At 60.3% G+C, this 461,373-nt stretch carries 391 protein-coding genes, 4 tRNA genes, 10 pseudogenes and 1 riboswitch (2 of these 406 running past the window's edge); of the genes and pseudogenes, 201 read left to right on the plus strand and 204 right to left on the minus strand.

All coding sequences use genetic code 11. From position 1 onward, the window contains the following. On the plus strand, nucleotides 1–212 hold the 3' end of the coding sequence (locus tag J3P93_RS24520) for a PepSY-associated TM helix domain-containing protein (RefSeq protein WP_434592823.1). Its footprint begins 1,162 nt before the window's first position; only the last 212 of its 1,374 coding nucleotides appear in the window; its start codon lies off the left edge, out of view; it ends in the stop codon at nucleotides 210–212. A 40-nt stretch (nucleotides 213–252) separates the two neighbouring features. Here the strand turns inward: J3P93_RS24520 and J3P93_RS24525 are convergent, their stop codons facing one another. Further along, complete coding sequence (locus tag J3P93_RS24525) at nucleotides 253–5,046, minus strand: DUF4329 domain-containing protein (protein WP_434592825.1); 4,794 nt, start codon at nucleotides 5,044–5,046, stop codon at nucleotides 253–255. Between the two features lie 309 nt (nucleotides 5,047–5,355). On the opposite strand from J3P93_RS24525, the gene urtA reads away from it, so the two are divergent. The 11 genes from urtA (at nucleotide 5,356) to ureC (ending at nucleotide 15,599) form a co-directional block, all read left to right on the plus strand. Then, on the plus strand, nucleotides 5,356–6,621 hold the full coding sequence (gene urtA / locus J3P93_RS24530; RefSeq protein WP_090280971.1) for an urea ABC transporter substrate-binding protein: 1,266 nt from the start codon (nucleotides 5,356–5,358) through the stop codon (nucleotides 6,619–6,621). Nucleotides 6,622–6,764: 143 nt separating this feature from the next. Beyond that, nucleotides 6,765–8,267, plus strand: a complete 1,503-nt coding sequence (gene urtB / locus J3P93_RS24535; protein WP_434592828.1) for an urea ABC transporter permease subunit UrtB — start codon at nucleotides 6,765–6,767, stop codon at nucleotides 8,265–8,267. Further along, nucleotides 8,267–9,346, plus strand: coding sequence for an urea ABC transporter permease subunit UrtC (gene urtC / locus J3P93_RS24540; protein ID WP_434592830.1), 1,080 nt, complete (start codon nucleotides 8,267–8,269; stop codon nucleotides 9,344–9,346). The genes urtB and urtC overlap by 1 nt, the downstream gene beginning before the upstream one ends. Then, nucleotides 9,343–10,212: an urea ABC transporter ATP-binding protein UrtD gene (urtD, locus tag J3P93_RS24545; protein WP_434592833.1), complete on the plus strand. Its 870-nt coding sequence runs from the start codon at nucleotides 9,343–9,345 to the stop codon at nucleotides 10,210–10,212. The genes urtC and urtD overlap by 4 nt, the downstream gene beginning before the upstream one ends. 116 nt (nucleotides 10,213–10,328) lie before the next feature. Beyond that, a complete protein-coding gene (gene urtE, locus J3P93_RS24550; RefSeq protein ID WP_434592836.1) occupies nucleotides 10,329–11,027 on the plus strand; it encodes an urea ABC transporter ATP-binding subunit UrtE in 699 nt (232 codons plus the stop codon). A 43-nt stretch (nucleotides 11,028–11,070) separates the two neighbouring features. Then, complete coding sequence (locus J3P93_RS24555; protein ID WP_434592838.1) at nucleotides 11,071–11,910, plus strand: urease accessory protein UreD; 840 nt, start codon at nucleotides 11,071–11,073, stop codon at nucleotides 11,908–11,910. A gap of 159 nt (nucleotides 11,911–12,069) precedes the next feature. Next, on the plus strand, nucleotides 12,070–12,372 hold the full coding sequence (gene ureA / locus J3P93_RS24560; protein WP_042608931.1) for an urease subunit gamma: 303 nt from the start codon (nucleotides 12,070–12,072) through the stop codon (nucleotides 12,370–12,372). Nucleotides 12,373–12,380: 8 nt separating this feature from the next. Next, on the plus strand, nucleotides 12,381–12,914 hold the full coding sequence (locus tag J3P93_RS24565; protein WP_434592841.1) for a GNAT family N-acetyltransferase: 534 nt from the start codon (nucleotides 12,381–12,383) through the stop codon (nucleotides 12,912–12,914). A gap of 5 nt (nucleotides 12,915–12,919) precedes the next feature. Further along, nucleotides 12,920–13,453, plus strand: a complete 534-nt coding sequence (locus J3P93_RS24570; RefSeq protein ID WP_434592844.1) for a GNAT family N-acetyltransferase — start codon at nucleotides 12,920–12,922, stop codon at nucleotides 13,451–13,453. Continuing rightward, nucleotides 13,453–13,758 (plus strand): urease subunit beta, encoded by a 306-nt coding sequence (locus J3P93_RS24575; protein ID WP_090280934.1) that lies wholly within the window; start codon nucleotides 13,453–13,455, stop codon nucleotides 13,756–13,758. The genes J3P93_RS24570 and J3P93_RS24575 overlap by 1 nt, the downstream gene beginning before the upstream one ends. Before the next feature lie 140 nt (nucleotides 13,759–13,898). Further along, nucleotides 13,899–15,599: an urease subunit alpha gene (ureC, locus tag J3P93_RS24580; RefSeq protein WP_093105250.1), complete on the plus strand. Its 1,701-nt coding sequence runs from the start codon at nucleotides 13,899–13,901 to the stop codon at nucleotides 15,597–15,599. Between the two features lie 55 nt (nucleotides 15,600–15,654). Here the strand turns inward: ureC and J3P93_RS24585 are convergent, their stop codons facing one another. The 3 genes from J3P93_RS24585 to J3P93_RS24595 form a co-directional block, all read right to left on the minus strand. Then, complete coding sequence (locus J3P93_RS24585; protein WP_434592848.1) at nucleotides 15,655–17,064, minus strand: SET domain-containing protein; 1,410 nt, start codon at nucleotides 17,062–17,064, stop codon at nucleotides 15,655–15,657. Nucleotides 17,065–17,217: 153 nt separating this feature from the next. Then, nucleotides 17,218–17,523, minus strand: a complete 306-nt coding sequence (locus tag J3P93_RS24590) for a chaperone modulator CbpM (RefSeq protein ID WP_090280925.1) — start codon at nucleotides 17,521–17,523, stop codon at nucleotides 17,218–17,220. Nucleotides 17,524–17,546: 23 nt separating this feature from the next. Continuing rightward, complete coding sequence (locus tag J3P93_RS24595; RefSeq protein WP_434592852.1) at nucleotides 17,547–18,491, minus strand: DnaJ C-terminal domain-containing protein; 945 nt, start codon at nucleotides 18,489–18,491, stop codon at nucleotides 17,547–17,549. Nucleotides 18,492–18,783: 292 nt separating this feature from the next. On the opposite strand from J3P93_RS24595, the gene J3P93_RS24600 reads away from it, so the two are divergent. Continuing rightward, the gene (locus J3P93_RS24600) at nucleotides 18,784–20,052 is read left to right on the plus strand and encodes an Hsp70 family protein (RefSeq protein WP_434592855.1); all 1,269 of its coding nucleotides are present in this window, start codon (nucleotides 18,784–18,786) and stop codon (nucleotides 20,050–20,052) included. A gap of 126 nt (nucleotides 20,053–20,178) precedes the next feature. On the opposite strand, the gene J3P93_RS24605 is transcribed toward J3P93_RS24600, so the two are convergent. The 3 genes from J3P93_RS24605 to J3P93_RS24615 all read right to left on the minus strand — a co-directional run bounded on the left by J3P93_RS24605 (nucleotide 20,179) and on the right by J3P93_RS24615 (nucleotide 22,685). Further along, nucleotides 20,179–21,192, minus strand: a complete 1,014-nt coding sequence (locus tag J3P93_RS24605; RefSeq protein ID WP_203420543.1) for an AI-2E family transporter — start codon at nucleotides 21,190–21,192, stop codon at nucleotides 20,179–20,181. Nucleotides 21,193–21,521: 329 nt separating this feature from the next. Continuing rightward, nucleotides 21,522–21,827 carry a PsiF family protein gene (locus tag J3P93_RS24610; protein WP_090280913.1) on the minus strand — a complete coding sequence of 102 codons (306 nt, stop codon included), beginning with the start codon at nucleotides 21,825–21,827 and terminating at the stop codon, nucleotides 21,522–21,524. Nucleotides 21,828–21,890: 63 nt separating this feature from the next. Then, nucleotides 21,891–22,685 (minus strand): AraC family transcriptional regulator, encoded by a 795-nt coding sequence (locus J3P93_RS24615; protein WP_090280910.1) that lies wholly within the window; start codon nucleotides 22,683–22,685, stop codon nucleotides 21,891–21,893. A 97-nt stretch (nucleotides 22,686–22,782) separates the two neighbouring features. On the opposite strand from J3P93_RS24615, the gene J3P93_RS24620 reads away from it, so the two are divergent. After that, complete coding sequence (locus J3P93_RS24620; RefSeq protein ID WP_434592860.1) at nucleotides 22,783–23,670, plus strand: DMT family transporter; 888 nt, start codon at nucleotides 22,783–22,785, stop codon at nucleotides 23,668–23,670. A gap of 94 nt (nucleotides 23,671–23,764) precedes the next feature. Here the strand turns inward: J3P93_RS24620 and J3P93_RS24625 are convergent, their stop codons facing one another. The 3 genes from J3P93_RS24625 to J3P93_RS24635 all read right to left on the minus strand — a co-directional run bounded on the left by J3P93_RS24625 (nucleotide 23,765) and on the right by J3P93_RS24635 (nucleotide 25,678). Next, nucleotides 23,765–24,643: an alpha/beta fold hydrolase gene (locus J3P93_RS24625; RefSeq protein WP_434592863.1), complete on the minus strand. Its 879-nt coding sequence runs from the start codon at nucleotides 24,641–24,643 to the stop codon at nucleotides 23,765–23,767. 91 nt (nucleotides 24,644–24,734) lie between these two features. Then, nucleotides 24,735–25,040, minus strand: coding sequence for a DMT family transporter (locus J3P93_RS24630; RefSeq protein ID WP_206414766.1), 306 nt, complete (start codon nucleotides 25,038–25,040; stop codon nucleotides 24,735–24,737). Beyond that, the gene (locus J3P93_RS24635; RefSeq protein ID WP_434592867.1) at nucleotides 25,040–25,678 is read right to left on the minus strand and encodes an FMN-dependent NADH-azoreductase; all 639 of its coding nucleotides are present in this window, start codon (nucleotides 25,676–25,678) and stop codon (nucleotides 25,040–25,042) included. Before J3P93_RS24635 ends, J3P93_RS24630 begins: the two co-directional genes overlap by 1 nt. A gap of 108 nt (nucleotides 25,679–25,786) precedes the next feature. On the opposite strand from J3P93_RS24635, the gene J3P93_RS24640 reads away from it, so the two are divergent. Then, nucleotides 25,787–26,716 carry a LysR substrate-binding domain-containing protein gene (locus tag J3P93_RS24640; RefSeq protein WP_434592870.1) on the plus strand — a complete coding sequence of 310 codons (930 nt, stop codon included), beginning with the start codon at nucleotides 25,787–25,789 and terminating at the stop codon, nucleotides 26,714–26,716. Nucleotides 26,717–26,808: 92 nt separating this feature from the next. Continuing rightward, nucleotides 26,809–27,342 (plus strand): ferritin-like domain-containing protein, encoded by a 534-nt coding sequence (locus tag J3P93_RS24645; protein ID WP_090280893.1) that lies wholly within the window; start codon nucleotides 26,809–26,811, stop codon nucleotides 27,340–27,342. A 195-nt stretch (nucleotides 27,343–27,537) separates the two neighbouring features. Here J3P93_RS24645 and J3P93_RS24650 read toward each other — a convergent pair whose 3' ends face one another. Beyond that, entirely contained in the window at nucleotides 27,538–29,613 is a 2,076-nt protein-coding gene (locus J3P93_RS24650) for an AsmA family protein (protein WP_434592873.1), read from the minus strand. Between the two features lie 385 nt (nucleotides 29,614–29,998). On the opposite strand from J3P93_RS24650, the gene J3P93_RS24655 reads away from it, so the two are divergent. The 7 genes from J3P93_RS24655 to J3P93_RS24685 all read left to right on the plus strand — a co-directional run bounded on the left by J3P93_RS24655 (nucleotide 29,999) and on the right by J3P93_RS24685 (nucleotide 35,272). Then, the gene (locus J3P93_RS24655; protein WP_434592875.1) at nucleotides 29,999–30,466 is read left to right on the plus strand and encodes a hypothetical protein; all 468 of its coding nucleotides are present in this window, start codon (nucleotides 29,999–30,001) and stop codon (nucleotides 30,464–30,466) included. 154 nt (nucleotides 30,467–30,620) lie between these two features. Continuing rightward, complete coding sequence (locus J3P93_RS24660; protein ID WP_093105297.1) at nucleotides 30,621–31,253, plus strand: TetR family transcriptional regulator; 633 nt, start codon at nucleotides 30,621–30,623, stop codon at nucleotides 31,251–31,253. Between the two features lie 289 nt (nucleotides 31,254–31,542). Beyond that, on the plus strand, nucleotides 31,543–32,043 hold the full coding sequence (ureE, locus tag J3P93_RS24665) for an urease accessory protein UreE (protein ID WP_090280878.1): 501 nt from the start codon (nucleotides 31,543–31,545) through the stop codon (nucleotides 32,041–32,043). Then, on the plus strand, nucleotides 32,040–32,714 hold the full coding sequence (locus J3P93_RS24670; protein WP_434592879.1) for an urease accessory protein UreF: 675 nt from the start codon (nucleotides 32,040–32,042) through the stop codon (nucleotides 32,712–32,714). The genes ureE and J3P93_RS24670 overlap by 4 nt, the downstream gene beginning before the upstream one ends. 12 nt (nucleotides 32,715–32,726) lie before the next feature. Next, nucleotides 32,727–33,341 carry an urease accessory protein UreG gene (ureG, locus tag J3P93_RS24675; RefSeq protein WP_206414760.1) on the plus strand — a complete coding sequence of 205 codons (615 nt, stop codon included), beginning with the start codon at nucleotides 32,727–32,729 and terminating at the stop codon, nucleotides 33,339–33,341. A gap of 27 nt (nucleotides 33,342–33,368) precedes the next feature. Beyond that, nucleotides 33,369–33,941: a HupE/UreJ family protein gene (locus J3P93_RS24680; RefSeq protein ID WP_434592881.1), complete on the plus strand. Its 573-nt coding sequence runs from the start codon at nucleotides 33,369–33,371 to the stop codon at nucleotides 33,939–33,941. Nucleotides 33,942–34,138: 197 nt separating this feature from the next. Next, nucleotides 34,139–35,272, plus strand: coding sequence for an AGE family epimerase/isomerase (locus J3P93_RS24685; RefSeq protein ID WP_434592884.1), 1,134 nt, complete (start codon nucleotides 34,139–34,141; stop codon nucleotides 35,270–35,272). A 93-nt stretch (nucleotides 35,273–35,365) separates the two neighbouring features. On the opposite strand, the gene J3P93_RS24690 is transcribed toward J3P93_RS24685, so the two are convergent. The 8 genes from J3P93_RS24690 to amaB all read right to left on the minus strand — a co-directional run bounded on the left by J3P93_RS24690 (nucleotide 35,366) and on the right by amaB (nucleotide 45,382). Further along, the gene (locus J3P93_RS24690; protein WP_434592887.1) at nucleotides 35,366–36,130 is read right to left on the minus strand and encodes an SDR family oxidoreductase; all 765 of its coding nucleotides are present in this window, start codon (nucleotides 36,128–36,130) and stop codon (nucleotides 35,366–35,368) included. 839 nt (nucleotides 36,131–36,969) lie between these two features. Then, complete coding sequence (locus J3P93_RS24695; RefSeq protein WP_090280850.1) at nucleotides 36,970–37,686, minus strand: ABC transporter ATP-binding protein; 717 nt, start codon at nucleotides 37,684–37,686, stop codon at nucleotides 36,970–36,972. After that, the gene (locus J3P93_RS24700) at nucleotides 37,683–38,555 is read right to left on the minus strand and encodes an ABC transporter ATP-binding protein (protein WP_208938939.1); all 873 of its coding nucleotides are present in this window, start codon (nucleotides 38,553–38,555) and stop codon (nucleotides 37,683–37,685) included. Before J3P93_RS24700 ends, J3P93_RS24695 begins: the two co-directional genes overlap by 4 nt. Further along, nucleotides 38,552–39,856 (minus strand): high-affinity branched-chain amino acid ABC transporter permease LivM, encoded by a 1,305-nt coding sequence (gene livM / locus J3P93_RS24705; protein ID WP_434592891.1) that lies wholly within the window; start codon nucleotides 39,854–39,856, stop codon nucleotides 38,552–38,554. The genes J3P93_RS24700 and livM overlap by 4 nt, the downstream gene beginning before the upstream one ends. A 3-nt stretch (nucleotides 39,857–39,859) precedes the next feature. Further along, nucleotides 39,860–40,774, minus strand: coding sequence for an ABC transporter permease subunit (locus J3P93_RS24710; RefSeq protein WP_016771918.1), 915 nt, complete (start codon nucleotides 40,772–40,774; stop codon nucleotides 39,860–39,862). Nucleotides 40,775–41,015: 241 nt separating this feature from the next. Next, the gene (locus tag J3P93_RS24715) at nucleotides 41,016–42,149 is read right to left on the minus strand and encodes a branched-chain amino acid ABC transporter substrate-binding protein (protein ID WP_434592895.1); all 1,134 of its coding nucleotides are present in this window, start codon (nucleotides 42,147–42,149) and stop codon (nucleotides 41,016–41,018) included. Nucleotides 42,150–42,517: 368 nt separating this feature from the next. Next, nucleotides 42,518–43,801: an L-pipecolate oxidase gene (amaA, locus tag J3P93_RS24720; protein WP_434592897.1), complete on the minus strand. Its 1,284-nt coding sequence runs from the start codon at nucleotides 43,799–43,801 to the stop codon at nucleotides 42,518–42,520. Nucleotides 43,802–43,891: 90 nt separating this feature from the next. Next, on the minus strand, nucleotides 43,892–45,382 hold the full coding sequence (gene amaB, locus J3P93_RS24725) for an L-piperidine-6-carboxylate dehydrogenase (protein WP_434592899.1): 1,491 nt from the start codon (nucleotides 45,380–45,382) through the stop codon (nucleotides 43,892–43,894). A gap of 163 nt (nucleotides 45,383–45,545) precedes the next feature. Here amaB and J3P93_RS24730 point away from each other — a divergent pair, with 163 nt between their 5' ends. From J3P93_RS24730 to nadE, 3 genes are all read left to right on the plus strand, one after another. Then, nucleotides 45,546–46,445: a LysR family transcriptional regulator gene (locus J3P93_RS24730; RefSeq protein ID WP_208938944.1), complete on the plus strand. Its 900-nt coding sequence runs from the start codon at nucleotides 45,546–45,548 to the stop codon at nucleotides 46,443–46,445. Nucleotides 46,446–46,659: 214 nt separating this feature from the next. Then, nucleotides 46,660–47,883, plus strand: a complete 1,224-nt coding sequence (gene pncB / locus J3P93_RS24735; protein ID WP_434592902.1) for a nicotinate phosphoribosyltransferase — start codon at nucleotides 46,660–46,662, stop codon at nucleotides 47,881–47,883. 4 nt (nucleotides 47,884–47,887) lie between these two features. Then, entirely contained in the window at nucleotides 47,888–48,715 is an 828-nt protein-coding gene (gene nadE, locus J3P93_RS24740; RefSeq protein ID WP_434592905.1) for an ammonia-dependent NAD(+) synthetase, read from the plus strand. Nucleotides 48,716–48,830: 115 nt separating this feature from the next. Here the strand turns inward: nadE and azu are convergent, their stop codons facing one another. Continuing rightward, on the minus strand, nucleotides 48,831–49,274 hold the full coding sequence (azu, locus tag J3P93_RS24745; protein ID WP_093105336.1) for an azurin: 444 nt from the start codon (nucleotides 49,272–49,274) through the stop codon (nucleotides 48,831–48,833). A gap of 339 nt (nucleotides 49,275–49,613) precedes the next feature. Between azu and J3P93_RS24750 the strand changes: the two genes are divergently transcribed. Beyond that, complete coding sequence (locus J3P93_RS24750; RefSeq protein WP_434592909.1) at nucleotides 49,614–50,201, plus strand: TIGR00730 family Rossman fold protein; 588 nt, start codon at nucleotides 49,614–49,616, stop codon at nucleotides 50,199–50,201. 67 nt (nucleotides 50,202–50,268) lie between these two features. Further along, a complete protein-coding gene (locus J3P93_RS24755) occupies nucleotides 50,269–50,466 on the plus strand; it encodes a hypothetical protein (protein WP_332765198.1) in 198 nt (65 codons plus the stop codon). A gap of 201 nt (nucleotides 50,467–50,667) precedes the next feature. Here the strand turns inward: J3P93_RS24755 and J3P93_RS24760 are convergent, their stop codons facing one another. From J3P93_RS24760 to J3P93_RS24775, 4 genes are all read right to left on the minus strand, one after another. After that, entirely contained in the window at nucleotides 50,668–51,567 is a 900-nt protein-coding gene (locus tag J3P93_RS24760) for a transglutaminase family protein (RefSeq protein WP_434592912.1), read from the minus strand. Beyond that, entirely contained in the window at nucleotides 51,567–54,053 is a 2,487-nt protein-coding gene (locus J3P93_RS24765) for a circularly permuted type 2 ATP-grasp protein (protein ID WP_434592915.1), read from the minus strand. The genes J3P93_RS24760 and J3P93_RS24765 overlap by 1 nt, the downstream gene beginning before the upstream one ends. Before the next feature lie 70 nt (nucleotides 54,054–54,123). Beyond that, nucleotides 54,124–57,417: a DUF2126 domain-containing protein gene (locus J3P93_RS24770; protein ID WP_434592918.1), complete on the minus strand. Its 3,294-nt coding sequence runs from the start codon at nucleotides 57,415–57,417 to the stop codon at nucleotides 54,124–54,126. 471 nt (nucleotides 57,418–57,888) lie between these two features. Continuing rightward, nucleotides 57,889–60,201: a YgiQ family radical SAM protein gene (locus J3P93_RS24775; RefSeq protein ID WP_208938951.1), complete on the minus strand. Its 2,313-nt coding sequence runs from the start codon at nucleotides 60,199–60,201 to the stop codon at nucleotides 57,889–57,891. A 212-nt stretch (nucleotides 60,202–60,413) separates the two neighbouring features. Between J3P93_RS24775 and J3P93_RS24780 the strand changes: the two genes are divergently transcribed. Continuing rightward, nucleotides 60,414–63,020 carry a hypothetical protein gene (locus J3P93_RS24780; protein WP_434592922.1) on the plus strand — a complete coding sequence of 869 codons (2,607 nt, stop codon included), beginning with the start codon at nucleotides 60,414–60,416 and terminating at the stop codon, nucleotides 63,018–63,020. 373 nt (nucleotides 63,021–63,393) lie between these two features. Then, complete coding sequence (locus J3P93_RS24785; protein WP_434592924.1) at nucleotides 63,394–64,740, plus strand: NEL-type E3 ubiquitin ligase domain-containing protein; 1,347 nt, start codon at nucleotides 63,394–63,396, stop codon at nucleotides 64,738–64,740. Nucleotides 64,741–64,777: 37 nt separating this feature from the next. Here the strand turns inward: J3P93_RS24785 and dnaB are convergent, their stop codons facing one another. The 7 genes from dnaB to rnr form a co-directional block, all read right to left on the minus strand. Beyond that, on the minus strand, nucleotides 64,778–66,175 hold the full coding sequence (dnaB, locus tag J3P93_RS24790) for a replicative DNA helicase (RefSeq protein WP_090280796.1): 1,398 nt from the start codon (nucleotides 66,173–66,175) through the stop codon (nucleotides 64,778–64,780). A 121-nt stretch (nucleotides 66,176–66,296) separates the two neighbouring features. Next, nucleotides 66,297–66,743 (minus strand): 50S ribosomal protein L9, encoded by a 447-nt coding sequence (gene rplI, locus J3P93_RS24795; protein ID WP_003221136.1) that lies wholly within the window; start codon nucleotides 66,741–66,743, stop codon nucleotides 66,297–66,299. An 18-nt stretch (nucleotides 66,744–66,761) separates the two neighbouring features. Next, nucleotides 66,762–67,655 (minus strand): hypothetical protein, encoded by an 894-nt coding sequence (locus J3P93_RS24800; protein WP_093105347.1) that lies wholly within the window; start codon nucleotides 67,653–67,655, stop codon nucleotides 66,762–66,764. A 36-nt stretch (nucleotides 67,656–67,691) separates the two neighbouring features. After that, nucleotides 67,692–67,922, minus strand: a complete 231-nt coding sequence (rpsR, locus tag J3P93_RS24805) for a 30S ribosomal protein S18 (protein WP_002551829.1) — start codon at nucleotides 67,920–67,922, stop codon at nucleotides 67,692–67,694. Between the two features lie 29 nt (nucleotides 67,923–67,951). Further along, the gene (gene rpsF, locus J3P93_RS24810; RefSeq protein WP_016771938.1) at nucleotides 67,952–68,374 is read right to left on the minus strand and encodes a 30S ribosomal protein S6; all 423 of its coding nucleotides are present in this window, start codon (nucleotides 68,372–68,374) and stop codon (nucleotides 67,952–67,954) included. A 306-nt stretch (nucleotides 68,375–68,680) separates the two neighbouring features. Then, the gene (gene rlmB, locus J3P93_RS24815) at nucleotides 68,681–69,448 is read right to left on the minus strand and encodes a 23S rRNA (guanosine(2251)-2'-O)-methyltransferase RlmB (RefSeq protein ID WP_093105350.1); all 768 of its coding nucleotides are present in this window, start codon (nucleotides 69,446–69,448) and stop codon (nucleotides 68,681–68,683) included. Then, nucleotides 69,445–72,075, minus strand: a complete 2,631-nt coding sequence (gene rnr / locus J3P93_RS24820) for a ribonuclease R (RefSeq protein WP_434592929.1) — start codon at nucleotides 72,073–72,075, stop codon at nucleotides 69,445–69,447. Before rnr ends, rlmB begins: the two co-directional genes overlap by 4 nt. Nucleotides 72,076–72,301: 226 nt before the next feature. Here rnr and J3P93_RS24825 point away from each other — a divergent pair. The 4 genes from J3P93_RS24825 (at nucleotide 72,302) to J3P93_RS24840 (ending at nucleotide 75,424) form a co-directional block, all read left to right on the plus strand. Then, nucleotides 72,302–72,388: transfer RNA gene (locus J3P93_RS24825), tRNA-Leu, on the plus strand. 180 nt (nucleotides 72,389–72,568) lie between these two features. Further along, nucleotides 72,569–72,655 (plus strand) — tRNA-Leu (locus tag J3P93_RS24830). Nucleotides 72,656–72,848: 193 nt separating this feature from the next. Continuing rightward, on the plus strand, nucleotides 72,849–73,859 hold the full coding sequence (locus tag J3P93_RS24835) for an extracellular solute-binding protein (RefSeq protein WP_434592931.1): 1,011 nt from the start codon (nucleotides 72,849–72,851) through the stop codon (nucleotides 73,857–73,859). Beyond that, nucleotides 73,859–75,424: an ABC transporter permease gene (locus J3P93_RS24840; protein ID WP_434592934.1), complete on the plus strand. Its 1,566-nt coding sequence runs from the start codon at nucleotides 73,859–73,861 to the stop codon at nucleotides 75,422–75,424. Before J3P93_RS24835 ends, J3P93_RS24840 begins: the two co-directional genes overlap by 1 nt. A 90-nt stretch (nucleotides 75,425–75,514) precedes the next feature. On the opposite strand, the gene J3P93_RS24845 is transcribed toward J3P93_RS24840, so the two are convergent. The 12 genes from J3P93_RS24845 to J3P93_RS24900 all read right to left on the minus strand — a co-directional run bounded on the left by J3P93_RS24845 (nucleotide 75,515) and on the right by J3P93_RS24900 (nucleotide 90,507). After that, nucleotides 75,515–77,449, minus strand: a complete 1,935-nt coding sequence (locus J3P93_RS24845) for a methyl-accepting chemotaxis protein (protein ID WP_093105364.1) — start codon at nucleotides 77,447–77,449, stop codon at nucleotides 75,515–75,517. A 140-nt stretch (nucleotides 77,450–77,589) separates the two neighbouring features. Beyond that, nucleotides 77,590–78,879 carry an adenylosuccinate synthase gene (locus J3P93_RS24850; protein ID WP_434592936.1) on the minus strand — a complete coding sequence of 430 codons (1,290 nt, stop codon included), beginning with the start codon at nucleotides 78,877–78,879 and terminating at the stop codon, nucleotides 77,590–77,592. 54 nt (nucleotides 78,880–78,933) lie between these two features. Beyond that, on the minus strand, nucleotides 78,934–80,121 hold the full coding sequence (locus tag J3P93_RS24855) for an ATP phosphoribosyltransferase regulatory subunit (RefSeq protein WP_090280774.1): 1,188 nt from the start codon (nucleotides 80,119–80,121) through the stop codon (nucleotides 78,934–78,936). A 313-nt stretch (nucleotides 80,122–80,434) separates the two neighbouring features. After that, nucleotides 80,435–81,304 (minus strand): protease modulator HflC, encoded by an 870-nt coding sequence (gene hflC, locus J3P93_RS24860; protein ID WP_039756857.1) that lies wholly within the window; start codon nucleotides 81,302–81,304, stop codon nucleotides 80,435–80,437. Further along, a complete protein-coding gene (hflK, locus tag J3P93_RS24865) occupies nucleotides 81,304–82,470 on the minus strand; it encodes an FtsH protease activity modulator HflK (protein ID WP_039756854.1) in 1,167 nt (388 codons plus the stop codon). Before hflK ends, hflC begins: the two co-directional genes overlap by 1 nt. 96 nt (nucleotides 82,471–82,566) lie before the next feature. Continuing rightward, nucleotides 82,567–83,868 carry a ribosome rescue GTPase HflX gene (hflX, locus tag J3P93_RS24870; RefSeq protein WP_434592940.1) on the minus strand — a complete coding sequence of 434 codons (1,302 nt, stop codon included), beginning with the start codon at nucleotides 83,866–83,868 and terminating at the stop codon, nucleotides 82,567–82,569. Between the two features lie 12 nt (nucleotides 83,869–83,880). Beyond that, complete coding sequence (hfq, locus tag J3P93_RS24875) at nucleotides 83,881–84,147, minus strand: RNA chaperone Hfq (protein WP_095109354.1); 267 nt, start codon at nucleotides 84,145–84,147, stop codon at nucleotides 83,881–83,883. A gap of 96 nt (nucleotides 84,148–84,243) precedes the next feature. After that, entirely contained in the window at nucleotides 84,244–85,215 is a 972-nt protein-coding gene (gene miaA / locus J3P93_RS24880; protein ID WP_434592943.1) for a tRNA (adenosine(37)-N6)-dimethylallyltransferase MiaA, read from the minus strand. Then, on the minus strand, nucleotides 85,215–87,122 hold the full coding sequence (gene mutL, locus J3P93_RS24885) for a DNA mismatch repair endonuclease MutL (protein WP_252877330.1): 1,908 nt from the start codon (nucleotides 87,120–87,122) through the stop codon (nucleotides 85,215–85,217). Before mutL ends, miaA begins: the two co-directional genes overlap by 1 nt. Then, nucleotides 87,119–88,498, minus strand: coding sequence for an N-acetylmuramoyl-L-alanine amidase (locus J3P93_RS24890; RefSeq protein WP_394505899.1), 1,380 nt, complete (start codon nucleotides 88,496–88,498; stop codon nucleotides 87,119–87,121). Before J3P93_RS24890 ends, mutL begins: the two co-directional genes overlap by 4 nt. Nucleotides 88,499–88,549: 51 nt before the next feature. Continuing rightward, nucleotides 88,550–89,020 (minus strand): tRNA (adenosine(37)-N6)-threonylcarbamoyltransferase complex ATPase subunit type 1 TsaE, encoded by a 471-nt coding sequence (gene tsaE / locus J3P93_RS24895; protein ID WP_203420504.1) that lies wholly within the window; start codon nucleotides 89,018–89,020, stop codon nucleotides 88,550–88,552. After that, on the minus strand, nucleotides 89,008–90,507 hold the full coding sequence (locus J3P93_RS24900; RefSeq protein ID WP_434592947.1) for an NAD(P)H-hydrate dehydratase: 1,500 nt from the start codon (nucleotides 90,505–90,507) through the stop codon (nucleotides 89,008–89,010). Before J3P93_RS24900 ends, tsaE begins: the two co-directional genes overlap by 13 nt. 63 nt (nucleotides 90,508–90,570) lie before the next feature. Between J3P93_RS24900 and queG the strand changes: the two genes are divergently transcribed. Beyond that, entirely contained in the window at nucleotides 90,571–91,644 is a 1,074-nt protein-coding gene (gene queG / locus J3P93_RS24905) for a tRNA epoxyqueuosine(34) reductase QueG (RefSeq protein ID WP_434592949.1), read from the plus strand. Between the two features lie 25 nt (nucleotides 91,645–91,669). Here queG and J3P93_RS24910 read toward each other — a convergent pair whose 3' ends face one another. The 7 genes from J3P93_RS24910 to orn form a co-directional block, all read right to left on the minus strand. Continuing rightward, nucleotides 91,670–96,436, minus strand: coding sequence for an RHS repeat domain-containing protein (locus tag J3P93_RS24910; protein ID WP_434592951.1), 4,767 nt, complete (start codon nucleotides 96,434–96,436; stop codon nucleotides 91,670–91,672). A gap of 80 nt (nucleotides 96,437–96,516) precedes the next feature. Further along, on the minus strand, nucleotides 96,517–97,503 hold the full coding sequence (locus J3P93_RS24915) for a hypothetical protein (RefSeq protein ID WP_434592954.1): 987 nt from the start codon (nucleotides 97,501–97,503) through the stop codon (nucleotides 96,517–96,519). Between the two features lie 340 nt (nucleotides 97,504–97,843). After that, entirely contained in the window at nucleotides 97,844–100,039 is a 2,196-nt protein-coding gene (locus tag J3P93_RS24920) for a hypothetical protein (RefSeq protein WP_434592956.1), read from the minus strand. 394 nt (nucleotides 100,040–100,433) lie between these two features. Beyond that, nucleotides 100,434–101,471: a hypothetical protein gene (locus J3P93_RS24925; RefSeq protein ID WP_434592959.1), complete on the minus strand. Its 1,038-nt coding sequence runs from the start codon at nucleotides 101,469–101,471 to the stop codon at nucleotides 100,434–100,436. 156 nt (nucleotides 101,472–101,627) lie between these two features. Beyond that, a complete protein-coding gene (locus J3P93_RS24930; RefSeq protein ID WP_039756834.1) occupies nucleotides 101,628–102,239 on the minus strand; it encodes a trimeric intracellular cation channel family protein in 612 nt (203 codons plus the stop codon). Between the two features lie 65 nt (nucleotides 102,240–102,304). Then, a complete protein-coding gene (locus tag J3P93_RS24935) occupies nucleotides 102,305–103,324 on the minus strand; it encodes a hypothetical protein (RefSeq protein WP_434592962.1) in 1,020 nt (339 codons plus the stop codon). A 374-nt stretch (nucleotides 103,325–103,698) separates the two neighbouring features. Next, nucleotides 103,699–104,241, minus strand: a complete 543-nt coding sequence (gene orn / locus J3P93_RS24940) for an oligoribonuclease (RefSeq protein ID WP_053116764.1) — start codon at nucleotides 104,239–104,241, stop codon at nucleotides 103,699–103,701. Between the two features lie 107 nt (nucleotides 104,242–104,348). Between orn and rsgA the strand changes: the two genes are divergently transcribed. The 4 genes from rsgA (at nucleotide 104,349) to J3P93_RS24960 (ending at nucleotide 107,444) form a co-directional block, all read left to right on the plus strand. Beyond that, nucleotides 104,349–105,380 carry a small ribosomal subunit biogenesis GTPase RsgA gene (rsgA, locus tag J3P93_RS24945; RefSeq protein WP_434592965.1) on the plus strand — a complete coding sequence of 344 codons (1,032 nt, stop codon included), beginning with the start codon at nucleotides 104,349–104,351 and terminating at the stop codon, nucleotides 105,378–105,380. Between the two features lie 209 nt (nucleotides 105,381–105,589). Further along, nucleotides 105,590–105,997: a TIR domain-containing protein gene (locus tag J3P93_RS24950; RefSeq protein ID WP_090280733.1), complete on the plus strand. Its 408-nt coding sequence runs from the start codon at nucleotides 105,590–105,592 to the stop codon at nucleotides 105,995–105,997. A 2-nt stretch (nucleotides 105,998–105,999) separates the two neighbouring features. Then, nucleotides 106,000–106,959: a caspase family protein gene (locus J3P93_RS24955; protein WP_093105425.1), complete on the plus strand. Its 960-nt coding sequence runs from the start codon at nucleotides 106,000–106,002 to the stop codon at nucleotides 106,957–106,959. Further along, a complete protein-coding gene (locus J3P93_RS24960) occupies nucleotides 106,959–107,444 on the plus strand; it encodes a toll/interleukin-1 receptor domain-containing protein (RefSeq protein ID WP_206414748.1) in 486 nt (161 codons plus the stop codon). Before J3P93_RS24955 ends, J3P93_RS24960 begins: the two co-directional genes overlap by 1 nt. Nucleotides 107,445–107,695: 251 nt before the next feature. Here J3P93_RS24960 and motB read toward each other — a convergent pair whose 3' ends face one another. Both motB and motA read right to left on the minus strand, forming a co-directional pair. Further along, the gene (gene motB, locus J3P93_RS24965) at nucleotides 107,696–108,736 is read right to left on the minus strand and encodes a flagellar motor protein MotB (protein WP_434592970.1); all 1,041 of its coding nucleotides are present in this window, start codon (nucleotides 108,734–108,736) and stop codon (nucleotides 107,696–107,698) included. A gap of 3 nt (nucleotides 108,737–108,739) precedes the next feature. Next, nucleotides 108,740–109,591 (minus strand): flagellar motor stator protein MotA, encoded by an 852-nt coding sequence (motA, locus tag J3P93_RS24970; RefSeq protein ID WP_024011357.1) that lies wholly within the window; start codon nucleotides 109,589–109,591, stop codon nucleotides 108,740–108,742. A gap of 166 nt (nucleotides 109,592–109,757) precedes the next feature. Here motA and J3P93_RS24975 point away from each other — a divergent pair, with 166 nt between their 5' ends. From J3P93_RS24975 to J3P93_RS24990, 4 genes are all read left to right on the plus strand, one after another. After that, nucleotides 109,758–111,296, plus strand: coding sequence for an HDOD domain-containing protein (locus tag J3P93_RS24975; RefSeq protein ID WP_434592974.1), 1,539 nt, complete (start codon nucleotides 109,758–109,760; stop codon nucleotides 111,294–111,296). Nucleotides 111,297–111,338: 42 nt separating this feature from the next. Then, complete coding sequence (locus J3P93_RS24980) at nucleotides 111,339–112,175, plus strand: rhodanese-like domain-containing protein (protein WP_434592977.1); 837 nt, start codon at nucleotides 111,339–111,341, stop codon at nucleotides 112,173–112,175. After that, a complete protein-coding gene (gene asd, locus J3P93_RS24985) occupies nucleotides 112,172–113,032 on the plus strand; it encodes an archaetidylserine decarboxylase (protein WP_434592980.1) in 861 nt (286 codons plus the stop codon). The genes J3P93_RS24980 and asd overlap by 4 nt, the downstream gene beginning before the upstream one ends. 67 nt (nucleotides 113,033–113,099) lie before the next feature. Next, nucleotides 113,100–114,845 carry a molecular chaperone gene (locus J3P93_RS24990; RefSeq protein WP_434592983.1) on the plus strand — a complete coding sequence of 582 codons (1,746 nt, stop codon included), beginning with the start codon at nucleotides 113,100–113,102 and terminating at the stop codon, nucleotides 114,843–114,845. A gap of 167 nt (nucleotides 114,846–115,012) precedes the next feature. On the opposite strand, the gene serB is transcribed toward J3P93_RS24990, so the two are convergent. Further along, a complete protein-coding gene (serB, locus tag J3P93_RS24995) occupies nucleotides 115,013–116,227 on the minus strand; it encodes a phosphoserine phosphatase SerB (protein ID WP_434592986.1) in 1,215 nt (404 codons plus the stop codon). Nucleotides 116,228–116,360: 133 nt separating this feature from the next. Here serB and J3P93_RS25000 point away from each other — a divergent pair, with 133 nt between their 5' ends. Further along, complete coding sequence (locus tag J3P93_RS25000) at nucleotides 116,361–117,866, plus strand: AhpA/YtjB family protein (protein ID WP_434592988.1); 1,506 nt, start codon at nucleotides 116,361–116,363, stop codon at nucleotides 117,864–117,866. Nucleotides 117,867–118,022: 156 nt separating this feature from the next. Here the strand turns inward: J3P93_RS25000 and J3P93_RS25005 are convergent, their stop codons facing one another. The 9 genes from J3P93_RS25005 to J3P93_RS25045 all read right to left on the minus strand — a co-directional run bounded on the left by J3P93_RS25005 (nucleotide 118,023) and on the right by J3P93_RS25045 (nucleotide 127,559). Then, on the minus strand, nucleotides 118,023–118,736 hold the full coding sequence (locus J3P93_RS25005; RefSeq protein WP_090280706.1) for a PqiC family protein: 714 nt from the start codon (nucleotides 118,734–118,736) through the stop codon (nucleotides 118,023–118,025). 185 nt (nucleotides 118,737–118,921) lie between these two features. Further along, entirely contained in the window at nucleotides 118,922–121,186 is a 2,265-nt protein-coding gene (gene parC, locus J3P93_RS25010; RefSeq protein ID WP_434592992.1) for a DNA topoisomerase IV subunit A, read from the minus strand. A gap of 7 nt (nucleotides 121,187–121,193) precedes the next feature. Beyond that, nucleotides 121,194–121,718, minus strand: a complete 525-nt coding sequence (locus J3P93_RS25015; RefSeq protein ID WP_434592995.1) for a retropepsin-like aspartic protease family protein — start codon at nucleotides 121,716–121,718, stop codon at nucleotides 121,194–121,196. Continuing rightward, nucleotides 121,715–122,704 (minus strand): esterase-like activity of phytase family protein, encoded by a 990-nt coding sequence (locus J3P93_RS25020; RefSeq protein WP_434592998.1) that lies wholly within the window; start codon nucleotides 122,702–122,704, stop codon nucleotides 121,715–121,717. The genes J3P93_RS25015 and J3P93_RS25020 overlap by 4 nt, the downstream gene beginning before the upstream one ends. Then, a complete protein-coding gene (gene parE / locus J3P93_RS25025) occupies nucleotides 122,704–124,611 on the minus strand; it encodes a DNA topoisomerase IV subunit B (RefSeq protein WP_434593000.1) in 1,908 nt (635 codons plus the stop codon). The genes J3P93_RS25020 and parE overlap by 1 nt, the downstream gene beginning before the upstream one ends. A 41-nt stretch (nucleotides 124,612–124,652) precedes the next feature. Beyond that, the gene (locus tag J3P93_RS25030) at nucleotides 124,653–125,261 is read right to left on the minus strand and encodes a YqiA/YcfP family alpha/beta fold hydrolase (protein ID WP_434593002.1); all 609 of its coding nucleotides are present in this window, start codon (nucleotides 125,259–125,261) and stop codon (nucleotides 124,653–124,655) included. A gap of 321 nt (nucleotides 125,262–125,582) precedes the next feature. Beyond that, on the minus strand, nucleotides 125,583–126,398 hold the full coding sequence (gene cpdA / locus J3P93_RS25035) for a 3',5'-cyclic-AMP phosphodiesterase (protein ID WP_434593005.1): 816 nt from the start codon (nucleotides 126,396–126,398) through the stop codon (nucleotides 125,583–125,585). Nucleotides 126,399–126,498: 100 nt separating this feature from the next. After that, the gene (locus J3P93_RS25040) at nucleotides 126,499–126,951 is read right to left on the minus strand and encodes a DUF1249 domain-containing protein (protein WP_090280686.1); all 453 of its coding nucleotides are present in this window, start codon (nucleotides 126,949–126,951) and stop codon (nucleotides 126,499–126,501) included. Further along, entirely contained in the window at nucleotides 126,942–127,559 is a 618-nt protein-coding gene (locus tag J3P93_RS25045; protein ID WP_093105471.1) for an NUDIX domain-containing protein, read from the minus strand. Before J3P93_RS25045 ends, J3P93_RS25040 begins: the two co-directional genes overlap by 10 nt. 228 nt (nucleotides 127,560–127,787) lie before the next feature. On the opposite strand from J3P93_RS25045, the gene J3P93_RS25050 reads away from it, so the two are divergent. Further along, nucleotides 127,788–128,534 carry an RsiV family protein gene (locus tag J3P93_RS25050; RefSeq protein WP_203420480.1) on the plus strand — a complete coding sequence of 249 codons (747 nt, stop codon included), beginning with the start codon at nucleotides 127,788–127,790 and terminating at the stop codon, nucleotides 128,532–128,534. Here the strand turns inward: J3P93_RS25050 and cytX are convergent. Both cytX and thiC read right to left on the minus strand, forming a co-directional pair. Further along, a complete protein-coding gene (gene cytX, locus J3P93_RS25055; protein ID WP_434593009.1) occupies nucleotides 128,503–129,795 on the minus strand; it encodes a putative hydroxymethylpyrimidine transporter CytX in 1,293 nt (430 codons plus the stop codon). The genes J3P93_RS25050 and cytX overlap by 32 nt on opposite strands. A 104-nt stretch (nucleotides 129,796–129,899) precedes the next feature. Further along, nucleotides 129,900–131,789, minus strand: a complete 1,890-nt coding sequence (gene thiC, locus J3P93_RS25060; RefSeq protein WP_434593010.1) for a phosphomethylpyrimidine synthase ThiC — start codon at nucleotides 131,787–131,789, stop codon at nucleotides 129,900–129,902. 146 nt (nucleotides 131,790–131,935) lie between these two features. Continuing rightward, nucleotides 131,936–132,041: riboswitch (TPP riboswitch) on the minus strand. 206 nt (nucleotides 132,042–132,247) lie between these two features. Here thiC and J3P93_RS25065 point away from each other — a divergent pair. Beyond that, the gene (locus tag J3P93_RS25065) at nucleotides 132,248–133,681 is read left to right on the plus strand and encodes a TolC family outer membrane protein (RefSeq protein ID WP_434593012.1); all 1,434 of its coding nucleotides are present in this window, start codon (nucleotides 132,248–132,250) and stop codon (nucleotides 133,679–133,681) included. A gap of 54 nt (nucleotides 133,682–133,735) precedes the next feature. On the opposite strand, the gene waaA is transcribed toward J3P93_RS25065, so the two are convergent. After that, entirely contained in the window at nucleotides 133,736–135,010 is a 1,275-nt protein-coding gene (gene waaA, locus J3P93_RS25070; RefSeq protein ID WP_434593014.1) for a lipid IV(A) 3-deoxy-D-manno-octulosonic acid transferase, read from the minus strand. A gap of 11 nt (nucleotides 135,011–135,021) precedes the next feature. After that, a complete protein-coding gene (locus J3P93_RS25075; protein WP_434593016.1) occupies nucleotides 135,022–135,918 on the minus strand; it encodes a LysR family transcriptional regulator in 897 nt (298 codons plus the stop codon). Nucleotides 135,919–136,027: 109 nt separating this feature from the next. Here J3P93_RS25075 and J3P93_RS25080 point away from each other — a divergent pair, with 109 nt between their 5' ends. The 4 genes from J3P93_RS25080 to J3P93_RS25095 all read left to right on the plus strand — a co-directional run bounded on the left by J3P93_RS25080 (nucleotide 136,028) and on the right by J3P93_RS25095 (nucleotide 139,543). Continuing rightward, nucleotides 136,028–136,360: a DMT family transporter gene (locus J3P93_RS25080; protein WP_093105494.1), complete on the plus strand. Its 333-nt coding sequence runs from the start codon at nucleotides 136,028–136,030 to the stop codon at nucleotides 136,358–136,360. Between the two features lie 198 nt (nucleotides 136,361–136,558). Continuing rightward, nucleotides 136,559–137,734: an NAD(P)/FAD-dependent oxidoreductase gene (locus tag J3P93_RS25085; RefSeq protein ID WP_434593018.1), complete on the plus strand. Its 1,176-nt coding sequence runs from the start codon at nucleotides 136,559–136,561 to the stop codon at nucleotides 137,732–137,734. Continuing rightward, on the plus strand, nucleotides 137,731–138,543 hold the full coding sequence (locus tag J3P93_RS25090; RefSeq protein WP_434593021.1) for an aldo/keto reductase: 813 nt from the start codon (nucleotides 137,731–137,733) through the stop codon (nucleotides 138,541–138,543). Before J3P93_RS25085 ends, J3P93_RS25090 begins: the two co-directional genes overlap by 4 nt. Nucleotides 138,544–138,574: 31 nt before the next feature. After that, nucleotides 138,575–139,543 carry a metal ABC transporter ATPase gene (locus J3P93_RS25095; RefSeq protein ID WP_090280655.1) on the plus strand — a complete coding sequence of 323 codons (969 nt, stop codon included), beginning with the start codon at nucleotides 138,575–138,577 and terminating at the stop codon, nucleotides 139,541–139,543. Between the two features lies 1 nt (nucleotide 139,544). Here the strand turns inward: J3P93_RS25095 and J3P93_RS25100 are convergent, their stop codons facing one another. The 7 genes from J3P93_RS25100 to msbA form a co-directional block, all read right to left on the minus strand. Next, nucleotides 139,545–140,345, minus strand: a complete 801-nt coding sequence (locus J3P93_RS25100) for a hypothetical protein (RefSeq protein ID WP_434593024.1) — start codon at nucleotides 140,343–140,345, stop codon at nucleotides 139,545–139,547. 58 nt (nucleotides 140,346–140,403) lie between these two features. Then, complete coding sequence (locus tag J3P93_RS25105) at nucleotides 140,404–141,090, minus strand: hypothetical protein (RefSeq protein ID WP_434593027.1); 687 nt, start codon at nucleotides 141,088–141,090, stop codon at nucleotides 140,404–140,406. A 1-nt stretch (nucleotide 141,091) separates the two neighbouring features. After that, complete coding sequence (locus tag J3P93_RS25110; protein ID WP_434593029.1) at nucleotides 141,092–142,066, minus strand: glycosyltransferase family protein; 975 nt, start codon at nucleotides 142,064–142,066, stop codon at nucleotides 141,092–141,094. Between the two features lie 128 nt (nucleotides 142,067–142,194). Continuing rightward, nucleotides 142,195–143,616 (minus strand): bifunctional D-glycero-beta-D-manno-heptose-7-phosphate kinase/D-glycero-beta-D-manno-heptose 1-phosphate adenylyltransferase HldE, encoded by a 1,422-nt coding sequence (hldE, locus tag J3P93_RS25115; RefSeq protein WP_434593031.1) that lies wholly within the window; start codon nucleotides 143,614–143,616, stop codon nucleotides 142,195–142,197. A 64-nt stretch (nucleotides 143,617–143,680) separates the two neighbouring features. Further along, nucleotides 143,681–145,081 carry a PIG-L deacetylase family protein gene (locus J3P93_RS25120; RefSeq protein ID WP_434593033.1) on the minus strand — a complete coding sequence of 467 codons (1,401 nt, stop codon included), beginning with the start codon at nucleotides 145,079–145,081 and terminating at the stop codon, nucleotides 143,681–143,683. Between the two features lie 4 nt (nucleotides 145,082–145,085). After that, complete coding sequence (locus J3P93_RS25125) at nucleotides 145,086–145,982, minus strand: GNAT family N-acetyltransferase (protein WP_434593036.1); 897 nt, start codon at nucleotides 145,980–145,982, stop codon at nucleotides 145,086–145,088. Further along, the gene (gene msbA, locus J3P93_RS25130; RefSeq protein WP_434593039.1) at nucleotides 145,976–147,796 is read right to left on the minus strand and encodes a lipid A export permease/ATP-binding protein MsbA; all 1,821 of its coding nucleotides are present in this window, start codon (nucleotides 147,794–147,796) and stop codon (nucleotides 145,976–145,978) included. The genes J3P93_RS25125 and msbA overlap by 7 nt, the downstream gene beginning before the upstream one ends. A gap of 125 nt (nucleotides 147,797–147,921) precedes the next feature. Here msbA and J3P93_RS25135 point away from each other — a divergent pair, with 125 nt between their 5' ends. After that, nucleotides 147,922–148,575, plus strand: a complete 654-nt coding sequence (locus J3P93_RS25135) for a toluene tolerance protein (protein WP_434593042.1) — start codon at nucleotides 147,922–147,924, stop codon at nucleotides 148,573–148,575. A 3-nt stretch (nucleotides 148,576–148,578) separates the two neighbouring features. Here J3P93_RS25135 and J3P93_RS25140 read toward each other — a convergent pair whose 3' ends face one another. The 11 genes from J3P93_RS25140 to glnE form a co-directional block, all read right to left on the minus strand. Continuing rightward, nucleotides 148,579–150,024 (minus strand): hypothetical protein, encoded by a 1,446-nt coding sequence (locus J3P93_RS25140; RefSeq protein WP_434593045.1) that lies wholly within the window; start codon nucleotides 150,022–150,024, stop codon nucleotides 148,579–148,581. Nucleotides 150,025–150,083: 59 nt separating this feature from the next. Further along, nucleotides 150,084–150,992 (minus strand): glycosyltransferase family 2 protein, encoded by a 909-nt coding sequence (locus tag J3P93_RS25145; RefSeq protein ID WP_434593047.1) that lies wholly within the window; start codon nucleotides 150,990–150,992, stop codon nucleotides 150,084–150,086. Beyond that, nucleotides 150,985–152,739: a carbamoyltransferase family protein gene (locus tag J3P93_RS25150; RefSeq protein ID WP_090280623.1), complete on the minus strand. Its 1,755-nt coding sequence runs from the start codon at nucleotides 152,737–152,739 to the stop codon at nucleotides 150,985–150,987. The genes J3P93_RS25145 and J3P93_RS25150 overlap by 8 nt, the downstream gene beginning before the upstream one ends. Nucleotides 152,740–152,855: 116 nt before the next feature. Continuing rightward, the gene (locus tag J3P93_RS25155) at nucleotides 152,856–154,325 is read right to left on the minus strand and encodes a lipopolysaccharide kinase InaA family protein (protein WP_434593051.1); all 1,470 of its coding nucleotides are present in this window, start codon (nucleotides 154,323–154,325) and stop codon (nucleotides 152,856–152,858) included. Further along, on the minus strand, nucleotides 154,325–155,077 hold the full coding sequence (locus J3P93_RS25160; RefSeq protein WP_434593053.1) for a lipopolysaccharide kinase InaA family protein: 753 nt from the start codon (nucleotides 155,075–155,077) through the stop codon (nucleotides 154,325–154,327). The genes J3P93_RS25155 and J3P93_RS25160 overlap by 1 nt, the downstream gene beginning before the upstream one ends. Further along, nucleotides 155,074–155,808: a lipopolysaccharide kinase InaA family protein gene (locus J3P93_RS25165; protein WP_206414733.1), complete on the minus strand. Its 735-nt coding sequence runs from the start codon at nucleotides 155,806–155,808 to the stop codon at nucleotides 155,074–155,076. Before J3P93_RS25165 ends, J3P93_RS25160 begins: the two co-directional genes overlap by 4 nt. Next, nucleotides 155,808–156,614, minus strand: a complete 807-nt coding sequence (gene rfaP, locus J3P93_RS25170; protein ID WP_434593055.1) for a lipopolysaccharide core heptose(I) kinase RfaP — start codon at nucleotides 156,612–156,614, stop codon at nucleotides 155,808–155,810. Before rfaP ends, J3P93_RS25165 begins: the two co-directional genes overlap by 1 nt. Next, nucleotides 156,614–157,735, minus strand: coding sequence for a glycosyltransferase family 4 protein (locus tag J3P93_RS25175; protein WP_434593058.1), 1,122 nt, complete (start codon nucleotides 157,733–157,735; stop codon nucleotides 156,614–156,616). Before J3P93_RS25175 ends, rfaP begins: the two co-directional genes overlap by 1 nt. Further along, a complete protein-coding gene (gene waaC / locus J3P93_RS25180; RefSeq protein ID WP_434593060.1) occupies nucleotides 157,735–158,796 on the minus strand; it encodes a lipopolysaccharide heptosyltransferase I in 1,062 nt (353 codons plus the stop codon). The genes J3P93_RS25175 and waaC overlap by 1 nt, the downstream gene beginning before the upstream one ends. 1 nt (nucleotide 158,797) lies before the next feature. Continuing rightward, nucleotides 158,798–159,832, minus strand: a complete 1,035-nt coding sequence (waaF, locus tag J3P93_RS25185; RefSeq protein WP_434593063.1) for a lipopolysaccharide heptosyltransferase II — start codon at nucleotides 159,830–159,832, stop codon at nucleotides 158,798–158,800. Between the two features lie 326 nt (nucleotides 159,833–160,158). Further along, a complete protein-coding gene (gene glnE, locus J3P93_RS25190) occupies nucleotides 160,159–163,098 on the minus strand; it encodes a bifunctional [glutamate--ammonia ligase]-adenylyl-L-tyrosine phosphorylase/[glutamate--ammonia-ligase] adenylyltransferase (RefSeq protein ID WP_434593066.1) in 2,940 nt (979 codons plus the stop codon). 384 nt (nucleotides 163,099–163,482) lie between these two features. Here glnE and aceE point away from each other — a divergent pair, with 384 nt between their 5' ends. From aceE to msrA, 5 genes are all read left to right on the plus strand, one after another. Continuing rightward, entirely contained in the window at nucleotides 163,483–166,128 is a 2,646-nt protein-coding gene (gene aceE / locus J3P93_RS25195) for a pyruvate dehydrogenase (acetyl-transferring), homodimeric type (RefSeq protein WP_434593069.1), read from the plus strand. Between the two features lie 11 nt (nucleotides 166,129–166,139). After that, nucleotides 166,140–168,098 carry a dihydrolipoyllysine-residue acetyltransferase gene (aceF, locus tag J3P93_RS25200; RefSeq protein ID WP_434593071.1) on the plus strand — a complete coding sequence of 653 codons (1,959 nt, stop codon included), beginning with the start codon at nucleotides 166,140–166,142 and terminating at the stop codon, nucleotides 168,096–168,098. Between the two features lie 275 nt (nucleotides 168,099–168,373). Then, on the plus strand, nucleotides 168,374–169,771 hold the full coding sequence (locus J3P93_RS25205) for an alkaline phosphatase D family protein (protein ID WP_434593074.1): 1,398 nt from the start codon (nucleotides 168,374–168,376) through the stop codon (nucleotides 169,769–169,771). A gap of 243 nt (nucleotides 169,772–170,014) precedes the next feature. After that, the gene (locus J3P93_RS25210; protein WP_434593077.1) at nucleotides 170,015–172,711 is read left to right on the plus strand and encodes a putative bifunctional diguanylate cyclase/phosphodiesterase; all 2,697 of its coding nucleotides are present in this window, start codon (nucleotides 170,015–170,017) and stop codon (nucleotides 172,709–172,711) included. Nucleotides 172,712–172,909: 198 nt separating this feature from the next. Further along, entirely contained in the window at nucleotides 172,910–173,575 is a 666-nt protein-coding gene (gene msrA, locus J3P93_RS25215) for a peptide-methionine (S)-S-oxide reductase MsrA (protein ID WP_434593080.1), read from the plus strand. Between the two features lie 129 nt (nucleotides 173,576–173,704). Here the strand turns inward: msrA and J3P93_RS25220 are convergent, their stop codons facing one another. The 5 genes and pseudogenes from J3P93_RS25220 to putP all read right to left on the minus strand — a co-directional run bounded on the left by J3P93_RS25220 (nucleotide 173,705) and on the right by putP (nucleotide 180,118). Beyond that, nucleotides 173,705–174,544, minus strand: coding sequence for a 23S rRNA (adenine(2030)-N(6))-methyltransferase RlmJ (locus J3P93_RS25220; protein ID WP_434593082.1), 840 nt, complete (start codon nucleotides 174,542–174,544; stop codon nucleotides 173,705–173,707). A 372-nt stretch (nucleotides 174,545–174,916) separates the two neighbouring features. Continuing rightward, nucleotides 174,917–175,234: a hypothetical protein gene (locus J3P93_RS25225; protein WP_434593084.1), complete on the minus strand. Its 318-nt coding sequence runs from the start codon at nucleotides 175,232–175,234 to the stop codon at nucleotides 174,917–174,919. 332 nt (nucleotides 175,235–175,566) lie between these two features. Further along, nucleotides 175,567–176,279: pseudogene (locus tag J3P93_RS25230) on the minus strand (DUF4123 domain-containing protein). Beyond that, nucleotides 176,269–178,284: a type VI secretion system tip protein VgrG gene (locus J3P93_RS25235; RefSeq protein WP_434593087.1), complete on the minus strand. Its 2,016-nt coding sequence runs from the start codon at nucleotides 178,282–178,284 to the stop codon at nucleotides 176,269–176,271. The pseudogene J3P93_RS25230 and the gene J3P93_RS25235 overlap by 11 nt, the downstream one beginning before the upstream one ends. A gap of 349 nt (nucleotides 178,285–178,633) precedes the next feature. Continuing rightward, nucleotides 178,634–180,118 (minus strand): sodium/proline symporter PutP, encoded by a 1,485-nt coding sequence (gene putP / locus J3P93_RS25240; protein ID WP_434593090.1) that lies wholly within the window; start codon nucleotides 180,116–180,118, stop codon nucleotides 178,634–178,636. Between the two features lie 457 nt (nucleotides 180,119–180,575). Between putP and putA the strand changes: the two genes are divergently transcribed. Further along, complete coding sequence (gene putA, locus J3P93_RS25245; RefSeq protein WP_434593093.1) at nucleotides 180,576–184,529, plus strand: trifunctional transcriptional regulator/proline dehydrogenase/L-glutamate gamma-semialdehyde dehydrogenase; 3,954 nt, start codon at nucleotides 180,576–180,578, stop codon at nucleotides 184,527–184,529. A gap of 244 nt (nucleotides 184,530–184,773) precedes the next feature. Beyond that, complete coding sequence (locus tag J3P93_RS25250; RefSeq protein ID WP_434593096.1) at nucleotides 184,774–186,576, plus strand: acyl-CoA dehydrogenase; 1,803 nt, start codon at nucleotides 184,774–184,776, stop codon at nucleotides 186,574–186,576. A 939-nt stretch (nucleotides 186,577–187,515) separates the two neighbouring features. Here the strand turns inward: J3P93_RS25250 and J3P93_RS25255 are convergent. Both J3P93_RS25255 and J3P93_RS25260 read right to left on the minus strand, forming a co-directional pair. Further along, nucleotides 187,516–188,361, minus strand: a complete 846-nt coding sequence (locus J3P93_RS25255) for a methyl-accepting chemotaxis protein (protein WP_434598484.1) — start codon at nucleotides 188,359–188,361, stop codon at nucleotides 187,516–187,518. A gap of 69 nt (nucleotides 188,362–188,430) precedes the next feature. Further along, nucleotides 188,431–189,453: pseudogene (locus J3P93_RS25260) on the minus strand (cache domain-containing protein); the annotation flags it as partial. Between the two features lie 204 nt (nucleotides 189,454–189,657). Between J3P93_RS25260 and J3P93_RS25265 the strand changes: the two are divergent. Beyond that, on the plus strand, nucleotides 189,658–190,029 hold the full coding sequence (locus J3P93_RS25265) for a hypothetical protein (protein WP_434593099.1): 372 nt from the start codon (nucleotides 189,658–189,660) through the stop codon (nucleotides 190,027–190,029). A 70-nt stretch (nucleotides 190,030–190,099) separates the two neighbouring features. Here J3P93_RS25265 and J3P93_RS25270 read toward each other — a convergent pair whose 3' ends face one another. Beyond that, nucleotides 190,100–190,402, minus strand: coding sequence for a cell division protein ZapA (locus J3P93_RS25270; RefSeq protein WP_186619599.1), 303 nt, complete (start codon nucleotides 190,400–190,402; stop codon nucleotides 190,100–190,102). Continuing rightward, nucleotides 190,399–190,629, minus strand: a complete 231-nt coding sequence (locus J3P93_RS25275; protein ID WP_007909525.1) for a hypothetical protein — start codon at nucleotides 190,627–190,629, stop codon at nucleotides 190,399–190,401. The genes J3P93_RS25270 and J3P93_RS25275 overlap by 4 nt, the downstream gene beginning before the upstream one ends. A 342-nt stretch (nucleotides 190,630–190,971) precedes the next feature. On the opposite strand from J3P93_RS25275, the pseudogene J3P93_RS25280 reads away from it, so the two are divergent. From J3P93_RS25280 to selO, 5 genes and pseudogenes are all read left to right on the plus strand, one after another. Next, nucleotides 190,972–191,628: pseudogene (locus tag J3P93_RS25280) on the plus strand (MCP four helix bundle domain-containing protein); the annotation flags it as partial. A 303-nt stretch (nucleotides 191,629–191,931) separates the two neighbouring features. Continuing rightward, nucleotides 191,932–192,531, plus strand: a pseudogene (locus tag J3P93_RS25285) (methyl-accepting chemotaxis protein); the annotation flags it as partial. A gap of 308 nt (nucleotides 192,532–192,839) precedes the next feature. Continuing rightward, on the plus strand, nucleotides 192,840–194,582 hold the full coding sequence (locus J3P93_RS25290; protein ID WP_434593104.1) for a potassium/proton antiporter: 1,743 nt from the start codon (nucleotides 192,840–192,842) through the stop codon (nucleotides 194,580–194,582). Between the two features lie 34 nt (nucleotides 194,583–194,616). Then, nucleotides 194,617–197,970, plus strand: coding sequence for a mechanosensitive channel MscK (mscK, locus tag J3P93_RS25295; RefSeq protein WP_434593107.1), 3,354 nt, complete (start codon nucleotides 194,617–194,619; stop codon nucleotides 197,968–197,970). A gap of 48 nt (nucleotides 197,971–198,018) precedes the next feature. After that, on the plus strand, nucleotides 198,019–199,482 hold the full coding sequence (gene selO, locus J3P93_RS25300; RefSeq protein ID WP_434593110.1) for a protein adenylyltransferase SelO: 1,464 nt from the start codon (nucleotides 198,019–198,021) through the stop codon (nucleotides 199,480–199,482). Between the two features lie 7 nt (nucleotides 199,483–199,489). Here selO and J3P93_RS25305 read toward each other — a convergent pair whose 3' ends face one another. Together J3P93_RS25305 and J3P93_RS25310 are read right to left on the minus strand one after the other, a co-directional pair. Continuing rightward, on the minus strand, nucleotides 199,490–199,891 hold the full coding sequence (locus tag J3P93_RS25305) for a helix-turn-helix domain-containing protein (protein ID WP_434593112.1): 402 nt from the start codon (nucleotides 199,889–199,891) through the stop codon (nucleotides 199,490–199,492). After that, the gene (locus J3P93_RS25310) at nucleotides 199,888–200,184 is read right to left on the minus strand and encodes a type II toxin-antitoxin system HigB family toxin (protein WP_434593115.1); all 297 of its coding nucleotides are present in this window, start codon (nucleotides 200,182–200,184) and stop codon (nucleotides 199,888–199,890) included. Before J3P93_RS25310 ends, J3P93_RS25305 begins: the two co-directional genes overlap by 4 nt. 195 nt (nucleotides 200,185–200,379) lie before the next feature. Between J3P93_RS25310 and trxC the strand changes: the two genes are divergently transcribed. Then, the gene (gene trxC, locus J3P93_RS25315) at nucleotides 200,380–200,814 is read left to right on the plus strand and encodes a thioredoxin TrxC (RefSeq protein ID WP_434593118.1); all 435 of its coding nucleotides are present in this window, start codon (nucleotides 200,380–200,382) and stop codon (nucleotides 200,812–200,814) included. A 132-nt stretch (nucleotides 200,815–200,946) separates the two neighbouring features. On the opposite strand, the gene J3P93_RS25320 is transcribed toward trxC, so the two are convergent. Then, nucleotides 200,947–201,717 carry a ParA family protein gene (locus tag J3P93_RS25320; RefSeq protein WP_090280512.1) on the minus strand — a complete coding sequence of 257 codons (771 nt, stop codon included), beginning with the start codon at nucleotides 201,715–201,717 and terminating at the stop codon, nucleotides 200,947–200,949. 357 nt (nucleotides 201,718–202,074) lie between these two features. Between J3P93_RS25320 and J3P93_RS25325 the strand changes: the two genes are divergently transcribed. The 21 genes from J3P93_RS25325 (at nucleotide 202,075) to J3P93_RS25425 (ending at nucleotide 221,102) form a co-directional block, all read left to right on the plus strand. After that, on the plus strand, nucleotides 202,075–202,800 hold the full coding sequence (locus J3P93_RS25325) for a beta-ketoacyl synthase chain length factor (protein WP_336355889.1): 726 nt from the start codon (nucleotides 202,075–202,077) through the stop codon (nucleotides 202,798–202,800). Continuing rightward, nucleotides 202,776–203,588 carry a lysophospholipid acyltransferase family protein gene (locus J3P93_RS25330; RefSeq protein WP_434593123.1) on the plus strand — a complete coding sequence of 271 codons (813 nt, stop codon included), beginning with the start codon at nucleotides 202,776–202,778 and terminating at the stop codon, nucleotides 203,586–203,588. The genes J3P93_RS25325 and J3P93_RS25330 overlap by 25 nt, the downstream gene beginning before the upstream one ends. After that, entirely contained in the window at nucleotides 203,566–203,838 is a 273-nt protein-coding gene (locus J3P93_RS25335; protein WP_203420436.1) for a phosphopantetheine-binding protein, read from the plus strand. The genes J3P93_RS25330 and J3P93_RS25335 overlap by 23 nt, the downstream gene beginning before the upstream one ends. Nucleotides 203,839–203,847: 9 nt before the next feature. Further along, nucleotides 203,848–204,102: an acyl carrier protein gene (locus tag J3P93_RS25340; RefSeq protein ID WP_065615459.1), complete on the plus strand. Its 255-nt coding sequence runs from the start codon at nucleotides 203,848–203,850 to the stop codon at nucleotides 204,100–204,102. Further along, nucleotides 204,099–204,644 (plus strand): hypothetical protein, encoded by a 546-nt coding sequence (locus J3P93_RS25345; protein WP_434593127.1) that lies wholly within the window; start codon nucleotides 204,099–204,101, stop codon nucleotides 204,642–204,644. Before J3P93_RS25340 ends, J3P93_RS25345 begins: the two co-directional genes overlap by 4 nt. Continuing rightward, on the plus strand, nucleotides 204,641–206,320 hold the full coding sequence (locus tag J3P93_RS25350) for an ApeI family dehydratase (RefSeq protein WP_434593130.1): 1,680 nt from the start codon (nucleotides 204,641–204,643) through the stop codon (nucleotides 206,318–206,320). The genes J3P93_RS25345 and J3P93_RS25350 overlap by 4 nt, the downstream gene beginning before the upstream one ends. 77 nt (nucleotides 206,321–206,397) lie before the next feature. Next, a complete protein-coding gene (locus J3P93_RS25355; protein WP_434593133.1) occupies nucleotides 206,398–207,132 on the plus strand; it encodes a glycosyltransferase family 2 protein in 735 nt (244 codons plus the stop codon). Next, entirely contained in the window at nucleotides 207,129–208,076 is a 948-nt protein-coding gene (locus J3P93_RS25360; RefSeq protein WP_434593136.1) for a glycosyl transferase, read from the plus strand. The genes J3P93_RS25355 and J3P93_RS25360 overlap by 4 nt, the downstream gene beginning before the upstream one ends. Then, the gene (locus J3P93_RS25365; RefSeq protein ID WP_434593139.1) at nucleotides 208,057–209,601 is read left to right on the plus strand and encodes an HAL/PAL/TAL family ammonia-lyase; all 1,545 of its coding nucleotides are present in this window, start codon (nucleotides 208,057–208,059) and stop codon (nucleotides 209,599–209,601) included. Before J3P93_RS25360 ends, J3P93_RS25365 begins: the two co-directional genes overlap by 20 nt. Continuing rightward, nucleotides 209,594–210,019: an acyl-CoA thioesterase gene (locus tag J3P93_RS25370; RefSeq protein ID WP_394505473.1), complete on the plus strand. Its 426-nt coding sequence runs from the start codon at nucleotides 209,594–209,596 to the stop codon at nucleotides 210,017–210,019. Before J3P93_RS25365 ends, J3P93_RS25370 begins: the two co-directional genes overlap by 8 nt. Then, nucleotides 210,016–210,618 carry an outer membrane lipoprotein carrier protein LolA gene (locus J3P93_RS25375; protein ID WP_434593142.1) on the plus strand — a complete coding sequence of 201 codons (603 nt, stop codon included), beginning with the start codon at nucleotides 210,016–210,018 and terminating at the stop codon, nucleotides 210,616–210,618. The genes J3P93_RS25370 and J3P93_RS25375 overlap by 4 nt, the downstream gene beginning before the upstream one ends. Then, nucleotides 210,602–212,941 carry an MMPL family transporter gene (locus tag J3P93_RS25380; RefSeq protein ID WP_434593145.1) on the plus strand — a complete coding sequence of 780 codons (2,340 nt, stop codon included), beginning with the start codon at nucleotides 210,602–210,604 and terminating at the stop codon, nucleotides 212,939–212,941. Before J3P93_RS25375 ends, J3P93_RS25380 begins: the two co-directional genes overlap by 17 nt. Continuing rightward, nucleotides 212,938–214,101, plus strand: coding sequence for a sodium:proton antiporter (locus tag J3P93_RS25385; RefSeq protein WP_434593148.1), 1,164 nt, complete (start codon nucleotides 212,938–212,940; stop codon nucleotides 214,099–214,101). The genes J3P93_RS25380 and J3P93_RS25385 overlap by 4 nt, the downstream gene beginning before the upstream one ends. Continuing rightward, the gene (locus J3P93_RS25390; RefSeq protein ID WP_434593150.1) at nucleotides 214,088–215,335 is read left to right on the plus strand and encodes an NAD(P)/FAD-dependent oxidoreductase; all 1,248 of its coding nucleotides are present in this window, start codon (nucleotides 214,088–214,090) and stop codon (nucleotides 215,333–215,335) included. Before J3P93_RS25385 ends, J3P93_RS25390 begins: the two co-directional genes overlap by 14 nt. Next, nucleotides 215,332–216,057, plus strand: a complete 726-nt coding sequence (locus J3P93_RS25395; RefSeq protein ID WP_434593153.1) for a class I SAM-dependent methyltransferase — start codon at nucleotides 215,332–215,334, stop codon at nucleotides 216,055–216,057. Before J3P93_RS25390 ends, J3P93_RS25395 begins: the two co-directional genes overlap by 4 nt. A gap of 159 nt (nucleotides 216,058–216,216) precedes the next feature. Further along, entirely contained in the window at nucleotides 216,217–216,672 is a 456-nt protein-coding gene (locus J3P93_RS25400) for a hypothetical protein (protein WP_434598486.1), read from the plus strand. Beyond that, nucleotides 216,669–217,865 (plus strand): beta-ketoacyl-[acyl-carrier-protein] synthase family protein, encoded by a 1,197-nt coding sequence (locus J3P93_RS25405; RefSeq protein ID WP_434593156.1) that lies wholly within the window; start codon nucleotides 216,669–216,671, stop codon nucleotides 217,863–217,865. The genes J3P93_RS25400 and J3P93_RS25405 overlap by 4 nt, the downstream gene beginning before the upstream one ends. Then, a complete protein-coding gene (locus J3P93_RS25410) occupies nucleotides 217,862–218,326 on the plus strand; it encodes a hotdog family protein (protein WP_434593159.1) in 465 nt (154 codons plus the stop codon). Before J3P93_RS25405 ends, J3P93_RS25410 begins: the two co-directional genes overlap by 4 nt. Continuing rightward, nucleotides 218,319–219,047, plus strand: a complete 729-nt coding sequence (gene fabG, locus J3P93_RS25415; RefSeq protein WP_434593162.1) for a 3-oxoacyl-ACP reductase FabG — start codon at nucleotides 218,319–218,321, stop codon at nucleotides 219,045–219,047. Before J3P93_RS25410 ends, fabG begins: the two co-directional genes overlap by 8 nt. After that, nucleotides 219,047–220,273 (plus strand): beta-ketoacyl-ACP synthase, encoded by a 1,227-nt coding sequence (locus J3P93_RS25420; RefSeq protein ID WP_434593165.1) that lies wholly within the window; start codon nucleotides 219,047–219,049, stop codon nucleotides 220,271–220,273. The genes fabG and J3P93_RS25420 overlap by 1 nt, the downstream gene beginning before the upstream one ends. Nucleotides 220,274–220,298: 25 nt before the next feature. Next, nucleotides 220,299–221,102: a hypothetical protein gene (locus J3P93_RS25425; RefSeq protein WP_203420418.1), complete on the plus strand. Its 804-nt coding sequence runs from the start codon at nucleotides 220,299–220,301 to the stop codon at nucleotides 221,100–221,102. 109 nt (nucleotides 221,103–221,211) lie between these two features. Here the strand turns inward: J3P93_RS25425 and J3P93_RS25430 are convergent, their stop codons facing one another. Continuing rightward, nucleotides 221,212–221,415 (minus strand): DNA-binding protein, encoded by a 204-nt coding sequence (locus tag J3P93_RS25430; protein WP_434593168.1) that lies wholly within the window; start codon nucleotides 221,413–221,415, stop codon nucleotides 221,212–221,214. Between the two features lie 295 nt (nucleotides 221,416–221,710). Between J3P93_RS25430 and J3P93_RS25435 the strand changes: the two genes are divergently transcribed. Then, nucleotides 221,711–222,148 (plus strand): excinuclease, encoded by a 438-nt coding sequence (locus tag J3P93_RS25435; protein WP_434593171.1) that lies wholly within the window; start codon nucleotides 221,711–221,713, stop codon nucleotides 222,146–222,148. Between the two features lie 103 nt (nucleotides 222,149–222,251). Here J3P93_RS25435 and J3P93_RS25440 read toward each other — a convergent pair whose 3' ends face one another. After that, nucleotides 222,252–223,148: a LysR substrate-binding domain-containing protein gene (locus tag J3P93_RS25440; RefSeq protein ID WP_434593174.1), complete on the minus strand. Its 897-nt coding sequence runs from the start codon at nucleotides 223,146–223,148 to the stop codon at nucleotides 222,252–222,254. A gap of 179 nt (nucleotides 223,149–223,327) precedes the next feature. On the opposite strand from J3P93_RS25440, the gene J3P93_RS25445 reads away from it, so the two are divergent. Continuing rightward, the gene (locus J3P93_RS25445; RefSeq protein WP_434598488.1) at nucleotides 223,328–224,542 is read left to right on the plus strand and encodes an MFS transporter; all 1,215 of its coding nucleotides are present in this window, start codon (nucleotides 223,328–223,330) and stop codon (nucleotides 224,540–224,542) included. A 176-nt stretch (nucleotides 224,543–224,718) separates the two neighbouring features. On the opposite strand, the gene hemE is transcribed toward J3P93_RS25445, so the two are convergent. From hemE to J3P93_RS25500, 11 genes are all read right to left on the minus strand, one after another. After that, entirely contained in the window at nucleotides 224,719–225,786 is a 1,068-nt protein-coding gene (hemE, locus tag J3P93_RS25450; protein ID WP_434593177.1) for a uroporphyrinogen decarboxylase, read from the minus strand. Nucleotides 225,787–226,033: 247 nt separating this feature from the next. Further along, nucleotides 226,034–227,452 (minus strand): FAD-dependent oxidoreductase, encoded by a 1,419-nt coding sequence (locus tag J3P93_RS25455; RefSeq protein ID WP_434593179.1) that lies wholly within the window; start codon nucleotides 227,450–227,452, stop codon nucleotides 226,034–226,036. 126 nt (nucleotides 227,453–227,578) lie between these two features. Further along, complete coding sequence (gltB, locus tag J3P93_RS25460) at nucleotides 227,579–232,024, minus strand: glutamate synthase large subunit (protein WP_434593182.1); 4,446 nt, start codon at nucleotides 232,022–232,024, stop codon at nucleotides 227,579–227,581. Nucleotides 232,025–232,375: 351 nt separating this feature from the next. Next, nucleotides 232,376–233,968 (minus strand): AAA family ATPase, encoded by a 1,593-nt coding sequence (locus J3P93_RS25465; RefSeq protein WP_434593184.1) that lies wholly within the window; start codon nucleotides 233,966–233,968, stop codon nucleotides 232,376–232,378. Between the two features lie 10 nt (nucleotides 233,969–233,978). Then, entirely contained in the window at nucleotides 233,979–235,079 is a 1,101-nt protein-coding gene (gene aroB, locus J3P93_RS25470; protein ID WP_394599348.1) for a 3-dehydroquinate synthase, read from the minus strand. 151 nt (nucleotides 235,080–235,230) lie between these two features. Next, nucleotides 235,231–235,749: a shikimate kinase AroK gene (gene aroK, locus J3P93_RS25475; protein ID WP_090280433.1), complete on the minus strand. Its 519-nt coding sequence runs from the start codon at nucleotides 235,747–235,749 to the stop codon at nucleotides 235,231–235,233. Between the two features lie 4 nt (nucleotides 235,750–235,753). Further along, entirely contained in the window at nucleotides 235,754–237,832 is a 2,079-nt protein-coding gene (gene pilQ, locus J3P93_RS25480) for a type IV pilus secretin PilQ (protein WP_434593188.1), read from the minus strand. A 13-nt stretch (nucleotides 237,833–237,845) separates the two neighbouring features. Then, the gene (locus J3P93_RS25485; RefSeq protein WP_434593190.1) at nucleotides 237,846–238,373 is read right to left on the minus strand and encodes a pilus assembly protein PilP; all 528 of its coding nucleotides are present in this window, start codon (nucleotides 238,371–238,373) and stop codon (nucleotides 237,846–237,848) included. Then, the gene (pilO, locus tag J3P93_RS25490) at nucleotides 238,370–238,993 is read right to left on the minus strand and encodes a type 4a pilus biogenesis protein PilO (RefSeq protein ID WP_434593193.1); all 624 of its coding nucleotides are present in this window, start codon (nucleotides 238,991–238,993) and stop codon (nucleotides 238,370–238,372) included. The genes J3P93_RS25485 and pilO overlap by 4 nt, the downstream gene beginning before the upstream one ends. Continuing rightward, complete coding sequence (locus J3P93_RS25495) at nucleotides 238,990–239,556, minus strand: PilN domain-containing protein (protein WP_434593196.1); 567 nt, start codon at nucleotides 239,554–239,556, stop codon at nucleotides 238,990–238,992. Before J3P93_RS25495 ends, pilO begins: the two co-directional genes overlap by 4 nt. Next, nucleotides 239,556–240,620, minus strand: a complete 1,065-nt coding sequence (locus tag J3P93_RS25500; protein ID WP_434593199.1) for a pilus assembly protein PilM — start codon at nucleotides 240,618–240,620, stop codon at nucleotides 239,556–239,558. The genes J3P93_RS25495 and J3P93_RS25500 overlap by 1 nt, the downstream gene beginning before the upstream one ends. A gap of 220 nt (nucleotides 240,621–240,840) precedes the next feature. Here J3P93_RS25500 and J3P93_RS25505 point away from each other — a divergent pair, with 220 nt between their 5' ends. Continuing rightward, nucleotides 240,841–243,285, plus strand: coding sequence for a penicillin-binding protein 1A (locus J3P93_RS25505; RefSeq protein WP_434598490.1), 2,445 nt, complete (start codon nucleotides 240,841–240,843; stop codon nucleotides 243,283–243,285). 163 nt (nucleotides 243,286–243,448) lie between these two features. On the opposite strand, the gene J3P93_RS25510 is transcribed toward J3P93_RS25505, so the two are convergent. From J3P93_RS25510 to rpmE, 3 genes are all read right to left on the minus strand, one after another. Further along, nucleotides 243,449–244,717, minus strand: a complete 1,269-nt coding sequence (locus J3P93_RS25510) for a malic enzyme-like NAD(P)-binding protein (RefSeq protein ID WP_090280412.1) — start codon at nucleotides 244,715–244,717, stop codon at nucleotides 243,449–243,451. Nucleotides 244,718–244,899: 182 nt separating this feature from the next. Continuing rightward, a complete protein-coding gene (locus tag J3P93_RS25515) occupies nucleotides 244,900–245,682 on the minus strand; it encodes a thermonuclease family protein (protein ID WP_434598492.1) in 783 nt (260 codons plus the stop codon). Nucleotides 245,683–245,723: 41 nt separating this feature from the next. Next, complete coding sequence (gene rpmE, locus J3P93_RS25520; RefSeq protein ID WP_016772055.1) at nucleotides 245,724–245,945, minus strand: 50S ribosomal protein L31; 222 nt, start codon at nucleotides 245,943–245,945, stop codon at nucleotides 245,724–245,726. A 286-nt stretch (nucleotides 245,946–246,231) separates the two neighbouring features. Here rpmE and J3P93_RS25525 point away from each other — a divergent pair, with 286 nt between their 5' ends. From J3P93_RS25525 to J3P93_RS25570, 10 genes are all read left to right on the plus strand, one after another. Beyond that, nucleotides 246,232–248,451 carry a primosomal protein N' gene (locus J3P93_RS25525; protein ID WP_434593203.1) on the plus strand — a complete coding sequence of 740 codons (2,220 nt, stop codon included), beginning with the start codon at nucleotides 246,232–246,234 and terminating at the stop codon, nucleotides 248,449–248,451. A gap of 190 nt (nucleotides 248,452–248,641) precedes the next feature. Further along, nucleotides 248,642–250,378, plus strand: a complete 1,737-nt coding sequence (gene argS / locus J3P93_RS25530) for an arginine--tRNA ligase (protein WP_434593205.1) — start codon at nucleotides 248,642–248,644, stop codon at nucleotides 250,376–250,378. Nucleotide 250,379: 1 nt separating this feature from the next. Next, nucleotides 250,380–251,093: an SPOR domain-containing protein gene (locus tag J3P93_RS25535; protein WP_434593207.1), complete on the plus strand. Its 714-nt coding sequence runs from the start codon at nucleotides 250,380–250,382 to the stop codon at nucleotides 251,091–251,093. 233 nt (nucleotides 251,094–251,326) lie between these two features. Then, entirely contained in the window at nucleotides 251,327–251,857 is a 531-nt protein-coding gene (gene hslV / locus J3P93_RS25540) for an ATP-dependent protease subunit HslV (RefSeq protein ID WP_090280391.1), read from the plus strand. 55 nt (nucleotides 251,858–251,912) lie between these two features. Continuing rightward, complete coding sequence (hslU, locus tag J3P93_RS25545) at nucleotides 251,913–253,250, plus strand: ATP-dependent protease ATPase subunit HslU (RefSeq protein WP_434593210.1); 1,338 nt, start codon at nucleotides 251,913–251,915, stop codon at nucleotides 253,248–253,250. 76 nt (nucleotides 253,251–253,326) lie between these two features. Continuing rightward, nucleotides 253,327–253,698 carry a gamma-butyrobetaine hydroxylase-like domain-containing protein gene (locus J3P93_RS25550; protein WP_093105797.1) on the plus strand — a complete coding sequence of 124 codons (372 nt, stop codon included), beginning with the start codon at nucleotides 253,327–253,329 and terminating at the stop codon, nucleotides 253,696–253,698. A gap of 258 nt (nucleotides 253,699–253,956) precedes the next feature. Further along, complete coding sequence (gene phaC / locus J3P93_RS25555) at nucleotides 253,957–255,636, plus strand: class II poly(R)-hydroxyalkanoic acid synthase (protein ID WP_434593213.1); 1,680 nt, start codon at nucleotides 253,957–253,959, stop codon at nucleotides 255,634–255,636. A gap of 94 nt (nucleotides 255,637–255,730) precedes the next feature. Beyond that, nucleotides 255,731–256,585, plus strand: coding sequence for a poly(3-hydroxyalkanoate) depolymerase (phaZ, locus tag J3P93_RS25560; RefSeq protein WP_090280374.1), 855 nt, complete (start codon nucleotides 255,731–255,733; stop codon nucleotides 256,583–256,585). Nucleotides 256,586–256,724: 139 nt separating this feature from the next. After that, the gene (gene phaC / locus J3P93_RS25565; RefSeq protein ID WP_434593216.1) at nucleotides 256,725–258,407 is read left to right on the plus strand and encodes a class II poly(R)-hydroxyalkanoic acid synthase; all 1,683 of its coding nucleotides are present in this window, start codon (nucleotides 256,725–256,727) and stop codon (nucleotides 258,405–258,407) included. 30 nt (nucleotides 258,408–258,437) lie between these two features. Continuing rightward, the gene (locus J3P93_RS25570) at nucleotides 258,438–259,058 is read left to right on the plus strand and encodes a TetR/AcrR family transcriptional regulator (RefSeq protein WP_434593218.1); all 621 of its coding nucleotides are present in this window, start codon (nucleotides 258,438–258,440) and stop codon (nucleotides 259,056–259,058) included. A 206-nt stretch (nucleotides 259,059–259,264) separates the two neighbouring features. On the opposite strand, the gene J3P93_RS25575 is transcribed toward J3P93_RS25570, so the two are convergent. The 3 genes from J3P93_RS25575 to J3P93_RS25585 form a co-directional block, all read right to left on the minus strand. After that, entirely contained in the window at nucleotides 259,265–260,155 is an 891-nt protein-coding gene (locus J3P93_RS25575) for a phasin family protein (protein WP_434593221.1), read from the minus strand. Nucleotides 260,156–260,165: 10 nt separating this feature from the next. Then, nucleotides 260,166–260,588, minus strand: coding sequence for a phasin family protein (locus J3P93_RS25580; protein WP_434593224.1), 423 nt, complete (start codon nucleotides 260,586–260,588; stop codon nucleotides 260,166–260,168). 231 nt (nucleotides 260,589–260,819) lie between these two features. Beyond that, nucleotides 260,820–261,095: a polyhydroxyalkanoic acid system family protein gene (locus J3P93_RS25585; protein ID WP_434593226.1), complete on the minus strand. Its 276-nt coding sequence runs from the start codon at nucleotides 261,093–261,095 to the stop codon at nucleotides 260,820–260,822. 154 nt (nucleotides 261,096–261,249) lie between these two features. Here J3P93_RS25585 and ubiE point away from each other — a divergent pair, with 154 nt between their 5' ends. The 11 genes and pseudogenes from ubiE (at nucleotide 261,250) to J3P93_RS25640 (ending at nucleotide 269,633) form a co-directional block, all read left to right on the plus strand. Continuing rightward, the gene (gene ubiE / locus J3P93_RS25590) at nucleotides 261,250–262,020 is read left to right on the plus strand and encodes a bifunctional demethylmenaquinone methyltransferase/2-methoxy-6-polyprenyl-1,4-benzoquinol methylase UbiE (protein ID WP_186531921.1); all 771 of its coding nucleotides are present in this window, start codon (nucleotides 261,250–261,252) and stop codon (nucleotides 262,018–262,020) included. After that, nucleotides 262,020–262,643, plus strand: a complete 624-nt coding sequence (locus J3P93_RS25595; RefSeq protein ID WP_093105828.1) for a ubiquinone biosynthesis accessory factor UbiJ — start codon at nucleotides 262,020–262,022, stop codon at nucleotides 262,641–262,643. The genes ubiE and J3P93_RS25595 overlap by 1 nt, the downstream gene beginning before the upstream one ends. After that, nucleotides 262,640–264,244, plus strand: coding sequence for a ubiquinone biosynthesis regulatory protein kinase UbiB (gene ubiB, locus J3P93_RS25600; protein WP_434593230.1), 1,605 nt, complete (start codon nucleotides 262,640–262,642; stop codon nucleotides 264,242–264,244). Before J3P93_RS25595 ends, ubiB begins: the two co-directional genes overlap by 4 nt. Nucleotides 264,245–264,364: 120 nt before the next feature. Further along, on the plus strand, nucleotides 264,365–264,766 hold the full coding sequence (gene hisI / locus J3P93_RS25605) for a phosphoribosyl-AMP cyclohydrolase (protein WP_046816940.1): 402 nt from the start codon (nucleotides 264,365–264,367) through the stop codon (nucleotides 264,764–264,766). Beyond that, a complete protein-coding gene (locus J3P93_RS25610; RefSeq protein ID WP_434593234.1) occupies nucleotides 264,759–265,091 on the plus strand; it encodes a phosphoribosyl-ATP diphosphatase in 333 nt (110 codons plus the stop codon). The genes hisI and J3P93_RS25610 overlap by 8 nt, the downstream gene beginning before the upstream one ends. Nucleotides 265,092–265,116: 25 nt before the next feature. Beyond that, nucleotides 265,117–265,398 (plus strand): twin-arginine translocase TatA/TatE family subunit, encoded by a 282-nt coding sequence (locus tag J3P93_RS25615; RefSeq protein WP_434593237.1) that lies wholly within the window; start codon nucleotides 265,117–265,119, stop codon nucleotides 265,396–265,398. Between the two features lie 10 nt (nucleotides 265,399–265,408). Beyond that, nucleotides 265,409–265,864, plus strand: a complete 456-nt coding sequence (gene tatB, locus J3P93_RS25620; RefSeq protein ID WP_434593239.1) for a Sec-independent protein translocase protein TatB — start codon at nucleotides 265,409–265,411, stop codon at nucleotides 265,862–265,864. 256 nt (nucleotides 265,865–266,120) lie between these two features. Then, nucleotides 266,121–266,918, plus strand: coding sequence for a twin-arginine translocase subunit TatC (gene tatC, locus J3P93_RS25625; RefSeq protein ID WP_434593241.1), 798 nt, complete (start codon nucleotides 266,121–266,123; stop codon nucleotides 266,916–266,918). After that, nucleotides 266,915–267,622 carry a 16S rRNA (uracil(1498)-N(3))-methyltransferase gene (locus J3P93_RS25630; RefSeq protein WP_434593243.1) on the plus strand — a complete coding sequence of 236 codons (708 nt, stop codon included), beginning with the start codon at nucleotides 266,915–266,917 and terminating at the stop codon, nucleotides 267,620–267,622. Before tatC ends, J3P93_RS25630 begins: the two co-directional genes overlap by 4 nt. A 211-nt stretch (nucleotides 267,623–267,833) precedes the next feature. Then, nucleotides 267,834–268,730: pseudogene (locus J3P93_RS25635) on the plus strand (methyl-accepting chemotaxis protein); the annotation flags it as partial. 198 nt (nucleotides 268,731–268,928) lie between these two features. Next, the gene (locus J3P93_RS25640; protein ID WP_434598494.1) at nucleotides 268,929–269,633 is read left to right on the plus strand and encodes a methyl-accepting chemotaxis protein; all 705 of its coding nucleotides are present in this window, start codon (nucleotides 268,929–268,931) and stop codon (nucleotides 269,631–269,633) included. Between the two features lie 349 nt (nucleotides 269,634–269,982). Here the strand turns inward: J3P93_RS25640 and mdoH are convergent, their stop codons facing one another. From mdoH to hutC, 15 genes are all read right to left on the minus strand, one after another. After that, nucleotides 269,983–272,553: a glucans biosynthesis glucosyltransferase MdoH gene (gene mdoH, locus J3P93_RS25645; protein WP_434593246.1), complete on the minus strand. Its 2,571-nt coding sequence runs from the start codon at nucleotides 272,551–272,553 to the stop codon at nucleotides 269,983–269,985. Then, nucleotides 272,546–274,327, minus strand: coding sequence for a glucan biosynthesis protein G (locus tag J3P93_RS25650; protein ID WP_434593248.1), 1,782 nt, complete (start codon nucleotides 274,325–274,327; stop codon nucleotides 272,546–272,548). Before J3P93_RS25650 ends, mdoH begins: the two co-directional genes overlap by 8 nt. A gap of 351 nt (nucleotides 274,328–274,678) precedes the next feature. After that, a complete protein-coding gene (dtd, locus tag J3P93_RS25655) occupies nucleotides 274,679–275,116 on the minus strand; it encodes a D-aminoacyl-tRNA deacylase (RefSeq protein ID WP_434593251.1) in 438 nt (145 codons plus the stop codon). Further along, the gene (pip, locus tag J3P93_RS25660; protein ID WP_093105859.1) at nucleotides 275,113–276,084 is read right to left on the minus strand and encodes a prolyl aminopeptidase; all 972 of its coding nucleotides are present in this window, start codon (nucleotides 276,082–276,084) and stop codon (nucleotides 275,113–275,115) included. Before pip ends, dtd begins: the two co-directional genes overlap by 4 nt. Nucleotides 276,085–276,318: 234 nt before the next feature. Further along, nucleotides 276,319–277,122, minus strand: coding sequence for an N-formylglutamate deformylase (gene hutG, locus J3P93_RS25665; protein ID WP_434593255.1), 804 nt, complete (start codon nucleotides 277,120–277,122; stop codon nucleotides 276,319–276,321). Between the two features lie 10 nt (nucleotides 277,123–277,132). Further along, entirely contained in the window at nucleotides 277,133–278,338 is a 1,206-nt protein-coding gene (hutI, locus tag J3P93_RS25670; protein ID WP_434593258.1) for an imidazolonepropionase, read from the minus strand. Between the two features lie 133 nt (nucleotides 278,339–278,471). Beyond that, the gene (hutH, locus tag J3P93_RS25675) at nucleotides 278,472–280,004 is read right to left on the minus strand and encodes a histidine ammonia-lyase (protein ID WP_434593261.1); all 1,533 of its coding nucleotides are present in this window, start codon (nucleotides 280,002–280,004) and stop codon (nucleotides 278,472–278,474) included. Nucleotides 280,005–280,119: 115 nt separating this feature from the next. After that, nucleotides 280,120–281,643, minus strand: a complete 1,524-nt coding sequence (locus J3P93_RS25680) for an HAL/PAL/TAL family ammonia-lyase (protein ID WP_434593263.1) — start codon at nucleotides 281,641–281,643, stop codon at nucleotides 280,120–280,122. A gap of 134 nt (nucleotides 281,644–281,777) precedes the next feature. Then, entirely contained in the window at nucleotides 281,778–282,608 is an 831-nt protein-coding gene (locus J3P93_RS25685) for a quaternary amine ABC transporter ATP-binding protein (RefSeq protein ID WP_434593266.1), read from the minus strand. Beyond that, nucleotides 282,605–283,456, minus strand: a complete 852-nt coding sequence (locus J3P93_RS25690) for an ABC transporter permease (RefSeq protein ID WP_434593268.1) — start codon at nucleotides 283,454–283,456, stop codon at nucleotides 282,605–282,607. Before J3P93_RS25690 ends, J3P93_RS25685 begins: the two co-directional genes overlap by 4 nt. An 83-nt stretch (nucleotides 283,457–283,539) precedes the next feature. Continuing rightward, nucleotides 283,540–284,508 carry an ABC transporter substrate-binding protein gene (locus J3P93_RS25695; protein WP_434593271.1) on the minus strand — a complete coding sequence of 323 codons (969 nt, stop codon included), beginning with the start codon at nucleotides 284,506–284,508 and terminating at the stop codon, nucleotides 283,540–283,542. A 71-nt stretch (nucleotides 284,509–284,579) separates the two neighbouring features. After that, complete coding sequence (locus tag J3P93_RS25700) at nucleotides 284,580–286,052, minus strand: purine-cytosine permease family protein (RefSeq protein WP_434593274.1); 1,473 nt, start codon at nucleotides 286,050–286,052, stop codon at nucleotides 284,580–284,582. Nucleotides 286,053–286,204: 152 nt separating this feature from the next. Next, complete coding sequence (gene hutU / locus J3P93_RS25705; RefSeq protein ID WP_332765513.1) at nucleotides 286,205–287,890, minus strand: urocanate hydratase; 1,686 nt, start codon at nucleotides 287,888–287,890, stop codon at nucleotides 286,205–286,207. 428 nt (nucleotides 287,891–288,318) lie between these two features. After that, nucleotides 288,319–288,891 carry a HutD/Ves family protein gene (locus J3P93_RS25710; protein ID WP_434593278.1) on the minus strand — a complete coding sequence of 191 codons (573 nt, stop codon included), beginning with the start codon at nucleotides 288,889–288,891 and terminating at the stop codon, nucleotides 288,319–288,321. Beyond that, nucleotides 288,888–289,598, minus strand: coding sequence for a histidine utilization repressor (gene hutC, locus J3P93_RS25715; RefSeq protein WP_162803449.1), 711 nt, complete (start codon nucleotides 289,596–289,598; stop codon nucleotides 288,888–288,890). The genes J3P93_RS25710 and hutC overlap by 4 nt, the downstream gene beginning before the upstream one ends. A gap of 145 nt (nucleotides 289,599–289,743) precedes the next feature. On the opposite strand from hutC, the gene J3P93_RS25720 reads away from it, so the two are divergent. Continuing rightward, nucleotides 289,744–291,108, plus strand: a complete 1,365-nt coding sequence (locus J3P93_RS25720; protein ID WP_434593281.1) for a formimidoylglutamate deiminase — start codon at nucleotides 289,744–289,746, stop codon at nucleotides 291,106–291,108. Nucleotides 291,109–291,200: 92 nt separating this feature from the next. On the opposite strand, the gene J3P93_RS25725 is transcribed toward J3P93_RS25720, so the two are convergent. From J3P93_RS25725 to J3P93_RS25735, 3 genes are all read right to left on the minus strand, one after another. Next, a complete protein-coding gene (locus J3P93_RS25725) occupies nucleotides 291,201–292,151 on the minus strand; it encodes an IS481 family transposase (RefSeq protein ID WP_093096621.1) in 951 nt (316 codons plus the stop codon). Nucleotides 292,152–292,265: 114 nt separating this feature from the next. Further along, entirely contained in the window at nucleotides 292,266–292,835 is a 570-nt protein-coding gene (locus J3P93_RS25730) for a lipocalin family protein (protein ID WP_090280288.1), read from the minus strand. A 29-nt stretch (nucleotides 292,836–292,864) separates the two neighbouring features. Beyond that, entirely contained in the window at nucleotides 292,865–293,119 is a 255-nt protein-coding gene (locus J3P93_RS25735) for a lipoprotein (RefSeq protein WP_034152995.1), read from the minus strand. A gap of 418 nt (nucleotides 293,120–293,537) precedes the next feature. Here J3P93_RS25735 and J3P93_RS25740 point away from each other — a divergent pair. From J3P93_RS25740 to J3P93_RS25750, 3 genes and pseudogenes are all read left to right on the plus strand, one after another. Next, nucleotides 293,538–294,389: pseudogene (locus tag J3P93_RS25740) on the plus strand (cache domain-containing protein); the annotation flags it as partial. Nucleotides 294,390–294,530: 141 nt separating this feature from the next. Then, nucleotides 294,531–295,295 carry a methyl-accepting chemotaxis protein gene (locus J3P93_RS25745; protein WP_434598496.1) on the plus strand — a complete coding sequence of 255 codons (765 nt, stop codon included), beginning with the start codon at nucleotides 294,531–294,533 and terminating at the stop codon, nucleotides 295,293–295,295. Between the two features lie 170 nt (nucleotides 295,296–295,465). Further along, entirely contained in the window at nucleotides 295,466–295,639 is a 174-nt protein-coding gene (locus J3P93_RS25750; protein ID WP_434593286.1) for a hypothetical protein, read from the plus strand. Here J3P93_RS25750 and J3P93_RS25755 read toward each other — a convergent pair. The 5 genes from J3P93_RS25755 to J3P93_RS25775 form a co-directional block, all read right to left on the minus strand. Continuing rightward, on the minus strand, nucleotides 295,628–296,230 hold the full coding sequence (locus J3P93_RS25755) for a DUF924 family protein (RefSeq protein ID WP_434593289.1): 603 nt from the start codon (nucleotides 296,228–296,230) through the stop codon (nucleotides 295,628–295,630). The genes J3P93_RS25750 and J3P93_RS25755 overlap by 12 nt on opposite strands. Nucleotides 296,231–296,232: 2 nt before the next feature. Then, the gene (locus J3P93_RS25760; protein ID WP_039756611.1) at nucleotides 296,233–297,243 is read right to left on the minus strand and encodes a class 1 fructose-bisphosphatase; all 1,011 of its coding nucleotides are present in this window, start codon (nucleotides 297,241–297,243) and stop codon (nucleotides 296,233–296,235) included. Nucleotides 297,244–297,573: 330 nt separating this feature from the next. Beyond that, nucleotides 297,574–298,938, minus strand: coding sequence for a DUF3999 domain-containing protein (locus J3P93_RS25765; protein WP_434593291.1), 1,365 nt, complete (start codon nucleotides 298,936–298,938; stop codon nucleotides 297,574–297,576). Next, nucleotides 298,935–302,519, minus strand: coding sequence for a DUF2339 domain-containing protein (locus J3P93_RS25770; protein ID WP_434593293.1), 3,585 nt, complete (start codon nucleotides 302,517–302,519; stop codon nucleotides 298,935–298,937). The genes J3P93_RS25765 and J3P93_RS25770 overlap by 4 nt, the downstream gene beginning before the upstream one ends. Nucleotides 302,520–302,773: 254 nt before the next feature. Next, a complete protein-coding gene (locus J3P93_RS25775) occupies nucleotides 302,774–305,224 on the minus strand; it encodes a glycogen/starch/alpha-glucan phosphorylase (protein WP_090280262.1) in 2,451 nt (816 codons plus the stop codon). 259 nt (nucleotides 305,225–305,483) lie between these two features. Between J3P93_RS25775 and J3P93_RS25780 the strand changes: the two genes are divergently transcribed. Continuing rightward, entirely contained in the window at nucleotides 305,484–305,921 is a 438-nt protein-coding gene (locus tag J3P93_RS25780; protein WP_025110918.1) for a YkgJ family cysteine cluster protein, read from the plus strand. Nucleotides 305,922–306,169: 248 nt separating this feature from the next. Here the strand turns inward: J3P93_RS25780 and typA are convergent, their stop codons facing one another. Both typA and thiI read right to left on the minus strand, forming a co-directional pair. Beyond that, nucleotides 306,170–307,990, minus strand: a complete 1,821-nt coding sequence (gene typA, locus J3P93_RS25785; RefSeq protein WP_101156749.1) for a translational GTPase TypA — start codon at nucleotides 307,988–307,990, stop codon at nucleotides 306,170–306,172. A 139-nt stretch (nucleotides 307,991–308,129) separates the two neighbouring features. Then, complete coding sequence (gene thiI, locus J3P93_RS25790; RefSeq protein ID WP_434593298.1) at nucleotides 308,130–309,584, minus strand: tRNA uracil 4-sulfurtransferase ThiI; 1,455 nt, start codon at nucleotides 309,582–309,584, stop codon at nucleotides 308,130–308,132. Between the two features lie 328 nt (nucleotides 309,585–309,912). Here thiI and glnA point away from each other — a divergent pair, with 328 nt between their 5' ends. From glnA to ntrC, 5 genes are all read left to right on the plus strand, one after another. Beyond that, nucleotides 309,913–311,319, plus strand: coding sequence for a type I glutamate--ammonia ligase (gene glnA / locus J3P93_RS25795; RefSeq protein WP_186552128.1), 1,407 nt, complete (start codon nucleotides 309,913–309,915; stop codon nucleotides 311,317–311,319). Nucleotides 311,320–311,621: 302 nt separating this feature from the next. Then, nucleotides 311,622–312,134: a DUF4124 domain-containing protein gene (locus tag J3P93_RS25800; RefSeq protein ID WP_434593301.1), complete on the plus strand. Its 513-nt coding sequence runs from the start codon at nucleotides 311,622–311,624 to the stop codon at nucleotides 312,132–312,134. Then, nucleotides 312,131–312,748: a DUF4124 domain-containing protein gene (locus J3P93_RS25805; protein ID WP_434593303.1), complete on the plus strand. Its 618-nt coding sequence runs from the start codon at nucleotides 312,131–312,133 to the stop codon at nucleotides 312,746–312,748. Before J3P93_RS25800 ends, J3P93_RS25805 begins: the two co-directional genes overlap by 4 nt. 230 nt (nucleotides 312,749–312,978) lie before the next feature. After that, nucleotides 312,979–314,064 (plus strand): nitrogen regulation protein NR(II), encoded by a 1,086-nt coding sequence (gene glnL, locus J3P93_RS25810; protein ID WP_090280248.1) that lies wholly within the window; start codon nucleotides 312,979–312,981, stop codon nucleotides 314,062–314,064. Further along, on the plus strand, nucleotides 314,061–315,497 hold the full coding sequence (ntrC, locus tag J3P93_RS25815; protein ID WP_093105931.1) for a nitrogen regulation protein NR(I): 1,437 nt from the start codon (nucleotides 314,061–314,063) through the stop codon (nucleotides 315,495–315,497). Before glnL ends, ntrC begins: the two co-directional genes overlap by 4 nt. A gap of 627 nt (nucleotides 315,498–316,124) precedes the next feature. On the opposite strand, the gene J3P93_RS25820 is transcribed toward ntrC, so the two are convergent. Then, nucleotides 316,125–318,107, minus strand: coding sequence for a leucine-rich repeat domain-containing protein (locus J3P93_RS25820; RefSeq protein WP_434593307.1), 1,983 nt, complete (start codon nucleotides 318,105–318,107; stop codon nucleotides 316,125–316,127). A gap of 181 nt (nucleotides 318,108–318,288) precedes the next feature. Continuing rightward, nucleotides 318,289–318,729 carry a hypothetical protein gene (locus J3P93_RS25825; protein ID WP_434593310.1) on the minus strand — a complete coding sequence of 147 codons (441 nt, stop codon included), beginning with the start codon at nucleotides 318,727–318,729 and terminating at the stop codon, nucleotides 318,289–318,291. Here J3P93_RS25825 and trmL point away from each other — a divergent pair. Further along, nucleotides 318,728–319,183 carry a tRNA (uridine(34)/cytosine(34)/5-carboxymethylaminomethyluridine(34)-2'-O)-methyltransferase TrmL gene (trmL, locus tag J3P93_RS25830; protein ID WP_093105940.1) on the plus strand — a complete coding sequence of 152 codons (456 nt, stop codon included), beginning with the start codon at nucleotides 318,728–318,730 and terminating at the stop codon, nucleotides 319,181–319,183. The genes J3P93_RS25825 and trmL overlap by 2 nt on opposite strands. A 120-nt stretch (nucleotides 319,184–319,303) precedes the next feature. On the opposite strand, the gene secB is transcribed toward trmL, so the two are convergent. From secB to J3P93_RS25845, 3 genes are read right to left on the minus strand one after another with little or no spacing between them, the layout of a single operon-like run. Then, complete coding sequence (gene secB / locus J3P93_RS25835) at nucleotides 319,304–319,789, minus strand: protein-export chaperone SecB (RefSeq protein WP_064117041.1); 486 nt, start codon at nucleotides 319,787–319,789, stop codon at nucleotides 319,304–319,306. A gap of 57 nt (nucleotides 319,790–319,846) precedes the next feature. Continuing rightward, on the minus strand, nucleotides 319,847–320,101 hold the full coding sequence (grxC, locus tag J3P93_RS25840) for a glutaredoxin 3 (protein WP_090280239.1): 255 nt from the start codon (nucleotides 320,099–320,101) through the stop codon (nucleotides 319,847–319,849). Nucleotide 320,102: 1 nt separating this feature from the next. After that, nucleotides 320,103–320,516 carry a rhodanese-like domain-containing protein gene (locus J3P93_RS25845; protein ID WP_332765559.1) on the minus strand — a complete coding sequence of 138 codons (414 nt, stop codon included), beginning with the start codon at nucleotides 320,514–320,516 and terminating at the stop codon, nucleotides 320,103–320,105. A 153-nt stretch (nucleotides 320,517–320,669) separates the two neighbouring features. Here J3P93_RS25845 and gpmI point away from each other — a divergent pair, with 153 nt between their 5' ends. From gpmI to J3P93_RS25870, 5 genes are all read left to right on the plus strand, one after another. After that, nucleotides 320,670–322,199 carry a 2,3-bisphosphoglycerate-independent phosphoglycerate mutase gene (gene gpmI, locus J3P93_RS25850; protein ID WP_434593315.1) on the plus strand — a complete coding sequence of 510 codons (1,530 nt, stop codon included), beginning with the start codon at nucleotides 320,670–320,672 and terminating at the stop codon, nucleotides 322,197–322,199. Nucleotides 322,200–322,452: 253 nt separating this feature from the next. Continuing rightward, nucleotides 322,453–323,739 (plus strand): murein hydrolase activator EnvC family protein, encoded by a 1,287-nt coding sequence (locus tag J3P93_RS25855; RefSeq protein ID WP_090280229.1) that lies wholly within the window; start codon nucleotides 322,453–322,455, stop codon nucleotides 323,737–323,739. A gap of 31 nt (nucleotides 323,740–323,770) precedes the next feature. Next, nucleotides 323,771–325,090, plus strand: coding sequence for a S41 family peptidase (locus tag J3P93_RS25860; protein ID WP_093105959.1), 1,320 nt, complete (start codon nucleotides 323,771–323,773; stop codon nucleotides 325,088–325,090). Between the two features lie 2 nt (nucleotides 325,091–325,092). After that, a complete protein-coding gene (locus tag J3P93_RS25865; RefSeq protein ID WP_434593319.1) occupies nucleotides 325,093–325,869 on the plus strand; it encodes a divergent polysaccharide deacetylase family protein in 777 nt (258 codons plus the stop codon). 139 nt (nucleotides 325,870–326,008) lie between these two features. After that, nucleotides 326,009–327,337 (plus strand): Vps62-related protein, encoded by a 1,329-nt coding sequence (locus tag J3P93_RS25870; RefSeq protein ID WP_434593322.1) that lies wholly within the window; start codon nucleotides 326,009–326,011, stop codon nucleotides 327,335–327,337. A 6-nt stretch (nucleotides 327,338–327,343) separates the two neighbouring features. On the opposite strand, the gene J3P93_RS25875 is transcribed toward J3P93_RS25870, so the two are convergent. The 7 genes from J3P93_RS25875 to J3P93_RS25905 form a co-directional block, all read right to left on the minus strand. Further along, complete coding sequence (locus tag J3P93_RS25875) at nucleotides 327,344–328,099, minus strand: substrate-binding periplasmic protein (protein ID WP_434593325.1); 756 nt, start codon at nucleotides 328,097–328,099, stop codon at nucleotides 327,344–327,346. 85 nt (nucleotides 328,100–328,184) lie between these two features. Beyond that, complete coding sequence (hisF, locus tag J3P93_RS25880) at nucleotides 328,185–328,955, minus strand: imidazole glycerol phosphate synthase subunit HisF (protein ID WP_007909211.1); 771 nt, start codon at nucleotides 328,953–328,955, stop codon at nucleotides 328,185–328,187. A 93-nt stretch (nucleotides 328,956–329,048) separates the two neighbouring features. Beyond that, entirely contained in the window at nucleotides 329,049–329,798 is a 750-nt protein-coding gene (hisA, locus tag J3P93_RS25885; protein WP_090280206.1) for a 1-(5-phosphoribosyl)-5-[(5-phosphoribosylamino)methylideneamino]imidazole-4-carboxamide isomerase, read from the minus strand. Between the two features lie 102 nt (nucleotides 329,799–329,900). Further along, nucleotides 329,901–330,161: a DUF2164 domain-containing protein gene (locus tag J3P93_RS25890; protein WP_339448188.1), complete on the minus strand. Its 261-nt coding sequence runs from the start codon at nucleotides 330,159–330,161 to the stop codon at nucleotides 329,901–329,903. Beyond that, complete coding sequence (gene hisH, locus J3P93_RS25895) at nucleotides 330,162–330,800, minus strand: imidazole glycerol phosphate synthase subunit HisH (RefSeq protein WP_025110934.1); 639 nt, start codon at nucleotides 330,798–330,800, stop codon at nucleotides 330,162–330,164. After that, complete coding sequence (gene hisB / locus J3P93_RS25900) at nucleotides 330,800–331,393, minus strand: imidazoleglycerol-phosphate dehydratase HisB (protein ID WP_007909204.1); 594 nt, start codon at nucleotides 331,391–331,393, stop codon at nucleotides 330,800–330,802. Before hisB ends, hisH begins: the two co-directional genes overlap by 1 nt. A gap of 262 nt (nucleotides 331,394–331,655) precedes the next feature. Continuing rightward, nucleotides 331,656–333,320 (minus strand): OFA family MFS transporter, encoded by a 1,665-nt coding sequence (locus J3P93_RS25905; protein ID WP_336356262.1) that lies wholly within the window; start codon nucleotides 333,318–333,320, stop codon nucleotides 331,656–331,658. A 224-nt stretch (nucleotides 333,321–333,544) separates the two neighbouring features. On the opposite strand from J3P93_RS25905, the gene J3P93_RS25910 reads away from it, so the two are divergent. From J3P93_RS25910 to J3P93_RS25955, 10 genes are all read left to right on the plus strand, one after another. Beyond that, nucleotides 333,545–333,994, plus strand: a complete 450-nt coding sequence (locus J3P93_RS25910) for an acetyl-CoA sensor PanZ family protein (RefSeq protein ID WP_434593334.1) — start codon at nucleotides 333,545–333,547, stop codon at nucleotides 333,992–333,994. Nucleotides 333,995–334,028: 34 nt separating this feature from the next. After that, the gene (locus J3P93_RS25915) at nucleotides 334,029–336,245 is read left to right on the plus strand and encodes an AsmA family protein (protein ID WP_434593337.1); all 2,217 of its coding nucleotides are present in this window, start codon (nucleotides 334,029–334,031) and stop codon (nucleotides 336,243–336,245) included. Continuing rightward, nucleotides 336,242–337,309 carry an A/G-specific adenine glycosylase gene (gene mutY / locus J3P93_RS25920; protein WP_434593340.1) on the plus strand — a complete coding sequence of 356 codons (1,068 nt, stop codon included), beginning with the start codon at nucleotides 336,242–336,244 and terminating at the stop codon, nucleotides 337,307–337,309. Before J3P93_RS25915 ends, mutY begins: the two co-directional genes overlap by 4 nt. Beyond that, nucleotides 337,306–337,578 carry an oxidative damage protection protein gene (locus J3P93_RS25925; protein ID WP_093106010.1) on the plus strand — a complete coding sequence of 91 codons (273 nt, stop codon included), beginning with the start codon at nucleotides 337,306–337,308 and terminating at the stop codon, nucleotides 337,576–337,578. Before mutY ends, J3P93_RS25925 begins: the two co-directional genes overlap by 4 nt. Before the next feature lie 91 nt (nucleotides 337,579–337,669). After that, nucleotides 337,670–337,745 (plus strand) — tRNA-Phe (locus J3P93_RS25930). A gap of 125 nt (nucleotides 337,746–337,870) precedes the next feature. Next, on the plus strand, nucleotides 337,871–338,218 hold the full coding sequence (locus J3P93_RS25935) for a hypothetical protein (RefSeq protein ID WP_434593343.1): 348 nt from the start codon (nucleotides 337,871–337,873) through the stop codon (nucleotides 338,216–338,218). A 179-nt stretch (nucleotides 338,219–338,397) separates the two neighbouring features. Then, complete coding sequence (locus J3P93_RS25940) at nucleotides 338,398–339,456, plus strand: PDDEXK nuclease domain-containing protein (protein ID WP_434598498.1); 1,059 nt, start codon at nucleotides 338,398–338,400, stop codon at nucleotides 339,454–339,456. A gap of 67 nt (nucleotides 339,457–339,523) precedes the next feature. Next, nucleotides 339,524–340,498 (plus strand): alpha/beta hydrolase family protein, encoded by a 975-nt coding sequence (locus J3P93_RS25945; protein ID WP_434593346.1) that lies wholly within the window; start codon nucleotides 339,524–339,526, stop codon nucleotides 340,496–340,498. 29 nt (nucleotides 340,499–340,527) lie between these two features. Next, nucleotides 340,528–340,941, plus strand: coding sequence for a hypothetical protein (locus J3P93_RS25950; protein ID WP_434593348.1), 414 nt, complete (start codon nucleotides 340,528–340,530; stop codon nucleotides 340,939–340,941). Between the two features lie 6 nt (nucleotides 340,942–340,947). Beyond that, nucleotides 340,948–341,400, plus strand: coding sequence for a hypothetical protein (locus J3P93_RS25955; RefSeq protein ID WP_208939123.1), 453 nt, complete (start codon nucleotides 340,948–340,950; stop codon nucleotides 341,398–341,400). A 71-nt stretch (nucleotides 341,401–341,471) separates the two neighbouring features. On the opposite strand, the gene gabP is transcribed toward J3P93_RS25955, so the two are convergent. Continuing rightward, on the minus strand, nucleotides 341,472–342,863 hold the full coding sequence (gene gabP, locus J3P93_RS25960; RefSeq protein WP_203420352.1) for a GABA permease: 1,392 nt from the start codon (nucleotides 342,861–342,863) through the stop codon (nucleotides 341,472–341,474). A 554-nt stretch (nucleotides 342,864–343,417) separates the two neighbouring features. Here gabP and J3P93_RS25965 point away from each other — a divergent pair. The 14 genes from J3P93_RS25965 (at nucleotide 343,418) to J3P93_RS26030 (ending at nucleotide 352,671) form a co-directional block, all read left to right on the plus strand. Next, a complete protein-coding gene (locus tag J3P93_RS25965) occupies nucleotides 343,418–344,191 on the plus strand; it encodes an ABC transporter ATP-binding protein (protein ID WP_039756564.1) in 774 nt (257 codons plus the stop codon). Nucleotides 344,192–344,204: 13 nt separating this feature from the next. Then, nucleotides 344,205–344,954 carry an ABC transporter substrate-binding protein gene (locus J3P93_RS25970; RefSeq protein ID WP_434593353.1) on the plus strand — a complete coding sequence of 250 codons (750 nt, stop codon included), beginning with the start codon at nucleotides 344,205–344,207 and terminating at the stop codon, nucleotides 344,952–344,954. A gap of 77 nt (nucleotides 344,955–345,031) precedes the next feature. Then, nucleotides 345,032–345,727 (plus strand): ABC transporter permease, encoded by a 696-nt coding sequence (locus J3P93_RS25975; RefSeq protein WP_090288376.1) that lies wholly within the window; start codon nucleotides 345,032–345,034, stop codon nucleotides 345,725–345,727. Then, on the plus strand, nucleotides 345,724–346,413 hold the full coding sequence (locus J3P93_RS25980; protein WP_434593356.1) for an ABC transporter permease: 690 nt from the start codon (nucleotides 345,724–345,726) through the stop codon (nucleotides 346,411–346,413). The genes J3P93_RS25975 and J3P93_RS25980 overlap by 4 nt, the downstream gene beginning before the upstream one ends. Further along, the gene (locus J3P93_RS25985; RefSeq protein WP_434593358.1) at nucleotides 346,394–347,629 is read left to right on the plus strand and encodes a methyltransferase; all 1,236 of its coding nucleotides are present in this window, start codon (nucleotides 346,394–346,396) and stop codon (nucleotides 347,627–347,629) included. Before J3P93_RS25980 ends, J3P93_RS25985 begins: the two co-directional genes overlap by 20 nt. A gap of 342 nt (nucleotides 347,630–347,971) precedes the next feature. Continuing rightward, entirely contained in the window at nucleotides 347,972–348,808 is an 837-nt protein-coding gene (locus J3P93_RS25990) for an FkbM family methyltransferase (RefSeq protein WP_434593361.1), read from the plus strand. A 75-nt stretch (nucleotides 348,809–348,883) separates the two neighbouring features. Continuing rightward, nucleotides 348,884–348,959, plus strand: a tRNA-Thr gene (locus tag J3P93_RS25995). Between the two features lie 113 nt (nucleotides 348,960–349,072). Next, complete coding sequence (locus tag J3P93_RS26000; RefSeq protein WP_434593363.1) at nucleotides 349,073–349,645, plus strand: hypothetical protein; 573 nt, start codon at nucleotides 349,073–349,075, stop codon at nucleotides 349,643–349,645. Nucleotides 349,646–350,076: 431 nt separating this feature from the next. Further along, nucleotides 350,077–350,640, plus strand: coding sequence for a BRO-N domain-containing protein (locus tag J3P93_RS26005; RefSeq protein ID WP_434593366.1), 564 nt, complete (start codon nucleotides 350,077–350,079; stop codon nucleotides 350,638–350,640). Nucleotides 350,641–350,715: 75 nt separating this feature from the next. Then, nucleotides 350,716–350,895 carry a hypothetical protein gene (locus tag J3P93_RS26010; protein WP_434593368.1) on the plus strand — a complete coding sequence of 60 codons (180 nt, stop codon included), beginning with the start codon at nucleotides 350,716–350,718 and terminating at the stop codon, nucleotides 350,893–350,895. A gap of 136 nt (nucleotides 350,896–351,031) precedes the next feature. Further along, the gene (locus J3P93_RS26015; protein ID WP_434593370.1) at nucleotides 351,032–351,235 is read left to right on the plus strand and encodes a hypothetical protein; all 204 of its coding nucleotides are present in this window, start codon (nucleotides 351,032–351,034) and stop codon (nucleotides 351,233–351,235) included. A 184-nt stretch (nucleotides 351,236–351,419) separates the two neighbouring features. Next, a complete protein-coding gene (locus tag J3P93_RS26020; RefSeq protein ID WP_434593372.1) occupies nucleotides 351,420–351,704 on the plus strand; it encodes a hypothetical protein in 285 nt (94 codons plus the stop codon). Nucleotides 351,705–352,083: 379 nt separating this feature from the next. Then, a complete protein-coding gene (locus J3P93_RS26025) occupies nucleotides 352,084–352,347 on the plus strand; it encodes a hypothetical protein (protein ID WP_434593375.1) in 264 nt (87 codons plus the stop codon). 84 nt (nucleotides 352,348–352,431) lie between these two features. Beyond that, nucleotides 352,432–352,671, plus strand: a complete 240-nt coding sequence (locus J3P93_RS26030) for a DUF7706 family protein (protein ID WP_434593378.1) — start codon at nucleotides 352,432–352,434, stop codon at nucleotides 352,669–352,671. Nucleotides 352,672–352,723: 52 nt separating this feature from the next. Here J3P93_RS26030 and J3P93_RS26035 read toward each other — a convergent pair whose 3' ends face one another. After that, nucleotides 352,724–352,996 carry a hypothetical protein gene (locus J3P93_RS26035; RefSeq protein ID WP_434593381.1) on the minus strand — a complete coding sequence of 91 codons (273 nt, stop codon included), beginning with the start codon at nucleotides 352,994–352,996 and terminating at the stop codon, nucleotides 352,724–352,726. A gap of 329 nt (nucleotides 352,997–353,325) precedes the next feature. Next, nucleotides 353,326–353,577 carry a hypothetical protein gene (locus J3P93_RS26040; RefSeq protein ID WP_434593383.1) on the minus strand — a complete coding sequence of 84 codons (252 nt, stop codon included), beginning with the start codon at nucleotides 353,575–353,577 and terminating at the stop codon, nucleotides 353,326–353,328. A 35-nt stretch (nucleotides 353,578–353,612) separates the two neighbouring features. Between J3P93_RS26040 and J3P93_RS26045 the strand changes: the two genes are divergently transcribed. Together J3P93_RS26045 and J3P93_RS26050 are read left to right on the plus strand one after the other, a co-directional pair. Beyond that, nucleotides 353,613–354,245: a GNAT family N-acetyltransferase gene (locus tag J3P93_RS26045; RefSeq protein WP_434593386.1), complete on the plus strand. Its 633-nt coding sequence runs from the start codon at nucleotides 353,613–353,615 to the stop codon at nucleotides 354,243–354,245. Between the two features lie 35 nt (nucleotides 354,246–354,280). After that, complete coding sequence (locus J3P93_RS26050) at nucleotides 354,281–355,381, plus strand: hypothetical protein (protein ID WP_434593388.1); 1,101 nt, start codon at nucleotides 354,281–354,283, stop codon at nucleotides 355,379–355,381. Between the two features lie 82 nt (nucleotides 355,382–355,463). On the opposite strand, the pseudogene J3P93_RS26055 reads toward J3P93_RS26050, so the two are convergent. Then, nucleotides 355,464–356,050 (minus strand): annotated as a pseudogene (locus J3P93_RS26055) (DNA adenine methylase); the annotation flags it as partial. On the opposite strand from J3P93_RS26055, the pseudogene J3P93_RS26060 reads away from it, so the two are divergent. Beyond that, nucleotides 356,032–356,283 (plus strand): annotated as a pseudogene (locus tag J3P93_RS26060) (integrase); the annotation flags it as partial. The pseudogenes J3P93_RS26055 and J3P93_RS26060 sit on opposite strands and share 19 nt — an antisense overlap. A 484-nt stretch (nucleotides 356,284–356,767) precedes the next feature. Here J3P93_RS26060 and J3P93_RS26065 read toward each other — a convergent pair. Next, nucleotides 356,768–356,872, minus strand: a pseudogene (locus tag J3P93_RS26065) (helix-turn-helix domain-containing protein); the annotation flags it as partial. Nucleotides 356,873–357,355: 483 nt separating this feature from the next. On the opposite strand from J3P93_RS26065, the gene J3P93_RS26070 reads away from it, so the two are divergent. Next, nucleotides 357,356–357,631 (plus strand): DUF3077 domain-containing protein, encoded by a 276-nt coding sequence (locus J3P93_RS26070; RefSeq protein WP_039756474.1) that lies wholly within the window; start codon nucleotides 357,356–357,358, stop codon nucleotides 357,629–357,631. Nucleotides 357,632–357,680: 49 nt separating this feature from the next. On the opposite strand, the gene J3P93_RS26075 is transcribed toward J3P93_RS26070, so the two are convergent. Together J3P93_RS26075 and J3P93_RS26080 are read right to left on the minus strand one after the other, a co-directional pair. Beyond that, nucleotides 357,681–358,346 carry an RES family NAD+ phosphorylase gene (locus tag J3P93_RS26075; protein ID WP_423815335.1) on the minus strand — a complete coding sequence of 222 codons (666 nt, stop codon included), beginning with the start codon at nucleotides 358,344–358,346 and terminating at the stop codon, nucleotides 357,681–357,683. A gap of 11 nt (nucleotides 358,347–358,357) precedes the next feature. Continuing rightward, nucleotides 358,358–358,768 (minus strand): MbcA/ParS/Xre antitoxin family protein, encoded by a 411-nt coding sequence (locus J3P93_RS26080; protein WP_258450862.1) that lies wholly within the window; start codon nucleotides 358,766–358,768, stop codon nucleotides 358,358–358,360. A 320-nt stretch (nucleotides 358,769–359,088) separates the two neighbouring features. Between J3P93_RS26080 and J3P93_RS26085 the strand changes: the two genes are divergently transcribed. Beyond that, a complete protein-coding gene (locus J3P93_RS26085) occupies nucleotides 359,089–360,015 on the plus strand; it encodes a LysR family transcriptional regulator (RefSeq protein ID WP_434593393.1) in 927 nt (308 codons plus the stop codon). On the opposite strand, the gene J3P93_RS26090 is transcribed toward J3P93_RS26085, so the two are convergent. The 9 genes from J3P93_RS26090 to J3P93_RS26130 form a co-directional block, all read right to left on the minus strand. Continuing rightward, on the minus strand, nucleotides 359,932–360,249 hold the full coding sequence (locus J3P93_RS26090) for an AzlD domain-containing protein (protein WP_039756468.1): 318 nt from the start codon (nucleotides 360,247–360,249) through the stop codon (nucleotides 359,932–359,934). The genes J3P93_RS26085 and J3P93_RS26090 overlap by 84 nt on opposite strands. Then, complete coding sequence (locus tag J3P93_RS26095; protein WP_336356245.1) at nucleotides 360,228–360,944, minus strand: AzlC family ABC transporter permease; 717 nt, start codon at nucleotides 360,942–360,944, stop codon at nucleotides 360,228–360,230. Before J3P93_RS26095 ends, J3P93_RS26090 begins: the two co-directional genes overlap by 22 nt. After that, complete coding sequence (locus tag J3P93_RS26100) at nucleotides 360,941–361,318, minus strand: GNAT family N-acetyltransferase (RefSeq protein WP_008080517.1); 378 nt, start codon at nucleotides 361,316–361,318, stop codon at nucleotides 360,941–360,943. The genes J3P93_RS26095 and J3P93_RS26100 overlap by 4 nt, the downstream gene beginning before the upstream one ends. Before the next feature lie 79 nt (nucleotides 361,319–361,397). After that, the gene (locus J3P93_RS26105) at nucleotides 361,398–362,144 is read right to left on the minus strand and encodes a 2OG-Fe dioxygenase family protein (protein WP_090288355.1); all 747 of its coding nucleotides are present in this window, start codon (nucleotides 362,142–362,144) and stop codon (nucleotides 361,398–361,400) included. A 228-nt stretch (nucleotides 362,145–362,372) separates the two neighbouring features. Next, nucleotides 362,373–363,659 (minus strand): OprD family porin, encoded by a 1,287-nt coding sequence (locus J3P93_RS26110; protein WP_434593396.1) that lies wholly within the window; start codon nucleotides 363,657–363,659, stop codon nucleotides 362,373–362,375. Nucleotides 363,660–364,112: 453 nt separating this feature from the next. After that, on the minus strand, nucleotides 364,113–364,325 hold the full coding sequence (locus J3P93_RS26115) for a hypothetical protein (protein ID WP_090288350.1): 213 nt from the start codon (nucleotides 364,323–364,325) through the stop codon (nucleotides 364,113–364,115). Between the two features lie 245 nt (nucleotides 364,326–364,570). Next, the gene (gene aguA / locus J3P93_RS26120) at nucleotides 364,571–365,677 is read right to left on the minus strand and encodes an agmatine deiminase (protein WP_434593398.1); all 1,107 of its coding nucleotides are present in this window, start codon (nucleotides 365,675–365,677) and stop codon (nucleotides 364,571–364,573) included. Between the two features lie 5 nt (nucleotides 365,678–365,682). Then, nucleotides 365,683–366,561 (minus strand): N-carbamoylputrescine amidase, encoded by an 879-nt coding sequence (aguB, locus tag J3P93_RS26125; protein WP_090288346.1) that lies wholly within the window; start codon nucleotides 366,559–366,561, stop codon nucleotides 365,683–365,685. A 301-nt stretch (nucleotides 366,562–366,862) separates the two neighbouring features. Next, nucleotides 366,863–369,775, minus strand: a complete 2,913-nt coding sequence (locus J3P93_RS26130; RefSeq protein ID WP_434593402.1) for an aminotransferase — start codon at nucleotides 369,773–369,775, stop codon at nucleotides 366,863–366,865. A gap of 167 nt (nucleotides 369,776–369,942) precedes the next feature. Here J3P93_RS26130 and rfbC point away from each other — a divergent pair, with 167 nt between their 5' ends. The 4 genes from rfbC to J3P93_RS26150 are packed head-to-tail and all read left to right on the plus strand — an operon-like array spanning nucleotide 369,943 to nucleotide 374,170. Continuing rightward, nucleotides 369,943–370,488 carry a dTDP-4-dehydrorhamnose 3,5-epimerase gene (gene rfbC / locus J3P93_RS26135; protein ID WP_034151902.1) on the plus strand — a complete coding sequence of 182 codons (546 nt, stop codon included), beginning with the start codon at nucleotides 369,943–369,945 and terminating at the stop codon, nucleotides 370,486–370,488. Between the two features lie 42 nt (nucleotides 370,489–370,530). Next, nucleotides 370,531–372,339, plus strand: a complete 1,809-nt coding sequence (locus tag J3P93_RS26140) for a sensor histidine kinase (protein WP_434593405.1) — start codon at nucleotides 370,531–370,533, stop codon at nucleotides 372,337–372,339. Next, complete coding sequence (locus J3P93_RS26145) at nucleotides 372,336–373,718, plus strand: sigma-54-dependent transcriptional regulator (protein WP_203420335.1); 1,383 nt, start codon at nucleotides 372,336–372,338, stop codon at nucleotides 373,716–373,718. The genes J3P93_RS26140 and J3P93_RS26145 overlap by 4 nt, the downstream gene beginning before the upstream one ends. Then, nucleotides 373,715–374,170, plus strand: coding sequence for a YiiD C-terminal domain-containing protein (locus J3P93_RS26150; RefSeq protein WP_434593408.1), 456 nt, complete (start codon nucleotides 373,715–373,717; stop codon nucleotides 374,168–374,170). The genes J3P93_RS26145 and J3P93_RS26150 overlap by 4 nt, the downstream gene beginning before the upstream one ends. A gap of 203 nt (nucleotides 374,171–374,373) precedes the next feature. Here the strand turns inward: J3P93_RS26150 and cysQ are convergent, their stop codons facing one another. Continuing rightward, nucleotides 374,374–375,201, minus strand: a complete 828-nt coding sequence (cysQ, locus tag J3P93_RS26155) for a 3'(2'),5'-bisphosphate nucleotidase CysQ (RefSeq protein WP_434593411.1) — start codon at nucleotides 375,199–375,201, stop codon at nucleotides 374,374–374,376. A gap of 7 nt (nucleotides 375,202–375,208) precedes the next feature. Beyond that, nucleotides 375,209–375,778, minus strand: coding sequence for an ADP compounds hydrolase NudE (gene nudE / locus J3P93_RS26160; protein WP_434593414.1), 570 nt, complete (start codon nucleotides 375,776–375,778; stop codon nucleotides 375,209–375,211). An 88-nt stretch (nucleotides 375,779–375,866) separates the two neighbouring features. Between nudE and yrfG the strand changes: the two genes are divergently transcribed. After that, the gene (gene yrfG, locus J3P93_RS26165) at nucleotides 375,867–376,529 is read left to right on the plus strand and encodes a GMP/IMP nucleotidase (protein ID WP_434593416.1); all 663 of its coding nucleotides are present in this window, start codon (nucleotides 375,867–375,869) and stop codon (nucleotides 376,527–376,529) included. Between the two features lie 91 nt (nucleotides 376,530–376,620). Here the strand turns inward: yrfG and lysM are convergent, their stop codons facing one another. Next, complete coding sequence (gene lysM, locus J3P93_RS26170) at nucleotides 376,621–377,061, minus strand: peptidoglycan-binding protein LysM (protein ID WP_434593419.1); 441 nt, start codon at nucleotides 377,059–377,061, stop codon at nucleotides 376,621–376,623. A 138-nt stretch (nucleotides 377,062–377,199) separates the two neighbouring features. Between lysM and J3P93_RS26175 the strand changes: the two genes are divergently transcribed. The 4 genes from J3P93_RS26175 (at nucleotide 377,200) to J3P93_RS26190 (ending at nucleotide 382,184) form a co-directional block, all read left to right on the plus strand. Next, nucleotides 377,200–378,087, plus strand: a complete 888-nt coding sequence (locus J3P93_RS26175; protein WP_434593421.1) for a LysR family transcriptional regulator — start codon at nucleotides 377,200–377,202, stop codon at nucleotides 378,085–378,087. A 92-nt stretch (nucleotides 378,088–378,179) separates the two neighbouring features. Continuing rightward, nucleotides 378,180–379,019 carry a formate dehydrogenase accessory sulfurtransferase FdhD gene (fdhD, locus tag J3P93_RS26180; RefSeq protein WP_434593424.1) on the plus strand — a complete coding sequence of 280 codons (840 nt, stop codon included), beginning with the start codon at nucleotides 378,180–378,182 and terminating at the stop codon, nucleotides 379,017–379,019. After that, a complete protein-coding gene (locus J3P93_RS26185) occupies nucleotides 379,016–381,364 on the plus strand; it encodes an FdhF/YdeP family oxidoreductase (protein ID WP_434593427.1) in 2,349 nt (782 codons plus the stop codon). Before fdhD ends, J3P93_RS26185 begins: the two co-directional genes overlap by 4 nt. A 337-nt stretch (nucleotides 381,365–381,701) precedes the next feature. Then, the gene (locus tag J3P93_RS26190; protein WP_434593430.1) at nucleotides 381,702–382,184 is read left to right on the plus strand and encodes a glycine zipper domain-containing protein; all 483 of its coding nucleotides are present in this window, start codon (nucleotides 381,702–381,704) and stop codon (nucleotides 382,182–382,184) included. A 55-nt stretch (nucleotides 382,185–382,239) separates the two neighbouring features. Here J3P93_RS26190 and J3P93_RS26195 read toward each other — a convergent pair whose 3' ends face one another. The 3 genes and pseudogenes from J3P93_RS26195 to J3P93_RS26205 form a co-directional block, all read right to left on the minus strand. Continuing rightward, a complete protein-coding gene (locus J3P93_RS26195) occupies nucleotides 382,240–382,671 on the minus strand; it encodes an acyl-CoA thioesterase (protein ID WP_434593433.1) in 432 nt (143 codons plus the stop codon). Between the two features lie 139 nt (nucleotides 382,672–382,810). Further along, nucleotides 382,811–384,033 (minus strand): annotated as a pseudogene (locus J3P93_RS26200) (3-hydroxyacyl-CoA dehydrogenase NAD-binding domain-containing protein). 211 nt (nucleotides 384,034–384,244) lie between these two features. Continuing rightward, entirely contained in the window at nucleotides 384,245–386,179 is a 1,935-nt protein-coding gene (locus J3P93_RS26205) for a RecQ family ATP-dependent DNA helicase (RefSeq protein WP_434593436.1), read from the minus strand. A gap of 449 nt (nucleotides 386,180–386,628) precedes the next feature. Between J3P93_RS26205 and J3P93_RS26210 the strand changes: the two genes are divergently transcribed. From J3P93_RS26210 to J3P93_RS26235, 6 genes are all read left to right on the plus strand, one after another. Continuing rightward, nucleotides 386,629–386,904 (plus strand): hypothetical protein, encoded by a 276-nt coding sequence (locus J3P93_RS26210; RefSeq protein WP_434593439.1) that lies wholly within the window; start codon nucleotides 386,629–386,631, stop codon nucleotides 386,902–386,904. 94 nt (nucleotides 386,905–386,998) lie between these two features. Beyond that, complete coding sequence (locus J3P93_RS26215) at nucleotides 386,999–388,141, plus strand: hypothetical protein (protein WP_434593442.1); 1,143 nt, start codon at nucleotides 386,999–387,001, stop codon at nucleotides 388,139–388,141. 346 nt (nucleotides 388,142–388,487) lie between these two features. Continuing rightward, on the plus strand, nucleotides 388,488–388,793 hold the full coding sequence (locus J3P93_RS26220) for a hypothetical protein (RefSeq protein WP_434593445.1): 306 nt from the start codon (nucleotides 388,488–388,490) through the stop codon (nucleotides 388,791–388,793). Nucleotides 388,794–388,975: 182 nt separating this feature from the next. Beyond that, nucleotides 388,976–389,137 (plus strand): YhfG family protein, encoded by a 162-nt coding sequence (locus J3P93_RS26225; protein ID WP_434598501.1) that lies wholly within the window; start codon nucleotides 388,976–388,978, stop codon nucleotides 389,135–389,137. A 171-nt stretch (nucleotides 389,138–389,308) separates the two neighbouring features. After that, entirely contained in the window at nucleotides 389,309–389,803 is a 495-nt protein-coding gene (locus tag J3P93_RS26230) for a helix-turn-helix domain-containing protein (RefSeq protein WP_434593448.1), read from the plus strand. After that, nucleotides 389,800–391,062 (plus strand): type II toxin-antitoxin system HipA family toxin, encoded by a 1,263-nt coding sequence (locus J3P93_RS26235; protein ID WP_434593451.1) that lies wholly within the window; start codon nucleotides 389,800–389,802, stop codon nucleotides 391,060–391,062. Before J3P93_RS26230 ends, J3P93_RS26235 begins: the two co-directional genes overlap by 4 nt. Nucleotides 391,063–391,147: 85 nt before the next feature. Here J3P93_RS26235 and J3P93_RS26240 read toward each other — a convergent pair whose 3' ends face one another. Together J3P93_RS26240 and hslO are read right to left on the minus strand one after the other, a co-directional pair. Continuing rightward, complete coding sequence (locus tag J3P93_RS26240; protein ID WP_434593454.1) at nucleotides 391,148–392,689, minus strand: phosphoenolpyruvate carboxykinase; 1,542 nt, start codon at nucleotides 392,687–392,689, stop codon at nucleotides 391,148–391,150. A gap of 181 nt (nucleotides 392,690–392,870) precedes the next feature. Then, nucleotides 392,871–393,773, minus strand: a complete 903-nt coding sequence (gene hslO / locus J3P93_RS26245; protein ID WP_434593457.1) for an Hsp33 family molecular chaperone HslO — start codon at nucleotides 393,771–393,773, stop codon at nucleotides 392,871–392,873. Between the two features lie 105 nt (nucleotides 393,774–393,878). On the opposite strand from hslO, the gene J3P93_RS26250 reads away from it, so the two are divergent. Next, a complete protein-coding gene (locus J3P93_RS26250; protein WP_434593460.1) occupies nucleotides 393,879–394,679 on the plus strand; it encodes a phosphatase PAP2 family protein in 801 nt (266 codons plus the stop codon). A gap of 145 nt (nucleotides 394,680–394,824) precedes the next feature. Here J3P93_RS26250 and J3P93_RS26255 read toward each other — a convergent pair whose 3' ends face one another. Beyond that, nucleotides 394,825–395,232 (minus strand): RNA-binding S4 domain-containing protein, encoded by a 408-nt coding sequence (locus J3P93_RS26255; protein WP_090288299.1) that lies wholly within the window; start codon nucleotides 395,230–395,232, stop codon nucleotides 394,825–394,827. Between the two features lie 116 nt (nucleotides 395,233–395,348). Between J3P93_RS26255 and J3P93_RS26260 the strand changes: the two genes are divergently transcribed. The 3 genes from J3P93_RS26260 (at nucleotide 395,349) to rimK (ending at nucleotide 397,529) form a co-directional block, all read left to right on the plus strand. Then, on the plus strand, nucleotides 395,349–396,131 hold the full coding sequence (locus J3P93_RS26260) for an EAL domain-containing protein (RefSeq protein ID WP_434593463.1): 783 nt from the start codon (nucleotides 395,349–395,351) through the stop codon (nucleotides 396,129–396,131). A gap of 76 nt (nucleotides 396,132–396,207) precedes the next feature. After that, nucleotides 396,208–396,627: an ATP-dependent zinc protease family protein gene (locus tag J3P93_RS26265; RefSeq protein WP_231988050.1), complete on the plus strand. Its 420-nt coding sequence runs from the start codon at nucleotides 396,208–396,210 to the stop codon at nucleotides 396,625–396,627. Further along, nucleotides 396,624–397,529: a 30S ribosomal protein S6--L-glutamate ligase gene (gene rimK / locus J3P93_RS26270; protein WP_007949201.1), complete on the plus strand. Its 906-nt coding sequence runs from the start codon at nucleotides 396,624–396,626 to the stop codon at nucleotides 397,527–397,529. Before J3P93_RS26265 ends, rimK begins: the two co-directional genes overlap by 4 nt. Nucleotides 397,530–397,611: 82 nt before the next feature. Here rimK and J3P93_RS26275 read toward each other — a convergent pair whose 3' ends face one another. Continuing rightward, complete coding sequence (locus J3P93_RS26275; RefSeq protein WP_090288293.1) at nucleotides 397,612–398,925, minus strand: ATP-binding protein; 1,314 nt, start codon at nucleotides 398,923–398,925, stop codon at nucleotides 397,612–397,614. A 113-nt stretch (nucleotides 398,926–399,038) separates the two neighbouring features. Continuing rightward, nucleotides 399,039–399,779: an osmolarity response regulator transcription factor OmpR gene (gene ompR / locus J3P93_RS26280; protein WP_090288291.1), complete on the minus strand. Its 741-nt coding sequence runs from the start codon at nucleotides 399,777–399,779 to the stop codon at nucleotides 399,039–399,041. Between the two features lie 358 nt (nucleotides 399,780–400,137). Between ompR and J3P93_RS26285 the strand changes: the two genes are divergently transcribed. The 7 genes from J3P93_RS26285 (at nucleotide 400,138) to tauD (ending at nucleotide 408,773) form a co-directional block, all read left to right on the plus strand. Continuing rightward, nucleotides 400,138–402,462 carry a Tex family protein gene (locus tag J3P93_RS26285; protein WP_434593471.1) on the plus strand — a complete coding sequence of 775 codons (2,325 nt, stop codon included), beginning with the start codon at nucleotides 400,138–400,140 and terminating at the stop codon, nucleotides 402,460–402,462. Beyond that, the gene (locus J3P93_RS26290) at nucleotides 402,462–402,845 is read left to right on the plus strand and encodes a PaaI family thioesterase (RefSeq protein ID WP_434593474.1); all 384 of its coding nucleotides are present in this window, start codon (nucleotides 402,462–402,464) and stop codon (nucleotides 402,843–402,845) included. Before J3P93_RS26285 ends, J3P93_RS26290 begins: the two co-directional genes overlap by 1 nt. Nucleotides 402,846–403,114: 269 nt before the next feature. Further along, nucleotides 403,115–404,698, plus strand: a complete 1,584-nt coding sequence (gene gshA / locus J3P93_RS26295) for a glutamate--cysteine ligase (RefSeq protein WP_434593477.1) — start codon at nucleotides 403,115–403,117, stop codon at nucleotides 404,696–404,698. Nucleotides 404,699–405,166: 468 nt separating this feature from the next. Next, the gene (tauA, locus tag J3P93_RS26300) at nucleotides 405,167–406,144 is read left to right on the plus strand and encodes a taurine ABC transporter substrate-binding protein (RefSeq protein ID WP_434593480.1); all 978 of its coding nucleotides are present in this window, start codon (nucleotides 405,167–405,169) and stop codon (nucleotides 406,142–406,144) included. Nucleotides 406,145–406,160: 16 nt separating this feature from the next. Further along, on the plus strand, nucleotides 406,161–406,955 hold the full coding sequence (gene tauB, locus J3P93_RS26305; protein ID WP_434593483.1) for a taurine ABC transporter ATP-binding subunit: 795 nt from the start codon (nucleotides 406,161–406,163) through the stop codon (nucleotides 406,953–406,955). Then, entirely contained in the window at nucleotides 406,952–407,785 is an 834-nt protein-coding gene (tauC, locus tag J3P93_RS26310; RefSeq protein ID WP_434593486.1) for a taurine ABC transporter permease TauC, read from the plus strand. The genes tauB and tauC overlap by 4 nt, the downstream gene beginning before the upstream one ends. 145 nt (nucleotides 407,786–407,930) lie before the next feature. Next, nucleotides 407,931–408,773 (plus strand): taurine dioxygenase, encoded by an 843-nt coding sequence (gene tauD, locus J3P93_RS26315; RefSeq protein ID WP_434593489.1) that lies wholly within the window; start codon nucleotides 407,931–407,933, stop codon nucleotides 408,771–408,773. 129 nt (nucleotides 408,774–408,902) lie between these two features. Here tauD and mgrA read toward each other — a convergent pair whose 3' ends face one another. The 3 genes from mgrA to J3P93_RS26330 all read right to left on the minus strand — a co-directional run bounded on the left by mgrA (nucleotide 408,903) and on the right by J3P93_RS26330 (nucleotide 413,662). Continuing rightward, nucleotides 408,903–409,940: an L-glyceraldehyde 3-phosphate reductase gene (gene mgrA, locus J3P93_RS26320; RefSeq protein ID WP_434593492.1), complete on the minus strand. Its 1,038-nt coding sequence runs from the start codon at nucleotides 409,938–409,940 to the stop codon at nucleotides 408,903–408,905. A 175-nt stretch (nucleotides 409,941–410,115) separates the two neighbouring features. Continuing rightward, entirely contained in the window at nucleotides 410,116–411,435 is a 1,320-nt protein-coding gene (locus J3P93_RS26325) for an LLM class flavin-dependent oxidoreductase (protein ID WP_434593495.1), read from the minus strand. A gap of 1 nt (nucleotide 411,436) precedes the next feature. Continuing rightward, complete coding sequence (locus J3P93_RS26330; RefSeq protein ID WP_434598504.1) at nucleotides 411,437–413,662, minus strand: TonB-dependent receptor; 2,226 nt, start codon at nucleotides 413,660–413,662, stop codon at nucleotides 411,437–411,439. A 206-nt stretch (nucleotides 413,663–413,868) separates the two neighbouring features. Here J3P93_RS26330 and J3P93_RS26335 point away from each other — a divergent pair, with 206 nt between their 5' ends. Further along, nucleotides 413,869–414,906, plus strand: a complete 1,038-nt coding sequence (locus tag J3P93_RS26335; protein WP_434593498.1) for a LacI family DNA-binding transcriptional regulator — start codon at nucleotides 413,869–413,871, stop codon at nucleotides 414,904–414,906. Nucleotides 414,907–414,921: 15 nt separating this feature from the next. On the opposite strand, the gene J3P93_RS26340 is transcribed toward J3P93_RS26335, so the two are convergent. Together J3P93_RS26340 and J3P93_RS26345 are read right to left on the minus strand one after the other, a co-directional pair. Beyond that, complete coding sequence (locus J3P93_RS26340; RefSeq protein ID WP_423815330.1) at nucleotides 414,922–415,386, minus strand: type II toxin-antitoxin system HicB family antitoxin; 465 nt, start codon at nucleotides 415,384–415,386, stop codon at nucleotides 414,922–414,924. Then, a complete protein-coding gene (locus J3P93_RS26345) occupies nucleotides 415,383–415,565 on the minus strand; it encodes a type II toxin-antitoxin system HicA family toxin (protein ID WP_434593501.1) in 183 nt (60 codons plus the stop codon). Before J3P93_RS26345 ends, J3P93_RS26340 begins: the two co-directional genes overlap by 4 nt. 382 nt (nucleotides 415,566–415,947) lie before the next feature. Here J3P93_RS26345 and J3P93_RS26350 point away from each other — a divergent pair, with 382 nt between their 5' ends. After that, the gene (locus J3P93_RS26350; protein WP_434593504.1) at nucleotides 415,948–416,208 is read left to right on the plus strand and encodes a hypothetical protein; all 261 of its coding nucleotides are present in this window, start codon (nucleotides 415,948–415,950) and stop codon (nucleotides 416,206–416,208) included. Nucleotides 416,209–416,232: 24 nt separating this feature from the next. On the opposite strand, the gene betT is transcribed toward J3P93_RS26350, so the two are convergent. Both betT and epsC read right to left on the minus strand, forming a co-directional pair. Next, complete coding sequence (gene betT, locus J3P93_RS26355) at nucleotides 416,233–418,194, minus strand: choline transporter BetT (protein ID WP_394505920.1); 1,962 nt, start codon at nucleotides 418,192–418,194, stop codon at nucleotides 416,233–416,235. A gap of 491 nt (nucleotides 418,195–418,685) precedes the next feature. Beyond that, complete coding sequence (epsC, locus tag J3P93_RS26360; protein ID WP_434593507.1) at nucleotides 418,686–419,612, minus strand: serine O-acetyltransferase EpsC; 927 nt, start codon at nucleotides 419,610–419,612, stop codon at nucleotides 418,686–418,688. Between the two features lie 190 nt (nucleotides 419,613–419,802). Between epsC and J3P93_RS26365 the strand changes: the two genes are divergently transcribed. From J3P93_RS26365 to J3P93_RS26415, 11 genes are all read left to right on the plus strand, one after another. Then, a complete protein-coding gene (locus J3P93_RS26365; RefSeq protein WP_434593510.1) occupies nucleotides 419,803–420,795 on the plus strand; it encodes a D-cysteine desulfhydrase in 993 nt (330 codons plus the stop codon). 302 nt (nucleotides 420,796–421,097) lie between these two features. After that, nucleotides 421,098–421,898, plus strand: coding sequence for a cystine ABC transporter substrate-binding protein (gene tcyJ, locus J3P93_RS26370; protein WP_332765743.1), 801 nt, complete (start codon nucleotides 421,098–421,100; stop codon nucleotides 421,896–421,898). After that, nucleotides 421,898–422,563: a cystine ABC transporter permease gene (gene tcyL, locus J3P93_RS26375; RefSeq protein ID WP_434593513.1), complete on the plus strand. Its 666-nt coding sequence runs from the start codon at nucleotides 421,898–421,900 to the stop codon at nucleotides 422,561–422,563. The genes tcyJ and tcyL overlap by 1 nt, the downstream gene beginning before the upstream one ends. A 4-nt stretch (nucleotides 422,564–422,567) precedes the next feature. Then, nucleotides 422,568–423,317 carry an L-cystine ABC transporter ATP-binding protein TcyN gene (tcyN, locus tag J3P93_RS26380; protein ID WP_434593515.1) on the plus strand — a complete coding sequence of 250 codons (750 nt, stop codon included), beginning with the start codon at nucleotides 422,568–422,570 and terminating at the stop codon, nucleotides 423,315–423,317. 463 nt (nucleotides 423,318–423,780) lie between these two features. Next, complete coding sequence (locus J3P93_RS26385) at nucleotides 423,781–424,545, plus strand: hypothetical protein (RefSeq protein WP_434593518.1); 765 nt, start codon at nucleotides 423,781–423,783, stop codon at nucleotides 424,543–424,545. A gap of 232 nt (nucleotides 424,546–424,777) precedes the next feature. Further along, nucleotides 424,778–426,019: an SfnB family sulfur acquisition oxidoreductase gene (locus tag J3P93_RS26390; RefSeq protein ID WP_434593521.1), complete on the plus strand. Its 1,242-nt coding sequence runs from the start codon at nucleotides 424,778–424,780 to the stop codon at nucleotides 426,017–426,019. Between the two features lie 38 nt (nucleotides 426,020–426,057). After that, nucleotides 426,058–427,251, plus strand: coding sequence for an SfnB family sulfur acquisition oxidoreductase (locus J3P93_RS26395; protein WP_434593524.1), 1,194 nt, complete (start codon nucleotides 426,058–426,060; stop codon nucleotides 427,249–427,251). Continuing rightward, entirely contained in the window at nucleotides 427,251–428,609 is a 1,359-nt protein-coding gene (locus J3P93_RS26400; RefSeq protein ID WP_434593527.1) for an LLM class flavin-dependent oxidoreductase, read from the plus strand. Before J3P93_RS26395 ends, J3P93_RS26400 begins: the two co-directional genes overlap by 1 nt. A 125-nt stretch (nucleotides 428,610–428,734) precedes the next feature. Then, on the plus strand, nucleotides 428,735–429,544 hold the full coding sequence (locus J3P93_RS26405) for a MetQ/NlpA family ABC transporter substrate-binding protein (RefSeq protein WP_434593530.1): 810 nt from the start codon (nucleotides 428,735–428,737) through the stop codon (nucleotides 429,542–429,544). Nucleotides 429,545–429,546: 2 nt separating this feature from the next. Then, nucleotides 429,547–430,668, plus strand: coding sequence for a methionine ABC transporter ATP-binding protein (locus tag J3P93_RS26410; protein ID WP_434593533.1), 1,122 nt, complete (start codon nucleotides 429,547–429,549; stop codon nucleotides 430,666–430,668). Further along, a complete protein-coding gene (locus tag J3P93_RS26415; protein WP_434593536.1) occupies nucleotides 430,658–431,302 on the plus strand; it encodes a methionine ABC transporter permease in 645 nt (214 codons plus the stop codon). Before J3P93_RS26410 ends, J3P93_RS26415 begins: the two co-directional genes overlap by 11 nt. 77 nt (nucleotides 431,303–431,379) lie before the next feature. Here J3P93_RS26415 and J3P93_RS26420 read toward each other — a convergent pair whose 3' ends face one another. Next, the gene (locus J3P93_RS26420) at nucleotides 431,380–431,892 is read right to left on the minus strand and encodes a hypothetical protein (protein ID WP_434593539.1); all 513 of its coding nucleotides are present in this window, start codon (nucleotides 431,890–431,892) and stop codon (nucleotides 431,380–431,382) included. A gap of 132 nt (nucleotides 431,893–432,024) precedes the next feature. Continuing rightward, a complete protein-coding gene (locus tag J3P93_RS26425; protein ID WP_434593542.1) occupies nucleotides 432,025–434,187 on the minus strand; it encodes an RHS repeat domain-containing protein in 2,163 nt (720 codons plus the stop codon). A 571-nt stretch (nucleotides 434,188–434,758) separates the two neighbouring features. Between J3P93_RS26425 and J3P93_RS26430 the strand changes: the two genes are divergently transcribed. Continuing rightward, nucleotides 434,759–435,115: a DUF6124 family protein gene (locus tag J3P93_RS26430; RefSeq protein WP_434593545.1), complete on the plus strand. Its 357-nt coding sequence runs from the start codon at nucleotides 434,759–434,761 to the stop codon at nucleotides 435,113–435,115. A gap of 108 nt (nucleotides 435,116–435,223) precedes the next feature. Next, nucleotides 435,224–435,853 carry a class I SAM-dependent methyltransferase gene (locus J3P93_RS26435; protein ID WP_434593548.1) on the plus strand — a complete coding sequence of 210 codons (630 nt, stop codon included), beginning with the start codon at nucleotides 435,224–435,226 and terminating at the stop codon, nucleotides 435,851–435,853. A gap of 98 nt (nucleotides 435,854–435,951) precedes the next feature. Here the strand turns inward: J3P93_RS26435 and J3P93_RS26440 are convergent, their stop codons facing one another. Genes J3P93_RS26440 through J3P93_RS26450 form a run of 3 tightly spaced genes read right to left on the minus strand, consistent with a single transcriptional unit; the run spans nucleotide 435,952 to nucleotide 441,166 of the window. Then, nucleotides 435,952–439,005 carry an efflux RND transporter permease subunit gene (locus J3P93_RS26440; protein ID WP_434593551.1) on the minus strand — a complete coding sequence of 1,018 codons (3,054 nt, stop codon included), beginning with the start codon at nucleotides 439,003–439,005 and terminating at the stop codon, nucleotides 435,952–435,954. After that, a complete protein-coding gene (locus J3P93_RS26445) occupies nucleotides 439,002–440,066 on the minus strand; it encodes an efflux RND transporter periplasmic adaptor subunit (RefSeq protein ID WP_434593554.1) in 1,065 nt (354 codons plus the stop codon). The genes J3P93_RS26440 and J3P93_RS26445 overlap by 4 nt, the downstream gene beginning before the upstream one ends. After that, nucleotides 440,063–441,166: an efflux RND transporter periplasmic adaptor subunit gene (locus J3P93_RS26450; RefSeq protein ID WP_434593557.1), complete on the minus strand. Its 1,104-nt coding sequence runs from the start codon at nucleotides 441,164–441,166 to the stop codon at nucleotides 440,063–440,065. Before J3P93_RS26450 ends, J3P93_RS26445 begins: the two co-directional genes overlap by 4 nt. A gap of 146 nt (nucleotides 441,167–441,312) precedes the next feature. Here J3P93_RS26450 and J3P93_RS26455 point away from each other — a divergent pair, with 146 nt between their 5' ends. After that, a complete protein-coding gene (locus J3P93_RS26455) occupies nucleotides 441,313–442,509 on the plus strand; it encodes an AAA family ATPase (RefSeq protein ID WP_434593560.1) in 1,197 nt (398 codons plus the stop codon). 208 nt (nucleotides 442,510–442,717) lie between these two features. Here J3P93_RS26455 and J3P93_RS26460 read toward each other — a convergent pair whose 3' ends face one another. From J3P93_RS26460 to J3P93_RS26510, 11 genes are all read right to left on the minus strand, one after another. Then, nucleotides 442,718–443,590 (minus strand): transporter substrate-binding domain-containing protein, encoded by an 873-nt coding sequence (locus J3P93_RS26460; RefSeq protein WP_434593563.1) that lies wholly within the window; start codon nucleotides 443,588–443,590, stop codon nucleotides 442,718–442,720. Then, nucleotides 443,587–444,369, minus strand: coding sequence for an amino acid ABC transporter ATP-binding protein (locus J3P93_RS26465; protein ID WP_434593566.1), 783 nt, complete (start codon nucleotides 444,367–444,369; stop codon nucleotides 443,587–443,589). The genes J3P93_RS26460 and J3P93_RS26465 overlap by 4 nt, the downstream gene beginning before the upstream one ends. After that, entirely contained in the window at nucleotides 444,366–445,025 is a 660-nt protein-coding gene (locus tag J3P93_RS26470; RefSeq protein ID WP_434593568.1) for an amino acid ABC transporter permease, read from the minus strand. The genes J3P93_RS26465 and J3P93_RS26470 overlap by 4 nt, the downstream gene beginning before the upstream one ends. Next, nucleotides 445,006–445,671, minus strand: coding sequence for an amino acid ABC transporter permease (locus tag J3P93_RS26475; RefSeq protein ID WP_434593571.1), 666 nt, complete (start codon nucleotides 445,669–445,671; stop codon nucleotides 445,006–445,008). The genes J3P93_RS26470 and J3P93_RS26475 overlap by 20 nt, the downstream gene beginning before the upstream one ends. 651 nt (nucleotides 445,672–446,322) lie before the next feature. Beyond that, a complete protein-coding gene (locus J3P93_RS26480; protein WP_434593574.1) occupies nucleotides 446,323–447,120 on the minus strand; it encodes a MetQ/NlpA family ABC transporter substrate-binding protein in 798 nt (265 codons plus the stop codon). A gap of 167 nt (nucleotides 447,121–447,287) precedes the next feature. After that, nucleotides 447,288–448,220: a sigma 54-interacting transcriptional regulator gene (locus tag J3P93_RS26485; RefSeq protein ID WP_434593577.1), complete on the minus strand. Its 933-nt coding sequence runs from the start codon at nucleotides 448,218–448,220 to the stop codon at nucleotides 447,288–447,290. A gap of 52 nt (nucleotides 448,221–448,272) precedes the next feature. Then, the gene (locus J3P93_RS26490) at nucleotides 448,273–448,854 is read right to left on the minus strand and encodes an alpha/beta hydrolase (protein ID WP_434593580.1); all 582 of its coding nucleotides are present in this window, start codon (nucleotides 448,852–448,854) and stop codon (nucleotides 448,273–448,275) included. A 364-nt stretch (nucleotides 448,855–449,218) separates the two neighbouring features. Continuing rightward, complete coding sequence (locus J3P93_RS26495) at nucleotides 449,219–449,620, minus strand: ExbD/TolR family protein (protein ID WP_203420279.1); 402 nt, start codon at nucleotides 449,618–449,620, stop codon at nucleotides 449,219–449,221. Nucleotide 449,621: 1 nt separating this feature from the next. Further along, nucleotides 449,622–450,347: a MotA/TolQ/ExbB proton channel family protein gene (locus J3P93_RS26500; protein WP_434593584.1), complete on the minus strand. Its 726-nt coding sequence runs from the start codon at nucleotides 450,345–450,347 to the stop codon at nucleotides 449,622–449,624. 45 nt (nucleotides 450,348–450,392) lie between these two features. Continuing rightward, nucleotides 450,393–451,202 carry an energy transducer TonB gene (locus tag J3P93_RS26505; RefSeq protein WP_434593587.1) on the minus strand — a complete coding sequence of 270 codons (810 nt, stop codon included), beginning with the start codon at nucleotides 451,200–451,202 and terminating at the stop codon, nucleotides 450,393–450,395. Nucleotides 451,203–451,670: 468 nt separating this feature from the next. Next, the gene (locus J3P93_RS26510) at nucleotides 451,671–454,031 is read right to left on the minus strand and encodes a TonB-dependent receptor (protein ID WP_434593590.1); all 2,361 of its coding nucleotides are present in this window, start codon (nucleotides 454,029–454,031) and stop codon (nucleotides 451,671–451,673) included. A gap of 165 nt (nucleotides 454,032–454,196) precedes the next feature. Between J3P93_RS26510 and J3P93_RS26515 the strand changes: the two genes are divergently transcribed. Beyond that, on the plus strand, nucleotides 454,197–455,141 hold the full coding sequence (locus J3P93_RS26515) for a LysR family transcriptional regulator (RefSeq protein WP_434593592.1): 945 nt from the start codon (nucleotides 454,197–454,199) through the stop codon (nucleotides 455,139–455,141). Nucleotides 455,142–455,331: 190 nt separating this feature from the next. Next, entirely contained in the window at nucleotides 455,332–456,948 is a 1,617-nt protein-coding gene (locus J3P93_RS26520) for an alkaline phosphatase family protein (RefSeq protein ID WP_434593595.1), read from the plus strand. A 105-nt stretch (nucleotides 456,949–457,053) separates the two neighbouring features. Here the strand turns inward: J3P93_RS26520 and J3P93_RS26525 are convergent, their stop codons facing one another. Next, complete coding sequence (locus tag J3P93_RS26525; RefSeq protein WP_434593598.1) at nucleotides 457,054–457,974, minus strand: TauD/TfdA dioxygenase family protein; 921 nt, start codon at nucleotides 457,972–457,974, stop codon at nucleotides 457,054–457,056. A 180-nt stretch (nucleotides 457,975–458,154) separates the two neighbouring features. Here J3P93_RS26525 and J3P93_RS26530 point away from each other — a divergent pair, with 180 nt between their 5' ends. Further along, nucleotides 458,155–459,075 carry a LysR family transcriptional regulator gene (locus J3P93_RS26530; RefSeq protein WP_434593601.1) on the plus strand — a complete coding sequence of 307 codons (921 nt, stop codon included), beginning with the start codon at nucleotides 458,155–458,157 and terminating at the stop codon, nucleotides 459,073–459,075. A 135-nt stretch (nucleotides 459,076–459,210) separates the two neighbouring features. Here J3P93_RS26530 and J3P93_RS26535 read toward each other — a convergent pair whose 3' ends face one another. Next, nucleotides 459,211–460,224 (minus strand): ABC transporter substrate-binding protein, encoded by a 1,014-nt coding sequence (locus J3P93_RS26535; RefSeq protein WP_434593604.1) that lies wholly within the window; start codon nucleotides 460,222–460,224, stop codon nucleotides 459,211–459,213. 293 nt (nucleotides 460,225–460,517) lie between these two features. Between J3P93_RS26535 and J3P93_RS26540 the strand changes: the two genes are divergently transcribed. After that, nucleotides 460,518–461,373: the 5' portion of an ABC transporter permease gene (locus J3P93_RS26540; RefSeq protein WP_434593607.1), read on the plus strand. It continues 743 nt past the right edge of the window; the window shows 856 of its 1,599 coding nt (coding positions 1–856); the start codon lies at nucleotides 460,518–460,520; the stop codon falls past the right edge of the window.

Consider the following 461,373-nt stretch of genomic DNA (forward strand, 5'->3'; position numbering starts at 1 on the left):
GCGTGGTGATCTGGTGGAAACGTCGGCCCGAAGGCAAGTTCGGTGTCCCGCCGCTGCGCCATGATCTGCCGAAATGGAAAACCGGCGTGGCAATCATGCTGACGCTGGCGGTGATATTCCCGCTGGTGGGGGCATCGCTGGTGGTGGTGTGGTTGCTCGACAGGCTGTTACTGGCACGGCTGGGCCAGCGCACGGCAGATATGGCGCCGTGAACGCTTGCGCGCGGGCAGCCACACTGCCCGCGCCCGCGCTTTACAACTCGTCTTTGAGGCGCAATGTCCCGGCAAGTGGTGATTGCTGCCGGCGGGTTTTCCAACTGCCGCGCAGGCGTCCTGTCTGGCGCCAATAGTCGTCGGTGACCAGCACGCGCAACTCCCCCAGTTGCCTGAGTTCAGCGACGAACTCAGCAGGACTCAGCCGGCTGAGCCAGCGCCCGCCCCTGAATACCAGCGAATGCGCCGACAACAACAGCGCGCTTTCATCGGCTGAATAATCAGGAACGTATTCAAGCAGCGCATGCCCGGGTGTGGAGTAGTAATAACGCTCAATGTCCAGCCCGCGGTTTTTCAGGTCATGAGTGTGCGCGTGCAGGCGATCAGGTGTCGGAAAATGAGCCCCGATCTGCTCGATGTCCATGGTCGGCGTGGTGTTCTGCGACCGATTGAACTGGTGGCTGGCGACACAGGCGTAACCATCGAAAAGGCGCAGCGGTGGAAGGCGCGATTGGCTGTCGGAGGTCGTGCGGAACAGCTGCGCACGAAGGCTATCGCCATGGGCGAACCCGGCAATCGGTTCGAGCGGCACATAGCGTTGGCTCGTCGACCGCGCCAGGACCGCCCCCTCGTAGCCGATCTGGCCGAGCGTTTCGCTGTCGACGCGCTGGTGAGCGTAACGTGCAGCATCGTCGGGGTGATGGAAGATCGGTCCCAGGGTTGGCACTGGATGTTCCAGCCAGCGTTGTTCGTGGGGCATGTCGGTGAGACGCGGCTGCCAGTCTTCATCCACCTGCCCATGACGCGACCAGCAGTCACTGGTTGCGATGACCTCCAGCCGTCCGGCCCGCGCCATGCGCCGAACATACTCGGTAAAACCGAACCGGCCTCGGGCCATGGCTCGCTCGTCAATCGCCGCCTGCTCGCGCGACAGAAACGAGTTGGCGCGCAATTCGACCTGACCGAACCGGTCAAAAAACTCGCCGGGCTCGAAAGCATGCAGTTGCAGCCTCAACAACGCGCCGTCGGCGCAGGAAAAATAGATCGGTTTGTACCCCTGGGGCGTGGTGGCGCGCCTGCAGGCCTGCTGGACGTCGTCGGGAGTAAAAAAGGAGTGGCGTACATCATTGGCGCGCACGCCGACCGGAGGCAGCGGCGCACGCAGATACAGCGCTTGCCACGCATAGCCGCGCAGCCATTGGCCTCGTACAAAAATCCGATCCAGTGCCAGCTCGGAACGTTGCGCAGTCAGCGGCAACGTGGCGAGGTACACGCCCTCTCGGGCGTACAGGACGGCCCCGAATGTCAGCGTGTCGCGACTGACCATTGCCTCGTGCACATACCGGGCGGCGGCATCGGCCTGTATGAAGACCGGGCTGCAGGGTGGTTCACTCGTGGCCTTGACGTAATCGGCCGAGGGTTGCAGGTCTTGGGCATAAGGTACCCACTGCTGGACCGCGCGGGGCGAGCCCCAGACTTCGCTGCCGATCACAACGTACAAATAGCCGATTCTGGCAAGGGAATCGATCCAGGCAATCGGTTTCAGCTCACCGCTGTGTATGCGTTGTTTGATCAGATCGGCGTCGAGAGTGGCAGGCACCCTCTGGTTGTCCGACAAAGCCGCCAGCAGATCAGCTCGCAATCGCTCCCACACACCGGCCTGATAACGGATCAACGCTCCATCCGGTGCGAACAGGTATTCATCCCAGTTTTTCAAGCGGCGGGTGAACGCCGAATAAACGGTGTCGACCGACAGCATGTTCAGGTAGATCTCTTTCTGCACCGCTGAAAATGCCACCGACAACTCACGCACGACGCGCGATCGATAACGCGCCGAAATCCTGCAGCCGGAAGGAAACACGCCAGCGCCGCGGCCCTCTTCTGGCAGGATCTCGGTGCTGTCAAAATCTTCGCGTGACACTTCGACCGGTAGCGTGGCCACGTACAGTCCGTCCGCTCGGTGCAGGATCAAGCCGCCCCAGGTCTTGTCGGCAGCGCCCGGCAACTGGCCCCGGGCATACACCGCTGCGTCGTCAGCGCTTTGAAACGCCGGGCTCAGCCAGCGGCGCTCAAGATTGGCGTAGGGTTGCCAGGTCGCTTTGACAAGGCCTGGTCGATCCCAGCACAGGCTCGTGCGCAGCACCGACAGTTCGCCGCTGCTGGCCACCTCATGAACGAAATCCGTCGGCAACATCGCGGTAGAAGCGAGGTCGCGCTTGATATTGTCGAGTGTGGTTTGCGAGGTTTGATCGTGAAACAGTTTGCTGGTTTGGCTGCGCCGGTATTTCAGCAGCGCGCCTTCGCGGCTGGCGATATACAAGGCGGCGGGCAAATCCGCGCCGCCCCCCGGACTCCCCGGCGAACAAGACATCGCAACGGTCAAAACTTCGGGCGTGATGAAGTAATGCGCCAGCCAGTCTACGGGACGCTCGGACGGATCTTTTACCCGTTGATGAGAATAGAAGCTGCCAAACAGATCGAAGCCTTCGGGATATCGATACCAGGGCTCGCGGGGCAGCGAGGCGAAAACGCTACTCAGATCGAACAGATTGTCGCGCCGCTCGCTGACCGGGATCAGTTCGGTGGCGATAAATTCCTCGCGCGTGCTGTGCTTGAGAATGAAGCCGAACCATGCGCGTTTGTCGTCCTGCAAGCGTGTGTCGCGAGCGTACTGACCGTGTGCAGCTTCGTCCGCAGAAGCAAAGAGTGCGCCGTAGGCGACGAATGCCGGACGTTGCCACGGCAATGGCAGCGGCAATGGCAAGAACGGCCGGGCTAATGTCGGCGCGGGGACGATCGGTGAAGGCAAGGTCGGTACGGGCGCAACCGGTGCTGGTGCAGGTCGTTCGCTGGACGTTGAGGCGGGTAATACCGGCAGGCTCCAGTCCGCTGCGATGCGCCCACGATAGCCCCACGTTACATCATCGATCAGGTTGATCAACGCGCCAGCCACCGCTTGCTCGCGGACAAACGCCTGCGGTCGCACGCTACCGGCGTCCAGTTCGCGCGCCAGTGCTCCGGGTTGTTGAGCAGTGCCGAGGCGGATGGCCAGATCCTTGGCTGCTGCGCTCGCAGAAGGCGTAAAGCGGATCAGACTGTCGCGCGCGCCCGAGCAATACAGAGCGATCCCGTCCTGTAATACCTGACGCAGTTCTTCGGCGCTCAGCATCTGCAGGCTGAGCAACGCCTCCTGCGGCGTCCACCGGTGATACTCGACATGCACCGGGTCCAGCCGCGACAGCGCCACATGAGAAACATAGCGGGCGTGCAACTGATGCTCGTCGGGGAAAATCGTCCGGCCGAGGTTGTCCACCGGATAGTGCCGCCCCCGGCTGAGCGTATCGATGTCGCCTTCCAGCGGCTCGGTTACGACGAAGCGTTTGTCGTTGCGCTGGAACACATACCCGGCGTACTGCCGGTCACGACGGATGCCGATTTGCTCATGGGCGTACCGGGCCGCGTCATCGGCGCTGAGAAAGTCCCGGCTCAACACCGGCCAGTGAAAATTCGCGAACGGCTGCCAATTCAGGCTCACAGGCCCCAGTTGCGCCCACAAGGCACTGCCGCGCACCACGTTCAGCGTGCCGGCCAATACCAGCATCGAGACAAACTCGCGCGGGCGCAGGGTGCCGGCCATCAACCTGGCCTGCACGCCATTGTCGGCGACAGTGCCGTCGGCATGCTCGACGCTCAGCGCCGTTTCAATTGCACTGGCGCTGAAAGCGTATTGCAACATCGCCTGGTCGCGGGTCTGCATGTACAGCGACAATTGCCGTTTGCCGGACCAGCGTTGGCTGCGACCATTGGCGGCGATGGCCACAGCGATATCCTGCGGCGTGAAAAAGTTCTCATAGAGCCACGGCTGCGCCGGCGGGAATCGCGCAGGGTCCGGGCGCGAGACGCCGTAGAAGCCTTCCAGTGCGTAGCCCCGCGGCAATTGCAGCTGGCCGTCGGCACGCAGCGGAAAAATCTTTTGCGCATCCCACCCTGACATACCGGCTGAGCGGGCATGGGTGGCGACGTATTGCTTACCGGTCAGTTTCTTCAGCAGCAGCCCGGCAGTCTGTGCACCTCGGGATTTCAGTGCGGCAAGCACGGCACGTTCGGCAGTGGGGCACACACGGGTCATCAGCGGCAGTTCGGTCACCTTGCCTGATGAAAAACCCTGCCCGCGCTGCCAGTCCGCCGGTACGACGCCCACCGAGTGGCCCCAGTCAGCATTCGACACGATGACCCTCAGCTCGCCGAGCGCCGCCAGTTTCTGGATGATGCTCAACGCGTCATGCGTCCAGGGTTCGTGCCCCGGTCGTGCGCCTGCTTCGTGCCAGTGGTAGTACTCGCGCTCCGCCGGTGAACCGCTGGGGGTGTACTTGAGCAATGTCCCGTCGGGCCCGGACAGATAGGCGCTGCGAAACCACTTGCGCCTCTTTGCAACGGCCATGAAATCGCTGGCCGAGAAAAAATTGACCAATAGCCGCAGGCTCGGCTCGTCCAGCGCTGGATACGCCGAGCCAACCTCTTTGTGGCGTGCAACATGGCTGTGGATGTTCGCCGCGAAGCGATAGCCCGAGGGTGGCTGGGGATTACCCATGACATCGGCATCAATGAGGTTGCTCAGGTCGAACCCGGTGAGGCCGCCGGGCACCGGTGAACTGGCAACGAACTTCCCGTCCGGGCGCAGCAGGATCACGCTGCCGTACTCCGTTTTTGCCTTGAGCGGAATACGCGCATGTACCCAATAGGCCGCATCGTCTTCTGACAAAAAGGTTGGGCTCAGCGGCGGCAGTCCGGATTTTCCAGAGGGCACAGCGGCGTGCCCTGACATGTCACTCATATAAAAATCCTGCGAAGAAAAAATCGGGATATCGATCGCAGGAGTGTGTGCCTGAGTACCGCGCGCGCTGCGGTGCATGTTTATCGCTTATGTATCCGCATCTGATCGGCAGCTCACGCCCCAATCTGGCGCACCCGCGCGCACCATCGCCCGAATGCCTTCCCCTTCTGGTGCATGGTTTCTTCGGCAAAACCACGTCGATACGACATTTTCTTACCGAAACCCGACCGGGCACAGCCCTTGCAAAACACACCTTCAGTCGTCCGCATCTGCCAACCATAAAAACTCAATGTTCATGGAGATCGCACAATGAAGCGTCGCAGTTTGATCAAGGCTTTCACACTCACGGCATCCATTGCCGCGATGGGCATGACCTGGACTGTCCAGGCCGCCGAGACCATCAAGGTCGGGATTCTGCATTCGTTGTCCGGGACCATGGCGATCTCCGAAACATCGCTCAAAGACATGGCCCTGATGACCATCGACGAGATCAACGCCAAGGGCGGTGTGAACGGCAAGATGCTCGAGCCGGTGGTGGTCGACCCGGCGTCGAACTGGCCGCTGTTCGCCGAAAAGGGCCGGCAATTGCTGACCCAGGACAAGGTCGCCGTGGTGTTCGGCTGCTGGACTTCGGTGTCGCGCAAATCGGTGCTGCCGGTGTTCGAAGAACTCAACGGCCTGCTGTTCTACCCGGTGCAATACGAAGGCGAAGAGATGTCGCCGAACGTCTTCTACACTGGCGCAGCGCCAAACCAGCAGGCGATCCCGGCGGTGGAATACCTGATGAGCGAAGAAGGCGGCAGTGCCAAGCGCTACTTCCTGCTCGGCACCGACTACGTCTACCCGCGCACCACCAACAAGATCCTGCGCGCGTTCCTGCATTCCAAAGGCGTGGCTGACAAGGACATCGAAGAGGTCTACACGCCGTTCGGTCACAGCGATTACCAGACCATTGTTGCCAACATCAAAAAGTTCTCGGCCGGCGGCAAGACAGCGGTCATTTCGACAGTCAATGGCGACTCCAACGTGCCGTTCTATAAAGAGCTGGCCAACCAGGGTCTGAAGGCCACCGACGTGCCGGTTGTAGCGTTCTCGGTCGGTGAAGAAGAGCTGCGCGGCATCGACACCAAGCCGCTGGTGGGCAACCTCGCGGCGTGGAATTACTTCGAATCCGTCGAGAACCCGGTGAACCAGAAGTTCGTCGCAGACTGGAAAGCCTATGCGAAGAAACACAACCTGCCGGGCGCCGACAAAGCGGTGACCAACGATCCGATGGAAGCTACTTATGTCGGCATCCATATGTGGGCGCAGGCCGTCGAAAAAGCCAAATCCACCGACGTCGACAAGGTCCGCGAAGCCCTCGCCGGCCAGACCTTCGCCGCGCCGTCCGGTTACACCCTGACCATGGACAAGACCAACCACCACCTGCACAAACCGGTGATGATCGGCGAGATCCAGAGCGACGGCCAGTTCAACGTCGTATGGCAGACCGAAGGCCCGGTGCGCGCCCAACCGTGGAGCCCGTTCATTCAGGGCAACGACAAGAAGCCCGATTATGCGGTGAAGAGCAACTGAGTCATCCCGCTCAACCTGATCGTTCCCACGTTCTGCGTGGGAATGCCTCGACGGACGCTCTGCGTCCGCTCATGGGACGCGGAGCGTCCCGGGCTGCATTCCCACGCGGAGCGTGGGAACGATCACTATGCAAGGCCAAGCATATGCCCACTGCCCTTTACCGATTTATCTATGCCATCGTACTCTTGCTGCCAATACTGGCCCACGCCGGCGACGCCGAAGACTTCGTCGCGGCCAACCCGACGCAACAGGCCAGACTGCTGGAAGCCTGGGCCGCGCAGCCCGATCCGGCGCGTATCGAATTGCTTGGTGCCCTGCAACAAGGCGAACTGAGCATCGACGGCCAAACCAAAACCCTGCGCCTGAACAATCGCCTGCGGGGTCTGATCAACACCGCCATGGCCAGCCATCAATTGCTCGCCGCCGACGCCAAAATCCGTCTGAGCGCCGCGCAGCAATTGCAGAAAAGCGCGAAACCCGCGCAGCTGAAATTCCTCGACCAGCAACTGGCTGGTGAAAAGGACGAAAGTGTCCACGCCGCCCTGAGTCTGGCGCTGGCCAATCTGCAACTGGTCGACACCGACCCGGCCGTGCGTCTGGCCGCCGTGCGCCTGCTCGGCGAAACCGGCGATCCGCTGGCGCGCACACGTCTGGAAGGCCTGCTCGAACCTGGCGTGGAAAGCGATGCCGGCGTGCGTACCGCCGCTGAAACCAGCCTCGCTCAGGTCAAACGCAAACTGCTGATCGGCGAAGTCCTCGGTCAGGCATTCAGCGGCATGTCCCTCGGCTCGATTCTGCTGCTCGCGGCGCTTGGTCTGGCGATCACCTTCGGCCTGCTCGGGGTTATCAACATGGCCCACGGCGAGATGCTGATGCTCGGTGCCTACTCGACCTACGTGGTGCAATTGATGTTCCAGCGCTACGCACCGCAGGCCATCGAGTTCTATCCTTTGATCGCGTTGCCGGTGGCTTTTTTCGTCACAGCGGCGATCGGCATGGCGCTGGAGCGCACGGTGATTCGCCACCTCTATGGCCGCCCGCTGGAAACTCTTCTGGCGACTTGGGGCATCAGCCTGATGCTCATCCAACTGGTGCGTCTGCTGTTCGGTGCGCAGAACGTTGAAGTGGCCAACCCGGCCTGGCTGTCGGGCGGCATTCAAGTGCTGCCGAACCTGGTGCTGCCGTACAACCGCATCGTGATCATCGCGTTCGCACTGTTCGTCGTGGTGCTGACCTGGCTGCTACTGAACAAGACCCGCCTGGGCCTGAACGTGCGCGCCGTCACCCAGAACCGCAACATGGCCGCTTGCTGCGGCGTGCCGACCGGACGCGTCGACATGCTCGCGTTCGGCCTCGGTTCGGGCATCGCCGGCCTTGGTGGAGTAGCGCTGAGCCAGATCGGCAACGTCGGTCCCGACCTCGGCCAGAGCTACATCATCGACTCGTTCCTCGTTGTGGTGCTCGGCGGCGTCGGGCAACTCGCCGGTAGCGTGCTCGCGGCATTTGGCCTAGGCATCGCCAACAAGATTCTCGAACCGCAGATCGGTGCCGTGCTCGGCAAGATTTTGATCCTCGCGCTGATCATTCTGTTCATTCAGAAACGTCCGCAAGGCCTCTTCGCACTGAAAGGACGGGTGATCGATTGATGAACCAGCCTCTGTTAGTCACGGCCACACAAAAGGCCGGGCCGAAAGTCACCATCGCGGTTGGCGCGGCGGTTCTCGCCTTGCTGATCGCCTTGCCACTGCTGTCGTTGTTGCCAGCGGAAAATGCACTGTCGATCTCGGCGTACACCCTGACGCTGGTCGGCAAAATCCTCTGTTACGCCATCGTCGCCCTGGCCCTGGATCTGGTTTGGGGCTATGCCGGGCTGTTGTCGCTCGGCCACGGTCTGTTCTTCGCCCTCGGCGGCTATGCAATGGGCATGTACCTGATGCGCCAGGCCGCTGGCGATGGCTTGCCGGCATTCATGACATTTCTGTCGTGGAGCGAATTGCCGTGGTACTGGACCGGCACCAGCAGTTTCGCCTGGGCGTTGTGTCTGGTGGTGTTGGCGCCGGGTCTGCTGGCGCTGGTGTTCGGTTTCTTCGCCTTCCGCTCGCGGATCAAAGGCGTGTATTTCTCGATCATGACCCAGGCCCTGACCTTCGCCGGCATGCTCCTGTTCTTCCGCAACGAGACTGGATTCGGCGGTAACAACGGTTTCACCAATTTCCGCACGATCCTCGGTTTCGGCATCACCGAACCGGGCACCCGTGCGGTGCTGTTTCTGGCCACCGTGTTGCTGCTGGTGGCGAGTCTGTTCATCGGCTGGCGTCTGGCGCAGAGCAAGTTCGGCCGTGTGCTGACAGCGCTGCGCGATGCGGAAAACCGTTTGATGTTCTGTGGCTACGACCCGCGTGGTTTCAAGCTGTTCGTGTGGGTGTTGAGCGCGGTGTTGTGCGGTCTGGCCGGGGCCTTGTATGTGCCGCAGGTGGGCATCATCAACCCGAGCGAAATGTCGCCGACCAACTCGATCGAAGCGGCGGTGTGGGTCGCTCTCGGCGGGCGCGGCACGCTGATCGGGCCGCTGCTCGGTGCCGGCGTGGTCAACGGCATGAAGAGCTGGTTCACCGTGGCTTTCCCGGAATACTGGCTGTTCTTCCTCGGCGCGCTGTTCATCGTCGTGACGCTGTACCTGCCCAAAGGCGTAATCGGCCTGCTGAAGAAACGAGGTGAACAATGAGAGTAACCGCGAGCGCTGAATTCATGCTCGAGCCGGCCTTCTTTCCGGTCGAACCGAACAAGGACGAGGGCACCAGCCGCGACTCGATCGGCCTCGGCCAGCGCGTCGGCCCGGGGCTCGATACGCGTCACGGCACGATCCTCACCCTGGAAGACATCAGCGTCAGCTTCGACGGCTTCCGTGCGCTGAACAATCTCAACCTGTACATCGGCGTCGGCGAGCTGCGCTGCATCATCGGCCCCAACGGCGCGGGCAAGACCACGCTGATGGACGTGATCACCGGCAAGACCCGGCCGAGCCACGGCAAGGCGTGGTTCGGTGAAACGCTGGATTTGACGCAGATGAGCGAAGTGCAAATTGCCCAGGCCGGGATCGGCCGCAAGTTTCAGAAACCGACGGTGTTTGAAGCCTTGAGCGTGTCCGAGAATCTGGAGCTGGCGCAGAAAACCGACAAGTCGGTGTGGGCCAGTTTGCGTGCGCACCTCAGTGGCGAGCAAAAGGATCGCATCAGTGAAGTGCTGGAAACCATTCGCCTGACCACCTCGGTCAATCGTCCGGCGGGCCTGTTGTCCCACGGCCAGAAGCAGTTCCTGGAGATCGGCATGCTGCTGATGCAGGACCCGCAATTGCTCCTGCTCGATGAGCCGGTGGCGGGCATGACCGATGCCGAAACCGAGTTCACGGCCGAGCTGTTCAAGTCGCTGGCGGGCAAGCATTCGCTGATGGTGGTCGAGCATGACATGGGCTTTGTCGGCTCGATTGCCGACCATGTCACCGTGTTGCATCAGGGCAGCGTTTTGGCCGAAGGCTCGCTTGAGCAGGTGCAGGCCGATGAGCGAGTAATCGAGGTTTATTTGGGGCGATGAATCGGCCAGCGGCAAGCTGCAAGCTTCAAGCGGCAAGTAAAAGCCAAGTCATACACCGCCCTGCTCTTGCTTGCGGCTTGAAGCTCAAAGCTTGCAGCTCAACTAACGGAGTTCCGATGTTACAGATCCAGCAACTTCATCAGTACTACGGCGGTAGCCACATCCTGCGCGGCCTCTCGTTTGACGTGAAGGTCGGCGAAGTCACCTGCCTGCTCGGCCGTAACGGCGTGGGCAAGACCACCCTGCTCAAATGCCTGATGGGCCTGCTGCCGGCCAAGGAAGGCGCGGTGAACTGGGAAGGCAAACCGATCACCACGCTCAAGCCGCACCAGCGCGTGCACGCCGGGATTGCCTATGTGCCGCAAGGCCGCGAGATTTTCGGGCGCCTGACCGTTGAAGAAAATCTGCTGATGGGCCTGTCGCGTTTTCCTGGCAGTGAAGCCAGGGAAGTTCCAGGTTTCATCTACGAGTTGTTCCCGGTGCTGCTACAAATGAAGCAGCGCCGCGGCGGTGATCTGTCCGGTGGTCAGCAACAGCAACTGGCGATTGGTCGCGCACTGGCCAGTCGTCCACGGCTGCTGATCCTCGACGAGCCCACCGAAGGCATTCAACCTTCGGTGATCAAAGAGATCGGCGCGGTGATCAAGAAACTCGCGGAACGCGGCGACATGGCAATTTTGCTGGTCGAGCAGTTCTACGATTTCGCTGCGGAACTGGCCGATCAGTATCTGGTGATGTCGCGAGGCGAGATCGTCCAGCAGGGTCGCGGAGAAAATATGGAGGCCGAGGGTGTACGCGGGCTGGTCACGATCTAACGCGCCGGTCTAATCTGTAGCTTCCTAACGATAATCACACACCATGAATTCACTTGCCTCACCTGCCCTGTTTACCCCGAGCTGGCACGCCGAGCTGGAGCTGGCCTACGCGCGCTTCGGCGATTGCACACGGCCGACCCTGCGCCGGCACCTCGGCCCATTGCGCGTGCAAAAGCACCTGTACGCCGAAGGCCCGGAAGTCTGCCAGCACATCGTCGTCCACCCGCCGGGCGGGATTGCCGGCGGTGATCGCCTCGACATCAGCGCCCGCGTCGAAGCCAACGCCTGGGCGCAGATCACCAGCCCCGGCGCAGCCAAGTGGTACCGCGCCGGAGGGCCGGCTTATCAACAACTCGATCTGCACGTGGCAGCCGGGGCGACGCTGGAATGGCTGCCGCAGGAAACCATCGTCTACAGCGCCGCGCAGGCTGAATTGAGTACGACCATAGACCTTGAGGGCGATGCGCGACTGTTCTACTGGGACGTCGTGGCGCTGGGCAGGCCGGCCAGTGGCGAGCGCTTCGACCTCGGGCACTTTCAGGCGCATCTGGATATCCGCCGCGACGGCCGCTTGCTCTGGCATGAACGCCAGCGCATCGTCGGCGCCGATGGCTTGCTCGATTCGCCGATCGGGCTGGATGGCCAGCCGGTGTTTGCGACGTTGCTGGTGAGCGGTGAAATTGATGCAGAACTCATGGAGCGCTGTCGCTCGCTGGGCCACGCAGTGCATGGGGATCTGACGCAGTTGCCGGGGTTGCTGGTGGCGCGGTGTCTGGCCTCTGAAGCATTACTCGCCCGTGCCTGGCTGATTGATTTATGGCGACTGCTCAGACCTGCGTTGCTCGGTCGCGAGGCTGTCGCGCCAAGAATATGGAGCACCTGAAATCCAGACCCCTGTAGGAGTGAGCCTGCTCGCGATAGCGGTGTGTCAGTCAAAAAATCTTCAAATGACACACCGCTATCGCGAGCAGGCTCACTCCTACAAGGGGACGCGTTTGCAACCCTGAACATTTTTTCAATCTGCCCTGATGGAACCCGAACCATGGACCTGACTCCACGCGAAAAAGACAAGCTGCTGATCTTCACCGCCGGCCTCGTTGCCGAGCGGCGTCTGGCCCGTGGCGTGAAACTCAATTACCCGGAAGCCATGGCCTATATTTCCGCGGCGCTGCTCGAAGGTGCGCGTGACGGGCAGACCGTCGCCGAGTTGATGCACTACGGCACCACCCTGCTCAGCCGCGAGCAAGTGATGGAGGGCATCGCGGAAATGATCCCGGAAATCCAGGTCGAAGCGACGTTCCCCGACGGCACCAAACTGGTCACCGTTCACCAACCGATCGTCTGAGGCGCGCCATGACTTATTCCATTCGCGATGCCGTCCATGCCGACCTGCCGGCGATCCGCGAGATCTACAACGACGCGGTGCTCAACACCACGGCGATCTGGAACGAGCAAGCCGTCGACCTCGGCAACCGCCAGGCGTGGTTCAGCGCGCGGCAGGCTCAGGCTTATCCGATTCTGGTGATCGTCGACAACGACGACGCCGTGCTCGGCTACGCATCGTTCGGTGACTGGCGCCCATTCGACGGCTTCCGCCACACGGTCGAACACTCGGTTTACGTGCGCAGCGATCAGCGCGGCAACGGCCTCGGCCCGCAACTGATGACAGCGCTGATCGAGCGCGCGAAAACCTGCGGCAAGCATGTGATGGTCGCCGCTATTGAAAGCGCTAACGCCGCCTCGATTCGTCTGCATGAGCGCGCCGGTTTCAGCATCACCGGGCAGATGCCGCAGGTCGGCACCAAGTTCGGCCGCTGGCTCGATCTGACCTTCATGCAACTGACCCTCAACCCGGGCGCGCAACCGCCTGACGCCGACAAGGAGTGACATCGATGAACGCCGCCCAGTTGCGCCGCGTCAACGCGGAAAGCTTTGCGCATTACCGCCAGGGCTTGATCAATCTGTTGCTCGACGCCGTCGGTTATGGCGCCAGCGTCGGCTTCATGGCTGACCTCGATGCAGCGCAGGCGCGCGTCTATTTCGATGAAGTGCAGGACAGTGTCAACAAGGGCAGCGTGCTGCTCTGGGTGGTGGTCAAGGACGAGCAAGTGCTGGCCAGTGTGCAATTGGGCCTGTGCCAGAAAACCAACGGCCGCAATCGCGCCGAAGTGCAGAAACTGCTGGTGCGCGAACACGCGCGGCGGCGCGGCCTCGGTCAGCAACTGATGCAGGCGCTGGAACTTGAAGCGCGCAAACACCAGCGCGGCCTGCTCTATCTCGATACCGAAGCCGGCTCGCCAGCGGAAGATTTCTATAAAGCGCTGGGCTACAGCCGCGCCGGGGAAATCCCCGACTACGCCTGCGACCCCCACGGCACGTATCGCCCGACCGCTCTCTATTACAAGATTCTGCAAGGAGCCCAGTGATGATTCCTGGCCAATACCAGATCCAGCCCGGCGACATCGAACTCAACGTCGGTCGCCGCACCGTCAGCCTGAAAGTCGCCAACAGCGGTGACCGGCCGATCCAGGTCGGCTCGCACTATCACTTTTTCGAAACCAACGACGCGCTGCTGTTCGACCGCGCCGCCAGCCGCGGCATGCGCCTGAACATTCCGGCCGGCACGGCGGTGCGCTTCGAGCCGGGGCAGAGCCGTGAAGTCGAGCTGGTGGATTACGCCGGACATCGCCGGGTGTTCGGGTTTGCCGGACGCATCATGGGTGACCTCTAAGACATTTGGTGACTTCAAGAAAGCTATCGCGAGCAGGCTCACTCCTACATGAGACCGCGATCCAAATGTAGGAGCGAGCCTGCTCGCGAAAGCGAGTAATGCGAGCGATCTCAAAAGCAATTGAATCCCAAGGCAAGCATATGAAAATTTCCAGAAGCGCCTACGCCGACATGTTCGGCCCCACCGTCGGCGACAAGGTGCGCCTGGCCGACACCGAGCTGTGGATCGAAGTCGAGAAAGACTTCACCACCTACGGCGAAGAAGTGAAGTTCGGTGGCGGCAAGGTCATCCGCGACGGCCAGGGTCAGAGCCAGCTGCTCGCCGCTGAAGTGGTCGACACGCTGATCACCAACGCGCTGATCATCGACCACTGGGGCATCGTCAAGGCCGACGTCGGCCTCAAGGACGGGCGCATTGCGGCGATCGGCAAGGCCGGCAACCCCGACGTGCAGCCCGACGTGACCATCGCCATTGGCGCCGGTACCGAAGTGATTGCCGGCGAGGGCATGATCCTCACTGCCGGCGGCATCGACACCCACATCCACTTCATCTGCCCGCAGCAGATCGAAGAAGCGCTGATGAGCGGCGTCACCACCATGATCGGCGGCGGCACCGGCCCGGCGACCGGTACCAACGCCACCACCTGCACATCCGGCCCTTGGCACTTGGCGCGCATGCTTCAGGCGGCTGACGCGTTCCCGATGAACATCGGTCTCACCGGCAAGGGCAACGCCAGCCTGCCGGAACCGTTGATCGAACAGGTCAAGGCCGGCGCCATCGGCCTCAAGCTGCACGAAGACTGGGGCACCACCCCGGCGAGTATCGACAACTGCCTGAGCGTTGCCGATCAGTTCGACGTGCAGGTGGCGATCCACACCGACACCCTCAACGAATCCGGCTTCGTCGAAACCACCCTCGGCGCGTTCAAGGGCCGCACCATCCACACCTATCACACCGAAGGGGCTGGCGGCGGGCACGCACCCGATATCATCAAGGCCTGCGGCTTTCCCAATGTTCTGCCGAGCTCGACCAACCCGACCCGGCCGTTCACGCGCAACACCATCGACGAACACCTCGACATGTTGATGGTCTGCCACCACCTCGACCCGAGCATTGCCGAGGACGTCGCGTTTGCCGAAAGCCGCATCCGCCGCGAAACGATTGCCGCCGAAGACATTCTTCACGACCTCGGCGCATTCTCGATGATCAGCTCCGACAGCCAGGCCATGGGCCGTGTCGGCGAAGTCATCACGCGCACCTGGCAGACCGCCGACAAGATGAAAAAACAGCGCGGCCCGCTGCCACAGGACGGCGAAGGCAACGACAACTTCCGCGCCAAACGCTACATCGCCAAGTACACCATCAACCCGGCGATCACCCATGGCATCAGCCATGAAGTCGGCTCGGTGGAAGTCGGCAAATGGGCCGATCTGGTGCTGTGGCGTCCGGCGTTTTTCGGCGTAAAGCCAACGCTGATCCTCAAGGGCGGGGCGATTGCCGCGAGCCTGATGGGCGACGCCAACGCCTCGATTCCGACCCCGCAGCCGGTGCACTACCGCCCGATGTTCGCCAGTTACGGTGGCTCGCTGCATGCCACCAGCCTGACCTTTATCAGTCAAGCGGCGCAAGACGCCGGATTGCCCGAAGCATTGGGTTTGAAGAAGAAAATCGCCGTGGTCAAAGGTTGCCGTGACGTGCAGAAAACCGACCTGATCCACAACGATTACCTGCCGGACATCGATGTCGACCCGCAGACCTATCAGGTCAAGGCCGACGGCGTGTTGCTGTGGTGTGAGCCGGCGGAAACCTTGCCAATGGCGCAGCGTTACTTCCTGTTCTGATGGCGGTTGCGCTGTCGGAAACGGACGCTCGTCCATTCCCGGCAGCGCGGCCTGATCAGTCAGGGAACGCCCACGACATCTGTTGTTCGCTGTAGTTGTAATCCAGACGCAGCTCGGTGCCTGCGGGGATGTCCTGCGAAGCGAACAGCGTGTTCAGAATAAAGTCGCGGGTCACCTGTTTATCGCCAACCCATTGTTGCGCCTCGATATCGAACGGCACGGTTTCCACGTTATAGCCATTCGGTGCCTGGCGAATCGGCTTGCCTGCTTCGTTGTATTCGAAATTGGAGTTGATCCGGGAAATGATGTTGTCGCCCAGGACCGCCAGCGGATCAGGCAGCATTCGCCCCGGGCCATATTGCAGACGCATCCCGGCGAGCATGCTGAACGTTTGTTCATAAGGCCGCACGAACCTTGCCGGCGTGATGACACCGCCGTAGACGCCGATGGCCTCGCCCTTGGCGATGCGCCGATTGGCCACCACCATGGACTGGCCGATCAAGGCCTTTTCACCGGGGACTTTCGCGTCGGCCTCGGTAAACACGCGCCATTGCAGCTTCTCCTCGTAGAGCATCGCCACGTCTTCATAACCTTCGTACCTGATGTAGGGCTTGATCTGTTCGGAAGTGAACTGATCGCCGTTTTCAAAGCGCACTTTGGTCTGCAGCTTTCGAATGCGGATCGGTCTGCCGGCAACGTCACGTAGCGGATATTTGCCATTGTTGGCGCGGTTGTAAGTGCCCAACTGGTTACCGAGAAACGAATAGCGCGTCTCGCTGCGCATCGTGCTCAGTTCCTGTGCCGTGTAGGGTTTGATCGGCATGGATTCGGAGGCGAGGAAAAACTCTTCCGATCCCCCGTCATCGGTGCGCGGCAGCTCCTCCAGGGCCATTTCGAACTCGTCGACACTGCGACGAGGCGAGCGACGACTCTTGCGCGGCATGACAGCCTGCGGCGTGGAAATGGTGAAATCCTGCAACGGATACCAGTGATTGCTGGCTGCGTCATGCGCCAGCACCGGCCCTGAGGCTTGCAGCTCGCTCGCCAGCCGCGCCCGGTGCAGACCGGTTTGCGCATCGACAGCGAGCAACACCGTGCCGCCTCCCTGAACATCGGCGTAGCGCCGCCCCTTGAACGTGCGGATGCCGTCCGCATCGGCATCGGGCAAGGTGATCGAGGCGGGAATCAGGTAGTCCCGCAGCGCGGAGACGTCAGTGCTGGCAGTTTCAGCAGTAGTAGACGTGGATGCATGCACCTGCACCTTTGAGGCCGATGCCGCTTGCGAAGACTCGGCGGTGCTGCCGGCAGCTTCAGGCGTATCGTCCGGCGTCCGGCGAGTCACGGGGTCAGGCGTGAAGCGGGCTGTATCCGCTCCGGATGGCGTCGAATCAACCGGCGTGCGTGGCCGCGGGGGCACGTCGACACGGGTCGTGCCGGGCGTTGGCGGTTTGGGTTTGACTGGCATGCGTACATTTCCTTGTAAGAACTGCGCAGCGCCACGCTGAGAGTAGCGCTACGTTAATCGGCGTCCATTGCCGGTCCTCAGCGAAAGCTAGCAGAGCGCTTAGCCCGTTCAAACCAGAGAAATGTGTGCAAACAATAACCTGATGTTGCCGCCCTACTCGACCAGCAAGCGCCCCAGGCGCTGGCGCAACATGCGGTTTTCGGCGCGCAGTTCGCGCACTTCCTCGAGCAGGTCCAGCGCCAGGGCGACGCCTTCCCATTCCAGCTCCAGGTCGCGCCGCAACTTGGCGGCGCGTTTGGCCAGGGTCAGTTCGTAATCGGTGAAGCGCCATTCGCGCGGCGGCCCGCCCTGAGGTTCGAGGATGCCGTGTTCGACGATCTCGATCACGTAGACGTCCGACAGATCGGCTGCCTCACAGAATTCTGCCATGTCCAGTTGAACGCTCAGGGGGGTGCTCATGATGGGCTACTCCGTCGTCGAATTCAGAAGTTCTCTCGCGGGTTGAACGCGGCTTTTCTCGCCAGTTCCTGCCACAGCGCCTTGACCTCATCGTCGGCCGCTTTCGGCATCACTGCCTTGAGTTGCACAAACAGATAACCGCGCTCGCCGTTCTTACTCTTCAGGCCGTGGCCCTTGGCACGCATGCGCTGGCCGTTCTGGCTGCCGGCCGGCACCTTGAGGTTGATCTTGCCGGTCAGCGTCGGTACCGCGACTTCGGTGCCCAGCGCCAGCTCCCATGGTGCCAGCGGCAAGGTGATGATCAGGTTGTCGCCTTCGACATCGAATTTGGGGTGCGGCGCAAAGCGAATGGTCAGGTAAAGATCGCCATTGGCCCCGCCGCCGACACCCGGCGCGCCCTGGCCCTTCAAGCGGATGCGCTCGCCATCGGCAACGCCTGCCGGAATCTTCACGTTGAGGCTCTTGCTGGTATTGCTGACGTGCTGGCCGTGCGCGTTGTATTGCGGCACCTGGAAGGTGACCTTCTTCGACTCGTTCGACAGGGTTTCCTCAAGAAACACCGGCAATTCCATTTCCACGTCCTGCCCTCGCCGCCCACGGGATTGCCGGCCTTCGCCGCCACCGAAACCGGGGCCGCGATTGCCGAAGATCGAACTGAAGAAGTCCGAGAAGTCGCCAGTATCGGCACCACCGCCGCCGAAGCCGCCACGGCTCTGCCAGCCCGGTGGCCCCTGGAAGGGCTGACCGTGCTGGCCATAACGGCGCAGTTCGTCGTATTCGGCGCGCTTGTCGGCGCTTTTCAGCGCTTCATAGGCTTCCGAGGCGTCTTTGAATTTGGCCTCGGCGTCCTTTTCCTTGCTGACATCGGGGTGGTATTTGCGCGCCAGCTTGCGATAGGCCGCCTTGATCGCCTTGTCGTCCGCTGTCGGCTCCACGCCGAGTATCTTGTAATAGTCTTTGAAGTCCATTGAAGGATCACCATCCGTTATCGATTTCGCGCCGTTGCCAGCCTGCGCCCGATTGGCACGTGCCGGGTTGACCGATCTCAAGGTTGTGACCGGGTGGCGCCGCAGAAGTTTATCGGCAGTGGACGGCGGTTCTGTTGACCGCCGGTGTATCTGCCGGCCCATGCCAGCAAGTTTGGGGCAAACCGCGAGGTTTCAAGGCAACCGGGATGCGAAATAGCAGATGACCGGCCTTCGAATCTGGCGCGCACTGACATACACTGCGCGGCCGTTTTTTTGACCGGAACCGAAAGACATGAAAGACGCCTCTCCAGCCCGTGCCTGCGGCATCGACTTCGGCACGTCCAACTCCACCGTCGGCTGGCTGCGCCCCGGCATGGACACCATGATCGCGCTGGAAGACGACAAGATCACCCTGCCCTCGGTGGTCTTCTTCAATATCGAGGAACGCCGTCCGGTCTACGGGCGCCTGGCGCTGCACGAGTATCTGGAAGGCTACGAAGGCCGGCTGATGCGCTCGCTGAAAAGCCTGCTCGGTTCCAAGCTGATCAAGCACGACACCAGCGTGCTCGGCACGGCGATGCCGTTCAAGGACCTGCTCGGGCTGTTCATCGGCCAGCTCAAAAGCCGCGCCGAAACCGCCGCCGGTCGCGAATTCGAGCAAGTGGTGCTGGGGCGCCCGGTGTTTTTCGTCGATGACGACCCGCTGGCGGACCAGGACGCCGAAGACACCCTGGTCGAGGTCGCTCGCAAGATCGGTTTCAAGGATGTGTCGTTCCAGTACGAACCGATCGCTGCGGCGTTCGATTACGAGTCGACCATCGAGAAAGAAGAACTGGTGCTGATCGTCGACATCGGCGGTGGTACCTCCGACTTCTCGCTGGTACGCCTGTCGCCCGAACGCCGCGCGATGGATAACCGTCACGACGACATCCTCGCCACTGGCGGCGTGCACATCGGCGGTACCGACTTCGACAAACAGCTGAGTCTGCAAGGCCTGATGCCGCTGTTTGGCTACGGCAGCCGGATGAAAAGCGGCGCCTACATGCCGACCAGCCACCATATGAACCTGGCGACCTGGCACACCATCAACTCGGTGTACTCGCAGAAATCGACGTTGGCGCTGGGCAGCATGCGCTACGACATCGAAGACACCGGCGGCATCGACCGGCTGTTCAAGCTGATCGAACAGCGCGCCGGGCACTGGCTGGCAATGGAAGTCGAAGAAACCAAGATCCAGCTGACCCACACCGACAGTCGCCATGTGCCGCTGGACCGTATCGAAGCCGGTTTGAGCGTGGAACTGACGCGGGCGCTGTTCGAATCGTCGATCGATGCGTTGCTGGAACGGGTGCGCGGCAGTGTCACGCAATTGTTGAGCGATGCCGGTGTGGCGGTCGATCAGGTCGATACGGTGTTCTTCACCGGCGGCTCCAGCGGCATCCCGGCACTGCGCAACAGCGTCTCGGCGATGCTGCCGAAAGCGCGGCATGTCGAAGGCAATATCTTCGGCAGCATTGGCAGCGGCCTGGCGATTGAAGCCCGTAAACGGTATGGCGTTTAGCGCCAGCTACAAGCTTTAAGCTGCAAGCGACAAGTAAGAGCAAAAGAAAAAACAAGAGCCGCTGCAGCTTTTGCTTTTGCTTTTGCTTTTACTTGCCGCTTGAAGCTTGCAACTCAAAGCTGCTTTTCAAACCATTCCTCCAAGCTTCAATTCGCTCTTCAGGTACGCGTAATAAATCGGCCCCGCCACCACTCCCGGCAAACCGAACGCGGCTTCGAACACCAGCATCGCCAGCAGCAACTCCCACGACTTCGCACTGATCTGCCCACCGACGATGCGCGCGTTGAGGAAGTATTCGAGCTTGTGGATAACGATCAGATAACCCAGCGCCGCAACGGCCACCCAGATCGACAGCGAGAGGCCGACGATGGTGATCAGCGTGTTGGAAATCAGGTTGCCGATCACCGGCAGCAGGCCGAGCAGGAAGGTCAGCACGATCAGAGTCTTGGTCAGCGGCAACTTGATCCCGAACATCGGCAGGACCACTGCAAGAAAGATCCCGGTGAAGAAGGTGTTGAGCAGGGAAATCTTGATCTGCGCGAAGACGATGTTGCGAAACGCCTGCACCAATAGATGCAGACGATCAAACAGGGCCGCAGCCAGTGGCTTGCGTTTGGTCACGTCGGGAATGCGTTGCAGGGCAATGATCGCGCCGAGCACCATGCCGATCAGCAGCGTGACGAACATGTGTGCGGCGTCCTTGCCGACCAGTTGCAGGTCGGACAGATGTTTGCCCAGCCATTCACCAATCGCTACGCGAAACTCCGCCGCGCTGGCTGGTAGATAAGCATCGATGAACGGCGGCAACTGCCCGCGCGCACGATCGACCACGCCCATGAATTTATCGAGGGAAGCGCCGGGGTTTTCCGCTTCGTGTAACAGAAAACTGATCGCGCCAGCGAAGATCAACGCCAGCACACTCACCACCAGCGTGCCCAGCAACGCCACCGCCAGCCATCGCGCTCGGCGGCCTTCGATCAAGCGTTGCAACTGCGGGGTGAGCATGTTGACCAGCTCGAACACCAGCAACCCGGCCAGCAGACTCGGCAACAAGCGCAGCGGCAGCACCAGCAGCAAACCGCCGAAAATGATGATGCAACTGACCCAGAACACGACATGACGCTGAGAAAACGTTGGCATACAGCCTCAAAACGAACGGCGTAAAAGGATGGGCAGTCTGCCAGCGATCCGGGGAGAGCACTAGGGATATGCGGGGTTTCGGATTTTCGCGCATGGCTTGCGAATTTTTCCCTCACCCTGGCCCTCTCCCAGAGGGAGAGGGGACCGACCGCGTTGTTCCAAAACCCTCATCGAGCTGCACTACCCAGTCGATTATGGATTCGATGGAGCATTCTCAGGTCGGCGCATTTCCTCATCATCCCCCGATCAGTCCCCTCTCCCTTTGGGAGAGGGCTAGGGTGAGGGTCAATCTGGAGACGATCACATTATTGGGCTACCCATCGCACCGCTTATTTCTTCTTCAGACAATCACTCATGAACGCCTTGCGCGCATCGCCGGTCAGCGCCTTGGTTTTCGCGTCGGCATTGCAGGTGCTCATCTTCTGCTGCTGCGGGGTCAGGACCTTGCCGTCGTTCGCTGCCGGGGTGGCCTTGAGGCAGGTGCTCATGAAAGTCTTGCGCTCGTCGCCTTTCAGGCTTTTGGCGGTCGCATCGGCATTGCAGGTAGTCATCTTGTTCTGTTGCGCCGTGGCGGCGAAACCCTGGGAACACAGGAGCAGACCGATCATCAACAAAGGCACACGCAACATCTTCATGGAGTTTTCTCCTGGTTGCCGCACCGATGGATGCGGCCTTGGCTGGAGTGTAGCCAAATCCTGTTACACCTTCCTGCCTTCCAGGTGGCTGCGGCGATATTGTTCCGGCGTGCACCCCGCCTGGCGGGCGAACATGGCGATGAACGCCGAGCCGCTGCTGTAACCGAGATCAAAAGCGATTTCCTGCACGCTGCGTGCGGTTTCCAGCGCCTCGATGGCGGCGAGGTAACGCAAGCGCTGGCGCCACTCACCGAAACTCATCCCCAGCTCGCGAACAAACTGCCGGGCCAGCGTGCGCTCGCTGACATGCACCTGCAGCGCCCAGTGGGCCAGCGGCTGATTATTGCCCGGCTCAGCTTGCAGCCTGTCGAGAATCGCCAGCAAGCCGGGGCTGCTGGCGTACGGCAGGTAGCATTCGTGCACAGGCGCCTGCTGCAGCTGATCGACCAATACCTGGGCCAGGCGCTGATCGGCATCCAGTTGCGGGATCTTCACATCTCGGGCGGCGAAGTCCTTGAGGATCGCCTTTAGAATATCGCTGATCGCCAGAGTACAAGCCCGCGCCGGCAACTCGGCGCAGACCTTGGGATCTAGGCACACCGCGCGATAGTTGACCGGTTGATGGCTATAGAAACTGTGTTCGACCTGCGGCGGCACCCACACGGCGTATTGCGGCGGTGACATGAAGCGGTTGCCGTCGACATCCATGTGCAGCACACCGTGCGCCGCGTATTCCAGCGTGCCCCACGGGTGTCGATGCGGCGCGGCAAATTCGTGAGCATTGAAATCGGCGTAGCGAAAGTACACCGCCGACGGCAGTTCGCTGAAATCCAGCAGATCGATGTGTTTGCTGTTCATGCTGTCCGGTTGCAGTGGCAATTTGTCCGGTTCGCAGTATAGGGCTGCATCCAGACAAGCGATAATCGCCGTTCATCAACGTACTGGTTTCAAACTCATGCAATACGCATTTCCACTGCTGGCGATTTTTATCTGGGCCGGAAATACCGTGATCAACAAACTGGCGGTCGGGGCGATTTTCCCGGCCGAGATCGGTTTCTACCGCTGGCTGCTGGCGGGCCTGCTGTTCACCCCGTTCATGTTCAAAGCGGTGATCGCGCACTGGCCGCAGATTCGCCTGAATCTTGGCAGGATTTTCGTTCTCGGGGTGCTGGGCATGGCGGTCTATCAGAGCCTCGCCTACTTTGCCGCGACCCTGACCACTGCGACCAACATGGGCATCATCCTCTCGCTGATGCCGCTGATGTCGCTGGCCATGGCGATCATCAGCCTCGGACAACGTTTGACTGCCGGGGCGCTGGTCGGCGCGGTGCTGTCGTTCGCCGGGGTATTGGTGGTGGTGTCGTCCGGCAGCCTCGGCGCCCTGCTGCAACACGGGGTGAATCTGGGCGACGCGATGATGCTGATCGCCACGCTGGCTTACGCGATCTACAGCACGCTGCTGAAAAAATGGCAGCTGCGTTTGCCACCGCTGGTGCTGTTGTATTTGCAGGTACTGGTGGCGATCGTCGTATTGTTTCCGCTGTACGCCGCTTCGCCGAAAACCGGGTTGACCGCGCAGAACATTCCGCTGGTGCTGTATGCCTGCCTGCTGGCATCAATGCTCGCGCCGCTGGCGTGGATGCAGGCGGTGCAGCGCCTCGGCCCGAGCCGCACGACGCTGTTCTTCAACTTGCTGCCGTTGATTACCGCGCTAATTGCGGCGGTGGTGTTGAAGGAGCAGTTGGCGATGTATCACCTGGTCGGCGGGTTGCTGACGTTGGGAGGAGTGGTTTTGTCGGAGCGCTGGACCACGGTGCTGGGGCGCAAAATCAACGTCGTCTGATCCGGCCCTATCGCGAGCGGCTCACTCCTGCAATTGGAATGCGTTTCCTGTAGGAGTGAGCCTGCTCGCGATGAACGATAACGCGGTATCCCTGCTAACACCCGGCCGCCTCCAGCCGCGCCGCATGCTCGACAAACAGCGTTACCGGATCCGCGCCCTTGCCGACCAGCCCCAACGACTGGTTGACGATGTCGAAGTGGTCCAACGGAAAGTCATCGCCAATCACCGTGCCCAGATGCGAGCTGTAGCGCCCGACCATGCCGTCGCACTGTCCCGGCTCGCGCACGAAGGTTTTCGCAAACAAGCGGCAGCTGCGATTCGTCCCGTCGAACAGATTGCCGCCCCGATCAGTCTTGCCCGGCTGCAACGTTCCCGACCACGAGTAATAGCGCACCCCATTGACCTCCTCCGGTCCGTGCCCGCCCCAGGTTGGCGGCAAGCCCTGTGGATAACGCTGATTGAACAGCGCCACGCCCGCCGTGGTCAGCGAATGGTGCGAGGCGTGAATATCCACGGGCAGTTTCGGCCCGTGGTAGCCACTATCGAGCAAAGCCATGAGCCAGCCGACCAGGCGCAGCAGGGCTTTGAGCAGGCGGCCCCGGGCGCTGTCGGCGGGATAATGTTTTTCCAGATAGTCAGCCAGTTCCGAACCGTGATTCGGCCCGGCCACGGACGTCACCGAGGCGACCAGATCCGGGCGTTTCGCCGCCACATAACGCGCGGTCAGCGCCCCTTGGCTGTGGCCGAACAGATTGACCTTGTCCGCGCCAGTCTCGCGCAGGATTTCATCGATTCGCGCCAGCAACTGCTCACCACGCATCTCTGTCGAATTGAGCGGCGACACTTGCACGGCAATCACCGTCGCCCCCGTGCGGCGCAACGCCTTGATGATGCCGTACCAATACGGGTAGAACACCAGCCGGACGAACCCGAGCATGCCCGGCACCAGCACCAGTGGATAACGTGTCGACATCGGCGGACATCCTTGTGGTCGGTAAGTGAATGCGCGGTGTGCAAAACGCTCGCCAAGCATCCACGCGGATCATGACAACTCGACCACCAGCCTACTTCAGGCCCACCACCCCCGCCACAATCAGCCCCACCGAGAGCAGTTTGACCAGGGTCAGGCTCTCGCCCAGCAGGGCGAAACCGAGAAACACCGTGCCCAGCGAGCCGATTGCAGTCCAGATCGGATACGCGATGCTCACCGGCAAGTCACGCATCGCCAAGGTCAGGAAGTAAATCCCGCCGACCGCCGCAACCACGGTGATCAACGAAGGCCATGGGCGAGTGAAGCCTTCGGCGTACTTCATGCCCATGGCGAACGTCACTTCAAACCCGGCAGCGACCAGCAAGAACAGCCAGGCCATCAGAACGTCCGGGCCAGGTCGAGCAGCCGTTGCTCGGCCTCTGCCACCGAGACCGCGAAGGAGCGCTCGGCAGATTCCTCGCCTTCGGCGGCGACAACCGTGACGTCATCGATGCCGACGAAACCCAGCACCGTGCGCAGCCATGGATCAGCGTGATTCAACGCCTCCAGCTCGCCGCCCGGCCCGAAGCCAAAGCCACCGCGACTGGTGACAATCAGAGCTTTCTTGCCCTGCAACAGAGGCGTGTACTGGGCGACGCCGTTGTCCAGCGTGTGGTCGAAGGTCAGCCCCAGACGCACAATCTGATCGACCCAGGCCTTGAGGCCGCTGGGCACATTGAAGTTGTACATCGGCGTGGAAATCAGCAGCAGATCATGGTCGAACAGTTCACCCACCAACGCGTCACTCAACGCCAGATCCGCCTGCATCACCAACGGTCGCGCCTCGGGCTCGGGAAAAAACGCCGCCGCCACAAACGCCTCGCTGACCGCCGGAATCAGCGCTCGCCCCACCTCACGGCGAGTCACCTGCGCCCCCGAGTGACGCGCCTGCCAGGCACTCAAAAACCCTTCCGCCAGCCGCCGCGAAGTCGACCGCTCACCCCGCGGACTGCCGTGCACCACAAGAATCCTGCTCATCTATAAATCTCCTGACTAGAATCTAACCACTTGACGCTTGCAGCTTGAAGCTGGCCGCTGCTTCATTTCAAATGAGCAAAAATCAGTCGGGATGAATTGATTTCATCCATGGAGTTGCCCATGTTCGCCTCGTTGCCGCTGACCGCCCTGCGTGCTTTTGAATCAGCCTCCCGGCTGCTGAGCTTCAAGGCTGCTGCCGAAGAGCTTTGCGTCACGCCTACTGCGATTTCTCATCAGGTCCGCGCCCTGGAGGATTGGCTTGGCGTCGCGCTGTTCGAGCGCCTGCCGCGCCAGGTGCGCCTGACCGAGGGCGGCGAGCGTCTGTTCCGCAGCCTGCACGGCGCGCTGCTGGAGGTGGCGCAATGCGTTGATACCCTGCGCCCGCAACGCAGCGGCAGCAGCCTGACGCTGTCGACCACGGCCGCGTTCGCCGCGCTGTGGCTGGTGCCGCGGCTCGGGCGTTTCTATGCGCAGCATCCGGATATCAATGTGCGCCTCGACACCCACTGCGAAGTCATCGATCTGCATCAGGACGCCAGCGTCGATCTGGTGCTGCGCTACAGCCTCGACGACTACCCGAACCTGTATGGCCTGTGCCTGTTCGATGAGTCGTTCGGCGTCTACGGCTCGCCCGAGCAGGTGGCGCTGGCCGCGCGGCGCACGCCGACGCTGATCAGCGTGCACTGGTACAACTCGAAGCTCTACGCGCATGGCTGGCAGGCGTGGTGCGCAAAGTCTGGCGAGAACTGGCTGAGCCCGACACCGGCCATCCGCGAATACGACGAAGAGCATTACGCCCTGCAAGCGGCGATCGCCGGACAAGGCCTGGTGCTGGCGAGCAATATTCTGGTTTCGCAAAGCATCGCCAGCGGTGTGCTGGTGCCGTACCGCGGCGAGGTGCAGGTCGATGGCGCCGGCTACAGCGCCTTGTGCGTGCCGGGCCGCGAGCGGCATCCGCCGGTGCGGGCCTTTTTCGCCTGGTTGCGTGAAGAAGCGCAGCGCTCCGGGTTGACGCCACGGTCGGCGAAAATCGCGTAAAACTTTTCGCCGCGTGCGTCACTCACAGCATGGGTAGCGACCGCGTCAGCAGAACGTGGCGCTTATCGGATTAGCCTCCTGGAGAGACTCACATGAGCGACGACCTGCACTTGTCAGATGTACAAACCCTGCGCGAACGGGCGCGCCAACACGTCGAAAACGGCGCCGTCACCGAGAGCTACAGCGCCAACCGCGAAGAAGTGCTGCGCTTGCTCAACGAATCGCTGGCCACCGAGCTGGTGTGCACCTTGCGCTATAAACGTCACTACTTCATGGCCACCGGCCTGAAAGCCAAAGCAGCCGCCGATGAATTCCTTGAGCATGCAGTGCAGGAAGCCGAGCACGCTGATCGCCTGGCCGAGCGCATCGTGCAACTGGGCGGTGAGCCGGAGTTCAATCCGGACGTACTGTCGCGGCTGTCTCACGCGCAATACGTCGCGGGCAATACGCTCAAGGAAATGGTTTACGAAGACCTGGTGGCCGAGCGGATCGCCATCGACAGCTACCGCGAGATCATCCAGTACCTCGGCGACAAGGACCCGACCACCCGGCGTATCTTCGAAGACATTCTGGCCCAGGAAGAAGAACACGCCGATGACATGGCGGACATTCTGAAAGACCTGTAACCCCCCAGGCTGATGCGGATCGTTCCCACGCTCTGCGTCCGCTGTTGGGACGCGGAGCGTCCCGGGCTGCATTCCCACGCGGAGCGTGGGAACGATCAACCGCCATCGCGAGCAGGCTCGCTCCCACAGGTTGAAATGCATTCCCCTGTAGGAGTTAGCCTGCTCGCGATGGCGTATTTGTAGGCGCTGAAAAAATTACCGGGTCGGTTTAACAGTGACCGGCGCCTTGCCCTGCTTCATCTGCTCCAGCAACGGCGCGCACTGGTTCGGCTCGCCGCCGCTCGGCGCGACCAGCGCCAACAGCCCGGCCGCCGGAGCAGCGATCACACCCAATGCAACCATGCCCGCGCCACGCAACATCAATGGCACAGCCTTAACCCCGGCATCCGGCTTGATGAACTTGCCGCGCACATACAGCGGCGAGCGCAGCGAGATCAAGCGCCAACCCTTGGATTCCGGCGTCACCGTCAGGTCCAGTTGCTCGGTGGCCATGTTCGCTGTGCCGTCGATGTAGATAATTGCGTTCTCGGTATCGAAGACGAACAACTGCGTCGTCGCCAGCCCGGTCTTGATATCAAAGTCGGCAGCAGCGCAATTGATCTTCACTTCCTTGTCGCCAAAGATCTTGCCGACTACGTAATTGCCGACGTTGAGCCCGGCCAGCTCCATCAACTCGCGGCTGATCGCGCCATCATTGATCAACATCTTCAACTTGCCGTTGGCACCACCCAGCAGCTTAGCCACCGAATTGCCGCGACCGCTGATATCGGCGTCGCCGTTGAGCTCACCGAAACTGGTCTTCATCGGTTCGAAGGTCGGGAACAGCTCCTTGAGCTTGAATTTGCGCGCGGTCAAGCGGGCCCGGCCCTCGAGCGGTTCGGTGCGACCGTTGAGGCGGATCTGCGCATCCAGATTGCCGCCGGCCACGCCAAAGCGCAGCGGCTCAAGGCTAAGTTCGCCGTCGTCGAGTTTCAGATGGGTATAGAGGTCGGTGAATGGCAGCTTTTCGCTGTGCACGATGCGCTTGCCGGTGAATTCGACGTCAGCGTCCATCGCGCGCCAGCGATCGGTCTTGAATTCCTCGACCGGCAGCACCTTGTCGGTCGGTTGCTTGCTCGCACCGCCACGGGCCTTTTGCTCGGTGTTGGAGTCAGCGCCAATCAACGGCGCGAGATCGGCGAACAGCAATTGATTGGAGAGCAGCGCGCCGCTGAGTTTCGGCCGTGGCTGGCTGGCGACATAGGTCAGGTCGCCATGAATGTCGCTGTCGCCGATCTTGCCGTTGAATTTCTCGTAGGTGAACTTCGCCCCTGCCTCGTCATGCAGCTTGGCGATCAGGTGGCCATCGGTGGAATACGGCGGCGTGTCCGGCAGGGTCACGCCGGTCAGCGGGTAGAGATTGCCGAGGCTGGCGCCGGCGAGTTTCAGGCGCAAGTCGAGAGCGCCGAGGTTGAGCGGGTCGGTCAGGGTACCCGCCAGTTCGATGCGGGTGTCGCCGATCTGCGCCTGCGCCTGCAACGGGAAGGGTTTGCGCGCGTCCTGCAACGCCAGCAGCCCGCCGATCTTGCCCTGGCCGGTCAGGTTCTGGCCGTGATACTGGCCTTTGACCTTCAGCGCAAAGGCATAATCCTGCGGCGCGCCGCCCTTGTCCTGCGCGGTTTTCGCCGCTTTGGCGCCGACGATGTCGCTGTACGGAATCGGCCTGCCGAGCGGATCGATCAGCACATCGAGGCGGGTCTTGAGGGTCTGATCATCAAGGGTGACGTGGCCCTTGTCGAAACCGATGGCGCCGATGTCGACCACCCAGTTCGACGGTTCGGCGTTGGGGTCTTTCGGGTCGAACTTGAACACCCAGTTGGCGCGACCGTCGGCCAGGCGTTGCAGCTCGGCGTTGGGTTCGGTCAGGTCGATGCGCGGGATCACCACGCGCTGCGCCAGCAAGGCCAGCGGCGAAATGCGCAGCTCGACCTTTTTCAGGGTGACCATCTGCGCCTGTTTCGACCAGTCCGGGTTGCCCAGGCTCAGATCCTCGGCAACCACGTGCGGCCACGGCACCCAGGCGCGCCAGCCGCCTTCTTCAGGCTCGCGCTGCCAGATCACCGCCAGGTTGCCATTGATGGCAAACGTCCGATGCAGCTCTTCGGAGACTTTGCTGTTGATCGTGGGTTTGATCCGGTTCCAGTCGAAAAACACGATGATCAGAATCAGCACTGCCAACAGCAGTACGAGAGTGGCGAAGGTCCAGCTGAAGATTTTTCCAGTGCGCGTCATGCACAAAGCTCCTGATCACGACCGCACGCCTGGATCCCGACGTACAGTTTGAAACGGCAGACCGAAGCGGCCCTCATGCAGTCTGTGACTGGCGAAAGGCCCGCAGGTTTAATTGAAAGGCAGTTTAAGCCATAAAAAGGCCGGCAAATCTGACCGATCGGTCGAGCAGTGTTACCGCGACCCGCACTTTTGCGAGGCGCGATTGAGTCGAAAATACCCACCTCGGTGCAAAACTGCCGGCCGCAAAGGCCCGTCCTAGAGCCCTCGCAGCGAACAATCAATTCTGTTGATTATTACCATTGCGTTTATGAACTTTTATATCGACTTATCGAGAGTAGCATTGCCCTCGTACCCACTTTATCGCCCTCCCAAGGAGCAACCCATCATGAAACGCCAATTACTGCTCAGCCTTACCCTGTCGATGCTAGCCAGCACTGCTTTCGCTCTGCCCGCTGCCGATCAAGCGACTCCGCAAGTCAAATCCAGCCACGCTGTGTTCAGCCAGACCGTAGCCGCCGATGGTTCCGACCGCACCCCACAAGGCCAGACCCTGGCTGAAGGCGGTCGTGATCGCCTGGAAGAGAAAGGTCTGGTGCAAGACGGTTCGGATCGCACCCCACAAGGTCAAGCTTTGGCCTCCGACGGTAGCGAGCGCACCCCACAAGGTCAGACCCTGGCGTCCGACGGTAGCGACCGCACTCCACAAGGTCAGACCCTGGCCTCCGACGGCAGCGACCGTACTCCACAAGGCCAAACCCTGGCTGACGATGGCTTCGATAAAACCCCACTGGGTCAGGCAATCGCCGAAGGCGGCGGTGACCGTGTGATCGAACGCAACAGTGCCTTGAGCTAAGCCCATGGCGGCCTCGAAAAAAAGCCCAATCCCCGGATTGGGCTTTTGACTTTTCTGCCCCGCTGCAACGCCTGCCCCACCTTCTCCCGTTCGACGCCGGCAAAGCCGATTTGCTAGAGTGCGACGCTTGTCCTGCCAAAGAACACGTCCTGCGATGCTGCCCCGCGCCGAACAGAAACAACAGACCCGCAACGCCCTGATGGACGCTGCCCGCCACTTGATGGAAAGCGGCCGCGGTTTCGGCAGCCTGAGCCTTCGTGAAGTCAGCAAAACCGCCGGCATCGTGCCCACCGGTTTCTATCGACACTTTGCCGATATGGACGAACTGGGTCTGGTGCTGGTCAGCGAAGTCGGCCAGACCTTCCGCGAAACCATCCGCCTGGTGCGCCACAACGAATTCGTCATGGGCGGTATTATCGATGCCTCGGTACGGATCTTTCTCGACGTGGTCAGCGCCAATCGCTCGCAATTCCTGTTTCTGGCCCGCGAACAATATGGCGGTTCGCTGCCGGTGCGTCAGGCGATTGGCCGCTTGCGCGAGAACATCAGCGCCGACCTCGCCGCAGATCTGGCGTTGATGCCCAAACTGCAGCACCTGGACATCGCCGGCCTGAGCGTGATGGCCGACCTGATCGTCAAATCAGTATTCGCCACCCTTCCAGACATCATCGACCCGCCGGCAGAAGCCTTGCCCGAGCATCTGACCCCGCAAGCGAAGATCACCCAGCAACTGCGCTTCATCTTCATCGGCCTCAAGCACTGGCAAGGGTTGGGCAGTACCGAATAACCGCCGCCGCCCCCATCTCTATGTAGGAGTGAGCCTGCTCGCGATAGCGGTATGCCAAGCGAAGCATCTCTACCTGACATACCGCTATCGCGAGCAGGCTCACGCCTACAAAGGTGCAGCAGCGCCGCATTGATTTGGTGCATGACAAAATCTTCATGCACCAAAACCTTCCAGAAACCTCCCGCCTGTTGAAAGATCAGCCTCGCGCCGACAGCCATTTCCTACAGATCGGCCGATTGGCGCGGCCCTTGCTCTAGCCTGATCATTGTCCATTGCTGGAAGATTTCCGATGCTGGTGATTCACCGCAGAATCGACCCTCAACCCGTCTGGGCCGCCGAGTTGCACCTGACCTTCGAAGCGCGCAGCAAGAGCCGTTTGCGCTGTTTCAGTGCTGAGGGCGAAGACGTCGGGTTGTTTTTGGAGCGCGGCCAGCCGCCGCTGTTTGACGGCGAATGCCTGCAAGCCGAAGACGGGCGCATCGTGCGCGTCTGCGCCCGCCCCGAGCAACTGCTGCACGTTACCTGCGCCAACGCGTTTGAACTGACCCGCGCCGCCTATCACTTGGGCAATCGTCATGTTGCCCTGCAAGTCGGCGATGGCTGGTTGCGCCTGCTCGATGATTACGTGCTCAAGGCCATGCTCGAACAACTGGGTGCGCAGGTCGTTGCCATCGAAGCACCGTTCCAACCGGAACACGGCGCCTACGGCGGCGGCCATCACCATTCACGCCATGGCGACGAAGACTTCAATTACGCGCCGAAACTCCATCAGTTCGGCGTTCGCCTGTGAATCCGGCCTGGGCGCTGCTGCGCCTGGCCAGTCCGCAGTTGCCGATTGGTGGTTACAGCTATTCGCAGGGCCTGGAAATGGCGGTGGACAACGGCCGGGTCAACAACCCCGACAGCGCGCGCCGCTGGATCAGCGATCAGTTGCTGCTCAACCTCGCGCGCTTCGAAGCGCCGCTGCTGCTTGCACATTGTCAGGCGGCCGCCGATGAACACTGGGCCGAGCTGCTGCAGATTTGCGAACGCCATCGCGCCAGTCGCGAAACCCGCGAGCTGCATCTGGAGAGCCGGCAGATGGGCTACTCGTTGCAGCAATTGCTCAACGGCCTGCCGGAGCTCGACGCACCCGCGCGTTGCTTCCTTGAGCAATGCGCCGAACCCCATCTGGCCCTTGGCTGGGCACTGGCCGCGCGTGCCTGGCAGATCAGCCCGCAGGATGCCCTCGCCGCGTGGCTGTGGAGCTGGCTGGAAAACCAGCTCGCGGTGCTGATGAAAACCCTGCCGCTGGGCCAGCAAGCCGCGCAGCGCCTGACCAGCGAACTGCTGCCGCTGCTGCAACAAGCGCAGCAGGACGCGACCCGCATCGATCCTGATCACCTCGGCGGCGCCGCATTCGGCCTGTCACTGGCGTGCATGGCCCATGAGCGCCAGTACAGCCGCCTCTTTCGCTCTTAGGAGAAACATCAAATGAATACACAACCTCTGCGCGTCGGCATCGGCGGCCCGGTCGGTTCCGGCAAAACCGCATTGACCCTGGCCCTGTGCCTGGCCCTGCGCGAGCGCTACAACCTCGCCGTGGTGACCAACGACATCTACACCCGCGAAGACGCCGATTTCCTCGTGCGCAACGAAGCCCTCGCCCCGGAGCGGATCATCGGCGTGGAAACCGGTGGCTGCCCGCACACGGCGATCCGCGAAGACGCCTCGATCAACCTCGAAGCAGTCGATCAACTGAACCGGCGCTTTCCGGGCCTCGATCTGATTCTGGTGGAATCCGGTGGCGACAATCTTTCCGCTACGTTCAGCCCGGAACTGTCCGACCTGACCATCTACGTGATCGACGTGTCCGCCGGCGACAAGCTGCCGCGCAAGGGTGGCCCGGGCATCTGCAAGTCCGACCTGCTGGTGATCAACAAGATCGACCTCGCGCCGCTGGTAGGCGCCTCGCTGGAAATGATGGACAGCGACACCACGCGCATGCGCAACGGCAAGCCGTTCGTCTTCAGCAACCAAAAAACCGGCCAAGGCCTTGAGCAGATCATCGCCTTCATCGAACGCCAGGGCCTGCTGGTCGCAGCCTGATCCACTTATCAACAAGGAAGCTTATCCATGACACTCAAACGCATTCTTGGCGCCGTTGCGCTGCTGCTGACCCCGGCGCTGGCCTTTGCCCATCCCGGCCACGGCGACAGCGGTCTGATCGCAGGCGTCAGCCACCCGATCGGCGGCCTCGATCATTTGCTGGCGATGCTCGCCGTCGGTTTGTGGGCGGCGCAACAGCAAGGCGCGGCACGTTGGGCGCTGCCGTGCACGTTTGTCGGCACCATGCTGCTCGGCGGCGTGCTGGGTTTTGAAGGGCTGCAATTGCCAGCGCTGGAGAGCGGCATTGCCGCGTCGGTGCTGGCGCTGGGTCTGGCGGTAGCGCTGGCGGTGCGTCCGCCGCTGGTCATGGCGGTGGCCGCGACTGCGCTGTTTGCGTTGTTCCATGGCGTGGCGCACGGGCTGGAACTGCCGGAGATGAGCAGCCCGTGGGCGTATGCGGCCGGTTTCGTTGCTGCTACCGCAGCGTTGCATGCCACGGGTTATGCCGTAGTGCGCTTCTTGCCTCAAGCTGCTGCACCGTTAGTGCGGCTGGCGGGTGCGGCGTCGGCGGCGACTGGCGTGTGGTTGCTGGCCGGCTAATCTCTATCGCCTGAGCCGGCCTCATCGCTGGCAAGCCAGCTCCCACAGGTTATTGGGTAAGTCCACAATTGTGCGAACACCCAATATCCTTGTGGGAGCTGGCTTGCCAGCGATGACGGCCGATCAGACACCAAACCTTTAAAGGCTGCCTCTCTGCTACCATGTCGCGCAATCGCCCCAGCCCGTGACGCCCGCCCATGCCCCACGCTTGCCGCTCCACCGCCCTGCCTGAATTGACCGCCCTGTTTGCCGAGGTGCAGCAGCATTTTCTGCATGTCATCGTGCCGCTGTGGCAAGAGCCGGGCTGGAATGCCGACATGGCGTTGCCGTACGAGGCGCTGGACGCCGCACAGCAACCGCTGCCCGTGCAACGCTATCGGGCCATGGCCTGCGCGCGGCAGCTGTACCTGTTTTCCAGCCTGATCGGGGTTGTGGATAACGCTGAAGTACGCGCAGCGGCGCTGTTCCGTTCGCTGCAACGGCACTTTCACGATGCCGAGCACGGCGGCTGGTTCTACAGCATTGATGCCCAAGGCAAGCCGCTCGATCAGCGCAAGGACCTCTACACCCACGCCTTCATCCTGTTCGCCTGCGCGCATTACTGGGCAAAGTCCGCTGATCCGCTGGTCGAGTCGACCTTGAATGCCGCGCTGGAAATCATCGGCCGTCGCTTCGCCACCGGCGATGGTTTGTATGAGGCGTGTCTCGATCGCGACTGGATCAGCCTGCAAACCGGCCCGCTGCAAAACCCGTTGATGCATCTGGCCGAAGCGTTCCTCGCGACGCTGGCCGTGCGCGAAGACGCGCAGACGCAGAAGGACCTGCTTGAGTTATGCACAGCCATGCACAAGCACTTCGTCGATCCGCAATATGGCGTGTTGATGGAGAAGCCGCTCGGCGCTGTGGATAACTGGTACGAACCGGGCCATCAATTCGAATGGTATTTCCTGCTGCAATCCTCGCCGCTGCTATGCGATTCGAAATTGCACCGGGCGCTGGATCGCGCTTTTGCCTTTACCGAGCAATACGGTGTGCTGGAAGCCTGCGGTGCGGTGCGCGCCATGCTTGATCTGGAAAGCAACGGCCGGCCACGGGATTCGACTCAGCGGATCTGGGCTCAGGCGGAATACTTGCGTGCGCTGACACTGCGCCCGGACAGTGAAGCGGCGGTGCTGCGCCAACTGCAGGCGTTGCAGCAGCGGTTTCTGCATGCCGGCGGTTGGTATGAGTGTCGGGATGCGCAGGGAGAAGTCAGTCGCAAGGACATGCCTTCCACCACGCCGTATCACTTGGCAACTTGCTATAGCGGTCTGGCTGAATATCTGCGCTGACCTATAGATCGCTTTCGCGAGCAGGCTCGCTCCCACATTGGAATGCGTTCCCCTGTGGGAGCGAGCCTGCTCGCGAATGGCTTCAGCGCGGTGTCAGACCTTGTTCCGCTCGATGGCAAACCCGGCCCAGGTCTGGCTCACCGGCATCAGCTCGAGACTGTTGATGTTGATGTGCGCCGGCGTATTCATCACCCAGAAGATTGTCTCGGCAATGTCCTGCGGCTGGATCGGCTCGGCACCGGCGTAGGTCGCGTTGTAGCGCTCCTGATCACCGGCGAAACGCACCAGCGAAAACTCGCTTTCACACAGCCCCGGCTCGATGTTGCTGACCCGCACGCCAGTGCCCTGCAAGTCGCAACGCAGGTTCAGCGAGAACTGCTTGACGAAGGCCTTGGTCGCGCCATACACGTGGCTGCCCGGATAGGGGTAGTTACCGGCGATGGAGCCAAGGTTGATGATGCCAGCGCCGCGGCCGTGAGCGATCAGGCGCGGCAGCAACAGGCGCGTGGCGTACATCAGGCCTTTGACGTTGGTGTCGACCATGGTGTCCCAATCATCCAGATCGCACTTCGGCGCCGGGTCGACACCCAGGGCCAGCCCGGCGTTGTTGATCAAGCCGCGCAGGGTGGCGAACGACGGTGGCAGGTTTGCGATTGCCTCCTCCATCGCTTGGCGATCACGCACATCAAGCACCAGACCGTGCACTTCGGTCTGCTTCGAAAGCTCGGCGCACAGCGCATTGAGGCGTTCTTCACGACGGCCGGTCAGCACCAGTTTCCAGCCAGCCTCGGCAAAACGACGGGCACAGGCTTCACCAAAACCGGAGGTCGCGCCGGTGATAAACAGGGTGTTGGACATCGTGTTCTCCTTGCTTCGGCCACCGCAGCAGCCCTTGGAATAGAAAATCAGCAGGCAGCATGCCCGCCCGCGCTTTTAGGGGCAACTGCCATAAGCTGTATAAAAAACAACCAAACCTGTCGACACCACGGCCAGCGTGGCCTGCAGCCATATACACGCATGTTATCCACAGTCCGTTCCACAGTTTCCGGGGGCAAGTGAAAATGCGCAAAGCCGCGGCACACAAGGCTTTGCGGGCGAAACAGAAAGTTTTTTGCTTGACCCGACAGTACCAGTTATGCCGGACAGGGCATTCTTCACGATAGAGCGCTCAGCGCAGTGATTGCGCAAGGCCAGTGCTGACGGCCCTTGGCGAAGTCTTTCCAGAGTTTAATCACAGACTTATCCACAGGCATGCGTGCAGCAGAGAGGCCGTGCTCGCGGCACAATAAAAGGGTTGACAATGGCGCTTGCCGCTCCCTCAAAATCACCCGATCAAAAAACGATCAATCGCCTACAAGCCCCGTCATACAAGGCCTTCAGCCGACTACACCCACGTTATTCACAGCCAGCTCCACAGCAAACGGGGACAAGTCAAAACCGTGGAAAAACAGGCGTTTGCAGCGTCTATATGTCGCGCTTTGGCAGCTTGGTGGATTTGTTTTCCACAATCCTGCTGAGGGGCATTGCTTTACCTGTGGGAGCTGGCTTGCCAGCGATGAGGCCGGCACGCCCGGCATCAGGTTGAATGATGAACCGCTATCGCTGGCAAGCCAGCTCCCACAGGGGTTGTGATGGATTCAAGAGATAAAAAAACCCCGACATTTGCGTGTCGGGGTTTGTAGACAACTTGTGATTAATCAGTGCCCGCCCAGATAGGCGTTACGCACCTCCTCATTCACCAGCAGCTCTTTACCGGTGCCGGACAGGCGAATTTCGCCGTTGACCATGACATAGGCGCGGTCAGACAGCTTCAGCGCATGGTTGGCATTCTGCTCGACGAGGAAGATCGTCATACCGGTTTTCGCCAGTTCGCGCAGCGTTGCGAAGATCTGCTTCACCACGATCGGCGCCAGCCCCAGGCTCGGCTCGTCGAGCAGCAACAACTTCGGTCGGCTCATCAACGCCCGGGCGATGGCGAGCATCTGCTGTTCGCCTCCGGACATGGTCATCGCCCGCTGGGTGCGCCGCTCTTCGAGCCGTGGAAACAGCTCGAACATGCGCTGCATGTCCTCTTTGGCGTATTTGTCGCCAATCGGGATAGTGCCCATCAGCAGGTTTTCCTCGACGGTCATGTCGGGGAAAACTCGCCGCCCTTCCGGCGATTGCGCAATGCCGTTGGAAGCGATGTAGTGCGATGACTTGTGGGTGATGTCGACGCCCTGGTACAGAATCTGCCCGCCCGCCGCGCGTGGCTGGCCAAAAATCGACATCAGCAAGGTCGATTTACCGGCGCCGTTGGAGCCGATCAGGCTGACGGTCTCGCCTTCGTTGATCTGCAGCGAAACGCCCTTGAGCGCCTGGATCGGGCCGTAGAACACATCGAGGTTTTTCAGTTCGAGGATGGGTCCGGTCATGCCACTTCCTCTTCATCGGCGCCCAGATAGGCCGCGATCACTTTCGGGTCGTTGCGGATCGCTTCCGGCCCGCCTTCGGCAATCACGATGCCGTGGTCCAGTACCACGATGTGGTCGGAAATGCTCATCACCATGCCCATGTCGTGTTCGATCAGCACCACGGTCAGATCATGCTCGTCGCGCAGCAGCCGGATCATCGCGCTCAGCGCTTCGGTTTCCTGAGGGTTGAGGCCGGCGGCCGGCTCGTCGAGACAGATGATCTGCGGCCGCGTGCACATGGCCCGGGCGATTTCCAGACGACGTTGCTGGCCGTAGGACAACTCCCCGGCGAGGCGGTTGGCGCAGTCGACCAGGTCGACCACTTCCAGCCAGTAGAACGCGCAGTCCAGCGCATCGCTCTCGGCCTTGCGGTAGCCCTTGGTATTGAGGATGCCCGCGAGCATGTTGCGGTTGACCCACATGTGCTGGGCCACCAGCAGGTTTTCCAGCACCGACATTTCCTTGAACAGGCGAATGTTCTGGAACGTTCGGGCCAGACCCGCACGGTTCACCAGATGGGTGCCGCCGAACATCTTGTAGTACAGGCGACTGAGGAAGGATTTCGGCGAGACGAAGTCGGTCGGTTTGAACGACTCGCCCAGCAACTGGATGACGTTGGTCTGCTGGCCGCGCACGTTCAGTTCGATCTTGCCGCCCGACGCCTTGTAGAAACCGGTCAGGCAGTTGAACACCGTGGTTTTGCCGGCACCGTTGGGGCCGATCAAAGCGAAGATCGAGTTGCGTTTGACCTTCAGGCTGACATCGCTCAAGGCCTTGATACCACCGAAGTGCATCATCAGTTTTTCAACGGAGAGTACGACTTCACTCATGGCGCAGCCCTCTCGTAGTGAATGGCACCTTTGCGTGGTTTGACCCCGGAGCGGCTGATGCGGATAAGCCCGCGTGGACGCCAGATCATCATCAGCACCATCAGGATGCCGAACAGCAGCACGCGATATTCAGCGAAGCCACGCAGCAGTTCCGGAGCGACGGTGAGCACGAACGCGGCGATCACCACACCGATGGTCGAGCCCATGCCGCCAAGCACGACGATGGCGAGGATCAGTGCCGACTCGAAGAAGGTGAACGAAGTCGGGTTGACGAAGCCTTGATAGGTGGCGAAGAACACCCCGGCCAGACCCGCCGTCGACGCACCGATGGTGAACGCCGAGAGCTTGACCAGCACGTGATTGAGGCCCATCGAACGGCAGGCAATTTCATCTTCGCGCAACGCTTCCCAGGCGCGACCGACCGGCATTTTCACCAGACGATGTTTGACGTACAGCACGGCCAATACCACGAGGAACAACACTGCGTAGATGAAGTAATACTTCACATCCGGGTTATAGGTAAGGCCGAAGAACTCGTGAAAAGGTACCCCGCCATCCTTCGCGCGCTTGCCGAACTCCAGACCGAAGAACGTTGGCAGTGGCGCCGGCATGCCGTTCGGGCCGCCGGTCAGCGACAGCCAGTTGTTCAGCACCAGACGAATGATCTCACCGAAGCCCAAGGTCACGATCGCCAGGTAGTCGCCGTGCAGGCGCAGCACCGGGAAACCGAGGATGCAACCGGCAAGGCCCGCGGTGATCGCCGCCAATGGCAGCACCGTCCAGAAACCCAGACCGAGGTACTGGTAACCCAGCGCCAGGCCATAGGCGCCGATGGCGTAGAACGCCACGTAACCCAGATCGAGCAGACCGGCCAGACCGACCACGATGTTCAGGCCCAACCCCAGCAGGACGTAGATCAGTCCGAGAATGACCACACCCAGCAAATAGGAGTTGGAAACAAACGGCACGATGATCGCCAGCACGATCAGCAGCGGGATGATCCAGCGCAGCCGCGACTTGTAATCCGGCGGCAGCACGTGCACGCCGGAGCCGCTGCTTTCGAAGCTGTCGAGGATCTTCAGGCCCTTGGGCGTTTGCAGGAACAGGCTGAGGGCGAAGCGGCCGGCCATGACGATGGCAATGATCCAGGCCACCCGGGTCGATTCCAGATTGAAGCTGTAGCCGTCGAGCACCACGCCGACAATCGGTCCGAACACGATCAGGGCAATCAGGCCGGCGAGAATCGCCTCGACCAGGCTTTTTTTGATATCGATGGATTTTTCAGTGGTTGTTGAAGACATCGCTTACACCTTCGACACAAGAGGACGGCCCAACAGACCTTGCGGTCGGAAGACCAGAACAAGTACGAGCAGCGAGAAGCTGAACACGTCTTTGTAGTCGGAGTTGACCAGGCCGGAGAACAACGACTCGGAGATGCCGAGGATGATCCCGCCGAGCATCGCGCCGGGCAGTGAACCGATCCCGCCGAGTACCGCTGCGGTGAATGCCTTGATGCCGATGATGAAGCCGGCATAGAAGTCGAAGGTGCCGTAGTTCATGGTGATCAGCACGCCGGCCAGTGCCGCCATGGCTGCACCGATGATGAACACATAGGAAATCACCCGGTCGGTATTGATCCCGAGGATCGAGGCCATCTTGCGGTCTTGCTGGGTTGCGCGGCACATACGGCCGAGCTTGGTGTATTTGATGACGTAGGTCAGCAGCCCCATGCCGACAAACGCGGCGATCAGGATGAAGACTTTGGTGTAGGTCAATTGCACGAAGCCGGTCCCGACTTCGACACGCCAGGCACCGGTCAGCAGGGTAGGCACGCCCTGTTGTTTGGCGCCCTGGGCGATCTGTGCATAGTTTTGCAGAATCAGCGAAATACCGATGGCGCTGATCAGCGGTGCCAGTCGAGTGGAGTTGCGCAGGGGTTTGTAAGCGACGCGCTCGATGACCCAGCCATACACCGCCGTAACCACGATGGTGAAGATCAGAGTGCCGAGCATCAGCAGCGGGAAGGATTCGATACCGAAGTAAGCCAGCAGAGCCAGACTGATTGCTGCCAGGTAAGCAGAAATCATGTAAACCTCGCCGTGGGCGAAGTTGATCATGCCGATGATGCCATAGACCATTGTGTAGCCGATGGCGATCAGGCCATAGACCGACCCGAGGGTCAGGCCGTTGACCAGTTGCTGCAGGAAAATACCATCCATAACGCAATCTCACGCAGTGAGAACCTGCGCACCCTGGGCGCGCGGTTCTTCTAGGAAAAATACAGATTTACGTCGGAGCAATGTCGGAGTGTGAACAGTTCGATCACCACTGAACCTTGTGGGAGCTGGCTTGCCAGCGATAGCGGTGGATCAGCCAACCTGTGTGTCGATTGACCTGACGCCATCGCGGGCAAGCCCGCTCCCACAGGGCTTCAAGTGAGCCGACTGGTCACCTCAGCCCTTACTTCTGTTTTTCCAGCTGGTGGTATTTGCCGTCCCTGTCCCACTGATAAACCACGTAGTCGGAGACTTTCAGGTCGCCCTTGGCATCCCAGGTCTTCTCGCCCATCACGGTTTTCACCGGGTTGGCTTTCAGCCACTTCGCCGCCGCTTCGCCGTCGTTTTTCTTCGCGCCGTTGAATGCCGCTGCCAGGGTCTGGACCGAGGCGTAGGCGTACAGGGTGTAGCCTTCAGGCTCGGTGCCGGCCTTGCGGAAAGCATCCACCACGGTTTTGCTTTCTGGCAGCAGGCGCGGGTCGGCGCCGAACGTCATCAGCACGCCATCGGTGAATTGCGGACCGCCAGCGGTGGTCACCAGTTCGTCGGTCACGATGCCGTCATCGGACATGAACTTGACGTCCTTCAGACCTTGTTCACGCAGTTGGCGAACCAGTGGACCGGCTTCCGGGTGCAGACCGCCGAAGTAGACGACGTCGGCACCGGCGCCACGGATCTTGGTAACGATGGTGCTGAAGTCTTTCTCGCCACGGGTCAGGCCTTCGTACAGCACTGGCTTGACGCCGCGTTTTTCCAGCTGAGCCTTGGTGGCGTCTGCCAGGCCCTGGCCGTAGGTGTCCTTGTCATGCAGCACGACGACTTTCTTGCCCTTGAGCATGTCGACGATGTAATCGCCGGCGACGATACCCTGCTGGTCGTCACGCCCGCACATGCGGAACATGGCGCTGAGGCCACGCTCGGTGACTTGCGGGTTGGTCGAACCCGGAGTGATCGCGATGATCCCGGCTTCGTCGTAGATTTCCGAGGCTGGAATGGTCGAAGAAGAGCAGAAGTGACCGACCACGCCGGCGACTTTCTGGTTGGTGAGGTCCTTGGCGACCGTCACGGCCTGCTTCGGCTCGCAGGCGTCATCGCCCTTGACCAGCACGATTTTCTCCCCGTTGACGCCGCCCGCCGCGTTGACGGCGTCAGCCGCTGCCTGTGCCCCTTTCATGTACTGCTCGCCAAACGCCGCGTTGGCGCCCGTCATTGGACCCGCTACACCGATCTTGATATCAGCTTGAGCAAACGCAGAAACACCCAGCGCAGCAGCTACTGCGAGGGCCAGAAAGCCTTTCTTGTAAAACGTCTGGGACATGAGGTGGTGCTCCAAGGTTTTTTTTAGTTGGCACTGCGACTTCACTTCACTCAAAGCTCAGAGCAAGGCCCGTGCCAGCGGTTTTTTATTCTTCAAAAAGTCGCTGCTTTCTTGTTATTTCGACTGTTTCGTTCCCATTTTCATTGGGCGTGCAACCGTCTAAACCGCGGAAGGTGAAACCATTGTTTTTTTCAGGCGCAACCTGCGTGCGCCATCATTGCAACCGCAGCGGCAAACGATGTGCAACCAGCCTGTAACAGCCCGCGTCACCGAACTGCACACTGCTGGTGCGGGACTGCTACAACCCGCACCATTACAGGCTAGTCGCTCGATTCAAAAGCGCCGCTTCCGGCAACAAATTTCAACACTCAAATGACGATGCGCAGGCACTGGCCCGCGTGATACAGCGAAAATCCGGCCTCATACAGGCAACTGCGCAAGCCGACGCCGGCCAAGGGCTGCATCGGTGCAAAGGGAATTGGCAGTGCCTGCGGGTCGCCGTTGCACAAATAGTCGGCGAAGGCTTTGCCGACCACAGTGCCGGTGGTGACGCCACGGCCGTTGTAGCCAGTGACGGCCACCAGTCCCGGTGCCGGTTCGAACAGGCGCATCAGGTGATCGGGGGTAAACGCGATGCGCCCGGTCCAGGTGCATTCCCACTCGACCGGCTTCAGATTGGGGAAGTAATGCTGCTGCACCCGGTCGGCCCAGGCCTTGAGAAACCAGGTCGGTTTCTGATTGCCATTGCCGAGGCTGCCGAGCAATAACCGCCCTTCCTTGTCGCGACGGATGCTGCTCAATACCTGGCGGGTGTCCCACGATCCCTGCCCGCCGGGCAGAATTTCCTGTGCAGCGTCTTCGCTCAGCGGGACGGAGGCGACCTGATAGTAATAACCGGGAAAAAAGTTGCGTTTGAGCTCGGTCCAGTCGCCTTCGGTGTAGGCATTGGAGGCGATCACCACTTGCTCGGCGAACACCGAACCCTGCGCAGTCTGCACCGACCATTGCTGGCCGACGCGTTCGAGGCGGGTGACCGGCGAATGATCGAACATCTGCCCGCCAAGCCCGAGCACCGCATTGGCCAGCCCGGTCACATACGCCATCGGGTTGAGCGTGCCGGCGCGACGATCGAGTAGCGCGGCGGCGATTTTCTGCGTACCGGTAGCTTGCTCGCAGGCCTTGCCGGTCAGCAGTTCGACCGGCGCGCCTCGGCGCTGCCATTGTTGTTCGCGACTGCGCAGGTCGGCCTCGCCCTTGGCGTTATGCGCCATGTGCAAAGTGCCTTCGCGACGCAACTGGCAATCGATGCGGTATTTATCCACAAGGCTGAACACCAGCGCCGGCGCCGCACCGAGCATGCGGTTGAGCTGGCTGCCGACCGCCTCGCCAAAACCGGCTTCGATCTCGTCCGGTGCAATCCACAGGCCGGCGTTGACCAGCCCCACATTGCGCCCAGACCCGCCATGCCCGGCGCGATGGGCCTCGACAATGCAGACGCTTTTGCCTTTTTCCAGCAAGTGCAGCGCCGCCGACAACCCGGTGAACCCGGCGCCGATCACGCAGACATCGACCTTGACCTCGCCCCTGAGCGCGGCGTGATCCGGGCGTTGTGGCGTGAGCATTTCCCACAGACATTCTTCGCGTAACGGCATTGCCAAGCTCCTGTCGGAGCAGCTGCAAGCTTCAAGCTACAAGCAGCAAGCCGATCTGCTTGTAGCTTGGGACTTGATGCTTGCCGCTGCTTAATCGAATGTAATGCCCTGCGCCAAAGGCAGCTCCAGCGAGTAGTTGACCGTGTTGGTCTGCCGGCGCATGTAGGCGCGCCAGGCGTCGGAGCCGGATTCGCGGCCGCCGCCGGTTTCCTTTTCACCACCGAACGCGCCGCCGATTTCCGCACCGCTCGGGCCGATGTTGACGTTGGCAATGCCGCAATCGCTGCCGACCGCCGACATGAATCGTTCGGCCTCGCGCACGTCAGTGGTGAAGATGCACGACGACAGGCCTTGCGGCACCGCGTTGTTCAGGCGCAGGGCTTCCTCGAAGTCGCTGTAGCCGACCACGTAGAGAATCGGCGCGAAGGTTTCGCTGCAGACCACGTCGCTCTGCTCGGGCATTTCGACGATGGCCGGCGACACGTAGTAGGCGTTGGGGAACTGCTCTTCAAGTTGACGCTGGCCGCCAAACACCCGACCGCCCTCGCTCAGCGCCTGCTCCAGCGCGTCCTGCATGTTTTCGAAGCTGTGCTTGTCGATCAGCGGGCCGACCAGATTGCCTTGCAATGGATGGCCGATACGCACTTTCGAATATGCGGCTTTGAGGCGAGTGACGATTTCGTCTTTCACCGACTCATGGGCGATCAGCCGGCGCAACGTGGTGCAACGCTGCCCGGCGGTGCCGACAGCGCTGAACAGAATGGCACGCACGGCCATGTCCAGATCGGCGCTCGGGCCGAGGATCATCGCGTTGTTGCCACCCAGTTCGAGAATGCTGCGGGCAAAGCGCGCGGCGACCTTGGGCGCCACTTCGCGGCCCATGCGGGTGCTGCCGGTGGCGCTGATCAGGGCGACACGCGGGTCATCGACCAGCGCTTCACCGGCATCGCGGCCACCGATGATGACCTGGCAAAGGCTCGCCGGCGCATCGCTGAAATTCTTCACCACGCGATCGAACAAGGCCTGACAGGCCAGCGCGGTCAGCGGGGTTTTCTCCGAGGGTTTCCATACCACCGGATTGCCGCAGACCAGCGCCAGGGTGGTATTCCACGCCCACACCGCGACCGGGAAGTTGAACGCACTGATCACCCCGACCACGCCGAGCGGATGCCAGGTTTCGCGCATGTGATGGCCCGGGCGCTCGGAAGCGATGGTCAAACCGTACAACTGACGCGACAGGCCGACGGCGAAATCGCAGATATCGATCATCTCCTGCACTTCGCCCAGGCCTTCCTGAGTGATCTTGCCTGCTTCCCACGACACCAGCTCACCGAGGTCGGCCTTGTATTCGCGCAACACTTCACCAAATTGGCGCACCAGCTCGCCGCGACGCGGGGCCGGCACGTTGCGCCATTGTTCGAATGCATGATCGGCGCGACTGATGTGCTGCTCGACTTCCGCCGCACCTTCCCAGTTCACCGCCGCGATGCGGCTGCCGTCGATCGGTGAATGCACCGGCACTTTGCCGTTCTGATACAGGGCCGGGTTCACACCGAGACGATCAAGCAATGCGGCAACCATGGGTCACTCCTCAAGCGAAAAACTGAATGTGTGCGGTCGCCTTTTCGCGACCGGGCAGGCCCTTAGTTGTAGCGTTCAATCACGGCGGCAACAAACGACCTTTACGCCAGATATCATTCCGTTTATTCATGCTGAGCATAGAAAGACAAGAAAAGGACTGGCCATGCTGAACAAACGCCACTTGCCCTCGATCACCGCGTTGCAGTGCTTCGAGGCCGTGACCCGACACCTGAGTTTCACCCGCGCCGCGGAAGAACTGAACCTGACCCAGAGCGCGGTGAGCAAACAGGTCGCGCAGCTTGAAGAGTTGTTACAGCATTTGTTGTTCCGCCGCGTGCGTCGGCGCTTGCAGATGACCCCGGCCGGGGATTTGTACCTGGTGGAAGTGAGGAAAATCCTCACCCAGGTCGAGATGTCGACGCATTACCTGCGTTCATACGGCGGCGAAACCGAAGTCCTGCGCGTCTCCACGCCGTCGACCTTCGGCGCCCGCTGGCTGGTGCCGCGCCTGAAAGGCTGGCGCCTGCGCCATCCGTCGATCCATCTGGACCTGTGCAACGAGCAGGAGGCGGACGATCTGCTGCAAGGGCGCAGCGATCTGGCGTTCTATTTCGGCCAGGGCGCGCGACCGGGGACCGAGTGCCTGAAACTGTTCGGCGAGGAGCTGGTGCCGGTCTGCGCACCTGGCAGCCTGCCGGACACGCCGTTTACTGATCCGACGCAACTGACCGATCTGGTCCTGCTGCAAAATGCCTCGCGACCGCAAGCGTGGCACGACTGGTTCGACAGCCAGGGTTACCAGACCGAACACAGCTATCACGGGCCGCGTTTCGAAACCTTTTATATGTGCATCCGCGCAGCGCAAGTCGGCTGCGGCGTGGCGCTGTTGCCACGCTTTCTGGTGGAAGAGGAATTGGCCGACGGCAAACTGGTCATTCCATGGGCGCATGCAATGCCCAGCACGGATGCCTATTACCTGGCGTATCCGGAACACGCAGCGGAAGTGCCCAAAGTGCGGGATTTCGTGAAGTGGATGCTGGAGCAGATTGATAGCCCAACCTGAAGTTGCCTTCGATTCCTGTGGGAGCGAGCTTGCTCGCGAAGGCGTCCGGTCAGTCAGCCGGTATCTGGCTGATGCACCGCTTTCGCGAGCAAGCTCGCTCCCACAAGGTTTTGCGGTGAGATGAAAAATCGCTGGCAATGCTTGCACCTGATATGCGCCACTAGCGCCATCGATATAGACCGCGCCACGGCGCGGCGCACCTGGAGACCCCGTTATGAGCGAGAGTGTGTTTGCCGATCGCATCGTGCAGAACCTGCTCGACACCGACTTCTACAAACTGACGATGATGCAGGCGGTGCTGCACAACTACCCCAACGTCGAGGTCGAATGGGAGTTCCGCTGCCGTAACAGCGAGGACCTGCGCCCGTATCTGGCCGAGATCCGCTTTCAGATCGAGCGCCTGGCCGAAACCAGCCTGAGCGGCGATCAACTGAATTTCCTTGAACGCATCAGCTTTCTCAAGCCGGACTTTCTGCGTTTTCTCGGGCTGTTTCGCTTCAATCTGCGCTACGTGCAAACCGGCATCGAGAACGGCGAACTGTTCATCCGCCTGCGCGGGCCGTGGTTGCATGTGATCCTCTATGAAGTGCCGCTGTTGGCGATTGTCAGCGAGGTGCGCAACCGCCATCGCTATCACGACATGTCGCTGGAACGTGCGCGCGAGCAGCTGTACCGCAAGTTCGACTGGCTGAGCGCCAACGCCTCGCCCGACGAATTGTCGCAGCTGCAAGTCGCCGATTTCGGCACCCGCCGGCGCTTCTCCTATAGTGTGCAGGCCGAAGTGGTCAATGTCCTCAAGCACGACTTCCCCGGTCGCTTCGTCGGCACCAGCAACGTGCACCTGTCGCGCGAGCTGGACATGAAACCACTGGGCACCATGGCCCATGAGTGGATCATGGCGCACCAGCAACTTGGTCCGCGTCTGATCGACAGCCAGATCGCCGCGCTCGATTGCTGGGTCCGCGAGTACCGCGGCCTGCTTGGCATCGCCCTCACCGACTGCATCACCACCGATGCTTTCCTCGGCGATTTCGATCTGTTCTTCGCCAAGCTGTTCGACGGTTTGCGCCACGACTCCGGCGATCCGGTGGCCTGGGGCGAAAAATGCATCGCCCACTACCACAAGCTCGGCATCGACCCGATGAGCAAGACCCTGGTGTTTTCCGACAGTCTGACGCTGCCAAAATCGCTGGAGATTTTCCGCGCATTGCACGGTCGCATTAATGTGAGCTTCGGCATCGGTACCAACTTCACCTGTGACATTCCGGGTGTCGAACCGATGAGCATCGTGCTTAAAATGACCGCCTGCAACGGCCAGCCGGTGGCGAAGATCTCCGACGAGCCAGGCAAGACCCACTGCAAAGACCCGAATTTCGTCGCCTATTTGCGACACGTGTTCCAGGTTCCTGCCGATTCCAGTCTATCTAGCAAGGAGTGAATTCATGCAAGCCGTACAGCGCGAGATTGCTGAGCAGCTCAAGGTGCAACCGCCATTCGCCGATGATCAGGCCCTGCAGGCCGAAATCGCCAGGCGCCTGACGTTCATTCAGGATTGCCTGGTCAATTCCGGGCTCAAGACACTGGTGCTCGGCATCAGCGGCGGTGTCGATTCGCTGACTGCCGGCCTGTTGGCCCAGCGCGCCATGCGTGAGCTGCGCGAGAAGACCGGTGACACTGGCTACAAATTCATTGCCGTACGCCTGCCGTACGAAACCCAGTTCGACGAGCACGACGCCCAGGCGTCGCTCGACTGCATCGCCCCGGACGAAATCCAAACCGTGAACATCGGCCCGGCGGTCAAGGCGCTGGCCGCGCAGGTGGGTGCGTTTGAAGGCAAGCCGGCGGCGTCGGTGGATTTTGTGCTGGGCAACACCAAGGCGCGCATGCGCATGGTTGCGCAGTACACGATTGCCGGTGTGGCGGGCGGTCTGGTGATTGGTACCGACCATGCGGCGGAAGCGGTGATGGGTTTCTTCACCAAGTTTGGCGATGGCGCTTGTGACCTCGCCCCGCTCAGCGGTCTGGTGAAAAATCAGGTTCGCGCAATTGCCCGTAGCTTTGGTGCACCGGAGTCGCTGGTCGAGAAAGTGCCGACGGCGGACCTGGAAGATCTCTCGCCGGGCAAACCGGACGAGGCGGCGCATGGCGTGACCTATGCCGAGATCGATGCGTTTCTGCACGGCAAAACCGTGCGCGACGAGGCGGCGAAGATCATTGTCGATACGTACAACAAGACGCATCACAAGCGGGTCATGCCGTTTGCGCCTTGATCTTGTGAGTGCATGAAAAAGCCCGCTGGGGAGTGATCCTCAGCGGGCTTTCTTTGGTCATCAATATTTCTGTGAGGCTGATGGCTTCTTCGCGAGCAGGCTCGCTCCCACGGGATTACTTGACGACGATGGTGCCTTTCATCATCGAGATGTGGCCCGGGAACGAGCAGAAGAAACCGTAGCCGCCATCCGCCACTTTCGACACGTCGAAAGTCAGCGAGTCGGTTTCCTTGGCGCCGATGATCTTGGTATGCGCGATGATGCGTGCATCGCCTTCCTTCAGGTAGTTCTTGTCGATACCCGCTGCCAGGCCGTCGGTAGCGATCGGCTGCATGTCAGCTTCTTTGCTGATCACCAGGTTATGGCCCATGACGTTCTTCGGCAAATTGCCAGAGTGAGTCAGCTCGACGGTAAATGTCTTGCAGCTCTTGTCGATCACGATTTCCTTGGTGTTGAAGGACATCTGATCGGTGGAGTCAACGGTGGTTTTGCACTCGGCGGCCATCAATTGGCTGCTGGCCAGCGCCAGCAGGGATACCGCAACAACTTTGGAAAACATGGTGAATCTCCAAGGCAGGGTTAACAAAAGCACTAGTGGTGGAAAGACTGCCTGAAATCTTCGCAAGTTCCTATGACTTGTGTCAAAAATTGTATACAACTTTCAGGCTATGACACTCATGGACACAATCTAACGGCCAATTCAGGCGGCCCCACTTATGATCGGCCCATCAACCGAGACGGAGTACGATCATGTTCATCAACGGTCTGTTACGCAGTTTGCTTGCCGCCTACGCCTGTGGCGCCAGCGGCACGTTCGAATCGCCTGAGCGCGAAGTTTAGCCCTTGGTTCGAGGCGTGCCAGCCATTACCCTGTGACGGATCGACTCAGGAGTAAGGCATGTCTCTGAAATCCGTTTGTGTATTTTGCGGTGCCAATGCGGGCGCTGATCCGGCTTACAGCGAAGCCGCCGTGGCCCTCGGCCAAGCATTGGCCGGACGGCAGCTGACGCTGGTTTACGGCGGCGGTGCCGTGGGTTTGATGGGCATTGTCGCCGATGCGGCCCTGGCCGCTGGCGGTGAAGTCATCGGGATCATTCCGCAAAGCCTGATGGACAAGGAAATCGGCCACAAAGGCCTGACGCGTCTGGAAGTGGTCGACGGCATGCACGCACGCAAGGCGCGGATGGCCGACCTCAGCGATGCATTCATCGCCCTGCCCGGTGGCCTCGGCACGCTCGAAGAGCTGTTCGAAGTCTGGACCTGGGGCCAGCTCGGCTACCATCCCAAGCCGCTCGGCCTGCTGGAAGTGAACGCTTTCTACAGCAAACTCACGGCTTTTCTCGACCATATCGTCGGCGAAGGCTTCGTTCGCGCGCCACACCGTGACATGCTGCAAGTGAGCGAATCGCCGGATTCCCTGCTCGACGCCCTCGATCAGTGGCAACCGACCGTCACGCCCAAGTGGGTTGACCAAAAACCCGGTTAACCCTCGGGCACCGATACAGGGCAGAATACGCGCCGCTCAACCTCACCTTCGACCTAGAGGATCGCCCATGGCCAAACCCAATTACTCCTTCGCCAAACGTCAACGAGACCTGGCAAAGGAACAGAAGAAAGAGGAAAAGCTTCAGCGCAAGAAACAAACCGCTGAAGAAGCGGCACTGAACCCTGACGGTGAAGTGGCGACGCAAGATGATGTTGATGCACCCGATGCACCCGATGCACCGAAAGACCAGGCGCCCGACGCCTGAGCCCCACCGGGTTTGATCAGCGCATCAAACCCTGCGGATTTGTGACAGGGCTGGCGGTTCTGCTGCCGGCCCTCACAGCCCTGACCTTTCAGAATTCAATTGAAACCTTGTGGGAGCGGGCTTGCCCGCGATGGCGGCGGCACATCCGAAAACATCGTCACAGACACTCCGTCATCGCGGGCAAGCCCGCTCCCACAGGGTTCACCAGCATTCATCCAGCGGCATCACCGTGACACTCACTTCCGGGTCATGATTGCCGCCCCCCAGAATTACCCCGCGCAGCGGTGAGACATCCGAGAAATCCCGCCCCCACGCCAACGTGATGTGCTCCAGCGCCGGTTGCACGTTGTTGGTCGGATCGAAATCCACCCAGCCCAGCACCGGGCAGAACACCGACACCCAGGCATGCGAAGCATCAGCGCCGATCAGCCGTGGCTGTCCCGGTGGCGGTTGAGTCAGCAAATAACCGCTGACGTAGCGCGCCGCCAGCCCTCGCGAGCGCACACACGCGAGCATCAAGTGCGCAAAGTCCTGACAGACCCCGCGCCGGCGCTCCAGCACTTCCACCAGCGGCGTCGCCACCTGGGTCGCCTCGGCATCGAAAGTGAATTCGCTGAAGATTTTCTCCATCAAGTCCTGCACGCCCAACAGCAACGGGCGGCCGGGCGGAAAGCAGCTGTGGGAAAACTCAACGAAGCTGCGTTTCAGATGTACGTAAGGCGACTGGAACCGATAACGGCACGCTTCGAGCACATCGGCGGGCAACGGCTGGCTGCTGTAGGTCAGCTCGTCGCGGGTCCGTTCCCAGGCAGGCGACTGGTTGAAATCCAGCGCCGGCCGCGCCAGTACCTCGACGGTCAGCCGTGCGCCGACCTGCAGTTGGTCATGCGGGCGCTCGAACGCCAGACGGGTCAGCGGATTGCCGAACACATCCCGCTCATCACGACGTGTCGTGGGCTCCGGGCTGATCAGCAGTTGCTGCTCAGTGCAGCGCTGCCAGGCGCATTCACGCGGCCACAGATGCGCCAGTTGTTGCGCCAGCGAAACCGGGCTGTCGTAGTGATAACAGGTGTCATGGAAGATCTGGTAGCGAGCATTCATCAGACGGACACCGTGCGCTGGCTGACATCATCGACATGAGCGAAATGCCGCAGTGCCAGGCGATCGGAAACCTGGCCGCTGGCTTCGGCGATGTCCTGCAGCAGATCGGCCAGCCCCTCGAGCGCGGCGCGCACGCTGGACTCACCGAACAACGGATTTTCCAGGCAGCCCAGATCGAACCGCGCCAGACGCTCGACCAGTTTCGCCAGGCCGGCCTCCCGTGGCGCGCCGAAATCATCGTTCAGGCGTTTCAGCGTGCGCGTCACCAGCTTCAGCTGGAACAGCACCGCGTGCGGGTTTTGCTCATCGAGCAGCAGCAAGTCGAGCACCGGAATCAACTGCGCCACGGCCAGATAGCGTGAGCGATAGGTGATGCTGCTGTTGCCCAGTTCCAGCAGCCATTCCAGCCCGGCCTGATCATAGGCCCCGGCGCCGCGCAAAAATGCGGCGAGGCTGCTGCTGAGAAACTGCAGACGCTCGATGCGCCGGCCAATCATCAAGAAACGCCAGCCCTCATCGCGGGTCATGTCATCCAGGGCGAAACCGGACAGCGCCGCCAGCGACATCACCAGACGGTTGAGGAAATCCAGCAATTCGGCAAAGTCCGGCTCATCGGTCTCCAGTTCCATCGCTTCGCGCTGCAATTCGACCAGCGCCTGCCAGTTCTCCCGCGAGAGCTTGCCGCGCACCTGGGACGCCGCCCACTGCAAGCGTTGCAGATTGGAACGCAGGCTGAATGACCAGTCGTCGCCGAGCAAGGCTGCAAGCAGGCGTTCCGGCAATTCGCCTTCGTCGGGCAGCAGCGACAGCCGCTCGCCGAGATCGACCGCGGCCTGCAATGCTTGCGGGTCATCGCCATCGACATGGCGGGCGAGCATGATCCGCAACAGCCGCGCGCTGTCATCGCAGCGCTCGCAATAACGGCCGAACCAGAACAGATTCTCCACCACCCGTGACGGCAGGTACGGATCCCGCCGCACCAGATCATGGACCCCGACATTGCGCTGGCTCTTCCACTGTTCGCCACTCGGCGGTCGGTCACCGAGCACCCAGGTGTCCTTGCTCGCCCCGCCACGCTGCATCGACACCACCTCGGCATCGGCTTCGGCGGCGACCCGGGTCAGGCCGCCGGGCAGCACCCGATAGCCATCAGCGCTGGCCACCGCGTACATGCGCATGCCGATCGCCCGCGGCTGCAACTGACCTTCGTCGGCTTGCCAGACGGGCGCCTGGGACAGCTGCGCCAGTTCCTGTGCCACATAGGCATACGGCCGGGCCTGCATGCGCGCGGCCAGTTCCTGACGTTGCGCTTCAGTCAAATCGCGACCGAACACCGGGGCAAAACTTTGTGAGGGAAACGCCGGCTTGATCAGCAGCTCCGGGAGTTTTTCCAGTGCCTGCGCGAGCACCGGCGCTTCGCCGCACCACCATGTGGCAATCGACGGCAATATGAGCTCTTCACCAAACAGGTATTGATTGATTTTCGGCAGGAAGCCGAGCAACCCCGGCGACTCCAGCACCCCGCTGCCCAACGCATTGCCCACCAGCACCCGGCCCTGCCGCACCGCTTCGAGCAGGCCGGGCACACCAAGCGCCGAGTCCGTGCGCAGCTCCAGCGGATCGCAGAAATCATCATCAAGCCGGCGCATGATCGCGTGCACCCGGCGCAGGCCGCTCAGGGTTTTCAGATAGACCGTGGCATCGCGCACCGTCAGATCACCGCCCTCGACCAGGGGATAGCCGAGCTGGCGAGCCAGGTATAAATGTTCGAAATAGCTTTCGTTGAAGCGCCCCGGCGTGAGCAGCACTACCAACGGCGCGTCATCGTCACATGGCGCCTGCCGCGCAAGGGTTTCCTGCAAGGTGCGGAAAAAACCGGCCAGATGCTGCACCTTGAGATCGCGGTACAACTCGGGGAACGCGCGCGAGACGATGGTGCGGTTTTCCAGCGCATACCCCGCGCCGGACGGCGCCTGGGTGCGATCAGCCGTCACCCACCAGCGCCCGTCCGGGGTCCGCGCCAGGTCCACCGCATACAAGTGTAAAAAGGTCTGTTCCGGGGTTGCGACGTGCTGGCACGGCCAGAGGAAGTTGTTGTGGCCGAATACCAGCTCCGCTGGCAGCAGCCCTGCGCTGATCAGCCGTTGCGGGCCGTAGAGGTCGGCCAGTACCGCGTTGAGTAGCCGGGCGCGCTGGGCGATGCCGGCGGACAATTGCTGCCATTCATCCGCCGCAATCACATGCGGCAGCAGGTCCAGTTCCCACGGCCGGTCCGCGCCTTTGGGGTCGGCATAGACGTTATAGGTCACGCCGTTTTCCTGAATCTGCCGCGCCAGCAGTGCCTGGCGCTGAATCAACTGCGCCGGGGTGCTGCGCTGCAACTGATCGAACAGCCGCTGCCAATGCGCGCGCACCGCTCCACTGGCGTCGAGCAGTTCGTGATAAGTGCCCGCATTCAGCGGGTAGCGGTCTAGCAGGTCAGGCATGGAAAGCTCGGCAGACAGCAAAGAACGGTCAGACTAACGCAGGCACATGACGCCCGGATAGACGAAAAATCTACTCGTCGCGCACGGCATGAAAACGTCGCAAATCGAGGGTCATCGGCAACTCGTCAGTGATTTCGACAGGGGGTGTCGGAAGTTTCCCCGGCGTGTGTCCGACACGGAAAAACCGCGCCATGCGCCGACTCTCCGCTTCGTTGGCGTTGACCGGCAAAGTCTCGTAATTGCGCCCGCCGGGATGGGCAACGTGATACTGGCAGCCGCCCAGCGAACGGCCCATCCAGGTGTCGAGCAGATCGAACACCAGCGGTGCATGCACCGGGATCGTCGGTTGCAGGCAGTTGGCCGGTTGCCAGGCGCGATAACGCACGCCGGCGACGAACTCACCGACGCGCCCGGTCGGGTGCAGCGGCACCGCAACGCCGTTGCAGGTCAGCAGATAGCGCTGCGGTGGCAGGCCTTTGAGCTTGACCTGCAAACGCTCCAGCGATGAATCGACATAGCGCACCGCGCCGCCCGCCGCGCCCTCCTCGCCCAGTACATGCCAAGGCTCCAATGCCTGGCGCAGCTCGAGTTCGATGCCGTTGACCGCATAATCGCCGACCTTGGGAAAACGAAATTCCAGGTGCGCGGCGAACCATTCGGCACGCACCGGATACCCGGCGTTGTTGAGTTCGACAATGACGTCAGCAAAGTCCTGCTCGATAAAGTGCGGTAGCAGGAAGCGGTCGTGCAGTTCGGTGCCCCAGCGTGCCAGTTTCGGCGGTGCATAAGGCTCGCGCCAGAACCGTGCCACCAACGCTCGCAGCAACAATTGCTGGGCCAGGCTCATGCGCGCATGCGGCGGCATTTCAAAGGCGCGCAGTTCCAGCAGGCCGAGGCGCCCGGTGGCGCCGTCCGGCGAATACAGTTTGTCGATGCAGAATTCGGCGCGATGGGTATTGCCGGTGACGTCGATGAGCAAATTGCGCAGCAGACGATCAACCAGCCACGGCGCGCAGGCTTCGCCGGGGGCAGGCATCTGCACGAAGGCAATTTCCAGCTCGTACAGCGCATCGTTGCGCGCCTCGTCGACCCGCGGCGCCTGTGAGGTCGGGCCGATGAACAGGCCGGAAAACAGATACGACAACGATGGATGGTTGTGCCAGTAACTGATCAGGCTACGCAGCAGGTCTGGGCGACGCAGGAACGGCGAGTCCGCCGGCGTCGCGCCACCGAGCACGAAATGGTTACCGCCACCGGTGCCGGTGTGGCGACCATCGATCATGAATTTCTCGGTGGTCAGCCGGGTTTGCCGCGCCTGCTCGTAAAGGAATTCGGTGCGTTCGACCAACTCGTTCCACGTTGCCGAGGGCTGTACGTTGACTTCGATCACGCCGGGGTCAGGGGTGATACGGAAGTTGCTCAGGCGCGGATCGCTCGGCGGCTCATAGCCCTCCAGCAGCACCGGGCAATGCAGTTCTTCGGCAGTGGCCTCGATGGCCGCGACCAGTTCAAGATAATCCTCGACCCGCTCCAGCGGCGGCATGAACAGGTACAAACGCCCTTCACGCGCCTCGGCGCAGAATGCGGTGCGGGTCAGCCAGTCGGCGGACTCGTCGATACTCGGCGCACGTTCATCAGTGGCCGCAGGCTCGCCGTGCCGGTTGAGCTGCGCGGCATCTGGCAATTCGGGGAAGTCCTGATTCGGATCCTGCAGATGAATGAACGGGTATTCGGCAGCCTTGACCCAAGGCTGCGAAGCCAGCGGCAGACGGTAGCCGAGCGGCGAATCACCTGGTACCAGACGGCAATGTTCCTCGCGCAGATACCAGCGCCCGCTCTGCCATTGATCGCCCTTGGCAGTACGCGCCAGCGGCAGCACCTGGCCAATCACCTTGTTCAAGCCCTGACTGAAGACCTTGCGTAATCGTGCGCGCTCCAGCGGCTCCTCCAGACGCGAATCTTCGGCGCTGACGTTGCTCGGCAAAGTCCCCTCGCGCCACAGGTAATAAAAATTGTCCTCATAGGCCGGAAAGACAAAACGCGGCGGCAGTTTCAGCCGCTCGGCGACGCTCGCCAGAAAGCGCCCGGCCAGTTCGCCGTCCGCGCCGTAGTCTTGCTGCTCGTCGGCAATCAGCGCGTTGTTGTGCCAGATCGGCACGCCGTCGCGGCGCCAATAACAATTGAGCGACCAGCGCGGCAATTGCTCGCCGGGGTACCACTTGCCCTGACCGAAATGCACCAGCCCCTGCGGCGCGTAGTGCGTGCGCATGCGCTCGAACAGTTCGGCGGAAAGCCGGCGTTTGGCCGGCCCCAGCGCGGCGGTATTCCACTCGGCGCCGTCCGGGTCGTCGATGGAGACGAAGGTCGGTTCGCCGCCCATGGTCAGGCGCACGTCACCTTCAAGCAGATCGGCATCGATCTGCCGGCCCAGCGCCTCGATCGCCCGCCATTGCTCGTCGGTATAAGGCTTAGTGACCCGCGGCGCTTCCCAGATGCGCTCAACCGACATTTCATGGCTGAACTCACACTCACACGGTTCCACCAAGCCACTGATCGGCGCCGCCGAGGACGGATCGGGACTGCAGGCCAACGGAATATGCCCTTCACCGGCGAACAGCCCTGACGTCGCATCCAGACCGATCCAGCCTGCACCGGGTAAGTACACTTCGCACCAGGCATGCAGGTCGGTGAAATCCACCTCGGTGCCGGACGGGCCGTCGAGGCTTTTCACGTCGGCAGTGAGCTGGATCAGGTAACCGGACACGAACCGCGCCGCCAGCCCGAGGTTGCGCAGCAACTGCACCAGCAGCCACGCCGAATCGCGGCACGAACCGGAGGCGTGTTCGAGGGTGTGCTCGGGAGTTTGCACACCCGGCTCCATGCGGATCAGGTAGCCGATGTCCTCGCTCAGGCGCTGGTTGAGCGCGACAAGGAAATCCACCGCCGGTAATGGCGTGCGGTCGATGGCGTCCAGATAGGCTTTGAATCTGGGCGTCAGCGGCAGGGTTTCGAGGTACGGCGCCAGTTCCTTGCGCTCGTCGGCGGCATAGGCGAACGGGATCTTCTCGGCGTAAGGCTCAAGGAAGAAGTCGAACGGATTGAACACCGCCATCTCGGCGAGCAGGTCGACCTCGATGCGCAGCTCACGAGTTTTCTCGGGAAATACCAGACGCGCGAGGTAATTGCCCTGGGGGTCCTGCTGCCAGTTGATGAAATGCTGCTCGGGCGAGACTTTCAGCGCATACGACAAAATCCGCGTGCGGCTGTGGGCAGCCGGGCGCAGACGCACGATCTGCGGGCCGAGTTCGACAGCGCGGTCGTAGCGGTAATGCGTGACGTGATGCAATGCGACATGAATCGACACGGCGTGCCTCCTGCGAGCCTGGGCGTATTGGAAAGCGCGCAAGACTTATGCCATGCACAGGCTTGCGCACTTTCGCGGAATGCTCAGGGCAGTACAGCACCAAACTCGGGCGAGGGGAGGAAATGGTTTGGCGAGTGTGCTTCTATTTGTGGCAGGCAGTCATTGATGGAAGTGTCTGGGCGGGCCCCATCGCTGGCAAGCCAGCTCCCACAGAGATCTTTAGTGGCCACCGTTCTTTGACCGCAGAGAAACCTGTGGGAGCTGGCTTGCCAGCGATGGGCCCAGTGGGCTCACCGCATTTTGATCGTTCCCACGCTCTGCGTGGGAATGCAGCCCGTGACGCTCCGCGTCACAACCCTGTTCGACAATACTGCGAGTAGCGGCTGGAACGCAGAGCGTCCCTTGAGGCATTCCCACGCAGGAGCGTGGGAACGATCAGCAAAACGCCAACCCGAAGGTTGGCGTTTTCTTTTAGCGTGGTACGACCGGTTTGCGCGTCGGCTTCGGCCCTTTGCCTTTGGCGGCGTCCTTGCGTTCCTTGGCGGCCTGCTGGTTGCGGGCGAATGCCGCGGCCTTGGCCTGTTCACGCTTGTCCCAAGGGTTGCCGCCATCACTGGCACGCGGCGGCAGGCCGTTGTGCTGGGTGAGGATCTTGGTGGTCTTCTCTTTACCTTCCTTCGCCACTTTATGGCTGCCGGCCGGCGTCGAGTTCTTGCGACGCGCGCTCTGATAGCTATCGGTGGCCGGCTGATGCGCCGGGATCAGTTGATCCTTGCCCGGGCCGATCAGATCGCCACGGCCCATGCGGATCAACGCTTCACGCAGCATCGGCCAGCCTTTCGGGTCGTGATAACGCAGGAACGCCTTATGCAGACGACGCTGGTCCTCGCTCTTGACGATGGTCACGCCGTCGCTCTTGTACGTCACCTTGCGCAGCGGGTTCTTGCCCGAGTGGTACATCGCGGTGGCAGTGGCCATCGGCGACGGGTAGAACGCCTGCACCTGGTCGGCGCGGAAGCCGTTGCCCTTGAGCCACAGCGCGAGGTTCATCATGTCTTCGTCGGTGGTGCCCGGGTGCGCCGCGATGAAGTACGGGATCAGGTACTGCTCTTTACCCGCTTCCTTGGTGTACTTCTCGAACATGCGCTTGAACTTGTCGTAACTGCCGATGCCCGGTTTCATCATCTGGTTGAGCGGGCCTTCCTCGGTATGCTCCGGGGCGATCTTCAGGTAGCCGCCGACGTGGTGAGTCACCAGCTCCTTGACGTATTCCGGCGACTCCACCGCGAGGTCGTAACGCAGGCCGGACGCAATCAGGATCTTCTTCACACCCGGCAACGCACGGGCGCTGCGGTACAGCTGAATCAGCGACGAGTGGTCGGTGTTCAGGTTCGGACAAATGCCCGGGAACACGCACGACGGCTTACGGCACGCGGATTCGATCTCCGGGCTCTTGCAGGCGATGCGGTACATGTTCGCGGTCGGCCCGCCGAGGTCGGAAATGACCCCGGTGAAGCCCGGAACCTTGTCGCGGATCTCTTCGATTTCACGAATGATCGATTCTTCGGAACGGTTCTGGATGATCCGGCCTTCGTGCTCGGTGATCGAGCAGAAAGTGCAGCCGCCGAAGCAGCCACGCATGATGTTCACCGAGAAACGGATCATGTCGTAGGCCGGGATTTTCTCCTTGCCGTACGCCGGGTGCGGAACACGGGCGTATGGCATGCCGAACACGTAGTCCATTTCTTCAGTGGTCATCGGAATCGGCGGCGGGTTGAACCAGACGTCGATCTCGCCATGCTTCTGCACCAGCGCACGGGCGTTGCCCGGGTTGGTTTCCAGGTGCAGCACGCGGTTGGCGTGGGCATACAGAACCGGGTCATTACGGACTTTTTCCATCGACGGCAGACGGATCACAGTCTTGTCGCGGGTCATGCGCGGGCTGGCCAGGATCTGCACGACCTTGGCTTCCTGCGGGTCTTCAACCGGACCTTTCTCTTGCTCGATGGCGCAAGCCTGGGTGTCCTGGGTGTTGACGTACGGGTTGATGATCTTGTCGACCTTGCCCGGACGGTCGATGCGCGTGGAATCGACTTCGTACCAGCCTTGCGGCGTGTCACGACGGATGAACGCAGTGCCGCGCACATCGGTGATGTCTTCGATCTTGTGGCCGTAGGACAGACGCTGGGCGACTTCGACGATGGCCCGCTCGGCGTTGCCGTACAGGAGAATGTCGGCGCTGGCGTCGATCAGGATCGAGTTGCGCACGCGGTCCTGCCAGTAGTCGTAGTGGGCGATGCGGCGCAGCGAGGCTTCGATGCCGCCGAGCACGATCGGCACGTGCTTGTAGGCTTCCTTGCAGCGCTGGCTGTAAACCAGGCTCGCGCGGTCCGGACGCTTGCCGGCCATGCCGCCGGGCGTGTAGGCGTCGTCGGAACGGATTTTCTTGTCCGCGGTGTAGCGGTTGATCATCGAGTCCATGTTGCCCGCCGCAACCCCGAAGAACAGGTTCGGCTCGCCAAGCTTCATGAAGTCGTCTTTGGACTGCCAGTTCGGCTGGGCAATGATCCCGACGCGGAAGCCTTGCGACTCCAGCAGCCGGCCAATGATCGCCATGCCGAACGACGGGTGATCGACGTAGGCATCACCGGTAACAATGATGATGTCGCACGAATCCCAGCCAAGCTGATCCATCTCCTCCCTGCTCATTGGCAGGAATGGCGCTGGTCCGAAACATTCGGCCCAATATTTTGGATAGTCAAATAACGGCTTGGCTGCTTGCATGTCGACGACCGGTGTTGAAGTGAAAAATCGCGGGCGCGGAATATAGCACAAATTTTGACCAATTCCGACGGCAGTGGTCGGTTTCTCCAAGAGGCCGCGCATCCGGACATTACGCGTTCCATATGAACGCACGACGCACCATACGGCAAGGAAGCCGACCACTCAGCGCATCTTCGGGATAGCGAGGCGTGAACGTTAAAGGATGACAAGCAATGCCAATCAAACCGCCAGTCAGAGGCTCAACAACCGCATCGGTCCATGGGACGCGCGTCGGCGACTCGGTGCCCGGGCCCGTCAACAGGAATTCATTCGGCGGCACATTGGTGCCCCCTTCTCCTGCCCGACTCCCTTCGTCACCGACCGATCCCGCTCATTCGGTCATTACTCCTGCGCCACCGCGAGTTGCGATCAGCTCAACTGCGAACTCAGCACCCGCCCCCGTTCTGCCCGAACGTCCACTGAAGGACTACTGGATCACCTCGCTGGCGGTGCTGCCGGCACCTGACGCCCAAGGTATTTCGAGCTACCGAGGACGGCAGTATGTTGAAGTGCCAGACGGCGGTACTGTGCAGATCGGAGTGGATCCGGCCAGTGGCTTTTATCGCGCGAAATTACCGAGTGAACTGATACCTTCAGGACCGGTTTTAAAGCCCGGCGTCGAAAGTTCTCTCTGGTATCCGGTTGAACGCCTGGTGCCGTTGACCTATCCGCTATCAACTGCACGACTGGAGGCGTTTCGCACCGACCTGGATTTCAGCACTACCGATCCGGGCAGTGATGGACTGTATCGCTTCAATGGCAAGCTCTACGCGCGAATAGAACAACATGCCTATCAAGTCCTGCATGATCTCGATGCTTCGTCCCCGCAGAGGTCGGTGATGCGCATCGTTCGCCCCGGGGACGCGGTCGCTACCGATGCTGGCAATCTTTACGTGGCTTCGCGCCCCGGCAGTTCGGAGCCTGTCGCTTTCGATACCCGGCACGGCTGGCAAGGCACGATTGTTTACGGTGCCGCGGGTATGCCGCGAACCGTGGCAGAGTTTTCAAGTCTTTTCTGGAAGCGTCTGGAAGTGGCCGATGAACTTGACCGGATAAATCTGCAAGTCCAAAAAGCTTACGAGAAACGTCAGGAGCTGATTGCTGCATGGCTAACGGCGAAGGATCTGGAGGGTGAGCCCGCCACGCAGGTTACTGGCGAATTAACGGCACTTGTCAAACGCGAACTGCATAGCCACCAGGAGCTGAAAAGTCTAGGGAAGGCCCTGAAGTACTACAAAGAGCAAAAAACCGTCGTAAAAACCTTTATTTCCGAGGACGGTTATAGAAATAAAATGATCGCGTTGCAAACAGGACAAATGCTCGCCTATCAACAGCTCATAGAATGCGGCCTGAGTCGTCGCGCACTGGAGGGTCCGCTACTCGACCTCGCACCGGACAGGCTTCCACGCACCGTCAGCTTCCTCTACCGATTGATGGGCCACCTGAAAGAGCGCCAGCTCATTGCCGATAATCTGTTGAAAAAATGGAAGGTCTCGCCGGACGATCTGAGCGACATACTTTCATCGGCGGACACTCATAACGTCGTCGCCTCGTGGGTGCTCACCAAAAGTGTACTGCTGGACAATCCTCTGTCGGCCGGCAACGCTGTTCAGGCTTCTGACCTGGCGGTCCAGTTCGGTATGGCGACCGTCGTTTACTCAGCGCTTGGCAAGATCCCGGAAGACCTGCACGTATCGGTACTCAGTGGCCTGTCTCAGCAGTGCGCAGCACTGCGCGACTGGTACGATCGACTGGATCTGCCAGCCGGCCCCGATCACGTCACCTCACGCAATGACATCAACGCCGAAATCCAGGCGTTCGAACTCACCCTGGAAACTCGCCTGACGCGCCTCTATCTGGACCAGCCGGGCGGCTCCGCACGACCCGCCCCGGAGCAGCCGATTGACTTCGACTATATTCCGCCACAAGACCGAAGCGGCCCGCAGGCAAAGCCCTGGCGCCTGTTTCGGGCGAAAAAGAACGGTGTCAGCAAGATCAACATCGGCGAGTCACGACGCACCGCTCTCGGGGAAGAAGTCATTGACGTCAGCAGCCCCTTTAATCCGAAGCAACCGATACAAACCTACGAGCACAGAGAGGGAGAATGGCGCCCGGTGCAGACGATTCGGAAAAAAGCCCTGCCCGCGCTGCTGGCAGACGCCGGTCAACTGCTGAGCGAGTCCGACTCACACATAAATACCGCCCTCAGGGAAGAGCGGAAAAAATACAACCCGGACAATATTGTTGAATCACTTGAAGATAAAGTCGGAGCGCTGGATGACACAGCCCTGCAGCTTCAGCGGTTCGAACACAGCGATGCCAGTGCCAAGGCGTTGATCCAAAGGCTGAAACAGGACAGTCAGCGCCTGCGGTCCGCAGGTGAGGACATTCGCATCCGGATTTACAAGGACAAGAATTTTCTCTGTGTCGACCGGGTGATTTATCTGATCGACAGGGAGCACGTCCGGGCGCGGAAAAACGCCACCCGACTGAAACGGGGCAAGGGCCAGGACAGAGAATACCTCGACATCTACGTGCTGACGGATGCCCATACCGGCGCGCCACTCTGGCACGCGCACTTTCATTACCCTGCCGTAGACACGCCCGCTCTGAACTTCAACGTGCGTGGCGGTCACCTGAAAACGCTTGAGCAAAGCGCAAAGGGCAGTATGTCGCAGCGCAGAGAAGAACAGGCGGGACGACGACACGTCGCCATTTGGCGCCCTGACTTCGACAAACGCACCGCGCAGAGAATTTTCGATCTGGCGACGATCACCTGAAAGCCTCACGTAATTGCTGTTTCCTCGCCCGGGCATAGTGTCACCCGACAGAAAAGTAACCAGGTGCGCCGTTCGCCGGGAAAGAATCCGGTACAGCCACTTCGTATTCCCTCTCTGGCCATGAGGCCGATAACGCCAGCAGCATCGGAAGGCTGCTGGCCAATTCCACAAGGAACGTAAACCATGCCAATCAAAACACCTTCAAAAGGTATTACTACCGCCCAAGTGCACCCACTGCCGGATACCGCAGTGGATTCACCTGCGCTTCGCCCCGACACCACAGTGCGGCCAGGCTTCGAAACTGCAACGTCGATTCATCCGCCATTCCGACGGGGCGGATCAACAGACAGCATCGACCGCGGGTCGCACCACCTTGCGTGCATTGGAGCTGCAGGAAAACCCGCAACTGGGTATCGTCCCCGACCTGAGCGGGATCGTCGACCTGCGCTCGATCAGTCTCGCCTACACAGGGATCGATTCCTTTCCTACCGGCATCCTGAACCAGCCGCTGCTGGATACCATCAATCTGAACGACAACCGAATCACGGAAATCCCCGACGCCGTCATCGCACCGCAGAATGATCAATTGGCGAACAGCGTGCGCATCAACAACATCACCGATATTTCGAACAACCCATTGTCGAATGCGACGGCCAACCGCCTGATCCACTACCGCAGTCGCCTGCGAGCAGCCGGCACACCACTGACAGGTGCGAGAAACCTTCTCGAAACAGCGCGCATCAGGCGCCCGGAGCTTTTTCGCCTGGCCACGGCTGACCCGATGGTGCGCTGGACCGCAGGCCTGACCGAGAATCAGGTGGCCAAACGCACGCGGCAATGGCAGACCCTGCGCGACCAGCCGCGCTCGGACGGTTTGTTCAACACCCTGGAACGTCTGAAGCATACCGGTACCGGCCACCCGCAACTTCAGGCACGAGTCTGGATGCTGATCGACAGCATCACCGAGAACACGCCGCAGTCCGAACGCTTGCGCGACGAAGTGTTCGATCGCGCGGGCGAGGCGGCCTGCTGTGACCGGGCGGCATTCACCTTCGCCAACCTGGAAACCGCCACCATGATGCACAACGCGATAGCTCTGGCCGGCGACAAGTCGCAGGGACCAGAACTGTTCAAGCTGTCCCGGGCTTTGTTCCGCTTGCATGAAGTCGACAAAATCGCCTCGGCGGATATCGCCCAGCGCGAGGCGAAAATCGCGGCCGGCAGAACGCCGCAAGAGGCTGCTCACCTGCCAGCACCGCATATACCGGAAGAAATGGAAATCAGGTTGTTCTATCGCCACGGCCTCAAAGACCGCCTGCAGTTACCGGGGCAACCGGAAGAAATGGGGTTCGCCCACTTGGCCGGCGTCTCCAAAGTGCAAATGGAAAACGCTTATCAAACCGTCATTGCGCGGGAAAACTCAGCCGAGGAATTTCAGGCATTGGTATCGAGGGAGTTCTGGCAAAAGTACCTGACGCATAAATACCAGGAAAACTTCGAAACCCAACGCCAGCCATTCCAGGACCGTCAGGCAGCCCTCGATGAGTCATTTGCAGCAAATGAATTGTCGTTCGCCGACTACGACGCGCAATCGAAAGCCATGCAGGCAGAGTGGATGATCGAGGAAGCGGCCCTGATCGAGACGCTGAGCCGCCAGGAACTGGCGCAATACAAGGCCAGCGGCACTGACGTGGAAGCCGCCGGCACAAGTGCAAGCTGAATGAGGCGAGTGCTGGCCGACGGTGTTCGGCCAGCCCTTACTCGTCGTCGTCGAAGTTGTAGCTGCCCGGCGCGAGGTTTTCGAAACGGGTGTATTTGCCGATGAACGCCAGGCGGATAAAGCCGATCGGGCCGTTACGCTGCTTGCCGATGATGATTTCGGCGATGCCTTTGTGCTCGGTTTCCGGGTGGTATACCTCGTCCCGGTACACGAACATGATCACGTCGGCGTCCTGCTCGATTGCACCGGATTCACGCAAGTCGGAGTTCACCGGGCGTTTGTTCGGGCGCTGTTCGAGGGAACGGTTGAGCTGCGACAGGGCCACTACCGGGCAGTTGAATTCCTTGGCCAGCGCTTTCAGGGATCGCGAGATCTCGGAAATTTCGTTGGTGCGGTTATCGCCGCTGGAGCCCGGGATCTGCATCAGTTGCAGGTAGTCGATCATGATCAGGCCAACGTCACCGTGCTCACGCACCAGACGCCGCGTCCGCGCGCGCATTTCCGACGGGCTGATGCCGGCGGTGTCATCGATGAACAGCTTGCGATCGTTGAGCAGATTGACCGCCGAGGTCAGGCGCGGCCAGTCATCGTCTTCCAGTTGGCCGGAACGCACTTTGGTCTGGTCAATACGACCGAGCGAAGAAAGCATACGCATGATCAGCGATTCGCCTGGCATCTCGAGGGAGTAAACCAGCACGGCTTTTTCGCTGCGCAACACCGCGTTTTCCACCAGGTTCATTGCGAAGGTGGTTTTACCCATCGACGGACGACCGGCGACGATGATCAGGTCGGACGGTTGCAGGCCGCTGGTCTTCTCGTCGAGGTCGGTGTAACCGGTGGACAGGCCGGTGATCGCGTTGTCGGTGTTGAACAGGGTGTCGATGCGATCGATGGCTTTGGTCAACAGTTCGTTGACGCCGACCGGGCCGCCGGTCTTTGGCCGCGCTTCGGCGATCTGAAAGATCTGCCGTTCGGCTTCGTCGAGGATTTCTTCGGCGGTGCGGCCTTCAGGATTGAAGGCGCTGTCGGCGATTTCGGTGCTGATGCCGATCAGTTGGCGCAACGTCGCACGCTGGCGGACGATTTGCGCATAGGCCTTGATGTTGGCGACCGACGGCGTGTTTTTCGCCAGCTCACCGAGGTAACCGAGACCGCCAACCTGGGACGTCTGGCCTTCCTTGTCCAGTTGTTCGGACAGGGTCACCACGTCGATCGGCATGTTCTGATCGGCCAGTTTGGCGATCGCACGGAAGATCAGGCGGTGGTCATGTCGATAGAAATCGCCGTCGGAGACTTGATCGAGCACGCGTTCCCAGGCGTTGTTGTCCAGCATCAAACCACCGAGTACGGCCTGTTCGGCCTCGATGGAATGTGGCGGCACCTTCAGGGCAGCGGTTTGCAGATCGTATTGCTCGGGAGCGGAGATATCGTTCATGGCCACTTGAGAATTAGGTGAAAAGCAGGGGATTCAGAAAGACAAAGGGCACGACCTGTAAACAGGATCGTGCCCGATGTTAACCGCCTGACGGACAAGCCGCCAGCCGATCCGGTGTTGCTTAAGCTGCTACCACGACAACGCGTACGGTGGCTTCAACTTCGGCGTGCAGGTGCACGGCTACGTCGAATTCACCCACGTTGCGGATGGTGCCGTTCGGCAGACGAACTTCGCTCTTCTGCACTTCAACGCCGGAAGCGGTCAGTGCGTCAGCGATGTCGTGAGTACCGATCGAACCGAACAGCTTGCCTTCGTCGCCAGCGGTGGCAGTGATGGTCACTTCCAGCTCGGCCAGTTGGGCAGCACGGCTTTCAGCCGATGCCTTACGGTCTGCAGCGGCTTTTTCCAGCTCGGCGCGACGCTCTTCGAACGCAGCCAGATTGGCAGCGGTCGCAGCGGTAGCCTTGCCGAAAGGCAGCAGGTAGTTACGGCCGTAACCGGCCTTAACGTTTACTTTGTCGCCCAGGTTGCCCAGGTTGGCGATTTTTTCCAGAAGGATCAGTTGCATGTGAAAATCCTCTAACTTTTAACCTTCACCGTTCGCGCTGTCGGTGTCTTTCGACACGTGACGACCGCGAAAATCAATCAGGCTGTCGACAATGGCCAGAACCACGAGCAACGGATAGATCAGCTGCATGAACAACAGCAGCGTGACGTACAACCCCACCAGCCAGAAACCGGCCAGTCGCTTCTGCCCGACCAGCCCGTGAATCAGGGCCAGCCCGGCGAACACCAGCGGTACACTGCACAACGGCGTCAACATGGCCATCTGTGCACCGAGATTCGGGCCCAGAAGCATCAACGCCAGCAGTAACATCGCCGGCCCCAGCGGAATGCGGATGGCGCGAAACTCGCGACCAAAACCACCCGGGTTGTACAACAACGCCTGCCAATGCCGCCCGACAATCAGGCTCAGCACGCTGACGATTTGCAACAATGCCGCAATCAGTCCGGTCAGGACCGGTGCAATCAGGGACGCGAAACGCGCTTGCTCATCCACCGACAATTGCTTGTAGGTTTCACCGAGAAGCGCTGGCATGACCTTTATCAAGGCTTGCGCGAGCATCTCGATCTGGGCCGCAAACGCGGCCCCGAGCACCACTGAAAACACCACGCCCATTGCTACGCTGACCAGCAGCGTACGGACCCAGGACTCGCTTGCGCGCAAAACCAGCGCAAGCCCCGAAGACCCCAGCAGCACCAGAAGCGCCCGTGGGTCATCGGCATACAGCCACCAGATCAACGCCGGCAGCAGCCCCAGAGACAGAACACCCAGGGCGTCCGTCAGTCCGCGCCGCAGCAGCACAAGGCTCCCGGCGGCAGCACCCAACCAATACAACAACGGCAATGTTGCACATCCGGCCACCACAAGAGTGGCCTGCATACGGCCGCGCATGATGAACTCAGCTAAGGCGCGCATGCATTCAATCCTTTGCTACTTGTCGACTGCCCGGTCTCAGCGGCCGTGGCTGTCGGTGTAGGCCAGCAGGGCCAGGAAGCGGGCGCGCTTGATAGCGGTGGCCAGCTGACGCTGATAACGAGCTTTGGTACCGGTGATGCGGCTTGGAACGATTTTGCCGGTCTCGGATACGTAGGCTTTCAGAGTGTTGAGATCTTTGTAATCGATCTCTTTCACGTCTTCAGCGGTGAAGCGGCAGAATTTACGACGACGGAAGAAACGTGCCATTTGATAGGCTCCTTAATAAGGTCCGTGGATTACTCGTCAGCGTTATCGCTGTTGTCGCTGTCATCACTGTCGGTGCCTTCGGCGCCTTCGTGCTCAGGACGGTCGCGACGCTCACGGCGCTCACTGCGGTTTTCTTCAGCCTTGAGCATCTCGGACTGGCCGGTAACGGCTTCGTCGCGACGGATGACCAGGTTACGGATCACTGCATCGTTGTAGCGGAAGTTGTCTTCCAGCTCGGCCAGGGCCTTGCCAGTGCACTCAACGTTCAGCATCACGTAGTGAGCCTTGTGAACATTGTTGATTGCGTAGGCCAGTTGACGACGGCCCCAATCTTCCAGACGGTGGATTTTGCCGCCGTCTTCTTCGATCAGCTTGGTGTAACGCTCAACCATGCCGCCGACTTGCTCGCTCTGATCCGGGTGGACCAGAAAGATGATTTCGTAATGACGCATGAATGCTCCTTACGGGTTGTAGCCTGCCGCTCAAAAACGGTCAGACAAGGAGTGAATGACACTTATGGACTTGCTGGCCCGGGGCACATGCGTGCCTGCCGCCACAGCAAGGGGCGCAATTGTAGAGAAGGGACTGCGGGGGTGCAAGGTAATTGGTGATTATTTGAACAACCACTAATCTTCGCCGAGACACAAAACAATGTAGGAGTGAGCCTGCTCGCGATAGCGGTGCGACATTCAACTTTGATGATGAATGTTGCACCGCTATCGCGAGCAGGCTTACTCCTACAGGGGATTTGCAGTGGATCAGGACTTCTTCGTGGCAGCCTTGGCCTTGGCGCCGCGCTGGCGCTGGGCTTCGAACAGGCAGACGCCGGTGGCCACGGAGACGTTGAGACTGCTGACGCTACCGGCCATCGGCAGGTTCACCAGATAGTCGCAGTGCTCGCGAGTCAGGCGACGCATGCCTTTGCCTTCGGCGCCCATGATCAGAATGGTCGGGCCGGTCAGGTCCTGGTCATAAATGCTGACCTCGGCCTCCCCCGCCGTACCGACTACCCACAAACCACGCTGCTGCAGTTTCTCCAGCGTGCGGGCAAGGTTGGTCACCGCGACCAGCGGAATCACTTCCGCTGCACCGCAGGCGACTTTGCGCACCACGGGCGTCAAAGTCGCCGACTTGTCTTTCGGCACGATGACTGCCAGCGCGCCGGCCGCATCGGCCGAACGCAGGCAGGCGCCGAGGTTGTGCGGGTCGGTCACGCCGTCGAGCACCAGCAGCAGCGGCGCGCCTTCGGTGCGATCGAGCAACTCGTCGAGCATCGCCTCGCCCCAGACCTGGCTCGGGCTCACTTCCGCAACCACGCCCTGATGGACGCCTTCGACCCAGGCGTCCATTTCGCGGCGCTCGGCCTGGCCGACCTGGACACGATTTTCATTGGCCAGCTCAACCAGCGTCTGCACCCGTGGATCGTTGCGGCTTTCCGCCAGCCAGATCTGCTTAACGCGTTTTGGGTGGTGACGCAGCAACGCTTCTACCGCGTGAACGCCGTAGATTTTTTCCAACTGACTCATGACTTCGCCTTCGGTTTACGGGCTCCGCCACTTTTGGCTGGAGCGGAACCCGCTTTTGGCGGGCCCTTGCGGTGCTTGCTCGGTTTGGCTGGCTTGCCGCCGGTCGCCTTGTCAGGCGCCGACCGTCCGGTCTTTCCCGCAGACGCCGCTTTACCACCGCTTTTCGCATCGGCGAGCAAGGCCTTTTTCATTTCTCGGCTTTTGCGCAGCTCGGCGTTTTTTGCCACGGCGTCGCTGGGCCGATAAGCCTCGGAAGCCTTTTCCTTGGCCGGACGACGGCTGGCGCCTTTCGCCGGGGCCTTGTCTTCCGATGCCTTGGCAGCCGGAGCAGCTGTTTCAGCGCCACGCTTTTTGCGGCCGATCGGCGCGCTGATGGTTTTTTCGGCCATCTCGAAGTCGATCTTGCGCTCGTCCAGATCGACGCGCATGACTCGCACTTCAACGGTATCGCCGAGGCGGAAGCTGCGACCGGTGCGCTCGCCCGCCAAGCGGTGATGCACAGGGTCGAAGTGGTAGTAATCGCCCGGCAGCGCAGTGACGTGCACCAGGCCTTCGACGTAGATATCGGTCAGTTCGACGAACAGACCGAAACCGGTCACCGCAGTGATCACGCCCGGGAACGACTCACCGACGCGATCTTTCATGAACTCGCACTTGAGCCAGTTCACTACGTCGCGGGTCGCTTCGTCGGCGCGGCGTTCGCTCATCGAGCATTGCTCGCCGAGCTGCTCCAGCGCTGCCTCGTCGTATGGATAGATGCGCGCCTTCGGAATGGTCATCGCACCGGCACGCCGAACGTGCGGGGTGTCCTGTTTCGAATGGATCACGCTGCGGATCGCGCGATGCGTCAGCAGGTCCGGATAACGACGGATCGGCGAAGTGAAGTGGGTATAGGCTTCGTAATTCAGGCCGAAGTGGCCGTCGTTTTCAGCGCTGTACACCGCCTGGCTCAACGAGCGCAGCATGACGGTCTGGATCAGATGGAAATCCGGACGATCCTTGATGCCTGCCAGCAAGGCCTGATAGTCCTTCGGCGATGGACCGTCCTTGCCTTTGTGCAGGGACAGGCCAAGCTCGCCCAGGAACGCGCGCAGTTTTTCCAGACGCTCCGGCGGCGGACCGGCGTGAACGCGATACAACGCAGGAATTTCATGCTTCTTGAGGAATTCGGCGGTGGCCACGTTGGCCGCCAGCATGCATTCCTCGATCAGCTTGTGCGCATCGTTGCGGATGGTCGGACGGATTTCGGCGATCTTGCGCTCGGAACCGAAGATGATCCGGGTTTCCTGCGTTTCGAAATCGATCGCACCACGTACGTGACGGGCAGCCAGCAGCACTTTGTACAGCGCATAAAGTTGCTTCAAGTGCGGTACGACGTCGGTGTACTCGCCGCGCAGTTTGCGCGCTTCGGCCACTTTTGGCGTTTCCAGCATCGCGCTGACCTTGTTATAGGTCAGGCGGGCGTGGGAGTGAATCACCGCCTCGTAGAAGCAGTAATCGGTCATTTCGCCGGACTTGGAGATGGTCATCTCGCAGACCATGGCCAGACGATCGACGTGCGGGTTCAGCGAGCACAGGCCGTTGGACAGTTGCTCCGGCAGCATCGGGATCACGCGCTCGGGGAAGTACACCGAGTTGCCGCGCACCTGCGCTTCGTTGTCCAGCGCCGAGCCGATTTTCACGTAGCTGGAGACGTCGGCAATCGCCACGTACAACTTCCAGCCGCCGGAGAACAATCGCAGCTTGCCCGGTTTGGCTTCGCAGTAAACCGCGTCGTCGAAGTCGCGGGCATCTTCGCCGTCGATGGTGACGAACGGCAGATGACGCAGGTCGATACGCTTCTCTTTGTCTTTTTCTTCGACTTCCGGCTTGAGCTTGCCAGCTTCCTTCAGTACGGCTTCAGGCCAGACGTGCGGAATGTCGTAGGTGCGCAGGGCAACATCGATTTCCATGCCCGGCGCCATGTAGTTGCCAACCACTTCGACCACATCGCCCTGCGGCTGGAAGCGTGGCGTCGGCCAGTGGGTGATTTTCACCTCGACGAACTGACCGATCTGCGCGTTGGCGTTGCGGCCCGGCGTGACCAGCACTTCCTGCTGGATCTTCGGGTTGTCGGCAACGACAAAGCCGATGCCGCCTTCTTCGAAGTAACGACCGACGATGGTTTCGTGGGCGCGAGACACCACTTCAACGATCACACCTTCGCGACGACCGCGACGGTCGAGGCCGGAAACACGGGCCAGCGCACGGTCGCCATCGAACACCAGACGCATTTGCGCCGGGCTCATGAACAGGTCGTCGCTGCCGTCGTCCGGCACCAGGAAGCCGAAACCGTCACGGTGACCGCTGATGCGACCGAGGATCAGATCGAGCTTGTCGACCGGCGCATAGGTGCCACGACGGGTGTAGATCAGTTGAGCGTCGCGCTCCATGGCGCGCAGACGGCGGCGCAGGGCTTCGATCTGGTCTTCGGTGGTCAGACCGAATTCTTCGACCAGTTGCTCGCGGGCAGCCGGCGAACCACGATCGGCGAGATGCGCCAGGATCAGTTCGCGGCTAGGAATAGGGTTTTCGTATTTTTCCGCTTCACGAGCGGCCTCGGGATCGAGGGACTGCCAATCGGCCATTAGAGAGTTTTCACCTTGTCTATATGCGGGTTAGTTTGGCATAGGCGCCATGAAACGGGAAATTTCCGGCTATATAAGGCGCAACGGATGCCGTGATCTGCCGTCCGAAAGCCATTTTGACCACCGCCGGTAAAAAAAATCATATTTTTTGCTGGCAGGGGTTTACAGCTGAAAAGACCCTCCGTATAGTGCGCGCCATTGACGACGCAGACGCGTTGACGATACTGCCCAGATGGTGAAATTGGTAGACACGCCAGCTTCAGGTGCTGGTGACCTTACGGTCGTGGAAGTTCGAGTCTTCTTCTGGGCACCAATTTCGAGCTTGAGACTAGATCAGTTTCAGGGCTCACACAAAACCCGCGAAAGCGGGTTTTTTGCATTCTAAGCCCGGGTTTTCTTAAAACCGATTTATTAATATTAAATCAGGGGTTTACAGATCAAAATGCGCTCCGTATAGTGCGCCACATCAACAGCGGCAACGCTCGCGATGATTGCCCAGATGGTGAAATTGGTAGACACGCCAGCTTCAGGTGCTGGTGACCTTACGGTCGTGGAAGTTCGAGTCTTCTTCTGGGCACCAATTCAAATTCAAGGTTCAGGCCTTGAATTCCACAGAAACCCGCGAAAGCGGGTTTTTGCGTTTCTGGCCTTCGGAAACGTCAATCGCCTCAGCAGCTATCAAAACGCCAACGCCCGCGCAAGGCGCATCTGAGAACCAATATCGTTTATCATTGTTGCAAGTTTTTGCAATGCGACAGTGAGGAACCCTGCGAATGACGTTTCGAAATACCCTGCGCCGAGGCCTGACCTTCACCCTCCTTGGCCTGGCGCTCGCCACTCCCCTCACCCAGGCAGCCGATGCGGTTTCCCTGACTCTGTACAACGGCCAGCACAAAGAAGTCGGCGATGCGATTGCCAAGGCTTTCGAAGCCAAGACCGGCATTCACGTCAATGTGCGCAAAGGCAGCAGCAATCAGCTCGCCAGCCAGATCATCGAGGAAGGCGACCGCTCCCCCGCCGACGTGATCTACACCGAAGAGTCGCCACCGCTGAACAACCTCGGCGAACAAGGCCTGCTGGCCAAGGCAGACACCGCAACCCTGGCGGTCTTGCCGGAAAAATACGTAGCCGCCAACGGCACCTGGATCGGCGTTACCGCCCGCGTACGCGTGGTTGCATTCAATCCGAAACTGATCGACGAGAAAGACCTGCCGAAATCGGTGATGGAATTTTCCGAGCCGCAATGGCAAGGCAAGGTCGGTTTCGTGCCAACCAGCGGCGCATTCCAGGAACAGGCCGTGGCGATCATCAAGCTGCACGGGCGTGACGCCGCCGAAGAATGGCTGACCGGCCTGCGCGCATTCGGCAAGACTTACAGCAACAACATGGTCGCGCTCAAAGCCGTGGAGAACGGTGAGGTCGCTACCGTGCTGGTGAACAACTACTACTGGTTCGCGCTGCAACGCGAAAAAGGCCAGCTCGATTCGAAGCTGCACTATTTCACCGGCGGTGACGCCGGCGGCCTGATCACCGTATCCAGCGCTGCCGTGCTGAAATCCAGCAAACATCCAAAAGAAGCCCAGCAATTCCTCGCCTACATGGCCAGCGAAGAAGGTCAGCGCGTGATCACTCAGACCACCGCCGAATATCCGCTGCACAAAGGTATGGAATCGGATCGCGGGCTCAAGCCGTTCAGCGAACTGGAAGCACCGAACGTGACGCCTGCCGATCTGGGCAATGCCGAGGAAGCGCTGGAGCTGGAACGCGAAGTTGGCTTGAACTGATGAGCGCATCGTTATCCGCCCCCGCCGCGCGCGGGGGTTACGTGCCAAAACGCAAACGGCCATCGATCTGGCTGCTGCTACCGGTATTGCTATTGGTGGTATTGAGCCTGTTGCCGCTGGCCTATGTCGGGCTCAAGGCGTGGCAGGCAGGCTGGGCCGAGGCGCTGCATCTGCTGTGGCGCCCGTATGTGTTTGGCTTGCTGCGCAATACCCTGGCGCTGATGGTCGGCGTGACGATCACTTGCGGCGTGATCGGCCTGTCGCTGGCCTGGCTGCTGGAACGCAGCAATCTGCCGGGGCGACGCTTGTGGGGCGTGATTCAGTGCCTGCCGTTCGCGGTACCGGCGTTTGTCAGCAGCTTTACCTGGGTTTCGCTGAGCGCGCAGTTCGAAGGCCTTGGTGGAGCGATTCTGGTGATGAGCCTGTCGAAGTATCCGCTGATCTTTTTGCCGGTCGCCGCAACCCTGCGCAACCTTGATCCCTCCCTCGAAGAATCGGCTCGTACACTGGGGCAGAACCGTTGGGGGGTATTTTTCCGAGTGACCCTGCCGCTGCTCTGGCCATCGCTATTGGCCGGCTCGCTGTTGATTGCCCTGCACATGCTGGTTGAATTCGGCGCACTGTCGATCATCGGCCTGCAGACTTTCACCACAGCGATTTATCAGCAATTCGAGCTGGAATTCAGCAACGCCAACGCAGCGATGCTCTCGGCGGTGTTGCTCGCACTGTGCCTGCTGTTGCTGTGGCTGGAACTGCGTGTACGCGGCAAGGGCCGGCATGTGCGCACCGGTCAGGGCGCAGCGCGTCAGGCCGAACAGGTCCGCCTGGGCCCATGGGCTGCGCTCGGCCAGCTGTACTGCCTGGCGTTGGCGATTGTCGGCAGCGGGGTTCCTTTGGCAATGCTCGCCTACTGGCTGGCGGTCGGCTCTTCTGCGGCGTTTCCGGTAGCGGCGATTACCGAAGCGCTGCTGTCATCGCTGGCATTGTCGCTGGGTGGCGCGGCGCTTTGCCTGCTGCTGGCGGTTCCGGTGGGGCTGCTGGTGGTGCGCTACAAAGGTCAACTGGCAATCTGGGCCGAACGCTTGCCGTATCTGCTGCACGCGCTGCCGGGGTTGGTGATTGCTTTGACGCTGGTGTATTTCGCTCTGCACTACGTGCCAGCGCTGTATCAAACCTCGGGGCTGCTGCTGATTGCTTATGCACTGCTGTTCCTGCCGCTGGCGCAGGCGCCGATTCGCACCGCGCTGAACAAGGCTGCGCCACAGCTGGAAGAGGCGGCGCGCACGCTCGGAGCTTCGTCGTTCACGGCATTTTGCCGGGTGACGCTGCCGATCATTTTCCCGGCTCTGGGCGCGGCGTTTGCGCTGGTGTTTCTCGATGCGATGAAGGAATTGACGGCGACGCTGCTACTCAGTCCGACCGGGCTCAATACGCTGGCAACCGAGGTCTGGGCGCATACCGCGAATGTCGAGTTCGCGGCGGCGGCGCCTTATGCGGCGTTGTTGATTGTGGTGTCGGGGTTGCCGGTCTATCTGCTCACGACGCGGATGTATCTGAGCCGTTGATACCGCTTTCGCGAGCAGGCTCGCTCCCACAATGGATTGAGTTTCCCTGTGGGAGCGAGCCTGCTCGCGAAGAGGCCAGCCCAGCCACCATCAAGCCCTGAACTGCCCCAGACTCGCCTTCAACTGCGCCGCCAGACCATCCAGCACCTTGCCACTGGCCGTGGTTTCTACCACTGCCTGCGCGGCTTTTTCAGCCTGGGCATGAATGGTTTCGACCCGCCCGCGCACCGCCTGCGCACCCTGCGCCTGATGCGCTGCCGCTTGTGTTGCGAGGCCAATCGCTGCGTGCACCTGTTCAACCGAGGCCTGCACCGATTGCTGCAGTCGCGCGCTGTCACGCAACACCAGCAAGCCTTCACTGGCCTGACGCCCGGCCTGGCCGATCGCCTCGACCGCTTCGCGCGCGCCCTGCTGCAACGCGACGATGTGCGCCTGAATGTCGCCGGTGGAGCTTTGCGTCTTGCTCGCCAATGCGCGCACTTCGTCCGCCACCACGGCGAAGCCGCGGCCGGTCTCGCCCGCACGCGCCGCTTCAATCGCCGCGTTCAAGGCCAGCAGGTTGGTCTGCTCAGCGATGCCATGAATCACCGTCAGCACCACTTCAATCTGTTCACTCTGCTGCGCCAGCCGCTCGATGACTTTCGCGCCGGTGTCGACCTGCCCGGCCAGCGCCTCGATCAGGCCGCCAACCTTGGCCGAGGTGCGAGTGTTTTCATCGGTCGCCTGACGGATTTCCACCACTTGCTTGAGTGCGGCCTGCATCGCATGGCTTTCCGATTGCGCCTCGTCGGCCATTTGCGACAAGGCACGCAGGCTCTCGGCAACTTCATCACGCTGCATGCCTGCCGCCGCATCGGCGCCGGCGTTGCGCAGGGTCATCGCACCAATCTCGACGCCGGTGCGCTGCGCCACATCACCTGCTTCGCGCACGATCGGCTGCAATTTATCCACAAAGCGGTTGACCGCCGAAGCCATGTCGCCGATTTCGTCCTTGCTGTTGATCTGCACACGCTTGGTCAGATCGCCCTCGCCCGCCGCCAGATCATCCATCGCGGCGTTGAGCATTTTCAGGCGATTGACCACGCGATGGCCCAACACCACTGCCAATAACAGGAGAACCGCGCAACCGACCAGCGCCAGGCCCAGGCCGATGCGCCAGCGCAAAGTCGCCGCTGCCTCTTGAACGGTTTGCGCGGTATTGGCTTTCATCTCGCCAGCCGTGGACTGCGCCGACTGCAGGCGCGCCTGCATGGCTTTTGCGCTGTCCGCCGCGGCGCCTTTGAGGCTGTCCCCGACCAGTTGATCGCTGCTGGCGATCAGCGCCGAGAAACGTTTGTCGAGTTCGACCAGGTCGGTTTCCACCGAGGCTGTGGAAACGCCCATCAGCACCTTGCCGATCTCCACACCATTGGGATTGATCGACGCTTCGAGGTAATACACCGATGGATCGTTTTTCGCCGCGTCCAGCACTTTATCCAGCGCCCGCTCGCCCTGACCTTTTTCCAGCAAGGCCTTGTTGATCGGGTTTTCCCGGTTGAGGTAGCGGGTCAGGTGCTGACCGGTGGCATCGTCATAGACCACGAACAACACGTTGGGATTGCGCTGGGCGCGGCGGGCAAATTCCGACAGGGTCGGCACGTCGCTGTCCCACATCGCCCGAGGGGCGACAGAAGCCAGCAACTGCGCCATGTCATTGGCGGAGTCCTTGAGGTCTTTTTCCAGCGTGGCACGCAGTTGCGCCTGCTCTTCCTTCAGGCGAGAAGACAGGCCCGCGGTGAGTCGCTGCCGGGTACTGGCAGACAAAGCGTCGAGGCTGGAAGTGACTTCCCGCCCGGCCTGCTCCAGTTCGCCGGACAGCTTTTGGCTGTCGGTCCCCAGGCGCGTCGCCAGATCCGCTTCCAGCGCCGTGACGGTGCTCCGCGTCAGGGCAACGGCCACCAAGACTTGCACCAAAAGGGCGATACCCAAGGTAACGAACACGGGCCGCAGCAAACGGCTTTGTAACAGTGAGAGAACGGCCGACACTTTGAAATCCCTCTACGTCTGACGCCATTAATTTGATGGCACTCTTGTAGATAGATTCACAGCAAAGGTCATGCCGTCCAACAGGCATAAACGACAAAGGCCCCGATTAAGGGGCCTTTGTTTTTTACATCAACGACTTATCAAGCAAACGGATGACGCAGAACGATGGTTTCGTTGCGGTCCGGGCCCGTCGAAATAATGTCGATCGGTGCGCCGATCAACTCTTCGACCCGTTTGATGTAGGCGCGAGCATTGGCCGGCAGCTCTTCCAGGGTCTTGGCACCCACGGTCGATTCGCTCCAGCCCGGCACTTCTTCGTAGACCGGCTGCAGGCCGACGTAGCTGTCAGCGTCGGTCGGAGCAACGGCGTTGCCCTGCGCGTCTTTGTAGCCGACGCAGATGTTGATGGTTTGCAGACCGTCGAGTACGTCCAGCTTGGTCAGGCAGATACCCGAGATGCTGTTCACATCGATAGCACGACGCAGGATGACGGCGTCGAACCAGCCGCAACGACGAGCACGGCCGGTAGTGGCGCCGAACTCGTGGCCTTGCTTGGCCAGGTGAGCACCGACGTCATCGAACAGCTCAGTCGGGAACGGACCCGAACCTACGCGCGTGGTGTAGGCCTTGGTGATGCCGAGGATGTAATCGAGGAACATCGGGCCAACACCGGAGCCAGTTGCCACGCCACCCGCGGTGGTGTTAGAGCTGGTCACGTACGGATAGGTACCGTGGTCGATGTCGAGCAACGAACCCTGGGCGCCTTCGAACATGATGTCTTTGCCGGCACGGCGCAGCTCGTGCAGCTCGGCGGTGACGTCGAGCATCAGCGGCTTGAGCAGTTCGGCGTATTCCTTGCACTCGGCCAGGGTCTTTTCGAACTCGATGGCCGGCTCTTTGTAGTAACCGACCAGCATGAAGTTGTGGTAATCCACCAGTTCACGCAGCTTGTCTTCGAAGCGCGGCATGTTCAGCAGGTCGCCGACACGCAGGCCACGACGAGCAACCTTGTCTTCGTAGGCCGGGCCGATGCCGCGACCGGTAGTGCCGATCTTCAGCTCGCCACGGGCCTTTTCACGGGCCTGGTCCAGCGCAACGTGGAAGGACAGGATCAGCGGGCAGGACGGGCTGATACGCAGACGCTCACGCACCGGTACGCCTTTCTCTTCCAGCTTGGTGATCTCGCGCAGCAGGGCGTCAGGTGCGACGACCACGCCATTGCCGATCAGGCACTGCACGCCTTCGCGCAGCACGCCCGATGGAATCAGGTGCAAGACGGTTTTCTCGCCGTCGATCACCAGCGTGTGGCCCGCGTTGTGGCCACCCTGGTAGCGCACTACGGCGGCAGCATGTTCGGTCAGCAGATCAACGATCTTGCCTTTGCCCTCATCACCCCACTGGGTGCCCAGGACTACGACATTCTTACCCATAACACTTGTCCTCATTCGCGCAAACTTGGTGCCGGCGATGGCCGGCAGGAAAACTCAAGAAGCCAGTGGCGATACTTGCCAAAGCCCGTTCTGCTGAATCAATTGCCGGTCGCAGTCCGCATCACGGGCGGCGGCCAAAGGTTGTCCAGGCAAGGCCTGAACGACACGCTGACCCTCACTGCGCAACTGGCAAACCTGCTGCCAGAGTGCCGCATCCGTACTGTCAGGCATCCAGATACCGCCAGACGGTAGCTCGATCTCAGCACGCCCCAGGGTCACCAGGGTTTTCAAATCGGTGGAAAAACCGGTCGCAGGACGGGCACGACCAAAATCGGCGCCGATGTCATCGTAGCGACCGCCCTGAGCGATGGATTGACCGACGCCCGGCACGAACACGGCGAACACCACGCCGGTGTGGTAGTGGTAGCCACGCAGTTCGCCCAGGTCGAAGTACAACGGCAGATCAGGGAAACGCACGGAAAGACGCTCGGCAATCGCCAGCAAGTCTTCCAGGGCCGCCAGCACTGGCGCCGGCGCGTTGGCCAGACGCTCACGCGCAGCGCTCAATACTTCACGGCCACCACACAGGTCAACCAATGCGCGCAGCATGTCGGACAGATCCGCTGGCAAGCCTTCGGTCAGGGTAATGACCTCGTCGATGGCCTTGCGTTGCAGCGCATCGAACAACTGCTGTTCGACTTCACCCGACAAACCGGCGGCGCGTGCCAGCCCCCGATAGATGCCAACATGGCCAAGGTCCATGTGAACATCCGGCACGTCGGCCAGTTGCAGCATGGCCAGCATCAGGCTGATCACTTCAACGTCGCTGCTCGGGCTGGCGTCGCCGTACAACTCGGCACCCAACTGGATCGGGCTGCGCGAGGACGACAAGGCCCGCGGCTGGGCGTGCAGCACGCTGCCGGCGTAGCACAGGCGGCTCGGGCCTTCGCGGCGCAGGGTGTGTGCATCGATGCGCGCGACCTGCGGCGTGATGTCGGCGCGAAATCCCATCTGCCGACCCGACTGCGGATCGATGACCTTGAAGGTGCGCAGATCCAGGTCCTGGCCTGCACCGGTCAGCAGGGATTCCAGGTACTCGATATGGGGAGTCACGACAAACTCGTAACCCCAGCTCTGGAACAGATCCAACACCTGACGACGCGCGACTTCGATGCGCGCCGCTTCCGGTGGCAGTACTTCTTCGATGCCATCTGGCAGCAGCCAGCGGTCTACCGTTGCCATTACGCCATTCCCCTTTGATCCGGGCGGCCAGCCTGCGGGCGAGCCTTGAGTGAAGCAGAAAATGGTCGATCCGTTCAAAACGCACGCGCATGAACGACGCGGCAAAAGGCCTGTTACCGGCTTCGCCCACCACTTTCCTCGAAAAACGTTCGGGCCATTCAACCCGATGCCTGCAACAAAAAACAGCAATCAAACGTGCAGACGCAAAAAAGCCGGGAATTTCCCGGCTGCCGCATCATACACACGTTTTCCCAAAGGATCACCCCGCCCGAGGATTTAGCCGCCGGGCGGAGCGATTCAGGTCAACGTCGCATCAAGGCTTGGCTTTTTCCAGGTAACGGAAGAAGTCGCTGCTTGGGTCGAGGACCATGACGTCGGATTTGTTCGCGAAGCTTTCACGGTAGGCACGCAGGCTGCGGTAGAAACCGTAGAACTCCTGATCCTGGCCGTAGGCCTTGGAATAGATCGCAGCGGCCTGGGCGTCACCATCACCGCGAACCTCTTCGGATTCACGATAGGCTTCAGCCAGCAGCACGCGGCGTTGACGATCGGCGTCGGCACGGATGCCTTCAGCCAGCTCGTTACCCTTGGCGCGGTGCTCGCGAGCTTCACGCTCACGCTCGGTGCTCATACGTTCGAACACGCTGCGGTTGACTTCCTTCGGCAGATCGATGGCCTTGACCCGGACATCGACGACTTCGATACCCAGCTCCTTTTCCGCCATCTTGTTCAGCGATGCAGTGATGTCAGCCATCAGAGCATCACGCTCACCCGACACCACTTCGTGCAGGGTGCGCTTGCCGAACTGGTCACGCAGGCCCGATTCCAGACGACGCGACAGACGCTCGTCGGCAATCTGCTTGAGACCGGAAGTCGCAGTGTAGAAGCGCTCGGCATCCTTGACGCGCCACTTGGCGTAGGCATCAACCATCACGGCTTTCTTTTCCAGGGTCAGGAAGCGCTGCGTCGGTGCGTCCAGCGTCAACAGGCGTGCGTCGAATTTGCGCACCTGGTTAACGTAAGGCACCTTCACATGCAGACCCGGCTGGACATCCGCCTGAACCACGCGACCGAATTGCAGCAGCACCGCGCGCTCGGTCTGAGCGACGATGTAGAAGCAATTCCAGCCCACCAGTACCACGACGACGCCAACGATCAGGGCGATCAGCGATTTATTGCTCATCAGCGGGTCTCCCTTGTACGCGTCTGCGGCACGTCAGTGACATGCGGCGTGACGTCCGTGTTGTTGCTGGCGGCCGAACCGGTGACCGGTGCGTTGCCCGAGCTGTTCTGGATCATCTTGTCCAACGGCAGGTAGAGCAGATTGCTCTGGCCGTTCTTGTTACCGGTCACGAGTACCTTGCTGGTGTTGCTGAAGACTTCCTGCATGGTGTCCAGGTACAGACGCTCACGGGTGACTTCAGGTGCCTTGCGATATTCGGCGACCAGTTTGGTAAAGCGATCGGCCTCACCCTTGGCGCGCGAGATCGTTTCGTCGCGGTAACCGTTGGCATCTTCGATGATGCGCTGGGCCTGACCACGGGCTTCCGGCACCACGCCGTTGGCGTAGGTTTCGGCCTGGTTGCGCGAACGCTGCTCGTCTTCACGGGCGCGGATCACGTCGTCGAAGGCTTCCTGCACTTCGCGCGGTGCCGCTGCGCTCTGTACGTTGACCTGGGTAACGGTGATACCGGTGCGATAGGTATCGAGGAAACGTTGCAGACGCTCCTTGATCTCGCTGGCCATCAATTCACGACCTTCGGTCAGCACCTGGTCCATGGCGGTCGAACCGACCACGTGGCGCAGGGCACTTTCCGTTGCGTGCTGCAGACTGATTTCCGGCTGATCGACGTTCAGCACGAAGTCCTGCAGGTTGCTGATCTTGTACTGCACGGTCAGCGGCACTTCGACGATGTTTTCGTCCTCAGTGAGCATCTGGCCCTGCTTGGAGTACGCACGCTCACGCGTCACGTTTTCCATGTACTTCTTGTCGATCGGCGGGAAATAGATGTTCAGGCCCGGGCCGACAGTCTCGTAGTACTTGCCGAAGCGCAGCACCACGGCCTGCTCCTGCTCGTCCACCACGTAGACGGCACTGTACAGCCAGACGGCCGCCAGCACGACCAGGCCGATGCCGAGCAGGCCGCCGAAGCCGCCGCTGCTCTTGCCCGAACCACCGCCGTCATCACCCCGTTTCTTGCCGCCACCGAACAACCCGTTCAGGCTTTCCTGCAGCTTTCGGAAGGCCTCGTCGAGATCCGGTGGCCCCTTGCGGTCGCCGTTATTGCGGCGCTTGCCACCCCAGGGATCCTGATTGTTCGAGTTGCCACCCGGCTCATTCCAAGCCATAGCGCTCTCCATCTGATAAAGCAAAGACGCACCCACGGCGCGCCGACCAATGCTACAGAATGCCTGCCGTTGCGGCACAACCGCTTTTTCAGGCTTTTATTGCAAAGTGTGTTGCTCGATGAATTCCATCGGCTGCAATCCTTCGCGGCTTACCAGTCGATTCAACTCGATCCGGGGCAAACGAACGGTCAGCAGACTGACGCCTTCTTCGTCGTGCTCTTCTTTCTGCACCGCGCCGAGTTCGAAAAACTGCGCACGCAGTCGAGCGAATCGTTGCGGCAAACGCAAGGTACCGACAAACAGATCACTGCCGAGCAATTCGGTAATCGCCTGTTCGAGCAATTCCAGACCGCTGCCATCGCGCGCCGACAACCACACCCGCTGGGGCTTGCCGTCTTCGTCGCGCTGGATTTGCGGCTCGACGCCTTCGAGCAAATCGAGTTTGTTATAGACCTCGAGGATCGGCAAGTCCTGGGCACCAATCTCGCCCAGCACCACCATCACCTGCTCGATCTGCAACATGCGATCCGGCTCCGCTGCGTCGATGACGTGCAACAGCAGATCCGAGTTGCTCGACTCTTCGAGGGTAGACCGAAATGCTTCAACCAGCTTGTGCGGCAAGTGCCGAATGAAACCTACCGTGTCGGCCAGGACAATCGGCCCCAGGTCATCCAGATCCAGACGACGCAGGGTCGGGTCGAGCGTGGCGAACAATTGGTCAGCCGCGTAGACCTCGGATTTGGTCAAGTTGTTGAACAGCGTGGACTTGCCGGCGTTGGTATAGCCGACCAGCGATACGGTCGGAATCTCCGCCCGCGAGCGGCCGCGACGCGATTGCTCGCGCTGGCTGCGTACCTTCTCCAGCCGTCCCTTGATCTGACGCAGGCGCACCCGCAACAGACGCCGGTCGGTTTCGAGCTGGGTTTCACCCGGACCGCGCATGCCGATGCCGCCACCCTGACGCTCAAGGTGAGTCCAGCCGCGGACCAGCCGGGTGCTCATGTGGTCAAGCTGGGCCAGTTCGACCTGGAGCTTGCCTTCATGGGTACGGGCGCGTTGGGCGAAAATATCGAGAATCAGACCGGTGCGGTCGATCACGCGACACTCGAAAACACGTTCGAGGTTGCGTTCCTGGCTGGGCGTGAGGACGTGATTGAAAATCACCAGATCGGCTTCTTCAGCCTTGACCAGGTCGCGTAGCTCTTCGACCTTGCCGCTGCCGATCAGGTATTTGGCGGTTGGCCGATGACGCGGCACGTTAAAAAACGCAACGGTCTCGGCGCCGGCCGAATTAGCCAACTCCTGAAACTCCTGCGGATCTTCGCGCGCCTCAGGGTCCTGTCCATCCAAGTGAACGAGGATTACTCGTTCACCACCACCGTGGCGCTCAAAGAACAAAGGAGACTCCTATCAGGCGTTACCCGGAGCTGGATCTGCGTCGCCCTGTTCGTTTTCGGTTGCGCTAGGCAGACGAATCGGACGAACCGGCACTACGGTCGAGATAGCGTGTTTATAAACCATCTGGCTTACGGTGTTCTTCAGCAGGATCACGAACTGGTCGAACGACTCGATCGTGCCTTGCAGTTTGATACCGTTGACCAGGTAGATGGAAACCCCGACTTTCTCTTTACGTAAAGTATTCAGGTAAGGGTCTTGTAGCGAATGCCCTTTTGACATGTGCCGCACTCCTTTAAGGATTCAATAATAAAAAAATAAGTAATTCAGATGGCTTTGGCCGTCACACCCCCAAGGATAGACGGCAATTGCAAGGACTCAGCTCAATATGGAGATGGTCCCAAGGTATTTCAAGGCGCGTGGCAGATTGTCGCAAGCAAGACTGTCCAGCCAATGTAAATCTTCCCAGCTGCGCAGCCAGGTGAACTGGCGTTTGGCCAACTGGCGCGTGGCGATGATGCCGCGCTCCTGCATTTCGGCCAACGTCAGCTTGCCATCCAGGTAGTCCCAGACTTGGCGATAGCCTACCGCACGTATAGACGGCAACCCGGCATGCAGGTCACTTCTATTACGCAGGGCTACGACCTCGTCGATGAATCCCTGTTCCAACATATTTGTGAATCTTTGTTTGATGCGTTCATGCAATACCTGGCGATCCGCCGGGGCGATGGCCAGGTTCGCGACAGTATAGGGCAATTGTTGCAGTCCCGAAGCGGCTGCTTCGGTACTTTGCGCAGATTGTTGCTGACGCAGCTCGGTCATGCTGCGACCGCTGACGCGATAAACTTCGAGGGCGCGACTCAGGCGTTGCGGATCATTGGGGTGAATCCGCGCCGCCGACACCGGGTCGATGATCGCCAATTGATCATGCAGGGCCTGCCAGCCAAGGCGCGCGGCCTCTTCTTCAATTTGCGCGCGGACCTCGGGATCGGCGGCGGGCATGTCCGCCAGACCGTCGACCAAAGCCTTGTAATAGAGCATCGTGCCGCCCACCAGCAGCGGAATTTTGCCGCGTGCGGTGATGTCAGCCATGGCTTGCAGGGCATCGCGGCGAAAATCCGCAGCCGAATAAGCTTCGGCCGGATCAAGAATGTCGATCAAGCGGTGCGGATGTTCGGCCAGCAGTGCTTTTGAAGGCTTGGCGGTGCCGATGTCCATGCCGCGATAGACCAGCGCCGAATCGACACTGATCAGCTCGCACGGCAGCACCTTGGTCAGCTCGATGGCCAGGTCGGTCTTGCCCGCAGCGGTCGGGCCCATCAGGAAAATCGCTGGAGGAAGCTGGCTCATCAACGACCGCGCAGGAACAGTTTGTCCAGATCGTCCAGGCCCAGTTGGGTCCAGGTCGGTCGGCCATGGTTGCATTGACCGCTGCGCTCGGTGTTTTCCATGTCCCGCAGCAGGCCGTTCATTTCCGGCAGGGCCAGACGCCGGTTGGCGCGAATCGCGCCGTGACAGGCCATGGTGCCGAGCAATTCGTTGAGGTGCGCCTGAATGCGGTCGCTGGTGCCGTATTCCATCAAGTCCGAGAGCACGTCACCGACCAAACGGTTGGCCTCGGCCTGCTTGAGCAACGCCGGAATCTGCCGGATCGCCAGGGTTTCCGGGCCCAGCCGCTGCAATTCGAAGCCCAGCCGCTGGAACCACGCGGCGTGCTCCTCGGCGCAATCGGCTTCACGCTGACTCACGGCCAGCGACTCCGGCACCAGCAACGGCTGCCCGCTCAGGCCTTCACTGGCCATGGCGATTTTCAGGCGTTCATACATGATCCGCTCATGGGCAGCGTGCATGTCCACCAGCACCAGGCCGTGGGCGTTCTCGGAAAGAATGTAGATGCCTTTGAGCTGCGCCAGCGCATAGCCGAGCGGCGGAATGTCTTCCTGGCCGGTCGGGAGTGCGCTGGCGTTGGCTTCGGGCAACGGCGCGAAAAACTCTTTGTAAGCGGCTTGAGCTTCGGCAGCGGGCACGGCCGACTGCGGGCGTGGCGTGTACTGATACTGATAAGCGCCGCCAGCACTGGCACCGGACGAAGTATTGAACGCCGGTTGCGCCTGCGGTTGCTCAAGCAATGCATTCGCGGCGAGACGCATCTCGCCTTGCGGGCCAAATTCGCCCGCCTCGATTCCGCTTGGTCGCACGATGGCCGTGGTCACAGAGCCGGCCAACTGGTCTTCCGGACGCACATCGCCCAACGCCCGGTGCAAGGTGCCATAGAGGAAGTCATGGACCATTCGCCCGTCGCGGAAGCGCACTTCGTGTTTGGTCGGGTGCACGTTGACATCGACCGCTGCCGGATCGACCTCGAAAAACAGCGCGAACGTCGGGTGGCGACCATTGAACAGCACGTCGCGATAAGCCTGGCGCACCGCGTGGGCGACCAGTTTGTCGCGCACCGCGCGGCCATTCACAAAGAAATACTGCAAATCGGCCTGACTGCGGTTGAACGTCGGCAAACCGACCCAGCCCCACAGGTGCAGACCATTGCGCTCGATCTCGATCGGCAGCGCCTGCTCAAGGAAACCCGAGCCACAGATTGCCGCCACACGCCGGGCGCGGGCCGCATCATCGTGGGCCTCGTGCAGGCTGAGGATGGTTTTGCCGTTATGACGCAGATGGAAAGCCACGTCGAAACGCGCCAGCGCCAACCGTTTGATCACTTCTTGCAGGTGATCGAATTCGGTTTTTTCGGTCTTGAGGAATTTGCGTCGCGCCGGAGTATTGAAAAACAGGTCACGGACTTCTACCGACGTGCCGACTGGGTGCGCGGCCGGTTGCACGCGAGGCGCCATGTCGCGACCCTCGGTTTCGACCTGCCAGGCCTGATCGGCATCGCGGGTCCGCGAGGTCAGTGTCAGGCGCGCTACGGAGCTGATCGACGCCAGCGCTTCGCCGCGAAAACCCAGGCTCATCACCTGTTCGAGGTCTTCGAGGTTGCGAATCTTGCTGGTGGCGTGACGGGCCAGCGCCAGCGGCAGGTCGTCGGCGGAGATGCCGCTGCCGTCGTCACGCACCCGCAGCAGCTTGACGCCACCCTGCTCGACGTCGACATCGATACGTTTGGCGCCGGAATCGAGGCTGTTTTCCAGCAATTCCTTGATCACCGAGGCCGGGCGTTCGACCACCTCACCGGCGGCAATCTGGTTCGCCAGTCGTGGGCTGAGCAGTTCGATGCGAGCAGTGTTCAGAACCTGGTTCATTCTTTCGACGCCAGTTCGGTGCCGGGAATGGTCAGGTGCTGGCCGACCTTCAGCTCATCGGTTTTCAAGTTGTTCGCCGCGCGCAACGTGGCCGGCGAGACTTGATAACGCACACCAATCATTGCCAGCGTTTCGCCCGGACCGACGCGGTGGTCGCGCGGGCCTTGGGCGATCTTGCCGGAATCACGCAGCCAGGCGATGTAAGTGCCCGGCGGCGGGTTCTGCTGGAAGAACTGCCGCACGCCGCTGCTGATCGAGCGGGCCAGCGCTTGCTGATGGCTCGATGCCGAAAGCTTGTTCGCTTCGTTGGCGTTCGAGATAAAACCGGTTTCGACCAGAATCGACGGGATATCCGGCGATTTCAACACCATGAACCCGGCCTGCTCCACGCGCTGTTTGTGCAGCGGCGTGACGCGACCAATGTTGGTCAGCACCTTCTGGCCGACGTTGAGACTGGAGGTCAGCGATGCCGTCATCGACAGGTCGAGCAGCACGCCGGCGAGCATGCGGTCCTTGTCGTCGAGGCTGACGTTGCCGGCACCACCGATCAGGTCGGAACGGTTTTCGCTGTCGGCCAGCCAACGGGCAGTCTCGGACGTGGCGCCGCGATCGGACAGGGCGAACACCGATGCACCAAACGCTGCTGCAGATGGCGCGGCGTCGGCGTGGATCGAGACGAAAAGGTCAGCGCCCTTCTTGCGGGCGATTTCGGTACGCCCACGCAACGGAATGAAGTAGTCGCCAGTACGGGTCAGTTCGGCGCGGAAGCCTTTCATGCCGTTGACCTGACGCTGCAATTCGCGGGCGATCTGCAGCACCACGTCTTTCTCACGCTGACCGCGCGAGCCGGAGGCACCGGGGTCTTCACCGCCGTGGCCGGCGTCGATCACCACAATAATGTCGCGCTTGCCGGCCGGGGCTGGCGGCAGTTTGATCGCCGGTTCAGTCGGGGTCACCGGCACTGCCGGCACGGTCGCCACCGATGGCGTCGGTGCAGGTGGCGGCGCGGCATCGGCCGGGTTGTCGAACAGATCGACCACCAGTCGGTTGCCGTACTGCGCATTGGGCGCCAGCGAGAAGCTTTTCGGGGTGACGGCTTTCTTCAGGTCGATGACCACGCGCAGATCGGTCGGCGTGCGCTGGGCCGAGCGCATTGCGGTGATCGGCGTGTTGGCGGTCTGCACATTCAAGGGCGCACCGAGGGTGGCACCGTTGATGTCGATGACCAGCCGGTCCGGCGCGGTCAGGGTAAATACGCTGTGCTGTACCGGGCCGCTCAGGTCGAAGACCAGTCGCGTGTTGTCCGGCGCCCGCCACAGGCGCACGCTGTTGACCTTTGAATCGGCCACAGCGTTGACGGTTACTGCCATCAACATCAGTCCAGCGGCAGCCACCAACGCGCGAAAGCGCATACCAAACCCCATCATTTAATTGGATTCCAATGCCAAAGCGGCACACCAGGCCTCGCCACGCGAGCCCTGGGACAAAATTTTCAGCGAACGCCCGCTGTCTTGCGGGCTAATGGTAATGGTCAGGTCAGGCTTTGGCAAAAAGCCTGCACCTTTATCGGGCCATTCGATCAGGCACAGGGCATCGTCTTCGAAGTAGTCACGGATGCCGAGAAACTCCAGTTCTTCCGGATCGACCAGGCGATACAGGTCAAAGTGGAAGGCACGAGTGTCACCGATCTCGTAGGGTTCGACCAAGGTGAAGGTCGGACTTTTTACCGCGCCGACATGCCCCAGCCCGCGAATGATGCCGCGCGACAGGGTGGTTTTGCCCATGCCCAGGTTGCCTTCGAGAAAAATCAGGCCATGGCCCTGCGTCACACGGGCGATCCGTGCGCCAAAGTCGCTCATTGCCTGTTCATCGGCCAGGTACAGGGTTACTTCAGACACGGTGCTTGCTCCTCCAACAACTGACGAATGGCTGGAATCAGATCACTGGCCGCCAGCCCACGGCCGAATTTGCCTTGTTGCAAGCCAGCATTGGCGTGCAGCCACACGGCGAGGCTTGCGGCAGCGAAAGCCTCCATGCCCTGCGCCAGCAGTGCGCCGATCAAACCGGCCAGCACATCGCCGAGGCCGCCGGTGGCCATCGCCGGATGGCCTTGATGACACAGCGAAAGGCGCCCGTCGGGATGCGCGATCAGGCTGCCTGCGCCTTTGAGCACGACCACAGCTGAATATTTTTTGCTCAACGCCAGCGCTGCCGCCGGGCGATCCGCCTGCACCTCGGCGGTGCCGATACCCAACAACCGCGCCGCTTCGCCCGGATGCGGGGTAATCACGCAATCCTTGGGTAATTGAACGAAGCCGCTGGCCAGCAGGTTCAACGCATCGGCGTCCCACACCTGCGGCAAGGATGCGTTGGCTGCGGCGGACAATAACGCGCGGCCCCAACTGGCCTGCCCCAGCCCCGGACCGACAACCAGCGTCGAGACTTTTTCCAGCAAACCCATCAACTGATTGGCCGACGAGGTGCCGAGGGCCATGGCTTCCGGCACCCGGGTCAGCGCAGCCGGGACATGTTCGGGACGCGTTGCCAGCGACACCATGCCCGCGCCGCTGCGCAGGGCCATTTGCGTACTGAGCAAAATGGCTCCGCCAAAGCCGTGATCGCCGCCGATCAGCAGCACATGACCAAAGCGGCCCTTGTGTGCCGTCGGTGCGCGCGGCGCTGGTCGCGAAAGATTAGCCGGGTTGAGGCGTCGGGCGCGGACAGCAATGTCAGCATAAATGTCGGCGCTGGCCTGCAGATCATTGAACACCAGCTCACCGATGTGATCGGCGGCGTCGCCAGTGAACAGGCCGACCTTCAGCCCAATAAACGTCACCGTGAGATCGGCACGCACCGCGACACCCAAGGTTCGCCCGGTGTCGGCGCAAAGCCCGGAAGGGATATCGACCGCCGCAACAGGCAGGCAGCTGGCATTGATCGCGTTGATCGCAGCCGCATAAGGCTCGCGTACCTCGCCGCTCAAGCCTGTGCCAAGCAATGCATCGACGAGCACACCACGCAGCTCGCTGTCATCAGTCCAGTGCTGCATTGCAACGCCTGCGGCCAGTGCCTCTGCATGGGCAAGCGCCGCATCCCCTTGCAAGCGCTGCGGATCACCCACTGCCAGCACACGCACAGCCCAACCAGCGCGCAACGCCAGTGCGGCGATCAGGTAACCGTCGCCAGCATTGTTGCCATGCCCGGCCAGCACGGTCAGTTCGTTCGCGTCCGGCCATTGCCGCACCAGCGCGCGCCAGGTCGCCCGGGCCGCACGCTGCATCAATTCAAAGCCCGGCGTGCCGGCGGCAATCAGCCGCGCGTCGAGTTCACGCACCTGGGCGGCGCCGTACAGTGCGTCGGGTAATTCATCTTTCGTCTGCGGCATGCGTCTTCGGGCTCCGATGTCTGGCAGAATTATACGCACCTCAGCTCCGGTTTCTCTCGCCTCATGTCCGCCATCACCACAGACCTGCCCGCTCTCGCCCAATCGATCAAGGAGTGGGGCCGCGAGCTGGGCTTTCAGCAAGTCGGCATCAGCGGCCTGAACCTCGCCGAGCATGAGCAGCACCTCGAGCGCTGGCTCGCGGCCGGCTACCACGGCGAAATGGACTACATGGGCGCCCATGGCAGCAAACGCTCGCATCCCGAGGAACTGGTGCCGGGCACGTTGCGCGTGGTCTCGCTGCGCATGGACTACCTGCCGGGTGACACGAAAATGGCGCAAATGCTGGCGCAACCGGAAAAAGCTTACGTGTCGCGTTATGCCTTGGGCCGCGATTACCACAAATTGATCCGTAAACGTGTGCAGCAATTGGCCGACAAAATTCAGGCCGAAATCGGCCCGTTCGGTTTTCGTGCTTTCGTCGACAGCGCGCCGGTGCTGGAAAAAGCCATCGCCGAACAGGCCGGGCTGGGCTGGATTGGCAAGAACACCCTGGTGTTGAATCGCAAGGCTGGCAGCTACTTCTTCCTGAGCGAATTGTTCGTCGATCTGCCGTTGCCGGTGGATGAACCGCACAGCACCGAGCACTGTGGCCGTTGCACTGCGTGCCTGGATATCTGCCCGACCAACGCCTTCGTCGGCCCGTACGTGCTGGACGCACGGCGCTGCATTTCCTATCTGACCATCGAACTGAAAACCGCAATTCCCGAAGAGTTGCGGCCGTTGATTGGCAATCGCGTGTTCGGCTGTGATGACTGCCAGATCGTCTGTCCGTGGAACCGATTCGCCAAGCCCTCAGGTGAAAGCGATTTCAAGCCACGGCACAACCTCGACAATGCCGAACTGGCGGAGTTGTTTTTGTGGGATGAAGAGAAGTTTTTGAGCAGCACTGAAGGTTCGCCGTTGCGGCGTGCCGGGTATGAGCGCTGGTTGCGCAATCTGGCGGTGGGGCTGGGCAACGCGCCTTCAACGATCCCCGTGCTGGAAGCGTTGAAGGCGCGACGGGATTATCCGTCAGAGTTGGTTAGAGAGCATGTAGAGTGGGCGCTGGAACAGCACTCCAGACCTCCTCACCCATAAAAGGGCAAGCAAAGTATCAGCGTGCTCATATACGCGTTGTAACCATATTTTTGGCCGATCTCATTATTGCGTTGGTCTCCCCGTCGGACCAATGGCCACCGGCCTGCAGGACTTTGCAAACTCTCTCTTTACTGTCCTCCAGAAGATAAATACGCTCTCCACGTCCTTTCGAGGCCGCAAAAAAAACATGCGTTACTTTTCTTCCATCGCCGGCTGCGCCGAATTCCTCGTAATACATCCTGGACTTCCTGGCTGCCAGGAGAGGGGACATATCACTTTCCACGAGCCCGAAGAATTCGTCGGCCATCGTCTTATGAGTGGCATAGAGGTAGTCTTCTGAATCGGGCCGGATCAATTGCCAAGGTCTATCAGCCGCCTCCTCCACGGGAGCATCGGCTTTCTTGGCCGCAGCCCTGGCGCCTTTTCCACCCTTCTTTAGATGTTGCCCCGCTTTGCCTGCCCCCTTGCCACTGAGCCCTTTGCTAAAGGCGGAAGCCATCTTCCTGCCAGCATTCACCGCAGCTTTTGCACCCGCCGCCAAACCTGCACCGAGCGAAGCCAGCCCAAGACCGAAACTGATCCAGCCCAGTATCTCGCCTGCTTGAGAACCCGGTGACAGCTCATTGACCACCTCGCTGGCAATACCCGCCAGGCCTGAAGCAACCGCCAGCCCCAACGCCGCCACTGCCAACGGCGTCGCCGCGCCCATCGTCACCACGCTCGCAACGATCCCTAGAATACTCGCCCCGATGCCCAATATTGATTGCCAGGAAATATGCCCGGTAGGGTCGACACGATTGACAGGGTCGCCCAGGCAATAACTGTAGGCATTCAATCCGCCCGCGCCGAACGGACTCATGCTGTCGGGGGCGAGAAAACGCATCAGTGTCGGACTATAGGCCCGGTAACCGTTACCCAGCAGATACAAACCGGTCACCGGATCCAACTGCTCGCCATTGAACCCCGCCAGACTGAACAACCCCCCCTCGGCAGGGCGATGGCCGTAAGGGCTGTAGGCGCAATCGGTGAGCTGTTCCTTGCCCAGCGTCGCCAGCACGCTTTGCTGCTGATCGGTGCCAAAAAGCTGCGCGCCGGCGTTCAAACCGAGTTGCTGTTGCCCTACAAGCGCGCCACCGTGACGCACAACACTGGATGAATTTTCACCACTTACCTCATTGGCGACCCGGCCTGCATAGTAGTAACGCTGCGTAGTTACCTCGTCAGGTTGCGACAGTTCAACCAGATCGTCGAAACCGTCGTAATGGTAGCCACGAATGACTGATTCCCCTGCGCCGGACAGTTGCTCAAGACGTCCGAACGCGTCATAGGCCAGAGTTCGCGCCTGATCGTCCTTGATCATCCTGCCGTTAACGTCGTACTCCAGCGTCACTGCCGGCGGATAGTCGACATGGGAATGTTCGACTGCGCTGAGCTGTACCGGATCTGGATTGTCATAACTGAAGGTCGTCAGGTTTAGGCCCAGCGGGAACTTGGTCTGCACCGTGAGAATGTTATCCAGCGCATCGAAGGTGAACTTCTGCTGAACAATTTCCTTGCCATACGGATCGCGGGGCTTTTGGGTACCGGCACAGTCATACTGGATCAAACGCCCGCGCACATCGTAGGTGAACTTTTCATCACGCAATAGTTGCGTGCCGCGCCTGGACACCTTCTGCGCCAGTTTGCCTGCAAGCGTGTAAGTCGATTCCAGCGTCTGGTCAGGCTGCCCTTGAATCTCGAATGTACGGCGGGTTTCACGACCGATATCGTCATAGGCAAACCGGGTGATCATCTGACGCTTGATCGATGTGTCTTCGGTTTTCGTCCAGCCCAGCATCCCGGTCTGGATGTCGTAGTGGAATTCGGTTTTCAACGAACCCTGCGTGGTGGTCAGCAGGCGGCCGTGCGCGTCGTACGCGGATGTGCTTTCGGCTCCGAGTACATCGACATGGGTGACTGGTCGCCCCTGCAGGGACCAGGTACTGGACGTTGCTTTTGTGATAGTGCCGAAGGTCGTCGTTTCGGATTTCAGGCGTCCGGAAGGGTAATAGCTAAAACTGCGTTGCCTGCCGCTTTCGGTACAGCTCAAGGGATTGCCACTGACGGGGTCATAAGTCAGGGTCGTGACCAGTTCTCCTGCCTTGCGCTCCGTCAGCAAACCGCCCAGATCACGCAGATAGGTGAATTCGGTTTTTTTGCCATCAGCAGTCTTGTACCACTGAGGCTGAGTGAAGCCCGCTTCGTAACCCGCCTCGGACTTTCGCCCGCCCACGGTACTCTGGATCAAACGACTCAAACCGTCATACGTTTGCTGCCCCAACGTTTTGTCATCGACCTTGATGCCGATCGCCAACTGTTCGTCACTGTGCTCGGCGTAGTCAGTGACCACCTCGCTGGCATCAGGCAGGACAGTGCGGATTATCCGGTCAAAAACGTCGTACTCATATCGAGTGGTATTGCCGACAGGATCTGTCTCGCTGGTTGTGCGTCCGAATCCGTCGTAGGTGAAAACGGTTTTGCCGAGACTCTTGTTCTTCCGATTGAAGCTCTCGACACTGAGCGGTTTACCGAAGTCATTAACGAGGGTGATGGTCTTGCCCATCCCCTGCAGCCAACTGGTTTGTTGGCGAAGTACCGGATCCGCTTCGCTGCGTTCAATTCGCCCATCGGCATGCAGCGTCTTGCTGACCTGACCCCAGGAGTCGAACTCGTAGCGGGTGCTGGCAGGGTAAGGCTTGCCGTCACGCCAATCGGTCAGCGTCACTTTTACTTTGCGTCCGACCGAATCATGCTGAGCCAGATACAGCATGCGACTCTGGATAAGCCCGTCCTTGTCTGGATGGTCGCAGTCCTTTTCCCGAATGGTGATCACTCGCTCCAGACCGTCATAGGTCACTCGCTGTTCGCCGCCGGCGGGATCGGTGATCACCACCGTGGCAGGCTGCTCCAGGCTGGCGGCCAGATAGGCGCATTGCGTAGTGGCCTCATAGGGCGTGCCGGGCGCAACCGTTTTGCGCACTACCCGGCCGATCGCATCGTACTCATGCTCGATGTGCTCGCCATCGACACCGACTTCCGACACTTGCACCCCGGTTAGCGTCGAGAGCACCTTTTCACTGATCTGCAGTGCATCGTCAAACCCGCGCGTGCTGGATTTGACCCGCAATCTGTCGCCCTCAAGCTCATAGGAGAATGCGGTGGAGGTTTTTTTATCATTGAGGGTAAAACTTTGTTCTTTCGTGGCCCCGTGCTTGAGGGGGTCCTTTGGCGAGTTCAGATAACTGCGTTCGGTTTTCGAACGCAAAAGCTCGACACCTTCCACAACTTCAAAAAAACGCTCCCCGACCGGTAACACGCAGGCCAGTTCCGCGCCTTCCAGCGCGGGATGCAGGGCATAGTCGTAGTACGTGACTGTCGCAGCATCACCCGACGCGGCAGCGGTGACCGTCCTCTTTTTAGGGAATCTGGAAAAACCCAGCGGATCTTCCGGGCAATCATCGCCACCACTTGCCGGATAAAATTCTGTCGTGGTCGTCATTCCACTTGGCTCGACGTGCTTGAGCAAATTGCCTTCTTGATCAAACTCGGTGACGGTGGTTTCCACACGCTGTTGTTGGGTGAGCCGATCAAGGTGAGTCACTGTATGGACTTTCGGCATGCGGAACTGAGCCACCTGCTCATTGAAAGGCTTGGTGACCGAGCAGTGATACTCGGTAGCGGTGGCGATCTGGGCGTCGCCACAGGTTGTGACTTCAGCCACCAACAGATGGAATTTGTTGTAGGTGCGTTTAATGCGCGTATGTACTTTTCCTTTTACCACCAACTGCTCGTCCGAGGAGTAGACGTAGTGACCGGGGGCCAGATAGAGCGGATCCAGGTCATTACCCTTGACCGGGAGAAGGCCCTGACCAAGGAAGTTATGGTCGGAGTACGTGTATGTCTTGCAAAGTCTGGGTTGGCCGCGCCCGGGGTAAGCATCGTGAGCAATGACAAACGGCAGGGTCTTTTCCCCATCACTTACGAAACGGTGACCTTGTCGCTTGTAGCGAATGATTTCCACGCCGCGCAATGGATTGACCACACGATGCAAATAGCTGGCTTCATCGATGACTTCATATTCCAGCTCCCAACCTTTACCGACCGGAAGCTCGATTGACGTTACCCGAGCGTTCCTCAAAATCAATTTGTAGGCGGAACTGGAAGAAGTATCGGGGTGCCGGGTCAATGTTACCTGACCTGCATTGCGGGTAATTTTCAGCAAGCATCGCTTGGCGTCACGGACTTCGCTCAACCTGGGAAACTGGTTGAACAACTCATGCTTAAACGCGATGCTCACACCGTTTGCCGCGATAATTTTTTCCGCTACGGCGACTTGAGTGCCAGCGAGGACTTTGAGCAGTTCGCGCCGACCATCCTTGTATCGAACTTCATAGCGTCCTGGTCCGGTCACCAGCACCTTTGCCGTTTGCAGTTTCATTTCCTTGAACTTCAAACCGCCAGGCGTCTCGACAGCTTGGTAACGCTCGCCGCTGGACAGTGTCATGACTTTGCTGCGCAAGTCGTAATTCGTCAGGGTTAAAGACCAGCCAATGCCGAAACCGATATCTGCCTGATTGAGCGGATTAAAGCCCAGTGAGAGTGCAAACTCAGGACCATTTAAATCCGACGAATGCAACTTTCCCAACGAAAAGGAACACGTATACATACCCGTACGCGGATCGACGCCTCCGGAAACAAACTCACCAAAATTGAAAGCGTTTGATTGAACAGCGGAAGATGAATTATTTTCCATAGAAAAATCTCCGTTATTTCAGATATAGATATTGGCAGGTCACGGTGCTCAGCGAATAATCGCTGACCACACGCCTGAAATCAGGGAAACTGCTTTGTTGACCGCTTCGATTCACCTAGAATGAAAGTCCGCTGTTCTATATCACCATCAATAGCAAGCCAGTGCTCCGAACCGAACTCATCAATAACTGCAAGTTCAAACGCACCGTCGCTGCCCGGCTTTTCCTCTGTCTGAAGCGTAGTGCGCTGCACAAGGGTCAACACCCCCGGAACATCGTTAATCGGAAAAGTGATATAACCGAGAGGAGTCTTGACCGAGGCCGAACGCCCATAGATCGGCGCCAGATAACCATAAAAACTTCTGCCGCCGCCACTGTTGTGATTTATCGTACCTGACGAGTACACCATTACCGCATCTTCAGCATCATACGGATTAAGCGCTATGGCATTACTGTACCAATCAAGCAAGTTGATCTGACGACCATCAGCGTGAAGTCCGAGATGAAAATATTGAATTCGCTCCTCGTACACCCTTTCGCTGTACGTGCCGTACTTATGAAGAGAAAAACTGCTCTGGGTATATTTTTTCGGCGGAATCGCCTCCAGCGTAACACTGCTGTCGTAACCGATTCCGTTGCTTCGCAATACCACGCCGTCCATGGAGATCTCGGCGGCCACCTCCATGATTCCAGGTCTGGAAGCCGAAACCCAGTACTGAAAAATCTGTACCGGATCAGAGGGGTCGCTTATCCGGTGGTCCGTGCTACGCGGAACTTCTGTCAGGCGCGTTTCCCCACCCGACATTTCGTGAGCATAACGATTCTCTTGCAGCGATACACTCCAGTCTCCCTCCAGCGGCCGCGCGCCGTTATAGGCAATCAATCGCAGTGATTGCAAGCCGGGATGACCGTACAGCGACGCGCCGTCGCCATTGTTATCGACGCCGTGCAGAAGCACCAATACACGCACCTGCATACGACCGTTTGCATAAAGCACTTTGTGCTGGCCTGAACGTGCGGAATCAAGTTTTACCTCGATACGGGAAATACCAATTTGTTCATCAAACATTTAACACCACCTTGCTGACTGATAGATTTCATCCTTTAGAGGACTCAGCAAAGTATTGAGGCTCGATTTAAATAAGAACAGCCGCGACATTCGACAAATTGTGAAGAGACAATAACTCAACACCACCACAAACAACTTTTACAAAAACTTATAGATCCAAAAACCGCAAACCTTACGATACAGACTTCAGGAATGCCATTCCTGCCCCTTTGACTCCGGCTCCCGATGAACACTCTCCCCTGCTGAATTCAAACGTGCCGAATCAGAAGGGGAGCCGCCAGGCAGTTTATTCCTGTCGGGGTATGTTATGAAAACAAGATCCGGTTACTTTCACAAATATTCAGTCGTCGTCCGAGCCAGTCGAAAATCCGCTTTCAGAAGACTCACTATCGGAGTCAGATTCCAAAACAACATCCTCCGACTGGATTTTCACCTTGCGATCCAGACTGGCATTTTCCAAATACTGATGAATTCGTTGCCTCGAAACGTCACTCAGCGGGTTACCCAACAAACCAACGAACAGATTCTGGGTATCCGGAATATCGAACAACTCATTTCCAATATCGGAAATATTATTATTATGCAGCGCCATGACGCCCAACTTCCTGAGCTTATCTATGCCTGCAGGAACGCTGGAAAGATTTGCGTTGCTTAGCATCAATCCGGTCAGACCTGCCATGTGGCCTACATACGGAGCAACCGTCAGAGGGTTATTTGCCAGGTTCAATCGGCCCAGCGTTTCGATTCTGGACAATCCTTCAGCTGTGCTCTCGGACAGTTTTAGTGAACACCCGTCCAGCGTAAGTTCGCGTAACTGGCGCATCTGAAATATGCCTGACGGAAACTCCTCTACTTTTATGCCAACGACCCCTAAATATTGGAGATTGGGAAAGCTGTCAAGAAACGCGCCCAACCGTGCGCCCGGTTCATTTGCGGTCAATAGCAGCTCTGTTACATATTCAAAACGGACGAACAGTTTTGGTAACTCACCCGGAAAGTCGACATAGTGAGAAAAACAATCGTCTCCGTCGTCCCACTTCGAAACCGACTTGCGCTGCCAGATATCCTGCAGCCTTGCGCTGAACTGCTCGCGAGCCTGGCGTTGTCCGGCGGCTGCCGGCGCGCCTTCTGGTCCCGACGTTTGCGCATGAGGTGATGCCCCATTGGCATTCCATATCGCCAATTCATGACGCAATGTCGCAAATTCTTTTTCCAGGCGGGTCAATACGCCCGCAGGATCACTTTTCAAACGTTCTGCGACAAACGAACTCACCTCCTCATCCGAAAGCTGCGGATAAAGATCGCGTACACGATCCTCGAAGGACCTCGGTGATTCAGGGTCGCCACCGCCTCGCAACTGTCCCGCTTGCTTGTGCTGCGCAGTGGCACGAGTGACATCGCTCGGCAACGGTCCGAGCCCCAGCCATTCGCTCACAGCCTGGCGTGATGGCAACGGCTGTGCACGGATCAATCGCCGCAGCGCCGGAGCGTCACTGATGCCCAGCAGTTGACGCTGCTGAGGGAGCAACAGCCCCCAGACTACTGAGTACAAATCCTTCACCTGAAAAGGTAACCGTTCTCCGCTGTGCTGGGTGACATAGCCTTCCTGTCGACGGATCAGTACATGACGAGTCGCTGATCGGGCATCGCCGATAGCACTCAAAACGTCGCCATCCACGCGTTGCCTGATCTCGACACGAACCGTCGAGGGCCAGGCAGCAAGACGCCCGATCATCTGCAACGCCAGCCGGTCACTGTCCAGGCTCGATACCGAGTCCAGATAAATGCCTTCGCACGCTCTCGCCAGCCGCACATCTCGCAACGCCATCAGTGCCTGTTCTGCTACTGATCGCGGCAGGCCCGGTTGGTTGTGCATATGCAAACGCTCGGCAGCACTGGTATCGCGCCAGATCGCCTGAGCGGCGGTTTTCGGCAGTTCCGGAAAAAAACGGCGCATGCGCAAGGTAACTTCATCACAATCGGCCTCAAAAGCATCTTCAATGGATTTGAAGCGCGTCAAGCGCTCATCGGCTGTTCGCGCTATTGCCTGAATTTGCTGGTCAAGCTCGAATCGTCTGACGGAGTCCTCCAGCAAAAATGGCGCAGGAAGCTTGCGAGTGAGCACATCACGTAACACGGGTACGTCAACTCCAGTGACTGCGAGCACGCGTGCAACGGTAATGTCTGAAAATTGCGTGACGGAACCTCCTGCACGGCGAAACAGCTCTGCGATTTGCGCGACTGAGGAATTCGGCAAGATGACGTCGCCACTTTCCAGCGCAAGCCAATATCGCCCCTCGCTGTCGCGCGTCATCAATGGACCGGAAGGCTTCAGCTCTCGCGCCTGTTTAGCCCGAAACAGACCGGTCTCGGCGTCCACCACCACTTGCACAATAATGTCATCGGTAACAGCAACATATTGGCGCTGTTTCAGTGACAGGATGCCCTGCGCATCGGCCTCGCCGAGGTATTCAGGTGCAGGTAGACCGTAATTTACCAGCGAAGACTTCGTGGTCAGCATCAAGCCCTCGCTCATGACCGGATCCATAGGGATCATGACAGGGTTTGCAGGCCGCACCGTGACCCTGTCTGGCCTCGGTGAGGGTGGCAATGGCACCGAATGATGCGGTATTGGAAGCGGTGAAGGCGCAGAAGCCGCCGGAGGTCTCTGCAGCCCGCCCACAATCGGGTCAGGCGTTTTGATGGGGAGGGAAACAGGTTTGATCTTTGGCGGTTTTCCAGCCATGAGTGCTCATCCTTGAGGTGGTGTTGCGTTGGCTCCGCAAGACACAGGTGCCAACGCCAGATATAAGTAAAGCACTGTTGATGCAATACCCGGTCTTTCAACATCACAGCTTACCGACAGCTGGAGCAAACAAGGATATATACATCTGTTGCATCCGCCGACACTGCATCAGTAAGGTCGGGGATCAGCCTCGTTCCAGATATAAATTACGCTCGTAGAAGTTAACTCGAATCGCGAGCTTATGCTCAGTACCGTATTCATCAATGGCAACAAAGTGAAGGGTGCCTCCAAATTTGCTTCGACCCACAGATGTGATCGAATATTCGGAAAGGGCCTGCATGACGGTCAGCTCACCATCATGATCATTGACCCTGACTTGATAATTCTCGTCATTCCAGGACGGGGCATCAGGAAGAAAGGCATACGCAAAAGGATCGCCTTTCGCCGGCAAGGATACGAATAAGGATTTCGTTTCGGGGCTAACCAGAAAGACCTTCATATAATTGGTTTTTGCTTCGTTGAGCTTATTCCCCCCTGCAAACAGATGATCGGCACCTTTTTCGACTCCACCTACTGTCCAATCGACCAGTTTGATCTGCTGCCCATGCGGATAGAGTCCCAGATAATAGTTGAAGATACGATTGCCATAGTGCTCATTGCCGCGACGGGTCTGGTACCAGCGGAATTGTTCAACGGCATAGGTCACAGGCGTTTTCGCTTCAAGGGTGACGCTGCTGTCATGAACGCTGGAAAGCGTGGTGCCGTTGCTAAGAACCTTTACCCCATTGAGGAGCAAACGGGCGCCGACCTGGGTGGTTCCGGCGACTGCCGAGGACACCCAGAACGTGCGGACCTGCGGATGTAAGCTGTCCTCTTCTGCCCCCTCGTCGTCAACATTTGCACTATTGAACGAGCCTTGCGTTTCAAGGGTGTAACGCCCTTGTTCGGTACTGGCCGTCCAACCGTCGCGCAAGGTCTTTCCGGTGCTGTAATGAATCAGTTCGATACTTTCCATTACATCGGTCGGGACGTGTACTGCGTTGCCGTTGGCGTCCACCCCGGAAACCAGCACCTGCACCTTGACCTGCATTCGGCCATTACCGAACAGCGTTTTGTTGTGACTGCTATCAGCGGCATCAAACTTGACCCTGAATCTGGAAATAGCCTCGAGCACAAGAGGGATATTATGCTGGTCGCTTGCAGTTTCGATACTTTCACTCATGACGAAAACCCTTTGAAGAAATATATTAATGGCTGACATCGCAGATGCGATGCAGAGAAATACATCACTTTAAAAAAGTCGGCAAAATGAAAAATGTAAGAAACATACCCTTGCAATGTTGTCGAGCGACAGAGTCATACCTGAAGATAAAAAATCTCAGTGTTCATCGTTATAAACGAACTTGGGCATTTCCCAATGAAAACGTATTGCCAGCAGACGTAACAAGAACCCGCCGAACAGCGTAATCAGGATGGCTTGTTCGCCAGGGACATTTAGATAAAGACACAGCATGTAGCACCATGCTGCAGCAAACGATACGCTCGCATAAAGTTCGCGCCGAAAAATCAACGGAATGTCGTTGCAGAAAATATCGCGAAGAATGCCACCGAATACCCCGGTGATCACCCCGCTGACCGATGCCACCAGCATGCCGTGGCCCATTTCCAGCGCGGTCATGCAGCCGATCAGGGTGAACGCCACCAGACCGACTGCGTCGAGCACCAGAAACAATGAGCGCAGGTGGCGCATCCAGCGCGCGGTGAACACGGTGAACATTGCCGCAACCGAGGTCAACACCAGGTATTCCGGGTGTTTGACCCATGTCAGCGGGTAATGCCCCAACAGCACATCACGAACCGAACCGCCACCCAACGCTGTGATGCAGGCAATCAGCACCACACCAAACCAATCCATGCCGCGACGACCGGCAGATAAAGCCCCGGTCATGGCTTCAGCGGTAATGGCAATCAGATAGAGCATCAGCAACATGGCGGCGATCCCGGCAGAGAGGCGCGCAGTCTAGCCACTTCGCACCGGTATCAAAAGAGATGACGTTAGCCTCGTTCCAGCCTGAAGCTTCGTTCTTTGAAGTCAGTGCGGATAGCCAGCTTATGTTCCGTACCAAAGTGATCCAGAGCGGTAAAGCGGAAAACTTCCGATCTATCGACCGGCGGTTGGTCTCGTGCAGTTGGAGACAGTAATTGGACAACAGTCAGTTCTCCGACGCGGTCGTTGACTCGAACCTCATAGTCCTTCTCATGATAACTATATTTGATGGAGTCTGGCGTCGAACCGGAGGTATCGGTAAATGGTAACGACACATCAAGACTTTGCCGGTCCGGGCGAACCATAATGCCTGCCTGGAACGCTGCATTCCATGCGTTGATTTTATTACCGAAGGCAAAAACAGCATTCCTGATGGAGTCTTCAGCAATCCAGTCCACTAACTTGACTTGTTGCAAATTGGGATACAGGCCGAGGTAATACTTGTAAATACGTTGATTTCTAAACCCACCGTCATACCAGACGTCTTCCCAACGGAATTGCTCCACCGCATAGGTAACCGGCAGGATGGCCTCAACGCTGACGCTGCTGTCATGCCTGCTCGACAGCGTTGTGCCGTTGCTGCGGATGATTGTGTTATCAAACTTTATGGACGCACCGATCTGGATAGTTTCGACATTGTCGCTGGAAACCCAGAACGTGCGGACCCGGCGCTGACCCGAAGAATCTTCGTCTCCATCATCCTCCGCAACAGTGGCGGTGTGCGCTACCGCCAAGGTGAAACGGCCCTGCTCTGCGCTGGCTTGCCAGCCATTGCGCAGGGTTTTGCCGCTGTCGTAGTGAACGAGACGAATACTCTCCATGACCTCGTCGGAAACCGCAACGACGTCACCGTCGCGATCCAGACCAGACACTACGACCTGAACTTTAACCTGCATGCGCCCGTTGGCATATAGAACTTTGTTTCGACTGAATCCACCGCCGTCAAACTTTACGGCCAAACTACCGATACTTTCCGCTGCACCCGACTGGTCGGATTGTCCTTGTAATGAATCTAACTGTTCACTCATGAATTTCTTCCCCGCCAGACTTGAGTCTCGAACACTTCGCGACTCGAAATAGAGCGCAAGTAATAGCACGAGGCAAATCAAACACATATTGAAAATGTGTAATAAAACACGAGAAAGCGATCATCACTTTATTAAAATGACGAACCTGAACTTACATTTCGGCGCACATTAAACTCCGATCAACACTCAAGTTCAGCCTTTAGCAACAGTTACAATAGATAACAACTGCTTCGAAAGTTTAACGGCGGGCCATTTGCGACAAATGTCGACGATCAGTGGCAAGCGCCACCAGCGCGTTTTACGCTGGCACGACACGGCGCGAGCGACATGCATCAATGCAGGAGCCCCCCCAGGCAGCTCCTGCACATACCCCATCAGAACTTGATGAAGTGCTTGCGGTAATGCTGCAACTCGGCAATCGATTCGCGAATGTCATCCAGCGCCAGGTGCGTGCTGCCCTTCTTGAAGCTGTCGCGCACGTCCGGCGCCCAGCGCGCAGCCAGCTCCTTGAGCGTGGAAACATCGAGGTTGCGGTAGTGGAAGTAGCTCTCCAGCGCTTTCATGTGGGTATAGAGGAAGCGACGGTCCTGGCAGATGCTGTTGCCGCAAATCGGCGATTTGCCTTTCGGCACCCATTTTTCCAGGAAGGCGATGGTTTCGGCTTCGGCTTCGGCCATGCTGATGCGGCTGTCGCGCACTCGCTGGGTCAGGCCAGAGTTGCCGTGGGTGCGGGTGTTCCACTCGTCCATGCGCGCGAGGACTTCGTCGCTGTGGTGGATGGCGATCACCGGCCCTTCGGCCAAGGTGTTGAGGTCGCTGTCGGTGACGATGGTGGCCATTTCGATGATCACGTCGTTGTCCGGGTCCAGACCGGTCATTTCCAGGTCGATCCAGATCAGGTTCTGCGGGTTTTGCATATTCGGGCTCCTAGGCAATGCAGCGCAGTTTAGCCTAGGCCGCTGGCCGGGCGTGCTAAACTCGCGGCCGTTTTACCTAATCGCTGCATTCTTCAGACGGAACACCCATGGCCAAACGCCAACTCAATCGTCGTCAAAACTGGCGCATCGAAAAGATTCAGGGCGAGCGCGCCGCCCGCGCCGCCAAACGCGAGTCCTCGGCGGTCGAAGCCCTCGAGGGCGGTGACCTCGGCCCTGAACAACACGGGCTGGTGATCGCGCACTTTGGCGTGCAGGTCGAAGTCGAGGCCGCTGACGGCGAACTGGCGGGCCAGGTATTTCGCTGCCACTTGCGCGCCAACCTGCCAGCGCTGGTAACCGGCGACAAAGTGGTCTGGCGCGCCGGCAACCAGGGCATCGGCGTGATCGTCGCGCAACTGCCGCGCAGCACCGAACTGTGCCGCCCGGACAGCCGTGGTCAGCTCAAACCGGTAGCGGCCAACGTCGACATGATCGTCATCGTCTTCGCCCCGCTGCCCGAGCCGCATGCCAACCTGATCGACCGCTATCTGGTCGCCGCTGAACACGCCGGCATCCGCCCTCTTCTGCTGTTGAACAAATTCGACCTGATCGACGAGCAGAACGCCCCGGCACTCAACGCGCTGCTGGCGGTGTATCGCACGCTGGGTTATCCGGTGCTGGAAGTTTCCGCGCACCACGGCAACGGCATGGAACAGCTGCAGCAGCAACTGGACGGACGCATCAGCGTGTTCGTCGGCCAGTCCGGCGTCGGCAAGTCCTCGCTGGTCAACAGCTTGCTGCCCGAGGTTGAAACCCGGGTCGGGCCATTGTCCGAGTTGTCCGGCCAGGGCACGCACACCACCACCACCGCGCGGCTGTTCCACTTCCCTGGCGGCGGCGAACTGATCGACTCGCCGGGTATCCGCGAATTCGGCCTCGGCCACGTCAGCCGTGCCGATGTTGAAGCCGGCTTCATCGAATTCGACGATTTGCTCGGCACCTGCCGTTTCCGCGACTGCAAGCACGACCGCGAACCGGGCTGTGCGCTGCTCAAGGCGCTGGAAGACGGGCGCATCCAGCAGCAACGGATGAACAGCTACCGCTCGATCATCGCCAGCCTGCCTGAAAACGGCTATTAAACAGGCCTGTCGGCAGCCTCTTGCGCGGGGCTGCCGCGTGTCAGTCTGCGCCTGATCTTCCCCGCTTCTTTTAAACGTCAGACTTCGCTGTAGGGCGTTCGCACGCCTGCTTGCAAGACGTTTCTGTTTTGCCGCGCAGACCTTGTGAGCGCGTTCCAGATGCCTACATTCGGTTCCTCTTTCGCTTCTTGCGATCTCCGAGGAACGCCATGCAAACCTATCACCTGTTCATCAGCCATTCGTGGAGCTACGCCCACGCCCACGACAATCTGGTGCGCCTGCTCAATGCGAAACCGGGTTTTACCTACAAGAATTTTTCAGTGCCAACGCACAATCCGATTCTTGATGCCCGCACCGATCAGGAGCTTGAGCAAGCCATCGAAAACAAGATTCGTCCCTGCTCGGCGGTGCTGATCATGGCTGGCATGTATTCGACCTACAGCAAGTGGATCAACAAGGAAATCGAGATCGCCAAACGCATGGGCAAAGTGATCATCGCGATCAAACCGTTCGGCGCCGAGCGCATCTCGACCGTGGTGCGCAATGCGGCGCACGCCGAATGTGCGTGGAACACCAACAGCATCGTCAGTGCGATTCGTCTGCATACGGCGGTGTGAGCATGCGCAAGGGACTGTTTATCGGCATCAACGATTACTCGAATATTTCCGGGTTGAGTGGCTGTTGCAACGACGCCATGGCCATGGCTTCGGTGCTCAAGACCAACGCCAATGGCGACCCCAATTTCAAAAATGTAGTGCTGACGTCCGCCGAGGATTATCTGAGCCGCGAAAGACTCGAGGATCAGATCCGCGAGCTGTTTTCCGGCGACTGCAATGTCGCCCTGCTGTATTTCGCCGGTCACGGTGGTTTTGACGCCGGCACCGATGAGGGCATGCTGATACCGCAGGACTACCGCAACGCGAAAGACGGTATCCGCATCAGCGACATTCTCAACTGGGCGACCAAAGCCACGCGCATCAAAAACAAGGTAATCATCCTCGACTGCTGTCAGAGCGGTTCGGCCGGCGAAGTGCGCGCCTTGCGCAGCGAAAGCAGCACCATCGGCGAAGGCATGAGCATTTTGACTGCCTGCAAAAAAGAGGAGCCGGCCATGGAAGGCGCGCAGCACGGAGTATTTACCGGCCTGCTGCTGCAAGCCTTGCACGGCGGTGCGGCGAATATTCTTGGCAAGATCACCCCCGGCAGCCTGTATTCCTTTGTCGACAACGCGCTGGATGCCTGGGAGCAGCGGCCGGTCTTCAAGACCAATGTTTCGCAGTTCATTTCCCTGCGCGAGGTCTCGCCGCTGATTCCCAAGGAAATCCTGCGCAAATTGCCGGACTGGTTCGCCGAAGCCGAGTCGGTGTTCGCACTGGACCCCAGCTATGAACCCACCGAAGCGACGTTCGTGGCCGAGCATGGCGAGATCTTCGCCCAGTTGCAGAAATGCAACCGCCACAGCCTGATCGAGCCGGTCGACGCCGAACACATGTACTACGCCGCCCTCCACTCCACCGGTTGCCGCCTGACGGCCCTCGGTGCGTATTACCGTGAACTCGCCATCAAAGGACATTTCTGATGCCCGTATTCATCAGCTACCGCCACATGGACCGCGCCCATGCGATCGCTATCAATGCCCGTCTGACCCAGGCGAAGATCAAGACTTACCTCGACGTGCTCGACCCGGAATCGCAGACCACCGATGACATCACCGGGGTGATCACGCGCAACATCACCGAGTGCACGCATTTGCTGGCGGTGGTTTCAGAGAAGACGGCGCTGTCGTGGTGGGTGCCGTTCGAGATTGGTGAAGCGACCATCAGCAACCGACGGATCTGCTCGTTCAAGACCGGCCCGGCGGAGTTGCCGCTGTATCTGGATAAATGGCCGAAGCTGAGTACCAACAGCGATCTGGATTTTTTCATCGACGCCTATCGCGATGAAGTCATGAGCAAACGCTCGATGGCGCTGGATTCGATCAATGAATCGATCAAGGGCACCTACAAGCGCAATGCCGAGTTCTTTCATGAACAGCTGAAGAACCGGATTCGGCGCGGTTTCTAGACCATTGTCATGCCTGAAGAGCCCCTCACCCTAGCCCTCTCCCGGAGGGAGAGGGGACCGACCGCGCCGCGCTCAAGGGGTACGCAGACTCGAGATATCACGGTCGAACTCTGATTTTAAAATCCCTGAAGATCGGCTCCCTCTCCCTCGGGAGAGGGCTGGGGTGAGGGGCTGAGATCTTCGCGGCAGAGCATTTCTCAAGCCGAAAAAACCACGAAAAAAAACCGACATCGCTGCCGGTTTTTTTTCAATCACTGCTTCGGCACTGGCGCCGTTCCACCCGGCTCGGCCGGCTTCGGCGCGGCATCATCAAACAGATTCAGCCGCTCACGCAGTTCATGCGCAGGCACCGGTTGCTGATCCGCCGGCAATGCGTTCGGATCAGCAGGCGCCGCCGGTGCAGCACCGTTCTGACTCTGATCCGCTGGCTTGGCCGCATCGGCACCTTGCGCGCCCTCGATGGCCGCCTGGGCCTTCTTGGTCAGCACGACGATATCGATACGGCGGTTGACCGGGTTGAACGGGTTCTCGCGGTCGAACAGCGCCGACGAGGCATAACCGACCACCCGCGCCACTTGTGCATCCGGGTAGCTGCCAGCGACCAAGGCACGCCGGGCGGCGTTGGCGCGGTTGGCCGACAGCTCCCAATTGCCGTAGTCGCCGCTGCCGATGTAAGGCTTGGCATCGGTGTGACCGCTGATACTGATCTTGTTCGGCACCGCTTTGATCGTGTCAGCCATCGCCAGCAGGATGTCTTCGAAGTACGGCTTCAGACGTGCGGAACCTGAGTCGAACATCGGCCGGTTCTCGGCGTCCATGATCTGGATGCGCAAGCCGTTCGGCGTGATCTCGAAGAGGATCTGGTCCTTGAATTTCTGCAGCTGCGGGTTCTCGTCAACCTTGTTCTGCAATTCTTGCAGCAACAGCTCGAGACGCTCCTTCTCGACCTGCTCGGCCATGCCTTCAACCTGCTCGGTGTCGACCGTGACCTTGTCGGGTTGCGGCTGCGACTTCACTTCCGGGTTGAGGGTATTTTCCGGCGCCAGGGTCGGCGTGCCGCCCAGATCGATGATGTACGGCGTACCGCTTTCGGAGAAGCCGACCGGGTCCTTGAAGTAACCGGCGATGGCGATTTTCTGTTCCGGCGTCGCGGTGGACAGCAGCCACAGCACCAGGAAGAACGCCATCATCGCGGTGGCGAAGTCGGCGAAGGCGATTTTCCACGCCCCGCCGTGGTGCCCGCCGGCAATGCGCTTGACGCGCTTGACTATGATCGGCTGATTATTTTCCATTTCTTAACGACCGCGAACGGCTTGTTCCAGCTCGGCAAAGCTTGGACGGTGGGCCGGATACAGAACCTTGCGACCGAACTCGACCGCCAGCGACGGCGGCATGCCGGAAGCGGAGGCCACCAGCGAGGCCTTGATGGCTTCGTAGACGTTGAGTTCTTCCTTCGCATCGTGAGCCAGCGAGTGCGCCAGCGGGCCGAAGAAACCGTACGCCGCGAGAATACCGAAGAACGTACCGACGAGCGCCGCACCGACGTGCAGACCGATCGACGCCTGGTCGCCCTCGCCCAGCGAGGCCATGGTCACCACGATACCGAGTACCGCCGCGACGATACCGAAACCGGGCATGCCATCGGCGATGCCGTTGACCGCATGCGATGGGTGCTCAAGGTCTTCTTTAAGACTGTACAGCTCCATGTCGAACAGGCCTTCGAGCTCGTGCGGAGCCATGTTGCCGGAGGACATGATGCGCAGGTAATCGCAGACGAACGCAGTCATGCGTTCATCCTTGAGTACCGCCGGGTACTTGGCGAAGATCGGGCTCGCGGCGGCATCTTCGATGTCGCCTTCGATAGCCATCATGCCTTCGCGGCGGCTCTTGTTGAGGATCTCGTAGATCAGCCCGAGCACTTCCAGATAGAAGGTGTGGGTGAAACGCGAACCGAACATGCTCAGGGATTTCTTGAGCACGTGCATGGTCATGTAACCGGGGTTTGCCTGCAGGAACGCGCCCAATGCCGCACCGCCGATGATCATCACCTCGAAGGGCTGGATCAGGGCGGCAATCTTGCCGTGGGAGAGCACGTATCCGCCGAGCACGCTCGCGAATACGACGATGATGCCGATAATTTTAGCCATAGGTAGAAAGTACTTACTTAAGTCGGGTTCAAGGTCATATTCGGAAGTTAAAAAATCTCTTCTTCTACTTATCGGCAAAACTGCGCCAGACTATAGCCAGTTCAGGCGAAAAGCCAATTTAGCCCATGCCGGGCGCGTCTACAGTCAGTGAAGATCCCGTCCAGACATGGCTAATGAAACGAACGTCCCACACGCAAAACCGACCACCCTCGACGGCTGGGTCAAGCTGCTCGACAGCGTCCGGCTGCCCGTCCCGCAAGCGGCGCACGACAAAGTGTGCCGGGCGATTCGCGACAATCGCAGCTCGCTGCGCGACATCGCCGACCTGATGCAGGACAGCCCGGCGCTGGCCTTGAGCATCCTGCGTGAGGCGAATCGTCACACCCACGGCACCATGGCCACGCCAGCGGAAAATCTCGAGGTCGCCATCAACCGCCTCGGCCTGGCTCGCACTGAAGAACTGCTCGCACGCCTGCCCGCCGAACCGCAGATGCAGATCCCCAAAGCCCTGCGCCAACTGCAATTGATCAGTCAGCACGCGACGCAACAGGCCAACGGCTTTTTTGCCAGTCGCCTGGCGCGGCTGTGGCAGGACATCCATTGGGGCAGCCTGCTGTTTCTCTCGCCGCTGTGGCCGCTGGCGCTGACATTCCCGCAGCTGCTTGAGGAATGGGAGCTGCGGGTGATCCATAAACGCGAACCGGCGCACCTCGTCGAAAAGCAGTTGTTTGGCGTGCGCCTGCTGAAGATTGCCGATGCGCTGGTCGAAGCCTGGCGCCTGCCGATCTGGGTCCAGCAAGGCTATAGATTGCTGCTCAACGAACAGCGTGAACTGGTGCAAGTGTTGCGTATCGCCCGCGACAGCGAACATCCGTTACGCCAGCAAAACCGCCTCGACGATGACCCGACCCTGCGCCGCTGGCTCAATCAGCCGGCCAATACCGTGCTGCTGGCCAATGGGCTGGCGCTGTCGGCGCATCAGGCCTGGGACAGTCCGCACAGCGAACGCTGGCAGTACCTGACCAGCCTTTATCTGCAGATGTCCATGGACGAGGTGCAACAGCAGTTGCACCAGCAAGCGGCGAACAGCGCGCGCCAACACGCCATGCCGGATGTGTGGCACCCGGCGGTTGCGCTGCTGTGGCCGTGGGGCACGCGACGCTTGCCCGCAGGCATGCTGCCCGCGGCAGCACCGTCGTCGGACGACCTCGGCCAGTGGCGTCGGCAATGCGCCGAACTGCTCGCCGAACCCAGCCGCTTCACCAACGCCATGAGCCTGACCGTCGCTGCACGTAATGCGCTGGTGGCCAGCGGCATGCGCCGGGTGATGATCCTGATGGCCGACCGCACGCACTCGACGCTGCGCGTGCACCAGACTGCCGGCCTGCCGAATGAAGCCGGCGCGCTGAGTTTTGTTGTCAGTCAAAGCAAGGTGCTGCAACGCCTGCTGACGCAACAGGCGCAGGTGCGAATCACCCCGGACAACAACGCGCAGTTTTCCGCGCTGCTGCCGGCGAGCCTGCGTACGCTGTTCCGTGGCGAACATCTATTCCTGCGCTCGCTGGTCAACAACGGCCGAGTGATCATGATCGTCGTCGCCGATCAGGGCGGCGGGCCATTCGCCGACATCACCGTGCAAGCCTTCGCTAAAACCGCGCAGTGCATCGAAAAAGCCCTGCACAGCTTTAGCAGCCGCGGCCGATGAGGCTGCGCTACAATCCTCCCCTTTGTGCTCTGGAGACCTCACATGTCTGACTTCTCTGGCTTGCCGCTCGTCATCGAGCCGAGCGACCTGCTCCCGCGACTCGAGTCCCCGGAGCTGATCCTGGTGGACCTGACCAGCCCTGCGCGCTACACCGAGGGTCACCTGCCCGGCGCACGTTTTGTCGACCCGAAACGCACCCAGCTCGGCCAGCCCCCGGCACCGGGCCTGCTGCCAGCGCAAGCCGATATGGAAGCGTTGTTCGGTGAGCTGGGGCATCGTCCGGATGCGGTCTACGTGGTGTATGACGACGAGGGCGGCGGCTGGGCCGGACGGTTCATCTGGCTGCTCGATGTGATCGGCCACGATAAATACCACTATATAGACGGTGGCCTGCCGGCCTGGCTGGCGGAAGGTCTGCCGATGTCGATTCAGGTACCGCCAGCCGTCGGTGGCCCGGTGGCGTTGACACTGCACGAAGGGCCGACAGCCACCCGTGAATACCTGCAAAGCCGCCTCGGCGCCGCCGATCTGGCGATCTGGGATGCGCGCGGTCCACTGGAGTATTCCGGTGAAAAAATCCTCGCGGCCAAGGGCGGACACATTCCCGGTGCGGTCAATTTCGAATGGACTGCCGGCATGGACAAGGCGCGCCAGTTGCGCATCCGCACCGACATGCCGCAGATCCTCGAAGAGCTCGGCATCACTAAAGACAAAGAAATCATTACCCACTGCCAGACCCATCACCGGTCGGGCTTCACGTATCTGGTGGCCAAGTCCCTCGGTTATCCGCGGGTCAAGGGCTACGCCGGTTCCTGGGGCGAATGGGGCAACCACCCCGACACGCCCGTCGAGATTCAAGCTTCCAAGGAAAATCAATGAAAGAGCGTCTGTTTATCCTCAGCCAGTACCTGCTGCCGCATCACCTGCTGTCGCGCCTGGCCGGCTGCATTGCCGAGTGCCGCGTGCGCTGGTTCAAGAATGCCTTCACCCAATGGTTCGCCAAGCGTTATCAGGTGGACATGTCGCAAGCGCTGGTCGAAGACCTGACCGCGTACGAGCACTTCAACGCCTTCTTCACCCGCGCCCTGAAAGACGGCGCGCGTCCGCTGGACCAGACCCCAGGCGCGATTCTCAGCCCGGCCGATGGTGCGGTCAGCCAGCTCGGCCCGATCGAGCATGGTCGCGTGTTCCAGGCCAAGGGCCACAGTTTCAGCGTGCTCGAATTGCTCGGCGGTGACGCAGCCAACGCCGCGCCGTTCATGGGCGGCGACTTCGCCACCATTTACCTGTCGCCGAAGGATTACCACCGCGTGCACATGCCGCTGGCCGGTACCCTGCGTGAAATGGTCTACATTCCTGGGCGGATTTTTTCGGTCAACCAGACCACCGCCGAAAACGTCCCGGAACTGTTCGCCCGCAACGAGCGTGTAGCGTGCATTTTCGACACTGAACGAGGCCCGATGGCCGTGGTTCTGGTCGGCGCGATGATCGTTGCGTCGATCGAAACCGTCTGGGCCGGCCTGGTCACGCCGCCGAAGCGTGAATTGAAAACCTTCCGCTACAACGAAGCGGCGCGTGCACCGATTCATCTGGAAAAAGGCGCCGAACTTGGACGCTTCAAGCTGGGTTCGACGGCGATCGTGCTGTTTGGCCCGGATCAAGTGAAGTGGACCGAAGCGCTGGTGGCCGGTTCGCCAGTGCAAATGGGCCAGGGCCTGGCATTGCCAAAAGCCTGATTCGAGGTCAGCTGGGGCAGCGCTGCGCTGCTCCCGCACCCCGCCATTTGCTGCTATGGTTTTTGGCATGAGCCAGACCAATTCCCCACTCCGGCTGCGTGCCCCGACTCCGAGTCAGCCGCGCCTGTCATTTTGCGAAGCGAACCCGCGCGACCTCAAGCGCTGGATCGCCAGCCTGCCCAAAGCCAACATCGGCGAAACCGCGCGCCAGTTGTATCAGGGCCTTGGCGAACTCAATCAACTGCTCACGCCCAGCGACAACCGCCTCGCCTTGCTCGAATTGCTGCGGCCCGAGGTGTATTTCGTCTGTCAGCATCTGGAGCGGCACTTTCTGCATCAAGCGATCATGCTCGACGAGCGTTCGCGCAAGATCAGCAATCTGTGCCAGGCCCTGCAAGGCCATCTGGCGATCGGCTATATACAGATCGTCCTGCGCATAGCGCCGAAGTACCGCAAGGAGCGCGCAGCACTGGTCAGCGCCGCCCTGCAACGGGCCGCGCATGCCTTGAAAGGCCAACTGCTGCGCGCCACCCAGCTGTACAGCGCGCCGCCGGAACAGCTGTGGTTCGAACTGCATCAGCTCTATCGCAGCGCGGTTGACCTGCAATTGCAACACCGCCGCGTGCGCGACGAGCTGGCCAGCCTCACCCCTGAACTGAGCCTGGAACAGACCTACATCGCTGCGCTGCTGCTGGGCAGCGCCCGGTGTAATCAGTTGCGCCAGAATCAGATTGCCCGGCTGGGCGAGGCGCTAGAGCCATGGAGTGCCCTGCTCAAGTTGCAGCCCGCGGGGCCGGACACCGGTCTATTTGCGATCAGCGCCGAACTGGATGTCGGCCCGCGTTACCGCAGCATGTTTCGCAGCGAGCAACGCAGCAGCCTGCTCAGCTTCGATCCGCAACCGCTGGTGGCCACCATCGAGGCGCATCTGAATCAGCCATCGGCCGCGGCGCTGCCGCTCCCCGCAGGGCTCAGCCTCGATACCCTGCAGCATTTACACGCCACCTGGGGCCAGACCGCCGAGCGCAGCTTTCAACGTACCGCCGGCCAAGGCGATCTGACCGTGTGCGTGGGCATGAGCGCTCTGCACTTTTACCTCGGTGGCGGGCGCACTTTCAGTGAACTGCTCAAGCACCCCGGAGCCCGTCCGGCGAATTTCAGCCAGGTGGTCGCCAAGGGCGAAAAGGACAGCTGGAGCCAGGCCTTCGACGCGGCGCCGCAAAGCAACGACGAATATCTGCCCTACGAAGAAATTCAGTACGACCAGTTGGTCGAAGATGAGGGCAGCGAAGCCACAGCGGATTATCCGACCTACGCTTTGCCGGTGATCAATCACAGCCCCGGCGGATATTGCCTGGCGTGGCCGAACGAAGTCCCTGCCGAATTGCAGGCCGGGGAAATGCTCGGCATTCGCGACAGTGCGAGTCAGAGCTGGAGCATTGCGGTGATTCGCTGGATACGCCAGGTGCGCGGAGGCGGCACGCAGATGGGCATCGAACTGGTGGCGCCGCATGCCCAGCCTTGTGGGCTGCAACTGGTGCGTTCAGGGGATGACCACAGCCAGTATCTGCGCGGTTTGCTGTTGCCGGAAATCAGCGCAATCGACTTGCCGGCCACGCTGTTGACGCCGCGGTTGCCATTTCAGGAAGGACAAAAAGTGCTGATCAACACCCAAGGCGAAGAACATCGTGCCGGGCTGGACCGACGCGTGGCGAGTACGCACAGCTTCAATCAATTCGCCTATCGCTCGCTGGAGGCTGCGCAGAATGGCGGTAGCGAGGAGGATTTCGACTCGCTGTGGAAGTCGCTTTGAATGCTCGCCGCCAGATCGGCGGCGATGCAATCGCTAGCAGGGCTAGCTCCCACAGGGTTGTGTGAACATCATTGGTTCTCATGCACCCGCAGGGATTGTTGGATTGTCAAAGATCCAATGTGGGAGCTTGCCTGCAAGCGATGGCGCCCGTTCAGGCAATGAAGATCTCAGGCCTGCCCGTCACGATCACGAAAGCCCAGCAGATACAGCACGCCATCCAGGCCAAGGGTCGAAATCGCCTGTTTCGCCGATTGCTTGACCAGCGGCTTGGCACGGAACGCCACGCCCAGCCCGGCAATCGCCAGCATCGGCAGATCATTCGCGCCATCGCCCACGGCGATCGTCTGTTCGAGGCGCAAGCCTTCCTTGTGTGCCAATTCCCTTAGCAGATCAGCCTTGCGCTGGGCATCGACTATCGGTTCGATCGCCACACCGGTGCACTTGCCGTCGACCACTTCCAGTTCGTTGGCGAACACGTAGTCGATGCCGAGTTTGGCCTGCAGTTGCTTGGCGAAGTAAGTGAAGCCGCCGGACAGAATCGCCGTTTTGTAACCCAGCCGCTTGAGTTCGGCGAACAGCGTTTCCGCGCCTTCGGTCAGACGCAACGAAGCGCCGATCGAATCGAGCACGCTGACGTCCAGACCTTTGAGCAGAGCCAGACGCTCCTTGAAACTGGCGCGGAAATCCAGTTCACCGGCCATGGCGCGTTCGGTGATTTCCGAGACGCGGTCGCCGACACCGGCAGCCTTGGCCAACTCGTCGATCACTTCGGCTTCGATCAGCGTCGAGTCCATGTCGAATACCGCCAGACGCCGGTTGCGGCGGAACAGCGAATCTTCCTGGAACGCGATGTCGACATTCAATTCCTGAGCAACGCTGAGGAATTCCGCACGCAGCGCTTGCGGGTCGGCGGCCTCACCGCGCACGGAAAACTCGATGCAGCCCTTGCCCTGATCGGCCGGAGTGTCCAGCGCCATCCGCCCCGACAAACGGTCGATGTGATCGATATTCAAACCGTATCTGGCGGTGATCGAACTGACCGCCTGCAATTGTTCGGCGGTGACCTTGCGGGTCAACAGCGTGACGATGTGGCGTTTTTTGCCCTGATTACCCACCCATTGCTGGTAATCCGCTTCGGACACCGGGGTGAAGCGCACCTGCTGGTTGAGCTCGTAGCCTTTGAACAGGATGTCCTTGAGCACGGCTTTGCCGTGTTCGGAATCGGGGATTTCAACCAGGATGCCGAACGACAGGGTGTCGTGGATCACCGCCTGACCGATGTCGAGAATGTTCACGCCACCTTGGGCCAGAACACCGGTAATGGCCGCCGTCAGACCCGGCCGGTCGACTCCCGTGATGTTAATCAGGACGATTTCGCGCAACGCGCACCCCCACAACTGGAAAAAAACCGCATTCTACGCACTTTCAGTGACCATCGGGCACCGCCAGCGCTTTGCCGGTCTGGGGCCTGTCGCTATACTGCGCGTCAACTTCACGGACAAAGAGCCGAGCTCAGTGAACCGGCCCACGCCTGTTAAAACCGATAACTTCTTCCTGCTGATCTTCCGTGCACTGCGCCACCGCCGTGTACCGATTGCATTGCGCATTGCCAGCCATAACGTGATCCTGGTCGCTCTGGCCCTGGTGATCTATGCCGCAGTGATGGGCCTGCAATTCAAGCAGGCCATGCACCAGCAGGCCGATGCGCTGGGCGAAAGCCTGACCACGCAGACCGCGACTTCGGCCACCGAGCTGTTGGTGTCCAACGACATCCTCAGCCTCAACGTGCTGCTGAACAACCTGACCAAGAACAAACTGGTGGCCCACGCGGCGATCTACAGCGTGGATAACCGCATCCTCGCCGAATCCGGTCAGCGCCCCAAGCACAGCCTGCTGGGCGAAGCCGAAGGTTTGTACGAGAGCAAGATCACCTTCCAGGACGTGACTGCCGGGCAACTGCGCATCAGCCTGGACATGGATCAGTTCCAGCAGCCGATGACCATCAGCCTGCAAAGCATGGGCATTCTCAGCGGGATTCTGCTGGCGCTGTCGCTGGCTCTGAGCTTGCGCATGGGCCGGCACCTGTCGACACCATTGCTGCAGTTGCGCGTATGGCTGCGGCGGATCGACGAACACACACCGGGGATCGATCGTCAGGATGAAATCGGCGATCTGGCGCGGCAACTGCACGCCAGCTACGCCCCGGAGCCCGCGCCGGAACCGGAGCCGGTGTTCGAAGACGAAGAAGACGAGCCGGAATTCGAGGTGCGCAATCTGCGCGACCCAAGCTTCGACGAAACGCGCCCGATGGCTGCTCAAAAGCCTGCACCGCGCCATCTGGTCAGCACCGTCGAAGATGATGACGACGATGACGCGTTTGCCGACCTGCGCGACGAATCGCTTGATGCCCCGGCGCAACCGCTCGTGCGCAAGCCGACCCCGAGCGTGCCACAGCACAGCGCCGTACTGGCCGTGCAACTCGGTTCGCAAGAGCAACTGCGGCGTTTGCCGCGTGCGCGTCTGGAAGAGTTGCAGGAACGCTATCGCGATTGCCTCGAGCAGGCCGCTTCGCTGTATCAGGGCGAAATCGAAACCCTGAACGACGGCAGCACGCTGATGCTGTTCCATACCGAAGACTGCGGCGACGACTACCTGACCAACGCGATCTGCTGCGGCGAACTGCTGCGCGCACTCGGCCATCAGTTGCAGATCGAGGTCGCGGACAGCGGCATCACCCTGCAATTGCAATTGGGCCTGACGCTGGGCGACGAGTTGTTCGGCCTGAGCCAGATCGACCTGCTGCTGACCGACTCGGCGCAGGATGCCCTGGCACTGTCGCAACACAGCCGCAACCTGCTGCTGGTCGAGCGCAAGATCAGTGACGATGCGCTGATCCGCCAGCGTGCACGGATCCGCCCGATCGCCAGCCCTGAGGGTGCTTGCTGCGTCGAACGGTTGATGGAGCCGTATCCGTCGATGCTCGAGCGGCAACTGGCGCGGATGCATGAGCGCCGGGCTTAAGCTTCCGGCCTGAAATACGAAAGCCCGCAGATGAGGGATTGTCTGCGGGCTTTTTTGTGGGTGGCGTTAATGAGGTCGCGCTCATCACCTTGTCTACCAAACCCCAGACACAACAAAGCCCGCACAAGGCGGGCTCTGTTCTGACTCGAATCAGGCTTAGAAGCGAAACACTTCCATATCCGTACGAATCGGCGATGCCATCGGAATCTTCGGCTGCTTTTCAGCTTCGGCCGCTGGTGCCGCCGGTTTGGCGTCGCGCTTGCGCGGCGCTTCGGCCACCGGAGGCTGATTGGCCAACGGCTTGAGCGCCACCGACAACTGCTCGGCCAGACGCTGCAGCAGAATGCCCTGTGCCTGCACCTGCGACGCGGTGCTGCCGGCATGCAGTTCCTGCAGATGAACGATGCGGTTATCGCGCACCTGGCCGCGACGGTCGATCAAGCGCCACTGTGCATCGAGGATCGCCGGTTGCTTGGCACCGGAATCCAGCCGCGTGATGGTCAGCAACACTTGCACATCCGGATTGAAACCGGTCGTCGCCGGCGCCAGCACTACACGCTGGCTGTCCAGATGACCGGCGACCTGACGCATCAGCAACTGATCGATATCCGACGAAAGGCTGCCGGCCCAGCGACCGTCTGTCGCCGCCTGCAGGCTGCCGTCGGGCTGGCGTTGCAGCAAAGTCTCTCGTTGCAGGTAGTCGGCTACGACTACCGGTCCCAGCAAAACTGCCATACCCGCGCTTTGCGCAGGCTGAGCCGGACTTCCGCTGTCCAGCTGATACAGCGACACCGGCTGGTGTACGCTGCAACCCGCCAGGCCAAGAACGCCAGCGAGCAACAAAAAAAGAGGAAGGCGCAGAGCAGTCATCATCCCGTCCAGGTGGCCGCCACAAGGCTGACCACAGTGAAAATACTCAATAAATATGAAGAACGCTCGGCCACGCCGGCGCTTGAAAGGCCATATCATCCGTGAATATGCGCTCCGACTCCAGCGCCAAAGCGTCGATCTACGTGTTTAATCGCAGATCGAGCGCTCTAGGATGGCGTTCTCGTCTAATTGAGGTTTTCGACGAGTAGCGTATCGACCCGCTGAAAGCCCCTCGGAAGTTTATTTCCGCGGCGACCACGCTCACCTTTGTAGTGTTCGAGGTCATCGGCCTTCAGTGACAGGGTGCGTTTGCCAGCCTGCAACACCAGAGTGGCGCCTTCCGGAAGGACGGCGATGTCCGTCACGTATTCCTCGCGGCTGGCGACGCGTTCACCGGAGATACCGATGATCTTGTTGCCCTTGCCCTTACCCAATTGTGGCAGATCGCTGATTTTGAAGATCAGCAGGCGACCTTCGGTCGTGACCGATGCCAGCCAGTTTTGTTCACGGTCGGCGACGGGACGCGGCGAAATGACCTTGGCGTTGTTCGGCAGGCTCAACAAAGCCTTGCCGGCCTTGTTCTTCGCTTGCAGATCTTCGCCCTTGACCACGAAGCCGTAGCCGGCGTCGGAGGCGATCACGTACAGCGCATCGTCTTCAGGCATCAGCACGCATTCGAACGAGGCACCCGGCGGCGGCGTCAGACGACCGGTCAACGGTTCGCCCTGACCACGGGCCGACGGCAAGGTGTGCGCGGCTACCGAATAGCTGCGGCCAGTCGAGTCGATAAACACAGCAAACTGGTTGGAGCGCCCCGCTGCCGAGGTCTTGAAGCCGTCACCGGCCTTGTACGACAGGCCGGTGGCGTCGATGTCGTGGCCCTTGGCCGAACGCACCCAGCCTTTTTCCGATAACACCACGGTGACCTTCTCGTTCGGCAGCAGATCGTGCTCGGTCAGCGCCTTGGCTTCAGCGCGCTCGACGATCGGCGAGCGACGGTCATCGCCGTAGGTTTCCGCGTCTTTCAACAGCTCGGTACGCACCAGCTTCTTCAGCTTGGCTTCGCTACCCAGCAGGGCTTGCAGCTTGGCTTGTTCCTTGAGCAGTTCGTCCTGCTCGTCGCGCAGCTTCATTTCCTCCAGTCGCGCCAACTGACGCAGACGGGTATCGAGAATGTAGTCCGCCTGGATTTCGCTGAGGGCGAAACGCTCGATCAGTTTGGCCTTGGGGTGCTCCTCGGTACGGATGATGTGGATCACTTCATCCAGGTTGAGGTAGGCAATCAGCAAACCGTCCAACAGGTGCAGGCGACGCTCGACCTTGTCGAGGCGGAATTGCAGGCGGCGACGCACGGTCAGCACGCGGAATTCCAGCCACTCGACCAGCAATGCGCGCAGGTTTTTCAGCTGCGGCTTGCCGTCCAGACCGATGATGTTGACGTTGACCCGGTAGGTCGACTCCAGCTCGGTGCTGGCGAACAGGTGCTGCATCAGCGCTTCATGATCGACGCGGCTGTTGACCGGGATGATCACGATGCGGCACGGGTTTTCGTGGTCGGACTCGTCACGCAAGTCAGCGATCTGCGGCGCTTTCGACGGTTTCGCCTGCATCAGCGCGGCGATCTGCTCCAGCACTTTCGCACCGGAGACCTGATGCGGCAGCGCGGTGACGATGATGTCGCCGTCCTCGACGTGGTACACGGCGCGCATGCGCACCGAGCCCTTGCCGGTTTCGTACATCTTCAGCAGGTCGGCACGCGGCGTGATGATTTCCGCTTCGGTCGGATAATCCGGGCCCTGAATGTGCTCGCAGAGCTGCTCGACCGTGGCTTTCGGCTCGTCGAGCAGGCGCACGCAGGCGGTGGCGACTTCGCGCAGGTTGTGCGGCGGTACGTCGGTGGCCATGCCCACGGCGATACCCGTGGTGCCGTTGAGCAGAATGTTCGGCAGGCGCGCCGGCAACACCAGCGGTTCCTGCAGGGTGCCGTCGAAGTTCGGGCCCCAGTCGGCAGTGCCCTGGCCCAGTTCGCTGAGCAGCACCTCGGAATAGCGCGACAGCCGCGCTTCGGTGTAACGCATGGCGGCGAAGGACTTCGGGTCGTCCGGCGCACCCCAGTTGCCCTGGCCGTCGACCAGCGTGTAGCGATAGCTGAACGGCTGGGCCATCAGCACCATCGCTTCATAGCACGCCGAATCGCCGTGCGGGTGGAACTTGCCGAGCACGTCGCCGACGGTACGCGCCGATTTCTTGTGCTTGGAATCGGCATCCAGCCCCAGCTCGCTCATGGCGTAGACGATACGCCGCTGCACCGGTTTCAGGCCGTCGCCGATATGCGGCAGCGCGCGGTCCATGATCACGTACATGGAGTAGTTGAGGTAGGCATTTTCGGTGAAGTCAGCCAGCGACCGGCGTTCTACACCGTCCAGGCTGAGATCAAGGGAGTCGCTCATGCGGGCCTCATCGGTTCGTTGTCTGGCGCAGCAGCATGGTGCCACCGCGCTGAGTAAATTCAAGTCTGTTCAGGGCGCTCATGCCGAGCAGCACCTGATCACCATGCAACCCCGGCGCCACCAGTGCGCGAACGTCACGCAAGACGATGTCGCCCAGTTGCAGGCGGGCAATTTTGGTTCGGTAGCCCTGGCTCAGGCCATTGGCCGTGCTCAGGGTCACACCGAAACCTTCTTCGAGCTTCAAACGCTTGGCCAGATCCGCCGGGATCGACACATCGGTCGCCCCGGTGTCGAGCATGAACTCCACCGGCTCGCCGTTGATCTGGCCGCTGGCGACGAAATGCCCTTGGGCATTGCTCGCCAGTTTCACTTCGACAAACCCTTCGCCCTGCTCCGACGTCACGACGATGTTCGGATTCTGCTGACGCTGTTCCCACTGGCCGAAAAATCGCGTAGCGAGAAACAGCGCCGCGCACCAGGCGAGCACCATCAGCACCCGCCCGGCGCGTTTGCCCGGTGGCTGCTGGCTCATGGCCTGACACCCCAGCCGCCCTCAGGCGCGGCGAAGCGCCAGACGACTGGGCGGACTTCACCGTCGGCACGCGGTCCGAAATTATTGTCGACGCCCACCCAGGCACCATTGGCGTCGATGATCAACGCTTCTTCAAGTCCGTAGTTCTGCGCGTAACGGCGATTGGCCTGCAACAGTTCGGCGGCATACGACCAGCACTGCTCGACTTTGGCCGTCTGCGCATCGCGACGACAGATCTGGAACGCGTTGCGCTCAAGGGTAAACAGCTTGCCGTTGTACAGCGCAATGTCGGAAAAGTCGCGATCCACCGCTCTGGCGTGGGGGAACTGCGGCGGCTGCATCTCTTTGCCGCCCTCGCTGAGCAGCACGCAGCGACCGTCGCAATCCCACACCGTCTGCTGGCGCTTGATCAGCAGCAAGCCGCGGCTTTGACGTTCGGCGGCCAGCCACATTTGATCGCCTGCAGGGTTGATCGCCAGACCTTCGAAAATCGCATTGAAATGCAGCAACATCCCGCTGGCCCGTGCTTCACGCACCATCAATGGCGAAATCTTCAGCCAGTTGGCGGGGCCGATGAGGGGTACCTGCAAGACCGCGGCATGACCTTCGCTGACCAGGTAGCGATTGCCCGCGCTGTCGCAGCTGATGCCTTCGAAATCCAGATCGCCACCGCGCACGAACGACGCCGCCCAGTTGCGCGAGCGTAACCCCCACGGTAAACCGGTATCCGGCACCAGCGGCACGTCGATGCGCATGACTTGGGCCTGCCAGACCTGAGCGGCGGTATTGAGTCGATAGATCTGATCGTCATCGCGATCCGATACCGCCCACAGTGCGTTGCCGCACATCGCCAGCCCCGACAGATTGCCGCCGCGCATGCCCTCAACGGCATGCTCGGAGAGCACGCGCAGTTCCTGCAACGGCTCGGCCGACACGCTCATCGCACTCAGCAGCAACGCACACGCCAGGGCCCAGCCACACCGCATCAGGCCAGCACCTCGGCAAGGTTACCTTTGGATTCGAGCCAGGATTTACGGTCACCGGCGCGTTTTTTCGCCAGCAGCATGTCCATCATTTCCGAGGTCTCGGCGAAATCTTCGCCGAGCGTCAACTGCACCAGGCGCCGGGTGTTCGGGTCCATGGTGGTTTCGCGCAGTTGCGGCGGGTTCATTTCACCCAGACCCTTGAATCGGGTGACCTGCGGCTTGCCGCGCTTCTTCTCGGCGACCAGACGATCGAGAATGCCGTCGCGCTCGGCCTCGTCGAGGGCGTAATAGATTTCCTTGCCCAGGTCGATGCGGTACAGCGGCGGCATCGCTACGTAGACGTGACCGGCATCGACCAACGGGCGGAAGTGCTGGACGAACAACGCGCAAAGCAGCGTGGCGATGTGCAGACCGTCGGAGTCGGCGTCGGCGAGGATGCAGATCTTGCCGTAGCGCAGCTGGCTCATGTCCGCCGCGCCCGGATCGACGCCGATGGCCACGGCGATGTTGTGCACTTCCTGACTGGCGAGCACTTCGCTGCCGTCGACTTCCCAGGTGTTGAGGATCTTGCCGCGCAACGGCAGGATCGCCTGGAACTCTTTGTCCCGCGCTTGCTTGGCGGAACCGCCGGCGGAGTCACCTTCGACCAGGAACAGCTCGGACCGCATCGGGTCCTGCCCGGCGCAGTCGGCCAGTTTGCCGGGCAGCGCCGGGCCTTGGGTGACGCGCTTGCGCTCGACTTTCTTGCTCGCCTTGAGGCGACGGCCGGCGTTGTTGATCGCCAGTTCAGCCAGGGCCAGACCGGTTTCCGGGTTGGCGTTGAGCCACAGGCTGAACGCGTCCTTGACCACGCCGGAGACGAACGCCGCGGCTTCACGCGATGACAGGCGCTCTTTGGTCTGGCCGGAGAATTGCGGCTCCTGCATTTTCATCGACAGGACAAAAGCGATGCGCTCCCAGACGTCTTCCGGCGCCAGCTTCACGCCTCGCGGCAGGAGGCTGCGGAATTCGCAGAATTCGCGCATCGCATCAAGCAGACCCTGCCGCAAACCGTTGACGTGGGTGCCGCCCTGCGCAGTCGGAATCAGGTTGACGTAGCTTTCCTGCACCGCGTCGCCACCTTCGGGCAACCACAGCAGCGCCCAGTCGACCGCTTCTTTATTACCGGCGAACGCGCCGCAGAACGGCTCGTTGGGCAGGCGTTCCAATTCGCTGACCGCGTCGACCAGATACGAGCGAAGGCCGTCTTCGTAATGCCATTCGACTTTTTCGCCGGTGCCTTTGTCCTCGAAGCTGACCAGCAGCCCCGGGCACAGCACAGCCTTGGCCTTGAGTACATGCTTGAGGCGGCTGATGGAGAATTTCGGTGAATCGAAGTATTTCGGGTCCGGCGCGAAGTACACGCTGGTGCCGGTGTTGCGCTTGCCGACGGTGCCGACGATTTCCAGCTCGGAGGCCTTGAAGCCGTCCTTGAAGGTCATCTGGTATTCATTGCCGTCGCGCTTGACGCGCACGCGCACTTCGGTCGACAGCGCGTTAACCACAGAAATACCCACCCCGTGCAGACCGCCGGAGAACTGGTAGTTCTTGTTGGAAAACTTGCCGCCCGCGTGCAGCTTGGTGAGGATCAGTTCGACGCCTGACACGCCCTCTTCCGGATGGATGTCGACCGGCATGCCACGGCCGTCGTCGCTGACTTCCAGCGAGTGGTCGGCGTGCAGGATGACCTGTACGGATCTGGCGTGGCCGGCCAGGGCTTCGTCGACACTGTTGTCGATGACTTCCTGGGCGAGGTGGTTCGGTCGACTGGTGTCGGTGTACATGCCGGGGCGTTTGCGCACCGGGTCGAGGCCCGAGAGGACTTCGATGGCGTCGGCGTTATAAGAGCTAGCGCTGGGAGTGGCCATAGGGTCTCGTCGTCAGTCATTCATTGAATAGGGGCAAGACTTCACAGTGCGGTGAAATCGATTGCCTGATACATATCGGCGCCAATGCCGGCAAAACTCAGCAATGCCGGCAATTGCCCGGCAAAGCCCTGGAAACTGTGATCGCCGCCGGCCTGGATGCGCAGGGCACAGGCGCGGTAATACTGCTGGGCGAGGCGATAATCCAGCGTTTCGTCGCCGGTTTGCAACCAGACCTGATAGCGCTGCGCATCCTGCGGTGCCGGCACTTCCAGTTCGGCCAGCGCCGCGACGTGGTCGTGGGTCAAATCCCAGGGTTCATCGGTATACAGGTTTTTCTGCGGGCCCAGATAGCCGTCGAACATCCGGTGCGGGCTGACCGCCGGGTTGACCAGCAGGGCTTTCAGGCCATGGCGCTCGGCCAGGTGAGTCGCATAGTAGCCGCCGAGCGAACTTCCCACCAGCAGCGGCCGGCCCAGTTCGGCAATCGCTTGCTGCAACTGACCGATGGCTTCGCGCGGATGATGATGCAGGGCCGGTACTCGCAGTTGCTCGCTCAAACCCAGCCGCTCCATCACCGTTACCAGCTGACAGGCCTTCTTCGAGGCCGGTGCACTGTTGAAACCGTGGATATAGAGAATCGAACCGGACATGTGAGCTCCCTGGCTGTCGGCGAAAGATAGCGGAGTTTACAGGGAGAAGCGCCGGGATTGGGGGTGGGCTCGATAATTTGGTGTGACCGCAAGAGCCGCCCTCACCCTTGCCCTCTCCGGGAGGGAGAGGGGACTGAATGGCGGATATTCGAGAGCTACACCGACCTGAACGCTTTGCTGTGAATCCATAATCGCCACCGCTGTTTCCGGTCGACGTATAGCATCAGACACCTCGGTCGGCCCCCTCTGCCTCGGGGCGGTCCGACGTTTCGGGAGGGCTGGGCGGGCGGCGTTCCGATGAGGGGGCTTTTGATCATCGGCTCAGTAGCCGTTGGAACCGTAATCAACGGTGAAAGCAAAACCGCTGACCCGCTCGACACCCGTCTCCAACCGCCCATCCGGCAACAACCGCAACCAGCGATACCCCGGCGCCTGCTCCCCGACCTTGAAATCCACACTTCCCGGCTCGAACTGTATGCAGGTCGAAGGCGAGGCCAGCAAGCGCACGCCATTGCGCTCGCGGTCGATTTCCTGATGCACATGCCCCCACAACACTGCGCGCACCTGCGGAAAGCGATCCAGCACCTCGAAAAACGCCTCGGGGTTGCGCAAACCGATCGGCTCCATCCACGCGCAGCCGATCGAGACGGGATGATGGTGGAAGCACACCAGATGATGGCGCTCCGGCGCTTCGCTCAGCGTGCGGGCCAGCAGTTGCAATTGATCGTCCTGCAGATAGCCCGGCACCGATCCCGGCACGGCTGAGTCGAGCAGCGTCACCCGCCAGTTGCCGATATCGACCACCGGCTCGAGCAGCGTACTTTGCACCGCTGCCTGCGCCATGATCATCGGTTCATCGTGGTTGCCGGGGATCCAGCGCGCCGGGGCGTCGATCTGCGCGCTCATCTGGCGAAACTGTTGATAGGACTCCAGCGTGCCGTCCTGGGAAATATCGCCGGTGGCCAGCAGCAGATCGATCTGCGGCTGCTGCTCCAGCACCCGCTCAATGACCTTTTGCAGGCTCTCGCGGGTTTTCATGCCCAGCAGCGCACCGTCCGCTTCAGCGAACAGATGGCTGTCGGACAACTGCACCAGCAGTGCCGGATCGGCGGTGGTCAACGTGGATACGCTCGGCAAAGGCGTTCTCCCAAGGCAAAAGCACGGAATCGGTCAGGTGCCGCAATTATGCTGGGGGTTCAGGCAAAGAGGAAACCGGCGAACCGGACACAGTTCACAACTAGCGTACGACTTCGTACTCATGCCCCAACGCTAGGCAATGGCTCAGCCATTCCCCCAGGAACAGATTGAGCTGAGCCTTTTCATCCGGCTGGTACATCGAAGCATTCGGGTAAGGATAGATGCCGCGAAAGCGTCGTGCATGTTCGGCGCTGACCACTTCGGCCATGCGCGCATCGTGATAGACCTGCACTTCCAGTTGCGGCACCGGCAGCCAGGGCAGGCTGTGTTCCTGACGCACCTGCAACGTCGTGGTGTACGGGCAGGTCTGCAACACTTCAAGCGCGAGCACGCCGAGCATCTGCTCGCCCTGGGTGACGGCGATGCGCCGCGCCTCCGGTTCGCTGCGCATGTCCGGCAGTAATCGCATCAGGCGCGCGTAGTTGGCCTCGCAGGCGGCTTGCAGGCCCACGAGGTCGACTCGATAACGATCGCGCAGCTTGTTTACAACCATAACCCCCTCACTTCGGCGCGGTTCAGCGCCAGCCACTGCAAGGCGATGATGCTCGCCGCATTGGCAATGCGTCCGTCACGGACGGCCTGCAAGGCATCTTCAAAAGCCCAGACCGTGACGCGGATATCTTCTGCCTCTTCTTCCAGACCATGCAGGCCGCCCACACCCTCGGTGCTGCACCGCCCCAGGTACAAGTGCACGAATTCGTTGCTGCCACCCGGCGAGGGGAAATACTTGGTCATCGGCCACAGCGCCTTGATGTCCAGTCCAGCTTCCTCCTGCGCTTCGCGGTGAGCAACTTCTTCCGGCTGCTCGTCCTTGTCGATCAGACCGGCAACCAGTTCGACCAGCCACGGATTGTCGGCCTTGCCCATGGCGCCGACGCGAAACTGCTCGATCAGCACCACTTCGTCGCGCTGCGGATCGTAGGGCAGCACGCACACAGCGTCGTGGCGAACAAAAATTTCCCGGTTGATCTCGCGGCTCATGCCACCGGCGAACAGTTCATGGCGCAGGTGCACACGATCGAGCTTGTAGAAGCCCTCGTAGCATTTTTCGCGCCGCACGATATCGACGGCGGTCGGAATGGCATTGGCAAAATCGGTCATGAGCATCCTCTCTACTACAAGTCCATGACGAGGTTGCGCCGGGTGACCGGACGACCTCGACTTCGCGCCATCCTAACGCGCCCGCACCGTTTGATGCAGCCCCTTTACCGTCAGCGGGATGGACGGTGACGGCGAAACCCACTCTAATTAGCTTAGTGGCGAACTGACTGCTTCGTTGAGAGTCGAAGCGGTAACTTTTTTGCCTTCCCTGCTTTCGAAAGGACGCCCATGTCGCTTTTCAAAATTGCCTCTGTGGCCGCAATCGCCCTGACTCTGGGCGCCTGTGCCAGCCTGTTCCAGCCCAATTACCGCACACCGCTGGAAACCAAACGCGATGCCTCGGAACAGCTCAAACCCGGCTGCGCCAACCCTGAATGCCCGCTGGTGAACATCGATACGTTGCAGTTCCCGGACGAACCGGCACTGGACGGCATCATTGAAAAACGCCTGCTGCAGATGACCCGCACCGAGAAGAACGCCCCGGTCGCGCCGACACTGGCGGCTTATCGCGAACAGTTTCTGGCCAGCGCCGGCCCGCGCTACAGCAGCTACCTGCAAGCGAAAGTACGCGAGCAGCATGACGGCTTGGTGATCATCGAGCTGTCGAGCTACCTCGACACCGGCGGTGCTCATGGCACACCGGGTCGCGGTTTCATCAACTATTCGCGTCAGCAGCACAAGGTGTTGAACCTGTCCGACATGTTGCTGCCGGGCCAGGAAGAAGCTTTCTGGAAAGCTGCGCAGGTTGCGCACAACAGCTGGCTGATCAGCACCAAGCTCGATCAGGAGCCGGAATTCGTGGCGAACTGGCCGTTCGTAAAAACCCCGAACGTGGCGCTGACCTACGGCGGCGTGATCCTCAAGTACGACGTGACCACCATTGCGCCTTATGCACTGGGTCACGTCGAACTGAAGATTCCTTATCCGCGCCTGAACGGCATTCTCAAGCCTGAGCTGTTTCCCGGCCGCAACTAAAAGCCCGACCCAATATCAGCTGTAACAGCCCTGCCAGCACCAGCGCCGGCAGGGTTGCGCCGACATCCGGATACAGATTCGCCAGCAAGTGGTAAGTACTCACGCCACCCAGCCATGCCAGCAACGCCGGCCAGCGCAACGCGGCTGATGCTACCTGGGCACTGCGCTTGCGCAGGATGAAGTGATCCACCAGCACCACGCCGAACAGCGGCGCAAACACCGAGCCGATCAGCAAGAGGAAATTCTGGTACTGCGCCAACGGCGCCAGCAGTGCGATCAGCGTGCAGATCACGCCGATGGCCAAGGCCAGATGCTCGACTTTCAGGCGCAACAGAATCCCGCTCGATACCGCGGCCGAATGAATGTCGGCGAAGGCATTTTCCGACTCGTCCAGCAGAATCAGCAGCAGCGGAATGCCCAGCCCGGCGCCAGCCAGTGCCAGCAGCAGCGCGTTGACTTCACCGCTCGGCGCGAAAGCCAGGGTGTAGGCGACGCCGAGGCTCATCAGCCAGAAGTTGCCGATAAAGAAACCCACAGCGGTGCCACCGAAAACGTTCTTCGCGCGCTTGCCGAAACGTGAGTAATCGGCAATCAGCGGCAGCCACGACAGCGGCATGGCGATGGCAATGTCGAAGCCCACGGCGAACGGCATCGAACCATCACCGGCGCGCGCCCACAGTGCAGCCAGATCGGTTTTGGCTAACAGGTTCCAGGTCAGCCACAGACAGGCGGCGAGCAACAGCCAGATGCCCCACTTGCGCAGGATCTGCCGCACAAAGGTCAGCGGCCCACTGACCGCGAGCAAGGTCGCCAGCGCACCGAAAAACAGCGTCCACAGAATCGGATTGGCCCACAGCGAACCTTCGCTGAACGCGCGGGTGCCGAGCAGGCTGGCGGCGTCGCGCATGACAATGATTTCGAACGAGCCCCAACCGATCAGTTGCAGCAGATTGAGCAGCGCCGGCAGGCTCGCACCTTTGCTGCCGAGGCTGAGCTTCAGCGCCGCCATCGACGACAAGCCAGTGTCGCTGCCGATCACGCCGACGGCGGCCAGCAACAGCACACCGACCAGCGTGCCGAGAAAAATCGCCAGCAGCGAGCCGGACAGGCCCAGACCAGGCGCGAGCAAGGCACCGGTCTGCAAGACCATCAGGCCAATGCCGAGGGAGAACCACAGGGAAAACAGATCGCGACCGCCGAAGACACGCTTGTCAGCGGGTACCGCGAGGTCGGGAGAATAAGTGCCGGGTTGAATGCTCAAGGGTGCTGATCTCACAGGAGTGATAGCTACAAGTTGCAAGCCACAAGCTGCAAGAAAAAGCAGGTTTCGAATCTGCTTTTATCTTGCAGCTTGCAGCTTGCCGCTTACACTTTTTTATAAAGCTGACTGCCTTCTTGCTTGAACCGTTCGGCCTGTTCCGCCAGGCCTTTGGCGACATCCACGTCGACCGCGTCGATGCGCTGGTTGGCCGCATATTCGCGGACTTCCTGGGTGATCTTCATCGAGCAGAATTTCGGCCCGCACATCGAGCAGAAATGCGCGACCTTGGCCGAGTCCTTTGGCAGGGTTTCGTCGTGGTACGAACGCGCGGTGTCCGGGTCCAGGCCGAGGTTGAACTGGTCTTCCCAACGGAATTCGAAACGCGCCTTGCTCAAGGCGTTGTCGCGAATCTGCGCGCCCGGATGCCCTTTCGCGAGATCAGCAGCGTGCGCGGCGATCTTGTAAGTGATGATCCCGGTTTTCACGTCATCCTTGTTCGGCAGGCCCAGGTGTTCCTTTGGCGTCACGTAGCAGAGCATCGCGCAGCCGAACCAGCCGATCATCGCTGCACCGATACCGGAAGTAATGTGGTCGTAACCCGGAGCGATGTCGGTGGTCAGCGGGCCGAGGGTGTAGAACGGCGCCTCGTCGCAGCATTCGAGCTGCTTGTCCATGTTCTCTTTGATCAACTGCATCGGCACGTGACCCGGGCCTTCGATCATCGTTTGCACATCGTGCTTCCAGGCGATCTTGGTCAGCTCGCCGAGGGTTTCCAGTTCGCCGAATTGCGCAGCGTCGTTGGCGTCGGCGATCGAGCCCGGACGCAAGCCATCGCCCAGCGAAAAGCTGACATCGTAGGCTTTCATGATTTCGCAGATTTCTTCGAAATGCGTGTAGGCGAAGTTCTCCTTGTGGTGCGCCAGGCACCACTTGGCCATGATCGAACCGCCACGGGAAACGATGCCGGTCACGCGTTTGGCGGTCAGCGGCACATAGCGCAGCAACACACCGGCGTGGATGGTGAAGTAGTCGACGCCCTGCTCGGCCTGCTCGATCAGCGTGTCGCGGAACAGCTCCCAGGTCAGGTCTTCGGCCGCGCCGCCAACTTTTTCCAGCGCCTGATAGATAGGCACCGTGCCGATCGGCACTGGCGAGTTACGGATGATCCACTCGCGGGTTTCGTGAATGTGCTTGCCGGTGGACAAGTCCATGATGTTGTCCGCGCCCCAGCGAATGCCCCACGTCAGTTTCGCCACTTCTTCTTCGATGGACGAACCCAGAGCGCTGTTGCCGATATTGCCGTTGATCTTCACGAGGAAGTTACGGCCGATGATCATCGGTTCCAGTTCGGTGTGGTTGATGTTGGCCGGGATGATTGCGCGGCCCCGGGCGATCTCGTCACGCACGAATTCAGGGGTGATGATTTTCGGTACGCTGGCGCCGAAGCTGTGGCCCGGGTGTTGCTGATCCAGCAATCCGGCGGCGCGGGCTACTTCCAGCTTCATGTTTTCGCGGATGGCGACGAATTCCATCTCGGGCGTGATGATGCCCTGACGCGCGTAGTGCATCTGCGTGACATTGCCACCGGCCTTCGCGCGGCGCGGATTGTTGACGTGAGCGAAGCGCAGTTTGGTCAGTTCTGGATCGGCGAGGCGCTCGCGGCCGAAATTCGAACTCAGGCCCGGCAGGCGCTCGGTGTCGCCACGGTCGTCGATCCAGGCCGAACGCACATCGGCCAGACCTTTGCGCACATCGATGACCACGTTCGGATCGGTGTAGGGACCGGAGGTGTCGTAGACGGTGACCGGCGCGTTGATTTCGCCACCGAAGTCGGTCGGGGTCACGTCGAGGCTGATTTCGCGCATCGGCACGCGGATGTCCGGGCGCGAGCCCTGAACGTAGATTTTTTGCGAACGGGTGAACGGCTTGACCGATTGCTCGTCGACCTTGGCCGAGTCACTGAGGTTGATCGCGTTTTTTTCTTTTGTCGTCATCACGGACTCTCCAGACAGCATCCAGCAGTGGATTGTCGGAGCAGAACCTGAGAGGCACGGACGCACCAGAACCGGTGCTGTGCATTCGTCATGGGGCGTTCGATTGTCGAACAATTTCCCGGACGAAGCACAAGAGGACTCGCCGGGTGACGAGAAATCTTGTTCCCTACGCAGGCGCTAACCTGATCAGGTTCAACGGGATCCGAAATTATTCGATCTCAGCCTCATAGCAAGGCACCCCGACAAGAACCCGGCCAGTCTAGACACAACTGGCAAAGAACGCCAACACCGCGGCAAACGCCATGATCAATGGCATAAATACAGGAGCTCGGCCGATTGTTGTGAGGCGTTTGCGCAACTACACTCGCCTTGCTCTGCCCCGCCTTGACGCTGTGCAGGCCGCGCCTTACCTTTGGCGCCCGGATTATTTCCATAATATTAATGCTAGGGATCGCCTCATGCTGCGCAAACTCTCACTGGCTGTGGCCGTGTCTTGTGCGTCCAACGCAATGGTCTGGGCGGCCGAAGCGCCGTTGTCGACCAAAACCGATCTGGTCAGCGTCTATCAGGAAGCGGTCGACAACAACGCCGATCTGGCCGCCGCCCGCGCCCAGTACGGCGCGCAGAAAGAAGTGGTGCCACAGGCCCGCGCCGGCTTGCTGCCGAATCTGTCCGGTGGCGCCGAAGTCGCCGACGTGCGCACCTCGATCGACCAGCCTTCGGCGATTGCCAATCGCAGCGCTCATTCGTATCAGGCGACCCTTGCCCAACCGCTGTTCCGCGCCGATCGCTGGTTCCAGTATCAGGCCGCCAAGGACGTCAACGAGCAGGCCGCCCTGCAACTCTCGGCGACCGAACAGAACCTGATCCTGCAAACCGCCGAAAGCTATTTCAATGTGCTGCGCAGCCAGGACAACCTCGCCTCGACCAAGGCTGAAGAAGCCGCGTTCAAGCGTCAGCTCGATCAGTCCAACGAGCGCTTCGATGTCGGCCTGTCAGACAAGACCGACGTGCTGCAATCGCAAGCCAGTTACGACACCGCGCGGGCCAACCGCATCGTCGCGCAGCGTCAGGTCGATGATGCGTTCGAAGCGTTGATCACCCTGACCAACCGCCAGTACAACTCGATTCAGGGCATCGTCCACAGCCTGCCGATTCTGCCGCCGGCACCGAACGATGCGAAATCCTGGGTCGACACCGCGGCGCGGCAGAACCTGAATCTGCTCGCCAGCAACTACGCGGTCAGCTCCGCCGAACAAACCCTCAAGCAGCGCAAGGCCGGGCACTTGCCGACCCTCGATGCGGTGGCCAAATACGAAAAAGGCGATAACGACGCGTTGGGCTTCGCCAATCCGAATTCGTTTGGTGCGCCTTATGGTGGCAACGTCGAACAAAGCACCCTGGGCCTGCAACTGAGCATCCCGATCTACAGCGGCGGGCTGACCAGTTCGCAAGTGCGTCAGTCCTACGCACAACTCGATCAGAGCGAGCAGCAGCGCGAATCGCTGCGCCGTCAGGTGGTGGAAAACACCCGTAACCTGCACCGCGCGGTGAACACCGACGTCGAGCAGGTGCAGGCGCGCCGCCAGTCGATCATCTCCAACCAGAGCGCGGTGGAAGCCACGGAAATCGGTTACCAGGTCGGCACACGCAACATCGTCGACGTGCTCGACGCCCAGCGTCAGCTGTACACCTCGGTGCGCAACTACAACAACACCCGTTACGACTACATCCTCGACAACCTGCGCCTGAAACAGGCGGCGGGCACGTTGAACCCGGGGGATCTGCAAGACCTGCGGCGTTATCTGAAAGCCGATTACAACCCGGACAAGGATTTCCTGCCGCCGGATCTGGCCTCAGCGGCCGAGGCGCAATTGAAAGCCCGGCCGTGAAATGAAAAAAAGATCGTCCGAGGCATGCCCGGACGATCTTTTTTTATGCCCGACTTATTTGATCAGCCTGCCCAAACCCTCCAGCAGTCGCTGCAACGCACCCTGATTACGGCGCATCACCGCCAGCCCGGCCTCGGCCATGCGCTGCGCATCGCGCGGTAATTCGAACAAACGCTGCACCTCGACTGCCAGCCCTTCAGCATCGTCCACTTCGGCCAGTGCCCCGGCTTCGCGCAGTTGCGCGGCGATGTCGAGGAAGTTGAACAGGTGCGGACCGCTGATGACCGGTTTCGCCAGCGCTGCCGGCTCGAGCAGATTGTGCCCGCCGTTGGCGACCAGGCTGCCGCCCACAAACGCACTGTCGGCCAAGGCATAGAGAAACAGCAACTCGCCCATGGTGTCGCCGAGCAGCACGCTCGTCTGCGCATCGACAATGGTCCCGGTCGAGCGACGTACCGTGGCGAAACCTTCGCGCTGACACAGGTCGAACACCGAATCGAAACGTTCGGGGTGGCGTGGCACCAGAATCAACAATGCATCCGGATGATTGGCCAACAGGCGACAATGGGCGTCGAGCACCACTTCGTCCTCGCCTTCGTGGGTGCTCGCGGCGATCCACACTGGACGATCCTGCGCCTGCCACTGGCTACGCAATTCGGCGGCGCGTTGCAGCAGTTGCGGGTCGATGGTCAGGTCGAATTTGATCGAACCGGTGACTTCGACGGTTTCCGGCCGCGCGCCGAGATCGCGGAAGCGCTGGGCTTCGGCTTCGGTCTGCACCGCAAACAAACTCATTTCAGCGAGCATCGGCGCGGTCAGTTTGCTGAAGCGGCCGTAGCCTTTGGCCGAGCGCTGCGATAACCGGCCGTTGGCCAGCGCCACCGGAATTCGGCGCTTGGCACATTGGTGAATATGGTTGGGCCACAGCTCGGTTTCCATGATCACCGCGAGTTGTGGCTGGACGCGATCCAGAAAACGCGTCGCCGCGCAGGGCAAGTCATACGGCAGATAGCAATGCTGGATGCGCGGTTCGTTGGCGAACAGCGCCTGAATCCGTTCCGAACCGGTCGGCGTCATGCAGGTCACGGTGATCGGCAACTGCGGATAACGCTGCAGCAAGGCGCGGATCATCGGCGCGGCGGCAATGCTCTCGCCCACCGACACGGCGTGGACCCAGATGCCGCCGGGCTGCAGTGTCGGCATGTTGCACGAGAAACGTTCGCCAATCCGTTTGGCATAGGCCGGCGCCTTGCGTGCGCGCAGCCACAGCCGAATCGCCACCAATGGCAGCCCCAGGTAAAACAGCGCGGTGTAGAGAGTTCTATTCATGGCGGCGGAGTTTATCGGCTTTTGTCGCCGATCGCGCGCAAGTGTACGGCAAAACGTTCGGCCAGCCAGCGTGCGGCCGGGCCAAGCGGCTCGTCACGGCGCCAGACCAGTTCCACCACCAGCGCCGGCGGCGTCCATTCGCTGGCCAGTTCCACCATTTGCCCCTGATAAGCCGAGTACTGCACCACATGGCGCGGCAACCAGGCCCAGCCAAGGTTGCGCACCAGCCATTCGGACATCACATAGAAACTGTCGGCGCGCCACACTTGCGGGCTGGCCGCTTCGTTACCGGGGTAGACGCTGGTTTGCGTCGACATCAGCAACTGCCGGTGCTGCGCCAATTGCTGGCAGGTCACGTAAGCCTGCGCAGCCAACGGATGATGGATGCCGCATACGGTGACCATTTCCACGCTGCCGAGCACACGCCGTTCGAGCGCTTCGGGAATTTCATCGTGATAGAACAGCAGGCCAAGATCGGCGCGGCGCTCGACCAGTTTGTGCGCGACTTCACCTTGGGCGGCGCTGGTCAGTTGCACTTCGAGACTGGGAAACTGCTCGGCCAGCTCACCGAAACTTTCCACCAGCGCCTGATACGGCATCGCCTCATCCTGCGCCACGCGCAATTGCGCTTCCTGGCCGCGCAACATCGCCATGGCGCGGCCGTTCAGGCGTTCGCACTGGCGCAGCACTTCCCTCGCCTCTTCAAGCAAGGCCTCACCGGCTTCGGTAAGGGTTGGCTGACGCCCGCTGCTGCGTTCGAACAGGCTCACGCCCAAGTCGGCTTCAAGCATGGCGATTGTGCTGCTGATGGCTGATTGGGCCTTGCGCTGCTGACGCGCCACGGCGGAGAACGATCGCTGTTCCGCGACCTCTACAAATACGCGCAACTGGTCAAGATTCCATTGCATGTGGCTTACCAACCCATCTACAGAACAGATAGGTAATGACTTTACCCCATCTGGCGAATCCCTAGAATGCCGCCTCAGTGAGCAAAAAATTTTATCGAGGATTGAAACCATGAACGCCTACGCCTACCTCGCCATCGCAATCTGCGCCGAAGTGATCGCCACCGTGTCGATGAAAGCCGTCAAAGGCTTCAGCACGCCGCTGCCGCTGATCCTGGTCATCGTCGGCTATGCCATTGCGTTCTGGATGCTGACGCTGGTGGTGCGCACCGTCCCGGTCGGCGTGGCCTACGCAGTGTGGGCCGGCATGGGCATCGTGATGGTCAGCGTCGCGGCGCTGTTTCTCTACGGGCAGAAACTGGATATACCGGCGATGCTGGGGATGGCGCTGATCGTTCTGGGCGTAGTCGTCATCCAGCTGTTCTCCAAGACCGCCGGCCACTAAAAACAAAACACATCCCCCTGTAGGAGTGAGCCTGCTCGCGATAGCGGTCTACCATTCAACATTCATGTCGTCTGGTAGACCGCTATCGCGAGCAGGCTCACTCCTACAGGTATGCGTTCCCTCTGTTGATCATCGACAAATCCGCCCCTTTCCCGAGTCTGTATACTGCGCCCTCGTCTTGAACACTGAGGTCGCTGCATGCCATCCGTTATTTCCACCGACGTTCTGATTGTCGGCGCTGGTGTCGCCGGCCTCTGGCTGAACGCGCGTCTGCGCCGTCAGGGTTTTTCGACCGTGCTGGTGGAAAGTGCCAGCCTTGGCGGCGGGCAAAGCGTGAAGTCGCAGGGGATCATTCATGGCGGCGCCAAATACGCCCTGCACGGCGCGTTGACCGGGGCGTCGGAAGCGATCGCCGACATGCCGCGGCGCTGGCGCGAAGCCCTGGCCGGCAGCGGCGAGCTGGACCTGACCGGCGTGCGCCTGCTGTCCGAAGCTCATTATCTGTGGTCGCCGGGTACTCTCGCCGGCAACCTCACCAGTTTCTTCGCCAGCAAAGCCGTGCGTGGCCGCGTCGATCAGGTCAAGGGCGACGAGCTGCCGCCGGCCCTGCAAGACAAGCGCTTCAAAGGCAAGGTCTACCGTCTTGCCGAACTGGTAGTCGACGTGCCGAGCCTGATTCAGCGGCTGGCCGACCTGGCCGGCGATGGCTTGCTCGCCGGGCAGACCATCGAGCCGCTGCTGGAGGATGGCGTACTGGTCGGCCTGACGGTCGATGGTCGCGCCATCCGCGCGCAACGCATCGTCCTCAGCGCCGGCGCCGGCACTGCACAGTTGCTCGAAGCGCTCGGCCTCAGCCAACCGGCGATGCAACGGCGGCCGCTGCACATGATCCTCGCCAAAGGTCCGGGCCTGAAACCGCTGTACGCCCACTGCCTCGGCGGCGGCACCAAACCACGCATTACCGTGACCACCCACCCGGCCGCTGATGGCCAATGGGTCTGGTACATGGGCGGCGACATTGCCGAGAGCGAAGGCGTGCATCGCGAGCCGGCCGAGCAGATCGCCACCGCGCAAAAGGAAATCGCTCAGTTGCTGCCATGGATCGACCTCAGCACCACGCAATGGGCGACCCTGCGCGTCGACCGCGCCGAGCCGCTGCAGACCGGGCTGACCCGGCCGGACAATGCGTTTCTCGCCGAGCAGGGCCGCTTGCTGGTCGGCTGGCCGACCAAACTGGCGCTGGCGCCGGATTTTGCCGATCGCGTCATCGCCGCACTGGAGCGCGACGGTATTGCGCCGCAAGCCACAGAGCCATTGCCACCACTGCCAAAACCGCCGCTGGGCGTTCCGGCCTGGGAGCAACTGCTGCCATGACCATCGCCACCCTGCATGATTTTCATCGCCCATTGGGCAGCCTGGGCCTGACGGTTTCGCCGCTGGGTCTGGGCACGGTCAAACTCGGTCGCGATCAAGGGGTGAAATACCCCAACGGTTTTCAGATTCCCGACGACGACGCCGCGCGCATGCTGCTGCGTCAGGCCCGCGAGCTCGGCATTAACCTGATCGACACCGCCCCGGCCTATGGCCGCAGCGAAGAACGCCTCGGCCCGTTGCTGCGCGGCCAGCGCCAGGACTGGGTGATCGTCAGCAAGGTCGGCGAGGAGTTTGCCGACGGCCTGTCGCGCCACGATTTCAGCGCAGCGCACACGCGAATGTCGGTGGAACGCAGCCTGCAACGTCTGGAAACCGATTTTATCGACCTGGTGCTGGTGCACTCCGACGGCAACGATCTGGCAATCCTTGAACGCGAAGACGTTTACGCGACACTCGCGGCGCTCAAGGGCGAGGGCAAGATTCGCGGCTTCGGCTTTTCCGGCAAAACCGTCGAGGGCGGTCTCAAGGCACTTGAGCAAGGCGATTGCGCGATGGTCACCTACAATCTGAACGAACAAAACGAGAAGGCAGTCATTGACTATGCTGCTGCCCACGGCAAAGCCATTCTGGTGAAAAAAGCCCTGGCCAGCGGTCACGTCTGTCTGAGTCCGGGCGTGGATCCGGTGCGGGCCAGCTTCGAGTTGCTGTTCGCGCAAGCTGGCGTCGCCAGTGCTATTGTCGGCACGATCAATCCGCTGCACCTCGCCCACAACGTTGCGACCGTTGCCCAGGTCCTTCGTGGTCACTGACGCCGCCCCGCGGCCTTAAGCAGGAGCCGATATGCCGCGCACGCTGATCCGCAAGAACCCGAGCAACTTCAAGACCCTGCCGCTGTTCGTCGAAGCCACTGCCGAAGGCCTGAGCTACCAGAGCGTGGGCATGCCGCTGAACTTCGCGCAGACCCTGCAGCGACGCAAGCCGGTGAGCGTGGCCGATGCCGAGCACTTCTCGCTGGAACTGGCCAACCTCGGCGTCTCGGTGCGCCTGACCCTGCACTGGCAGAATCGCGATTACTGGGTGTTGGTGCGCCAGCGCCGGCAGGATCGCGGCGACGTGGTGCTGAAGTTGATTTCCGGTTACGTGCCGGCCCACGAATTGAACATTCCGCTGCACACAGCGATTCAGGAAATTGCCGAAGAATGCCTGCTGGAGACGCCGGAAGGCTGGCTCGGCGGACGCTTCAATGACACCTGGCTGCCGGCACCCTACTCGGCAGCCCTGCATTATCGCGAAGCACTGCCGTTTCGCCTGACGCCGCTGTCCGGCTCGGCACGGCCGGTGCGTTGCGCCAGTCTGCAATTGCTCGAGCGTCCGCGGGCCTATGTGCACCTGCCGACCGCTTCCCTGCAATTGATCTACGACTTGCGCCTGGACGTGCCCAAGGAAGCCAAGTCCCTGAGTCTGTTCCACGTCGATGAGCGGCTGGAAGGTGACCAACTGGTGGCCCGCCTCGATCGCAAGCGCCCCGACCTGTACCTGATGCCACTCAAGGACGGCGCGCCAGTGGCCGAGTTGTACACGCTCAAGCGCGACAAACTTGTCCCGGCCAGCACCCGCGGTCTGTATCTGGCCGAAAGCTTCGCCACTCAGCAAGGCTGGGTGGTGCGCGAGGAGCGGATTCGCTGGAAGGACTGGCTGGTGCAACAAGGTCTGCAACCGGCCAAAGCCCCGCGTTCGGGGCTCAAGCAATTGAGCATCAAGGCGCTGCGGCTGGTGGGCCTGGGCAAAAAGAAACCGGCCAAGTCATGAGCTAACGCCGACGATCGAACCAGGTGCGCAGCGTGGCGAAGAAATGGAAGTAACGGTTCTCACGCTTGCCCATGCCACGCTTGGGCGAGAACGATTCTTCGGCGAAGGCACCGGTAATACGCACGCGTGACGCCTGGGTCGGCAATGTGCAGATTTTTGCATCTGCCTGTTGCAGCGCGTATTTGAGCAAGCGCTCGGAGTGTAGCTTTCTGCCGGTCGCCTGGCAGAAGTCGAAGATGCGTTCGATGCGCTTGCCATACGCGACGTAAGTATCGCGTCCGCATACCGCAAACCGATCATTCAGCCCGCCCCACCACTGCCAGTCCGGAATATAGGCGTGATGCCGACGAGCCTGAGCATGATTGAACACGTAGCCGGGCAACGCCGTGTGGAAGAAGTTGTCCGGGCGCACGTACACCACGAAATCCGGAGCGAAGGCCTCGATTATCGTGGTGACGGTGTGCAGCGAATTGAGCTGGTAAATCAGATTGCGCAGCGACGCATAGTCATCGGCCCAGGTGTCACCGAGTGACTTGACCCGTTCAAAACCCCAGCGCTCCAGCACGCCTTCGGTCGAGGTCAGCGTGCCGGTCATCGCCTCGAAAGGCTGGTAGTTGTCAGCCGTCAGCGCGCCTTTTTCACCGGAGCGCGCATTCTGCACCTCATCGACCTTGTACAGATGGTAGAAGCACTGCACCTCGCTGCCTGCCGGCAACTGCGCCAGGACATTCTTTTCAATGGAGGGAAAGCAGATCGGCGAATTTCTCGGGATCCCGAAAAAAGCCACGGCGATTTTCAACACTCATCAGCACCTTTTGATAGTCGTTCGGGCCTGCCGGCATCCGGATAAACGATGTCGCTTACTTTCGTCGAAACAGCTTTTGCCACCAGCGCTGCGGTTGCAGCGCTATGGCAATGATATTCGATTGGCGTAGCCAGTCGCGCTCGTAGTCCCAGGCGTGCCCACCCCAGAGTTTCCCGGCTTCGTTGGAAAAGCCCAGGGTCAACACCTGATAGCTATAGCCGGCCTCACCGCGCAGCCAGTCGAACAGCACCAGCGTATTGAAACCGGTGGATGGCCCGACATAGCGTTTGCCGCCCGGACGGTCAACCGGGTAATTCCAAAGAGGCGGCAGCGGGATGCGGTCCCAGTACATGGCCACGCGCGGCATCGGGCACATCGGCGCGGCGCAGCCCACCAGCATGCTGAAACAGCGTTCGCCCGAGCGTTCGAACATTTGCTGTACGTGAGGCCCGTAGGGCAGCCCGAAAAAGTAGGCGTCCGGCGCGTTGTAACCGTGCACGAAGACGTTGACGCTTTGCTCGTTGAGCAACGCTGCCTTGATACAGGTATTGAAGCTGACCACAACGTCATCGGCGCCAAGGTTCAGCGCCTGAAAGTCCGCTGCGGTGATGGCCGGGTTATTGGCAATCAGCACCACCCGCGCCGCACGACTGAGGCAGTCGCGCAGCTCTGCCGGCAATGCCTCGAACACCGCTTGATCGCCACCGGGCAGCGCATCCAGCGCCATGGGTTGATCCTTCATTTCAGACCGGCACCTTCATCCCGTAACGCACTTTCACCCACCATTGCGTGAATGCCGACGGTGGCTGCCATGGGCGCATTTCGCGCTGGATTTCTGCCGCCAGGGCTTGCCCGACACGGGCAAACGAATAGCGGCTCTCGGCAAACGCCTGGCCATTGCGGGCAATGCGCTCGGCCAGCTCGGGATCGCTCTGCAGCAGCTTGATCTTCTCCACCGCTTCTTCTTCGCTGCGATAGAACACGGTGTTGTGCATGTCTTCGAAACCGAGCAAGCGGTCTTCTTCACCCTGGCTCCAGGCCAGCAGCACACAGCCGCAGGCCATGGCCTCGAAGTTCTTGATCATGAACTCGTTCATGCCGATGTCGGCGCTGACAAAAATGCGGATGCGGTTAAGCGTTTGCAGGTATTCCTCACCGGACTTCGTCCGGGTCACCAGCATTCCGGTCCGCCGCGAAAGCGACTCGAGCATGGCCTTGCGCTCGGCGTACTCGGTGCTTTTCAGGCTGCCGAGAAAACCGATGGGAATGTCGCGCTCGACGCCGGTGTTGTGCAGCATCTGCTCGTCATAACCCTTTGAGACGAACACCGTATCGATGCCCTCGGCGAGCATCTTGCGTGCGACCACCGCCCCGGAGACCAGTGCCCGGCAACTCGGCAACCGCCGGTACAACCGCGAATACACGCCACGGTATTTACTCGCCGGCATGTAGTTCTGATAAGCGTCGTGTTCAAGGAAAACCAGCCCCGGAATGCACTTGAGCACCCGCAACTGCGGGGCCAGGCGCTTGACGCGGGAGAAAATCACCACACGATCGAAGGTCTGATAATCCACCGAGGCCAGAAACGGCCCCAGGTTCATCTGCTGCTGTTTGGTCAAACGATGGATAACGCATTCATCACAGTTCTGCTGCACGATGTCGTAGAGCCGGTCGAGAATGACCCGCTGTTCGTCCATCACCAGGAGCATGACTTTCATAAGTTAATGTCCACGCGACATTGGCAGGCAAGCGCAGCGGATTCAAACCTGCCAACTTCAACGGAAACGGTGAGATCCCCAAGGCAAAATCCGTTCACACGCAGTACACAACGGTAAGATTCATCTGATCAGCGACTGCGGATCTTCTCGACAATCGCCGTCGTCGAGCTGTTTTCCACCAGTCCCAACACCTTCACGGTGCCGCCGTAAGCGCTGACGATATCGGCGCCGACCACCTGATCGATGCCGTAATCGCCCCCCTTGACCAGCACGTCCGGCTTGACCTCGCGCAGCAGGTTTTCCGGAGTGCCTTCAGAGAAGCTGATCACCCAGTCCACCGCACCCAGCCCGGCGAGCACCGCCATGCGCCGGTCCACGCTGTTGATCGGTCGGCCCGGCCCTTTCAGGCGGCTGACCGAGGCATCGTCGTTGACTGCGACGATCAAGCGATCGCCTTGCGCCCGCGCCTGCTCCAGATAGGTCACATGCCCGGCGTGCAGAATGTCGAAGCAGCCGTTGGTGAACACGATTGTCTCGTTGTGCGCGCGAGCATCGGCCACTGCCAGCAGCAATTGCTCCAGGCCCAGCACACCGCGCTCGGAACCTTCTTCACGCTGAATGGCGCGACGCAGTTCCGGGGCACTGATGGCGGCCGTACCGAGCTTGCCGACCACGATGCCGGCGGCCAGATTGGCCAGTGCGACCGCATGGGGCAGGTCTTCACCGGCGGCAATCGCTGCGGCCAGGGTGGAAATCACCGTGTCACCGGCACCGGTGACGTCGAAGACTTCGCGGGCTCGCGCCGGCAGGTGCAGCGCCGGTTGGTCCGGGCGCAGCAGGGTCATGCCGTGCTCGCCGCGGGTCACCAGCAACGCCCCGAGTTCGAGCTCGTGCATCAACGTGGCGCCCTTGCTCACCAGCTCATGCTCATCGACGCAGCCGCCGACGATGGCTTCGAATTCACTGAGATTGGGAGTGATCAGGCTGGCGCCACGATAGATGGAGAAATCCTTGCCTTTCGGATCGGCCAGCACCGGGATGTTCTTGGCGCGGGCGGCCTGGATCAGCGCCTGATGATTTTTCAGCGCGCCTTTGCCGTAGTCGGAAAGGACCAGCACCTTGATGCCTTCGAGCAAGTCATCGACCTGCGAGCCGAGGGCTAAAGCATCGGTGGCGAACGGCTCTTCGAAATCGATACGCAGCAATTGCTGGTGCCGGCTCATGACCCGCAGTTTGACGATGGTCGGCTGGTGCGCAATGCGCTGGAACAAGGCGCGTACGCCCGCACCCTTGAGACTGTTGCTCAGGCTGTCGGCGGCTTCGTCGTCGCCGGTCACACCGACCAGCGACGCCGGCGCACCCAGCGCGGCAATGTTCAGGGCAACGTTGGCGGCACCGCCCGGGCGGTCTTCGATTTGTTCGACCTTGACCACCGGCACCGGCGCCTCAGGGGAAATCCGTGAGGTTCCGCCATGCCAGTAGCGGTCGAGCATGACATCGCCGACTACCAAGACCGGGGCTTGATCGAAACGCGGCATGGACAACTTCATGGAGCAACCCACATACAAAATGAACAGGGGCGCGATATTACCACAGGGTAAAGCGCCGTCCGCCTCATTCTGAAAGGTCGCGCACCCAGAACAATTCATGACGCCGCACAGCCTTGCGGAAAAACTCGTTACTGCCGGTCACAGGCCAGCGCCGGCCCGCCAGCCCCTGCTGGATCCAGCGGCGCAGTTTGCGCTTGAACACCTCGTTGCCCTGCAGATCGTGCTCCATGGCCAGCGCCATGGCTTTGTCCAGTTGCACCTGCACAGGCAGCTGCGGGCTCCACAAGCGATCGGCCGGCAATGGCTCAATGGCCGGCGGCAGCGCAATACCGCAACCGGCGGGGCCCATCGGCCAGCGATCATTGTCGTGCAGATGATTGGCGTACATCAGCAGCGTGGTCGGCTTCCACTGGCTGCGACTGACCGCCTCGAGCAGCGCCTGCGTCGACGCGACATGATCACTGTGCGGATCGAGTTCGGGATGCGGTGTCACCAGCACTTCGGGGCGATAGTGCTCAAGCAGCGCGGTCAGATCGCCGAGCAGATTCTCCCAGGTCGGCTGGCCGTCGCCATCGGCGGGCAGGCGCAACGGATTGTGCCGCCGTACGCTGCGCACATCGCTTTCCTGCGACTCGCGGGAGCCGAAAGACGTCGCTGGCGCGGCGGCCATTGCCGGCAGTTGCAGGCAGTAATAACCCAGTTGCACGCAGCGCTCGGCGGGCACGCCCCCCCAGAGCGGAATCACCAGACTGTCCCAACTGCGCAAACGGCCCTTCAAACGCGCCGCTGCGGCTTTATCGAGCCCCAGCCGCTGATAATCCTCAGCCTCGATTTCGCCTTGGGTCAACGTGACGATGCTGACGTCATCGCAACGGCTGTAAAGGCCGAAGGCCGCCAGTTCGGCGTCATCGGCATGCGGCGCGATGACCATTACCCGCTGCTGGCTGAAATCGGGGTTGGCCATGACCCACAGCACACCCGTGCTCGCTGACACGCAATGGCGACCGCGCAATGTCAGCGCACCCTGCGCCAAGGCTGTTTCCTGCCCGGACAGGTTGAGGAAGCGCCGACCTCGCACTCCGCGCTCGAATTCCTGACGGTCATCGCCGAGCTGAACATACGGGTCGAGCCAACGACCGAGCCACGTCGACTTCAGTTCCAGCTCCAGCACCAGCGTCTCGCCCGGCGCCAACGGCTCGCTCAGACGCACCACGCCAGCGTCGACGCTCACGGTCTGCCGCGCGGTCTGTGCAGGAAAGTTATATTGATAATCGTCCGAAGGCCGATAGAACAGGTGATCGGCGAACCACGCCTCATGCGCAATCCAGGCCAGCACCAGCAACAGCGGCACCAGCCACCATTTGAGCAGAACCCCGATCAGCAACAGCGCCAGCACAAAGCTGATCAGGAACAGGCGCTTGTTGCGCCGGTGGGCCTTGAGGAGTTGCTGCTTGCGTGCGCTCATTGATTCAGACCTTGTAGACCGGCACCGTGTGGCACCAGCGATCCTTGTATTCCCGGTCGGCACGGCCGAACGAGTAACGCAGCGGCTTGCCCAGCGCCTGGGCATCCGCCCACGCCTGCTGGGTGTTGACGAAACTCAGCACACTGCCGGGGCTGAATTCGCGGCTTTGCGGATCGACACCACCGTTGACGTATTCCAGCGAAACCCACTGCGGGGCCTCGACGCGGTACAACACCTGAATGGCCACCGGCACCGAATCGAGCATTACCACCGAGCCGGTCATGAACTCGCGCAACAAGCTGAACACTTCAACCAGCCCGGCCTTGCCCGGCACTTCAAAACCCCAGCGACGCTGAAACAGGTCGCTGTAAGCAGCGGCCTGCTCTTGCGCGGTAAAGTCGGACATTGGCACCAGCGACCCGCCCGCTTCTTCCAGCAGACGCTGCTCGCGGCGCTGGTTGTAGCGAAATTTCTTTGAATATTCTTCCGGCAATCGCGCCAGGGCCAAACCTTCGGGCTGCGGTTTCAGCGTGCTGATCTGCGTGGCATTGAGTTGCGACACGTACGCCATGCGCTGGCGCACCGGCACAACCACGTCAGCAGCAATCGGCAGGATGATTTCCGCGTTGCCCATGTCGAGCAAGCCGCGCTTGCCCTCGCGCTTGAGCACTTCCTTGGACAACGCCACATGCCGGCCCCAGCACGGCACGGCAGCGACGATTTCGCCGCCGACCAGCCAGCCCAGGTAGCGCAGCTCGATCTTGACGAAGCTCGACAAGCGTTCGACCACGTCGGGGTGCGTCGCAAAGCTGCCGCCGAAACGCTGCCAGGCTTGGGCATAGCTGTCGCGGTCGATCTCGGTCCAGCCACGCTCACGGAAGCTGCGAAACACCGTCAGCATACGTCGGTCGCGTGGGTCGGCTGAGGTTCGTCACCTTCTTCGAATTCCTTGGCGTGCAGTCGCGCGTAATAGCCGTTTTGCTCGAGCAATTGCACATGGGAGCCACGCTCGACAATCCGTCCTTCGTCCATCACAAGAATCAGGTCGGCTTTTTCGATGGTGCTCAAGCGGTGCGCGATGACCAGCGTGGTGCGGTTTTGCACAACATGATCCAGCGCCGCCTGAATGTGCCGCTCAGACTCGGTGTCGAGGGCCGACGTGGCCTCGTCGAGAATCAGCAACGGCGCATCCTTGAGCAAGGCACGGGCGATGGCGATGCGCTGACGCTGGCCACCGGATAACAACACGCCGTTTTCACCGACCATGGTTTCGTAACCCTGAGGCATCTTGGCAATGAACTCGTCGGCGTAAGCCTCGCGAGCCGCGCGCTTGACCTCCTCCAACGGCGCACCGGCAAGGTCGCCGTAAGCAATGTTGTTGGTGACCGTATCGTTGAACAGTGTCACGGCTTGAGTCACCAGTGCGATCTGACGGCGCAGGCTACGCAGGGTGAAATCCTGGACTTCGACGCCATCGAGCAGAATCTGCCCGTGCTCGTGCTGGTAGAAGCGCGGAATCAACCCGGCGAGAGTCGACTTGCCGCTGCCCGAACGCCCGACCAGTGCAACCATCTGCCCCGGCTCGACGCTGAAGCTGATGTCGTTGAGCACCGGTTTGTCGGTGTCCGGATACTGGAAGCTGAGGTTGCGCACTTCCAGGCGTCCTTCGAGGCGATCGCGTTCGACGCTGCCCTGATCCACCTCGGCCGGCTCATCCAGTTGTTCGAAAATGCTTTCGGCACCGGCCACGCCTTTCTGAATCGTCGAGCTGACTTCCGACAACTGCCGGATCGGCTTGGGCAACAGACCCGCCATAGTGATGTAGGCCACCAGATCACCCGGCGAGGCATCGCCGCGAAGGTAAAGCACGAGGAACATGACCACGGCCATGGCGCTGTATGTCACCAATTGCAGCATCGGCGTGTACACCGCGCCGGTCTTGGTCATCGTCAGTTGCTTGTCGGTATTGCTCTGGCTGGCATCGCGAAAGCGTTGCTTCTCATAGGTTTCGCCGCCGAAGCTGCGCACCACGCGATAACCATGGATGGTCTCGGAGGCCACATGCGTGACGTTGCCCATCGACACCTGGATCTTCTTGCTCTGCTTGCGGAATTTTTTGCTGGTGCTGTTCACCATGATGCCGATGACCGGCAGGATCGCCACCATGACCAGGGTCAGCTTCCAGTTCATCCACAACAACGTGCAGAACAGAAAGATCACGGTCATGCCTTCGCGGATGACCACTTTGATCGCGTCCGTTGCCGCGCCGGTGACCATGGTCACGTTAAAGGTAATCCGCGAAATCAGATGACCGGAGTTGTTCTTGTCGAAGAAGCGGTTGGGCAGTTCCAGCAATTTGTTGAACAGCACCACCCGCAGGTCGTGGACCAGCCCCAGAGAAACCCGGGCGAGAAAGAAGTTACCCAGATACGAACCCACGCCCTGCAACAAGGCGATGAACACGATCATCAGCGGCACGGTTTGCAGCAACTGCAAATCGCCCAGATAAGGGTTGCCCGGGAACAGGCTGGCTTCAGGATTGGCCAGGCCGTCGACGAAGTACTTGAGGATGTAGGCGAGCATCGGCTGGGTCGATGCGAAAATCAGAAACCCGACGATGCTGAGGAGAAAAAGACCGGCATAGGGCCGCACGTAAGCCAAAAGGCGGAAGTAGATCGCCAGCGTTGACTGGGCTTTCGGTTCAGGACTGCTCATGGTGATCCGCACAATTCAGTGAGGCGGGGATGATATCACAGGCCTTTTTTCCCCGATAAACATGACGGCGCGCCAGCCTTTGACCAAGTCGGTTAAGATACGCCGCTAACGATGGGGAGCCCGCTATGCAATCGATTGACCACAGCACTTACGAGGCACTGCGCAAAGGTGCACAGGTTCTGGAGGCCGACGGTTCCGGCGATAAAGTGCTGAGGCTGGCCGACGGCCGCATGCTCAAACTGTTCCGTCGCAAGCGCTTGCTCAGCTCGGCGCTGTTCTTCCCCTACGCGCAGCGCTTTGCCAACAACACCCGGGCGCTGCAGCAACGCGGCATCCTTTGCCCGCAAGTCATCGCGGTCTATCGCATCCCGAGCATCGAGCGCGACGGTGTTTATTACAGTCCATTGGAAGGCCGCACGGTGCGTCAGTTACAAGGTTCGGCTGAGGATGGCGATTCACTGAGAATGCAACTGGGCAGCTACTTCGCCCTGCTGCATGAAAAAGGCGTGTACTTTCGATCGCTGCACTTTGGCAACGTGGTGCTGACGCCAGACAACCAATTGGGCCTGATCGACATCGCCGACTTGCGCTGCCAGAAACGCGCACTGAGTGACAGCAAACGCCTGCGCAACTTCGCGCACTTGCTGCGCTATAAGGAGGACCGTCAGTGGTTGCTTGGCGACGACGCCGGCGCCAGCTTTATCGAAGGCTACCGCCAGGCACTGCCGAGCAACCGACAGGCGCCACTGATCTCTCGCCTGCGGCCGTTGCTGGTGTAAGCCTCAGCGCCCGATAACCACCAACGTGGCACCCTTGCGATTCTTGAAGTGTTCGAGCACGTGCATTTGGTGCGCCGCCAGCCACTCCTCCAGCCACGGCTCATCTCCCTTCGCCTCGATTACGAAGTAGCGGAATTTTGCCGCGTGCGTCGGCGACATCGCTTCTTCACGGGTCAGGCTCGGCAGCACGTAGCCGCGACCGGCGTAATAACTGATCCGACCGTCTTCGAAGTAGGTCGGCACACCACGCTCGATGTGGCTTGACGCCCAGCGCCCAGCGGCAACGTAATGCGTCTTGCCGGCACCTGTGGACACCACGTTTGCCAGCATCATCAGCAAGCCCAGAACCACCAGCGCCTTACCCAGCCGCGGAAACCGGCGAACGAACGCCGCCAGCCCCATCGCCATCACCGGCACGAACAACAGGTTGAGGAAGCTCAGATAGCGCGCGTTCATGAACTGCTGCTTGACGAAAAACAGCACCAGCACCACCAGATACAGCAGCGCCGCCCAGGCGAACGGGCGGTAATCGCGCCAGTACGTGCCGAGCACGCCCCAATTGCGGCGCAGAACGAACGGCACAGCGAACGGCCCCATCAGCTTCACGAACGAGATGGTCATCGTCGCCAGGATGCCGAAAAAGATGATACGGCCGGCCTCGTCCTGGGAATATTTATTGATCAGCGAATTGCCGAACTGATCGCACAACATCTGAAACGAGGCGAACACTCCGCGAGGCTCGATCATGTCCAGATAGAGCACGACCCGCGCCGACATCAATACACCCGTCACCGCCACCAGCAGCAGGCCTGCCATTGGCAGAATCGAGAACTGCACGAATTGCATGCGACGGTTCGGCGTCCACAGATTAGGCAGTTGCCACAGTGCCAGAGCCGGCACCAGCAGCAGCGCCTCAAGGCGAAACAGCGCTGCAGCCGCAATCGCCAGATGAATGGCGGCCGCCCACAGCCAACCGCCGCGCGATTGCCAGCGCGACGCGAGCCACAGCGCCAAGGTGCAGAGAAACCAGAAGCCGCATTCGCGGATGATGTCGTTTCGAAAGGCGTTGACCGCCGGCATCGCTAGCACCACAAGGCAGGCCCAGCGCGCCAGATCAGGCGAACGCTGACGCACGCAATCGACCATCAACGCGCTGGTGCCGGCGAAAAACAGACCGCACCAGAGATACGCGCTCAATTCCAGCGGCAAGCGCAAAACACTGTGCGTGGCGGCGAGCAGTAACGAAAACCACGGCCAGTCGAACGTTGCCCATGCCACATTGGGCCCGAGCTCGGTGACCTGTTGCGCAATATCAATGTACAGCGCGGCATCACGCCCCACCGTTGCCGTGCCCAACACAGCGATCAGCGATAACAGCACACTGCCAAGGAATGCCAGCCCTACAGGATATTCATCGATGATCCGGGAGACTTGAGCCCCAATCTTCATGCTCACAACCCTCACCCAGCCACCTCATCCATAATCAGGTACACACTCTTCCCTGCGATTTACCGAAATAATGATCGCAATGCCTTGCGCGCGTAGGACCAGCGCTTGATCGTGCGCCAGTCAGCACGCAAGGCCTTTAAATAGAAGTCCTTGGCCAATTGGTATTCGCCGTGCGAGTAGCAATCGCGAAACAAGGACAGACAACGCTGCGCCAGAAATGCCTGACGCAAATCCTGCATTTGCTCAGGCATGCGCCGGCGGGAAAACACTTCGTTGACCACCTGATCGGTGCCGGCCGCAAGGCTCTGGCGCAAATCATGGCGCATGCTGTCCGCGTGCTTGTGAATCAGCGCCAACGGTTCGTTCACGACGCTGCATGGAAAACGCGCCAGAACCTGGGCAAATACCGGCAAGTCTTCAACATTGCGCAGATGCTCGGGGTAATTGCCCGGGCCGAAAACGCTGCGATGCATCGCACACGCGCCATTTGAAATAGACACGGTCTTGTCCAGCAAGTAACCCTGCAACCGCTGTCGCGGCGCCGCCGGCAGTGGCCTGGCGGCCTGCAAGCTGCGCTTGCCATCAGCGAACACTGACCAATGCGACCCGATCACCATCCGGCTTTGCGGGTTACCGGCGATGTGTTGCGACAGCGCCGCCAATGCGCCGGGCGCCATCTCGTCATCGGAATCGAGAAACACCAGAAACTGCCCGGTGGTTTCCTCGATGCCAAGATTGCGCACCGAGGACAATCCACCATTGCTTTTGCGCAGCGCACGAAAGCGCCCGCCATGCTTGAGCAAGAGCTGTTCGACGACCTGAGGCGTGTCGTCCGTCGACCCGTCGTCAATGACCAGTAAATCCGCCACCGCCTCGTCCAGCTGCGCCAATACCGACTCCACTGCACGTGAAAGAGTTCGCGCGTAGTTGTAGACCGGAATGACGACGCTGATCAGTGTCTCAGTCAAGTTCGTATCCTTTCACACCCTCTTTCACGACCAGAATATCTTCCATGATCAGGTATTCCAGATCCGAACCGAAAAACATGTTCAGCGCATCGGTTGGCGAACAGATCATCGGTTCGCCACGACGGTTGAGCGAGGTGTTCAGCGATACACCGTTGCCGGTGAGGTTTTCCAGCGCCTTCATCATGTCGTAGTAGCGCGGGTTGTATTCACGCTTGAGTACCTGGGCGCGAGAAGTGCCGTCTTCGTGGACGACTTCCGGCACGCGGGTTTTCCACTCTTCAGCAACTTCGAAGGTGAACGTCATGAACGGTGCCGGGTGATCGATCTTGATCATCTGCGGCGCAACGGTGTCGAGCATCGACGGGCAGAAAGGCCTCCAGCGCTCGCGGAACTTGATCTGATGGTTGATCCGGTCGGCCACACCAGCAACGCTTGGGCAACCGATGATCGAACGACCGCCCAAGGCACGCGGACCGAACTCCATGCGCCCCTGAAACCAGGCGACCGGGTTGCCGTCGACCATGATTCTGGCGATCTGCTCCGGCATGTTGTCGAGCTTGCGCCAGGCCGGCTTGTTGGCGTGACGAGCGCACGCGGCGATCACGTCTTCGTTGCTGTAGGACGGGCCGAGATAGACGTGTTCCATCTTCTCCACCGGTACGCCACGCGCGTGCGACACATAAGCCGCGGCGCCCACTGCAGTGCCGGCATCGCCGGACGCAGGCTGCACGAACAGCTCCTTGATGTCGTCGCGGGCGATGATTTTCTGGTTCAGCTTGACGTTCAACGCACAGCCACCGGCGAACGCCAGCTTGCCGGTTTCCTTGAGCACGTCGCCCAGATAGTGGTCGATCATCTGCAACGCCAGTTTCTCGAACAGCGCTTGCATGCTCGCGGCGTAGTGGATGTACGGCTCGTCAGCAATATCACCTTCGCGCTTCGGGCCCAGCCATTCGATCAGCTTCGGCGAGAAGTAGAAGCCTTTGCCCTTCTCCTTGTAGCGACGCAGGCCGATCACGTTGGCGTAGTCGGTGTTGATCACCAGCTCGCCGTTCTCGAACGAGGCCAGACGTGAAAAGTCGTACTTGCTGGCATCACCGTAGGGCGCCATGCCCATGACCTTGAATTCGCCGTCAAGCATTTCGAAGCCGAGGAACTCGGTGATCGCCCCGTACAGACCGCCGAGGGAGTCCGGATCGAAGAACTCCTTGATCTTGTGGATCTTGCCGTTTTCACCATAACCGAAGAAGGTCGTGGCGTACTCGCCCTTGCCGTCGATCCCGAGGATCGCGGTTTTTTCCTTGAAACCGGAGCAGTGGTAAGCGCTGGAGGCGTGAGCCAGATGATGCTCGACCGGCTCGATCTTGATCTTTTTCGGATCGAAACCCAGTTGCTCAAGGCACCAGACGATCTTGTTGCGATAACGCTTGTAGCGGCGGTTGCCCATCAGGATCGCATCGAGGGCGCGATCCGGGGCATACCAGTAGCGCTTGGCGTAGTGCCAGCGGGCCTTGCCGAAGAGACTGATCGGGGCAAACGGGATCGCGACCACGTCAACATCGGACGGCTTGATGCCGGCCTGTTCCAGACAGAACTTCGCCGATTCGTAGGGCATGCGGTTCTTTGCATGCTTATCGCGTACGAAGCGCTCTTCTTCAGCCGCCGCCACCAGCTTGCCGTCGATGTACAAGGCTGCTGAAGGGTCATGGCTAAGGGCGCCGGACAGGCCAAGAATCGTCAATGCCACAGGGGTCTAGCCTCTTAAGTCTGCGTACAGGCGCGAAGCGCCTTGAAAAATGGATGTATCCCCGCACAGGCGAGAGACAGCTAAAGCGCGGGATTATAGCGTAAACGACAGGGGAATTACCCTGTGCGATTGACCGAGGATGAATCGGCCACCTCATTCGGCAATCGCTGATCAATGACTCGATACAAGGCACTGTTTTGCGTCCAGTTGCGCATGAATCGCGCGCGGTCACGGGCATACGCCTGCGCAAAACTGCTGATAGAGCCGTGCTGACACATCGAGTCCAGATCGATCAATGCCCAGCGATCTTCGTGCCAGAACAGGTTGTGCCCTTTGAAATCACCGTGACTGATGCGTTCATTGATCAATTGCGCAAACAGAGAATCTAGCGCCTGCAGTTCCGCCTCGGGCGCTTCGCCACTTTCGACATACGGCGCAAAGCGCTCGATGATGTCCGGCCCCGGCAGGAACTCGGTCACCAGCCAGGCGCGACCGCGCAGCCAGAGGAAGCGTTTTTCCAGCACGGCCAGGGGTTTCGGTGTGGCGATCCCGAGAAACGCCAGGCGATTGCCCTCGCGCCAAGAGTGCCAGGCACGGCTCGGCCGCCAGAAGCGCTTGAGCCAATGGGCGAACCCCTTGATGTTGTAGCGCTTGATCAGCAGCGTGCGCTCGCCCACCTGCACCTTGCCAACGCTCGCCGCGCCGCCGGTCTTGTAGAGATGACCCTGAGCAAGCAATGCGTCGGCCTGCTCCAGCACCGGCACCATCGCCGCTTCTTCTTCGCGGCGGATCGCCCGCAGGCCGAATGCGCCGCGCCGTACGCTGAACAGCGTACATTCGCGGCCGACCTTGAGCAGGAAGTCCTTCAGTCGCCAACGGCGCACCTTGTCGATCTGTTTCTGCAAGGCTTCCAGCGGCAACGCGTGCTCGCTGTTGCTCAGCAGGTAATACACCAGCAGCTCTTCGGTGAACGGTTCCAGCGCCTTGGGCAACTGGGCGAAAAACACCCCGAGATTTTCCAGCACTTTTTGCCGCGACAACGGTTGCCCGGCGGTTTCCGCGCGAATACCGGCGCCGTCGATCAAGTACAACTGGCCGCCATGGCGCAGCAGATTGTCCAGGTGCAGGTCTTCCTGCCAGAGGCCTTTGCCGTGCAATTGACCAATCGCGCCCAGCGCCTCGGCCAGCACCGCGGACTGCTCGTCGGCTAACACCGGCAGGGATTCGACCTGTGCCCAGGCGTCGCCCAGGCTTTCGGCGTTTTCCAGTAGTTCGAACAGCAGCCAGCCACCCTCGCCATTGGTCAGCCCATCGGCCAGCAGCAGCGGTGTGGTCAGGCCTTGCTCAGCCAGCAGACGCACGCCTTGCAGCTCACGCTGAAAATGCCGCGCGGCCTTGCTGCCAACCAGCAGCTTGGCCAGCACCGGCCGGCCGCGCCAGACGCCGGCGCCCACATAACGCTGCCCCGGCAATACCCGCAGCAGACTCAACAGCTGCAAGTCGGCACTGCCGGCGGCATCGGCCAGCGTTACCGTCAGCGGCAGCGCCGGAGTACGGCCGACATTGGCCAGTTGGGACAGTCGCATCAGCGCGTCTCCTTGTGCGTGCGACGCGCGGTCAGCCGGGCGAGCCAGCTGTCGACCAGCGAGCTGTCGCCAGGCTGATCCAGGTAAGCCGCCAGCAACTCGCGCAATTGCGCCTCGGTCCACTGCGGCGCACGGCGCTGCAACGGCTCCAGATCCTTGATGCGGTCGCGCAGGCCGAACAGCAACGGCCGGGTCTTTTCCAGATCGATCAATTGCGCCTGGTACTCGTCACCCACGGCCCGCAAGAAAATATGCTTGGGATAAAAACAACCGTGCACCTGACGCACACCATGCAGACGCTGCGCCAGCAGCCCGCAGGCACGCAGGATCGCCGACTGCTGCGCGCGGTCGAGTTGTGCCCAGCGTTGCAACAGCGAATCCAGGTCGCTCCAGCCGTCCAGCGCGCGGGTCAGCAGAATCGCGCGAACTTCGCCGCCGACCTTGCGCTCACCGAAGAACACCGCTTGCAGCGCCGGTATGCCGAGCTTGCGATAGCGGCTGATGTTGCGAAACTCGCGGGCAAAACTGGGCTCGCCGAACGGCGCATGCAGCGTGCGCGTCAGATAGTTGCTCTGGCGCTTGAGGTAATAGCCCTGCCCCTCCAGATTCAGACGAAACACACTGCTCCAGCCACCGCCGGCGGTGTTGGGTTCGTCGACCGCCTCAAGCTCTTTTGCCCACAGCGCATCAAAAGTGTCCAGGCCATGGCGCGCCAGCAGTGCGCGGTCATCGTCGGCCAGAAAATCAGTCATTCACGTCCCTCGAAAAATCTCACCACGTGCCGAATCCGCTTCTTGTCGGCGCTATCAAGCCGATCGCACTGGCGATACTGCTTGTAAAAGCGCAGGCGCTGGGTGTTCGACAGGTGATATTTGGCGAGCTTGTCGAGACAGGCCAGATCCTTGGTGATCCGATACTTGAGCCAGAAGCCGCGCCAGAACTCGCCATTGGGGCAGTCGATCAGAAAGATGTGCGCCTGATCGTCAATCAACAGGTTGCGCCATTTCAGATCGTTATGGGTGAAACGGTGATCGTGCATTGTCCGGGTATAACCGGCCAGCTGCCGACTGACGCCGTCGACCCAGGCGCGATCCCTGAGTTTCGGGTCCTTGCGTTCGGCAAGCGCCGAGAGGTCTTCGGTATGCGGCAGTTCGCGGGTGATCATCGCGCCGCGATCATACGCAGCTCCGCGTCGCTCCAGGCCCCAGGCGACCACTTCGGCAGTGGGAATGCCCCACTTGGCGAAGCGCTTGAGGTTCTGCCACTCCATCTTCACCCGCGGCTTGCCGAGGTAACGGCGCAAGCCTTTACCGGCGCCGACGTAGCGTTTGACGTAGTAATTGACGCCGTTGCGCTGTACGCGAATCACCTCGGACAGCGGGTCGCGGGTCAGGCGCTCGCCTTGCAGGGCAAACACCGCTTCGAGACTGCCGAAATCTTCGGCGAGATCGCTGTAGGCCGGCTCCAGAATCCACCCCGCCATCAGAGCGCATCCCCGTAACGCTGTTTGCGTGCGTAGAGCTTGTCGGCCTTGCCTTGCAGCCAGCTCAGCAGCGGCGCTTCTTCGGCAAGGATCTGGCGCAGCGGCTGCTGGAAATAGCCCTTGAGAAAACGCAGCTTGTCGCGGCGGGTCAGGCCGATGTCCAGCGCAGAAAAGTACAGCGCCGCCAGATCCTTGTTGCGCCAGCGCTGCGTAATCGCCGGGCGGGTCTGCGCGCGGTGCAGGTCGATCACCGACAGCTTGAAATCTTCCGGCGTCACCGGTTTATCGGTGTGCAGCAGGAAGTGACAGATGTAGCAATCGCGGTGGTTGACGCCGGCACGGTGCATCATGCCGGTCATGCGGGCGACCTCGGCAATCAATGCGCGCTTGAGCTTTGGCTCGGGCGGCTGCTTGACCCAGTCGATGCTGAAGTCTTCCAGGCTGATGGCCGGCGCCAACTCTTCGGTAACAATGAACGAATGCTGATCCGCCGGGTTACTGCCCTTCTCGCCATAGGCCACAGCGGTCATGGTCGGTACGCCGACTTCCTGCAGACGTTGAATCGCCTGCCATTCCTGGCCCGCGCCGAGTACCGGCAGCTTGGCGGTCAGCAGGTTCTTGAAGATTTCGCCCCAGCCGATGCCCCGGTGGATCTTCACAAAAAACCCATTGCCGTCGACTTCCGTGCGCAGTGTCCGGCGTGCTTCCAGCTCGCGGTATACCTCGCCCTGCAAGCCTTCGACTTCGGCAAACGGATCGCGTCCGGCCCAAAGGCTTTTGAACGGTTCAGCCAGCATCAACTTCATTAAGCGTGCTCCGCCAGAATCACATCGGCCGCGTGCTGCGGCATGCTGTAGAGGTCGGCCGTCTCGGCGAAGGCCAGACCATTGCGGCTCCAGGCCGCCCGTGCAGCGTCGTCGCTCAACATGTCAGTCAGATATTGCGTCAACTGCGTCTGCTCGAACGGTTCGTCCAGTACTCGCCCGGCGTCGGCCTCGGCGATGTAATGGGCGTAACCGCAGACCGCGCTGACCAGTACCGGCAGGCCGGCGACCAGCGCTTCAAGCAGCACGGTGCCGGTGTTCTCGTTGTACGCCGGGTGGATCAACAGATCGGCACCGAGCAGAAAACGCGGGATATCGCTGCGCCCCTTGAGAAACGTCACGTTGTCGCCCAGGCCCAACGTCGCACTCTGCATCTGGAATAATTTGGGGTCATCCTGGCCGATTACAAACAGCCGGGTACGTTTCTTCAGTTCGGCGGGCAACGCGGCGAGGGCCTTGAGGCTGCGATCGACGCCTTTGGTCTTGAAGCCGGAGCCTATCTGCACCAGCAGCAGCTCGTCGTCCCTGAGATTGAACTCGGCACGGAAACCGGCACGAATTTCATCGGCATTCGCCGGGCGTCGACGGTCCTGGGCAATGCCAGGCGGCAGCAGATGGAAGCGTTCGAGCGGGGTGTCGTAATGCTTGATGAACAACGGTTGCTGCACTTCGGAAATCATCAGCACTTCGGTTTTCGCATCTTTCGCGAACACGGCGCGCTCGTACTCGGCGAAGTGGCGATAGCGACCCCAGCGACGGTACAGCGAGTTTCGCAGGTTCTGCGCTTTGTCTTCGAAGCAGCCGTCGGCCGCGTAATAGACGTCGAGACCGGGCATCTTGTTGAAGCCGATCAGCCGGTCGACCGGACGCTTGGCCAGATCTGCTTGCATCCACGCACTGAGCTTTTCGTTGCGACGGTGGTTGAACAACGCCTTGACCGGCGCCACCAGCACTTCGAAGCCCGGCGGCACGTCGCCTTCCCAGATCAGCGTGTAGACGCGGATCTGATGGCCGCGCTGCTGGCATTCGAGGGCGATGCGCATGAAGTCGCGCTGCAAGCCGCCGAACGGGAAATATTTGTACAGGACGAATGCCAATTGCATCAGCGCAGCTCCTCAGCCATTAACAACGTGCTCAGTCGGCTGGCGACACGCTCGGGGTTTACACGCGTGAAGCACAGCGGCTGTTCACGCTTGAGGTCAAACTGCCGGGCATCCTGCGCGGTCGGTTGATAGGTACATTTCTTCTGCATGCACGGTGCGCACGGAAAATCGCTGGCCAGGTGAATCTGCAGCTTGCCGTAAGCGCCGGTCAGGCCCGGGTTGGTCGGGCCGAACAACGAAATGGTCGGCACGTCCAGCGCCGCGGCCAGATGACCGAGGCCGGTGTCCACTGCGACGCAGGCTTGCGCGCCGGCAAGCACCTTGCCGACGCCGGCCAGATTCAGCTTTGGCAGCACTTCGGCATGCTTGAAGCCAGCGGCAATCCTTTCGGCGCGAGCCTTTTCCTGCTCGTTGCCCCAAGGCAGCTTCACGCCGACACCGAGGTAGCCGACCCGTTCGGTCAGCTCGCGCCAGTAGATTTCCGGCCAGTGCTTGGTGTCCCAAGTGGTGCCATGCAGGAACACCACGAAAGCGTTCTTGCGCGGCAGCTCGACCAGGCGCTCGACGTTGAGGCCGTAATCGCCCAGGCCTTTGGGCAGGTCATAACCCAGCGTGATGGCGAACAGTTGCCGTACCCGCTCGACGGCGTGCTGACCACGGGCCACGGCCAGTTTGCGATCATAGAAACGCGCCGCCAGCGGTTCACGGGCCGAGGTTTTATCGAGGCCGGCCACCGGGGCTTTGACGTAGCGGGTCAGCCAGGCGCTTTTCAGCAGGCCCTGGGCGTCGATCACCAGATCGTATTGGTTGGCGCGCACGCTTTGTTTGAAGCGCTTCCATTCGCCGCTGGTGAGGGTCTTCCACAGGTTCTTGCGCCAGCGGCGGATCGCCACCGGGATCACTTTGCCGACCGCCGGGTGCCAGGTCGGAATTTCGGCGAAGCCTTCCTCCACGACCCAGTCGAACTTGATCCCGGGAATCGCCCGGGCCGCGTCGGTCAGCGCCGGCAACGCGTGGATCACGTCGCCCAGCGATGAAGTCTTGATCAACAGTACCCGCAACTTAATGAACCTCGACCACGGAGCCGTGCAACTTGTGCAAGGCGTCGTTGACGGCCTCCGGCATCAATTGGCGCAGGCAGTTGTAATGGCCGAAACGGCAGGTACGGTCGAAGCACGGGCTGCATTCGATGCCCAGGCGCACGACTTCGACCTGCTCGGCCAGCGGCGGGGTGAAGCCCGGCGAAGTCGAACCGTAGACGGCGACCAGCGGGCGGTTCAACGCAGCGGCGACGTGCATCAGGCCGGAGTCGTTGGACACCACCGAGTCTGCACACGACAGCAGGTCGATGGCCTCGGCCAACGAAGTACCGCCACTGAGATTGACCGATTCCTCCCGCAGGCCCGGAATCAAACGTGCGCGGATGTCTTCGCCGACCGCGTGATCGTTTTTCGAACCGAACAGCCACACCTGCCAGCCTTCGCGAATGCGCGCTTCGGCGACTTTGGCGTAGTGCTCGGACGGCCAGCGCTTGGATTCGCCGAACTCGGCGCCGGGGCACAGGGCCAACACCGGGCGGTCGAGGCTCAGGCCGAACTTGGCCAGCGCCGCTTCGCGGGTCTGCGGATCGATTTGCAGGCTCGGCCGCGGGTAGGGTTTCGGCAATTCAGCGTTCGGCTCGTAGGCCAGCGCCATGAAGCGCTCGATCATCAGCGGATAACGTTCTTTATCCAGCGCGCGCACGTCGTTGAGCAGGCCGTAACGGAACTCGCCACGCCAGCCGGTGCGTTTGGGGATGCCGGCAAAAAACGGCACCAGCGCCGACTTCAACGAGTTGGGCAGCAGGATCGCCTGATCGTACTGCCCGGCCAGAGATTTGCCGATGCGCCGACGCGTCGCCAGTTCCAGTGCGCCGTGGCCGAGCGGGAAGCTCAAGGCCTTGCGCACTTCGGGCATGCGTTCAAGGATCGGCCGGCTCCACTCGGGCGCCAGCACGTCGATTGCGCATTGCGGGTGGCGCTGTTTGAGACCCTGAAACAGTGTCTGCGCCATCACCATGTCACCGACCCAACTGGGCCCAACGATCAAAATATTCATGTGCTTTCCAAAAACGAACCGGGGAGGCAATTACGCCTCCCCGCCTCGAGAATTCTACAAACACTGTAGATCTTCTGTGGGAGCGAGCCTGCTCGCGATGGGGTCTTCACATCCAACATTATTGTCGTCTGATACTCCGCTATCGCGGGCAAGCCCGCTCCCACAGGGTTATTCGTTTTGCCGCAAATCCTTGAACACGGTAGATCCACTGTGGGAGCGAGCCTGCTCGCGAAGGGGCCGGCATATCCAGCATCGACCTCGCCTGACACGCCGCCTTCGCGAGCAGGCTCGCTCCCACATTTGAAACTCACGCCAAACTGGTGTGTTCAGCTTAGCCCCAACTCACGCCAGATTCGCATGACCTGCCGGCGTTCTTCGGCAAACTGGTCGCCCGTAATCACTCCGGCGTCCTTCTGCAGCGCCTGCCGGTGCGCGGCCGAGCGGTAGGCTTTATAGGCCTCGCGCAGCAGGCTGGCGTCTTCGGCAGGCATCAGCCCTGCGTGTTCCAGCGTTTCCAGAATGCGGATGTTATCGGTCCAGCGCAGCAGTGGCGGGTGGCTTTGCGACCACGCCAGAGCCGCGTATTGCACCATAAATTCAATATCGACGATACCTCCGGCGTCCTGCTTGAGGTCGAACGAGGCTGTGGCCTCGAAGGCATTGGCCGCCGTGCCGGCTGCGGTGCTCTTGGTGCCGAGGTTGTCGCGCATCTTCGCGCGCATCTCGCTGACTTCCTGCTGCAGCTTCGCCAGATCGCGGGGCTTGCCCAGTACTTGCGCGCGGACTTTTTCGAATGCCTGGCCAACATCCTGACTACCGACCAGCACTCGCGCCCGCACCAATGCCTGGTGTTCCCAGGTCCAGGCTTCATTTTCCTGATAGCGGGCGAACGCGCCTAGGGAACTGACCAACAAGCCCGCCGCACCAGACGGGCGCAAACGCATGTCGACTTCGTAGAGCTGGCCGGAGTTGGTCTGCGCCGTCAGCAAGTGAATGATCCGCTGCCCCAGCCGCGTGAAGAATTGCGCACCGTCGATCGACTTCGGCCCGTCAGTTTCCGCATGCGGATCGCCGTCGTGAATGAACACCAGATCCAGATCCGAACCATGCCCCAGCTCCAGACCGCCGACCTTGCCATAACCGACAATAATGAAGCCGGGGTCGCACAAGGTGCCGTCGGTGCGCAGCGGCGTGCCGTACTTGGCCACCGTCTGGCGCCAGGCCAGGGCCAGCACTTGCTCAAGAATCGCCTCGGCCAGCCAGGTCAGGTAATCGCTGACTTTCATCAACGGCAGGCTGCCGGCGATTTCCGAGGCGGCGACGCGCAAGCGGTGCGCCAGTTTGAAATGGCGCAGGGCTTCCATCTGCTGTTCGAGGTCGTCTTCGGGAATCCGCGTCAACCGTTCGCGCAACTCGGCGGCCAGTTCCGGCGCCAAGGGCGGCTTGAACAGACGCCCCTCATTCAGCAACTCGTCGAGCAGCAGCGGAAAGCGGGTGATCTGTTCAGCGATCCAGGGACTCGCCGCGCACAGCGTCAACAACCGCCGCAGGGCGCCGGGGTTCTCGGTCAACAGCACCAGATACGCCGAACGCCGGGCCACCGCCTCGACCAACGGCAGCACCCGTTCAAGCACCAGATCGGGGTTGTCATGCTCCACCGCTTGCGCGAGCAGACGCGGAATGAACGCATCGAGTCGCTCTCGTCCCAAACGCTGCATGGCGCGCAATTGCGGACTGCCGCGCAAACCGGCCAGGGCTTTCAGGGCTTTGCTCGCATCGGCAAAACCGGCCTCCTGCAACTGACGGCAAGCCGCTTCCTCGTCCTGGGCCTCTTCCCACAGTGGCAGCCATTCACCGCCAACCACCACTTCGTTTTCGGCGCCCTCCTCCTCGTCGGGATCGGCGATCACCTGGGCAAAGTGCCAGGCCACACGGCCGCGCCAGAACATCAGTTTTTCGTGGAAAGCCTCCCAATCGGCGAAACCGAGCATGAAGGCAATGCGCGCCTGATCCTGAGCGCCATCCGGGAGCATCTGGGTCTGACGGTCGGCGATCGCCTGGATGGCGTGTTCGGTGTAACGCAAGAATTCGTAGCCTTCGCGCAACTCACTGACCACCGCCGGCGGCAGATAACCCTGCCCTTCCAGCGTGCTCAACACCTTTAATAGAGGACGCTGTTGCAGGCTCAGGTCGCGCCCGCCGTGGATCAACTGAAAGGCTTGGGCGATGAACTCGACCTCACGGATGCCACCAGAGCCCAGCTTGATGTTGTCGGCCATGCCCTTGCGCCGCACTTCCTGCTGGATCAGCTGCTTCATGGTGCGCAGCGCTTCGATCGCCGAGAAGTCCAGATAGCGCCGGTAAACGAACGGCCGCAGCATATCGAGCAATTGCGCACCCGCCGCCTGATCGCCGGCCACCACCCGCGCCTTGATCATCGCGTAGCGTTCCCAATCGCGACCCTGATCCTGGTAATACTGCTCCAGCGCATTGAAGCTCAGCACCAGCGCGCCGGACGAACCGTACGGACGCAGACGCATGTCGACACGAAAGACGAAGCCGTCGACGGTCATCGGGTCGAGCGCCTTGATCAGGCGCTGGCCGAGACGGATGAAAAATTCCTGGTTGTCCAGCGAGCGCTTCACCCCAACGGTTTCGCCGCCTTCGGGATAGGCAAAAATCAGGTCGATGTCCGACGACAGATTCAATTCGACGGCGCCGAGCTTGCCCATGCCGAGAATGACCATCTGCTGCGGCAGACCGCTGCGGCGCCCGGTCGGCGTGCCGAACTGTTCGCAATGACGGCTGTACAGCCATTGATAGGCCTGGTCGATGGTGGCGTCGGCCATGTCCGAAAGATCGCGACAGGTCTGCACCAGATCGGCCTGGCGGGTGAGGTCACGCCAGATGATCCGCACCTGATGCCGGGCGCGCTGGCGGCGCAGGGCGCGGCCGAGCTCGTCTTCGCTCTGCGCGGCATTTACCGCAGCAGCAATTTGCGTGCACAGTTCGCCCGGTGCATAAGCCCGGTCGAGTTCGCCGGACTGCACCAGCGCCAGCAACATCAAAGGGTCACGAACGCTCTGTTCAATGACAAACTCGCTGGCGGCGCTGACGCGGGCGAACTGCGCCCAGCGCTCGGAGGACCAGTTCGCCAGACCGTGATCGTCATCCAGCGCGGCGACGGCCGTACGGAACGACTGCTCGGATCGATTGACCAACGGCAGGAGAATGGCGGGCAGTTCGGCAAGCACGGGCAGGGTCATGGTCTATCCTTGATCGGCGTGTAAATGGCCGCTTGTAGTGATTGGCGAAAAGCCGCTACCCGCTGGAGTGTCGAACAAAAGTTAGAAATAGCTGAAAATTCATTGTCGTTGGCAGCGAATATCAAAGTTTCACCTTTTTCGGATGGCAAAAGACCAACCTTAACGATTATTCTCACAACGCAGTTGGAGGCCACGAGCCATTCTTCTGTAGTTTTACTACTCGTCTATACATTCGAAAGGCTGAAATGCCGGAAGATTTGTAGTAAAACTACACGCCGCCGGAACAACCTGTCGGCAATCCAAGAATTTTAAATCGTCTGCCCACAAGGCCAGTCGCAAACTCAGGCAACCGATTCTGGAAGCCTTTCCGCCCTGGAGCAAGCCATGCAAGACCTCGATCCCGTCGAAACCCAGGAATGGCTGGACGCCCTGGAATCGGTTCTCGACAAAGAAGGCGAAGACCGTGCTCACTATCTGATGACCCGTATGGGTGAACTGGCGACCCGCAGCGGTTCGCAGCTCCCTTACGCCATCACCACGCCTTACCGCAACACGATCCCCGTTACCCACGAAGCACGCATGCCTGGCGACCTGTTCATGGAACGCCGCATTCGCTCGCTGGTACGCTGGAACGCGATGGCCATGGTAATGCGTACGAACCTGAAAGATTCTGACCTGGGTGGTCACATCTCCAGCTTCGCTTCCAGTGCGACCCTGTATGACATCGGCTTCAACTACTTCTTCCAGGCCCCGACCGACGAACACGGCGGCGACCTGATCTACTTCCAGGGCCACACCTCGCCAGGCGTTTACGCCCGTGCCTTCATGGAAGGCCGCATCACCGAAGACCAGATGAACAACTTCCGTCAGGAAGTCGATGGTCAAGGCCTGTCGTCCTATCCGCACCCGTGGTTGATGCCTGACTTCTGGCAGTTCCCGACCGTATCGATGGGTCTGGGTCCGATCCAGGCAATCTACCAGGCACGTTTCATGAAGTACCTAGAACACCGCGGTTTCATTCAGCCGGGCAAACAGAAAGTCTGGTGCTTCCTGGGCGACGGCGAGTGCGACGAGCCGGAATCCCTGGGCGCGATCTCCCTGGCCGGCCGCGAGAAGCTGGACAACCTGATCTTCGTCATCAACTGCAACCTGCAGCGCCTCGACGGCCCGGTTCGCGGCAACGGCAAGATCATCCAGGAACTCGAAGGCGTGTTCCGTGGTGCACAGTGGAACGTGACCAAAGTCATCTGGGGCCGTTTCTGGGACCCACTGCTGGCCAAGGACGTCGACGGCATCCTGCAGCGTCGCATGGACGAAGTCATCGACGGCGAGTACCAGAACTACAAAGCCAAAGACGGCGCGTTCGTTCGCGAGCACTTCTTCAACACGCCTGAACTCAAGGCAATGGTTGCCGATTTGTCCGACGACGAGATCTGGAAACTCAACCGTGGCGGCCACGACCCGTACAAGGTCTACGCGGCGTACCACGAAGCGGTCAACCACAAGGAACAACCAACCGTCATCCTCGCCAAGACCATCAAGGGTTATGGCACCGGTGCCGGCGAAGCGAAAAACACCGCGCACAACACCAAGAAAGTCGATGTCGACAGCCTGAAGCTGTTCCGCGACCGTTTCGACATCCCGGTCAAGGACGAAGAGCTGGAGAACCTGCCGTTCTTCAAGCCTGAGCCAAACAGCGCCGAAGCCCGCTACCTCGCCGAGCGTCGCTCGGCATTGGGCGGTTTCGTACCACAGCGCCGCGCGCAGAGCTTCAGCGTACCGACTCCGGATCTGGATACCCTCAAGGCCATCCTTGACGGTTCCGGCGACCGCGAAATTTCCACCACCATGGCCTTCGTGCGAATCCTCGCGCAATTGGTCAAGGACAAGGAAATCGGCCCGCGCATCGTTCCGATCATCCCGGACGAAGCCCGTACCTTCGGTATGGAAGGCATGTTCCGTCAGCTCGGCATCTACTCATCCGTCGGCCAGCTCTACGAGCCAGTCGATAAAGACCAGGTGATGTTCTACAAGGAAGACCAGAAAGGTCAGATCCTTGAAGAAGGCATCAACGAAGCAGGCGCCATGAGCTCGTTCATCGCCGCCGGTACTTCGTACTCCAGCCACAACCAGCCGATGCTGCCGTTCTACATCTTCTATTCGATGTTCGGCTTCCAGCGTATTGGCGACCTGGCCTGGGCTGCCGGCGACAGCCGTACCCGTGGCTTCCTGATCGGCGGCACCGCCGGCCGTACCACCCTGAACGGTGAAGGTCTGCAGCACGAAGACGGTCACAGCCACCTGCTGGCCGCGACCATCCCGAACTGCCGCACCTACGATCCGACCTACGGCTACGAGCTGGCGGTGATCATTCAGGACGGCATGAAGAAGATGACCGAAGAGCAACAGGACATCTTCTACTACATCACCGTGATGAACGAGTCGTACCAGCAGCCAGCCATGCCGGCCGGTGCCGAAGAAGGCATCAAGAAAGGCATGTACCTGCTCGAGGAAGACACCCGCGACGCGGCGCATCACGTCCAGCTGATGGGCTCCGGCACCATCCTGCGTGAAGTGCGTGAAGCGGCGAAGATCCTGCGTGAAGAGTTCAACGTCGGCGCCGACGTGTGGAGCGTTACCAGCTTCAACGAACTGCGTCGCGATGGCCTCGCCGTAGAGCGCAGCAACCGTCTAAAGCCTGGCCAGAAGCCGAAGCTGAGCTACGTCGAAGAATGCCTGAACGGCCGTAAAGGTCCGGTCATCGCCTCTACCGACTACATGAAGCTGTTCGCCGAGCAGATCCGTCAGTGGGTACCGTCCAAGGAATTCAAAGTCCTGGGCACCGACGGTTTCGGCCGTAGCGACAGCCGCAAGAAACTGCGTCATTTCTTCGAAGTCGACCGTCATTTCGTGGTGTTGGCAGCCCTGGAAGCACTGGCTGACCGTGGTGATATCGAACCTAAAGTCGTGGCTGAGGCCATCGTCAAGTTCGGCATCGACCCGGAAAAACGCAACCCACTGGACTGCTGAGGAGACATTTTGTGAGCGAACTCATTCGCGTACCTGACATCGGCAGCGGTGAAGGTGAAGTAATTGAACTGTTTGTAAAGGTCGGCGACCGCATCGAAGCCGACCAGAGCATCCTGACCCTGGAATCGGACAAGGCCAGCATGGAAGTGCCAGCCCCGAAAGCCGGCGTCATCAAAAGCCTGAAAGTGAAGCTGGGCGACCGCCTGAAAGAAGGCGACGAACTGCTCGAGCTGGAAGTCGAGGGCGCTGCTGAAGCGGCACCTGCTCCGGCGGCGGCTCCGGCTGCCAAAGCTGAAGAAAAACCGGCTGCGGCACCTGCTGCTGCCGCGCCTGCCGCTGCCCCTGCTGCCGCTTCGGTACAGCAAGTGCACGTGCCGGACATCGGTTCGTCGGGCAAGGCGCAGATCATCGAGATTCAGGTCAAGGTCGGCGACACCGTCGAAGCTGATCAATCGCTGATCACCCTTGAATCCGACAAGGCGAGCATGGAAATTCCCTCGCCTGCCGCGGGCGTGGTCAAGGCCATCAGCGTCAAGCTCAACGACGAAGTCGGCACTGGCGACCTGATTCTGGATCTGGAAGTGGCGGGTGCTGCGGCGCCTGCTGCGGCCGCTCCGGCTCAGACTGCCGCGCCTGCTGCCGCCGCTGCGCCAGCGCCGACTGCTGCTCCGGCGGCACCGGTCGCCGACAGCGTGCAGGACATCCACGTTCCGGACATCGGTTCGGCCGGCAAGGCCAAGATCATCGAAGTGCTGGTCAAGGCCGGCGACACCGTCGAAGCCGACCAGTCGCTGATCACCCTGGAATCCGACAAGGCCAGCATGGAAATTCCATCGCCTGCCGCTGGCGTGGTCGAAAGCGTTTCGATCAAGCTGGATGACGAAGTCGGCACCGGCGACCTGATCCTCAAGCTGAAAGTCAAAGGCGCGGCGCCTGCTGCTGCTTCGGCTCCCGCGGCCGCGGCTGCACCGAGCGCTCCGGCACCGGCCGCTGCTGCCCCGGCTGCACCTGCTGCTGCCGCTCCAGCTGCCGCACCGGCCAAGCCGGGCGCGAAAGTTCACGCCGGTCCCGCCGTGCGTCAACTGGCCCGTGAGTTTGGCGTCGAGCTGAGCGCTGTCGGCGCCAGCGGCCCGCACGGTCGTATTCTGAAAGAAGACGTGCAGACCTACGTCAAAGCGATGATGCAGAAGGCCAAGGAAGCACCGGCCGCTGCTGCTGGCGCAACCGGTGGCGCGGGCATCCCGCCGATTCCGGTCGTCGATTTCAGCCGTTTCGGCGAAATCGAAGAAGTGCCGATGACTCGCCTGATGCAAGTCGGCGCTGCCAACCTGCACCGCAGCTGGCTGAACGTGCCACACGTGACGCAATTCGACTCGGCAGACATCACCGAGCTGGAAGCTTTCCGTGTTGCACAGAAGGCCGTGGCCGAGAAGGCTGGCGTCAAGCTGACCATCCTGCCGCTGCTGCTCAAGACCTGCGCGCATCTGCTCAAGGAGCTGCCGGACTTCAACAGTTCGCTGGCGCCAAGCGGCAAAGCGATCATCCGCAAGAAATACGTGAACATCGGCTTCGCCGTCGACACCCCGGATGGCCTGCTGGTGCCGGTCATCAAGAACGTCGACCAGAAGAGCCTGCTGCAACTGGCGGCCGAAGCGGCTTCGCTGGCTGAAAAAGCCCGCACCAAGAAGCTGTCCTCGGACGAGATGCAAGGCGCCTGCTTCACCATTTCCAGCCTCGGCCATATTGGCGGCACCGGCTTCACGCCGATCGTCAACGCGCCGGAAGTGGCGATTCTCGGTGTGTCCAAGGCAACCATCCAGCCAGTCTGGGACGGCAAAGCCTTCCAGCCGAAACTGATGCTGCCACTGTCGCTGTCCTACGATCACCGTGTGATCAACGGCGCCGCTGCCGCACGCTTCACCCAGCGTCTGGGCAGCCTGTTGGGCGACATCCGCACCATCCTGCTGTAATCCAAACGGCCCTCCGACAACGGAGGGCCGCTTGCTGCACCCTTTCGAGCGCCACACGCTCGTACCTCAACCCCGTCATCTGGCGGGGCTTTTTTTTGCCTGAAGAAACCTGCCTCTCGGCTTTTTCCCACACGTTGCGCTGATTTCGGCCACAACCCTGGTCGACTTGGCGCTGATCTCTTTTGTCCTGCACGCAACTAACCTAGGCGCAGCCAATTCAACTAACCAAAGTTAGTGAATCCCAGTTAATTCAAGTTACTTCGAATGGATTCGACATGTTAAAACCAACTATCGGGCCGATCGTCGGCCACGTTACAACTACTCATGCCCGCATATTTCTGCGTGGCGATGCCCAGAACAACTCACGGGTATTTGCCGGAGTACGTTATCGCGCAGCCGGTGCACAACAATGGTCAAAAGGTAACTTTGCGCACCTGAGCGCTATACGCGACATGTCACACGTGTTCGCCCTCAACAACTTGAGTGCCGACACCGAATATGAATATCAGGCCGGCTGGTTCAGCCCGATGAATCCGGTTCATACACCAGATAGCGTTGCCGAGTTGCCGCTGCAATGGCCGCGCGAGATCTATCGTCTGCGGACTCGCTCCAGCAAGCCTATGCAGCCGCGGGCCTATATTGTCGGTTCGTGTCGCTATCTGCGCATGACCGCGGGGGTTGCCTCCCTGCCGCAGTTGGGCGACCGGATCTTTGCTTCGATCAATCAAGTGATCGAGGGTATTGAGCCACCGATCAGTGCAGTGTTGATGACCGGGGATCAAATCTACGTTGACGATCTGAATGTGATTGCGCCGGACCGTGAGTATCAGGACATTCTCAGCAAATACCGTGCGGCGTTTTCGCAACCTCATATAAAACGCCTGATGTCCAGCACTTCGACTTACATGATTCTTGACGATCATGAAATTGAAGACAACTGGCCGGTCAATGCCAATAAGTCTGACGTTGATTTGTTCCGTAATGCGATGGCGGCCTATGAATTGTATCAAGCCAGTCACAGCCCGGCACATCCGCTGAAAACTAACGGTGAACTAGATCGCTCGTCGCTTGAGCATTACTGGTATCAATTCAGCGACGGCGATATCGAATGGTTCGTGACGGACAGCCGTACCCGGCGCAACTTGTCGGCTGATGATCGGCGCATTCTCGATGAGGCTCAGGAACAGGCGCTGCTCAAATGGCTGATCCACAGCGAAGCGCGGGTCAAGTTCGTGGTGACCAGTGTGATGTTCTACCCGGACCGCAAGCTTCATGGCGATGACGCCTGGAAAGCCTTCCCCGAACAACGCCTGCGCCTGCTGGAAACCATTCGCACCCGACGGATCAGGAATGTTGTGTTCGTTTCGGGTGATGTTCACGGTTCGCTGACCGCGCGCCTGACTCACAGCGAAGATCCGGATTTCGAAGTACACACGGTGGTGTCATCGCCGCTATGCAACAGCAAGTTGCTGCCGTATGCCAAAGCGTCGACGTTCATACTCGATCAACCGCTAGTGCGCACCGCCGCCGGGGATTATCGGCATGAGCTGACAGGCAAAGTGGTCAGCGAGGACAATTTTGCCCACCTGGTGGTCGAGGCCGGGCAGATTCAGGTCAACTATCACGACCGAGACGGCAAACGCCTGCAATCGATCGTCATTCCCCTACGCTGATCAGTAGGTGCACTGGGCGCTGTTGCCGAGCATCAACCGCTCTGGAACGGCGCTCTGTCATGCTCAGTGCATTAGTTTTGTGCACTGGCTGGAGAAATGTTCAGCCCAGCCGACATATTCTTATAGCACTTGGCCTTCATCTCTCTTGTCAGTCGGGGCCGCAATGATGCAACCTTGCCGCAGGCAACAGTTAAGAGGGCGCGAGCCCGGCGCGTTCAGCATATTTCCAAGCGAGTTCCCTTCATGAAGAGCCAACCCGATGCCGCCAGCCGTATGGCGGCCGAGGTAGTGACGCAGTTGCCTGTGCCCTCGCGGCTCGGCATGCTGCGTTTCGAGCGCTTGAATGAAGCCAGTTGGGCCATGCTGTTTCTCGATCCCAACTGTGAACGCCAGTTCGGCCAGCCGGCCGTCGAGTTGTGCGCGCTGGTCGGCTCGCCGTATGCCAGCCTGATGGAACCGGAAGCGCGCTATCAATTGCATGACGCGATCCAGCAACAGCTCACCGTCAGCCCGCATTACCTGGTGCGCTACACCCTGCACACCGCCTCCGGGGCGCTGAGCATCCTGGAACTGGGTGAAGCCTACAAACAGCACAATCGGCATCTGCTGCGCGGCTACCTGCTGGCGGTCGACGATGTATTCAGCGAGCCGCCATTACTGCCCTCCGTCGATCTGGAAACGCAGAACTCACGGCTGCAGATCGCCCTCGAACTCAATCAACGCGCGCAGCAGGAACAACTGCAGCACCTGGAGCGCGTGCGTGCCCAGCAGGAACTGATTCTGCTGCTCGCCCGTCAGCGCTACAGCACGCACAACTCGCTGCAGGAAGCCGCCGAACTGATCACCCGCTGCGCCTGCGATATCTATGAAATCGACTGCGCCAGCCTGTGGAACCTCGAAGGCAACCTGCTGGTGCCGATTTCCGCCTACCATCGCGCAACCCAGGAATACATCCTTCCGGACGTGATCGACATCGGCAGCTTCCCCGACTACCTGGAAGCACTGCACGGCAGCCGCGCCATCGATGCGCACAATGCAATGCGCGATCCGCGCACCCGCGAGATGGCCGAAGCCCTGCGCCCGCGTGACGTCAACGCCATGCTTGATGCGAGCATCCGCGTCGATGGCCAAGTGGTCGGTGTACTCTGCCTGGAGCAGACCGGCGTGACCCGCGCCTGGCAGTCCGACGAGATCGCGTTTGCCGGTGAGCTGGCCGATCAGTTCGCGCAAGTCATCAACAACCACAACCGCCGCGCCGCCACCAGCGCCTTGCACCTGTTCCAGCGTGCGGTCGAGCAAAGCGCCAACGCCTTTTTGCTGGTCAATTGCGATGGCGTGGTCGAGTACGTCAACCCGAGCTTCACAGCGATCACCCAGTACACCACCGAAGAAGTCCACGGCCAGCGTCTGTCGGAACTGCCGGCGCTGGAAAACCTCAGCGAACTGTTGTTCGACGCGCCCTCGGCGCTGGCCCAGAGCAACAGCTGGCAGGGCGAATTCAAAAGCCGACGAAAAAATCTCGAACCGTACTGGGGCCAGTTGTCGATTTCCAAGGTGTACGGCGACAACCGCGAGCTGACCCACTACATCGGCATCTACGAAGACATTACCCAGACCAAACTCGCGCAGCAGCGCATCGAACGTCTGGCTTACACCGACAACCTGACCAACCTCGGCAACCGTCCGGCATTCATCCGCAACCTCGACGAGCGCTTCGCCCGTGACAGCGATACGCCGATCAGCCTGCTGCTGGTGGACATCGACAACTTCAAGCGCATCAACGACAGCCTCGGCCATCAGACCGGCGACAAACTGCTGATCAGTCTGGCCCGTCGCCTGCGCAACAGCCTCAGCCCGAGCGGCAGTCTGGCGCGTTTCGCCAGTAACGAATTCGCCGTGTTGCTCGACAATACCGATCTCGAAGCCGGGCAGCGGATTGCCAGCCAGTTGCTGCTGACCCTCGACAAACCGATGTTCGTCGACAACCAGTTGATCAGCGTCACCGGCTCGGTCGGTCTGGCCTGCGCACCGTTGCACGGGCGCGACCCGCAGACGCTGATGCGCAACGCCGGTCTGGCGCTGCACAAGGCCAAGGCCAACGGCAAACACCAGTTGCAGGTGTTCACCGAGGCGCTGAATGCCGAGGCCAGTTACAAACTGTTCGTCGAGAACAACCTGCGCCGCGCCTTGACGCAAAACGAGCTGGACGTGTTCTATCAGCCCAAGCTGTGCCTGCGCAGCGGTCGTCTGCTGGGCATGGAAGCGCTGCTGCGCTGGAATCACCCGGAACGCGGGATGATTCGCCCGGATCAGTTCATCAGCGTCGCCGAAGAAACCGGCCTGATCATCCCGATCGGCAAATGGATCGCCCGTCAGGCCTGCCGCATGAGCAAAGCCCTGGCCGCTGCCGGCCTGGGCAATCTGCAGGTGGCGATCAACCTGTCACCCAAGCAGTTTTCCGACCCGGATCTGGTCGCGTCCATCGCCAACATCCTCAAGGAAGAAGCGCTGCCGGCCAATCTGCTCGAGCTGGAACTGACCGAAGGCCTGCTGCTGGAAGCCACTGAAGACACGCACTTGCAGCTCGATCAGCTCAAGCGTCTGGGCCTGACCCTGGCCATGGACGACTTCGGCACCGGCTATTCATCGCTCAGCTACCTGAAGAAATTCCCGATCGACATCATCAAGATCGATCGCAGCTTCATCCACGAAATTCCGGACAACCAGGACGACATGGAAATCACCTCAGCGGTGATCGCCATGGCCCACAATCTGAAACTCAAGGTCGTCGCCGAGGGCATCGAGACTGCCGAGCAACTGGCGTTCCTGCGGCGCCACCGTTGCGATGTCGGACAGGGCTACCTGTTCGACCGGCCGATCCCCGGCGCCGAACTGATTCCGGCGCTCAAGCGCTACCCGCGCGGGCCGTTGTGCCTCTGATCCACCGCAGTCCCCTTGCAGGGGTGGGCCTGCTCGCGATAGCGGTCCGTCTGTAACTTCTCTGCTGACTGACCCACCGCTATCGCGAGCAGGCTCACTCCTACAGTACCCATACATTTTGGGTAGTGATTAACCGGGCATCATTGGGCACACTGGCGGTCTGACTTTTCACATCCAACCTGACTGAGAGGAACGCTCATGGTTCTGCGCTCGGAAATTCTGGTGAACAAAAACGTGCTTCCAACCAAAGAACGAGCCCTGCCCGGCCGCGAAACCGCGATGACCCTGCCTGAAAAGCATTTCGTCTTCGAAGACACCCCACTGCTCGGCCCGTTCTTTCAGGACGTCGACTTCGCCATCTTCGGCCTCGGCTGCTTCTGGGGCGCGGAACGGCGCTTCTGGCAGCGCGAAGGTGTGGTCAGCACAGTCGTGGGTTATGCCGGCGGCTTCACGCCGAACCCGACTTACGAAGAAGTCTGCTCGGGCCTGACCGGTCACGCCGAAGTGGTGCTGGTGGTGTATGACAAGGCCGTTGTCAGCTACGAAGCGCTACTGGCGATGTTCTGGGAATTGCACAACCCGACTCAAGGCATGCGCCAGGGCAACGACATCGGCACACAGTACCGCTCGGTGATCTACGCGACCTCCCCTGAGCAACTGGATGCGGCGCTGAAAAGCAAAGCGCTGTACCAGGCGGAACTGGCGAAGGCCGGGCTGGGCGAAATCAGCACCGAGATCGACCAGGCACCGACCGTGTACTTTGCCGAGGCGTATCACCAGCAGTATCTGGCGAAGAATCCGGAAGGCTATTGCGGGATTGGCGGTACGGGCGTTTGCATGCCGGCGAGCCTGGCGGGCAACTGACGCCGACTGATCGTTCCCACGCATTGCGTGGGAATGCAGCCCGGGACGCTCCGCGTCCCAACAGCGGACGCAGAGCGTCCATTGAGGCATTCCCACGCAGAGCGTGGGAACGATCAATCTTGCTGTTTATCAGCTTTCGGCGATCAGCCAATCCATCTGCCAGCCACCCTGAGTCTGCCCCAATTTTTTCGACAACCACGGCAGCAACTCACGCAACTCTTCCTCCAGCCCCCACGGCGGATTGGCAATCGCCAGACCCGAGCCGTTCAGACTGTTCGGCGTATCCAACGGATGCACCAGCAGTTCCACGCGCAACAACTTCGGCGCCCCGGTGCCGGCCAGGTCCTGATAGAAACGCCGCAACGCGCGCTGATCCTTGACCGGGTACCAGATCGCCGCCACGGTCTGGCGCATGCGGCCGATCGCTTCTTTCATCGACGCCGCGCAGCGCTGCATTTCATCAAGCTGCTCGAACGGCGGATCAATCAACATCACCGCGCGTTTTTCCTGCACCGGCAACATCGCCCGCGCGACATGCCAGCCTTCGCCCAGATGAACTTTCACCCGGCGATCACCGGCCATGTTGTCCTTGAGCAACACGCCGTCTTCGGGGTGCTTCTCGTTGAGCATCATCCGATCCTGCGTGCGGGTCAGGCGCCGCGCCAGCTCCGGTGAACCGGGGTAATAGCGCAACTGGCCATCCGGGTTCATCTCCTGCAGCACGTTCATGTAGTCAGCGGTCAGCGCCGGCAGGTCCGGCTGATCCCACAAGCGCGCGATGCCTTCCAGGTACTCGCCGGTACGATTGGCCTGATCGCCCTGCAAGTCGTACAGACCGATGCCGGCGTGGCTGTCGAGATAGGCAAACGGCTGCTCCTTGCGCGACATCAGGGCGATGAGGCGGGTCAAGGTCAGGTGTTTGAACACATCGGCGTGATTGCCGGCATGGAAGGCGTGACGATAATTCATGGCTGCTCCTGCGAAGGGCGCAAAGTTTACCTTTTACCGCGTGGCAAGTCAGGGGTTGGCGGCCGAGCGGACGAAAGCCATACCCTCACCCTGGCCCTCTCCCGGAGGGAGAGGGGACTGACGGTGATGATCTTGCGGGTTGCATCGACCTGAAAGATCAGTGTGATCTCAGGCTTGGCCAATCGAAGATAAGCGCAAGTCGCAGTTCGGCACTATCACCAAGCCACTTCGGTCAGTCCTCTGAAAGAACAATTCAAATCCAAGCCTGACCAAGCCAAGTTCACCACTGAAGTCGCAGGTCAGCGAACGCCTCCCAGACAACTCGATCAGTCCCCTCTCCCTCTGGGAGAGGGTTAGGGTGAGGCTTTGCTTTTATGGCATCGAGCGCAAGCGCGAGCCGATCACATCCAGCACATCACAACCATCACGCAACGGAATCACGCAGAGCCGGGCGAAGTCGCTGAGGATGACGGAGTCGCATTCGACCGAGCCGCGCATGCACATGTTTTCCAGAACCTGAATCACGGCGCGCAGCCGGTGATTGGCGGCGTCCATGAGGATGTCGAGGGGGACGTGGGTGTCGATGAACAGCGTTGGCATGTCGCTGCAGTTGTCGGTCAGCGCCATGAAGCGATTGTCCGGGTGAGGGATGATTTTTTCGTAGGGCGGAGCTGGTTTAAGCGTCGTCATATTTTGTGCCTCTGCTGATTAAATGAGGCTACCGATGACCTTCCTACAGGTTTGGGTGGCAGCCGTACGCGAGAGTAGGAAACTGAGGAACCAGCCAAAACTCAGCTACGCCGAAGCGTTCCCGCGCACAGCCGCCGCGAAAGATGTTGCGGACACGATTTGCGTGCGCAATCAAACGTAATGGCTGGTGCACGGTAATTCCAAAGGGTTCCTACACCCTGTCACCACTCCCGCAGTGACAACGAAAAGACTATCCCTGCAACCCACCGCCCACCAGTTCATGCAATCCGCCGCAGCTCGAAGGAAATCTCCGAGGCCATTGCCGCGAAATGTCACTCCAGCTCTGCCAGCAAATACGCCAGCAACGCCGATTGCGAAGAATCTTCCGACATTGAAAGCTGAAAAAACTGCCTGACCTTGCAGCGCAAAACGGCTTCGGGAAAAGCTTCATATATCGCCGGGCTTTCTTCGCTCAACCACTGCAACGCATTGACTGTGCGAACGGCATTACCCTGCTGCGCCAGCACCGATTCGGGCACCCGCCACCACGGAAAGACCTTGCCCGAAGTTTGCGCCATACCACCGATGTGCAACGCCTGGCCGTTGATCAGAGCGCGACTGACCAGCGGAAACAGTTGCCGTGCATCCACCTCATCGGCCTGCAAAATCGGCAACAGAAAGCGCCCGTCCCAAAAGCGAAAGAACACCGTTTTGCCTTTCGGCATCAGCACTTGAGTCAGGCTTCGAAAATGCTCGACCAGCCCCTCCAGGCTTGCCGAGACACCAACAGCCAACCCCAATCGCGCGACTCGGTATCGGTGACCCAATGCAAAAACTCACTGTCGACGCTGACAATTCCCACGCAAGGCATCACCGCATCCCACTCGGCATAAACCGTCTCAGCCCACAGCGGGCTAGCCGCATCGAGCCAGGCTGCGGGCGGTTTGGCGGCGCTGGCATGGCTGAACACCGCGAACAATTGCTCGCCGGCCTGCAACGGCGCGTGCGCCAGCCAATCGGCCGGTGACAGCAAATCAGGCTGCACAGACACCGTCCTTGCAGCGCTCGCACTCTTCGCAGAATGGCGCATCGCCTTTGAAGCTCATGATCTGTGCGGCGGTCAGCACGGCAGCCGGCGCGGCGGCGAGTTTTTCCGGCAACCCCGGCACGACCGGCGCGGCGCTCAGCGCTGCCATCGGCGCGCCACCCACCACAATCGGCACGCTGCTGAAAATTCCCCCGGGACCGATGTTGATCCACTGCCCGCCTGCCTGAATCGTCGCGCTCGCACCGCCATCGATGACCACTTGCTGGCCAGCGCTAACATGGAATTGGGCGCTAGCGCTGAGGGTTTGACTGCCGACGCGAATATGCCGCTCGCCGCTGACGGTCAGATGATCGTCCCGCCTGACCTCGGTCTGCCGCTGGCCGTGGGTGATGCGCTGTTCATCGGCCTTCAACTCGTGCCGGGCGGTGCCGGTGACGACAATGCTGCGCTGGTTGTCGACCTGCACTTGCTGGTCGTGCAACACATGTTGAGTCCAGTTGCGCTGGGCGCGCAGGTAGATTTCCTCGGCGCCCTTCCGGTCCTCGATGCGCAGTTCGTTATAGCCAGCACCGCCGGGGCTGCTCTGGCTACGAAAGATGCTGCGGGTCTTGTCGGCCGGCAGATCCAGCGGCACCGGCGTCGCCGCGTTGGGCAGACAACCCATCACCAAAGGCTTGTCGGCGTCGGCATCGATGAAACCGACCAGCACCTCCATGCCGACGCGCGGAATCAACACGCTGCCGTAACGATCATGGGCCCAATTGGTGGCCACGCGCAGCCAGCAACTGGAGTGTTCGTTCAATTCACCGTCGCGATCCCAAGCCAGTTGCACCTTGACCCGTCCGTACTCGTCGCAATGGATTTCACTGTCTTTCGGCCCGGTCACCACAGCGGGTTGATAGCCGAGCATGCGCGATTTGTCCGGCCCCAGCGCCGGGCGGAAGAACACGTCCCAGGGCGTGGCGAGAAAAGTATTACGGTAACCCTGGAAGCCTTCGCCATCGCTGGTCACCGATTCTTCCAGCACCTGCGGCTGCCGCCCATGGTGCTCGACGGCGGTCAGCAGCCACAGATCGTTCCAGTCCTGACGCGGATGCTCGGTCAGTTGCAGGAAATGTCCACAGGCCAGCGCAGATTCATCGCTGATGCCTTCGGCCTGACGATAATCCGCGACGTGACGTTCCAGCGCCCGTTGCGCAAGATGTTTGCCGGTTTCCCGGTCGGTGAAACTGGCCGGGAACTGATAGTCCTCCAGCACCGGCCGCTGTTCGCTGTCGACACGGCTGTGCAGTTGCAGGTGCGGCTTTTCAAAGTTGTAGTCACGCCGGGTGACAACGCTGGTGCGGGTCTGCACGCGCACATTGAAGCGCTGCACCGCCGGCGCCCCGGCAGACATGCCGCTGCCGGGCAGGTACAGCGTCGGTTCGGGCAGACGCGCGAAAACCGTCTGGTCATCTCCGAACACCAGCAGATGGCCCTGCGGGCTGTGCTGAAAGTGGTAATGAATGCCGACCTCGGCGCACAGGCGCTGGATGAACGCCAGGTCGCTTTCGGCGTACTGCACGCAATACTCACGCTCCGGATATTCACTGCCGAGGCGAAATTCAAAGGCATCGCGCAGGATCGAATGATCCTTGAGCACCCGCGCAACAATCTGCGGCACCGTCTGATGCTGGAAAATCCGTTGATTGATGCGGTGACCGAGATAGGCCAGACGCGGCACCAGACTGACGTGATAGCGCGTCAGACGTTTCCCGGAATCGCCCTGCCCGACCTGATCGATCTGACCGTGGATACCGCCACCGTGTGCATCGAAACTCAGAAACGCCTGACCGTGCAGGAGGCTTTCGAGGTCCAGATCCGGCCGTTCGCTGACCAGTTCCAGCTCGAAACGATAGGGTTGGCTGATGGCTTCCTTGCCCGTGAACTCAAGCACTTTGAGCTCATGCCGGGCGCCTTCGAGGGTCAACGTGAAACGCGGTTGATTGGCAGGCGCGAACATCCGATGTCTCTCTGCAGTTTGAGGGCGGGCGATTCTGCATGAGGGGCAAGGGGTGGTGAGCGGGTGACGGGAAAATCAGATTTGCCCTACTTGCCTTGGCGAAAAAACTTCGAAAACCGACGCCTTCGACTACAGACAAATCCCTCAGCAACACCACTGAACCCTGTAGGAGTGAGCCTGCTCGCGATAGCGGTGTATCAGTCGGCATTTTTGTCACTGACACACCGCTATCGCGAGCAGGCTCACTCCTACAGGTGTTGGTGGCGAGTCTGAGAAATCACAGGCACAAAAAAAACGGCCCGTCTCCTTTCGGAAACGGGCCGTTTGATGTGAGCCGAAGCTCAGCGCCTTACTTGTTCAGATTGAAATCCTTTTCCGCTGCCTGGAAGCGCTCGACCATGCCGCGGGTCGGTTCACCGGCCTTGCTGACAAAGTAGATCGCCAGGCTGGCGAAGATGAAGCCCGGGATGATTTCGTACAGACCCAGCAGTTCGAAATGCTTCCACACCACCACGGTGACGGCACCGACGATGATGCCGGCCAGTGCGCCGTTGCGGGTCATGTCTTTCCAGATCACGGAAATCAGCACCACCGGACCGAACGCGGCACCGAAACCGGCCCAGGCGTACGACACCAGGCCCAGCACGCGGTTTTCCGGGTTGGCCGCCAGCGCGATGGCGATCAGCGCAACCAGCAGGACCATGGCGCGACCGACCCAGACCAGCTCCAGTTGCGAAGCTGATTTACGCAAGAAGGTTTTGTAGAAGTCTTCGGTCAGGGCGCTCGAGCACACCAGCAACTGGCAGCTTAACGTGCTCATTACCGCCGCCAGAATCGCCGACAGCAGGACACCGGCCACCCACGGGTTGAACAGGATCTTCGCCAGCTCGATGAACACGCGCTCAGGGTTTTCAGTCACCGCGCCGGCAACTTCCGGGTGCGCCGAGAAGTAAGCGATACCGAAGAAGCCCACGGCCACGGTGCCGCCAAGGCACAGGATCATCCAGGCCATGGAAATGCGACGCGCCTTGGCGATCGATTTCACCGAATCCGCGGCCATGAAACGCGCGAGGATGTGTGGCTGACCGAAGTAGCCCAGACCCCAGCCCATCAGCGAAATGATGCCGATGAAGGTGGTGCCTTTAAGCATGTCGAAGTTGCTCGGATCCTTGGCTTCGATGGCCAGGAACGTAGTATCGACGCCGCCGGTGGCCAGCAGGACGATGATCGGCGTAAGGATCAGCGCGAAGATCATCAGCGTGGCTTGTACGGTGTCGGTCCAGCTCACCGCGAGGAAACCGCCGATGAAGGTATAGGCAATCGTTGCCGCCGCACCGGCCCACAGCGCCGTCTCGTAGGACATGCCGAAAGTGCTTTCGAACAGACGGGCACCGGCGACGATGCCGGAAGCGCAGTAGATGGTGAAGAACACCAGAATCACGATCGCCGAGATGATCCGCAACAGGCCGCTCTTGTCTTCGAAACGGCTGGCGAAGTAATCCGGCAGGGTCAGGGCGTCGCCGTTGTGCTCGGTCTGCACCCGCAGACGGCCGGCAACGAACAGCCAGTTCAGGTAGGCACCGATGACCAGACCGATGGCGATCCAGCTTTCGGACAGACCGGACATGTAGATGGCGCCCGGAAGGCCCATCAGCAACCAGCCGCTCATGTCGGAGGCACCGGCAGACAGCGCAGTGACGACGCTGCCGAGGCTGCGACCACCGAGAATATAGTCAGAAAGGTTGTTGGTGGAGCGATAGGCCATCAAGCCGATCAGCACCATTGCTGCGATGTAGATCACGAACGTGATCAGGGTTGGATTGCTTACGCTCATTGAGTTACGCCCTGGCTTTGTTTTTATGTAGCGGCGGTGATGAACCGCACGCAAACGACGACGTTTGGCAGACGATCCGGGATCCCGCGCATTTATGACTGATGTTTCCCCAGGAAAGCCATCAGCCGGTACACCGGATTCGATCCGGTTGCACCTTGGGCGCGAATGCTATGCAACAAATCAAATGAGGTGCAACCAATTTCATGAGAATAAGTTGCACCCAGTCGGAATTATCGACAATCGCCTTGTTTTTGCTCCCTTTTGTAGCAGTCATGGCCCTTTGCTAGAGGCAAAAGCACCAAGCAGGAGCAGGGATTTCATCGCGGAATTTATTTCCTGACGAGTTGCGGATTTTTCCGACAAAAAAGGGTTGCACCCGGTTGCACCTCATTCGACGCACGGCTAATCTTGCCGCCAGCTGATGCCACGCAACTGTGGCAACCATGAGGATAAAAATATGGCTACCACCACCCTTGGGGTCAAACTCGACGACCCGACCCGCGAACGCCTAAAGGCTGCCGCAACCTCGATCGATCGCACGCCGCACTGGCTGATCAAGCAGGCAATTTTCAATTACCTGGAAAAACTCGAGGGTGGTGCAACCCTGACCGAGCTGAACGGTTTGACCGCCAAAGACGCCGACGACGCCGGTGAAGTCCATACCGATCACGCCCACCAGTGCTTCCTCGAATTCGCCGAAAGCATCCTGCCGCAATCGGTGCTGCGCGCCTCGATCACCGCCGCTTACCGCCGCCCTGAGCCGGAAGTGGTGCCAATGCTGATCGAGCAGGCACGCCTGCCGGCAGCGATGGCCGAAGCCACCAACAAGCTTGCCGCAACCATCGCGGAAAAACTGCGTAACCAGAAAAGCGCTGGCGGCCGCGCCGGCATTGTTCAGGGTCTGCTGCAGGAATTTTCCCTGTCGTCCCAGGAAGGCGTGGCGCTGATGTGCCTGGCCGAAGCGCTGCTGCGTATCCCGGACAAGGGTACTCGCGATGCGCTGATCCGCGACAAGATCAGCACCGGCAACTGGCAGCCGCACCTGGGCAACAGCCCGTCGCTGTTCGTCAACGCCGCAACCTGGGGCCTGCTGCTGACCGGCAAACTGGTCTCGACGCACAATGAAGCCGGCCTGACTTCTTCGCTGAGCCGCATCATCGGCAAGAGCGGCGAGCCGATGATCCGCAAGGGCGTCGACATGGCCATGCGCTTGATGGGCGAGCAGTTCGTCACCGGCGAAACCATCGCCGAAGCCCTGGCCAATGCGAGCAAGTTCGAAGCCAAGGGTTTCCGTTACTCCTACGACATGCTCGGTGAAGCGGCGCTGACCGAACACGATGCGCAGAAGTACCTGGCGTCGTACGAACAAGCCATTCACTCGATCGGCAAAGCCTCCCACGGCCGTGGGATTTATGAAGGCCCGGGCATTTCCATCAAGCTGTCGGCGCTGCACCCGCGTTACAGCCGCGCCCAATACGAGCGCGTGATGGACGAGCTGTACCCGCGCCTGTTGTCGCTGACCCTGCTGGCCAAGCAATACGACATCGGCCTGAACATCGATGCCGAAGAAGCCGACCGTCTTGAACTGTCGCTGGATCTGCTCGAGCGCCTGTGCTTCGAGCCGCAACTGACTGGCTGGAACGGCATCGGTTTCGTCATTCAGGCGTACCAGAAGCGTTGCCCGTACGTGATCGACTACGTGATCGATCTGGCCCGTCGCAGCCGTCACCGTCTGATGATTCGTCTGGTGAAGGGCGCGTACTGGGACAGCGAAATCAAGCGCGCCCAGGTTGAAGGCCTGGAAGGCTATCCGGTCTACACCCGCAAGGTGTACACCGACGTTTCCTACATTGCTTGCGCACGCAAACTGCTGTCGGTGCCGGAAGCCATCTACCCGCAGTTCGCTACGCACAACGCCCACACCCTGTCGGCGATTTACCACATTGCCGGTCAGAACTATTACCCCGGCCAATACGAATTCCAGTGCCTGCACGGCATGGGCGAACCGCTCTACGAGCAGGTTGTCGGCAAAGTTGCCGAAGGCAAGCTGAACCGTCCGTGCCGTGTGTACGCACCGGTCGGTACCCACGAAACCCTGCTGGCCTATCTGGTGCGTCGCTTGCTGGAAAACGGTGCGAACACCTCGTTCGTCAACCGCATCGCCGACCAATCGATTTCGATCCAGGAACTGGTTGCCGATCCAGTGGCGCAGATCGAGCAGATGGCGACCGTGGAAGGTGGTTTCGGCCTGCCGCACCCGCGCATTCCGCTGCCGCGTGACCTGTACGGTGCCGAGCGCGCCAACTCCAGCGGCATCGACATGGCCAACGAACATCGCTTGGCGTCGTTGTCCTGCGCCCTGCTGGCCACTGCGCACAATGACTGGAAAGCCGCACCGATGCTCGGCTGCGCTTCCAGCAACGAAACACCGGCAGCGGTGTTGAACCCGTCGGATCATCGCGATGTGGTCGGTCACGTTCAGGAAGCCACCGTCGAAGACGTCGACAACGCCATTCAATGCGCGCTCAACGCCGCACCGATCTGGCAGGCCACCCCGCCAGCCGAGCGTGCGGCGATTCTGGAACGTGCCGCTGACTTGATGGAAGGCGAGATCCAGCCGCTGATGGGCCTGTTGGCTCGCGAAGCCGGCAAGACCTACGCCAACGCCATCGCCGAAGTCCGCGAAGCGGTCGACTTCCTGCGTTATTACGCGGTGCAGGCACGCAACGATTTCAGCAACGACGCCCACCGCCCACTGGGCCCGGTGGTGTGCATCAGCCCGTGGAACTTCCCGCTGGCAATCTTCAGTGGTCAAGTCGCTGCGGCGCTGGCTGCCGGTAACCCGGTACTGGCCAAACCGGCCGAACAGACTCCGCTGGTCGCGGCTCAAGCCGTGCGCCTGCTGCTCGAAGCCGGTATCCCGGAAGGCGTGTTGCAACTGCTGCCGGGTCGCGGTGAAACCGTCGGTGCCGGCCTGGTCGGCGATGAGCGCGTCAAAGGCGTGATGTTCACCGGTTCCACCGAAGTTGCCCGTCTGCTGCAACGCAACATTGCCGGGCGTCTCGACAGCCAGGGCCGTCCGATCCCGCTGATCGCCGAAACCGGCGGCCAGAACGCGATGATCGTCGACTCCTCGGCACTCACCGAACAAGTGGTGATCGACGTGGTTTCGTCGGCCTTTGACAGCGCCGGTCAACGTTGCTCGGCGCTGCGGGTGCTGTGTCTGCAGGAGGATTCTGCCGATCGCGTCATCGAAATGCTCAAAGGCGCCATGGCGGAAAGCCGTCTGGGCAACCCTGAGCGCCTGTCCGTGGACATCGGCCCGGTGATCGACGCCGAAGCCAAGGCTGGCATCGACAAGCACATCCAGGCCATGCGCGACAAAGGTCGCACCGTGTATCAGGTGGCGATCGCCGACAGCGAAGAAGTCAAACGTGGCACCTTCGTCATGCCGACCCTGATCGAACTGGAAAGCTTCGACGAACTGCAACGCGAGATCTTCGGCCCAGTGCTGCACGTGGTGCGCTACAAGCGCAAAGAGCTGGATCAACTGATCGGCCAGATCAACGCATCCGGCTACGGCCTGACGCTGGGTGTGCACACGCGCATCGACGAGACCATCGCCAAGGTGATCGACAACGTCAACGCCGGTAACGTCTACGTCAACCGCAACATCGTCGGTGCCGTGGTCGGCGTACAGCCATTCGGCGGCGAAGGCCTGTCCGGTACTGGTCCGAAGGCCGGTGGCCCGCTGTACCTGTACCGTCTGCTGTCGACACGTCCTACCGACGCTATCGAACAATCCTTCGCTCGCGGTGATGCTGTTGTAGCGCCGGACGTTCGCCTGCGCGATGCCATGAGCAAACCGCTGACCGCGCTGAAAGCCTGGGCTGAAAGCAACAAATACGCTGATCTGAGCACCCTGTGCGTGCAGTACGCTGCGCAATCGCAGAGCGGCATCACCCGCGTACTGGCCGGCCCGACAGGTGAGCGCAACAGCTACGCCATCCTGCCGCGCGAACACGTGCTGTGCCTGGCGGAAGTCGAAGGCGATCTGCTGACGCAACTGGCCGCGGTATTGGCGGTGGGCGGTTCGGCGGTGTGGCCGGAGTCCGACATCAGCAAGGCCTTGTTCGCACGCCTGCCGAAGGAGATTCAGGCGCGGATCAAACTGGTTTCCGACTGGAACAAGGACGACGTGGTATTCGATGCGGTTCTGCACCACGGCCACTCCGATCAGTTGCGCGGGGTCTGCCAGCAGATTGCCAAGCGTGCCGGTGCGATTGTCGGGGTTCAGGGCTTGTCCCAGGGCGAGACCAACATTGCGCTGGAGCGTCTGGTGATCGAGCGCGCGTTGAGTGTAAACACCGCTGCGGCGGGTGGTAATGCGAGCTTGATGACCATCGGCTAAACAGCTGTAAGTCCAGGCGACCGCAATGGTCGCCTGGAATAAAATACCTGTAGGAGTGAGCCTGCTCGCGATAGCGGTCTGTCAAACAAAATGAATGTGTCTGACAGACCGCTATCGCGAGCAGGCTCACTCCTACATCTGATTAGTGTTGCCCCCACCCCTCCATCACCGCCATCAATCATCCTGTTCAGCCTCTATTCCCGCGCCTTAGACTCGGCCCAACCTCATTTTCAGGTAAGCCACCATGTCCGAGACGCTGCTCAGTTCCCGCAATCTGGCTTTCGAGCTGTATGAAGTCCTCGATGCCGAGGGCCTGACCCGGCGTGAGCGTTTTGCCGAGCACAACCGTGAAACCTTCGACGCCGCCATCGGTACCGCGCGCAGCATCGCCGAGAAGTACTTCGCCCCGCATAACCGCAAGGGCGACGAGAACGAGCCGCGCTATGAAGACGGCAAGGCGATTCTGATTCCCGAAGTCAAACCGGCGGTGGACGCCTTCCTCGAAGCCGGATTTCTCAACGCCGCGAGAAGTTTCGACGCCGGCGGCATGCAACTTCCTACACTGTTGTCGCAAGCGTGCTTCGCGCATTTCCAGTCGGCCAACGCGGCGTCGACCTCGTACCCGTTTCTGACCATGGGTGCGGCGAACCTGATCGAAAGCTTTGGCACCGAAGAGCAGAAGCAACGTTTTTTGCAGCCGATGATCGATGGGCGCTTCTTCGGCACCATGGCCCTGACCGAACCGCATGCCGGTTCATCGTTGTCGGATATTCGTACACGCGCCGAGCCGGCATCCGACGGCACGTATCGCCTCAAGGGCAACAAGATCTTCATTTCCGGCGGCGATCATCCACTGTCGGAAAACATCGTGCACATGGTCCTCGCCAAGCTGCCGGACGCGCCGCCCGGGGTGAAAGGCATTTCGCTGTTTATCGTGCCGAAGTTTCTGGTCAACGATGACGGCAGCCTCGGCCAGCGCAACGATGTGCTGCTGGCCGGCCTGTTTCACAAGATGGGCTGGCGCGGCACCACGTCCACGGCGCTGAACTTCGGCGATAACGGCGAGTGTGTCGGCTATCTGGTGGGCAAGCCGCATCAGGGTTTGAGCTACATGTTCCAGATGATGAACGAGGCGCGCATCGGCGTCGGCATGGGCGCAGTGATGCTCGGTTACGCCGGCTACCTGTATTCGCTGGAATACGCCCGCGAGCGGCCGCAAGGCCGAGTGCCGGACAGCAAGGACCCGACCACCGCACCGGTGGCGATCATTCAGCACGCGGATGTCAGACGCATGCTGCTGACGCAAAAATCCTACGTCGAAGGCGCCTTTGACCTCGGTCTGTACGCCGCGCGCCTGTTCGATGACACCACCACGCTGCAAACCGAAGCCGAGCGCAAACAAGCCCATGAGTTGCTGGACCTGCTGACGCCGATCGTCAAATCCTGGCCGTCGGAGTTCTGCCTGAAAGCCAACGAACTGGCGATCCAGATTCTCGGCGGCCACGGTTACACCCGCGAATACCCGGTCGAGCAGTATTACCGCGACAACCGTTTGAATCCGATTCACGAAGGCACCCATGGCATTCAGTCGCTGGACCTGCTCGGGCGCAAACTGGCGCAGAACGGCGGCGCAGGCTTGAAACAACTGATCCGCCTGATCGCCACTACGGGCGAACGTGCAACCGCGCATGAATCGTTGACCGCGCTGCGTGAGCCGCTGGAAAAACTCGTGGCCCGCCTGCAAACCGTGACCCTCGGTTTGCTCACCGACCTGGCGCAGGGCAAGGTCAACAGCAGTCTGGCGAACTCGGCGCTGTACCTGAAGGTATTCGGGCACACGGTGATTGGCTGGCGCTGGCTGGAGCAGGCGATTCGCGCCGAAGAAGGGCTGGCCACGGGCAATGCGGCGGACGTCGACTTCTATAAAGGCAAATTGCAGGCGGCGCGGTATTTTCTGACGTGGGAAGTGCCGGGTTGCCAGCATGAGCTGGACTTGCTTGAGGCGCGCGATGATACGTGTCTGGGGATGCGGGAGGAGTGGTTCTGAGTCAAGCGTTTGCACTCAGACAAAACACATTTTCGGGGATTGCACACCTGTCATGTTTGACAGGTGTGGAAATGGCCCTGGCGCAGTAGGCTGGTTTGGCCAGACATGTAGTTTGAACTTTGCCCGGCAAACTCGGACTTCACGTCCTCTTCTTACCCTGGAAAGAGCGAGCCACATGGACAACCAGACTGCCGATCAAACCATCAAACTTGCCGGGCTGGTAACGCGGGACTATTGCGTCCTTGCCTCGATTTCGCAATTTGGAATGCGAAACGGCACGGTGTGGACTAACAAAGACTCCTCGGTTTCTACTGTCATCAGCAAAAATCACCATCGCCTTTCTGATGAACGATCACTGATCAGCATCACGACAGCGCCGGATAACTCAGTACCGGCTGTCGAGACAACGGCAACAGCAATGTTTGAGATCATTACGGCGGAGGACCGCTATGACACGGACAATCGCGTCGCCTTCAAAGATTACACTTTCATCAGCGCCAGTCAGTGGCGAGCAGTGGTCTATGGCGGCGCAGCCCCCGAGCGGCTTATTGATCCGTACGTCAATCTAACCGCAGCAGAGTTCGTTTTTTCAGCGCGAGTCAATGACGTTGTCAACGATCCCTCTGCTGAGCGTGTCAGCGAAAAGCGCTATATCAAAAAGGGGGCAGATCTTTATCAAGCCATGGTTGTTACTCCGCGCTCGAGCTATCTCAGCACTACGGATTTCAACAGCGACGATATGTTTAGAACAGTCGCAGCTGGTGATACTTATCACGAGGGCCAGCAAGTGTGGACTGTCCGGGAGAAGCGGGTGTTTTATCTGGAGACCATGGCGGCATCGATTTTTATGGGCGAGAAATTCTGCTTTTCTGAAGCGAAATGGAAGCGAATCCGACGCGCCTTTGAGGCGCGTCGACTCCTTACAAAGACAGAACTAACTCAGCTCAAACGAAATCCACCCATCTGCCGCGCCAGATCATCCGCCAGCGTCTGCAACATGCGGCAATCCTCGCGACATGCGCGAACTTCCCCCGCTGTTGCCCGTGCCAGATCGGAAATCCCCTGCACGTTGCGATTGATTTCCTCGGTCACTGCCGACTGTTCTTCGGTCGCCGTCGCCACTTGGTGGTTCATGTCGCTGATGCGCTCGACCTGTCCGGTAATCGCCGTCAACGATGCGCCGGTGCGCTGGCTCGATTCAACCCCGGTGCCGGTCGCTGCCTGTCCGGTGCGCATCGACGACACGGCGTTTTCCGCGCCTTGCTTGAGGCTGCCGATCATTTGTTGAATTTCGTCGGTCGAGGCCTGGGTGCGACGCGCCAGAGTGCGCACTTCGTCAGCGACCACAGCAAATCCACGGCCCATATCCCCAGCGCGCGCAGCTTCGATCGCAGCATTGAGCGCGAGCAGATTGGTTTGTTCGGACACACCACGAATCACCGCCAGCACCGAGTCGATGGACGCGACCTGCTGCGCCAGCTCACCGACCGCGCCGGCCGCCACGCCAATCTCGTCGGACATGCTTTCGATATGGCGGATCGAGCCGCCGACCACTTCCCGCGCCTGCAGCGCTTCGTCGCGGGCGGCTTGCGAGGCGAACGCGGCGTTGCCGGCGTTCTGCGCGATTTCCTGCACGGTCAGGCCCATTTCATGGACCGCCGTGGCGACCATATCGGTCATTTCCTGCTGACGACCGGAGCGCTCGGCGGTGTTGTCCACCACTTTTGCCACCTGACCCACGGCTGTGCGCAGGTTCTCGCTGGTGGTCAGCACTTCGCCGATCATCGCGCGCTGACTGTCGAGGAAGCGGTTGAAGCCGCGCGCAAGGTCACCCAGTTCATCGGCGCGACTGGAATCTAACCTCTGGGTCAAATCTCCACCACCGCTACCGATTGCTACCAGCGCCGCTGTTACCTGACGAATCGGCCGCACCAGCCCTCGCGCCAGCCACACCACCAAGGCGAGGCACACCAACGCCACCAGCAGACCGATACCGCCACTCATCCACATGGCTTTGCGCGCTTCGGCGTAGATCTGCGACTGCGGCACTTCTGCCACCAGGGTCCAGCCGAGATCGCGCAGCGGCAGGCTGAACGCGAGGAAATCTTCGCCGTCACGCTGGAAGCTGCTGTTGACCGCATTCTTGTGGCCCATCAGCGCCTGCGCCGCATCGGTGCCGATCTGCTCGCTCAAGGTGCGCTTGCCGCTGAACTGCGCCTCGGGATGCACCTGAATCAAACCGTCGGAACGCACGAGATAGACCTTGCCGCGCTCACCGAAACTAAAGTTGTGGATCAGCTCGGAAAGCTCTTTCATGCTCAGCCCGAGCCCGGCAACGCCAACCACTTTTCCCGCCTGTTCAACCTTCAGATCGATGAACAACGCCAACTCACCGGTCGCGCCGTCGTTATCGATATTGAGGGTGCGCGGCTGATCGCTGTCGAGAAAGGAATAGAACCAGGCATCCGCCGGTTTGTCCCGGCTAAGGGTCCGATCCAGGCCTTTTTCAGTGATGTAGTGATTGGACTCAGTGCCAATGATCAAAGTGGTAAAGGCTTTATGTTCGGCGCGGATGCCTTCCAGATACTCCGCGAAGCCCGCGAGTTTGCCGCTGTCTTCGCCTGCCGCGAGCCAATCGCGGACCATGGAATTGCTGGCGATGTCCTTGGCCGCCGTCAGCGGTTGCACGAGGATGCGTTCGATATCGTTGCGCGTCGCTTCAATGCTCGACGGCAGGGCCTGCTCGACCAGATAGGACTGGGCGAGGCGATTGACCACCAGGGTATAAATGCCAACCACAATCAGAATGCTGAGCAGCAGGGCTGCGCCCATGCCAAGAATCAGCTGCCATTGAATACTGCGTCGCCACCACTGCATGGAGCACCCCCAAAGAATAAGTGGCTGAAACACTGCAACTGTCACGCCAACTGTATACAAGAAATATCGTTATTGTTTGCAACTCACAACAGACCGATTGCGCCGCCTAAAAATCCGTTTTGTCGACTGTCAAGGTTGACAGGTGGCAAGGTCTTATCGAAGCCGTACTCTCCGAGGGCGAACCCCAAAAACGAGGAGTCGGAAATGGACAGTAAAAGCACAATTGAACGTATTCAGGGCATCCAGAATATCGAGGGCATTGCTCGTGATGAAATGTTGAAGTCGGTCAGGGTTGGACAAAAGATTGGCAAGGCAGCCAATGGCAGGGAAATAACCGTTCTGAAAAAATCATTCGAGGAATCAGACGGCGGTTGGTTTATCGAGATAGACGTCGACGCAACTCCCTCCAAATGGCGAAGTGAAAAGGTAGTCAACCAGGATGAAATGGTCCGGTACATTGAAAACGGCGATTTCCTGACACATCCCGAGTTTCCAACTTATAAAGTGGAAGCGAAGGATCTGGTAAGCCGGGAAAATCGCTTTTACTTCAGGATTTTGTCGATAAGCGCAGCTTGATGGCGCACCTCGAGAACGCTCCTCTAAGCTGGAGCGTTCTCGAAAAAGAGGCTTAGCCTCACGCTCGGTATCACCCCTGATTGATGGTCTTGGCGATGGTGTCGACCGTGGCGCTGACTTGCTCTTGATAACGGTCGAGCTCTTCCTGGTGCTGCTTCTTCATTTCGATCTGCTGCGAGCACAGATTCATCGCCGCCAGCACCAGCAAACGGTCGCCGATCAGGGTCGGGTATTTGCGCTTGGTGTCTTCCAGCGTGGCCTTGAGCATCATGGCCGCGTCCAGCAGGGTCTGTTCTTCCCCGGCCGGTGCCTTGATCGAATAGTCCTCCCCGAGAATCGAGATGACTTTTACCCCTGCTGTGCCGTGGTTCATGCGCTGACAGGGCCGGCGTTGACGCGATCAACCAGTGCCTGGATGCGGGCAGCGGTGGCGCCGTGTTTTTCTTCCTGCTCCATCAGGTTCAGTTGCAGGCTTTCGTTTTCATCCTTGGCCTGGGCCAGTTCCGTGGACAGGGTCTGGTTGGTCTGCGCGAGGGTCTGGTTCTGTTGCACCAGGTCGCTGACGAGCTGTTCCAATTGGCTGAGGGATGCTTCCAACATTTTGATCTTCCAAGCGTTTTTCAAAGGGCGCGTACGATAAAGAAAAGTCACCACGGATGCCAGGGTTAAACCGGCGCAAGGCCTTGATTTTCATGGCGGGGGACCGTTCCCGCGAGTTTAAAAGACTGTGATCTGCCGATCTGGTTCCTGCACTTCGTCGCCCCGCCCCCGCTGCGACAAATGCGCACACCACCTCAAGACTTTAGTCGTATGACCGATAAGTCAGCCATACAGCAGCTCAACCCGCATGGATGCGGCCCTTTTCGGTATCCGTCCATGTCCCTTCGCAATATGAATATCGCCCCTCGGGCGTTCACCGGTTTCGCCCTGATTGGCGGCCTGATGTTGATTCTCGGCGTCTTCGCCTTGAATCAGATGAGCAAGATCCGCGCGGCGGGCGAAGACATCGCCAACACCAGCGTGCCGTCGATCAAGGCGCTGGATGAATTCACTCAGTTGACCCTGCGCTTGCGCGTGTTGTCGTATCGCCTGCTGATCAACCGCGAAGCGGACGTGCAGCAGAAAACCATCGAGCTGTTCGACATGCGCAACCGCCAGATCACCGAGGCGCAACGTACTTACGAACCGCTGATTTCCAGTCCGCAAGAACGCTCGGCATACGATCAGTATGTGCAGTTGCTGGGACAATACCGCCAGCTCGAAGAGCGGATGAAAACCCTCTCGCGCAATAATCAGATCGATGCGTTGCAGCAACTGCTCAACACCGACCTGTTGTCCAATTCGGAAGCGGTAAACACCGCGCTGGCACGCTTGCTGGACATCAATACCCAGCAGATCGCCGACATCGATCAGGGCGCCAAGGACCAATATTCCATGTCCTTCAATCTGGTCGTCAGCTTGCTGCTGATCGCCTCCGGCCTGACAATACTGTTCGCCTGGCTGCTGACCGTGAGTATCACCAAGCCGATCGCCAAGGCACTGGATGCAGCCGAAACCATCGCTGAAGGCAACCTGACCCAGCCGATCCATGTCGATGGCAGCGATGAGGCCGGACGCCTGCTCGCCGCCATGGCCAAGATGCAAGCGAAACTGCGCGACACCCTGCAGCGCATCTCCGGCTCGGCCACCCAGCTTGCGTCCGCTGCCGAAGAGCTGAACAGCGTCACCGACGAAAGCGCCCGTGGCCTGACCCAGCAGAACAACGAAATCGAACAGGCGGCCACCGCGGTCAACGAGATGACCAGCGCAGTTGAAGAAGTTGCGCGCAACGCCGTCAGCACTTCGGAAGCCTCGAAAAATGCCACCACCTCGGCTGGCGACGGTCGCGATCTGGTGCAGGAAACCGTCAGCGCCATCGAACGCATGAGCGCCGATGTGCAGAGCACCGCTTCGTTGATCGGCGATCTGGCTAATGAATCCCGCGATATCGGCAAGGTGCTCGACGTGATTCGCGGCCTCGCGGATCAGACCAACCTGCTGGCGCTAAACGCGGCGATCGAAGCAGCCCGCGCTGGCGAGGCCGGGCGTGGTTTTGCGGTCGTTGCCGATGAGGTCCGCGCGCTGGCTCATCGCACGCAGCAGTCGACCAGCGAGATCGAGCGGATGATCGGCAGCATCCAGAGCGGCACCGAACACGCCGTCGACTCGATGCGCAACAGCACCGAGCGCGCCGAATCGACGCTGAACATCGCCCGTGGTGCCGGTATGTCGCTCGACACCATCAACAGCGCCATCGTCGAAATCAACGAGCGCAACCTGGTGATTGCCAGCGCCGCCGAAGAGCAGGCGCAAGTGGCGCGTGAGGTTGATCGCAATCTGGTCAACATTCGTGATCTGTCGGTGCAATCGGCGACCGGGGCGAATCAGACCAGCGCGGCGAGCAATGAGTTGTCGCGGTTGGCGCTGGATCTGAACAACATGGTTGGGCGATTCAGCCTCTAATCATCGGATCAAGAGCACCCTCACCCCAGCCCTCTCCCAGAGGGAGAGGGAGCCGTTTTGCGGGCTGTTCAAAACCTGAGTACAACTCGATATCCCAAGTCAGCGGATCTCTCACATCCGCCACGGCCAGTTCCCTCTCCCTCCGGGAGAGGGCTAGGGTGAGGGGCAGCGATCCTGAGCCGTACACCAAACCCGCAACGCCGCTGCAAAAGCTTTTTGACAGCATCACATTTCAACAGGTTAGAATCGCTGGCACGCAGACTGCATGGTCAGTTTCTGCCCGTCTTTACGCTTCTGGAGTACTGCCTTTGAATGCGACGACCATCAACAGCCTGTTCTTGATCGGCGCGTTGCTGGTAGGCGCAAGTATTCTGGTCAGCTCACTGTCCTCGCGTCTCGGTATTCCGATTCTGGTGATCATTCTCGCGGTCGGCATGGCCGCCGGGGTCGATGGCGGCGGGATCATTTTCGATAACTACCCGACGGCCTATCTGGTCGGCAACCTCGCGCTGGCGGTGATTCTCCTCGACGGCGGTTTGCGCACGCGGGTGTCGAGTTTCCGCGTGGCGTTATGGCCAGCGCTATCGCTGGCCACCGTCGGCGTGTTGATCACCACCGGGCTCACCGGCATGGCCGCGGCGTGGCTGTTCGACCTGAACCTGATTCAAGGCCTGCTGATCGGCGCCATCGTCGGCTCGACCGACGCCGCAGCGGTGTTTTCGCTGCTCGGCGGCAAGGGCCTCAACGAACGGGTCAGTGCCAGCCTGGAAATCGAATCCGGCAGCAACGACCCGATGGCGGTGTTTCTCACCGTCACCTTGATCGACATGCTCGCCAGCGGCCAGACCGGCCTGCACTGGAGCCTGCTGACCCACCTGATCCGCGAATTCGGCATTGGCGGCGTGATCGGCCTCGGCGGCGGCTGGGTGTTGCTGCAACTGGTCAACCGGATCAACCTGGCGACCGGTCTGTATCCGATTCTGATGATCGCCGGCGGGCTGGTGGTGTTCGCCTTGACCAACGCCCTGCACGGCAGCGGCTTCCTCGCCGTTTACCTGTGCGGTCTGGTCATCGGCAACCGTCCGGTGCGCAGCCGTCACGGCATTCTACACATGCTCGACGGCATGGCCTGGCTGGCACAGATCGGCATGTTTCTGGTACTGGGGTTGCTGGTCACCCCGCACGATCTGCTGCCGATCGCCGTGCCTGCGCTTGCTCTGGCGCTGTGGATGATTCTGTTTGCGCGGCCGCTGTCGGTGATGGTCGGCCTGCTGCCGTTCAAGGCTTTCCATGGTCGCGAAAAAGCCTTTATTTCCTGGGTCGGCCTGCGTGGCGCGGTGCCGATCATTCTCGCGGTGTTCCCGCTGATGGCCGGGCTGCCGAATGCGCAGCTGTATTTCAATCTGGCGTTCTTCATTGTGCTGGTGTCGCTGCTGCTGCAGGGCACGAGCCTGCCGTGGGTGGCGAAACTGTTGAAGGTGACGGTGCCGCCAGAGCCAGCGCCGATTTCCCGCTCGGCGCTGGAGGTGCATGTCACCAGCGAGTGGGAGCTGTTCGTCTACAAGCTCGGCGCGGAAAAATGGTGCATCGGTTCGCCCCTGCGCGAGCTGAAAATGCCCGAAGGCACGCGCATCGCAGCCCTGTTTCGTGGTCAGCAACTGCTCCATCCGTCGGGTAGTACGGTGCTGGAAGTCGATGATTTGCTGTGTGTTATCGGCCATGAACACAACCTCGGCGCCCTCGGAAAACTGTTCAGTCAGGCGCCGCAGCGCGGCCTCGATCTGCGCTTTTTCGGCGACTTCGTGCTCGAAGGAGACGCCCAGCTTAAAGCGGTTGCTGCGCTTTATGGCCTACCGGCCGAGGGTATCGATCCGGACATGACCCTGGGCGCCTTCATTGCGCAGAAAGTCGGCGGTGCACCTATCGTCGGCGACCAGGTGGAGTGGAACAACACCCATTGGACCGTGGCGGTCATGGACGGGAACAAGATCGGCAAAGTGGGCGTCAGATTCCCCGAAGGAAGTCGCCCGGGCCCCGGGCTCTTCCTCTAAACTGCGTTCACTCTCACTTGCTTGACCGGTCTCTATGCCTACCCTGCGCTCCTTTTTCGCCGCGGCCCTGCTGGGCCTGAGTCTCACTGTCGGCCCGTCGTACGCCGCCGAACCACCGTCCAGCGATGCCGTGCAGGCAAGCCTCGACAAGCTTGCCGACAGCAAACTGCCGGACGCCGATAAAAAGACCTTGCAGGGCGTGCTGCAAAGTACCCTCACGCAGCTGACCAATCGCCGGGATTACGAGCAGAAACTGGTCGATCTCAAACAGCAACTGGCCAGCGCCCCCAAGCAGACCATCGAAAACACCCGCGAGCTGGCACGCCTCAAAGCCACCGCCGTGGTGCCGGTGGCACAGCGTTTCGCCAAGGAGTCGATCCCACAGCTGGAGCAGATCCTCACCGAGCGCTCCACCCAGCAAAGTGACCTGCAAAAGGCGCTGGCCGACGCCAATAGCCTGATCATCACCGCGCAGACTCGCCCCGAGCGCGCCCAGGCAGAGATCTCTGCCAGCCAGACGCGCATTCAGCAGATCAACAACATCCTCAAATCCGGCAAGGATGCGGGCAAAACCGTTAGCGCCGAGCAGCGCGACCAATTAAACGCCGAGCTGGCAGCGCTGAATGCATTGATTCCGCTGCGCCGTCAGGAACTGGCCGGCAACAGCCAGTTGCAGGATCTGGGCAATGCTCAACATGACCTCCTCTCGGAGAAGTCCGATCGCCTCGACCGTGAGATTCAGGAACTGCAAACCCTGATCAACCAGAAGCGTCTGGCGCAGTCGCAGGAAACCGTCACCCAGCAGTCGATCGAAGCGCAAAAGGCCGGCGGCAGCAGCCTGCTCGCCAGTGAAAGTACAGCCAACCTCAAGCTCTCCGACTATTTGCTCAAAAGCACTGACAGGCTCAACGAAGTCACCCAACAGAACCTGCAGGCCAAGCAGCAACTGGACAGCCTGACCCAAAGCGACTCCGCCCTCGACGAGCAGATCAACGTGCTCAAGGGCAGCCTGCTGCTGTCGAAGATTCTCTATAAACAGAAACAGGCGCTGCCGCACCTCAAGGTCGACCGCGATCTGGCCGATCAGATTGCCGATATTCGTCTGTATCAGTTCGAAGTCAGCCAGCAGCGCGAATTGCTCAGCAACCCGGCGACCTATGTCGACAACCTGCTGGCCACGCAACCGCCGGAACAGGTCACTCCACAACTGCGCAAAAGCCTGCTCGATCTGGCCAACACCCGCGCCGATCTGCTGGAGCGGCTGAACCGCGAATTGAGCGCCGTGCTCAACGAGTCGATCACCCTGCAGCTTAACCAGAAGCAATTGCTCAGCACCGCGCAGAGTCTGCGCGCGACCCTCGATGAACAAATGTTCTGGATCCCCAGCAACAAACCGCTGGACGTCGAATGGATGCGCGGCGTGCCGGAACGTCTGGAGCGTCAGGTCAACACCCTGCCGTGGGCATCGAGCCTGAGCGAACTGATCGACGGCCTGACTCAGCGACCGCTGCTGTTCCTGCCGCTGGCGCTGTTGATCGGCGCGCTGCTATGGCGGCGCAAGAACCTTTATGCGCGGCTGAACAAGGTCCACCAGGACATCGGTCACTTCAAACGCGACAGCCAATGGCATACACCGCAGGCGATCCTGATCAATATCCTGCTGGCGATGCCGGTGGCGTTGGGTCTGGCGCTGTGCGGGCTGGCCTTGCAGATCGACGCCCGCGGGCAGAACGCCAACATGGGCGCGGCACTGCTGCAAATGGGCCAGGCGTGGCTGGTGTTCTACACCGCCTACCGGATTCTGGCGCCGGGCGGCGTGGCTGAGTTGCACTTCCGCTGGGAAAAGCCCCAGGTCGAATTCCTCCAGGGCTGGATCCGTCGCCTCGGACTGGTGGTGATGGCGCTGGTGACCATCGTGGCTGTCGCTGAACTGCAACCGGCCGCGCTGGCTGACGACGTGCTCGGCATGCCGGTGGTGTTGACCTGCTACGCCTTGATGGCGTGGCTGCTCAGCCGCTTGCTGATTGCCAGCCCGACCCACGAAAACACTTCGCTGTTCCGCAAGGCCGTCGGCGTGCTGTTCACCCTGCTGCCGATCGCCCTGTTTGTCGCGGTGTGCTTCGGCTACTACTACACCGCACTGAAACTCAGCGACCGACTGATCAACACCCTATATCTGCTGATGTTCTGGCTGGTGATCGAAGCCACCTTCGTTCGCGGTCTGAGCGTTGCCGCACGACGCCTGGCTTACCAGCGCGCGCTGGCCAAACGGCAAGCGGCGAAAGAGGCCGGCGACGGCGAAGCGGTGATCGAAGAGCCGACGCTGGACATTGAAAAGGTCAACGAGCAGTCCCTGCGCCTGATCCGTCTGGCCCTGCTCGGCGGCTTCATCGCCGCGCTGTACTGGGTCTGGTCGGACCTGATTTCGGTGTTCTCGTACCTCGACAACATCACCCTCTACGAATACACCAGCGGCACCGGCGCCAACATGAGCATGGTGCCGATCAGCATCGGCGACATGCTCGGCGCGCTGATCATCATCGGCATCACCTTCGCCCTGGCGCGCAACTTGCCCGGTCTGCTTGAAGTGTTCGTGCTGTCCAAGCTCGATCTGGCTCAGGGCAGCGCCTACGCGACCACGACCCTGTTGTCGTATGTGATCGCCGGCGTCGGTTTCGTCTCGACCCTGTCAACCCTCGGCGTGAGCTGGGACAAGTTGCAGTGGCTGGTGGCGGCGTTGTCGGTCGGTCTCGGTTTCGGTATGCAGGAGATCTTCGCCAACTTCATCTCCGGCATCATGATCCTGTTCGAACGTCCGGTGCGGATCGGCGACACCATCACCATCGGCAACCTGTCGGGCACGGTGAGCAAGATCCGCATCCGCGCCACGACCATCACTGACTTCGACCGCAAGGACATCATTGTCCCGAACAAAACCTTCATCACCGGCCAGTTGATCAACTGGTCGCTGACCGACACCATCACCCGCGTCACCCTGAAACTTGGTGTGGATTACGGCTCCGACCTAGATCTGGTCAAGGAGCTGCTGCTCAAGGCCGCCCGCGAGAACCCGCGCGTGCTCAAAGAACCGGAGCCGCACGTGTACTTCCTCAATTTCGGTGAAAGCACTCTCGACCACGAGCTGCGCATGCATGTGCGCGACCTCGGCGACCGCAACCCGGTGCTCGATGAGGTCAACCGCTTCATCAACCGCGAGTTCAAGAAGCAGCACATCAACATCTCGTTCCGGCAGATGGAGATTTATCTGAAGAATCTGCACGGTCAGGAATACAAGATGGTGCCGGTGGAGCCAGAGAACAAAACCATCGCGCCGGTCGTCGACGCAGAGAAACCGTTGCCGGAACCGCCGCCGAGCAAACTCGACTAACCGCTATGGTCCCAGCAGAATGCTCGGACATTCTGCTGGAGCCGGCCCGTGAAAGCCCTCGACGAACTGACTTTCGACAATCGCTTCGCCCGCCTCGGCGACGCGTTCTCCGCCCACGTACTGCCCGAGCCGATCGATAATCCACGGCTGGTCGTGGCCAGCCCGGCCGCACTGGCCCTGCTCGATCTGGACCCGGCGACGGCCGAAACCGATGAATTTGCCGAACTGTTCGGCGGCCACAAGCTGTGGGCGGATGCCGAGCCACGGGCGATGGTGTACTCCGGCCACCAGTTCGGCGGCTATACGCCGCAACTGGGCGACGGTCGTGGTTTGCTGCTCGGCGAGGTCTACAACAACGCCGGCGAACATTGGGACCTGCACCTCAAGGGCGCCGGGCAGACGCCGTTTTCGCGCATGGGCGATGGCCGTGCAGTGTTGCGTTCATCGATCCGCGAATTCCTCGCTTCCGAAGCCCTCTACGCGCTGAACATCCCTTCCTCGCGCGCAGCCTGTGTGATCGGCTCCGACACGCCGGTCTGGCGAGAGAAACAGGAACGCGCGGCGATGGTGCTGCGCCTGGCACCGAGTCATATCCGCTTCGGCCATTTCGAATATTTCTACTACACCAAGCGCCCCGAGCAGCAAAAGCAACTCGGCGAGCACGTTCTGGCAATGCATTTCCCCGAATGCCTGGAACAACCGGAACCGTATCTGGCGATGTTCCGCGAGGTCGTCGAGCGCAACGCCGAACTGATCGCCAAATGGCAGGCCTACGGCTTCTGCCACGGCGTGATGAACACCGACAACATGTCGATCCTCGGCATCACCTTCGACTTCGGCCCGTTCGCCTTCCTCGACGATTTCGACGCCAACTTCATCTGCAACCACTCCGATGATCAGGGCCGCTACTCGTTCAGCAATCAGGTGCCGGTCGGCCAATGGAACCTCAGCGCCCTCGCCCAGGCACTGACGCCGTTCATCAGCGTCGAAGCCCTGCGCGAAACGCTGGGCTTGTACCTGCCGCTGTTCCAGGCGCATTACCTCGACCTGATGCGCCGCCGTTTCGGCTTCACTTCTGCCGAAGACGACGACCAGCAACTGCTGGAAAACCTGCTGCAACTGATGCAGAACAGCGGCGTCGACTACACGCTGTTCTTCCGCCGCCTCGGTGAAGAGTCAGCCGAACAGGCCGTGGCTCGCTTGCGTGATGACTTTGTCGATATCAAGGGATTCGATGCCTGGGGCGAACGCTATGTGGCCCGCGTCGCTCGCGATGGCGATACCGATCAAGAGCAGCGCCGCGCGCGGATGCATGCAGTCAATCCGCTGTACATTCTGCGCAACTATCTGGCGCAAAAAGCCATCGACGCCGCCGAGCAAGGCGATTACGCCGAAGTGCGCCGACTGCACTCAGTGTTGAGCAAACCGTTTGAACAGCAGCCAGGGATGGAGAGTTACGCCGAACGGCCGCCGGAGTGGGGCAAGCATCTGGAGATCAGTTGTTCTTCCTGAGCCAGAATCAGGTAAACACGTCGATGGGCACATTGAAGCGCTCAGCCAACCAGCGAATTTGGCGCAGGTTCAGCTTGCGCTTGCCACTGAGAATTTCCGAAACGACGGATTGAGGACCGACGCCCGGCAAGTCGCTTTGGGTCAGACCGTGTTCACGCATCATGTAACCGAGAACCTCTTCGCCACTCGCTTGGGCCATGGGGTGATGGCTGTGATCCCACTCCTCTATCCAGTCACCGATGATATCTACAAGGCTCATCAAAGGATGCGACTCATCGTCGCCCGTAATCTCAAGTAGCTCATCGACTGCCTGTACCAAGCAGTCATAGTCGTCCTCGCTCTTGGGTTTTCGAACCACTGGGGAAACAAACTCCCAATGCTCAGCGACCGTTTTTATCAAAATACTCATACCCCTCCCTCCTTCCACTTGCCGCGATCATATTCGCGGTGATCCATTACGTGCTTTATGTAGAGCCGTTGAGATCGGTAACTGACAAAAGCAATTAACCTCAGTTTATTTCCACCGATATCAAAGACGTGGAATTCGCCAACCTTATCGGTTGCGGGAAATATCGACTTCATTGCCGAGAAATCCCTTGGATAAATCCTGCTTGCCAGCCGAAACCACTGGGCCAGAGCGTTTGCTGCGTGCGGCCAACGTGCTTTGGCCTCTCGAATGGGTTTTTCACTAAACACATGCATGCAACATCCTTATCGCATTCTGCTATGGGGGAGTTAATCACAAACCAAAAATATCGCAAGTTGCGATACTGGCGGGCGGACCAGCGGCTCGCCTGTGACGTTTTCAGCCTAGGCACAGCAGGCAAGACTGCACGATTGAAAATATGAGCAAACGTCTCAAACTACCTGTAATCAGCTCTCTTCAGGATTTCGCTCATGACCACGCCACTCCTCATCCCCTGCCCGTCCTGCAATGGCCTCAACCGCATCCCCGCCGAGCGCCTCGCCGATCAGCCCAAATGTGGACGCTGCAAATCGGCGGTGTTGTTGAGCAAACCGTTCGAACTCAAGCAAGGCGATTACGCCAGTCAGATCAAGGGCGATCTGCCGCTGCTGGTGGATGTCTGGGCGGGCTGGTGCGGGCCGTGCAAGTCGTTTGCTCCGGTGTTCGAACAGGCGGCGGCGCAGCTGGCGGGCAAATGTCGGCTGGCCAAGCTCGACAGCGAGGCCAATCAGCAGTTGTCGGCGCAGTTGGGGATTCGCTCGATTCCCAGCCTGATTCTGTTCAAGAACGGCAGGGAAGTGGCGCGGCAAAGTGGTGCGTTTCCGTTGCCGCAGTTGATGGCCTGGTTGCGCAGCCAGAGGATCTGACCCAACACAGATCCAATTGTAGGAGTGAGCCTGCTCGCGATGGCGTCGTGTCAGCCAACGCAAGTGTTGAATGTGACGGCCTTATCGCGAGCAGGCTCACTCCTACAGGGGATTTGCGTGGGGGTCGATGGATCAGTGGCCTTCGAGCAGGTCATGCAGCTCGACGAACTGCTGGGTCAGCTTGTGCCGGGGATCGAGGTGGATCAGCGGCATGCTGGCCTGATGGGATTCGCGCATGCGCACCGAGCTGGACAGGTACACCGGCAGCACCGGCAGGCCTTCGGCAATCAGTTCATCGAGGATCTGCTGCGGCAGGCTGGCCCGGGCCTGGAATTGATTGACCACGATGCCTTCAACTTCCAGGCCTTCGTTGTGGTCATCCTTGAGCTCTTCGATTTCGGCGATCAGTCCGTAAAGGGCCTGACGGGAAAAACTGTCGCAGTCGAAGGGAATCAGCACTCGATCGGCGGCGATCAACGCTGATACCGCGTAAAAATTCAACGCTGGCGGCGTGTCGAGGTAGATACGGTCGTAATCTTCGGCCAGCTCATCGAGCAATTTGCGCAGCTTGTTGATCTTGTGTTTGGCCTCGAGCTTGGGCTGCAAGTCGGCCAGTTCGGCGGTGGCGGTGATGATATGGAGGTTGTCGAACGGGGTTTCGTAGATGTCGGCCTGGTTCTTCTTGGAAAACGGCCCGGAGGACAGGGTCTGTTTGAAGAAATCGGCGATGCCCATCGGAATGTCGTCGCCGGTCAGCCCGGTCAGATACTGAGTGGAATTGGCCTGCGCATCGAGGTCGACCAACAGTGTGCGATAACCCTCGCTGGCGCTGACCGCCGCCAGATTGCAGGCAATGCTCGATTTGCCTACGCCACCTTTCTGATTGAACACCACGCGCCGCATGACAAAACCTCCGTGTATCAAAGAATGACCGAGTGTAGATGCGCGTGACCTCGCTTCGCTACCTTCACGGACGCGGACTACAACCTCAGGGGCAAAAATCCGCGATCACAAAGCGTGATTACCGCCACTGATCGCCGAGAAGGCCGACAGACACGCCGCTGAGAATCTGGATAATGGCCATGTGACAGTCGCCCCACTGAACCGGTCGGTACATTTCATTGGGCAAAATGTAACCAGCATTTGCTACGCACCCGTCGCACCGGGATAATGCGCGCCACCCGGCGCCGAGCGCCACGTCAGGCCTGCCGCGGCCTGGGCGATTCAACGCGTCAATAATTGCCCGCAGGGGCGGGATGAATGTCCGTGATCAACTTCAACATCGCCCAATGGCGCGCGTGGGCTCCCGGGCTCGACAGCGTGGACGCCTGGCAGGCCTGGAGCCGACAACCAGTCGTGCTCCAGAGCAGTGATGCCGCGCCCGATGTGTCGTTTTTGCCGGCCATGCAGCGCCGCCGCCTGAGCCGGCTGGCGCGAATGGCTTTCAGCGTCGGCTGGCCGCTGGCCGACGGACGGGACAACCTGCCGCTGGTGTTTGTCTCGCGTCACGGCGAAACCCCGCGCACCTTCGACATCCTTTGCGATCTGGCGAATGAACAACCGCTGTCGCCCACCCAGTTCAGCCTCTCGGTGCACAACGCGATCATCGGCCTGTGGTCGATCATGCGCGGCGAAACCAGTGAAATGACCGCCCTCGCCGCCGCTGGCGACGGCCTCGAACATGGCATGCTCGAGGCCGCGGCCCTGCTCGCTGAAGGCGCGCCGGCGGTGCTGCTGGTGATTACCGAGGAGCAACCGCCTGCGGCCTATTCGGCATGGGTCGATGACGTGCCATTCCCTTATGCGCTCGGGCTTCTGCTCACGCCGGGTACCGACTGGCGGCTGACCTTGAACAGCGCCCCGCAAACACGGTCCAAGGCGCACTGGCCACACGCGCTGAACCTGCTGCGAACCCTGCTCGGCCAGCAACCCCATTGCCAACATGCGTGGAAAAATCGTGTATGGACCTGGCAACGCAACCCGTGAGCGAAAAAAACCGCGACGCCTATTACTGGCGCTTGCTGGCCACTGCCGCAAGCTTCGCCCTGTTCGGGCTGGGCGGCCTGTGCCTGCGCGTGCTGGTATTTCCATTGCTCAACTGCCTGCCTGGCGATGCGCTTGCGCACCGGCAACGTGCACGCAAAACCGTCAGCCGGTTGTTCTGGTTTTTCGTGCGTTTCATGGCCCGCACCGGTGTCTTGACCTATGAAATACAGGGCGCCGAGCGCCTCGGTCGACCGGGGCAGATGATCATCGCCAATCACCCGTCGCTGATCGACGTGGTGTTCCTGATCGGTCTGGTGCGCCAGGCCAATTGCGTGGTGAAGAAAAGCCTGTGGGAAAACCCCTTCACCCGTGGCCCGCTGCGTAGCACCGAGTACATCAGTAACGACGGCAGCATGGACATGCTCGATGCCGCCGCTCAATCCCTGCAAAACGGCCAGACCCTGATCATCTTCCCCGAGGGCACTCGCACCCAGCCGGGGCAGGCGCCGGCCTTTCATCGGGGGGCCGCTGCGATTGCCCTGCGCGGTGCGAAAATACTCACGCCAGTGATCATCAAGGTCAGCCCGACCACCCTGACCAAAGCCGAACCCTGGTACCGCATCCCCAAGCGCCGCGTGCACTTCAGTTTTCGCGTGGGCGCCGATATAGACCCACAGACCTTCGCCGCGCAAGGACCTGCCCCACAGGCCTCGCGCAAGCTCAACGATTATTTGCATGACTATTTCATTAAGGAGCTCGCCGAAGATGAGCGAATTGAACAACCCTGACCTGCTGCGTGACATCAAACTGCTGATCATCGACGCCCTCGGCCTCGAAGACGTCGGCCCCGACGATATCGGTGACGAACAGACGCTGTTTGGCGAAGGCCTGGGTCTGGACTCGGTCGACGCGCTGGAACTGGGCCTGGCCATCCAGAAAAAATACGGCATCAAGATCGACGCCGATGCCAAAGACACTCGCAACCATTTCACCAACGTGGCGAGCCTTGCGGCTTTTGTCACGGCCAAAGCAGCTTGAGACCGGACCATGCAAACTCGTGACGATATTTTCAACACCCTGCGCGATGCCCTGGTCGAGCTGTTCGAGCTCGATCCTGCCCGCGTGAGCATGGACGCCAATCTATATCAGGACCTGGAGATCGACAGCATCGACGCGGTCGATCTGATCGATCACATCAAACGCCAGACCGGCAAGAAAATTGCCGCCGAAGAATTCAAGTCGGTGCGCACCGTCGGCGACGTGGTCGAGGCGGTCTACCGTCTGGTTCAACCGGCCGCATGAGCCGATTGATCGGCCTCGGCCTGCTGCTGGCCGGCCTGCTGTACCCCTTTGCGGTGTATTTCGGCATGGAGCACTTCGCGCCGTGGCAGTTCGGCCTGCTGTTGGGCAGCCTGTGGCTGGCGCGGGTGCTGAGTGGTGAGCGCAAACCCGGCAGCGTGTGGATGGCCGGCGTGGCGATCGCCTTTTGCGTGCTGCTGGCGCTGTTCGACAGCCCGCGATTGCTGCGCTGGTACCCGGTGCTGATCAGCGGCTTCATGCTGGTGCTGTTCGGCTCGAGCCTTACGTTCGGCACGCCGATGGTCGAGCGGCTGGCGCGCCTGCGTGAGCCGGATCTGCCACCCGAGGCGATTCGCTACACGCGCCAGGTCACGCTGGCCTGGAGCGTGTTTTTTTTCTGCAACGGTTTGTGCGCCGCCCTCCTGACCCTGTGGGCGCCGCTGGATTGGTGGGTGTTGTACACCGGCCTGATCTCCTATGGATTGATCGGCCTGATGTTTGCCATTGAATGGCTGATACGACAACGGGTAAGAGGCCGTACATGAACTGGATAAAACTTGAGCACCTGTTGCTCAAGGCCCAACCGCTGCGAGCCGTCAGCTTCGCACCGGCACTTGAGCATGCCGCAATGTGCGACCAGGCGCTGAGCGTCGCCGCCGGACTGCAAGCACGTGGCGTTCGCAGTCTGGCGGTGCATCTGCAAGACGCCGCCGAACTGGCCATCGCGCTGCTAGGTGCCTGGCGCGCAGGCGTCAGTGTGCTGTTGCCTGCGGATCTGCAAGGGCAAACTCGCCAGCGCTGGGCGGGGGATGTCGACCTATGGCTCACCGATCACCCTGGCGATACCCGACTCGATCAACTTCAGCAGCCACCCTTGCCGGGCGCGGCGCTGGATCTCGATCAATGCCGACTGAGCCTGTGCACCTCGGGCTCCAGCGGCGAACCCAAGCGCATCGACAAGGCCCTGCGCCAACTGGCCAATGAAGTCGAGGCGCTGGAACAGTTGTGGGGCGCTGACCTCGGCGAAGCGTGCATTATCGGCAGCGTCGCCACCCAGCACATCTACGGTTTGCTGTTTCGCGTACTGTGGCCGCTGTGCGCCGGGCGCCCGTTCGTACGCAAACAACTGGCATTCCCCGAGGACATGCAGCGCGCCAGCCGCGAACATCCGGCCTTCGCCTGGGTCGCCAGCCCGGCATTGCTCAAGCGCATGGGCGACAACCTCGACTGGCCAGCGCTGAGCGCGGTGCGCCGGGTATTTTCCTCCGGCGGCGCGCTGCCGCTTGAGGCCGCGCAAAGCCTCGAGCAACGCTTGCAGCAATGGCCGACGGAAATTCTCGGCAGCTCGGAAACCGGCGGGATTGCCTGGCGTCAGGGCGACGTACTGTGGCAACCGTTCGCCGCGGTCGAACTGAGCCAGGACAGCGACGGCGCGTTGCTGATCGCCTCACCTTACTTGCCGGCGGGGCATGTCGAGCACAGCGCCGACGCCGCACGCATCGCGGCTGATGGGCGTTTCGAACTGCTCGGGCGCCTCGACCGGATCGTCAAACTCGAAGAAAAACGCATCTCTCTGCCCATGCTCGAACAGGCCCTGGTTGCCCACGCGTGGGTCGCCGAAGCACGTCTGGGCGTGGTGCAGGAAAATCGCGCGTCCCTCGGTGCTTTGCTGGTGCTGAGCGACGCTGGCCTGTTTGCCTTGCGCGAACACGGCCGCCGCGGTCTGACCGAGTCGCTGCGCGAACACCTCAAGGCACATTGCGAGGCGCTGGCCCTGCCACGGCGCTGGCGGCTGTTGCGGCAATTACCGCTCAACAGCCAGGGCAAACTGCCCCAGGCCGAAGTCGACGCCTTGCTGATTGCCCCGCGCCCGAAAGCGCCTGAAGTGCTGGAACAGATCGAAACGGACGGTGAGTGGAGCCTGCAACTGAGCGTACCGCCAGACCTGGCCTACTTCAGCGGGCACTTTCCCAAAGCGCCGGTTTTGCCTGGGGTGGTGCAGGTGGAATGGGCGCTGAATCTCGGCCGTCAGTTACTGAAGCTCGACGGTGCATTCGCCGGGATGGAAGTGCTGAAATTCCAGCAACTGGTGCGCCCGGGTGATGAAATTCAGTTGCACCTGCGTTTCGATGCCGAGCGACGCAAGTTGTATTTTGCCTATCGCAATGACACGGCGACGTGTTCCAGTGGACGGATCTTGCTGGGTGTTGAACATGGTTGATTTCGCTGAGTGCTGCGCACTCAATCGCGAGCAGGCTCGCTCCCACAGGGTTTGCGGTGTGTCAGGGGAGAACCGGCATGCATAAGCCCTGCGCCGTCATACCGGTGTACAACCATGAAACCGCGGTCGGCACCGTGGTCGACGCCCTCCTCGCCCAAGGCCTGCCATGCATTCTGGTCGACGACGCCAGTGCACCGTCCTGCGCGCGCGTGCTCGACGACCTGGCCCAACGTGATGACGTATTTCTGGTGCGTCTGACCGCCAATCAGGGCAAGGGCGGCGCGGTGATGACCGGGTTGCGCGAAGCTTCACGATTGGGTTTCAGCCATGCCTTGCAGGTCGACGCCGACGGTCAGCACGATTTGCAGGATGTCGCCCGGTTCGTCGCCGAATCCCGTGCGCATCCCGAGGCGATGATCTGCGGTTATCCTTTGTTCGACGAAAGCGTGCCCAAGGGCCGTTTGTACGCGCGCTACCTGACCCATGTGATGGTGTGGATCAACACGCTGTCGCTGCAGATCCGCGATTCGATGTGCGGCTTTCGCGTGTATCCGCTGGCGCCGACGCTGGCGGTGATCGACTCGGCGAAAGTAGGCAAGCGCATGGATTTCGATTCCGACATCCTTGTGCGCCTGGCGTGGCGCAATCAGCCGATGCGCTGGCTGCAAACCAGCGTGCATTACCCGCTGGACGGGATCTCGCACTTTCGCCTGTTCCATGACAACGCGTTGATTTCCAGCATGCACACTCGGTTGTTCTTCGGCATGTTGCTGCGCTTGCCGGTGATCCTCTGGCGCCGGTGCAAACCATGAGCGAAGAAGCCGACAACAAGCACTGGGCCGACCGCGAAGAGCGCGGCAGTTTCCTGCTGATGAAATTCACCGCGGTGGCCGCCAAGGTCCTTGGCCGCCGCCTGCTCAGCCCGTTGCTGTACGGCATCGTGCTGTATTTTTTCCTGTTCGGCCGCATCGCCCGGCGCAGCGCCTGGCAGTACCAGCAGCGTTTGGCCGAATGGAGCCAGCGCGACGATCTGCGCCCGAGCCACTGGCGCGTCTTCAGCCAGTTCATGACCTTTGCCGATTCGCTGCTCGACAAGCTCGACGTGTGGAACGGCAAGCTGCGCATCGAGCAGATCGAAATCATCGACCCGGCGTTGCTACGCAAGCAGTTGCGCGGCAGCCGCGGTCAGTTGTTGGTCGGCGCGCACCTGGGCAACCTCGAGGTCTGCCGCGCGCTGGCCGAGATCGGCGAAAAAGTCACCATGAACGTGCTGGTGCACACCAAACACGCCGAGCAGTTCAACCGCTTGCTCGGCGAGGCCGGGGCAACCAATCTGCGCCTGATTCAGGTCAGCGAACTCGATCCGGTGATCATGCTGCAACTGCACGAACGGCTGGAGCGCGGCGAGTGGCTGGCGATTGCCGGCGACCGCGTGCCGCTGCATGGCGGGCGCAGCGTCACCGTCGATTTTCTCGGCCACCCGGCGCCATTCCCGCAAGGGCCGTGGTTGCTCGCCGGCCTGTTGAAGTGCCCGGTCAATCTTTTGATGTGCCTTAAACAACCCGACGGCCACTATCGCCTGACCCTCGAACCGTTCGCCGACGCGGTGGTATGGACGCGCCGCGAGCGCGAGCAGGTCATTCATCAGTGGGCCAGTCTTTATGCGCAGCGCCTGAGTCACTATTGCCTCGAAGCGCCGCAGCAATGGTTCAACTTTTACCCTTTCTGGAAGACCGATGACCACGCCAACCCATGAGCCGGTAACCTTCGGCGAACGCCCTTTGCGCATCGAAGACGTGCTGGCCCTGGCCAACCGTCAAGCGCCCGTGCAGTTGCAGAACGATGCCGATTACCGCGAACGCATCGCCAAAGGCGCGCGGTTTCTCGATTCGCTGTTGGACAAGGAAGGCGTCATCTACGGCGTGACCACCGGTTATGGCGATTCCTGCGTAGTAGCGGTGCCGCTGCATCACGTCGAAGCGTTGCCGCGTCACCTCTACACCTTCCACGGCTGCGGCCTCGGCAAACTGCTCGATGCACAGGCCACCCGCGCGGTGCTGGCGGCACGTTTGCAATCGCTGTGTCACGGCGTTTCGGGGGTGCGGGTCGAGTTGCTGGAGCGCCTGCAGGCGTTTCTCGAACACGACGTCCTGCCACTGATTCCTGAAGAAGGTTCGGTCGGCGCCAGCGGTGATCTGACGCCGTTGTCGTATGTCGCCGCAACGCTCTCCGGCGAGCGTGAAGTGCTGCTGCGTGGCGAGCGCCGCGAGGCCGCCGATGTGCACCGTGAACTCGGCTGGACACCGCTGGTGCTGCGGCCCAAGGAAGCGCTGGCGCTGATGAACGGCACTGCGGTGATGACTGGCCTTGCCTGTCTCGCCTTCGCCCGTGCCGACTACCTGCTGCAACTGGCCACGCGCATCACCGCGCTCAACGTGGTCGCGCTGCAAGGCAACCCTGAACACTTTGATGAACGGCTGTTCGCTGCCAAACCGCATCCGGGGCAAATGCAGGTGGCCGCGTGGTTGCGCAAGGATCTGGCGATCGACGCACCGACCGCGCCGCTGCATCGCCTGCAAGACCGCTACTCGCTGCGCTGCGCCCCGCACGTGCTCGGCGTGCTGGCCGACAGCCTGAACTGGCTGCGTTCGTTCATCGAAACCGAACTGAACAGCGCCAACGACAACCCGATCATCGACGCCGAAGCCGAGCGCGTGCTGCACGGCGGGCACTTCTACGGCGGGCACATCGCCTTCGCCATGGACAGCCTGAAGAATCTGGTGGCCAACGTCGCCGATTTGCTCGACCGGCAACTCGCCTTGCTGGTCGACGAGCGTTACAACCACGGCTTGCCGAGCAATCTCTCCGGCGCTCCGGCGGATCGGGCGATGATCAACCATGGTTTCAAGGCTGTGCAGATCGGCACCAGCGCGTGGACTGCCGAGGCGCTGAAAAACACTATGCCGGCCAGCGTGTTCTCGCGCTCCACCGAATGCCACAACCAGGACAAGGTGAGCATGGGCACCATCGCCGCCCGCGATGCGATCCGCGTACTGGAGCTGACCGAACAGGTTGCCGCCGCCACCTTGCTCGCCGCCAATCAGGGCGTATGGCTGCGCGCACAAGCCGCCGATGCGCGGCCGCTGCCACCGGCGCTGGCCGCCATGCATGAAGCGCTGAGCAAAGACTTCCCGCCGGTCATCGAAGACCGCGCGCTGGAAGGCGAGCTGCGCCTGTGCCTGCAACGCATTGCCGCGCAACACTGGAGGCTGCATGCGTAGCGCCGGAGTGCTGCACGCCGACACGGAAATCCTCGTGCCGTTCTTTGACGTCGACACCATGCATGTGGTCTGGCACGGGCATTACGTCAAATACCTGGAAGTGGCGCGGTGTGCGCTGCTGGACAAGATCGGCCACAACTACACGGCGATGGTCGAGTCCGGTTACGCCTGGCCGGTGATCGACCTGCAACTGCGCTACGTGCGTGGCGCGGTGTTCGGCCAGCGGCTGAATGTGCGCGCCAGCCTGGTCGAGTGGGAAAACCGTCTGAAGATCAATTACCTGATCACCGACCTGCAAACCGGTGAGCGCCTGACCCGCGCCAGCTCGGTGCAGGTCGCCGTCGAAGTCAGTCGCCGCGAGATGCAACTGGTGTCGCCGAAAGTCTTTACCGACGCCGTAGAAAGGATGCTGCGATGAACGTTCTCGTCAAAAGCCTCGGCGCGTTGACGCTGCTGCTCATCTCGTCACTGGCCCAAGCCTTCGACCTGCAACAACTGAGCGCACAACTGGCGAAGCCGGATGTCATCCACGGCCAGTTCGTTCAGGAAAAACACCTGCGCGCCCTGCCGCAGCCGCTGATCAGCAAGGGCAGCTTCGTCCTGGCGAAAAATCACGGTTTGCTGTGGCTGTTGAAAACACCGTTGCAACAGGACTACCGCATCAGCGCCAAGGGCATCGCCCGGCGTGACGGCGCGGGCTGGCAGCTGTTGCCGAACAAGAGCGCCGGCGCCGAGCAGAACCGTTTGTTCCTCGCCGTGCTGCAAGGTGACAGCAGCGGCCTGCAACGGGATTTCGAGCTCGCCCTCAAAGGTGATGCGCAACAGTGGCAACTGACCCTGACTCCGCGTTCGCTGCTGCTCCAGCAAGTGTTCAAACAGATCAACATTGATGGCGGTGCGCTGGTGCAGACCATCGAACTGCTGGAAACCCAAGGCGACAGCACCGTACTGCGCATGCAGAACAGCACTGCCGAGCAGCCGTTGAGCGACGCGGAGCAACATGACTTTGCCGAGTGAACGCAGGCTGCCGTGGCTGTTCCTGATCCTGCTGCTGGCGGTCGTTGCGCTGGCCGGCTGGCAGTGGCGCGCCGGTCCGCCACTGTCGGCGAACCTCATGGAACTGGTGCCCGGCACCCAGCCTGACGCCCTCGAACAGCGCGCCGAACAGCGCATGCAGGAACCGCTCAACCGCGAGATGCTGGTACTGGTCGGCCACGCCGATCGCCAACAGGCGGTGACCATGGCGCAGACGCTGGGCGAGCAATGGCAGGCCAGCGGCTTGTTCGAGACCGTGCAGTGGAACCTGCAAGCCGATCTGCCGGCCCTGCGCGCCCAACTGCTGCAAGGGCGGCTGGCGATGCTCTCGGCCGATGACCGGCAATTGCTGATCGAACATCCCGACGCGTTCATTCAGCAACGGGTTCAGGCGCTGTTCGACCCGTTCAGCGGTTTCAGTCTGGTCTCGAGTCAAGAGGACTGGCTGGGCCTGACCGGGCGCATCCAGAACAGCCAGCCGCAACACGGCGCGGTGCAACTGGACATCGGCAGCGGCGCGTTGATCGCCGACGCCGACGGCAAGAGCTGGGTGCTGCTGCGGGCGCGTACCCGCGGCAACGCCTTCGACATGAACCTGCCGCTGCAAGTCGCCGATCTGCTCGCGCAGAGTCGCGCGCAAGCGACGAAGTCCGACGTGAAACTGTTGGCCGCCAGCGGCTTGCTGTATGCCGCCAACGGTCAGCAGCAGGCGACCCGGGAAATGACCTGGGTTGGCGGCGGTGCCACGGTCGGCATCCTGTTGCTGCTGTTGCTCGCGTTCCGCCGCTGGCGGGTGTTGCTGGCATTCGTCCCGGTGCTGGTCGGCATGCTGTTCGGCGCGGTTGCTTGTGTCGCACTGTTCGGCCACATGCACGTGATGACCCTGGTGCTCGGTTCCAGCCTGATCGGCGTGGCGGTGGATTACCCGCTGCACTATCTGTCCAAGAGCTGGAGCCTGAAGCCGTGGCGCAGTTGGCCGGCGCTACGTTTGACGCTTTCCGGGCTGACCTTGAGCCTGGTGACCAGCGCAATCGGCTATCTGGCGCTGGCGTGGACACCGTTCCCGGCGCTGACCCAGATTGCGGTGTTCTCCGCGGCCGGATTGTTCGGCGCCTATTTATCCGCCGTGTGCCTGCTGCCGGCGCTGCTGAACAACCTCGAACTGTGCCCGGCACAATGGCCGCTGCAATTGGCCGAACGCTTGGTCACGCTGCGCGAAAGACTGCTCGAACGCGTGCGTACGCCGGTGCTGCTGGCGCTGCTGATTGCCTTCTGCGCCGGCGGTCTGATGCAGTTGCAAAGCAAGAACGACATCCGCCAGTGGGTCGGCGCACCGCAACAGCTCACCGATGAAGCGCAGAGCATTGCGCGCATCACCGGTTATCAACCGACCAGCCAGTTTTTCCTCGTTCGCGCCGCCAACCAGGAACAACTGCTCGAGCGTCAGGCGGCGCTCAGCGAGCGTCTGCAACAACTGGTCAATCTCGACAAGCTGCAAGGCTATCTGGCGCTCGATCAACTGGTCAGCCCGCCCACTCAGCAAGAGCGGGTGCGCGCCGCGCTGAATCAACTGCCACAGCACTGGCAGCCACTGCTCGACCTCGGCGTACCGCTCGCGGCGCTGCAAGCCGAGCTGCAGCAGTTGCAGACTGTGCCTGCCGAAGACATCGACGCCGCACTGGCCGGTCCGCTGGGCGAGCCGTACCGCACGCTGTGGCTCGGCCCGACCGACGATGGCGTCGCGGCGATCACCAGCCTGCAAGGCCTGAACAACCCGGCGCTGCTGCGAGTGCAGGCGCTGGATTTGCCGGGCGTGCGACTGGTCGACCGTCTCGGCGAATTGAATGAAGTCTTCGCCGCCACGCAGGTCAGCGCCGCCGAACTCAAGCTCGCCTCCTGCGTGCTGATCGTGCTGGTGCTGATGTTGCCGTTCGGCCTCGGTGGCGCGTTGCGCATCGTCGCCCTGCCACTGCTCGCGGCGCTGTGCAGCCTGGCCAGCCTCGGCTGGCTCGGTCAGCCGCTGACGTTGTTCAGTCTGTTCGGCCTGCTGCTGGTGACCGCGATCAGTGTCGACTACGCGATTCTCATGCGTGAACAGGTCGGCGGTGCGGCGGTAAGTTTGCTCGGCACCTTGCTGGCAGCGGTGACGACCTGGCTGTCGTTCGGTCTGCTAGCGGTGTCCAGCACGCCGGCGGTGAGTAACTTCGGTCTGTCGGTGAGCCTCGGTCTGGCGTTCAGCTTCATGCTCGCGCCGTGGGCAGGACGTCACGCGCACAGCGCCGCTGCCATGGAGCCGCGAGCATGATGATTGTGGCTTTCTGGCTGTTGGCCCTGGCCTTGTTCGCCGTGGCGACTCGCGTTGGTAGCCACTTCGGTCTGATCCCGATTGTCAGCCAGTTACTGTTGGCCAGTTTCGGCCTGCCGTTGTTGATGTACTTTTGGGTCGAGCCGAGTTGGCAGCTCAGCGGCGCGCAACTGATCGCGCCAGACTGGTTGAAGAGCCTGTACAGCCTGAGTTTTGCCCTGCTGCTGGGGCACATTCTCAGCGATGTCATCGATCTGAAACTGGATCGGCAAAGCCTGAAGATCGCCGTACCGAGTTTCGCTGTGCCTTTCGCTGCGGGTCTGGCGGCGGCGTGTTGGCTGTTGCCGGCGCAACCGTGGTTGAGTTCGCTGGCAATCGGGCTGGTGTTTGCGATTACCGCGATTCCGGTGCTGTATCTGTATCTGCGCCATATCGATTACCCGCCCGCCGCGACGCGCCGCCTGGTGCAGACCGCCATCCTCATCGACCTGACCTGCTGGACGCTGTTCGGCCTCGCTCAGGGCAGTCTGCACCTGAGCAGTCTGTTGCTGCCGCTGGCCCTGGCTGGTGTGCCGTTGCTGCTGCGCCTGCTCAGTGTGCGTCGACCGCTGACGTTCAGCCTCGGCTTCTTTGCGCTGCTGGTGATGGCCGAGCACTACAAACTCAACGCACTGATTCTCGGCATTGGTTACCTGCTGTGCATGGCCGCATTGAAAGTGCCGTTGGTATTGCCCTTGCCCGCGCTGTGGATGAACCGTTTGCAGACGTGGCTGGCGATTCCGCTGATCCTGACCTTCGGCATCGTCCAGATCGATATGCGCAGCGCGTTCGCCAGCCTCGACGCACTGCAATGGGCGGCGCTGCTGCTGTTGCCGATTGCCAGTAAACTGCTTGGCAACTGGCTCGGCCTCGGCTGGGCCGGGGCTTCGTTCGCAGGCGCCAGCCGCTGGCGCGAAAGCGTGCTGCTGAACATTCGCGGCCTGAGCGAAATCGTTTTTCTGAATCTGCTGTTGCAGCAACAACTGATCAGCCCGGCGCTGTACTTTGCCTTGATGCTGATGGGCCTGATCGCAACGCTGTTGCCGGCGCTGATCGGTCTGCACCGCGCACCACTGACTATCAAATCTCATTTGCCCCGGAGTTCCCGTGCCAATCGCTGAACTGCAATCGCGTCAGGTAGTGATCATCGGTGCCGGCCCGTCCGGTGCCATCGCCGCCGCCCTGCTCAAGCGCAAGGGCCACGATGTGCTGGTGATCGAACGCCAGCATTTCCCACGCTTTTCCATTGGTGAAAGCCTGCTCAGCCATTGCCTGGATTTCGTCGAAGAGGCCGGCATGCTTGAGGCGGTGAATGCCGCCGGTTTCCAGCGCAAGACCGGTGCCGCCTTCGCCTGGGGCGAGCGCTACAGCGCCTTCGATTTCAGCGACACCTTCACCGATGGCAAGCCGACCACATTTCAGGTGCAGCGCGCCGATTTCGACAAACTGCTGGCCGACCAAGCGGCGTTGCAAGGTGCCGAGATCCGCTACGGCGATGCCATCGTCAGCGTCGATTTCGAGCGGCCCCGTCCGCAGCTTGAGGTACGCCGCGAGGATGGCAGCGAATACCGCGTCGAAGCCGATTTCGTGCTGGATGCCAGCGGCTACGGGCGGGTGTTGTCGCGTTTGCTGGATCTCGAGGCACCGTCGAATTTCCCGGTGCGCCAGGCAGTGTTCACGCATGTCGAAGATCACATCGACAACCCGGCCTTCGACCGCGAGAAAATTCTCGTCACCACCCACCCTGAGCACCGCGACGTGTGGTTCTGGACGATTCCGTTCAGCAATGGTCGTTGCTCGGTGGGCGTAGTGGCTGCCGCTGAACACTTCGAAGGTCGCGACGCTGATCTCGACGCCTGCCTGCGCGGCTTCATCAGGGAAACGCCGAGCCTGGCCGGCGTACTGAACAATGCCGTGTGGGATACCCCGGCACGCACTCTCGGCGGTTATGCGGCGAATGTGAAAACCCTGCACGGGCCGGGTTTTGCCTTGCTCGGCAATGCCGCGGAATTTCTCGACCCGGTATTTTCCTCTGGCGTGACCATCGCCATGCGCTCGGCAAGCATGGCCGCTGCGGTGCTGCACCGTCAGTTGCAGGGTGAAGCGGTCGATTGGCAAAGCGAATTTGCCGAGCCACTCAAGCGCGGCGTCGACACCTTCCGCTGCTACGTCGAGGGCTGGTACGCCGGCACCTTTCAGGACGTGATCTTTTATGAAAAGGGTCAGGCGGACATTCGCCGGATGATCTGCTCGATTCTCGCCGGTTACGCCTGGGACGAACGCAACCCGTTCGTCAGCGAAGCGCGCCGACGCCTGAACATGATTTCCGAACTCTGTGCAAAGGACGCCACATGAATCACTTGAGCGACAGCTACGTCGATGAAACCCGCTTCGGTTTCTGGTTCCTGCGCAGCCACACCTGGCAGCACCATGTACTGCGCGTGGCGATCAATGATCTGCGCGGTTTGTTCACCGAGGCGCTGCCGCAAAACCCGGTGCTGCTCGACGCCGGATGCGGCCAGGGCAAGTCGTTCGCTCATCTGCACCAGACCTTCGCCCCGCAGCGCCTGATCGGTGTTGACGCCGATCGGCACAGCCTCGAGCTGAGCGCCGCAGAAGCCGTGCGCCTGGAACTGGATGTCGAGTTGATCGGCAGCGACTGTGCCAAGCTCAATGTGCCGGACGCCAGTGTCGACCTGCTGTTCTGCCACCAGACGTTCCATCACCTGGTCGAGCAGGAAAAAGCCCTCGCCGAGTTTTATCGCGTACTGAAGCCGGGCGGCTATCTGCTGTTTGCCGAATCCACCGAGGCTTACATCGATACCTGGGTGATCCGCTGGCTGTTCCGTCATCCGATGCACGTGCAGAAGAGCGCGGCGCAGTATCTGCAGATGATTCGCGAGCAGGGCTTTGAGTTCGCCGAGCGCAATGTGTCTTACCCGTACCTGTGGTGGAGCCGGTCGAAGGATTTCGGTTTGCTGGAGCGCTTGGGGTTGCGCAAGCCGAAGCCGTTTGGGCAACGGGAAGAGACCTTGGTCAATGTTGTTGCGCGCAAGCCATTGGCAGGGACTTCCTGAATGTACACCCATCGACCTGCACACCCGAAAACCTGTGGGAGCTGGCTTGCCAGCGATAGAGGTGTGTCAGTCAACCAAAATGCTCAATGTGCCGTCGCTATCGCTGGCAAGCCAGCTCCCACAGGGGTATTTGTGTTGCGACTGTTGGTGATCGGCGTGATGCTGTTGTTAAGTGCCTGCGCCAGCCAGGCGCCGCTGCCCGCGGCCAACCCGACCTTGCCCCTGCCGCTGCAACTGCACATCGAACGCCAGCAGGCCGGGCAGCGTCAGGACTGGCTGTTGGTAATCCAGCGCGAAGGCCCGGGCATCCGCTGGTCGATGATGGATCCGCTGGGCATCCCGCAAGCCCGTCAGCAATTGATCGACGGCCAGTGGCAGGCCGATGGTCTGCTGCCACCGAACCCCGAAGCGCGGGAATTGTTTGCCGCGCTGCTGTTCGCCCTGACGCCGTCCGGCGAGCTTTTGCGCAACTATCCCGCCGCGCAGCAACAGAATAAGCAACGCTCCCTGCCCGCGCGCTGGAGCATTGACTATGCACAACCGTTGAGCTTCGAATTGACCCTGCCGCAAGGCCCGCACTATCGCGTTTCCCCGCTCGGTGACTCCACGCCATGACCGCTTATCTGAATGCCCTCGGTGTGATCTGCGCGCTGGGCCGCGACAAACGAGAAATTGCGCGCAAGCTGTTTGCCGGCGATTGCTCGGGCCTGCGCCGCGAATCGGCCTGGGTGCCGCAGCGTGAACTGCCGGTGGCCGCCGTGCCCGGTGAACTGGCGCCGATCCCGGCGGAACTGGCCGAGCACAGCACACGCAACAATCAATTGCTGCTCGAAGCCGCCCTGCAGATCCGCGATGAAATCGAGCAGGCGATCCAGACTTATGGTTGCGAGCGCATCGGCGTAGTGCTGGGTACCAGCACCTCGGGCATCGACGAAGCCAGCCGGGGTCTGGCGCACTACATTCGTGAGCAGCATTTCCCGGCTGAATACGATTACCGGCAACAGGAACTCGGCGCCCCGGCGAATTTTCTCGCCGAATGGCTGCAACTCAGCGGCCCGGCGTATGTAATTTCCACCGCGTGCACTTCCAGTGCCCGGGCGTTGATGAGCGCTCAGCGCCTGCTCGATCTGGGCTTGTGCGACGCCGTGTTGTGCGGCGGTGTCGACAGTCTGTGCAAACTGACCCTGAACGGTTTTTCTTCACTGGAAGCGATGTCGGACGAGCGTTGCAATCCGTTTTCGGTCAACCGCAACGGCATCAATATCGGCGAAGCGGCAGTGTTGTTCGTGATGAGCAAACAGCCAGGCGCAGGCCCGGCTATCGCGCTGCTCGGCGCCGGCGCCAGTTCCGATGCGCACCATATATCCGCGCCGGAGCCGAGCGGTCGCGGCGCCCTGCAAGCGATGCAGAAAGCCTTGAGCCGCGCGCAACTGCAAGCAGCGCAAATCAATTATCTGAACCTGCACGGCACCGCGACCCAGCACAACGACGCCATGGAAAGTCTGGCGGTCGCGGCGCTGTTTGCCGAAGGCGTCGCCTGCTCCTCGACCAAGCCGCTGACCGGCCACACCCTCGGCGCTGCCGGCGCGCTGGAAGCGGCGTTCTGCTGGCTGAGCCTGAGCGCCGACAACCACGAGCACGCCTTGCCTCCGCACGTCTGGGACGGCGCGGCCGATCCTGCCCTGCCTGCGCTGAACTGGGTGACCGCGAGCACACGCCTGTCGTCCATTGCACCGCGCTACCTGATGAGCAATTCGTTTGCCTTCGGCGGCAATAACGTCAGCCTGATTATCGGAGACGCCCCATGACCCCCTGGCCGCTCGCCGAACTGTTGCCCCACGCCGGTGACATGATTCTGATCGACGCGATCGAGCGTTTCGACGATGAGCAGATTTTCACCCGCCTCACGGTCCAGCCGGACGGCCTGTTCAGCCTCGCCGACGGCAGCCTGCCGGCATGGGTCGGCATCGAGCTGATGGCGCAAAGCGTCGCCGCGTTCGCCGGCTGTCACGCGCGGCAGAAAGGCAATCCGGTCGAGCTGGGCTTCCTGCTCGGCACGCGCAAGTTCGAGTGCAACGTTGAGGCTTTTCCTGCCGGCAGCCAACTGACCGTCCACGGCCTGCGCTCGCTGGAAGACGACAACGGCATGGGCGTGTTCGAGTGCCATATTCACGGCGACGGCATCCATGCCAGTGCGCGGCTGAATGTGTTTCGTCCGCCGCAGGCCACTCAGTATCTGCAACAAACCAAGGAGTCGAACCATGACTGAATCCATACTGGTCACCGGCTCCAGCCGTGGCATCGGCCGCGCCATTGCCCTGCGTCTGGCACAGGCCGGGCACGATATCGTCCTGCATTGCCGTAGAGGCCTGGCGCAAGCGCAAGCCGTTCAGACTGAAATCCAGGCGCTGGGGCGCAACGCGCGCATCCTGCAATTCGACGTGGCCGAGCGTGAAACCTGCAAAGCCATTCTTGAAGCCGATGTTGAAAACCATGGCGCCTATTACGGCGTGGTGCTTAATGCCGGGCTGACCCGTGACGGCGCCTTCCCCGCGCTGAGCGATGACGATTGGGACGTGGTGCTGCGCACCAATCTCGATGGTTTCTACAACGTGCTGCACCCGGTGATGATGCCGATGATTCGCCGCCGCGCCGCTGGGCGGATTGTCTGCATCACGTCGGTTTCCGGGCTGATCGGCAACCGTGGCCAGGTCAATTACAGCGCCTCCAAGGCGGGCGTAATCGGCGCGGCAAAGGCATTGGCGATCGAGCTGGGCAAGCGCAAAATCACCGTTAACTGTGTCGCCCCGGGCCTGATCGACACGGCGATGCTGGATGAAAACGTGCCGGTGGAAGAACTGATGAAAATGATCCCCGCGCAACGCACGGGCACCCCGGAAGAGGTGGCCGCTGCGGTGAATTTCCTGATGTCGGCGGAAGCCTCGTACATCACCCGCCAGGTACTGGCGGTCAACGGAGGCTTGTGCTGATGAAGCGCGTCGTCGTCACCGGCATGGCCGGCATCACCTCGCTGGGCAGCGACTGGGACACCATTGCTGGCAATTTCGCCGCCAACCGCAGCGGCATCCGTCGCATGCACGAGTGGGACCGCTTCAGCGAACTCAACACGCGCCTGGCCGGCCCTATCGACGACTTCGTAGTGCCCGCGCACTGGACGCGCAAGCAATTGCGCAGCATGGGCCGGGTTTCGCGGCTGGCGGTCGGTGCCTCGGAAAGAGCCCTGGCCGATGCCGGGCTGCTCGGCAACGAATCGATCAAGGACGGCCGCATGGGCGTCGCGTGTGGCTCGTCCACCGGCAGCACCGATGAGATCAAAGCGTTCGGCAACATGCTTCTCAACTCGGTAGCCGAGGGGCTCAACGCCAACTCCTACGTGCGGATGATGCCCCACACCACGGCGGCCAACATCAGCATCTTCTTCGGCCTCACCGGCCGCTTGATCCCGACCTCCAGCGCCTGCACCAGTGGCAGCCAGGGCATCGGCTACGCCTATGAAGCGATCAAGTTCGGTCGCCTGCCGCTGATGCTCGCCGGTGGCGCCGAAGAGCTGTGCCCGACCGAAGCAATGGTCTTCGATGCGCTCTACGCCACCAGCCTGAAAAACGATGCACCGCAGACCAGCCCGCGCCCATACGACAAGGGCCGCGACGGCCTGGTCATCGGTGAAGGCGGCGGCATGCTGGTCCTCGAAGAACTGGAACATGCCCTCGCCCGTGGCGCACGCATTCACGCCGAGATCGTCGGTTTCGGCAGCAACGCCGACGGCCAGCACACCACCCGCCCCGAGCAAGTGACCATGCGCCGCGCGATGGAGCTGGCGCTGGAAGACGCCGGGCTGACACCGGATGCGATCGGTTATGTAAATGGTCACGGCACCGCTACAGAACAGGGCGACATTGCCGAAACACTGGCAACCAGCAGTTTGTTCGGCGAACGCATGCCGATCAGCTCGCAGAAGAGTTTTCTCGGCCACACCCTCGGCGCCTGTGGTGCGCTGGAGTCGTGGTTCAGCATCGAAATGCTCAACCGCGACCTGTACGTGCACACGTTCAACCTCGACGAGGTCGACCCGCACTGCGGCAAGCTCGATTACCTGCGCGGCGAATTCCGCCAGATGCATCACGACTACGTGATGAACAACAATTTCGCTTTTGGTGGCGTCAACACCTCGTTGATTTTCCGCCGCTGGCACTGACCACAAGACATTTGGAGTGAAGGGAATGACTCAGTTTCACCGCATCGCCGCTTTGTTGGCACTGATCCTGGTGCTCGGCGGTTGCACCAGCAAACCGGTGTACAACGCCAAGGAAGAGTTTTCGCCGAACCTGGGCTTCACCCAGCAACAGATGAGCCGCGCGATCGTCACCGCGCTCAATGATCGGCAATGGGTGGTGCAATCGGTGCGCCCGGGCATGATCAAAGCAGCAATCACCGTGCGCGGTCGCCATCACGCCGAAGTCGACATTCCGTTCAGCCCGACCTCGTTCGAGATCGACTACCGCAGCAGCTACGGCCTCAATGCCAAGGACGGCAAGATCCACGGCAACTACAACCGCTGGGTCAACCGCCTGCGCGACAACGTGCTGAAAGAACTGTCGATCAACCCGGACATCGAAGCCGTCAACAACCTCGGCATCATCAAACAGGGTGCTGACGAGCCGACCTACCTGAGCTTTCGCGAAGGCGTCAAACGCGCCACCGACGCCGGCCTGCTCGACGGCAGCGTTAAGTTCTACCTGGCCGGCGAAGCCCTGCCCAAGCAAGTGCACAAACTCGACCCGGTGAGCAGCAGCCGCAAGACCAACGGCTCGAACAAATCCGACGAAGACGCCTGCTTCTGGGCCCTGCAATCGGCCCTCGCGACCCTGCAGAACGCCGCGAAAAACGCCGACGCCAATGCGGTGATCAACATCGCCAGCGTCGACCAGCGCGACCTGTACAAAGACACCGAAAAATTCCAGTGCCGCGCCGGGACATTGGTGTCGAGCGTCGCGTTGCGCGGTGATCTGGCGCACGTCGATTGAGTGGATTGTAGAAACGACAAAGGGCGCCTTTCGGCGCCCTTTCACAAACAGGTTGGCTTGTCATCGCCGCTTACCTGTCTGGCTCTGCGATGGCTGGTATCCAGGATCCTCAGAGTCTCACAAGCTCCTTGCGGGAACATTTTGGGGCGTTGCCCAACATCCTGAGGCGGGCACGGGCAATCGTCCCATGCACTTTGGCGATGAATCGAAGATCTCCCCCTGCTTCATCCAGGCAAATCTCAAGATAGGTCACCAAGTCCTCTTCAGTTTTCAAATAATCGATAGAGTCCCAGTTCGTGAATTTTTCGATCATGTTTTTTCTTGATGATTTCTGGCGTTAAGAAAATTAGCGTCCTTAGGTTATTCACACAAGGCACTCACTTCTGAAGTTCTCGTAGGGAATGCACTGACCTTGTGTAGTCCAGATCGCAATCACCTTAAATCCGCGATAACGCGATGATAAATTTTCTCGCCATAAGGGCACCATTCGGCGCCCTGCTCGTTTCAGTATCTACACTCGTCCTGACAGGACGTCGCACCGCGCCTGGTCGAACGGCGAGCCATCAGTCATGCACTCGCGGTTCTCTTTCAACGTCAAGGAGATGACCATGCAAGTGAAAGCCCTGATCGCCGCTGCGCTTTTCACGCTGCTGCCTGGAGCCAGCCACGCGACCAACCTGATGTACATGCCCTTCGAAACCGTGCTGTCGGATGCGATTCGCGCCGGGCGGCTGGATGGCAGTGTGAAGTTCTACCTGATCGGCAACGGGCCGCAGGGCACTCAGCAGTTGCTGCGGCGCGGCGTGGTCAGTGATCTGAAGACCAATGGTTTCAACAAGAGCGATCACCATTCCTGCGAGTGGGTGTTGCAGTCGAATCTGATCAAGTTGCAGGCCGATGCCAAGCGTGTCGGGGCGAATGCGGTGGTCAATATCGTCAGTTATTACGACCAGCATGTGCGCAAGGATATGAATACCTACGAGTGTAGGGCGGGGATTTTCGTGACGCGGGTGGCGCTGAAGGGGGATCTGGTGCGGTTGCCCTAAGAGCGGTGGTGTTTGAACGGACGCGTTCGCGAGCAGGCTCGCTCTTACAGGGGACCGCATTCCATAGTGGGAGCGAGACTGCTCGCGAAGAGGCGATCTGCCTTCACATAGAGTCGACCTTGTGCGTCAGCAGTTCGACAAATGCCTTGGCCATCGGTGATTTCTGATCCTTGCGCTGCACCAGCCACACCGCAGACACCGCTTGCGGATCAAGCAACGGTCGGTAGACCACGCCGTCGATGCGCATCCGCTGATAGGACGCCGGCAGCACCGAAACCCCCAGCCCCGCAGCGACCAGGCCGATGATGGTCATCGCCTCCCCCGCCTCTTGAGCGAAGTGCGGGCTGAACCCGGCATCGCGCGCCAGGCTCAGCAACTGCGCATACAGCCCGCTGCCGTAGCTGCGCGGAAAGAACACAAACGGCTCCAGTGCCAGCGCCGAGAGAAACAAGCCCTCCTCCGAGCCTTGCGCCAATGGATGCGTGGAACTGAGCACCGCGACCAACGGCTCGCGCATCAATTCGACCACACTCAACGAATCCGGCAACCCAAGCGGACGCATGATGCCGACCTCAATCGACTCGTCCACCAATGCGTCGGCGACCATGGTGCTGCTCATCTCACGCAGGTTCAGATGCACCGCCGGGAAACGCTGGCGAAAGGCAAAGATCGCCTGCGGAATCGTCGAGTTGAACGGCGCCGACGAGGTGAAGCCGATCTTCAATTCGCCCAGTTCGCCCAACTGCGCCCGGCGCGCAACATCGGCGGCCTTATCGACCTGCGCCAGCACCAATCGCGCCTCCTGCAGAAACAACCGTCCGGCTTCGCTGAGCTCGACCCGACGATTGGTCCGCTCAAACAGACGCGCGCCCACCTCTTGCTCCAGCGCCTGAATCTGTTGGCTCAGGGGCGGCTGGGAAATGCCCAGCACTTGTGCCGCGCGGCCGAAATGCAGTTCCTCGGCGACGGCGATGAAGTAGCGTAGATGGCGCAGTTCCATGGATTTCTCATTAGGTCGTGAAAGCTATCAAACAGGTCGAACAATATATTGGATAGAAACATTAGCCAGCTATATGATTTTTTCATTGCCTGCCTGGCTGTGCTCCCCCGAGGTCTGAAGTGAAAACTGCCGTTGCGCCATTAGCCCATGAAGTCCCGCCTGCTGCAGCGGACGATGCCATCGCCGAGCTGCAGGAGATCTTTATCGAAAAAGGCACACCGGCGTTCATGCGCACGGTGCTGGCGCTGTTCTGCGGCGGTTTTGCGACCTTCGCCTTGCTCTACTGCGTGCAGCCAATGATGCCACTGCTGTCCCATGAGTACGGGATCAACGCGGCGCAGAGCAGCCTGATCCTCTCGGTGGCCACCGGCATGCTCGCCTTCGGTCTGCTGATCACCGGACCGATTTCCGATCGGGTCGGGCGCAAACCGGTGATGGTCGCCGCCTTGTTCGCCGCTGCGCTGTGCACCATGGCCAGCGCGATGATGCCGAGCTGGCACGGCGTGTTGATCATGCGCGCCCTGATCGGCCTTTCGCTCAGTGGCCTGGCGGCGGTGGCGATGACTTATCTGAGTGAAGAAATTCATCCGCAACATATCGGTCTGGCGATGGGCTTGTACATCGCCGGCAACGCGATTGGCGGGATGAGCGGGCGCCTGATTACCGGGGTGCTGATCGACTTCGTCAGTTGGCACACGGCGATGCTGGTGATCGGCGGTCTGGCGCTGATTGCCGCAGCGGTGTTCTGGAAGATCCTTCCCGAGTCGCGCAACTTCCGCTCACGCTCATTGCATCCGCGCAGCCTGCTCGACGGGTTCACCATGCACTTTCGCGATGCCGGCCTGCCGCTGCTGTTTCTTGAAGCGTTCGTATTGATGGGCGCATTCGTCACGCTGTTCAATTACATCGGCTATCGCCTGCTGGCTGCACCGTACCACCTCGATCAGGTGTACGTCGGTTTGCTCTCGGTGGTGTATCTGTCAGGAATCTACAGCTCGGCAAAGATCGGTTCACTGGCCGACAAACTGGGGCGGCGCAAAGTGCTCTGGGCGACGATTGCGCTGATGTTCGTCGGCCTCGCGCTGACGATGTTCGTACCGCTGCTGTTGATCATCGTCGGCATGCTGATCTTCACCTTCGGCTTCTTCGGCGCGCACTCGGTGGCCAGCAGCTGGATCGGCCGCCGCGCGACCAAGGCCAAGGGCCAGGCATCGTCGTTGTACCTGTTCAGCTATTACGCCGGGTCGAGCATCGCCGGCACGGCGGGCGGGGTGTTCTGGCATTTGGGTGGGTGGAACGGGATCGGGTTGTTCATTGGCGCGCTGCTGCTGATTGCGCTTGGGGTGGCGTTGAAGCTGGCGAAGTTGCCGCCGTTGCAGGGTGTCAAAGCCTGATACAAACTTTGTAGGAGTGAGCCTGCTCGCGATAGCGGTGGGTCAGCCAGCACTTTCAGCGACTGACTTACCGCTATCGCGAGCAGGCTCACTCCTACATTTGATCGGCGTTCGACATGCGATTGTGGACACAAAAACGCCCGGCATAAGCCGGGCGTTTTTTTATTGGGCGAAAATTACTCGTGATACTGCGCCGACAGCTCATGCACCGCGCGCAAAAACGCACCAGCATGCTCGGGATCAACCTCAGGCGTGATGCCATGACCAAGGTTGAACACATGCCCGCTGCCCTTGCCGTAGCTGGCCAGAATGCGTCCGACTTCGGTGCGGATCGCTTCCGGTTTGGCGTAGAGCACGGTCGGGTCCATGTTGCCTTGCAGCGCGACCTGGTCGCCGACGCGGGCGCGGGCGTTGCCGATGTCGCAGGTCCAGTCCAGGCCTAGAGCATCGGCGCCGGCCTCGGCGATGCTTTCCAGCCACAGACCGCCGTTTTTGGTGAAGAGGATCACCGGCACTTTGCGGCCATCGTTCTCGCGAATCAGGCCGCTGACGATTTTCTTCATGTAGGCCAGCGAAAATTCCTGATACGCCGCGGCCGACAGGTTGCCGCCCCAGGTATCGAAAATCTGCACCGCTTGTGCACCGGCCATGATCTGGCCGTTGAGGTACGAGGTCACCGACTGCGCCAGTTTGTCCAGCAGCAGGTGCATGGCTTGCGGGTTGTCATAGAGCATCGCTTTGGTCTTGCGGAAGTCTTTCGACGAACCGCCTTCGACCATATAGGTCGCCAAGGTCCACGGGCTGCCGGAGAAGCCGATCAGCGGTACGCGGCCGTTGAGCTCGCGGCGAATGGTGCTGACCGCGTCCATTACATAACCGAGGTCCTTGTGCGGATCAGGGATCGGCAGGGCTTCGATGTCGGCCATCGTGCTGACGACTTTCTTGAAGCGCGGGCCTTCACCGGTTTCGAAGTACAGGCCCTGGCCCATGGCATCGGGGATGGTGAGGATGTCGGAAAACAGGATCGCCGCGTCCAGTTGCGGATAGCGGTCGAGCGGTTGCATCGTGACTTCGCAGGCGAATTGCGGATTCATGCACAGGCTCATGAAGTCGCCGGCGTGGGCGCGGCTGGCGCGGTACTCCGGCAGATAGCGACCGGCCTGGCGCATCATCCACACAGGGGTGACGTCAACGGGTTGCTTGAGCAGGGCGCGGAGGAAGCGGTCGTTCTTCAGGGCAGTCATGTCGGCATCCGGAAAAAAAGTGCGGGCATTTTCTCAGAGCGCGAGCCAAAAGGCACGGATGTGGGTCAGCCTTTTGTCTATCGGGTCAATTTGTCGCGTTGGAATGCTGACTTTGCAACACCACAAAACACTGTGGGAGCTGGCTTGCCAGCGATGCAGACAACTCGGTTCGTCAGGTAAACCAAGGTGATGCTATCGCTGGCAAGCCAGCTCCCACAGGTATTGCATTGCAGTCAGCCGGACGGGTTTAGACGCCCAGGTAATCGAGGATCCCTTCGGCCGCATTGCGCCCTTCGAAGATCGCCGTCACCACCAGGTCGGAACCGCGCACCATGTCGCCACCGGCGAAGATTTTCGGGTTGCTGGTCTGGTGCTTGTACTGGCCTTGCTCAGGCGCAACAACGCGGCCCTGGCTGTCGGTCTGGATTTCGAACTGTTCGAACCACGGCGCCGGGCTCGGGCGGAAACCAAAAGCGATGACCACGGCGTCGGCCGGGATGATCTCTTCGGAACCCGGGATCGGCTCGGGGCTGCGACGGCCACGGGCATCCGGTTCGCCGAGACGGGTCTCCACCACCTTCACGCCCTCGACCTTGTCTTCGCCAACGATGGCGATCGGCTGGCGGTTGTAGAGGAATTTCACGCCTTCTTCCTTGGCGTTCTTCACCTCTTTGCGCGAGCCGGGCATGTTCGCTTCGTCACGACGATAAGCGCAGGTCACTGACTTGGCGCCCTGACGGATCGAAGTGCGGTTGCAGTCCATCGCCGTGTCGCCGCCGCCGAGTACCACGACCTTCCTGCCTTTCATGTCGACGAAATCTTCCGGCGACTTTTCAAAGCCCAGGTTGCGGTTGACGTTGGCAATGAGGAAGTCCAGCGCGTCGTAAACGCCCGGCAGATCCTCACCGGCAAAACCGCCCTTCATGTAGGTGTAGGTGCCCATGCCCATGAAAACCGCATCGTATTCGCCGAGCAGTTGCTCCATGGTCACGTCTTTGCCGACTTCGGTATTCAGCCGGAACTCTATGCCCATGCCGGTGAAGACTTCGCGGCGGTTGCTCAGCACGGTCTTTTCCAGTTTGAACTCGGGGATGCCGAAGGTCAGCAGGCCGCCGATTTCCGGGTTCTTGTCGAACACCACCGGCGTCACGCCGCCACGCACCAGCACGTCGGCACAGCCCAGACCAGCCGGGCCTGCACCAATGATCGCGACACGTTTGCCGGTCGGTTTGACCTTGGACATGTCCGGGCGCCAGCCCATGGCAAACGCGGTGTCGGTGATGTACTTCTCGACCGAACCGATGGTCACCGCGCCGAAGCCGTCGTTGAGAGTGCAGGCACCCTCACACAGACGATCCTGCGGGCACACCCGGCCGCAGACTTCCGGCAAGGTGTTGGTCTGGTGCGACAGCTCGGCAGCCTGGAGGATGTTGCCCTCAGCCACCAGTTTCAGCCAGTTGGGAATGAAGTTGTGCACCGGGCACTTCCATTCGCAATACGGGTTGCCACAACCCAGGCAGCGGTGGGCCTGATCGGCCGACTGCTGGGGTTTGAACGGTTCGTAGATTTCGACGAACTCTTTCTTGCGTTGACGCAACAGTTTCTTCTTCGGATCCTTGCGCCCGACATCGATGAATTGAAAGTCGTTACTGAGACGTTCGGCCATCACTAAAACCTCTTACACGACAGCTCCAAGCTACTAGCTTCAAGCTGCAAGAAAATCACATTAGTCCGGTACAACGCGCACTAGCTTCAGCTTGTCGCTTGAAGCTAGTGACTTGCAGCTGCGTCGTTATTGCGGACTCGCACGAGTACTGGAGAGCAGAGATTTCAGACTCGCCGCCTTAGGCTTGACCAGCCAGAAACGACGCAGATAGTCATCGAGGTTCTCGGCGAGTTCACGACCCCACTCGCTGTCGGTTTCCGCGACGTACTCGTTCAGCACGTTTTGCAGGTGGCTGCGATAGGCTTCCATCGCCTCGCCGCTGATCCGCTGGATTTCCACCAGTTCGTGGTTGACCCGGTCAACGAAGGTGTTGTCCTGATCGAGCACGTAGGCGAAACCACCGGTCATGCCTGAGCCGAAGTTGTAACCGGTCTTGCCCAGCACGCAGACGAAACCACCGGTCATGTACTCGCAGCAGTGATCGCCGGTGCCTTCCACAACCGCATGGGCACCGGAGTTACGCACGGCAAAACGCTCGCCTGCGGTGCCAGCGGCGAACAGCTTGCCACCCGTGGCGCCGTACAGGCAGGTGTTGCCGATGATGGCGCTTTCCTGAGTCTTATAGACGCTGCCCTTCGGCGGCACGATGGTCAGCTTGCCACCGGTCATGCCTTTGCCGACGTAGTCGTTGGCATCGCCTTCGAGGTACATGTTCAGACCGCCAGCGTTCCACACGCCGAAGCTCTGACCGGCCGTGCCTTTGAAACGGAAGGTGATCGGCGCTTTCGCCATACCCTGGTTGCCGTGCTTGCGGGCGATCTCGCCGGAGATCCGCGCGCCGATCGAACGATCGCAGTTGCAGATATCCAGATCGAATTCAGCACCGCTGAGGTCGTTGATCGCTGCCGAAGCCATTTCGACCATTTTCTCGGCCAGCAGGCCTTGGTCGAATGGTGGGTTGCGCTCAACGCCGCAGAACTGAGGTTTGTCCGCCGGGATGTGATCGCTGCCCAACAGCGGCGTCAGGTCCAGGTGGTTTTGCTTGGCGGTCTGGCCTTCAAGGATTTCCAGCAGATCGGTACGACCGATCAGCTCTTCCAGCGAACGCACGCCAAGCTTGGCCAGCCACTCGCGGGTTTCTTCGGCGACGTAGGTGAAGAAATTCACCACCATGTCGACGGTACCGATGTAGTGGTCCTTGCGCAGCTTCTCGTTCTGAGTGGCGACGCCGGTGGCGCAGTTGTTCAGGTGGCAGATACGCAGGTATTTGCAGCCCAGCGCGATCATTGGCGCGGTGCCGAAGCCAAAGCTTTCAGCGCCGAGAATGGCTGCCTTGATCACGTCGAGACCGGTTTTCAGGCCGCCGTCGGTCTGCACCCGGACCTTGCCGCGCAGGTCGTTGCCGCGCAGGGTCTGGTGGGTTTCGGCGAGGCCGAGTTCCCATGGTGCCCCGGCGTATTTGATCGAGGTCAGCGGCGAAGCACCGGTGCCACCGTCGTAGCCGGAGATGGTGATCAAGTCCGCATAGGCCTTGGCCACACCGGCAGCAATGGTGCCGACGCCCGCTTCTGCTACGAGTTTTACCGAAACCAGCGCCTGCGGGTTGACCTGCTTGAGGTCGAAAATCAGCTGCGACAAGTCTTCGATCGAATAGATGTCGTGGTGCGGCGGCGGCGAAATCAGAGTCACGCCCGGCACTGCATAACGCAGCTTGGCGATCAGCCCGTTGACCTTGCCGCCCGGCAGTTGCCCACCCTCGCCCGGCTTGGCGCCCTGGGCCACCTTGATCTGCAGCACTTCGGCGTTGACCAGGTATTCCGGGGTCACGCCGAAACGGCCAGTGGCGACCTGCTTGATTTTCGAGCTCTTGATGGTGCCGTAACGCGCCGGGTCTTCACCGCCTTCGCCGGAGTTGGAACGCGCACCGAGGCGGTTCATGGCTTCGGCCAAAGCTTCGTGAGCTTCCGGCGACAAGGCGCCCAGCGAGATACCGGCGGAGTCGAAGCGCTTGAGCACCGATTCCAGCGGCTCGATTTCACTGAGGACCAGCGGCGTATCGAGGGTCTTGACCTTGAACAGGTCGCGGATCATCGACACCGGACGGTTGTCGACCAGCGAGGTGTATTCCTTGAACTTGGCGTAGTCGCCCTGCTGCACGGCGGCTTGCAGGGTGTTGACCACGTCCGGGTTGTAGGCGTGATATTCGCCACCGTGGACAAACTTCAACAGACCGCCCTGCTGGATCGGCTTGCGCGGACTCCAGGCTTCGACGGCCAGCGCTTTCTGCTCGGCTTCGATGTCGACGAAACGCGCCCCCTTGATCCGGCTCGGCACGCCACGGAAGCTCAGCTCGCAGACTTCTTCGGACAGGCCGATGGCTTCGAACAGCTGCGCACCGCGGTACGAAGCGATGGTCGAAATGCCCATCTTCGACAGGATCTTCAGCAGGCCTTTAGTGATGCCTTTGCGGTAGTTCTTGAACACCTCGTAGAGGTCGCCCAGCACTTCACCGGTACGGATCAGGTCGCCCAGCACTTCGTAAGCCAGGAACGGATACACCGCCGAGGCGCCGAAACCGATCAGTACGGCGAAGTGATGCGGGTCACGTGCGGTCGCGGTTTCAACCAGGATGTTGGAATCGCAACGCAGGCCTTTTTCAGTCAGGCGGTGGTGTACCGCGCCGGTCGCCAGGGAGGCGTGGATCGGCAGTTTGCCCGGGGCAATATGACGGTCGCTCAGGACGATCTGGGTACGACCGGCGCGCACGGCTTCTTCAGCCTGATCGGCAACGTTGCGGATCGCCGCTTCAAGGCCGAGGCTTTCGTCGTAGTTGAGGTCAATGATCGCCCGTTCGAAACCCGGACGGTCGAGGTTCATCAACGAACGCCACTTGGCCGGGGAAATGACCGGCGAGCTGAGGATCACCCGCGAGGCGTGTTCAGGCGATTCCTGGAAAATGTTGCGCTCGGCGCCGAGGCAGATTTCCAGCGACATCACGATCGCTTCACGCAGCGGGTCGATCGGCGGGTTGGTCACCTGCGCGAACTGCTGACGGAAATAGTCGTACGGCGTACGCACACGCTGGGACAGCACGGCCATTGGCGTGTCGTCGCCCATCGAACCAACGGCTTCGTAGCCTTGCTCGCCGAGCGGACGCAGTACCTGATCGCGCTCTTCGAACGTGACCTGATACATCTTCATGTACTGCTTGAGCTGATCGACGTCGTAGAACGCCGAACCGTGGTCGTTGTCTTCCATGGTCGCCTGAATGCGCAAGGCATTCTTGCGCAGCCATTGCTTGTACGGATGACGGGATTTCAGACGGTTATCGATCGCATCGGTGTCGAGGATCTGCCCGGTCTCGGTGTCCACGGCGAAGATCTGGCCCGGACCGACGCGGCCCTTGGCGAGCACGTCTTCAGGCTGGTAGTTCCACACGCCGATTTCCGAGGCGAGAGTAATGAAACCGTTTTTGGTGGTAACCCAGCGCGCCGGACGCAGACCGTTACGGTCGAGCAGGCACACCGCGTAGCGACCGTCGGTCATCACGACACCGGCCGGGCCGTCCCACGGCTCCATGTGCATCGAGTTGTACTCGTAGAACGCACGCAGATCCGGGTCCATGGTTTCGACGTTCTGCCACGCTGGCGGAATGATCATCCGCACGCCACGGAACAGGTCGATGCCACCGGTGACCATCAGTTCGAGCATGTTGTCCATGCTCGAGGAGTCGGAACCGACACGGTTGACCAGCGGGCCGAGCTCTTCCAGATCCATCAGATCGTTGCTGAACTTGGTCCGACGGGCCTGTGCCCAGTTGCGGTTACCGGTGATGGTGTTGATCTCGCCGTTGTGCGCGAGGAAGCGGAACGGCTGCGCCAGCGGCCATTTCGGCAGGGTGTTGGTGGAAAAGCGCTGGTGGAACACGCAGATCGCGGTTTGCAGGCGCTCGTCACTCAGGTCTGGATAGAACGCGGCCAGATCGGCCGGCATCATCAGGCCTTTATAGATGATGGTCTTGTGCGAAAAGCTGCAGATGTAGTGGTCGCTGTCGACGGCGTTGGCCACCGACGAACGGCGACGGGCGCTGAACAGCTTGACCGCCATGTCCTGATCGCTCAGGCCTTCGCCGCCGATGTAGACCTGCTCGATCTGCGGCAGGCGCTCAAGGGCCAGACGGCCGAGGACGCTGGTGTCGATTGGCACTTTGCGCCAGCCGATCAGTTGCAGGCCTTCAGCGAGGATCTCGCGGTTCATGTTCTCGCGAGCGGCTTCGGCCTTGGCCGGATCCTGGTTGAAGAAGACCATGCCCACAGCATATTGCTTGGGCAACTCGACGCTGAAGGTTTCCTGGGCGATGGCTCGCAGGAACGCATCAGGCTTTTGAATCAGCAGACCGCAACCGTCACCGGTCTTGCCGTCGGCATTAATCCCACCGCGGTGGGTCATGCAGGTCAGGGCCTCGATGGCCGTTTGCAAAAGGGTATGACTGGGCTCGCCCTGCATATGGGCTATCAGGCCGAAACCGCAGTTATCCTTGAATTCATCTGGTTGGTACAGACCTGCTTTCATAGACACTTTCTCACCAGGCTGCCTCTATTCGAGGCAAATTTCTTTTCAATTCAACCACTTGCGTTCCGCGCCGAACGTACGCCGGCTTCGCGGGGGCAAAAGGGTGGTCATTGTACACAGCGACACAGAGGCTCACAAATTTGACGACGAACTGTCGCAAATTCATGTCGCATTTGTGAAGGGTTTAAAGCGATCTGCTGTGCTAGTCAAAACTTTTTTAAATTATGACTGCAACGACTCAAAGACTACTGTGACGCAGACACCACAAGGCACGCATCCTTTTCAGAAAGCGCGCACTTATGGAGATTTTGAGGTGCCGGGAGAGGCGGCCTGGGTAAGGCCGCCGAATCTTCAGCGAGTTGTTGCCAGTTCCTGTTGGACGCTGGCGACAGTGCGAGGCCAAGGTTTACCAGCCTGAACCTTCGCTGGCAAGGCCTTGATGGCAGAAACGGCCGCATCACGATTGGCAAAATTGCCATAGGTGATCACATACAGCGGCTTGCCGTTGAGGACTTTCTTGAAATAACGGTACTCGCCGCCCTGCTCCTTGACGAAGTTCTGCGCGGCGGTTTCCGAGCTGGTGCCGAGGATCTGCACCACGTAGTTGCCGGTCGGCTGACCGGCGTACCAGCTGCCACCGGCGGCCTTGGCAACGGTCACTGGCTTCTCGGCCGGTTTCGCCGCAGCGACCGGTTTGGCCGGTGCTGGCGCCGGTTTGGCGGCTGGTGCGGCCGGAGCAGGCTTGGCGGTGGCGACTTGCGTCGGGGCTGGCGTCGGCTTGGCGGCTGGCAACGGCACCGGAGTCGGCGCAGGACCGGCCGGCACGCCGGCTGGCGGCGCGGAAGTGGTCACGGTCGGCGGGGTATCACTGGAGCCTTCCAGCGGCACGCCATCGTCACCTTCAGTGATGCCACCGGCCTCTTCGGCCAACGGCCCACGCATGACCGGTTGTGAGTTGCCGACCAACGGCAGCGGCATCGGCTGGGTGTTGCCGGCGAATTCGACGTTGGGTGCCGCGCCATTGGCGGGGGCCTGACCCAGAGGCAACTGCGCCTGTTCATTGGCTGGCGCGCCGGTAGTTGGCGCCTTGTTGCGACCCGGCATCAGCCAGGCGGCGGCGACCGCGACCACCACGACGGCGGAAATCGCCAATACGTGTTTCTTCGGCATGTTGAACCCCATACTTGGACGCTTCACCGCGGAGCGGCTGGCAATCATGACTTCGATCAGAGCATCGCGAGCGACCTGGTTGATGTTGCCCGGCCAACCCTCGGAGCTTTCGTGAATATCAGAGATCTGATCCGCAGTGAAAAGTTCGACACCCCGGCCCGCGCCTTCGAGCCGCTGGTCGAGATATTCACGGGTCTCTTCTTCGGTGTACGGCTGCAGTTCGATGACGTGGAAACGCTCTTCTTCAAGCTGCAACGCCTCAAGCTGAGCGATCAACGACGACTCGCCGAACAGGAACACATGCGGACGCCCCTCCGGCGTGCCGGCACCCAGCGCCATCAGCGCTTCGAGGGCGGATTCGTCGAGTTGCTCGGCATCGTCCACCAGCAGATAGACTTCCTGACCGGTCAGGGCGAGCTGGACGACCTGTTCGAGAATCGCACCGACCTCAGCCTGGGCGACATCCAGCGCCTGCGCGACCTGGCGCAGCACACCGGCAGCATCGCCGGCGCCACGGGCGGAAACCACCACGCTCTGCACCGACTGCTTGTTGGTGCTGGCGACCAGCGCCTGACGCAACAAGGTCTTGCCGCTGCCCTGCGGGCCGGTGACCACCAGCAGCAACTGACTGTAGCGCGCCAGATGATGCAGTTGACCGAGCACCGGTTTGCGCTGGGCCGGGAAAAATTTGAAGCCTGGCACCCGCGGCGCGAACGGGTCGTGACTTAACTGGAAATGGCCGAGAAACGCCTCGTCGGCATGCAAACTAGTCATCGGAATCTTATTAACCTTTAAGCTGAGCCAGGGCGCGGTAATCCGCTCCCAGCGTGGCCTGTAGAACCTCTTTCGGATAATCGTCGGTCACGACCGCTTCGCCCATCCGGCGCAGCAGCACCAGGCGCAGACGACCGTCGATCACTTTTTTGTCGATTGCCATGTGTTGCAGAAAATCGGCTTCGCGCATTTCTTCAGGCGGAATCACCGGCAGACCGGCGCGCTGGAACAGACGAATGCCGCGATCGCGCTCCTGCTCGCTGATCCAGCCAAGACGCGCGGACATCTCCAGCGCCATCACCGTGCCAGCCGCGACCGCTTCACCATGTAGCCAGACACCATAGCCCATATGGGTCTCGATGGCGTGCCCGAAGGTATGGCCGAGGTTGAGCGTGGCGCGCACGCCGGTTTCCTTTTCATCGGCGCCGACCACCGCAGCCTTGGCCGCGCAGGAACGCTCGATCGCATACGTCAGGGCTGTCTGATCCAGCGCGCGCAGGGCGTCGACGTTGTCTTCGAGCCAGGTCAGGAACGGCTCATCGCAGATCAAACCGTATTTGATGACCTCGGCCAGACCGGCGGAGAGTTCGCGCTCGGGCAAGGTTTTCAGCGACGCGGTATCGATCAGCACCACGTTCGGCTGATAGAACGCGCCGACCATGTTCTTGCCCAGCGGATGGTTGATGCCGGTCTTGCCGCCCACCGACGAATCGACCTGGGACAACAAGGTCGTCGGAATCTGGATGAAATCGACGCCGCGCTGGTAGCAGGCAGCGGCGAAACCGGCCATGTCGCCGATCACACCGCCGCCCAGAGCGATGACGGTGGTGCGGCGGTCATGCCGAGCGGTCAGCAGACCGTCGAAGATCAACTGCAGGGTTTCCCAGTTCTTGAACGCTTCGCCGTCCGGCAGCACCACGGAAATCACCGAGTACTGCGCCAGGCTGCGGGTCAGACGTTCGAGATAGAGCGGCGCAACGGTCTCATTGGAGATGATTGCCACTTGCCGCCCGTGGATGTGGGGCGCCAGCAGTTCGGGCTGGTCCAGCAGACCTTCGCCAATATGAATCGGGTAGCTGCGCTCGCCCAGGTCGACCTTGAGTGTCTGCATGTGTCCCCACAGTGAAGATGGAAGCAGGCGTCCTGCCCTGAATTATTGGTTATCTGCGGCCTGTCGCGGGTGTGACGCCGCTTGCCGGTCATCCGCCACACCTCGGCAGGCTGTGACAGGACGCCGAGGATAGCGCATTTCGTGCGCGGCTTTAACGGGGCGGAAGCTGGGCCAGACGGTCGAGAATATCGAGCACCACCATGCGCGGCGGCCGCTCGTCGGTTTCCACCACCAGATCGGCAATTTCCCGATAAAGCGGATCGCGGATCGCCAAGAGGTCACGCAGGGTTTTCGCCGGATCGGCGGTGCGCAGCAACGGCCGGTTGCGGTCGCGCGAGGTGCGGCCGACCTGCTGTTCGACGGACGCGTGCAGGTACACCACCCGCCCGCCCTCGAACAGGGCCTTGCGATTGGCGTCGCGCATCACCGCGCCACCGCCAGTCGCCAGCACCACGCCGTCGAACGCGCACAGCTCGGCGATCATCGCCTGCTCACGGTCGCGAAAGCCGGGCTCGCCTTCCTTGTCGAAGATCCATGGGATATTGGCACCCGTGCGCAGCTCAATTTCCTTGTCGGAATCCTTGAACGGCAGGCGCAGCTCTTTGGCCAGCAATCGGCCGATGGTGCTTTTACCAGCACCCATCGGTCCTACAAGTATCAAATTTCGCACAGAATCAACGACTCACAGCAATCGCCTGGTTATTCATGATACGCGGAGTGAGAAATACCAGCAGCTCGGATTTTTTCTCCGAAACCACATCACGCCGGAAAAGGCGGCCAAGATACGGCACATCGCCAAGAAATGGCACCTTATCTACAACCTTGCTCTGAGTATTTGAAAAAACACCGCCAATTACGATGGTTTCGCCATCATTGACCAGCACCTTGGCGTTGACCTCGTTTTTCTTGATCGGCGGCACATCCTGCACTTTGTTCAGGTAATCCGGTTCGTCCTTGGTGACCTTGACCTCCATGATGATGCGGTTGTCCGGCGTGATCTGCGGCGTGACCTCCAGCGACAGCGAGGCCTCCTTGAACGACACCGAAGTCGCGCCACTGGAACTGGCTTCCTGATAGGGAATCTCGGTGCCCTTGAGGATTTTCGCGGTTTCCTTGTCGGAGGTGACCACTTTCGGTTGCGAGACGATTTCGCCGTTGCCGGTCTTTTCCATCGCCGTCAGCTCAAGATCGAGCAGAACGTTATCGGTGATGAAGGCGATGCCAATTCCGGAAGTATTGTTGACAGTGCCCATGTCGACGAACGGCGAGTTGGTGCTGGTGCTGCCCGGCGTACCGATGGTGCTCGACGAACCGTTGACCCCGGACGCATTCCAGTTGCCCTTGTTCTGCACTGAACCACCCCAGCGCACACCGAGACTCTTGTCGTAATCGACGTTGGCCTCGACGATGCGCGCCTCGATCATCACCTGACGCACCGGAATATCCAGTTGTGCCACGATTCGCCGCAGCTCGTCGAGACGATCCTGGGTCTGGTAGGCAATGATATTGTTGGTCCGCTCATCCACGGTGATCGAACCGCGCTCATCGATTTTCGCTTCGGCGCTGGTCACCGACTGGAACAGCTTGGCAATGTCCGCCGCCTTCGCATAATTCACCTGCAACAGTTCACGACGCAGCGGCGCCAGCTCGGCAATCTGCTTCTGCGACTCGAGTTCCTGGCGTTCGCGGGCAGCGATCTCATCGGCCGGCGCGACCAGCAGCACGTTGCCGATCTTGCGCTTATCCAGCCCCTTGGTTTTCAGCACCAGATCCAGCGCCTGATCCCACGGCACGTTTTGCAGGCGCAGGGTGATGCCGCCCTGCACCGTATCGCTGGCAACCAGATTGAGATTGGTGAAGTCGGCGATCAGTTGCAGCACCGAGCGCACATCGATGTCCTGAAAGTTCAGCGAGAGCTTTTCGCCGATGTAGGCCTGACGGTCGGCGTTGCGTTTTTGCAGGTCGTCGACGCTCATTGGGCGGATGCTGACGGTCAGCTTGTTGTCGGTCTGGAAGGTCGAATAGTCATAAGTGCCGCTGGGCTCGACGGTGATCAGCGTGCGATCACCGCTCACTGCGGCATTGACGAACTGCACCGGGGTGGCGAAATCCTTGACATCGAGGCGCACCCGCAGCTTTTCCGGCAGCTGTGTGCGGGCGAAGCTGAGAATGATTTTGCCGTCGTGTTCCTGGATATCCGGGGCAATGGTCGGGTCAGACAGATCGATGACAACGTTGCCCTCGCCCTCGGTGCCGCGCTGAAAATCGACGCCACGAATGCCGCGGGTTTTCGGTACGTATGGCTTGGCCGCTGGCGCAGCCGCCGTGCTCACACGCGGCGCAACCGCGGCGGGACGCGAGGCAGGCGCCGGTGCACCCTGGCCGACCACCACGAACAGAGTATTGCCGTCGATGCGCGTCGTGTAAGGCGCGAGCTGGGTGAGGCTGACGATCAGCCGCGTGCGGTCCTTGGCCTCGACCACCGTGGCGCTACGCGCATTGCCGCTGCCCAGATCGAGATTCTTGTTGCTCAACTGACTGGCGACACCGGGCAGATCCACCGCGATGCGCGCCGGCGATTCAGTGGTATAGCCCTTGGGCGCCGGTGGCGGGCCGTCGAACGACAGCTTCAGTTCGACGCGGTCACCCGGCAGCGCCGCGACATCCAGCGCTTTCAGGTTGGCCGCGTTTACCATCGGCGACATCAGCGCTATCCATAGCGAAAAACCGAGGGTGGAGAAAATCCTGTTCATTGTTCGACTTCCACTATGAGTGCTCTTTCAAAGGAATGGTGCGCGGCCGTTCGAGCCAGGCGCCCTGCCCGTCGGGCACGATTTCGACCACGTCCACCTGTGTCGCGCTGATGGCGACGATGCGCCCGTCGTTGCGCCCCAGGTAATCGCCGACTTTCAACCGATGCACCCCGCCCGCCCCGCGCAGCAGCGCGAACGAGCCCGAGGCATTGGCAATCGTCCCGACCATCTCGAACTGCTCGATGTTGAAACCTTCCAGATATTGCTTGACCCGATTGGGATCCGGCTTGACGTTGCGCGAGCCGTGTTTGCGCCCGGCCAGATCGACCCGCACCTGCGGTGAAAACGGACTGCGCAGGTTGGCCGCGCTGTAAGTGAATGTCGGGTAAGACCGGAATGTCGGCGTTGGTTCAATCTTGCCGGCCGGACGCAGGCGCACTTCATTCATGTAGGCGTCGAGATCACCGAAGTCATCCCCCCCGCCACACCCGCTCAATGCGAGCAGTGTCATCGCCCAGGCCATGTAACGAATCGGGGTCATTTCTGCAGCCCCTTGTCGTTATAGCGATAAGTCTTGGCGAGGATGCTCATGCGCAGCTTCGGCCCGCCTTCCTTGTTGGCGGGTGCCAGTTCGAAATCATGCAGGGTAACGATGCGCGGCAATCCGGCTACGCCACTGACGAATGTGGCGAGATCGTGATACGCGCCGGTGACGGTGATCTGGATCGGCAGCTCGATGTAGAACGGCTGGGTGACTTCCGGCAGCAACTTGATCTCTTCGAATTCCAGGCCGCTGCCCAGGCCAGTCCGGGTGATGTCTTCGAGCAGGCCCGGCACTTCGGTGTCGCTGGGCAACTGCCGCAGCAACTCACCGAAGGTATTTTCCATCTCCTTCATCTGCTGGGTGTACAGCTCGAGATTGGCCGACAGCCGCGCCTTGCTGGCGAACTGTTCCTTGAGCGTCAGCTCTTCCTCGCGCTTGAGGTCGTGTTGATTCTCCAGGTCACTGAGAAAAAAGTTATAGCCAAGCGCCAATACCAGCACCATCAATAGCGCGCCGGCAATGAACTTCACCGCCGCCGGCCAGGAACCGATGTTGCTGGTATCGAGGTCGTTGAAATCGACGCTGCGCAGGCTTTCCAGCCATTCGGACGGCTTCATTGGTCGTCCTCGGCAGTCTTGGGCCGGGTCTGGCGCACGGTCAGCTCAAAGGTGTTGGCCTGATCGACTTGTCCGGCAGTAGTGGCTTTGACTTCGTTGAGGCTCGGCGCATCGAACCAGTCCGATGCTTCCAGGTTGCGCATCAGGTCGGAAACGCGATTGTTGGATTCCGCAGCGCCGCTGATCGACAGGGCTTTGCCGGTCATTTTCACTTCGGTGAAATACACGCCGTCCGGCAGCGTGCGCGCCAGTTGATCGAAGATTCGCCCGCTGATCTGCCGGTTGCCCTGCAAGTCCTGGATGATGCGCATGCGCTCGACCAGCTGCTGGCGGCGTGCCTTGAGTTCGCTGATCTGCTTGATCCGCTCGTCGACCACGGCGATCTGCTTGCTGATGTAGTCATTGCGCGCCACTTGCCGGTCGATGGCGGCACTGATGATCTGATCGGCAATCAGCACCGCACCGACCGAACCGACGAGCACGCCGGTCAATACCAGCAGAAAGCGTTTGCGCCGCTCCTCGCGACGCTCTTCGCGCCAGGGTAAGAGGTTGATCCGCGCCATCAGTCGAAACTCCTGAGCGCGAGCCCGCAGGCGATCATCAATGCCGGCGCATCGCTGGCCAGCGCGCCGGCGTTGACCTTGCTGCTCAGCGCCATGTCGGCGAACGGGTTGGCCACTTGCGTTGGCGTGTTCAGGCGTTGTTCGATCAAGCGATCCAGCCCCGGCACCGAGGCCGTGCCGCCCGCCAGCAGAATGTGATCGACGGCGTTGTATTGCCCGGACGCGAAGAAGAATTGCAACGAGCGTGACACCTGCTGCACCAGCGCCTCGCGAAACGGCTGCAGGACTTCACTGACGTAATCGTCGGGCAGGCCGCCCTGTTTTTTTGCCAGCCCGGCCTGCTCGACAGTCAGGCCGTAACGCCGCTGAATCTCTTCGGTCAATTGCCGACCGCCGAACAGCTGTTCGCGGGTGTAGATGATCTTGCCGTTGTGCAGGACGCTGAGGGTGGTCATCGTCGCGCCGATGTCGACCACGGCCACGGTCAGGCGCTCCTGGGAAGCCGCCAACTGCGTCGCCAGCAAAGCGTATGAGCGTTCCAGCGCGTAGGCCTCGACGTCCACCACGCGCGCCGTCAGCCCGGCCAGGGCCAACGCCGCCTCGCGCACTTCGACGTTTTCCTTGCGACAGGCCGCCAGCAGGACGTTGACCCGCTCCGGATTGCGCGGTGACACGCCCTGGACTTCGAAGTCGATGGCGACCTCATCCAGCGGGTAGGGAATGTACTGGTCGGCCTCGATCTTCAGTTGGTTTTCCAGCTCGTCGTCGGAAAGCCCGGCGTCCATCTCGATGACCTTGGTGATCACCGCCGAGCCGGCCACCGCCACCGCCACGCCCTTGAGCCCGGTGCGCGCCTTGCTCAGCACGCGACTGAGGGCCTGGCCGACGCCTTCGAGTTCGGCGATGTTCTTTTCGACCACCGCGTTGACCGGCAAGGGTTCGACGGCGTAGGCCTCGACCCGGTAGCGCTCGCCCTGACGGCTCAATTCCAGCAGCTTCACTGATGTGGAGCTGATGTCGATCCCCAGTAATGTATTGGCTTTTTTATTGAAGAGTCCCAGCACTACCAATTCCCTATGACTTTCCGTGAGTTACGGACTCTGTAATACGCATTGCGTTCCTTCACCCCGTCTTGACAGAAGCGCAAATGACGCCCCCTGCGGAAAAGTGCTTATAATGCCCAGCGTTTTTTTTCCGCTTTTTACTGCCCGCGCGGACCGTTCTGTGTGTTACCGGAACCCCGTCGCCAAATTCATTCTTTGCTCTGGATGTCCAAAAGCCTTGATTCGTCTGCTGAAATTTTTCGGTTGGTCCATCGTCGCCGTTTTCTGCGGACTGCTATTAGGTCTCAGCGGCGCGTTTCTTTACCTTAGTCCGGGTTTGCCGTCTGTGGAGGCTCTGCGAAGCATTCAGTTGCAGATTCCTCTGCGGGTCTACAGCAGCGATGACAAGTTGATCGCAGAGTTTGGCGAAATGCGCCGCACACCGATCCGTTTCGCCGACATTCCGCCCAATTTCATTAATGCGTTACTAAGTGCTGAAGACGACAATTTCGCCAACCACTACGGCGTCGATCCGAGCAGCCTGATGCGCGCCGCGACGCAACTGGTCAAAAGCGGACACATCCAGTCCGGTGGCAGCACCATCACCATGCAGGTGGCGAAGAACTTTTTCCTCACCAGCGAACGCAGCTTCTCGCGTAAAACCACGGAAATTCTTCTGGCCCTGCAGATCGAACGGCAGCTGACCAAGGACGAGATTCTCGAGCTGTACGTCAACAAGATCTATCTGGGTAACCGCGCCTATGGCATCGAGGCGGCGGCGCAGGTGTATTACGGCAAGTCGATTCGCGACGTCAGCCTGGCGCAGATGGCGATGATCGCCGGCCTGCCGAAAGCCCCGTCGCGCTTCAACCCGCTGGCCAACCCGGCGCGCAGCAAAGAGCGCCGCGACTGGATCCTCGGGCGCATGTACAAGCTGGGCAAGATCACCGAGGCCGATTACACCGCCGCGATCAACGAGCCGCTGAACGCCAGCTACCACGTACCGACGCCGGAAGTGAACGCACCGTACATCGCTGAAATGGCCCGCGCCGAAATGGTCGGCCGCTATGGCAGCGACGCCTACACCGAGGGTTTCCGCGTCACCACCACGGTGCCGAGCAACCTGCAGGAAATGGCCAACACCGCGCTGCACGAAGGCTTGATGACCTACGACCAGCGCCACGGCTACCGTGGCCCCGAGTCGCGCCTGCCGGGCAAGACCCGCGAAGCCTGGGCCAGCGAACTGACCAAGCAACGCACCATCAGCAGTCTGGAGCCAGCGATCGTTACCCAGGTCGACAAGAACGGCCTGCAAGTGCTGACCCGTACCGGCGAAGAACATGTTGCCTGGGACACCATGAAGTGGGCGCGGCCGTTCCTCAATACCAACAGCATGGGCGCCACTCCGCGTCAGCCGGCGGATGTCGCGCAGGTCGGCGATCTGATCCGGGTGCAGCGCCAGAAAGACAATTCGCTGAAGTTCAGCCAGATCCCGCAGGCGCAAGGCGCTTTGGTGTCGCTGGATCCGCAGAACGGCGCGATCCGTTCGCTGGTCGGTGGTTTCGCGTTCGAGCAGAGCAACTACAACCGCGCCATGCAGGCCAAGCGTCAGCCGGGTTCGAGCTTCAAACCGTTCGTCTACAGCGCCGCGCTGGACAGTGGCTACACCGCTGCGACCTTGGTCAACGATGCGCCGATCGTGTTCGTCGACGAGTACCTGGACAAGGTCTGGCGTCCGAAGAACGATACCAACACCTTCCTCGGTCCGATCCGTCTGCGCGAGGCGCTGTACAAGTCGCGCAACCTGGTGTCGATCCGCCTGCTGCAAGCAATGGGCGTGGGCAAAACCATCGATTACATCACCCGCTTCGGCTTCAACAAGCAGGACCTGCCGCCGAACCTGTCGCTGGCATTGGGCACCGCGACGCTGACTCCAATGGAAATCGCCACCGGCTGGAGCACCTTTGCCAACGGCGGTTACAAGATCACCCCGTACATCATCGACAAGATCGAAAGCCGCAACGGTGACACGCTGTTCGTGGCCAACCCGCCGACTGTTCCACAAGGTGGCTCAGCGACGGACGGTATCGCCGCGCCGGACACCGAGTCGTTCACGGTCAATGCCGCACCGGTTCCCGGCGAAGCGCCAGGCAATCAGGCGGTGCCGCAAGTGCCAGCCGTGGCCGAGCGGATTGTCGATGGTCGTACCACCTACATCCTCAACAGCATGCTGCAGGATGTGATCAAGCTCGGCACCGGCCGCCGCGCCCTGGCCATGGGTCGTAGCGACATCGCCGGCAAGACCGGTACCACCAACGAATCGAAAGACGCGTGGTTCTCCGGTTACAACGCCGATTACGTGACCACCGTATGGACCGGTTTCGACCAGCCGGAAAGCCTCGGCCGCCGCGAGTTCGGCGGCACTGTGGCGCTGCCGATCTGGATGAATTACATGTCGGCCGCGCTGAAGGACAAGCCACCGCATGTCCAGCCAGAACCGGAAGGCATCCTCAGCCTGCGCGTGGACCCGGTCAGTGGCCGTGCAGCGTCGCCGAGCACACCGGGCGCGTACTTCGAGCTGTTCAAGGCTGAAGACACCCCGCCGTCGGTGAATGAGCTGGGCAACGGCGTCGTACCGGGCAGCCCGCTGCCGGCGGACGAACAGGCGCCGATCGATTTGTTCTAGAGGGGCAGGGGCAGCTGCAAGGGGCAAGCTACAAGCTGCAAGTAAAAGCGGGGAATTGCGTACTGCTTGTAGCTTGTAGCTTGTAGCTTGTAGCTTGTAGCTTGTAGCTTGTAGCCCATAAAAAAACCCAGCACCAGGCTGGGTTTTTTATGGGCGGCTGCTTTTAGCCGTTGAACACGTCATCCACGCTTTTCAGCGGGTAGTTCTTCGGATACGGCAGGGTGGCCACACCGGTCTCGATCGCCGCTTTAGCCACAGCGTCGGAGATCAGGGTGATCAGGCGCTTGTCCATTGGCTTCGGAATGATGTACTCACGGCCGAATTCCAGCGGAGCACCACCGTAGGCATCGCAGACGTCCTGTGGCACCGGCAGCTTGGCCAGTTCGCGCAGGGCGTTGGCGGCCGCGACTTTCATTTCTTCGTTGATGCGCTTGGCGCGAACGTCCAGGGCACCGCGGAAGATGAACGGGAAGCCCAGCACGTTGTTGACCTGGTTCGGGTAGTCCGAACGGCCGGTGGCCATGATCACGTCGCTACGGGTGGCGTGAGCCAGCTCCGGGGAGATTTCCGGGTCCGGGTTGGAGCAGGCGAACACGATCGGGTTCGCTGCCATCGACAGCAGGCCTTCAGCGCTCAGCAGGTTCGGGCCGGACAGACCGACGAACACGTCAGCGCCTGCCAGTGCGTCAGCCAGGCTGCGCTTCTCGGTGGCGTGAGCGAACACGGCTTTGTACTGGTTCAGGTCGTCACGGCCGGAGTGGATCACGCCGGTACGGTCAACCATGAAGATGTTTTCGATGCGCGCGCCCATGCTCACCAGCAATTTCATGCAGGAGATGGCCGCAGCGCCGGCGCCCAGGCAGACGATCTTCGCTTCTGGCAGGGTTTTGCCAGCGATTTCCAGGGCGTTGATCATGCCGGCTGCGGTAACGATCGCGGTGCCGTGCTGGTCATCGTGGAATACCGGAATGTCGCACTGTTCGATCAGCGCGCGCTCGATCTCAAAGCACTCTGGTGCCTTGATGTCTTCGAGGTTGATGCCGCCGAAGGTGATGGAGATGCGCTTGACCGTGTCGATGAAGGCTTGCGGGCTTTCCGAGTCGACTTCGATGTCGAACACGTCGATACCGGCGAAGCGCTTGAACAGCACGCCCTTGCCTTCCATCACTGGCTTGGAGGCCAATGGGCCGAGGTTGCCCAGGCCGAGAATAGCGGTGCCATCGGAAATCACTGCAACCAGGTTGCCCTTGCCGGTGTACTTGTAGGCCAGTTCGGGATCGCGGGCGATCTCGCGCACTGGTTCAGCTACGCCGGGGCTGTACGCCAGCGACAGGTCGCGAGCGGTAGCAGTGGCCTTGGTGAGCTCGACACTCAGCTTCCCCGGACGAGGATTGGCGTGATATTCGAGAGCGGCAGTTTTCAGATCAGACATTTTGGCATTCCGCTTTTTACTGTTGGACAGACTGGTCAGCGAGGATACGCGCCTCGCAAAGTCCCCACAAGACTGGGCAGTCACCACTGTCAAGCGCCCTGCCCTACGACTTTGGGCCAAGAGCCACGGCGCACAAGGGCTGGACTGTTCACAATCGACTTGAAAAATGTCTACAATTTTCTTCAGCGCGAACCCTGCAGCATCGAAGGATCGGTCAACGGCAACAACCAGCGCGCCTGCCCCGCCTGCAAGCCGCCGCGCCGCGAGCGATCAACGATCCAGCCGCGCGCCTCGATTTGCTTGCCCTTCAGCGCCTGCAAGCGGTCATTGTCGAATTGTCCGACCAGATTGGGTGCAATGCGCAGTACAAGCGCGTCCTGCAACTCGATCCAGATTCCACCGCGATTGCGCTGCACCTTGCTCACCCGACCACTGACCACGGCGAAGCCGGAACGCTGAATCTGCTGCGCTTTGAGCACCGGTGATTGCCGCCAGATGCCCCGCCCGGCCTGCCGCGCCGAGGCTTCGGCGGCCTGCTGACAGGCGACCAGATCGATGTTCGGCGCAACGGCCACCTGAAAACCGAAGCCATCGGCGAGCATTTGCGCCTCGAGATTGGCGCCGCTGGCGCTGTAGACATGCGCGAGCGTGCGACCGTAGTGGTCCTTTCCTTGCCGCCCGGGAAGCAAACCGACACGCCCGCCACTGTCCGCCACCAGCGCTTCGAGGCGTTTGCGCGCAGCCACGGCGAACGGTTCGTCGCTGCGACCCTGCTTGCCCAGCTCCGGCGTATTGAGGCCGATCATCCGCACGCTGCGGCCATCGCTCAGACGCAGCGTGTCGCCATCGACCACCCGCTGCACAGTGACGCTGGTCAGTCCGGCGGGCGCTGGACAGAAGGCCTGCGCACCCGAGAGCCAAATCGCAGACACAAAAAAGGCGCCCGCAAGGGACGCCTTTTTCATCAGTCTGGAGAAGTCGATACGACTTTCCAAAATGATCAGCCTCAGGCTTTTTTGCCGACGCCGAAAGTAGCGAAACGGTCTGCGAACTTCTGCACGCGGCCGCCGGTGTCCAGAGTCTTCTGCTTACCGGTGTAGAACGGGTGGCATTCGTTGCAAACGTCGATCGCCAGGGCTTTGCCGTAGGTCGAACGAGTTTCGAACTTGTTACCGCAGCTGCAGGTAACAGCGATTTCCGGGTAGTTCGGATGGATTTCGGCTTTCATGGTGTCTTCCTCAGGCTAGCGTGCCGCCACCCAACACTATTGTTGAATACCGCACGTAATTAGGCCGCGGATTCTACCAGACCTTTTCAAACGCGCAAGCTGTCACCGAGACCGACCGTCTGCTAGGCTCCCGGCCCAATACGCAACCCCCTGTAGGAGTGAGCCTGCTCGCGATAGCGGTGTGTCAGACGAAACAATTGCTGAATGACACACCGCTATCGCGAGCAGGCTCACTCCTACATCAGGTATGTGTGATGCCCCATTCTGTTGAAAGAGATCCCCCCGCGTGCCCGACGCCATTCTGCGCCTTGCCTTGCCTTCGCCCCTGCGCCGCCTGTTCGATTACCGGGCGCCGGCCGGGGTGCGGCGCGAGCAATTGCAGCCGGGCATGCGCCTGCGGGTGCCGTTCGGGCGGCGCGAGATGATCGGGATTCTGGTCGAGGTAGCGGATACCAGCGAAGTGCCGGTGGAAAAACTCAAGCCGGCGCTGGCCCTGCTCGATTCCACCGCGCCGCTGCCGCCGGCGCTGTTCAAGCTGTGCCTGTGGACCTCGCAGTATTACCAGCACAGCCTCGGCGACACCTTGAGCTGGGCGTTGCCGGTGCTGTTGCGTCAGGGCGAACTGGCCGAGGCCCGGCAGGAGCGTTTCTGGTCAGCGGCGCCCGGTGCCAGCCTCGATGATCCGCGCATCGCCCGCGCGCCGCGCCAGCGAGAAGCCCTGGCGACACTGGCCCAGCACCCCCACGGAGTCGCCCATCAGTTGCTGAGCAAACTGATGCTGAGCAAGGACAGCCTCGACCTGCTGCTGACCAAGGGTCTGGTGCAAGTTGAAATCCGCCGCCACCTCCCCGGCGCGCGCCATGAACATTGGCTGGCGCAACCGGAACTGCCGCTCAACAGCGAGCAACGCGCGGCCTACGAAGCGATCCGCGCCGGTTTCGACAGCTATCACGCGTTTCTGCTGGCCGGGGTAACGGGCAGCGGCAAGACCGAAGTGTATTTGCAATTGATCCGCGAAACCCTCGAAGCCGGCAAACAGGCACTGGTGTTGATCCCGGAGATCAACCTCGGCCCGCAGACCCTGGCGCGCTTCGAGCAGCGTTTCAATGCGCGCATCGCCCTGCTGCACTCGGCGGTCAATGATCGCGAACGCCTCGACGCTTGGCTCGCCGCCCGTGATGGCGAGGCTGACATTATTATCGGCACCCGCTCGGCGCTGTTCACGCCGATGAAAAATCCGGGGCTGATCATCATCGATGAAGAGCACGACGGCTCTTATAAACAGCAGGAAGGCTTGCGCTACCACGCCCGCGATCTGGCGCTGGTGCGCGCCCGTCAGGAAAACATCCCGATCGTGCTCGGCTCGGCCACGCCGTCGCTGGAAAGCCTGCACAACGCCTACACCGGGCGTTACGGCCTGTTGCGCCTGAACGAGCGCGCCGGCGGCGCCAAACAGCCGCGCTTTCTGCGCCTGGATGTGAAAAGCCGCCCGTTGGACAGCGGCATTTCAGGGCCGATGCAACAAGCCATCGGCCAGACCCTCGCCAACGGCCAGCAGGTGCTGGTGTTCCTCAACCGCCGCGGTTTTGCCCCGACCTTGCTTTGCCACGATTGCGGCTGGATGTCCGAGTGTTCGCGCTGCGATGCGCGAATGACCGTGCACCAGCGCTACGGTGAGTTGCGTTGCCACCATTGCGGCAATGTCGAGCGCACCCCGCGCCAGTGCCCGAAGTGCAACAAGGTCGACTTGCGCCCGGTAGGCGCCGGCACCGAACGCGCTGAGGAACGGCTGGCGATTTTGTTCCCGGACTATCCGGTGCTGCGCGTCGATCGCGACAGCACCTCGCGCAAGGACGCGATGAATCAGCTGTTCGCGACGATTCAGAAAGGCCAGCCGTGCATCCTCGTCGGCACGCAGATGTTGGCCAAGGGGCACCATTTTCCGCGGGTGACGCTGGTGTCGATTCTCGACGCTGACGGAGGCCTGTTCTCCGGCGACTTCCGCGCCAGCGAGCGCATGGCGCAATTGATTGTTCAGGTTGCAGGTCGTGCGGGGCGGGCGGAAGAGCCGGGCAAAGTGATTATCCAGACGCACCTGGCCGACCATCCTTTATTGGTGCAACTGACCGAGCAGGGTTATTTCGCCTTTGCCGAGCAGGCGCTGAGCGAACGCCGCGCCGCCGGGCTGCCGCCGTTTGCCCATCTGGCGCTGTTGCGCGCCGAAGCGCACAAACCGGGGCAGGCGGAAGGCTTCCTCGATGAAGCCTGCAGCGAGGCCGAGCGCTTGCTCAGCGAACTGAATCTGAGCGGCATCGAACTGCTCGGGCCGGTGCCGGCGCCGATGGAACGTCGCGCCGGGCGTTATCGAGCGCAATTGTTGTTGCAAGCGACCGCGCGGGCGCCGCTGCATCGGTTGCTGGCCAGTTGGTTGCTCGCGCTGGAGCAGATGCCGAGCGGGCGGGCGGTGCGCTGGTCATTGGATGTCGACCCTGTGGATTTGTATTGAGCTGAAGATCGCTTTTGCGTCCTGCTTGACCCCCTGTGTGCGAGCCTGCTCGCGAAAGCAGAGTTTTTGTCACCGCATATCCACAACCGGCCTGCTAAGGTTGGCAAGCCCGGCTCCGCCACGGATAATGCCCAGTTTTTCCACCCGCGCACCGATGCGCCCGCCGCACTTGCGGTCGAAAGAGAAGACCATGAAAGACACCATTCGCCAGCTGATCCAACAAGCCCTCACCCAACTCGTCAACGAAGGTGTGTTGCCTGAAGGCCTGTCGCCGGCGATTCAAGTGGAAAACGCCCGCGACAAGACTCACGGCGACTTCGCCAGCAACATCGCGATGATGCTGGCCAAGCCGGCCGGGATGAAACCGCGCGATCTGGCGGAAAAAATCATCGCCGCACTGCCGTCTGACGAAAACGTCACCAAGGCGGAAATCGCCGGCCCGGGCTTCATCAACTTCTTTCAGAACACCCAGGCCCTGGCCAACCGTCTCGATGCCGCGCTGGCTGACGCCCATATCGGCGTGCGCAAGGCCGGCCCGGCGCAGCGCACCGTGGTTGACCTGTCGGCGCCGAACCTGGCCAAAGAGATGCACGTCGGCCATTTGCGCTCGACCATCATCGGCGACGGCGTCGCTCGCGTCCTCGAATTCCTTGGCGACGAAGTGATCCGCCAGAACCACGTTGGCGACTGGGGCACGCAGTTCGGCATGCTCATGGCCTATCTGCAGGAAAACCCGATCACCAGCGACGAGCTGTCCGATCTGGAAAACTTCTACCGCGCCGCCAAACAGCGTTTCGACGAGTCCGCAGAATTTGCCGACCGCGCCCGCGGTCTGGTGGTCAAATTGCAGGCCGGCGATGCCGAGTGCCTGGCGCTGTGGACCCGGTTCAAGGACATCTCGCTGTCGCACTGCCAGAAGATCTACGAACTGCTCAACGTCAAACTGACCATGGCCGACGTGATGGGCGAAAGCGCTTATAACGACGACCTGATCAATGTGGTCAACGACTTGAAAGCTGCGGGCATGCTGGTCGAGAGCAACGGCGCCCAGTGCGTGTTCCTCGACGAGTTCAAGAATGCCGATGGCGATCCACTGCCGGTGATCATCGTCAAGGCTGATGGCGGTTACCTGTACGCCACCACCGACCTCGCTGCCGTGCGCTACCGCAGTGGCAAGCTGAAAGCCGATCGTGCGCTGTACTTTGTCGACCAGCGTCAGGCCCTGCACTTCCAGCAAGTCTTCGCCGTGGCGCGCAAAGCCGGTTTCGTCACCCATCCGATGGAAATGGAACACATGGGTTTCGGCACCATGAACGGCGCCGATGGCCGTCCGTTCAAGACCCGTGACGGCGGCACTGTGAAGTTGATCGACCTGCTCACCGAAGCGCAGGAACGTGCCTACAACCTGGTCAAGGAGAAAAACCCGCAGCTTGCCGAAGACGAATTGCGCAACATCGCCAAGGTCGTCGGCATCGGCGCGGTGAAATACGCTGACCTGTCCAAGCACCGCACCAGCGACTACAGCTTCAACTTCGACCTGATGCTGAACTTCGAAGGCAACACCGCACCGTACCTGCTGTATGCCTACACCCGCGTCGCCGGTGTGTTCCGCAAGCTCGGCAAGGACTTCAGCGAAGTCGACGGCCAGATCGTCCTCGAAGCGGCGCATGAACAGGAACTGGCGGCGAAACTGGCGCAGTTCGGTGAAGTGCTGAACAACGTGTCCGACAAAGGCACGCCGCACATTCTCTGCACTTACCTGTACGACGTCGCTGGCCTGTTCTCCAGCTTCTACGAGAACTGCCCGATCCTCGCCGCCGACACCCCGGCCCAGATGCAGAGCCGTCTGCGTCTGGCCGCGCTGACCGGTCGCACCCTCAAGCAAGGCCTGGAGCTGTTGGGTCTGGAAACTCTGGAGCGTATGTAAGTTGGCTGCCAAGAAAAAACCCGCACCCAAGCGCGGCGCGAGCCGCTATCAGGCCCCGGCCAAGCAACCGATTCCCGGCTGGCTGTGGATGGCCATCGGCCTGACGGTCGGTGCATTCATCGTGTTTCTGATGAAGCTGGAGCCGGGCAAGGGCAGCGACACGGTCAAGCGTGAGAAGGTCGAGCAGGCGCAGCAGAAAGCGACGAAGATCGCCGAAGCCAACAAGACCCCGCCGAGCCCGACGCAACCGGTCAAGCCGAAGTACGACTTCTACACGCTGCTGCCGGAATCGGAAGTGATCGTGCCGCCGGATGCCGTTCCGGAGAAGACCCTGCCGACGCCACAAGTGCCGGCCATCCCGACCACGCCGGTGACCCCGGCGGAAGCGGCGAAGATCGACACCGCGCGCGCTCAGGCCGCGCTGGCCGGGATTACCCCGCCACCCGCGCCACCGGTGAGCAAAGCGGCGCCGGTGACCAAGTTCTTCCTGCAGGCCGGCTCGTTCCGCAAGGAGACGGACGCTGACAAGGTGCGCGCGCAGATCATTCTGCTCGGCCAGGCCGTGGCGGTTGAGTCCGGCACCGTGAAGGACGAAACCTGGTACCGCGTTCTGGTCGGCCCGTTCAGCAACCGCGAACAGCTGACCACCGCGCAGAAACAACTGGCCGGTGCCGGCTTCAGCAACCTGCTGTTACAACAACGCCAGAGCCGCTGACTCGCCGCTGATCGTTCCCACGCTCTGCGTGGGAATGCCTCAAGGGACGCTCTGCGTCCCCGGCAGCGAAGGGACGCGGAGCGTCCCGGGCTGCATTCCCACGCAGAGCGTGGGAACGATCAGGTGCGACACGCCGCTCGTCCCCTCCCCCGCACCAAGGTTGAAATCCCTTTCAGCACCCCCATATGAATGGGCATAAGGCACTTTCGCCCCGCTGTGTGGAGACTCTTCCCTTGACCACCATCGTTTCAGTCCGCCGTCACGGCAAAGTCGTCATGGGCGGCGACGGCCAGGTTTCTCTCGGCAATACCGTGATGAAAGGCAACGCGAAAAAAGTCCGTCGCCTGTACCACGGCCAGGTCATCGCCGGTTTTGCCGGTGCCACCGCCGACGCCTTTACGCTGTTCGAACGTTTCGAAGGCCAGCTGGAAAAACATCAGGGCCACTTGATCCGCGCCGCCGTCGAACTCGCCAAAGAGTGGCGTACCGACCGCTCCCTGAGCCGCCTCGAGGCGATGCTCGCGGTCGCCAACAAGGATGCCTCGCTGATCATCACCGGCAACGGTGACGTGGTCGAACCCGAAGACGGCCTGATCGCCATGGGCTCCGGCGGTGCTTTCGCCCAAGCGGCGGCCAGCGCCCTGCTGAAAAAGACTGACCTGTCGGCCCGCGAGATCGTCGAGACTGCACTCGGCATCGCCGGCGACATCTGTGTATTCACCAACCACACCCAGACCATTGAGGAGCAGGATCTCGCCGAATAAGCCTGTCGCGGCCTGTGTGCCACGGCTTGTTTGTGCTTGAGGACCGTCAATTACTATGTCCATGACTCCCCGCGAAATCGTCCACGAACTCAATCGCCATATCATCGGCCAGGACGATGCCAAGCGCGCCGTCGCGATTGCCCTGCGCAACCGCTGGCGCCGGATGCAGCTACCTGAAGAGCTGCGCGTTGAAGTGACGCCGAAGAACATCCTGATGATCGGTCCGACCGGTGTCGGTAAAACCGAGATCGCCCGTCGCTTGGCAAAACTGGCCAACGCGCCGTTCATCAAGGTCGAAGCGACCAAATTCACCGAGGTCGGCTACGTCGGCCGTGACGTCGAGTCGATCATCCGTGATCTGGCTGACGCGGCGATCAAGATGCTCCGTGAGCAGGAAATGACCCGCGTACGCCACCGTGCCGAAGACGCTGCCGAGGATCGTATCCTCGACGCGCTGCTGCCACCGGCACGCATGGGTTTCAGCAATGAAGAAGCGCCGGCCAGCGATTCCAACACCCGTCAGCTGTTCCGCAAGCGTCTGCGTGAAGGTCAGCTGGACGACAAGGAAATCGAGATCGAAGTCGCCGAAGTGTCCGGCATCGAAATCGCCACGCCGCCGGGCATGGAAGAGATGACCAACCAGCTGCAATCGCTGTTTGCCAACATGGGCAAGGGCAAGAAGAAGTCGCGCAAGCTCAAGGTCAAGGAAGCGCTGAAACTGGTGCGCGACGAAGAAGCCGGACGTCTGGTCAACGAAGAAGAGCTCAAGGCCAAGGCGCTGGAAGCGGTCGAGCAGCACGGCATCGTGTTCATCGACGAAATCGACAAAGTCGCCAAGCGCGGTAACGTCGGCGGCGCCGATGTCTCCCGAGAAGGCGTGCAGCGCGACCTGCTGCCGCTGATCGAAGGCTGCACCGTCAACACCAAGCTGGGCATGGTCAAGACTGACCACATCCTGTTCATCGCCTCCGGCGCGTTCCACCTGAGCAAGCCGAGCGATCTGGTCCCGGAACTGCAAGGCCGTCTGCCAATCCGCGTCGAACTCAAGGCGCTGAGCCCGGAAGATTTCGAGCGCATCCTCAGCGAACCGCACGCCTCGCTCACCGAGCAATACTGCGCGCTGCTGAAAACCGAAGGCCTGCACATCCAGTTCCAGCCGGAAGGCATCAAGCGTCTGGCGGAAATCGCCTGGCAGGTCAACGAGAAGACCGAGAACATCGGTGCCCGTCGCCTGCACACGCTGCTCGAGCGTCTGCTCGAAGAGGTGTCGTTCAGCGCCGGTGACCTGGCCAGCGCCCATGACGACAAGCCGATCCTGATCGGCGCCGAATACGTCAACAGCCACCTCGGCGAATTGGCGCAGAACGAAGACCTGTCCCGCTACATTCTGTAAAGCAGCAAGCTACAAGCTACGCGCGGCAAGCTGAGTTAAGCTTGCCGCTTGTAGCTCGCAGCTGAAGGCTTCTCCTATGATTCCTACCGACATCAAACTGCACAAAGCCTCGAAAACCCTGACGCTGACCTACGCGTCCGGCGAGGAATTCACCCTGCCCGCGGAGTTTCTGCGTGTGCATTCGCCCTCCGCCGAGGTCCAGGGCCATGGCAAACCGATCCTGCAATTCGGCAAGCTCAACGTTGGCTTGAGCAAGCTGGAACCGGCCGGCAACTACGCACTGAAACTGACCTTTGACGACGGTCATGACAGCGGCTTGTTCACGTGGGATTACCTCTACGAACTCGGCAAACGCCAGAAAGAACTCTGGGACGATTATCTCGCCGAGTTGCGTGCCGCCGGAAAAACCCGTGATCCGAACGAGTCGTTCGTCAAGCTGATGCTCTAGCCCGAGCCTTGCGCTCATTAGAAGGCATTTTCTAACTTCATCTGTTTGAATGCTCCGCTGTATGGCCGAGGATCGGCCTGCTTGCGAAAAAAATTAAACTCGGGTAACCAATGGAGCTGGCAAGTTCCCTGCAATGCTCTACGACTGTAAAGCAGCTATGCAGAATCAACGGTCACCCGAGCAGTAGTACCTGGCATTGGCTGTGGAACTGCACAGCAGAAAACCGGGTACTCGTCTCAGGACAATGGAGCGTCGTAGATGAGTAACAAGAATAACGATGACCTGAAGTATCAAGCCTCGGAAAACACCCTGGGGCTTAATCCCGTCGTTGGGCTACGCGGAAAGGATCTGCTGGCCTCTGCTCGGATGGTGCTGAAACAGGCCATCAAACAACCGATCCATAGTGTTAAACACGTGACCCATTTCGGCCTCGAGCTGAAGAACGTGCTGTTCGGCAAATCCGAACTGCAACCGGCCGGTGACGACCGTCGCTTCGCCGATCCAGCGTGGAGCCAGAACCCGCTCTACAAACGTTATCTGCAAATCTATCTGGCCTGGCGCAAGGAACTCCACGCCTGGATCGATGACAGCAGCCTGACCCCCAAAGATATCGCCCGTGGCCATTTCGTCATCAACCTGATGACCGAAGCCATGGCACCGACCAACACCGCGGCCAACCCGGCGGCAGTCAAACGCTTCTTCGAAACCGGTGGCAAGAGCCTGCTCGACGGCCTTTCGCATCTGGCCAAGGATCTGGTACACAACGGCGGCATGCCGAGCCAGGTCAACATGGGTGCGTTCGAGGTCGGCAAGAGCCTCGGCGTGACCGAAGGCGCGGTGGTGTTTCGCAACGATGTGCTGGAGCTGATCCAGTACCGACCCATCACCGAGCAGGTCCACGAACGGCCCTTGCTGGTGGTGCCGCCGCAGATCAACAAGTTCTACGTTTTCGACTTGAGCCCGGACAAGAGCCTGGCGCGTTTCTGCCTGCGCAATAACGTGCCGACGTTCATCATCAGTTGGCGCAACCCGACCAAGGCCCAGCGTGAGTGGGGCCTGTCGACTTATATCGATGCGCTGAAAGAAGCGGTCGACGTGGTCACCGCCATCACCGGCAGCAAAGACGTGAACATGCTCGGCGCCTGCTCCGGCGGCATCACCTGCACCGCCCTGCTCGGCCATTACGCGGCGATCGGCGAGAACAAGGTCAACTCGCTGACCCTGCTGGTCAGCGTGCTGGATACCACACTGGACAGCGACGTCGCCCTGTTCGTCGACGAGCAGACCCTTGAGACTGCCAAGCGTCACTCGTATCAGGCCGGTGTCCTCGAAGGCAAGGACATGGCCAAGGTCTTCGCCTGGATGCGCCCGAATGATCTGATCTGGAACTACTGGGTCAACAACTACCTGCTCGGCAACGAGCCGCCGGTGTTCGACATTCTGTTCTGGAACAACGACACCACGCGCTTGCCGGCGGCGTTCCACGGCGACCTGATCGAGATGTTCAAAAACAATCCATTGATTCGCCCCAATGCACTGGAAGTGTGCGGCACACCGATCGATCTCAAGCAGGTCACCGCCGACATCTTTTCGCTGGCCGGCACCAACGACCACATCACCCCGTGGAAGTCCTGCTACAAGTCGGCGCAGCTGTTCGGCGGAAAAGTTGAATTCGTGCTGTCGAGCAGTGGCCATATCCAGAGCATTCTGAACCCGCCGGGCAACCCGAAATCGCGCTACATGACCAGTGAAGAAATGGCCGCCAATGCCGATGACTGGCAAGAGAACTCGACCAAGCACACCGATTCCTGGTGGCTGCATTGGCAGGCGTGGCTGGCCGAGCGCTCGGGCAACCTGAAAAAGGCCCCGGTGAAACTGGGCAACAAGGCGTATCCGGCGGGCGAGGCTGCGCCGGGCACCTACGTTCATGAAAGATAGCGGCAAGCCACAAGCGACAAGCCGCAAGCTGAGCACATTCTGCTTGAAGCTTGTGGCTTGCAGCTGCTCCTCTCTAACCCGAAGGGTTTGATCCATGCCGCAACCGTTCATATTCCGCACCGTCGATCTGGATGGCCAGACCCTCCGCACGGCGGTGCGTCCCGGCAAGCCGCACTTGACGCCGTTGCTGATTTTCAATGGCATCGGCGCCAACCTGGAGCTGGTGTTTCCGTTCGTCGCGGCGCTGGACCCGGATCTGGAAGTGATCGCCTTCGATGTGCCCGGGGTCGGCGGTTCCTCGACGCCGAACCGGCCGTATCGCTTTCCTGGGCTGGCCAAACTGACGGCGCGGATGCTCGATTACCTCGACTACGGTCAGGTCAACGTGATTGGTGTGTCGTGGGGTGGCGCGCTGGCGCAGCAGTTCGCCTATGACTACCCCGAGCGCTGCAAAAAACTGGTGCTGGCGGCCACCGCTGCCGGTGCGGTGATGGTGCCGGGCAAACCGAAAGTGCTGTGGATGATGGCCAGTCCGCGGCGCTACATTCAGCCGTCCCACGTCATTCGCATCGCGCCGATGATCTACGGCGGCTCGTTCCGGCGCGATCCAACGCTGGCCGCCAGCCATGCGGCGAAAGTGCGTTCGGCGGGCAAGCTCGGGTACTACTGGCAACTGTTCGCCGGCCTCGGCTGGACCAGCATTCACTGGCTGCACAAGATCCATCAGCCGACGCTGGTGCTGGCCGGCGATGACGACCCGCTGATCCCCCTGATCAACATGCGCGTGCTCGCCTGGCGGATTCCCAATGCGCAGTTGCACATCATCGATGACGGCCACCTGTTCCTGATTACCCGTGCCGAAGCCGTGGCGCCGATCATCATGAAATTCCTCCAGGAGGAGCGTCAGCGCGCGGTGATGCATCCGCATCCGACCCCGCTCGGCGGCTGAACGCAGCGGCAGGCTTTATGCAGGGCTTTACCCATGAGTGCGCGGCAGGACGCCGCGCAGGCAGCAACCCGTAACAGCGTCTATGGTGTTCTGGTTCGGTGAGTTTGTTTTTGCCCTGAAGACGAAGGAGTGTTGAGTCATGCGCGACAAACCAGCGACGGGCGTGGTGCCCAGCCCCGCCGTGTTTATCAACGCACAAAGTGCGATCACCGGCCTGCGCGGCCGCGACCTGCTCTCGACCCTGCGCAGCGTCGCCGCCCATGGCCTGCGCAACCCGGTGCACACGGCAAGGCATGCCTTGAAACTGGGCGGCCAACTGGGCCGCGTACTGCTCGGCGAAACCGTGCACCCGACCCATCCGAACGACAGCCGTTTTGCCGATCCGGCGTGGAGCCTCAACCCGTTCTATCGGCGCAGCCTGCAGGCGTATCTGGCCTGGCAGAAGCAGGTCAAGAGCTGGATCGACGACAGCGACATGAGCCCCGAAGACCGCGCCCGCGCGCAATTCGTCTTCACCCTGCTCAACGACGCCGTGGCACCGTCCAACACGCTGCTCAATCCGCTGGCAGTCAAGGAGCTGTTCAATTCTGGCGGCCACAGCCTGGTGCGCGGCCTCAGCCATCTGTTCGACGATCTGCTGCACAACGACGGCTTGCCACGCCAGGTGACCCGACAGGCATTTGAAGTCGGCAAGACCGTCGCCACCACCACCGGCTCGGTGGTGTTTCGCAACGAAATGCTCGAACTGATCCAGTACCGGCCGATGAGCGAAAAGCAATACGCCAAGCCGCTGCTGGTGGTGCCACCACAGATCAACAAGTACTACATTTTCGACCTGAGCCCGCACAACAGCTTCGTCCAGTACGCGCTGAAAAACGGCTTGCAGACCTTCATGATCAGCTGGCGCAACCCGGATGTGCGCCATCGCGAATGGGGCCTGTCGAGCTACGTCGAGGCCGTGGAAGAAGCGATGAACATCTGCCGGGCGATCACCGGCGCCCGCGAGGTCCACCTGATGGGCGCCTGCGCCGGCGGCCTGACCATCGCCGCGCTGCAAGGGCATCTGCAGGCCAAGCGGCAGCTGCGGCGTATCGCCAGCGCAACCTATCTGGTCAGCCTGCTCGACAGCCAGATCGAAACCCCGGCGACGCTGTTCGTCGATGAGCAAACCCTCGAAGCGGCCAAGCGGCGTTCGTATCAGCAGGGCGTGCTCGACGGTCGCGACATGGCCAAGGTCTTCGCGTGGATGCGCCCCAACGATTTGATCTGGAGCTACTTCGTCAATAACTACCTGCTGGGCAAGGAGCCACCGGCCTTCGACATTCTCTACTGGAACAATGACAACACACGCTTGCCGGCAGCGCTGCACGGCGATCTGCTGGATTTTTTCAAGCACAACCCGCTGACCCATCCTGGCGGGCTGGAAGTCTGTGGCACGCCGATCGACTTGCAGAAAGTCACCGTCGACAGTTTCAGCGTGGCCGGCATGAACGACCACATTACGCCGTGGGACGCGGTGTATCGCTCGACCCTTCTGCTTGGCGGCGACAAGCGCTTCGTGCTGTCCAACAGCGGCCACGTACAAAGCATCCTCAACCCGCCGAGCAACGCGAAAGCCAACTACGTCGAAAACGCCAGGATGAGCAGCGACCCGCGCGCCTGGTACTACGACGCCAAACGTGTCGATGGCAGCTGGTGGCCGCAGTGGCTGGAGTGGATTCAACAGCGCTCGGGCGCGCAGCACGAAACCCGGGTGGCCCTCGGCAACCCCAACTATCCGCCGATGGAGGCAGCACCCGGTACTTACGTGCGAGTGCGCTGACGTTCAACGACATTTTTCTAAGAAGACTGGATGAAAACCCGCGACCGGATTCTCGAATGTGCGCTGCACCTGTTCAACGATAAGGGCGAACCGAACGTCTCGACCATGGAGGTCGCCAATGAAATGGGGATCAGCCCCGGCAACCTCTACTACCACTTCCACGGCAAGGAACCGCTGATCCTCGGCTTGTTCGAACGCTTCCAGCAGGAACTGGCACCGCTGCTCGATCCGCCATCGGACGTTGAGCTGGCACCGGAGGATTACTGGCTGTTTCTGCACTTGATCGTCGAGCGCCTGGCGCAATACCGATTCCTGTTCCAGGACCTGTCGAACCTCGCCGGGCGCCTGCCAAAACTGGCCAAGGGCATACGTCATCTGCTCAACGCCTTGAAGCGCACGCTGGCGTCATTACTGGCGCGGTTGAAGGCCGCCGGGCAACTGGTCAGCGATACGCAGGCGCTGGGGCAACTGGTGGAGCAGATCACCCTGACGCTGCTGTTTTCCCTGGATTACCAGCGGATTCTCGATCGTGAGGGCGAGGTGCGGTTGGTCGTGTACCAGATCATGATGTTGGTGGCGCCGCATTTGTTGCCGCCGGTGAAGGTCGCGACCGAGCGGATGGCGCTGCAATACCTTGAGGATCACGAATGAACCAGACTCTACAGGGTGACCCCACTCCCCTGTGGGAGCTAGCCTGCTAGCGATGAAGCCGGCACATTTAAAACAAGTGCTGACTGACCCGCCGCTATCGCTAGCAGGCTAGATCCCACAAGGGTTTTGCGGTGTTTTGTAGAAGGAACGCACAAACAAAAACGCCCGACCCTCACAGGCCGGGCGTTTTGTTTTGCCCTGATGAATCAGGACTGACTGGTCGGCGTCGACGGTGTCGATGCTGCAGTCGGGGTGGCCGCCGGCGTTGGAGCGGAGGCGGAGTTCGCCGCGCTGGCCGGAGCTACCGGAGCAGCCGATGGCGTTGCAGCCGGTTTTGGCGCAGCGGCTTTCGCTGCGGCCGGTTTTTTCACCGCAGGCTTTTTCGCTGCAGCCGGTTTGGCGGCTGGCTTGGCTGCAGGCTTGGCGGCAGCGGTTTTCGCGGCTGGCTTGGCCGTTGGTTTCGCTGGCGTTTTAACCGCAGGTTTGGCTGCTGGTTTCGCCGCGGCTTTAGCGGCCGCAGGTTTGGCGGCAGCTTTGGCCGCTGGCTTGGCGGCGGCCGTTTTCACTGCCGGTTTGGCGGCGGCTTTCGCTGCGGGTTTGGCCGCCGCTTTCGCCAGTGGCTTGGCTGCGGTTTTCGCCGCAGGCTTGGCCGCCGGTTTCGCCGCAGCGGTTTTCGCCGCTACAGGCTGAGCTTTCAGACCGGTGAGTTTTTCGATCTGTCTGGTCAGCGTGTCGACCTTGGCATTGAGCGCCTTGACCTCATTGCGGCTCGGCACACCGAGGCGTGAAATCGCGCTGTTCAGGCGCTTGTCGAAAGCCCCTTCGAGCTCGTCCCACTTGCCCATGGCGCGGTCTTTCACGCCGCTGATGCGCGACTTGGCCGAAGAGGTCGAGTCCTCGACTTTTTTGCCGACCGCAGACTTGGTGAGCTTCTCGGCTTTCTCGCCGTCTTTGACCAATGTGTCGAAGAGCTTGCTGCCGTCAGTGTCGATCTTCGAGTACACGCCTAAACCAGCCAGCCAGATTTTGCGGGAGTACGACTCGACCTTCCCGACCCACGAGCTGCTTTCTTTATCGGTGTTCTTTTTACCAGCCATCCCGTTCTCCTTAAGATTTACGCGCGACGCGTTCGAGCAATGCCGTCAGCTCATCGAGCTTAGCAGAGAGTGTCTCAACGTCATGTTTAGACGGAATGCCGATGCGATTCAAGGCGCTTGCTACGCGGCTGTCGAAGGCCTTCTCGACCTTGTCCAGCTGAACTTCGACACGACCTTTGAAGGAGCTGACCTGGGTGGCGGCCTCGTCGATCTCGACGTTGGCCGCGAGCAGTTTTTCGGTGACGGCCTTTTTACCTTTCTTTTCAACAGTTTGACCGGCTTCGATCAACTCCTGAAAGTACTCGCTGCCCTCTTGCCCGACCTTGGCGTAGGCACCCAGGCCAGCCAGCCAGATCTTGCGGGCATAGGACCTGACGTCGCTCAGCGTCGAAGTCGGAGCGTCGATTTTTTTCTTCAAAATAACTTTGGCCATGGTGCACCTCACGCGCAGAAGGTTTGAGGAACTGCCCGGACGGGTGTCGGGCTCAGGCACAAAGTAGGTAGAAAAATTAGAAAGGGCACCCTAACCAGTAGGAGCACCACAAAACAAATGTAGGAGTGAGCCTGCTCGCGATAGCGGTGTGTCAGTCGACATTATTCTTGACTGCTACACCGCTATCGCGAGCAGGCTCACTCCTACAGGGGATCGCGTTTCACATCGGAATCAGGCCAGGGCTTTGTCGAGGGCCTTTTCGATTTCGGCTTTGATCATGCCGCTCATGGCCGACATCATCAGGCCCAGTTCGACGTCGACCCTGATCGAATCGTCCGCCACATGCACTTCGCCTTTCACGCCCGAGCGCTTGAGGTTCAGGGTGTCGCCCGACCACTGCGGTTCCAGGCCGTATTGTTCATTGAGCTTTTTGGCCAGTCTGTCGGCCTTCTCGCGGGCGGCTTCCTTGCCCAGGGTGTGGGCACGCTCAACACTGATTTTGGCCATCGAATGACTCCTGATAGATGAAGGTGTGTCGGTAGATCTTGACCGCCGCTGCGGCAAATCGTCCCGACGGTGGCCCATCTTACCTTTAGCCATTCGAAGACAAAGCATGGCTTGGGGATTAGAATGTCGCGCATTCTCTTTTGGTGACAGCGATATGACTGATCAGCGCAAAGGCAGCGATGCCGAACCCACCACTCACTTCGGCTTCAAAAACGTTCCGGAAAGCCAGAAAGCGGAAAAAGTCGCTGAGGTTTTCCATTCGGTAGCCGCCAAATACGACCTGATGAACGACCTTCTGTCGGGCGGCATGCACCGTCTGTGGAAGCGCTTCGCGATCGAACTGTCCGGCGTGCGCAGCGGTAACCGCGTGCTCGACATCGCCGGCGGCACCGGTGACCTGACGCGCAAATTCTCGCATCTGGTCGGCCCGACCGGTCAGGTGGTGCTGGCCGACATCAACGAATCGATGCTTAAGGTCGGTCGTGACCGCCTGCTGGATCTTGGGGTCGCCGGCAACGTCGAATTCGTCCAGGCGGACGCGGAAAAACTGCCGTTTCCGGACAACCATTTCGACTGTGTGACCATCGCCTTCGGCCTGCGCAACGTGACGCACAAGGAAGACGCCCTGCGCTCGATGCTGCGCGTGCTCAAGCCCGGCGGTCGTCTGCTGGTGCTGGAGTTCTCCAAGCCGACCAATGCGCTGATGTCGAAAGCCTACGACGCCTATTCGTTCGCCTTCATGCCGCTGATGGGCAAGCTGATCACCAATGACTCGGAAAGCTATCGCTATCTGGCCGAATCGATCCGCATGCACCCGAATCAGGAAACCCTGAAGTCGATGATGGTCGACGCCGGTTTCGACCGTGTGACCTACCACAACATGACCGCAGGCATCGTCGCCCTGCACCGCGGCATCAAGCCCTGATGTTGCTCACCGGGCTGCTCGCCAGCGTTGAACTCGGCCTCAACCGGGTGCTGCGTCTCGACAGCACGGCGCTGCCGCGGCTGGCGCATTTGACCGGCAAGGTGATTGCCGTCGACTGCCGCAGCCCGGCGCTGCAACTGTTCATCCTGCCGAGTGACGAAGGCTTGATGCTCGCTTCGCAGTGGGCAGCCGGCGTCGACTGCACCCTGCGTGCGCCGGCTTCAAGCCTGGTCAAACTGGCCCTGAGCAAAGACAAGACCGCTGTGCTGCACGCCCCGGAAGTCGAGCTCGATGGTGACAGCGGCGTGCTGCTGGAGCTGGCCGGTGTGCTGCAGGATCTCGAGCTGGACTGGGAGTACGAACTCTCGCGCTGGCTCGGCCCGGTCGCCACGCAACTGCTCGGTGGCCATCTGCGCAGCCGCGCACGCTGGTATCAGCAAGGATTTGCCAGCCTCAACCAGAACCTCGCCGAATACCTCGCCGAAGAATCGCGCACCCTGGTCGGGCAGCGCGAAGCCGAAGCGCGGTTCAGTGAACTGGACCGGATCAAACTTGATCTGGAACGACTCGAGGCGCGTTTCGAGCGCCTTTCCCGATCCCTCGACCCAAGCGATAACGCATGAAGCTGCTTGCCGTCCGCCGTCTGTTGCGCATCCAGCGCGTCGTGATCCGCTACCGCCTCGATGACCTGCTGTTCGCCCTGCCGCTGCCCTGGTTTCTTCTGGCGTTGCGCTTTGTGCTGCCGTGGCGCTGGTTGCCGCGCAAACGCCTGGAGCTGAGCCGCGGCGCGTGCCTGCGTCTGGCGTTGCAGGATCTGGGGCCGATCTTCATCAAGTTCGGGCAGATCCTATCGACCCGCCGCGACCTGCTGCCCGAAGACATCGCCGATGAGCTGATGCTGCTGCAGGACCGAGTGCCACCGTTCGATTCGCAGCTGTCGGTCAAGCTCATCGAAGAGCAGCTGGGCAAAAAAATCAGCGAGGTGTTCAGCCGTTTCGACGTCGAGCCGCTGGCCTCGGCTTCGGTGGCGCAGGTGCATGCCGCGCAGTTGAAGTCCGGTGAAGAAGTGGTGGTCAAGGTGATCCGCCCGGGTCTGAAACCGATCATCGCGCAGGATCTGGCGTGGCTGTTCATCCTCGCTCGCGCGGCTGAAAAACTCTCGGCCGACGCGCGTCTGCTGCACCCGGTCGACGTGGTGCTGGATTACGAAAAAACCATTTACGACGAACTCGATCTGCTGCGCGAGGCGGCCAACGCCAGCCAGCTGCGGCGCAATTTTGAAGGCTCGTCACTGCTCTATGTGCCGCAAGTCTACTGGGACTGGTGCCGGCCGAAAGTACTGGTGATGGAGCGGATCTACGGCATCCAGGTCACCGATCTGGCAACCCTCGCCGATCAGCGCACCGACATGAAAATGCTCGCCGAGCGTGGCGTGGAGATCTTCTTCACGCAAGTGTTTCGCGACAGCTTTTTCCACGCCGACATGCACCCGGGCAACATCTTCGTCAGCACCGTCAACCCGTGGAGCCCGCAGTACATCGCGATCGACTGCGGCATCGTCGGCAGTCTGACCCCGGAAGACCAGGATTATCTGGCGCGTAACCTGTTCGCCTTCTTCAAGCGTGATTACCGTCGCGTCGCGCAACTGCACATCGATTCGGGCTGGGTGCCGGCGGAAACCAAGCTCAACGAATTTGAAGCGGCGATCCGCACGGTCTGCGAACCGATCTTCGAAAAACCGTTAAAAGATATTTCATTCGGTCAGGTACTGATGCGCCTGTTCCAGACGGCGCGACGCTTCAACATGGAAGTGCAGCCACAGCTGGTACTGCTGCAAAAGACCTTGCTGAACATCGAAGGCCTCGGGCGTCAGCTGTACCCGGACCTGGATCTGTGGAACACCGCGCAGCCGTTCCTCGAACGCTGGATGCGCGAGCGCGTCAGCCCGAAAGCCTTGCTGGGCAACGTGCAGAGCCAGTTCGAGCAGATTCCGCACCTGGCCAACATGGCCCGCGACCTGCTCGAGCGCATGTCGCAGCCGCACGCCAACGACCCGCCGCCGCCATGGCACCGACGCAAGGATGACTGGTTCCTGCGCCTGCTCGGTTGCGCGCATCTGGCCGGCGGAGCAATGCTCGCCGCTGGCGGCCCACTAACCGATTGGGCGCACTGGCCAGCGGGAATCATGGCGGCTGTCGGCTTGTATCTGGTCGTTCGCCGATAGCACGATTGAGCTGCAAGTTATAAGCTGCAAGCCTCAAGCTTGACGACACAGGTACACCGCAACCTGCTTTTACTTGCAGCTTGAAGCTCATGGCTTGCTGCTGCTTTTCGAGATTTGAAGATGAAAAACTGGCTGGACGAGATCAAGTGGGACGCTGACGGCCTGGTGCCGGCGATTGCTCAGGATCACAAGACCGGACGCGTGCTGATGATGGCCTGGATGAACCGCGAAGCGCTCGAACTGACCGCCGCGGAGAATCGTGCAATCTACTGGTCACGTTCCCGTGGCAAGCTGTGGCGCAAGGGCGAAGAGTCCGGCCATGTGCAGACCCTGCATGAGATGCGTCTGGACTGTGATGCCGACGTGATCATCCTGATGGTTGAACAGATCGGCGACATCGCTTGCCATACCGGCCGTCAAAGCTGCTTTTACCGCGTCTTCGAAAACGGCGACTGGACAACGGTCGACCCGGTACTGAAAGACCCGCACGCCATTTACTCCGCAGGACACAAGCATGAGTGACACACTCACCCGTCTGGCCGAAGTGCTCGAAGAGCGCAAAGGCGCAGCCGCCGACAGCTCGTATGTCGCCAGCCTGTACCACAAGGGGCTGAACAAGATTCTGGAGAAGGTCGGCGAAGAGTCGGTCGAAACCATTATCGCCGCCAAGGATGCCGCGGTCAGCGGCGACTGCAGCGATGTCATCTACGAGACCGCCGACCTGTGGTTTCACAGCCTGGTCATGCTTGCCCAACTGGGGCAGCATCCGCAGGCCGTGCTCGATGAACTGGATCGCCGCTTCGGCCTGTCCGGACACGTCGAGAAAGCCTCGCGTCCGTCCGCCTGAACAACTATTCGAGAGGAACAGCAACATGGGCATTTTTGACTGGAAACACTGGATCGTCATCCTGGTTGTCGTTGTGCTGGTGTTCGGCACCAAGAAACTGAAAAACCTCGGCACCGACGTTGGCGAGTCGATCAAGGGCTTTCGCAAGGCCATGAACGACGATGAAAAACCAACCGAACCGAGCGTGACCCCGCCGACGCAGCCAGTGCCGCCGGTACAGCCGCAGACCACCGCGCAGGCCAACCCGCCGCACACCATCGACGTGCAGGCGCAGAAAGTCGAAGAGCCGATCCGCAAAGACGTGTGAGCACTGACTAATGTTTGGTATCAGCTTCTCTGAACTGCTGCTCGTCGGCCTCGTCGCCCTGCTGGTGCTGGGCCCCGAGCGTCTGCCGGGCGCTGCGCGCACTGCCGGCCTGTGGGTCGGTCGGCTGAAACGCAGCTTCAACGCGATCAAACAGGAAGTTGAACGTGAAATCGGTGCCGACGAAATCCGTCGGCAACTGCACAACGAGCACATCCTCTCGCTGGAGCAGGAAGCACGGAAGATTTTCAATCCGGTTCAGCAAGAGCCGACGCCGGTTGAGCACGTGGGCGAGCAGACGACTCATGCGCCTGCTGCACCTGCTCCGACGCCTGCACCTGCACCTGCCGCTACGACAACCGAACCCAAGCCTGCCGCGACGCCAACGTCGGTTGAGCATATAGCTCCAGACGCCGCGCCGACTGCACCAGCGCCTCACGACTCAACATTGCCGCCGCGAGCCCCATGACAAGGGCCTGTCATTGGTCATTTCCTGTGTCGCGTTGTCGCCTGAAAGCGGGCCAGGCAAGGCGGAGTCCGAAGGGAATGTGTTTTACCTTTCCGAGGACTACAACGCAGCCTGGCCCGCTTTCAGGCACAACCCGAAGGGCCGGCCCGTATTTGCGCAGGGCTGCGTTACTCGTTGCTGATTTGAAACGCCAAACTACGCGCCTCGCGCCTTGCCCTGCGCAAATACGGGCTCGGCGCGACACAGGAAATGACCAATGACAGGCCCTAGCCTCCCCGAAAACGACCAGCACATGCCGCTGGTTTCGCACCTCACCGAGTTGCGCACCCGCCTGCTGCGTTGCGTGGCCGCGATCTTCATCATTTTTGCCGGGCTGTTCGCCTTCACCCAGCAGATCTACACCTTCGTCTCGACGCCGTTGCGCCAATACCTGCCGGTCGGCGCGACGATGATCGCCACCGACGTGTCGTCGCCGTTCCTGACGCCACTGAAGCTGACGATGATGGTCTCGCTGTTTCTGGCAATCCCGGTGATCCTGCACCAGATCTGGGGCTTTATCGCGCCGGGCCTGTACAAGCACGAGAAGCGCATCGCGGTGCCGTTGCTGGTGTCGAGCATTCTGCTGTTCTACACCGGCATGGCGTTCGCCTATTACTTCGTCTTCCCGCTGATCTTCAAATTCTTCGCCGCTGCCACCCCGGCCGGCGTGGAAATGATGACCGACATCGCCAGTTACCTCGACTTCGTCATGACGCTGTTCTTCGCTTTTGGCGTCGCCTTCGAGATTCCGGTGGCCGTGGTCCTGCTGGTGTGGATCGGCGTGGTCGATGTCGCCTACCTGAAGAAGATCCGCCCGTACGTGATCATCGGCTGCTTCGTGGTCGGCATGATCCTCACGCCGCCAGACATCTTCTCGCAGACCCTGCTGGCCGTGCCGATGTGGATGCTGTTCGAGATCGGCATTCTGTTCGGTGGTCTGATCAGCAAACGCGAACGCCCGGAAGACAACCCGGCCGACGATCACAACGACCAGCCGCCAGCGACCCAGGCATGAACCTGCTGCTGCTCGAAGAAGCCGACTTCATCGCGGCCGACCGCGTCGTCCTGCGCGATCGGCGTTTGACCCATATGCAGGAAGTTCATCGTTCGCAAGTCGGTGACAGCCTGCGCGTCGGGCGCATCAACGGGCTGATGGGTTCGGCCGAACTCCTGCGCCTCGACGCCGGCGAAGCCGAGTTGCGCGTCAGCCTCGATCAGCCACCGCCGGCGAAACTGCCGCTGACTCTGGTCTTGGCGCTGCCACGGCCGAAAATGCTCCGCCGGGTGTTTCAGACAGTCGCGACCATGGGCGTCTCGAAGGTGATTCTGGTCAACAGCTACCGGGTCGAGAAAAGCTTCTGGCAGACGCCGTTTCTCGAGCCCGAGGCGATTCGAGAACAACTGATCCTCGGCCTCGAACAGGCCCGCGACACGGTGCTGCCAGAGATCATCATCGAGAAACGCTTCAAGCCTTTCGTCGAGGATCGGCTGCCGGCGATAAGCGACGGCACCCTCGGTCTGGTCGGCCACCCGGGCCATTACCCGCCCTGCCCCCGCGCGCTGAGTGAACCGGTGACCCTTGCGATCGGCCCGGAAGGCGGCTGGATCCCTTACGAGATCGATCTGCTGGCCAAATCCGGTCTGCAACCGGTGCAGCTCGGCGACCGGATCCTGCGCGTCGAAACCGCCGTCACCGCCCTGCTCGCCCGCTTGTTCTGACTTTTCGCCCCAGACAGATGGTGTTACAGATTGCCATCATCCAGCCGATACATTGCCCATAAGTCCAATTTAGTGGTCCGAAGGGAGTGGTCGCATGTACCGTTGGTTAGCCGAAAGTCTTGGGAACGTCAGCGTCAAACGCAAGCTGGGCATCGGCTTCGGCCTGGTGCTGTTACTGACGCTGTTGATCACGTTCACCGGCTGGACCGGTATGAGCGGCATCATCAGCCGCGGCGATAAACTCGGCTTCATCTCCAGCCTCAATGAGCTGACCAAGGACCTGCGCCTGGCGCGCATGGACTACGACATGCGCCGCGGCGATCAGGGACCGGGCGCGGTCAATGAATTGCTGGCCAAGCTGGACAGCGGTCTGCGAGAGGCGCGCGGGATGATCGAACAACCCGCCGATGCGGCAATGGTCGACCAGCAACTGGCCGCCGTGGCCGAGTACAAGCGCGCCTTCGGTGAGATGACCCAGGCCACCGTGCAGCGCGAAGATGCCCGCAGCAAACTGGGCGCCAACGCCGACAACGCCGTGGCCAAGGTCGGCGCAGTCGAGCAGGCGCTGTTGCAAGGTGACAGCGTGGCGCAATACAACGCGGTGATCGAGCTGAGCAAACTGCTCCAGCAAGCGCGTTATCAGGTGCGCGGCTACACCTACAGCGGCAAGGCCGATGCCGAGCAACCGGCGCTGACCGCGATCGAAAACGCTCTGAAAAACCTCGAAAGCCTGCCAAGCCGCGTGCCGGAACAGCACATCGCCAATCTGCAACAGGCCACCGACTCGCTCAAAGCCTACCGCGCCGCCGTCAGCCAGTTCCGCGACTCGCAGGTGAAAAACGCCGCTGCGCTGACGGCCATGTCGGCGCAGGGCGACATTCTCATCGCCGTCAGCAAGAAGCTCACCGAATCGCAAACCGTGGTGCGTGATAACGATGCCGCACACGCCAAGAACATGTTGCTGGTCGCCACCGCGCTGGCGCTGATCTTCGGTTTGATTGCCGCCTTGGCAATCACCCGGCAAATCATCATTCCGCTGAACCAGACCCTGCAAGTCGCCGAACGCGTTGCCGCGGGTGATCTCACCCACAACCTAGTCTCGCTGCGCCGCGACGAACTCGGCCAGTTGCAGCGCTCGATGCAAAGCATGACCCAAGGCCTGCGCGAATTGATCGGCGGCATCAGCGACGGTGTCACGCAGATCGCCAGCGCCGCCGAAGAGCTGTCGGCGGTGACCGAGCAGACCAGCGCCGGGGTCAACAATCAAAAGGTCGAGACCGATCAGGTCGCCACCGCCATGAACGAAATGGCCGCCACCGTGCAGGAAGTCGCGCGCAATGCCGAGGAAGCCTCGGAAGCGGCAGTTGCGGCCGATCAGCAGGCCCGCGAAGGCGACAAGGTGGTCGGCGAAGCCATTGCGCAGATCGAGCGCCTGGCGATTGAAGTCAGCCACTCCACCGAGGCCATGAGTGAACTCAAGCGCGAGAGCGACAAGATTGGCAGCGTCCTCGACGTGATCAAATCCGTCGCTCAGCAAACCAACCTGCTGGCGCTCAACGCCGCGATCGAAGCCGCCCGTGCCGGCGAGGCCGGTCGTGGTTTCGCCGTGGTCGCTGACGAGGTGCGCAGCCTCGCCCAGCGCACGCAGAAGTCCACCGAAGAGATTGAAGAACTGATCGTCGGCCTGCAAAACGGCACCCAGCAAGTGGCAACGATCATGGACAACAGCCGCACCCTGACCGACAGCAGCGTCGAACTGACCCGCCGCGCCGGCGGCTCACTGGAAAGCATCACCCGCACCGTCTCGGCGATTCAGGCGATGAACCAGCAGATTGCGGCAGCCGCAGAACAGCAGAGCGCCGTGGCCGAAGAGATCAACCGCAGCGTGCTGAATGTTCGTGATGTGTCTGATCAGACTTCGGCGGCGAGCGAAGAGACAGCAGCGTCGAGCGTTGAGCTGGCGCGTTTGGGGACGCATTTGCAGACGCTGGTGGGCCGGTTCAAGGTTTGAGGTGATTGATCGCCTGGGTTCGCTTGCGACCGAGGTGAGGCTATCGCTGGCAGGCCAGCTCCCACAGGGTTCGGTGGTGCGGCTCGATCTTGGCCACTCCACAAAACCCCTGTGGGAGCTAGCCCGGCTAGCGATTGGCGGTGTGATGACTGAAGAACGATCGCCAGCAACGGCTGATTGACCTGCAGACCCGCCCCCCCTCACCCCAGCCCTCTCCCGAGGGAGAGGGAGCCGACCACCGATAGCCGCCCCACTGTGGTCAGTCCCCTCTCCCTCTGGGAGAGGGTTAGGGTGAGGGGCTTTTGAATCAAGCATAAAAAAACCCCGCTGACTCAGCGGGGTTTTTTCATCAGGCCAGTTGCGCCTGCATCGTCGCCGGTCGCAACGGCAGCAGCGGTGCATGCGGATCGGCTTTCACCGAGGCCCGCCACGCGTCCAGCCACTCGGTCAGGCCTTCAGCCCAGACCTGCTCATGCAGACGCGCCAACGCTACCGGGTCGCTCAGCAGTTGCAGGCGATCATGGTTGCTCAGCTCCGCTGGGCCGACCTTGACCGCGTGCCGCACGCGCTCCTGACGCAACCACTCTATCGGCTCGGCCTGACCGTGACGGGAGGTCGCCAGCGAGCACGCCAGGGCGTTCTGCTGCGGATCGACCACTGCGCGGACGAAGCCGTCGTTCAGGGCGTGGTAGCGGTTCTCGTGGGTGTACTGGTCGGTCGCCAGCAGCGCCTGTGGCGGATTGTATTCCTCAGGAATGAGGAACAGGCTCGCGTCACGGGTCTTCAGGCCCAGGCCGACACGGCTGGAAATCACCGACACCGGGATCGACAGCATCAGCGAACCGACGATCGGCACCAGCCACCAGAGGAAGCTCGGGTTCAGCCAGATCACCAGCAGCGCCCAGCAAAAGCCCAGCAGGGTCTGCGGGCCGTGACGCTTGACCGCTTCGCTCCATGGCGTCGAGTCGTCGTCACGCTGTGGCGAGTTCCAGGTCGCGGCCCAGCCTAGGAACGCGGCAAGGACGAAACGGGTATGGAAAATCATCCGCACCGGCGCCAGCAGCATGGAGAACAGCATCTCCAGCAGCATCGACAGCGTCACCTTGAACTTGCCGCCGAACTCTTTCGCGCCCTTGGCCCAGATCAGGATGATGCTCAGCAGTTTCGGCAGGAACAACAGCACGATCGTGGTCGAGAACAGCGCGATGGCTTTGTCCGGGTGCCATTGTGGCCACAACGGATAGAGCTGACGCGGCTCCAGGAAGTACTGCGGCTCCATCAGCGTGTTGACCGCCAGCAGCGCAGTCGACAGCACCAAAAAAAAGAACCACAACGGCGCCGACAGGTACGACATCACGCCAGTCAGGAATACCGCACGGTGCACCGGGTGCATGCCCTTGACCAGGAACAGGCGGAAGTTCATCAGGTTGCCGTGGCACCAGCGACGGTCACGCTTGAGCTCGTCGAGCAGGTTCGGCGGCAGCTCTTCGTAACTGCCCGGCAGATCGTAGGCAATCCACACGCCCCAACCGGCACGGCGCATCAGCGCGGCTTCAACGAAGTCGTGAGAGAGGATCGCCCCGGAGAACGCACCTTTACCCGGCAACGGCGCCAAAGCGCAGTGGTCGATGAACGGCTTCATGCGGATGATCGCGTTGTGACCCCAGTAGTGCGATTCACCCAGCTGCCAGAAGTGCAGACCGGCAGTAAACAGCGGGCCGTATACGCGGGTGGCGAACTGCTGCATGCGCGCATACAGGGTGTCCATGCCCGACGCACGCGGCGCGGTCTGGATGATCCCGGCGTCCGGCGTGGCTTCCATCAGGCGCACCAGACTGGTCAGGCATTCGCCGCTCATCACCGAATCGGCGTCGAGCACGACCATGTACTTGTAGTCACCGCCCCAACGACGGCAGAAGTCGTCGAGGTTACCGCTCTTGCGCTTCACACGACGGCGACGGCGGCGGTAGAAGATCTTGCCGAAGCCTTTGGCTTCGCGGCAGACGTCCAGCCAGGCCTGTTGCTCGGCGACGCAGATGTCGGTGTCGTTACTGTCGCTGAGGACGAAGAAGTCGAAGCGATCCAGATCACCGGTGGCGGCGACCGATTCGAACGTCGCTCGTAGACCGGCGAACACGCGCGGTACGTCTTCGTTGCAGATCGGCATGACCAATGCGGTACGCGCATCTTTGGCAATCGGCTCGTTGCCGGCGCTTTTGCCGGAGATACGGTATTTGTCGTGACCGGTGAGCAATTCAAGGAAGCCCATCAGCGCGGTCCAGAAACCGGCCGAGACCCAGCAGAACAGAATCCCGAACAGAATCAGGATGCTGGTTTGCAGCGCATACGGCAGCACTTGCGTGGCGGTTTGCAGCAGCGGTTGGTGCAGGATTTCTTCGAGATCGACGAACGACCAGCCCTGGTACGGCATGATGCCTTTCATGTACCAGCCGGCGACGATGGTCTGGCCGAGCATCAGCAGCAACAGAATGTAGCGACGGATCGATCCGACGGTGCGCCAGCGCGCAGCCGGCAGGACATTCTCGTCCTTCGGCGGCTGCGGCGGGTTGGTGCGCCCGGTCAGACGGCGCCAGCCACGCACCAGGATATTGGTGCGCCATGGCTCCGGCACGACCTTGGTGCGGCGGATCGGCGGAGTGGCTTTCATGCTGATCCGGCCGCTGGCGTCGAGCACCAGCATTTCCGCTTCTTCCAGCTCTTCGGCGGTGCTCAGGGTCAGGCGCTTGCCCACCGAAGCCTGGGCGGCTTCGGCAGGGGCGTCGAACGTCGAGGACGACAGGCGTTGATGCAGCTCGCTGAACGACTGGCAGCCCGCGAGTTCCGCGCGCTGCTCGTCGGTCATCGGCAGATGCGCCAGATACTCGGACAGAGTCTCTGGCTGTACTTGAGAGTTACTCATCGGCAGGCAACTGATAGCTCCAGGTCTCGGTCAGGACTTCTTCAGTCGGTGCCGATTCCGGTGTGGCTGGGGCCGCGTCCGCAGCGGCTGGCTGCTTGGCGTCTTTGTTGGCCTTGTCCTTGGCCTCTGCTACCGGCTTGGCTTCAGCCTGTTTGGCCTCGGCAGCCTTGGCTTCCCTGTCGATTTTCTCTTGCTGCTTGGCGGCAACCTTGTCGGCTTTGGCGACGGAGGAGTTGGACGCTGGCACCGATTTCGCCAGATCAGCAGTCACGACTGGCTGAACCAGTGCGGCACGCATCTCGGTGGACTTGCTCGGATCCTTGATCTTCATCCGCAGGGTCAAGCGCCAGCCCTTGGTTTCCGGGTTGTAGCGCACGCTGTTTTCCACCAGTTCGGCGTTGTCGCCGACACTGACCTGACTGCGCACATCGGCGTCCGGGGCCAGAGCGGCCAGCGATGGACCTTCGAAGTCGACCAGATAAGCGACGCTGCCATCCGGCTGACGGATCAGGTTCGATTGCTTGACGTCACCGGTCGAACGCAGGGTTTGTGCAACCCAGGCACTGTCAGGTGCGTGCAGCGCGGCTTCATCCATGGTCCAGTGCAGGCGGTAGGCGAAGTCCAGCGGCTGACCTGGCTCCGGCATTTTTTCCGGGCTCCAGAACGCAACGATGTTGTCGTTGGTTTCATCGGCGGTCGGAATTTCCACCAGATCGACGGTGCCCTTGCCCCACTCGCCCTTCGGCTCGATCCAGGCGCTTGGACGCTTGTCGTAGCGGTCGTCGAGATCTTCGTAGTGGCTAAAGTCGCGGCCACGTTGCAGCAGACCGAAACCACGCGGGTTCTCGACGCTGAAGTTGCTCACGGCCAGGTGTTTCGGGTTGTTCAGTGGACGCCAGATCCACTCGCCATTACCGGCGTGGATCGACAGACCGCTGGAGTCGTGCAGTTCACGACGGTAGTTAAGGACTTTCGACGGCTGGTTGGCACCGAACAGGAACATGCTGGTCAGCGGCGCGATACCCAGTTTGCCGACCTTGTCACGCAGGAACATCTGCGCCTTGACGTCGACGATGGTGTCGCTGCCCGGACGCAGGATCAGGCGGTAGGCACCGGTGGCGCGCGGCGAATCCAGCAGCGCGAAGATCACCAGGTGCTTGTCGCCCGGCTTCGGCTGTTGAATCCAGAACTCGCGAAAACGCGGGAATTCTTCACCCGACGGCAACGCAGTGTCGATCGCCAGACCACGGGCCGACAGACCGTAGGTGTGACCCTTGCCGACAACGCGGAAGTAACTCGCGCCGAGCATGGTCATGATTTCGTCTTGCTTGTCGGCCTTGTTGATCGGGTACAGCACACGGAAACCGGCATAACCCAGTTGTTCGGTGGCCTTCGGATCGAATTTGAGGTCGCCGAAATCGAAGCGCGTCGGATCGTATTTGATCTCTTCGACGGTGTTCGCTGTGATTTCGTTGATTTTCACCGGTGTATCGAAGTGCATACCCTGATGATAGAAGGACAGCTTGAACGGCGTCTTCTGATCGGCCCACTCAGCCTTTTCGGTGAGGAAGCGGATTTTCTGATAGTCCGCGAACTTCATATCGCGGAATTCGTTCGGCAGGTTGCTGCGCGGGGCTTCGAACTTCTGCCCGGCCAGCTCTTTGGCCTTGGCCGATACATCGTCAAGATTGAACGCCCAAAGCTGACCGGCGCTGAGCAGGCACAGGAGCGCCGAACCCGCTACCAGGGCACTTCGCATGCGTTTGGCAGACATTTTTGCTGCATTACAGGGACTAACAATCACGAGCAACCCTCGCCGAAAACAGATCAATAAACCAACGGCCAGATGAAGTGCCTGTGGGGATTTCGGCGATAAAAAACCGACCTTCCAGCGCACCCTTGCCAAGTTGGCGAGCATTGTTCCGACTCCGCTGGGGCAAAATGATTCCCCAATCGGATCCGGACAAGTCTCTACCTAAGTCAAAACGGACCAACGAACGCTGATCCCCGTAGCGCGCGATTATCTAGTAGCCCGCATGACAACGCATCAGGGGTAACAAAGTATTTATCGCGAAAACACCCGAAAAACAGTCGAAATTTCCTAAAGAAGGTGTTTCAAGCATTTTCAGGTCTGTAACAAAAAGGTAACCGGGCCATCGTTGACCAGATGCACCTGCATATCGGCGCCGAATCTACCTGATGCCACAGTGCCATGCACCTGTTTCGCTTTGCTCAATAGATAGTCGAACAACTCCTCGCCAAGGGCCGGCGGCGCCGCGCTCGAAAAGCTCGGACGCAGGCCGCTTCTGGTATCCGCCGCGAGGGTGAACTGAGAGACCAGCAGCAACCCACCGCCGACATCACCAAGGGACAGGTTCATCTTGCCCTCGGCGTCACTGAATACCCGATAGTTAAGCAGCTTATGCAGAAGTTTGTCGGCGCTGGCACGCGTGTCGTCGGGTTCTACCGCGACCAGCACCAGCAAGCCTTGATCGATCGCACCGACAACTTCCCCGTCGACCTCGACCCGCGCGCCGCGCACGCGCTGCAACAGCCCCTTCATGCTTCTTCAGGCGGCAGATCGAGCAGACGCTGAGCCATTTTGCTCGCCGCGCGCACCAGCGCATCGGTGATGCCCGGTTCGGACGCCGCGTGGCCGGCGTCGCGGATTACCTGCAATTCGCTGTTCGGCCAGGCCTGATGCAGCTCCCAGGCATTGTCGAGCGGGCAGATCACGTCGTAGCGACCGTGAATGATCACGCCCGGCAGATGGGCAATCCTGGCCATGTCGCGAATCAACTGGTTCGGCTCCAGGAAGGCGTTATTGGTGAAGTAATGGCATTCGATCCGCGCAATCGACAGCGCGCGCTGCGGCTCGGAGAAGCGATCAACCACCAGCGGGTTGGGCCGCAGGGTCGCGGTGCGCCCTTCCCAGGTCGACCACGCCTTGGCCGCGTGCATTTGCGCGATCTGGTCGTTGCCGGTGAGGCGCTTGTGGAAGGCGCTGAGCAGGTCGTCGCGCTCGTCCAGCGGGATCGGTGCGATGTAGTCCTGCCAGTAATCGGGGAACAGACGGCTGGCACCGGCCTGATAGAACCACTCGATTTCCTGCGGGCGGCAGAGAAAGATCCCGCGCAGGATCAGACCGTGGACGCGCTCCGGGTGGGTTTGCGCGTACGCCAGCGCCAGGGTCGAGCCCCATGAGCCGCCGAACAGCACCCATTTGTCGATGCCCAAATGTTTGCGGATGCGCTCGAGGTCTTCAACCAGATCCCAGGTGGTGTTGTTTTCCAGGCTGGCGTGGGGCGTCGAGCGTCCGCAGCCGCGCTGGTCGAAAGTGACAATGCGATACAGGTTCGGATCGAAGTAGCGGCGGCTCTGCGCGTCGCACCCGGCGCCGGGGCCACCGTGGATGAACACCACCGGCAGACCTTCCGGCGAGCCGCTTTCATCGACGTATAGCGTATGGGTGTCATCGACAGCCAGATCGTGCCGGGCGTGGGGTTTGATCTGCGGAAACAAAGTCTGCATTGCGCGCTCCGTAAGGGGTCGAGGTCATCCCTGAGGGGACTTCTATTATTCTGCCGTTGGGCATCATAAACCCGATTTACGTCAATGAGCATGCTCCGGGTTACTCGCAATTTTTCAGCCGTGTCCCCTGTAGGAGTGAGCCTGCTCGCGATAACGGTGTGCCAGTCACTGAAATGGCGACTGAACCGACGCTATCGCGAGCAGGCTCACTCCTACAGGGGTAGGCGCCAGGCTTTATTTTGCGTAATGGCTTTGGCCCCAGGCCAGCAGCCCCTCGAGCAATTCCTTGAGCACCCCCTGCGTCGGCGCGGCCAGGTCGGCGCGGTAGCGGAACGGTTCGAACTCTTCCATGTAGGTGGACTGGCACAGTTCGAGTTGCACCGCGTGGATGTGTTCGGCCGGGTTGCCGTAGTGGCGGGTGATGTGTCCGCCCTTGAACCGACCGTTAAGCACATGGCTGAAGTTGCTGTGCTGCGCGCAGATCGCTTCCAGCTGCGCGGCTAGTTGCGCATCGCAGCTGGCGCCATTGAACGTGCCGAGGTTGAAGTCCGGCAGCTTGCCGTCGAACAGGTGCGGGATGATCGAGCGGATCGAGTGCGCATCGAACAGCAGCGCGTAGCCGAATTCAGCCTTGAGCCGCGCCAGCTCCTCGTGCAGCTTGCGGTGATACGGCGTCCAGATCTGCTCCAGATAGCTCGCGCGTTCTTCTTTCGATGGTTCCAGACCTTCCTGGAACAACGGAATGCCATCGAACAGCGTCGCCGGATACAGGCCGGTGGTTGCCCCGGCGTACATTGGCTTGTCGTCGGATGGACGATTCAGATCGATGACGAATCGCGAATACTCGGCGGCCAGGGTACTGGCACCCAGCGCTTCAGCGAAATCGTAAAGCTGCGGGATGTGCCAATCGGTGTCCGGCAGGCTTCTCGCCGCCGGGATCAGCCCGGCCTCGACCGCAGGCGTCAGGCGTACCCCGGCATGCGGCATGCTGATCAGCAACGGCACGTGACCTTGTTTGAAATGCAGAACCTTATCCACAACCGCTCTCCTACAGAATTGATTCAACGCCGTGACGCACGACGCGCTTGTCCAGATCGCCACCGAGCCAATACGCCAGATCTGCCGGACGATCGATCTGCCAGGCGACAAAATCGGCGACCTTGCCGACCTCCAGCGAACCGTGGGTGGCAGCCATGCCCAGCGCTTGCGCCGCGTGGATCGTCGCGCCGGCCAGGGCTTCTTCCGGGGTCATACGGAAACAAGTGCAGGCCATGTTCAACATCAGACGCAACGACAACGCCGGCGAGGTGCCGGGGTTGAGGTCGCTGGCAATCGCAATTTTTACGTTGTGCTTGCGCAGGGCATCCATCGGCGGCAGCTGGGTTTCGCGCAGGAAATAGAACGCGCCCGGCAGCAACACGGCGACGGTGTCGGACTCGGCCATGGCGATGGCGTCGGCTTCGTCCATGAATTCCAGGTGATCGGCGGACAGCGCCTTATAGCGAGCAGCGAGGCTGGAGCCGTGCAGCGATGAGAGTTGCTCGGCGTGAAGCTTGACCGGCAAACCGAGTTTTTGCGCGGCGACGAACACGCGCTCGACCTGCTCCGGCGAGAACGCCAGGTATTCGCAGAAGGCATCGACCGCATCGACCAGGCCCTCGGCGGCCAGCGCCGGGAGCATTTCATCGCAGATCAGATCGATGTAGTCGTCGGCGCGATCCTTGTATTCCGGCGGCAGTGCATGAGCGGCCAGGCAGGTGCTGCGAACGCTGACCGGCAGTTCTTGCTGCAGACGACGGATGACTCGCAGGATCTTGCGTTCGTTGGCCAGATCGAGGCCGTAGCCGGATTTCATTTCGACCGTGGTCACGCCGTCGCGCATCAGGCTTTTCAGGCGCTTGGCGGCGCTGACGAACAGCTGGTCTTCGCTCGCTTCACGGGTCGCACGCACGGTGCTGGCGATACCACCGCCCTGCGCGGCGATGTCGGCATAGCTGACACCTTGCAGACGCTTTTCGAATTCACCGCTGCGGTTGCCGCCGAACACCGTGTGGGTGTGGCAGTCGATCAGCCCGGGCGTGACCCAGGCGCCTTGAAGGTCATTGACCGCCGGGTATTCGCCGGACGGCAATTGCTGGCGCGGGCCGATCCACTCGATGAGCGCACCGGAGGTGACGATGGCGGCGTCCTCGATGATCGAGTAAACGCCGTGGGCCATGGTTGCGACGTGGCAGTGTTGCCAGAGGGTTTTCATCCCAAATCCTCGTCTTGTGTGATCGTTCCCACGCTCTGCGTGGGAATGCCTCAAGGGACGCTCTGCGTCCAGTGACGCGGAGCGTCACGGGCTGCATTCCCACGCAGAGCGTGGGAACGATCAATAAGTGGGGTTAAAGGCTAGGCAGCAACTTCGATGGAACCAGCTCGGTCAGGCACCGCGAAGCCAACAGCTCAGTCGCCGCGTTGATATCTGGCGCAAAGAACCGGTCCTTCTCATAAAACGGCACTTCCTTACGCAAAATCGCCCGCGCCTGTTCCAGCTTCGGCGAGGTCTTCAGACCGTTGCGCAAGTCCAGCCCCTGGGCCGCCGCCAGCCATTCCACGGCGAGAATGCCGCGGGTATTTTCCGCCATTTCCCACAGACGCTTGCCGGCCGCAGGGGCCATCGAGACATGGTCTTCCTGGTTGGCCGAGGTCGGCAGGCTATCGACCGAATGCGGATGGGCCAGCGCCTTGTTCTCGCTGGCCAGTGCCGCCGCCGTCACCTGCGCGATCATGAAACCGGAGTTCACGCCGCCATTGGCAACCAGGAACGGCGGCAGTTGCGACATGTGCTTGTCCATCATCAGCGAGATGCGCCGCTCGCTCAGCGAGCCGATTTCAGCGATGGCCAGGGCCATGTTGTCAGCGGCCATGGCCACCGGTTCGGCGTGGAAGTTGCCGCCGGAAATCACATCGCCTTCAGCGGCGAACACCAGCGGGTTATCCGACACTGCATTGGCTTCGACGGCCAGCACTTCGGCGGCCTGACGGAACTGGGTCAGGCAGGCGCCCATGACCTGTGGCTGGCAGCGCAGCGAGTACGGATCCTGGACCTTCTCGCAGTTCTGGTGCGAATCGGAGACTTCACTGCGCTCACCGAGCAGATCGCGATAAGCAGCCGCGGCATCAATCTGGCCTTTCTGGCCGCGAGCCGCGTGAATGCGTGCGTCGAACGGCGAGCGCGAGCCCAGCACGGCTTCAACGCTGAGACCGCCGAGCGCCAGTGCACCGGCGAACAGGTCTTCACCTTCAAACAGACCACGCAGCGCGAACGCGGTGGACACCTGAGTGCCGTTGAGCAGCGCCAGACCTTCTTTTGCCGCCAGGGTCAGCGGGGTCAGACCGGCGATTTTCAGCGCCTCGGTGGCTTGCATCCACTCACCCTTGTAGCGCGCCTTGCCCTCTCCCAGCAGCACCAGCGACATGTGCGCCAGCGGCGCCAGATCGCCCGATGCACCGACCGACCCCTTCAGCGGGATGTGCGGATAGATCTCGGCATTGATCAGCGCGATCAACGCATCGATGACCACTCGGCGGATGCCCGAAAAACCGCGGCTCAGGCTGTTGACCTTGAGCACCATGACCAGCCGCACCAGCGCATCGCTGATCGGCTCACCGACACCGGCGGCGTGCGACAGCACGAGCGAACGCTGCAGGTTTTCCAGGTCTTCGCTGGCGATGCGTGTCGACGCCAGCAGGCCGAAACCGGTGTTGATGCCGTAGGCCGTGCGATTCTCGGCGAGAATCTGCTCGACGCAGGCCACGCTGGCTTCGATCTGCGCAGCGGCGCTGTTGTCGAGGCTCAGCTTGACCGGATGCTGGTAGACGTCACGCAGTTGGGCCAGGCTCAGTTGGCCGGGAATCAGGTTCAGCGCAGTCATGTTTGTGCTCCTTTTGAGAGTTTCTTATTAACTGACCAGTCGCTCCGGAAATGTCCGTTGTCCGTCGCCGCTCGTCTTTTGGAGAGCCGCGCCTTGGCACGCTGGCAGGGTAGTGTCAGTGCAGATTCGGTAAAACGTTGTGTGGCAGATTCGGGTCTTTCAGCACGCTCGCTGCGGCGGCGATGTCTGGCGCCAGCCAGCGGTCCTGATCGTATGCCGGGACGCTTTCGCGTAGCAGGCGCCAGGCGACATCGGTGCCGGCGCCAAAGCGTTGTTCCTTGAGAAATTCAAAGGCCTGGGCCGCCAGCAGGTATTCGATGGCGAGGATCTGCGTGCAGTTTTCCAACGCGCGGTGCAGCTTCAGCGCGGCGTTGGTGCCCATGCTCAGATGGTCTTCCTGCAGGCCCGAGGTGATGTAGTTGTCGAGCACCGCCGGTTGCGCCAATTGGCGGTTTTCCGCGCACAGCGAGGCGGCGACGTATTGCACGATCATCATCCCGGAATTGACCCCCGGATTGGCCACCAGAAATGCCGGCAAGCCGCTGACGTGCGGGTTGATCAGACGATCCAGACGGCGCTCGGCGATCGAACCGATCTCGGCCATGGCAATCGCCAGCAGGTCGGCGGCCATCGCCACCGATTGCCCGTGCGGATTGGCTTGCGACATCACCCGGAAGTTCTCCGGCGTACCCAGCAGCAACGGGTTGTCGGTGCAGGCGTTGAGTTCGATCTCGACCTGTGTGATCGCATGCTCCAGTTGATCACGCGCGGCGCCATGCACCTGCGGGATCGAGCGGATGCTCAAGGCGTCCTGGGTGCGAATGCCTTTGCTCGTGGCGATCACTTCACTGCCATCGAGCAGCGCGCGCAGATTGCTGCCGACCTGCTGCATGCCCGGGTGCGCTTTCAGTGCGATGATTTCTGCATCAAAGGCGTCGATCTGGCCACGCTGGGCTTCGAAACTCATGGCGCCGATGACGTCGGCCCACTGCACCAGCCGCGTCGCATCGGCGATCGCCAGGCAACTGAGGCCGGTCATGCACGGCGTGCCGTTGACCAGGCACAGGCCGTCCTTGGCGCCGAGTTGCACCGGTTGCAGGCCTTCTGCGGCCAGCGCCTGTTGCGCCGGCACAATCTGCTCGCGATAGCTGACGTTGCCGACGCCGAGCAACGTGATACCGACGTGCGCCATGTGCGTCAGGTAGCCCACTGAACCTTGCGACGGCACCTGCGGGGTGATGCCGCAATTGAGCAGCGCCAGCAGGCCTTCAACCACACGGCGATGAATGCCGGATTTGCCGTGGCTGTAGTTGTGGATGGCCGCGCAGATGATCGCGCGAGTCTGTTCGTCGCTGAGCACCGGGCCGACGCCGCAGGCATGGCTGAGCAAGGTGTTGCGCGATAGCTGGCTGAGCTGTTCGTCCTTGAGCGAGACGTTGGACAGTCCGCCCAGACCGGTGTTGACGCCATAGGCCCGCTCGCCGCTTTCGACGATGCGCTGAACGATGCCCTGCGCGTTGTCGATACGCGCCCAGGTGCCCTCCGACAGCTCCAGTTGCGCGCCGCGGCGGGCGACGGCGACCACGTCCTGCCAATGCAGAGGGGCGCCGGTGATGATGATTTTTTCAGCCTGGGACATCTAAAACCTCAACCTTGATATTGATGCAGCTTCACTAGCGCTATCGCGAGCAGGCTCACTCCTACAGGGGTACGCATTTCAACTGTAGGAGTGAGCCTGCTCGCGATGGCGCCGGTTCAGTCACCGCATATTTTTCAGACCACCGCCGCACGCCGCTGCACGAACCGGTCGACATACTCATCCGCCGGCGAATGCAGGATCTCTCTCGGCGTACCGACCTGAATCAATTTCCCATCCTTGAGAATCGCAATGCGGTTGCCGATGCGCACGGCTTCGTCGAGGTCGTGGGTGATGAACACGATGGTCTTGTGCAGGGTCTTTTGCAGCTCCAGCAACTGGTCCTGCATCTCGGCACGGATCAGCGGGTCGAGTGCGCTGAAGGCCTCGTCCATCAGAATGATGTCGGTGTCCGCCGCCAAAGCGCGGGCCAGGCCGACGCGCTGGCGCATGCCGCCGGAGAGCTGGTGCGGGTATTTGTTTTCGTAGCCTTTGAGGCCGACGGTGTTGATCCAGTGCAGCGCCCGCTCGGCGCACAGCTGCTTGCTCTCGCCGCGCACTTTCAAGCCGTAGGCGACGTTGTCGAGCACGCTCTTGTGCGGCAGCAGGCCGAAGCTCTGGAACACCATGCTGATCTTGTGCCGGCGAAATTCGCGCAGCGCGTCCATGTCGTATTGCAGGATGTCCACGCCGTCGACGATGATCGCCCCGCTGGTGGGATCGATCAGACGATTGAAGTGGCGTACCAGCGTCGATTTGCCCGAGCCGGACAGGCCCATGATGACGAAAATCTCTCCGGTGCCGATGCTCAGCGACAGGTCGTTGACCCCGACCACACAACCGGTTTCGTTCAGTACCTGATCCTTGGTCTTGCCCTGGCCGACCATCGCCAGGGCGTCCTTGGCGCGGTTGCCGAAAATCTTGAAGACGTTTTTGACTTCGATCTTGCTCACGGTTGCGTTGCTCATTTGCTCACCTCATGCCGGGGCCGACCATACGCCTGAGTAATGCGGTCGATGACCACTGCGAGAATCACGATCGCCAGACCGGCTTCCAGGCCACGTCCGACGTTGAGGGTCTGAATCCCCACCAGCACATCTTCACCCAGGCCACGGGCGCCGATCATCGAGGCGATCACCACCATCGACAGGGCCATCATGGTGGTCTGGTTGATCCCGGCCATGATGCTCGGCAGGGCCAGCGGCAGTTGCACGCCGAACAGTTGCTGCCAGCGGTTGGCGCCGAACGCGTTGATCGCTTCCATCACTTCGCCGTCAACCTGGCGAATGCCCAGATCGGTCAGACGAATCAGCGGCGGCGCGGCGTAGATCACCGTGGCGAAAATCGCCGGCACCTTGCCCAGACCGAACAGCATCAGCACCGGAATCAGGTACACGAAACTGGGCATGGTTTGCATGATGTCGAGCAGCGGCATCAGCACCGAGCGCAGGCGATTGCTGCGGGCCGAGAGAATCCCCAGCGGGATGCCGATCAGCACCGAAATGATCGTCGCGACCATCATCAGCGCCAGGGTCTGCATGAGCTTGTCCCACAGGCCGACGGCGCCCACGAGGAACAGCAGACCGACGATGACCGCCGTGGTCACGACTTTGCGCGTGGCGTGCCAGGCGACCACACCGACAATTGCCAGCATCAGCCACCATGGCGCCGCGCGCAGCACGCCCTCGAGGTTGACGATGGCCCACAACAGCGTGTCGGAGATATGGCGGAACACATCACCGTAGTTGGTGACCAGCGAATCGACCCAACCGTTGACCCAGTCGGCGATGGAAAAGGTAAAGCTCTCGGGAAACATAAGCGGCTCTCAGTCAGCAATCTCAATCAAGCGTTTACGGCATATCTCCCGGCCAGCCTCACGGTTGACCGGGAGGTATCGACCTACAGCGCCGCGTCGATTTTCCTGGCTGCGTCTGCACTGACCCACGCATGCCAGACTTCAGGATGTTCCTTGAGGAAGATTTTCGCCAGTTTCGGCGACTCGATACGTTCCTTGGCCATGCGCCCCAGATTCTGGTTCAGCAGGTCGATCGGCAGGTTGACCTTTTCCAGCACGGCGACCAGTTCCGGGGCCTCGTCGTGGAAGGTTTTCGACAGGCCGACCTTGATGCTCACGCTCTTGTCGACGCCGGCTCTCTCTTCGAGTTTGACCGCGTCGATCTGGCCCATCAGCGGGGTTGGCGACCAGTAGTAGAACAGGATCGGCTCGCCCCGCTTGTAGCTCGACAGCACCGCCGCATCCAGCGCAGGGCCGGTACCCGGACGGAAGTTGGTGTAGCTGTTTTCCAGGCCGTAACTTTTCAGCATTTCGCTGTTATCGAGCTCGCAGGTCCAGCCGGCCGGGCAGTTGTAGAAACGGCCCTTGGACGGCTCTTCGGCATCCTTGAACACGGCGGCGTATTTGCCCAGATCAGCGATGTTTTTCAGGTCTGGGGCTTTTGGCTCGAGCTTGCGCTTGGCATCACCTTCGATGACGTAGCGCGGCACATACCAGCCTTCGATCGCACCGACGATCGGCGCGCCGACGCCGACCACCTTGCCGGCCTTCTCGGCCTTGTTCCAGACCTCGCTGCGGCCGACCCATTCTTCGGCGAACACTTGAATGTCATTGCTGCTCAAGGCGTTTTCCATGGTGATGGAATTGCCCGGCAGGCTGTCGGTCTTGCAGTCGTAGCCTTTCTCCAGCACCACTTGCAGCACGTCGGTCAGCAACATGCCGCTTTCCCAGTTCAGGCCGGCGAATTTCACCGGTTTGCCCGATTCGCACCAGCCGGCAGCCTGAGTAGCGCCGGCACTGGCCAACAGGCCCATGGACAGCAATGTGGTCAGCAGGGTCTTGTTCGATTTCATTGTAATGACGCTCCTAATCATGAATGGGCTTACGGCAGTTCAAAAGGCATCCAGCCCTGTCCACGTCCAGATCAGGCCTGCGCCGCAGCGCGACCGGCCCCGCTTGTTTCGGGTTGTACTTGGCTGCTCTGCGCGACTGGCAGAATCAGTTGATCGGGCACTGCGCTGTGCCATTTTTTTGCGCACACGTAGTAGACGGCGGCAGGCAGCACCAGACCGATGATCCAGGAGATATCCACGTCACCGAGGGCAGCCACCAGCGGGCCGGTGTAGAACTTGGTCGAAATGAACGGCAGTTGCACCAGCACACCGAACACGTAGACGCTGATCCCCAACAGGTTCCAGCGCCCGTAGCGTCCCTTCGGATCGGCGAGTGCCGGCACGTCGTAACGCTCACGGGTGATGCAGTAGTAGTCGACCAGATTGATCGCGCTCCACGGTGTGAAGAACGCAAGCAAAAACAGGATGAAAGACTTGAACGCGCCGAGGAACGAGTGCTGACCGAGCAGCGCGATCAGCGTGGCCGCGCCGACAATCACCAGCACAAACACCAGGCGCTGCATGCGCGTAACGGTCAGGTGGCCTTTGAAACCACTGATGATCGTCGCGATGCACATGAAGCTGCCGTAAGAGTTGAGCGTGGAGATGGTCACCTTGCCAAAGGCGATGCTGAAATACAGCAACGCCGCGGTGGCACCGGTGCCGCCGAGACCGACGATGTAAGCCACTTCATGCCCGGCGAACTGGCCGTTGGCCGAAGCGGCGGCGAACACGCCGAGGATCATCGCCACCTGCGCGCCAATCACCGAGCCGGCACCGGCGGCGAAAAAGGTTTTCACCGCCGAGGTGTTGCTCGGCAAGTAACGCGAGTAATCCGCGACATACGGGCCGAACGCAATCTGCCAGGACGCCGCCAGCGACACCGCGAGCAGGAAGCTGCTCCAGCTGAAGTGACGGATTTGCAGGAGCGCGCCGACGTCGGTCTGGCTCATCAACCGCCAGAACAGAAAGACGAAAGCAATCACGCCGATGAGGCTGGCGACCCGGCCGATGAAGTGAATCACCCGATAGCCGAGCACCGTCACCAGCACGATGACGCTGGCAAAAATCAGAATGCCAACGCTGTCGCTGACGCCAAACAGCTGCCCCAGCGCTTGCCCGGACAGCACGGTGCCGGTCGCGGTGAAACCCAGATACATCAGGCACACCAGCACGATCGGAATCGCCGCGCCGTAAACGCCGAACTGCACGCGGCTGGAGATCATCTGCGGCAGGCCCAGTTTCGGCCCTTGCGCGGCATGCAGCGCCATCACGCCACCGCCGAGCAATTGGCCGATCAGCAAGCCGATCAACGACCAGAACACATCACCGCCCAGCACCACGGCCAAGGCCCCGGTGACGATCGCGGTGATCTGTAAATTGGCGCCCATCCACAGGGTGAACTGGCTGAACAGACGACCGTGTCTTTCCGCTTCCGGGATGTAGTCGATCGAACGCCTCTCGATCAACGGTTTGTTGCCTGCACGATCGGTGTTGACAGCCATGATTCAACCTCTGTGGATTGCTTTAACAGTTCTCTCGGGCTTACACGGACCTTGTGGGAGCTGGCTTGCCAGCGATGACGTCGCTACCTTCAACATCATCTCCAGCAGTGCCACCGCTATCGCTGGCAAGCCAGCTCCCACAGGGGGTTGTGTCACTTACCGCCGGTGATCATCGGCAGGTTCAGCCCCTGCTCTTTGGCGCAATCAATGGCGATCTGGTAACCGGCATCGGCGTGACGCATGACGCCGGTTGCCGGGTCGTTGTGCAGGACGCGAGCGATGCGTTCGGCCGCTTCGTCCGTGCCGTCGCAGACAATCACCATGCCCGAGTGCTGCGAGAAGCCCATGCCGACGCCGCCACCGTGGTGCAGGGAAACCCAGGTCGCGCCGCTGGCGGTATTGAGCAGGGCGTTGAGCAGTGGCCAGTCGGACACGGCGTCGGAACCGTCCTGCATCGATTCGGTTTCGCGGTTCGGGCTGGCGACCGAGCCGGAGTCGAGGTGGTCTCGACCGATCACGATTGGCGCCGACAGCTCGCCGCTGCGGACCATTTCGTTGAACGCCAGACCGAGCTTGGCGCGCAGCCCCAGGCCGACCCAGCAGATCCGTGCCGGCAGACCCTGGAAGCTGATGCGCTCGCGGGCCATGTCCAGCCAGTTATGCAGGTGTGCGTCGTCGGGGATCAGCTCTTTGACCTTGGCGTCGGTTTTGTAGATGTCCTGTGGATCACCCGACAAGGCCGCCCAGCGGAACGGGCCGATGCCACGGCAGAACAGCGGACGGATATAGGCCGGCACGAAGCCCGGGAAATCAAAGGCGTTTTCGACGCCTTCTTCCTGAGCCATCTGACGGATGTTGTTGCCGTAGTCGAAGGTCGGAATGCCTTGCTTCTGGAATTCCAGCATGGCCTTGACGTGTACGGCCATCGACTGCTTGGCGGCTTTGATCACCGCGGCCGGTTCGGTCTTGGCGCGAGCACGATACTCGTCCCAGCTCCAGCCGGCCGGCAGGTAACCGTTGAGCGGATCGTGGGCGCTGGTCTGGTCGGTGACCATGTCCGGGCGCACGCCGCGCTTGACCAGTTCCGGGAGGATTTCTGCGGCGTTACCCAGCAGGGCGATGGAGATCGCTTTGCCTTCTTTGGTGTATTTGTCGATACGCGCCAGCGCGTCGTCGAGGTCTTTGGCTTGCTCATCGACGTAACGGCTCTTCAGGCGGAAATCGATGCTCACCTGCTGGCATTCGATGTTCAGCGAGCACGCGCCGGCCAGTGTCGCGGCCAAAGGTTGCGCGCCGCCCATGCCGCCGAGACCGGCAGTCAAGACCCACTTACCGGTGAGGTTGTCGTTGTAGTGCTGGCGACCGGCTTCGACAAAGGTTTCGTAGGTGCCTTGCACGATGCCCTGGCTGCCGATGTAGATCCAGCTGCCCGCAGTCATCTGGCCGTACATGGCCAGGCCTTTGGCGTCGAGTTCGTTGAAGTGTTCCCAGCTCGCCCAGTGCGGCACCAGGTTGGAGTTGGCGATCAGTACGCGCGGGGCATTGGCGTGGGTCTTGAACACACCGACCGGTTTGCCCGATTGCACCAGCAGGGTCTCGTCGTCATTCAGGTTGGTCAGGCTTTCGACGATCTTGTCGTAGCACTCCCAGTTGCGCGCAGCGCGACCGATACCACCGTAGACCACCAGCTCTTTCGGGTTCTCGGCGACTTCCGGGTCGAGGTTGTTCATCAGCATGCGCAGCGGCGCTTCGGTCAGCCAGCTCTTGGCGGTCAGCTTGTTGCCGCGCGATGCACGGATTTCGACGTTACGAACCTTAGTAGGCTTATTGTCAGTCACGAAAAAGACTCCTCAGCGATCAATTCAAACCAACCCTGGCAGTGGGCAAGCAGCCTGCGCGCTTCGATGCGCGACAAGCGAATCAGTGGACGCTGCGGAGAGTCTTGAGCGACTCATACGCATACGTCTTTACTTGTACATACAAGCATATGCAATCAAGCGGCCAACTTGTTGGAGGGGTGTTCAAGAAAAATTGCGCAGAGGGCTGGAGAGCTTCTGGATCAAGGGCTCAGGCGTGAGTGAAATTTTTTGCAGGAGTGTTTTTGTGAATTGGGGATTTGCCAGATGGGCGTGGTATTGCGCCACGCTGGGGCGTTCGGTAACAAGTTGGTGCGTACAGGAAACAGGTTTCGGGATCGCTGGTGACGCAGAGCGTCACGGGATGCATTCCCACGCAGCGCGTGGGAACGATCAAGAGAAAGGCGTAATTAGCGAGCTGTCAGCTCGATCACGCAACAAGCGGCATAGGTCGAGACTTCGATCAACCCGGTGTTACCGTTCAGTTGCAGACAATCATGTCGCCCTAGCTGCGAAGCACTGTCACCGATCTGCATTTGCAGCGCATCACTGACGCTGAACAAGAGCAGCGTCGACGCCGAACTGAAAAAGCGTTGCTCGCCCTCCAGCCACTGCAACCGCGCGCTGTAACGCTGCGGCGCATAGATCAGATTGAAATCGCGAATCGCACCGCCGAGCAGCGTGCACGACACCTGACTTTCGCCACGAAAGGCAAACGGGTCGAGCGGTAACAGCGGCCGGGTATCTTCGCCATCGACGCACAGGGTCATGCCGTCACCCTGCAACACAGTGATGACCCGCTGATAACCGGCGAACGTCGAAAAACCGCCGGATTCGGCAATATCGGCAATCGACAGGCGCCAGCCGAAACCGTCGAGACCGGCGCCGGCGTCGCGGGTGATTTCTTCGGTGCTGCCGCCGCCGTTCTTCCACGGCATGCGCGGGTAGCCTGCGGCGCGCAGAACCTTCAGTTCGTAACTCATTTATGGAACCGCCCTTCCAGACGATGACGGGAACCCGGATGGATCAAGCGCGCGGCGGTCACCGGCTGTCGACCCGACCACGTCCGGCGCCGAATCAGCAGGCACGGCTCGCCCTTTTCGATCTGCAGCAATTTGCACTCGGAAGGCTCAGCGAGAATCGCCTCGACCACATGCTCGCCCTCGGTCAGCGGTGCGACCTGATTGAGGTAGGCGTAGGGGGTTTGCAGGGTAAAGTCCTGCTTGAGGTATTCCGGGGCAACCAGCGCATTGACGAAGCGGTCTTCGATTTGCACTGGAATGTCATTTTCGTAATGCACGATCAGCGAGTGGAACACCTTCTGCCCTTCGCGCATGTCCAGCGCCAGAGCGCGCTCGGAACCGGCGGCCTCTTCTTCGAGGGTGATGACCTGGCAAGTGTGACGATGGCCGCGGGAGGCAATTTCATCGGCGATGTTGTGCACTTCGAACAGCGCGGACTGGCTCTTCGGTTCGGCGACGAAAGTGCCGACACCCTGCATGCGCACCAGCAGGCCGTCGGCGGTCATCTCGCGCAAGGCGCGGTTGATGGTCATGCGGCTGAAACCCAGTTGGCTGACCAGTTCGCTCTCGGACGGCACGCGGTAATGCGGCGGCCAGTTACCGCTGTCGATCTGCTGGGTGATCATCTGTTTGACGCGGGCGTACAAGGGCGCCGGACTGTCGCCCATGTTCGCGGCCAACGGGGAGACTGGAGGCGGAGTCGGCACGGTGGTTCCCTGTTCTTGGATGAAAGTGGCTAGCTTGCCGGAGTTTACCGGGCAGGCAAACGTCTGTATATGTATATACAAATAACACACGATGGGGTGCCGAACCATGTCCGCCTTCTTTGCCGAACGCGCACTGCTGCCTAATGGATGGGCCAACAATGTACTTCTTGAGGTCAGCGCCGACGGCCTGCTGACCCAAATCCAGGCCGATGCCAGCGCCGACGGCGCCGAACGGTTGAGCGGCCCGTTGCTGCCGGGCATGCCGAACCTGCATTCCCATGCCTTCCAACGGGCGATGGCCGGGCTGGCCGAAGTGGCCGGCAACCCGAACGACAGTTTCTGGACGTGGCGCGATCTGATGTACCGGCTCGTCGGAAAAATCAGCCCGGATCAGCTCGGTGTCATCGCCCGTCAGCTATACATCGAAATGCTCAAGGCCGGTTACACATCGGTCGCCGAATTCCATTACGTACATCACGACAGCAACGGTCAGCCGTATGCCGACCCGGCCGAACTGGCCTTGCGCATCAGCCAGGCCGCCAGCGACAGCGGTATCGGCCTGACCCTGCTGCCGGTGCTCTACAGCCACGCTGGTTTCGGCGGCCAGACGCCTAATGACGGCCAGCGCCGTTTTATCAACAGCACCGAAAACTACCTCAATCTGCAATCACGCCTGCAGCCATTACTGGCGCAACAAAAGGCGCAATCGCTGGGGTTGTGCTTTCACTCGTTGCGCGCGGTGACGCCACAGCAGATCAGCGAAGTTCTCGCTGCCAGCGACAAACAATGCCCCGTGCACATCCACATCGCCGAACAGCAAAAAGAAGTCGACGACTGCCTGAGCTGGAGCGGGCGTCGTCCGCTGCAATGGCTGTATGAAAATGTCGAAGTCGATCAACGCTGGTGCCTGGTCCACGCGACCCACGCCAACCCGGAAGAAGTCACGCTGATGGCCAACAGTCGCGCCATCGCCGGGCTGTGCCTGACCACCGAAGCGAATCTGGGCGACGGGATTTTTCCGGCGGTGGATTTCCTCGCTCAGGGCGGGCGCATGGGTATTGGCTCCGACAGCCATGTCTCGCTGAGCGTGGTGGAGGAATTGCGCTGGCTGGAATACGGCCAGCGTCTGCGTGACCAGCGCCGCAATCGCTTGTATGGCGCGGATCAGCCGATGGTCGGGCGCACGTTGTATGACGCTGCGCTGGACGGCGGAGCGCAGGCACTGGGGCAGCCGATTGGTGCGCTGGAAATCGGCAAGCGGGCCGACTGGATTGTGCTCGATGGCAACGATCCCTACCTGGCGACGGCCAATGGGGACGGAATTTTGAATCGCTGGCTGTTCGCCGGTGGCGATCGGCAAGTGCGTGATGTGATGGTCAATGGTCAGTGGGTGGTTCGCGATGGCAGGCATGCCGGGGAAGAAGACAGCGCCGGTGCCTTCACCCACGTCCTGCGCGATCTTCTCGGCTGACACACATAACCCACTGTGGGAGCTAGCCTGCTAGCGATGAGGGCATATCAGTCGACAGCATTTTTGACTGATACACCGCTATCGCTAGCAGGCTAGCTGTGTAAACCCACCACGTTGTTCACGGATGCTATTCGGCTAATCGGTGGTAAATAACTCAAACTGGCATGCGGGCGATGCCAGTTGTACCTGTGCAACCAAGGCATCAGATACGTCGCGCGTTGATCTGAGCTTTCATAACTTCTGGCGTAGGCCCATTCGCGCAGAGCGGTCTGTATAAATCGCTCTGCCTTGCCATTCGTGCGCGGGGTGTAAGGCTTGGTAAAGATGTGCTTAAGCCGCAGCCGCCGGCACAGGCGCTTGAAGCTCCTGGATTTGTAGCAAGGGCCGTTATCGGTCATTACCCGCTCGAATTTCACGCCGAGCGTTTTGTAGTAACGCAGGGCCCGGATCAGCGCGAGGCAGGCGCTACGAGCGGTTTGGTCTGGGTATAAACCACAGTGCGCCACTCGACTATGGTCGTCGATGGCAACATGTCCAAACTCCCAACCCACATGGTAAGAACGGCCTTTCAGACGGTCTTTTGTCACTCGATGACCAGGTTTGTTAAAGCGCCCCAGCCTCTTGATATCCAAGTGCAGCAAGCCTCCCGGCTGAGAGTATTCGTAGCGAATAACCGCAACTGGCGGTTCCAGATAAGCCAGGCGATTGAGTCCGTTGCGGCTCAATATCCTGCCTACCGTGCTATGCCCCACCTTCAAAGACTTACTGATTTCGCCATAGGTTTTTCGCTCACGGCGAAGCTTGATGATTTTCTCCAGACACTCTGGGGCAGTAGCGTGCGGACAGGAAGCCGGGCGGGATGAGCGATCCTGGAGACCTTTTTCGCCTTCGGTTCGATAGCGGTTTATCCACTTGTAGGCAGTGCGAACGCTGACCCCCTGGGCCTTGGCCACCTCTTCAACTCTCAAACCCTCTGTGAGGACTCTTTGAACAAGAAGGGCTCGACCAGAAACAGTTAATCGGGCATTTTTATGAGTGTTCACTCGGGGCCTCCGGGGGCTTGGTTTGGTTCGCACCTCCAATTTCCCGGAAAAGCCCCGAGTGAACAACCTACAGAGAGATCACAGCTAGCTCCCACAGTAGTTTTGCAGTGTTCTTCAGTTCGAGGTCTTGGCCATCTGCCGATCCGTCGCCCGCCAGATCAACCGCGTGGTGTCATACCCTTGCTGACGCGCCTTGCTCAGCAAGTCCTCGCGCACCACACCGTTGACGGTCGGTGTACGCGACAGCAGCCACATGTACTTTCGACTCGGGTCGCCGACGATGGCGGTCTTGTAGTCATCACTGACGTACAGCACCCAGTATTCACCTTTGGCCACGCCGGGCAGCAGGCGCGAGAACCAGTTGTCGAACTCGACCCAGAGCTTGTCGGTCTTGCCCGGCACTTGCGGATAAGCCGTGCCCTTGGCCTCTTCCCATTGCCAGTCCGGGGTCAGGCAGCGGTTGAGCACCGCCACGTTGCCGTCAGGCTTGAGGGTGTAATGCGCTTCGGATTGCGCGCAGTTGCGCTGGAAGTACATCGGCAGACGCGCCAACTCGTACCAGGTGCCTTGATAACGCTTGAGGTTGACGCTGTTGACAGTCTTCGGTGCCAACGAGTCGACGCCGGAAGTGGCGCAGCCAGCCAAAACCAGGCCGGCAAAAAGAACTAACAATAACCGCTTCATTTTTTTCTCCGTGGGCGCGACGCCCCGGTTTACTTCAGGCCTTGGCCGGAAAACATCAGCACTTTGTCACCGGCGTACTGCACGCTGATAAAGCTGTTCTTGTCGCCCCAGGTGCAACTGGACATGCCGAGCGCACCCGAGCAGTCAGTCGGTTTGCCCAGCAGGGTTTCGACTTCGGCCTTGGCCATGCCGGCCGAGAGCTTCGAGTAGTTTTCCTGATTGACCTTGCTGCATGCGGCCAGCAGCACGCAAAAGGACAGAAGGGCGAGAGATCGCAGCGACATGGTGTAACTCCTGGAGCGGAAGGGGGCTGGCATGGTGCCAACCAGAAGCTTAGAAGAGAAAACCCTCCTCTGGTTCCCTGACAAGATGGCTATTTGTTCATCCGCCCGTCCGGCATTTATCGGTTAAATCAGACACTTTGTAGGGCTATTGAGCATTTCGTCGAATTTCCGCCAGCACGCCTAATCTTTGGCGCGCGCCGGTCGAAATAAGAGCAGCGCAACGCCAGGGAATATGGCAAATTGCCGCCCTTTCCTGACCAGCCCTTGCTCGGTAGTTCATTCGATGACCAGAAACCTGAAATTCAGCCACAAGATCTTGTTGGCTGCCGCCCTCGTGGTGGCCGTTGCGTTCGCCTGTTTCATTCTGTTCAACGACTATCGACAACGTCAGGCTCTGAGCAGCAGTACCGAAGCGACCATGCAGGAACTGGGTAGTCTGACCACCAGCAATATCCAGACCTGGCTGGAAAGCCGCATCCAGCTGTTGCAATCGTTATCCCAGCAAGTAGCGGTCGACGGTAACGCGACGGCCAGCCTCAAGCGCATCATCGACCTGCCCGCCTACACCGGCAATTTTCAGCTCAGCTATTTCGGCGGTGCGGACGGCGTGATGTTCTCGATGCCGGCCGGCAATCGCGCGCCGGATTACGACCCGCGCGCCCGCGGCTGGTACAAAGCGGCCAACTCCGCGCAACAGACGATCGTCACCGAACCGTACATTGCCGCCTCGTCGGGCAAACTGGTGATTACCGTCGCCACGCCGGTGCAGCGTCAGGGGCAGATGCTCGGCGTCGCCGGTGCAGATATCGATCTGACCAGCGTCAGCGCAATCATCAACTCGCTGAACTTCGGCGGTCACGGTCACGCGTTCATTGTCAGTGCCGAAGGCAAAATCCTTATTCACCCGGACAGCAAACTGGTGCTCAAGACCCTCGCCGAGGCCTATCCGAACGGCGCGCCGAAAGTCAGCCCGGGCCTGAAAGAAGTCGAATTCGACGGCAAGACTCAGTTGATCTCCTTCACCCGCGTCAACGGCGTGCCGTCGGCGGACTGGTACGTGGCGCTGGTGCTCGACAAAGACACCGCGTTCGCCATGCTCAGCGAATTCCGCACCTCAGCGTTGATCGCCATGGCCATTGCCGTGGTCATCATTCTGGCCTTGCTGGGCATGCTGATTCGCGTGCTGATGCAACCGCTGCTGACCATGGGCCGCGCCATGCACGATATCGCTGAAGGTGAAGGCGACCTGACTAAGCGCCTGGTGATTCATGGCAACGATGAATTCGGCGCGCTGGGCACTTCGTTCAACCGCTTCGTCGAGCGTATTCACACCTCGATCCGCGAAGTGTCCTCGGCCACCGGCCAGGTTAACGAAGTTGCCCTGCGCGTGGTCGCCGCGTCGAATTCGTCGATGTACAACTCCGACCAGCAAGCCAGCCGCACCAACAGCGTCGCCGCGGCGATCAACCAGCTCGGCGCCGCCGCTCAGGAAATCGCCCAGAACGCCGCCCTCGCCTCGCAGCACTCCAGCGATGCGCGCGGCCTCGCCGTTGAAGGTCAGCAGGTGGTGGATAAAACCATCCACGCCATGCAGCAGCTGTCGGCGAAGATCAGCGACTCCTGCGGCAACATCGAAACTCTCAACAGCAACACGGTGAACATCGGCCAGATTCTCGAAGTAATCACCAGCATTTCCCAGCAAACCAACCTGCTCGCCCTCAACGCCGCGATCGAAGCGGCGCGCGCCGGTGAAGCCGGTCGCGGTTTCGCCGTGGTCGCCGATGAAGTGCGCAACCTCGCCCACCGCACCCAGGATTCGGCGCAGCAAGTGCAGAAGATGATCGAGGAACTGCAAGTCGGCGCACGTCAGGCGGTGAGCATCATGACCGAGAGCCAGCGCGAGAGCGAAAGCAGCGTCGGCATCGCCAACCAGGCTGGCGAACGCTTGGGCAGCGTGACCCAGCGTATCGGCGAGATCGACGGCATGAACCAGTCGGTGGCCACCGCGACCGAAGAGCAGACCGCCGTGGTCGAGTCGATCAACGTGGATATCAACGAGATCAACACGCTGAATCAGGAAGGGGTGGAGAATCTGCAGGCGACGTTGCGGGCGTGCTCGGACCTGGAGCAGCAGGCGGCGCGGTTGAAGCAGTTGGTGGGTAGTTTCCGGATTTAAGTCGCTGCCCCCCGGCCCAATCGCTAGCAAGGCACAGCTAGCTCCCACAGTTGTTTGTGGTGGAACACAAATTGTGAGAACACCCAACATACCTGTGGGAGCGAGCCTGCTCGCGAAGACGGCCTACATGACGCAGAATGCCTTCAATATGATCATCAGGAATTTGCCAGATGAAAAAGGCCGACGATGAAGTTCATCCAGATCAAGTTACGTTGCTGGCAATTCTTGCACTGGGTAGCGAGGAAATCGATCGCGGAAACTATGCAGGCGCTGAAGCCATTTTCATTGAACTTGATGCACTGGACTCAGACCAGAAGAGTAATTCAAGGAAACTAGAACCTTGACCCGGGCTGACCAAGAAACGCCAATTCCTCAGCCGTAGATTCCCGCCCCAACATCGCATTGCGATGCGGAAACCGGCCAAACCGGGCGATCACCTTGCGATGCCGCTCGGCGTAATCCAGATTATCGGCGAACACCGCCCGCTCATCCTCCGGCTGTTCCGCCACCAGTTCGATGAAGCGCGACACCGCTTCGTTCTGCACCGCGAGGTTTTCGCAGTGTTCGAACACCAGATAGATGAACACACGCTGGATCGGTTTCAGCTGCCGATCGAAATCCGCCGCGATGCCTTGGGCGACGAGTTTCTGCGCGCGTAGATCACCGGAGTAGGCTTTGGGGGTGTTGCGATGGATCATGCGCGGCAGTTGATCGAGTAAAAGCACAACCGCCAGCCAACCTTCGGGACATTGCGTCCACTCGGTCAATTCGCCGGCCAGGGCCTGATCGACAAAGCCCCCGAAACGCGTCTGCGCTTCGAGGTCTTGGCTGGCTCGCTTGCCGAACCACAACTTGCCCTTGTCAGCCGCTACTGCGTCGGGTGATTCGGCGTGTCCGAACCACCATTCGAGCAACGGCTGCCAGGGCGCAGTCACGGTTATTCCTTGTGGTAAGCCGTGGCGCGCGCGACTTCTTCTTTCGAGCCGAGGAACACCGCAACACGCTGGTGCAGGCCTTCAGGCTGAATGTCGAGGATGCGCTGGTGGCCGTCAGTGGAGGCACCACCCGCTTGTTCGACGAGGAACGACATCGGGTTGGCTTCGTACATCAGGCGCAGTTTGCCCGGCTTGGACGGCTCACGGCTGTCGCGCGGGTACATGAACAGACCGCCACGGGTCAGGATGCGGTGCACGTCGGCAACCATCGCTGCAACCCAACGCATGTTGTAGTTCTTTTTCAGCGGACCTTCTTCACCGGCCAGCAACTCGCCGACGTAGCGCTGTACCGGGGCTTCCCAGTGACGCTGGTTGGACATGTTGATGGCGAATTCCTGTGTGGTTTCAGGAATGGTGATGTCTTCGTGGGTCAGCACGAAGCTGCCCATTTCGCGGTCGAGGGTGAAGCCTTTGACGCCGTCGCCCAGGGTCAGCACCAGCATGGTCTGCGGACCGTAGATCGCGTAACCGGCGGCCACTTGTTGCGTGCCTGGTTGCAGGAAGGCCTTTTCGTTCAGCGGCTCGTTCTGGCTGAGGTATTCGTTCGGGCAACGCAGTACCGAGAAAATGGTGCCGACCGGCGCGTTGATGTCGATGTTCGAGGAACCGTCCAGTGGGTCGAATACCAACAGGTAGGCGCCTTTAGGGTATTTGCCCGGGATCTGGTAGGCATTGTCCATTTCTTCGGACGCCATGCCGGCCAGGTGGCCGCCCCATTCGTTGGCTTCGAGCAGGATTTCGTTCGACAGCACGTCGAGTTTCTTCTGCACTTCGCCCTGGACGTTTTCAGTGCCCATGCTGCCCAGAACGCCGCCGAGGGCGCCTTTGGACACGGCGTGGCTGATTTCCTTGCAGGCACGCGCCACCACTTCGATCAGGAAGCGCAGATCGGCAGGAGTGTTGTTGCTGCGGGTCTGCTCAATCAAATAGCGACTCAAGGTAACGCGGGACATGGACGGCTCCGGTGGAATGGGGGGCTAAAAACCCGCGCAGTTTACAGGGAGTCTGAAAACCTAGCGAGCGAAGACGCCCGCTAACGTGCGTCGGGGCGTATTTGCCTGCATCAGACGTGATTGTCGGTGGAGAGTTCAGGTGACGGATTTAGCGTAGACCGGTTCGGGACTATTGGTGCCTGGCTGATGCGCCAGTTTGAAGATTTTTGTAGGCTGGAAGACCGCTATCGCGAGCAGGCTCACTTCTACAAGAACCGCATTCCACATGAAGAAATGCGGTCACTTGTGGGAGCGAGCCTGCTCGCGAATGGTGCGCAGCGCCAGCCCTTCTCAGGTATTGGCGGGCGGCTTGCGCAACAGGCTGAACGCCATCGCTCCGAGAAACACCACGCTCAACAGCAATACCGCCCACAGTCCGATCTTCTTCCAATTGGTCCCGGCCACCGCCGCCGTGGTCGCCGTCGAGGTCTGTGTCACCACGGCTTCGCTCTGCACAGAAGCCTTGCCCAGCGTCGCCAGCATCTGCGGTTTGAAATCAGGAATCAGCGTGGTCAACGGCAGGTTAGCTGTTTTCACCGTGGCATTGCCCAGCGCGAGGCTGTACGGCCCATCGCCCCGTGCGAGGAAAATCACCTGCGTGGCGCGCACCGCGTATTTCAGATCCGGCGCCTGCTCACCCAGCCCACCACCGCGTTCGTCCACGGTCAGCTTCAACTGCTGCACGGTCTGCCCGGCAAGGGGGATTTCGTTCTGCACCACGTCCTGATTGTTCTGGGTCAGGCGGTACAACAAGCCGCTGCTCAGCGTCTGCCACGGCAAACTGCTGTCGCGGCGGCCGGCCAGTGTCACCGGCGCCAGACTGTTCGGTTGTTTCAGTTCAACCTGCACGCGCTCGACGTTCAACCCCATCGGCAGCTGCCAGGTGTATTCCCCGACCTTGGTGCTGCTGCCGGCCACGGTTTGTGACCAGACCAACGGCAACGGTAAATGACGCGGATCGCTGCTTTTCAGTTGCGCCGACGTAAGGATTGGCGCTGAACCCGGCGACTCCCAGAGCAGGCGCACATACCGCGCGGCCTGCCCCGGCAGGGTCACTTCGTGCTGTTCGATACGCTCATCGGAGAAGGTCAGCCGTGCGACCTGGCCATCGCCCCACGCCTGCCAGTGTTGCAAATCGTCGCTGGCTTCGATGCTGAAACGCTGGAAGCCGTCGCGCTCGCTGGTCCAGTCGAGGATCAACTGTTGCAACGGCGCCTTGATCGCGCTGGCATCGAGCAGCCAGCCACGCAGCACTTCCTCCCCGGCCTCCAACTGACTGGACGGCTGCACTTCGACGAGCGTGCCATTAGTGGTCGATTGCACGCGCACGTTGGGCGCGCGCTCGCTGGCATCGACGGCGTTGTACAGCGGGAACCATTTGACGTCGTGCAACTGACCGTCATCGCGGGTCTGCGCGGATTCGCGGGCCAGCGCGTAGGCCTGCGGTTCGCCCGCGGCGTTGAACACGCGCAAGTCACCGAGGTCAGTCTGGCGTGCTTGCAGTTGCACGCTAAGCGGCAATTCGAGGCGATACCACGGGCCGTTGCCGCTGACCGACAGCGGCACCTGCGTGGCGAAGTCCGCGGGTTTTTCCTGGGCGCCGGCAGCCATCACCACGCCCAACGCCAACCAACCCAGATTCAGCATGCGACTCAAGAGACAACTCCTTCGGTTTCCGTGGCGGGCTTGTCCGCCGCCGGTTCGGCTTCAACGCGCTTGGGCGGCAACGGGGCAAAATAGCCCACCACCAGCAGCAACACGCCGACGCCGATAAACGAGACGATCCGGGCGAGGCCGCCACGGTTGCTCAGTTCGACAAAAATCAGTTTTGCCACCACCAGCGCAATCAGCGCCGCGCCGATCAGCCACACTTCGCGGCGATGGCGCAAATGACCGCCGATCATCAGCCCCAGCGCCATCAGCGTCCAGACGATCGACAACCCGGCCTGCACCAGCATCGAGGCGAGCAGCGTGTCCAGTTCGAAGGGGATGCCAGCCCAATGGTGCGCAGCGCGGGTCACCAGCGCCGTGCAGAAGGCAAACAGCGAAACCCCGGCGATCAGTTGCGTGGCGTAACCGGCGTAGTCCCGGCGGATGGACAGTTGCGCCAGCGCACTGCGCGACCACACATAAACGCCGAACAGGGCAAACAGCAGCCCCAGCTCCAGAGGGTTGAGCAGCGGCACATACGGCAGCGGTTCGGCGTTGCCATCGCTGACACCGTTGGCCAGCCAGAACCACGCCAGCATCAGCACGGCCAGCGGCGCAGCGGCGTACAAACGGTACTCACGAGCAAATGCCGCCACCGGCCACGGCCACGTGCGCGGTGCCGCTGCGAGCAGCAGATAGACGCTCGGCAGAATCGCCCAGCCCAGCCAGCGCCACGCGTTGTACTGCTCGGACAACAGCAGCAGACCGTAACGCAACTCCAGCGCCAGCACGCCGATCAGCAGCCAGCAGCCGAGTACATGTGCGGTACTCAAAGCGCGGGCCGGGAGCATCGGCGCGAGGCGGCGCAGGCTGAAGAAATGCACGGCAAATACCGCCGCCCACGCCAGCCAGCCGAAGTCGGCCGCCGGGTGATAACGCGACTGCCATGCGCTGAGCAATACCAGCGCTGCCGCCGGAATCAGCAAGGTGCAAAGCAAGCCCAGCGCCGGCCATTTCAGCCGCAGTGACGCCAGCGTCCACAGCGCCACGCTGAGCGCCGCGATCAACAGCAACAGCGTCGCTTGCAGATTGGCCGGGGCAAAACGCAGCACCTCACTGACCCACGCCAGCGCCCACCAAGCGGCGCCCCACACCAGCAACAATTCCGACAAGCGCTGCAAACTCAACGCATCAAATGCCGAAGCATGGTTGCCCAGTTGCAAGCGCCACGCGCCGATCATCGCCGCCAGCCCCAGCACCAGCGGCGTCCAGAATCCGCCATGGCCCAGCGGTTTCAAGCCTTCACTGGACAACGGTCCCAGCAGCTCCGGGCCAGCCAGCAAAAATGCAGCGCCCCCGATCACCTGCAACAGCAAGCCAAAAACGAAGCTGACGCGCTGCTGCAAATACAGGCTCAGCCAGATGATCAGCAAACCACTGGCCGCCCACACCGCACTCGCGGTTTGCCACGGCAGGACAAACAGCACGGCCAGATTGATCAACACCAGGCCGGCCAGCAGCACCACTGACAGACCGCGCAGCAGACGCACGTCGCTGCGCACCATGTCATCGCGCGCAGCCAGCAACATGCCGGCGATCAGTGCCAGACCGATCAGCGATGCGCTGAGCAATCCGCTCCAGCCCGCGCTGAACACTGCTGACGAATCCTCGCCCGCGCCTTGCAGGCGTAACAGGAACAACGCGCCGCCGAGCAATTGCACCGCAAACGCACTGAACAGGAACGTGCGCGATTGTATGCGCAGACCGACCCACAACGTCGCCAGACCGGCCAGCGCCCAACTGATCGCCGTGCCCTGGATGAAAAAGAACAACGGGGCCAGCAGATACAGGCACGTCAGGCCCAGACTCGCCAGCACTGGCAACGCCTGGCGCTCCCACGGCGCGGTCTGCTCCGCTGCCGCTTTGCGCAATTGATAGAAGCTGAACAGCAGCGCACCGCCAAGCATCAACGCGCCCAGTGGCGCACCGTCGAGCAAACTGTTTTCGCCAATGCGCAATTCACTGAGGAAGGCCAACGCCGAGCCCAATTGCAGCAACAGTGCAAAGGCCCGCGCGAACGGTCGCTGCTGGCGCAGGCCAAGCCAGAAAATCCCCGCCCCTTCCACGGCCCATGCCGCTGACGTCCAGCGCGCATCGAGCCCCAACGGAATCGCCAGACTGGCAAAAATCACCCCGAGCGCCAGACAGGTTTCGCCCAGCAACACTGCGCGCCCACCTATCAATACCCTGGCCAGCGCCATATAGAGCAGTCCCAGCGCCAAGGCACTGAACGCCGCCGCGAATTCCAGGTGCTGGACGATGGCAAACTGCAAACCGAAACCAATGATCGGCGGGCCGAACAACATCGTGCCGTCGACGTAATCGCCCTTGCGCGCCGACCAGCGCAACAACGCCTCGCGATCGGCGTCCGCCGGGGTATCGCTCAGGTCGAGCAACTTGCGTCGGGCAAACAGCAAGCCGATGCCCAGGTACATCAGGAAAAACAGGATCAGGAACGGCTCGGTGCTCCACAACAGCTCCGGACCATAGGAACGCAGCCCCCAGGCGAACCCGATGCCAAAGGTGCCCACGAAGCCGATCAGATTGAGCAGGCGCCAGGCCTTGAACCAGGCAATCGCCAGAATGCCGGCGTTGAGCAGGGCGAAATAACTGAACAGCGCGACGTGATTGCCTTCCCCCGTTGAAGTCAGGATCGGCGCAGCAAAACCGCCCAAGGCTGCCGCAGCGGCCAGCCCCAAGGCATCCTGAGTGATTGCCAGAATGGCCGAGAACACCGTCACCGCCACCAGCAGGCCCAGCGCGGCGGAAGGATCGAGCAGCGGATGCAAGCGCATCGCCGCGAACACCGTCAGGTACAGCACCGCGATCCCGGTACCCTGCAGCATCAACGCATAGTGTGTGTTGCGCCGGCGCAGCCACCAGCCCAGCGCAAGCAGGCCCAACGCGGCAGCCGCAACCCCGGCGTAACGCAACTCGATCGGCACCACCATGCCTTCGGTGGCGTAACGCAGCAAAAACGCCAGACCGAAAAACAGCAGCACCACGCCCACGCGCAGCACTGTGTTGCCACCGAACAGCCAGTTGCGTGCCGCACTGATGCCACGCTCAATCAGGTTCGGCCCACGGGGTTCGGCAGGTATGTGCGGTTCACGAGGGGCCGGTTCGGCGCGCCAGACATCGTCCGGCAGCGGCTGGCTGGTTTCACGGGTGGCGGCGGTGATCGGCTCGAGTTCGGGCGGCAGTTCCCAGATCAGTTCAGGCGCCGCGGCTTGTTCGAAGACTTCGACAGACTCGGCTACCGGCTCGGCGACGGGCGCAGGAGGCGGCGGTGGCGCCGCATGAAGCGGCGCGCCTTCGAGCAGAAACAGCCGCTGCTCGACGCCTTGCAAGGCGACTTTGGCTTGTTCGAGTTGCTGCTGTTGCGCAGCCGTGAGTTTACCGAGCCGCGCGATGCGCATCGTCTGCGCAATCGCCAGCCCGAGCAGCGCGCCCAACAGCGCAGCGCTGAACGACTCGTCGAGCAGTCCACCGAGCACCAGCCCGATCAACATGAACATCCATTGCATGGTCGATATCCCTAAGCAGCCCCGGGGCGGGGCGAGTCCGGCGATGGCTTCAGTCTAGGCACAAACCCCGTGGGAGCGAGCTCGCTCGCGAAAGCGCTTTGTCAGTCAACATTTCTGTTTAATGTGACAACGCTATCGCGAGCAGGCTCGCCCCCACAGGGCATGAGTAGTGACTGATGCATCCGGTAACCGGCGCTCAGTATATCGATCCGGCCCAACAAACGTTGGGCCTTGCGCAGATTTGTTGCGGAAAGTTACTCCAGCGCTTTCCAGATATCGGTGGCGTACTCGCGAATGGTCCGGTCAGACGAGAACCAGCCCATGCGCGCCGTGTTCAACACTGCCGAACGCCACCAGTTGTTGGAGTCGTGCCAGTGCGCTTCCACGCGTTTCTGCGCTTCCCAGTACGAATCGAAATCGGCGCAGACCAGGAAACGGTCGTAGTCGATCAACGAATCGATCAGCCCGGTGTAGCGCGAGGTATCGTCGGGCGAGAACACGCCGCTGCGGATCGCTTGCAGCACATCGTTCAGACGATGCGACGCGGCGATGTCCGGCAAGGCGCTGAACTCGTGGTTCTGTTTGCGCGCTTCAACCTGCTGCGCACTGAGGCCGAAGATAAACATATGCTCGGCACCGATGCGCTCGGCCATCTCCACGTTGGCGCCATCGAGGGTGCCGATGGTCAGCGCGCCGTTGAGACCGAACTTCATGTTGCTGGTGCCCGACGCCTCGAAACCGGCGGTGGAAATCTGCTCGGACAAGTCCGCCGCCGGAATGATGCTCTCCGCCAGGCTGACGTTGTAGTTGGGCAGGAACACCACCTTGAGCAAGCCGCGTACCGTCGGGTCGTTGTTGACCACCCGGGCGATGTCGTTGGTCAATTTGATGATCAGTTTGGCCTGGTGATAACTCGCTGCGGCCTTGCCGGCGAAGATTTTCACCCGTGGCACCCAGTCGACTTCCGGCTCGGCACGAATCGCTTGATACAGCGCGACGGTGTGCAGCAGGTTAAGCAATTGACGCTTGTACTCATGGATGCGTTTGACCTGCACGTCGAACATCGCCGCCGGGTTGACGGCAATACCGAGGCGCTCGTGAATCAGGTAGGCCAAGGCTTTTTTGCTGTGCAGGCGTTGTTCGGCAAACGCTTTGCGGAACGCGGTTTTCTCGGCGAACGGCTCCAGTTCGAGCAGACGCTCTTCGGGATGATCGAGGATCTCCGGGCCCACAGCATCGACCAGCATCGAGGTCAGCTCGGCGTTGGCCTGGAACAGCCAACGGCGGAACGTAATGCCGTTGGTCTTGTTGTTGATCCGCTCCGGGTAGAGTTTGTGCAATTCGGCGAAAACGGTTTTGCGCATCAGTTGCGTATGCAGCCCGGACACGCCGTTGACGCTGTGCGAACCAAGAAACGCGAGGTTGCCCATGCGCACCCGGCGGCCGTTGTCTTCTTCGATCAGCGACACCGCGCGCAGCACGTCGAAATCATGAATGCCCTTGGCCCGCAGCGAGTCGATGTGCTGGGCGTTGATCAGATAAATGATCTGCATGTGCCGCGGCAGCATGCGTTCCATCAGGCCGACCGGCCAGGTTTCCAGCGCCTCGGGCAGCAAGGTGTGGTTGGTGTACGACAGCGTGTCGACCGTTACCTGCCATGCCGCATCCCACGCCACGTCGTAGACGTCGACCAATTGACGCATCAGTTCGGCGACGGCAATCGACGGGTGGGTATCGTTGAGCTGGATAGCCGCATGATCACCGAGGGTCAGTACCGAGGTGTGCATGTTGCGATGACGGCGCAGCAGATCCTGCAGCGACGCGGCCACAAAGAAGTATTCCTGACGCAGGCGAAGTTCCTGGCCTGCTTCGGTGCTGTCCGCCGGGTAGAGCACGCGCGAAATACTTTCGGCGCGAGCTACTTCGGCCACGGCACCGAGGTGGTCACCGGCGTTGAAACGCTCCAGGTGCAACTCTTCCATGGCACGCGCACGCCACAGCCGCAGGGTGTTGACGCTGGCGCCGCGCCAGCCGACCACCGGGGTATCATAGGCAATCGCGCGCACGGTTTCCGCCGGCGACCAGACCTGACGGGTCTTGCCGTTGGCGTCGGTGACGGTTTCGACGCTGCCGCCGAAGCCGATCGGGTACACCACTTCCGGCCGCTCGAATTCCCACGGGTTGCCGAAATCCAGCCAGTGTTCGGTCTGCTCTTGCTGCCAGCCATCGACAATCGCCTGACGGAACAAGCCGTGCTCGTAACGAATGCCATAGCCGTGACCGGCGATGCCGAGGGTCGACATGCTTTCCATGAAGCACGCCGCCAGGCGCCCGAGGCCACCGTTGCCGAGCGCTGCGTCGGGTTCCAGCAAACGGATGCGCTCCAGATCGACGCCCAGTTCGGTCAACGCCTCACGGGCGACGTCGAGCAGGCCAAGGTTGCTCAGGCTGTCGTAGAGCAAGCGGCCGATAAGGAATTCCAGCGAGAGGTAATACACCCGCTTCTGACCTTTGCGGTAGATCTGCCGGGTGTGGTCCATCCAGTGTTCGACCATGTGATCACGCGCCGCCAGGGCGATGGCTTCGAACCAGTCATGGTCAAAGGCGTGATCGGGATCCTTGCCCACTGCATAGGTGAGTTTGGTCAGGACGGCGTCGCGGAATGCGGCCACCTCTGCTTCGCGAACTAGTGGTTCTTGAGTCATCAATAGGACCTCGAGCGAGCGGGGAATTGTCTGAGCCTAGACGGTCTGACCGACGGTAACGGCTCTGGTTCGGCTGTATTTCCGGAGACTGTGAGGTGGTCCGGCATAACCTTGGCGGATGAACCAATGAATGCAGGGGCCGTGCCGAGTTGCCCGGCAAAGTGTCGGCATCGAGAAAAATCTGGCGAAAGGTTGTTCAAAAATCCACCAGTCCCGGTATGATCGCGCGCCCTGATGCATACACCTCTGGTAACTCCCGATGATGAAACCCAACCTGATCGCCGCCGCCGAGATTGATCGTCTCGATACGTGGGCCAAATATTCGGCGCCGATGTGCGGCTCGTGCATGTCCAGCTGCTGCACGTTGCCGGTTGAGGTGAAGATCAAGGATCTGGTGCGCATCGGTGTGGTCGACGAGTTCGAACTGGGCGATCCGCCGAAGAACATCGCCAAGCGTTTGCAAAAGGAAGGCCTGGTCGAGCGTTTCAATCAGAAGTCGGGAATCTTCACCCTACAGCGCATGAGCAACAACGATTGCTATTACCTGGATCGTAAGAGCCGCCTGTGCACCATTTATGACAAGCGCCCGGACACCTGCCGCAACCACCCGAAAATCGGCCCGCGGCCGGGCTATTGCGCGTACAAGCCGAAGGAAGTCGAGCGCGTGCAGAATTTCCGCGCGATCGAGAAGTTCTGACCGCACCTGATCGTTCCCACGCTCTGCGTGGGAATGCAGCCCGGGACGCTCCGCGTCCCTTCTGAAGCCGAACGCGGAGCGTCCGTTGAGGCATTCCCACGCAGAGCGTGGGAACGATCAATACGACCCAAAACCCTGTGGGAGCTGGCTTGCCAGCGATGGGGCCAGCAAAAATATCGTTTAAACCCCAGACAAACAAAAACGCCCCCGGTCTCGCGACCGGGGGCGTTCTTCATACCGAAGCTAGATTACGCCTTGGCTTTCTTGGCAGCGCGGGTACGCTCGCTTTCGTCGAGGATCTTCTTGCGAAGACGGATCGACTTAGGCGTGACTTCGCACAGCTCGTCTTCCTGGATGTATTCCAGAGCCTGTTCCAGAGTGAAGCGAACAGGTGGGACCAGAGCGATGGTTTCGTCTTTACCCGAAGCGCGCATGTTGTCGAGCTTCTTGCCTTTGGTTGGGTTTACACCCAGGTCGTTGTCGCGGCTGTTCTGACCAACGATCTGACCGTTGTAGATCTCCTGGCCGTGTTCGACGAACAGCTTGCCGCGAGCCTGCAGGGTTTCCAGCGAGTAGGTCAGTGCCTTGCCGGTTTCAACCGAAACCAGAACGCCGTTCTGACGGCCGGACATGTGGCCCGACTTGACGGTGTCGTAGCGATCGAAGATCGAGGTCAGGATGCCAGCACCGTTGGTCAGGGTCAGGAACTGGTTACGGAAACCGATCAGACCGCGAGCAGGGATGTTGTATTCCAGACGAACACGGCCCTTGCCATCCGGCACCATGTTGCTCAGGTCGCCTTTACGCAGACCCATCTCTTCCATCACCTTGCCCTGAGCTTCTTCAGGGATGTCGATGGTGACGTTTTCGAACGGTTCCTGCTTCACGCCGTCAACTTCACGGATGATCACTTCAGGACGGCCCAGGGCCAGTTCGAAGCCTTCGCGACGCATGGTTTCGATCAGTACCGAGAGGTGCAGCTCACCACGGCCGGAAACCTTGAACTTGTCAGCCGAGTCGCCTTCTTCAACGCGCAGTGCAACGTTGTACAGCAGCTCTTTGTCCAGACGGTCCTTGATGTTACGGGACGTCACGAACTTGCCTTCTTTACCGCAGAATGGCGAGTCGTTTACCTGGAAGGTCATCGAAACGGTTGGCTCGTCAACGGTCAGCGGCTTCATCGCCTCGACGGTGTCCGGGTGGCACAGGGTGTCGGAGATAAACAGCGAATCCATACCGCTGATGCAAACGATATCGCCTGCTGCAGCTTCTTCAACGTCGATGCGGTGCAGACCGTGGTGACCCATCAGTTTCAGGATACGGCCGTTACGGCGCTTGCCGTCGGCACCGATCGCCACAACCGGGGTGTTCGGCTTGACGCGACCACGAGCGATACGGCCAACGCCGATAACACCCAGGAAGCTGTTGTAGTCCAGAGCGGAGATCTGCATCTGGAACGCGCCATCACGGTCAACGGCCGGAGGCGGAACGTGGTCGACTACTGCCTGGTACAGCGGAGTCATGTCTTCCGCCATGGCGGTGTGGTCCAGACCGGCAATGCCGTTCAGGGCCGAAGCGTAAACAACCTGGAAGTCCAGTTGTTCTTCGGTAGCACCGAGGTTGTCGAACAGGTCGAAGATCTGGTCCAGAACCCAGTCCGGACGCGCGCCTGGACGGTCAACCTTGTTGATCACCACGATTGGACGCAGGCCGGCTTCGAAAGCCTTCTTGGTCACGAAACGGGTTTGCGGCATAGGGCCGTCTTGAGCGTCAACCAGCAGCAGAACGGAGTCGACCATCGACATTACGCGTTCAACTTCGCCGCCGAAGTCGGCGTGGCCCGGGGTGTCCACGATGTTGATGTGGTAGCCGTTCCAGTTGATGGCGGTGTTCTTCGCCAGAATGGTAATACCGCGCTCTTTTTCCTGGTCGTTGGAGTCCATCACGCGCTCGTCGTTGAGCTCGTTGCGCTCCAGAGTGCCGGATTGACGCAGGAGTTTGTCTACCAGGGTGGTCTTACCATGGTCAACGTGGGCGATGATGGCGATGTTGCGTAGATTTTCGATCACTTGTGTATCTCGATCAGAGGATTCGGTTTGCTGACAAGTCTTGGCAGCGATTAGCAGTAGTGTCCGGCATGGCCGTTACAGCTTGACGGCGGTGTCGGGGGGCCGGTGACGCAGGCCACAGGCAAACAGCCCCGGGCACTTAGCTCGGTCGATAAACGCGCACATTGGCATGCCCCTCACTGAGCAAATGGTGAGCATGCAGGCGACTCATCACGCCTTTGTCGCAATACAGCAGGTACTGGCGAGTCGGATCCAGCTCCTTGAAACGAGCGTTCACTGCATAGAACGGCATCGTCTGTACTTCTACGCCAGCGAGTTCCAGCGGCTCATCCTCGGCGGCATCCGGGTGACGGATGTCGATCACGATCTGGCCGGCCAGGGCTTCGCTGACTTCTTCAATCTGTACGTCCTGGCCCAATTCGTCGATCACCCGATCGATTGGCACCAGTTTGGCGTTGGCGAGCGCACGCTCGAGTACCGCCATGTCGAATTGCTGCTCTTCGTGCTCAACCCGACCGCGTTTGGCGGCGGTTTTCGGGTTGACCGAAATGACCCCGCAGTATTCCGGCATGTGCCGGGCGAAATCGGCAGTGCCGATCTCGTTCGCGGTGTCGATGATGTCCTGTTTGTGCGCAACGATCAGTGGGCGCAGGACCAGTTTGTCGGTCACGCAGTCGATCACCGACAGGTTCGGCAGCGTCTGGCTCGATACCTGGGAGATCGCTTCGCCGGTGACCAGCGCATCAATATGCAGGCGCTCGGCGATGTTCGACGCCGCGCGCAACATCATACGCTTCAAAATCACGCCCATATGACTGTTATCGACTTTGCCGAGAATTTCGCCCAGCACTTCTTCGAACGGAACACTGACAAATAGCACGCGTTGCGAACTGCCGTACTTCTTCCAGATGAAATGCGCGACTTCCATCACGCCCAATTCGTGGGCACGCCCGCCCAGATTGAAGAAGCAGAAATGCGTCATCAGGCCACGGCGCAGGATCTGATAGGCCGCAACGGTCGAATCGAAACCGCCGGACATCAACACCAGCGTCTGCTCCAGCGCACCGAGCGGGTAGCCGCCGATGCCGTTGTGCTGGCTGTGGATGACGAACAACCGTTTGTCGCGAACTTCGATGCGGACTTCGATTTCCGGCGCTTTCAGGTCGATTCCGGCCGCGCCGCACTCGCGACGCAGCTTGCTGCCGATGTATTTTTCGACGTCCATCGAACTGAACGTGTGCTTGCCGGCGCGCTTGCAGCGCACCGAAAAAATCTTCCCGGTCAGGGCCGCGCCGTAATGCTGTTTGCACTTCTCGGTGATGTCGTCGAAGTCGCCCAGCGGGTACTCGTCGATCTGCAGAAAATGCGCGATACCCGGCATGCAGGTCAGGCGCTCGCCCATCTCTTTCAAGGCTTTGGGGTCGGTAACGCGGGTTTCCAGCTCGAGATTGTCCCACACGCCGTTCACCACCACTGCCGGGTCCAGGTCGCGGAGCACGGTGCGGATGTTCTTGGCCAACTGGCGGATGAACTTCGTCCGGACAGGTCGGCTTTTGATGGTGATCTCGGGGAAGACTTTTACGATTAGTTTCATGAAAACAGCGCGCGAACGGCCAGCCGAAAAAGGGGGGCGCGGATTATAGCGGAAATTGCTCAAGGTTTAACCAGTTAATATGCAGAACGTTTTGCACGCACCAAAACAGGTCGTTTTCGATTTGCTCCGCCACATTAAAGGGCGATATTTTCGCAATCAGGCCGATTGAAGCCTTTATAAGCATGAAATTGGGGCAAAAAACCCATGCTGGGGCACTGGCATGCAATTTGCTCCCTTGTGAGGCAGGTTGCCTTGGCAGAGTATTCGCGCCGGCATCACCCAACTTTAAGGGCATCCACTACTAGCCCTAAGCCACCCGGAGGACAGTATGTCGAAGACGGTTCAACTCATCAAAGATCATGACGTCAAATGGATTGATCTGCGCTTCACGGACACCAAAGGCACTCAGCACCACGTGACCATGCCGGCTCGCGATGCGCTGGATGAAGACTTCTTCGAAGTCGGCAAGATGTTCGACGGTTCCTCCATCGCTGGCTGGAAAGGCATCGAAGCCTCCGACATGATCCTGATGCCGGTTGACGAAACTGCCGTGCTTGACCCGTTCACCGAAGACGCCACCCTGATCCTGGTGTGCGACATCATCGAACCTTCGAGCATGCAAGGCTACGACCGCGACCCGCGTGCGATCGCCAAGCGCGCCGAAGAACACCTGAAAGCCACCGGTATCGGTGACACCGTGTTCGCCGGTCCAGAGCCTGAGTTCTTCATCTTTGACTCGGTGAAATTCAAGTCGGACATCTCCGGCTCGATGTTCAAGATCTACTCCGAGCAAGGTTCGTGGATGTCCGACCAGGACGTCGAAGGTGGCAACAAAGGTCACCGTCCAGGCGTCAAGGGTGGCTACTTCCCGGTTCCGCCGTTCGACCACGACCACGAAATCCGTACCTCCATGTGCAACGCACTGGAAGAAATGGGCCTGACCGTTGAAGTTCACCACCACGAAGTGGCGACTGCCGGCCAGAACGAAATCGGCGTCAAGTTCAACACCCTGGTGAAGAAAGCCGACGAAACCCAGACCCTGAAGTACGTCGTCCACAACGTTGCTGACGCATACGGCCGCACCGCGACCTTCATGCCGAAGCCACTGTACGGCGACAACGGTTCGGGCATGCACGTACACATGTCGATCTGGAAAGACGGCAAGAACACCTTCGCCGGTGAAGGCTATGCCGGCCTGTCCGATACCGCTCTCTACTTCATCGGCGGCATCATCAAGCACGGTAAGGCCCTGAACGGCTTCACCAACCCGGCCACCAACTCGTACAAGCGTCTGGTGCCAGGTTTCGAAGCGCCGGTCATGCTGGCCTACTCGGCTCGCAACCGTTCCGCTTCGATCCGTATTCCTTACGTGTCGAGCCCGAAAGCCCGCCGTATCGAAGCACGCTTCCCGGATCCGGCTGCCAACCCGTACCTGGCCTTCGCCGCACTGCTGATGGCTGGTCTGGACGGCATCCAGAACAAAATCCACCCAGGCGATGCGGCCGACAAAAACCTGTACGACCTGCCGCCTGAAGAGGCGAAAGAGATCCCACAGGTTTGCGGCAGCCTGAAAGAAGCCCTGGAAGAGCTGGACAAGGGCCGCGCGTTCCTGACCAAGGGCGGCGTATTCTCCGACGACTTCATCGACGCTTACATCGCGCTGAAATCGGAAGAAGAAATCAAGGTGCGCACCTTCGTACACCCACTGGAATATGAGCTGTACTACAGCTGCTGATCCGGTAGCGCTGCGTAAAGCGTGACAAAAAAGGCTTCCTTCGGGAGGCCTTTTTTATTGCAGATCAAAAGCCCCTCACCCTGGCCCTCTCCCAGAGGGAGAGGGGACTGATCGCCGTGTTCTTCAAATCCGGAGTTCACATGGCATTCAGGCCGCTGGATGTCGCGCAAACAACTCGGTCGGTCCCCTCTCCCTTTGGAAGAGGGTTAGGGTGAGGGGGACTACCTGACCTGCACCGGGCTGGGCCAACCGCCTCCGCTGTCCTATGCTGCTACCCATCGCTCTCAATCCCGGTCGATTTCATGGGTCGTACCTTCCTCTACATTCTGCTGCTGATCGCCCTGCCCGCCGCTGCGCAGATCTACAAGTACACCGACGCCAACGGCAACACGGTCTACAGCGATCATTCGCCGGACGGCGTGAAGGCGCAGCCGGTCGAGCTGCCGCCGTTGAACCGTGTCGAGCCGCAAGCGCCGAGCACGCCGCCCGCGCCTGATGCCGAGATGCCACAGCCGCCGCATAAAGCCTACGAAATCCTTGAACTGGCCGGCCTGCCCACGGAAGAAGCGTTGCGCGCCAACAACGGTACTTTCACCGTCAACGTGCTGATCAAGCCGCGCCTGCAGCCGCCGCATCAATTAAGACTGGTACTCGACGACGAACCCTACGGCCAGCCAAGCAACGTGCCGAGCCTGCAACTGGTCAACGTCGACCGCGGCGAACATCGGCTTGCGGTGCAGGTGATCGACGGCCAGACCGTGATTCAGCAAAGCCCACCCGCAGTCTTCACCGTGCAGCGGGTGCATCGACCATGAAAGTTGCCTGCCTGATCCTGTGCCTGCTCGCCCTGCCCGCTTCGGCGGAGGTGTTCACCTATATCGATGCCCACGGCAATCGCGTCTACACCGACCAACCGCGCGGCAACGCCAAGCGTGTGCCGATCGCTACCAGCAATCGCATGCCTGCCACCCCGACCGCCGCCGCCCCGAGTAACCAAACCAGGAACGCCACACCGCAGCCACCGTTTCATTACGACATGCTGCGGGTTCTGGTGCCCGAGCCCGATGCGACCATCCGCAGCAGTGCCGGAGAACTGATTGTCAGCATCACCAGCGAGCCCGGCTTGCAGCAAGGCCACCGCTATCGCTTGTTGCTGGACGGAAAGCCAACCGGCGAACCCGGCCTGAGCCCGGTCTTCCCGCTGAGCAATATCGATCGCGGCAGCCACAACCTGTCGGCAGAAATTCTCGATGCCGAGGGCCGCACCGTCGAACGCACCGCCAACCAGCCCTTCCACATGCTGCGCATTTCGCTGGCGCAGAAACGTCAGGTCAAACCCTGCACCAAAGACGATTACGGCGTGCGGCCGGAATGCCCATTGAAAGACAAACCTGAAAAACCGAAAAACCCCTTCCTGCGCTTCTTCTGACGCTACCGAACGATGCGCACTGTATTGGTGCGCTAAGCTGCACCCTACTCAAATTCCAACCCATTTTGGTTCGAAACTTCCCGATGGAGCTGGCTTCGTGCCATACAAACGCGCGTCAAACGCCTGTTTCAGGCGTTAAACGCTTCTTTTCGGAGCCTTGGTTTGGTTTTTGCATTTTCCCGGTATCAGCGCTTAGTTCTCGCGCACGCCTTGCTCCAAAAGGGGTCCAGATGACCATAAGCGACGCAATCCATCGTTTGCTGCTCGACAACCTGACCACCGCGACCATCCTGCTCGACGCGCAATTGCGCCTCGAGTACATGAACCCGGCGGCGGAAATGCTGCTGGCCGTCAGCGGTCAGCGCAGCCATGGCCAGTTCATCAGCGAGCTGTTCACCGAATCCCCCGAGGCGCTCAATTCCCTGCGCCAGGCGGTCGAGCAAGCGCATCCGTTCACCAAGCGCGAAGCGATGCTCACCGCGCTGACCGGCCAGACGCTGACCGTGGATTACGCGGTAACGCCGATCCTCAGCAATGGCGAAACCCTGCTTTTGCTGGAAGTCCACCCGCGTGACCGCTTGCTGCGGATCACCAAGGAAGAGGCTCAGCTGTCCAAGCAGGAAACCAGCAAGATGCTGGTGCGCGGCCTCGCCCATGAAATCAAGAATCCACTCGGCGGGATTCGTGGCGCCGCGCAATTGCTGGCCCGCGAACTGCCGGAAGACAGCCTGCGCGACTACACCAACGTGATCATTGAAGAGGCCGACCGCCTGCGCAATCTCGTCGACCGCATGCTCGGTTCCAACAAGCTGCCGTCACTGGCGATGTGCAACGTCCACGAAGTACTCGAACGCGTCTGCCAACTGGTCGAAGCCGAAAGCCAGGGTTGCATCACCTTGGTGCGCGACTATGACCCGAGCATTCCGGACGTATTGATCGACCGCGAGCAAATGATCCAGGCCGTATTGAACATCGTGCGCAACGCGATGCAGGCGATCAGCAGCCAGAACGAGCTGCGTCTGGGCCGCATCAGCCTGCGCACCCGTGCCATGCGCCAGTTCACCATCGGCCATATCCGCCATCGCCTGGTGACCAAGATCGAAATCATCGACAACGGCCCGGGCATCCCTGCGGAACTGCAGGAAACCATTTTCTTTCCGATGGTCAGCGGGCGCCCGGACGGTACCGGGCTGGGCCTGGCCATTACCCAGAACATCATCAGTCAGCATCAGGGCCTGATCGAGTGTGAGAGCCATCCAGGCCACACGACGTTCTCGATCTTCCTGCCACTGGAACAAGGAGCCACATCGACATGAGCCGTAGTGAAACCGTGTGGATCGTCGATGACGACCGTTCTATCCGTTGGGTTCTGGAAAAGGCCTTGCAACAGGAAGGCATGACCACGCAGAGCTTCGACAGCGCCGATGGCGTGATGAGTCGTCTGGCGCGGCAGCAGCCGGACGTGATCATTTCCGACATTCGCATGCCCGGCGCCAGCGGTCTGGACCTGTTGGCGCGGATTCGCGAACAGCACCCGCGGTTGCCGGTGATCATCATGACCGCTCACTCCGATCTGGACAGCGCGGTCGCCTCGTATCAGGGCGGCGCGTTTGAATACTTGCCGAAGCCGTTCGATGTCGACGAGGCCGTTTCGCTGGTCAAGCGTGCCAATCAGCACGCTCAGGAACAGCAAGGACTGGAAGTCGTACCGGCATTGACCCGCACCCCGGAAATCATCGGCGAAGCGCCGGCGATGCAGGAAGTGTTTCGCGCCATTGGCCGCTTGAGCCATTCCAACATCACCGTGCTGATCAACGGCGAATCCGGTACCGGTAAAGAGCTGGTCGCCCACGCCCTGCACCGTCACAGCCCACGCGCGGCGTCGCCGTTCATTGCGCTGAACATGGCAGCGATCCCCAAGGATCTGATGGAGTCGGAGCTGTTCGGCCATGAGAAAGGCGCCTTCACCGGCGCCGCCAACTTGCGTCGCGGTCGTTTTGAACAGGCGGATGGCGGCACACTGTTCCTCGATGAAATCGGCGACATGCCGGCCGACACCCAGACGCGTCTGTTGCGCGTGCTGGCTGACGGCGAGTTCTATCGGGTAGGCGGGCATGTGCCGGTCAAGGTCGACGTGCGCATCATCGCCGCGACACACCAGAACCTGGAAACCCTGGTGCATGCCGGCAAATTCCGTGAGGACTTGTTCCACCGCCTCAACGTGATCCGCATCCACATCCCGCGCCTGTCGGATCGTCGCGAAGACATCCCGACCCTGGCCAAACACTTCCTCAGCCGCGCCGCGCAGGAACTTGCGGTCGAGCCGAAGCTGCTGAAAAGCGAGACCGAGGAATACCTGAAAAACCTGCCATGGCCGGGCAATGTGCGTCAGCTGGAGAACACGTGCCGCTGGATCACGGTGATGGCTTCCGGGCGCGAAGTGCACATCAGCGACTTGCCGCCAGAACTGCTGAATCTGCCGCAGGATTCGGCGCCGGTGACCAACTGGGAGCAGGCGCTGCGTCAGTGGGCCGATCAGGCTCTGGCGCGTGGTCAGTCGAGTCTGCTCGACAGCGCGGTACCGGCGTTCGAGCGGATCATGATCGAAACGGCTTTGAAACATACGGCGGGCCGCCGACGTGATGCTGCGGTGTTGCTGGGTTGGGGGCGTAATACCCTGACGCGCAAGATCAAGGAATTGGGGATGAAGGTTGATGGTGGCGATGATGATGAGGGGGAAGAAGGATAAAGCTTCGTTCGCTTGAGATTGTCGGTGTATTCGAGATCCAGTCCCCTCGCCCCGGCCCTCTCCGAATGGGAGAGGGAGCAGATCACGGGCGCTTTCAAAGCTTGAGTTCGGCTCGGTATTTCAGGTCGGCGTAACTTGACCGGGCAACTCGGTCAGTCCCCTCTCCCTTCGGGAGAGGGTTAGGGTGAGGGCCACCGTGCACCGCATCAATGCACAATGACCCGTGATCGCGCACAGCCGTATCGCCACAACCACTCCTGAAAACACTGAAGAACCCTTTATTCAAAAACGCGAAAGCCCCGATTTCCGGGGCTTTCACGTTCCTGACCAAGCATTTTGTTACAGCAAATGAGAATCTGGCACGCCCCCTGCAATATCTCTTACAGGTGATTCGTTTCACCACCCGTTTCGGGGACCTTGGTACAGGCAGGCCTGGGATTCCCCTCTTTACATCGGGCCCATGTCGCAACGCGACGAGCTCACCCTTTTGGGATCCTTGGTACAGGCAGGCCGGGGGTTCCCTCTTTACACCGGACCGACGCTCACAGCGAAGTCCGCCCCTTTTGGGAACCCTGATACAGGCAGGTCAGGGATTCCCGCTTTTACTCCTCCCGCCCGGTTCGAGGCTCAATCGAGCTTCGGACGCTTGGGCAGATGATGCAGGGGCTGATTCTGCCGTGTACTGTCGTACGTGCGTATTTCTTCTTCCAGCTTTTCCAGCATTCCTACTGGGCTCGGTTCTTCAGCCAAAATCTGATTCAGTCGCAACTGCTCGTCTACATCAGCCTTGTCGTATATCTCGAGAAACGACCAGACGCGCCGCTGCAATAGCGGCCGCTCAACGTAAAACTCCGGCGTACGGCTCAGCTTCTTCAGACCTCTGGCAAGATGGCTGACGCTGCCCCAGAGTTGTAGCTTTCGAGCCAATTGCTCTGCCGGGACATGTTGCAGCCAAAGATTGGCCGACAAATCAGAACTTTCTGTTCCCAGCCAAATGTCGTTACCTGTCTGGTTACGTGCATATAGCAGCCGGCGGAGGGAGGCCGGATCAGTTATTGGATTGCCGATGAGATTGAAACCGGCTCTGAGTTCAACGGATGCCGGGATCGCTGTGATTCGATTGTTCGCCAGATTCAATACTTTTTCTGGAATCATCGAGGTAATACCCTCGGGAAATCCGTCTAGCCCCATGTGGGAAAGATCCAGTTCCTGCAGCGCTGTCATAGCTTTTAATGAGGGTGCGGCATATATCGGATTGTCACCCAGTTTTAAAACTTCCAGCTTCGACGGACCATTGCCGGCATCAAGCCCGGAAGGAAGACGGCGTATTCCAGTCCGCGTCAGATCCAACACACGTAACTCGGTCATGCCGGTCAAGTCCGGTTCCACTGGCGAATAATCAGCCCAGTGTTGCACAGGCTCCCCTGGGCGCCACGGACCGGCATGCTCGGTCAACACTGTGACCTGTGTATCCACCAACCTCAACACTTGCAGTCTGCTCAGGCCCCTCAACGAAAAACCTGCCGGCAAGTTGCAATTCTGCAGATTCAGCTCCCGTAACCGGGTAAGCCCTGTCAACTGCCCTGCAAAGCTTGATTCCATACTGAATCTTGATTGAGCTGCCTGGAACATGAACAACCCGCTCCCGGCATTTGTCATCACCTGGCTTGATATCGTCAGACTTTCAATGTTGGGAAACTGCCTGAAAAAAACCGCTGCATCCAGCGGAGCATGCCCCTTCAAAGTGAGAGAAACGACTGCGCTGAATCTCAACGAAAGCAGCTTGTCGACCGGCCATAACGTGAGATTTATATCCAGCTTGTAACCTGACAGTCGCCCGTCGCTATAGACTCGCTGATCAGGCTGGCCGTGCCACTCGTACACTTGCCGCAGCTTGCCCCACATATCCAACGCCTGCTGCATCTGCCCGTCATAAGCCATACGAGGCTCGTGGTACGGGATGCGGATGTGTTCGATGTCCAGCTGAGGCGAACCACGCTGGATACGCTGGAGTTCGGCATCCGCCACATCCTTGTCATCGAACCGGGCGATAAAAGCGTCCGCATCAAGATCGCTTGCTTGCGAAAGATACTTTTTGACCTGCGCGCGCGTGGTTCGCTCAACCAACTGGCGCGGATACCAATGACCGCTGGCGACGTCGCGTAGCAATACCGGGCCCGATGGCAGCAATTCGCTTGGGCGCCGGGCGCGATATAAACCGGTGGCGGGATCCGCAGCGACAAGAACCAGATCGCCGTTGGCCAGGTCAGCATATATGCGACGGTTGATCAGCCGCAGACCATCATCGTTGATTTGTGGAAGGATCGCCCGGGCATTGGTGGCGTAATCGTCCAGCGATAACAGGGGCGGAGGACGATGAACCGCAGTGGGTGAGGCGTGAACCTCCACGACCGCGACAGGGCCAACTGCATCGCGGCCTGACTCACTGGATGATCCGGCCCGCGGCTGCAAATTATCCTGAGCGCTACTTGAGTCGGCGCTTCTGCGACCCGACTGACCGGACAGCGACTGATCCGCGTCAGCCGACCGATTCGCGCTGGCGGGGACGTCAACGTGGTTACCGCCACCACGAGGTGGTTTGACTGGCATATCTTTCTTCCTTGAAAAGTCGCTCTGCGTTCATGCGAGAGGCGAGGGTTTCGGCATCCTGCCGTTTGAAGGAGAGAACGATAGCGTGAGGCGGTGTTCGTTGGAGACGGGAAAGAGAGACGCTTGCAGTGGGAAATGACGCCATAAGGCGTCGGAGTGAACAGCGAGAAGAGGTTATCCGCTAGGGCTCGCTCAAGCGGATCTCCAGGCGCCAGCGGTCGTCCACCTCGCTGCCGACCCACTGGCCTTTTAACGGCCGTGCCGCCAGCACCGTCAATAGCAAGCCACCGTCACTCTTGCGTGTGCGCCAGTTGACGTCCCGGCCATTGAGTTTCAGCTGACCTTTTTGCGCGTGCCCTTCAGCCTGAAACAGCAGCGCCACGCTGCCGTCGATGATCTCGCCATGCAGCTTCGGTTCGTTGTTGAACCACACCACCAGACCGCCATCGGTCACCTCGACCTGCTGCAACTCGCTGGGGTCCGGAGTGGTCAGGCGACCGATCATCAGGCCGACCATCAAGCCGACAATCGCCAATGAACCGATTACCCGCGGGAATAGTTTCGAACGGTTGTCCACAGGCGGCGTAGAATGCCGCTCATCTTTACCTTCGGAGCCGTGCATGTTTCACGTCATCCTTTTTCAACCAGAAATTCCGCCGAATACCGGCAACGTTATCAGGCTGTGCGCCAACAGCGGCTGCCACCTGCATTTGATCGAACCGCTGGGTTTCGAGATGGACGACAAGCGCCTGCGCCGCGCCGGTCTCGACTACCACGAATATGCCACGCTGCAACGTCATGCGGATCTGGCCAGCTGTCTGGAAAGCCTCGGCAACCCGCGCTTGTTCGCCTTTACCACCAAAGGCTCACGGCCGTTTCACGATGCGGCGTTCGTGCCGGGCGATGCGTTCATCTTCGGCCCGGAAAGCCGCGGTTTACCCGCCGAGGTGCTCGATGCGCTGCCCGCCGAACAGCGCCTGCGCCTGCCGATGCGCGAAGGCTGCCGCAGCCTGAACCTGTCCAACACCGTTGCGGTCGCCGTGTACGAAGCCTGGCGCCAGAACGACTTTAGATAACAGCGCAAAACAAATGTGGGAGCGAGCCTGCTTGCGATGACGGAGTGTCAGGCGACATCGATATGTCTGACAAACCGCCATCGCGAGCAGGCTCGCTCCCACATGGGTGAGGCTGAACCGTTATTGAACGGTTGGCGTCTCGCCGCTTTCCTGCATGCGCTGCAGCTCTTGCGCGTACAGGGCGTCGAAGTTCACCGGGGCCAGCATCAGTGCCGGGAACGAACCACGGGTGACCAGGCTGTCGAGGGTTTCGCGCGCGTACGGGAACAGGATGTTCGGGCAGAACGCACCCAGGGTGTGGCTCATCGAAGCGGCGTCGAGATTCTTGATCAGGAAAATACCGGCCTGTTGCACTTCAGCGATGAAGGCGACTTCTTCACCGTTTTTCACGGTTACGGACAGGGTCAGCACGACTTCAAAGAAATCGCCTTCCAGCGCTTTCTGGCGGGTGTTCAGATCCAGCGCGACCGCCGGGTCCCATTGCTGGCGGAAGATCGCCGGGCTTTTCGGGGCTTCGAAGGACAGGTCGCGAACGTAGATGCGCTGCAAGGAGAATTGCGGTGCGGTTTCTTCTTCGCTGGCTGCAGTGTTCTGTTGGTCAGTCATCTCAGATCCTTATCGATCTTGGGTCTTTTAGGGAGTGCTGTACGTGGGTGCAGCCGTTCAGCCCTTGAGCAACGCGTCGAGTTTGCCGGCGCGCTCCAGAGCATATAAATCATCACAACCGCCGATGTGCTTTTCGCCGATCCAGATCTGCGGCACGGACGTGCGTCCGGCCTTTTTGGTCATCTCGGCGCGCAGCTGCGGCTTGCCATCGACCTTGATCTCTTCGAAGGCCACGCCTTTGCTGGCGAGCAGGTGCTTGGCGCGCGAGCAGTAAGGGCAGTAATCGCTGGAGTAGACGACGACGTGGCTCATATCACTTCACCAATGGCAGGTTGTCGCCTTTCCAGCTGGAAATCCCGCCGGACAGCTTGGCCGCAGTGAAGCCGGATTTCATCAGCTCGCGGGCGTGAGTACCAGCAGTCTGACCAAGGGCGTCGACCAGAATGATGGTCTTGGACTTGTGCTTTTCCAGCTCGCCGGTACGGGCAGCCAGTTTGTCCTGCGGAATGTTCACCGCACCGACGATGTGGCCAGCGGCGTAATCCTTGGCCGGACGGATGTCCACCACTACGCCTGCGTCCTTGTTGACCAGTGCGGTCAGTTCGCCGGTGCTCAGGCTTTTACCGCCGCCCTGCATCGTGTGCGCCAGCAACAGAGCCAGCAGTACGACGAAGATACCGACAAGAATGTAGTGGTTAGTGGCAAATTCAATCAGGTGAGCAACCATCGAAGGAGGTTCCAGGGCGTTAAAATGTCGGCCAGTATACACAGCCACTATGGTCGGCCAAACCCCGTCCGGCGGTGACGCGGTCGGAACTTCGCTTTAAACTCCAACTCCGTTTTGCATCGCCCTCTTCTTTATCAGCCACGAGTGGATTCCATGACGACTACGCCTAAACCTTTGGTCCTGATGATTCTCGACGGCTTCGGTCACAGCGACAGCCCCGAATCGAACGCCGTGTTCGCGGCGAAAAAACCGGTTCTCGATCGCCTCTGGGCCACAGTGCCGAACGGCTTGATCTCGGGCAGCGGCATGGACGTCGGCCTGCCGGACGGGCAGATGGGCAACTCCGAAGTCGGCCACATGAACCTCGGCGCCGGGCGCGTGGTGTATCAGGACTTCACCCGCGTGACCAAAGCGATCCGCGACGGTGAGTTCTTCGAGAACCCGACCATCTGCGCCGCTGTGGATAAAGCCGTGGCTGCCGGCAAGGCCGTGCATTTCATGGGCCTGCTGTCGGATGGCGGCGTGCACAGCCACCAGGATCACCTGATCGCCATGGCTGAACTGGCGTTCAAGCGCGGCGCGGAAAAAATCTACCTGCACGCTTTTCTCGATGGCCGCGATACGCCGCCGAAAAGTGCTGCCTCGTCGATCGAACTGCTCGACGCGACTTTCCAGGCACTCGGCAAGGGCCGCATCGCCAGCATCATCGGTCGTTATTTCGCCATGGACCGTGACAACCGCTGGGATCGCGTCGCTCAGGCCTACAACCTGATCGTCGACGGCAACAGCGAATTCCACGCTGCCACCGCTCAGGAAGGTCTTGAAGCCGCCTACGCGCGCGGCGAGAGCGATGAATTCGTCAAAGCCACGACCATCGGTGAACCGGTCAAAGTCGAAGACGGCGACGCCGTGGTGTTCATGAACTTCCGTGCCGACCGCGCCCGCGAGCTGACTCGCGTTTTCGTTGAAGACGATTTCAAGGATTTCGAGCGCGCCCGTCAGCCGAAACTGGCCGGTTTTGTCATGCTCACCCAATACGCCGCAAGCATCCCGGCACCATCTGCCTTCGCCGCTGGCACCCTGGAAAACGTCCTGGGTGATTATCTGGCGAAAAATGGCAAGACCCAGCTGCGCATCGCTGAAACCGAGAAGTACGCCCACGTGACCTTCTTCTTCTCTGGCGGTCGTGAAGAACCGTTCCCCGGCGAAGAGCGCATCCTGATTCCGTCGCCGAAAGTCGCGACCTACGACTTGCAGCCGGAAATGAGCGCACCCGAGGTGACCGACCGCATTGTCGACGCCATCGAAAACCAGCGTTACGACGTGATCGTGGTCAACTACGCCAACGGCGATATGGTCGGCCACAGCGGCGTGTTCGACGCAGCGGTCAAGGCTGTGGAATGCCTGGACACCTGCGTCGGGCGCATCGTTGAAGCACTGGAAAAAGTCGGCGGCGAAGCGCTGATCACCGCTGACCACGGCAACGTCGAGCAGATGGCCGACGAATCCACCGGCCAGGCGCACACCGCGCACACCACCGAGCCGGTGCCGTTCATTTATGTCGGCAAGCGCGACCTCAAGGTGCGTGAGGGTGGCGTGCTGGCGGATGTAGCGCCGACCATGCTGATGCTGCTGGGCCTGGAAAAACCGGCGGAGATGACCGGGACTTCGATCCTGGTCTGATCAGAAGCCGGAAAACACCGCAAAACCCTGTGGGAGCTGGCTTGCCAGCGATAGCAATCTGACAGCCAACATCTCTGTTGAATGTGCAGCCGCCATCGCTGGCAAGCCAGCTCCCACAGTGGTTTGTGCGGGTTTCGGAGATGATTTTCAGCGGTATCTCCAGCCAGTTATCACACAGCCCCAATTGGGCGTTTTTTTTGCAGCCTCGGGCGGGCATACTAGGCCGTCCCTTACCCTGGTGCCGCCCGCCCCTATGCTTCGCGTCCTGATCGCCCTTGCTCTGACCTGTCTGCTCCAGCCGGCCTTCGCCGACGAGCGCGCGCAAACCCAACAGCAGTTGGACGCCACGCGTCAGGATATCGCCGAGCTGAAAAAGCTCCTGGGCAAGCTGCAGGAAGAAAAATCCGGCGTGCAGAAAGAGCTCAAGGGCACCGAAACCGAGATGGGCAAGCTGCAGAAGCAGGTCGATGCCCTGCAGAAAGAATTGCAGAAAAGCGAATCCGAGCTGCAGCGGCTCGATGCAGAGAAAAAAAAACTCCAGAGCGCGCGCACTGAACAGCAGCGACTGATCGCCATTCAGGCCCGAGCGGCCTATCAGAACGGCCGGCAGGAATACCTCAAGCTGCTGCTCAACCAGCAGAACCCCGAGAAATTCGCCCGCACCCTGACCTATTACGACTACCTGAGCCAGGCCCGCCTGGAACAGCTGAAGAATTTCAACGAAACCCTGCGCCAACTGGCCAATGTCGAAAAGGACATCGGCTTGCAGCAGGCGCAGTTGCTGGTGCAGAAAAGCGACCTCGACACTCAGCGCGAAGCCCTCGAGAAAGTCCGCAAGGAGCGCCAGCAGGTGCTTGCCAAGCTCAATGACGATGTGAAAGCGCGCGACCAAAAACTTGCCGCCCGCGAGCAGGATCAGGCAGACCTGTCTAAAGTCCTTAAAACCATCGAAGAAACCCTGGCCCGCCAGGCTCGTGAGGCAGAAGAAGCGCGGCAGAAAGCGCTGATCGCCCAGCAGGAAGCGGAAAAAAAGCGCTTGCGTGAGGCGCAGGCTGACAACAGCGACGCCCCACGAAAACCCGTCAGATCAACCCCCGGCGCCTTGGTGTCCAGCAGCGGCGAGACGTTTGGCGGGCCTTTTGCTGCAACCCGGGGAAAACTTCCATGGCCGGTTGATGGTCGATTACTCGCACGCTTCGGTGAAAGCCGCGGCGACGATGCCCGCACCAAGTGGGACGGCGTGATGATCAGCGCCTCCGCTGGCAGTCAGGTGCATGCCGTCCATGGCGGTCGCGTGGTGTTCGCCGACTGGCTGCGCGGTGCCGGGCTGTTGGTGATCCTCGATCACGGCAATGGCTTTTTGAGTCTGTACGGCCACAACCAGACGCTGCTCAAGTCGGCGGGTGATGTGGTCAAAGCGGGTGAGTCGATCTCCACTGTCGGTAACAGTGGCGGTCAGGACACGCCAGCGCTGTATTTCGCAATTCGTCAGCAGGGTCACCCGAGTGATCCGGCGCAATGGTGTCGTGCGCAAGGATAAGCGCCGCATCTAATTCAGGAGTTCGTTCGACATGCTGCATTTGTCCCGCCTTACCTCGCTGGCCCTGACGATCGCCCTAGTGATCGGCGCGCCTCTGGCGTTCGCCGCGCAACCGGCCCCGACCGTCGCTCCGGCAGGCACTGCCGCGACCGCCAAGGCACCGCTGCCGCTGGAAGAGCTGCGCACCTTCGCCGAGGTCATGGACCGGATCAAAGCCGCGTACGTCGAACCTGTGGACGACAAGACCCTGCTGGAAAATGCGATCAAGGGCATGCTCAGCAACCTTGACCCGCATTCGGCTTACCTGGGCCCGGAAGATTTCACCGAATTGCAGGAAAGCACCAGCGGTGAATTCGGCGGCCTGGGCATCGAAGTCGGCGCCGAGGATGGCTTCATCAAGGTCGTCTCGCCGATCGATGACACTCCGGCGTCGAAGGCCGGCATTCAGGCTGGCGACTTCATCGTCAAGATCAACGGCCAGCCGACACGCGGCCAGACCATGACCGAAGCCGTCGACAAGATGCGCGGCAAGATCGGTCAGAAAATCACCCTCACCCTGGTCCGCGATGGCGGTACGCCGTTCGACGTGACCCTGGCGCGTGCGGTGATTCAGGTCAAGAGCGTCAAGGCACAGCTGCTCGAATCGGGTTACGGCTACATCCGCATTACCCAGTTCCAGGTCAAGACCGGTGACGAAGTCTCCAAGGCGCTGGCCAAGCTGCGCAAGGACAACGGCAAGAAGCTCAACGGCATCATTCTTGACCTTCGCAACAACCCGGGCGGCGTGCTGCAATCGGCGGTGGAAGTGGTCGACCACTTCATCACCAAAGGCCTGATCGTTTACACCAAGGGCCGCATCGCCAACTCCGAACTGCGCTTCTCGGCGACCGGCAAGGACGAAAGCGAAGCAGTGCCGATGGTCGTGCTGATCAACGGCGGCAGCGCCTCGGCGTCGGAAATCGTCGCCGGCGCCTTGCAGGATCAGAAACGCGCGGTGGTCATGGGCACCACCAGCTTCGGCAAAGGCTCGGTGCAAACCGTGCTGCCGCTGAACAACGATCGCGCACTGAAAATCACCACCGCGCTTTACTTCACGCCGAATGGCCGTTCGATTCAGGCACAGGGCATCGTCCCGGACATCGAAGTGCGCCGCGCGAAGATCACCAACGAAGCCGACAGCGAATACTTCAAGGAGGCCGATCTGCAGGGCCACCTGGGCAACGGCAACGGCGGCGCGGACAAACCGACCGGCTCTGGCGGCAAGGCCAAAGCCATGCCACAGGATGACGATTACCAGTTGGCCCAGGCCCTGAGCCTGCTCAAAGGGCTGAGCATCACGTCCGGCCGTTGAGGATGTCGCTGCGTTTTCTGTTCGTTCTGTTGTGCTGCCTGGCGGGTGCTGTTCACGCAGAGCCCGCCAGCCCGAAACCGCACAAAGCCTACCTGACGCTGATCATCGATGACCTGGGGCAAAACCTGCCCCGGGATCGTCGCGTGCTCGCCCTGCCCGGTCCGGTGACAACGGCAATCATGCCGGACACCCCGCACGCCACCGAGTTTGCTCGCGAGGCCCATCGCGCCGGCAAGATCGTCATCTTGCACATGCCAATGGACCCGGCCACCGGGCCTTATGCCTGGCACCCGGAACTGCCGATTGAAGAGCTCGAAAAACGCCTCAACGCCGCCTTCGAAAAAGTCCCGTTTACCGCCGGCATCAACAACCACATGGGCAGCCGCATGACTGCACAACCCGCGGCAATGGCGTGGTTGATGGGCGAGTTGCAACGCCGTCATAAATTCTTCGTCGACAGCCGCACCAGCGCGCAAACGGTCGCTGCGCAGCAAGCGCAGAAAATCGATCTGGCGAGTGTCTCGCGAGACGTATTCCTTGATGACGAACGCACGGAATCGGCGATCGCCACGCAGTTGCAGACGGCGATCAGCCTGGCGCACAAGCAGGGTTCGGCGGTAATGATCGGTCATCCGTACCCGCAGACCCTCGCGGTGCTCGAGCGTGAATTGCCGAAACTGAAGGCCCAGGGCATCGACTGGATCGATATCCGCCAAATGATTAGCGTACGCAGCAACCGCGCCATGGCCGCGCACGGTAAAGACGGCGCTTATCGGTAATAACCGGTTACTTTGCACTGACCGCGCAACACCCTACGCAATACATAGTTAACGCCAGCCATCTGGCCCAATTCCGGAAAGTGAGACCTGCACCAGGTCGCGACGCCCTTGCGTCGCTTTTCAACTATCAGGAATTGCAATGACTACTCATGACAATAGCGCTTTGCCTCCCGCGCACCCGCAACCCATCCGAAACGACAACTTGCTGATCAGCTTTACAACTGAATTTCTGCGCATTTGGGACACCTCCGGTTCTCGGGCAACACCGGCCGCTTTCTGGCGCCCCGTGCCGGCCGCCGATGTGCTGCCGGGTTATTTTCCGTTGGGCGATGTGGTCATCGACGGCAATCAGAACATCACCGGAAAACATGTGGTGGCCGTGGTTCGAGAGGCTGAAACGCTCGGTATCGATCCCACCAAAGGCACAGCATTGCAGCGCCCGGACGACTACGAGTTGGTCTGGCGAGACTCCGGCTCAGGGTCAAGGAAGGACGGCGCAATCTGGAAACCTGTTCCCCCGCAAGGGTACGTGGCACTGGGTTGGGTTTGCTCCGACGGCCACGAAAAACCTTCTTTCAACGCTGTTCGTTGCGTGCGCGCCGACCTGTTGACCGCTGCCGGCCTGAGTGAAGCGGTATGGTCTGACAGGGGCAGCGGTGCTCGGCAAAGCATCAGCCTGTGGAGCGCGATAACGCCAGCGGCTCGACCCGATGAGATCCACCTGGCGCCCGGTACTTTCATCGGGGTGAACAGCTATACCAGACCGGCGAATTTCGTTGTCCATGCCTTGCGCATTCCCATCTTGATGGAGTCCACTCCACGACCTGCCGTGCCGGTTCTGGAAAATGCAAAACCGCCGGTCATGCCGCTGCCCGGGCAACCCACCTTCACCGCTCGACTGCCGTGGTTCACGATAAAAGATCCACAGCTCACGCCTCCTCAGCAATTTCGCCAATCACCTGAATACCTGCTGCAGCGTACGGACCATCATCAACTGGTGGGGCATTGTCACAACGAGGAAAACACAAACAAGACCGTGCGCTGGACCGCGCCACGTCTACAGAAAACCGAAAGCCTGCGCACGTTTGCCAACGCCACTTCGATCGAGTTCGGCGCGCAGTGGCAAAGCAATCTGCCCCGCCCCTTTGTGTTCTCGGCGCGACTGAACAATGATTTTGCCCAGTGCGAAAGCCACTCCAACGAATGGCTTAACCCGGCACCCATCGAGGTCGCAGCCATCGTGCCCCGAAAAAGCTCAATGGCGGTTTATCTGACGCAGAGTGATTACACGCTGCTGCGCACGGACGGCACGCAGGTCGGTAGCAAGATCAGCTACACCGATGGGAAAAATCTGCACTTGAGCCAAAACTCGACGCCGCCGCTGAGTGAAACAGTCGTGCCCACTGAGGCATCGCCTGTTCACGAGGCGAGTAACGAATCCACAGGCGTGCCGGCAGTAGCGGAGTGACCGCCACTACAGATACCGCCCCATGATCTCGTCGACCACACCTTCTTTGCGCAGTTGATCCAGCGCGGCCTGCAACCTGGCGACCACTTCATCGGGAACATCCTTGTTCAGCGCCAGATAAAGTTCTGCGCTGTTGAAGCGCAGCACGGTTTTCAGGCCGCTGACACCCTCCTGCCGGGCCAGATAACGCCCGGCGGGATCGCCGGTGGCCCACAGATCGATCTGCCCGTTGACCAGTTTCTTCGCATTGTCCTGATCGCGCAGCACTACGATCGGCTTCAGACCTTGCTTGGCCAGGGTCTCGGCGATGGCGTCGCCCTTGTAGGCACCGATCCTGTATTTGCGCGCGTCTTCCAGCGTGTCGAGGGTGATCTTGCTGTCCGCCTTGGCCAACAGAATCCAGTCGTCCGGCCCGATCGGACCGACCCATTTGAAGAGTTTTTCGCGATCCGGCAGACGCGCCATGACGAAGGCGCCGTAACCGGGGTTTTCCAGGGCAAGTTTGTACACACGCTCCCAAGGAAAGCGCAGCGTCAGGCTGTAGGTGAGGCCGGCACGCTGGAACATTTCGCGCACGATATCGGTAGCAATGCCGCTGATGTTCTCGCCCTGGGCGAAGTTCTTGCCGTTTTTCGCCATGTTGTACGGCGGGAAGTTTTCGGTGAGCAGCACCAGATCGGTGTCGGGAGCGTTTTCGGCGCGGGCGGTGTGGATGAGCAACATCGAGGCGCTGGCGAGAACGAGAAGCAGGCGTTTGATCATGTCGGGCTACCGGATTCCATGGCGTGCCCAAGAGTGCCTTGGGTGCGCCATGGTGTCCACTGGCCTGTACCTTTTCGCGTTGCGACTAGCGCATCACGATGCCGCGTTTGGCCATATACGCCTTGGCTTCCTGCACGGTGTATTCGCCGAAATGGAAAATACTCGCCGCCAACACGGCGCTGGCGTGACCTTCGAGGATGCCGTCGGCCAGATGCTGCAGGTTGCCGACACCGCCGGAAGCGATCACCGGGATACCCAGCGCGTCACTGATTGCGCGGGTCACGCCGAGGTCGAAGCCGTTTTTCATGCCGTCCTGATCCATGCTGGTCAGGAGAATTTCACCGGCACCGAGGCCTTCCATTTTCTTCGCCCACTCGACCGCGTCGAGGCCGGTTGGCTTGCGCCCGCCATGGGTGAAAATCTCCCAGCGCGGGGTTTCGCCGGGGCCGGAAACCTTTTTCGCGTCGATGGCAACGACGATGCACTGCGAGCCGAAATGCTGCGCCGCTTCACCGACGAATTCCGGATTGAACACGGCGGCGGTATTGATCGACACCTTGTCCGCGCCGGCATTGAGCAGGTTGCGGATGTCCTGCACGGTGCGCACGCCACCGCCGACGGTCAGCGGGATGAACACCTGGCTGGCCATGCGCTCAACGGTATGCAGCGTGGTATCACGGCCATCGACGCTGGCAGTGATGTCGAGAAAGGTAATCTCGTCGGCACCCTGCTCGTCGTAGCGACGGGCGATTTCCACCGGGTCACCGGCGTCGCGGATGTTCTCGAACTTCACACCTTTGACGACCCGGCCGTTGTCCACGTCCAGGCAAGGGATGATGCGTTTGGCTAACGCCATGGGCTTAATCTCCGATTAAGAGTTGCAAGCTTCAAGCTACTAGCTGCAAGAAAGAGCCGATCGCGGTCGAGTTTCTAACTTGCAGCTTGCAGCTTACAACTTGGAGCTGGTCGCGTAGCTGTCGCAGAAAGCCTGAGCCTCTGCCACATCCAGTGTGCCCTCATAAATCGCGCGACCCGTGATGGCGCCGATAATGCCCGGTGCCTTGGCGTCGAGCAGCGACTTGATGTCACCCAGATTGTGGATGCCGCCGGAGGCGATCACCGGGATCTTCGTCGCCGCCGCCAGTGCCGCGGTGAACGGTACGTTGCAGCCCTGCATCATGCCGTCTTTGGCGATGTCGGTATAAACGATCGACGAGACGCCGTCGGCTTCAAACTGCTTGGCCAGGTCAATGACCTGCACGGTGCTGATTTCTGCCCAGCCATCGGTGGCGACGAAACCGTCCTTGGCGTCGAGGCCGACGATGATCTTGCCCGGAAAGGCGCGGCAGGCTTCGGCGACGAAGGCCGGATCTTTCACGGCTTTGGTGCCGATGATCACGTAGCTGACGCCAGCCTTGACGTAATGCTCGATGGTTTCCAGCGAACGGATGCCGCCGCCGATCTGGATCGGCAGGTTCGGGTAGCGCTTGGCGATCGCCGTGACCACTTCGCCGTTGACCGGCTGGCCTTCGAAAGCGCCGTTCAGATCGACCAGATGCAGACGGCGGCAACCGCCCTCCACCCACTTGGCAGCCATGCTCACCGGGTCATCGGAGAACACCGTGGAATCTTCCATGCGGCCCTGGCGCAGACGTACGCAGGCACCGTCCTTGAGATCGATAGCGGGAATAATCAGCATGCTTTTTCCTTCGTCAAAGAGCTGCAAGCTGCAAGCTATAAGCTGCAAGCACGCATGTGTGACAGTTTCTTGCAGCTGGTAGCTTGAAGCTCGCCGCTGCTCCTAATTTTTTTCGAGCGCCCACAGGTCGCTTTCGATGCTTTCAAACCGCTCTTTGAGATGGGTCTGCACATCGAAAATCGCCCTGTTGTAATAGTGCGGAGCAATTTCGCGGGTAAACAGCTCAAGAATTTCCGCCGCTTCGAACGAACCCAGGTCCAGTTCGAAACGGTCTTCCATGAACCGCTGAATCTTGCGATTGGCCTCGCTCTCCTGTTCGGGAGTGAGGGTCAGAATCGGCGGTCTGGACTTCTTGGCGGCCATTTACCAGCGACCGTCCCACGCGGCGAAGTTCTGCAGCAACTGCAGGCCATGGGTATGGCTTTTCTCCGGGTGGAACTGCACGGCGAAGCGCGAGCCATCGGCCAGCGCTGCGGCGAAATCGACACCGTAGTGACCGCCACCCACCACCTGCCGCGCGTTGGCGGCGGCGATGTAGTAGCTGTGCACGAAGTAGAAACGCGCCATGTCCGGAATGTCATGCCACAGCGGGTGGCTGACCTTCTGCTTTACCTCGTTCCAGCCCATGTGCGGGACTTTCAGGTGCTCGCCGTCTTCATGCAGGTCTTTGCCGAAGAATTTCACCGCACCGGGAAACAGGCCGATGCAGTCGACGCCATCGTTCTCTTCGCTGGTATCGAGCAAGGCTTGCATGCCGACACAGATGCCGAGAAACGGGCGATCCTGGCTGACTTCGCGCACCAGCGAGTCGAAACCCAGGCGACGGATCTCCGCCATGCAATCGCGAATCGCGCCCACACCGGGAAACACCACGCGGTCGGCTTCGCGGATCACGTCCGCATCGCTGGTGATCAGCACCTTGCCGGCGCCGACATGTTCCAGCGCCTTGGCCACCGAGTGCAGGTTGCCCATGCCGTAGTCGATAACTGCGACCGTCTGCATTACAGCACGCCTTTGGTCGAAGGCATCTGCCCGGCCATGCGCTCGTCCAGCTCGACGGCCATGCGCAGCGCGCGGCCGAAAGCCTTGAACACGGTTTCGATCTGGTGGTGAGTGTTGGTACCGCGCAGGTTGTCGATGTGCAGGCTGACCAGTGCATGATTGACGAAGCCCTGGAAGAATTCCTGGAACAGGTCAACGTCGAAGCCGCCCACGGTAGCGCGGGTGTACGGTACGTGCATCTGCAGACCCGGGCGACCGGAGAAATCGATCACCACGCGTGACAGCGCTTCATCGAGCGGCACGTAGGCGTGGCCGTAGCGACGGATGCCTTTCTTGTCGCCGATGGCTTTGGCGAACGCCTGGCCGAGGGTGATACCGACGTCTTCCACCGTGTGGTGGTCGTCGATATGCAGATCGCCCTTGCATTCGATATCCAGGTCGATCAACCCGTGACGGGCGATCTGATCCAGCATGTGCTCAAGAAAAGGAACACCGATATCGAATCGGGCCTTTCCGGTGCCATCAAGGTTGATCGAGGCTTTGATCTGGGTTTCCAGAGTGTCGCGCTCGACAGACGCCTTACGTTCGGCCATCACCAGCTCCGCAAAATCATTGGGCGAAAAAGGCAGCCATTATAGGCACGCGGGGAGCAAACAGAAACACGAGAGGTGAGATGGCTGACGGATAGAACGCCCGGCGGTCGCGGGTAGACATGTCCATACAAGCCATTACGGACACACAAAACAACTGTAGGAGTGAGCCTGCTCGCGATGAGGGCCTCCCAGTCACCATTTTTGTGACTGTCAGACCGCTATCGCGAGCAGGCTCACTCCTACAGGGGTACAGCGTTTTTACTTAGTGAAACAGTACCGCCGTCTTCTGCAGGGTTACCCACACACCCCACGCCAACGGAATACCGACCACCAGCCACGCAGCGATGGCCAGCGGCTTGCTGCCCGGTGCGGCTTTCCACTCAAGGACGGTGCTGGCATCAGCCCCCTTGTCGTGGCCCAGCGCCTGTTCGGCCGCCAGTTCAGCGTCGGTCATGAAGTACTTGTCAGCGACCGGGCGCACCATCAGGTTGCAGAGGAAGCCCAGCACCAGCAGGCCGGCGAGGATGTACAGGGTGATGTCGTAAGCGGCAGCGCGTTCAACGCCGATGCTCAACTGATACTCACGCAGGTAGTTCACCAGCACCGGACCCAGCACACCGGCAGCAGCCCAGGCCGTCAGCAGACGACCGTGGATCGCGCCGACCATTTGCGTACCGAACAGGTCCGCCAGATAGGCCGGTACCGTGGCGAAACCACCGCCGTACATCGACAGGATGATGCAGAAAGCCGCCACGAACAGCGCAACGTTACCCAGATGCCCCATGTTCGGAATCAGCGCGTACAGGGCAAAACCCAGAGCGAAGAACACGAAGTAAGTGTTTTTGCGGCCCAGGTAGTCCGAGAACGAAGCCCAGAAGAAGCGGCCACCGATGTTGAACAGGCTCAGCAGGCCGGTAAAACCGGCGGCAATTGCGGCGATCGAAGCCAGCTGACCGGCGTCGAGTTGACCGAACGGCACGTCAACGCCCAGCAGCTTGCCGCCGAACACTTCCTGCAGCAGCGGCGAAGCCATGCCGAGGATGCCGATACCGGCAGATACGTTCAGGCACAGCACCAGCCACACCAGACGGAATTGCGGGGTTTTCCACGCTACGTTCACATGCACGTGACGGTTGGTGATCATCGCGTTCGACGCTTTCTTCGCCGGCGCGGTCCAGCCTTCAGGCTTCCAGCCGGTTGGCGGCACGCGGTAGGACAGTGCGCCACCGATCATGAACACGAAGTAGATCGCGGCCATGGCCACAAAGCTCTGCCAAACGCCCACACCTTCAGCCGAAGCAAAGTGGCTCATCAGCGCAGTGGCCAACGGTGCGCCGACCATCGCGCCGCCCCCGAAGCCCATGATCGCCATGCCGGTCGCCATGCCGCGCTTGTCCGGGAACCACTTGATCAGGGTCGACACTGGCGAGATATAGCCCAGGCCCAGCCCGATACCACCGATCACCCCGGAGCCGATCCACATCAGCCAGATCTGATGGGTATAGATACCCAGCGCCGAGATCAACAGACCGCCGCACCAGCACAGGGCCGAAACCACGCCTGCCTTGCGTGGCCCGGCATGTTCCAGCCAGCCACCCCAGATCGCTGCCGAGCAGCCGAGGAAGATGAAGAACAGCGTGTAGATCCAGCCGAGCATGGAGATCGGCCAGTCGCAGTTCGAGGAAAATACCTGTGCGATGAAGCTCATGTCCGGTGCGCAAGCCACCGGAGCGGTAACGCCCAGTGCCTTGGACAACGGCAACCAGAACACCGAAAAGCCGTAGGCCATGCCGATGCACAGGTGAATGGCCAAAGCGGCCGGTGGAACCAGCCAGCGGTTGAAACCGGGCTTGGCGATGATGCGTTCCTTGGACAGGAACGCAGGCTGGTCGGCGCGCAGGCCGTCCGCCGTGATGCTCGTGCTCATTGTGTATCCCCCAATTGTTAGTATGGTTCGCCAGCCACTGCTCACCCTCGGCCTTATGCACGCAGGCATGACCGTTTTTTCAGGTGAAGCTCCTTGAAGGCGCGACGTTAAGTCGCAGACGGGCGGACGAACTGGCGAAGGTTACCACTCTCAGGTGACAGAAAAACCAAACTGATATCACCTTTTTTCAAGTCATCTGTTCTCGTACCACTCAGGAAACGACCATGCCGATCACCGTCCAGGTCCTACAAGACGCCAGTTATCAGGATCAGCAGGACTTGCAGAAGATCTATTGCGACGCGCCGCCATGGCTGTACGCACCGTTTTCCGGGGCGTGCGGACTGATCGAAAGCAGCCTCGCCGACGGCTCTCTGATCGCCGGAGGCTTCAACGATCGCTTGCTCGGTGCCGGGCGTCTGCTAAGGCACCACGACGTCTGGTACTTGTCCCATTTATGCGTACGAAAAGTTACCCGCCGTCGCGGAGTCGCCGAGCGGCTGGTGAACCAAGCGCAGGAAATGGCGTCGCAAGCGGGGGCCGAATTGCGCCTGCTCGCGCCTGCCGGGCAGGTCGAAGCGCAAGCCCTCGCGGCCAAACTCCACCTAACGCTGGACGTACTGGCAACAGGACGCCACAGCGAACCGGGCCATTGCAGCGCTATACTCCCCGGCTAAATTTACGAATTCGACTCACTACAAGGACTCGCCCATGAAAGCGTTCGGCAAAATCCTGGGTCTGGTGCTTCTCGGGTTGTTGCTGATCATCGTGGCGGCAGGCTTTGCCCTGACCCACCTCTTCGATCCCAACGACTACAAAGACGAGATCCGCCAGATAGCTCGCGACAAGGCCCACATCGAGCTGACGCTCAATGGCGATATCGGCTGGAGCCTGTTCCCCTGGCTCGGTCTTGAATTGCACGAGGCCAGCGTCGCCACCCTGGCCAAACCTGCCGAACCGTTCGCCGACCTGCAGATGCTCGGCTTGTCGGTGCGCGTGCTGCCGCTGCTGCGCCGCGAAGTGCAAATGAGCGATGTCCGCGTCGAGGGCCTGAACTTGCGCCTGAACCGCGACAAGAACGGTCACGGCAACTGGGAAGACATCGGCAAGGTGCCGGTTGCACCGGGCACAACCCCGCCGACCAAAACCGACGCGCCTACCAGCGAACCGACCGTTGCCGTGGAGAAACCGGCGCAGCCGATCCGCCTCGACATTGACAGCCTGACCGTCAACAACGCCCGCGTTGAATACACCGACGAGCTGACCGGCAAGCAATTCAGCGCCGAAAGCATCCAGCTGAGCACCGGCCCGGTTCACGACTCGACCAATATTCCGGTCAAAGCCACCGCGTTTCTCGGCACCAATCAGCCGGTGCTACGCGTACGCACCGAGCTCAGCGGCGAATTGCGTTTCGAGCGCGCCGTGCAGCGCTACAAATTCGAAGACTTGAAGTTGTCCGGTGAACTGGCCGGCGACCCGCTGCAAGGCAAGACCATGACCTTCGCCGCGCAAGGGCAGTTGTTGCTGGATAAAGCGGCGAACGTCGCCGAATGGACCGGCATCAAGATTTCCGCCAACCAGCTGCGCGCCCTGGGCGAACTGAAAGCCAACGACCTCGACAAGACGCCGCAGATCAGCGGTGGCATTTCGATTGCCCAGTTTGATCTGGCGAAATTTGTCGACAGCGTCGGGCAGACGCTGCCGGCCATGGCTGAGGGCAGCCTGAGCAAGGTTGAACTGGTCAGCCGCATTGCGGCAACGCCCAGCAGCATCGCCTTCGACAACATCAACCTGAAGCTCGACGACAGCAGCATCAGCGGCCGTATCGCCGTCGAAGATTTCGCCAAACAATCGTTGCGGATGATCCTCAAAGCCGACACCTTCAACGCCGACCGGTATCTGCCGCCGAAATCGGCACAGGCGAACAGCGCTACGCAAACACGTCAGGCCGAAGTTGCCAGCACCGAGGCCGGTGCCGTCGCAGGCACCACGCCGCTACCGGACAAACCGAGCAAAACCGCCTGGAGCACCGAGCGCCTGCTGCCGGTCGAGCGTCTGGCCAAGCTCGATGTAGACGCTGACCTTAGCTTCGGCCAACTGACCCTCGATAAGCTGCCGATCGGCAACGCCGCACTCAAGGCCAGCGGTCAGGGCGGCCTGCTGACGCTGACCAATCTCAGCGGCGACTTGTACAACGGTGGATTCGTCGCCAACGGCACACTCGACGTGCGCCCGAGCGCACCGGTGCTGAATCTGCAGACTCGACTCAATCGCGTGCCCGCAGAAAAGATCATCGAAAGCCAAGGCAAGAACCCGCCGGTCAAAGGCCTGGTGACACTTACCAGCAGCCTCTCCGGCAGCGGCAACAGCCAGCAAGCGCTGATCGACACGCTGAACGGCAACGCCAGTTTCGTCATCAACAACGGCGTGCTGCTCAATGCCAACCTTGAGCAGCAATTGTGCAAAGGCATCGCCACGCTCAATCGCAAAACCCTCAGCGGCGAGCCGCGCGGCAAGGACACGCCGTTCGAAGAGCTCAAGGGCAACCTGACGGTGCGCAACGGCGTCGCCAGCAACCCGGACCTGAAAGTGCGCATCCCCGGCATGACCGTCAACGGTGACGGCGACATCGACCTGCGCGTCCTCGGCATGGATTACCGCGTCGGCATCATCGTCGAAGGCGACACCAGCGCCATGCCTGACCCGGCCTGTCAGGTCGGCGAAAAATTCGTCGGCGTCGAATGGCCGCTGCGCTGCCGCGGCCCGCTGGAACTCGGCGCCAAGGCCTGCCGCATCGACAATGACCGCCTCGGTCAGGTCGCGAGCAAAATGGCCGGCGACAAGCTCAGCGAAAAGATCGACGAAAAACTGGGCGACAAAGTCAGCCCGGAACTGAAGAACGCATTGAAGGGGCTGTTCAAGCGATGACAGCGGAGCAGTTTTCCAGCGCGGTGCTCGATTGGTTCGACCGCCACGGCCGCCATGATCTGCCTTGGCAACAGAACATCAACCCGTATCGGGTATGGGTGTCGGAGATCATGTTGCAGCAGACCCAGGTCAGCACGGTGCTCAATTATTTTGATCGCTTCATGACCGCGCTGCCCACCGTTGAAGCGCTGGCCGCCGCACCGGAAGACGAAGTGCTGCATCTGTGGACCGGGCTGGGTTACTACACTCGCGCGCGCAATTTGCAGAAGACCGCGAAGATCGTCGTCAGCCAGTACGGCGGTGAGTTTCCACGCGACGTGGAAAAACTCACCGAATTGCCCGGCATCGGCCTGTCCACGGCAGGCGCCATCGCCAGCATCAGCATGGGCCTGCGCGCGCCGATCCTCGATGGCAACGTCAAACGCGTGCTGGCGCGCTTCACCGCGCAGGAGGGTTACCCCGGCGAGCCGAAGGTCGCCAAACAGCTGTGGGCCAACGCTGAGCGCTTCACCCCGCATGATCGGGTCAACGCCTACACCCAGGCGATGATGGATCTCGGCGCCACGCTCTGCACGCGCAGCAAACCGAGCTGCCTGCTGTGCCCGCTGGAGCGTGGCTGCGAAGCGCACATGCTGGGCCTGGAAACTCGCTATCCGATCCCCAAGCCGCGCAAAGCCATCCCGCAGAAGCGCACGCTGATGCCAATACTCGCCAACGGTGACGGCGCGATTCTGCTTTACCGCCGCCCTTCGACAGGCCTGTGGGGCGGCTTGTGGAGCCTGCCGGAGCTGGATGATCTGGAAGACCTGCAACATCTGGCCGACCAACACTCGCTGACCATGGGCCAGCAGCAGGCGCTGCCAAGCCTTGTCCACACCTTCAGCCATTTCCAGTTGTCCATCGAACCCTGGCTGGTTCAGGTGCAGGAGGCCGCCCATCACGTGGCCGAGGCCGACTGGCTCTGGTATAACCTCGCCACCCCGCCGCGCCTGGGCCTCGCCGCCCCGGTCAAGACCTTGCTCGAACGCGCGGCCGCCGTCTTGAATGCAGGAGTATCGCCATGACCCGCACCGTAATGTGCCGCAAGTACAAAGAACAACTCGAAGGCCTCGAGAAAGCACCGTTCCCCGGTGCCAAGGGCCAGGACATTTACGAAAACGTGTCCGCCAAGGCCTGGGGCGACTGGCAGAAACACCAGACCCTGTTGATCAACGAAAAGCGCCTGAACATGATGAACGCCGAAGACCGCAAATTCCTTCAGGGCGAAATGGAGAAGTACTTCTCCGGCGAGGAATACGCCAAGGCCGAAGGCTACGTGCCGCCATCCGAATAACCCGGGGTTTTCGTAAGCGACGGAATTAATTTAAGAAATTTTCAAAAAGTCGTTGACGTAAATCCGAAAAACCCTTTTAATGCGCCCCGTTGCCCAGATAGCTCAGTCGGTAGAGCAGGGGATTGAAAATCCCCGTGTCGGCGGTTCGATTCCGTCTCTGGGCACCAAATACCGAAAACCCTGAATCGCAAGATTCAGGGTTTTTTTATGCCTGCGATTTAGTCAGGGTAGTTTCCCGCCACTTGATCCGCGCTACCGTCACCGCCCCTTACGGAAGAGGGTTATCCCCGCGATGAACCAGAAACCAACGCGCGTACCCCTGCCCCATCCGCCGCAGCACCAGGAAAGTCTGGTGTCCAGAGGACTGGCAATCGTGATTTGCCTGTTTCTGATCGTTACCGGTGCGCTGTTGGGCTACTCAGCCATCGACGGCGTTATTCACGAGACGATCACCACCGCCACGCGCGGCGGGCCGGCCAAGGTCTACACCCTCGTCGAACAGCCGGGCGCGTACTGGTTTCATGTCGTACTTCAAGGTCTGTTCGGCGTCTTGCTGCTGGCCGCAGGCCTGGCGTGGCACAGACTGACGCGCCTCGACAAACCCGCAGCCAGAACCAAACGCAAATCGCCTTCGCGCTAACGGTTGTCCTCAAGCGTACGAAACGGACTACAGACCCTTGCCCGGCAAAGCGCTGCTCCTCGGCAACGTCCTGCAATGGCAATCTCTTCTTCCTGCGGACTTCACCGTCTCCCCCGACATACTCAAACGGCGACAATCGTCATGCTTTTGCGTCTGTTCACTCTGACGCGGAAGACCCGATGAGCCAGCTAAAACCTGCTGACACGCAAGACCCGAAAATCGATTCACTGCTGGGCGAACTGGGCGAGCCGATTCGCCAGGCGCGGCAAAAAGTGCTGCGAGCGGTTGATACGATTCAAGTGCAGACTCGCTGGCAGATCGGCCGGCATATTGTCGAGTTTGAGCAAAAAGGCGCTCAGCGGGCGGGTTATGGTCAACAGTTACTGGCGCTACTCGCGAAGGATCTGACGGGACAGTTCGGTAAGGGCTTTGATGAACGCAATCTGCGATATATGCGCAGCTTTTATCAATCTTTTCCAATTTGGAACGCAGTGCGTTCCGAATTGAGCTGGACCCATTACCGTCGCCTGCTACGCGTCGAAAGCGAGAAAGCGCGCCTGTGGTACATGAACGAATGTGCCGACCTCAACTGGTCAAGCCGCGCCCTTGATCGGCAAATCCTGACGCTCTACTACGAGCGCCTGCTCATGAGCCAGGACAAAACCGAAGTGGTCGAGGAAGCGACCACCAACATCAATGCGATGAAATGCAATCCACGGGAATTCATTCGCGATCCGGTCATGCTCGAATTCCTCGGCCTGCCCTCAGCAGGAAAGGTCAGGGAAAGCGGGCTCGAACAAGCTCTCATCGATCACCTGCAAGGCTTTCTGCTTGAGCTGTGCAAAGGCTTCTCCTTTGTCGCTCGGCAACAACGCATCAGCACTGACGGCGTTGATCTCTACATCGATCTGGTATTCTACAACTACCTGCTCAAGTGCTTCGTGATCATCGACCTCAAACGCGGCAAACTCAGCGCCCGCGACGTCGGGCAGATGGATATGTATGTGCGTATGTACGACGAGCTCAAGCGCAGCGAGGGCGACAAGCCGACTGTCGGCATCATTCTGAGCGCCGAGAGCAACGACTCGGTTGCGCGTTATTCGATGCTCAAGGGCAATGAGCAACTGTTCGCCAGCAGTTACAAAACGATATTGCCGAGCGAAGAAGAGTTACGCGCCGAACTGAACCGCGAACAGGCGCTGATTGAAGAACGCCTGCTCACACAATCCCCTGAATAAACCGGCTGGATTGTTCTCGGACAACGCTGAGACTATCGTTGGCAACTCTCCGCCGAGGTCGCGCGCCATGAGCAGTCAGCACACAACCGAACTGGACGATGCCGGATTGAGCCAACCGGTTCTGACTGCAAGCGAAGGTATTTCCTTCAAGGAAAACGCCGACGACGGCTATGCGCTCGGCGGCTTCACTTGGCGCCACACCTCGCCCGCCCCGCAACGCCCGGTGGTCATCATCAACGCCGCCACCTCTGTGCGTTGCCGTCACTATTCACGTTTCGCAGCCTATCTGTTCAGCCATGGCTTCGACGTGATGACCTACGACTATCGCGGCATCGGCGAATCGCGGCGCGCTTCGATCAAAGGCTTAAACGCGTCATGGACGGATTGGGGCGCGCTGGATTTCCAGGCGATGCTCAAACGTGCGCAGCGGGAGTTTCCCGGGCAGCCGATCGATGTGGTCGGCCATAGCTTCGGCGGTTGCGCGGCGGGACTGGCCGAATCCGGGAGAGCCATCCGACGGCTGGTCACCGTCGGCGCACAGTTTGCGTACTGGCGCGATTACGCTCCCGAGCAGCGCTGGCGCATGTTGGGCAAATGGCATGTGGTCATGCCTTTGCTGACGCTGCTCTGCGGCTATTTCCCCGGCAAGCGGCTCGGCTGGCTGGAAGACACGCCAAAGGGCGTTGTACGCGACTGGAGCACGCCTGCCGCGCGTTTCGAACAGCGCCCGAGCGGTCGCGCCCTATTGCAGAAAACTGGCGCCCTGCCCTTCGCCAACGTCCATGCACAAACTCTGGCCATCAGCATCAGCGACGACCCTTACGGCACGATCCCGGCCATCGAACGCCTGCTCGGCTACTTCAGCAACGCGACAAAAACCCACCTGCGTATCGAGCCGCAGGACATCGGCGAACACCAAGTCGGACATTTCGCCTTTTTTCGCAGCGCATACCAAGCCACACTATGGCCCATCGCTCTGACCTGGCTGCAGACCGGCGCACTCGCTCCCGACACACCCGGACGGCAAGTCCCGCGCAGCTGAGCCCTTCCCAACGCACGACGGAACACACCATGGCCTCCGCCAACAAGCAGCAAAAACGCGCCGCCCGGGCCAAGACCAAGGCCAAACAGAATCGCACCAAACGCGCCGAGGCGCCGGTCGAACTGGACCCGAACGACGACCGCATCGACTTCGAATCGGTGGACCTCACCGAGCTGTTCAAGAAAATGATCGATGCCGAGAAGATCAGCCAGCAAGCGATGTGCAGCGCATTCCTCGAAGACCCGCTGCTGGAACTGGTCTATGAGCAGGAAGGCGAAGAAGGCGCGATGGATTTCATCCTCGCCGCGCTGATCGAATATCGCCAGTGGTCGCAGGAAGCCGACGAGGCCGGCGCGCTGGCGTGGATCGAATCCCCGGCCTTCCAGGCCGACTATGTGGCCGCGTCCGACGCGATCGCCGCACAAACCCAACAGAAGAACTGAGTTCCCATGGCATCCCTGAACAAGCAACAGAAACGCGCCAAACGCGCCAAGGCCAAAGCCAAGCAAATCCGCATGGTCGGTCGCAAGCCGCTGGATCAGGACGAAGACCTCGGCCACCTCGCCGAGCCGATTCCGGAATACACCCTGGCGATGTTCAGCAAAATGCGCGACGCCGAAGCTGTCAGCCGCAACGAGATGCTGCTGACGCTGCTGCGCGAACTGGCCTTCATCATCGTCGACCATCCTGAACTGCTCGACATGGAAAACGCCGACAACGAAGGCATGGCCGCCACCCACCTGGCCGCCGACATGCTGATCGACTATCGCATGTGGGCCGACGGCATGACGATCGAAGAAGCCCAGGCCTGGCTGAGCGAACCGCAGTTCATCACCGATTTCGGGGTGGCGCTGGATGCTTATGGCAAATCGGTGGACTCGCCGGAAGAAAAGAGCGAATAAATCCTGCGCAGAAACAAAAACGGCCGCTCGTCATCCCTGACAGCGGCCGTTTTCACATCACGCGTTGTGACTCAGTTCAACACCACCGCACCACGCTTTTCCAGCTTGCGACGGCGCGATACCAGCAGGCCGGCAGCCACCACCAGCAAGCTCAGCAGGCCTGTGGCGAGGATTTCGACGCGGTGGGCTTCCTGGAACAACATGATGGTCAGGGCCGCGATGATGAAGATGATCACCGCGTAGGTCAGGCCCGGGAACAGCCACATGCTGAAAACGATGTTCTCGCCGCGCGCCACGCGTTGCTTGCGCATGCGCAGTTGCGAGAAGGCGATCACCAAGTAGACCAGCAGGGCGATGGCGCCAGAGCTGGCCAGCAGGAACTCGAACACCGCGGCCGGAGCGACGTAGTTGGCGAAGGTGCAGAGGAACGCTGCGCCGGTCGACAGCATCACCGCCCAGTAAGGCGTGCCGCTCTTGTTGGTGCGGGTCGACATGGCCGGGGCGTCGCCGCGCTTGCCGAGCGAGAACAGCATGCGCGACGAGGTGTACAGCGCCGAGTTCAGGCAGCTGGTCACCGCCACCAGCACGACGATGTCGACGATCATCTTGGCGTTCGGGATGCCCATGCGCTCCAGCACGGTCTGGTAGGAGCCGAGGTTGGCCAGCGTAGGATCGTTCCACGGCACCAGCGCCACGACGATGAAGATCGACACCAGATAGAACAGGCCGATCCGCCAGATCACCGAGTTGGTGGCCTTGGAGATCTGTTTGCCCGGGTCTTTCGATTCCGCCGCCGCGATGGTGACGATTTCGGTCCCCATGAACGAAAACATGGTGGTCAGGATCGCGCCCAACACAGCGCCCATGCCATTGGGCAGGAAGCCACCGCTGTCGAACAGATGCGAGACGCCGCTGACCTGGCTGGTCGGCAGGAAGCCGAAAATGGCAGCAAGGCCCAGAGCGATAAAACCGATGATTGCCAACACTTTGATCAAAGCGAACCAGAACTCGAACTCACCGTAGTTCTTCACGCTGAACAGGTTGGTCACGGTCAGCAGCAGGGTGATGACCAGGGCGAAAGCCCAGATATCCACGCCCGGGAACCACGCATGAAGGATGGTCGCTGCGGCGTTGGCTTCCAGTGGAATCACCAGCACCCAGAACCACCAGTACAACCAGCCGATGGTGAAACCGGCCCAATGACCGATCGCGCGGTCGGCGTAGGTCGAGAAAGAACCGGTGTCCGGCGAGGCCACGGCCATTTCGCCGAGCATGCGCATCACCAGCACCACCAACGTACCGGCCGCGGCGTAAGCCAGCAGCACGGCCGGGCCAGCGGCAGCGATGGCGTGGCCGGAGCCAACGAACAGACCGGCGCCGATCACACCGGCGATCGACAACATGGTCACATGACGCGGTTTGAGCCCCTGTTCGAGGCCATTGGAGCTTGGGGTACTGCTCATAGAGACTACCTTTGCAAGGAAAGCGGGCGCATCCGGCCGGTCTGAAAGTTCTTTCTCGTAAAAAGAATCCAACGGGCTGTTCCTTATTCTGCACGCAATATTTGCGCCAAAATGTTTCATACCCTTGGGCGCCGGGGACTTGCGAGCAATGCCGTGCTCGATGCAAGTCCTTGAGTTTAATGGCTATTCGCCAGAGCGTTACCCTGCGACTCACATTACAGGACGATTCCACGCACCAGAAACACACAGAAAAAGCCTGCGACGCACAGAAAAAGGGCGAAACAAGAACGTTCGGCCGGATAGCGCTTCCAACACCCCGCCAAAGCTGGCAACATCGCGCCTTTTTTTACGCGACACCCACGGGCGTGCTTGATCTAACACCCGTTCGGTTGTTGATGGGGCGACAGTCTGCTGCGCCGATGCGACACCCTGCCACAGGCCACCCGATTACCGCTCGTAGCGCTGTTGGCTGCCATTGAAACGCTATGCTAGCTTGGCCGCCTCGCCTGGAAGGCCCGCCAACAGCAGGAGCGCAACATATATGAGGAACGCACATGGCTGAGGCCACGCCCGCGCTGGAAATCCGCAACTTGCACAAACGCTACGGACAGCTTGAGGTGCTCAAAGGCATATCGCTGACCGCCCGCGATGGCGACGTGATCTCGATCCTCGGTTCCTCCGGTTCCGGCAAGTCCACTTTCCTGCGTTGCATCAATCTGCTGGAAAACCCGCACCAGGGCCAGATTCTGGTGGCCGGGGAAGAACTCAAGCTCAAAGCCGCGAAGAACGGCGAACTGGTTGCCGCCGACGGCAAACAGATCAATCGCCTGCGCTCCGAGATTGGTTTTGTATTTCAAAACTTTAATCTGTGGCCGCACATGAGCGTGCTCGACAACGTCATCGAAGCCCCGCGCCGCGTGCTCGGCCAGAGCAAAGCCGAAGCCATCGAAGTCGCCGAAGCGCTGCTGGCCAAGGTCGGCATCGCCGACAAGCGCCACGCCTACCCGGCGCAACTGTCCGGCGGTCAGCAACAACGCGCGGCCATCGCCCGCACATTGGCGATGCAGCCGAAGGTGATCCTGTTCGACGAGCCCACCTCCGCGCTTGACCCGGAAATGGTTCAGGAAGTACTTAGTGTCATCCGCGCATTGGCCGAAGAAGGCCGCACCATGCTGCTCGTGACCCACGAAATGGGCTTCGCCCGTCAGGTCTCCAGCGAAGTGGTGTTCCTTCATCAGGGCCTTATAGAAGAGCAAGGATCGCCACAGCAGGTGTTCGAAAACCCGCTTTCGGCGCGCTGCAAACAATTCATGTCCAGCAACCGCTAACGGAGCAACATGCATGCAGAATTTCAAAAAGGTCTTCCTGGCCGCCGCCGTCACCCTGGCGTTCAGCGCCGGAGCCATGGCTGAGACCCTGAAGATGGGCATCGAAGCGGCCTACCCGCCGTTCAACAACAAAGACGCCAGCGGTCAAGTGGTCGGCTTCGACAAGGAAATCGGCGACGCCCTGTGCGCGAAGATGAAAGTCGAGTGCAGCGTTGTCACTTCCGATTGGGACGGCATCATCCCCGCCCTGAATGCGAAGAAGTTCGACTTCCTGATCTCCTCGCTGTCGATCACCGAAGAGCGCAAGGGCGCGGTGGACTTCACCGACCCGTACTACTCGAACAAGCTGCAGTTCATCGCACCGAAAAACGTCGATTTCAAAACCGACAAGGACTCGCTCAAAGGCAAGACCATCGGTACCCAGCGTGCGACCCTGGCCGGTACCTGGCTGGAAGACACCTACGGTGACGACATCAAGGTCAGCCTCTACGACACCCAGGAAAACGCCTATCTCGACCTGACTTCCGGTCGTGTCGACGCGATCCTCGCCGACAAGTACGCCAACTACGACTGGCTGAAAACCGACGCTGGCAAGAACTACGAGTTCAAGGGCGACCCGGTCGTCGAGAGCGACAAGATCGGCATCGCCGTGCGCAAGGGTGACCCGCTGCGCGAGAAGCTGAACGCTGCACTGAAGGAAATCGTTGCTGACGGTACCTACAAGAAAATCAACGACAAGTACTTCCCGTTCAGCATCTATTGATCTGATCTGCGGGACCGGCGCCGTGCTACAGCGGCGTCGGCTTCCGACCTTGCCTGCCGCGATTTGAACAGAAATCCATGATTATCGACCTCTACGGATTCGGCCCGGCGCTTGCTGCCGGCGCGCTGATGACCGTCCAACTGGCCCTCACCGCCCTGTGCCTGGGCCTGGTGCTCGGCCTGCTCGGCGCCTTGGCCAAGACTTCCCCGTACAAGCCGCTGCAATGGCTTGGCGGCACTTACTCGACGCTGGTACGTGGCGTTCCGGAATTGCTCTGGGTGCTGTTGATCTACTTCGGTACGGTCAACCTGATGCGCGCCCTCGGCGAGTACTTCGGCAACCCCGACCTGCAACTCAATGCCTTCGCCGCCGGCGTGATCGCCCTGGGCCTGTGCTTCGGCGCCTACGCCACGGAAGTGTTTCGCGGCGCGATCCTCGCCATTCCCAAGGGCCATCGTGAGGCCGGCCAGGCCCTGGGCCTGTCGAAATGGCGGATCTTCACCCGCCTGATCATGCCGCAGATGTGGCGCATCGCCCTGCCCGGCCTGGGCAATCTGTTCATGATCCTGATGAAAGACACCGCACTGGTTTCCGTGATCGGCCTGGAAGAAATCATGCGTCACGCGCAGATCGGCGTGACCGTGTCGAAACAGCCGTTCACCTTTTATATGGTCGCGGCCGTCATGTATCTGGGCCTGACGGTGCTGGCGATGACCGGCATGCACTTCCTGGAAAAACGCGCCGCCCGCGGCTTTGCGAGGAGCGCTCAATGAACTGGGAAGTGATCATCAAGTGGCTGCCGAAACTGGCGCAAGGCGCAACCCTGACATTGGAGCTGGTCGCCATCGCGGTCATCGCCGGCCTGCTGCTCGCCATTCCGCTGGGCATCGCCCGCTCTTCGAAGCTGTGGTACGTGCGCTCGCTGCCTTACGCCTACATCTTCTTTTTCCGTGGCACGCCGCTGTTGGTGCAACTGTTCCTGGTTTATTACGGCCTGGCGCAGTTCGACGCGGTGCGTGAAAGCGCGTTGTGGCCATACCTGCGCGATCCGTTCTGGTGTGCGACCGTGACCATGACGCTGCACACGGCGGCGTACATTGCCGAAATCCTGCGCGGCGCGATTCAGGCGATTCCACCCGGCGAGATCGAAGCCGCGCGGGCCTTGGGCATGTCCATACCCAAAGCGATGTTCTACATCGTCCTGCCCCGTGCCGCGCGCATCGGCCTGCCGGCCTACAGCAACGAAGTGATCCTGATGCTCAAGGCCAGCGCGCTGGCGAGCACCGTGACCTTGCTCGAGCTGACCGGCATGGCGCGCACGATCATTGCCCGCACCTATTTGCCGGTGGAGATCTTCTTCGCCGCCGGCGTGTTCTATCTGGTCATGGCCTACGTGCTGGTGCGCAGCTTCAAGCTGCTGGAGCGTTGGCTGCGCGTCGATGCCTGCCAGGGCCGCTGAATCTTCCGACGTGCTGACGGGCGAGGCCCTACTCGCCCGCTTCACTGCGCTGGATGCTTTTTTGGTTGAGCATCAGGCGCTTTGGAAACCTCGTCCGTTCACTCATCTTTCGCTTCCTTGGGAAACGTCCTACCCCGAGTTGTCTTCGTGGCTACGCGGGCGCTCACTGGACGACGCAGAGAACGCTCATAACCAACCTGCTGACCTTGCCGATGCGCCTGAACCGTTCGCCTCATTGGCAAAGTTATCGGCGAAATTAAGCGCGGTCGGTTCGCTGCCGGGGCAAACGCTGGAAACCGCCGGCCACCGATTGAACGTCGATGTGCCGGGGCGCAAATGGCAGCAGATCGAGGCGTTTGCCAGCCGTTTGGCTTTTTCATCACAGCCGACACATTGGCTGGACTGGTGCTCGGGCAAAGGTCATCTGGGCCGGCGGTTGCTCAACGCAGGGCAGCAACTGACGTGTGTTGAGTACGATCCTGCGCTGGTCGCCAGCGGTCAGGCACTGAGTCAGCGTCACCATCTGCATGCTCTGCATATCGAGCAGGACGTGCTCGCAGCCGACGCATCCACCGTGTTGAACGCTGCCCAAACCCCCGTCGCGCTCCACGCTTGCGGCGATCTGCACGTCCGCTTGATGCAACTGGCCAGCGCGGCCGGGTGCCAGCAAATGGCGATTGCGCCGTGCTGCTACAACCGCACCGTTCACAGCGAATATCAGGCATTGTCCTCCTCCGGCCTGAGATCTTTCCTACGGTTATCGCTGGAAGATCTGTCCCTGCCGATGAGCGAAACTGTCACCGCCGGTGCACGAGTCCGACGCCAGCGCGACACGTCCATGGCGCGACGCCTGGCCTTCGACTTGCTGCAACGGCAGCTGCGTGGCGTCGACGAATACTTGCCCACTCCGTCACTGCCGAGCGCCTGGCTGGATAAACCGTTCGCCGACTATTGCCGCGATCTCGCCGCCCTCAAAGGCTTATCCACAGTCGACTCGATGGATTGGGAGAGTCTGGAAGCCGCCGGTTGGCAGCGTCTGGCCGAAGTTCGCAATCTGGAACTGCTGCGCGGACTATTCCGCCGACCGCTGGAGCTTTGGCTGAATCTGGATCGAGCGCTTTTTCTGGTCGAGCAAGGCTATGTCGTGCGACTGGGCATATTCTGCGAAACGTCGCTGACGCCGCGTAATCTGCTGCTCTTGGCCGAGCGCGGATAACAGCCCGCCAACCTGTGGATAACTCTGTTGATGAAATTTGCGTGGATCCAATACATCCGCCTGTTTCGACCCTTCTGCCGCTCTGGTCATTTTTTGTTCACATAAATAAAAAACCGGCAAAACAGCGATTTGCATACAAAATGAGAATGGCTGCTAGAAAACCGGCCTAAGCAGACAATCGAGGCTTCGCGTTGTGCATAAGCCGCCAATCAAAACGGCATAACCGCCGAATTTCGGGCATGCAAAGCGAATAATTGCGAGCATCCGCCAGCCTTGCTATACAAAGCTTCACCGCCTCGCCGGCACATGCCTGAATAATAAATCGACCGACAGGAAGCGACCGTGACGTTCATCTCCTATGCCCAGAACTTCGAAGACGTCCGCCTGTGGCGCGCGCTCAAGCAGTTCGAACACGGTTTCTACATCGACGTCGGCGCCAACGACCCGAACCACGACTCGGTCACCAAAGCGTTCTACGATCATGGATGGCACGGCATAAACGTCGAACCGATGCAGAATTACTACGACGCGCTCTGCCAGCAACGCCCGCGCGACACCACCGTGCAATGCATCGCCAGCGACCAGCCGGGCGCCGTAACCTTCTACGGCATCCCGGACACCGGCCTGTCCACCGCCGACCCCGTCGTTGCCCAACAACGCAAAGACCTCGGCATGAACGTCCACAGTCTCACGGTTGAAGCCCGCACCCTCACCTCGATCTGCGAACAACACGCCGCCGACCGGCCCATCCACTTCCTCAAGATCGACGTCGAAGGCCACGAAGAAACCGTCCTTCGCGGCATGGACTTCAGCCGCTTCCGCCCATGGATCATCCTGATCGAAACCCCATGGCTGCGCGATCACACCTGGGAACACTTGGTCACCGACGCCGGCTATCAGTCCGTCATGTTCGACGGCCTCAACACCTGGTTTCTCGCCGAGGAACACCTCAACCTCAAACCGGCGTTCGAGATCCCACCCTGCACCCTCGACAACTTCCAGCTCTGCCACGGCCACGCCCTCGCGCATCCGCTCAGCGTCGATACGCCCGACACCGCCAAACAGCTCGCCGACGCCCTGCACCGCGCCGAACAGGCTGAAAGCCAACTGCGTGCGCTGCAAAACAGCCGCACAGTGCGAGCGGTGCAGAAGCTGCGAAACGTACTGCGCAGAGCCTGATTTGTGACAACGCAAAAATAGTCTGAATTCAGGGGTTTACAGGATCTTCCCAATCGCTATAATCGTCGCCCACACGCCGGTATAGCTCAGTTGGTAGAGCAACTGACTTGTAATCAGTAGGTCCCGGGTTCGACTCCTGGTGCCGGCACCATACAAAACGAAGGCTCGCAGAAATGCGGGCCTTTGTTTTTTGTGCGAGACGTAATAAGCGACGTAATAAGCAGCCCGTCAGGCTCTCTGAGCGACCTTTGAGCGATATCTACCATGGATTGGAAGCAGTTCTGCGCAGCGATAGTTGGGTCACTTGCTTGGCCGACGACGGTTGTTATCGTCGTCGTATTGCTGAAATCACCATTGGCCAAGCTCATCCCGATGGTTCGATCGCTTAAATACAAAGACCTTCATATCGATTTGAGTGAAAAGCTCGAAGAGGTAAAGGATGGTTTAGAAGCGGGTAGCAAAGACAGCAACCAGCCAATGCAGCTTTCCGTAGGAGACCGCCTGTTAGAACTTGCCCGACTTGATCCTCGAGCAGCAGTGCTAAGCGCCTGGATAGATGTTGAGCGCGCGCTGACCGATTTAGCCAAGACGGTAGGTGTATCCGCCGACCAGCCCATCATGACCATCGCCAATGAGCTTCATGCTCGCGACGTACTGACGGAACTGGAGATGAAGACCTTTCGTGATTTGAGGCGCATTAGAAATGAAGCGGCGCACCTTCATTCGCTCATCTTTTTTGAAGAAGCGAAATCTATGGCGGAGATGTGTGAGTGGTTATCGCATCGCCTGCAGAAGGTCGACAAAGGCTATCCGGATGAGATGCGCGCTAAGAATTGATGAGCGTGTCCCCGTGAGCAAACGGAAGCGAGAGACGTATGTTCACTCCCGAGCCTACAGCCAAATCCGTTTTCTAGGTTGCCCCGTGGGAAACCAGTATTTTTGGTAAGTTTTTCCGGGATCGCTCTGAAACCCTTAAGACACAAGGCTTCTAGGTTGTTGGATTAGGTAAGTTTTAAGTAATATATAGATATAACATTACCTTTTAGCTAGGTCAGAAATCGAAAATAAAATACCTATATAAATCATATATTTAGCAAATAATTACTCCCCTCCTTACTTCCAGAAGCCAGTGCAAAGTAAGTGCTTAAAATCGCATCGCAAGCAGGCTCCAGCTGAGTCCTTACCTGTCCATACCTAAATTACTTGTTTCCCATGGGTCACCTGAAAAAAGGGCCTCAGAATCGAGCTCATGGCCGCTGGAAAAAGCATTGGGGTGTGCAGGTTTTTGTAGGGTTCTCTCTAACCCTTTTCGCTCAGGAGAAACCCTCCCTGTTCGCATTGATACCGGCGAGGATGGCGAAACGTGGTTCGTAGCAACCGACGTCTGTCGTGTTCTCGAAATTGCGAACCCAAGCGACGCATACAGTCGGCTGGATGACGACGAGAAGGGGACGCGCATTGTGCGCACCCTTGGTGGACCACAGCAGGTGGTGATGGTCAATGAGGCGGGCTTATACAACCTAGTGCTCTCAAGCAGAAAACCCCAAGCGAAACGATTCAAACGCTGGGTCACTCATGACGTCCTCCCATCACTGCGTAAAACCGGCAGCTATTCCCTCGGCGAGAAGCTCACGGTCAATCAGCAGATCAGCATGTCGAAGCATCGTCTTGGGCTGGTGAAAGAATTGATGCGCACCCGTAATCGAACTGTGCGTGATTTGCTCGGTATCGAGATCACGAAGCTGTCCACCGCAATGGGTTTGCCTGTACCGGATCTAGAAACCATCGGCAGTGTCGAGCCTCCCCAAGCCGACCTTGTTGCCGACTTCTGAGCCGCGCTTCTGCAGCTGGACTCCAAGGGTATTGCGTACAACCACTCCAAGGACTCGCAACTGGTCGCATTGAACATGTCGCACCTGGTCGAGCTGTTCGCCGCAAATGGCATTCAGGCAGTCATCAGCACCGAGGTGACAAATGCCCTGAAGCGCTGCACCGAGCCCCAATTTGCGGGGATGAAGGCGGTGGACAGCACTATCCGCAAGACGACGACCAAGTGCTGGATGTTCAAGAAGCCGGCAAAAATCTAACCCCAATAGCAAGCGCAGCCTTACCGTCCACGTAAGCAGCCGGTAAGCTACCTCCGCCATGCGTTTCATAAAAATCGAAGGGAACCTCCGGCCGCGCCATCACGGAACGGTCTCTATGCAGTGCCAAGGAGTGAGTATGCAATTACATGAAGCTAAAGCCGTCTACGAAGCCGAATCCTATGCCGAAGCTAATGAAAAGTTCGCAGAGGGCTGGAAGTTGCTAGCAGTGTTGACTACGACCCGCCATGGCGGCGACCAGGCGGTAAGTTATATCCTCGGCCATCCAGGTAAGAAGCCAGATCCGCTAGCGGGTGGGTTTGGTCAGCACGTTACTGGGTGACTCCAGCGCGACTAATAGCAGGATGAGGCCCCCACACTTGGCTGCAAGCATGGGGGCGTTTTTATTGGCGCTGTTTTCCACTCCCTCCTAGACTGGTTCTTCTTCATCCCGTTATTTGAAGCGCTAACCGCCCTCACCAAAAAAGGTAATTCCCTATGCCGCTTCCTCGCACCCCCAATTTGAATTGCGTCTGAAGAGTTTGCAGCTTCTTAACCCGGAGTTGGCTCAACTGGCTGAAGACATTGCTGCCGTGCACAAGCCGGAGGTTCTCAAGGAATCGGCGGACAGCCAAATCAACAATCTGTTCGACCGGCTGGGTGAAGTTGCCCGACAGGAAACCGCCTGCGCGATGCGATTTGCGGCGTGGTTATTTGGATTGGTACAAATGAAAGTACTTGGCAAGATTGAGGCCGAACAGTTTGTTGCGCGCGCCACGGCGTTGGGCGCATCGGCTGTAGTGCCATTGTAGGTATGAACGGCCGTGACGAAAGCGACCGCTTGGCTGCACTGATTCTGCCTGCGAGCTTCCACACACAGGTGCTAAAACTTCTGGGCCATATCGCTCAAGCGCACACGTCGGCTGACTGCAAGCGGGCAGCGGATCGCGCCGAGGGCTTTGTGTTGGGACTCGAAACAGCCAAAGCGCTGACGCGAGCAGCATTGAAGGGCTCTATCTAGCTTTTGAACACACCGCTATGGCTCGATTGCTGGAAGTGGAACAATGAGAAGTGAAGCCGGCATAAAGAATATTGCATGCCATGATGCAACTGGACGACACGGCGAATGCTGGCAATTGGCCTGTGCCGCCCGTAGGATTGAGCCCTCATGAGGCAACTGGAGCATTATCAATGGCAGAGCTCGACTGGAAAAAATATCAGTTCATTACCGAAGTACAGACAGCGTTGATCGCCAACGCCATCAATACTGCCAAACACGACGATGAGGGTGCTGAGAGGCACGACTATTCCGGTACCGGCCTGATGATCAGCATGGACAATGCGTTTTATGCAGCGGAAAGAATCCCAGCAAATCTGTCCGCACACGAGGCAGCTTCCCAGTTCTATGGTGGCTGCAAAGGAGAGAAGTGGCCGACCTGGGCCCTGAGGGGCTAATCCGCCGCCTGCGCAATCGCTTACCATCTAAGTAAGCAAACGGTAAGGGTAATACCTTCCTTGTCTTTATGAGGAAGTCCGATAATGAACAATGAGCTCGTAGTCCAAAAACCGATCACCTTTACCGTCACTACCCCAGCGGGTGCTTCTCAAAGCGAATTTATGACGGAGGCTGAGACGTCCGCGCTCGCTCAGTTCGTGAAACGCGTCGGCTGGTTCGAGTTCAACAGCCACTCGGTAAACGAAGATGAGGCGCACCTGGTAAAGCAGGCGGTCGATAAGCTGCAGAACGTCCTTTCACGCTCCGGCTTCGATCCGCTCTGATAGGCTCGGCATAAAGCTCATGAGGCTCCCACCGGAAGGATGGGAGCCTTTTTTATTGGGCGGAATCTGCATCGTCTATCTGCGCTGGTAAGCGTCCGCGCTCTTCAGTCATTATCTGCTGCAGCAGATGTAGCGCCGTGAGGTTGCCGCCTAAATTATCGCGCCACGACGGGTGGGTGACCTTGTACAGGTCATCGATCTTCGCGATGACGCGGCGGTAACGCTCGGCCTCAAGGACCAGCCGTCGACACTGGGGATGCATTACCCAGATATGGCGCAGCTCGGCCTGCGTCACTGGTTTGAATGGGGGCAGATCGCGAGCCATAAAACCACCAATACTGTATGGGCAAACAGTATTTTTACACGCAACTGATGGTGCGTATAGCGCCACTCAGCACTTTGCTGAGAGGCAATCCCCTCGACACCCGCCTCAAATCGGTGATTTACGATTTCAGTAATAGCTTGCCTAGCGGCGAAGAGGTGAATCCTTCACCGCCTGTTGAAAAACGCTGTTGATTGAATAGGTTAGCGATTTCGACTCGCGATTGTTCGGCGAAGCGGCCGCCCAACGGGAGACTTTATGCAACCTAATTGGGTTGACATAGTTATTATCCGTGTTCAAATGTGTTCGTACGACCGCACAAAGCCGAATACTCATTGAGTAAAGCGGAGGGAAATCGCATTCGGTCGTTGAATCGTTAATAACGATCCTTCAAGCGCAGTGCTTTCACTGCAAGGAAAGATGTAAAAATGGCCATCAAAAGCGAAACCTTCAGCCGCGTTGAGCTGACTGATGCTGACGCTGCCCGCTTCGTGCAACACATGCGCGATGACAAACCGAATCCAAAAGCCCAGGCTTCTTATGCCCGTGGCCGCGATATCCTGAGCCAGGTTTTCAGTCAGCAAGGTAGCGCGCGTCCTCGTTAATTTAGCGAGTTCAGATGCAGGTAAGCGTCGATTACTTCATAGAGAAGCTGCACGTCGAGCACCAAACCAACCGATTCTCAATGGGCCCAGACGAAAGTCTGAGGCCCTTGAAGTCGTTCATTCAGAGAAACGCCTTAGATTTTCAAAATCACAACGTCGCAGTCACGTATGCAGCCGTGGTGCCCCCTGTCGATCCGAACGACCGGAACTCGAGAAAGCGGGTTATTGGTTACGTGACCCTTACCTGTAGCGAAATCGACCTCGGTGGCTCGTATCCATTGGAGGATTGCGAAGCTGCAAATCGGTACGACTCAATGTCAGCGCTGAAGGTGGCTCGCCTGGCCACCCATAGGGATTACCTCGGCAACCAAATAGGGAAAACCTTGATGGAGTTTGCTATTGCTCTCGCCGTACACCAGGTTGCGCAGTTCGTTGGCTGTAGATTTTTGGTGACGGATTCGAAAGCTGGGTCAGTAGGATTTTACCGGGACAAGCTCGGGTTCACCCTTTTGGACACAGAAGAAAATCGTGGGCGCGACCATCCCGTGATGTTTTTGGATCTAAACAAACTGGATCTCACTGCGCCTCAAGACATTCAAGATATGGATGAATCAGAGGATAATGTTCAAGAGATTGCACCCGCGTAAAGCAGGAGATGCTTTCACATTTAAGGTCGCTCAAAATGCGGACTGAAAAAGACAAAAAAAATCTCGCCGAACTTCTGCGCGACCCCGAAAAATCTAAAAAGTTAAAAATAGCGGATCTGATCGCATCCACTGCCCTATCAAACAGCGGGATACCAGGCGCCAATGCTATATACGATTTTGCAAAATTTGGCGTAAACGCCGTTAGAGAATTCTTGGTAGAAAGGCAAGACGAAAAAATCTCAGACTTTCACAATGCAATGCTAACCGATAACAGCGAGATCCTAGACGAGACCGTTGTGGATAAAAATATCGACATCGTCGACTATCATGCGTTGTTGGATGCTTGCATATCAGATATCGAAATGGAAAAAAATGCCTTGTACGGGCGTCTGGCCAAATCGATAGCATCAGGAAAAATTTCTGCAAGGATAAAACGTCACTATACGCTTTGCCTAAAAGAACTCACGTGGGACCAAATTGATCTACTTGCCAGACTGTATGTGCACGACTCCTTTTCTATTAAACCGTCTCAGGGCCCTGGAAGCATAGACGCTAGCGACAAACTTAAAAATGTGAGACATGACAGCATTGAAGGCTTGGACGTCTCAGCACTAGCCGCGAAAGGTTTCGTACACGGCACAGACCTCACCGCGCTCAGTGAGCCGTTCTTAAAGGCGATATTCCCTCCTGAACTTTTGACACCCGCTGCATTCAATTTAAAGGTTTGGACTGGTCACAGGTTCTCTATAATTCAACTTCCCCTCAACGGCTTTGATACCTTAGGGGTTAGCGAAAGCATTCACGAGTACTTTCGAAACTTAGGGGTACAAGGCGGCATAGGCCCGATGGAGGGCATACTAGATGGCACCCGCTCATTCCCATTTAACTTGTTTTTCATCATCGTATACCCTAACGGCAAAACACTCTCAGATACCCGCAAGGATAACTTGCTGGAGATAATAAAAAACAAAGCGGCTCTACAGATCATAATCTGCGAAGAAAGCGATAACGCACTCTCTCCTATTTTGGATATCCCTCATATCATATGGCGGCCAAGCGATGCATCAGCCACTATAGCTTTAGCGGACGAAATGATAGGAGACATGATTAAAGCTTCGAGAAGTACGAAAACTTGAGCAAGATATTCTAGTTCTTGATCACGATACAGTTCCAAGCACCCGGACTCCAGGTGCTTGGAGAAAGATTACTACAGAGCGGTCACCAGTTAAAATAGACCAACTCGTTAACTTGCACTCCACCGTTACCGCCTACGGTATGCCGAAACGGCACCTCCTTCAGACGCAACCCCGCAAACACCTCGCGAATTTTCGGATGGTCACCCACCGATATCACCATCTTCCCCCGGATCGATCGCGCCAGATCCGCCATGGCTTCGAACTGCTCAAAACCAAAATCCCCAGCGTCATACCCGGCAGTCTCCAATACGGTGGATCCAGATAGAACAGCGTGTGGTTCCGATCGTACCGGCGGATGCACTCCTTCCAATCCAGGTGCTCAACATTGGTTCGCGCCAAGCGCAGGTGAGCGTCGCTGAGTTTCTCTTCGATACGCAGCAAATTGAGCCTCGGCGCCGAAGTGGTCGCGGTCCCGAAAGACCGTCCTTTTGCCTTGCCGCCGAAGCACAGGTTCTGCAGATAGAAAAAGCGCGCTGCGCGCTGGATATCGGTCAGCGTCCGCGGCGCCTGCTCTTTCGCCCATGCGAACATCGTGCGGCTCACCAATGCCCATTTGAACTGGCGCACGAACTCTTCCAGGTGATTGGCAACGACCCGATAGAGGTTCACCGCTACGCAAGTCGAGCCTGGACACGGCGTGGCAACGATTTATCACGTTGGCTTTGGCAGACGAGATCATCACGCCCGAGCAACGGTTTGCGCTTCACGATTTGAAACGACGTGGCATCACCGACACGGCTGATACCCGATCGGATAAACAGGAGGCGAGCGGCCACCGCGACCCGAAGATGATGGACGTCTACGACCACAGCGTGCCGACCGTTTCCCCTTCTGCAGAGTGAGCAAACCGGACGTAACAAGCGACACAGGGCCCGCTATCCACGCGGGCCTTGGCGTATCTGGACGCAACAAGGAATCGCGTAAGTGCTTGATTCCTATGCTTGAAGCACCTTCCTTGTAATCAGTAGGTCCCGAGTTCGACTCCTGGTGCCGGCACCATACAGAACGTAGCCCCTGCAGAAATGCAGGGGCTTTGTTGTTTCTGGGGTGCTGATATTTTGGCAGCGTTTTCAGCTTCAGTAAAAATCGCGTCTCTCCTGCTGTACATCGACCTGCGTTCCCGCCGTTACCCCAAAAAATACCGCTTGCGCCCCTTAAAGCCCAAATTCCCGACTTTATGCCAAATTATGAAATAGCAATAATTATGGCCTATTCATAAAAACGCCTAATCGCCTAAGCAGCTTTTTCAGAGCGCTAAGCTGGCGGAGTCAATGGAGAATTCGACTCCCGGTTAATGAGTCGTTGATTCCTCAACACTCGGTCATCCGCCGTAGAAAGCGGCACGTGGGTAGCGCGCGCTCCCTCACCGGCTTTCATTTGGCGTACAGACTCCAGCAAGTCCTGCTGAAACTGCTCCAGTTCGTCGATCATTTCTGACTCCTACTTCTATGTTTAATAAATGCTAAGAAAAGCCGTGACCAATGAAGGTATCGGGCGAGATCTCGAGAAATCTGTTGTAACGACAAGCCACCCAAAGCCACCACTGGCCACGATTGCGCGCCTACCGGCGCCAAGCTACCGTCAATGCCGTCGCTGCCAATTCAGCGACCGGGCCTGAGAACCCGCGTAAGATGCAGGCGCATCAGCGCCCCAACCCACGATTGCCGGCGCTTTTTTGTGTCCGTCTTAACGTGCAATGGCGGCTGTGCGTGGGAGACCTTCGGGTCTGCCGGGTTCCTGTATCTCCGGTTTCTCAGCCTGCGCATAGCTGCCACCCTATCGCCAGAGAACGAAATGGCAGCTCTCTCATTTGAAACAGGGAGTTTCACAGATGAACGCCATCGATCCATCCACAATCCGCTGCTTCGCGAAACCGTTCACCTCGCTTCACTTTCAATCGAACGGTGAAGCGAAATGACCAATCTCCTCGATCTGAAATTACCCGGCCTCACGCATTTTTCCTTTCAGTCCAACCAGGCGATGTTCCGCACCAACCGAGGCGTGCCGGTGGTTGCCGCTCTGTCACATGCCTCGCACCTGCTACACATTTCAAAGCTTCTCACTGCGGACTCCACGATTTCTCGAGATCCTGATCTCCACGCCTACGCCTCGCAGTATCTGCAGGAGTTGAGCAAGGCGCTGATCGATGATGTTGTGAAAGTGTTGGATGCGCCGCCAGTCAGCCATTGACGTAATTCGCAACACTAAGCCCTCGCGTCAATGCGAGGGCTTTTTGCACTCAAACCTGATTGATCTCAAACACAATCGAAATCTTGCGCTCGCTCGCATTCCACACATACCGCAAATGCTTCCCCTGCTTCGGAATCGAAACCGCCGGTGGCCGAAGCGCTGCAATACACTCATGCCCAGCCAATCGCACGCTGTTATAGAGCAAGCCCCACGATTCAGCGTCGCGCAGTTGCCGCGCGAATGCCTGCGATGGGCCGTAAGCTTCCGGGTCAGGCTGATGCAGGCTTTCGAAGCCTTGGCGAACGTCATGCAGCGGCTTGACCACTCGATTGACGTAAGTGCGCATGGTCAATTCAAGATCAGCTTCTTGAGTCGCAGCAAGAAAACGCTCCTGATGGAAACAGGTTTCAGCAATCGCCGCTGCCTGGCTGCTCGCGGCGTAGTAGACGCCGAAGGTGCCGTCGCTGAAACGGCTGCGTTTGCCGACGTGGGTGAAGGCGGCCATCACCGGGCTGGAGCCGGGGCCAGACAGGCGATCTTCGGGGCGTACGCGGGCGAGTACGCCGGCCTGTTCGATCAGGCGATCGTTGGTCAGCGCTTCGATGGCATAGGCGATTTCGAGGTCTTCGGGGTCGAGCACGTCTTCGAACAGGGCAATCGGCGGGAAGCTGCTGTTGACGATGCGATACGCCCGCGGCCATGGCACATCGACCAGCGCCGGGGTTTTCAACCGCGCACTCCGTCGAGGTAGCGGCGCACATCGGCGATGTCGATCACCCTCCCCGCCAGCATGTAATCCAGCGCCGTTTTGCCATTGAACGGTGCTGCCGTGTTCGGGCTGCTGACCCAGGTGTAGGCGCGTTCACGGCTGTTGCTGAAGATGATGCTCAACGCCTTGTGAATGCCCATCAGGTACGAAATGCGCTCAAGGGTGTCGTGAGGTAAACGGATGTTGGGCGGCAGGTGTTTGTATTTGTAGAACGTGGTGTTACCGACGCCGCCAAGTAAAGTGCGTTGCTGCTCGGCGCTGCAGCCCCAATGCTCCATGAGGTTGAAGAAAAACTTCAGCGCAACGCGGCCGGCTTCTGGGGCGTCGAGTTGTTCCCGTGGACTTAAAGCAATGGATGACGTTGGCATCAGTTGCCTCCCATGAACTGTGTGCCTTCAGGTTAGTACACATTCGTAGTTAACGCTGAATTTAATACGCATACGAATGAACTTCTAGACGAGGCGGACCGAACGATTTCTGCAAAATCCTCACCCTCCCCTTGACCCCCATCACCTGCAAGTCACCAAAAACCCCGATCCTGTGTCAGCCTCCAGCCATCGGCGGGGAAATCAATTCGCTACCAAGTCCGCGACAACTATGCTCAGGTACGGGAATATAGCCAGCATATGGCGCCGGTTCGGTCGTCTCGTAAACAACAATACCCAGCCCACTTCAGAGGGCATTACCCATGGATAGCAGAACCTTACGCAACCTGATGCGCATCGTGCAGACCGGCTCGTTGTCGGCCGCGGCGGAGCATTCGTGTCTGACCGTGCAGGCGTTGGCCGCGCAGTTGAACAAGGTCGAAGAACAGTTCGGTTTTCGTTTGTTTCGACGTTCCAACAAAGGTCTGACGCTGACGCCGCAAGGCACCGAGCTCACGCCTTACATCGATAAAGTGTTGATTGCGACGCGACAGATGGAAGAAAAAGTCGCGGCCTTGAAAGTACCGGGGCAGCGCACGTTGAAGGTGGCGTTGAACAATACCCTGGCGCCTGACTTCAACCGGCGCATGATCGGGCGTCTGATCGAGGTGTTTCCGGATTATCAGATGGAGTTCAGCTACGCCGAGTCGATGGAAAATCTCAGCAAGCTGAAAAATGAAGATTTCGACCTGGCGGTGTTGATCGGTCCGCAGCGCCCGGGTTTGCCGAGCATTGTGTTGCCGGAGGTGCAGGTCCAGGTGGTCGGTGCGCATTGTGGCCAGGAAAACGATCCGCTGACCTTGCTGGGCAACAAGTTTCAGGTGCGTCCTGCGGAAGATTGTCCGTATTCCCACAGCTTTTTGCGCTTTCTCGATGCAGGTCTGGGCAATCACGAGAATGGCCAGCGCATGGTTTATTCGTGCAGTGAAACTTTGACGCTGTCGTTGATCACGCAGATGGATGCGGTGGGCATGGTCTCGCGTGAGGCCGCGCAGAAAAACGGCCTGACGATTTTCCCCGGTTTCGAGGATTTCCTCGAAGTGCGCCTGGCGGTGAACAATCCGGAGTTGTCGAGCCAGGCGTTGAGCGATGTCGTCGATTTGCCGTTACATGAACGAGCCGAGCGCAATGTACGCAGCCGTCCCCACCGCCACACTGAGAAAGAGGTTTTTGCTGAAATACGCACATAGCAACGTCGGAATCGCGGCATAGAATTCCGGGCGATCAAGCTGTATCTGCCGGTCCTTGATCAACAAGGGGGTCAGGCTGATCGCGGCAACGATCGCCACCGGCAAGTATTCCAGTGCCCGCGCGATAAACGGCGGCCAGTGTTCGGTGTTGATTTGCAGCGGTAGCGCGCGTGGCAGGAACGTCACGGCCATCATCAGCACGACCACCAGAATCAGGAACGTTTGGTCAGGCATACACCGACTCCGCAGCCCACAAACGTGGCGATAAACACATTGAACGGCGAGCTGCCCATCAGGCTCAACGCACCCATGCAAACTACCGCAGCAGCGGCAGCGATGAGTTTGTTGCGTGTGTTGCACAGCGACACCAGCACATACAGCATCATCGCGGTCAGGGCGTAATCGAGCTGATATTTGATCAGGTGCGCGGCGTATTGCGCGCACACCGCGCCGAGCAGGCCACCGAGTACCCAAGAGGTGTGGCAGAACAGGTTGAAACCAATCAGATAACGCACATTGACCGGGGCGCCCGTGCCGAGCTTGACGCTGTGAAACGCAAAGGATTCATCGGTCAGGCCACCGGCATAACACCAGCGCTCCATGCGGCTCAAGCCGAGCGCACGCAAGGCCTTGGCCATGTACACCGACATCAGCATGTGCCGCGCGTTGATCAGAAAAGTCGTCAGCACGATGGTGGTCAGCGATGCGCCGCTGGAAATCAGCGCCAGCGCGGCGAATTGCGAAGCGCCGGCATACACGAACAAGCACATTGCTACCGGCAGCCACATCGGCAGCCCGGCATTCACGGCCATCAGGCCGAAGACGAACGCCACCGTGAAATACCCGGCGACCACCGGGCTGGCTTCGGCAAACGTGCGCGACGGCTGATGTTCGGCCATCAACGGCGCACTGCCGGACGTTTCATTCATAGGTCCCTCTCAAATGTCCGTTCGCCGTGAGGCTCGCAAAAACCCTGGGCGGTCCAAAAACGCTTGCCCGCGAGGTTAGCATCGTCGACGAACAGAAACATCCGCAACACCCCGACCCGTTTCATGTCGGATGACGCCGCTTCAACCAGCCGTTGACCTACGCCCTGGCTGCGATAGCGCGGGCTGACCGCCAAGTGGTTGATGGTGCCGCGGCTGCCGAGCATGCCGCCCAGCACCGCGCCGACGATTTCGCCGGCAACGTCGAAGGCCAGGTAAGCGGTGGTGGTTTTCTGGATCAACACGCCGCGCAGGCACTTGGCGTCCTGCCATTCGCAGAACGACACTTCGTCGAACTGACGGAAAAAGCGCTCCATGCGCTGCGCATCCTTGGCGGTGGCGCGGCGCAGCACCACTGGCGTCGAGCATTCGACGCCATTGATTGGGGTGATCTGATTAGCGAACAATGTCGAAAGCGGTCCCGGGCCGCGAGAAGGAAATTGCCAGAATCTGCCGGAACGCCATGGCATGGGTGTGGGTATTGCGCGCCGGGGTCACGTAATGGCGCATGTCACGGTCGAGGAAATACGTGGTGTCGAGAATTTCCTGGTAAGTGGTCGACGCCAGTTGATGCTCGTGGATGTCGTACAAACGACTCTCCGCACCCTCGACGTTATTGCGCCCCCAGAAATGCACACCGCTGAATGGGTAGCCATCGCAGTGAATGCCTTCAGGGGTGATTTCCAGTTGTTTGCCGGGTTTGATCTCGATGCGGATCTGATGGATCTGGCACTGCCAGATTTCATCGTGCAGCTCTTCCGGCAATACGCTTTTGTACACTTCGAAATCCGTGTCGATCAGGCTGCGCATCACCGGCGAATTCATCACTTCCTCGGAGAAGTCCTGGAAGTGCCGCACGACGCCGCCGACATAGGCGTTGTTTTCCTTCGATTGCACATAGGCGCGATGTTCGAGTTGCTTCAGTTCGCGAGTCTTCGGGTTGTATTCGAAGTCGCTATAACGACGGTAACGCATGCCGGCTTCGGCCTGACCGTAGTAGCTGTCAGGCTCCATGTTCTCCCAACTTTTGGTCAATCTGACGAAGTCGGCAAAATGACCGTAGAGATTGAAGTCACCACCCTGGACGTTGACATATTTGTCGCGCCGTAGCGATTCGCCCACTTCTCTGTTCAAAACGATCATTACCCAAATCTCCGCTGCGTTGAGCGGCCTAATCTATTAGGTGGAGAATTTGCGTCCATGAGAAAGAATTTCAGGCATTTTAAGCGCTGTTTGAAACGGCACTTGCAGCGCTTGAAAAACAACTTTTACATGACAGAAACACGGGTTTTTTCGTCTTTTTGTCGAAAAAACGGCGAAAAAAAACCCCGAACGAATCGGGGTTTTCTCATTTTCGTTACAGCCCGATCATCAGAAGATGTTGATCGGATAGTCGACAAACACACGCAGCTCGTTGCCGCTGACGTTGTATTCGCTGGATTTCTGCGATACACGCAGAATCGAGCTGCGCAGTTTCACGCTGAGGTCTTTGGCCGGGCCACTTTGCACGACGTATTTGACCTGGTTGAAGATCTCGCGCTCGGTGCCGCCTTCGCTGGTCGACGTGGTGATGTTGTCGCCACGCACGTAAGCGAAGTTGTAGCTCAGACCCGGTACGCCGAATGCGCCGAAGTCCAGGCCGTAGCCCAGCTGCCAGCTGCGTTCGTCTTCGGCGTTGAAGTCGGACCAGTAGGAGTTGGCCAGGTAAATGGAGTTACCACCGTCACCGACACGACCCTGATCTTTCTGGTAGCCGCCATAGGCGTAACCGAGATTGCTGTCGCCAGTCGAACGCTGGTGCGCGACGGTGAACGAGTGCGGGCCGGTGGCGAAGGTCGCTGCCAGGCTCCAGATCTTGTTGTCGTCGCCGGTAACACCGTTTTCGCGAACGTACGAGTTGTCCAGCTTGGTGCGATAACCGTTGAAGTCCAGGGTCAGCGACTGATCCTTGTTGAACGGAATCACGTAGTTGGCATTCACGTACTGTTTCTTCAAGACGTCTTCGACGTCGGAGGCGTACAGCGCGCCTTTGAAGTGTTCGGTGAACTGATAGCTGCCGCCCAGGACGTTGATCGCCTTCAGACCGCCGCTGTCACGGCCTTCATCGCTCTTGCGCGATTCGGCGGTGAAACGCCCGGCGTTCAGTTCCAGACCTTTGATCTCCCGGGAGGTGATCAAGGTACCGGTGTAGCTTTCTGGTAGCAGACGCACGTTGTCGTAGCTCAGCACCGGCAGGGCCGGCATCTGGTCACCGTAAGTCAGCACGGTGTTGGACACACGGAATTTGACCGCTGCGCCGCCCTTGGCGATGTCATGCGCCGCGCGGCCGTCGTTTTCCTGTTTGAAGAAGTCGATACCTTGCGCGCCGGTACGGCCCTTGCCGCCGTCCAGACGCAGCGCGTACAGACCAAAGGCGTCAACGCCGACACCTACGGTGCCTTGGGTGAAGCCGGACGAGAACGTACCGATCGCCGCCTGGCCCCACTCGGCTTTGTCCGCACGACCGTCTTTGTAATCACGATTGATGTAGGCGTTGCGCAGCAGCACTTTCAGACTGCTGTCTTCAACGAAACCCTTGGATTCGGCCTGGTCGTTAGCCATGGCCTGTGTAGCACTCAACATCCCCAGTGCGATCAGACTGATTCGCTTGTTCAACATTTTGTTTTCCTTATTACGGGTTGAAACGCGCTGTGTCGAACGGCTGAAACGGCGCTTTTGCACTCTTGTATTCACCCCGAAACAAAAAGACCCGCCGACGACAAGTCATGGCGGGCCTGCTCCTTGTTTTGAGTCATGGCGGTTAGCCACAGGCGTTGGGCCGAATCGTAGCCGCGGCCTGAACAATGTGTCAATTTCAAGAATCGTCTTTAAATAGGCAGAAATCGTCTAAGAAACGTAAATTCTTAGCTCGGCTGTTGCAGAAAACCAGGGTTAAGCAGGGAGTTTTGAACTGTAGGAGTGAGCCTGCTCGCGATAGCGGTCTGTCAGTTGCAAATATCGTCGACTGGCATACCGCTATCGCGAGCAGGCTCACTCCTGCATTCGTTTTGTATCGGGCATAAAAAAGCGCCGCCTTCCCGGCAGCGCTTTTTCCGATCCCTGTTGTTCTTCCTATCCTTCCATCACAGCCCACAACGCATCCAGTTCGGCCTCGCTGAACAGGTCAGCGGGATAGCGCTCGATCATCATCCGGCGCGGATCAGGTTCTCTGATCTGACGCGTTCCATTGGATTTCAACCAGTGCGCCACACGCTGGAGCGTTTCGCCGTTAACGGCCATGGGATGCAAAGTCCGCTCGCTGATTACGTTCACTTCGGCGTTCATTTCAGCGCTCTCTCCCGTTCGTGAGCGGCTACGTTATCCAAGATTCATGACAGAACTGTTGAAGTTCTTCTCCCTCCCTAGTGCATCAGAAGCAATACAAGAGCTATGCCAAGCTTTTGCTCGGGCGACCGGCGGAGACAAAAAAAGCCCGCGGTCCTTTCGGGCCGCGGGCTTGGTGTTCCTGACCGGCACGTTAACAAACGTCAGGCTTTTTTACCTGCCAACTCAGGCTGTTACGACTCAACTCACTCTTTGTGCGGCGCCGGTTGCTGTTGGGTAAGGCAGTGAATATTACCGCCGCCCAGTAACAACTCGCGACCGGGCACCATCACTACTTCGTGCTGCGGGAACAGCTTCTGCAGGTTTTCCCGGGCCGGCGCATCCATCGGGTCATCGAAGCTCGGCGCGATGATGCCGCCGTTGACGATCAGGAAGTTGACGTAGGAACCGGCCAGGCGCACGGACGGGTTGCGTTCCTGGGTGCCGTCGACCGGATCGACGCCGGCGCACTCTTCCTCGGTCGCGTACAGCGGCCCAGGAATCGGCATCTTGTGCACCGCGAACGGGCGGCCCTTGGCGTCGGTGCTGCTTTGCAGCACGTTCATTGCAGCCTGGCAGCGTGGGTAGTTCGGGTCCTGCGGATCGTCAGTCCAGGCCAGCAGCACTTCACCCGGACGCACGTAGCAGCAGAAGTTATCCACATGGCCGTCGGTTTCATCGTTGAACAGGCCATCCGGCAGCCAGATGATCTTATCCACAGCCAGATTGGCGCTGAGCACCGCTTCGATTTCCTCACGGCTCAGGTGCGGATTGCGATTGCGGTTGAGCAGGCATTCTTCAGTGGTGATCAGCGTGCCTTCGCCGTCGACGTGAATCGAACCGCCCTCCAGCACAAAACCTTCGGTGCGGTAACGCGGGCTGCGCTCGATCTCGAGGATCTTGCCACCGACCTGCGAATCACGATTCCACGGTGCATACAGACCGCCATCGAAGCCGCCCCAGGCATTGAAATCCCAGTTCACACCGCGCACTTCGCCGCTGTTGTTGATCACGAACGTCGGGCCGCTGTCGCGCACCCAGGCATCGTCGCTGGACATCTCGACCACGCGGATATTCGGCACATCGAGGCGCGCACGGGCGTTTTCATATTGGCCGGCGGAGACCGCCACAGTCACCGGTTCGAAACGGGCGATCGCTTTGGCTACCGCGGCGTGTGCGGCCTGCGCCGGTTTGCCGCCCAGGCGCCAGTTGTCCGGGCGCTCGGGCCAGATCATCCAGGTCTGGGTTTGCGCTGCCCACTCGGCCGGCATGTAAAAGCCGTCGGCGCGCGGGGTACTTTTCAGGGTGGTCATCGGGATCAGGACTCCAGGGAACCGTCGAGGGTTTTCAACGCACCGTACAGGTTCGGACGGCGGTCACGGAATGAACCCCACGCGCTGCGAATGTGTTCGAGCTCGTCGAGGTTGAAAGTGTGCACAAGAATACCTTCTTCGGTTTTATTCAGCTCCTGCACTTTTTCGCCGAACTGGTTGGCAATGAATGAGGAGCCGTAAAACGTGATGTCATAACCGTCCTGTTCTTCGCGGCCGATGCGGTTGCTGGCGATCAGCGGCATCAGGTTGGCCCCGGCGTGGCCCTGTTGCACACGCTGCCAATGGTCGCGCGAGGAAATCGTCTGGTCGTGCGGTTCGCTGCCGATCGCGGTCGGATAAAACAGGATTTCCGCGCCCTGCAACGCCATGCTGCGCGCGGCTTCCGGGAACCATTGATCCCAGCAGATGCCCACGCCGATTTTTGCGTAACGGGTGTTCCACACTTTGAAACCGGTATCGCCGGGGTTGAAGTAGTACTTCTCGTGATAGCCGGGACCGTCCGGAATGTGGCTTTTACGATAAATCCCGAGGTTGCTGCCGTCGGCATCAATGATTGCAATGCTGTTGAACCGCGCACGGCCGGCCAGTTCGTAGAAGCTGATCGGCAACACCACTTGGAGCTCTTTGGCGATGTTCTGGAAATGTTTGATCGCGACATTGTCCTCGACCGTCGTCGCCAGTTGCAGGTAGTCCGGGTTGGGCTTCTGACAGAAGTACGGCGCCTCGAACAATTCCTGAATCAGGATGATCTGCGCGCCTTTGGCAGCAGCTTCACGGACCAGTCTTTCAGCGATTTCGAGGTTGGCGTGCAGATCCCACGAACAGGCCATCTGAGTGGCGGCAACGGTAACGATACGGCTCATGAATCATCTCCCGGCAGGTGCTTCGACGGTCGGAAGTCGACCGAAAACTAAACGCGCGCGCCGGACAAGAGATCGCCATGCCGGAGCAATGTCGACTTTATAGCCGATAAATATCGGCTTTAAAAGTTTTCTAGATGCCTTCCGTCTAAATAAACCCGAAAAATACCGATACAAATCGAAGTTTAAACCTAAACCATGTGGGAGCGAGCCTGCTCGCGAAAGCGGTTTCACAGTCAGCAACGATGTCAACTGATCAATAGCTTTCGCGAGCAGGCTCGCTCCCACACGGGACTTGCAGCGCTTACAGGCCTTCGCTGAGGACCTGATCGAGCATATCCACGAAGAAATCCACGCTCTGACGCGATGTCACCATTGGCGGCTTTATCTTGAGAATGTTCAGATCATCGCCGGTCGGCTGCATGAAGATGCCCAGCTCACGCAGGCGATCGCACAGCAGCGCGGTCTCTTCGGTCGCCGGTTCCAGCGTGTCGCGGTTACGGATCAACTCGAGCCCCAGATAAAACCCCGAACCATGCACTGCACCCGCCAGCGGATGTTTATCGATCAATGCTTCGAGCCGCGCCTTGAAATGGCCACCGACCACCTGGGCGTTTTCCCAGAGCGTTTCTTCCTCCATGACATCCAGCACCGCCATGCCGATCTGGCAACTGACCGGACTGCCGCCCGCCGACGAGAAGAAATAGCCCTCGGCCTCCAGCGCCTCGGCGATCTCCCGCCGCGTGATCACCGCGCCCAGTGGCTGGCCGTTGCCCATGCCCTTGGCCATGGTGATGATGTCAGGCACCACGCCCTGCTCTTCAAAGCCCCAGAAGAAATGGCCCATGCGCCCGTAACCGACCTGCACTTCATCGGCGATGCACACGCCGCCTCGGGCGCGCACCAATGCATAGACCTGTTGCAGATACCCCGGCGGCAGCGAGATGCCACCGGCGTTGCCGTACACCGGCTCGCAAATGAACCCGGCCAATTGGCGCTTTTGCTCAGCCAGTTTGTGTAACTGCTGTTCAACGCTGCGCACGTAATCCGGCGCTGAATCGCGACCACGGAATTCACCGCGATAAGTATTCGGCGCGGTCACCGGATGCACCCAGTCCGGACGGCTTTCGAGGGCTCCGGGGTTGTCGGCGATCGAAGTCGATACCGCATCGGCGCCCACCGTCCAGCCGTGATAGGCCTCGAGCACGCTGAGCATGTCGCGCCCGCCGCTGTAAGCCCAGGCCAGACGAATCGCCAGATCGTTGGCCTCGCTGCCGCTGTTGACCAGAAATACCCGGTCCATGCCTTCCGGCGCCAGCTTCAGCAGGCGTTCGGAAAACTCGGCGACCGCCGCATAGTTGAACCGCGAATTGGTGTTGAGCAGCGACCACTGCCGCGCCGCCACCGCCGCCATGCGCGGGTGACCGTGACCGAGCACCGCGACGTTGTTGAGCATGTCGAGATAGGAACGGCCCTGCATGTCGATCAGATGATTGCGCCAGCCGCGCTCAATGCGCGGCGGGTCGACGTAGTAGTGTTTTTGCGTGCGGGCGAAACTGGCGTCGCGCCGTTCGAGCAGGGTTTTGCTGTTCAGTTCCGGCTCGGCATCGCAGGCCAGCCCCAGCACCACGGCCGGCGAAGGACACAGGGCCTGCCACGCCGCCGCACGCGATGGTGCGCAGAACAGCGGCGTCGGCACTTGTGCGTCTCGGCAAAGTTGCACCAGCAACGGGCCGCTGACCGAGCCCAGCGCCTGCCCCTTGGCCAGCGTCGAACCGCTTGGCAGCGAAGTCGTCACGCCCCACAGCCGCACGCTGAGCTGCGGGCCGTCCAGACACAGCGCGCCGTCAGCCGTCTCGCGCAGAATACCGGCGAACGACGCTTGTACAACGCTGGCATGGGGAACACGCAATTCGACATGCAGCGGGAAAGTCTGCGGCTCGACCGCGCTGTCAGGCTGTGTGCGTGACAACCGATACTGACCATAACGGCTCGCCGCGAGGCCATGCACGGCCGCGGCTTCGTCCAACAGGCGCTGATCAACGCCCGTCTGCTGCCAGTTGCCGGCTTCGAAATGCGGACTCAGAACGCCAAGGTCGATCAGGGCAAACTCGCGTCCGACCAGTTCCGGCAGCAACGCTGCGAAATCGGCGCTGCCGATCACCGGCAGGCTGTGCCCCAACGCAGTAAGGATCGCCGCTTCCATCAGCGCCAACGGCACCGACGTGGCGACATGGAAAATTTCCCACTCGTGGCTGAGGTTGTCGCGGCTGTAGGTATTCGTTGGATCGATGCTGACCTGCTGCTCGCCACTGAGCACCAGCACCGCTGCGCGCGCGACGATCAACGGCCACAGCGCCTGCAATTCTTCATATTGCAGCGGATTGACCGCATGGTAAGCCTGCACCGCCGGGAGGATGACAAACGGATCGCCGTCGGCGTGATGCAGCAATGCCGCGCAGGTCACCGACAGATCGGTGATGCGCCAGGTGCGCACCAGATCGCCGAAATCGATCACACCCTGCAATTGCCAGTGACGCTGGGCATCACGCGCCCAGACGACATTGTCATCAGTGATGTCCATGTGGATCGCCTGCACCGGCAGCCTGTCCTGCAGCGGCTGCAAACGACGCTCGGCGTGTTCGGCAGCCTCGGCGATCAATGTGCGTTGCTGTTCATCTTCGATCACTGGCAGCAGATGCTCGATCAAGGCACTGGCGTGGCGTGCGTCCCATTGCAAGGTACGCGCAAGGCCGGGATGGTCGAACCCGGCGAGGGCCAGATCCATCTCACCGCACAGCCGGCCGAAGCCTGCCACGACCTTGTGGCCAAGATGCTCGAGATGCGTCAGCGACTGGCCCTCGATGTAATCGAGCATCCGCACATGCACCGCTTCACCGCCGGCCTGCAGCGTCAGCAAGTCCTCGCCGTTTTTCGCCACGATGACGCGCGGCACCGTTATCGCCGAGTGCTCGGCCAGATATTTCAGACCCGCGTGCTGGGCTTGCAACTCCACCAGTGCGTAATCGCCCCGGCAGATTTTCATCACAAAGCGCCCGCGCTCGCTGTCGACGCGGTAATTAAGATCCTGCTGGCTGCCGAGTGCGTGCAGAGCGCCGCTAAGCCCGTAATGCTCCGCCAGCCATTGCTGCGCTTGCTCCTGCGAAACCTGCGGGCTGGGCAAACTGGCGCGGTGAATCAACGTGGCGAGCGGCATGGAACGACCCCTGAAATTTTACTAGGCGCTTATATCGCCATTGCTGTTGAGGTTGCGCAACCCCCCGACCACAGAAAGGTCCCGCGGCTAATTGAATGCCAGCACTCGCGCCATCCAGCACTTTGCGCAAGAATGACGGCCATTCACACCTGACAACGGAATTCCTCATGAATGTAATCACCACCGATCTGCCCGGTGTTCTGATCATCGAACCCAAGGTGTTTGGTGACGAGCGCGGTTTCTTCTACGAGAGTTTCAACGCCAAGGCGTTCCAGGACGCGACCGGCCTCGATACGCAATTCGTCCAGGACAACCACTCGCGCTCGCAAAAAGGCGTGCTGCGTGGCCTGCATTACCAATTGCAGAACACCCAGGGCAAACTGGTGCGCGTGACTGTCGGCGAAGTGCTGGACGTGGCCGTGGATATCCGCCGCAGCTCGCCGCACTTCGGCAAATCGGTGGCGGTGCGTCTGTCGGCGGAAAATCATCGTCAGCTGTGGGTGCCGGAAGGTTTTGCCCATGGTTTTGTGGTGCTGAGCGAGTTCGCCGAATTTCTTTACAAGACCACCAACTACTACGATCCATCGTCCGAACGCAGCATTCGCTGGGACGACCCGGCGCTGGGCATCGACTGGCAACTGGACGAAGCGCCGAAACTGTCGGCCAAGGACCAGGCCGCCGCGCTGCTCAAGGACGCTGACGTCTTCGCTTGAGGCCGGGCATAATGCGCCTGTTACTTCAGGCGCAACCGGCTCATGAAACCGAATCTTCCCCGCAGACCCCGCTGGCGCAGCCTTGCCCTGCTTGCGCTGTGTCTGGCGCCGCTGTTGTGGCCGCTGGAACATCTCGCCGAGCGCTACTACCGTAGCGAACTGGCCGGGCAGAACCGCCAGACCCTCGATCTGTACGTCGCCAACCTGCTCGGCACCCTGCACCGCTACGAGGTGTTGCCGCAGATTCTCGGCGACTTGCCGGCGCTGCGGGCCGTCCTCGGCGCGCCGGATGACGGTGTCACCCAAGGCAATGCCAATCGCCTGCTGAAGAACATTGCCGTCCAGACCGGCGCTGAAGTGATGTACCTGATGGACACCAGCGGCCAGACGCTGGCGGCGTCGAACTGGGACAAGCATGACAGCTTCGTCGGCCGCAATTTTTCCTTCCGCCCGTACTTCAGCGAAGCCATGGCCGGACGCCTCGGGCGTTTTTTCGGCCTCGGCACGACGTCTGCCAAGCGCGGTTATTTCTTCGCCGCCGCCGTGCGCAACGGCGAAAAAGTCATCGGCGTGCTGGTGATCAAAGTCGACCTCGACCACACCGAAAGCCTGTGGGGCAAAACTCCCGAGCAACTGTTGGTCACCGACCACAACGGTGTGGTCATTCTCACCTCGCGGCCGGAATGGCGATTCCGCTCGACGCGCAATCTGAGCGACAGCGAACGCTCGGCTATCACCGCGATCCAGCCGTACCCGACGCGTGAGCCGCGACCGCTGAACCTCAGCGCCGACGCGTGGCTGATCCAGACTCACGACATCGCCGAAACCGGCTGGAGCGTCAGCATCCTCGCCCCGCGCACGCTGATCGACCGCCCGGTGCGCACCGTCGTCGCCATTGGCGGGGCGACGCTGCTGGTGGTGATGCTGCTGGTGGGTTTGATGATGCAGCGCCGTCGCCACTATCTGGAGCGCATCGCCTTCGAGGCCAAGGCACGGCGTGAGCTGGAAGGCCGGGTTGCCGAGCGCACCAGCGATCTCGAAGGCCTCAACCGACGGCTGAAGCAGGAAGTGCTTGAACGCGAAACCGCGCAGCAGGAATTGGTTCGTGCCCAGGATGATCTGGTTCAGGCCGGTAAATTGTCGGCGCTGGGGACGATGTCGGCGAGCATCAGCCACGAACTCAATCAGCCGCTGGCGGCGATCCGCAGTTATGCGGAAAACGCCGAGGTACTGCTCGATCATCAACGCACCGACGACGCGCGCGGCAATCTCAAACTGATCAGCGAACTGACCGGGCGCATGGCTTCGATCATCGCCCACCTGCGCGCCTTCGCCCGGCGCGACCGCCACGCCCCGGAAAGCGTCGCCCTGCAACCGGCGCTCGACGATGCGCTCGCCCTGCTGGCCAAGCGTCGACGCAGCATGGAAGTCGAACTGATCCGCGATCTGCCCGCTGCCACGCTGTGGGTCGAGGCGGGTGAAACGCGTCTGCGCCAAGTCTTGGGCAATCTGCTCGCCAATGCCCTTGATGCCCTCACTGAAAAGGGTCCGCCGCGCAAACTGTGGCTGAGTGCCGAATCCACTGCCGACGGCGTCAATCTGTACATCCGTGACAACGGCCCGGGGTTCTGCATGGAAGCCCTCGGCCGCGCCAGCGAGCCCTTCTACACCACCAAGACCCGCACCCAGGGTCTGGGTCTGGGCCTGGCCATTTGTGAAACGCTGATGCGCGCCTTCGGCGGTGAACTGTCGTTCGCCAACCACAAGCAAGGTGGCGCCCTGATTACCCTGCGGCTGCGCGCCGGCGCGCCCGGGGTCAGCCTGCAACCCTCCGAGGACCGAAGTGCATGACCATCGACAATCGCATTCAGGTGGTGTTGATCGACGACGATCCGCACCTGCGTCAGGCCCTCGGCCAGACGCTGGATCTGGCCGGCCTGAAAATCCTGCCCTTGTCTGAAGCCAAAGGTCTGGCCGCGCAACTGGAGCGTGACTGGCCGGGCGTGGTGGTCAGCGATATTCGCATGCCGGGCATGGACGGCCTCGAACTGTTGAGCGAATTGCACGCTCAAGATCCGGAGCTGCCGGTATTGCTGATCACCGGCCACGGCGACGTACCGCTGGCCGTGCAGGCGATGCGCGCCGGCGCTTATGATTTTCTCGAAAAGCCTTTCGCCAGCGACGCGCTGCTCGACAGCGTGCGCCGTGCCCTCGCCTTGCGTCGTCTGGTGCTGGATAACCGCAGCCTGCGTCTGGCCCTCAGCGATCGCAATGAGCTGAGCGCGCGGCTGGTCGGGCATTCGACGCCGATGTTGCGTCTGCGCGAGCAGATCGGCGCGCTGGCGGCGACCAAGGCTGACGTACTGATTCTTGGCGAAACCGGCGCTGGCAAAGAAGTGGTCGCACGCGCCCTGCATGACTTGTCCAGCCGCCGCAACGGCCCGTTCGTGGCGATCAATGCCGGCGCACTGGCCGAATCGGTGGTGGAAAGCGAACTATTCGGCCACGAACCCGGCGCATTCACCGGCGCGCAAAAACGCCGGATCGGCAAGTTCGAATTCGCCAATGGCGGCACGCTGTTTCTCGATGAAATCGAGAGCATGAGCCTGGACGTGCAGGTCAAATTGCTGCGCATGTTGCAGGAGCGCGTCGTCGAGCGACTCGGTGGCAATCAACTGATCCCGCTGGACATCCGCGTCATCGCCGCGACCAAGGAAGACCTGCGCCAGGCGGCCGATCAGGGCCGCTTCCGCGCCGACTTGTATTACCGGCTGAACGTTGCGCCGCTGCGCATCCCGCCGCTGCGCGAACGCGGCGAAGATGCGCTGCTGCTGTTCCAGCACTACGCCGATGAAGCCAGCGCCCGCCACGGTCTGCCACCCCACGAACTGCAACCGGCGCAACGCGCGTTACTGCTGCGTCACACCTGGCCGGGCAATGTGCGCGAACTGCAAAACGCCGCCGAACGCTTTGCCCTCGGTCTGGAGCTGGCGCTGGACAACGGCGCCGAAGGCAGCGCCGGCGCACCGGTCGAAGTCGTCAGCGGCGGGCTTAGCGAGCAAGTGGAAAACTTCGAAAAAACCCTGATCGCCGCAGAACTGGCACGCTCGCACAGTTCGGTGCGCAGCCTCGCCGAAGCCCTGGGCATTCCGCGCAAGACCCTGCACGACAAATTGCGCAAGCATGGCCTCAACTTCGGCGACAGCAGCCAGGGGGACGAAAACGAATGAGCGATAACACTGAGTATCTGCAATCGGTGCTGCATCACGACATCCCGCTGACCGCCGAGATGGGCCTGACGGTTATTGAATGGCATGACCAGCAACTGAGCCTGCACTTGCCGCTCGCGCCCAACGTCAATCACAAGAGCACGATGTTTGGCGGCAGCCTCTATTGCGGCGCGGTGCTGGCCGGTTGGGGCTGGCTGCATTTGCGCCTGAAGGAAGAGGGGATTACCGACGGCCATATCGTGATTCAGGAGGGGCAGATCAGTTATCCACTGCCGGTGACCGGTGACGCGACGGCAATTTGCCCGGCGGCTGACGTGGCGGTGTGGAAGAAGTTTCTGGCGATGTATCGACGTTATGGACGGGCGCGGTTGACGCTTGATACGCGGATCGTCAATCAGGGCAGTGATGAACACGCCGTGATATTTACCGGGCAGTACGTTTTGCACCGTTGAAGGTCAACGGCCCCTCACCCTGGCCCTCTCCCGGAGGGAGAGGGGACTGATTGGGGGATGCTGCTGATTCACATCTACCTGAAACGACATTGCCGAATCCACAATCGACTCGAATCTACAGGTCGATGCATCGCGCCAGACACCTCGGTCGGCTCCATCTCCTGGGGGAGAGGGCTGGGGTGAGGGCAATCCGGATCAAAACCTCAACCCCGGGCCAACTCCAACAATCTCTCGCGCCACGAAGCCTTCGCCGGCAACGCCAGAAAAAACTCATTCAACAGCGATTCCCGCGGCGGATAACAAAACGCTTCACCGCGCAGATCCAGCACTTCGCCCCCCGCGCCCTCCAGCACGCCCTGTGCCGCCGCCGTGTCCCACTGCGAAGTCGGCGCCAGCCGCGGATAACAATCCGCTGCGCCTTCCGCCAACAAACAGAACTTCAGCGAACTGCCAATGTTGGCCAACTGCAATTCGCCCAGACTGGCACTCAGCCCAGCCAGCAAACGCTCCTGCTCGGGGCTCGAGTGTCGGCGGCTGGCTACCACCGTAAAGGCTTCGCCTGGTTGCAGCGTCTCACGCACGTGAATCGCCAACGGCGTACCGTGCTTGTCGCAACGCCACGCCCCCAGCCCGGTGCCGCCGACGTAGTAGCGACCATTGGTCGGCATCGACACCACGCCAAACACCACCCGGCCGTTTTCGATCAGGGCAATGTTGACGGTAAATTCTTCGCTGCCACTGATGAATTCCTTGGTGCCGTCCAGCGGGTCCACCAACCACCAGCGCTGCCAGCCAGCACGTACGTTTTGCGGGATATTGGCGTCTTCTTCGGACAACACCGGAATGCTCGGGGCCAGCGCTGTCAGCCCGGCCACGATAACGTGATGCGCGGCCATGTCGGCGGCGGTCACCGGCGAATCATCGGACTTGGCTGTGACTTCTACGCCCGCGCGCCAGAACGGCAGAATCGCCTCGCCGGCCTGTAATGCCAGGGCAACAACAGGTGCCATCAATGGGTGGGGGTAATTCATCGACATCTCACTCAAGATTGAAAGAACCGCGCTGGGTCAAAAGATCACGCGTCAGATACAGCGCCGCCAGCGCGCGGCCTTCGGAAAATTGCGGATTGAGCGCCAGCGCCGACAATTTGCGCAGGTTGACCTTGTCGACGCGCATCGGCTCAGGCTCGTCGCCCTCCAGGCGCTCTTCGTAAAGATCGGTGGCCAGCACCACCTGGATCTTCTGGCTCATGTACCCGGGCGACAGCGACAGCTCGGTCAGATGTTCCAATTGGCGCGCGCCGAAACCGGCCTCTTCCTTGAGCTCGCGCTCGGCCGCTGCCAGTACATCCTCGCCCGGCTCGATCAGGCCTTTGGGCAAGGACAATTCGTAGGCATCGGTGCCGCCGCAATACTCTTCGACCAGCACCGCATGTTCGGCATCGAGCATCGCCACGATCATCACCGCGCCGTAACCCGCGCCCTTGCCGACCAGCCGCTCATACGTGCGCTCCACGCCGTTGGAAAAGCGCAGCTTGAGTTCTTCGACCGCGAACAGACGACTGGTGGCGACGATCTCGCGGGCAAGTACGGTGGGTTTCTGGCGCATGCAAAGCTCCTTGGCGTGAACGCGCTACTATAACGCGGCTTTCCCGATTGTTTACCTCGGATATCCTTCTACCGCTCGAGACGTTGCCATGCCTTCATTACCGTGGTCCGACATCGATACCGTTCTGCTCGACATGGACGGCACGTTGCTGGATCTGCACTTCGACAATCACTTCTGGCTCGAACACCTGCCCCAGCGTTACGCCGAACTGCACGGGATCAGCCGGGCCATGGCCGAGATGGAATTGCAGCCGCTGTTCGAGCGCCATGCCGGCCAGTTGCAGTGGTATTGCCTGGACTTCTGGAGTGCCGAGCTGAAACTGTCGGTGCGCGAACTGAAACAGGAAACCGCACATCTGATCGCCTTGCGCCCGGATGCCGACACCTTTCTCGAGGCGATCAAACGCGCCGGCAAACGGGTGATCATGATCACCAATGCGCACCGCGACTCGCTATCGCTGAAACTGGAGCGGATCGAACTGGCACCGTACTTCGAACGGCTGATCAGCTCACACGACTATGGGTACCCGAAGGAGAATCCGCAGTTCTGGGATGCCTTGCAGGCGGATATCGGTTTCGATCCGGCGCGCAGCCTGTTCATCGACGACACCTTGCCGATTCTGCGCAGTGCGCGGGATTTTGGCGTGGCGTATCTGCTCGCGGTGAAAGAGCCGGACAGCCGCAAGGGTCCGAAGGACACCGCCGAGTTTGCTGCGGTCGAGGATTATCGGGATTTGATTGCCGGGCTTTGAAACCGGGCTAGCCCAATCGCCAGCAGGCTGGCTCCCACATTGAAATGCGGTTTCTTGTGGGAGCCAGCCTGCTGGCGATTGGGGCTGGAGATTATTTCGGAATGCGCAGCTTCTGCCCCGGATAGATCTTGTCCACATCCTTGAGCATCGGCTTGTTGGCGTCGAAAATCTTCTGGTACTGATTAGCGTTGCCATAGACTCGCAGCGAAATCGCGCTCAGCGTGTCACCTGCTTTGACCTCGACAAACTCGGCAGCGACCACCACCGGCCCGGTCACGGTGATCTGGTCATCGACGCTACCCACCCCTTGAATGTTGCCCACCGCCAGAAGAATTTTCTCTTTCTCTTCCTGGCTCGCGACTTCACCGGTCACCGTCACCTTGTCGCCGTCCACGGTCGCCTGTACGTTGGGATTGCCCAGCCCGACCTTGCTGATGTGTTCCTTCAACTGCTCGCTGGCATTGGCATTGCCGGGGGTCAGCAGATCCAACAGCTTTTCACCGGCTTCCTTCACAAAGCTCAAAAGACTCATAGCGCACACTCCTTGATTTGGGTTCCAGACGCCCAAGCCTAGACCACCCCGGACGAACCCGGTTCCAGTCCGACCAATGACCCTGTGCGCACGCACGCGGTAGAATCGCCCACCCCGCCAACCTTTCCCGGAGCGAAGATGGACATCAAGCAACTGAAATTCCTCATCGCCCTCGACGAAACCCGTCACTTCGGCCAGGCCGCTGCGCGTTGCCACATTACCCAGCCGACCTTGTCGATGCGCCTGCGCAGCCTCGAAGAAGAGCTCGACCTGCCGCTGGTCAATCGTGGCCAACGCTTCGAAGGTTTCACCGCGCCGGGCGAACGCGTGCTGGCGTGGGCGCGCACGGTGCTGGCGGCTTATGACGGTTTGCAGGCGGAAGCAGCGGCGTGTCGCGGCAATCTGATCGGTACGTTGCGCCTGGGCGTGGTGCCGCTGTCGAGTTTCGATCCTCTGCCGTTGATGCAACGCCTGCATGCGGCACACCCGGAGTTGCGCTTCGAACTGTCGTCGCTGAGTTCCGAGCAGGTGCTCGAACATCTGGCCAACAATCGCATCGACATCGGCGTGTCCTATCTGGAGCGTCTGGACAGCGAGCGTTTTGATTCCCTGGCCTTCGACGAAACGCGCATGGGCCTGCTTTACGATCAGCGCTCGTTCACCTTCGGCGAAGAGCCGCTGAGCTGGGAAGCGCTGATCGAACTGCCGCTGTGCATGCTCACCAGCGGCATGCATTTTCGCCAGTCCATCGACCACAACTTCCACAGCCGCGGCCTGACCCCACACCCACTGCTGCAAACCGACGCCGTGCATCAATTGTTACAGGCCGTACAGGGCGGCTTTTGCTGCGCAATCATGCCGCTCGATGGCGGTGCGGAAACCCTGGCCGATCATCTGCGCCTGCAACCGATCGAAAATGCCCGCACGCTGGCGCCGCTGGGCCTGATCATGCGCCGAGGCGCACCGCGGTCGGCGCTGGCGGAAGCCTGTTTCGCGCTGTATCAAAAATCGCCAAAACAGGCTTGATCGACGGCATCTATCGGTAGATCGGTAATAGCGATTAGACGCGACATCTTGCCGCGCCTAGTCTTGACCTAGATCAAACCGTCGGTGATGCCATGAACGCCAAGCGCCCAGCCTGCGCGGCGCCAGCCCTCGAAACGCCCGCGCCCGCCGCCAGCCAGACGTACAGCTACAGCGATTTGCCCCGCGAGGAATCGGCCAGCACCGCGCTGGCCGAGGAAGTCGCGTTGGCAATCGCCTACAACGGCATCAGTCAGGCGGTGATGCTGGTGACGCCGACGGATCTGGAAGACTTTATCGTCGGCTTCAGCCTCGGCAGCGGCATCATTGCCGACGCCAGCGATATCTACGACCTGCAACTGACCGGCTCGGGTTCGGCGCAATACGCGCAGGTGATCATCGCCAATCGCGCCTTCTGGAACCTCAAGCAACAACGTCGGCAATTGGCCGGCACCAGTGGTTGCGGTTTGTGCGGTGTGGAAGCGGTGGAGCAGGCGCTGCCGGACCTCAAGGTCTTGCCCGGCGCGCCGCTGCCGCCGATCGCCTGGCTCGACGGCCTGCGCCAGCGCATCGGTGCGTTTCAGCCGTTGGGACAGCATTGCGGCGCAGTGCATGCCGCGGTGTTCATGAATGGCAACGGCGAGTTGCTGCTCGGCCGCGAAGACATTGGCCGGCACAACGCCCTCGACAAGCTGATCGGCGGACTGATTCGCCAGAAGATTTCCACCGAGGGCGGCCTGGCGATTGTCACCAGCCGTTGCAGTCTCGAACTGATCCAGAAAGTCCTGCGTGCCGGAATCCAGACGCTTGTCAGTCTGTCGGCACCGACCGGCCTTGCCGTGCAATGGGCACGGCGCCACAACCTCAATCTCATCCACCTGCCGCAGAAAAGTGCGCCGCGGGTGTACAGCCCCGCGATGGAGAATCAAGCGTGAGCCAACATCATCAAGCCGACCAGAAACCTGTCCCGCGCTATAAGCCTTACAAAGGTGCCGCCGGCGGCTGGGGCGCCCTGATCAGTGTGGCGCAGGCCTGGTTGACCAGCGACAACGCGCTGAAGAACCTGCGCATGATGCTCAAGACCAACCAGAACGGCGGCTTCGACTGCCCTGGGTGCGCCTGGGGTGATTCGCCGGAAAGCGGCATGGTAAAGTTCTGCGAAAACGGCGCCAAAGCGGTGAACTGGGAAGCGACCAAGCGTCGCGTGGATGCGAAGTTCTTCGCCAAACACAGCGTCACTGCGTTGCTGGAGCAGAGCGACTACTGGCTGGAATATCAGGGCCGCCTGACCGAGCCGATGGTCTACGACGCTGAAACCGATCGCTACAAGCCGATCAGTTGGGAAGACGCGTTTGCCCTGATCGGCAAGCATTTGCGCAATCTGCCGAGCCCGGATCAGGCCGAGTTCTACACCTCCGGGCGTGCCAGCAACGAAGCGGCGTATCTGTATCAGCTGTTCGTGCGCGCTTACGGCACCAACAATTTCCCTGACTGCTCGAACATGTGCCACGAGGCCAGCGGTGTGGCACTGGCGCAAAGTGTCGGCGTCGGCAAAGGCACGGTGACGTTCGACGATTTCGAACACGCCGATGCGATTTTCGTCTGGGGCCAGAACCCTGGCACCAACCATCCGCGGATGCTTGAGCCATTGCGTGAAGCGGTGAAGCGTGGCGCGCAGGTGGTGTGCATCAACCCGTTGAAGGAACGCGGTCTGGAACGTTTCCAGCACCCGCAGCACCCGATCGAAATGCTCACCAACGGCGACAAGCCAACCAACACCGCGTATTTCCGCCCGGCGCTGGGCGGCGACATGGCCGTGCTGCGCGGCATGGCCAAGTTTCTGCTGCAATGGGAACGCGATGCGCAGAAGACCGGCGAGCCGGCGGTGTTCGATCACGACTTCCTCAATGCCCACAGCGCCAACGTGCTGGAATATCTCGGCGTGGTCGATGACACATCGTGGGAGCAGATCGTCGAGCAATCGGGCCTGACGCTGGTCGAAATCGAACAAGCCGCGCGCATGTACGCCAAAGGCAAGAACGTGATCATGTGCTGGGCGATGGGCATCACCCAGCATCGCCATTCGGTGCCGACCATCCAGGAAATCGCCAACCTGATGCTGCTGCGCGGCAACATCGGCAAGCCGGGCGCCGGTCTGTGCCCGGTGCGCGGCCACAGTAACGTGCAAGGCGACCGCACCATGGGCATCAACGAGCGTCCGCCGGTGGCGTTCCTCGATTCGCTGGAGCGCCGCTTCCAGTTCAAGGTGCCGCGCCACAATGGGCACAACGTGGTCGAGGCGATCCACGCGATGGCCGAAGGTCGCGCCAAGGTATTCATCGGTCTGGGCGGCAACTTCGCCCAAGCCACGCCGGACAGCCCACGCACCTTCCAGGCGCTGCGCAATTGCGACCTGACCGTGCAGATCAGCACCAAGCTCAACCGCAGCCACTTGGCTCACGGCAAAGACGCGCTGATCCTGCCGTGCCTGGGCCGTACCGACATCGATATCCAGAGCGAAGGCCCGCAAGCGGTTACGGTGGAAGACTCGTTCAGCATGGTTCACGCCTCCAACGGCCAGTTGCAGCCGCTGTCGAACCAGATGCGCTCGGAGCCGTCGATCATCACCGGCATCGCCGCCGCGACATTGGGCAGCAAGCCGGTGGACTGGAACTGGCTGGTCGCCGACTACGCACGCATTCGCGAACTGATTGCCGACACCATTCCGAACTTCAAAGACTTCAACGAGAAGGTGAAAAACCCGGGTGGCTTCTACCTTGGCAACAGCGCTGGTGCGCGCAAGTGGAACACGCCGTCGGGCCGGGCCAATTTCCGTCCGAACCTGCTGCCCAAGGATCTGGTGCACGAACGCACCCGTGCTACCGGGCAACTGCCGGACCTGATCCTGCAATCGATGCGTTCCCATGATCAGTACAACACCACGATTTACGGACTCGACGATCGTTATCGCGGCGTCAAAGGCCAGCGCGACGTGTTGTTCGCCAACGAAGCCGACATCATTCGCCTGGGCTTCCGTCCGGGGCAGAAGGCCGACATCGTGTCGTTGTGGGACGATGGCCGCGAGCGCCGGGTGAAAGGTTTTACATTATTGGCGTTCGATATTCCTGCCGGCCAAGCGGCGGCGTACTATCCGGAAGTCAATCCGCTGGTGCCGCTGGAAAGCACCGGGGATGGCAGCCACACGCCGACATCGAAATTCATTGCGATCCGGCTGGAAGCGGCAAGTGAGAGCGGGTTGATCATGGCCAAATCGGCTTGATCGACTTAATCGGCGCTTGTAATGGCCCCTTCGCGAGCAGGCTCGCTCCCACATTGGAATGCTATCCGCTGTGGGAGCGAGCCTGCTCGCGAAAGCGATGGAACAGCCAATTTACCTGCCGGGCTGACACTTTTCGAACGCCCACAAAAAAGGCCGTTTTTGCATAAAAACGGCCTGTCCGAAGTAGCTAAAGACCGGCGAAAATCGGTTAAGTTCCGGTGAAAAAACAGTAACTTGCAATATTGTATACAAGTCGTGTTATTCGTCGGATTTTGATTGTCACGCCCATTGCAGAGCCTCAGGATCGGCGCCGTCATCCCTTTGAGGCTCATCCTCTATGAAGTTCTCCTCGATTCTCTTGTTGTCCCTTGGCCTGGTCAGTGGCTTCGCTTCTGCCGGCGGCACCACCGAAGCAGGTGTGGGCGGCGCATTGGGCGGGGTTCTTGGCTCGGTCGTCGGTCAATCCCTAGGCGGCAATACAGGTTCCACCATCGGCGCAGCCTTGGGCGGCGCGGGTGGTAGCGCGGTCGGCGCCGACAAGCGCAGCCGTGGCGAAGCCGCTATTGGCGGCGCATTGGGCGCGGCCGGCGGTAACGTCGTAGGTCGCAGTCTGGGCGGCACCACCGGCAGCCTGATCGGCTCCGCAGCAGGTGGCGGTGCAGGCGGCGCGCTGGGCAACTACATGGGCAACAAGAGCGATGACGATGATCGTCACTACGATCGTCGCGATGATCGCCGTTACTATCGCGATCGTGGTCACCCAGGCCGTGGCCACGCTTACGGCCACCGCAAGCATCACAAGCACTATCGCCACCGCTAAGGCGCAGGCTTGAACAAAAATCGCAGCCCGAGGGCTGCGATTTTTTTTGCCTGATTCAAACGGCCAAACGTTGCAGCGCGGCGCGCAACCCGGGCGGAATCGGCACCGGCTGATTGCTCGCCCGGTCCACGAAAACATGAACGAAGCGCCCGGCCGCGCAGGCCTCTGCCTCACCGACCTTGAACACGGCCAATTCATACTGCACCGAACTGTTGCCCAGCTTGCCCACGCGCAAGCCGATTTCGATCAGATCCGGGAAGGCGATCGAGGCGAAATAATCGCACGCTGAACTGACCACAAAACCGACCACTTCACCGTCATGGATATCCAGCCCGCCGACCTGGATCAGATACGTGTTCACGGCCGTGTCGAAGAAGCTGTAATAGGTGACGTTGTTGACGTGACCGTAGGCGTCGTTGTCGTGCCAGCGCGTGGTGATGGGCTGGAAGTGCGGGTAGTCGGAGCGTTGGGGGGTCGGGTTGGACATTGATCCGCGATTCCTGAAAGTGTTTTGGCGAGTCTAAGTCAAAACCGTGCGACGGCCTTCGCGAGCAGGCTCGCTCCCACATTGGATCGTGATGTGGGAGCGAGCCTGCTCGCGAAGACGTCAGCACAGCCGCAATATTTCAACGATCAGCAAACCCCTTCCCCTGCGCCGCCAATTCACCAATCAACCGCGCCGGTTTCCATTGATCACCCTGGCGCGTCTCCAGCGCCAGCAGACGCTGATGAATATCCGCCGGCCTTGCTCATCCGCTCAGGCCATCGGCCCACCCTTGTCGGCCGGGAAGCCGTAGCCGTTCAGGTACACCAGATCGATGTCATGGGCCGACTCGGCAACGCCTTCCTGAAGGATCTTCGCGCCCTCGTTGACCAGCGCCAGCAGGCAACGCTCGAGAATTTCTTCGGGGCCGATCTCGCGGCGCTGGAAACCCAGCCCTTCACTGACCTGCAACACCAGTGCGTCGACTTCGGGGTCACGCTCAGCCTGCCGGCTGCCGGGTTCGTAATGGTAATAACCGTTGCCGGATTTCTGCCCGAAGCGGCCCAGCTCGCACAGACGGTTGTCCACCTGTACCTCTGGCGCATCCTGGCCCTTGCCGGCCAGTTCGCGGGCACGCCATTCCAGATCAATACCAACCACGTCGTACATGCGGAACGGCCCCATGGCGAAACCGAAACTCTGCAGCGCTGCATCAACCTGATGCGGGTAGGCGCCTTCGAGCAGCATCTTCCGTGCTTCGAGCACATACGGATGCAACATGCGATTGCCGATGAAGCCATGGCAATTGCCCGATACCACGCTGACCTTGCCCATGCGCATGCCCAGCGCCAGCGCCGCCTCCAAGGCTGCCGGCGAGGTCTGCGCACCGCGGACGATCTCCAACAGCTTCATGATGTGCGCCGGGCTGAAGAAATGCAGGCCCAGCACTTGCTCCGGACGGCGGGTGGCCGCAGCGATCGCATCGATATCCAGCGCCGACGTGTTGCTGGCCAGCAGCGCTTCAGGCTTGAGCAGGCCATCCAGTTCGCGAAAAATCTTTTGCTTGAGCTCAAGATTTTCGTACACCGCTTCGATTACCAGGTCGACATTGCGTATCGCCGCGTAATCGGCGGCGGCACTGACCCGGGCGATACGCGCGTCAGCCTCGGCCTGATCGATCCGTCCCTGGCGCACGTTGTGCGCGTAGGTCTCGGCGACAGAGGAGAGCGCCTGTTCGAGCATCTGTGGATTGTTGTCCACCCATTGCACCGCCACGCCGGCATTGGCCAGGCACATGACAATGCCGCGGCCCATGGTCCCCGCACCGATCACCGCGGCTCGCTGAATATCGAATGTCTGGCTCATGTTGTTCTCTTGTTGGCGATCCAAAGACTGGAATCACCATAGTCAGCCAATGAGGTTTTTTGAAGTTTATTACCGTGATGGTTGGTATTCAGCGGATGGATAGAGGCGCGCTTTTTGTAGGAGCGAGCCTGCTCGCGAAGGGGCCAGAGGATTGAAATCAAGGTGCCTGACCCGCTGCTTTCGCGAGCGGCTCGCTCCCACAAAACTCCGGTCAGCCAGATAGATGGTCAGCGGCCCAACTGCGCACTTCGGCGAAGGGATATTCCTCCAGCGCTGCGTACCCGGGTATCGATCGCGCCTTGAGTTTGGTGAACAGCGGCACGCTGATCCCGCACAAAAATCGCGTCAGCCGCTCGGCCGATGGCATCGCTCCGGTGTGCTGCTCGTGCTTGTGGATAAACTCACTGCATAGCTGCGCAAAGTTTTCATTCACAAGCGCTGGCAGTTCCGGCGCTGGTGGCAGCCGTGCAACCTGGCCGTGACACACCGAACAATGTCCACACTGTTGCGGAGCATTGTGGTCGCCGAAATATTCGGCCAGGCGATAACCCAGGCAGCGTTCGCTGGCGAACATCGCAAGCATGGCGTGAATACGGGTGATTTCAGCCTGCTCATGGCGTGTGAAATAGTCGTGTAACTCGGTGCTTAAGTCTTCGCTATCGAAATCGCTGTGCAGCAGGCTGTAGACCTCAGTCATCTGCTTGCTTTCCAGCTCGATCCAGCCTTTTTCCTGGAAGTAATCCAGCGCCTTCACCACCCGACTGCGCTCGGCAGAATACTGCGCGTACATTGCATCGAAATTCACCGTGGCCCACGAACGTGCACGGGTTGAGGTCTGGATCAGTGCGGCAACGAAGTCCCGGCGTTCGCCGTCAAAACGCTCAAGCAGAACCTCCGGCTCCAGCAGGTATTTGAATCGGTATTCGACGTAATAGGCATAGCGCGGCGCTATCAAGCCGCGCAGTTCCAACTGAACCAGCAAAGTCTTCAACGGCAACGAGCGGATATTGCTCTGGTCCGCCAGCGGGCCAAGCATGAACTCCCACTGCCCCTGCACTGCCGAGGCCTTGATTTCATCCAGCACGTAACGAATGCCTGCACGCTCCGGGGTGTCGCCGTAGACAAAGTTTTCCAGCACGTTGAGGCTGTCGCGATTGGCCAATACCAGGCAATCGGATGGCTGCCCGTCACGACCGGCGCGGCCGATTTCCTGACTGTAGTTTTCGATGGATTTGGGCAGGTCGAAATGCACCACGTTGCGAATGTCGCTCTTGTCGATGCCCATGCCGAACGCGATAGTCGCAACGATGCAATTGGACTGCCCGGCCATGAAGCGTTTCTGGATCGCTTCGCGTTGGTCGTGAGGCAGACCGGCGTGATACGCCTCGGCGTGAATGCCATTGCGTTCAAGGTGCTCGGCGACGTGTGCGGCGGTTTTCTGCAAGGTCACGTAGACGATGCATGGCTGGCCCGCTCGCGCGCTCATCCACTCGACCAGACGCCGGCGCTTGTCCTCACCGCGCACCGGTTCGACCAGCAGATTGAGGTTGGGCCGGTAGAAGCCGGTGGTTACCACATCTTCTTCTTCGATATTGAATTTGGCCTGCATGTCGGCAATGACATTCGGCGTTGCCGTAGCGGTCAGCAGCAGGGCTTGCGGGATGCTGAATTGGCGTTGGTAGTCCGGCAGCTTCAGATAGTCGGGCCGGAAATTGTGGCCCCACTCGGAAATACAGTGCGCTTCGTCCACGACCAATAACGAGATGGGTACCTGCTGCAGAAAATTGCGAAAACGCTCGTTCTTCAAGCGTTCCACCGAGACCATCAGAATCTTCAATTCACCCGAACGGGCGCGGGCCATCACCGCACTGGCGTCATCACGATTTTGCGCCGAATCGATGCTGCCGGCCGAGATGCCATGGCGATGCAGAAAGGCCAGTTGATCCTGCATGAGCGCCAACAGCGGCGACACCACCAGCGTCAGATGCGGCAACAACAGGGCCGGCAGTTGATAACAAATCGACTTGCCGGAACCGGTGGGAAAAATCGCCGCCGCCGAGCGCCCGGCCAGCACCGCACTGATCGCGGTTTCCTGCCCGGGGCGAAACTGTGAAAAACCAAAAACCTGTTCCAGGGTGTTGTGCATTCGCTGTCACTCCGTTGACTGCTGCCATGCCAACAGCCTAGCGGGCGATTGCAGCGAGTCGAGAAAAGGTCGGGGGTCAAATCGATTAGGAATGATACCGCGTGGGGAAATGCTCAACGCAAGCGCACGCGAAACGCGATTAAAAAGAGCCGATTCCGTTCAAGCAAGTGTCAGACGCCTGGAAACTTCCTACTAAATCCGAGGCAAACGCTATGAAGGTCGATCACGAATCGTCTGCCCTACAGGTAGGAATATTCACCGGTGGACTCTTGACCAAAACAAATCTCGAAAACGCGTAGGAAAGATCGCTCAATTGACGAAAAAGTCCCTACGAAAGCTGTCCATTGCGGCTGTCTTGTCTCACCGCAAAACGCCCTTCTATAGTGACCGGCGCGGCCTGAACACACCGCCAGCCCGCCCGAACGCCTCAGCACAGGACACGCCTGACCATGATCAACCGCTACCGCCCGCTCAAGACCCGCTACAGCGAAAACCCCGTCCTGCTTATCGACAGCCATGCCAGCCCGCGCGACCTTATAGATGCCGCCGATCAGCGCTTGCGCGCCGCCGGAGATTTGCTGGAAACACTCTATTGCCTATGTTTTAAACAGGCAGACGTGAAAGATATTCCCAATATCGTCAACGCGCTTTATTTGCTGGTACAGGATGGCTGCGACTTGCTGGAAGTCGCCAAACATAACTCGCCACAAACAACTTACAACTAACCAACACTACAAACGCAGAAACAACAGAACGCTTTATTTATCCACACAACAAGCACTAACTTGTTTGCTCTTACAACTAACCAAGGGCAACACAATGACTGTTTTAACAATTTTCTTTTGCGGTACCGGCTCCAACAAGTTTGATGTCACCCATGAAAATTTCTGGGACGGCGAACTGGTTTCGACACTGGCCGCCAACCATGCGGGCCGCGAGTTCGCCGAATGGATCGTCGTCGACGGGCCGGGCAGTGGCAACCTGCAAGCCGACGATCTGTTTACCAAAACCAAGGAATACGGACTCACCGGTACGCTGTTTGGCAAAGGCTGGGAAGAGAACGTGCAGCACGCCGTGAATATCATCAAGGGCAAATGCAACTGGCAGCGCGAACAACTTACAGAAGAAGGATACAACCGTCTGAAAGCCGCCGGCATTCCTATCGAAGATGTAAAAATTGAAGGTTCATGGTTCTGGCGTAAATATAACTACGGCGATCGCAGCGTGACCCAGCAAACATTACAAGAGCAAATTATCAAGACGTTCCGCAAGGACGGTGTAATCCCCACCCAAGTCAATCTGGTGGGCTGGAGTCGCGGCGGAATCAGCTGCCATATGTTGGCCAACGCAATGTTGAATGATCCACAGCTGAACCATATTCCGGTGAATATCTTCGCTCTTGATCCGGTGCCGGGCATTGGCAACTTCCAGGACCAGCGCGTCAAGCTCGGTGCCAACGTCAAAGAGTACGTCGCGTTCTATGCCCGCGATGAGCGCTCCAAAGGCTTCAGTTGCGTCATCCCACAGACCGCGGTCGGCACCAAAACCAGCGTCTACCCCATGGCCGGCCGCCACGCGACCATGGCCGGCAACGCCACCGCCGCCGGCGGCGTACCGACCGGCAGCAGCGATCTGAAAACTTTCATCGAACCGGGCCGCGTCGTCCGCCACTTCGCCGAAACCTGCCTCAAACGCTGGGGCGTGCAACTGAACAAACCCCTGAACCTCAGCGAAGCCGACCTGCTGCGCCTCACCGGCGCCATCGCCAGCGACGAAGCGCGCTACAAACTGATGCACAAGGTTTCCTACACCTACTTCACCGAACTGGATCAAGGCGAACGTTATGTGTCGCTAGGCAGCAAAGGGGTGCCGTTCTCGGCGGTGAAGGGTTCGATCTACGCGCCGGCAACGGGATTGACGACCAGCGTGCTGGAGTTGGCGGCGTATAAACATCTGCGTTGAAAAGTGAACAGCCGTTGATAGCAACGTCCGATGAGATCTTCATACCGGTCCTACGCAGGCAGACTCTTTGTCTTCTATCGGGGTTGGGGGATGCGAACTTATAGTCGTGGCTGTCGCTGCCAAATCAGCGGCTCGGGCTTGGTCACCCGATTGGATCGTGTATACGCATGCGCTGTATGCTGCGGGCACTCAATTGCCTGCAGTTTATGGTGACTGTGTTTGGGACACCTTCGGGTGTGCCGGGTATGTGCACGATCCTCACCGGTTGACCAACCCGAACACAGTTGCCTCCTGTCGCTTGGTCACGATGTGGTGGCTTCATTTGAAGCATTTGAGGATCCATCAATTGAAAACGTTTAAACAGTTTCTCACCGATCGCTACCACCCACTCGAATCCAGCCTCACCGCCACCAAGCCGCTGCTCATCGACACCGCCGCCGACCCGCAAGACATCCTCGAATGTGCCGTCCAGCGTCTGCGCGCTTCCAGCGACCTGCTCCGCACCCTGTACTGCCTCAACTTCAAACAAGCCGACGTCGAAGACATCCCACACATCACCCACGCGCTTTATCTGTTGACGCAGGACGGCTGTGACCTGATGCAGGTCGCGCAACAGCGGATGCTCAACTGGAAAGCACCGACCGGAGCTTGAGTGATTAAACCGCTCTCACCATCCCTCGAGAGCGGTAACCAGGGCAATCAACCTCCGGAGTAATCATGAGCAAATTCTTTGACGAGCTGATGGAAAGCGTGCGGGAAATGGACGAGATCTTACGCAGTGAGCGCCCCACTCCCAGTCCGCCCTCTGCACCGAAAACAGACGACAAGACCGCGTTGTCGTTTGAGCAAAAACAAGCCTGCTACGACAAGGTCCGCCGCTCGAATTACTTGGCCAGCCCTCATATCGAGGGCTTTGACACCCACCGCACCGATGCCGACAAGCCGCTTCCTTCGCATAAGTCAGCCCTCGAAAAGCATCGTGAAAACAAAGACTGATTGGAAATCACACTCCGTATAAGTGGCAGTATTCTGGCTGTATTGCGTGGATACAATTGGAATAATGCCATTTAAAAACTTGGACACTTCAGATCTACCCAATCGAGCATCCTTCCACTAAAGTGCTACTATTCTGGCAGTTAAGGTTAAAAAAAGAGGGAATACTGCCACATGGCTAAGAAAACAGCGCCGCTTTTGCCCTCCACTGCTCGAACTCTGGTCGACTTTGGCGAACGCCTGAAGCTGGCTCGCCTGCGCCGCAGATTGACGGCCAAGCAAGTCGCTGAACGATCTGGCATGTCGCTGACAACGTTGCGCAATGTGGAGACGGGAGGATCAGGAGTAACCATCGGCGCCTACCTTTCGGTCATGCAAGTGTTGGGATTGGAGAAGGATCTGAACAGACTCGCTGCAGCCGACGAGATGGGACGCCAGTTGCAGGATGCGCAGTTAATGCCTGCAACACGATCCGCAGCCAAAAACCCCCAACGAGTACGAGCAGCCAGTGCGATAAAAAAGGGCGCATCCGAACACCTCGGGACTTCAAACGTTACCGATGCCGCCACAACCACGAAAATTCCGGCTGACTTCCCACTCAACACACACTCACTCTCCAGCCTCTTTAACAAGAAGAAAAAGGCCGGCCCCCCAACAGGTGAAGAATGACGCTGATTGCTGTTTATGCAGACTGGAAGTCCTTGAAAGGCGCCAGACGTCTCGGATTTCTACATGCAAGGAAAACACGCAACACCAACGTGTTCGAATTTGAATACGACCCTAAGGCGCTGGCCGATCCCGAGTTGAGTTTCATAACCCTGGACCCGCGCATCGGCCCCTTCGAAGGCCGCCAATTCCCCGGAGAACATCAGAGCCGCTTTGGCGTCTTTGCAGACTCGAGCCCTGATCGTTGGGGCCAAATGCTCATGAAGCGCCGTCTGGAGCGGGACATTCGCGAAGGCTTGCTTCCCGGCAACAGCAAGTTGTTTGAATCCGATTACCTGCTTGGCGTGCACGACCTGTTCCGTGTCGGCGCCCTTCGCTACAAACTCAATGACGAAGGCAACTTCCTCGACGACCGCGACGGCATCGCCGCCCCACCCTTTGTCGAGCTACGTGCCTTAGAGCAGGCAAGTCTCGCCTTGGAAAACGATAGGAACAACACAGCCCTCGATGGCCGCGAATGGCTAAGAATGCTCATCGCACCAGGCGGCTCGCTGGGCGGCGCCAGGCCGAAAGCCAGCGTCGTCGACGAGTTCGGCCAACTGTGGATCGCCAAATTCCCAAGTACGAGAGATGACTACGATGTAGGTGGTTGGGAATTTGTAGTAAACGCTTTGGCAGTCAATTGTGGCCTGCGTGTTGCCACCGGCATGGCCCGACGCTACGCAAGCGATCACCACTGCTTCCTGGTGAAGCGTTTCGACCGAACCGAACACGGTGGCCGACACCACTTCGCATCAGCCATGACCATGACGAACCGCGTGGACGGGGACGACGCTTCCACGGGCGCCAGTTACCTTGAACTAGCGGAAGTCATCATGGAACACGGCTCGGAACCCAACACCGACCTCCGTGAACTCTGGTCACGAATCGTCTTCAACATCCTGGTCTCCAACACTGACGACCACCTGCGAAACCATGGGTTTATTCTCGATCCTGGTCGGGGATGGCGATTGTCGGCAGCCTACGACATGAATCCGGTGGCGCATGCGGATGGGTTGAAGCTGAACATCACGGATTCTGACAACGCTTTGGATTTGGAGCTGGCGAGGGAAGTAGCGGAGTACTTTCGCGTCAGTCGCAGCGACACAAAGGAAATCATTGAAAACTTCCAGGAAACGATCAATCAATGGTCGGCAATGGCGGACACTCTAGGGCTATCGAGACGCGAGCAAGAAAAAATGATCAGCGCATTTCACGATTAAGAAAGTTAAGTCCAACGAATCCCGAGAAATCACCCACAAAAAAGCCGCCCCAAAGGGCGGCTTTTTCATTCACAACAACCGATTCTTACAACTTCGGCCCTGCAGCCTTGATCGCGTCGCTCACTTCGAACTTCTTGAAGTTCTCGATGAACAGACCGGCCAGTGCTTTCGCAGCCTCGTCGTACGCAGCCTTGTCAGCCCAAGTGTTGCGTGGGTTGAGCAGGACGGTGTCGACGCCCGGGACGGCCAGTGGCACGTCGAGGTTGATGGTGTCGAGGTGTTCGGTGGCAGCACCGATCAGTGCGCCGCTCTGGATCGCTGCGATCACCGCGCGGGTGGTCGGGATGTTGAAGCGTTTGCCGACGCCGTAGCCGCCGCCGGTCCAGCCGGTGTTGACCAGGTAGACCTTGGAGCCGAAGCCGCGGATGCGCTTGATCAGCAGCTCTGCGTATTCGCCGGCCGGGCGCGGGAAGAACGGTGCGCCGAAGCAGGTGGAGAAAGTCGACTTGATGCCGCTGCCCGAACCCATTTCAGTCGAGCCCACCAGTGCGGTGTAGCCGGACAGGAAGTGGTACGCCGCTTGTTCTTCGTTGAGGATCGACACTGGCGGCAGCACGCCGGTCAGGTCGCAGGTCAGGAAGATCACCGCGTTCGGCTCGCCACCGAGGTTCTTCTCGGAACGCTTGGCCACGTGCTCCAGCGGGTAGGCGGCACGGCTGTTCTGGGTCAGGCTGACATCGGCATAGTCGGCGTGCTTGGCGTCGTCGATGACGACGTTTTCCAGCACCGCGCCGTGCTTGATGGCTTTCCAGATGACCGGCTCGTTCTTCTCGGAGAGGTCGATGCACTTGGCATAGCAGCCGCCTTCGATGTTGAACACCACGCCTTCGCCCCAGCCGTGTTCGTCGTCACCGATCAGGTAACGGCTTTCATCGGCCGAGAGAGTGGTTTTACCGGTGCCCGACAGACCGAAGAACAGGGTCACGTCGCCTTCTTCGCCGATGTTGGCAGCGCAGTGCATCGGCAGCACGTCAGCGGCCGGCAGCAGGAAGTTCAGCACGGAGAACATGGCTTTCTTCATTTCACCGGCGTAACGCATGCCGGCGATCAGCACTTTTTTCTGCGCAAAGTTGATGATCACGCAACCGTCGGAGTTGGTGCCGTCACGCTCAGGCACGCACTCGAAGTTGGCCACGTTGAGCACTTGCCACTCATCACGACCAGCCGGGTTGTACTGGGCCGGGTTGATGAACAGGCAACGACCGAACAGATTCTGCCAGGCAGTCTGGGTGGTCATTTTCACGGCCAGGTAGTGATCTTCAGCAGCGCCTACATGCACGTGGGAGACAAAGTGCTCTTGCGCATTGTTGAAAGCTTCTACGCGCGCCCACAGGGCATCGAACTTGTCGGCCGGGAACTTGCGGTTGATCGGGCCCCAGGCGATAGCGGCCTGGGTGGAAGGCTCTTCAACGATGAAACGGTCGACTGGCGAACGGCCGGTGCGATGACCGGTGCGGACTACCAGAGCGCCGGTATCGGCAAGCTCGCCCTCACCGCGTTGCAGGGCTTCTTTTACCAGATCATCAACACTCAGATCGGTGTACACGGCGTTATTGGCTTGCGTCATGAGGTTCCCCGTCGGCCAGTGGCCGAGTGTGCTCCAAACGTTTTGTAGTAGAAAGTCGTGCACTACTACCGCGAAAAAAGTGGGCCGGATTATGCCAGAAAAGCCCAAAAAGAGTAGGGTCCTCCCGTCGTAACGGCGAAATTCCGTCGCTACGCAGTGAATTTACCTGCGCTGAACCGTTTTAGTGCCGGGTATCTGACGGCGTGTCGACACCCGCGCCAGCGAACAATTGAGCGATATCGGCCGAGTCGAACACGTACTGCTGATTGCAGAACTGGCAGTCGATCTCGACCTTGCCGCCCTGTTCAGCCGCCAGCGCCAGCGCATCCTCCAGCCCAAGACTGACCAGCGCATTGCCGGAGCGTTCCCGCGAGCAACTGCAGTTGAAGCGCAAATGCTGCACATCGAACAGGCGTACTTGCTCTTCGTGATAGAGGCGGTGCAGTACGGTCTCGTTGTCCAGGCTGAGCAACTCATCGGCGCCCAGAGTGCTGGCCAGCGCGGTGAGGTGCTGCCAACTGGCGGCGCGGTCTTCCTCGTCTTTCAAGCGATCGGCAGGCAACTGCTGCAGCAGCATGCCACGGGCACGACGGCCGTCGGCGAACAGTTTGAAGCGAGTGCCGACCTGTTGCGACATGACGAAATAGTTGGTGAAGCAATCCGACAGGGTTTCGCCTTCGAGATCAACGATGCCCTGATAGCGCTGGCCAACGGTCGGGTCGACAGTCAGAGCCAGTACGCCGTTGGGCATCAGATCAGCCAGGGTAGCGTCGGCGGCAATCTGCTCGGCGTCATAGCGCGCCAGGCCACGAATCTCTCGTTCGCTGGAGCATTCGATCATCAGCAGCGGAATCGGCCCTTCGGAGCGTGCCTGCAAAATCAGCAACCCGTCGAACTTCAAAGTGCCGACCATCAGCGATGCCGCCGCCATCAATTCGCCGAGCAACTGCGCCACCGGTTCCGGGTACGGGTGCTTGGCAAGAACCTCGGCGTAGCTGCGCTCAAGCGCGACCAGTTCGCCGCGAGTGTCGCTGTCGTCGAAGATGAAACGTTGGGTGAAATCGGTATCCGTTAGGTCGGTCATAGGTCCGGGTATCTGAAGGTGATGACAAAATGATTACAAAACGTGAAAATTTGCGGTTCTTGGCACCCTTTTTGGTGCCGGCGTTTTGGCCATGGGAGGCATTTTATGAACAATCCGGGTTTGTTCCAATCAAGGTGGAACCTCGGCCGGCTGGTTCTGTGTAACGTAGTGCCATTGGCGCTACTGGCTTTCTGGTTATGGCCTACGGGTCAGATGCTGTGTGTGATTTTCGACGAGTGGCTGTTCCGCTCGCTCAACACACCGCTGGCCAGCAACCCGATATGGCTCCACATCTGGGCAATTGCAAGTCTGCGCCCGTTCGACATCGTTGTCGGTCTGATTTTGCTGACGCTGCTTATCAAGGGCGACTGGGTGTTCAAGGCGATCGACGTGCGCCGCGCATTTTTCGGTTTTTTCTCGATCCTGCTGCTGATGGTGGTGATCCGCGCGCTGTTTTCCAGATTCGCCGACCACATGGGCTGGCAGCACAGCAGCCCGTCGATGGTCCTCGAAGGCGCGGTGCATATCAGCGATTACTTTCCGCACCTGGAAAAAACCTGGGAACTGAAGGACCGCTCGGGCCAGAGCTTCCCCGGTGATCATGCTTCGGTGCTGTTGATCTGGGCGTTGTTCATGGCGGTGTTCAGCCGAACGGCGGGCCAGTTTCTGACGGTCTGGGGCCTGGCGCTGTTATTCATGCTGCCGCGCCTGGTGGCCGGTGCGCATTGGGGCCAGGACGATTACATCGGTGGCGTGTTGCTGGCGGTGTGGGCGTTGGGTTGGGGTTATTACACGCCGTTCGCTTATCACGCGGCGAACTTCTGGTTGAAAGTGACTGCGCCGATTTTTGCGCTTCTCGGCAAGCTGCCAGTGGTTTCGCGGATGAGTGTGGTGCATAGCGCCTGATACCGCGTGGCCTTCAGCGAGTGCTGCGCACTCGAATCGCCAGCAGGCTGGCTCCCACAGTAGACCGAGTTCTGGAACATCATGCGGTCAATGTAGGAGCCAGCCTGCTGGCGATGAGGCCGGGACTGGCAGCACAAACCTCGGGTTAATCGTTGTTGCTGCTACCGCGAAACTTGAACAGATCCCGCCGCTGTTTCTTGCTCGGCTTGCCGTCGGTGCTAACGCCCAGCGCCCCCGCTTTGCGCATCGCCGCTGCGGCTTCGCGCTTGGCAATGCTCGCCTCGGTCTCGCTGTACAGCGTCTGGGCTTCCGGCGCCCCGCGCCGCACAATCGATAACGCTTCCACCCTCACCGTACGCTCTTCAAAACCGGTACGGATCTGGAATTCGTCACCGATACGCGGCTCCTTGCCCGGCTTGCAGCGTTCACCGCGACAATGCACTTTGCCGCTTTCAATCGCCGCCTTCGCCAAGGCGCGGGTTTTATAGAATCGCGCTGCCCACAGCCACTTGTCGAGACGGACCTTGTCGTCCTCTTCCTGTTTTTGCGCCATATGAATTCCTCGTTCAGCCAGTAGTCGGAACTGTACTACCGTTTCTGTCGGGCGCAAGAACTCGGCCCTCCAGATAGACTGTGATCTAGGCCGGCTATGCGGCATGGAGTGTTCGAGTGACTACAATTTTCCCCTCTTCGTTGACCGCGCCCAAAAGCGGTTGCCAGGGCTGCCAGCAAAGCGAGCCGCTGGACTTCGATTTTGCCTTTGCCTATCAACCGATCGTCGACCTGCGCGACCAATCGGTGTTCGCCCATGAAGCGCTGGTGCGCGGCGTGGCCGGTGAAGGCGCGATGTCCGTGTTAGATCAGGTTACAGAAGCGAACCGCTACCGTTTCGACCAGCTCTGCCGGACGCGCGCCATCGAAGGCGCGGCCGCGCTAAACATGCAGACATACTTGTCGATCAACTTCATGCCCAACGCCGTCTATCGTCCAGAGCTATGCATTCGCAGTACCCTGGAGGCCGCCAAGAAACACCATTTCCCGATCGACCGGCTGATTTTCGAAACCCTGGAAAGCGAGCACGTAGATAACTATCGCCATTTGACCAATATTCTGCGTGAATACCGCGAATTCGGCTTCAAGACCGCCATCGACGATTTCGGTGCCGGGTATTCGGGGCTCAATCTGCTGGCTGATTTCCAACCGGACCTGATCAAACTCGACATGGCGCTGATTCGCGATGTCGATCGTGACCGTGTTCGTCAGGCGATCGTTCGGGGGATTGTCACAATCTGTGCGGAGTTGAACGTTACAGTCATCGCCGAAGGTATCGAGAGCGCCGGTGAACGGGATTTCCTGGCGGACTGTGGAATATTTCTGATGCAGGGCTACTGGTTCGCCCGGCCTGCATTCAAAGCGTTGGCCCAGGTATCGCCTGAGGCCTGGGCGCGTTAATCGTTGGTTTTTTTCTTTGAAGACATTTGATCATTTGACCGTTGTCGGTCTGCGCGAGTGGGTGGCGCTCCCGGATCTGGGAGTCGCCGGCCTGCGCGCGAAAATCGACACCGGCGCCAGCACCTCCAGCCTGCACGCCACCGACATCGAGCCGTTCGAACGTGACGGCGAGAAGTGGGTGCGCTTCACCGCGCACCTCGGCACGGTGGTGCAGTTGCGTCATCGTCGCTGCGAAGCGCCATTGGTGACGCGCAAGACCATCAAAAGCTCCAACGGCCATGCGCAGGTGCGCTATGTGATCAGCACCACCCTGGCCCTGGGCGATCGAGTGTGGCGGGTCGAGTTCACCCTCGCCTGCCGCAAGTCCATGCGCTATCGCCTGTTGCTCGGCTCCAAAGCCCTGATCGATGGCCACCTGGTGGTCAATCCGGGCATCAAATATGTACAAGACAAGCCGGTGTTCCCGGTATCTACCTTTTCCACAGGTGTTGCATGAAGATCGCTGTGCTGTCGCGTAATCCGCGTCTGTATTCCACTCGCCGTCTGGTCGAAGCCGGAACCGAGCGCGGGCATGAAATGGTGGTGATCGACACCTTGCGCGCCTATATGAACATCGCCAGCCACAAGCCGCAGATCCACTATCGCGGCAAACCGCTGGAAGGCTTCGATGCGGTGATCCCGCGGATCGGCGCGTCGGTGACTTTCTACGGCTGCGCGGTGTTGCGCCAGTTCGAAATGATGGGGGTATTCCCGCTCAACGAGTCAGTGGCCATCGCCCGCTCGCGGGACAAACTGCGTTCGTTGCAGCTGTTATCGCGCCGCGGTATCGGTTTGCCGGTGACCGGTTTTGCGCACTCGCCGGATGACATTCCCGATCTGATCGACATGGTCAACGGCGCACCGCTGGTGATCAAAGTGCTGGAAGGTACTCAGGGCATCGGTGTGGTGTTGTGCGAAACCGCGACCGCTGCCGAGTCGGTAATCGAGGCATTCATGGGCCTGAAGCAGAACATCATGGTGCAGGAATACATCAAGGAAGCCGGCGGCGCGGACATCCGTTGTTTCGTGGTCGGCGACAAGGTGATTGCGGCAATGAAGCGCCAGGCCAAACCGGGTGAATTCCGTTCCAACCTGCACCGCGGCGGCAGCGCCAGCCTGATCAAGATCACCCCGGAAGAACGCATGACTGCATTGCGTGCAGCCAAGGTCATGGGCCTGGCGGTGGCGGGTGTGGATATCCTGCGTTCCAATCACGGGCCGCTGGTGATGGAGGTGAATTCGTCGCCGGGACTGGAAGGGATCGAGACCACCACCGGGAAGAACGTGGCGGGGATCATTATCGAGCATCTGGAGAAGAATGGCGGGCCGAATATGACTCGCACAAAGGGTAAGGGCTAAAGCCAGCCTCAAGCGGCAAGCCCAAAGCGACAAGTAAAGTCGCTCTTGCTTGCCGCTTGCAGCTCTAAACTTGCAGCTGCTTCTATACCGCATCCCGCGGCAACATCAACCCCAACGGCAATCTCACCCGCGCTTCCAGCCCACCCCCGGACCGATTACGCAGTTCAACATTGCCGCCATGCATCGAAGCAATCCGTTTGACGATCGCCAGGCCCAACCCGGTGCCCTTGCCGCCCCGTGCACGATCACCACGGGTGAACGGGTTGAAGATTGCCTCCAGTTCCGACGGATCGATCCCCGCGCCGCGGTCCATCACGCTCAGTACAACGTACGGCGCGCTGACGTCTCCCGATACGTAAGCCGCCACTTCGACGTGACCGCCGGCATGGTTCAAGGCGTTGCCGATCAGGTTGTTGAGCAGGCGTTTCATCGAGACCCGACGCAGCGGGAACGGCTGGATCGGCTCCAGGCGCAAGCGCACCTTTTCTTCGTTCTGGTTGTACGGCGCTGCCACTTCACGCACCAGATCGCTGAGATCGACCTCTTCCACCGACTCGTCGCGACCGTCGCGAATGAACGCGAGGAACTGGTCGAGAATTGCGTCCATGTCTTCGATGTCGCGGACCATGTCGTCGGTCAGGTCGTTGCGGTCGCCCATCAGCTCCAGCGATAGCCGCAGCCGGGTCAAAGGTGTGCGCAAGTCATGAGACACGCCCGCGAGCATCAGCTCACGCTCGCGTCCGGCCTGTTCGACGTCTTCGGCCATCTGGTTGAAGGCGCGATAAACCTCGGTCATTTCACTCGGCGTGTCGCTGATTGGCAGGCGCACGCTGCGGCCCTGACCGAGTTGGCGCGCGGCATAGACCAGACGCTTCAAAGGCTGGTTGAGCTGGCTGACGAAAATCCATGCCGAGGCCGTCGACAGTAAACCGATGGCAAGGAACCAGCCGAGCACGTTCCAGATTTTCTGGCCGCGCAGCGGGTGCGGGTACAACGGCACCTTCAGCCAGCCATCGCCCAGGCTTGGCGCGCGTACCCACAACGCCGGCGGTGAATGCATGCGCAAACGCACTTCGGTGTCTGCACCCAGTTCCGCCTGCATCTGCCGCTGGTAGATTTCGCTGTACGGCCAATGCTGTTCGCCTTCCGGCACACCGGCGCCGACTACGCGGATCAAGGTTGCGGCATCGGCAATTTTGGCGCGGTTTTCTTCATCGGCGGCCCAATAGGCGCGCAGCGTCAGGGCGACGCCGTGGCTGTATTGGCGGTCCACCAGCACGTCCTCGTTCATCAACAGATAAACCAGGGTCAGCGCCTTGGAAAACAGCACGACGATCAGCACCAGCCAGAGGGTGCGGGAGAAAAAGCTTTGGGGGAACCAGACGGGGGTTTTCATCTTTAACCGCTACACACTTGCAGGAGCGAGCAATGCTCGCATATTGCGGATTGCGAGTCTGCGAACCTGGCCTCTCGACCAGCCCCAGCAGACCCGCTCCTACAAATCACCGATCACTTGCTGGCGGTGCCATCCGGTACGAACACGTAACCAACGCCCCAGACGGTCTGGATATAGCGCGGTTTGGACGGATCAGGTTCGATCATCCGGCGCAGACGCGAGATCTGCACGTCGATGGAACGCTCGAGGGCATCCCACTCACGGCCACGGGCCAGGTTCATCAGCTTGTCGCGGGTCAGTGGCTGACGGGCGTTCATCACCAGCGCCTTGAGCACTGCGAATTCACCGGTGGTGAGCATGTGCACTTCGTCACCGCGCTTCAGTTCGCGGGTAGCCAGCGACAACACGTAATCCCCGAAGGTGACGTTTTCGTCTTCGCTGCCTGGCGCGCCGGGTACCGGGGCAGCCTGGCGACGCAGCACAGCTTTGACCCGAGCCATCAGCTCGTCCGGGTTGAACGGCTTGGCCAGGTAATCGTCAGCGCCCAGTTCCAGGCCCTTGATGCGGCTCAGCTCGTCGCCCTTGGCGGTGAGCATGATGATCGGAATCTGGTTGTTCGCGCCACGCAGGCGGCGGCAAGCGGTCAGGCCATCTTCGCCCGGCAGCATCAGGTCGAGCACGACCAGATTGAACACTTCACGCGACAGCAGACGATCCATCTGCTCGGTGTTCGGTACGGTACGGGCACGGTAGCCCTTGCTGACGAAAAAGCGTTCCAGCAGGCTGCTCAGCCCCGGATCGTCGTCAACGATGAGAATTTTTTCGCCTTCAGCAGTTTGTGCAGTGCTGCTCATTGGATGCTCCTTTTAGCTCGGCGCGCATTATGGCGTAGCTGCCGTTATACGCACCGTGTGCATTGTTAGCAGATTTTTCCTTCACTGCCAGAAAACCGGGGTTTATGCCTACAGACTGCAACGCCCCCGAATGACAGAACGCTGGTTATAATGCGCGGCGTTTTGTGCCAGGCAACGTCTGAATCGTTACCGCAGGTGGCAGGCTTTTTTCCTCGCCCTGCGCAGTAATCGTTCGATTTCACGGGTCAATGGGCTGCCTCTTGATCCAGGCAGCGGCAATTCTCTAGCCGCTCAACCAGACTCCGGGCCTTTATTTCCGTGCCCGCGAGCCTGCTTTCACACTATGTCAGGTGGTTTTATGGACAGCATCAACAGCCGCATTGCCGAGGAACTCGGTGTACGCCCACAACAGGTCGAAGCGGCCGTCGCGCTACTCGATGAAGGCTCTACCGTTCCCTTCATCGCCCGTTACCGGAAAGAAGTCACCGGCAGCCTCGATGACACCCAGTTGCGTCATCTGGAAGAGCGCCTGCGCTACCTGCGAGAACTCGACGAACGGCGCATCAGCATCCTCGCCAGCATCGAAGAGCAAGGCAAACTCACCCCGGCCCTTGAGCGCGACATCAAGCTCGCCGACACCAAAACCCGCCTCGAAGACTTGTACCTGCCGTACAAGCAGAAGCGCCGCACCAAGGGCCAGATCGCCCTCGAAGCCGGCCTCGGCGAACTGGCCGACGGCCTGTTCAACGACCCGACTCTGGCCCCCGAAGCCGAAGCCGCGCGCTTCGTCGATGCCGAAAAAGGCGTGGCGGACGTCAAGGCTGCGCTGGAAGGCGCCAAGTACATCCTCATGGAGCGCTTCGCCGAAGACGCCAGCCTGCTGGAGAAATTGCGTAACTACCTGAAACAGGAAGCCACCCTGACTGCCCGCGTAATCGCCGGCAAGGAAGAGGAAGGCGCCAAGTTTCGCGATTACTTTGAACACGATGAACCGCTGAAAAGCATGCCGTCGCACCGCGCGCTGGCGATTTTCCGTGGCCGCAACGAAGGCATCCTCAGCTCCGCGTTGAAGGTCGGCGACGAACTGCCGGGCACCATGCACCCGTGCGAAGGCATGATCGCCCAGCAATTCGGCATCCAGAACCAGAACCGCGCGGCGGATAAATGGCTCGGCGAAGTGGTGCGCTGGACCTGGAAGGTCAAGCTCTACACCCATCTGGAAACCGACCTGCTCGGCGAGCTGCGCGATGGCGCCGAAACCGAAGCGATCAACGTGTTTGCGCACAACCTGCATGACTTGCTGTTGGCCGCACCGGCCGGCCCGCGCGCGACCCTGGGCCTCGACCCGGGCCTGCGTACCGGTTGCAAAGTGGCCGTAGTCGATTCGACCGGCAAGCTGCTCGATCACGCCACGGTTTACCCGCACGTGCCGCACAACAAATGGGACCAGACCATCGCCATTCTGGCCGCGCTGTGCGCCAAGCATTCGGTGGACCTGATCGCCATCGGCAACGGCACCGCCAGCCGCGAGACTGACAAGCTGGCGATCGAGCTGATCAAGAAATATCCAGCGATGAAGATGACCAAGGTCATGGTGTCCGAAGCGGGCGCATCGGTTTATTCGGCATCAGAACTGGCGGCCAAGGAGTTCCCCGATCTCGACGTGTCGATCCGTGGCGCAGTGTCGATTGCTCGTCGCTTGCAGGATCCGCTGGCGGAGCTGGTGAAGATCGATCCGAAGTCCATCGGTGTCGGCCAGTACCAGCACGACGTATCGCAGCTGAAGCTGGCGCGGGGTCTGGACGCAGTGGTCGAGGATTGCGTGAACGCCGTCGGCGTTGACGTCAACACCGCGTCGGTGGCGCTGCTGGCGCGCATCTCCGGCCTCAACGCGACACTGGCGCAAAACATCGTCGCGCACCGCGACGAACACGGCGCATTCAAGACCCGCGCAGCGCTGAAGAAAGTCGCGCGTCTGGGCGAAAAAACCTTCGAACAGGCCGCCGGCTTCCTGCGTGTGATGAACGGCGACAATCCGCTGGATTCGTCCGCGGTGCACCCGGAAGCGTATCCGCTGGTGCAACGCATCGCCGCCGAAACCGACCGGGACATTCGCTCGCTGATCGGCGACGCCGCTTTCCTCAAGCGCCTCGATCCGAAGAAATTCACCGACGAAACCTTCGGTCTGCCCACCGTCACCGACATCCTTCAGGAACTGGAAAAACCCGGTCGCGACCCGCGTCCAGAGTTCAAAACCGCCGAGTTCCAGGAAGGCGTCGAAGACCTCAAGGACCTGCAACTGGGGATGATCCTCGAAGGCGTGGTGACCAACGTGACCGCGTTCGGCGCGTTCGTTGACATCGGTGTGCATCAGGACGGCCTGGTACACATTTCGGCGCTGTCGGAGAAATTCATCAAGGATCCACGCGAAGCGGTGAAGGCCGGTGACGTCGTCAAGGTGAAGGTCATGGAAGTCGACATTCCGCGCAAACGCGTCGGCCTGTCGATGCGCATGGGCGACACGCCGGGCGAGAAAATCGACGGCGCGCGTGGCTCACGTCCGGGCTCGGCGCAACGTCAGCCGTCGAACAACGCGCCGCGCAAGGAAACCGTCACTGCGGCGCCGGCGAACAATGCGATGGCCTCGCTGTTCGCCAACGCCAAGCAGCTGAAGAAACGCTGATGGAGCTGCCGGCCGGGCTCGTCGAGAGTGCGTTTTTCAAGCTGTTGGGCTGCCGCCTGCACAGCCTGGAAACCGGGGTGGCGCAAGTCGCCCTGGTGCTGGAGCCGCAGTTGCGCAATCGCGGCGGCAAACTCCACGGTGGCGCGCTGTTCAGTCTGGTCGACATTGCCATGGGGCTGGCCTGTTCCAGCAGCCACGGGTTCGATCAGCAGAGCGCGACCATCGAATGCAAGATCAACTACATCCGCGCCGTTTCCGAGGGCGAGGTATTGTGCACGGCGCGGGTGATCCACCCGGGCCGCCGCACGCTGGTGGTCGAGGCCGACGTGATGCAGGGCGACAAACTGGTCGCAAAAGCGCAAGGCACCTTCGCTGTCCTGTAGATGTTGGCCATCATTTTGAGTTAATTTCGGCGCAACGAACCCTGTGGGAGCGAGCCTGCTCGCGATAGCGGTGCCTCAGTAATGATGATATTGACTGACACACTGCTATCGCGAGCAGGCTCGCTCCCACAAGGATTGTGCAGTTCCTGACTGACCGGCAAATGGCCTGCCGCTACAAAACCAGGCGATAACGCCAGTTTCAACTTCACCCTTGTAGACCGTCCTGCCCACCCCCATATTGGGGCGACTGACGCGTGAAGGAATCCAAATTGAGCGAACTTCTCAACCGCCGCCTGGCTCTGCTCGGCGAGCGCGCTAACCTCTCTCTGCTCGAGCAGTGCCTGCACGGTATCGAACGTGAATGCCTGCGCGTGACCAGCGAAGGTCGCCTGGCGCAAACGCCGCACCCCGAAGCCTTGGGTTCCGCGCTGACCAACGAACAGATCACCACCGACTACTCCGAGTCGCTGCTGGAATTCATCACGCCCGCCCTGCCCGACCCGGCCGACACCCTGGCGAGCCTGGACAAGATTCATCGCTTTGCCTACAGCAAACTCGGCGACGAGTACCTGTGGAGTCCGTCGATGCCGTGCCCGTTGCCGGCAGAGGAAGATATCCCGATCGCCTATTACGGCACCTCCAATATCGGTCAGCTCAAGTACGTCTACCGCAAGGGTCTGGCCCTGCGTTACGGCAAGACCATGCAATGCATCGCCGGGATTCACTACAACTTCTCGCTGCCGGAACAGCTCTGGCCGCTGCTGCGCGAGTCCGAGGGCTTCGTCGGCACCGACCGCGATTTCCAGTCGGTTTCCTACATCGCGCTGATCCGTAATTTCCGTCGCTACAGCTGGCTGCTGATGTACCTGTTCGGTGCCTCGCCGGCGCTGGATGCGGGATTCCTGCGCGGTCGTTCGCATCAGCTCGAACAGCTCGATCCGGACACCTTGTACCTGCCGTACGCGACCAGCCTGCGCATGAGCGACCTCGGTTACCAGAGCAACGCCCAGGCCGGTCTGACGCCGTGCTACAACGATCTGGCGAGCTACACCGACAGCCTGCGCAAAGCCGTGGCCACGCCGTACGCGCCATACGTTGAAGTCGGCACGCACAAGGATGGCGAGTGGGTGCAGCTCAACACCAACATCCTGCAGATTGAAAACGAGTACTACTCGAACATCCGCCCGAAACGTGTGACCTACACCGGCGAGCGGCCGATCCAGGCCTTGATGGCCCGCGGCATTCAGTACGTCGAAGTGCGTTGCCTGGACATCAACCCGTTCCTGCCGATGGGCATCGACCTGACCGAGTCGCGCTTCCTCGACGCGTTCCTGCTGTACTGCGCGTTGAACGACAGCCCGCTGCTGACCAACACTTCGTGCAGTAACGCGACCTCGAACTTCCTCAGCGTGGTCAAGGAAGGCCGGCGTCCGGACCTGCAATTGCAGCGCGACGGCCAAGCGGTCGAGATGAAGACCTGGGCTGCCGAACTGCTCGAACAAATCGCTCCGCTGGCTGCGCTGCTCGATCAGAGCCACGGCGGCGATGCGCACAGCCAGGCGCTGGATGCGCAACTGGCGAAAGTCAGCGATCCGTCCCTGACACCGTCGGCGCAGGTGCTGGCGGCGATGGCCGAGCACAAGGAAAGCTTTGCGCAGTTCTCGCTGCGCCAGAGCCAGGCCCATGCCGAGTTCTTCCGCGGCGAGCCATTACCGGCGGATGAGCAGGCGAAGTTCGAGGAGGTGGCGCGCACTTCTTTGGCAGCGCAGGCTGAGCTGGAGCAGAACGAGGTGGGGGATTTTGATGTGTTTGTCGGTTCGTATCAGGCTAGCATCCTCGCAATCAGCAACTGAAGAGCCCCTTGAAGAGCCCCTCACCCTAGCCCTCTCCCGGAGGGAGAGGGGACTGACCGCGGTGTTGGTGCGACGTACGTAAACCTGCAATACCGCGCCGAACTCAAGACTTGAAAAACATGAAGATCGGCTCCCTTTCCCCCTCGCCCCCTTGGGGAAAGGGCTGGGCGGGCGGCGTTCTGATGAGGGGGCAATGATCTCAAGGCATATCCAAAACTTGAGGCCCCAATCCCCCCTCGCTTTGATCGTTCCCACGCTCCGCGTGGTAATGCCTCAACGGACGCTCTGCGTCCAGGTGACGCGGAGCGTCACCGGCTGCATTCCCACGCAGAGCGTGGGAACGATCGGTCGCTTGCCTTAGATTTTTCCGCTCATAAGCTCATTCTAAAAAGTTATTTATTTTCGAATTCTTAGATCATTTAGTCTCCATCCACGCCGACGCTCGGTCGCCTGATATGGAGCTCTTCAATGAAACTGAATGTCCCGCTTCGCCTGCTCGCCGCCGCCACTCTGGCTGCCGCAAGCTTTCTGGCGCAGGCTGCCGATCTCACCGTCGCCTACCAGACCACCGTTGACCCGGCGAAAGTTGCCCAGGCCGACGGCGCTTACGAAAAAGCCACCAAAGCCGATATCGCCTGGCGCAAGTTCGACAACGGCGCCGACATCATCGCCGCCATCGCCTCCGGCGACGTGCAGATCGGTTACCTCGGTTCGAGTCCGTTGACCGCCGCGATTACCCGCAAAGTCCCGGTGCAAACATTCCTCATCGCCACGCAGATCGGCGCCGCCGAAGCGCTGGTTGCGCGTGATGGCTCCGGCATCAAGACGCCGCAGGATCTGATCGGCAAGAAAATCGCCGTGCCGTTCGTCTCCACCGGGCACTACAGCCTGCTCGCCGCGCTGAAACACTGGAACATCGACCCGTCGAAAGTCACCGTGCTCAACCTCGCCCCGCCCGCGATAATCGCCGCCTGGAAACGCGGCGACATCGACGCCACCTACGTCTGGGATCCCGCCCTCGGCGTCGCCAAGGAGAACGGCAAAGTACTGATCACCTCCGGCGAACTGGCCAAATTCGGCGCGCCGACCTTCGACGCGTGGATCGTGCGCAAAGACTTCGCCGAGAAGCATCCGGAGATCGTCACCGCGTTCGCCAAGGTCACCCTCGACGCCTACGCCGATTACCGCAAGGATCCGCAAGCCTGGCTGGCGAATCAGTCCAATGTCGACAAGCTGGTCAAGCTGTCCGGCGCCAAGGCCAGCGACATTCCGTTGCTGCTGCAAGGCAACGTCTACCCGCTGGCGGCAGATCAGGTCAGCGTCCTTGGCGCGCCGACCACCAAAGCCATCACCGACACCGCCGCGTTCCTCAAGGAGCAGGGCAAGGTCGAAGCTGTGCTGCCGGACTACGCGCCGTACGTCAGCGCCAAATACATCACCAACTGATCGGGAGTAGACAGCGATGGCCTCGCTACAGCTGGAGCGCATCAGCGCACAGTACCCGGGCAGCCCTGAGCCGGTGCTGGCGGATATTTCTCTGACCCTGGGGCCGCAGCAGTTGCTGGTCGCCCTCGGCCCGTCCGGCAGTGGCAAGACTTCGCTGTTGAACCTGATCGCCGGCTTCGTCGAACCAAGTGCCGGGCGCATCACTCTCGACGGCGTGCCGGTCAAAGGCCCGAGCGCCGAGCGGGGCGTGGTGTTCCAGGACGATGCCTTGCTGCCTTGGCAGGACGTGCTGGCCAACGTTGCATTCGGTCTGGAACTGGCCGGTGTCGCCAGGGACAGACGCGAAAAAATCGCCCGCGAGATGCTCGCGCTGGTTGATCTATCGGGGTTTGAGAGCCGCCGTATCTGGCAACTGTCCGGCGGCCAGAAACAACGTGTCGGCCTCGCCCGCGCGCTTGCCGCGGACCCGCGCGTGTTGCTGATGGACGAGCCTTTCGGCGCCCTCGACGCGTTCACTCGCGAGCAGATGCAAGAGCTGTTGCTGCAAGTCTGGCAGCGCGCGGCCAAACCGGTTTTCCTGATTACCCATGACATTGAGGAAGCAGTGTTCCTCGCCACCGACCTGATTCTGCTGGCGCCGAATCCCGGGCAAGTCGTTGAGCGCCTGCACCTGGATTTTGGTCAGCGTTATGCCGCTGGCGAGTCGGCCCGCGCGATCAAATCCGATCCGCGCTTTATCGAAACCCGCGAGCACGTGTTGAGCAAAGTGTTCTCGCAACGCAGCGCCGGGCAACGGCAGGAGCGCGTATGAGCAGCTACGACGTCACCGCTGCGGCGGTGAAAACATCCTCGGTGGTCACCCCGGTGCGCCGCAGCCTGAGTACACGCTGGATCAGCCTGCTGACGTTGATCGCGTTGCTGGCGATCTGGTGGGCGGTGACGGCCACTGGATTGATCGAACCGCTGTTCCTGCCACCACTGTCCGCGGTGCTGCAAAAAGGCTGGTTGCTGGCGACCACTGGCTACATGGATTCGACCCTGTGGCAGCACCTGGGCGCGAGCCTCAGCCGCATCGGTCTGGGCCTCGGCTTTGCGATTCTGACCGCCGTGCCGGTGGGCATCGCCATCGGCGCCAACCGCATCGCCCGTGGCGTGCTCGATCCGCTGATAGAGTTCTACCGGCCGATTCCGCCGCTGGCTTATCTGCCGCTGATCGTGATCTGGTGTGGTATCGGCGAGTTGTCGAAAGTGCTGCTGATCTATCTGGCGATTTTCGCGCCGATTGCCATCGCTACTGCGACCGGCGTACGCACGGTTGACCCGGCGAAATTGCGCGCGGCGCAGTCGCTGGGTGCGACCCGTGCACAACTGATTCGCCATGTGATTTTGCCCAGCGCCCTGCCGGACATTCTGACCGGTGTGCGCATCGGTCTGGGGGTTGGCTGGTCGACATTGGTCGCCGCTGAATTGATCGCGGCGACCAGTGGCCTGGGCTTCATGGTGCAGTCGGCCGCGCAGTTTCTGGTCACCGATGTGGTGGTGCTGGGGATTCTGGTCATCGCCCTGATCGCCTTCGCCATGGAAATGGGCCTGCGCGCCCTGCAGCGCAAGCTGGTGCCGTGGCATGGCCAGGCGCACTGACCCACGTAATGTAAACAATCATTGTGGGAGCGAGCCTGCTCGCGAAAGCGTCGGATCAGTCACAGCACTATTGCCTGACACTGCGCATTCGCGAGCAGGCTCGCTCCCACAAGAAGCTCGATACCCGAATTTGAAGAGTACGACCATGAGCAACCTCACCATCACGCCCTTAAGCTCGGCCCTCGGCGCGCAGATCGGTGGCGTCGACATCAGCCAGCCACTGAGCCTGGAACATCGCGATGCCATCGAGCAGGCGTTGCTCAAGTATCAAGTGCTGTTCTTCCGCAACCAGCCGATCGAACCGCGGCAACAGGCACGCTTCGCCGCGTATTTCGGCGACCTGCACATTCATCCGATCTACCCGAACGTGCCCGGGCAGCCCGAAGTTCTGATCCTCGATACCGCTGTCACCGACGTGCGCGACAACGCCATCTGGCACACCGACGTGACCTTCCTGCCGACCCCGGCGATGGGCGCGGTGCTCAGCGCCAAGTTGCTGCCGGAGTTCGGTGGCGACACCTTGTGGGCCAGCGGCATTGCAGCGTATGAGGCGTTGTCGACGCCCATGAAAGGCTTGCTCGAAGGGCTGACCGCGACTCACGATTTCACCCGTTCGTTTCCGCTGGAACGCTACGGCAACACGCCCGAGGCGCTGGCGCAGTGGGAAGAAGCGCGGCGCAAGAATCCACCGCTGTCGCATCCGGTGATTCGTACGCATCCGGTCAGCGGCCGGCGCTCGCTGTTCGTCAACGAGGGCTTCACCTCGAAGATCAATGAATTGGCGGACACCGAAAGCGAAGCGATTCTGAAGTTTCTGTTCGCCCACGCAACGCGGCCGGAATTCACCATTCGCTGGCGCTGGCAGAAGGACGACATTGCGTTCTGGGACAACCGCGTGACCCAGCATTACGCGGTAGACGATTACCGCCCGGCGCGGCGGGTGATGCAGCGGGCGACGGTGCTGGGGGATGTGCCTTTCTTTCGCTGAGCCTGATCGTTCCCACGCTCTGCGTGGGAATGCATCAACGGACGCTCTGCGTTCGGCTTTAGATGGGACGCAGAGCGTCCCGAGCGGCATTCCCACGCAGAGCGTGGGAACGATCAGTCTTCGGAAGGCTTACTCCGCCGTCGAAGGCTTCTCCCACAGATTGATCCCGCCCTCCTGGGCAAACCGGTCAATCTCCGCCAGTTCCTCAGCGCTGAAATTCAGATTCTTCAATGCGCCGACGTTCTCGATGATCTGCTCCGGCCGGCTTGCGCCGATCAGTGCCGAAGTCACCCGCGGATCGCGCAGCGTCCACGCCAGCGCCAGTTGCGCCAGGCTCTGCCCGCGACGCTGGGCAATCTCGTTCAACGCCCGTACGTGAGCAATATTTTCCTCGGACAGGTGCGAAGCCTGCAACGAGCCACCCCCCGGACGGTTGACCCGCGCATCCGCCGGTACGCCGTTGAGGTATTTGTCGGTGAGCAGACCTTGCGCCAGCGGGGTGAAGGCAATCACGCCGGTGCCGAGTTCGTCGGTGGTGTCGAGCAGATCTTTTTCCACCCACCGATTGAGCAGGTTGTACGCCGGCTGGTGGATCAGCAGCGGCACTTTCCACTCTTTCAGCAGCTCGGCCATTTCGCGGGTTTTCACCCCGGAGTAGGACGAGATGCCGATGTACAAAGCCTTGCCCTGTTGCACCGCCGTGGCGAGAGCGCTGGCGGTTTCTTCCAGTGGGGTGTCCGGGTCGAAGCGGTGCGAATAGAAGATATCGACATAGTCCAGACCCAAGCGTTGCAGGCTCTGGTCGAGGCTGGCCAGCACGTATTTGCGCGAACCGCCGCCCTGCCCGTAAGGGCCGGGCCACATGTCCCAACCGGCCTTGCTGGAAATGATCAACTCGTCGCGGTACTGCTTGAAGTCTTCACGCAGCAGACGCCCGAAATTGATCTCGGCGCTGCCGTATGGCGGACCGTAGTTGTTGGCGAGGTCGAAGTGGTTGATGCCCAGGTCGAAGGCGGTGCGCAGCAGGGCGCGCTGGGTGTCGATCGGCGTGCTGTCGCCGAAGTTGTGCCACAGGCCCAGCGACAAGGCCGGCAGCACCAGACCGCTGCGCCCGACGCGGCGGTAAGGGATGGAGTCGTAGCGGTTTTCGGCAGCGGTGTAGGTCATCGAGTTTTCTCTTGTCTGTCTTGTCTGTCTTGTCTGAATTCTGCAAGGTCGTGCCGACCTTATCGCCAGCAGGCTGGCTCCCACAGGGACCGCATTGCTGCTGGAAAACCAACCCCTTCAATCAGGCTGCCATCCAGTGTGGGAGCCAGCCTGCTGGCGATTGACCGCGAAGCGGTCACGCAAATCTGTTTTTCGGTCGCGCCAGACCGAGATTCTGGCGCAACGTCCGGCCTTCATACTCCGTTCTGAACAGTCCACGCCGCTGCAGTTCCGGAACCACGCCGTTGGCGAAGTCTTCCAGCCCGCCCGGCAGGTGCGGCACCAGCAGGTTGAAACCGTCCGCCGCGCCTTGTTCGAACCACTCCTGCAACTGATCAGCAATCTGCCCGGGCGTTCCGACCAGGCTGTAATGCCCACGCCCACCGGCAATTTTACGACCCAGTTCAGCTAGGCTCAGTTGCTCGCGCCCCGCCAGCTCGGTCAGTAATGTCTGCCGGCTCTGCTGACCGCTTTGCGTCAGTGGTAACTCCGGTAATGGCCCGTCCAGCGGATACTTCGACAAATCGAAGTTGCCCAGCATACGCCCAAGCAAGGCCACGCCCACCTCGGGTTCGACCAATTGCTGAAACGTTTCACACTTTTCCTGCGCTTCGGCTTCGGTACGGCCGACCACAACGAAGACACCGGGCATGATTTTCAGCGAATCGGCATTGCGACCGTACCGAGGCAGGCGCCCCTTGAGGTCGGCGTAAAACGCCTGAGCACTGGCCAAGGATGACTGCGCGGTGAATACCACCTCCGCCGTCTGCGCGGCCAACTCACGCCCGGTTTCGGACGAACCGGCCTGGATGATCACCGGTTGCCCCTGCGGTGACCGGGCGACATTCAGCGGTCCTTTGACCCGAAAGTGTTCGCCGACATGATCCAGCACGTGCAGTTTTTCCGGGCGGTAATACGCACCACTGGCCTTGTCGCGCACAAACGCGTCGTCCTCCCAGCTGTCCCACAGGCCGGTGACCACTTGATGAAATTCGCGCGCGCGGCTGTAGCGTTCAGCGTGGCCGATATGTTCGTTACGGCCAAAATTCAGCGCTTCGGCGGCGTTGTCCGAGGTGACCAGATTCCACCCCGCTCGCCCGCCGGACAAGTGATCCAGCGAAGCGAATTTGCGCGCGACGTGGTACGGCTCGTTGTAACTGGTGGTCGCCGTGGCGATCAGGCCGATGTGCTCGGTCACCGCACTGAGGGCCGAGAGCAAGGTCAGCGGTTCGAAGTGATCGGAGCGCGCCATGCGACTGGCGATGTCGTGGGCCGGTGCGGCGACGCTGTCGGCGACGAACAGCGCATCGAATTTCGCCGCTTCGGCAATCTGCGCCAGCCGCTTGTAATGAGCGAAATCCAGCCCGGCATTCGCCGGCACATCCGCATGCCGCCAGGCGGCCACATGGTGCCCGGTGGCCATGAGAAACGCGCCGAGTTTGATCTGTCTGCTCATCTCAGAAATCCTTGCGCAATTGCACGCCAAAATAGCGCTCGTCGTCCCGTGGCACCGCGCGGTAGATGTAGCTGCCGCCACTGGCGAGCAACGGCGAGTAGGACTTGTCGGCGAGGTTCTTACCGAGCACCGCAACACGCCAGCCGTTGCTGTAATCGGCCAGTGCGACACTGGCGTTCCACAGCCCATAGGCGCCCTGTTTGGTATCGGGGTTCTGGCTGATGTCGTACTGCACTTCGCTTTGCCAGCTGTAGTCGGTGCCCAATTCGAGGTCCAGCCCGTTATCCAGCGCGATGGTGTAATCGGCGCGCACGTAACTTTTCCAGTCCGGGCTGAAGGGCAGCGGTTTGCCGTTGACGTTGCACGACGCCGCCGCGCCGGCCGGGCAGGCGAATTCGTCGATGCGTGCGCGGGTGTAGGCCAGCGCACCGGAAAACTTCAGTTGCTGGGTGGCCTGCACAGCGTAATCGAGTTCGACGCCTTCGGTGCTGACGCTGCCGGCGTTGATCAGGCGCGTCACCACCTGCCCGGCAACGGTGTCGAAGAAGTTCGCTTGATAGTTGTCGTAGTCGCTGTGGAAAATCGCCAGATTGGTCGTCAGGCGATTGTTCCAGCCGGTCGCCTTGATGCCCGCCTCCCAGGTGTTGGAGGTTTCCGGTTTCAGCGCTTCGGTGTCGCGCGGCTGCATGTTGAAGAACACGTTGTAGGCCGGGCCTTTGTAGCCACGCGAATAAGTCAGGTAAGTGGTGACCGTATCGCTCAGGTCGTACTGCACACCGAGACGCCCGGACCAGCCGTCTTCATCGACAGAACCTGAACTGCGGGTCGCCGGCTGGATACCGCTGACCGTGGTCGGCGAAGTGGAAACGCGACGATGATCATATTCCAGATCATCGTGGGTATAGCGCAGGCCGGCGATACCGCGAAAGTCGGAAGTGAAGTTCAGCGTGCTCTCGCCGAACAGCGCATAACTGTCGCTGGTGGTGCTGTAATCCGCAACGCCACGGTCAGTGCGCGTGGTGGTCGTCAGCGTGCGCTGATAGCTCTCGTCGTCCTTGCCGTGCATATAGAACAGGCCGCCAACGTATTCGAGAAATTCACCCTTCGGCGAGGCCAGACGCAGCTCTTGGGAATACTGGTCGAACGCCAGGTCGCCCTTGTCCGCTGTGCCAGGGAACGCCGCGGTCACGCTGCCGAGACGATCGCCGTCCTGATATTGGGTGTTGTCCCAGCCGCGCCATGCCGTGATCGAAGTGAGGGTGTAATCGCCCAATTGCCAGTCGAGCTGGGCGGACAGGCCTTTGTTGATGTCCTCGATGTGAGAGCGGGTGTCGGTGTTGATGTCGCGGTTGTGGCTGGTGGCATTCGCCGGGCTCAGCGCATTGCTGAAGGCCGGCGTCAGGGATTGGCTGACCACGCCATTGGGCGCATCGTCGTGGGACTGCATGTAGTCGGCGATCAACGTGAAAGTGACGTCGTCATTCGGGGTGAATTCAAGCTTGCCGCGCACGCCGCGATGGTTGTAGCCGTTGACCTCCTGGCCGTTGTGCTGGTTATCGACGTTGCCGTCGTAGGTGCCGAACAGCGTGCTGATCGAGCCTTTCAGGGTGTCCGGGATCAGGCTGCCGCCAATGCCGAAACGCGTGCGGCTTTCGTTGCCGCTGTAGTACGACTGCTCAGCGTAGCCATGCGTCTGGTTAGTCGGCGCCTTGCTGGTGATGTTGAGTACGCCGGCCGAAGCATTCTTGCCAAACAGCGTGCCCTGCGGGCCGCGCAACACCTCGACGCGCTCGAGATCGAGCAGATCAAGCGTGGCCTGCCCCGGACGCGCATACACCACGCCATCAATCACCGTTGCCACGGTTGGCTCGACACCCGGCGAGGTGGAAATCGTGCCGACGCCGCGCACGAATAAGGAGGTGTCCTTGTTCGAGGCGCCAGTGCGGAAATTCAGCGAGGGCACCTGCTGAACGATGCTCGCCACGCCGTTGCGGTTATCGCGCTCAAGCTGCTCGCCGTCGATCACCGAAACTGCGACCGGGACTTTTTGCAGCGACTCCTCGCGGCGGGTCGCGGTAACGGTCACCGACTTCAGCGTCGGCTCTTGATCGCTGCTGTCAGCCGCCAGTGCGTTGGGCAACGGCAGCGCCGCCAACCCTGTCAGTAACCAGCCAGTGGCGCGAATCGACTGCGCCAGTTTGTGTCTCGCCCCAGGAATGTTGTGCATGTTCTGCCCGCTCGAAATTGGCCCTGATCCGCTGTCGTTCTGCGACGACAGCGCCTGATTCGGTGTCTTGGGCATTCGCTCGAGCGAGTAGCAGACAATGCGCTTTGTTAGCGCTAACATCGGCAATATTGGCAACTCAGCCATAGAGCGTCCAATACTGAAAAATTAGTTTTATATGCGATTTGGTTTTTTATTAGGAGCGACGCGTGAGCGCAGACAAGCCCCGCAAACGCCGTGGCGCCGGCCGTGTGACCCTTGATGCCGTGGCGCGCGCAGCCGGGGTTTCGGCGATCACCGTATCGCGCTATTTCAACCAGCCCGAGCAGGTTTCGCCCGAGCGCCGCGAGCGCATTGCGGCAGTGGTGGCCGTGTTGGGTTACGTACCGAATCTGGTCGCCGGCGGTCTGGCTTCAGCGCGCGGGAAAATAGTCGGCATGGTCATCCCGAACATCTCCGGGCCAATCTTCGCCAATACCCTGCAAGGCTTCAGCGACACCCTTAGCCGCCACGGTTATCAGCTGTTGCTGGCGTCGAGTTACTTCGATGTCGAACAGGAAGAAAACGCCGTGCGCGCGTTTCTTGGCTGGTCGCCGGCCGCGCTGGTGCTGACCAGTCACTTTCACAGCGCAGGCACGGAAAAGATGATCGCCGAAGCGGATATTCCAGTGATTGAAACCTGGGATTATCAGCCGAATCGCGAGCCGATGCAGATTGGCTTTTCGCACTTCGAGGTGGGGGTGACGGCGGCAACGCATCTGCTCGAAAACGGCTACCGGCGCATCGCCTTCGTGCAGAACAGCGCGCCGGGGGATTTCAGCGCACTGGAACGCCGCGACGGCTATGCCGCGACCCTGCGCAAATCGGGCCTGGAACCGTGGGTCTTCGCGCCCGACGCCGACCACGCACCGTTCGATGCCGGCAAACAGGCGATGGAGGCGCTGATGAACGCGTCCTCGCGCCCCGATGCAATCTTCTTCGCCAACGACAACCTCGCCGCCGGCGGCCTGCTCGCGGGGCAACGCGCAGGCCTGAAAATCCCCGAAGACTGCGCCGTTCTGGGCTTTGGGGATTACCCGTTCGCCGAGATGCTTTTGCCAAGCCTCAGTACGATCAAACCACCGGCATTGGCGATCGGCGTACTGGCCGCAACACGCGTGCTGGAAAGCCTTGGCGTGTTGCCGTGCGACGAGGTGCAACGTTTGAACCTGCTGCAATGTCAGGTTATAGAGCGGGAAAGCACCTGATCTCCAGGATCTCGCTCAGCTCGACAATTCGCGCAAGGCAGCCGCAGCCAGGAACCCTGAACGCGAGTTGTAGCGCTGATCGCGCCTGACTGTTTGATCGATACGCTCCAACAGTTGCTCAGGCAGTGTGGCGTTGAACCGCACTGACTTGCCGAAATACGGCGTGATATCAAAATCGACCACGCCCCAGATCCCTCCAGCGTAATCCGGGTTATCAAGATGCGCATCAATGTCTTGCACCTGCGGCAATGGCGCTCCGTCGGCAACCAGACCTTCATAGTGAAGCGCCAACGCTTCCCGAGTACTTTCAAAAGCCTCAGCAACCGTAGCGCCTGCGGAAAAGCAGCCGGGGACATCCGGGATAATCACTCCGTAGTCGGAGTCGGCATCCTTGTGCAGAACGACCGGGAATTTCATGTGGGTGAGTCCTTCCTCTGACAGGCCAATCAAAGGGCCTTCGTTTTCAATGGTGAGCCTCATTTCAAGCCCGCCTGTTTCAAAATGCTGTTAATCGTTCCCTTGGGTAGATCTGAGTCAGGGTGCTTGATCGTTACCCTCCCCAGCTTGAACGGATGCTTGTATTGATGATGGCTGCCTTTCACTGCCACCAGATACCAACCATCATTTTCGATCATCCTGATCATTTCCCGACTGCGCATGTCCTTCGCCCTGTTCGACAGCTAGAACTTCTTACGATAGGTGGCCCAGACCGCTTTTATACACACCATACACATGCAGATAAATATTAGCTCACGAAGCAGGCGTGCGGTTATGGGTTAGATCATCGGTAGGTGCGGGCCAGCAAGCAAAACACCTCAACCGCCAGGCATTCCTAAACGAGTCGCAAAATGTGTCGACAGAGCAACCTTGTGGCGGGATTGGCTATGCTCTAAGTGACACTGCAGTAGCGCCTTCGCGAGCAGGCTCGCTCCCACAGGGTTTTGCGTCGTTCACAAATTTTGTGTCCAACCCGAAACCTGTGGGAGCGGGCTTGCCCGCGATGGCGACCGATCAGGCACCGCACATCCCGCAGGCACCACAATGCACACCGCCATCATCATCTTCTTCGGTCTGGTCCTGCTCGCTCTGATGCTCTACATCGGTGAGCGCATCGGCTTCAGTCGGCAGACCATGGCCTACGGCTTCGCCGCGCTGTGGCTGGCGTTGACGTTGATCAATGGCACGGTGGGGGTGGTGCATGCCGGCCAGTCCGTCGGTTCGGAAATAGCGATTGGCAGCGCGGTGTTCGGCGTGCCGATGGCGGCGATGGTGTTGTTCATGGTGCTGAGCGCCGAGTCCTGAACAGACCCGACGCTCAGCCGCCGATCAACGCACCAGGTGCAGGAATTGCATGTGCCGTTCGTACTGGTCGAGGATGTCGTTGATGATCTGCTCTTTGGTGTAGCCGACCAGATCGTAATCCTGACTGCCCTCGCTCAAATGCACTTCGGCGCGGTAGTAGCGGCGGTTGTTGAGCTGCTTGGAGCCCATGCCTCCGCGCGCAAACGACGGCGTGAAGTAGCCACGCATCTGCACTTGATAGATGAACGGATGCTGCTCGCCATGACCGATTTCCAGGCTGACGCTGTCATGCGCCGGGTCTGGTTGGGTGACCACGTTCAAGCCCTTCTCAACGAACACCGCGGTGACTTCTTCAATCGCCGGACGCACCGTGCTGTCCATGAAGCGATACACCTCGTCGCGCGACGGGAAGTGCACTGCCTGGCTCAGGCGCTGGCGCCAGCCACCGGTGCCACGCCGCGAACCGGAAACCGGGGCCAGCGAATGCAACTGCGCAATCTGCTTCTGCGACTCCAGATAGAACGCCTTGTGCAAACCCCACATCATCAGCAGCAGAATCAGCGAGAACGGCAACGACGTGAGTACCACCGCTGACTTCAATGCATCGATACTGCCGGAGAACAACAGCGCACTGGTGATCAGCGCAGTCATCGCGCCCCAGAACACCCGCAGCCATTTCGGCCCGTCCTCGTCAGGGTTACCGCCCTTGGCCGACAGCGTCGAAAGCACGACAGTGCCGGAGTCCGCCGAGGTGACGAAGAACACGAAGCTGATGAACACCGTCACGGCGATCACGGTTTTGCTCCACGGATAGGTTTCCAGCAACAGATAAATGCTCATTGACGGGTTGTCGATGGCCGACATGCCCAGCGCGCTCATGCCGTGGTTGAGCACTTGATCGAGCGCGCTGTTACCGAAAATCGACATCCACGCCAGGGTAAAACCGAGCGGAATCAACAGCACGCCGAAGACGAATTCGCGGATGGTGCGGCCACGGGAAATCCGTGCGATGAACAGGCCCACGAATGGCGACCAGGCAATCCACCAAGCCCAATAAAACACCGTCCAGCCGCCGAGCCAGTCGCTCGGTTTGTCGTAGGCATACAGGTCGAAGCTCTTCATCGGCAGGGCGCCGAGGTAGTCGCCGAGGTTCTGGATCAGCGTGTTGAGCAAGTGCTGGGTCGGCCCGGCGAACAACACGAACAGCAGCAGCGCACAGGCCAGCAGCATGTTGATGTCGGACATCACCCGCACGCCTTTATCCACACCGGAAACAGCGACGATGATCGCTGCGCCCATCATCAGCGTGATCAGGCCGACTTGAATCCACTGGGTGTGAGCGATGCCGAAGAGATAGTCGAGACCGGAGTTGAGGTGGAGCACGCCAAAGCCCATGTCGGCGCCGAGACCGAACACCGTGGCGATGATGCCGAAGCCATCCACGGCGTAACCGATCGGGCCGTTGATGCGCTTGCCGATCAGCGGATACAACGCCGAACGCAACGCCAGCGGCAGGTTATGGCGGTAGGCGAAATAGGCCAGCGCCATGCCGACGAAGGCGAACACGCCCCAGCCATGCAGGCCCCAGTGCAGAAACAGAATCTGCATCGCCTGACGCGCCGCATCTGCGGTACCCGCCTCGCCTTGCGGCGGCTGAATCATGTGCGTCAGCGGCTCGGACACGCAAAAGAAAAACAGCGTGATGCTGATCCCGGCGGCGAACAGCATGCCGGCCCAGGACAGATAACTGAATTCGGGCTCGTCGTGGTCGGCGCCGAGTTTTATCTTGCCGTAGCCGGATAAGGCGGTGACCACCACGAAGATCAGATACACCGTCATCGCGAGCATGTAATACCAGCCGACCGTGTTGGCCGCCCAGTTCTGCGCTTGCAGCAGCCAGGCGCCGGCCTGCTCGGGCATGGCGATAACGACGAGACCAAACAGCAGAATGACCGTCGCGGCGAAGTAGAACACCGGCGGATTCATCCGTACCAGACCGCTGGCGGGGGTAGACGAGGCACTCATGAAACGTGCACCTCGAGGGGTTGAAACATGGCTGAAATGATCGGACTCAGCAAAGGCAAGCCTCCTGTTGTGAGCGGGCAGCGAACCACCGGTTTAACTTGAATGAACGTTCAAGTTAAACATGGATGGGGTGGTAAGGACTAATCGCAGGGCTGGGCGGTAGTTTTCCTACAGCGGCCCGAGGATGGGTATGACGCGAGTTTCAGGGGATTCGTTCAAGAATCAAAAGCCCCTCACCCTAGCCCTCCCGAAACGTCGGACCGCCCAGGGGGAGAGGGGACTGATTGGGGGGTATTTGAGACTTACGGCGACCTGAAATGACTTTGGCGAATCCATAATCGACTCGGTCTCTCAAGTCGATGGATAACCCAAAACACCTCCGTCGGCTCCCTCTCCCTACGGGCGGTCCGACGTTTCGGTAGGGCTGGGGGGAGGGTCAGCCTTTAATCGCTCTACTTCTGCGTCCCGTCATCATGCTGCAAATTCGCCTGCGTCAGATTCGCCCCCGCCGGCACGCTGCGCGTCAGCCACACATTGCCGCCGATGGTCGAGCCCTGGCCGATGGTGATCCGCCCAAGAATCGTCGCCCCGGCGTAAATCACCACATCGTCCTCAACGATCGGATGGCGCGGATGGCCTTTCTGCAACTGGCCGTCCTCGTCCGCCGGAAAGCGCTTGGCCCCCAGCGTCACGGCCTGATAAATCCGCACCCGCTCGCCAATGATCGCCGTCTCGCCGATCACCACGCCCGTGCCGTGATCGATAAAGAAACTGCGGCCGATCTGCGCGCCCGGATGGATATCGATACCGGTCGCCGAGTGGGCGATTTCCGCGCTGATCCGCGCCAGCAGCGGCAGACCCGCGCGGTACAGATGATGCGCGAGGCGATGGTGAATCACCGCCAGGATTCCCGGATAACACAGCAGCACTTCATCGACACTGCGCGCGGCCGGATCACCGTGATAGGCCGCCAGCACATCGGTGTCGAGCAAAGTGCGCAAGCCAGGCAAAGCCAAGGCAAAATCCTGAACGATCTGAATCGCGCGGGCTTCGACCTCGCTGTCGTCCTGCGCGCTGTGGCGCGCTACGTAACGCAGTTCCAGGCGGGTCTGCGTGAGCAAGGCATTCAGCGCGACGTCGAGGGTGTGGCCGACGTAAAAATCTTCACTTTCTTCACGCAGGTCAACCGGCCCCAAACGCATCGGGAACAGCGCCCCGCACAATGCTTCAAGAATCTGCGCCATCGCTGCGCGCGAAGGCAACTCGCGACCACCCTGCTCGCCGGAAGCCCGGCCATTCTGTGCCCGCCACTGATCGCGCGCGCTGCGCAACTGGCCGACGATGGTGTGCAACTGCCAATGACTGGAACGCTCGCTCACGGTAGAGACTCCTCACGGGCGGCCGGACTGTCTGGCCGCGTCAACGGCGCCCACTTTACGGCATGACCGCAAGCGTAAATTAAGAACCGATAGTGCTGACCTAAGTCCAACGGGCTATAAGCGATTGCCGGTTGCCCCTGCAAAAGCGCGTGCCTATAGTCCTTTCATCTTCCTCCGCCAGTACGGACCCATGATCAAGAATCAGCTGGAACGCTTTAACCGTCTCGACCTGCTCGGCCACCCTACGCCACTGGAAAAACTCGAACGCCTGTCCACGTGGCTCGGTCGCGACGTTTACATCAAACGCGATGACCTGACGCCGCTGGCCATGGGTGGTAACAAGCTGCGCAAGCTCGAATACCTCGCCGCCGATGCGCTGGCACAAGGCGCCGACACGCTGATCACCGCGGGTGCGCTGCAATCGAACCACGTTCGCCAGACGGCTGCGCTAGCGGCCCGACTCGGTCTCGGCTGTGTGGCGCTGCTTGAAAACCCCTTGGGCACCGAGGACAGCAATTACACCGGCAACGGCAATCGCCTGCTGCTGGACCTGTTCGATGCCAAGGTCGAGCTGGTCGACAATCTCGACAACGCTGACGAACAACTGGCCGCCCTCGCGGTGCGTCTGCGCAGCAACGGCAAAAAGCCCTATCTGGTGCCGATCGGCGGTTCCAATGCGCTCGGTGCGTTGGGTTACGTACGCGCCGGGCTTGAATTGGCCGAGCAGATCAAGGACACCGGACTGGAGTTCGCCGCCGTCGTGCTGGCCTCGGGCAGCGCCGGCACCCATAGCGGTCTGGCCCTCGCCCTGAGCGAAGTGCTGCCACCACTGCCGGTGATTGGCGTGACCGTGTCGCGCAGCGAAGAAGATCAGCGGCCGAAGGTCCAAAGCCTGGCCGAGCGCACCGCGGAGCTGCTCGGTGTCGAGCTGCCGGCCAGTTTCAAAGTCGAGCTGTGGGACGAGTATTTCGGCCCGCGTTATGGCGAGCCGAACGCCGGAACCCTGGCAGCGGTGAAACTGCTGGCGGGTCAGGAAGGTCTGTTGCTTGACCCGGTCTATACCGGCAAGGCCATGGCGGGGTTGCTCGATGGGATTGGCCGGCAGCGCTTCGATGACGGCCCGATCATATTTCTTCATACGGGCGGAGCGCCGGCGTTATTCGCCTACAAGGATTTTCTGTAAATCGCTCCCACGCTCCGCGTGGGAACGCAGCCCGGGACGCTCTGCGTCCTTTCCAGAGCTGGAACGTGGCGTCCCTTGCAGCATTCCCACGCCGATCTTGAGAACGATCCATATGCGAGAAAAGAATATCAATTCAGATATTGAGTATTTTCAAGTCTATAAACGACATCATATAGTCACGCCGCAGGCGAATTTCGGGCGAGACGCATAAGCTGCTTTGAGGCAGGATAGCGCTGTCGTCAAATTCCCGAATGTGCCTACATTCCTTAAGCGTCTTCCATAAGAAAACACAGGGGCTTGTCATGAATTTTTCCGCACTACGTCGCACTCTGCTGGTCGGTTCGCTGGGGCTTGCGCTGGGCGCCGGTCTGATCGGCCAGGCCGTGGCCGGTGAGCAACTGCAACAGATCAAGGACAAAGGCGTGCTCAACGTCGGCCTGGAAGGCACTTATCCACCGTTCAGTTTCGTCGACGAGAACGGCAAGCTGTCCGGTTTCGAGGTGGAACTGTCCGAAGCGCTGGCGCAAAAACTTGGTGTCAAAGCCAAGGTTCAACCGACCAAGTGGGATGGCATCCTCGCCGCGCTGGAATCCAAGCGTCTGGACATCGTGGTCAACCAGGTGACCATTTCCGAGGAGCGCAAGAAGAAGTATGACTTCTCCAAACCGTACACCGTCTCCGGGATTCAGGCGCTGGTGCTGAAGAGCAAGGAAGCCGCGCTGAACATCAAGACCGCCGCTGACCTGTCCGGCAAGAAAGTCGGCGTCGGCCTGGGCACCAACTACGAACAATGGGTTCGCGCCAACGTGCCAGGTGCTGACGTACGCACCTACGATGATGACCCGACCAAGTTCGCCGACCTCAACAACGGCCGCACCGATGCGATTCTGATCGACCGTCTGGCCGCGCTGGAATACGCCAAGAAAGCCCCGAAAACCGTCGCCGCCGGTGAAGCGTTCTCGCGTCAGGAATCCGGGATTGCCCTGCGCAAAGGCGAGCCGGAACTGCTGGCGGCGGTGAACAAGGCTCTCGACGAACTGCGCGCCGACGGCACGCTGGAAAAGCTGTCGAAGAAATACTTCAACGCTGACGTCACTCAATAATGGAAGAAGCTTTCCAACTCGCCCTGGATTCCGCGCCCTTCCTGCTCAAGGGCGCGTATTACACGGTAGTCCTCAGCCTCGGCGGCATGTTTTTCGGCCTGCTGCTGGGCTTCGGTCTGGCGCTGATGCGCCTGTCGCGCTTCAAATCGGTCAACTGGCTGGCGCGCATCTACGTGTCGTTCTTTCGCGGCACGCCGTTGCTGGTGCAACTGTTCGTGATCTATTACGGCTTGCCGCAATTGGGTCTCGAGCTTGATCCGCTGCCGGCGGCACTGATCGGCTTCTCGCTGAACATGGCCGCTTACGCCTGTGAAATTCTCCGCGCCGCGATCGGCTCGATCGAACGGGGTCAGTGGGAAGCGGCTGCGAGCATCGGCATGACCCGCGCGCAGACCTTGCGCCGGGCCATCCTGCCGCAAGCGATGCGAACGGCGCTGCCGCCGCTGGGCAACAGCTTCATTTCGCTGGTCAAGGACACCGCGCTGGCCGCCACCATTCAGGTGCCAGAGCTGTTCCGTCAGGCGCAACTGATTACCGCCCGGACTTTCGAAGTCTTCACCATGTATCTTGCCGCCGCGCTGATCTACTGGATTCTGGCCACGGTGCTGTCGCACCTGCAGAACAAGCTGGAAGAGCGGGTCAATCGGCACGACCAGGAGTCCTGAGCCCATGATTGTCGTGGAAAAACTGACCAAGCAATTCAAGCATCAGGTCGTGCTCAACGGCATCGATCTGGAGGTCAAGGAAGGCGAGGTCGTGGCGATCATCGGCCCCAGCGGTTCGGGGAAAACCACGTTCCTGCGTTGCCTGAATTTCCTTGAACAACCCACCAGCGGCCGGATCAAGGTTGGCGACATCGAAATCGACACCAGCCGCCCGCTGAACCAGCAACAGAGCCTGGTGCGCAATCTGCGCCAGCACGTGGGTTTCGTGTTTCAGAACTTCAACCTGTTCCCCCATCGCACCGCGCTGGAAAACGTCATCGAAGGCCCGATCGTGGTCAAGAAGATTCCGCGTGACGAGGCTGTTGCGCTGGGCAAAAAGCTCTTGGCCAAGGTCGGACTCGCCGGCAAAGAGGACGCTTACCCGCGTCGTCTCTCCGGTGGTCAGCAGCAGCGCGTCGCAATCGCCCGGGCCCTGGCGATGGAGCCGGAAGTGATCCTGTTCGATGAGCCGACCTCGGCGCTCGATCCGGAACTGGTCGGTGAAGTACTGGCGACCATCCGTGGCCTCGCTGAAGAGAAACGCACCATGGTCATCGTCACGCACGAGATGGGTTTTGCTCGCGACGTGGCCAACCGTGTGGTGTTTTTCGACAAGGGCGTCATTGTCGAACAAGGTGAAGCCAAGGCATTGTTTGCCCATCCGAAAGAACAGCGCACACAACAGTTTCTCAGCAAGTTTCTAAATCACGCCTGAGTCTGTTTTAACTGCGCTTCGGCAACTTCCAGGGATGGAAGGCGCCTTATCCAGCCTTTATATAAAGCACTATTAACAAACCTGTAACCGGCGCTTTTTTATACATTGCGCAACAGTTGAGTTGTGCCTGTAACTCTACCCCTTCGGTTTGATGACCCACCCATAAATCCATGCATAAACGGGCAAAAAGCCGTGAAGCTCGTGGCCCGATTCGCCCCAGCGCATAGGCTTTGGGCGTCCGCGCCGTAGGAGCTTTCTGATTAACTTGTAATTCGCAGATTGACTAAGTTCGTCTATTGACACTCCTCCCAGCACACTCTTATCTAGTCGACAACCGGCACCATCCAGTTCAATCACGCCGTCTTCAACTTGAATAAAAGTTCGACGCTTTATTGCCGGTTTATTCACGCCTTTTGTTCTTTCAGAAACGGACTTCGCTGCAAGGCTTCAAGGAGAGAAATCGATGACCCGCACTTCGCATACCCCCGAACTGGCAGCGCCGAGCCTGGCGCCCGCGCAGAAAACCGGCATCAATCTGGCCGCCGCCGCCCATCTGTTGATCGAGGTCGCGCCCTACCCCGACATGGACAGCGGCGACCTCATCGAGTTGTTCTGGAACAAGTGTTACGTCGCCTCCAGAGTGCTGATCGCCGAGGATATCGGCACGACAGTCAGCCTGCGTGTGCCGGAGAGCTTCATCGACAACGGCACTGCGCGCATTCATTACCGCGTGATGCAGGTCGGCCACGGCCCGGCGTTCTCGGCAGCGACGCGAGTGTTGGTCAAACTCGATTGCCCCGGCGGCCAGCCATCGGCCCTGAGCGCAGACGAAAACCAGCAACTGGCGCCGGTGACGATCCCCGCGGCCATCCGCCGCCAGGGCGTCAACCCGAACCAGATCAAACGCGGCGTACCGCTGAGCATCGAGCCGTACCTGAACATGGCCGAAGATGACGCCATCACCTTGCGCTGGGGTGATGTGCGCATGGACCTGGCACCGATCACCGCTGCCGACATCGGCTTGCCGATCCAGGTCTGGGTGCCGCCGGCGGTGATTGTCGAAGCAGGCGAAGATCTGCGCCTGGACGTGACCTATTGCATCCTCGATCGGGTCGGCAACAACTCTCGCTGGGCACCGCCGCGCACGCTGAAGATCGGCTGTGTCAATCCTTACCTGAAAGTCTCGTTGAAGCCGGAATGCAAAGCGGCCGAAGCACGGGAGCATTGATGCTGGCGAGAGGTGACGGGAGTTCGCTCCCGCCTTCTATGCATATTCCTAAAAGTTAGTTTATTTAATATTTATACGCGCCTAGGGTATATGCACCGGACCACCGGACATTCCTTCATTCGCCGCACCTTGCGGCGTTTTCAATGAGATGTGAGGTAGGTCGTATGGTCCGGAACACAATCACCCCAGTGCAGATCGCCAGGGCATTGCGTGCAGCCAGGGAGTGGCGATGATGTCCAGTCTGGCCGATGCAAACGTCCAGTCGGATCTGGACATCGCCCCGATGTTGTTGCCCGCGCAGGTCTTGCGCAACGATGCCCAGGCCATCAAGGCTGCCAATGAGCTGGCGCAGGTCGCCCGCGTCCAGGCGGCGAAACGCGATCGTCAGCGCAAGTTGCCGTGGTCGGAAATCGAGCAGTTCACCGGCAGTGGCCTGGGCAGCATTGCCATTCCGCGCGAGTACGGTGGCCCGCAGGTTTCGTTCGTTACGCTGGCGGAAGTCTTCGCGATCATTTCCGCCGCCGACCCAGCGTTGGGGCAGATTCCGCAGAACCAGTTCGGCATCACTCACCTGATCCTTGGCTGTGCCAGCGAGGCGCAGAAACAGCAGTTGTTCGACAGCGTTCTGCAAGGCTGGCGCATCGGCAATGCCGGCCCGGAACGCGGCAGCAAAAATACTCTGGAGTTGAAAGCGCGGATCAGCGCCGATGGCGATGATTACCTGATCAATGGCCAGAAGTTCTATTCCACCGGCGCGCTGTTTGCGCACTGGGTGGCGGTCAAAGCGCTCAACGATGCAGGCAAGCAAGTGCTGGCGTTCGTCCGGCGCGGCACGCCGGGTTTGCGCATCGTCGACGACTGGTCGGGCTTCGGTCAGCGCACCACCGCCAGCGGCACGATTTTGCTTAATAACGTGCGCGTCGAGTCGAGCCTGGTCATCGACAACTGGAAGATCAACGAAACGCCGAACACCCAGGGCGCCGTTTCGCAATTGATCCAGGCGGCCATCGATGCCGGCATCGCCCGTGGCGCGATTGACGATGCCATCGAATTCGTCAAAACCCGGGCACGGCCGTGGATCGATGCCAAGGTCGATCGCGCCAGCGATGACCTCTACGTGATCGCCGATATCGGCAAACTGAAAATCGAACTGCATGCCGCCGAAGCGCTGCTGCGCAAGGCAGGCCAAGTGCTCGATCAGGTGCATGCCGCACCGATCACGGCGGCCTCCGCCGCGCGTGCCTCGATCGCCGTTGCCGAAGCAAAAGTGCTGACCACCGAGATTTCCTTGCTCGCCAGCGAAAAGCTTTTCGAACTGGCCGGCAGCCGCGCGACCCTCGCCGAATTCAACCTCGACCGCCACTGGCGCAACGCTCGGGTGCACACCCTGCACGACCCGGTGCGCTGGAAATATCACGCGGTCGGCGCGTATCGCCTCAACGGCACGCTGCCTGCCCGTCACTCCTGGATCTGACGACCAGAACACTTTTGACCAGATCTCTGGAGAAGCACATGACTTTTTCCCAACCCGTCGCGCTCATCACCAGCGATGAGCAAGCCCTGATCGTCGCCAGCGACCTGGCCGAAGATTTCCAACGCGACAGCGCCCTGCGCGACCGTGAACGGCGCCTGCCGCTGCCCGAACTTGAAGTGTTTTCCCGCTCCGGCCTGTGGGGTATCAGCGTGCCCAAGGCGTATGGCGGCGCGGGCGTGTCCAACGTGACCCTGGCCAAAGTCATCGCGCTGATCGCGCAGGCCGACGGATCGCTCGGGCAGATCCCGCAAAACCATTTCTATGCACTGGAAGTGCTGCGGGTCAACGGCAGCGAGCAGCAGAAACAGCGCCTGTACGCCGAGGTTCTCGCCGGCCAGCGTTTCGGCAATGCCTTGGCGGAACTGGGTACCAAAACCGCTCACGACCGCGTCACCCGCCTTACGCGTGACGGCGACGGTTATCGCATCAACGGGCGCAAGTTTTACGCGACCGGGGCGATTTACGCGCAGCGCATTCCGACCTCGGTGGTGGATGAAAATGGCGTGCAGCAACTGGCCTTTGTCCCGCGTAACAGCAAAGGTCTGAGCGTGATCGACGACTGGAGCGGTTTCGGCCAGCGCACCACCGGCAGCGGCTCGGTCGTGTTCGAAGACGTTTACGTCGCCGCTGAAGACGTTCTGCCGTTTCAAAGTGCTTTCGAACGGCCGACCACGGTCGGCCCGCTGGCACAAATCCTCCACGCCGCCATCGACACAGGGATCGCTCGCGCCGCTTATGAAGACGCCTTGCATTTCGTGCGCAGCAAGACGCGGCCGTGGATCGATTCCGGCAACGACAAGGCCAGCGAGGACCCGCTGACCCTGAAGAGCTTCGGTCACCTGAGTATCCGCCTGCACGCCAGCGAAGCCCTGCTTGAACGTGCCGGCGAATTCCTCGATGCCGCACAGGCTGACACCAACGCCGAGACCGTTGCAGCGGCCTCGATCGCCGTTGCCGAAGCACGCGCGATCAGCACGGAAATTTCTCTCGCGGCGGGCAGCACGCTGTTCGAACTGGCCGGCAGCCAGGCCACCCTCGCCGAGCATGGTCTCGACCGCCACTGGCGCAACGCCCGCGTGCACACACTGCATGACCCGGTGCGCTGGAAATATCACGCCGTTGGCAATTATTACCTCAACGACGAAAAGCCTCCGCTGCGAGGGACGATCTGATGAGCGCGGCGAAAAAGAAGATTCTGCTCAACGCGTTCAACATGAACTGCATCGGCCATATCAATCACGGCTTGTGGACGCATCCGCGCGATACCTCGACCCGTTACAACACCCTCGAGTACTGGACCGAGCTGGCGCAATTGCTCGAGCGCGGCCTGTTCGACGGCTTGTTCATCGCCGACATCGTCGGTGTGTATGACGTCTACCAGAACTCGCTCGACGTGACGCTGAAAGAGTCGATCCAGTTGCCGGTCAACGACCCTTTGCTGCTGGTCTCAGCGATGGCTGCGGTAACGAAAAACCTTGGCTTCGGTCTCACCGCCAATCTCACCTACGAAGCGCCGTACCTGTTCGCCCGGCGTCTGTCGACGCTCGATCATTTGAGCCGCGGTCGGGTGGGCTGGAACATCGTCACCGGCTATCTCGACAGCGCCGCCAAAGCCATGGGCCTGAGCGCGCAGGTCGAACATGACCGCCGTTACGATCAGGCCGATGAGTACTTGCAGGTGCTCTACAAACTCTGGGAAGGCAGCTGGGAAAACGACGCGGTACTCAACGACCGCGAGCAGCGCATCTACGCGCAGCCGGACAAAGTGCACAAGGTCGAGCACAAGGGCGAGTTCTATCAGGTCAACGGTTATCACCTGTGCGAACCGTCGCCGCAGCGTACGCCGGTGCTGTTTCAGGCCGGCAGTTCCGAGCGCGGCCTGCAGTTCGCCGGGCGCCACGCCGAGTGTGTGTTCATCAGCGGTCAGAACAAACCGTCGACCAAGGCGCAGGTGGACAAGGTCCGCGCCAGTGCCGTAGAGGCGGGGCGCAACCCCGAGGACATCAAGGTGTTCATGGGCCTCAATGTGATTGTCGGCGCCAGCGAAGCAGAAGCCTGGGCCAAGCATGCCGAATACCTCGGCTATGCCAGCGCCGAGGCCGGCGTCGCGCATTTTTCCGCCTCCACCGGCATTGATTTTTCCCTTTACGCAATCGACGAACCGATCCAGTACGTGAAAAGCAACGCGATCCAGTCGGCCACCAAAACCCTGCAGAACAACGACTGGACCCGGCGCAAATTGCTCGACCAGCACGCCCTCGGTGGCCGCTACATCACCGTGGTCGGCTCACCCGAGCAAGTGGCCGATGAGCTGGAATCGTGGATCGCCGAAACCGGGCTGGATGGCTTCAACCTGACCCGCATCGTCACGCCGGAAAGCTACGTGGATTTCATCGATCTGGTGATTCCGGAACTACAGCGGCGTGGCTCGTACAAGACCGCGTATGACAGCGGCACGTTGCGCGAAAAGCTGTTTCACGGCGAGGCGCAGTTGCCCGAACAACACACCGGATCTTCGTACCGACGCTAAAAGCATCGCTGGCAAGCCAGCTCCCACAAGGGTCTGTGGCGTTCACAAAACCTGTGGGAGCTGGCTTGCCAGCGATGAGGCCATCCAATACACCACAAATTCATGCACTGACTGGAAAAACCATCATGACCAAGAATCTGCTCTCCCACCCAGTCAAAGCACTGGCCCTGGCCTTCGGCCTGTTCAGCTCGGCGGTGTTTGCCGCCGATGTACCCTTGAAAATCGGCACCACCGCCGCCTTCGCCATTCCGCTGGAAGCGGCCGTCGAAGAGGCCTCGAAACAAGGCCTGGAGGTCGAGCTGGTGGAGTTCACTGACTGGATCGCACCGAACGTCAGCCTCGCTGCCGGCGATATCGACGTGAATTATTTCCAGCACATTCCGTTTCTGGAAGACGCCAAAGCCGCGTCGGGTTTTGATCTGGTGCCGTTCGCGCCGGGGATCATCAACAACGTCGGGCTGTACTCGAAAAAATACAAAAGCTTCGCCGAATTGCCGGAGGGCGCCAGCGTTGCCATCGCCAATGATCCGATCAACAGCGGTCGCGGTCTGCAATTACTGGCCAAGGCCGGTTTGATCACGCTCAAACCGGGTGTGGGCTACAAGGCCACCGAGGATGACATTGTCGCCAATCCGAAAAAGATCAAGATTCTCCAGGTCGAAGCCGTGCAACTGGTACGCGCCTACGATGACGCCGACCTGGTCCAGGGCTACCCGGCCTACATTCGTTTGGCGAAGACCTTCGATGCCGGTTCGGCACTGCTGTTCGACGGCCTCGATCACAAAGAATACGTGATTCAGTTCGTCATTCAGCCGAAGAGCAAAACCGATCCGCGCCTGATCAAATTCGTCGACATCTACCAACATTCGCCGGCCGTTCGCGCAGCGCTGGATAAAGCTCATGGCAAGCTCTATCAAGCCGGTTGGGAAAGCTGAGCATGACCGTCGCGATCCAACGGCGACTGGAGACTCCAGAGCCACACACTGCGAAAAAAACCGAGCTGCATCCTGAACTGAATCGCGCCCATGTGCGCTTCATCGGGTTGGGCAAAACCTACAACGGTCGCCAAGGTCCGGTCGCCGCTTTGCAGGGCATCGATCTGGCGATCCAACGCGGCGAGGTATTCGGCATTATCGGCCGCAGCGGCGCAGGCAAGTCGTCGTTGATCCGCACGATCAATCGTCTTGAGCAACCGACGTCGGGGCGCGTTTTGATCGATCAGGTCGACATCGGCGAATTCGACGAAGACCGTCTCGTCGCATTGCGCCGGCGCATCGGCATGATCTTCCAGCACTTCAATCTGATGTCAGCCAAGACCGTTTGGCAGAACGTCGAGTTGCCGCTGAAAGTCGCTGGGGTGCCGAAGGAACAGCGCGAGAAAAAGGTCCGCGAGCTGCTCGAGCTGGTCGGCCTGCAAAGCAAACACAAGGCGTATCCGGCGCAACTTTCCGGTGGACAGAAACAGCGCGTCGGCATTGCCCGTGCGCTGGTGCACGACCCGGATATTCTGCTGTGCGACGAAGCCACTTCGGCGCTTGATCCGGAGACCACGCAATCGATCCTCGCCCTGCTGCGCGAAATCAATAAACGCCTGGGCCTGACCATCGTGTTGATCACTCATGAAATGGCGGTGATACGCGAGATCTGCGACCGCGTCGTCGTGCTTGAGCATGGCCGTGTCGTCGAGCAAGGCCCGGTCTGGCAGGTGTTCGGCAATCCGCAGCACGAGGTCAGCCAGACCCTGCTTGCGCCGCTGCAACACGCCTTGCCGGAAGAATTACAGAGCCGTTTGCTGGCGCAATCGACTTCCGCTCACGACGCTGTAGTACTGCGCTTGCAGTTCACCGGCAGTACCGCTGATGAGCCGGATCTGGCCGCGTTGTTTGCGGCGCTGGGTGGACGAGTGAAGCTGCTTCAGGGCGGGATCGAACGGATTCAGGGGCATGCATTGGGGCAACTGTTATTGGCAGTCAGCGGTTCTTCGTTCAGCGCCGAGCAATTGCGCGAACGCGCCGCACCATGGGCGCAACGAGTGGAGGTATTGGGTTATGTGGTTTGATCGCTTGCTGCAGGGTTTTATCGACACCTTCCTGATGGTCGGTGTGTCGTCGTTGATCGCGTTGCTGGTGGGGATTCCCATGGCGGTGATTCTGGTCACCAGCGACAAGGCCGGCATCTATGAGGCGCCCCTGTTGAACCGTGCATTGGGCGCCTTCGTCAATCTGTTCCGCTCGATCCCGTTTCTGATTCTGATGGTCGCGCTGATTCCGTTCACCCGCCTGATCGTCGGCACCACCTACGGTGTCTGGGCCGCCGTGGTGCCGCTGACCATCGCTGCTACACCGTTTTTTGCGCGGATCGCCGAGGTCAGTCTGCGCGAGGTCGATAATGGCTTGATCGAAGCCGCGCAGGCGATGGGTTGCCGGCGCTGGCACATTGTCTGGCATGTGCTGCTGCCCGAGGCGCTACCGGGGATTGTCGGGGGTTTCACTATCACCTTGGTGACCATGATCAACTCGTCGGCCATGGCTGGGGCGATTGGTGCTGGTGGGCTGGGGGATATTGCTTATCGCTACGGCTATCAGCGCTTTGACAGTCAGATCATGTTGACGGTGATTGTGTTGCTGGTGGCGTTGGTGGCGGTGATTCAGTTGGGTGGGGATCGGTTGGCTCGGGGGTTGAACAAGCGGTGAACCGGACTCTTCGCTTGCGATGGCTGGGAAGTCAGCGCCCAACCATCGCATGCGAACTGGGGCGCTACTGTCAGTGTTCACCCGACATAACCTGGAGTAATAGAATTTTTTTTCAAAAAAGCCCGGGTACTTCCCTGATCAAGTGTGTTTTCCATATTTTCTCTTGTCTGAAAAACCAGACTCGTCATGTCTTCCCACTTCACGCTGTTATGAGACTGCCACTCCACATACTCATCAGGCGAAGCCAGATCCGTTTCGCCACCCGACATAATCCTTGTCAATACTTGCCATGTTTCGCGTTGCATTTCGTGAAACACTGGATACAGATTTCCAAATGAAGCCAGATTATTGATTGAAGGCTTCAGATCAAAGCTATCGACCCCGGTCAAAGTCATATATTTACGTGACTCATCCTTCAGATGGAAGGCAGCAGATCCATATGCTGAAGCGCCACCCGCGCTGGCAAGACCAGGAGAGAGTTTCAAAGCCCCATACACAGGCCTGAAATCCCCACTGAACTTCGGATGATCTGCCGAGCCATACTCTTTTATTATTCTGGAAGGGGAATGAGCATAGTCAAACATGTTCATTTCGAAACCATCCCGGAACTCCGTTGCAAAACCCGGTTCAACGTCCTGATGCCAGATATTCCTAAGGCCATCACCTTTCAAATCAGGGATGCTTTCCGGGTTGATATTGAAAGTCAGTTTCGCACTGGATATTCAATTGACAGCGGCTTTCAGCAATTCATCCGCAGCCACATCGCTCTGGATGCTCGCCATTTTTTTAATTTTGACAATGGCAAAACTCTTATCCGAGTCCTTTCGAGCCAATATACTGGGGAGCAAATGCAATTTGAAATGGGCCCTGCGCGCATGTTCCGCGTCACTTTCGCCTCTCAAAATGCTACTCAAACCTCTGACCGTCCCCTGTTTATCAACGAAAATCAGCGGACTATTTCCTAGCATTGCGTAAAGATTGATTCCATCGATATCTCGACCAGGATCGGGACTTGTCCAGCGTTGTAACCACGGTGCGTAATAACGATATCCATAATAGTAAAGACCGGACGCATCCCGCTCTTTCCCTGAATATCGAATCTTTTTGTTTTTCGCCGCCAATGCATTTTTACCCGCCCAGCACGCCGTGCCACCAAACGGGTAATAGTGCTCCTGAGTCAAAATCCCCGCACCATCATCCAATTCCAGCGCGCTGGAGCCAAGATGATCGCTGAGGCTGTAACGCAGTTGGTCACCTTCCACCCCGCTTGGCCAGTGCAGCAGTCGTACCTGATGGCGCCCGGTGTCGACACTGGAGACATGTCGCTCGACACTATCAATTTCGCGATAAATCTCGAGCCCCGGCAGATAACGAACTTCTGCCGTCAGCGTCTGACCGGACGCTTGGCTGACGATTGTTTTACGCAACCGATGGCCCGGCTTGTCGTATCCATAACACTCGTAGTCATCGCTTTCATTCGGACGTTGCACCAACACAACCCGGCTTAACTCATTGCGCACGTTCCAGTACATGGCCTGACCGCGTTGCAACTGAAGCTGATTACCCGCCTCATCAAATCCCGACGCTATATCCGCTTCCCCGGGCAAATTACCGTCATCGCGCTGGCCCAGGCTTCGGTTGCTGTAAGCCGAAGTAAACATCGAAAAACCCGGCGCACCGCTGTGGTGGCGAGTGATGAGGTTGCCCGCTGCGTCGTAGTCGAATTTCTGCGTGTAGTTGCGCCGTTGATCGGGATCCAGCGGCGTTGGCAGTAGATCCGGCAAGGCCGGACCATGGCTGGGCTGGCTGACTTCCCAACCGCGGGCCTCGACCAGTTGATAAAGGCTGTCGTAGCGATACCAACTGACCGGATCGATCCGCTGATTGTTGAAGCAAGACACAGCCTGGGTTTTATCTTCCAGACTAGTGACATTGCCCACTGGGTCATAGGTGTAGTTCAGATCTTGCGACGGCTGTTGCGCACCGACACTGGCGAACAATCTGAGCAACCGGCAATCATCGCGGCTGTATTCGGCGCGGGCGACGACGCCGTTGCCGGCCGTTTCGCTTTCGATCTGACCCTGCGCGTTGTAGCGAATGGTACTGACCAGGCACTGCGGCTGCCTGCCCTCGCCGGCCTGTAACAGCCAGATCGCGGCAGATTGCCCGGCCACGTTGTAATGCTGCGTTCTGATGTTACCCACCGCGTCGGTGTGATGCTGCAGGTCGCCTGTCGGGCTGAAAGACTGTTGAGTGACGTAGTTTTTCTCCTCGAGATACTCATCTCGGCGGTCCGGATCTAGGGGCCAGTCCGGCGTTTGCAGTTCGATCAGAAAGCGTCGCGATTCCACCAGTGCTGACCCGCCGAGGCCGTAGTCATCGAAGTGTCGATTGCCGGCCGGGTCGTCATGGCGAATCAGTTGACCGCACTGGTTGTGCCGTGCGTAGTCATCCGTGGCTTCTCCATAGATCCAGCGCTCGACCACGCGAGACGGCCCGTCGTGCGCTTGCTCAGTAAGGGCGATCGGCCGTTGCAGCTCATCGTATTGGTGATGGCTCTGACTGCCCCGCGCATCCCAGACAGCACACAACGAACCTGCTTCATTCAACAGGCACGCCTGCCAGCCGGCGTCGACACTGTCTGTGAATAGCCCTTGCCCGCTCAACGCGTAGACAGCGGCCAGATTCGGCTTCGGCGCAGCGCCATATAAACGCGGATCCCACGACGCCGCCTGCCGCCCCGCCTCATCAAAGATCTGCCGGGTGATGCGCGATTCGATGTCGGCTTTATCCGGGTGTCGGCAATAGGCAACGCCGCGAATCGCCAATGCACGCGGGTCAATTACCGATAAGGTCGGAGTGGCGGTGTCATGGTGAGTGTTCACGGCTACGCAAGTCCTTGGCGCCCATGCACCAAGACTGAACCTGTTTTCTCTGGCCCGATACTGTAAGAACTACCAGTTGCTTTCAGCCAGGTTTTCCGGTTTCTGCGCGCACGTATCGTGTTTGGACAGGGCTGGCGCGATGGCTGAATAAGCGCTATGTTCGATAGCGGCAGGTGGCCATCAACCTGATCCATGTGATCGCACGCATTTGGGCAATGCCCTTCGTAAAAACCAGACCCTTCCTACGCGAAATTTATCGTTTCGCCAGCCTGAACCACGCGGGTTTGCAGGACGCTTCCTAGAATGATTTGCCCGCTTGTACCCGAAATATCCTGTAGCTAATCTCCGCTCGTCACTGCTTGGCGGTGACCGGATTCAGTTGTCCGGATTCGCTGGGCGTGCGGTCAGGCCTGACCTCGGCAGAGCTTCAAGCTGCCCGATGTTGGCTGTGCGCAGGGCACTTTCGGGTGCGCCGATAACCGGCGGCCGACGACTGATCTGCGTGCAGCCGCCGTCCTGCTCGTTTAGTCGCGAAATGGTTGGCTCCCCACTTGAAGTCAGGAGTTTACCCATGGAAAAAAATCTTGCCGATCCGCCACTCAGCCTCACCTCCAGCAAGCGGTTCACCGAGGATTTGCTCAAGGATCGCTCTGCACTGTGCCGTGCCGTCGACTCGCATCTGGCCGGTAAACAGGTCACGTTGGCGGGACAGAAACGCGTCTACAGCATCAGTGAGGACGTGACGCTGGAAGATGCCCAGTTGTATGTCGCCGATCTGCTGCGCTGCGCTTCGGTAACTGTCCATCAATGCGGCGATCAGCTCGCGGGCGCGGATCGAGCCATGGTGTTCTCGGTCTGGCACCTGCTGGAGATGGCCAAAGCGATGATGGACCGCTCGATCGATTGCCTGGGCGCGAAGCAGCACTGAGTCCGGGCATCAATCACCGCCGGCGCTGGCAGCAGCGCCGGCGGCGTTTTTTTGCCGGTGAAAAAGCTTATAGTCCGCTTTCTTCCTCCGCCAAAAACAGCACCGATGATGAAGCAGACGCCCAGCGACCTCGAACAGATCACTGCAACCACGCTAGGCCATTACAACTCGGTGGCCGAGGACTTCCGCGAAGGCACCCGCGATCACGATGTCAGTCAGAACATCGATGCGTTGCTGCGGCATATTCAAGGCCAGGCGCCGTTTACCCTTCTGGATTTCGGCTGCGGGCCCGGGCGAGATTTGCAGGCGTTTACGCGCATGGGTCACGTCGCTGTCGGGCTGGACGGTTCCGAAGAATTCGCGCGAATGGCCCGCGAGGACGCCGGCTGCGAAGTGTTGCAGCAGGACTTTCTCAAACTGGATCTGCCGGCGGAGCGCTTCGACGGGATCTTCGCCAACGCGGTGTTGTTTCATGTACCGTTGCAGGAATTACCGCGGGTGCTCAGGCAATTGCACGGCGCGTTGAAACCGGATGGGGTGTTGTTCAGCTCCAATCCGCGTGGGGACAATCGGGAGGGCTGGAGCGGGCCGCGCTATGGCTCGTATCACGATCTCCAGGCCTGGCAAGGTTTGCTGACGGCGGCGGGGTTTGTCGAACTGGAGCATTACTACCGGCCAGCGGGGTTGCCGCGCGAGCAACAGCCTTGGTTGGCGAGTGTTTGGCGTAAATCTGCATAGTCCCTCAAGACGCCATCGCCAGCAGGCTGGCTCCCACAGGAGCGCGCATTGCAATTGTGGGAGCCAGCCTGCTGGCGATGAGCGCGTAGCGCTCGCTTTTACTCTGTTTCTTTTTTCGGCTCGCGAATCTTGTACCAGGCCACGTACAGCGCCGGCAGGAACAGCAGCGTCAATAACGTCGCCACCACGATCCCGCCAATCATCGCGTAGGCCATCGGCCCCCAGAACACTTCGCGAGCGATCGGGATCATGCCCATGCTCGCCGCTGCGGCAGTCAACAGAATCGGCCGGCGCCGGTGTTCGGTCGCTTCCACCACCGCATCCCACGGCGCATAACCTTTCTGCTCGAACTCATCGATCTGCGTTACCAGGATCACCGAGTTGCGAATGATGATGCCGATCAACGCGAGAATCCCCAGAATCGCCACGAAGCCCATCGGCGTGCCGGTCGGCACCAGCGCCAGCACCACGCCAATCAGCCCCAGCGGCGCGACGCTGGCCACCAGAAACATCTTCTGCACGCTGTGCAACTGGATCATCAGGAACGTTGCCATGAGGAACAGCATCAACGGCAAGACCTTGGCAATCGGCCCCTGAGCCTTGCCGCTTTCCTCGACGGTACCGCCAGTGGCGACCTTGTAGCCGACCGGCAGTTTGGACGCAAAGGCGTCAATCGATGGCTTGAGCAGTTTCACCAGATCGGTTGGCTGAATCTCGTCGCGCACTGAAGCCTTGATGGTGATCGTCGGCAAACGGTCGCGACGCCACACCAGCGGCTGCTCCAGTTCATAGCGCACGGTGGCGAACGCCAGCAGCGGAATCGAAGTGCCGCTCGGCGTGACGATTTGCAGATTCTCGATGGTTCTCGGCGAACCACGTTCGGCCTCCACCGCGCGACCGACCACGTTGATCAGGTAGATATCGTCATTGACCTGAGTCAGCGGCGAGCCACTGACGATGCTGTTCATCAGGTTCGCCACGTCTTCCGACGACAGGCCGAGCTGGCGTGCCTTGTCCTGGGCGATGTCGATGCGCAGGACTTTGCCCGGCTCGTTCCAGTCGTAGATGATTTCGCCGATGTGCGGGTTCTTGTCCAGTTCGGTGGCCAGGTCGATGGCGTGTTTGCGTACCTGATCGACGTCCTTGCCGCTGACCCGGTACTGGATCGGACGCCCTACTGGCGGGCCCATTTCCAGTGCCTGGACGTAGCTGCCGATGCCGACGAAGTCCTTGTGCAAGCGCTCGCGCAGGCGCTGGCTCAGCGCTTCGCGGGCCTCGAAATCCTTGCTGACGATGACCAGTTGCGCGTAGTACGGGTTCTGCAATTGCTGGTCGAGCGGCAGGTAGAAACGGATCGCGCCTTGGCCGATGTAGGTGCTCCAGCGCACGATGTCCGGGTCGCCCTTGAGCGTGGCTTCGAGCTTGTCCACCGCTTTGCGGGTTTCATCGATCGAGGCGTTTTGCGGCAGGTTCAGGTCGACGAGAATTTCCGGACGGTCCGAAGCGGGGAAAAACTGGTTCTGCACAAAGCGCATGCAGAACACCGCCAGCACGAACAGCAGCACCGTGACGCCGATCGCCCACCAACGGTTGCGCATCGCCCATAACAGGCCGCCGTTGAAGGCGCGACCGATGCGTCCCGGTTCGGCGTCATGCGCCTTGACCTTGTCGCTGAGGATATGCACGCCGATCACCGGCGCAAAGAATACCGCCACCACCCACGAGACGATCATCGCCACGGCAATCACCGCAAACAGGGTGAACGTATATTCACCGGCGGAGCTGGCGTTGAGGCCGATCGGCACGAACCCGGCGACCGTCACCAGCGTACCGGTAAGCATCGGAAATGCCGTCGAGGTGTAGGCGAACGTCGCCGCCTGCTCTTTGGTTTCGCCCATTTCCAGACGCGTGACCATCATTTCCACGGTGATCATCGCATCGTCCACCAGCAGGCCGAGGGCGATGATCAGCGCGCCGAGGGAAATCCGCTGCATGGTGATGCCGCTGTATTCCATGAACACGAAGACCATCGCCAGCACCAGCGGAATCGAGCACGCCACCACCAGACCGGCGCGCACGCCGAGGCTGATGAAGCTCACCACCAGGACGATAATCACCGCCTCGAACAAGGCGCTGGTGAAGCCGCCGACGGCTTCTTCCACCACCACCGCCTGATCGGAGACCGTGTGCACGCCGACGCCCACCGGCAGGTCTGCCGTCAGTTCGTCGATGCGCTGGTGCAAGGCCTTGCCGAATTCCTGAACGTTGCCGCCCTTCTGCATCGCAATCGCCAGACCGATGGCCGGTTTGCCGTCGAAGCGGAATTCAGGCGTGGCCGGGTCGACGTAGCCGCGACGGATTTCGGCGATATCGGCCAGACGATAGAAGCGATCGTTGAGTTTGAGGTTGACCTCGGCCAGATCCTTTTCCGAAGCGAATTGCCCCGACGTGCGCACGGAAATCCGCTCGGGCCCGGCCTCGATCACCCCGGCCGGAGTCACCGCGTTCTGCGATTGCAGGCTTTGCACCACTTGACGCTGATCGATGCCCAGCGCGGCGAGTTTGCGCGTGGAGAAGTTCAGGTAAATCGTTTCGTCCTGCTGGCCGACCATTTCGACCTTGCCCAGCCCCGGCACACTTCGGATCTCGGCGCGCGCCTGCTCCACATAATCGCGCAACTGGCGCATGGTCAGCCCGTCGGCGGTAAACGCATAGACCGAGCCGAACACATCGCCAAACTCGTCGTTGAATCCCGGCCCTTGAATCCCTTGGGGAAACTGCCCGCGAATGTCGTCAATCTTCTTGCGAACCTGGTACCAGATTTGCGGAATGTCTTCGGCGCTGGTGGTGTCGCGCAGGTACACGTACACCGTCGATTCGCCGGGGCGCGTGTAGCTTTTCACGTAATCGAGCGAGTCGAGTTCTTCGAGTTTTTTCTCGATGCGGTCGGTGACCTGCTTGAGGGTTTCGTCCTGGGTCGCGCCGGGCCATTTGGTCTGGATGACCATGGTCTTGATGGTGAACGACGGGTCTTCTTCGCGACCCAGATTGAAATAGGAGAACACCCCCATGAGCAATCCGACGAACATCAGATACCAGACGAATGACTGATGCTTGAGGGCCCATTCGGAGAGGTTGAAAGAGCCTTTCATTGACTGTCCTCGTCAAGTTTTACCGATTGTCCGGGTTTGAGACTGTTGACGCCGGCGCTGACCACCCGCTCGCCGTTCTTCACACCGCCGGCGAGCACTACACGGCTGTCGGTGCGGCTGATCACCGTGACGTCGCGGGGGCTGACGGTTTTGCTTTGGGTGTCGATCACCCAGATCCGCGGTTTGCCTTCGACCTCCTGCAACGCGGTGGCGGGCAGTTCGATGCGCGGTTTGATTGCTGAGCTCAAGGTCACGCTGATCGCCGTGCCGAGGCGGAAACCGTCCGGGGTGTCGGTCAGGGTCAAACGCGCCCGGCGGGTGCGTGTGGCGCTCTGCGCCTGGGGTTCGATTTCGCGGATGATCGCCGTGGTGTTGATGCTTGGGTCAAGTTGCGCGGCCACCGAAAACACCACGTCGGGCGGAAGCTGATCGACCAGGGTATCCGGCAGATCGATCACCGCTTCCTTGATGTCCGGCTGCGCCAGCGTCACGACTTGTTGGCCAGCGGTCACTACCTGCCCGGCTTCGGCGTTCCACGCGGTGACCACGGCTTTTTGATCGGCGCGCAGTTCGGTGTAGCCGAGTTGATCCCGGCTCTGGTTGACCGCCGCGCGCGCCTGATCCAGCGAAGCCTGGGTGGTTTTCAGATCGGTCGTGGCAACGTCCAGTTGCGCCTGCGCGCCGACGCCGCGATCGAACAGCGCCTGCTGGCGGCGCGCGTTGGCTTGGGCGTTGATCAATTGCGCCTGGACCCTGGCCAGGTCGCCCTCGGCCGAACGCAGCTGGTTTTGCTGGTCGGACGGGTCAAGGGTGGCGAGCAGCGTGCCCTTCTGTACTTCGGCGCCCACATCGACGTAGCGCCTGGCGATACGCCCGCCGACGCGGAAGCCGGTGTTGCTTTCATAGCGCGCCTGAATGCTGCCGGCGAAACGCCCGAGGCTTTCCTCGCTCAACGCTTCGACCTTGACCGACAACACCGGACGCACCGGTTCCGGCGGCGCTTCCTTTTCCGAGCATGCGCCGAGCAGCAGCGCCAGGGACAACAGACCGAGGCGATTCATGGCTGCGCTCCCGGTTGCAGATCTTTGTACGTGTTTTCGGCAATCTCGACTTTCATGCCGGGGTGCAACAGTTGCCCGCCGGCAACGATGACTTTTTCGCCGCCCTTCAGGCCCTCGCTGATGATCACCTTGCCGGTCAGATAGCGACCGACCGTGACCGTGTGCAACTGCGCCTCGCCCTTGTCATCGACCATCCAGACTGCTGGCTCGCTAATGTTTTTCGTCAGCGCCGACCACGGCAGCTCCACCGCCGATTTACCCGCACCTTTCGCTGTGGCACTGACGACCGAGCCGAGCTGCATGCCCGGCGGCGGCTTGTCGAGGCTGACCTTGACCTGCACGGTGCCGGATTGCGCTGACACCGCAGGTGTGACCTCGCGCACGGTGCCGGTGGTTTTGATCTCGGGGTTATCAAGCAGGCTGACCACGATCGAGTTGTCCTCCGGGCGCTCGGCCAGCAGCGACTCATACACGTTGAATACCGCATCACGGTCGCCATCGCGGGCCAGGCTGAAAATCGGTGCGGTGGCCTGTACCACTTGCCCGACTTCGGCCTGACGCTCGGTGATCACGCCAGGCGCATCGGCAATCAGCGCGGTATAGCTGAGTTGATCCCTGGCGTTGGCCAGTTGTGCCTGCGCGGCGCTCAGGGCGCTCTGGCTGCTGCGCAACGCCGCCTGGGCGGAATCGTATTCGCTCTGGCTGGTATAGCCCTTGGGCAGCAGTTTTTGCTGGCGGACGAAAGCCGCCGCGGCCTGTTTCACGCGGGCCTGTTCGGCGAGGACCTGAGCCTGGGCCGAATCGACATTGGTCTGCAGATCCTTGGGGTCAAGCCTGGCCAGCACCTGTTTGGCGGTGACGCGGTCACCGACGTCGACCATGCGCTGGATGATTTTGCCGCCCACGCGAAATGACAATTGCGTCTGCACGCGCGCCTGCACGTCACCGGTAAGAGTTACCGCTGCCGCGTAGTTCTGGGGTTTGACCTCTTGCACAAAGACCCGTGGCAAGTATTCCTGAGCGGGTTGCTTGTCGCCGCAAGCGGTGAGCAAGACCATGGCGCTCAACGCCATCAGCACTTTCAATCCGGGACCCGCCATGCACACTCCTTGGCCTTTAATGCTGCTGTCGAGACGATACGACTTCACAGCTTAGAACAGGGTTCCATGGTTGCAGGCCCCCAGCACAGATTTATCTCATTGCGGGTATGCTGCAGACGTTTTGCAGTCACCCGGAGAAGGACTTCATGCTCAACACCCTGGCGGTGGCCAACTACCGCTCGATCAACAAACTGGTGATCCCGCTCGGGCGTCTGAACCTGATCACCGGGCCCAACGGCAGTGGCAAATCCAACCTCTACCGCGCACTGCGCCTGCTGGCGGAAACCGCGCAGGGCGGCGTGGTCAATGCGCTGGCCCGCGAGGGCGGGCTGGACTCGACCTTCTGGGCCGGGCCGGAAACCATCAGCCGGCGCATGCGCAATGGTGAGGTGGCGATCGAGCCGACGGTGCGTCAAGGCGTGAAGCGATTGCGCCTAGGCTTTGCCGGGGAGGATTTCAGTTATTCGATCAGCCTTGGTCTGCCTGATTCCAATGGTCACTTCATGCTGCCGGAGCATGCGCGACCAATTCCCTCGCGTTTCAGCCTCGACCCGCAAATCAAGCGCGAATGCATCTGGGCCGGACCGCTGTATCGCCCGGCGAGCCTTTTGGTGGATCGCGATGGGCCGATGATCCGCGCGCGCACCGAGCGCACATGGGATGTCCTGGCGCAGCACACGCCGAACTTCGACAGTCTGTTCGACCAGATCGGTAGCCTGCGCAGCTCGCCAGAAGTGTTTCAGATGCGCGAGTTCATCCGCCGCTGGCGCTTCTATGATCACTTTCGCAGCGATGCCGAGGCGCCGGTGCGCCAGCCGCAGCTGGGCACCCGCACGCCGGTGTTGCACCACGACGGCCGCGACCTCGCGGCCGCCTTGCAGACCATCATCGAAATCGGCGACCCCGAGGCCTTGCGCGCGGCGATCAGCGATGCCTTTCCCGGTGCGCGGCTGAACATCGCCCCGCTGGCCGGTGGACGCTTCGCCATCGAGTTTTATCAGGAAGGCTTGCTGCGGCCGTTGTCGGCGGCGGAGCTGTCGGACGGGACCTTGCGTTATCTGCTGCTGGTCGCGGCGCTGCTGACGCCGCGACCACCGTCACTGATGGTGCTCAACGAACCGGAAACCAGCCTGCACCCGGATCTCCTGCCGGCGCTCGCACGGCTGATCATTCGCGCTTCGGAGCAGTGTCAGGTGTGGGTGGTGTCGCATGCGCGGCGGCTGATTTCGGCGTTGCAGGAAGATCCGGAATGCAATTGCATCGTGCTGGAGAAGACGCTGGGGCAGACCGGGCTGGTTGGCCAGCGGGTGCTGGATGAGCCGGTGTGGAACTGGCCTGACTAAGCGCCTTCAGCCCGAAGCCCCTCACCCTAGCCCTCTCCCGGAGGGAGAGGGAACTGACCGGGCTGTTCTTACGAATTACGACGACCTGAAAATCTCGGGTCGAACTCAGGTTTGAAAAGCACAAAGCTCGGCTCCCTCTCCTGGGGGAGAGGGCTGGGCGGGCGGCGTTCCGATGAGGGCCAAGCCTCACCGCCGACCTAACAGACAATCACCCCTGCCACTTGCCCCCCTCGACAATCACACTCTCAGGCCGGGTGTCATCGCTCAGTTCCTTGCGCACATACTGGTCATACAGCTTGAGCAGATATTTCTCCTCACCCAGCTTCGCCAGCTCGCTGTTGACCCAGTCGCGCAGTTCGAGATTGCCCTTTTTCACCGCCGGCGCAATCGGCGCTTCGGCGCCGAGTTTTTCCTCGAGCACGCGATATCCGGGGTTCTGCTTGGCCCAGCTAAACAGCACCAGGTTGTCCTGCGCGTAGGCATCGCCGCGGCCGTTGGCCAGGGCTTGCAGCGACTCGGAATTCTTTTCGAACTTGAGCAGTTTCCAGTCCGGGTGAGTCTTGGTCAGCCAGATATCGGCGGTCGTACCGGTGGTGACGATGGTGGTGCGGGTCGCCAGATCATCAAGCTTCTTCACCGAGCTACCCTGCGGCACCAAGGCCTGCACGGCGACCTTGAGATTGGGGTTGGTGAATTCCACCGCTTCCTTACGCTCCGGGGTCACGGTCATGTTGGCGAGGATCAGGTCGACCTTGTCGCTTTGCAGAAACGGAATACGACTGGCCGGTTCCACCGCGACGAATTCGACTTTGTTTTCATCGCCGAGCAGATCCTTGGCAAAACGCCGGCCGATGTCGGTATCGAAACCGACGTAACGGCCGCTCTCGTCGACAAAACCGAACGGCGGTTTATCGGTGAACACGCCAACAATCAGCTTGTCGCGAGCCTTGATCTTCTCCAGATAACCGGCTGGCGCTGCACTCTCGCTGGCAACTTTTGGCTTCGTGGGTTCTTCGGTTTTGCTGCAACCGGCGAGCAAGGCCAGGCTCAACAGGGGCAGTAACAAAGCGGCAGTTTTCATAGCAGTTCCAGTTCCTTGGTCGGATTCGTTTTCGGCAGTGTTGCCACGAAGGAGAACTTCTCCAGGAACTGCTGCGCGCGTGCGGTTTGCGGGTTCGTAAAGAAAATCTCGGGCGGGGTCTGTTCGAGGATGCGCCCGGCATCCATGAACACGATGCGGTCGGCCACCGCGCGGGCGAAGGCCATTTCATGGGTGACGATCAGCAGGGTCATGCCCTCGCGGGCCAGACCCTGAATCACCTGCAGCACTTCCTTGACCATTTCCGGATCAAGGGCCGCGGTGACTTCGTCGAAGAGCATTACCCGTGGGTTCATGCACAGCGAACGGACGATGGCGATGCGTTGCTGCTGACCACCGGAGAGCTGACGCGGGAAGGCGTCGCGCTTGTCCGCCAGGCCTACGCGCGCGAGCAAGGCTTCGGCCTGCTGCTGCGCTTCGCGGCGTTGGCGCTTCTGCACCTTGAGTGGGCCGAGGAGCAAATTGTCGAGCACGCTCATGTGCGGGAACAGGTGATAACTCTGAAACACCATGCCGATCTGCTGGCGGATTTCGCGCCAGTCGGTGGCCTTGTCGAGCAGCTCGCGTCCGACAAATTTCAGGCTGCCGCTGTGGGCCTGTTCCAGACCGTTAAGGCAGCGCAGCAGCGTACTTTTGCCGCAGCCGCTGGGGCCAAGAATGACGATGACTTCGCCGCTCTGCACCTGCAGGTCGATGCCATCGAGCACTTGCTGCTCGCCATAGAATTTACTGAAACCCTGAAACTCGATCAGTGCGCTCATGCTTGCGTCCAGCGCCGCTCCAGCACCCGCGAGGCGGCCGACAGCGGGTAGCAGATGAAAAAGAAAAACAGAAACAGCGCGCCATAGATCAGTACCGATTCGTAGGTGCGCTCGATGATCTGCTGGCCGACCTTGATCACATCGACCACACCGATCAGCACCGCCAGCGAACTGGTCTTGATGATCCGCGTGTAGACGTTGATGGTCGGCGGTGTCATGCGCTTCAGTGCTTGCGGCAGCAGCACGTAGCCGTACAGTTGCGCAGCGTTGAGACCGATCGACAGCCCTGCCTCACGCTGGCCGCGTGGTAGCGAATGCAACGCGCCGCGCGCCACTTCACCGACCTCACTGGCGCCCCACAGCGACAGCACCAGTACCGCGCACCAAAAGTTCGGCAGGCTCAGGCCAAAGAAAATCGGCAGGCCGAAGAACAGCAGGTACAGCCAGACCAGCACCGGAATCGCCCGAAACAGCTCCAGGTACACCCGCAAAATTGCGTTGAGCCACCCGACGTTGAGCGTGCGCAATACGCCGTAGGACACCCCGCCGACCGTGCTGATGGCGATGCTCAGAAACGAGATCGACAAGGTTTGCCCGGTGCCCTTGGCCAGTTGCGGCAACGACACCCAAAGCAATTCAAGACCCGAACTGGCCATGCTGGAGCCTCCTTTCCAGACGGCTGAGCAACAGCGACAGCGGCAAAAACAGCAGCACGCAGATCAGCGTCAGCACGGCGAGCATTTCGTAGGTTTTGTAGTAGAGCGCGATGTAGCTCTTGGTGGTGTAGAGGATTTCCGGCACCGCCACCGCTGAAACCACCGTGGTTTCCTTGAGCAGAAAGATGAAATTGGCGAACAGCGACGGCAGGCTGAGAATGCCCGCCTGCGGCAGGATCACGTAGCGCAGCAACTGGCCGTGGGACAGGCCGATCGAACGCCCCGATTCCAGCTGCGCCTGCGGCACGGCATCGATGCCGGCGCGCAGCACTTCGGTGAGGTAGGCACCGCCGAGAAAGGTCATGGTGATGATCGCCGCGGTGAAACCGGAGACTTTGATCCCCAGTGCCGGCAAGGCGAAGTAGACGAAGAACAGCTGGATCAGCAGCGGCGTGTTGCGCGCCAGTTCCACGTACAGACCGACCAGTTTGCGCAGGTACGGCGTGCGAAATACCAGGATCATCGCGTTGAGCAGCGCCACCAGCAACGAGGTGCCAATGGCGATCAAACCGACCTGCAGCGTCACGCCGACGGCTTTGAGAAACTCCGGCAGGGTGCTGAGGATAAATGCGTAGTCGAAAGTCATGCCGTGTCCTGACGTCGTTCGGTAGACGACGGTGAAGCAATCCATGGACAGCGGGTGGCTGTCCGGCAGGCACTGACTTTATAGGTATAAAAACCAGAATTTAAATACCGTTAAAGCATATTGATATCACTCAAAAAACTATCTGGTCGATTTGCCGGGAAGGAGTAAGAAGGCTATTTTTCTTTGCGCTGTAGGAAGGATCTTTTTTTCAAGAAAGGCCTCCAAGGACGGGCAGCTTTTGGCCAGACTCCCTCGGCCAAACCACAACAAGGAAGATGACATGGACGTAAAAGCACCGCAGCGACTGGATCCGCAGGATATTTTGAAATTGCTGGTGGCGTTGCGCAGGGCTTTAAAGGCGCAGGTAGCCTGAGATCAAGAGCACCCTCACCCCAGCCTTCTCCCGGAGGGAGAGGGGGCCGACCGAGGTGTCTGGCGTCATACATCGACCTGAATGACTGAGTCGATTATGGATTCGGTACAGCCATATCAGGTCGGCGAACCTCTGCCGCATCCCCCGATCAGTCCCCTCTCCCTCCGGGAGAGGGCTAGGCGGGCGGCGTTCCGATGAGGGGGCTTTTCAAGGCATACACAAAAAACGCCGATGACCATCACTGGCCATCGGCGTTTTCACATCAAATCACGCTCGGATCAGAACGCCGGCAACACCGCGCCGTTGTACTTCTTCTCGATGAACGCTTTGACTTCCGGGCTGGTCAGCGCCTTGGCCAGTTTCTGGATGGCGTCGCTGTTCTTGTTGTCCTCACGGGCAACCAGGAAGTTCACGTATGGCGAGTCAGCGCCTTCGATCACCAGCGCATCTTTCTGCGGGTTCAGCTTGGCTTCCAGCGCGTAGTTGGTGTTGATCATGTCCAGATCGACTTCTTTCAACACGCGCGGCAGCAGGGCCGATTCCAGTTCCTTGAACTTGAAGTTGTGCGGGTTCTTGGCAATGTCTTTCGGCGTTGCCAGAGCGTTTTTCGGATCTTTCAGCTCGATCAGGCCAGCCTTCTGCAGCAGGATCAGCGCACGGCCGCTGTTGCTGCCTTCGTTCGGGATGGCAATGGTCGCGCCATCCGGCAGTTCAGCCAGGGTCTTGTACTTGCTCGAGTAGCCACCGAACGGTTCAACGTGCACGCCCTGCACGGTTACCAGGTACTTGGCCTTGTCGTCCTTGTATTTGCCCTGATTGAAGCTGTTCAGGTACGGCAGGGTCTGGAAGTAGTTGGCGTCCAGACGCTTCTCGCCCACCTGTACGTTCGGCTGCACGTAGTCGGTGAAAACCTTGATCTCCAGATCCACGCCTTCTTTGGCCAGGGTCGGTTTGATCAGCTCGAGAATTTCAGCATGTGGAACCGGGGTCGCGGCGACCACCAGTTTCTCACCGGCGTTGGCGAAAGAAGCAGTCAAAGCAGCCGCCAATGCGGTAAACAACAGAACCTTTTTCATGCAGTGTCCTTATCGAAAATCACGGTCGTCATCGACGACGGCATCTAATACGTGTGCCAGTGAAGTGATATCGCTGGCGTGAGGCGGACAATACCCGGATTTTTTATTCCCGGACAATAACGTTTATTCAGCTTCATATTCCATTTTGTTCATGTTGAAGAAAATGGCTAAAGCCCATCGCTCAAGCGAATCAGCAGTTCTTTCAAGGCTTTACGTTCCGCCGTGCTGCCGCCAATGTTGATTTGCGCGACCAGCCGTTCGATCTGCAGCTGCGGCCCAGACACCTCGGGCAGGTTCAGGTGCTGCGGCAGAATCTCTTCGCCGGTGCTGACCAGCAGGGCGAAGTGAATGACATTTTCCAGCTCTCGCGTGTTACCCGGCCAGCTGTGCTGTTCGAGCGCATGCTGCGCGGCTTCGCTGATCAAGGGCACCGGAAGATCGAGACGCTGGCTGTAGATGCCGAGAAAATACTCGGCCAGCGACAGGATATCGCCGGTTCGCGCGCGCAGTGCCGGCAGTTCGAGTTGGCCCTCGCTGAGATAGTGATAGAGCCGCTCGTGAAATTTACCCGCATCGACGGCTTGGGCCAGATCGATACTGGTCGCAGCAACCAGACGCACGTCGACCGGGCTAGGTTGATGCGCGCCGACGCGAGTGACTTCGTGGTTCTCCAGCGCGGCGAGCAATTTGACCTGGATCGGCAGCGGCAAGTCGCCGATTTCGTCGAGGTACAACGTGCCGCCATTGGCCGAGCCGAACCAGCCCGCGCGACTGCTGGCCGAACCGCTGTAGCTGCCGGCCGCATAGCCGAACAGCTCGGCGTCGGCATACGTCGGGCTGATCGCCCCGCAGTTCACCGACACGAACAGCCCGCTGCGATCACTGGCACGATGGATATGCCGCGCGAGCAGCTCTTTACCGGTGCCAGTCTCGCCACGGATCAATACCGAGATCACACGTGGCGCCAGTTGCTCCAGTTCTTCGCGCAGTTGCCGCGAGCGCGGATCGACGAACACCAGCGCTTTGGCGCGAATGCTCAGTGGGCTTTTTTCCGCATCGGGAAAGGTCAGCAACGGCTGACCGAAAGTTTCGAAACTCATGGCAGGCTCCCGCCCTGAACCGCCTGGCAGACGGGGGCGTTAAAAATGAAAGTCAGGCGCGACGACGGGCGTGATGTTCCAGGCGGTTTTGCAGGCGATAAAGATAAGCAAAACCCTGTTCCCAGCGCTGATGCCCGGACTTGACGTTGATATGCCCGGCGCCTGCGAGAATTCCCGCTTCCGCGCCCCAGTTGCGCGCCAGCTCAAGGGCGCGCGGCGCACTGACCGCAGCGTCGTTGTCGGAGCTGACGACCTGACTCGGGAACGGCAACAGATCCGCGGGAATCGGCGCGAAGTTGCGTAGTGCCGGTGAGCACGCGGGACGCTCGACATCGGCAGGCGCGACCAGCAACGCACCGCGCACCTGACGCAGATATTGCAGCGGCGCGGTCGCCGCCCAATGCGCGACGGTGATGCAACCCAGGCTATGGGCGATGAGGATCACCGGCGTGCTGTCGGCGGCAATCGCCTCGGCGAGCGCCGCGACCCAGTCTTCACGGCGCGGTGCCAGCCAATCGGCCTGCTCCACCCGCGCACTGTTCGGCAGGCTGTTCTGCCAGTGGGTCTGCCAATGATCTTCTGGCGATCCTTGCCAGCCCGGCACAATCAGGTAGCGGATTGATTCGTTGCGCATGGGAAGCTCTCCTGCGTCGTGTCTGTTCTCGGTCGAGTATAGGGACGGGAGTTATATTCGTTAAGGAATAAGAAGCTATTTATTAAGATCTGAATTGAATATCTGATGTGCGCATGGCTTTAGATTTTTTCCCCCTCACCCCAGCCCTCTCCCCTAGGGGGCGAGGGGAAAGGGAGCCGATCTTCAAGCTTTTCAGTTCCTGAGTTCGACTGAATTTTGCATATCGGAGTAAAACCACCAGACGACTCGATCAGTCCCCTCTCCCTCTGGGAGAGGGTTAGGGTGAGGGGCTTTCCTGAAGCCATACACAAAAAAAAGGGCCGCACCCTGCCAAGGAAACGGCCCCGAAAAACTGTTGAATCTGTCACCGCGCAGTAATCACCGACAGCTTGGTAATCCCTGCCCGCTCAATCGAAGCCATGGCCCGCGCCACCTCGCCGTAGTTCACCCCGTCGTCGGCCTGCAACTGCACGCGTACTTCCGGATCCTTGGCTTTAGCGGACTTGAGGTTGAATTCCAAAACGTCCGGCTGAATCTCATCCTTGTTGATAAACAGCTTGCCGGCACCGTCGATGCTCACCACCAGCGGGTCCTTCTGCTCGACCGGCGCCACCGCTTCGGTCTTTGGCAGGTTGATCGGTATCGCGTTGGTCAGCAGCGGCGCGGTGACGATAAACACCACCAGCAGCACCAGCATCACGTCCACCAGCGGGGTCACGTTGATCTCGCTGAGTACCTCATCCGTGTCTTGCGTGGAGAAGGCCATATCAGGAAGCCTCCTTCACTTTTGGCGCATTCCCCGGCACAGAAGCTTTGTGTGCAGTCGGGTGAATCAACACGCGAAACGCGCTCTTCTGCGCCAGGCTGTAGAAGTCGTGGGCGAAGTCGTCCAGGTCTGCCGCGGTCAATTTCAGACGGCGCAAAAAGTAGTTGTAAACCAGCACCGCCGGTACCGCGACGGCGATGCCCACACCGGTTGCCACCAGTGCCGCACCGATCGGCCCGGCCACCGTCTCCAGGCTCGCCGACCCGGCCGCGCTGATGCCTTTCAACGCTTCCATGATTCCCCACACCGTGCCGAACAATCCTATGAAGGGCGAGGTGCTGCCAATACTCGCGACCACTGCCAGGCCGGTTTCCAGCGAGCGCCGCTCACGGACGATCTGCTGGCGCAAGGCACGCTCCAGACGATCCTGATGATTGATCGCCTGGCTCAGGTCATTGGCCTGCGGCGTCTCGCCCACCTGAATCGCCGCGTAACCGGCCTGCGCGACACGCGCCGCAGCGCCGGGCTGGGTTTCGCTCAGTTCAGCAGCGGCATCCAGGCTCGACGCCGCCCAGAAGCGTTTATGAAAACGCCGGTCCTGCGCCTTTAAACGGCCGAACTGCAACGCCTTGAGCAGTGCCAGCCCCCAGGTGGCGACGGAAAAAACCACCAGCAGCCAGATCACCGCGCTTTCGATGGATTCCAGTGGAGAAGCCAGTAACGTCATGATGTATTCCCTCTTGTAAACGTTTCGCGCGAATTTGATTGCGGTTTAGTGAATCTTGAAATCGATGGGTACGCTGACCCAACCTTCCTGGGCGACATCGCCCTGCTTGGCCGGGACGAAACTCCAGCGTTTCACGGCGTTGAGTGCCGCATCGTCGAGCTGCTGGCGGCCGCTGCTTTTCTGAATCTGAATCTCGCCCGGTTTCCCACTGGCCAACACCTGCACGCGCAGCAACACCGTGCCTTCCCAACCGCGACGCTGAGCCAGCGACGGATATTCCGGCGCCGGGTTTTTCAGGTAAGCGGCGCTGGCCGAGGCCGGGGTGACCGGGGCCGGCGCCGGTGGCGCGGCTGGCGCTGGCGCGACGACCGGGGCTGTCGGTTTGGGCGGCGCTGGCGGTTGCTCGACGGCTTTGGGCGCCGGCTTGGTTGGCGGCTTGACTACCGGCTTGGGCTTCGGCACGGGTTTGGGCGGTGGCGGCTTCACCGCCAGCTCGTCTTCCACCGGTGGCGGTGGTTCAACCACCGGCGCAGGAGGCGGCGGCGCCACAACCGGCGGCGCGGGCGGGGCCGGACGGGAAAACTCGATGGTCATCGGCGGAATTTCCGGCGGTACGATTGGCAGCGCGGGGGTTGGATGCTGATTGATCCAGTAGATCACCGCGCCATGCACCAGCAACGCCAGCACCGCGAGCAAAACGCTTTCGCGGCGACTCAGGATACCCTTGGGCGCACGCTGCAAACGCAGCTGCCCCAACGGCACACGGTGCGGCCGGCCGAGGTCGATCAGTTCGCCACTCGGCGTTTGCCGCCACAGCAATTCCCCTGCGCTGGCGGCGGTCTGGACGTTGCCCATTGTTTGACTCCCTGCGGTCTTTTTGCGGTTCTTGCACAACAGCTGAACAACCGTTCGTTGAATCCCCCACGGCTGCCCCCTAGATGAATCATTGGTCTTGTCACTTATCTCCGAAAGTAATCTTTAACGTTATACATAGGCCTTTATGGAATATTAAAAACGATCAATTTCGCCAAAGCCTTGCGCCACGCGGGCTGCAGCGAGACGTGAAAAATTGCATGCTTTGTGGGCATTTAAAGTATTCATTTAGCGCATTGGATGCAGTTGACCTGGCTTTAAAGAACAAGCTGAAACCCTGTCGTTATTTGGAAAAAATTTTGCTGAGCAACAAAAAAGACCGATGCAGGCACCGGCCTATTGTTTGATCAGTTGTTTATGCGCGCTCCCAACGCACGCACTTTTCAAAAACTGCGATCAGGGAAAAACAATGTTCTCAACTCTCACCGTCGGCGTATTTGACGGGTACGATCAAAAGTCATAACGCCCGGTAACGCCAAGCGTACGCGGCGTGCCGAGCAGTCCTTCGTAACCACCGTTGCCGCCCGTCCACAGCGTCGTGTAATAGGTTTTGTCGAAGGCGTTTTTCAGCCACAACGAAACATCCCACTGACCTTGATTGAAATCGCCACGCAAGCCTGTGGAAAAGTTGACCACGGCGTAACTGGGGATCTGCCCGTAATCGGAATCCTCCACCGTGCCCACGGCTTTGGAGCGGAACGCATAGCTGCCGGTGACATACGGTTCGAAGCCGTTATCCAGATTCCATTTGTATTCGCCGTTGGCATTGCCGATCCATTTCGAAGCGCCGACCACTTGATGGCCGCTGAGGTCGCAAGAGGCCGGCGCACCCGGCGCCTGGCTGACTTCCGGCGGGCACGGCGCATCCTTGTAGGAGAGATAGCTGACGTCGTTGTAAGAGCCGTTGAAGTTCAGCGTCAGGCCACGCAGCGGTACCACGGTGCTTTCGAACTCGATGCCGCGCGAGCGCACGGAACCGGCGTTGGTCAGGTACTGCACGCGGTTGTCGGCGTCATAGGCGTTGGTCTGGTAGGCGTTGACCTGGGTCCAGAACACGTTGGCGTTGAGCTGCAAACGGTGATCCCACAAAGTGCTTTTGAAACCGAGTTCGGCGTTGTTCGCCCGTTCGGTGCCGATCAGCAACGAGTCGGCACCCGCAGTTGGCGCAGAGCCGACCGCAAGGTTGACCCCGCCGGATTTTTCGCCGTGGGACAACGTCGCGTAACCCAGCACGTCATCGGTGATGCGATAGCTGAGATTGAGCAGCCCCGAAGGACTCGAGCTGTACTGATTCAAGTCTCCGGAATCGTAGGCGCCGGCGCGGCCGCGACGCGCACTGGCCGCCGCGCCGGCCACGGCCGCACCGCCAACCGGAGCATTGCGGCTGACCCAGGCATTCTTCTCCTCGTAAGTGCCACGCACCCCGGCGGTGAAATCCAGCCGCTCGGTGAGGTGCCAGGTGCCTTGGGCAAACAGGGCAAAGCTGTCGGTCTTGATGTGGCCCTTGCCGACGCTGGTGACATTGGCCAGCGCACCCGCCGGCGTGCCATTCCAGATGTCCGCCTGCGGGCCATAAAAGGCGAAGGATTTGTTGTCCAGATCGGAACCGAAATAGTAGGCACCGACCACGTAATCGAAGAATTCACCCTTGGGCGAGGCGAGGCGAAATTCCTGTGAATACTGTTTGTCTTCCACCGACACCCCGGCGTTGTAACTGGCCGGCACGTTGAGGCCGTCGTCGTTGCGCGGGGTGAAATTCCAGAAACGATACGAGCTGACCGAGGTCAGGGTGAAATCGCTTGGCAACGTCCAGTTGGCTTCTACCGAAGTGCCGCCCTGATGCACCGTCACGTGTTGGTCGTTGTCCAGATTGACCTTACGGTGCGTGCCGTTGACCAGCGTCGCACCGGCTGCGTTGGCCCGCGATTGATAAAGGTTGACGCCGTTGATGGTCGGCCCGGTGTTGTACAGCACGCGGGTACCGGCGCTGGAATCCTCTTCGTTGTAATCGCCGATCCAGCGCAGGTTGAAATTTTCGTTGGGTTTGAACAGCAGTTGCGCGCGAAAGCCCTCACGCGAGCCGCCATTCAGATCATGGCCGTCGTATTCGTTTTTGATGTCGCCGTCGCTGCGCGTGCGATACGCGGAAAAACGCCCGGCCAGTTGATCATTCAGCGGCCCGGAAATGGTGCCCTTGGTCTGGAAATAACCGTCCTCGCCGACCGAGGTTTCGATGCTGCGCTCCGGGGTAAAGGTCGGCGCACGGGTGCTGATATTGATCACCCCGGCGGTGGTGTTTTTACCGAACAGCGTGCCCTGCGGCCCGCGCAAGACTTCGAGCTGTTCGATGTCCATCAAGTCGAACACCGCCATCCCCGGGCGGCCCAGATAAACGTTGTCGATATACAGACCGACGCTGCCCTCCAGCCCATCACTGGCCGGGTTGTTACCCAGACCGCGAATCGACACGCTGGACTGCCGCGCATGCATGTAGGCGACGTTGACGCTGGGTACCAGTTGCTGCAGATCCTGGATCCGATACACCCGTTGCGCCTCCAGATTCTGCCCGCTGACCACGCTCATCGGCGTCGGTACATCCTGCGAACTTTCCTCGCGACGGCGGGTGGTCACGGTCACGGTTTCCAGCTGTGAACTGCTGGCCGAAGCTTTGCCTGCGGGGACTGGCGTCAGGGTTTCCGCTTCGGCGGCATAGCCGTGAGTCCAGCTCGCGCTGCCGGCGAGAAACAGGGCCAGGGGCAGGCGCTTGAGCCGTCGTGGTGGTTGGATTGACGCGTGTTTCAACGGACTCATGGCGCGGCTCCTGGTCAGAAAATACACAGGCCTAATCAGCACCGCATATTCCTTCAAGTTATTTATTTATGGATTTACAAATATTTACTGCATAAGAGATTGCCTTTATAAGGAGTCGACCTAATGCATATCCAATGCATTTCCCGGATATTTTTTATGTGAAAAATGCATATCGACCTGCGCCAACTTCGTCACTTCATCGCCTTGGCTGAACAACGCAGCTTCGTTGCCGGCGCGCAGGCGGTGAACCTGTCGCAGTCGGCGTTCAGCCGCAGCATTCAAGCGCTGGAACACAGTGTCGGCTGTCAGTTGGTCGATCGCGGGCGCAAGGAATTGCCGCCGACCAAACAGGGTCAGGTACTGCTCGAACATGCGCGGCGGCTGGTCAGTGGCGCGCAGCAAATGGCCAACGAGATCAGCCAGTTCAACGGGCTCGAAGCCGGCGAGTTACGCTTCGGCTGCGGGCCGGCGCCGGCGGCGGGATTGATTCCGCGGGCGATTGGCGCGTTCATCGGCCGCTACCCGAAAGCGCGGGTGCAGTTTCAGGTGGATGACTGGCAGAGCCTGAGCAAGCGACTGTTGAGCGAGGAGTTCGAATTCTTCGTCGCCGACACCCGGCAGTTTGAGGCGGACCCGGACTATCTGACCCATCGTCTGCGCGCGCGCAAATGGTATTTCTGCTGCCGCGCCGGGCATCCGCTGGCGGCGTTTGAACGGATCAGCGCCGAGCAGTTGATGAGTTATCCACTGGCGGTGAGCATTCGCCCGCCGAACCTGCGCAAGGTCATCGTCGACCTCAGCGGCCGGCCGGATTTCACCCCGAGCGTCGAATGTGAGAACAGTTCGAGCCTGCTCAGCGTGGTGCTGCGTTCGGATGCGATCGGAATTGTCGGGGCCTATTCCGACGCGTTGCATTTGGCCAGGGGTGAGCTGGTGTGTCTGAAGATCGAAGGATTGGCTGACGATCTTGAGGAGTTGTATACCCGCTACGGCATTGTCAGCCGCGCCGGGTATCGGTTATCGCCGCTGGCCGAGGCGATGATCGAGCAGATCAAAGCGATCGATGCGATGGATGAAGAGGTCTGTTCACTGGAGAATTTTGCTGTCTGATCCACAGCTATCGCGAGCAGGCTCACTCCTACACTTGAAATGCGTTCCCCTGTAGGAGTGAGCCTGCTCGCGATAACGCCAGTACATGCACCGATGCATCCGCTGCATGAAACGCATTCTCCAAACGCACTTGCCGAACACCCCCGCCGACAGCGAAATACCTCACCTGTCCCACTGACCGGTGAACCTCATGCCCACCCCGCCCAACCCCGTGCGCAACGTGCTGTACATCATGTGCGATCAGCTGCGCCGCGATTACTTGTCCTGCTACGGCCATCCGCATCTGCACACGCCGAACATCGATCGCCTCGCTGCGGCCGGCGTACGGTTCAGCCGCGCTTACACCCAGGGCACGATTTGCGGTCCTTCAAGAATGTCGGCCTACACCGGGCGCTATGTCAGCAGCCATCAGGTGGCGTGGAACGCCGTGCCGTTGCCGCTGGAGGAATTGACCATCGGCGATTACCTGCGCCCGCACGGCATTCGTACCGCTCTGGTCGGCAAGACTCACGCAACGGCAAACATCAATGCCTTGCAGCGCCTGGCAATCAACCCTGACAGCCAACAGGCCGAGATCCTCAACGAAGTCGGCTTCGAACCTTACATGCGCCATGACGGTATCTATCCCGACGACCCGCTGTTCGACGACAAGCGCGAATCCGCGCCTTATACCCATTACCTGCGCGAACACGGTTTCAACGGCCGCAATCCCTGGCATGACTGGGCCAACGCTGCCGAAGGCGCGAACGGCGAGATCCTCAGTGGCTGGAAAATGCGTCATGCGAATCTGCCAGCACGAATTCCCGAGCAACACTCAGAGACTGTCTACACTACCAATCGAGCCATCGACTTCATCACCGAGCAAGGCGAGAAATCGTGGTGTTTACACCTCTCGTACATCAAACCGCACTGGCCCTACATCGTACCGGCGCCATACCACACGATGTACAGTACGAAATCGATTCTCGAACCGATCCGCGCGACGCCCTCCGGAGCCAGCAAACACCCTGTATACACGGCCTTTCGTCAACACGAGGAAAGTCTCAACTTCTCCCGAGACTCAGTACGATTGACTGTAATTCCTACCTACATGGGCCTGATCAAACAGGTAGATGACCAACTCGGAAGGTTGTTCGATTTTCTGCAGGACAATGGCCGTTGGGACGACACGCTAATCGTGTTCACCAGCGATCACGGCGACTTTCTCGGGGATCACTGGCTGGGTGAGAAGGAGTTTTTGCTAGAACAAGCGGTCGGCGTGCCGCTGATCGTGCGCGACCCGCGCACGGCGGCGGATGTCACCCGCGGTACGGTTGATGAAAGACTGGTGGAAACCATCGACGCGCTGCCAACATTTCTTGCGGCGCTGGGATTGCCGGCGGCCGAGCATCGGCTCGAAGGGCGCTCGCTGACTCCCCTTCTGCACGGTGAGAATCCCGATTGGCGTCGCTATGCAATCAGCGAATACGACTACGCCTTTCAGGCGCCGGCGCGCGAGCGTCTGGGTCAGCCGATCGACCGCTGCCGCATGACAATGGTGCGCAGCGAGCGCTGGAAATACCTGGCGTACGACGGCTTCCGGCCACAGTTGTTTGATCTGTTGAATGATCCGCATGAACTGCGCGATTTGGGCGATGACCCCGCGTACGCGGCCGTGCGCGAGGAGCATGCGGGGTATCTGTTTGAATGGCTGCGCGGGTTGAAGCGGCGCACGACGATCAGCCATGAGGAGATCGATTGGCGTGGGCAGCGGTTTCGTTATGGAGAGCCTGAAAGCGAGAAAGTCGTGCAGATCGGGGTTTGGTAGAAAGCATCGCTAGCAGGGCTAGCTCCCACAGGTTTGCGCCGTTCACATCCTTGGTGTCTGACGCAAATCCCTGTGGGAGCTAGCCCTGCTAGCGATGGGGCCCACTCAGACGCCGACGATATCCGCACCTTTGATGGTTTGACTGCGCCGCCCATTCACCCCCAACGCCACCTCGCCTTTCAACGTCACCCGACGCACCACCCGATCCTGCGTGCCGTAATCATCGATCGCGTAATGCTGTGTCGAGCGGTTGTCCCAGATCGCCACATCACCGGCCTTCCAGCGCCAGCGCACGGTGTTTTCCTGGCGGATCACATGGCTTTGCAACAGCCCGAACAGGTGCGCCGAGTCCGCCTGCGAATAACCCTTGATGCGTTTGACGAAATGCCCCAGCAGCAAGCTCCTCTCTCCGCTGATCGGGTGTACGCGGACGACCGGGTGCTCAGTCTCGTACACCGTCGAGGTGAAGACTTTGCGGTAGCGTTCAAGCTTCTCTGCCGAGACGTCCGGCTTGGCGCTTGCATAGTCGTATTCGTTGCTGTGCACGGCGATCAGTTTGTCGGCCAGTTCACGCAGCTCGCTCGGCAAGCCGTTGTACGCCGTGGCGGTGTTGGCCCACAGCGTGTCGCCACCGAATGCCGGGGCGACCACCGAGCGCAGGATCGAGGCTTTCGGGTAAGCGTCAACGAAGGTCACGTCGGTGTGCCAGGAGTTGGCGCGCTGACCCTCGGCACCGTCCAGTTCGAGCAGATAACGGGTGCCTTCGCGTGAAGGCACGGTCGGGTGCGCCACCGGTTCGCCTAGTAGATGCGCGAAGGCTTCCTGACGTTGATCGTCAAGCTGCGTCTGTTCACGGAAGAACACCACCTTGTACTCGACCAGCGCCTGCTGGATGGCTTCGACCGTGGCGGCGTCCAGCTCACCGGACAGGTGCACGCCACGAATCTCGGCGCCGATACGGCCGGCCACCGGGTGAATTTCCAGCGCGTGGACAGCGGGTTTTACAGCGAGTGCGGCATTGCTCATGGGTAGACCCTCATCGACTGCTTGCGGTTGGCGGCAGCGAAACAACGCTCTATCTATATGCTATTTACATCTAACAGATATGCAGGTGCTTCGTTGACGGAATAAGAGCTTGCATTTAAAACCTCAGGCAACCCTCGTCGCAAATGCCTTCGAGCTATTTTTAGGATGCCGGGAAAGCATATGGATCTTCGCCAGTTGCGCTACTTCATCGCCCTTAACGAACACCGCAGTTTTGTCCGTGCGGCGGACGCGATGGGCATCACCCAACCGGCATTCAGCCGCAGCATCCAAGGGCTGGAGCAAGAGTTCGGCTGCGTACTGGTGGACCGCGGCAACAAGGACCTGCGCCCCACTCCTGAAGGCCAGGTGGTGCTGCAGCACGCCCTGAGCCTGGTGCAGGGTGCGGCCCTGCTCAGCGCCGAAGTGACGCAAATGACCAAGCTCGATGCCGGTGAAGTGCACTTCGGTTGCGGCCCGGCGCCGGCGGTGAAACTGGTGCCGGATGCGGTGGCGCAATTCATCAATGCACACCCGAAAGTGCGCACCTGTTTCCAGGTGGATAACTGGGAAAAACTCAGCCGCGCGTTGAGCCGCGAGGAGATCGAATTCTTCATCGCCGACATTCGTCATTTCGAGTCCGACCCGAATTTCCAGACCCAGGCGCTGACGCCGAAACGTGGGGTGTTTTTCTGCCGTCCCGGGCATCCGTTGCTGGCCAAGGAAAGCCTGTCGACCAACGACATGTTCGACTATCCGTTGGCGACCACGCTGATCCCGCCGGGGATTCGCAAACTGTTGGCCAACCTCAGCGGCCGCACGGATTTTTCCCCGACCATCGAGACCGAGCATTTCCCGGTGCTGGTCAAAGTGGTGCTGCAATCAAATGCGATCGGCGTGGGCACAGAGGAGGCGTTTGTCGAGGACATCGCCAAGGGTTCGCTGGTGCTGCTGCACTGGCGTAATTTGCCGCAGAACCTGGAGAGCATGAACGCGCGCTGCGGCATCGTCAGCCGCACCGGGTTTCGCCTGTCGCCAGCGGCCAGGGCGATGATCGAGACGCTGGTGGCGGTGGATAAACAGCACATCAGCGTTGCCGTATGAAAACCCTTCACGGCAGACGCCGATCGTTCCCATGCTCCGCGTGGGAATGCATCAATGGACGCTCTGCGTCCGCTTTTGGGACGCGGAGCGTCCCGGGCTGCATTCCCACGCGGAGCGTGGGAACGATCCGTTACCCTACAGCTTGGCCGCTGCCAGTTCAGGCGCCACCCAATCGCTGACCTTGAACGGCTTGCGAATCAGCTTCTGCTGCGCCGCGAGGTCCACCGAGTCCTGCAGTTTGCCGAGGAACACCGGGTCAAGTGTCGACTGGAACACTTCGCGCAAATCCTGATCCTGCAAATCCTGCGTCAGGATTATCGGCGGATAACTGGCCAGCCCCGACACCAGTTGCACGTAAGCGCCCTTGTTGCCTTCTTCGCTCAGCCACGCAAATGCTTGCTGCTGCGCCTTGAGCAGTTTCGCCACCGCCTCGGGGTGCGCATCGACAAACTTTGCCGTGCCCAACAGTACGGCCTGCACACTCCCGGCCCCGCCCAGATCCTTGGTATTGAGCGGCAACTCCGCCAGGCCTTTGGCTTGTAGCGCTGATAGTGCGGAGCTGCCCCATGAGGCATCGATCTGCCTGGCCGCCAGCGCGGCCACCGCCGCGTTGAAGTCCAGGTTGATGACCTTCAAATCCTTTTCGCTCAAGCCCTGACTGGCCAGCGCCGCGTCGAAGGAAAGCTGTGTCGCGGTGCCACGGAAGATCGCCACGCGTTTACCTTTGAGATCCTGCAGGGTCTTGATCCCTGACCCCGGCACCACGCCCAGATACTGCTTGACCCCGCGTGCCGTGGCGCTGAGCAGGCGAGTGTCCAGCCCGTTGGACTTGCCGATGATTGCCGCCAGATCGCCCAGATACGCCAGATCGACCTGACCGTTGGCGAACGCTTCATTGATCACCGGCCCTGCGCCTTTGAAAAAGCTCCACTGAATCTTGATGCCTTGTTCGGCAAAGGCCTTTTCAAAGATCTGCTGATCGCGCAGCACATCGACCACGCCGCCGCCACTGTGCTGAGTGCCGGCGCTCAAGTCAGGCACGGCGATGCGGATTTCCTTGAGCTCCTCCGCGTGGGCGCTGAACGCCAGCAGGCCAACCAGCGCGGGAACGGTAAACAGACTGAAAACTCGTTTGAAGAGAAGGTTCATGGGTGCAGCTCCTTGATCGCGACTGGGCGTTGAGGAGCCGAAAGTAGGCCGAAGCGGTACCTGCGCTTAAATACTATAAATTCACATTTTTATAGCTTTACGACCTAAGCAAGCGCGGCCGGGGCTTGTAGCGGCGTATGCATGGGCAGCATCGAAAATATTCTTCGAATGCATTGGATGCGCCTGTGCTGGAGGCCTTAAATGTTCTCGCTTATCTCCCGATAGCATTGATTCGCTATTTGTTAGATCAATTTTGCATACGGTCCGTCTGCATCCGACAACGGAGGTCAACCATGGCCCGACACTCCCTGCTCAGCCTGCCGCTGCCGGCACCACCGCTCAAGCGCCAACCGATCTGGCCAAGCCTCAACCAGCGAGTTTTGCCATGGATGCTGCCGCTCGCTCTGTTCGCACTGTGGTGGCTGGCCGCACGCAACGCGTGGATGAGCGAGCAGATTTTGCCGGCGCCTTCGCTGGTCTGGAACAGCGCCGTGGAGCTTGCGCAAGGCGAACTCTGGAGTCATCTGTGGATCAGCCTGCAGCGCTTGTTCTGGGGCCTGCTCGCAGGAATTTCAGCAGGCGCCGTATTGGGCGCTGCGCTGGGATTCAGCCAACGGCTGGAGCGGCTGATCCTGCCTACGTTCGCCGGACTGGCGCAGGTGCCGACACTGGCCTGGATTCCCCTGTTCATGGTGTTTTTCGGCATTGGCGAAGTGCTGAAACTGGTGGTGCTGATCAAAGCGATCGTGGTGCCGGTGACCCTGCACACCCTGGTCGGGGTGCGCGATGCGCAACCGAAACTGCGTGAAGCGGCAGCGGTACTGCGCCTGCCGCCACACCTGTTGATCCGCCGCCTGGTCCTGCCGGCCGCCCTGCCCGCGTTCATGGCGGGCGTACGTCTGGCACTGGCGGCCGGGTGGACCTCGCTGCTGGCCGTCGAACTGCTGGCCTCCAGTGAAGGCATCGGCTACCTGATGGTCTGGGCGCGGCAGTTGTTCATGCTCGACATCGTGTTCGTCTGCATCGTGGTCATCGGTTTGCTCGGCGTGGCCATGGACCGCGGCATCGGCCTGCTCGATCGCAAACTGGTGCACTGGCCGCATCCGGCCACCGCCGAGATCCGTCGCGGTCCGCGTTATCACGGCTGGC

The sequence above is a fragment of the Pseudomonas sp. R3-57 genome (assembly GCF_051132065.1).
GTDB lineage: Bacteria > Pseudomonadota > Gammaproteobacteria > Pseudomonadales > Pseudomonadaceae > Aquipseudomonas.

Bases quoted from the DNA above. Each gene is read 5' to 3' on its own strand.
- J3P93_RS24525 (WP_434592825.1), bottom strand. From the start codon at position 5,046: ATGAGTGACATGTCAGGGCACGCCGCTGTGCCCTCTGGAAAATCCGGA.
- urtA (WP_090280971.1), top strand. From the start codon at position 5,356: ATGAAGCGTCGCAGTTTGATCAAGGCTTTCACACTCACGGCATCCATT.
- urtB (WP_434592828.1), top strand. From the start codon at position 6,765: ATGCCCACTGCCCTTTACCGATTTATCTATGCCATCGTACTCTTGCTG.
- urtC (WP_434592830.1), top strand. From the start codon at position 8,267: ATGAACCAGCCTCTGTTAGTCACGGCCACACAAAAGGCCGGGCCGAAA.
- urtD (WP_434592833.1), top strand. From the start codon at position 9,343: ATGAGAGTAACCGCGAGCGCTGAATTCATGCTCGAGCCGGCCTTCTTT.
- urtE (WP_434592836.1), top strand. From the start codon at position 10,329: ATGTTACAGATCCAGCAACTTCATCAGTACTACGGCGGTAGCCACATC.
- J3P93_RS24555 (WP_434592838.1), top strand. From the start codon at position 11,071: ATGAATTCACTTGCCTCACCTGCCCTGTTTACCCCGAGCTGGCACGCC.
- ureA (WP_042608931.1), top strand. From the start codon at position 12,070: ATGGACCTGACTCCACGCGAAAAAGACAAGCTGCTGATCTTCACCGCC.
- J3P93_RS24565 (WP_434592841.1), top strand. From the start codon at position 12,381: ATGACTTATTCCATTCGCGATGCCGTCCATGCCGACCTGCCGGCGATC.
- J3P93_RS24570 (WP_434592844.1), top strand. From the start codon at position 12,920: ATGAACGCCGCCCAGTTGCGCCGCGTCAACGCGGAAAGCTTTGCGCAT.
- J3P93_RS24575 (WP_090280934.1), top strand. From the start codon at position 13,453: ATGATTCCTGGCCAATACCAGATCCAGCCCGGCGACATCGAACTCAAC.
- ureC (WP_093105250.1), top strand. From the start codon at position 13,899: ATGAAAATTTCCAGAAGCGCCTACGCCGACATGTTCGGCCCCACCGTC.
- J3P93_RS24585 (WP_434592848.1), bottom strand. From the start codon at position 17,064: ATGCCAGTCAAACCCAAACCGCCAACGCCCGGCACGACCCGTGTCGAC.
- J3P93_RS24590 (WP_090280925.1), bottom strand. From the start codon at position 17,523: ATGAGCACCCCCCTGAGCGTTCAACTGGACATGGCAGAATTCTGTGAG.
- J3P93_RS24595 (WP_434592852.1), bottom strand. From the start codon at position 18,491: ATGGACTTCAAAGACTATTACAAGATACTCGGCGTGGAGCCGACAGCG.
- J3P93_RS24600 (WP_434592855.1), top strand. From the start codon at position 18,784: ATGAAAGACGCCTCTCCAGCCCGTGCCTGCGGCATCGACTTCGGCACG.
- J3P93_RS24605 (WP_203420543.1), bottom strand. From the start codon at position 21,192: ATGCCAACGTTTTCTCAGCGTCATGTCGTGTTCTGGGTCAGTTGCATC.
- J3P93_RS24610 (WP_090280913.1), bottom strand. From the start codon at position 21,827: ATGAAGATGTTGCGTGTGCCTTTGTTGATGATCGGTCTGCTCCTGTGT.
- J3P93_RS24615 (WP_090280910.1), bottom strand. From the start codon at position 22,685: ATGAACAGCAAACACATCGATCTGCTGGATTTCAGCGAACTGCCGTCG.
- J3P93_RS24620 (WP_434592860.1), top strand. From the start codon at position 22,783: ATGCAATACGCATTTCCACTGCTGGCGATTTTTATCTGGGCCGGAAAT.
- J3P93_RS24625 (WP_434592863.1), bottom strand. From the start codon at position 24,643: ATGTCGACACGTTATCCACTGGTGCTGGTGCCGGGCATGCTCGGGTTC.
- J3P93_RS24630 (WP_206414766.1), bottom strand. From the start codon at position 25,040: ATGGCCTGGCTGTTCTTGCTGGTCGCTGCCGGGTTTGAAGTGACGTTC.
- J3P93_RS24635 (WP_434592867.1), bottom strand. From the start codon at position 25,678: ATGAGCAGGATTCTTGTGGTGCACGGCAGTCCGCGGGGTGAGCGGTCG.
- J3P93_RS24640 (WP_434592870.1), top strand. From the start codon at position 25,787: ATGGAGTTGCCCATGTTCGCCTCGTTGCCGCTGACCGCCCTGCGTGCT.
- J3P93_RS24645 (WP_090280893.1), top strand. From the start codon at position 26,809: ATGAGCGACGACCTGCACTTGTCAGATGTACAAACCCTGCGCGAACGG.
- J3P93_RS24650 (WP_434592873.1), bottom strand. From the start codon at position 29,613: ATGACGCGCACTGGAAAAATCTTCAGCTGGACCTTCGCCACTCTCGTA.
- J3P93_RS24655 (WP_434592875.1), top strand. From the start codon at position 29,999: ATGAAACGCCAATTACTGCTCAGCCTTACCCTGTCGATGCTAGCCAGC.
- J3P93_RS24660 (WP_093105297.1), top strand. From the start codon at position 30,621: ATGCTGCCCCGCGCCGAACAGAAACAACAGACCCGCAACGCCCTGATG.
- ureE (WP_090280878.1), top strand. From the start codon at position 31,543: ATGCTGGTGATTCACCGCAGAATCGACCCTCAACCCGTCTGGGCCGCC.
- ureG (WP_206414760.1), top strand. From the start codon at position 32,727: ATGAATACACAACCTCTGCGCGTCGGCATCGGCGGCCCGGTCGGTTCC.
- J3P93_RS24680 (WP_434592881.1), top strand. From the start codon at position 33,369: ATGACACTCAAACGCATTCTTGGCGCCGTTGCGCTGCTGCTGACCCCG.
- J3P93_RS24685 (WP_434592884.1), top strand. From the start codon at position 34,139: ATGCCCCACGCTTGCCGCTCCACCGCCCTGCCTGAATTGACCGCCCTG.
- J3P93_RS24690 (WP_434592887.1), bottom strand. From the start codon at position 36,130: ATGTCCAACACCCTGTTTATCACCGGCGCGACCTCCGGTTTTGGTGAA.
- J3P93_RS24695 (WP_090280850.1), bottom strand. From the start codon at position 37,686: ATGACCGGACCCATCCTCGAACTGAAAAACCTCGATGTGTTCTACGGC.
- J3P93_RS24700 (WP_208938939.1), bottom strand. From the start codon at position 38,555: ATGAGTGAAGTCGTACTCTCCGTTGAAAAACTGATGATGCACTTCGGT.
- livM (WP_434592891.1), bottom strand. From the start codon at position 39,856: ATGTCTTCAACAACCACTGAAAAATCCATCGATATCAAAAAAAGCCTG.
- J3P93_RS24710 (WP_016771918.1), bottom strand. From the start codon at position 40,774: ATGGATGGTATTTTCCTGCAGCAACTGGTCAACGGCCTGACCCTCGGG.
- J3P93_RS24715 (WP_434592895.1), bottom strand. From the start codon at position 42,149: ATGTCCCAGACGTTTTACAAGAAAGGCTTTCTGGCCCTCGCAGTAGCT.
- amaA (WP_434592897.1), bottom strand. From the start codon at position 43,801: ATGCCGTTACGCGAAGAATGTCTGTGGGAAATGCTCACGCCACAACGC.
- amaB (WP_434592899.1), bottom strand. From the start codon at position 45,382: ATGGTTGCCGCATTGCTTGATCGTCTCGGTGTGAACCCGGCCCTGTAT.
- J3P93_RS24730 (WP_208938944.1), top strand. From the start codon at position 45,546: ATGCTGAACAAACGCCACTTGCCCTCGATCACCGCGTTGCAGTGCTTC.
- pncB (WP_434592902.1), top strand. From the start codon at position 46,660: ATGAGCGAGAGTGTGTTTGCCGATCGCATCGTGCAGAACCTGCTCGAC.
- nadE (WP_434592905.1), top strand. From the start codon at position 47,888: ATGCAAGCCGTACAGCGCGAGATTGCTGAGCAGCTCAAGGTGCAACCG.
- azu (WP_093105336.1), bottom strand. From the start codon at position 49,274: ATGTTTTCCAAAGTTGTTGCGGTATCCCTGCTGGCGCTGGCCAGCAGC.
- J3P93_RS24750 (WP_434592909.1), top strand. From the start codon at position 49,614: ATGTCTCTGAAATCCGTTTGTGTATTTTGCGGTGCCAATGCGGGCGCT.
- J3P93_RS24755 (WP_332765198.1), top strand. From the start codon at position 50,269: ATGGCCAAACCCAATTACTCCTTCGCCAAACGTCAACGAGACCTGGCA.
- J3P93_RS24760 (WP_434592912.1), bottom strand. From the start codon at position 51,567: ATGAATGCTCGCTACCAGATCTTCCATGACACCTGTTATCACTACGAC.
- J3P93_RS24765 (WP_434592915.1), bottom strand. From the start codon at position 54,053: ATGCCTGACCTGCTAGACCGCTACCCGCTGAATGCGGGCACTTATCAC.
- J3P93_RS24775 (WP_208938951.1), bottom strand. From the start codon at position 60,201: ATGCAAGCAGCCAAGCCGTTATTTGACTATCCAAAATATTGGGCCGAA.
- J3P93_RS24780 (WP_434592922.1), top strand. From the start codon at position 60,414: ATGCCAATCAAACCGCCAGTCAGAGGCTCAACAACCGCATCGGTCCAT.
- dnaB (WP_090280796.1), bottom strand. From the start codon at position 66,175: ATGAACGATATCTCCGCTCCCGAGCAATACGATCTGCAAACCGCTGCC.
- rplI (WP_003221136.1), bottom strand. From the start codon at position 66,743: ATGCAACTGATCCTTCTGGAAAAAATCGCCAACCTGGGCAACCTGGGC.
- J3P93_RS24800 (WP_093105347.1), bottom strand. From the start codon at position 67,655: ATGCGCGCCTTAGCTGAGTTCATCATGCGCGGCCGTATGCAGGCCACT.
- rpsR (WP_002551829.1), bottom strand. From the start codon at position 67,922: ATGGCACGTTTCTTCCGTCGTCGTAAATTCTGCCGCTTCACCGCTGAA.
- rpsF (WP_016771938.1), bottom strand. From the start codon at position 68,374: ATGCGTCATTACGAAATCATCTTTCTGGTCCACCCGGATCAGAGCGAG.
- rlmB (WP_093105350.1), bottom strand. From the start codon at position 69,448: ATGAGTCAGTTGGAAAAAATCTACGGCGTTCACGCGGTAGAAGCGTTG.
- rnr (WP_434592929.1), bottom strand. From the start codon at position 72,075: ATGGCCGATTGGCAGTCCCTCGATCCCGAGGCCGCTCGTGAAGCGGAA.
- J3P93_RS24835 (WP_434592931.1), top strand. From the start codon at position 72,849: ATGACGTTTCGAAATACCCTGCGCCGAGGCCTGACCTTCACCCTCCTT.
- J3P93_RS24840 (WP_434592934.1), top strand. From the start codon at position 73,859: ATGAGCGCATCGTTATCCGCCCCCGCCGCGCGCGGGGGTTACGTGCCA.
- J3P93_RS24850 (WP_434592936.1), bottom strand. From the start codon at position 78,879: ATGGGTAAGAATGTCGTAGTCCTGGGCACCCAGTGGGGTGATGAGGGC.
- J3P93_RS24855 (WP_090280774.1), bottom strand. From the start codon at position 80,121: ATGGCAACGGTAGACCGCTGGCTGCTGCCAGATGGCATCGAAGAAGTA.
- hflC (WP_039756857.1), bottom strand. From the start codon at position 81,304: ATGAGCAATAAATCGCTGATCGCCCTGATCGTTGGCGTCGTCGTGGTA.
- hflK (WP_039756854.1), bottom strand. From the start codon at position 82,470: ATGGCTTGGAATGAGCCGGGTGGCAACTCGAACAATCAGGATCCCTGG.
- hfq (WP_095109354.1), bottom strand. From the start codon at position 84,147: ATGTCAAAAGGGCATTCGCTACAAGACCCTTACCTGAATACTTTACGT.
- miaA (WP_434592943.1), bottom strand. From the start codon at position 85,215: ATGAGCCAGCTTCCTCCAGCGATTTTCCTGATGGGCCCGACCGCTGCG.
- mutL (WP_252877330.1), bottom strand. From the start codon at position 87,122: ATGAACCAGGTTCTGAACACTGCTCGCATCGAACTGCTCAGCCCACGA.
- J3P93_RS24890 (WP_394505899.1), bottom strand. From the start codon at position 88,498: ATGTTGATGGCAGTAACCGTCAACGCTGTGGCCGATTCAAAGGTCAAC.
- J3P93_RS24900 (WP_434592947.1), bottom strand. From the start codon at position 90,507: ATGCCGCAGACGAAAGATGAATTACCCGACGCACTGTACGGCGCCGCC.
- queG (WP_434592949.1), top strand. From the start codon at position 90,571: ATGTCCGCCATCACCACAGACCTGCCCGCTCTCGCCCAATCGATCAAG.
- J3P93_RS24910 (WP_434592951.1), bottom strand. From the start codon at position 96,436: ATGGAAAATAATTCATCTTCCGCTGTTCAATCAAACGCTTTCAATTTT.
- J3P93_RS24915 (WP_434592954.1), bottom strand. From the start codon at position 97,503: ATGTTTGATGAACAAATTGGTATTTCCCGTATCGAGGTAAAACTTGAT.
- J3P93_RS24920 (WP_434592956.1), bottom strand. From the start codon at position 100,039: ATGAGCGAGGGCTTGATGCTGACCACGAAGTCTTCGCTGGTAAATTAC.
- J3P93_RS24925 (WP_434592959.1), bottom strand. From the start codon at position 101,471: ATGAGTGAAAGTATCGAAACTGCAAGCGACCAGCATAATATCCCTCTT.
- J3P93_RS24930 (WP_039756834.1), bottom strand. From the start codon at position 102,239: ATGTTGCTGATGCTCTATCTGATTGCCATTACCGCTGAAGCCATGACC.
- J3P93_RS24935 (WP_434592962.1), bottom strand. From the start codon at position 103,324: ATGAGTGAACAGTTAGATTCATTACAAGGACAATCCGACCAGTCGGGT.
- orn (WP_053116764.1), bottom strand. From the start codon at position 104,241: ATGCAAAACCCGCAGAACCTGATCTGGATCGACCTGGAAATGACCGGT.
- rsgA (WP_434592965.1), top strand. From the start codon at position 104,349: ATGGCCAAACGCCAACTCAATCGTCGTCAAAACTGGCGCATCGAAAAG.
- J3P93_RS24950 (WP_090280733.1), top strand. From the start codon at position 105,590: ATGCAAACCTATCACCTGTTCATCAGCCATTCGTGGAGCTACGCCCAC.
- J3P93_RS24955 (WP_093105425.1), top strand. From the start codon at position 106,000: ATGCGCAAGGGACTGTTTATCGGCATCAACGATTACTCGAATATTTCC.
- J3P93_RS24960 (WP_206414748.1), top strand. From the start codon at position 106,959: ATGCCCGTATTCATCAGCTACCGCCACATGGACCGCGCCCATGCGATC.
- motB (WP_434592970.1), bottom strand. From the start codon at position 108,736: ATGGAAAATAATCAGCCGATCATAGTCAAGCGCGTCAAGCGCATTGCC.
- motA (WP_024011357.1), bottom strand. From the start codon at position 109,591: ATGGCTAAAATTATCGGCATCATCGTCGTATTCGCGAGCGTGCTCGGC.
- J3P93_RS24975 (WP_434592974.1), top strand. From the start codon at position 109,758: ATGGCTAATGAAACGAACGTCCCACACGCAAAACCGACCACCCTCGAC.
- J3P93_RS24980 (WP_434592977.1), top strand. From the start codon at position 111,339: ATGTCTGACTTCTCTGGCTTGCCGCTCGTCATCGAGCCGAGCGACCTG.
- asd (WP_434592980.1), top strand. From the start codon at position 112,172: ATGAAAGAGCGTCTGTTTATCCTCAGCCAGTACCTGCTGCCGCATCAC.
- J3P93_RS24990 (WP_434592983.1), top strand. From the start codon at position 113,100: ATGAGCCAGACCAATTCCCCACTCCGGCTGCGTGCCCCGACTCCGAGT.
- J3P93_RS25005 (WP_090280706.1), bottom strand. From the start codon at position 118,736: ATGACTGCTCTGCGCCTTCCTCTTTTTTTGTTGCTCGCTGGCGTTCTT.
- parC (WP_434592992.1), bottom strand. From the start codon at position 121,186: ATGAGCGACTCCCTTGATCTCAGCCTGGACGGTGTAGAACGCCGGTCG.
- J3P93_RS25015 (WP_434592995.1), bottom strand. From the start codon at position 121,718: ATGAGCCAGCAGCCACCGGGCAAACGCGCCGGGCGGGTGCTGATGGTG.
- J3P93_RS25020 (WP_434592998.1), bottom strand. From the start codon at position 122,704: ATGCGGTGTGGCTGGGCCCTGGCGTGTGCGTTGCTGCTGAGTGCGATG.
- parE (WP_434593000.1), bottom strand. From the start codon at position 124,611: ATGGCCACTCCCAGCGCTAGCTCTTATAACGCCGACGCCATCGAAGTC.
- J3P93_RS25030 (WP_434593002.1), bottom strand. From the start codon at position 125,261: ATGTCCGGTTCGATTCTCTATATCCACGGTTTCAACAGTGCACCGGCC.
- J3P93_RS25040 (WP_090280686.1), bottom strand. From the start codon at position 126,951: ATGGTTGTAAACAAGCTGCGCGATCGTTATCGAGTCGACCTCGTGGGC.
- J3P93_RS25045 (WP_093105471.1), bottom strand. From the start codon at position 127,559: ATGACCGATTTTGCCAATGCCATTCCGACCGCCGTCGATATCGTGCGG.
- J3P93_RS25050 (WP_203420480.1), top strand. From the start codon at position 127,788: ATGTCGCTTTTCAAAATTGCCTCTGTGGCCGCAATCGCCCTGACTCTG.
- thiC (WP_434593010.1), bottom strand. From the start codon at position 131,789: ATGACGACAAAAGAAAAAAACGCGATCAACCTCAGTGACTCGGCCAAG.
- J3P93_RS25065 (WP_434593012.1), top strand. From the start codon at position 132,248: ATGCTGCGCAAACTCTCACTGGCTGTGGCCGTGTCTTGTGCGTCCAAC.
- waaA (WP_434593014.1), bottom strand. From the start codon at position 135,010: ATGAATAGAACTCTCTACACCGCGCTGTTTTACCTGGGGCTGCCATTG.
- J3P93_RS25075 (WP_434593016.1), bottom strand. From the start codon at position 135,918: ATGCAATGGAATCTTGACCAGTTGCGCGTATTTGTAGAGGTCGCGGAA.
- J3P93_RS25080 (WP_093105494.1), top strand. From the start codon at position 136,028: ATGAACGCCTACGCCTACCTCGCCATCGCAATCTGCGCCGAAGTGATC.
- J3P93_RS25085 (WP_434593018.1), top strand. From the start codon at position 136,559: ATGCCATCCGTTATTTCCACCGACGTTCTGATTGTCGGCGCTGGTGTC.
- J3P93_RS25090 (WP_434593021.1), top strand. From the start codon at position 137,731: ATGACCATCGCCACCCTGCATGATTTTCATCGCCCATTGGGCAGCCTG.
- J3P93_RS25095 (WP_090280655.1), top strand. From the start codon at position 138,575: ATGCCGCGCACGCTGATCCGCAAGAACCCGAGCAACTTCAAGACCCTG.
- J3P93_RS25105 (WP_434593027.1), bottom strand. From the start codon at position 141,090: ATGAAGGATCAACCCATGGCGCTGGATGCGCTGCCCGGTGGCGATCAA.
- J3P93_RS25110 (WP_434593029.1), bottom strand. From the start codon at position 142,066: ATGAAAGTCATGCTCCTGGTGATGGACGAACAGCGGGTCATTCTCGAC.
- hldE (WP_434593031.1), bottom strand. From the start codon at position 143,616: ATGAAGTTGTCCATGCCGCGTTTCGATCAAGCCCCGGTCTTGGTAGTC.
- J3P93_RS25120 (WP_434593033.1), bottom strand. From the start codon at position 145,081: ATGAGCGCACGCAAGCAGCAACTCCTCAAGGCCCACCGGCGCAACAAG.
- J3P93_RS25125 (WP_434593036.1), bottom strand. From the start codon at position 145,982: ATGCTGACGGTGTTTCGCAGCTTCCGTGAGCGTGGCTGGACCGAGATC.
- msbA (WP_434593039.1), bottom strand. From the start codon at position 147,796: ATGAGCAGTCCTGAACCGAAAGCCCAGTCAACGCTGGCGATCTACTTC.
- J3P93_RS25135 (WP_434593042.1), top strand. From the start codon at position 147,922: ATGCAATCGATTGACCACAGCACTTACGAGGCACTGCGCAAAGGTGCA.
- J3P93_RS25140 (WP_434593045.1), bottom strand. From the start codon at position 150,024: ATGAAGATTGGGGCTCAAGTCTCCCGGATCATCGATGAATATCCTGTA.
- J3P93_RS25155 (WP_434593051.1), bottom strand. From the start codon at position 154,325: ATGCGACTGTCCCAACTGGCCAATGTCGGCCGTACTCCGGCGCTGCCG.
- J3P93_RS25160 (WP_434593053.1), bottom strand. From the start codon at position 155,077: ATGACTGATTTTCTGGCCGACGATGACCGCGCACTGCTGGCGCGCCAT.
- J3P93_RS25165 (WP_206414733.1), bottom strand. From the start codon at position 155,808: ATGGCGGGGTGGATTCTGGAGCCGGCCTACAGCGATCTCGCCGAAGAT.
- rfaP (WP_434593055.1), bottom strand. From the start codon at position 156,614: ATGAAGTTGATGCTGGCTGAACCGTTCAAAAGCCTTTGGGCCGGACGC.
- J3P93_RS25175 (WP_434593058.1), bottom strand. From the start codon at position 157,735: ATGCAATTGGCATTCGTCCTGTACAAATATTTCCCGTTCGGCGGCTTG.
- waaF (WP_434593063.1), bottom strand. From the start codon at position 159,832: ATGAATATTTTGATCGTTGGGCCCAGTTGGGTCGGTGACATGGTGATG.
- glnE (WP_434593066.1), bottom strand. From the start codon at position 163,098: ATGACCCTGCCCGTGCTTGCCGAACTGCCCGCCATTCTCCTGCCGTTG.
- aceE (WP_434593069.1), top strand. From the start codon at position 163,483: ATGCAAGACCTCGATCCCGTCGAAACCCAGGAATGGCTGGACGCCCTG.
- J3P93_RS25205 (WP_434593074.1), top strand. From the start codon at position 168,374: ATGTTAAAACCAACTATCGGGCCGATCGTCGGCCACGTTACAACTACT.
- J3P93_RS25210 (WP_434593077.1), top strand. From the start codon at position 170,015: ATGAAGAGCCAACCCGATGCCGCCAGCCGTATGGCGGCCGAGGTAGTG.
- msrA (WP_434593080.1), top strand. From the start codon at position 172,910: ATGGTTCTGCGCTCGGAAATTCTGGTGAACAAAAACGTGCTTCCAACC.
- J3P93_RS25220 (WP_434593082.1), bottom strand. From the start codon at position 174,544: ATGAATTATCGTCACGCCTTCCATGCCGGCAATCACGCCGATGTGTTC.
- J3P93_RS25225 (WP_434593084.1), bottom strand. From the start codon at position 175,234: ATGACGACGCTTAAACCAGCTCCGCCCTACGAAAAAATCATCCCTCAC.
- J3P93_RS25235 (WP_434593087.1), bottom strand. From the start codon at position 178,284: ATGTTCGCGCCTGCCAATCAACCGCGTTTCACGTTGACCCTCGAAGGC.
- putP (WP_434593090.1), bottom strand. From the start codon at position 180,118: ATGAGCGTAAGCAATCCAACCCTGATCACGTTCGTGATCTACATCGCA.
- putA (WP_434593093.1), top strand. From the start codon at position 180,576: ATGGCTACCACCACCCTTGGGGTCAAACTCGACGACCCGACCCGCGAA.
- J3P93_RS25250 (WP_434593096.1), top strand. From the start codon at position 184,774: ATGTCCGAGACGCTGCTCAGTTCCCGCAATCTGGCTTTCGAGCTGTAT.
- J3P93_RS25255 (WP_434598484.1), bottom strand. From the start codon at position 188,361: ATGATCGGCGAAGTGCTGACCACCAGCGAGAACCTGCGCACAGCCGTG.
- J3P93_RS25265 (WP_434593099.1), top strand. From the start codon at position 189,658: ATGGACAGTAAAAGCACAATTGAACGTATTCAGGGCATCCAGAATATC.
- J3P93_RS25270 (WP_186619599.1), bottom strand. From the start codon at position 190,402: ATGAACCACGGCACAGCAGGGGTAAAAGTCATCTCGATTCTCGGGGAG.
- J3P93_RS25275 (WP_007909525.1), bottom strand. From the start codon at position 190,629: ATGTTGGAAGCATCCCTCAGCCAATTGGAACAGCTCGTCAGCGACCTG.
- mscK (WP_434593107.1), top strand. From the start codon at position 194,617: ATGCCTACCCTGCGCTCCTTTTTCGCCGCGGCCCTGCTGGGCCTGAGT.
- J3P93_RS25305 (WP_434593112.1), bottom strand. From the start codon at position 199,891: ATGAGTATTTTGATAAAAACGGTCGCTGAGCATTGGGAGTTTGTTTCC.
- J3P93_RS25310 (WP_434593115.1), bottom strand. From the start codon at position 200,184: ATGCATGTGTTTAGTGAAAAACCCATTCGAGAGGCCAAAGCACGTTGG.
- trxC (WP_434593118.1), top strand. From the start codon at position 200,380: ATGACCACGCCACTCCTCATCCCCTGCCCGTCCTGCAATGGCCTCAAC.
- J3P93_RS25320 (WP_090280512.1), bottom strand. From the start codon at position 201,717: ATGCGGCGCGTGGTGTTCAATCAGAAAGGTGGCGTAGGCAAATCGAGC.
- J3P93_RS25325 (WP_336355889.1), top strand. From the start codon at position 202,075: ATGTCCGTGATCAACTTCAACATCGCCCAATGGCGCGCGTGGGCTCCC.
- J3P93_RS25330 (WP_434593123.1), top strand. From the start codon at position 202,776: ATGGACCTGGCAACGCAACCCGTGAGCGAAAAAAACCGCGACGCCTAT.
- J3P93_RS25335 (WP_203420436.1), top strand. From the start codon at position 203,566: ATGAGCGAATTGAACAACCCTGACCTGCTGCGTGACATCAAACTGCTG.
- J3P93_RS25340 (WP_065615459.1), top strand. From the start codon at position 203,848: ATGCAAACTCGTGACGATATTTTCAACACCCTGCGCGATGCCCTGGTC.
- J3P93_RS25345 (WP_434593127.1), top strand. From the start codon at position 204,099: ATGAGCCGATTGATCGGCCTCGGCCTGCTGCTGGCCGGCCTGCTGTAC.
- J3P93_RS25350 (WP_434593130.1), top strand. From the start codon at position 204,641: ATGAACTGGATAAAACTTGAGCACCTGTTGCTCAAGGCCCAACCGCTG.
- J3P93_RS25355 (WP_434593133.1), top strand. From the start codon at position 206,398: ATGCATAAGCCCTGCGCCGTCATACCGGTGTACAACCATGAAACCGCG.
- J3P93_RS25360 (WP_434593136.1), top strand. From the start codon at position 207,129: ATGAGCGAAGAAGCCGACAACAAGCACTGGGCCGACCGCGAAGAGCGC.
- J3P93_RS25365 (WP_434593139.1), top strand. From the start codon at position 208,057: ATGACCACGCCAACCCATGAGCCGGTAACCTTCGGCGAACGCCCTTTG.
- J3P93_RS25370 (WP_394505473.1), top strand. From the start codon at position 209,594: ATGCGTAGCGCCGGAGTGCTGCACGCCGACACGGAAATCCTCGTGCCG.
- J3P93_RS25375 (WP_434593142.1), top strand. From the start codon at position 210,016: ATGAACGTTCTCGTCAAAAGCCTCGGCGCGTTGACGCTGCTGCTCATC.
- J3P93_RS25380 (WP_434593145.1), top strand. From the start codon at position 210,602: ATGACTTTGCCGAGTGAACGCAGGCTGCCGTGGCTGTTCCTGATCCTG.
- J3P93_RS25385 (WP_434593148.1), top strand. From the start codon at position 212,938: ATGATGATTGTGGCTTTCTGGCTGTTGGCCCTGGCCTTGTTCGCCGTG.
- J3P93_RS25395 (WP_434593153.1), top strand. From the start codon at position 215,332: ATGAATCACTTGAGCGACAGCTACGTCGATGAAACCCGCTTCGGTTTC.
- J3P93_RS25400 (WP_434598486.1), top strand. From the start codon at position 216,217: ATGCTGTTGTTAAGTGCCTGCGCCAGCCAGGCGCCGCTGCCCGCGGCC.
- J3P93_RS25405 (WP_434593156.1), top strand. From the start codon at position 216,669: ATGACCGCTTATCTGAATGCCCTCGGTGTGATCTGCGCGCTGGGCCGC.
- J3P93_RS25410 (WP_434593159.1), top strand. From the start codon at position 217,862: ATGACCCCCTGGCCGCTCGCCGAACTGTTGCCCCACGCCGGTGACATG.
- fabG (WP_434593162.1), top strand. From the start codon at position 218,319: ATGACTGAATCCATACTGGTCACCGGCTCCAGCCGTGGCATCGGCCGC.
- J3P93_RS25420 (WP_434593165.1), top strand. From the start codon at position 219,047: ATGAAGCGCGTCGTCGTCACCGGCATGGCCGGCATCACCTCGCTGGGC.
- J3P93_RS25425 (WP_203420418.1), top strand. From the start codon at position 220,299: ATGACTCAGTTTCACCGCATCGCCGCTTTGTTGGCACTGATCCTGGTG.
- J3P93_RS25430 (WP_434593168.1), bottom strand. From the start codon at position 221,415: ATGATCGAAAAATTCACGAACTGGGACTCTATCGATTATTTGAAAACT.
- J3P93_RS25435 (WP_434593171.1), top strand. From the start codon at position 221,711: ATGCAAGTGAAAGCCCTGATCGCCGCTGCGCTTTTCACGCTGCTGCCT.
- J3P93_RS25440 (WP_434593174.1), bottom strand. From the start codon at position 223,148: ATGGAACTGCGCCATCTACGCTACTTCATCGCCGTCGCCGAGGAACTG.
- hemE (WP_434593177.1), bottom strand. From the start codon at position 225,786: ATGACTGCCCTGAAGAACGACCGCTTCCTCCGCGCCCTGCTCAAGCAA.
- J3P93_RS25455 (WP_434593179.1), bottom strand. From the start codon at position 227,452: ATGGCCGAACGTCTCAGTAACGACTTTCAATTCATCGATGTCGGGCGC.
- gltB (WP_434593182.1), bottom strand. From the start codon at position 232,024: ATGAAAGCAGGTCTGTACCAACCAGATGAATTCAAGGATAACTGCGGT.
- J3P93_RS25465 (WP_434593184.1), bottom strand. From the start codon at position 233,968: ATGACTAGTTTGCATGCCGACGAGGCGTTTCTCGGCCATTTCCAGTTA.
- aroB (WP_394599348.1), bottom strand. From the start codon at position 235,079: ATGCAGACACTCAAGGTCGACCTGGGCGAGCGCAGCTACCCGATTCAT.
- pilQ (WP_434593188.1), bottom strand. From the start codon at position 237,832: ATGAACAGGATTTTCTCCACCCTCGGTTTTTCGCTATGGATAGCGCTG.
- J3P93_RS25485 (WP_434593190.1), bottom strand. From the start codon at position 238,373: ATGACCCCGATTCGTTACATGGCCTGGGCGATGACACTGCTCGCATTG.
- pilO (WP_434593193.1), bottom strand. From the start codon at position 238,993: ATGAAGCCGTCCGAATGGCTGGAAAGCCTGCGCAGCGTCGATTTCAAC.
- J3P93_RS25495 (WP_434593196.1), bottom strand. From the start codon at position 239,556: ATGGCGCGGATCAACCTCTTACCCTGGCGCGAAGAGCGTCGCGAGGAG.
- J3P93_RS25510 (WP_090280412.1), bottom strand. From the start codon at position 244,717: ATGTCTGATCTGAAAACTGCCGCTCTCGAATATCACGCCAATCCTCGT.
- J3P93_RS25515 (WP_434598492.1), bottom strand. From the start codon at position 245,682: ATGAAAAAGGCGTCCCTTGCGGGCGCCTTTTTTGTGTCTGCGATTTGG.
- rpmE (WP_016772055.1), bottom strand. From the start codon at position 245,945: ATGAAAGCCGAAATCCATCCGAACTACCCGGAAATCGCTGTTACCTGC.
- argS (WP_434593205.1), top strand. From the start codon at position 248,642: ATGAAAGACACCATTCGCCAGCTGATCCAACAAGCCCTCACCCAACTC.
- hslU (WP_434593210.1), top strand. From the start codon at position 251,913: ATGTCCATGACTCCCCGCGAAATCGTCCACGAACTCAATCGCCATATC.
- J3P93_RS25550 (WP_093105797.1), top strand. From the start codon at position 253,327: ATGATTCCTACCGACATCAAACTGCACAAAGCCTCGAAAACCCTGACG.
- phaC (WP_434593213.1), top strand. From the start codon at position 253,957: ATGAGTAACAAGAATAACGATGACCTGAAGTATCAAGCCTCGGAAAAC.
- phaZ (WP_090280374.1), top strand. From the start codon at position 255,731: ATGCCGCAACCGTTCATATTCCGCACCGTCGATCTGGATGGCCAGACC.
- phaC (WP_434593216.1), top strand. From the start codon at position 256,725: ATGCGCGACAAACCAGCGACGGGCGTGGTGCCCAGCCCCGCCGTGTTT.
- J3P93_RS25570 (WP_434593218.1), top strand. From the start codon at position 258,438: ATGAAAACCCGCGACCGGATTCTCGAATGTGCGCTGCACCTGTTCAAC.
- J3P93_RS25575 (WP_434593221.1), bottom strand. From the start codon at position 260,155: ATGGCTGGTAAAAAGAACACCGATAAAGAAAGCAGCTCGTGGGTCGGG.
- J3P93_RS25580 (WP_434593224.1), bottom strand. From the start codon at position 260,588: ATGGCCAAAGTTATTTTGAAGAAAAAAATCGACGCTCCGACTTCGACG.
- J3P93_RS25585 (WP_434593226.1), bottom strand. From the start codon at position 261,095: ATGGCCAAAATCAGTGTTGAGCGTGCCCACACCCTGGGCAAGGAAGCC.
- ubiE (WP_186531921.1), top strand. From the start codon at position 261,250: ATGACTGATCAGCGCAAAGGCAGCGATGCCGAACCCACCACTCACTTC.
- J3P93_RS25595 (WP_093105828.1), top strand. From the start codon at position 262,020: ATGTTGCTCACCGGGCTGCTCGCCAGCGTTGAACTCGGCCTCAACCGG.
- ubiB (WP_434593230.1), top strand. From the start codon at position 262,640: ATGAAGCTGCTTGCCGTCCGCCGTCTGTTGCGCATCCAGCGCGTCGTG.
- hisI (WP_046816940.1), top strand. From the start codon at position 264,365: ATGAAAAACTGGCTGGACGAGATCAAGTGGGACGCTGACGGCCTGGTG.
- J3P93_RS25610 (WP_434593234.1), top strand. From the start codon at position 264,759: ATGAGTGACACACTCACCCGTCTGGCCGAAGTGCTCGAAGAGCGCAAA.
- J3P93_RS25615 (WP_434593237.1), top strand. From the start codon at position 265,117: ATGGGCATTTTTGACTGGAAACACTGGATCGTCATCCTGGTTGTCGTT.
- tatB (WP_434593239.1), top strand. From the start codon at position 265,409: ATGTTTGGTATCAGCTTCTCTGAACTGCTGCTCGTCGGCCTCGTCGCC.
- tatC (WP_434593241.1), top strand. From the start codon at position 266,121: ATGACAGGCCCTAGCCTCCCCGAAAACGACCAGCACATGCCGCTGGTT.
- J3P93_RS25630 (WP_434593243.1), top strand. From the start codon at position 266,915: ATGAACCTGCTGCTGCTCGAAGAAGCCGACTTCATCGCGGCCGACCGC.
- J3P93_RS25640 (WP_434598494.1), top strand. From the start codon at position 268,929: ATGGCCGCCACCGTGCAGGAAGTCGCGCGCAATGCCGAGGAAGCCTCG.
- mdoH (WP_434593246.1), bottom strand. From the start codon at position 272,553: ATGAGTAACTCTCAAGTACAGCCAGAGACTCTGTCCGAGTATCTGGCG.
- J3P93_RS25650 (WP_434593248.1), bottom strand. From the start codon at position 274,327: ATGTCTGCCAAACGCATGCGAAGTGCCCTGGTAGCGGGTTCGGCGCTC.
- dtd (WP_434593251.1), bottom strand. From the start codon at position 275,116: ATGAAGGGGCTGTTGCAGCGCGTGCGCGGCGCGCGGGTCGAGGTCGAC.
- pip (WP_093105859.1), bottom strand. From the start codon at position 276,084: ATGCAGACTTTGTTTCCGCAGATCAAACCCCACGCCCGGCACGATCTG.
- hutI (WP_434593258.1), bottom strand. From the start codon at position 278,338: ATGAAAACCCTCTGGCAACACTGCCACGTCGCAACCATGGCCCACGGC.
- hutH (WP_434593261.1), bottom strand. From the start codon at position 280,004: ATGACTGCGCTGAACCTGATTCCCGGCCAACTGAGCCTGGCCCAACTG.
- J3P93_RS25680 (WP_434593263.1), bottom strand. From the start codon at position 281,643: ATGTCCCAGGCTGAAAAAATCATCATCACCGGCGCCCCTCTGCATTGG.
- J3P93_RS25685 (WP_434593266.1), bottom strand. From the start codon at position 282,608: ATGAGCAACGCAACCGTGAGCAAGATCGAAGTCAAAAACGTCTTCAAG.
- J3P93_RS25690 (WP_434593268.1), bottom strand. From the start codon at position 283,456: ATGTTTCCCGAGAGCTTTACCTTTTCCATCGCCGACTGGGTCAACGGT.
- J3P93_RS25695 (WP_434593271.1), bottom strand. From the start codon at position 284,508: ATGAAATCGAACAAGACCCTGCTGACCACATTGCTGTCCATGGGCCTG.
- J3P93_RS25700 (WP_434593274.1), bottom strand. From the start codon at position 286,052: ATGGCTGTCAACACCGATCGTGCAGGCAACAAACCGTTGATCGAGAGG.
- J3P93_RS25710 (WP_434593278.1), bottom strand. From the start codon at position 288,891: ATGAGTTACGAACTGAAGGTTCTGCGCGCCGCAGGCTACCCGCGCATG.
- hutC (WP_162803449.1), bottom strand. From the start codon at position 289,598: ATGGGCGACAGTCCGGCGCCCTTGTACGCCCGCGTCAAACAGATGATC.
- J3P93_RS25720 (WP_434593281.1), top strand. From the start codon at position 289,744: ATGTCCGCCTTCTTTGCCGAACGCGCACTGCTGCCTAATGGATGGGCC.
- J3P93_RS25730 (WP_090280288.1), bottom strand. From the start codon at position 292,835: ATGAAGCGGTTATTGTTAGTTCTTTTTGCCGGCCTGGTTTTGGCTGGC.
- J3P93_RS25735 (WP_034152995.1), bottom strand. From the start codon at position 293,119: ATGTCGCTGCGATCTCTCGCCCTTCTGTCCTTTTGCGTGCTGCTGGCC.
- J3P93_RS25745 (WP_434598496.1), top strand. From the start codon at position 294,531: ATGTACAACTCCGACCAGCAAGCCAGCCGCACCAACAGCGTCGCCGCG.
- J3P93_RS25750 (WP_434593286.1), top strand. From the start codon at position 295,466: ATGAAAAAGGCCGACGATGAAGTTCATCCAGATCAAGTTACGTTGCTG.
- J3P93_RS25760 (WP_039756611.1), bottom strand. From the start codon at position 297,243: ATGTCCCGCGTTACCTTGAGTCGCTATTTGATTGAGCAGACCCGCAGC.
- J3P93_RS25770 (WP_434593293.1), bottom strand. From the start codon at position 302,519: ATGCAATGGATGTTCATGTTGATCGGGCTGGTGCTCGGTGGACTGCTC.
- J3P93_RS25775 (WP_090280262.1), bottom strand. From the start codon at position 305,224: ATGACTCAAGAACCACTAGTTCGCGAAGCAGAGGTGGCCGCATTCCGC.
- J3P93_RS25780 (WP_025110918.1), top strand. From the start codon at position 305,484: ATGATGAAACCCAACCTGATCGCCGCCGCCGAGATTGATCGTCTCGAT.
- thiI (WP_434593298.1), bottom strand. From the start codon at position 309,584: ATGAAACTAATCGTAAAAGTCTTCCCCGAGATCACCATCAAAAGCCGA.
- glnA (WP_186552128.1), top strand. From the start codon at position 309,913: ATGTCGAAGACGGTTCAACTCATCAAAGATCATGACGTCAAATGGATT.
- J3P93_RS25800 (WP_434593301.1), top strand. From the start codon at position 311,622: ATGGGTCGTACCTTCCTCTACATTCTGCTGCTGATCGCCCTGCCCGCC.
- J3P93_RS25805 (WP_434593303.1), top strand. From the start codon at position 312,131: ATGAAAGTTGCCTGCCTGATCCTGTGCCTGCTCGCCCTGCCCGCTTCG.
- glnL (WP_090280248.1), top strand. From the start codon at position 312,979: ATGACCATAAGCGACGCAATCCATCGTTTGCTGCTCGACAACCTGACC.
- ntrC (WP_093105931.1), top strand. From the start codon at position 314,061: ATGAGCCGTAGTGAAACCGTGTGGATCGTCGATGACGACCGTTCTATC.
- J3P93_RS25820 (WP_434593307.1), bottom strand. From the start codon at position 318,107: ATGCCAGTCAAACCACCTCGTGGTGGCGGTAACCACGTTGACGTCCCC.
- trmL (WP_093105940.1), top strand. From the start codon at position 318,728: ATGTTTCACGTCATCCTTTTTCAACCAGAAATTCCGCCGAATACCGGC.
- J3P93_RS25825 (WP_434593310.1), bottom strand. From the start codon at position 318,729: ATGCACGGCTCCGAAGGTAAAGATGAGCGGCATTCTACGCCGCCTGTG.
- secB (WP_064117041.1), bottom strand. From the start codon at position 319,789: ATGACTGACCAACAGAACACTGCAGCCAGCGAAGAAGAAACCGCACCG.
- grxC (WP_090280239.1), bottom strand. From the start codon at position 320,101: ATGAGCCACGTCGTCGTCTACTCCAGCGATTACTGCCCTTACTGCTCG.
- J3P93_RS25845 (WP_332765559.1), bottom strand. From the start codon at position 320,516: ATGGTTGCTCACCTGATTGAATTTGCCACTAACCACTACATTCTTGTC.
- gpmI (WP_434593315.1), top strand. From the start codon at position 320,670: ATGACGACTACGCCTAAACCTTTGGTCCTGATGATTCTCGACGGCTTC.
- J3P93_RS25855 (WP_090280229.1), top strand. From the start codon at position 322,453: ATGCTTCGCGTCCTGATCGCCCTTGCTCTGACCTGTCTGCTCCAGCCG.
- J3P93_RS25860 (WP_093105959.1), top strand. From the start codon at position 323,771: ATGCTGCATTTGTCCCGCCTTACCTCGCTGGCCCTGACGATCGCCCTA.
- J3P93_RS25865 (WP_434593319.1), top strand. From the start codon at position 325,093: ATGTCGCTGCGTTTTCTGTTCGTTCTGTTGTGCTGCCTGGCGGGTGCT.
- J3P93_RS25870 (WP_434593322.1), top strand. From the start codon at position 326,009: ATGACTACTCATGACAATAGCGCTTTGCCTCCCGCGCACCCGCAACCC.
- J3P93_RS25875 (WP_434593325.1), bottom strand. From the start codon at position 328,099: ATGATCAAACGCCTGCTTCTCGTTCTCGCCAGCGCCTCGATGTTGCTC.
- hisF (WP_007909211.1), bottom strand. From the start codon at position 328,955: ATGGCGTTAGCCAAACGCATCATCCCTTGCCTGGACGTGGACAACGGC.
- hisA (WP_090280206.1), bottom strand. From the start codon at position 329,798: ATGCTGATTATTCCCGCTATCGATCTCAAGGACGGTGCCTGCGTACGT.
- J3P93_RS25890 (WP_339448188.1), bottom strand. From the start codon at position 330,161: ATGGCCGCCAAGAAGTCCAGACCGCCGATTCTGACCCTCACTCCCGAA.
- hisH (WP_025110934.1), bottom strand. From the start codon at position 330,800: ATGCAGACGGTCGCAGTTATCGACTACGGCATGGGCAACCTGCACTCG.
- hisB (WP_007909204.1), bottom strand. From the start codon at position 331,393: ATGGCCGAACGTAAGGCGTCTGTCGAGCGCGACACTCTGGAAACCCAG.
- J3P93_RS25905 (WP_336356262.1), bottom strand. From the start codon at position 333,320: ATGAGCACGAGCATCACGGCGGACGGCCTGCGCGCCGACCAGCCTGCG.
- J3P93_RS25910 (WP_434593334.1), top strand. From the start codon at position 333,545: ATGCCGATCACCGTCCAGGTCCTACAAGACGCCAGTTATCAGGATCAG.
- J3P93_RS25915 (WP_434593337.1), top strand. From the start codon at position 334,029: ATGAAAGCGTTCGGCAAAATCCTGGGTCTGGTGCTTCTCGGGTTGTTG.
- mutY (WP_434593340.1), top strand. From the start codon at position 336,242: ATGACAGCGGAGCAGTTTTCCAGCGCGGTGCTCGATTGGTTCGACCGC.
- J3P93_RS25925 (WP_093106010.1), top strand. From the start codon at position 337,306: ATGACCCGCACCGTAATGTGCCGCAAGTACAAAGAACAACTCGAAGGC.
- J3P93_RS25935 (WP_434593343.1), top strand. From the start codon at position 337,871: ATGAACCAGAAACCAACGCGCGTACCCCTGCCCCATCCGCCGCAGCAC.
- J3P93_RS25940 (WP_434598498.1), top strand. From the start codon at position 338,398: ATGAGCCAGCTAAAACCTGCTGACACGCAAGACCCGAAAATCGATTCA.
- J3P93_RS25945 (WP_434593346.1), top strand. From the start codon at position 339,524: ATGAGCAGTCAGCACACAACCGAACTGGACGATGCCGGATTGAGCCAA.
- J3P93_RS25950 (WP_434593348.1), top strand. From the start codon at position 340,528: ATGGCCTCCGCCAACAAGCAGCAAAAACGCGCCGCCCGGGCCAAGACC.
- J3P93_RS25955 (WP_208939123.1), top strand. From the start codon at position 340,948: ATGGCATCCCTGAACAAGCAACAGAAACGCGCCAAACGCGCCAAGGCC.
- gabP (WP_203420352.1), bottom strand. From the start codon at position 342,863: ATGAGCAGTACCCCAAGCTCCAATGGCCTCGAACAGGGGCTCAAACCG.
- J3P93_RS25965 (WP_039756564.1), top strand. From the start codon at position 343,418: ATGGCTGAGGCCACGCCCGCGCTGGAAATCCGCAACTTGCACAAACGC.
- J3P93_RS25970 (WP_434593353.1), top strand. From the start codon at position 344,205: ATGCAGAATTTCAAAAAGGTCTTCCTGGCCGCCGCCGTCACCCTGGCG.
- J3P93_RS25975 (WP_090288376.1), top strand. From the start codon at position 345,032: ATGATTATCGACCTCTACGGATTCGGCCCGGCGCTTGCTGCCGGCGCG.
- J3P93_RS25980 (WP_434593356.1), top strand. From the start codon at position 345,724: ATGAACTGGGAAGTGATCATCAAGTGGCTGCCGAAACTGGCGCAAGGC.
- J3P93_RS25985 (WP_434593358.1), top strand. From the start codon at position 346,394: ATGCCTGCCAGGGCCGCTGAATCTTCCGACGTGCTGACGGGCGAGGCC.
- J3P93_RS26000 (WP_434593363.1), top strand. From the start codon at position 349,073: ATGGATTGGAAGCAGTTCTGCGCAGCGATAGTTGGGTCACTTGCTTGG.
- J3P93_RS26010 (WP_434593368.1), top strand. From the start codon at position 350,716: ATGTCGCACCTGGTCGAGCTGTTCGCCGCAAATGGCATTCAGGCAGTC.
- J3P93_RS26015 (WP_434593370.1), top strand. From the start codon at position 351,032: ATGCAATTACATGAAGCTAAAGCCGTCTACGAAGCCGAATCCTATGCC.
- J3P93_RS26025 (WP_434593375.1), top strand. From the start codon at position 352,084: ATGGCAGAGCTCGACTGGAAAAAATATCAGTTCATTACCGAAGTACAG.
- J3P93_RS26030 (WP_434593378.1), top strand. From the start codon at position 352,432: ATGAACAATGAGCTCGTAGTCCAAAAACCGATCACCTTTACCGTCACT.
- J3P93_RS26035 (WP_434593381.1), bottom strand. From the start codon at position 352,996: ATGGCTCGCGATCTGCCCCCATTCAAACCAGTGACGCAGGCCGAGCTG.
- J3P93_RS26045 (WP_434593386.1), top strand. From the start codon at position 353,613: ATGCAGGTAAGCGTCGATTACTTCATAGAGAAGCTGCACGTCGAGCAC.
- J3P93_RS26050 (WP_434593388.1), top strand. From the start codon at position 354,281: ATGCGGACTGAAAAAGACAAAAAAAATCTCGCCGAACTTCTGCGCGAC.
- J3P93_RS26070 (WP_039756474.1), top strand. From the start codon at position 357,356: ATGACCAATCTCCTCGATCTGAAATTACCCGGCCTCACGCATTTTTCC.
- J3P93_RS26080 (WP_258450862.1), bottom strand. From the start codon at position 358,768: ATGCCAACGTCATCCATTGCTTTAAGTCCACGGGAACAACTCGACGCC.
- J3P93_RS26085 (WP_434593393.1), top strand. From the start codon at position 359,089: ATGGATAGCAGAACCTTACGCAACCTGATGCGCATCGTGCAGACCGGC.
- J3P93_RS26090 (WP_039756468.1), bottom strand. From the start codon at position 360,249: ATGCCTGACCAAACGTTCCTGATTCTGGTGGTCGTGCTGATGATGGCC.
- J3P93_RS26095 (WP_336356245.1), bottom strand. From the start codon at position 360,944: ATGAATGAAACGTCCGGCAGTGCGCCGTTGATGGCCGAACATCAGCCG.
- J3P93_RS26100 (WP_008080517.1), bottom strand. From the start codon at position 361,318: ATGGAGCGCTTTTTCCGTCAGTTCGACGAAGTGTCGTTCTGCGAATGG.
- J3P93_RS26105 (WP_090288355.1), bottom strand. From the start codon at position 362,144: ATGATCGTTTTGAACAGAGAAGTGGGCGAATCGCTACGGCGCGACAAA.
- J3P93_RS26110 (WP_434593396.1), bottom strand. From the start codon at position 363,659: ATGTTGAACAAGCGAATCAGTCTGATCGCACTGGGGATGTTGAGTGCT.
- J3P93_RS26115 (WP_090288350.1), bottom strand. From the start codon at position 364,325: ATGAACGCCGAAGTGAACGTAATCAGCGAGCGGACTTTGCATCCCATG.
- aguA (WP_434593398.1), bottom strand. From the start codon at position 365,677: ATGACCACCCTGAAAAGTACCCCGCGCGCCGACGGCTTTTACATGCCG.
- aguB (WP_090288346.1), bottom strand. From the start codon at position 366,561: ATGAGCCGTATCGTTACCGTTGCCGCCACTCAGATGGCCTGTTCGTGG.
- J3P93_RS26130 (WP_434593402.1), bottom strand. From the start codon at position 369,775: ATGCCGCTCGCCACGTTGATTCACCGCGCCAGTTTGCCCAGCCCGCAG.
- rfbC (WP_034151902.1), top strand. From the start codon at position 369,943: ATGAATGTAATCACCACCGATCTGCCCGGTGTTCTGATCATCGAACCC.
- J3P93_RS26140 (WP_434593405.1), top strand. From the start codon at position 370,531: ATGAAACCGAATCTTCCCCGCAGACCCCGCTGGCGCAGCCTTGCCCTG.
- J3P93_RS26145 (WP_203420335.1), top strand. From the start codon at position 372,336: ATGACCATCGACAATCGCATTCAGGTGGTGTTGATCGACGACGATCCG.
- J3P93_RS26150 (WP_434593408.1), top strand. From the start codon at position 373,715: ATGAGCGATAACACTGAGTATCTGCAATCGGTGCTGCATCACGACATC.
- cysQ (WP_434593411.1), bottom strand. From the start codon at position 375,201: ATGAATTACCCCCACCCATTGATGGCACCTGTTGTTGCCCTGGCATTA.
- nudE (WP_434593414.1), bottom strand. From the start codon at position 375,778: ATGCGCCAGAAACCCACCGTACTTGCCCGCGAGATCGTCGCCACCAGT.
- yrfG (WP_434593416.1), top strand. From the start codon at position 375,867: ATGCCTTCATTACCGTGGTCCGACATCGATACCGTTCTGCTCGACATG.
- lysM (WP_434593419.1), bottom strand. From the start codon at position 377,061: ATGAGTCTTTTGAGCTTTGTGAAGGAAGCCGGTGAAAAGCTGTTGGAT.
- J3P93_RS26175 (WP_434593421.1), top strand. From the start codon at position 377,200: ATGGACATCAAGCAACTGAAATTCCTCATCGCCCTCGACGAAACCCGT.
- fdhD (WP_434593424.1), top strand. From the start codon at position 378,180: ATGAACGCCAAGCGCCCAGCCTGCGCGGCGCCAGCCCTCGAAACGCCC.
- J3P93_RS26190 (WP_434593430.1), top strand. From the start codon at position 381,702: ATGAAGTTCTCCTCGATTCTCTTGTTGTCCCTTGGCCTGGTCAGTGGC.
- J3P93_RS26195 (WP_434593433.1), bottom strand. From the start codon at position 382,671: ATGTCCAACCCGACCCCCCAACGCTCCGACTACCCGCACTTCCAGCCC.
- J3P93_RS26205 (WP_434593436.1), bottom strand. From the start codon at position 386,179: ATGCACAACACCCTGGAACAGGTTTTTGGTTTTTCACAGTTTCGCCCC.
- J3P93_RS26210 (WP_434593439.1), top strand. From the start codon at position 386,629: ATGATCAACCGCTACCGCCCGCTCAAGACCCGCTACAGCGAAAACCCC.
- J3P93_RS26215 (WP_434593442.1), top strand. From the start codon at position 386,999: ATGACTGTTTTAACAATTTTCTTTTGCGGTACCGGCTCCAACAAGTTT.
- J3P93_RS26230 (WP_434593448.1), top strand. From the start codon at position 389,309: ATGGCTAAGAAAACAGCGCCGCTTTTGCCCTCCACTGCTCGAACTCTG.
- J3P93_RS26235 (WP_434593451.1), top strand. From the start codon at position 389,800: ATGACGCTGATTGCTGTTTATGCAGACTGGAAGTCCTTGAAAGGCGCC.
- J3P93_RS26240 (WP_434593454.1), bottom strand. From the start codon at position 392,689: ATGACGCAAGCCAATAACGCCGTGTACACCGATCTGAGTGTTGATGAT.
- hslO (WP_434593457.1), bottom strand. From the start codon at position 393,773: ATGACCGACCTAACGGATACCGATTTCACCCAACGTTTCATCTTCGAC.
- J3P93_RS26250 (WP_434593460.1), top strand. From the start codon at position 393,879: ATGAACAATCCGGGTTTGTTCCAATCAAGGTGGAACCTCGGCCGGCTG.
- J3P93_RS26255 (WP_090288299.1), bottom strand. From the start codon at position 395,232: ATGGCGCAAAAACAGGAAGAGGACGACAAGGTCCGTCTCGACAAGTGG.
- rimK (WP_007949201.1), top strand. From the start codon at position 396,624: ATGAAGATCGCTGTGCTGTCGCGTAATCCGCGTCTGTATTCCACTCGC.
- J3P93_RS26275 (WP_090288293.1), bottom strand. From the start codon at position 398,925: ATGAAAACCCCCGTCTGGTTCCCCCAAAGCTTTTTCTCCCGCACCCTC.
- ompR (WP_090288291.1), bottom strand. From the start codon at position 399,779: ATGAGCAGCACTGCACAAACTGCTGAAGGCGAAAAAATTCTCATCGTT.
- J3P93_RS26285 (WP_434593471.1), top strand. From the start codon at position 400,138: ATGGACAGCATCAACAGCCGCATTGCCGAGGAACTCGGTGTACGCCCA.
- J3P93_RS26290 (WP_434593474.1), top strand. From the start codon at position 402,462: ATGGAGCTGCCGGCCGGGCTCGTCGAGAGTGCGTTTTTCAAGCTGTTG.
- tauA (WP_434593480.1), top strand. From the start codon at position 405,167: ATGAAACTGAATGTCCCGCTTCGCCTGCTCGCCGCCGCCACTCTGGCT.
- tauB (WP_434593483.1), top strand. From the start codon at position 406,161: ATGGCCTCGCTACAGCTGGAGCGCATCAGCGCACAGTACCCGGGCAGC.
- tauC (WP_434593486.1), top strand. From the start codon at position 406,952: ATGAGCAGCTACGACGTCACCGCTGCGGCGGTGAAAACATCCTCGGTG.
- tauD (WP_434593489.1), top strand. From the start codon at position 407,931: ATGAGCAACCTCACCATCACGCCCTTAAGCTCGGCCCTCGGCGCGCAG.
- mgrA (WP_434593492.1), bottom strand. From the start codon at position 409,940: ATGACCTACACCGCTGCCGAAAACCGCTACGACTCCATCCCTTACCGC.
- J3P93_RS26325 (WP_434593495.1), bottom strand. From the start codon at position 411,435: ATGAGCAGACAGATCAAACTCGGCGCGTTTCTCATGGCCACCGGGCAC.
- J3P93_RS26330 (WP_434598504.1), bottom strand. From the start codon at position 413,662: ATGCACAACATTCCTGGGGCGAGACACAAACTGGCGCAGTCGATTCGC.
- J3P93_RS26340 (WP_423815330.1), bottom strand. From the start codon at position 415,386: ATGAGGCTCACCATTGAAAACGAAGGCCCTTTGATTGGCCTGTCAGAG.
- J3P93_RS26345 (WP_434593501.1), bottom strand. From the start codon at position 415,565: ATGCGCAGTCGGGAAATGATCAGGATGATCGAAAATGATGGTTGGTAT.
- J3P93_RS26350 (WP_434593504.1), top strand. From the start codon at position 415,948: ATGCACACCGCCATCATCATCTTCTTCGGTCTGGTCCTGCTCGCTCTG.
- betT (WP_394505920.1), bottom strand. From the start codon at position 418,194: ATGAATCCGCCGGTGTTCTACTTCGCCGCGACGGTCATTCTGCTGTTT.
- J3P93_RS26365 (WP_434593510.1), top strand. From the start codon at position 419,803: ATGATCAAGAATCAGCTGGAACGCTTTAACCGTCTCGACCTGCTCGGC.
- tcyJ (WP_332765743.1), top strand. From the start codon at position 421,098: ATGAATTTTTCCGCACTACGTCGCACTCTGCTGGTCGGTTCGCTGGGG.
- tcyL (WP_434593513.1), top strand. From the start codon at position 421,898: ATGGAAGAAGCTTTCCAACTCGCCCTGGATTCCGCGCCCTTCCTGCTC.
- tcyN (WP_434593515.1), top strand. From the start codon at position 422,568: ATGATTGTCGTGGAAAAACTGACCAAGCAATTCAAGCATCAGGTCGTG.
- J3P93_RS26385 (WP_434593518.1), top strand. From the start codon at position 423,781: ATGACCCGCACTTCGCATACCCCCGAACTGGCAGCGCCGAGCCTGGCG.
- J3P93_RS26390 (WP_434593521.1), top strand. From the start codon at position 424,778: ATGTCCAGTCTGGCCGATGCAAACGTCCAGTCGGATCTGGACATCGCC.
- J3P93_RS26395 (WP_434593524.1), top strand. From the start codon at position 426,058: ATGACTTTTTCCCAACCCGTCGCGCTCATCACCAGCGATGAGCAAGCC.
- J3P93_RS26400 (WP_434593527.1), top strand. From the start codon at position 427,251: ATGAGCGCGGCGAAAAAGAAGATTCTGCTCAACGCGTTCAACATGAAC.
- J3P93_RS26405 (WP_434593530.1), top strand. From the start codon at position 428,735: ATGACCAAGAATCTGCTCTCCCACCCAGTCAAAGCACTGGCCCTGGCC.
- J3P93_RS26410 (WP_434593533.1), top strand. From the start codon at position 429,547: ATGACCGTCGCGATCCAACGGCGACTGGAGACTCCAGAGCCACACACT.
- J3P93_RS26415 (WP_434593536.1), top strand. From the start codon at position 430,658: ATGTGGTTTGATCGCTTGCTGCAGGGTTTTATCGACACCTTCCTGATG.
- J3P93_RS26420 (WP_434593539.1), bottom strand. From the start codon at position 431,892: ATGAACATGTTTGACTATGCTCATTCCCCTTCCAGAATAATAAAAGAG.
- J3P93_RS26430 (WP_434593545.1), top strand. From the start codon at position 434,759: ATGGAAAAAAATCTTGCCGATCCGCCACTCAGCCTCACCTCCAGCAAG.
- J3P93_RS26435 (WP_434593548.1), top strand. From the start codon at position 435,224: ATGAAGCAGACGCCCAGCGACCTCGAACAGATCACTGCAACCACGCTA.
- J3P93_RS26440 (WP_434593551.1), bottom strand. From the start codon at position 439,005: ATGAAAGGCTCTTTCAACCTCTCCGAATGGGCCCTCAAGCATCAGTCA.
- J3P93_RS26445 (WP_434593554.1), bottom strand. From the start codon at position 440,066: ATGAATCGCCTCGGTCTGTTGTCCCTGGCGCTGCTGCTCGGCGCATGC.
- J3P93_RS26450 (WP_434593557.1), bottom strand. From the start codon at position 441,166: ATGGCGGGTCCCGGATTGAAAGTGCTGATGGCGTTGAGCGCCATGGTC.
- J3P93_RS26455 (WP_434593560.1), top strand. From the start codon at position 441,313: ATGCTCAACACCCTGGCGGTGGCCAACTACCGCTCGATCAACAAACTG.
- J3P93_RS26460 (WP_434593563.1), bottom strand. From the start codon at position 443,590: ATGAAAACTGCCGCTTTGTTACTGCCCCTGTTGAGCCTGGCCTTGCTC.
- J3P93_RS26465 (WP_434593566.1), bottom strand. From the start codon at position 444,369: ATGAGCGCACTGATCGAGTTTCAGGGTTTCAGTAAATTCTATGGCGAG.
- J3P93_RS26470 (WP_434593568.1), bottom strand. From the start codon at position 445,025: ATGGCCAGTTCGGGTCTTGAATTGCTTTGGGTGTCGTTGCCGCAACTG.
- J3P93_RS26475 (WP_434593571.1), bottom strand. From the start codon at position 445,671: ATGACTTTCGACTACGCATTTATCCTCAGCACCCTGCCGGAGTTTCTC.
- J3P93_RS26480 (WP_434593574.1), bottom strand. From the start codon at position 447,120: ATGAAAAAGGTTCTGTTGTTTACCGCATTGGCGGCTGCTTTGACTGCT.
- J3P93_RS26485 (WP_434593577.1), bottom strand. From the start codon at position 448,220: ATGAGTTTCGAAACTTTCGGTCAGCCGTTGCTGACCTTTCCCGATGCG.
- J3P93_RS26490 (WP_434593580.1), bottom strand. From the start codon at position 448,854: ATGCGCAACGAATCAATCCGCTACCTGATTGTGCCGGGCTGGCAAGGA.
- J3P93_RS26495 (WP_203420279.1), bottom strand. From the start codon at position 449,620: ATGGCCTTCTCCACGCAAGACACGGATGAGGTACTCAGCGAGATCAAC.
- J3P93_RS26500 (WP_434593584.1), bottom strand. From the start codon at position 450,347: ATGACGTTACTGGCTTCTCCACTGGAATCCATCGAAAGCGCGGTGATC.
- J3P93_RS26505 (WP_434593587.1), bottom strand. From the start codon at position 451,202: ATGGGCAACGTCCAGACCGCCGCCAGCGCAGGGGAATTGCTGTGGCGG.
- J3P93_RS26510 (WP_434593590.1), bottom strand. From the start codon at position 454,031: ATGAGTCCGTTGAAACACGCGTCAATCCAACCACCACGACGGCTCAAG.
- J3P93_RS26515 (WP_434593592.1), top strand. From the start codon at position 454,197: ATGCATATCGACCTGCGCCAACTTCGTCACTTCATCGCCTTGGCTGAA.
- J3P93_RS26520 (WP_434593595.1), top strand. From the start codon at position 455,332: ATGCCCACCCCGCCCAACCCCGTGCGCAACGTGCTGTACATCATGTGC.
- J3P93_RS26525 (WP_434593598.1), bottom strand. From the start codon at position 457,974: ATGAGCAATGCCGCACTCGCTGTAAAACCCGCTGTCCACGCGCTGGAA.
- J3P93_RS26530 (WP_434593601.1), top strand. From the start codon at position 458,155: ATGGATCTTCGCCAGTTGCGCTACTTCATCGCCCTTAACGAACACCGC.
- J3P93_RS26535 (WP_434593604.1), bottom strand. From the start codon at position 460,224: ATGAACCTTCTCTTCAAACGAGTTTTCAGTCTGTTTACCGTTCCCGCG.